This window comes from Bryobacter aggregatus MPL3 (assembly GCF_000702445.1).
GTDB classification, from domain to species: Bacteria; Acidobacteriota; Terriglobia; order Bryobacterales; family Bryobacteraceae; genus Bryobacter; species Bryobacter aggregatus.
This window is the reverse complement of record NZ_JNIF01000004.1, coordinates 288,358-749,730: the sequence shown is the minus strand read 5'-3', so window position 1 is coordinate 749,730 and position 461,373 is coordinate 288,358. Positions and strand designations below refer to the sequence as shown.

The 461,373-nt window shown below is 58.1% G+C and carries 385 protein-coding genes, 2 tRNA genes and 2 pseudogenes (2 of these 389 cut by a window edge); 206 read left to right on the top strand and 183 right to left on the bottom strand.

Translation table 11 applies throughout. The annotated features are described in order from the left end of the window. The 3 genes from M017_RS28910 to M017_RS0122875 form a co-directional block, all read left to right on the top strand. A protein-coding gene (locus M017_RS28910) for a sigma 54-interacting transcriptional regulator (protein ID WP_162180021.1) crosses the window boundary here: on the top strand, positions 1–36 show its 3' portion. 1,506 nt of this gene lie to the left of the window's left edge; only the last 36 of its 1,542 coding nucleotides appear in the window; its start codon lies off the left edge, out of view; it ends in the stop codon at positions 34–36. A 113-nt stretch (positions 37–149) separates the two neighbouring features. Continuing rightward, on the top strand, positions 150–1,451 hold the full coding sequence (locus tag M017_RS0122880; RefSeq protein ID WP_080508108.1) for an efflux RND transporter periplasmic adaptor subunit: 1,302 nt from the start codon (positions 150–152) through the stop codon (positions 1,449–1,451). Between the two features lie 6 nt (positions 1,452–1,457). Then, on the top strand, positions 1,458–5,969 hold the full coding sequence (locus M017_RS0122875; protein WP_080508107.1) for a multidrug efflux RND transporter permease subunit: 4,512 nt from the start codon (positions 1,458–1,460) through the stop codon (positions 5,967–5,969). Here the strand turns inward: M017_RS0122875 and M017_RS0122870 are convergent. From M017_RS0122870 to M017_RS0122855, 4 genes are read right to left on the bottom strand one after another with little or no spacing between them, the layout of a single operon-like run. Continuing rightward, positions 5,966–8,023, bottom strand: coding sequence for a VWA domain-containing protein (locus tag M017_RS0122870; RefSeq protein ID WP_031500561.1), 2,058 nt, complete (start codon positions 8,021–8,023; stop codon positions 5,966–5,968). The genes M017_RS0122875 and M017_RS0122870 overlap by 4 nt on opposite strands. Next, the gene (locus tag M017_RS0122865; RefSeq protein ID WP_051670762.1) at positions 8,024–10,909 is read right to left on the bottom strand and encodes an outer membrane beta-barrel protein; all 2,886 of its coding nucleotides are present in this window, start codon (positions 10,907–10,909) and stop codon (positions 8,024–8,026) included. A gap of 11 nt (positions 10,910–10,920) precedes the next feature. Continuing rightward, positions 10,921–12,660, bottom strand: coding sequence for a M56 family metallopeptidase (locus tag M017_RS0122860; protein WP_031500559.1), 1,740 nt, complete (start codon positions 12,658–12,660; stop codon positions 10,921–10,923). Continuing rightward, the gene (locus M017_RS0122855) at positions 12,657–13,040 is read right to left on the bottom strand and encodes a BlaI/MecI/CopY family transcriptional regulator (protein WP_031500558.1); all 384 of its coding nucleotides are present in this window, start codon (positions 13,038–13,040) and stop codon (positions 12,657–12,659) included. The genes M017_RS0122860 and M017_RS0122855 overlap by 4 nt, the downstream gene beginning before the upstream one ends. 89 nt (positions 13,041–13,129) lie before the next feature. Here M017_RS0122855 and M017_RS0122850 point away from each other — a divergent pair, with 89 nt between their 5' ends. Genes M017_RS0122850 through M017_RS0122840 form a run of 3 tightly spaced genes read left to right on the top strand, consistent with a single transcriptional unit; the run spans position 13,130 to position 17,299 of the window. Next, on the top strand, positions 13,130–14,446 hold the full coding sequence (locus M017_RS0122850) for a Gfo/Idh/MocA family protein (protein WP_031500557.1): 1,317 nt from the start codon (positions 13,130–13,132) through the stop codon (positions 14,444–14,446). A 1-nt stretch (position 14,447) separates the two neighbouring features. Next, entirely contained in the window at positions 14,448–15,692 is a 1,245-nt protein-coding gene (locus M017_RS0122845) for a Gfo/Idh/MocA family protein (RefSeq protein WP_031500556.1), read from the top strand. Further along, complete coding sequence (locus tag M017_RS0122840) at positions 15,662–17,299, top strand: tetratricopeptide repeat protein (RefSeq protein WP_051670761.1); 1,638 nt, start codon at positions 15,662–15,664, stop codon at positions 17,297–17,299. Before M017_RS0122845 ends, M017_RS0122840 begins: the two co-directional genes overlap by 31 nt. A gap of 5 nt (positions 17,300–17,304) precedes the next feature. Here M017_RS0122840 and M017_RS0122835 read toward each other — a convergent pair whose 3' ends face one another. Beyond that, complete coding sequence (locus M017_RS0122835) at positions 17,305–18,312, bottom strand: lysylphosphatidylglycerol synthase transmembrane domain-containing protein (RefSeq protein ID WP_162180020.1); 1,008 nt, start codon at positions 18,310–18,312, stop codon at positions 17,305–17,307. 315 nt (positions 18,313–18,627) lie between these two features. Between M017_RS0122835 and M017_RS0122830 the strand changes: the two genes are divergently transcribed. The 5 genes from M017_RS0122830 to M017_RS27040 all read left to right on the top strand — a co-directional run bounded on the left by M017_RS0122830 (position 18,628) and on the right by M017_RS27040 (position 25,175). After that, positions 18,628–19,407 (top strand): glycosyltransferase, encoded by a 780-nt coding sequence (locus M017_RS0122830; protein ID WP_162180019.1) that lies wholly within the window; start codon positions 18,628–18,630, stop codon positions 19,405–19,407. Continuing rightward, positions 19,404–20,474: an NAD-dependent epimerase/dehydratase family protein gene (locus M017_RS0122825; RefSeq protein WP_031500552.1), complete on the top strand. Its 1,071-nt coding sequence runs from the start codon at positions 19,404–19,406 to the stop codon at positions 20,472–20,474. Before M017_RS0122830 ends, M017_RS0122825 begins: the two co-directional genes overlap by 4 nt. 5 nt (positions 20,475–20,479) lie before the next feature. After that, positions 20,480–21,667 carry a hypothetical protein gene (locus M017_RS0122820; protein WP_031500551.1) on the top strand — a complete coding sequence of 396 codons (1,188 nt, stop codon included), beginning with the start codon at positions 20,480–20,482 and terminating at the stop codon, positions 21,665–21,667. Between the two features lie 101 nt (positions 21,668–21,768). Beyond that, a complete protein-coding gene (locus tag M017_RS27045; protein ID WP_035958786.1) occupies positions 21,769–24,342 on the top strand; it encodes an InlB B-repeat-containing protein in 2,574 nt (857 codons plus the stop codon). Between the two features lie 26 nt (positions 24,343–24,368). Next, positions 24,369–25,175 (top strand): DUF4159 domain-containing protein, encoded by an 807-nt coding sequence (locus M017_RS27040; protein ID WP_080508105.1) that lies wholly within the window; start codon positions 24,369–24,371, stop codon positions 25,173–25,175. 868 nt (positions 25,176–26,043) lie between these two features. Here M017_RS27040 and M017_RS0122805 read toward each other — a convergent pair. Together M017_RS0122805 and M017_RS0122800 are read right to left on the bottom strand one after the other, a co-directional pair. Then, positions 26,044–27,093, bottom strand: a complete 1,050-nt coding sequence (locus M017_RS0122805) for a LacI family DNA-binding transcriptional regulator (RefSeq protein WP_080508104.1) — start codon at positions 27,091–27,093, stop codon at positions 26,044–26,046. Between the two features lie 16 nt (positions 27,094–27,109). Then, positions 27,110–29,239 (bottom strand): beta-galactosidase trimerization domain-containing protein, encoded by a 2,130-nt coding sequence (locus M017_RS0122800; protein ID WP_155121576.1) that lies wholly within the window; start codon positions 29,237–29,239, stop codon positions 27,110–27,112. A gap of 57 nt (positions 29,240–29,296) precedes the next feature. Between M017_RS0122800 and M017_RS28205 the strand changes: the two genes are divergently transcribed. Then, entirely contained in the window at positions 29,297–30,841 is a 1,545-nt protein-coding gene (locus tag M017_RS28205; RefSeq protein WP_155121575.1) for a sensor histidine kinase, read from the top strand. Here M017_RS28205 and M017_RS0122790 read toward each other — a convergent pair. After that, the gene (locus tag M017_RS0122790) at positions 30,826–32,247 is read right to left on the bottom strand and encodes a TolB family protein (protein WP_031500546.1); all 1,422 of its coding nucleotides are present in this window, start codon (positions 32,245–32,247) and stop codon (positions 30,826–30,828) included. The two genes, M017_RS28205 and M017_RS0122790, sit on opposite strands and share 16 nt — an antisense overlap. Next, a complete protein-coding gene (locus M017_RS0122785; protein ID WP_162180017.1) occupies positions 32,244–33,452 on the bottom strand; it encodes an ankyrin repeat domain-containing protein in 1,209 nt (402 codons plus the stop codon). Before M017_RS0122785 ends, M017_RS0122790 begins: the two co-directional genes overlap by 4 nt. Positions 33,453–33,572: 120 nt before the next feature. Here M017_RS0122785 and M017_RS0122780 point away from each other — a divergent pair, with 120 nt between their 5' ends. From M017_RS0122780 to pgm, 3 genes are all read left to right on the top strand, one after another. Then, positions 33,573–35,858 (top strand): DUF1592 domain-containing protein, encoded by a 2,286-nt coding sequence (locus tag M017_RS0122780; RefSeq protein ID WP_031500544.1) that lies wholly within the window; start codon positions 33,573–33,575, stop codon positions 35,856–35,858. 2 nt (positions 35,859–35,860) lie between these two features. After that, on the top strand, positions 35,861–37,216 hold the full coding sequence (locus M017_RS0122775; RefSeq protein WP_238326017.1) for a DUF1552 domain-containing protein: 1,356 nt from the start codon (positions 35,861–35,863) through the stop codon (positions 37,214–37,216). Positions 37,217–37,301: 85 nt separating this feature from the next. Further along, the gene (gene pgm, locus M017_RS0122770; protein WP_031500542.1) at positions 37,302–38,960 is read left to right on the top strand and encodes a phosphoglucomutase (alpha-D-glucose-1,6-bisphosphate-dependent); all 1,659 of its coding nucleotides are present in this window, start codon (positions 37,302–37,304) and stop codon (positions 38,958–38,960) included. On the opposite strand, the gene M017_RS0122765 is transcribed toward pgm, so the two are convergent. The 3 genes from M017_RS0122765 to tssK all read right to left on the bottom strand — a co-directional run bounded on the left by M017_RS0122765 (position 38,949) and on the right by tssK (position 44,075). Then, positions 38,949–42,182 (bottom strand): TonB-dependent receptor, encoded by a 3,234-nt coding sequence (locus M017_RS0122765; protein ID WP_031500541.1) that lies wholly within the window; start codon positions 42,180–42,182, stop codon positions 38,949–38,951. The genes pgm and M017_RS0122765 overlap by 12 nt on opposite strands. Before the next feature lie 154 nt (positions 42,183–42,336). After that, positions 42,337–42,717 (bottom strand): apiosidase-like domain-containing protein, encoded by a 381-nt coding sequence (locus tag M017_RS0122760; RefSeq protein WP_031500540.1) that lies wholly within the window; start codon positions 42,715–42,717, stop codon positions 42,337–42,339. Next, a complete protein-coding gene (gene tssK / locus M017_RS0122755) occupies positions 42,714–44,075 on the bottom strand; it encodes a type VI secretion system baseplate subunit TssK (RefSeq protein WP_031500539.1) in 1,362 nt (453 codons plus the stop codon). The genes M017_RS0122760 and tssK overlap by 4 nt, the downstream gene beginning before the upstream one ends. 162 nt (positions 44,076–44,237) lie before the next feature. Between tssK and tssB the strand changes: the two genes are divergently transcribed. From tssB to M017_RS0122695, 12 genes are all read left to right on the top strand, one after another. Further along, positions 44,238–44,750, top strand: coding sequence for a type VI secretion system contractile sheath small subunit (tssB, locus tag M017_RS0122750; protein WP_031500538.1), 513 nt, complete (start codon positions 44,238–44,240; stop codon positions 44,748–44,750). A gap of 5 nt (positions 44,751–44,755) precedes the next feature. Next, complete coding sequence (gene tssC, locus M017_RS0122745) at positions 44,756–46,234, top strand: type VI secretion system contractile sheath large subunit (RefSeq protein ID WP_031500536.1); 1,479 nt, start codon at positions 44,756–44,758, stop codon at positions 46,232–46,234. Between the two features lie 69 nt (positions 46,235–46,303). Next, entirely contained in the window at positions 46,304–46,780 is a 477-nt protein-coding gene (locus M017_RS0122740; RefSeq protein ID WP_031500535.1) for an Hcp family type VI secretion system effector, read from the top strand. Position 46,781: 1 nt separating this feature from the next. Continuing rightward, positions 46,782–47,534, top strand: a complete 753-nt coding sequence (locus M017_RS0122735) for a type VI secretion system accessory protein TagJ (protein ID WP_031500534.1) — start codon at positions 46,782–46,784, stop codon at positions 47,532–47,534. Positions 47,535–47,538: 4 nt separating this feature from the next. After that, positions 47,539–49,359, top strand: a complete 1,821-nt coding sequence (tssA, locus tag M017_RS0122730) for a type VI secretion system protein TssA (protein WP_031500533.1) — start codon at positions 47,539–47,541, stop codon at positions 49,357–49,359. A 15-nt stretch (positions 49,360–49,374) separates the two neighbouring features. After that, entirely contained in the window at positions 49,375–49,872 is a 498-nt protein-coding gene (tssE, locus tag M017_RS0122725) for a type VI secretion system baseplate subunit TssE (RefSeq protein WP_031500532.1), read from the top strand. 2 nt (positions 49,873–49,874) lie between these two features. Beyond that, entirely contained in the window at positions 49,875–51,713 is a 1,839-nt protein-coding gene (gene tssF / locus M017_RS0122720; protein WP_031500531.1) for a type VI secretion system baseplate subunit TssF, read from the top strand. Then, positions 51,677–52,780, top strand: a complete 1,104-nt coding sequence (gene tssG, locus M017_RS0122715; protein ID WP_080508103.1) for a type VI secretion system baseplate subunit TssG — start codon at positions 51,677–51,679, stop codon at positions 52,778–52,780. Before tssF ends, tssG begins: the two co-directional genes overlap by 37 nt. Before the next feature lie 24 nt (positions 52,781–52,804). After that, positions 52,805–55,456: a type VI secretion system ATPase TssH gene (gene tssH, locus M017_RS0122710; RefSeq protein ID WP_031500529.1), complete on the top strand. Its 2,652-nt coding sequence runs from the start codon at positions 52,805–52,807 to the stop codon at positions 55,454–55,456. Between the two features lie 137 nt (positions 55,457–55,593). Then, the gene (locus tag M017_RS0122705) at positions 55,594–57,498 is read left to right on the top strand and encodes a type VI secretion system Vgr family protein (RefSeq protein ID WP_051670754.1); all 1,905 of its coding nucleotides are present in this window, start codon (positions 55,594–55,596) and stop codon (positions 57,496–57,498) included. Between the two features lie 9 nt (positions 57,499–57,507). Continuing rightward, the gene (locus M017_RS0122700) at positions 57,508–58,071 is read left to right on the top strand and encodes a DUF6931 family protein (RefSeq protein ID WP_031500526.1); all 564 of its coding nucleotides are present in this window, start codon (positions 57,508–57,510) and stop codon (positions 58,069–58,071) included. A gap of 9 nt (positions 58,072–58,080) precedes the next feature. Beyond that, the gene (locus M017_RS0122695; RefSeq protein WP_031500524.1) at positions 58,081–58,380 is read left to right on the top strand and encodes a PAAR domain-containing protein; all 300 of its coding nucleotides are present in this window, start codon (positions 58,081–58,083) and stop codon (positions 58,378–58,380) included. Here M017_RS0122695 and M017_RS0122690 read toward each other — a convergent pair. Next, complete coding sequence (locus M017_RS0122690; protein ID WP_031500523.1) at positions 58,377–59,219, bottom strand: hydroxypyruvate isomerase family protein; 843 nt, start codon at positions 59,217–59,219, stop codon at positions 58,377–58,379. The two genes, M017_RS0122695 and M017_RS0122690, sit on opposite strands and share 4 nt — an antisense overlap. Before the next feature lie 22 nt (positions 59,220–59,241). Here M017_RS0122690 and M017_RS0122685 point away from each other — a divergent pair, with 22 nt between their 5' ends. The 5 genes from M017_RS0122685 to M017_RS0122665 are packed head-to-tail and all read left to right on the top strand — an operon-like array spanning position 59,242 to position 61,909. Continuing rightward, positions 59,242–59,505 carry a hypothetical protein gene (locus tag M017_RS0122685; RefSeq protein ID WP_031500521.1) on the top strand — a complete coding sequence of 88 codons (264 nt, stop codon included), beginning with the start codon at positions 59,242–59,244 and terminating at the stop codon, positions 59,503–59,505. Positions 59,506–59,556: 51 nt separating this feature from the next. Next, positions 59,557–60,078 carry an RNA polymerase sigma factor gene (locus M017_RS0122680; protein ID WP_035958782.1) on the top strand — a complete coding sequence of 174 codons (522 nt, stop codon included), beginning with the start codon at positions 59,557–59,559 and terminating at the stop codon, positions 60,076–60,078. Beyond that, positions 60,066–60,434: a hypothetical protein gene (locus M017_RS0122675; protein WP_031500517.1), complete on the top strand. Its 369-nt coding sequence runs from the start codon at positions 60,066–60,068 to the stop codon at positions 60,432–60,434. Before M017_RS0122680 ends, M017_RS0122675 begins: the two co-directional genes overlap by 13 nt. After that, a complete protein-coding gene (locus tag M017_RS0122670) occupies positions 60,431–61,210 on the top strand; it encodes a hypothetical protein (RefSeq protein WP_031500515.1) in 780 nt (259 codons plus the stop codon). The genes M017_RS0122675 and M017_RS0122670 overlap by 4 nt, the downstream gene beginning before the upstream one ends. 39 nt (positions 61,211–61,249) lie before the next feature. Then, a complete protein-coding gene (locus M017_RS0122665) occupies positions 61,250–61,909 on the top strand; it encodes a hypothetical protein (RefSeq protein ID WP_031500513.1) in 660 nt (219 codons plus the stop codon). A 6-nt stretch (positions 61,910–61,915) separates the two neighbouring features. Here the strand turns inward: M017_RS0122665 and M017_RS28200 are convergent, their stop codons facing one another. The 5 genes from M017_RS28200 to zwf all read right to left on the bottom strand — a co-directional run bounded on the left by M017_RS28200 (position 61,916) and on the right by zwf (position 68,122). Then, complete coding sequence (locus tag M017_RS28200; protein WP_155121574.1) at positions 61,916–62,950, bottom strand: hypothetical protein; 1,035 nt, start codon at positions 62,948–62,950, stop codon at positions 61,916–61,918. A gap of 106 nt (positions 62,951–63,056) precedes the next feature. Beyond that, positions 63,057–64,835 carry a glycosyl transferase family protein gene (locus M017_RS0122655; protein ID WP_155121573.1) on the bottom strand — a complete coding sequence of 593 codons (1,779 nt, stop codon included), beginning with the start codon at positions 64,833–64,835 and terminating at the stop codon, positions 63,057–63,059. A gap of 36 nt (positions 64,836–64,871) precedes the next feature. Further along, complete coding sequence (gene pgl / locus M017_RS0122650) at positions 64,872–65,606, bottom strand: 6-phosphogluconolactonase (RefSeq protein WP_031500508.1); 735 nt, start codon at positions 65,604–65,606, stop codon at positions 64,872–64,874. 3 nt (positions 65,607–65,609) lie between these two features. Further along, positions 65,610–66,587, bottom strand: a complete 978-nt coding sequence (locus M017_RS0122645; RefSeq protein WP_162180016.1) for a glucose-6-phosphate dehydrogenase assembly protein OpcA — start codon at positions 66,585–66,587, stop codon at positions 65,610–65,612. Continuing rightward, positions 66,584–68,122: a glucose-6-phosphate dehydrogenase gene (zwf, locus tag M017_RS0122640; RefSeq protein WP_031500505.1), complete on the bottom strand. Its 1,539-nt coding sequence runs from the start codon at positions 68,120–68,122 to the stop codon at positions 66,584–66,586. Before zwf ends, M017_RS0122645 begins: the two co-directional genes overlap by 4 nt. Positions 68,123–68,188: 66 nt before the next feature. Between zwf and acnA the strand changes: the two genes are divergently transcribed. From acnA to M017_RS28195, 5 genes are all read left to right on the top strand, one after another. Further along, a complete protein-coding gene (gene acnA, locus M017_RS0122635) occupies positions 68,189–70,867 on the top strand; it encodes an aconitate hydratase AcnA (protein ID WP_031500503.1) in 2,679 nt (892 codons plus the stop codon). Positions 70,868–70,899: 32 nt separating this feature from the next. Beyond that, positions 70,900–73,128 (top strand): DUF1592 domain-containing protein, encoded by a 2,229-nt coding sequence (locus tag M017_RS0122630; RefSeq protein ID WP_238326015.1) that lies wholly within the window; start codon positions 70,900–70,902, stop codon positions 73,126–73,128. 20 nt (positions 73,129–73,148) lie between these two features. Beyond that, entirely contained in the window at positions 73,149–74,468 is a 1,320-nt protein-coding gene (locus M017_RS0122625) for a DUF1552 domain-containing protein (protein ID WP_031500499.1), read from the top strand. Between the two features lie 18 nt (positions 74,469–74,486). Then, entirely contained in the window at positions 74,487–76,148 is a 1,662-nt protein-coding gene (locus M017_RS0122620) for an outer membrane protein assembly factor BamB family protein (RefSeq protein WP_051670752.1), read from the top strand. Between the two features lie 125 nt (positions 76,149–76,273). After that, on the top strand, positions 76,274–78,346 hold the full coding sequence (locus tag M017_RS28195; RefSeq protein WP_162180015.1) for a hybrid sensor histidine kinase/response regulator: 2,073 nt from the start codon (positions 76,274–76,276) through the stop codon (positions 78,344–78,346). A gap of 208 nt (positions 78,347–78,554) precedes the next feature. Here the strand turns inward: M017_RS28195 and M017_RS30340 are convergent. Then, positions 78,555–79,211 (bottom strand): annotated as a pseudogene (locus M017_RS30340) (glycosyl hydrolase family 28 protein); the annotation flags it as partial. A gap of 319 nt (positions 79,212–79,530) precedes the next feature. Between M017_RS30340 and M017_RS0122605 the strand changes: the two are divergent. Both M017_RS0122605 and glgC read left to right on the top strand, forming a co-directional pair. Beyond that, positions 79,531–82,998: a TonB-dependent receptor domain-containing protein gene (locus M017_RS0122605; protein WP_031500493.1), complete on the top strand. Its 3,468-nt coding sequence runs from the start codon at positions 79,531–79,533 to the stop codon at positions 82,996–82,998. 142 nt (positions 82,999–83,140) lie between these two features. After that, positions 83,141–84,406 (top strand): glucose-1-phosphate adenylyltransferase, encoded by a 1,266-nt coding sequence (glgC, locus tag M017_RS0122600; RefSeq protein ID WP_031500491.1) that lies wholly within the window; start codon positions 83,141–83,143, stop codon positions 84,404–84,406. Here glgC and M017_RS0122595 read toward each other — a convergent pair. Genes M017_RS0122595 through M017_RS0122575 form a run of 5 tightly spaced genes read right to left on the bottom strand, consistent with a single transcriptional unit; the run spans position 84,324 to position 93,093 of the window. After that, positions 84,324–85,997 carry a sodium:solute symporter family protein gene (locus M017_RS0122595; RefSeq protein ID WP_051670748.1) on the bottom strand — a complete coding sequence of 558 codons (1,674 nt, stop codon included), beginning with the start codon at positions 85,995–85,997 and terminating at the stop codon, positions 84,324–84,326. The two genes, glgC and M017_RS0122595, sit on opposite strands and share 83 nt — an antisense overlap. After that, positions 85,994–86,122, bottom strand: coding sequence for a hypothetical protein (locus tag M017_RS30465; protein ID WP_272945412.1), 129 nt, complete (start codon positions 86,120–86,122; stop codon positions 85,994–85,996). The genes M017_RS0122595 and M017_RS30465 overlap by 4 nt, the downstream gene beginning before the upstream one ends. After that, the gene (locus M017_RS0122585; RefSeq protein WP_031500487.1) at positions 86,122–88,617 is read right to left on the bottom strand and encodes a PIG-L family deacetylase; all 2,496 of its coding nucleotides are present in this window, start codon (positions 88,615–88,617) and stop codon (positions 86,122–86,124) included. Before M017_RS0122585 ends, M017_RS30465 begins: the two co-directional genes overlap by 1 nt. Positions 88,618–88,649: 32 nt before the next feature. Continuing rightward, positions 88,650–89,135 carry a bacterioferritin gene (bfr, locus tag M017_RS0122580; protein ID WP_031500484.1) on the bottom strand — a complete coding sequence of 162 codons (486 nt, stop codon included), beginning with the start codon at positions 89,133–89,135 and terminating at the stop codon, positions 88,650–88,652. A 34-nt stretch (positions 89,136–89,169) separates the two neighbouring features. Continuing rightward, a complete protein-coding gene (locus tag M017_RS0122575) occupies positions 89,170–93,093 on the bottom strand; it encodes a HEAT repeat domain-containing protein (RefSeq protein WP_031500482.1) in 3,924 nt (1,307 codons plus the stop codon). A 97-nt stretch (positions 93,094–93,190) separates the two neighbouring features. On the opposite strand from M017_RS0122575, the gene M017_RS0122570 reads away from it, so the two are divergent. Further along, a complete protein-coding gene (locus M017_RS0122570; protein ID WP_155121572.1) occupies positions 93,191–93,466 on the top strand; it encodes a hypothetical protein in 276 nt (91 codons plus the stop codon). Here the strand turns inward: M017_RS0122570 and M017_RS0122565 are convergent. Together M017_RS0122565 and M017_RS0122560 are read right to left on the bottom strand one after the other, a co-directional pair. Next, entirely contained in the window at positions 93,463–94,833 is a 1,371-nt protein-coding gene (locus tag M017_RS0122565) for a DUF1501 domain-containing protein (protein ID WP_238326013.1), read from the bottom strand. The two genes, M017_RS0122570 and M017_RS0122565, sit on opposite strands and share 4 nt — an antisense overlap. A 9-nt stretch (positions 94,834–94,842) precedes the next feature. Then, positions 94,843–97,485 (bottom strand): PSD1 and planctomycete cytochrome C domain-containing protein, encoded by a 2,643-nt coding sequence (locus M017_RS0122560; RefSeq protein ID WP_031500477.1) that lies wholly within the window; start codon positions 97,483–97,485, stop codon positions 94,843–94,845. Between the two features lie 28 nt (positions 97,486–97,513). Here M017_RS0122560 and M017_RS0122555 point away from each other — a divergent pair, with 28 nt between their 5' ends. The 4 genes from M017_RS0122555 to M017_RS0122540 all read left to right on the top strand — a co-directional run bounded on the left by M017_RS0122555 (position 97,514) and on the right by M017_RS0122540 (position 103,723). Beyond that, positions 97,514–98,563, top strand: coding sequence for a 2-hydroxyacid dehydrogenase (locus M017_RS0122555; protein ID WP_031500475.1), 1,050 nt, complete (start codon positions 97,514–97,516; stop codon positions 98,561–98,563). Next, a complete protein-coding gene (locus tag M017_RS0122550) occupies positions 98,560–99,327 on the top strand; it encodes an HpcH/HpaI aldolase family protein (protein WP_031500473.1) in 768 nt (255 codons plus the stop codon). The genes M017_RS0122555 and M017_RS0122550 overlap by 4 nt, the downstream gene beginning before the upstream one ends. A gap of 83 nt (positions 99,328–99,410) precedes the next feature. After that, positions 99,411–102,737 carry a hypothetical protein gene (locus M017_RS0122545; protein WP_155121571.1) on the top strand — a complete coding sequence of 1,109 codons (3,327 nt, stop codon included), beginning with the start codon at positions 99,411–99,413 and terminating at the stop codon, positions 102,735–102,737. A gap of 5 nt (positions 102,738–102,742) precedes the next feature. Then, entirely contained in the window at positions 102,743–103,723 is a 981-nt protein-coding gene (locus M017_RS0122540; protein WP_031500471.1) for a VWA domain-containing protein, read from the top strand. Between the two features lie 61 nt (positions 103,724–103,784). Here the strand turns inward: M017_RS0122540 and M017_RS0122535 are convergent, their stop codons facing one another. The 3 genes from M017_RS0122535 to M017_RS0122520 are packed head-to-tail and all read right to left on the bottom strand — an operon-like array spanning position 103,785 to position 106,874. Beyond that, positions 103,785–104,780, bottom strand: a complete 996-nt coding sequence (locus M017_RS0122535; protein WP_031500469.1) for a tagatose 1,6-diphosphate aldolase — start codon at positions 104,778–104,780, stop codon at positions 103,785–103,787. A gap of 32 nt (positions 104,781–104,812) precedes the next feature. Next, on the bottom strand, positions 104,813–106,585 hold the full coding sequence (locus M017_RS30335) for a bifunctional riboflavin kinase/FAD synthetase (RefSeq protein WP_238326012.1): 1,773 nt from the start codon (positions 106,583–106,585) through the stop codon (positions 104,813–104,815). A gap of 4 nt (positions 106,586–106,589) precedes the next feature. After that, positions 106,590–106,874, bottom strand: a complete 285-nt coding sequence (locus M017_RS0122520) for a DUF1844 domain-containing protein (RefSeq protein ID WP_031500467.1) — start codon at positions 106,872–106,874, stop codon at positions 106,590–106,592. Positions 106,875–106,993: 119 nt separating this feature from the next. On the opposite strand from M017_RS0122520, the gene M017_RS0122515 reads away from it, so the two are divergent. Next, complete coding sequence (locus tag M017_RS0122515; protein ID WP_155121570.1) at positions 106,994–109,654, top strand: prolyl oligopeptidase family serine peptidase; 2,661 nt, start codon at positions 106,994–106,996, stop codon at positions 109,652–109,654. A 1-nt stretch (position 109,655) separates the two neighbouring features. Next, positions 109,656–110,603, top strand: a complete 948-nt coding sequence (locus M017_RS0122510) for a glycoside hydrolase family 88 protein (RefSeq protein WP_031500463.1) — start codon at positions 109,656–109,658, stop codon at positions 110,601–110,603. On the opposite strand, the gene M017_RS0122505 is transcribed toward M017_RS0122510, so the two are convergent. Together M017_RS0122505 and M017_RS0122500 are read right to left on the bottom strand one after the other, a co-directional pair. Beyond that, on the bottom strand, positions 110,540–111,082 hold the full coding sequence (locus M017_RS0122505; protein ID WP_031500462.1) for a hypothetical protein: 543 nt from the start codon (positions 111,080–111,082) through the stop codon (positions 110,540–110,542). The two genes, M017_RS0122510 and M017_RS0122505, sit on opposite strands and share 64 nt — an antisense overlap. A 69-nt stretch (positions 111,083–111,151) precedes the next feature. Next, the gene (locus M017_RS0122500) at positions 111,152–112,201 is read right to left on the bottom strand and encodes a hypothetical protein (protein WP_031500461.1); all 1,050 of its coding nucleotides are present in this window, start codon (positions 112,199–112,201) and stop codon (positions 111,152–111,154) included. Positions 112,202–112,741: 540 nt separating this feature from the next. On the opposite strand from M017_RS0122500, the gene M017_RS0122495 reads away from it, so the two are divergent. Then, positions 112,742–113,287 carry a PEP-CTERM sorting domain-containing protein gene (locus M017_RS0122495; RefSeq protein WP_155121568.1) on the top strand — a complete coding sequence of 182 codons (546 nt, stop codon included), beginning with the start codon at positions 112,742–112,744 and terminating at the stop codon, positions 113,285–113,287. A gap of 39 nt (positions 113,288–113,326) precedes the next feature. Continuing rightward, positions 113,327–114,835 carry an ArnT family glycosyltransferase gene (locus tag M017_RS0122490; RefSeq protein WP_031500459.1) on the top strand — a complete coding sequence of 503 codons (1,509 nt, stop codon included), beginning with the start codon at positions 113,327–113,329 and terminating at the stop codon, positions 114,833–114,835. A 15-nt stretch (positions 114,836–114,850) separates the two neighbouring features. Here the strand turns inward: M017_RS0122490 and M017_RS0122485 are convergent, their stop codons facing one another. Next, positions 114,851–115,600, bottom strand: coding sequence for a nucleoside hydrolase (locus M017_RS0122485; protein WP_031500458.1), 750 nt, complete (start codon positions 115,598–115,600; stop codon positions 114,851–114,853). Positions 115,601–115,604: 4 nt separating this feature from the next. On the opposite strand from M017_RS0122485, the gene M017_RS28185 reads away from it, so the two are divergent. The 6 genes and pseudogenes from M017_RS28185 to amaB all read left to right on the top strand — a co-directional run bounded on the left by M017_RS28185 (position 115,605) and on the right by amaB (position 121,072). Further along, positions 115,605–115,979: a hypothetical protein gene (locus M017_RS28185; protein ID WP_051670743.1), complete on the top strand. Its 375-nt coding sequence runs from the start codon at positions 115,605–115,607 to the stop codon at positions 115,977–115,979. Next, a complete protein-coding gene (locus M017_RS29515) occupies positions 115,946–117,658 on the top strand; it encodes an alpha/beta hydrolase family protein (protein WP_051670742.1) in 1,713 nt (570 codons plus the stop codon). Before M017_RS28185 ends, M017_RS29515 begins: the two co-directional genes overlap by 34 nt. After that, the gene (locus tag M017_RS29985) at positions 117,625–117,993 is read left to right on the top strand and encodes an alpha/beta hydrolase family protein (RefSeq protein ID WP_238326054.1); all 369 of its coding nucleotides are present in this window, start codon (positions 117,625–117,627) and stop codon (positions 117,991–117,993) included. Before M017_RS29515 ends, M017_RS29985 begins: the two co-directional genes overlap by 34 nt. Then, positions 117,994–118,854 carry a bestrophin family protein gene (locus M017_RS0122475; RefSeq protein WP_031500456.1) on the top strand — a complete coding sequence of 287 codons (861 nt, stop codon included), beginning with the start codon at positions 117,994–117,996 and terminating at the stop codon, positions 118,852–118,854. A 2-nt stretch (positions 118,855–118,856) separates the two neighbouring features. Continuing rightward, a pseudogene (locus tag M017_RS30500) lies at positions 118,857–119,417 on the top strand (SPL family radical SAM protein); the annotation flags it as partial. A gap of 275 nt (positions 119,418–119,692) precedes the next feature. After that, positions 119,693–121,072, top strand: a complete 1,380-nt coding sequence (amaB, locus tag M017_RS0122465) for an L-piperidine-6-carboxylate dehydrogenase (RefSeq protein ID WP_080508099.1) — start codon at positions 119,693–119,695, stop codon at positions 121,070–121,072. On the opposite strand, the gene M017_RS0122460 is transcribed toward amaB, so the two are convergent. Genes M017_RS0122460 through M017_RS0122445 form a run of 4 tightly spaced genes read right to left on the bottom strand, consistent with a single transcriptional unit; the run spans position 121,034 to position 122,813 of the window. Then, on the bottom strand, positions 121,034–121,366 hold the full coding sequence (locus M017_RS0122460) for a hypothetical protein (protein ID WP_031500451.1): 333 nt from the start codon (positions 121,364–121,366) through the stop codon (positions 121,034–121,036). The two genes, amaB and M017_RS0122460, sit on opposite strands and share 39 nt — an antisense overlap. 10 nt (positions 121,367–121,376) lie before the next feature. After that, entirely contained in the window at positions 121,377–121,955 is a 579-nt protein-coding gene (gene folE, locus M017_RS0122455; RefSeq protein WP_080508098.1) for a GTP cyclohydrolase I FolE, read from the bottom strand. Between the two features lie 16 nt (positions 121,956–121,971). Then, entirely contained in the window at positions 121,972–122,406 is a 435-nt protein-coding gene (locus M017_RS0122450; protein WP_031500446.1) for a 6-carboxytetrahydropterin synthase, read from the bottom strand. Beyond that, on the bottom strand, positions 122,403–122,813 hold the full coding sequence (locus tag M017_RS0122445) for a 6-pyruvoyl trahydropterin synthase family protein (protein ID WP_031500444.1): 411 nt from the start codon (positions 122,811–122,813) through the stop codon (positions 122,403–122,405). The genes M017_RS0122450 and M017_RS0122445 overlap by 4 nt, the downstream gene beginning before the upstream one ends. Positions 122,814–122,923: 110 nt before the next feature. Between M017_RS0122445 and M017_RS0122440 the strand changes: the two genes are divergently transcribed. From M017_RS0122440 to M017_RS0122425, 4 genes are all read left to right on the top strand, one after another. Next, positions 122,924–123,415, top strand: coding sequence for a TlpA family protein disulfide reductase (locus M017_RS0122440; protein WP_051670739.1), 492 nt, complete (start codon positions 122,924–122,926; stop codon positions 123,413–123,415). Then, complete coding sequence (locus M017_RS0122435) at positions 123,384–124,805, top strand: FAD-binding oxidoreductase (protein ID WP_031500440.1); 1,422 nt, start codon at positions 123,384–123,386, stop codon at positions 124,803–124,805. The genes M017_RS0122440 and M017_RS0122435 overlap by 32 nt, the downstream gene beginning before the upstream one ends. An 82-nt stretch (positions 124,806–124,887) precedes the next feature. Beyond that, positions 124,888–127,320: a PSD1 and planctomycete cytochrome C domain-containing protein gene (locus tag M017_RS0122430; RefSeq protein ID WP_051670738.1), complete on the top strand. Its 2,433-nt coding sequence runs from the start codon at positions 124,888–124,890 to the stop codon at positions 127,318–127,320. Next, positions 127,317–128,687 (top strand): DUF1501 domain-containing protein, encoded by a 1,371-nt coding sequence (locus tag M017_RS0122425; protein ID WP_031500436.1) that lies wholly within the window; start codon positions 127,317–127,319, stop codon positions 128,685–128,687. The genes M017_RS0122430 and M017_RS0122425 overlap by 4 nt, the downstream gene beginning before the upstream one ends. A 61-nt stretch (positions 128,688–128,748) precedes the next feature. On the opposite strand, the gene M017_RS0122420 is transcribed toward M017_RS0122425, so the two are convergent. Then, entirely contained in the window at positions 128,749–131,832 is a 3,084-nt protein-coding gene (locus M017_RS0122420; protein ID WP_051670736.1) for a TonB-dependent receptor, read from the bottom strand. Between the two features lie 333 nt (positions 131,833–132,165). Here M017_RS0122420 and M017_RS0122415 point away from each other — a divergent pair, with 333 nt between their 5' ends. After that, positions 132,166–132,537, top strand: a complete 372-nt coding sequence (locus tag M017_RS0122415) for an amidohydrolase family protein (protein ID WP_080508096.1) — start codon at positions 132,166–132,168, stop codon at positions 132,535–132,537. Next, positions 132,452–133,861 (top strand): N-acyl-D-amino-acid deacylase family protein, encoded by a 1,410-nt coding sequence (locus tag M017_RS0122410; protein ID WP_080508095.1) that lies wholly within the window; start codon positions 132,452–132,454, stop codon positions 133,859–133,861. The genes M017_RS0122415 and M017_RS0122410 overlap by 86 nt, the downstream gene beginning before the upstream one ends. A 52-nt stretch (positions 133,862–133,913) precedes the next feature. On the opposite strand, the gene M017_RS0122405 is transcribed toward M017_RS0122410, so the two are convergent. Genes M017_RS0122405 through M017_RS0122395 form a run of 3 tightly spaced genes read right to left on the bottom strand, consistent with a single transcriptional unit; the run spans position 133,914 to position 137,687 of the window. Next, positions 133,914–135,530: a Do family serine endopeptidase gene (locus tag M017_RS0122405; protein ID WP_035958777.1), complete on the bottom strand. Its 1,617-nt coding sequence runs from the start codon at positions 135,528–135,530 to the stop codon at positions 133,914–133,916. Between the two features lie 49 nt (positions 135,531–135,579). Further along, positions 135,580–136,452, bottom strand: a complete 873-nt coding sequence (locus M017_RS0122400) for a DMT family transporter (RefSeq protein ID WP_031500426.1) — start codon at positions 136,450–136,452, stop codon at positions 135,580–135,582. After that, complete coding sequence (locus M017_RS0122395) at positions 136,449–137,687, bottom strand: M20/M25/M40 family metallo-hydrolase (protein WP_035958775.1); 1,239 nt, start codon at positions 137,685–137,687, stop codon at positions 136,449–136,451. Before M017_RS0122395 ends, M017_RS0122400 begins: the two co-directional genes overlap by 4 nt. Positions 137,688–138,078: 391 nt before the next feature. Between M017_RS0122395 and M017_RS0122385 the strand changes: the two genes are divergently transcribed. Both M017_RS0122385 and M017_RS0122380 read left to right on the top strand, forming a co-directional pair. After that, a complete protein-coding gene (locus M017_RS0122385) occupies positions 138,079–139,017 on the top strand; it encodes a choice-of-anchor A family protein (RefSeq protein WP_031500423.1) in 939 nt (312 codons plus the stop codon). A gap of 61 nt (positions 139,018–139,078) precedes the next feature. Next, positions 139,079–140,158: a hypothetical protein gene (locus M017_RS0122380; RefSeq protein WP_031500421.1), complete on the top strand. Its 1,080-nt coding sequence runs from the start codon at positions 139,079–139,081 to the stop codon at positions 140,156–140,158. 71 nt (positions 140,159–140,229) lie between these two features. Here the strand turns inward: M017_RS0122380 and M017_RS0122375 are convergent, their stop codons facing one another. The 3 genes from M017_RS0122375 to M017_RS0122365 all read right to left on the bottom strand — a co-directional run bounded on the left by M017_RS0122375 (position 140,230) and on the right by M017_RS0122365 (position 142,387). Then, positions 140,230–140,541: an HU family DNA-binding protein gene (locus M017_RS0122375; protein ID WP_031500420.1), complete on the bottom strand. Its 312-nt coding sequence runs from the start codon at positions 140,539–140,541 to the stop codon at positions 140,230–140,232. Between the two features lie 232 nt (positions 140,542–140,773). Next, entirely contained in the window at positions 140,774–141,838 is a 1,065-nt protein-coding gene (gene recA / locus M017_RS0122370) for a recombinase RecA (RefSeq protein ID WP_031500419.1), read from the bottom strand. A gap of 27 nt (positions 141,839–141,865) precedes the next feature. Continuing rightward, entirely contained in the window at positions 141,866–142,387 is a 522-nt protein-coding gene (locus M017_RS0122365) for a DNA-3-methyladenine glycosylase (RefSeq protein WP_051670734.1), read from the bottom strand. Here M017_RS0122365 and thpR point away from each other — a divergent pair. The 5 genes from thpR to M017_RS0122340 are packed head-to-tail and all read left to right on the top strand — an operon-like array spanning position 142,350 to position 147,273. Next, positions 142,350–142,907: an RNA 2',3'-cyclic phosphodiesterase gene (thpR, locus tag M017_RS0122360; RefSeq protein ID WP_162180012.1), complete on the top strand. Its 558-nt coding sequence runs from the start codon at positions 142,350–142,352 to the stop codon at positions 142,905–142,907. The genes M017_RS0122365 and thpR overlap by 38 nt on opposite strands. Before the next feature lie 11 nt (positions 142,908–142,918). Continuing rightward, entirely contained in the window at positions 142,919–143,509 is a 591-nt protein-coding gene (gene plsY / locus M017_RS0122355; RefSeq protein ID WP_031500417.1) for a glycerol-3-phosphate 1-O-acyltransferase PlsY, read from the top strand. After that, positions 143,494–144,483, top strand: a complete 990-nt coding sequence (locus M017_RS0122350) for an NAD(P)H-dependent glycerol-3-phosphate dehydrogenase (protein WP_031500416.1) — start codon at positions 143,494–143,496, stop codon at positions 144,481–144,483. The genes plsY and M017_RS0122350 overlap by 16 nt, the downstream gene beginning before the upstream one ends. Positions 144,484–144,509: 26 nt before the next feature. Continuing rightward, entirely contained in the window at positions 144,510–145,688 is a 1,179-nt protein-coding gene (locus tag M017_RS0122345; RefSeq protein ID WP_031500415.1) for a hypothetical protein, read from the top strand. 10 nt (positions 145,689–145,698) lie between these two features. After that, positions 145,699–147,273, top strand: coding sequence for an L-lactate permease (locus tag M017_RS0122340; RefSeq protein WP_031500414.1), 1,575 nt, complete (start codon positions 145,699–145,701; stop codon positions 147,271–147,273). On the opposite strand, the gene M017_RS29510 is transcribed toward M017_RS0122340, so the two are convergent. The 9 genes from M017_RS29510 to M017_RS0122290 form a co-directional block, all read right to left on the bottom strand. After that, on the bottom strand, positions 147,236–148,474 hold the full coding sequence (locus M017_RS29510; RefSeq protein WP_202901710.1) for an MFS transporter: 1,239 nt from the start codon (positions 148,472–148,474) through the stop codon (positions 147,236–147,238). The genes M017_RS0122340 and M017_RS29510 overlap by 38 nt on opposite strands. Positions 148,475–148,480: 6 nt before the next feature. Next, a complete protein-coding gene (locus tag M017_RS29980) occupies positions 148,481–150,607 on the bottom strand; it encodes a VWA domain-containing protein (RefSeq protein WP_031500412.1) in 2,127 nt (708 codons plus the stop codon). Then, a complete protein-coding gene (locus tag M017_RS0122325) occupies positions 150,604–151,299 on the bottom strand; it encodes a metal-dependent hydrolase (protein ID WP_031500411.1) in 696 nt (231 codons plus the stop codon). Before M017_RS0122325 ends, M017_RS29980 begins: the two co-directional genes overlap by 4 nt. 21 nt (positions 151,300–151,320) lie before the next feature. Beyond that, on the bottom strand, positions 151,321–153,108 hold the full coding sequence (locus M017_RS0122320; RefSeq protein ID WP_051670731.1) for a glycoside hydrolase family 3 protein: 1,788 nt from the start codon (positions 153,106–153,108) through the stop codon (positions 151,321–151,323). A gap of 27 nt (positions 153,109–153,135) precedes the next feature. Next, the gene (locus M017_RS29770) at positions 153,136–153,597 is read right to left on the bottom strand and encodes a response regulator (RefSeq protein WP_272945411.1); all 462 of its coding nucleotides are present in this window, start codon (positions 153,595–153,597) and stop codon (positions 153,136–153,138) included. 112 nt (positions 153,598–153,709) lie between these two features. After that, on the bottom strand, positions 153,710–154,894 hold the full coding sequence (locus M017_RS0122310; RefSeq protein ID WP_051670729.1) for a VWA domain-containing protein: 1,185 nt from the start codon (positions 154,892–154,894) through the stop codon (positions 153,710–153,712). A 32-nt stretch (positions 154,895–154,926) separates the two neighbouring features. Then, positions 154,927–155,712 carry a rhomboid family intramembrane serine protease gene (locus tag M017_RS0122305; protein WP_202901709.1) on the bottom strand — a complete coding sequence of 262 codons (786 nt, stop codon included), beginning with the start codon at positions 155,710–155,712 and terminating at the stop codon, positions 154,927–154,929. 564 nt (positions 155,713–156,276) lie between these two features. Next, on the bottom strand, positions 156,277–157,158 hold the full coding sequence (locus M017_RS0122295) for a hypothetical protein (protein ID WP_031500405.1): 882 nt from the start codon (positions 157,156–157,158) through the stop codon (positions 156,277–156,279). Positions 157,159–157,233: 75 nt separating this feature from the next. Beyond that, positions 157,234–157,839, bottom strand: coding sequence for a thymidine kinase (locus M017_RS0122290; RefSeq protein ID WP_031500404.1), 606 nt, complete (start codon positions 157,837–157,839; stop codon positions 157,234–157,236). A gap of 15 nt (positions 157,840–157,854) precedes the next feature. Here M017_RS0122290 and M017_RS0122285 point away from each other — a divergent pair, with 15 nt between their 5' ends. Continuing rightward, positions 157,855–158,523 (top strand): methyltransferase domain-containing protein, encoded by a 669-nt coding sequence (locus M017_RS0122285; protein ID WP_080508090.1) that lies wholly within the window; start codon positions 157,855–157,857, stop codon positions 158,521–158,523. Between the two features lie 125 nt (positions 158,524–158,648). After that, a complete protein-coding gene (locus M017_RS0122280) occupies positions 158,649–158,852 on the top strand; it encodes a cold-shock protein (protein WP_031500402.1) in 204 nt (67 codons plus the stop codon). Positions 158,853–158,912: 60 nt separating this feature from the next. On the opposite strand, the gene M017_RS0122275 is transcribed toward M017_RS0122280, so the two are convergent. Continuing rightward, positions 158,913–160,775 (bottom strand): CocE/NonD family hydrolase, encoded by a 1,863-nt coding sequence (locus M017_RS0122275; RefSeq protein WP_238326010.1) that lies wholly within the window; start codon positions 160,773–160,775, stop codon positions 158,913–158,915. A 23-nt stretch (positions 160,776–160,798) separates the two neighbouring features. Here M017_RS0122275 and M017_RS0122270 point away from each other — a divergent pair, with 23 nt between their 5' ends. Then, positions 160,799–161,560 (top strand): MIP/aquaporin family protein, encoded by a 762-nt coding sequence (locus tag M017_RS0122270; RefSeq protein ID WP_031500400.1) that lies wholly within the window; start codon positions 160,799–160,801, stop codon positions 161,558–161,560. After that, the gene (locus M017_RS0122265) at positions 161,560–162,138 is read left to right on the top strand and encodes a histidine phosphatase family protein (protein ID WP_031500399.1); all 579 of its coding nucleotides are present in this window, start codon (positions 161,560–161,562) and stop codon (positions 162,136–162,138) included. The genes M017_RS0122270 and M017_RS0122265 overlap by 1 nt, the downstream gene beginning before the upstream one ends. Here the strand turns inward: M017_RS0122265 and M017_RS0122260 are convergent. The 6 genes from M017_RS0122260 to M017_RS0122235 form a co-directional block, all read right to left on the bottom strand. Further along, positions 162,135–162,530, bottom strand: coding sequence for a CoA-binding protein (locus tag M017_RS0122260; RefSeq protein ID WP_051670899.1), 396 nt, complete (start codon positions 162,528–162,530; stop codon positions 162,135–162,137). The two genes, M017_RS0122265 and M017_RS0122260, sit on opposite strands and share 4 nt — an antisense overlap. Next, on the bottom strand, positions 162,517–163,260 hold the full coding sequence (locus tag M017_RS0122255; RefSeq protein WP_031500397.1) for a pseudouridine synthase: 744 nt from the start codon (positions 163,258–163,260) through the stop codon (positions 162,517–162,519). The genes M017_RS0122260 and M017_RS0122255 overlap by 14 nt, the downstream gene beginning before the upstream one ends. Positions 163,261–163,274: 14 nt before the next feature. Further along, the gene (gene scpB, locus M017_RS28170; RefSeq protein WP_051670725.1) at positions 163,275–164,000 is read right to left on the bottom strand and encodes an SMC-Scp complex subunit ScpB; all 726 of its coding nucleotides are present in this window, start codon (positions 163,998–164,000) and stop codon (positions 163,275–163,277) included. A gap of 18 nt (positions 164,001–164,018) precedes the next feature. Beyond that, complete coding sequence (locus M017_RS0122245; RefSeq protein ID WP_035958771.1) at positions 164,019–164,801, bottom strand: segregation and condensation protein A; 783 nt, start codon at positions 164,799–164,801, stop codon at positions 164,019–164,021. Beyond that, a complete protein-coding gene (locus M017_RS28165; protein WP_051670723.1) occupies positions 164,801–166,984 on the bottom strand; it encodes a hybrid sensor histidine kinase/response regulator in 2,184 nt (727 codons plus the stop codon). Before M017_RS28165 ends, M017_RS0122245 begins: the two co-directional genes overlap by 1 nt. Before the next feature lie 102 nt (positions 166,985–167,086). Continuing rightward, positions 167,087–168,400: a POTRA domain-containing protein gene (locus tag M017_RS0122235; protein WP_162180011.1), complete on the bottom strand. Its 1,314-nt coding sequence runs from the start codon at positions 168,398–168,400 to the stop codon at positions 167,087–167,089. Positions 168,401–168,644: 244 nt separating this feature from the next. Here M017_RS0122235 and lpdA point away from each other — a divergent pair, with 244 nt between their 5' ends. From lpdA to sucB, 3 genes are read left to right on the top strand one after another with little or no spacing between them, the layout of a single operon-like run. After that, the gene (gene lpdA / locus M017_RS0122230; protein WP_031500392.1) at positions 168,645–170,039 is read left to right on the top strand and encodes a dihydrolipoyl dehydrogenase; all 1,395 of its coding nucleotides are present in this window, start codon (positions 168,645–168,647) and stop codon (positions 170,037–170,039) included. After that, positions 170,032–170,733: a lipoyl(octanoyl) transferase LipB gene (lipB, locus tag M017_RS0122225; RefSeq protein ID WP_031500391.1), complete on the top strand. Its 702-nt coding sequence runs from the start codon at positions 170,032–170,034 to the stop codon at positions 170,731–170,733. Before lpdA ends, lipB begins: the two co-directional genes overlap by 8 nt. Further along, positions 170,718–172,043: a 2-oxoglutarate dehydrogenase, E2 component, dihydrolipoamide succinyltransferase gene (sucB, locus tag M017_RS0122220; protein WP_031500390.1), complete on the top strand. Its 1,326-nt coding sequence runs from the start codon at positions 170,718–170,720 to the stop codon at positions 172,041–172,043. The genes lipB and sucB overlap by 16 nt, the downstream gene beginning before the upstream one ends. 83 nt (positions 172,044–172,126) lie before the next feature. Here sucB and M017_RS30460 read toward each other — a convergent pair whose 3' ends face one another. Further along, positions 172,127–173,410, bottom strand: a complete 1,284-nt coding sequence (locus M017_RS30460) for a collagen-like domain-containing protein (protein WP_202901708.1) — start codon at positions 173,408–173,410, stop codon at positions 172,127–172,129. Between the two features lie 260 nt (positions 173,411–173,670). Here M017_RS30460 and M017_RS0122210 point away from each other — a divergent pair, with 260 nt between their 5' ends. The 3 genes from M017_RS0122210 (at position 173,671) to tnpB (M017_RS29500) (ending at position 177,392) form a co-directional block, all read left to right on the top strand. Further along, a complete protein-coding gene (locus tag M017_RS0122210; RefSeq protein WP_031500388.1) occupies positions 173,671–174,024 on the top strand; it encodes a PadR family transcriptional regulator in 354 nt (117 codons plus the stop codon). Further along, positions 174,011–176,524, top strand: a complete 2,514-nt coding sequence (locus tag M017_RS0122205) for an ABC transporter permease (protein ID WP_031500387.1) — start codon at positions 174,011–174,013, stop codon at positions 176,522–176,524. Before M017_RS0122210 ends, M017_RS0122205 begins: the two co-directional genes overlap by 14 nt. Before the next feature lie 667 nt (positions 176,525–177,191). Beyond that, entirely contained in the window at positions 177,192–177,392 is a 201-nt protein-coding gene (gene tnpB / locus M017_RS29500) for an IS66 family insertion sequence element accessory protein TnpB (RefSeq protein WP_202901707.1), read from the top strand. Between the two features lies 1 nt (position 177,393). Here the strand turns inward: tnpB (M017_RS29500) and M017_RS0122190 are convergent, their stop codons facing one another. The 14 genes from M017_RS0122190 to M017_RS0122125 form a co-directional block, all read right to left on the bottom strand. After that, positions 177,394–178,515 (bottom strand): IS630 family transposase, encoded by a 1,122-nt coding sequence (locus M017_RS0122190; protein WP_051669437.1) that lies wholly within the window; start codon positions 178,513–178,515, stop codon positions 177,394–177,396. Positions 178,516–178,582: 67 nt separating this feature from the next. Beyond that, positions 178,583–179,358 (bottom strand): IS5 family transposase gene (locus M017_RS28885; protein ID WP_202901706.1). Its coding sequence is split into 2 segments (ribosomal slippage): positions 178,583–179,019 and positions 179,019–179,358, totalling 777 coding nucleotides; the frame shifts between segments, so codons are not numbered across the junction. Between the two features lie 73 nt (positions 179,359–179,431). Further along, complete coding sequence (locus M017_RS0122180) at positions 179,432–181,195, bottom strand: outer membrane protein assembly factor BamB family protein (RefSeq protein ID WP_051670721.1); 1,764 nt, start codon at positions 181,193–181,195, stop codon at positions 179,432–179,434. Further along, a complete protein-coding gene (locus M017_RS0122175; RefSeq protein ID WP_031500383.1) occupies positions 181,171–182,829 on the bottom strand; it encodes an FAD-dependent oxidoreductase in 1,659 nt (552 codons plus the stop codon). The genes M017_RS0122180 and M017_RS0122175 overlap by 25 nt, the downstream gene beginning before the upstream one ends. 48 nt (positions 182,830–182,877) lie before the next feature. Further along, a complete protein-coding gene (locus M017_RS0122170; RefSeq protein WP_031500382.1) occupies positions 182,878–184,992 on the bottom strand; it encodes a VWA domain-containing protein in 2,115 nt (704 codons plus the stop codon). Between the two features lie 27 nt (positions 184,993–185,019). Beyond that, positions 185,020–185,652: a TadE/TadG family type IV pilus assembly protein gene (locus M017_RS0122165; RefSeq protein WP_162180010.1), complete on the bottom strand. Its 633-nt coding sequence runs from the start codon at positions 185,650–185,652 to the stop codon at positions 185,020–185,022. A 74-nt stretch (positions 185,653–185,726) separates the two neighbouring features. Then, the gene (locus M017_RS28155) at positions 185,727–186,305 is read right to left on the bottom strand and encodes a TadE/TadG family type IV pilus assembly protein (protein ID WP_031500380.1); all 579 of its coding nucleotides are present in this window, start codon (positions 186,303–186,305) and stop codon (positions 185,727–185,729) included. 53 nt (positions 186,306–186,358) lie between these two features. Next, positions 186,359–187,615: an enolase C-terminal domain-like protein gene (locus tag M017_RS0122155; RefSeq protein ID WP_051670720.1), complete on the bottom strand. Its 1,257-nt coding sequence runs from the start codon at positions 187,613–187,615 to the stop codon at positions 186,359–186,361. A gap of 98 nt (positions 187,616–187,713) precedes the next feature. Further along, positions 187,714–189,090 carry an MDR family MFS transporter gene (locus tag M017_RS0122150; RefSeq protein ID WP_031500378.1) on the bottom strand — a complete coding sequence of 459 codons (1,377 nt, stop codon included), beginning with the start codon at positions 189,088–189,090 and terminating at the stop codon, positions 187,714–187,716. Positions 189,091–189,150: 60 nt separating this feature from the next. Continuing rightward, the gene (locus M017_RS0122145; protein WP_202901705.1) at positions 189,151–189,792 is read right to left on the bottom strand and encodes a hypothetical protein; all 642 of its coding nucleotides are present in this window, start codon (positions 189,790–189,792) and stop codon (positions 189,151–189,153) included. Continuing rightward, a complete protein-coding gene (locus tag M017_RS0122140; protein ID WP_080508087.1) occupies positions 189,789–190,826 on the bottom strand; it encodes an ATP-dependent DNA ligase in 1,038 nt (345 codons plus the stop codon). The genes M017_RS0122145 and M017_RS0122140 overlap by 4 nt, the downstream gene beginning before the upstream one ends. After that, a complete protein-coding gene (ligD, locus tag M017_RS0122135; protein WP_238326007.1) occupies positions 190,826–191,827 on the bottom strand; it encodes a non-homologous end-joining DNA ligase in 1,002 nt (333 codons plus the stop codon). The genes M017_RS0122140 and ligD overlap by 1 nt, the downstream gene beginning before the upstream one ends. Positions 191,828–191,930: 103 nt before the next feature. Further along, positions 191,931–192,608 carry a hypothetical protein gene (locus M017_RS0122130; RefSeq protein ID WP_031500374.1) on the bottom strand — a complete coding sequence of 226 codons (678 nt, stop codon included), beginning with the start codon at positions 192,606–192,608 and terminating at the stop codon, positions 191,931–191,933. A 473-nt stretch (positions 192,609–193,081) separates the two neighbouring features. Further along, positions 193,082–193,158 (bottom strand) — tRNA-Pro (locus tag M017_RS0122125). A 151-nt stretch (positions 193,159–193,309) separates the two neighbouring features. On the opposite strand from M017_RS0122125, the gene M017_RS0122120 reads away from it, so the two are divergent. From M017_RS0122120 to M017_RS0122110, 3 genes are read left to right on the top strand one after another with little or no spacing between them, the layout of a single operon-like run. Further along, positions 193,310–194,113, top strand: coding sequence for a cytochrome-c peroxidase (locus tag M017_RS0122120; RefSeq protein WP_051670719.1), 804 nt, complete (start codon positions 193,310–193,312; stop codon positions 194,111–194,113). 9 nt (positions 194,114–194,122) lie between these two features. Beyond that, entirely contained in the window at positions 194,123–194,794 is a 672-nt protein-coding gene (locus M017_RS0122115) for an SDR family NAD(P)-dependent oxidoreductase (protein WP_031500372.1), read from the top strand. Between the two features lie 5 nt (positions 194,795–194,799). Continuing rightward, the gene (locus M017_RS0122110) at positions 194,800–195,282 is read left to right on the top strand and encodes a 2,4'-dihydroxyacetophenone dioxygenase family protein (protein WP_031500371.1); all 483 of its coding nucleotides are present in this window, start codon (positions 194,800–194,802) and stop codon (positions 195,280–195,282) included. Here M017_RS0122110 and M017_RS0122105 read toward each other — a convergent pair. Next, positions 195,279–195,911, bottom strand: a complete 633-nt coding sequence (locus tag M017_RS0122105; RefSeq protein ID WP_031500370.1) for an aspartyl protease family protein — start codon at positions 195,909–195,911, stop codon at positions 195,279–195,281. The genes M017_RS0122110 and M017_RS0122105 overlap by 4 nt on opposite strands. Next, positions 195,912–196,364 carry a pepsin/retropepsin-like aspartic protease family protein gene (locus M017_RS0122100; RefSeq protein WP_155121566.1) on the bottom strand — a complete coding sequence of 151 codons (453 nt, stop codon included), beginning with the start codon at positions 196,362–196,364 and terminating at the stop codon, positions 195,912–195,914. Between the two features lie 261 nt (positions 196,365–196,625). Between M017_RS0122100 and M017_RS0122090 the strand changes: the two genes are divergently transcribed. The 4 genes from M017_RS0122090 to M017_RS0122075 are packed head-to-tail and all read left to right on the top strand — an operon-like array spanning position 196,626 to position 199,254. Next, positions 196,626–197,624, top strand: coding sequence for a four-carbon acid sugar kinase family protein (locus M017_RS0122090; protein WP_031500367.1), 999 nt, complete (start codon positions 196,626–196,628; stop codon positions 197,622–197,624). After that, the gene (gene pdxA / locus M017_RS0122085) at positions 197,615–198,610 is read left to right on the top strand and encodes a 4-hydroxythreonine-4-phosphate dehydrogenase PdxA (protein WP_031500366.1); all 996 of its coding nucleotides are present in this window, start codon (positions 197,615–197,617) and stop codon (positions 198,608–198,610) included. Before M017_RS0122090 ends, pdxA begins: the two co-directional genes overlap by 10 nt. Positions 198,611–198,628: 18 nt before the next feature. Next, a complete protein-coding gene (locus M017_RS0122080; RefSeq protein WP_031500365.1) occupies positions 198,629–198,874 on the top strand; it encodes a hypothetical protein in 246 nt (81 codons plus the stop codon). After that, positions 198,871–199,254 carry a type II toxin-antitoxin system VapC family toxin gene (locus M017_RS0122075; protein WP_031500364.1) on the top strand — a complete coding sequence of 128 codons (384 nt, stop codon included), beginning with the start codon at positions 198,871–198,873 and terminating at the stop codon, positions 199,252–199,254. The genes M017_RS0122080 and M017_RS0122075 overlap by 4 nt, the downstream gene beginning before the upstream one ends. 6 nt (positions 199,255–199,260) lie before the next feature. Here M017_RS0122075 and M017_RS28150 read toward each other — a convergent pair whose 3' ends face one another. The 4 genes from M017_RS28150 to M017_RS0122055 form a co-directional block, all read right to left on the bottom strand. Beyond that, on the bottom strand, positions 199,261–199,617 hold the full coding sequence (locus M017_RS28150) for a hypothetical protein (protein WP_155121565.1): 357 nt from the start codon (positions 199,615–199,617) through the stop codon (positions 199,261–199,263). 5 nt (positions 199,618–199,622) lie between these two features. Beyond that, positions 199,623–201,014 carry a TolC family protein gene (locus tag M017_RS0122065; RefSeq protein WP_080508086.1) on the bottom strand — a complete coding sequence of 464 codons (1,392 nt, stop codon included), beginning with the start codon at positions 201,012–201,014 and terminating at the stop codon, positions 199,623–199,625. A gap of 2 nt (positions 201,015–201,016) precedes the next feature. Beyond that, complete coding sequence (locus tag M017_RS27015) at positions 201,017–202,543, bottom strand: multicopper oxidase family protein (RefSeq protein ID WP_080508085.1); 1,527 nt, start codon at positions 202,541–202,543, stop codon at positions 201,017–201,019. 79 nt (positions 202,544–202,622) lie between these two features. Next, positions 202,623–203,006, bottom strand: coding sequence for a hypothetical protein (locus tag M017_RS0122055; protein ID WP_031500360.1), 384 nt, complete (start codon positions 203,004–203,006; stop codon positions 202,623–202,625). Between the two features lie 379 nt (positions 203,007–203,385). On the opposite strand from M017_RS0122055, the gene M017_RS29495 reads away from it, so the two are divergent. The 6 genes from M017_RS29495 to M017_RS0122025 are packed head-to-tail and all read left to right on the top strand — an operon-like array spanning position 203,386 to position 207,626. Continuing rightward, positions 203,386–203,559, top strand: coding sequence for a hypothetical protein (locus tag M017_RS29495; RefSeq protein WP_155121564.1), 174 nt, complete (start codon positions 203,386–203,388; stop codon positions 203,557–203,559). A 23-nt stretch (positions 203,560–203,582) separates the two neighbouring features. Further along, positions 203,583–203,990 carry a hypothetical protein gene (locus tag M017_RS0122045; RefSeq protein ID WP_238326006.1) on the top strand — a complete coding sequence of 136 codons (408 nt, stop codon included), beginning with the start codon at positions 203,583–203,585 and terminating at the stop codon, positions 203,988–203,990. A gap of 24 nt (positions 203,991–204,014) precedes the next feature. Next, entirely contained in the window at positions 204,015–205,934 is a 1,920-nt protein-coding gene (locus tag M017_RS0122040; RefSeq protein ID WP_031500357.1) for an FAD-dependent oxidoreductase, read from the top strand. Beyond that, on the top strand, positions 205,931–206,533 hold the full coding sequence (locus M017_RS0122035; protein ID WP_031500356.1) for a cytochrome b/b6 domain-containing protein: 603 nt from the start codon (positions 205,931–205,933) through the stop codon (positions 206,531–206,533). Before M017_RS0122040 ends, M017_RS0122035 begins: the two co-directional genes overlap by 4 nt. Then, entirely contained in the window at positions 206,526–207,185 is a 660-nt protein-coding gene (locus M017_RS27010; RefSeq protein WP_051670715.1) for a molybdopterin-dependent oxidoreductase, read from the top strand. The genes M017_RS0122035 and M017_RS27010 overlap by 8 nt, the downstream gene beginning before the upstream one ends. 6 nt (positions 207,186–207,191) lie before the next feature. After that, the gene (locus M017_RS0122025; protein ID WP_031500354.1) at positions 207,192–207,626 is read left to right on the top strand and encodes a hypothetical protein; all 435 of its coding nucleotides are present in this window, start codon (positions 207,192–207,194) and stop codon (positions 207,624–207,626) included. Between the two features lie 80 nt (positions 207,627–207,706). Here the strand turns inward: M017_RS0122025 and aspS are convergent, their stop codons facing one another. The 3 genes from aspS to M017_RS0122010 are packed head-to-tail and all read right to left on the bottom strand — an operon-like array spanning position 207,707 to position 211,283. Beyond that, a complete protein-coding gene (aspS, locus tag M017_RS0122020; protein ID WP_031500353.1) occupies positions 207,707–209,497 on the bottom strand; it encodes an aspartate--tRNA ligase in 1,791 nt (596 codons plus the stop codon). Continuing rightward, positions 209,482–210,741, bottom strand: coding sequence for a histidine--tRNA ligase (gene hisS, locus M017_RS0122015; protein ID WP_031500352.1), 1,260 nt, complete (start codon positions 210,739–210,741; stop codon positions 209,482–209,484). The genes aspS and hisS overlap by 16 nt, the downstream gene beginning before the upstream one ends. Next, positions 210,738–211,283 carry a gamma carbonic anhydrase family protein gene (locus M017_RS0122010; RefSeq protein ID WP_238326005.1) on the bottom strand — a complete coding sequence of 182 codons (546 nt, stop codon included), beginning with the start codon at positions 211,281–211,283 and terminating at the stop codon, positions 210,738–210,740. Before M017_RS0122010 ends, hisS begins: the two co-directional genes overlap by 4 nt. Here M017_RS0122010 and M017_RS0122005 point away from each other — a divergent pair. Then, positions 211,275–213,293, top strand: a complete 2,019-nt coding sequence (locus tag M017_RS0122005; RefSeq protein ID WP_035958921.1) for a S9 family peptidase — start codon at positions 211,275–211,277, stop codon at positions 213,291–213,293. The genes M017_RS0122010 and M017_RS0122005 overlap by 9 nt on opposite strands. Here the strand turns inward: M017_RS0122005 and M017_RS0122000 are convergent. Beyond that, positions 213,280–214,425 (bottom strand): Gfo/Idh/MocA family protein, encoded by a 1,146-nt coding sequence (locus M017_RS0122000; protein WP_031500349.1) that lies wholly within the window; start codon positions 214,423–214,425, stop codon positions 213,280–213,282. The two genes, M017_RS0122005 and M017_RS0122000, sit on opposite strands and share 14 nt — an antisense overlap. 6 nt (positions 214,426–214,431) lie before the next feature. Continuing rightward, complete coding sequence (locus tag M017_RS0121995) at positions 214,432–215,442, bottom strand: sugar phosphate isomerase/epimerase family protein (RefSeq protein ID WP_202901731.1); 1,011 nt, start codon at positions 215,440–215,442, stop codon at positions 214,432–214,434. 96 nt (positions 215,443–215,538) lie between these two features. Between M017_RS0121995 and M017_RS0121990 the strand changes: the two genes are divergently transcribed. The 4 genes from M017_RS0121990 to ypfJ are packed head-to-tail and all read left to right on the top strand — an operon-like array spanning position 215,539 to position 221,916. Beyond that, the gene (locus M017_RS0121990) at positions 215,539–216,786 is read left to right on the top strand and encodes a TolC family protein (RefSeq protein WP_031500347.1); all 1,248 of its coding nucleotides are present in this window, start codon (positions 215,539–215,541) and stop codon (positions 216,784–216,786) included. Further along, positions 216,783–217,937, top strand: a complete 1,155-nt coding sequence (locus M017_RS0121985; protein WP_031500346.1) for an efflux RND transporter periplasmic adaptor subunit — start codon at positions 216,783–216,785, stop codon at positions 217,935–217,937. Before M017_RS0121990 ends, M017_RS0121985 begins: the two co-directional genes overlap by 4 nt. 3 nt (positions 217,938–217,940) lie before the next feature. Continuing rightward, positions 217,941–221,021: an efflux RND transporter permease subunit gene (locus M017_RS0121980; RefSeq protein ID WP_031500345.1), complete on the top strand. Its 3,081-nt coding sequence runs from the start codon at positions 217,941–217,943 to the stop codon at positions 221,019–221,021. Positions 221,022–221,040: 19 nt separating this feature from the next. After that, positions 221,041–221,916, top strand: a complete 876-nt coding sequence (ypfJ, locus tag M017_RS0121975) for a KPN_02809 family neutral zinc metallopeptidase (RefSeq protein WP_031500344.1) — start codon at positions 221,041–221,043, stop codon at positions 221,914–221,916. A gap of 143 nt (positions 221,917–222,059) precedes the next feature. Here ypfJ and M017_RS0121970 read toward each other — a convergent pair whose 3' ends face one another. Both M017_RS0121970 and M017_RS0121965 read right to left on the bottom strand, forming a co-directional pair. Next, positions 222,060–223,229: an efflux RND transporter periplasmic adaptor subunit gene (locus M017_RS0121970; protein WP_031500343.1), complete on the bottom strand. Its 1,170-nt coding sequence runs from the start codon at positions 223,227–223,229 to the stop codon at positions 222,060–222,062. Further along, on the bottom strand, positions 223,226–224,494 hold the full coding sequence (locus M017_RS0121965; RefSeq protein WP_031500342.1) for a TolC family protein: 1,269 nt from the start codon (positions 224,492–224,494) through the stop codon (positions 223,226–223,228). Before M017_RS0121965 ends, M017_RS0121970 begins: the two co-directional genes overlap by 4 nt. A 124-nt stretch (positions 224,495–224,618) precedes the next feature. Here M017_RS0121965 and M017_RS0121960 point away from each other — a divergent pair, with 124 nt between their 5' ends. Genes M017_RS0121960 through truA form a run of 3 tightly spaced genes read left to right on the top strand, consistent with a single transcriptional unit; the run spans position 224,619 to position 227,343 of the window. Then, positions 224,619–225,959, top strand: coding sequence for a sensor histidine kinase (locus M017_RS0121960; protein ID WP_155121563.1), 1,341 nt, complete (start codon positions 224,619–224,621; stop codon positions 225,957–225,959). Continuing rightward, positions 225,928–226,566, top strand: coding sequence for a response regulator (locus tag M017_RS0121955; RefSeq protein WP_031500340.1), 639 nt, complete (start codon positions 225,928–225,930; stop codon positions 226,564–226,566). The genes M017_RS0121960 and M017_RS0121955 overlap by 32 nt, the downstream gene beginning before the upstream one ends. Continuing rightward, the gene (truA, locus tag M017_RS0121950; protein WP_080508084.1) at positions 226,567–227,343 is read left to right on the top strand and encodes a tRNA pseudouridine(38-40) synthase TruA; all 777 of its coding nucleotides are present in this window, start codon (positions 226,567–226,569) and stop codon (positions 227,341–227,343) included. Here truA and M017_RS0121945 read toward each other — a convergent pair. The 5 genes from M017_RS0121945 to M017_RS28145 are packed head-to-tail and all read right to left on the bottom strand — an operon-like array spanning position 227,340 to position 232,053. Then, a complete protein-coding gene (locus M017_RS0121945; RefSeq protein ID WP_051670714.1) occupies positions 227,340–227,813 on the bottom strand; it encodes a cytochrome c3 family protein in 474 nt (157 codons plus the stop codon). The genes truA and M017_RS0121945 overlap by 4 nt on opposite strands. Beyond that, positions 227,810–229,372 carry a GMC family oxidoreductase gene (locus M017_RS0121940; protein ID WP_031500337.1) on the bottom strand — a complete coding sequence of 521 codons (1,563 nt, stop codon included), beginning with the start codon at positions 229,370–229,372 and terminating at the stop codon, positions 227,810–227,812. Before M017_RS0121940 ends, M017_RS0121945 begins: the two co-directional genes overlap by 4 nt. Positions 229,373–229,381: 9 nt before the next feature. After that, complete coding sequence (locus M017_RS0121935) at positions 229,382–229,894, bottom strand: gluconate 2-dehydrogenase subunit 3 family protein (RefSeq protein ID WP_031500336.1); 513 nt, start codon at positions 229,892–229,894, stop codon at positions 229,382–229,384. 12 nt (positions 229,895–229,906) lie between these two features. Then, entirely contained in the window at positions 229,907–230,989 is a 1,083-nt protein-coding gene (locus M017_RS0121930) for a lactonase family protein (protein ID WP_031500335.1), read from the bottom strand. Continuing rightward, positions 230,986–232,053, bottom strand: a complete 1,068-nt coding sequence (locus tag M017_RS28145; protein WP_031500334.1) for an AI-2E family transporter — start codon at positions 232,051–232,053, stop codon at positions 230,986–230,988. Before M017_RS28145 ends, M017_RS0121930 begins: the two co-directional genes overlap by 4 nt. A gap of 76 nt (positions 232,054–232,129) precedes the next feature. On the opposite strand from M017_RS28145, the gene M017_RS0121920 reads away from it, so the two are divergent. Then, positions 232,130–232,636 carry a hypothetical protein gene (locus M017_RS0121920; protein WP_031500333.1) on the top strand — a complete coding sequence of 169 codons (507 nt, stop codon included), beginning with the start codon at positions 232,130–232,132 and terminating at the stop codon, positions 232,634–232,636. Here the strand turns inward: M017_RS0121920 and M017_RS28140 are convergent. From M017_RS28140 to M017_RS0121900, 4 genes are all read right to left on the bottom strand, one after another. Beyond that, on the bottom strand, positions 232,633–235,467 hold the full coding sequence (locus M017_RS28140) for a nidogen-like domain-containing protein (RefSeq protein WP_051670713.1): 2,835 nt from the start codon (positions 235,465–235,467) through the stop codon (positions 232,633–232,635). The genes M017_RS0121920 and M017_RS28140 overlap by 4 nt on opposite strands. Then, positions 235,464–236,318: a hypothetical protein gene (locus tag M017_RS0121910; protein WP_155121562.1), complete on the bottom strand. Its 855-nt coding sequence runs from the start codon at positions 236,316–236,318 to the stop codon at positions 235,464–235,466. The genes M017_RS28140 and M017_RS0121910 overlap by 4 nt, the downstream gene beginning before the upstream one ends. A 4-nt stretch (positions 236,319–236,322) precedes the next feature. After that, positions 236,323–236,991: an Ig-like domain-containing protein gene (locus M017_RS0121905; RefSeq protein WP_031500330.1), complete on the bottom strand. Its 669-nt coding sequence runs from the start codon at positions 236,989–236,991 to the stop codon at positions 236,323–236,325. A 132-nt stretch (positions 236,992–237,123) separates the two neighbouring features. Then, the gene (locus M017_RS0121900) at positions 237,124–239,190 is read right to left on the bottom strand and encodes a caspase family protein (RefSeq protein WP_031500329.1); all 2,067 of its coding nucleotides are present in this window, start codon (positions 239,188–239,190) and stop codon (positions 237,124–237,126) included. Between the two features lie 82 nt (positions 239,191–239,272). Here M017_RS0121900 and M017_RS0121895 point away from each other — a divergent pair, with 82 nt between their 5' ends. From M017_RS0121895 to M017_RS0121885, 3 genes are read left to right on the top strand one after another with little or no spacing between them, the layout of a single operon-like run. After that, positions 239,273–240,847, top strand: a complete 1,575-nt coding sequence (locus M017_RS0121895) for a GMC family oxidoreductase (protein WP_031500328.1) — start codon at positions 239,273–239,275, stop codon at positions 240,845–240,847. Beyond that, positions 240,847–241,392 carry a gluconate 2-dehydrogenase subunit 3 family protein gene (locus M017_RS0121890; protein ID WP_031500327.1) on the top strand — a complete coding sequence of 182 codons (546 nt, stop codon included), beginning with the start codon at positions 240,847–240,849 and terminating at the stop codon, positions 241,390–241,392. Before M017_RS0121895 ends, M017_RS0121890 begins: the two co-directional genes overlap by 1 nt. Then, complete coding sequence (locus M017_RS0121885; RefSeq protein ID WP_035958765.1) at positions 241,382–242,512, top strand: FG-GAP repeat domain-containing protein; 1,131 nt, start codon at positions 241,382–241,384, stop codon at positions 242,510–242,512. The genes M017_RS0121890 and M017_RS0121885 overlap by 11 nt, the downstream gene beginning before the upstream one ends. Here the strand turns inward: M017_RS0121885 and M017_RS0121880 are convergent. Continuing rightward, positions 242,502–243,305, bottom strand: coding sequence for an alpha/beta hydrolase (locus tag M017_RS0121880; protein WP_031500325.1), 804 nt, complete (start codon positions 243,303–243,305; stop codon positions 242,502–242,504). The two genes, M017_RS0121885 and M017_RS0121880, sit on opposite strands and share 11 nt — an antisense overlap. A gap of 9 nt (positions 243,306–243,314) precedes the next feature. After that, positions 243,315–244,355 carry an NADP-dependent oxidoreductase gene (locus tag M017_RS0121875; protein ID WP_031500324.1) on the bottom strand — a complete coding sequence of 347 codons (1,041 nt, stop codon included), beginning with the start codon at positions 244,353–244,355 and terminating at the stop codon, positions 243,315–243,317. Positions 244,356–244,400: 45 nt separating this feature from the next. Here M017_RS0121875 and M017_RS0121870 point away from each other — a divergent pair, with 45 nt between their 5' ends. Beyond that, complete coding sequence (locus tag M017_RS0121870) at positions 244,401–247,217, top strand: YncE family protein (protein ID WP_051670893.1); 2,817 nt, start codon at positions 244,401–244,403, stop codon at positions 247,215–247,217. On the opposite strand, the gene M017_RS0121865 is transcribed toward M017_RS0121870, so the two are convergent. Beyond that, positions 247,214–248,323, bottom strand: a complete 1,110-nt coding sequence (locus M017_RS0121865; RefSeq protein WP_238326004.1) for a 3-keto-disaccharide hydrolase — start codon at positions 248,321–248,323, stop codon at positions 247,214–247,216. The genes M017_RS0121870 and M017_RS0121865 overlap by 4 nt on opposite strands. A gap of 56 nt (positions 248,324–248,379) precedes the next feature. Between M017_RS0121865 and M017_RS0121860 the strand changes: the two genes are divergently transcribed. After that, positions 248,380–250,062, top strand: coding sequence for a CorA family divalent cation transporter (locus M017_RS0121860; protein WP_031500321.1), 1,683 nt, complete (start codon positions 248,380–248,382; stop codon positions 250,060–250,062). On the opposite strand, the gene M017_RS0121855 is transcribed toward M017_RS0121860, so the two are convergent. Next, positions 250,005–251,030 carry an acyltransferase family protein gene (locus M017_RS0121855; RefSeq protein ID WP_031500320.1) on the bottom strand — a complete coding sequence of 342 codons (1,026 nt, stop codon included), beginning with the start codon at positions 251,028–251,030 and terminating at the stop codon, positions 250,005–250,007. The genes M017_RS0121860 and M017_RS0121855 overlap by 58 nt on opposite strands. A gap of 107 nt (positions 251,031–251,137) precedes the next feature. Between M017_RS0121855 and M017_RS30455 the strand changes: the two genes are divergently transcribed. The 7 genes from M017_RS30455 to M017_RS0121815 all read left to right on the top strand — a co-directional run bounded on the left by M017_RS30455 (position 251,138) and on the right by M017_RS0121815 (position 257,784). Continuing rightward, entirely contained in the window at positions 251,138–251,272 is a 135-nt protein-coding gene (locus M017_RS30455; protein WP_272945410.1) for a hypothetical protein, read from the top strand. Positions 251,273–251,282: 10 nt separating this feature from the next. Beyond that, positions 251,283–252,599: an enolase C-terminal domain-like protein gene (locus M017_RS0121845; protein WP_031500319.1), complete on the top strand. Its 1,317-nt coding sequence runs from the start codon at positions 251,283–251,285 to the stop codon at positions 252,597–252,599. 3 nt (positions 252,600–252,602) lie between these two features. Continuing rightward, positions 252,603–253,712 carry a hypothetical protein gene (locus M017_RS0121840; RefSeq protein ID WP_031500318.1) on the top strand — a complete coding sequence of 370 codons (1,110 nt, stop codon included), beginning with the start codon at positions 252,603–252,605 and terminating at the stop codon, positions 253,710–253,712. A gap of 24 nt (positions 253,713–253,736) precedes the next feature. After that, positions 253,737–255,422 (top strand): dihydroxy-acid dehydratase, encoded by a 1,686-nt coding sequence (locus M017_RS0121835; RefSeq protein WP_031500317.1) that lies wholly within the window; start codon positions 253,737–253,739, stop codon positions 255,420–255,422. Next, positions 255,422–256,831 (top strand): hypothetical protein, encoded by a 1,410-nt coding sequence (locus M017_RS0121830; protein WP_031500316.1) that lies wholly within the window; start codon positions 255,422–255,424, stop codon positions 256,829–256,831. Before M017_RS0121835 ends, M017_RS0121830 begins: the two co-directional genes overlap by 1 nt. Continuing rightward, the gene (locus M017_RS0121825; RefSeq protein ID WP_031500315.1) at positions 256,832–257,077 is read left to right on the top strand and encodes a hypothetical protein; all 246 of its coding nucleotides are present in this window, start codon (positions 256,832–256,834) and stop codon (positions 257,075–257,077) included. 350 nt (positions 257,078–257,427) lie between these two features. Then, the gene (locus tag M017_RS0121815; protein WP_031500314.1) at positions 257,428–257,784 is read left to right on the top strand and encodes a phage holin family protein; all 357 of its coding nucleotides are present in this window, start codon (positions 257,428–257,430) and stop codon (positions 257,782–257,784) included. 3 nt (positions 257,785–257,787) lie between these two features. Here M017_RS0121815 and M017_RS0121810 read toward each other — a convergent pair whose 3' ends face one another. From M017_RS0121810 to M017_RS0121790, 5 genes are read right to left on the bottom strand one after another with little or no spacing between them, the layout of a single operon-like run. Next, positions 257,788–258,429: a 3-keto-disaccharide hydrolase gene (locus M017_RS0121810; protein WP_031500313.1), complete on the bottom strand. Its 642-nt coding sequence runs from the start codon at positions 258,427–258,429 to the stop codon at positions 257,788–257,790. Between the two features lie 21 nt (positions 258,430–258,450). Beyond that, a complete protein-coding gene (locus M017_RS0121805) occupies positions 258,451–259,191 on the bottom strand; it encodes a methyltransferase domain-containing protein (protein ID WP_051670712.1) in 741 nt (246 codons plus the stop codon). 48 nt (positions 259,192–259,239) lie between these two features. Next, entirely contained in the window at positions 259,240–262,017 is a 2,778-nt protein-coding gene (locus M017_RS0121800; RefSeq protein ID WP_162180008.1) for a CHAT domain-containing tetratricopeptide repeat protein, read from the bottom strand. Continuing rightward, positions 261,992–262,702: a hypothetical protein gene (locus M017_RS0121795; RefSeq protein ID WP_031500310.1), complete on the bottom strand. Its 711-nt coding sequence runs from the start codon at positions 262,700–262,702 to the stop codon at positions 261,992–261,994. The genes M017_RS0121800 and M017_RS0121795 overlap by 26 nt, the downstream gene beginning before the upstream one ends. Further along, positions 262,699–263,268, bottom strand: coding sequence for an RNA polymerase sigma factor (locus tag M017_RS0121790; RefSeq protein ID WP_031500309.1), 570 nt, complete (start codon positions 263,266–263,268; stop codon positions 262,699–262,701). The genes M017_RS0121795 and M017_RS0121790 overlap by 4 nt, the downstream gene beginning before the upstream one ends. A 128-nt stretch (positions 263,269–263,396) precedes the next feature. On the opposite strand from M017_RS0121790, the gene M017_RS0121785 reads away from it, so the two are divergent. The 9 genes from M017_RS0121785 (at position 263,397) to M017_RS0121745 (ending at position 278,299) form a co-directional block, all read left to right on the top strand. Next, positions 263,397–266,780, top strand: coding sequence for a TonB-dependent receptor (locus M017_RS0121785; protein WP_031500308.1), 3,384 nt, complete (start codon positions 263,397–263,399; stop codon positions 266,778–266,780). A gap of 10 nt (positions 266,781–266,790) precedes the next feature. After that, entirely contained in the window at positions 266,791–268,077 is a 1,287-nt protein-coding gene (locus tag M017_RS28135) for a Gfo/Idh/MocA family protein (protein ID WP_238326003.1), read from the top strand. A 29-nt stretch (positions 268,078–268,106) separates the two neighbouring features. Beyond that, positions 268,107–269,087: a LacI family DNA-binding transcriptional regulator gene (locus M017_RS0121775; protein ID WP_031500306.1), complete on the top strand. Its 981-nt coding sequence runs from the start codon at positions 268,107–268,109 to the stop codon at positions 269,085–269,087. A gap of 18 nt (positions 269,088–269,105) precedes the next feature. Beyond that, positions 269,106–269,669 carry a DJ-1/PfpI family protein gene (locus M017_RS0121770; protein ID WP_031500305.1) on the top strand — a complete coding sequence of 188 codons (564 nt, stop codon included), beginning with the start codon at positions 269,106–269,108 and terminating at the stop codon, positions 269,667–269,669. Beyond that, positions 269,666–270,538, top strand: coding sequence for a sugar phosphate isomerase/epimerase family protein (locus M017_RS0121765; RefSeq protein WP_051670710.1), 873 nt, complete (start codon positions 269,666–269,668; stop codon positions 270,536–270,538). Before M017_RS0121770 ends, M017_RS0121765 begins: the two co-directional genes overlap by 4 nt. Positions 270,539–270,542: 4 nt before the next feature. Next, positions 270,543–271,262 (top strand): FkbM family methyltransferase, encoded by a 720-nt coding sequence (locus tag M017_RS0121760; RefSeq protein WP_031500303.1) that lies wholly within the window; start codon positions 270,543–270,545, stop codon positions 271,260–271,262. A gap of 373 nt (positions 271,263–271,635) precedes the next feature. Next, positions 271,636–273,831, top strand: a complete 2,196-nt coding sequence (locus M017_RS0121755; protein WP_031500302.1) for a TonB-dependent receptor — start codon at positions 271,636–271,638, stop codon at positions 273,829–273,831. A gap of 9 nt (positions 273,832–273,840) precedes the next feature. Next, complete coding sequence (locus M017_RS27000; RefSeq protein WP_035958762.1) at positions 273,841–277,701, top strand: cobaltochelatase subunit CobN; 3,861 nt, start codon at positions 273,841–273,843, stop codon at positions 277,699–277,701. Further along, positions 277,655–278,299, top strand: a complete 645-nt coding sequence (locus tag M017_RS0121745) for a hypothetical protein (protein ID WP_031500301.1) — start codon at positions 277,655–277,657, stop codon at positions 278,297–278,299. The genes M017_RS27000 and M017_RS0121745 overlap by 47 nt, the downstream gene beginning before the upstream one ends. Here M017_RS0121745 and M017_RS0121740 read toward each other — a convergent pair. Next, on the bottom strand, positions 278,285–279,004 hold the full coding sequence (locus tag M017_RS0121740) for an SDR family NAD(P)-dependent oxidoreductase (protein WP_031500300.1): 720 nt from the start codon (positions 279,002–279,004) through the stop codon (positions 278,285–278,287). The two genes, M017_RS0121745 and M017_RS0121740, sit on opposite strands and share 15 nt — an antisense overlap. A gap of 41 nt (positions 279,005–279,045) precedes the next feature. Between M017_RS0121740 and M017_RS0121735 the strand changes: the two genes are divergently transcribed. Continuing rightward, entirely contained in the window at positions 279,046–280,560 is a 1,515-nt protein-coding gene (locus M017_RS0121735; RefSeq protein WP_031500299.1) for a hypothetical protein, read from the top strand. After that, a complete protein-coding gene (locus M017_RS0121730) occupies positions 280,553–281,530 on the top strand; it encodes an NAD(P)/FAD-dependent oxidoreductase (protein WP_031500298.1) in 978 nt (325 codons plus the stop codon). Before M017_RS0121735 ends, M017_RS0121730 begins: the two co-directional genes overlap by 8 nt. On the opposite strand, the gene M017_RS0121725 is transcribed toward M017_RS0121730, so the two are convergent. After that, a complete protein-coding gene (locus tag M017_RS0121725; RefSeq protein WP_051670709.1) occupies positions 281,478–282,830 on the bottom strand; it encodes an Nramp family divalent metal transporter in 1,353 nt (450 codons plus the stop codon). The genes M017_RS0121730 and M017_RS0121725 overlap by 53 nt on opposite strands. A 33-nt stretch (positions 282,831–282,863) precedes the next feature. On the opposite strand from M017_RS0121725, the gene M017_RS28130 reads away from it, so the two are divergent. Together M017_RS28130 and M017_RS0121710 are read left to right on the top strand one after the other, a co-directional pair. Further along, the gene (locus M017_RS28130) at positions 282,864–283,847 is read left to right on the top strand and encodes a RidA family protein (RefSeq protein WP_051670708.1); all 984 of its coding nucleotides are present in this window, start codon (positions 282,864–282,866) and stop codon (positions 283,845–283,847) included. Between the two features lie 211 nt (positions 283,848–284,058). Continuing rightward, the gene (locus tag M017_RS0121710; RefSeq protein ID WP_031500295.1) at positions 284,059–285,342 is read left to right on the top strand and encodes a nickel-dependent lactate racemase family protein; all 1,284 of its coding nucleotides are present in this window, start codon (positions 284,059–284,061) and stop codon (positions 285,340–285,342) included. Here M017_RS0121710 and M017_RS0121705 read toward each other — a convergent pair. After that, entirely contained in the window at positions 285,339–286,499 is a 1,161-nt protein-coding gene (locus M017_RS0121705) for a hypothetical protein (RefSeq protein WP_155121558.1), read from the bottom strand. The genes M017_RS0121710 and M017_RS0121705 overlap by 4 nt on opposite strands. 189 nt (positions 286,500–286,688) lie before the next feature. On the opposite strand from M017_RS0121705, the gene M017_RS0121700 reads away from it, so the two are divergent. Both M017_RS0121700 and M017_RS0121695 read left to right on the top strand, forming a co-directional pair. Next, positions 286,689–288,707, top strand: coding sequence for an HAD-IIIC family phosphatase (locus M017_RS0121700; protein ID WP_031500293.1), 2,019 nt, complete (start codon positions 286,689–286,691; stop codon positions 288,705–288,707). Next, positions 288,685–291,696, top strand: coding sequence for a glycosyltransferase (locus M017_RS0121695; RefSeq protein WP_031500292.1), 3,012 nt, complete (start codon positions 288,685–288,687; stop codon positions 291,694–291,696). The genes M017_RS0121700 and M017_RS0121695 overlap by 23 nt, the downstream gene beginning before the upstream one ends. Here M017_RS0121695 and M017_RS0121690 read toward each other — a convergent pair. Together M017_RS0121690 and M017_RS0121685 are read right to left on the bottom strand one after the other, a co-directional pair. Continuing rightward, positions 291,665–292,861, bottom strand: coding sequence for a DUF2252 domain-containing protein (locus tag M017_RS0121690; RefSeq protein WP_031500291.1), 1,197 nt, complete (start codon positions 292,859–292,861; stop codon positions 291,665–291,667). The genes M017_RS0121695 and M017_RS0121690 overlap by 32 nt on opposite strands. Continuing rightward, complete coding sequence (locus tag M017_RS0121685; RefSeq protein WP_035958916.1) at positions 292,862–293,686, bottom strand: fumarylacetoacetate hydrolase family protein; 825 nt, start codon at positions 293,684–293,686, stop codon at positions 292,862–292,864. 37 nt (positions 293,687–293,723) lie between these two features. Here M017_RS0121685 and M017_RS0121680 point away from each other — a divergent pair, with 37 nt between their 5' ends. Genes M017_RS0121680 through M017_RS0121670 form a run of 3 tightly spaced genes read left to right on the top strand, consistent with a single transcriptional unit; the run spans position 293,724 to position 295,824 of the window. Next, a complete protein-coding gene (locus tag M017_RS0121680) occupies positions 293,724–294,608 on the top strand; it encodes a carbon-nitrogen hydrolase (protein ID WP_031500289.1) in 885 nt (294 codons plus the stop codon). Positions 294,609–294,619: 11 nt separating this feature from the next. Beyond that, positions 294,620–295,642 carry an agmatine deiminase family protein gene (locus M017_RS0121675; RefSeq protein ID WP_238326002.1) on the top strand — a complete coding sequence of 341 codons (1,023 nt, stop codon included), beginning with the start codon at positions 294,620–294,622 and terminating at the stop codon, positions 295,640–295,642. Next, the gene (locus M017_RS0121670) at positions 295,642–295,824 is read left to right on the top strand and encodes a hypothetical protein (protein WP_031500287.1); all 183 of its coding nucleotides are present in this window, start codon (positions 295,642–295,644) and stop codon (positions 295,822–295,824) included. Before M017_RS0121675 ends, M017_RS0121670 begins: the two co-directional genes overlap by 1 nt. Here M017_RS0121670 and M017_RS0121665 read toward each other — a convergent pair. Next, positions 295,772–296,056 (bottom strand): hypothetical protein, encoded by a 285-nt coding sequence (locus M017_RS0121665; protein ID WP_031500286.1) that lies wholly within the window; start codon positions 296,054–296,056, stop codon positions 295,772–295,774. The two genes, M017_RS0121670 and M017_RS0121665, sit on opposite strands and share 53 nt — an antisense overlap. A 6-nt stretch (positions 296,057–296,062) precedes the next feature. Further along, positions 296,063–296,407, bottom strand: a complete 345-nt coding sequence (locus M017_RS0121660) for a rhodanese-like domain-containing protein (RefSeq protein ID WP_031500285.1) — start codon at positions 296,405–296,407, stop codon at positions 296,063–296,065. Positions 296,408–296,430: 23 nt separating this feature from the next. Between M017_RS0121660 and M017_RS0121655 the strand changes: the two genes are divergently transcribed. Both M017_RS0121655 and M017_RS0121650 read left to right on the top strand, forming a co-directional pair. Further along, entirely contained in the window at positions 296,431–297,708 is a 1,278-nt protein-coding gene (locus M017_RS0121655) for a S41 family peptidase (RefSeq protein WP_031500284.1), read from the top strand. Further along, complete coding sequence (locus M017_RS0121650) at positions 297,668–298,438, top strand: LolA-like protein (protein ID WP_031500283.1); 771 nt, start codon at positions 297,668–297,670, stop codon at positions 298,436–298,438. Before M017_RS0121655 ends, M017_RS0121650 begins: the two co-directional genes overlap by 41 nt. Here the strand turns inward: M017_RS0121650 and M017_RS0121645 are convergent. From M017_RS0121645 to M017_RS0121635, 3 genes are read right to left on the bottom strand one after another with little or no spacing between them, the layout of a single operon-like run. Further along, on the bottom strand, positions 298,435–298,848 hold the full coding sequence (locus M017_RS0121645; RefSeq protein ID WP_031500282.1) for a hypothetical protein: 414 nt from the start codon (positions 298,846–298,848) through the stop codon (positions 298,435–298,437). The two genes, M017_RS0121650 and M017_RS0121645, sit on opposite strands and share 4 nt — an antisense overlap. A gap of 15 nt (positions 298,849–298,863) precedes the next feature. Continuing rightward, positions 298,864–299,781: a proline dehydrogenase family protein gene (locus M017_RS0121640; protein WP_238326001.1), complete on the bottom strand. Its 918-nt coding sequence runs from the start codon at positions 299,779–299,781 to the stop codon at positions 298,864–298,866. Positions 299,782–299,793: 12 nt separating this feature from the next. Then, the gene (locus tag M017_RS0121635; protein WP_031500280.1) at positions 299,794–300,330 is read right to left on the bottom strand and encodes a phosphatase PAP2 family protein; all 537 of its coding nucleotides are present in this window, start codon (positions 300,328–300,330) and stop codon (positions 299,794–299,796) included. Between the two features lie 194 nt (positions 300,331–300,524). Between M017_RS0121635 and M017_RS0121630 the strand changes: the two genes are divergently transcribed. Both M017_RS0121630 and M017_RS28125 read left to right on the top strand, forming a co-directional pair. Next, positions 300,525–301,673, top strand: coding sequence for a glycosyltransferase (locus M017_RS0121630; protein WP_031500279.1), 1,149 nt, complete (start codon positions 300,525–300,527; stop codon positions 301,671–301,673). Continuing rightward, positions 301,670–303,508 carry an alpha/beta hydrolase family protein gene (locus M017_RS28125; protein ID WP_080508076.1) on the top strand — a complete coding sequence of 613 codons (1,839 nt, stop codon included), beginning with the start codon at positions 301,670–301,672 and terminating at the stop codon, positions 303,506–303,508. Before M017_RS0121630 ends, M017_RS28125 begins: the two co-directional genes overlap by 4 nt. Here the strand turns inward: M017_RS28125 and M017_RS0121620 are convergent. Beyond that, positions 303,485–303,946 (bottom strand): hypothetical protein, encoded by a 462-nt coding sequence (locus M017_RS0121620; RefSeq protein WP_155121557.1) that lies wholly within the window; start codon positions 303,944–303,946, stop codon positions 303,485–303,487. The two genes, M017_RS28125 and M017_RS0121620, sit on opposite strands and share 24 nt — an antisense overlap. Before the next feature lie 36 nt (positions 303,947–303,982). Here M017_RS0121620 and M017_RS0121615 point away from each other — a divergent pair, with 36 nt between their 5' ends. Genes M017_RS0121615 through M017_RS0121600 form a run of 4 tightly spaced genes read left to right on the top strand, consistent with a single transcriptional unit; the run spans position 303,983 to position 308,695 of the window. Then, the gene (locus M017_RS0121615) at positions 303,983–305,590 is read left to right on the top strand and encodes a hypothetical protein (RefSeq protein ID WP_155121556.1); all 1,608 of its coding nucleotides are present in this window, start codon (positions 303,983–303,985) and stop codon (positions 305,588–305,590) included. Next, on the top strand, positions 305,591–306,796 hold the full coding sequence (locus M017_RS0121610; protein ID WP_031500275.1) for an MFS transporter: 1,206 nt from the start codon (positions 305,591–305,593) through the stop codon (positions 306,794–306,796). Beyond that, a complete protein-coding gene (locus M017_RS0121605) occupies positions 306,771–308,294 on the top strand; it encodes a glycosyltransferase family 4 protein (RefSeq protein ID WP_031500274.1) in 1,524 nt (507 codons plus the stop codon). The genes M017_RS0121610 and M017_RS0121605 overlap by 26 nt, the downstream gene beginning before the upstream one ends. After that, a complete protein-coding gene (locus M017_RS0121600) occupies positions 308,273–308,695 on the top strand; it encodes a GNAT family N-acetyltransferase (RefSeq protein WP_051670705.1) in 423 nt (140 codons plus the stop codon). The genes M017_RS0121605 and M017_RS0121600 overlap by 22 nt, the downstream gene beginning before the upstream one ends. On the opposite strand, the gene M017_RS28120 is transcribed toward M017_RS0121600, so the two are convergent. Both M017_RS28120 and M017_RS0121590 read right to left on the bottom strand, forming a co-directional pair. After that, entirely contained in the window at positions 308,664–309,416 is a 753-nt protein-coding gene (locus M017_RS28120; RefSeq protein ID WP_051670704.1) for an SRPBCC family protein, read from the bottom strand. The genes M017_RS0121600 and M017_RS28120 overlap by 32 nt on opposite strands. Positions 309,417–309,422: 6 nt before the next feature. Continuing rightward, entirely contained in the window at positions 309,423–310,046 is a 624-nt protein-coding gene (locus tag M017_RS0121590) for a winged helix-turn-helix domain-containing protein (RefSeq protein WP_031500271.1), read from the bottom strand. Positions 310,047–310,199: 153 nt separating this feature from the next. Between M017_RS0121590 and M017_RS0121585 the strand changes: the two genes are divergently transcribed. The 3 genes from M017_RS0121585 to M017_RS0121575 are packed head-to-tail and all read left to right on the top strand — an operon-like array spanning position 310,200 to position 311,139. After that, the gene (locus tag M017_RS0121585) at positions 310,200–310,433 is read left to right on the top strand and encodes a DUF465 domain-containing protein (RefSeq protein ID WP_155121554.1); all 234 of its coding nucleotides are present in this window, start codon (positions 310,200–310,202) and stop codon (positions 310,431–310,433) included. Positions 310,434–310,455: 22 nt separating this feature from the next. Then, positions 310,456–310,770 (top strand): hypothetical protein, encoded by a 315-nt coding sequence (locus M017_RS0121580; RefSeq protein WP_031500269.1) that lies wholly within the window; start codon positions 310,456–310,458, stop codon positions 310,768–310,770. A gap of 48 nt (positions 310,771–310,818) precedes the next feature. Then, a complete protein-coding gene (locus M017_RS0121575) occupies positions 310,819–311,139 on the top strand; it encodes an ATP-dependent Clp protease adaptor ClpS (RefSeq protein WP_031500268.1) in 321 nt (106 codons plus the stop codon). Between the two features lie 29 nt (positions 311,140–311,168). Here the strand turns inward: M017_RS0121575 and M017_RS0121570 are convergent, their stop codons facing one another. Further along, on the bottom strand, positions 311,169–311,564 hold the full coding sequence (locus tag M017_RS0121570) for a hypothetical protein (RefSeq protein WP_162180007.1): 396 nt from the start codon (positions 311,562–311,564) through the stop codon (positions 311,169–311,171). A gap of 10 nt (positions 311,565–311,574) precedes the next feature. Further along, complete coding sequence (locus M017_RS0121565) at positions 311,575–312,084, bottom strand: MogA/MoaB family molybdenum cofactor biosynthesis protein (RefSeq protein WP_031500266.1); 510 nt, start codon at positions 312,082–312,084, stop codon at positions 311,575–311,577. Between the two features lie 159 nt (positions 312,085–312,243). Here M017_RS0121565 and M017_RS0121560 point away from each other — a divergent pair, with 159 nt between their 5' ends. Both M017_RS0121560 and M017_RS0121555 read left to right on the top strand, forming a co-directional pair. Further along, complete coding sequence (locus M017_RS0121560) at positions 312,244–313,134, top strand: phosphatase PAP2 family protein (RefSeq protein WP_031500265.1); 891 nt, start codon at positions 312,244–312,246, stop codon at positions 313,132–313,134. Next, a complete protein-coding gene (locus M017_RS0121555) occupies positions 313,127–315,487 on the top strand; it encodes an LssY C-terminal domain-containing protein (RefSeq protein WP_031500264.1) in 2,361 nt (786 codons plus the stop codon). Before M017_RS0121560 ends, M017_RS0121555 begins: the two co-directional genes overlap by 8 nt. Here the strand turns inward: M017_RS0121555 and M017_RS0121550 are convergent. Next, positions 315,484–316,410 carry a hypothetical protein gene (locus M017_RS0121550; RefSeq protein WP_031500263.1) on the bottom strand — a complete coding sequence of 309 codons (927 nt, stop codon included), beginning with the start codon at positions 316,408–316,410 and terminating at the stop codon, positions 315,484–315,486. The two genes, M017_RS0121555 and M017_RS0121550, sit on opposite strands and share 4 nt — an antisense overlap. 23 nt (positions 316,411–316,433) lie before the next feature. Next, positions 316,434–317,852: a sulfatase family protein gene (locus tag M017_RS0121545; RefSeq protein ID WP_162180006.1), complete on the bottom strand. Its 1,419-nt coding sequence runs from the start codon at positions 317,850–317,852 to the stop codon at positions 316,434–316,436. 50 nt (positions 317,853–317,902) lie between these two features. On the opposite strand from M017_RS0121545, the gene M017_RS28115 reads away from it, so the two are divergent. After that, positions 317,903–319,825, top strand: a complete 1,923-nt coding sequence (locus M017_RS28115) for an alpha/beta hydrolase domain-containing protein (RefSeq protein WP_051670702.1) — start codon at positions 317,903–317,905, stop codon at positions 319,823–319,825. A gap of 109 nt (positions 319,826–319,934) precedes the next feature. Here the strand turns inward: M017_RS28115 and M017_RS0121535 are convergent, their stop codons facing one another. After that, entirely contained in the window at positions 319,935–320,618 is a 684-nt protein-coding gene (locus tag M017_RS0121535; RefSeq protein ID WP_031500260.1) for a 3-keto-disaccharide hydrolase, read from the bottom strand. 54 nt (positions 320,619–320,672) lie between these two features. Between M017_RS0121535 and M017_RS0121530 the strand changes: the two genes are divergently transcribed. From M017_RS0121530 to M017_RS0121520, 3 genes are all read left to right on the top strand, one after another. Then, positions 320,673–321,395: a VIT1/CCC1 transporter family protein gene (locus tag M017_RS0121530; protein WP_051670701.1), complete on the top strand. Its 723-nt coding sequence runs from the start codon at positions 320,673–320,675 to the stop codon at positions 321,393–321,395. Further along, positions 321,392–322,195, top strand: a complete 804-nt coding sequence (locus M017_RS0121525) for a hypothetical protein (RefSeq protein ID WP_031500258.1) — start codon at positions 321,392–321,394, stop codon at positions 322,193–322,195. Before M017_RS0121530 ends, M017_RS0121525 begins: the two co-directional genes overlap by 4 nt. 84 nt (positions 322,196–322,279) lie before the next feature. Beyond that, a complete protein-coding gene (locus tag M017_RS0121520) occupies positions 322,280–322,582 on the top strand; it encodes a putative quinol monooxygenase (RefSeq protein WP_031500257.1) in 303 nt (100 codons plus the stop codon). A 494-nt stretch (positions 322,583–323,076) separates the two neighbouring features. On the opposite strand, the gene M017_RS0121515 is transcribed toward M017_RS0121520, so the two are convergent. From M017_RS0121515 to cmk, 9 genes are all read right to left on the bottom strand, one after another. Then, positions 323,077–323,481, bottom strand: coding sequence for a F0F1 ATP synthase subunit epsilon (locus M017_RS0121515; RefSeq protein ID WP_031500256.1), 405 nt, complete (start codon positions 323,479–323,481; stop codon positions 323,077–323,079). Positions 323,482–323,485: 4 nt separating this feature from the next. Beyond that, positions 323,486–324,937, bottom strand: a complete 1,452-nt coding sequence (atpD, locus tag M017_RS0121510; RefSeq protein ID WP_031500255.1) for a F0F1 ATP synthase subunit beta — start codon at positions 324,935–324,937, stop codon at positions 323,486–323,488. A 17-nt stretch (positions 324,938–324,954) separates the two neighbouring features. Next, entirely contained in the window at positions 324,955–325,815 is an 861-nt protein-coding gene (gene atpG / locus M017_RS0121505; RefSeq protein WP_031500254.1) for an ATP synthase F1 subunit gamma, read from the bottom strand. Then, complete coding sequence (gene atpA, locus M017_RS0121500; RefSeq protein WP_031500253.1) at positions 325,816–327,345, bottom strand: F0F1 ATP synthase subunit alpha; 1,530 nt, start codon at positions 327,343–327,345, stop codon at positions 325,816–325,818. A 22-nt stretch (positions 327,346–327,367) separates the two neighbouring features. Then, complete coding sequence (gene atpH, locus M017_RS0121495) at positions 327,368–327,913, bottom strand: ATP synthase F1 subunit delta (protein ID WP_031500252.1); 546 nt, start codon at positions 327,911–327,913, stop codon at positions 327,368–327,370. Between the two features lie 2 nt (positions 327,914–327,915). Then, positions 327,916–328,464: a F0F1 ATP synthase subunit B family protein gene (locus M017_RS0121490; protein ID WP_031500251.1), complete on the bottom strand. Its 549-nt coding sequence runs from the start codon at positions 328,462–328,464 to the stop codon at positions 327,916–327,918. 1 nt (position 328,465) lies between these two features. After that, complete coding sequence (locus tag M017_RS0121485) at positions 328,466–328,831, bottom strand: hypothetical protein (RefSeq protein WP_155121552.1); 366 nt, start codon at positions 328,829–328,831, stop codon at positions 328,466–328,468. Between the two features lie 191 nt (positions 328,832–329,022). Continuing rightward, positions 329,023–330,438 carry an aspartate kinase gene (locus M017_RS0121480; protein ID WP_238326000.1) on the bottom strand — a complete coding sequence of 472 codons (1,416 nt, stop codon included), beginning with the start codon at positions 330,436–330,438 and terminating at the stop codon, positions 329,023–329,025. Further along, entirely contained in the window at positions 330,435–331,124 is a 690-nt protein-coding gene (cmk, locus tag M017_RS0121475) for a (d)CMP kinase (protein WP_031500248.1), read from the bottom strand. The genes M017_RS0121480 and cmk overlap by 4 nt, the downstream gene beginning before the upstream one ends. Before the next feature lie 36 nt (positions 331,125–331,160). Here cmk and M017_RS0121470 point away from each other — a divergent pair, with 36 nt between their 5' ends. The 4 genes from M017_RS0121470 to M017_RS0121455 all read left to right on the top strand — a co-directional run bounded on the left by M017_RS0121470 (position 331,161) and on the right by M017_RS0121455 (position 337,583). Beyond that, the gene (locus M017_RS0121470; protein ID WP_031500247.1) at positions 331,161–331,526 is read left to right on the top strand and encodes a tetratricopeptide repeat protein; all 366 of its coding nucleotides are present in this window, start codon (positions 331,161–331,163) and stop codon (positions 331,524–331,526) included. A gap of 44 nt (positions 331,527–331,570) precedes the next feature. Next, positions 331,571–333,292 (top strand): ubiquinone-dependent pyruvate dehydrogenase, encoded by a 1,722-nt coding sequence (gene poxB / locus M017_RS0121465; protein ID WP_031500246.1) that lies wholly within the window; start codon positions 331,571–331,573, stop codon positions 333,290–333,292. A 102-nt stretch (positions 333,293–333,394) separates the two neighbouring features. Then, on the top strand, positions 333,395–336,289 hold the full coding sequence (locus M017_RS0121460) for a DUF1592 domain-containing protein (RefSeq protein ID WP_238325999.1): 2,895 nt from the start codon (positions 333,395–333,397) through the stop codon (positions 336,287–336,289). Further along, positions 336,276–337,583, top strand: a complete 1,308-nt coding sequence (locus M017_RS0121455) for a DUF1552 domain-containing protein (RefSeq protein ID WP_031500244.1) — start codon at positions 336,276–336,278, stop codon at positions 337,581–337,583. The genes M017_RS0121460 and M017_RS0121455 overlap by 14 nt, the downstream gene beginning before the upstream one ends. Before the next feature lie 3 nt (positions 337,584–337,586). Here M017_RS0121455 and M017_RS0121450 read toward each other — a convergent pair whose 3' ends face one another. From M017_RS0121450 to rlmB, 8 genes are all read right to left on the bottom strand, one after another. Then, positions 337,587–338,900: a c-type cytochrome gene (locus M017_RS0121450; protein ID WP_051670700.1), complete on the bottom strand. Its 1,314-nt coding sequence runs from the start codon at positions 338,898–338,900 to the stop codon at positions 337,587–337,589. Between the two features lie 9 nt (positions 338,901–338,909). Then, the gene (locus M017_RS0121445) at positions 338,910–340,322 is read right to left on the bottom strand and encodes a S41 family peptidase (RefSeq protein WP_031500242.1); all 1,413 of its coding nucleotides are present in this window, start codon (positions 340,320–340,322) and stop codon (positions 338,910–338,912) included. Positions 340,323–340,324: 2 nt separating this feature from the next. Beyond that, on the bottom strand, positions 340,325–341,305 hold the full coding sequence (locus tag M017_RS0121440; protein WP_031500241.1) for a D-alanine--D-alanine ligase family protein: 981 nt from the start codon (positions 341,303–341,305) through the stop codon (positions 340,325–340,327). 78 nt (positions 341,306–341,383) lie between these two features. Then, the gene (gene rocF / locus M017_RS0121435; protein ID WP_031500240.1) at positions 341,384–342,301 is read right to left on the bottom strand and encodes an arginase; all 918 of its coding nucleotides are present in this window, start codon (positions 342,299–342,301) and stop codon (positions 341,384–341,386) included. Beyond that, positions 342,302–343,615: an asparagine--tRNA ligase gene (gene asnS, locus M017_RS0121430; protein WP_031500239.1), complete on the bottom strand. Its 1,314-nt coding sequence runs from the start codon at positions 343,613–343,615 to the stop codon at positions 342,302–342,304. It lies immediately after the preceding gene. Next, positions 343,612–344,475 carry a sugar phosphate isomerase/epimerase family protein gene (locus M017_RS0121425; protein WP_031500238.1) on the bottom strand — a complete coding sequence of 288 codons (864 nt, stop codon included), beginning with the start codon at positions 344,473–344,475 and terminating at the stop codon, positions 343,612–343,614. Before M017_RS0121425 ends, asnS begins: the two co-directional genes overlap by 4 nt. A gap of 9 nt (positions 344,476–344,484) precedes the next feature. Next, entirely contained in the window at positions 344,485–346,140 is a 1,656-nt protein-coding gene (gene ggt, locus M017_RS0121420; RefSeq protein WP_031500237.1) for a gamma-glutamyltransferase, read from the bottom strand. After that, positions 346,141–346,857 (bottom strand): 23S rRNA (guanosine(2251)-2'-O)-methyltransferase RlmB, encoded by a 717-nt coding sequence (gene rlmB / locus M017_RS0121415; RefSeq protein WP_031501182.1) that lies wholly within the window; start codon positions 346,855–346,857, stop codon positions 346,141–346,143. A gap of 19 nt (positions 346,858–346,876) precedes the next feature. On the opposite strand from rlmB, the gene queC reads away from it, so the two are divergent. Both queC and M017_RS0121405 read left to right on the top strand, forming a co-directional pair. Next, positions 346,877–347,566, top strand: a complete 690-nt coding sequence (queC, locus tag M017_RS0121410; protein WP_238325998.1) for a 7-cyano-7-deazaguanine synthase QueC — start codon at positions 346,877–346,879, stop codon at positions 347,564–347,566. After that, positions 347,563–348,240: a 7-carboxy-7-deazaguanine synthase QueE gene (locus M017_RS0121405; protein WP_031500235.1), complete on the top strand. Its 678-nt coding sequence runs from the start codon at positions 347,563–347,565 to the stop codon at positions 348,238–348,240. Before queC ends, M017_RS0121405 begins: the two co-directional genes overlap by 4 nt. On the opposite strand, the gene M017_RS28110 is transcribed toward M017_RS0121405, so the two are convergent. After that, entirely contained in the window at positions 348,237–348,977 is a 741-nt protein-coding gene (locus tag M017_RS28110) for an acyl-[acyl-carrier-protein] thioesterase (protein ID WP_051670699.1), read from the bottom strand. The two genes, M017_RS0121405 and M017_RS28110, sit on opposite strands and share 4 nt — an antisense overlap. A 24-nt stretch (positions 348,978–349,001) precedes the next feature. On the opposite strand from M017_RS28110, the gene M017_RS0121390 reads away from it, so the two are divergent. Together M017_RS0121390 and M017_RS0121385 are read left to right on the top strand one after the other, a co-directional pair. Beyond that, complete coding sequence (locus tag M017_RS0121390; protein ID WP_155121551.1) at positions 349,002–350,138, top strand: SGNH/GDSL hydrolase family protein; 1,137 nt, start codon at positions 349,002–349,004, stop codon at positions 350,136–350,138. Further along, on the top strand, positions 350,138–350,449 hold the full coding sequence (locus M017_RS0121385; RefSeq protein ID WP_031500231.1) for a tetratricopeptide repeat protein: 312 nt from the start codon (positions 350,138–350,140) through the stop codon (positions 350,447–350,449). Before M017_RS0121390 ends, M017_RS0121385 begins: the two co-directional genes overlap by 1 nt. Here the strand turns inward: M017_RS0121385 and M017_RS0121380 are convergent. Beyond that, on the bottom strand, positions 350,446–350,886 hold the full coding sequence (locus M017_RS0121380) for a peptidylprolyl isomerase (protein ID WP_238325997.1): 441 nt from the start codon (positions 350,884–350,886) through the stop codon (positions 350,446–350,448). The two genes, M017_RS0121385 and M017_RS0121380, sit on opposite strands and share 4 nt — an antisense overlap. Positions 350,887–350,917: 31 nt before the next feature. Between M017_RS0121380 and M017_RS0121375 the strand changes: the two genes are divergently transcribed. From M017_RS0121375 to tnpC, 12 genes are all read left to right on the top strand, one after another. After that, on the top strand, positions 350,918–351,601 hold the full coding sequence (locus M017_RS0121375) for a DNA alkylation repair protein (RefSeq protein ID WP_031500229.1): 684 nt from the start codon (positions 350,918–350,920) through the stop codon (positions 351,599–351,601). Between the two features lie 243 nt (positions 351,602–351,844). Next, positions 351,845–352,957, top strand: coding sequence for a response regulator (locus tag M017_RS0121365; RefSeq protein WP_155121550.1), 1,113 nt, complete (start codon positions 351,845–351,847; stop codon positions 352,955–352,957). 114 nt (positions 352,958–353,071) lie between these two features. Beyond that, on the top strand, positions 353,072–354,382 hold the full coding sequence (locus M017_RS0121360) for an efflux RND transporter periplasmic adaptor subunit (protein ID WP_051670696.1): 1,311 nt from the start codon (positions 353,072–353,074) through the stop codon (positions 354,380–354,382). A gap of 5 nt (positions 354,383–354,387) precedes the next feature. Next, complete coding sequence (locus M017_RS0121355; RefSeq protein WP_031500226.1) at positions 354,388–357,528, top strand: efflux RND transporter permease subunit; 3,141 nt, start codon at positions 354,388–354,390, stop codon at positions 357,526–357,528. After that, positions 357,525–360,650: an efflux RND transporter permease subunit gene (locus M017_RS0121350; RefSeq protein ID WP_080508070.1), complete on the top strand. Its 3,126-nt coding sequence runs from the start codon at positions 357,525–357,527 to the stop codon at positions 360,648–360,650. The genes M017_RS0121355 and M017_RS0121350 overlap by 4 nt, the downstream gene beginning before the upstream one ends. Positions 360,651–360,683: 33 nt before the next feature. Next, positions 360,684–361,334 (top strand): hypothetical protein, encoded by a 651-nt coding sequence (locus M017_RS0121345; protein WP_031500224.1) that lies wholly within the window; start codon positions 360,684–360,686, stop codon positions 361,332–361,334. A 1,027-nt stretch (positions 361,335–362,361) separates the two neighbouring features. After that, a complete protein-coding gene (locus M017_RS0121340) occupies positions 362,362–362,784 on the top strand; it encodes a hypothetical protein (RefSeq protein WP_155121549.1) in 423 nt (140 codons plus the stop codon). Positions 362,785–363,417: 633 nt separating this feature from the next. Beyond that, on the top strand, positions 363,418–368,463 hold the full coding sequence (locus M017_RS0121335) for an RHS repeat-associated core domain-containing protein (protein WP_162180005.1): 5,046 nt from the start codon (positions 363,418–363,420) through the stop codon (positions 368,461–368,463). Positions 368,464–368,627: 164 nt separating this feature from the next. Beyond that, complete coding sequence (locus tag M017_RS29490) at positions 368,628–368,834, top strand: hypothetical protein (protein WP_155121548.1); 207 nt, start codon at positions 368,628–368,630, stop codon at positions 368,832–368,834. Positions 368,835–368,893: 59 nt separating this feature from the next. Next, the gene (tnpA, locus tag M017_RS0121325; RefSeq protein ID WP_031500219.1) at positions 368,894–369,196 is read left to right on the top strand and encodes an IS66 family insertion sequence element accessory protein TnpA; all 303 of its coding nucleotides are present in this window, start codon (positions 368,894–368,896) and stop codon (positions 369,194–369,196) included. A 3-nt stretch (positions 369,197–369,199) separates the two neighbouring features. Next, a complete protein-coding gene (gene tnpB / locus M017_RS0121320; RefSeq protein WP_031495397.1) occupies positions 369,200–369,559 on the top strand; it encodes an IS66 family insertion sequence element accessory protein TnpB in 360 nt (119 codons plus the stop codon). A gap of 66 nt (positions 369,560–369,625) precedes the next feature. Further along, positions 369,626–371,152 carry an IS66 family transposase gene (gene tnpC, locus M017_RS0121315; RefSeq protein WP_080508069.1) on the top strand — a complete coding sequence of 509 codons (1,527 nt, stop codon included), beginning with the start codon at positions 369,626–369,628 and terminating at the stop codon, positions 371,150–371,152. Between the two features lie 428 nt (positions 371,153–371,580). Here tnpC and M017_RS0121310 read toward each other — a convergent pair whose 3' ends face one another. From M017_RS0121310 to M017_RS0121285, 6 genes are all read right to left on the bottom strand, one after another. Continuing rightward, positions 371,581–371,865 carry a transposase gene (locus M017_RS0121310; RefSeq protein ID WP_238325995.1) on the bottom strand — a complete coding sequence of 95 codons (285 nt, stop codon included), beginning with the start codon at positions 371,863–371,865 and terminating at the stop codon, positions 371,581–371,583. Between the two features lie 65 nt (positions 371,866–371,930). Beyond that, positions 371,931–372,005: transfer RNA gene (locus M017_RS0121305), tRNA-Gly, on the bottom strand. A gap of 27 nt (positions 372,006–372,032) precedes the next feature. Further along, positions 372,033–372,731, bottom strand: coding sequence for an SDR family oxidoreductase (locus tag M017_RS0121300; RefSeq protein WP_238325994.1), 699 nt, complete (start codon positions 372,729–372,731; stop codon positions 372,033–372,035). A 175-nt stretch (positions 372,732–372,906) separates the two neighbouring features. Further along, the gene (locus M017_RS0121295) at positions 372,907–373,977 is read right to left on the bottom strand and encodes a serine hydrolase domain-containing protein (RefSeq protein WP_031500213.1); all 1,071 of its coding nucleotides are present in this window, start codon (positions 373,975–373,977) and stop codon (positions 372,907–372,909) included. A gap of 55 nt (positions 373,978–374,032) precedes the next feature. Next, complete coding sequence (locus M017_RS0121290; RefSeq protein WP_155121547.1) at positions 374,033–374,311, bottom strand: PilZ domain-containing protein; 279 nt, start codon at positions 374,309–374,311, stop codon at positions 374,033–374,035. Continuing rightward, complete coding sequence (locus M017_RS0121285) at positions 374,292–375,392, bottom strand: sigma 54-interacting transcriptional regulator (protein ID WP_051670695.1); 1,101 nt, start codon at positions 375,390–375,392, stop codon at positions 374,292–374,294. Before M017_RS0121285 ends, M017_RS0121290 begins: the two co-directional genes overlap by 20 nt. 243 nt (positions 375,393–375,635) lie before the next feature. Here M017_RS0121285 and M017_RS0121280 point away from each other — a divergent pair, with 243 nt between their 5' ends. The 7 genes from M017_RS0121280 (at position 375,636) to M017_RS28100 (ending at position 385,037) form a co-directional block, all read left to right on the top strand. Then, positions 375,636–376,412, top strand: a complete 777-nt coding sequence (locus tag M017_RS0121280; protein WP_238325993.1) for an ABC transporter permease subunit — start codon at positions 375,636–375,638, stop codon at positions 376,410–376,412. Then, complete coding sequence (locus M017_RS0121275) at positions 376,409–377,209, top strand: ABC transporter permease (RefSeq protein WP_031500209.1); 801 nt, start codon at positions 376,409–376,411, stop codon at positions 377,207–377,209. Before M017_RS0121280 ends, M017_RS0121275 begins: the two co-directional genes overlap by 4 nt. Continuing rightward, complete coding sequence (locus M017_RS0121270; protein WP_031500208.1) at positions 377,206–378,819, top strand: ABC transporter substrate-binding protein; 1,614 nt, start codon at positions 377,206–377,208, stop codon at positions 378,817–378,819. Before M017_RS0121275 ends, M017_RS0121270 begins: the two co-directional genes overlap by 4 nt. Then, positions 378,816–379,604, top strand: coding sequence for an ATP-binding cassette domain-containing protein (locus tag M017_RS0121265; RefSeq protein ID WP_035958749.1), 789 nt, complete (start codon positions 378,816–378,818; stop codon positions 379,602–379,604). Before M017_RS0121270 ends, M017_RS0121265 begins: the two co-directional genes overlap by 4 nt. Before the next feature lie 420 nt (positions 379,605–380,024). Then, positions 380,025–382,214, top strand: coding sequence for a S8 family serine peptidase (locus tag M017_RS28105; protein ID WP_051670694.1), 2,190 nt, complete (start codon positions 380,025–380,027; stop codon positions 382,212–382,214). Positions 382,215–382,280: 66 nt separating this feature from the next. Further along, positions 382,281–383,003 carry a hypothetical protein gene (locus tag M017_RS0121255; RefSeq protein WP_155121546.1) on the top strand — a complete coding sequence of 241 codons (723 nt, stop codon included), beginning with the start codon at positions 382,281–382,283 and terminating at the stop codon, positions 383,001–383,003. A 15-nt stretch (positions 383,004–383,018) separates the two neighbouring features. Then, positions 383,019–385,037 carry an HD domain-containing phosphohydrolase gene (locus tag M017_RS28100; RefSeq protein WP_080508063.1) on the top strand — a complete coding sequence of 673 codons (2,019 nt, stop codon included), beginning with the start codon at positions 383,019–383,021 and terminating at the stop codon, positions 385,035–385,037. On the opposite strand, the gene M017_RS0121245 is transcribed toward M017_RS28100, so the two are convergent. Further along, the gene (locus tag M017_RS0121245) at positions 384,983–386,035 is read right to left on the bottom strand and encodes an esterase (protein ID WP_031500203.1); all 1,053 of its coding nucleotides are present in this window, start codon (positions 386,033–386,035) and stop codon (positions 384,983–384,985) included. The two genes, M017_RS28100 and M017_RS0121245, sit on opposite strands and share 55 nt — an antisense overlap. Before the next feature lie 43 nt (positions 386,036–386,078). Between M017_RS0121245 and M017_RS0121240 the strand changes: the two genes are divergently transcribed. The 6 genes from M017_RS0121240 (at position 386,079) to M017_RS0121210 (ending at position 391,614) form a co-directional block, all read left to right on the top strand. After that, a complete protein-coding gene (locus M017_RS0121240) occupies positions 386,079–387,167 on the top strand; it encodes a dipeptidase (protein ID WP_031500202.1) in 1,089 nt (362 codons plus the stop codon). Then, a complete protein-coding gene (locus M017_RS28095; protein WP_051670693.1) occupies positions 387,164–388,450 on the top strand; it encodes an MFS transporter in 1,287 nt (428 codons plus the stop codon). Before M017_RS0121240 ends, M017_RS28095 begins: the two co-directional genes overlap by 4 nt. Before the next feature lie 239 nt (positions 388,451–388,689). Continuing rightward, complete coding sequence (locus M017_RS29485; RefSeq protein ID WP_155121544.1) at positions 388,690–388,848, top strand: hypothetical protein; 159 nt, start codon at positions 388,690–388,692, stop codon at positions 388,846–388,848. A gap of 229 nt (positions 388,849–389,077) precedes the next feature. Next, positions 389,078–390,589, top strand: coding sequence for a serine hydrolase (locus M017_RS0121220; RefSeq protein WP_080508062.1), 1,512 nt, complete (start codon positions 389,078–389,080; stop codon positions 390,587–390,589). A gap of 33 nt (positions 390,590–390,622) precedes the next feature. Further along, the gene (locus tag M017_RS0121215) at positions 390,623–391,117 is read left to right on the top strand and encodes a hypothetical protein (protein WP_031500198.1); all 495 of its coding nucleotides are present in this window, start codon (positions 390,623–390,625) and stop codon (positions 391,115–391,117) included. Between the two features lie 8 nt (positions 391,118–391,125). Next, positions 391,126–391,614 carry an RNA polymerase sigma factor gene (locus M017_RS0121210; RefSeq protein ID WP_031500197.1) on the top strand — a complete coding sequence of 163 codons (489 nt, stop codon included), beginning with the start codon at positions 391,126–391,128 and terminating at the stop codon, positions 391,612–391,614. Between the two features lie 784 nt (positions 391,615–392,398). Here the strand turns inward: M017_RS0121210 and M017_RS0121195 are convergent. Both M017_RS0121195 and M017_RS0121190 read right to left on the bottom strand, forming a co-directional pair. Then, a complete protein-coding gene (locus M017_RS0121195) occupies positions 392,399–394,180 on the bottom strand; it encodes a sodium:solute symporter family protein (RefSeq protein ID WP_031500195.1) in 1,782 nt (593 codons plus the stop codon). 12 nt (positions 394,181–394,192) lie between these two features. Continuing rightward, the gene (locus M017_RS0121190; protein WP_031500194.1) at positions 394,193–394,828 is read right to left on the bottom strand and encodes a DUF1345 domain-containing protein; all 636 of its coding nucleotides are present in this window, start codon (positions 394,826–394,828) and stop codon (positions 394,193–394,195) included. A gap of 41 nt (positions 394,829–394,869) precedes the next feature. On the opposite strand from M017_RS0121190, the gene M017_RS0121185 reads away from it, so the two are divergent. Beyond that, entirely contained in the window at positions 394,870–397,296 is a 2,427-nt protein-coding gene (locus M017_RS0121185) for an ABC transporter permease (protein WP_031500193.1), read from the top strand. A 28-nt stretch (positions 397,297–397,324) separates the two neighbouring features. Here the strand turns inward: M017_RS0121185 and M017_RS0121180 are convergent, their stop codons facing one another. After that, positions 397,325–397,693 carry a globin domain-containing protein gene (locus tag M017_RS0121180; RefSeq protein WP_031500192.1) on the bottom strand — a complete coding sequence of 123 codons (369 nt, stop codon included), beginning with the start codon at positions 397,691–397,693 and terminating at the stop codon, positions 397,325–397,327. Positions 397,694–397,733: 40 nt separating this feature from the next. Here M017_RS0121180 and M017_RS0121175 point away from each other — a divergent pair, with 40 nt between their 5' ends. Both M017_RS0121175 and M017_RS0121170 read left to right on the top strand, forming a co-directional pair. After that, on the top strand, positions 397,734–400,373 hold the full coding sequence (locus M017_RS0121175) for a PSD1 and planctomycete cytochrome C domain-containing protein (RefSeq protein WP_031500191.1): 2,640 nt from the start codon (positions 397,734–397,736) through the stop codon (positions 400,371–400,373). 14 nt (positions 400,374–400,387) lie between these two features. Next, positions 400,388–401,794, top strand: coding sequence for a DUF1501 domain-containing protein (locus tag M017_RS0121170; protein WP_031500190.1), 1,407 nt, complete (start codon positions 400,388–400,390; stop codon positions 401,792–401,794). Here M017_RS0121170 and M017_RS0121165 read toward each other — a convergent pair. Next, the gene (locus M017_RS0121165; protein WP_337588913.1) at positions 401,791–403,455 is read right to left on the bottom strand and encodes an outer membrane protein assembly factor BamB family protein; all 1,665 of its coding nucleotides are present in this window, start codon (positions 403,453–403,455) and stop codon (positions 401,791–401,793) included. The genes M017_RS0121170 and M017_RS0121165 overlap by 4 nt on opposite strands. 249 nt (positions 403,456–403,704) lie before the next feature. On the opposite strand from M017_RS0121165, the gene rplA reads away from it, so the two are divergent. From rplA to rplL, 3 genes are read left to right on the top strand one after another with little or no spacing between them, the layout of a single operon-like run. Then, positions 403,705–404,421: a 50S ribosomal protein L1 gene (rplA, locus tag M017_RS0121160; protein WP_031500188.1), complete on the top strand. Its 717-nt coding sequence runs from the start codon at positions 403,705–403,707 to the stop codon at positions 404,419–404,421. 12 nt (positions 404,422–404,433) lie between these two features. Beyond that, positions 404,434–404,961 carry a 50S ribosomal protein L10 gene (gene rplJ / locus M017_RS0121155; protein ID WP_031500187.1) on the top strand — a complete coding sequence of 176 codons (528 nt, stop codon included), beginning with the start codon at positions 404,434–404,436 and terminating at the stop codon, positions 404,959–404,961. Positions 404,962–404,988: 27 nt separating this feature from the next. Continuing rightward, on the top strand, positions 404,989–405,366 hold the full coding sequence (rplL, locus tag M017_RS0121150; protein WP_031500186.1) for a 50S ribosomal protein L7/L12: 378 nt from the start codon (positions 404,989–404,991) through the stop codon (positions 405,364–405,366). Between the two features lie 55 nt (positions 405,367–405,421). Here the strand turns inward: rplL and M017_RS0121145 are convergent, their stop codons facing one another. Together M017_RS0121145 and M017_RS0121140 are read right to left on the bottom strand one after the other, a co-directional pair. Then, on the bottom strand, positions 405,422–407,392 hold the full coding sequence (locus tag M017_RS0121145; protein WP_031500185.1) for an alpha/beta hydrolase-fold protein: 1,971 nt from the start codon (positions 407,390–407,392) through the stop codon (positions 405,422–405,424). A 148-nt stretch (positions 407,393–407,540) separates the two neighbouring features. Further along, positions 407,541–408,233, bottom strand: coding sequence for a hypothetical protein (locus M017_RS0121140; protein WP_031500184.1), 693 nt, complete (start codon positions 408,231–408,233; stop codon positions 407,541–407,543). Positions 408,234–408,369: 136 nt separating this feature from the next. Here M017_RS0121140 and M017_RS0121135 point away from each other — a divergent pair, with 136 nt between their 5' ends. From M017_RS0121135 to M017_RS0121110, 6 genes are read left to right on the top strand one after another with little or no spacing between them, the layout of a single operon-like run. Continuing rightward, entirely contained in the window at positions 408,370–408,963 is a 594-nt protein-coding gene (locus M017_RS0121135) for a sigma-70 family RNA polymerase sigma factor (RefSeq protein WP_238325992.1), read from the top strand. Further along, positions 408,960–411,815 carry a serine/threonine-protein kinase gene (locus M017_RS28090; RefSeq protein WP_051670692.1) on the top strand — a complete coding sequence of 952 codons (2,856 nt, stop codon included), beginning with the start codon at positions 408,960–408,962 and terminating at the stop codon, positions 411,813–411,815. Before M017_RS0121135 ends, M017_RS28090 begins: the two co-directional genes overlap by 4 nt. 16 nt (positions 411,816–411,831) lie before the next feature. Beyond that, entirely contained in the window at positions 411,832–413,169 is a 1,338-nt protein-coding gene (locus tag M017_RS0121125; protein ID WP_051670691.1) for a WD40 domain-containing protein, read from the top strand. Continuing rightward, positions 413,166–415,226, top strand: coding sequence for a hypothetical protein (locus tag M017_RS0121120; RefSeq protein WP_155121541.1), 2,061 nt, complete (start codon positions 413,166–413,168; stop codon positions 415,224–415,226). The genes M017_RS0121125 and M017_RS0121120 overlap by 4 nt, the downstream gene beginning before the upstream one ends. Next, positions 415,201–417,357, top strand: coding sequence for a DUF1549 and DUF1553 domain-containing protein (locus M017_RS0121115; protein ID WP_051670690.1), 2,157 nt, complete (start codon positions 415,201–415,203; stop codon positions 417,355–417,357). The genes M017_RS0121120 and M017_RS0121115 overlap by 26 nt, the downstream gene beginning before the upstream one ends. A gap of 12 nt (positions 417,358–417,369) precedes the next feature. Continuing rightward, positions 417,370–418,824, top strand: a complete 1,455-nt coding sequence (locus tag M017_RS0121110) for a DUF1501 domain-containing protein (protein ID WP_031500178.1) — start codon at positions 417,370–417,372, stop codon at positions 418,822–418,824. Here M017_RS0121110 and M017_RS0121105 read toward each other — a convergent pair. After that, entirely contained in the window at positions 418,805–419,200 is a 396-nt protein-coding gene (locus M017_RS0121105) for a carboxymuconolactone decarboxylase family protein (protein WP_031500177.1), read from the bottom strand. The two genes, M017_RS0121110 and M017_RS0121105, sit on opposite strands and share 20 nt — an antisense overlap. Continuing rightward, on the bottom strand, positions 419,197–421,476 hold the full coding sequence (locus M017_RS28085; RefSeq protein WP_051670689.1) for a protein kinase domain-containing protein: 2,280 nt from the start codon (positions 421,474–421,476) through the stop codon (positions 419,197–419,199). The genes M017_RS0121105 and M017_RS28085 overlap by 4 nt, the downstream gene beginning before the upstream one ends. A gap of 22 nt (positions 421,477–421,498) precedes the next feature. Here M017_RS28085 and M017_RS0121095 point away from each other — a divergent pair, with 22 nt between their 5' ends. Continuing rightward, positions 421,499–421,792, top strand: coding sequence for a putative quinol monooxygenase (locus tag M017_RS0121095; protein WP_031500175.1), 294 nt, complete (start codon positions 421,499–421,501; stop codon positions 421,790–421,792). Here M017_RS0121095 and M017_RS0121090 read toward each other — a convergent pair. The 5 genes from M017_RS0121090 to M017_RS0121070 are packed head-to-tail and all read right to left on the bottom strand — an operon-like array spanning position 421,789 to position 428,451. Further along, positions 421,789–423,228, bottom strand: a complete 1,440-nt coding sequence (locus M017_RS0121090) for an amino acid permease (protein WP_031500174.1) — start codon at positions 423,226–423,228, stop codon at positions 421,789–421,791. The two genes, M017_RS0121095 and M017_RS0121090, sit on opposite strands and share 4 nt — an antisense overlap. Further along, a complete protein-coding gene (locus tag M017_RS0121085; protein WP_031500173.1) occupies positions 423,225–424,580 on the bottom strand; it encodes an APC family permease in 1,356 nt (451 codons plus the stop codon). The genes M017_RS0121090 and M017_RS0121085 overlap by 4 nt, the downstream gene beginning before the upstream one ends. Next, the gene (locus M017_RS0121080) at positions 424,550–425,164 is read right to left on the bottom strand and encodes a thiamine phosphate synthase (RefSeq protein WP_035958745.1); all 615 of its coding nucleotides are present in this window, start codon (positions 425,162–425,164) and stop codon (positions 424,550–424,552) included. Before M017_RS0121080 ends, M017_RS0121085 begins: the two co-directional genes overlap by 31 nt. A gap of 3 nt (positions 425,165–425,167) precedes the next feature. Beyond that, positions 425,168–425,356, bottom strand: coding sequence for a hypothetical protein (locus M017_RS0121075; protein ID WP_031500171.1), 189 nt, complete (start codon positions 425,354–425,356; stop codon positions 425,168–425,170). 14 nt (positions 425,357–425,370) lie between these two features. Continuing rightward, positions 425,371–428,451, bottom strand: a complete 3,081-nt coding sequence (locus M017_RS0121070) for an efflux RND transporter permease subunit (protein WP_155121540.1) — start codon at positions 428,449–428,451, stop codon at positions 425,371–425,373. Between the two features lie 57 nt (positions 428,452–428,508). On the opposite strand from M017_RS0121070, the gene fabD reads away from it, so the two are divergent. Next, on the top strand, positions 428,509–429,447 hold the full coding sequence (gene fabD, locus M017_RS0121065) for an ACP S-malonyltransferase (protein WP_031500169.1): 939 nt from the start codon (positions 428,509–428,511) through the stop codon (positions 429,445–429,447). Here fabD and dinB read toward each other — a convergent pair. Then, positions 429,437–430,660, bottom strand: coding sequence for a DNA polymerase IV (gene dinB, locus M017_RS0121060; protein ID WP_035958743.1), 1,224 nt, complete (start codon positions 430,658–430,660; stop codon positions 429,437–429,439). The two genes, fabD and dinB, sit on opposite strands and share 11 nt — an antisense overlap. A 90-nt stretch (positions 430,661–430,750) precedes the next feature. Between dinB and M017_RS0121050 the strand changes: the two genes are divergently transcribed. Next, entirely contained in the window at positions 430,751–431,917 is a 1,167-nt protein-coding gene (locus M017_RS0121050; protein ID WP_031500167.1) for a hypothetical protein, read from the top strand. A 48-nt stretch (positions 431,918–431,965) separates the two neighbouring features. On the opposite strand, the gene prmC is transcribed toward M017_RS0121050, so the two are convergent. The 9 genes from prmC to M017_RS28880 form a co-directional block, all read right to left on the bottom strand. Further along, on the bottom strand, positions 431,966–432,793 hold the full coding sequence (gene prmC / locus M017_RS0121045; protein ID WP_051670685.1) for a peptide chain release factor N(5)-glutamine methyltransferase: 828 nt from the start codon (positions 432,791–432,793) through the stop codon (positions 431,966–431,968). Then, positions 432,783–433,859 (bottom strand): peptide chain release factor 1, encoded by a 1,077-nt coding sequence (gene prfA / locus M017_RS0121040; protein WP_031500165.1) that lies wholly within the window; start codon positions 433,857–433,859, stop codon positions 432,783–432,785. Before prfA ends, prmC begins: the two co-directional genes overlap by 11 nt. A gap of 12 nt (positions 433,860–433,871) precedes the next feature. Further along, positions 433,872–434,885 carry a DUF1385 domain-containing protein gene (locus tag M017_RS0121035; protein ID WP_031500164.1) on the bottom strand — a complete coding sequence of 338 codons (1,014 nt, stop codon included), beginning with the start codon at positions 434,883–434,885 and terminating at the stop codon, positions 433,872–433,874. Positions 434,886–435,104: 219 nt separating this feature from the next. Then, complete coding sequence (locus M017_RS0121030) at positions 435,105–435,665, bottom strand: DNA-3-methyladenine glycosylase I (RefSeq protein WP_031500163.1); 561 nt, start codon at positions 435,663–435,665, stop codon at positions 435,105–435,107. A gap of 4 nt (positions 435,666–435,669) precedes the next feature. Next, a complete protein-coding gene (locus M017_RS0121025) occupies positions 435,670–436,275 on the bottom strand; it encodes a hypothetical protein (protein ID WP_031500162.1) in 606 nt (201 codons plus the stop codon). A gap of 81 nt (positions 436,276–436,356) precedes the next feature. Continuing rightward, positions 436,357–436,902, bottom strand: coding sequence for a DinB family protein (locus M017_RS0121020; RefSeq protein WP_051670684.1), 546 nt, complete (start codon positions 436,900–436,902; stop codon positions 436,357–436,359). A 58-nt stretch (positions 436,903–436,960) separates the two neighbouring features. Then, positions 436,961–437,395, bottom strand: a complete 435-nt coding sequence (locus M017_RS0121015) for a nuclear transport factor 2 family protein (RefSeq protein WP_080508060.1) — start codon at positions 437,393–437,395, stop codon at positions 436,961–436,963. Between the two features lie 14 nt (positions 437,396–437,409). Next, a complete protein-coding gene (locus M017_RS0121010) occupies positions 437,410–438,267 on the bottom strand; it encodes a DUF5829 family protein (protein ID WP_031500159.1) in 858 nt (285 codons plus the stop codon). 3 nt (positions 438,268–438,270) lie between these two features. Then, complete coding sequence (locus M017_RS28880) at positions 438,271–438,573, bottom strand: FtsB family cell division protein (protein WP_080508059.1); 303 nt, start codon at positions 438,571–438,573, stop codon at positions 438,271–438,273. A 49-nt stretch (positions 438,574–438,622) separates the two neighbouring features. On the opposite strand from M017_RS28880, the gene cutA reads away from it, so the two are divergent. From cutA to M017_RS0120990, 3 genes are read left to right on the top strand one after another with little or no spacing between them, the layout of a single operon-like run. Continuing rightward, complete coding sequence (gene cutA, locus M017_RS0121000; protein WP_031500157.1) at positions 438,623–438,958, top strand: divalent-cation tolerance protein CutA; 336 nt, start codon at positions 438,623–438,625, stop codon at positions 438,956–438,958. Positions 438,959–438,980: 22 nt separating this feature from the next. Further along, positions 438,981–440,243 (top strand): MFS transporter, encoded by a 1,263-nt coding sequence (locus M017_RS0120995; RefSeq protein WP_051670683.1) that lies wholly within the window; start codon positions 438,981–438,983, stop codon positions 440,241–440,243. 4 nt (positions 440,244–440,247) lie between these two features. Next, positions 440,248–440,787 (top strand): hypothetical protein, encoded by a 540-nt coding sequence (locus tag M017_RS0120990; RefSeq protein WP_051670682.1) that lies wholly within the window; start codon positions 440,248–440,250, stop codon positions 440,785–440,787. A gap of 4 nt (positions 440,788–440,791) precedes the next feature. Here the strand turns inward: M017_RS0120990 and M017_RS0120985 are convergent, their stop codons facing one another. The 3 genes from M017_RS0120985 to M017_RS28080 form a co-directional block, all read right to left on the bottom strand. Next, positions 440,792–442,117 (bottom strand): class I SAM-dependent methyltransferase, encoded by a 1,326-nt coding sequence (locus tag M017_RS0120985; RefSeq protein WP_162180002.1) that lies wholly within the window; start codon positions 442,115–442,117, stop codon positions 440,792–440,794. Between the two features lie 130 nt (positions 442,118–442,247). After that, entirely contained in the window at positions 442,248–442,649 is a 402-nt protein-coding gene (locus tag M017_RS0120980) for a hypothetical protein (protein WP_031500153.1), read from the bottom strand. Continuing rightward, positions 442,650–443,336, bottom strand: a complete 687-nt coding sequence (locus M017_RS28080) for an HAD family hydrolase (RefSeq protein WP_031500152.1) — start codon at positions 443,334–443,336, stop codon at positions 442,650–442,652. A gap of 29 nt (positions 443,337–443,365) precedes the next feature. Here M017_RS28080 and M017_RS0120970 point away from each other — a divergent pair, with 29 nt between their 5' ends. The 3 genes from M017_RS0120970 to M017_RS0120960 are packed head-to-tail and all read left to right on the top strand — an operon-like array spanning position 443,366 to position 445,210. Next, a complete protein-coding gene (locus M017_RS0120970) occupies positions 443,366–443,869 on the top strand; it encodes a hypothetical protein (protein WP_031500151.1) in 504 nt (167 codons plus the stop codon). After that, entirely contained in the window at positions 443,850–444,674 is an 825-nt protein-coding gene (locus M017_RS0120965) for a LolA-like protein (RefSeq protein ID WP_031500150.1), read from the top strand. Before M017_RS0120970 ends, M017_RS0120965 begins: the two co-directional genes overlap by 20 nt. An 11-nt stretch (positions 444,675–444,685) precedes the next feature. Next, positions 444,686–445,210 (top strand): GNAT family N-acetyltransferase, encoded by a 525-nt coding sequence (locus M017_RS0120960; protein WP_031500149.1) that lies wholly within the window; start codon positions 444,686–444,688, stop codon positions 445,208–445,210. Here M017_RS0120960 and M017_RS28075 read toward each other — a convergent pair. The 6 genes from M017_RS28075 to M017_RS28070 all read right to left on the bottom strand — a co-directional run bounded on the left by M017_RS28075 (position 445,198) and on the right by M017_RS28070 (position 449,684). Next, positions 445,198–445,959 carry an anti-sigma factor gene (locus M017_RS28075; RefSeq protein WP_031500148.1) on the bottom strand — a complete coding sequence of 254 codons (762 nt, stop codon included), beginning with the start codon at positions 445,957–445,959 and terminating at the stop codon, positions 445,198–445,200. The two genes, M017_RS0120960 and M017_RS28075, sit on opposite strands and share 13 nt — an antisense overlap. Then, positions 445,949–446,440 (bottom strand): sigma-70 family RNA polymerase sigma factor, encoded by a 492-nt coding sequence (locus tag M017_RS0120950; RefSeq protein ID WP_080508196.1) that lies wholly within the window; start codon positions 446,438–446,440, stop codon positions 445,949–445,951. The genes M017_RS28075 and M017_RS0120950 overlap by 11 nt, the downstream gene beginning before the upstream one ends. Positions 446,441–446,529: 89 nt before the next feature. Continuing rightward, positions 446,530–447,117 (bottom strand): nicotinate-nucleotide adenylyltransferase, encoded by a 588-nt coding sequence (nadD, locus tag M017_RS0120945; protein WP_031500146.1) that lies wholly within the window; start codon positions 447,115–447,117, stop codon positions 446,530–446,532. Beyond that, complete coding sequence (locus tag M017_RS0120940; RefSeq protein WP_162180001.1) at positions 447,117–447,752, bottom strand: 3-keto-disaccharide hydrolase; 636 nt, start codon at positions 447,750–447,752, stop codon at positions 447,117–447,119. The genes nadD and M017_RS0120940 overlap by 1 nt, the downstream gene beginning before the upstream one ends. Positions 447,753–447,795: 43 nt before the next feature. Beyond that, entirely contained in the window at positions 447,796–448,788 is a 993-nt protein-coding gene (locus M017_RS0120935; protein ID WP_031500144.1) for a metal-dependent hydrolase, read from the bottom strand. Next, positions 448,788–449,684, bottom strand: a complete 897-nt coding sequence (locus M017_RS28070; protein ID WP_051670681.1) for a diacylglycerol/lipid kinase family protein — start codon at positions 449,682–449,684, stop codon at positions 448,788–448,790. Before M017_RS28070 ends, M017_RS0120935 begins: the two co-directional genes overlap by 1 nt. Positions 449,685–449,716: 32 nt before the next feature. Here M017_RS28070 and ligA point away from each other — a divergent pair, with 32 nt between their 5' ends. Together ligA and M017_RS0120920 are read left to right on the top strand one after the other, a co-directional pair. Then, positions 449,717–451,711: an NAD-dependent DNA ligase LigA gene (gene ligA, locus M017_RS0120925; protein WP_031500141.1), complete on the top strand. Its 1,995-nt coding sequence runs from the start codon at positions 449,717–449,719 to the stop codon at positions 451,709–451,711. An 8-nt stretch (positions 451,712–451,719) separates the two neighbouring features. Continuing rightward, the gene (locus tag M017_RS0120920) at positions 451,720–452,334 is read left to right on the top strand and encodes a YqaA family protein (RefSeq protein WP_031500140.1); all 615 of its coding nucleotides are present in this window, start codon (positions 451,720–451,722) and stop codon (positions 452,332–452,334) included. 102 nt (positions 452,335–452,436) lie between these two features. On the opposite strand, the gene M017_RS28065 is transcribed toward M017_RS0120920, so the two are convergent. After that, positions 452,437–453,171 (bottom strand): energy transducer TonB, encoded by a 735-nt coding sequence (locus M017_RS28065; protein WP_051670680.1) that lies wholly within the window; start codon positions 453,169–453,171, stop codon positions 452,437–452,439. Between the two features lie 63 nt (positions 453,172–453,234). Between M017_RS28065 and M017_RS0120910 the strand changes: the two genes are divergently transcribed. From M017_RS0120910 to M017_RS0120900, 3 genes are all read left to right on the top strand, one after another. Beyond that, positions 453,235–454,644: a mandelate racemase/muconate lactonizing enzyme family protein gene (locus M017_RS0120910; protein WP_202901702.1), complete on the top strand. Its 1,410-nt coding sequence runs from the start codon at positions 453,235–453,237 to the stop codon at positions 454,642–454,644. Positions 454,645–454,692: 48 nt separating this feature from the next. Beyond that, the gene (locus M017_RS0120905) at positions 454,693–455,163 is read left to right on the top strand and encodes a DUF669 domain-containing protein (RefSeq protein ID WP_031500137.1); all 471 of its coding nucleotides are present in this window, start codon (positions 454,693–454,695) and stop codon (positions 455,161–455,163) included. A gap of 70 nt (positions 455,164–455,233) precedes the next feature. Beyond that, complete coding sequence (locus M017_RS0120900; protein ID WP_031500136.1) at positions 455,234–456,340, top strand: glycosyltransferase family 87 protein; 1,107 nt, start codon at positions 455,234–455,236, stop codon at positions 456,338–456,340. A 28-nt stretch (positions 456,341–456,368) separates the two neighbouring features. Here the strand turns inward: M017_RS0120900 and M017_RS0120895 are convergent, their stop codons facing one another. Beyond that, a complete protein-coding gene (locus tag M017_RS0120895; protein ID WP_238325991.1) occupies positions 456,369–458,594 on the bottom strand; it encodes a tetratricopeptide repeat protein in 2,226 nt (741 codons plus the stop codon). A 91-nt stretch (positions 458,595–458,685) separates the two neighbouring features. Between M017_RS0120895 and M017_RS0120890 the strand changes: the two genes are divergently transcribed. Continuing rightward, positions 458,686–461,373, top strand: the 5' portion of a protein-coding gene (locus tag M017_RS0120890; RefSeq protein ID WP_162180000.1) for a TonB-dependent receptor. It continues 573 nt past the right edge of the window; the window shows 2,688 of its 3,261 coding nt (coding positions 1–2,688); its start codon is at positions 458,686–458,688; its stop codon lies beyond the right edge, outside the window.

Genomic DNA, 461,373 nt, shown 5'->3' with positions numbered 1-461,373 from the left:
GGCATCAACAAGTACCAATACAAGAAGACTTCATGAATCCGTCGCGAATTCGCGAAATATTCACGAAACTTTTCAGTTGGATTCTGCTCTAACCCTAGTAAACACTAGCTTAGGCATTTGGACCTCCAACTGCAAAGGGAATCACTGCAATGTATCCACGTATTTACCGTTCGGCAACGGTCGCCACACTGACGCTGACGGGAATCCTCACCTTTAACTCTTGCCAATCGAAAACGACCGGCGCCCAGGCGGCTCCGGCCATGCCTCCCGCCGCTGTTTCCTTTATCACTGTTGCAGCCCAAGATGTACCGATCTATAACGATTACGCTGCGCAGACCTTTGCCCGCGACATGGTAGAAGTCCGGGGCCGTGTCGATGGTTATGTGGAGAGGCGCCTGTTCCAGGTGGGCTCCGATGTCCGGGCGGGCCAACCTCTCTATCTGCTCGACATCCGTCCGTATCGCGCCGAAGTCGACAAGGCCAAAGGCGAATTGGCACAAAGCGAAGCCAATCAGGAATTTACCAAGCGGCAGGTGCTTTTGCTCCAGGCCCAGGCTGACCTCGCCCAGGCCCAGGCCAACCTTGTCAAAGCGGAACAGGATGTTCGCCGCTTGGAACCTCTCGTCAAAGAGAAGGCCGCCTCCCAGCAGGATCTGGATAACGCCGTTGCCTCGCAACGAGCCAACGAAGCGAATGTGAAAGCCCGCCAGGCCAATGTCGAGCAAATGCGACTGACCACCACCGCGCAGGCCGACACGGCCAAAGCGCAGGTGGAGACCAGCAAAGCAACGCTGCGGGCGGCCGAGCTGAATCTCGAATATGGCACGATCAATGCCCCGATCTCGGGCCGCATCGGCGACAGCCTGATCCAGGTTGGCGGTCTGGTATCGCGGAACTCCACACAACCGCTGACGACGATCGTTCCACTCGATCCGATCTGGGTTCGTTTTCAGATCAGCGAAGCAGAGTATCTCAACTATCAGAATCAGGGAAATACGCAACAGTTGAACAAGCTTCCGCTGGAGTTGGTGCTCGCCGACAACTCGATTCATCCTTACCCTGGCAAGATTCAGAACACGGTCAACACCGTAGATCCCAAGACCGGCACTCTCGAGTTACAGGCCACCTTCCCGAACCCGAAGCACAATCTCTTGCCCGGTCAGTTTGGCCGCATTCGTCTGCGTGCTGACGATCGTAAGAATGCCTTGCTCGTGCCGCAGCGCGCCCTCCAGGAGTTGCAAGGTTCGCAATCGGTGATGACTCTTTCAAACGACAACAAAGTGCAGGTTCGCAGTGTCGTGACGGCCGAGCGCGTGGGCGACAGGATCATCATTCTTCAGGGCTTAAAGGATGGGGATCGAGTGATTGTCGAAGGCCTCCAGAAGGCCAGGCCCGGCGCCGTCGTCGCGCCAGAGCCTTACCAGGCTCCCGCGGCGAAAGGAAAGAAGTAGGGATCCATGGCGAAGTTCTTTATCAACCGGCCAATCTTTGCGATTGTCATCGCGATCGTCATCACGATCCTCGGTGGCGTCGCGATTCCCAATCTCCCGATCGCGACCTATCCCGAAGTGGTACCGCCCGTGGTGCAGATCATCGCGACCTATCGCGGTGGCAACGCGCAGGATCTGGAGAAGACCGTCGCGCAACCAATCGAGCAGCAACTCACCGGCCTCGACGGCATGTTGTACTTCTTCTCGCGCAGCTCGAACGACGGCGTGCTGACCATCGACGTTACCTATGAGCTGGGCACCAACATTGACCTGGCGACGGTGAAGACGCAGAACAAAGTGAATCTCGCGCTCCCTTCCCTGCCGCCTGAGGTGCAGCGCGTGGGCGTCACGGTGAAGAAAGTCTCTTCCGCCTTCCTGATGGCGATTGCCGTCACCGCCTCGGACAACCGCTACGATTCGTTATTCCTCAGCAACTACGCCACGATCAACATGCTGGACAAGATCGGCAGTATCCCTGGCATTGGCGATACCCGGCTGGCGGCGACGCAAGACTACGGCATGCGCATCTGGATCAATCCAGATAAGATGGCGAAGCTCGGCCTGACGGCAACCGACGTCAACCGCGCCGTGCAAGCGCAGAACCGGCAGAATCCGGCAGGCTCGATTGGACAGGCGCCCGCCCCGCGAGGAACGGACTTCCAGTATCCCGTTACCGCCAGCGGCCGGCTTCTTGATGCGCAGCAGTTTGGCGACATCATCTTAAGAGCCCAATCAGACGGCTCGTTTTTGCGATTGAAAGACGTTGGCCGGGTGGAGCTTGGCGCGCAGGACTATAAGAGCTTTAGCGAACTGAGCGGCAAGCCGGCCGCGGTCATCATTGCGTATCTCGCACCGGGGGCAAACGCTGTAGAAACAGCAGATCGTGTCCGGCACTTCCTCGCGGAGGCGGAGAAGAATTTCCCTGCCGGCATCGCGCAAACCGTCAGCTATGACGCGACCAAGTTTGTGCGCACCGCGATTGCGGACGTCGTAGAGACCTTGTTCATCGCCGTGCTGTTGGTGATCTTTGTCGTCTACATCTTCCTGCAAAATTGGCGGGCCACCCTGATTCCGTTGCTGACGGTGCCTGTCGCCGTGGTCGGCACCTTTGCCTTGTTCCCGATCCTTGGCTTCACCATCAACATGACGAGCATGTTCGGCCTAGTGCTGGCAATCGGCATCGTGGTGGACGACGCGATCGTGGTGGTGGAGGCGGTGCAACACAATATCGATCACGGGATGTCACCTCATGACGCGACGATCAAGGCGATGGAAGAGGTGTCCGGCCCGGTGATCGCCATCGCCTTCATTCTCGCCGCCGTGTTCGTACCGGTCGCCTTCCTCGGTGGCATCAGCGGCCAGATCTATCGCCAGTTCGCACTGACTATTGCGGCCTCGGTGTTGATCTCCGCCTTCAGCGCACTCACGCTCAGCCCGGCGCTCAGCGCCATGATTCTGCGGCCGGTCGACAGAGATCGCAAACCGGGCCCACTCGCTCGATTCTTCGGGCTCTTCAATCGTGGCTTTGAAAAAGCAACCAACGGCTATCTCTCGGGAGTCCGGCTCTTTGGCCGCCGCAGCTTCTTTGCCGGTGTCGCATTGTTGGCGCTGTACTTCTGCGTCGGAGGACTCTTCCGCATTCTACCGGGAGGCTTTCTTCCCGATGAGGATCAGGGCGTCATTTTCGTCGCGGTCCGGTTGCCCGACGGCGCCTCTCTCGAGCGGACCCAGATTGTGGTGGACAAGATTCAGAGCACGGTTGGCAAGATTCCGGGTGTCGAGAACACCACCGTCTTTGGTGGCCTCGATCTCACCACACAGACCAATAACTCAAACGTCGCCACCATCATTTTGACGCTCACTCCGTGGGAAGAGCGCAAGAGCAAGGACCTGCAATTTGCCTCCATTCTGGGCAAGGTCAACGGAGCGCTGTTCCCGATGAAGGAGTCCTTCTCGTTCGGATTTGGTTTGCCGCCAATCCTTGGCCTTGGCACCGCGGGCGGCTTTGAGTTCCTGCTCGAAGACCGCGCCGGGGGCGACGTCAATCAGCTGGCGAACACGGCGAATGCTTTCCTTGCTGCGGCCAGCAAGGAACCGGCGCTCGGCCAGATCGCCAACACCTTCCGCGTGTCGGTGCCCGGCTATCAGGTGGAGCTCAACAACGATAAGACTCAGGCGTTGGGCATTCCGCCGACCGATGTTTACGATTCGCTGCAGACCTTCCTCGGCGGTTTGTACATCAACGACTTTAATCGCTTTGGCCGCACCTGGCGCGTGGTCATGCAGGCGGAACCGGACTTCCGCGATCGCGCGGAAGACGTCAATCGCTACTATGTCCGTTCTGCCACCAACGACATGGTGCCGCTCAGCACCCTGGTGACGATGCACGATACCACTTCGCCTGAGGTGATCTATCGCTACAACCGTTTCCGCAGTGCGAAGCTGATTGGATCCGCCGCGCCCGGCTACACCTCGGGCCAGGCTGTCGAGGCCATGGAGCGGGTGGCCAAAGAAGTCCTGCCGCAGGGCTTTGGCTATGAGTGGACCGGAACGGTGTACCAACAGAAGTTATCGGAGGGCAAGGAAGTCTATATCTTTGGTTTCGCCTCAATCCTCGTCTTCCTCTTCCTCGCCGCGCAGTATGAGAGCTGGATGATCCCCTTTGCCGTCATTCTTGCTGTTCCGCTGGGCATTTTAGGAGCCTTGCTGGCGGTGCTCGCACGGTCTTATGCCTACGACGTTTACACGCAGATTGGCATCGTCACACTGATTGGACTCGCCTCGAAGAATGCGATTCTGATTGTCGAGTTTGCGAAGCTACGGCGGGAGGAAGGCATGTCGCCCTTTGACGCCGCGGTGGCTGCGGCTCAACTGCGCTTGCGCCCGATCATCATGACCTCCTTCGCCTTCATTCTTGGCGTGGTGCCGCTGGTGTATGCAACCGGCGCCGGTGCGGCATCCCGCCGCGCTCTGGGGACGACGGTGTTTGGCGGTATGTTGGCCGCCACCTTGCTCGCCATCTTCTTTGTGCCGATGCTCTATGTCGTCACCGAGACCTGGGCCGAGCGCTTCCGCAAAGGGCCGGCCTTGGCAACCGCAATGTCACTGCTGGTGATGTTCTTCTCCAGTTGCGCCGTTGGCCCGAACTACAAGCGTCCGGATTTGCCGGCGCCGCCGCAGTTCCGGGCCGATAACGGCCCGGTTGCAACCGAATCGATTGCCGATCGCAAGTGGTCGACACTGTTTGAAGACGAAGTTCTTACCGAACTGGTCGACACCGCGCTCAAGCAGAATTACGACGTCCGGATTGCCGCCGAGCGCGTGCTCCAGGCGCGCGCCCAGCTCACCGCACAGCAAGCTAATCTGTATCCGAATGTCACTGCGTCCGGCAACTTGAGCGCCAACCGCATCTCGCAGATCGGCCAGAATCGCTTTCTCCCCCGAGGAACGAATCTCGACGTGACCTATACCCAGGCTGGCTTCGCGCTGAGTTGGGAGCTGGATGTCTGGGGCCGGCTCCGCCGTCTGAACGAGGCGGCGCGGGCGCAGTATCTCTCCACGGAAGAAGCTCGCCGCGCCGTCATCTCGTCGCTCGTGGCCGATGTCACGGACGCCTACCTTTCTCTCCGGGAACTCGACACCGAACTCGAGATCTCAAAGAAGACGAAGGAGATTGCGGAGAACGGCTTACGCCTCACCAACGTGAGGCTCGAGCGCGGCGTCTCTACCGGTCTCGACGTCCAGCAAGCCGAGCAACTCTTTCGAACTGCGACCTCGCAGATTGTCGCAAACGAACGGGCGATCGAACAACAGGAGAATGCGCTGAGCATTCTGCTGGGAAAGAACCCAGGCCCCGTGAAGCGCGGTAAGCGATTGTCGGAACTGAATGGGCCGGAGAAGATTCCGCCAGGGCTGCCCTCCGATCTACTCGCCCGCCGTCCGGACATCCGGCAGGCAGAACAGGTGCTCATTGCAGCAAACGCACGCATTGGCGCGGCGCGTGCAGAGTACTTTCCGCAGATCACGCTGACAGGCCTTCTGGGAGCCCAGGCAAGGCCGCTGCTCGATCTGTTCACCGGAGCCGCCCGTCAATGGAATGCCGCGCCCACAGCGACCATTCCCATCTTCAATGCCGGCCAGCTCCGCGCGAATGTCCGCTACAGCGAAGCCGCCAAGCGCGAGATGCTGGCCACCTATGAGAAGACCATCCAGACCGCGTTCCGCGAAGTCTCCGATTCGCTAGTTGGCTATCGCAAGAACGCAGAACAGATGCAGGAACAGCAAAAGCTGGTGGATGCGTTGAACGAATCAAGCCGGCTGTCCATCCTGCGCTATCAGGGTGGCCTCGACAGCTATCTGCAAGTTCTGGATGCACAGCGCAATCAATTTCAGGGCGAACTCGTTCTGGCACAATTGCGCCAGGCAGAACTAGTCTCTGTCGTTCAGTTGTACCGCGCCCTCGGCGGCGGCTGGAACTAAGGAATCAGCATCACTGGCGCTTGCCAGAAACTTGCTCTCTGCGCCTCCGGGTTGAGCACTGTCACCTGACAGTTGTACTCTCCCGGAGGCATTTTTCCGAGTGGGATGCGAAACAGCAAAGGAATCATTTTCAGGCGTCCCGGCGCTGCTTCGGCGCCGACGATGGGGGCAGTCTCGAAGACTTTCTTCGCCCCCTGGTAGAAGCTGACATAGCCCACCATCGGCTTGGCTATCTCCGGCTCCTGCTGGTAGGTCTGTAAGTAAATCTGCATCTCACGCGAGCGGCTGAAGACGCGCGTCACACTCGGAATCATTTTCTGCCCGCCCTGCACAAGGGGATTCAGACTTTGCGCCTTCAGCTTATCTTTGGTATTGAAGAGCGCCTCTTGCATGTCCACCGACTGGCCACTCAAGACGACCGAACTGAGCGGCACCCGCTTGTCTTCCCGATTCAGATTGGGAATCACGAAGCTGCGCAGATAGGTTCCGATGCGCCCGGTCTCGGCATCCCGTGCGAGGATCTTCAGCGTGTAGCTGCCGGGCAGCAGCGTGAAGCCGGTGTCATAAGTGATGGGGTGGGTGGCCAGTTCGCTCGCCGTCTGGCCACTGAGCTTCAGCTCAACCTTGTCGCGCACATTCGCAACCGTGAGCTGCCCCTCCTTGATTTCACCCATGAAGTCGATCAGAGTCCGCTCGGCGCCGCCGCGCTTGGCGCGCGCCAATTCACTACCCGGAATCTTCACCGCTACCGGGACAAAGTACTCGGCGCGGTTCAACTGGAAGTAGTTCACCTCGAGCGCAATGGTCAGTTCCGTGATCGGGTCGCCCAACATCAGGGCGTCTTCCAGTTGGCGCTCCTTATCAGCGGCGGTGAACTTCTGGAACTGCTTGCCGGCGTAGAAACTTTGCCGGTAATCGAGGTCCGCGATCAGGCCATTATTGAGGGTGATCTTGACCCGCCGCAGCTTGCCGTCGAGAGCCGGGTTCGAGGTGTAGTAGCCGATCAGGTAATAGCTGTTTGTCGCCTTCTGCGCTTGCTCGATTCCCTTCCCCAGATCGTTGCTATCGATCAGCGCCTTGCCACCAGTATCAGCAGCTAGCGCGTACAAGGTATCTTGGGAACGCTGGAAGTTGGACATCGTCGCTCCTCCCGCCGCGCCGTTGTACATCCCGATGCCACCTGTCGAGCCGCGCGTTGCGTCACCCATCGGCGGAGTCGCCACCAGCCCGCGCGCATCGATTGGCCAGAAGCTAACGCCCGCACGGATGGCCGCGTTGATCGTCGCGTTCAACTGCGCCTGATTGTCGGCACCATTCAAACGCAGGCCGCTGGCAAAGTAGAGCAGCGACTTTTTCTCGCTCAGGCGTCCGAGCATGGTGGCCGCCGTCTGCAGCGCCGACAGTTGCCGGTCTGTATTGAACAAGTTGAACTCAGCGTCGTTCTGTCCAAAGGCTGCGCCGCTATCGACAGCGCTTGCATCGCCCGGATTGGTGGCTGTCTCTGCTTCTTCGCCCACAAGCAACGTCTGCAGCGTCTCGAGAAGCTTCGCTCGGTCTGCGGTGAAGTCTTCCAGCACTTGCACGGCGCCGCTCGAATAGATCATCACCGCCATCAGATCCGCAGTGGTCATCTGCTTGCGGACGAAGTTCTGCGCCGCGCTCAGCGCGCGGAGTTGATCGGCGGGCTGCATCGCCGAGAAGTCAAAATAGAGCGCAAGGAGACGGCGATCCCGATAGCGGATATCTCCGGGCTTCTCCGCAGCAATCTGAGTCCGCGCCAGACGCGCTACCGGCGCTACCGATGCCGTATAGGCAGCGTCGGGAGCGGGATCGTCCGGCAGCTTTTGGAATTCGACGAAGGCGATGCTTTGCTGCTTGCCGTCTTCGGTCAGCGTGAAATCCTTAGCGGTCAGGCCGGAGATTGAGTTACCCTTCTTATCCTTCACCGAGACTGTTTCGACGACCAACTGCGTGTTGCTGCTGAAGATGGGTTGTTCCTGGGCGCGCAGGCTCATCGCCGCCAGGGGAATGGAGAACAGATCGCGTCGGGTCATCTAAAATCGGAGCCTCATGGTGGTTTGGATGCTGCGCATCGGATTGGCCGGATTGGGCAATCCGAATTGCGAACTGGTGGTGATGGTGTTCCAACTGGGAAAGACAGGATGGTTCAGCAGGTTGGTCGCATCCATTCTCCCGTCGAGGCTAATGCGGTCGCCGCGCAGGCGGAAGGTGCGGCCGAGCGAGGCATTCCAGGAGAACTGCGAAGGCCCGGTGATGGAGTTACGTCCGGCATTGCCCCAACGCCCCGGAGCGGGAGCGACATAGGCTGCGGGGTTCAGGAACAGGCCGCTGGGCGCAGCGCTGACATCGGCGCCAGTATAGTCGGGCCGGATGCTTCCCGTGACGCCCGTGCCCTGCACAGCGCGGAAGTAAACCGGGGTGAGCGGCAAGCCGCTTCCGACGATCAGTTGCTGGCCGAGAGTCCACTCCTTCAAGAGGCGGCCGCGCCAGCCGCTCATCAGGCCGCTCTTGCCCATGCCGCTGGTGTACTGCCCAGTCAGATTGAATAAGTGCCGCTGGTCGAAGTTCGATTTGGCCCTCTCTGCTCCCAGGTCCAGCCAGTTCTGCGCGATCAGAGAACCACCCTGATTGCGGCCTCCCAATGCAGCGTTGTCGATCGATTTCGAATAGGTGTATTGCATCGTTGCCGTAAAGCCGGCACGCAGACGGCGGCGCAATTCCAACTGGGCCGCGTTGCGGTTCGATCCGCCATTTGAGCTGAGATAGGCAAAGCCTGCCGGACAAGTGGGACAGGGATCAGTGGCTCCATCCGGAGCCGTATTCGGCAACACCTGTTGTTGCGCGTGGCTGCCCTTCGAGCCGAGATAGCTGGCGATCATGACGAGACTACCAGGCAGATCGCGCTGCACCGTCAGAAACCAGTTCTGCGCGGAACCGATGCGAAAATTCGGATCGACAGCAAAGGTGTTGCGCGTGGTGGCTGCAGAGGCGAGAAAGCCACTGCGCAGTGTGAGTGGTGTCTCTGCGCTGTTGGCCACACGCAGGCTGTAGGACAGCGGCGACTGTTGCGCCATCTGCGTCGCGATGAGTTGGTAGACCGAGGTGTCGTAATAGATCCCGTAGCCCGCGCGGATCACCGTAGAGGATGCGGCGAAGGGCCGCCAGGCGAGGCCGAGGCGCGGAGAGATGTTCTTGCGATCGGGCCGCAGCAATCCGTTGCCAAGAGTGGGCGTGGCGGAACGGAAGTCCGGACTGAGTTGCAGATTTACCAGTCGTCCGTAGATCTCAGAGATCGGGGTGCTGTAATCCCAGCGCAGACCGAGGTTGAGCGTCAGCCCCGGATTCACACGGAAGTCATCGCGCACAAAGGCGTCGAAGAGTTTCGAGCGCAGATACTTGTCAGCGTTGCCGAAGGCGATTGCGCTGGTGGCTGGCACACCCAAGAGGAAGCCGGCAAAGTCTGAGGCGCCTGTAAAGGCAAAGCTGCCGCGCGGATCTTCCTGCGAAAGAATGTTGAACTGTTGCTGGCGGAAGCTGCCGCCGAAGGCAAGATTGTGGCGGCCACGGCTCCAGCCCAATTCACCCGAGAGACCGCTGGTGCGATTGCGATTCAACGCGTAGATGCCATCGGAGAGCGCCGCGATGCCGCCTGCAAAAGTAAGTGCCGGCGGCCCCCAATTCACCGGGTCCTGATTGTTGCCCAAGATCCCCGCCGCGCCCGAAACATTCGTGCGATTGCTAAAGAACGGCGTGTTCTCCGTCCGCAGACTGCTGTACTGCACGCCCACCACCGAGTAGAGGCGCGGGCGGAAAGTATGAATCCAGTTGAGGCCGAGATTGAGGCCGCTGATCGAGGTGGTGTCGTTGAAGCCGAAGAGACTGGTGCTGTCGCTGCGCGTGCTCTGCCAGGCGGCATTGCCAGCCAACTGGTTCTTGCGGTTGATGGACTGCGTGCCGCGCGCCTGCAGATTGTCCTGATGTGTTGCGCCCACCAACGCCGTCTGGAAGTTGTAGCGGCCAGTGTTGTCGAAGTTCGGCAAAGGATAGAGCTGCAATAGCGCCTTGGCCTGCGGGCTGATGCGATTCATAGGGACCGTGTTGTTGATGAAAGGCAGCCCGGTTGTGGGGTCGAGGACGGGTGTGGTGAAGATGCCGTTGCGCTGGTCGAGGGTGGGCACCAAGCTCGATTGGGTCGAGACGTTTTTGTTGCGTGTCCATTGGTAGGTCAGGGTGAGATTGGGTCCGTTTCGCGGGAGAAGACGGGGAATCCGTAGCGGACCACCGAAGGAAGCCAGACCTTGCATGCGGCTAAAGTCTGGACGCGGCGTGTCCTGGCCGGTCAGTGAATAGGGCCGGGCGTCAAGCACGGAGTGATCGAAGATCATCCCGAGGCTGCCGCTGTACAGCGATTGCGGCCCACGCCGGTTGTTGCCAAAGGCCATGCTCTGGCTGAAGGGCGAGGCGGCGCCATTGTTTGCCGTGCCATTGATCAGCAAAGCGTCAGCGGCGCGTTGGGCTAATTCGGCGGCATCAAGATTTGCAAAGGCCGCACTGGGTTTCGGCTCGGGCTTCGCGACTTCGCTGATGATCTCGGCGGGCTTGGGAGGCGGCGCGGCCGCCTGCGCCTTCATCTCCTCGAGCTTCAATACCTGTAAGTCCCAGGATTGGCTTTCGTTGCTGCTTAGGCTTCGCTCCAACTTCGCGAAGCCCAACATCGTCAGCTCCAGCTTCCACTCGCCTTCGGCTAGCGTAGGGAAGGAGTAATTGCCACTGAGATCGGTCACAGTAGAGAACTGCGCTTGTCCCCGCGTGGCAGTGATCGTGACGCCCGGCACAGGCAGGCCTGAGAAGCGGACCTGCCCTTTCTGTTCCGCCAGACACACGAGGCCCAGGCACCAGAGGCAAAGGAAGAATCGCATGGGAGTCCTGTCTAGTTTGCGGACGGCTTCTGGACACTATCGATGCGATAGGTGACCACAGGTCCCTTCGCCGATTCGAGCTTCAGACCCCACTGTTCCTGCAGTGCGGTGAAGATGGTGGGTCCGGCGGCGTCGGCGGGCGGCGGAGGCTCAGCGCCCCCAGGACCTCCGGGACCGCCCGGGATACCGGGGCCCCCTTCGGGCGTCCACTCGAGCTTCAGGTCGAAAAGTCCTGCTTTGCCGGTCTTATCGATCACCGGTCTCCCCACGATGTTAGAGAGTGCGGTCGTCGTTTCTGTCAGAGAGATACTCGCCACGGTCAACATGCCTCGTTGCATCCGGATGGAACGGTTCTCGGCACTAGAAGCAGAATCAGAAACTTTCAACTTCGCGCCGCCCTTGGCTTCGACCAGATGATAGACAGGAAGCTCTTTGGTCTCCTCAGTCATCTGCAGTTGGAAGCGCTCGGCGAGCAGGGCCTGGATGCGCTTCCGAAGCAGAAGCTGCAAAGCCTGACGCTGTTCTTCGTTCAACTGCCGCGGGTCGGACGGCGCGTTCGGATCGGCACTGCCTTTTGCCGTCACATCAAAGCGTTCCGTCCCAACCCAGCCTGGGCCACCCGAGATCTGGTACTGCCGGACGCCGTAGCCGAACATGATCAACTCCCGCACGGGTGCGCCGACGATGTTCAGTCCGCCACCGGGCACGACTCGGAACATGGTGCCCCGGCCATTCGGATCTGATGGCTTGATCGATACGACGTCAAAGGTGGGAGAGACTGCATCCTGAGCCTGAACTTGAGGCGCAGTGGCGATGCCGATGAGCACCGGTGTACAGAGGGCGGCAGTGGCGGCACCAACAACAAACAGCTTGCGGGCCAGGGAGAGTTGCGAAAAATGACGACGGGTCATGATAGTCTCGATTCGTTTCTTCAGATCAGCGCCGGTGACTCCTGAGGCGCAGGGGATGGGGGATTCCAGATAGAACTTGCAAACATTGAGGATGCTTTCGGCGTAGACCAGCGGCGATTGGCCCTGGTCCAGCACTTCTTCGTCACAGGCGTTCTCGCGCTCTGCCACCAGCCTCGAGCCGATCCACCAAACAAGCGGGTGGAACCAGAAGAGGGCGCTTACCAACATATGGAAGGCGGCAGCAAGATTGTCGCGACGCCGCACATGGCATAGCTCGTGAGCAATGATCGCGTTGAGTTGCGCAGCGCTGAGGCGGGCGGCGATACCTTCGGGGATCAGCAGGACAGGGCGGAAGATACCAAAGACACCGGGCTCGTAACTCGAATCGCCAGCAAGAACGGGGATGGGCGTCTCGATGGGCAGCGGACGCGCGTTGCGCTCGATCTGGTGCATCTGCCATCCGTGGCGCAACCAGCGCGCAAGCAGGACCAGAAAGCCGCAGAGCCAGACCACAGCCAGCATCGAGGTGTAGTGACTGGTATGCGGCCGGAACCCGAAGCCCGGATCAAAACTCATCGTAAAGGGTTGGCTGAGTTGCTCGGCCACCTCGAAGACGGGAGGGGCAATTGTCGATGTACTGCTGCGCCATTGCCAGAGATGCCCGAGTTGGACAAAGAGGGAGAACGGCACGAGGAACTTCGCCGAGGCGACCAGCCAGATCGAATGGCGCAGCGAAGCCCGGTGGCGGCGCAGAGTCCAGTTCAGTAAGGCACAAGCTAGTGTGAACAAGCTGGACTGCCAGAGGTGGCTTGCAAAAGGAGTCAGTTCGTAGAGATTCATTGGGGATTCTCTTTCGCCAGTTTTTTGAGGAGCTCTTCTGTCTCCTGCACATCGTCGAGCGTGAGTTTGCCAGTCTCCACCAGATGGGCCATCACCGGTTGCGTACGGCCGCCGAACAGGCTCAGCAACTCGTCGATCAGCCGGCCCTGCGCCGCCTGACGTGTGATGACCGCCTCAAAGACATGAGCATTCAGCACCTTGTTCACTCGCTTGAGCGCCTTCTTCTCTTCGAGACGATAGACGGTGGTCTGGATGGTGGTGTAGGCGGGACGATTCTTCGCCGGGAAGGCCTCCTGGATTTCGCGAATCGGCAGCGCGCCGCGACTCCAGAGCACGTCCATGATTTGCATTTCAAGTTTTGATAGTTTCGGTTGCGGCATTTGGATCTACTACATCTGTGTGTTTGACTGGCAGACGAAGATTTCGTTAGGCAAGTTCCAAGTTTTTTCCGGTATGAAAGAATGTGAGGATGCAGACTTCCAGGCGCAGTTTCCTGCTCTCCGCAGCCGCCCTTGCTCCCCAACGTGCTTTTTCGGCCAATGACAAGATTCGTTTCGCACTGATCGGTGCAGGTGGAATGGGAAGTGGCGATGCCAATAGCGCACTTGCGGTCGGTGGCTCAGAAATTGTAGCGGTATCCGACATCTATGATGGCCGCCTGCAGCGGGCCAAGGAGCGTTGGGGCAAGCATCTCTTTGCCACCCGGGACTATCGAGAAGTTCTGGCGCGCAAAGATGTCGACTCCGTGATTGTCGGAACCCCTGACCACTGGCACGCTCAAATTGCCATCGACGCGATGGAGGCGGGCAAGGATGTTTACGTCGAGAAACCGATGGTGCAGAAAGCTGCCGATGGCTTGCGCGTATGGCAGACACAACAGAAGACCGGCAGAATCCTCCAGGTGGGCAGCCAGCGGGTGTCCAGCATTGTCTATCAAAAAGCGCAGGAGTTGCTGAAGTCGGGAGCCATTGGTGAGTTGAACATGGTGGAGGCCTGGTGGGATCGCAATTCCGCCAATGGCGCCTGGCAGTATTCGATTCCTCCCGATGCGAATCCGGCCAATATCGATTGGGATCGCTTTCTTGGATCGGCGCCGAAACGGCCCTTTGAGCCGATGCGCCTATTCCGCTGGCGGAACTACCAGGATTACGGCACCGGTGTCGCGGGCGACCTCTTTGTCCATCTCTTCAGCGGCATGCACTTTATTACCGGCGCGATTGGCCCGGAGCGGATCTATGCGACCGGTGGTTTGCGCTTCTGGAAGGACGGCCGCGACGTTCCGGACGTGATGCTTGGTCTTTATGACTATCCAAAGACCGACGCGCATCCAGCCTTCAACCTTTCGCTGCGCGTCAACTTCGTGAGCGGCGCTGGCGAATCAAGCGGCTTCCGCTTTGTCGGCAGCGAGGGTATCATGACGGTCGGCAATGGCGTGACTGTGACCAAACAGCCTCGGGAATCGGAACCGGGCTATAACATCGACACCTTCACGGAGGCGACCCAGAAAGAGTTCCTCAAGAAGTATCGCGAGCAGTACCCGAAGCAGGAAGCAAAGGCGGATTCGATGCGGCCCAATGGAGAGGAACGCTATCTTCCCCCGCCCCGCTACAGTGATCACCAGAACCATCACGCCAACTTCCTCGCCAGCGTGCGGAGCCGCAAACCTGTGGTGGAAGATGCGCTCTTCGGCATTCGTGCCGCAGGCCCGGCGCTGATGAGCAACGTCAGTGTTTTCGAAAAACGCCAGGTGCAATGGGACCCGATTGCAGCAAAGGTGAAGGCCTAGGATGGCAGCGAACGACAAAATCCAAATTGCGCTCATCGGCTGTGGCGGGATGGGGCAAGGGGATGCGCGCAATCAGACCCTGCAACCGAATACGAAGCTGGTGGCTGCTTGCGACATCTACCAGAGCCGTCTCGAGCACATGCGCGAGCTCTATGGCCCCGACACCTACACCACGCGCGACTATCGCGAAGTGCTGGCACGGAAGGATGTCGACGCCGTTCTGATCGCCACGCCCGACCATTGGCATGCGCGGATCACGACCGAGGCATTGCAGGCCGGCAAGCATGTCTACTGCCAGAAGCCGATGGTGAAACGCGTGGACGAAGGTCTGGGAGTGATCGCCGCTGAGAAGGCGAGCGGCAAGGTCTTGCAAGTCGGCAGCCAGTATGTCAGTTCGCATGTCTTTTTGAAAGCACGCGAACTCTTCCAGCAAGGAGCGCTCGGGGAACTGAATCTGGTGGAGGCCTGGCTCGATCGCAACACGGCAATGGGGGCCTGGCAGTATTCGATTCCAGTGAACCTGCAGCAGAGCGACATCGATTGGGATCGCTTCCTGGGCAATGCGCCCAAGCGGCCCTTTGAGCCGATCCGATTGTTCCGTTGGCGCAATTACGGCGACTATGGGACCGGCGTTGCGGGCGATCTGTTCATTCACTTATTGAGCGGCCTGCACACGGTGGTGGGAAGCATCGGGCCGACCACTGTTTTCGCCAGCGGCGGAGTCCGCTATTGGAAGGATGGCAGAGACGCGCCAGACGTCATGCTGGCCGTGCTGGACTATCCGAAATCGCAGGCCCACCCTGCCTTTACACTGGCGCTACGCGTCAACCTGGCGAGCGGCGTGGCGACCGAGCAGTTCGGCTTTCGCTTTGTCGGCAGCGAGGGCATCATGACCGCGGCCTACAACACCCTGCGGCTTGAAAAGCATACGCGCGAGACCGCGCCCGGCTATTCCATCGGAACCCTCGCGCAAAAAGATCAGGATGCCTTCCTCGCAGATTACCGGAAGAAGTATCCGCCTTCGACGGCTCCGATCGCGCCTGACTCCGATTTCAAATTCACCGCCCAGGCTGATGCACACCGCCTCCACCATCAGGCTTTTGCGGAATCGATTCGTGGCTTGCGTCCGCCGGTGGAAGACGCGACCTTTGGCTTTCGTGCGGCAGCACCGGCACTCCTTTGTAATGAAAGTGCGGAGAAAGGGCAAGCATTCCGATGGGACCCCGTTACTATGCGCCGCTCCTAGCGTGGCTCGCGAGCATCGCCTTTGCCCAGCACGGTGGACTGAACCCAGGCCAGATCACGCCTCGTCTCTGGCCCGGCTATGGCGAGTTGCGATTCCAGGTCACGACAGACAACGCCGAAGCTCGCACCTGGGCCAACCAGGGCATGCGGCTGGTCTATGCCTTTAACCACCCGGAGGCCGCTGCCAGTTTCAAAAAGGCAGCAGAACTCGATGCAAACTGTGCCATGTGCTGGTGGGGGCTGGGGCTCGCCTTAGGCAACAACATCAATGCTCCACTGATGCCGGAGAATGCGGGGCCTGCCTACGAGGCGTCGCAGAAAGCTCTATCGCTGCTCGCCAAAGCATCGCCACGTGAGCAAGCCTACATCCGGGCGCTCGCCCAGCGCTATGCCGCAAAGAATCCCGAGGATCGATCGAATCTCGACCGCAGCTATGCCCTAGCCATGCGGGAACTGGCCCAGCAGTATCCCGACGACCTCGACGCGCAAACCCTTGCCGCCGACGCGCTGATGAATCTGACGCCCTGGAAGCTTTGGACCCACGACGGCAAACCGAACGCCTATACACTCGAGATCGTTAGCTTGCTCGAAAGCGTACTCCAGCGCGAACCGGATCACCTGGGAGCGAATCACATTTACATCCACGCCGTAGAAGCATCGCTCACTCCAGAACGGGCGCTTCCGAGTGCGGACATCCTCGCTGGCCTGGCCCCGGCAAGCGGACATCTGGTCCATATGCCGGCTCACGTCTATATGCGTGTTGGCAATTATGCGCGCTCCGCGGAACTGAATCGCAAAGCGGCGGCACTCGACAAGGCTTACTTTGAAACAGTCGGTGCTCCGACTTACTACAAGCCTTATTGGATTCACAATTTGCACTTTCTCAGCGCCTCGGAGAGCATGATGGGCCGCTATGAGGAAGCGCGTGTTGCCATTGGCGCTGTTGCCAGAGAACTGGAACCGCTGGCGCGGATGATGCCGCAATTTGAGTCGGCCCTCGCCATGCCTTACATGCTGGAGGTTCGCTTCCAGAAGTGGGACAAGATTCTCACGCTCGAGGAGCCCGCCAGCTTCAGCGTCAGTGTGAACAACATCTATCAGTTCGCCCGGGGAATGGCTCTCGCAGCCAAGGGAGACGCCAAAGCGGCCACGGAAGCGCTTGCCACCTTCCGCAAGCAAGTGGCTGCAATCGCACCCGACCGGGGCTTTGGTCTCAACCTGGAAAAAGACGTCATGGGTATTGCAGTTGAGATCCTCGAAGCCAAGATCGCACTCGCCCGCAAGGATACGAATGCCGCGATTGCTGCGCTGGAGCGAGCGGTTGCGGCAGAAGATGCGCTCAGCTACGATGAGCCGGCAGACTGGTATTATCCGCCTTCGCGGGAAGCCCTGGGCGCGGTATTGCTCCAGGCTGGAAAGAAGAAGGAAGCAGAGGCGATCTTTCGCCAGGAATTGGCGAATAACCGGCAGAGCGGCCGGGCGCTATTCGGTCTGATGGAGGCGCTTCAGGCACAAGGCAAGCTCGAGGCTGCCGCGATGATTGCCCCACGATACGAAGCCGCTTGGAAGAATGCCGATGCGCCGCTTCGCTTGTCCCAACTCTTCTAGGAGCTCTAAACGTCGAGTGGGAGAGGGCTAGGTGTCGCACCGGGCACCTGGCTGGCCTGGAACTTGGATAACACGCCAAACCCAATCAGCCCAAAGATCGCCTGCACCACGTAGGTAACGGCCTGGTAGATCAGAATCCAGGCCAATGCGGCCGCATTCGAGATTCCAAAAGGCGATAAGACATTCACCGCGACAAACTGGAAGACACCGACATAGCCAGGTGTTGAAGGAACCGCGCTCGATAGGCCAAGAGCAGCTAACACCACCATGGATGTTTGGAACTGGAGAGGCACGTCAATCGACTGCGCAACCAGGACGCCGGTATAGGAGTCCATCGGCCAGATCACCAGTGTGAGCAACAAGAACTGCGACGATCGCCACCAGCTGTGGAGGGAACGCAATCCATCCAGAAAGCGCAACACAACCGAGGAAAGCTTCGGGATTCCAGACAAGATTCGCAAAACGTACTTCTCGGCGTGTGGCAACAGGAAGAGCCCAAGAATTCCGATGCTGCTGAGGATACTGAAGGTCTTACTCGCCCGTTGCAACCAGTGCGGCAGACCCGGAATCGTGATCAATGCGGCGCTGGTGAATAAGACCAATACACCTGCATCCATCACACGCTCGATCAACGCCGTCGCCAACAAGAAACTGCGCGAAATCTCGTAGCAGCGCTTCAGGGCCTCCACCCGCAGAAGCTCACCCATCCGGGCCGGGAGTACGTTGTTCCCCAAGTAGCCCAACGCATTCGCCCAGAAGACCATTCCGATCGGAAGCGTGTTTGAACAGTTCAACAACACGCGCCAACGATAGGAACGAAGCCAAAGGGCAATCATCGACAAGATACTGGCCATGAAGAGGGGAGCAAAGCGCGCACTCTTCAGAGTTTTCTCAAGTTCCGCCATATCAATGCCCCGGAAAGAAAAATAGAGCAACACCCCCGCAAGGAGGATGGCCACGAGCAAGGTGACACGCGCTTTCCGGTCGAGATCTATATTTACGCCAAATGGCACAAGTACTATGATGCGCTATCCCATGCCCGGAAAGCACGTTCCTCACGCAGTACAAAGGAACTAAAGTGGAATTCCCAAGGAGTCTCTGCCCATGTCGAGCGGCTGTTGCGAGAAGAGTCCCCCTCACCGCTCGTTTTGGGGAGTTTCGGCGCTACAAACGAAAATCCAACCAAATGACTAAAGAGAAAACCCTAGACTCCCGATCAATCTAGCGAACGAAACATTCCTGCGGGTTATTCCGGGGCCGCAGAGACGAAAGTTGAAGTGGCCCATCTTTTAGATCGGATGGATTCGGGAGTTGTGAGGAGTGCGAACATGGCGGCAAACCCTTTCCAAGCCTGCATCATCCTGCCTGTGGTCGATGAGACCGAAAGTTTGCGCGAAACCGTCAAAATTCTCCTTCTCGAGAACTGCAGTGACATCCACCAGATCCTCATTGTCATGGGAAAAATCACCAAGCCCGAAGCACGTGCGGCTGCGAACGCACTGGTGGAACAATATCCCGGCCTGATTCAGGCAAAAGACCAAAAGAAACCCTTCCTCGGTGGCGCCATGCAGGACGCTTTTGAGTGGGCCTCCGGCACCCATCTGCTGATGATGGCCAGTGATCTCGAAACCAATCCTCACGATGTCAAAGCCATTTTTGCAGAAGCCAAGCGCGGGAACTGGGACATTGTCACCACGACGCGCTGGCGCGGCGAAAAGGGCGCACCAGCCTTTGAGGGCTACAACCCAGTCAAATTTCTTGCCAACTGGCTGTTCCAGAAGTCCTTCGCCCTACTTTATGGGACCGAACTGAGCGATCTCACCTACGGGTTCCGAGTCTTCAAAATGGAATGGGTCAAGAAGATTCGCTGGGAGGAACTCCGTCACCCCCTACTCCTTGAAACGATGCTGAAGCCGTTGCGGCTCGGTGCCCGGGTGAAAGAAATTCCCACCACCTGGAAGGCACGAGTCGAGGGGGAAAGCCACAACCCGTTCTGGCGGAATTTCCTGTACTTTCGCATCGCCTTCAAAACTCGCTTCCGTCCGGAGCGGGAATTGATCCTCATCCCCCCAACTGCTGCGCCGGCCCAAAAGGAAACATTCGCATGAGCCGCGCTCTCGTTACGGGAGGTTGCGGCTTTGTCGGCCGTCATCTCCTCCGCCGCCTCTTCAGCCTGGAGGCTGAGGTCTGGTGCATTGATAATCTTTCGACAGGCGTCCATCCGGACCAGTGGCTCGAGGAGGCCACCGGCCGTGAGGAACTGCCTGGCGGTCTGATCCGCTATCACTTGGCCGCGGGTTCGCTGACCTTTATCGCTAGCGACGCCCTTGCCTTCTTCCTGGGCCAACTCGGCATCATCCCGCGCGGCGAAACACCGCTCCTTCCCGACTTCGATCGTGTCTTCCACTTGGCCAGCGTGGTGGGCGGCCGGAAGAAGATCGATGGAGACCCGATGGAGGTCGCAATCGATCTGGGCATCGATAGCACTTTCTTTCTCTGGGCCGTACGCAACAAGGAACGCATCCAGCGGGTTCTCTACGCCAGCTCGAGCGCAGCCTATCCGGTGCACCTGCAGGATGAAGAGGGTCATGTTGCGCTCGAGGAGAACGCGATTGACTTCCCGAACGGGAAAATCGGCATGCCGGACATGACCTATGGCTGGTCGAAGCTGACCGGCGAATATCTGAGCTATGTCGCCGCCAAGTATTACGGCCTCAGCGTCGCTTGTGTCCGGCCGTTCTCGGGCTATGGGGAGGATCAGGACCTGACCTATCCGGTTCCGGCCATTGCCTTCCGGGCCGCGCGCGGCGACTCGCCGATTGCGGTCTGGGGCACGGGAGAACAGGGGCGCGACTTCGTACACATTGAAGACTGCATCACGGCATTGATTCTCGCCATTGACCGGATTTCCGATGGCCGGGGGGTCAACATCGGCACGGGACGGCTGACCAACTTCAAAGAACTGGCCTCACTCTTTGTCTCAATTGCGGGCTATGACGCGCCCGTACAACCGCAGATTGGAAAGCCAGTCGGGGTTGCCAGCCGCTACGCAAATCCTACCGAAATGGAGAGTTTACTTGGTTGGAAGCCCGAGATTTCTCTCGAAGAAGGTATGAGCAGAGTTCTGGGTGCTGCCCGCAACCGCGTTGCAACCGGCGTCACGCTCGAGGACTGAGAATCATGAAAACGACCATTGTCACCACCACAATTTATATCCCCGAGTTGCTCCGGGTCTATGCCAAGAATGCAAAGGACTTTGGCCATACGGAGATCGACTTTGTTGTGATTGGCGACCGGAAGACGCCGGCTGCGGTGAAAGAGTTCTGCGCCCAATTGGATCGCGACTTCTATCCCACGGAATACATGGATATTGAAGCCCAGCGGCAGTATCTTGAGCCGCGCTTCCCCGAACTCTGGCAGCATCTGCGCTTCGACTCGATCCAGCGCCGCAACATCGGAATCCTCCGTGCCTGGGAAAACGGCGCCGACACGATCCTCACGATCGATGATGATAACTGGATCATGAATCAGGATTTCGTCAGCCTCCACGGGCGCGTGGGAACGACGATCGAAGTCCCGACCATTACTGCAACCAGCGGCTGGTACAACGTCTGCGCGCATCTCGAAGATGCAAGCAATCAGCCCTTCTACCATCGCGGCTATCCGCAGGAACTGCGCTGGAAAGATTATGAATCCTTCACCACCACCACCGTGAAGCCAGTCCAGGTCGCGGTGAATGCCGGTTTCTGGCTGGACGATCCTGATATTGATGCACTCACCCGGATGCACCGCAGCATCCAGGTGCGCGGATGGAAGAATCCTGCGCAAGGCAGCTTCGCACTGGAGCCTGGAACCTGGAGTCCATTCAATTCGCAGAATACGGCAATCAAACGCGACGTCATTCCAGCTTACTTTCTGAGTCCCTATATCGGACGCTACGACGACATCTGGGCCAGCTACTTTGTCGATCGCATCGCCCAGCATTTTGGAGAAGTGGTGGTCTTCGGCGATCCTTGGGTTCGTCAGAAGCGAAACCCTCATGATTACTGGAAAGATCTAGACGCAGAACGCGTTGGAATGCGGCAAACCGACCGCTTCTGCGAGGCGCTCCGGGGAATTTCCCTCACCGGCAGCAGCTACCACGAATGCTTTGGACAACTTCTCGCCGGCTTGCCGGAAGCCTGGGCGGAGGGCCCGAAGTGGAGTCAGCTCGAGAAGGACGGCCGCAGCGATCTCCTGCAGGGTCTCCGCATTTGGCATGAGGTCTTCGATACGATCCTCGCCACCAACACCTCAAAACTGCTGCGGCGAGTCGCAGTTGAAACAGTGGAATCTGTTCCCGGGAACGGCACCGCAGTGTTACGGTAAACACCCTACAAAGAGCTAAGGCAAAAGGCGGAGGCCGTTGTGCTGCGTTGCGCATAAAGGTCTCTGCCTTTTTGGTCGATCAGCAGGAAGAAGCAATACTCATGACAGCTCTTAAGCGGATCCTCGGAATGATTGGGCTCTGGCTCTTTTGTATGGGAAGCCAGAATTCGTTCGGGCAAAGCGGATCCTTTATCCAAGTCACCGTCGGACCCAACATCAGCGGTGCAACGTTCTATGTCGACAACGTTTCCTATACCAGCGCGCAAGTCTTCCGCTGGCAGGTGGGAGATGTGCACGTAGTACGATTCCTTGCCAATGCCGCAAACGCTGCCATCATCGAAAATCCGAGCGCGCCGGCCAGCGGATTGGGAACCCGCTATGTGTTCTCGAATTACACCGTTGGCTATACGTCCGATGCGATCCAGACCCCGCCCACCGGAGCTGTCCAGGTTTCCGAGCAGAGCGTCCTCGGACAAACAGAATATGCGATTCGCATCCAGACCTGGTCCTTCCTGAAATCCCTTACCTTCAATGTGGTGAAGCAATACCGGATGCGCTTTGTAACGCCCGCAGCGGGCTGTGCTCCTTCTGCGGCAGAACCTGTCGCAGGCGCTTGTGGCGATCTCCCGGGCTACACACACGTGAGGTCCCTCGCAGACGGCTCTGAGTTCCTCGCTACCACCGGCGACTACTGGGTTTCGGCTGGCGATGTTGAAATGGAAGCAATCCCGGCGGTGGGTTATGCCTTCAAGGACTGGAACTCGAATCCGGGGCTCATCAACAATGGCGCAATCGGCGTGCCCGGCTCCATTCGGTTTACGCTGACAGAGACCTTCACCATCCAGGTGAACTTTGGTCCAGGCAAGTTCTACCGGATCGGGACAGAACCAGCCGGATTGGATGTGATCGTCGACCGGGTGCTCATCCGCACCTCAGCACCCGATTCAAGAATCGTGGATCTGTGTAAGCAATACGCATCGATTGAGACCGCCAATGGAGGCATCAATGTGGGCCAAGGCGGCGATGGCAACAAATCCGACTATTGCTTCGTATGGCTCCAAGGCAGTACCCGTTTGTTGGCGGCTCCGGAACTGCAGCTCGATAAGTTTGGGAATAAGTATGTCTTCGATAGCTGGTCCTTCGGAGGCGGCCAGAATGCACTGTTTGAAGTGTCTGGAGCGAATCTTTCGACAGATACCATCACCGGGAAGTTTCTCCTGGCAGGCGGCGTCACTTTCGTCACCCAGCCGCAAGTGAGCCTGCCGCTGATCGTAAACAACCGCACTTGGCCTTCTTACAACTTCTGGTTTGGCCAGAATCAAGAGATTGCCTTTTCCGCCCCTTATGAGTCTGTCGATGCGAACGGAAAGCGCTGGCGCTTTAAGAGCTGGTCAAACGGTGGACCGGCCGCGCAAACCCTCAAAATTACCGAAGAGATCGTCAAAAATGGCCTCTATCTCGTCGCCAACTATGAGCCGCTCAACAAACTTTCAATCGAAACGAACCCAGCAGGACTCCCCGTCGTCATCGATGGGAAACAATGCCAGACTCCTTGCGCCGTCGAGAAACTCCCGACCGAAAGCGCTACGATCTCCCCGGTGCGCAGTGTCACCCAGGCCGATGTTTTGCGGCTGGAGTTCGCTAATTGGGCTGATGGTGGCTCCGGCGATCGCACTGTCGGTTTTGAGCCCGCAGTGCGGCGGCTGGTCGCAAACTACAAGCAGCTCTATCGCTTCAGCGCGATTTCGAATCCTCCCGGCAATGCAACCTTCACCTTTACTCCTGCTTCGGCAGATCAGTTCTATGATGCCGGCACCAGTGTCACGGTGAGCGCCAAGGCAGCCAATGGCTACAGGTTCCGGCGTTGGCTGGGCGATACAGCAGGGCTCTTTCCGTCCGCAACGGTAACGCTTTCCGGACCGCGCGGCGTTGTCGCAGAGCTGGAGGCCATTCCGTATCTGGACCCAGCAGGCATTCGCAACTCCGCCGGCACTGGACCACAGGATGAAGGGGACCATGGCCGTGTCGCAGCCGGATCACTCATCACCGTTTACGGAACCAATCTCACACCCAAGGAAGAAGTTGGCCCACGCAATGTTTGGGCCCAGAGCCTGGCGGATGTTGTCGCTCGCGTTGGGGACCGCTATCTTCCGCTCAGTTATGCATCCGGCAGCCAGATCAATGCCCAGTTACCTTATGACTTTGCGCCCGGCAACTACAAGCTGACGCTCACCCGCACCGGTCAGGCGGAGGTCAATGCGGATTTTGAAGTCGTGAGAAATGCGCCTGGTCTATTTGGGCAATATGGAACCGACACGAATGGCGAGCCGCAACTGGCATTCGCCTTCCGGCCAGACGGCAGTGTCGTCACCGAGGCGGCGGCTCCGAATGAGATTCTCTATCTGATTGGAACTGGCATCGGCCCTTATCGCAATAACCCGCCAGCCGGCTTCGCAGTGCCATCCGGCACGGAGTTCCCCCTTGCGGATTCAGTTGAAGTCATCGCGGGCGATCAGGTGATCCAACCGCTCAAAGTGATCGCGACGCCCGGCTTTGTCGGAATGACCAGCGTGCAGATTCGCATTGGGTCTCAGTTTCCCGCCGGTCAGTCCACCAAGCTACGCATCCGCGTCAATGGCAAGGAATCGAACACCGTCCGCGTCTTCGTCAAATAGGCGACAGAATCGCATAAGCTAGTGCCATGCTATCCCGATGGCATTGCGTGCTCATTGCTTCTGCGAGCTTAGCCGTGCTCGCCTTCGGACAGCGCCGGGAGTTGTTTGGCACACGGAAATGGGCCATGTACGAGCATGAGATGCAGGATCCAGTCGAGGATCCTCCGGATGCGCATGTGGCTGGAGAATTTGTCTTCGGACGCTTGCGTTACCGTTCGAACCGCGAAGGCCGCGCTTATGCCCGCTGGGGGATCGACTGCAACAAGTCCGATCGTATTTTTCTCGATACACTCCGTCGCCTGACACGAGTGCACACCCAATCGATCGAGAACATCATCGATATCGAGAGCGATGGTGTTTTTGACTCCCCCTTTCTCTTTGCCGTTTCTCCCAACGACTGGCGACTGAGCCCCTCTCACGCCGAACGCCTCCGGAAGTTCTTCGACCGGGGCGGCTTTCTGATGGTCGATGACTTTCATGGCGACCGGGACTGGAACGGCTTTATGGCCGGGATGCGGCAGATCGATCCCGATGTGCGCGTAATCGAACTCGGCGATAACGAACCCATCTTCCACATCGCCTATGACCTCACGGACCGGGTACAAGTGCCGGGTCAAAATGTCGTGCATGGCCCCGGCTATGAGAAGGATGGCGTCATCCCTCATTGGCGCGGCATCATCGATTCGGAAGGCCGGATCATCGTCGCCATCTGCTTCAACATGGACATCGGAGATGGCTGGGAGTTTGCCGATGACCCGGACTACCCGGAAAAGTTCTCAGCACACGCCCTTCGCCTGGGTGTGAACTATGCGCTGTACGCGCTCACTCACTAAATGTGGAGTCTCAGTGCCGAGTTTTGGAATGAAGCACTCGGTCTGCGAAGTATTGGGTCTGGCTGGAAGCGATGATTGAGGCTGAAATTGTAACCAACAGCAAGCGCTCCCCCTCACTCGATGGGAGTGGCTGGGCTTCTTGAGTCCAGGTGAAAGGCTGTCTCCTGATCAGTCATGTTCTACGCTTGAAAGGCTTGCAGGATGGCTTCTTCCCCCTGAAGTCGTCAATGTGGCGGAAGCCGCACCGCAGCAGAACGATGATCTGCGAGAGATCTGTAATGGACTACGCTACCTTGGATGCCGAACGATCTTTCCCCTGGGAAGTAGTTGATCGGCAGGTGTAGCGCTGGATCTGGGCAGAGATTTTTGCCGCTATGCTTCGCGCTCTGCGGGAGTTACAACCGACAGCAGCGATTCTCCATAGCCGTGTCCTGCAGTCGACGCCGGAGAGTTGGTCGCACGGTGGCGGAGCCAATAGAGGGAGAAGCACCCAAAATGCATGGGGAGCAGGATCGCGCCCAAGTCGGTGCACTGGCCTCTCCGATCTGGCCTGGGTAGCTCAGGGCTATACCGGCCACACCGAAGCCGAGGTTGCTCAACACGGCCGGCCTTTGTCCTGTTGCCGCGCAGATTCCGAGCGCCTCCCCCAGACCTTGGATGGACTCCACTTCCTCACGTTGCCTTGCCGTTCCGCAAGCGTTCCTTCCTGGCTTCATGTGAAGAACAAGCTCTTGTTGAAAACGCGGTTTTGCGGTAGGAAGTCTTCGCCCTAACCGCGTTTTCGGGGAACCGCCGCCGGGATTGAGGGCCGCAGTGCCTGCGGTGCAGAATACGGGCTCTGATCGCCCCTCTGATTACCTTTGCAGCCTCAGCATCCCAACTCTGGACCAGCGGAACCAACTGCTTGAGACTGCGCCGCGAGGCGTACACTACTCTCGCCCACACGGAGTTCCGTATCAAGCAGGTGACGGCAGACAGGCCGTTCTTTGTCTCGAATTCTCTCGAGAAGACACTGCACCCCCTGGCGGCCAATCTGGTAGCTGGGTTGCGCAACCGAGGTGAGTCTGGGACGGAAAGAATCGAGAATATCCAGATGATCGAAAGTAGCCAGCAGCAGGTCCCGCGGGGTCTCCATTCCCAGTTCCGCAACCGCACGCAGCACACCCAGCATCATCGGAATATTTGCGACAAACAGCGCATCCACCAGCTTCTTCGGCAACACTTCCATCGCAATCCGGTAACCACTCTCCTGCCGGAAGTCGCCTTCCCACACCCATTCTTTTTTCGATCGCAATCCAGCAGCGCTCATCCCTCGCAGATAGCCGGCGAGACGCTCGGCCGAGATGTACAGCCGGCGTTCGCCCCCCAGGTATCCAATCCGGGTAGCGCCCTGCGCTGCCAGATGCCGAATGCAACTCGCCACCCCGCCTGCATTATCGACAGCCACGCTGTCCACCTTCAGCTTTTCAGGCAGGCGATCGACGCAAACGACGGGCATGCCATTCGCCATCAACCGCTCCACATGCGAATAGTCGCCACGCACCAGGGCCGGTACCAGAAGAACCCCATCGATCCGGCGTGATCCAAGGATCTCGCAGACCTTCCGCTCGCGGTCCAGATCGTCATCGGTATTGAAAATCGACAGCATGTAGCCCTTCTCGGCCGCGGCATCCTCTGCACCACGCACCACCATCGGGAAGAAGGGGTTGGTGATGTCACTAATCACAATCGCGAGAGTATGAGTCTGTTTCATCTTCAGACTCCGCGCCACTTCGCTCGGCAGATACTGCATCTCGCGCATCGCTGCCTCGACACGCTCGCGCAAGTCTGTCGAGACGGTAGGTAGTCCCGACAGCACATTAGATACTGTACCTACACTCACTCCAGCTCTACGAGCTACTTGTTTAATAGTTGCCATGATCGACTCGCCTATCTTATATCGCTCTGTCGATCGCTAAGACCTCAAGTATCTCCACCTTTCGAATTTGAGTCTTGAGAATGCGTCCCTCCACCTGATAGGCCAGCGGGCTGCCATCACTCAAAGCCTTCGCCGCTCCCGGCTGAAAGCCTTGCGGGAGTTCGATCTCGATATCGAATGGCCCCATTGGGTAGATCTCGCGGAAGGGTCCTTTCATGGCCATTGGATTGGTCAGATTCACGAGATGAAGCGCGAGCGAATCCTTCTGCGTCCAGTAAGCAAGATCCAGAAGTCCAGCACCGCTGACTTTGACAGGACCCCGCTCTCCCTGAGCCCAAGCGACCGCGTTGCGGAGCAACACGAAGTGGTCTGGACTTAGAACCTCCCAATAAGTCCGGTCGAGGTCCATCGGAAAGTAGACAACCCTGCCCTTCCCGTGCCGCTTCAGAAAGACGCCAGGAATATTCGTCCGGGGCACGGTCGTAAACACACGCTCCATCGGCAGATCCGGATAAGTTGGCACCAACGTGAGCGGCGCCTTGTATCCCGCCTGGAGCGGAGCGGCATCCACACGCTTGACCCCGTTGATGATGCGACTGGTGCCCTCGAAACCCTGCAGCAAGGAGGAGAAGTCCGTCCCGGCTTCCAGGTTCAGATAAGAGTTCTGCATCCGGGTTTCTCCCGGGCCATTCACGCGGCAACCGAAGAGATTACCCAACCGGAAATCCTTTCGCTTCTTTCCATGCTCGTCATACAACGAGGTCTCATAGGTGGCGACAATGCTCCCACCGCGTTCGACATAAGCCTCGAGTTGCTGGCACTGTTTCTCGGACAGAGCCGCCAGATTCGGCAGAACAAGCACCCGGTAGCGATCGACATGAGCCGCGTCTAACAAGCCTTCGTGCACCATCTCGAATGGCACTCGCGCCTCAACCAGAGCTTGGTAGAAGCCCAGTTGCGGATCCTCCACAAGATCCTTCGCCTTGTCGCCTCCATAGTAGTGGGCCGTCTGCTGCGAGTACACAATGGCGACTTGCGCCAGATTCGCTTCGTTTCGAAGGTACTTCTCGTTCTTCCAGTGCCAGTTGAAAATCTTCGAGACCACCGGCATCCAACGCTTATCCATTGGCTTTGCATTGAACTTCGTAAACCACGGACGCAGGCCATGCGCCACTCCGTCCAGTGCCCACACCTCGATCTCTGCGGCAGATTGCACTGAATCCTTCCACCGATAGGGTTCTTCCACTCCCACACTAAAGATCCCGCCAATCGGTTTTTTTCCCATCGTGGCGCGATACTCTTTGCCATTCTTCCCGTTGCCCCAAGGCAACATCACGCCACGCCGCGCCTGCCGATCGGCAAACAGCGTGTGTGACTTCTCACCCACCGTCTTCATGTCCAGTTCCGACAGCGCACCGCCGCCCGAATTCGCAATGAAGCTGGCGCGCGGATTCACCGCCCGGATCGTATCGTCCCAAATCTTCCAGAGCTCAAAGAGCCGGGCCTGGTTCCATTCCCCCCAGGCCACCCGCACCTTCTCCGTTGGGGCCAGTTCCATCCCGGAGAAAGCGCGGAACTTCGTCTTGCAACTCTCGCAATAGCAGATTCCGCTGCCATGCCAGCGGTTGGAGAAGATGCCATCGGGCTGGTACAGCGTCATGATCTCGCGCGTCACTGCCGTCATGAAGTCAAAGTTGTAGGGCCCGAGCGCACAGGTGACGTAGAGGTCTGGCGCGGCCCAGTGCCGCCGCGGCTTGCCATCCGCCGTTCGAGCTACCCATTCCGGATGCGCGGCAAAAGCCTCCTCTGTGCAAGCGTGCGGATCGGTTCTGGCGATCACATTCATGCCCAGTGCGCGGCAGCCTTTCAGCAGGTCGCCAAAAGCATCGGTATTGCCCAGATACTTGCTGCGATAGTGCAGCGGAATCTTTGTCGGATAAAAGGCAACACAGCCGCCGGCGCTCAAACAGGCGGCGTCCGCGTGAATTTCCTTAAAATAATCGAGCCACATCTTCGGGTCGTAATTGCCCGGATCGTCTTCCGTAAAGGCCACCTGGGCCCAACGCATGGGCCGGTCGTACCAATCGCCCTGCGGCTGGGTTTGGGCTTGCATCGCGCCACTCCAGCTCAGAGCGGGTATTGTCATCAGCGCGTCTCTCCGTGTCATGTTCAATCAACTGTAACGAAGTCGTAGCTATCCTGAGTGCAGCCCTTTCTCTTTATGCCCGGACTCACAGGCCGCATTTTTCTGAAGCTGATCGCCGCCGTCGTCGGCGTGCTGGTGACTTGTTTGATTGCAGTGGACTTCATGGCGTCGCGCATTGCAGAAGACACCTATGTCGACACGCTCAAGATTGAACTCACACAGAAGTGCCGCATCCTCGCCCTCGACGAAGAGATGGTTCTGGACCCACAGCGGCTCTCCGATCTATCCCGCGCCGCAGGAGGGCGGATTACAGTCATCCGCAGCAATGGCACGGTCGCCGCAGACACCGAGCAACGCCCCGGCAAGACCATGGAGAACCATGCGAAGCGCCCCGAGATCGTAGCCGCACTCCACGGCGAAGTTGGGTTCGACAAGCGGCAGAGCGCGTCGGTTGGAATCAACTATCTCTATGTCGCCGTGCCCGCCCCCAGCGGAGCCTTGCGCCTGGCCGTGCCGCTCAAAGAAGTACAGACGCAGGTGGACATCACCCGCCGTCACCTCCTCACCGCAACCCTCATTGCCTTTCTCCCGTCCATCCTGCTCACCGCATTTCTCGCCCGCTGGGTGTCCCGCAAACTCGGTCACATCATTGAGTACGCCGCGCAGTTGGCACAAGGAAACTTCCAGGCGCGGCTCAGTGAGACAGGCACTGACGAACTCGGCATCCTGGGAAACAAGTTGAATGAGACAGGCGAAAAGTTAGAGGCGATGTTTGAGCAATTGGAGAGGGAACACTCCGAACTGGAGAAGCTTGAACGGGTTCGCAAGGACTTCATCATCAACGTCTCCCACGAGTTGCGGACCCCGCTCGCCTCCATCCAGGGCTATACCGAAACGCTGCTCGACGGAGCGATCGACGAGCCGACACACAACATCCGCTTCCTCAACATCATCCGCGTCAATTCAGAACGTCTCGGCCGTCTCATCGCAGACCTTCTCACGCTCTCGAGAATCGAGCTTGGAATCACCAAGTTTCAGTTCGCCAGTTATTATGTTGAGGCCATGCTGCGCGACTGCCAGGAATCGATGCTCCCCATCGCAGCAAAGAAGAACATCGAGCTTGCAATTGATCCTGTGCCCAAAGATCCAGACGGACAAGCGCTCGAAGTCTTCTGCGACTCAGAAGCTGTCCATCAGGTGCTCTCCAACCTTCTGGACAATGCGATCAAGTACACACCGCAAGGAGGGCGCATTGTCTTTCAATCCCGCGTCGTCCATCATCCGATCTATAAGATTCCCTTCGTCGAGCTTGCCGTCCAGGATAACGGCGCGGGCATTCCTCCAGAAGATCTGACGCGGCTCTTTGAGCGCTTCTACCGCGTGGACAAAGCCCGCAGCCGGGAACTTGGGGGCACCGGCCTGGGTCTGGCGATTGTCAAGCACATGGCCAAAGCCCACGGCGGTGAAGTGGGTGTGACGAGCGTACAGGGCCAAGGCAGCCGCTTCTGGTTCACCCTTCCCACCCATGACATCGGTCTCGAAGAGAACCAGTTGATCCAGCCCGAACTCAGCATCTCTGCTGAAAATTACGGCACTAACTGATAGCTCACAAAGGCGAGCCGTTTGCTATCGGGCGACCAGGACGGCACATTGATCGTCCCCTGCCCGCCAAAGAGCCTGGCAAGCGTCTTGATGGAGCCATCCTGCAGGTTCATCAGTTGCAGTATCACTTCCTGATTTTGGGGATGGCCAACCACATCTTTCTCGAAACTGATGTAGACCATCTGCTTGCCATCCGGCGAGATGTGGGGGAACCAGTTGTTCCGCTGGTCTGCGGTGACCTGCGTCTGCCCGCTGCCATCCGCCTTCATTTTCCAGACTTGCATCAGTCCCGTGCGAATCGAGTTGAAATAGATCCATTGGCCGTCCGGCGAGTAATCCGGACCATCATCGAGGCCTTCCGTAGTGGTAAGACGAGTCTCTTCCCCGCCCTCCACCGGAATCGTGTAGATGTCGAAATTTCCGTTCCGTTCGGCGCAATAGGCGAGCGTCTTGCCGTCCGGACTCCAGCCATGCCAGTACGAGGGCGCGAGCTTTATTACACGGCGGGCAGCACCGCCGCCAAAAGGCACAATGTAAATTTGGCTTCGTTTCGTATCCTGCGAGTTATCGCTGATCGCCAGCCATTTGCCGTCCGGCGAGATGCCGTGGTCGTTGTTGAGGCGGGTGGCAATTCCAGTATCGATCAACGCAGAAGGGCCGCCTGTGACCGCAATCTTGTGCAGCCGGCCCTCGCCGTTATAGAGCAGGTTCTTGCCATCGGGCGTCCAATTGGGAGCCTCGACCCGTCCCTCAAAAACCTGGACGACTCTCCGATCGGTAGAGGAGACCGTGATCGTCTCCAGGGTGCTGATCAGCTTCTGCGGCGCTTCCAGCACGACATTTGAAAACACGGCAGTTTCGAGGTTCTGATCGTTGTGCGCGCAGACGCCTAAGCCGACATAAAAACTTCCGTCGAGAGCAACCTTGAAAGCACCCCCTGCGCGGGCGCCATCCACCCACATCGAAACATAGTTTCCGCGCTTCTCGACCTTCAGGCGCGAAGCGCGAGTGACATTAGCCTGGATCTCGTGGGTTCGCTCTCCTTTTGCAGCCCGTGCCTGCAGCGAGGTGAGTCCATCGGCATGCAGGGCAGCATCAGCGTAGGCCGAGTCCGCATCCAGAGTCTGCCGCAACATCAGCACGCCCTTCTTGTGGGCCTCGCCGTCCTTCGTCTCAAAGCGGATATCCGCAGTCAGCGACACATCGCCGCTCACCTTTCTCCAGACAAAATGGAACGAATCGGAGTTGGCCCACATATTGGCGCCACCGCCGCTCACGGTGTAGTTGCCCGCATCGAATCGAGCCGATCCTGCACGCGCCGGTGTCCCCACAGAGGACTGCGCTTCAAAAATCCCCACCTGCTGGGCAAATGCGATGGAGCTGAACAGCAGGAGGAGATATCTCACTTCTTATGCTCCGCTTCGAGCTTGCGCATCAGTTCGATGGTTGGCTTCGGAGCCTCAAATTCGGCCTCTTCAAGAGGCGTACGGCCAAAGCGATCCTTCGCGGCCAAGTCCGCGCCATGATCGACCAGATACTGGATGACGTCGTTCAGGCCAAAGCGGATCGCAGAGTGCAGCGCGCCGCCATTTCCCTTGGGCGCTTCGTTCACGTCGGCGCCGTTCTCCACGAGGAACTTTACCGGGGCCAGCTTGCGGCTGAAGGTGGAAAGCATCAGCGCGCCTGCCCCCTCGGCGGTCTTGTCCTTCGCGTCGGCTCCCTTGCTGAGCAATAGCTTCATCATCTCGACGTTTCCAGCTTGAGCGGCGGTCAGAAATGGCGTCAAACCATTCATTCGAAACGGATTTCCACCTGCCGGGCCTTTGGGAGTCGCGGTCTTCGCATTCACATCAGCACCGCGAGCAATCAGATCTTTCACCAGATCTGCCTTGCCCTGCCGCACGGCTTCATGCAGCGGCGTGCTGCCACTGGCGTCCTTCGCGTTGACATCCACGCCATAATCGAGCATCAGCTTGGCAACCGCTTCATGACCGCGGCTCAGCGCGATGTTGAAAACACCCGCGCCATCCGGTGCGCTGTACTTCGGATCCGCTTTGGCGGCAATCAGAGTCTTCACCGCCTCGGCGTTACCACTTTGCGCGGCGAGAAGGAGCGGCGTGTATCCCTTTTTCGAAGCCAAATTCACATCGGCACCGTGAGCGACCAGCAATTTGACGGCATCCGCTTTTCCTTCAGCGGCAGCCCACATCAGAGCATTCTGGCCCGTCCGGCTCTCGATCACAGCAACTTCGGCGCCAGAATCCAACAAGAGCTTCACGAGTTCTGGATTTCCACTGCCAGAGGCATCCATCAGGGGAGTTTCGCCATTCCAACGCTTGACATTCACCTTCGCCTTGGCGTTGAGCAACATCTTTGCGATTCCCAGATTGCCGCGCGTACAGGCCAGACCCAGTGGCGTTTCGCCATTCTCGTCGGCCGCATTCACATCCGCGCCAGCCGCAATCAAAGCAGAAACGATTTCAGCGTCCTCCCGGCTTACCGCCCAGGCCAGCGGGGTGGAACCATCTTTCCGCGCCTCGTTCACCTTCGCGCCCGACTTAATGAGCGCGAGAACCTGGCGCTGATTTCCATCCTGAACGGCATCAATCAATCGAGGATTAGCACTTTGTAACGTCATGGCCCCGGCAAGCGCCAAACTTGTGAGTGAAGTTTTCGGAAACTGCATTGCACCGATGATATATTACGGACTATCAATAATAAAGCCTCTCCAATGAAGTCACTAGCCCTAGCCCTGTTTGCTACCTCTTCGCTACTTGCCGCCCAATCGTCGCCCGAAGCCGACGCGGCCGCGAAGACTGTCAATCGCTATTGCTTCTCCTGCCACAATCAGACCGTCAAATCCGGAGGAATTTCGCTCCAAGGAATCAAGACGACTGACGTCCCCGGCCATGCCGAGACGTGGGAGAAAGTACTGCGTAAAGTTCGTGGTGTGGAGATGCCCCCTCCTGGCGCGCCCAAGCCAACGCCAGAAGCGGCCAAAGCCCTTGTCACATTCCTCGATACTGAATTGGACCGGAACTCCAAAGCGAACCCGAGTCCAGGATCGCCCTCTATCCATCGCTTGAATCGCGCCGAATATAGCAACGCGATTCGCGACCTGCTTGCTCTCGATCTTGATCACTCAGCCAGCTTACCGGCTGACGATTCCGGCTATGGATTCGACAATATCGGCGAAGTCCTAACCACCTCGCCGCTGCTGATGGAAAAATATATGTCCACGGGACGCCGTGTCGCCCGGCTTGCGGTCGGTACGGTGAAAGCGTCTGCCGCGTTGGAACGCTATACCGCCGGCAAAGGCCGTGAAGCGCTGAGCAGCGACGCACTGCCGATCAGTGTCCGCAATGGCATGGCGCTGCATCGCTATTTTCCGCTCGATGCGGACTACTCGATCACGGTCCGTGTGCGTGGCACGCCAGATCCCGATCGTCCTCCTGCGAAGCTCGATATCCGTGTCGATGGAGCACGCGTAGAACTGCTCGATGCCACCGTCGACCCCTCCGAGCAGAACCAAGCCACTCGTTTGTTCGAAATCCGGCTTCCGCTGAAGGCTGGAATGCACGATATCGGCGCCGCTTTCCTGGAGGAATCCTCGAAAGCAGAAAACGGGATTGTCCGCCGCGCCTTCAATGGGGCCAATGCTCCTGCGTTCAGCGTGGGTGTGGAATACATCGCCATTGGCGGTCCCTTCAATGCGAAAGGCGCTGGAGACACCGCCAGCCGCCAACGGATCTTCAGTTGCCGTCCAACGACAGTGCAGCAGGAAGCACCTTGTGCCCGCAAAATTTTGACGCCGCTCGCACGCCGCGCCTACCGCCGTCCTGTCCAACCCGGCGAAATCGAACCGCTGATGAAGCTCTTTGCGGCAGGCCGCAAGGACGGTGGCAGCTTCGATGCCGGCATCGAGACAGCATTGCGCGCAATTCTGGTCTCGCCCAGCTTTTTGTTCCGCATTGAACAGTCTCCGAAGCCTGGCACGATCCAGCCGATTACCGAACTCGAACTAGCTTCACGCCTCTCCTTTTTCCTCTGGAGCAGCATCCCCGATGACGAGTTGCTAACGCTGGCGAGCCAGAACAAGCTCCGTCCCGTGCTCAACCAACAGGTCAAGCGCATGATTGCGGATCCGAAGGCCAACGCGTTGGTCGACAATTTTGCCGGCCAGTGGCTGCACATGCGGAATATTCCGTCCTGGCGCCCCGATCCGGACAAGTACCCTCAGTTCGATGAGAACCTGCGCGCCGCCTTCCAAAAGGAGACGGAACTCTTTTTCCGCTACATCATTCGCGAAGACCGGAGCGTTCTGGACTTCATCAGTGCCGACTACACCTTCCTCAATGAGCGCTTGGCGCGTCATTATGGAGTCAAGGGCGTGAATGGCAACTACTTCCGCAAGGTCGCTATTGACCCGAACGAGCGTGGTGGCATTCTGTCGCAAGGTGGCGTACTGATGGTGACCTCGTACCCAACCCGAACCTCACCGGTTCTGCGTGGCAAGTGGATCCTGGATAACATCCTGGGTTCGCCGCCCCCGCCGCCGCCGCCCGATGTTCCGGATCTGGAAGACAAGGCAGCCACCTCGCCCAGCAATCTGCGTGCGGCGCTGGAAAAGCATCGCTCGAAAGCAGCTTGTGCCTCATGCCATTCCCGGCTCGATCCGCTTGGTTTCTCGTTAGAGAACTATGATGCGGTCGGACGCTACCGCAAGGTGGAAGGTGGTTCTCCCATCGACGCCTCGGGCGCGATGCCGAACGGTACGACGGTGGATGGCCCTGGAAGCCTGAAGCAGATTTTGATGGGCAGACAGGATGAATTTGTTGACTGTCTCGCCGAAAAGCTACTTACCTATGCTCTCGGCCGTGGTCTCGACCACAATGATCTCCCTGTCGTACGCCAGATCCGGCGTGAGGCAGCAGTTGGTGAATCGCGCTTTTCAGCGCTGGCGCTGGCAGTTGTAAACAGCGTACCCTTTCAGAAAAGGAAGTCGGCAGGACAATGAAAATGACTCGGAAATCACTTGATCGTAGAACCTTCTTGCGCGGCATCGGAATGGCCAGCCTGGCTCTTCCTGCCCTGGACGCGATGACACCCGCATTTGCGCCGACGGCGGCAAGTGTGGCCCCCGTCCGGGCTGCCTTCCTTTATGTGCCGAACGGCATCATTATGAAGGACTGGAAGCCGGTGGTGACCGGCGAGAAGCCAACCGACTTTAGCTTCTCAAAGACCTTGAAGCCGCTCGAGAGCATGCGGGAGCACATCACCGTGTTGTCCGGTCTCGATCATTACAATGGGCAATCGCTAGGCGACGGCGCAGGCGATCACGCCCGTGCAGGCGCCACCTGGCTGACCGGCGTCCATCCGAAGAAGACGGAAGGGCTCGATATCAAGGCCGGCATTTCGATCGATCAGTTGATGGCCAAAGAACTCGGCAAGGCCACGCAGCTCCCGTCGCTCGAGTTGGGCCTGGACGACAACCGCATGGTGGGCGGTTGTGATTCCGGCTATAGCTGTGCGTATAGCAACACGCTGAGCTGGAGCTCCCCCTCGACACCGGTTCCGCTCGAAACGAACCCACGCGCGGTGTTTGAACGTCTGTTCGGCGATGGCGACACGACCGATCCGCAGGCCCGGGCGCTCCGTGCCCGCCAGGATCGCAGCATTCTCGATTTCGTGAATGAAGATGCGAAGCGTCTGGGCGCCACACTGGGAGCCTCGGACCGCCGCAAGCTGAGCGAGTACATGGATTCGATCCGCGAGATCGAAGTCCGCATCCAGAAGGCGGAGAATCCGGGCCGCAACATCGCGCTGCCGGCCATCGACCAGCCCGCGGGCATTCCGCCCACCTTTGAAGAACACATCAAGCTGATGTTTGACTTGATGACGATTGCGTTCCAAGCCGATCTGACCCGCGTGATCACCATGATGATTGGCCGCGAAGGCGGCAATCGCACCTATCGTTCGATTGGCGTGCCGGACGCTCACCATGGTCTGTCGCATCACTTCAACGATCCGGCCAAGATCGAACGTCTGCAGAAGATCGATCAACACCATGTCGAGATGGTTTCTTACTTCATTGAGAAGCTCAGCAAGACCAAGGACTCCAACGGCACGCTGCTTGATAACTCGATGGTTCTCTATGGTTCGAGCATCAGCGACGGCAACAAGCACGAGCACCTCGACCTGCCTGCCATCCTTTGCGGCCACGGCGGCAATCAGATCAAGGGCGGCCGTCACCTGCAGTACCGCAAGGGCACCCCGATGACAAATCTGTTTATGACCATGGCAGACCAGATGGGTGTGAAGCCGGAGAAGATCGGCGATAGCACCGGTCGCGTCGAACACCTCACGAACATCTAGTCCAACCAGATTTCACGATCTGAAAGGCAGGAAGCCCTCTCGGCATCCTGCCTTTTTTCATCGCACAATAGGACAACAGACTCCCATGACCGTGCATCCGCTCGCTGGCAAACACCCCACCCAACTCGTCGATGTCGCCGCGCTCGAAGAGGCGTATTACCAGATCCATCCCGACCCCGGGAACCCAGTACAGCGGGTCAGCTTTGGCACCTCAGGGCATCGCGGCTCGTCCCTCCAGGCGACCTTCAACGAGGACCACATCCTGGCCATCACGCAGGCGATCTGCCAGTACCGGCGGGAGCAGAACATCTGCGGACCACTCTTTCTGGGCATCGATACGCATGCCCTCTCGGTGCCCGCCTACCGCTCCGCACTGGAAGTGCTTGCGGCCAATGGCGTGGAGACCATGATCTCCGCCGGCACGCCTTACACGCCCACGCCTGCCGTCTCTCATGCCATTCTGTGTGCGAATCGTGATCGCAGGACACCGGCGCTCGCCGATGGAATCGTGATCACGCCGTCGCACAATCCCCCTGAGGATGGCGGCTTCAAATACAATCCACCAAGCGGCGGCCCCGCACCCAGCAATGCCACCACCTGGATCGAAAGTACCGCGAACGGGTTCATCGCCAACGGGCTCAAGGGCGTCAAACGCATCCCCTTCGAGCAGGCGCTACAGGCAGAAACAACCCACGAGCACGATTACCGGACGGCCTACATTCATGATCTGGCCCATGTCCTCGATCTTGAAGCCATCGCCGCCAGCCGCATTCCTCTCGGAGTCGATCCACTCGGGGGAGCCGGCGTCCACTATTGGGATCGGATTGCAGAACAGTACAATCTAAATCTCACAGTCGTCAATCGCAGCGTCGATCCAACCTTCCGCTTTATGACCGTTGATTGGGACGGCAAGATCCGCATGGACCCTTCCTCGCCCTATGCCATGCAAAGCCTCATTGGGCTGAAGGACAAGTTTGCTGTTGCCTTTGCCTGCGACACCGATCACGACCGCCATGGCATCGTGACTGCGACCGGGGGACTGCTCCCTCCGAACCACTACCTTGCTGTCTGCATCCACTATCTCTTCCAACACCGGCCACTCTGGCGGCCCTCGACAGCGGTGGGCAAGACCATCGTCAGCAGTAGCATCATCGACCGGGTGGCAGCACAGTTGGGACGGAAGCTCTATGAAGTGCCAGTGGGCTTCAAATGGTTTGTCGACGGTCTGATGGACGGCAGCCTTGGCTTTGTGGGGGAAGAAAGCGCTGGCGCCACCTTCCTGCGCAAGAACGGGCAGGTCTGGACCACGGACAAGGACGGCATCACCGCCTCCCTGCTCGCAGCAGAAATCACCGCCGTGACCCAACGCGATCCGTCCGAGATCTATCAGGAACTGACCACAACGCTGGGCGATCCCTTCTACGAGCGCGTGGAGGCCCCGGCCAGCCCGGAACAAAAGACGCTGTTGTCGAACTTGAACGCCTCAAATATCCACAACCCGAATCTGGCCGGAAATCCGATCACAGGCATCCTCACCAGCGCGCCCGGAAACCAGGCCAAGATTGGCGGCGTGAAGCTGGTGACTGAGCAGGGCTGGATTGCGGCACGTCCTTCCGGAACCGAGAATATCTATAAGATTTACTCCGAAAGCTACCAGAGCGAAGCCCACTTGAAGCAGTTGCAGCAAGAGGCCCAGGCGATTCTGAGTGAGACTTTTGCCAAGGCCGGGCTGTCAGAAGTTTAGTTTCAGGCCCATCTGCATGATGCGCGGATCCTTCGCGCTGGTGATCTGGCCATAGGTGCCGCTACTGAAATTCCCAACCGGGTTGCCGAAATTCGGCCGGTTCAGGACATTGAAAATTTCAAGCCGGTAGTCCAGAATCAAGCGCTCGGTAAAGCGGAAGCTCTTGAATGCCGAGGCATCGATATTGAAGAGTCCGGGCCCTGTCAGGAGGTTGCGGCCTGCGGTACCGAAGCTGCCCAGTCCCGGCAAGGCGAAGCGCGAGGTATCGAAGTACTTGCGAGTGAAGCTGGCACGCGAAGTATCCCCATAAGTGGCCACACTGCCCGATCCGATCAGGTCCGCACGGTCCCCCGCGCCGCCGGAGAGGCTCCGGTTGACGCCAGCCGTCACGCTGAACGGCGTCCCGCTCTGCAGAATCACGATTCCATTCATCTGCCAGCCCCCGAGCACCGCGCCTTTGAAACCCTTGGCATTGCGGAAGATTGGAAGCTCCCACACCGCAGAGGTGACAAAGCGGTGGCGCACGTTCAGGTCGGAAATTCCACGATCGTAGAAGTAGTTGAACGGGTTCGTTGCCGGACCCGTTGTGCCCCCGTGGCTATCGTCGGCAACCATGTCGATGAATTTCGAGAAGCTGTAGGAACTGAGGATCGAGTATCCGGAGCCAAAGCGCTTCTTCAAGCTCAACTGCGTCGAGTGATAGGTGGAGTTGCCGTTGGCCATCAACGATTGGATCGTCGCAAAAGGCTGGTAAATGCGGCGCTGGTTGATATTGCCCGAAGTGGCGCCAGCCGCATAGGGCGCGCCGTTGATTTCCTCGGGGATCTGCATGTGCGTGCCCTTCGAACCCACATAAGCCGCGGTCGCGACAAAGTCCTTGACTACTTCGCGCTGCAGGTTGAAGTTCCATTGCTGCAGATAACCGTTGGTGAAGCCTGGATCGATGGTCGAGATCGAGACCGGCGTAACGAACTTGAAGTTAGTTTGACCGGCAGGAACGCCGCTGATATTCTGCAGCAACGAGCTCACAATATTCTCGGCTCCACGATAAGGATCGGTGAGGCTGTAGGGGTTCTGAAGCGTCGTACCCACCGAGTAGGGTTGGCGGCTGGAGAAGGTGTTGTAGGGGACCAGGCGCGGGCTGTCATAGAAGATCCCGTAGCCCCCACGGATGCTGGTGCGGCCGTTGCCAAAGGGATCGTAAGCAAAGCCGATGCGCGGTGCAAACTTGTTCCACTCATTCGGAGTGATCTTGTTCGAAATCCCCTTGTCGCCAGGGAATACAAGACCCAGAGGAGCGGTGGGATACACGGTGGACTGTTGCCCCGGCACAAATGCCATCAGGCGATTGTTCTTTTCTCCCATCGGCAGATAAGGCTCCCAGCGTACGCCGAGATTCAGCGTGAGCTTACGGCTCAGCTTCCAGTCATCCTCAAAGAACAGGGAAGGCGTCCACTTGCTGGTGTAGCTCTGGAGAATCGTATTCTGTCCGACCGTAATCGGCAGGCCCAGAAAGAAGTCTGCATAGCCACTGCCTGAAGCGCTCCGGCTGCCATCAAAGTTGAAGGTGGGCGAAGAGCTGAAGTACTCGCGGCCATTGCGGCGGGCGTGCAGGAGCGATCCACCAATCGACAGCAGATGATTCCCCATCGTCTTGCTAAAGCTGTCTACGAACTGGAAGTTCTGCATGTAGCTCAAGAAAGCCGTGCTGCTGCGAATGCCAACGCCACCGGTGACGCTCAGATTCCAATCCGTAGGGACCGAGGAGGGATGGACCTCCACACAAGAGACGCAACCCAGAGCAGCCCAGTTTGCAGCGCCGGGCGTGGTGAGGGGAGACCGGATGAAGGTGTTCCGGTTGAAGGTGAAGGTTGCCGTATTGGTCGTGGTGGGGTTGAAGGTGTACTGGTGGGAAAGTGTGGCGTTATGCGTTACCCAGTTGTAGGCCGAGTTGAAGGACAGCAAGGCGTCGTTGTTGCGATAGCCGGTATCGTCGAGGAAATAGCGCAGCATCAAACGACTCCGCTCGTTGAGATTGTGATCCAGACGGCCGGTGAACTGATCGCCCGAATAGGGGATCGAAAGATTGTAGGTGAGCTGATTGGTTCCCAGATTCGGCAAGGGGAGAAAGTTTGAGGCGAAATTCTTTGCCACCGTATCGATGCGATTCGCCGGAATGACATTGTTTGGAAAGGGATTTCCGGTAAGGGGATCTTTGACAGGTCCGGTCGGAAGCCTGGACTGTGAGAAGTCCCCCGCTCGCTCCAAGGCCGTCGGAACCACGTTGCCTGAATTTGTGATGCCGCGGCGCTCCCGGTTCGATTCAAAGGCGCCGAAGAAGAAGGTTCTGTTCTGCAGAATCGGGCCACCGAGATTACCGCCGAATTGATTCTTCTTCAACGGCGGCTTTCCGGCCGCGAAGAAGTTTCGGGTGTTCAAATGATCGTTCCGGAAAAACTCATACACCCGCCCATGGAACGCATTTCCGCCGGACTTCGTGATCATATTGACCGCGCCCCCCGGCGCACCGCCCTGCACCGCCGTATAGTTGTTTGTCAAAATGCTGAACTCCTGGATCGCATCCGGATTCGGAAACGCGTTTGGAGTGTTGTTGTACATGTCCATGTTGACTCCGCCATCGAGCGTGTAGACCGAGGCGCTGGGCCGCGATCCATTGATCGAGAAGGTGAGGTTGGTGTTTACCGCAACAAAGGATGCGGCTTGTCCCTGCGCCGCCGGGATAACGCCCGGAACCAAGCCCTGCAACTGGAGGGACTGCCTGCCATTCAGCGGCAATTCGACAATGCGCCGGGAGTCAACCGTCTCGCTCAAGGAGGACGTGAAGGTGTCCACGGTGCTGATGCTGTCCGTAACCGAGATCGATTCAGCGACCTCACCCACTTGCATCGTGGTATCGACGCGGGCCTGCTGATTCACCTCCACCAGCAAGCCGGAGTGCACAGACTTCTTGAAAGAAGGGCTTTCAAAGGTGACGGTGTAGACGCCAGGCCGAATATTCGGGAAGACGTAGAAACCATCCGCATTGGTCACAGAGTTGTAGTTGGTTTCGGTGCTGCGCAGGGTAGCGGTGACTTTCATACCGGCCAGCGCGGCACCGGAAGAATCACGGACATTTCCCTGGATCAGGGACGAGGCAGTCTGGCCGGGGCACAGAAGGGAGAAAAGCAGGACGATGCTCGCAAAGCGGACAAGGGATTTCATGAGAACTCCGGTGAAGATTCAAACTCAGAAAATACTTGCACCGGATTATATATGGATTTGACAAGTGCTTACGACAAGCCAACAGAAGATTCTAGAAATTTCTTCATTGAGAGGAGTGCCGCGCCGCAGAGATGGCGAGGGGCTCATCCAGGCGTTACCGGGAGAGGACAGACACCTCGACTCTGCGATTCCGCTCGTAGCGTTTGCGGAGGTAACGCAAGAACTCCGCACGCTTTTCTTCCGGATACCCACTCCCAGGACCGGGAGCGAGCAGCTTCACCTGCAGTCCTCTCCCGGTTGCTCGTTTGACCACCCAATCGAGGTGCCGGAAGAAGGCAGGATTCGGCAATTCCAGATCGGTGTGGGACTGGCCACCGTAGCCGAGTGCGTGATGACCATACGCATTCGGCCCGGGCTGCACTACAAGGAGTTCGATCGTCCCCGCGGCCTGCGCAAGATACTGCTCGGCCGCCTCTCTGGGACGGTCGTAGAGCAAGAGCTCTTGAGCGAGAATCAGGCAGAGCAGCAGCATCATCCAGGAAAGACGACGATGATCTCCGCCTTGAGCAAAGCAAGCTCAGAAGGCGCGTAGAAGGCGATGTTGCGGCTCCGCGCCACCGCTTCCCAGGCCCCGCCCACCTGCGTCAGGCCGAAGTATTGGAAGTTCAGCTTGACCGGAATGCTGTTGGGAGGCACCGGCAAATGCGTCAGAGGGACTCCGGGCAAGGCATTGCGAACCAGATGCTCAATGTGGGTGGCCGAGCAGAGTTTGCCGAGCAGAGGCGTTCGCTGGATCAATTCTCCTTCTCCAACCTCAGCGCTCACCGCCAGATAGAAACGCGTGTTGCGCAGCAGCTTCTCGTCATCGAGAGACGCCGCATAGATACTCTGCTGCATCAGCTTGAGCGGGATCGAAACGAAATTCGTCGGCACCGTCGACTCGAGCAGCTTGTAGATCTTCTGGCAGAGATCGCGATAGCAAGGACCGAGATCGTCGTGCCGGTAAGGAGGCAAATCCGCCGGCTCAATCTCGTTTGAAAACGTAGTGAGTGCGCCAGCAAGGGCAGTTAATTCCGCGTATAGTTCTTCGGGGTGACCATGCCTGGACTCGAAAGCATGGCGCACCACAGGAAGGCTGGAGTTGATCGTATAAAGCAGCCAGAAATTTGCGATATCGCCGGAAGTAAAATCGGCTAAACTCAAGTTCTTCTGACGGCGCATTCCGGCTAAATTTGCGCTCTTCGCCGCCAAAAGCTCGACCGTACGGCGGGCGAGGCCCATGATGTGATCATTTGACGCTATGTCGAGGAGAGGAGGAACGAAGGACTGATCCAATTGAAACTGCCCCGCTTCGTCCTTACGGACACGCGCCAGCCGAATGCTGGTCATGCCTTCGCCCAATTCGTATTCCGTCAGAATGCGGAAGTTCTTGCGCGCCACCTGCACAGGCTTCTGCGCCAGCCCGCTGTTCTCATCGTTCACCAACAAGGTTTCGACGAGATAGCGGCCGTCTTTCTGCACCTGAGGACGCCCGACATTCGCTCCACCATGGCGATAGGTAGGCACCGCCAGGAAAAGATCGAGGCTCGCCGGAGCTACGCCCTGCACCGGCTCAAACCACGTCGCCAAAGCCTTGCCTTCGGGAGCAAGATCGCTCCCCGGAATGTCAAAGGCCAAGCCGTCGGCCAGCAGGCCGCTTGCGACCTCGATCGACAGTTGCCCCGCGGCCAGCGCCTGTTGGCTGAAGACCAGCTTCTGAAAGCCATACGGCGCAAACCGCAATGCTTCCTGCCTGAAATGCAGCAGGCTTTCCAAATATCTATCTTGGGTTTGCAGGTGTTGAGGCTGCAGGAAAGTGCCCTTCGACCAGATCACCGGTTGCAGTTGTTTCATCGATTCGCCACTTCCCCTATGCTAGCGTTCAGCTTCCTACTAGATCGCGCTATCATCGCCTTACCCCTATTCCCAAGACATCGTTTTTCCTATACAGTATCGAAGTCAGCCCTTCCCTGGAAGGCAGCAGATTCATCGATCAATCTTCAAGGAGGATACCCCATGGGACGCGATAGCACCCAACACAAATTGGACAAGGTTCGCCCACCGCGCGTACAGATTACGTACGATGTTCAGGTCGGCGATGCCATTGAACTGAAAGAACTGCCCTTCGTGATGGGCGTGCTTGGTGATTTTACCGGGCACCCGACAGACCCGCTTCCGAAACTCAAGGAACGCAAGTTTGTCGAAATCGATCCCGACAACTTCGACAAGGTTCTCGAGGCAATGAAGCCGCATCTCTTCCTCACCGTTGAAAACAAGCTGAGCGAAGATCCCAATGCCGGCCAGCTCCGCGTGGACCTGAGCTTTAAGAGCATGGACGATTTTGAACCAGGCAACATCGCCAAGCAAGTTGGCCCCTTGAAGGAGTTGCTCGACCTGCGTACTCGCTTGTCGGATCTCCGTGGCAGCCTGCAGGGGAACGACAAGCTGGAAGAGTCTCTTTTGGATGTGATCTCTAAGCCTGAATCCCTCGAGAAGATCAAGGGCGAAATTGGCAAGGATAAGGAGTAGCGACCATGGCCTTAGAAAAAGCAGCAGGCGCGCAGGCAGCAGAGGCACAAGAACTAGACCTGCTTGACAGTATCGTCGAGCAAGGCCGCTTCGGAACGGATACCCCGGCCCGTGAGCGTGGCAAAAATCTCGTCAAGGAGTTTGTCGGCCAGTTCCTCGAAGGCCACATGAATGTGGCACGCGATGTTGAAACCATGATCAATCAGCGCATTGCGCAGATCGATCATCTTCTCTCGCTCCAACTGAACGAAATCCTCCATCACGCGGACTTCCAGAAGCTCGAAGGCTCCTGGCGCGGGTTGCGGCACATGGTATTCAATTCCAATACCAGCGCCAACCTCAAAATCCGTGTGATGAACGCCTCCAAAAAGGACCTTCTCCGCGACTTGCAGCGCGCCCCTGAATTCGATCAGAGCGCTCTCTTCAAGAAGATCTACGAAGAAGAGTACGGCGTCTTCGGTGGTGCTCCCTACGGCGCACTCATCGGCGACTTCGAGTTTGGCAAGCATCCGGAAGATGTCGAATTGCTCGAAAAGATCTCGCAAGTCGCATCGGCCGCGCACGCTCCCTTCTTTGCTGCCGCAGCACCGAGCCTCGTTAATCTCGATAGCTGGACGCAGATCGATGCGCCTCGCGACCTTGCCAAGGTATTCGATTCCACTGAATACGCCAAGTGGAAGAGCTTCCGGCAAAGCGAAGATTCCCGCTACGTCGGTCTCTGCATGCCGCGTACTCTCGGCCGTCTGCCCTATGGGCGGGACACCAAGCCGATCGAAGACTTCAATTATGAAGAGAACGTCGACGGTTCCGATCATGGCAAGTATGTCTGGTCCAATGCAGCCTACTCCCTGGGCACTCGCCTCGCCGACAGCTTTATGAAGTACGGCATGTGCGTTTCGATCCGTGGTGTGGAAGGCGGCGGCCTTGTGGAAGGTCTGCCCGTTCATAACTTTGCCACGGACTCCGGCGACGTTGTGATGAAGTGCCCGACGGAAACGCCGATCACCGACCGGCGTGAGAAGGAACTGGCAGATCTGGGATTCATTCCGCTTTGCCACTGCAAGGGCACCGACTACGCCGCGTTCTTCAGCGTACAGAGCGGCCAGAAGCCGAAGCTCTACGATGACGACAAGGCCAATGCCAATGCCCGGCTCTCCACCCAGCTCCCCTACATCATGGCAGTCAGCCGCTATGCGCACTATCTCAAGTCGATGATGCGTGACAAGATCGGCAGCTTCATGTCGCGTTCGGATGCAGAGAACTTTCTCAATCGCTGGATCACTCAGTATGTAACTCCCGACGACAATGCCAGCCCGGCGGCTAAGGCCAAGTGCCCGCTCCGCGAAGCTCGCATCGACGTGGTGGATGTTCCGGGAAAGCCTGGCGCTTATCGCGCTGTCGCCTTCCTGCGCCCCCACTTCCAGTTGGATGAATTGACCGTGTCGTTGCGCCTTGTGGCGGAATTGCCGGCAGCAGCAAAATAATTCCTGCCCCAGTGACCCAAACACTGCAAGGTAGACGCTTACATATACAGAAGGAGCAACACAAACAACATGACAAACAGTTACTTACTCATCGAGGGCCTGGAAGGTACTTCCTCGGTTGTGAAGAAGGCGATTGAAATTCAGAGCTTCAGCTGGGGCGCACACAATTCAGCAGCCAGCGCCAAGGCCTCCGGTGAAAGCCGCGCCGGCCGGCCGGACTTCTCTGAGTTGAGCATCATGAAGAGCGTCGATCCGACCTCGCATGAACTACTGAAGAACTGCTTGATTTGCAAGGCCTTCACGCAAGCGACCCTCGGCTTCATGAAGCAGATCAGCGATACCAACCAGGAATACTTCCACATCATCCTGAAGCAGGTGTATGTCTCCTCGCTCCAGGTTTCTGGCGGCGGCGAGAATCCCTCTGAATCTGTTTCCCTGGCTTATGAAGAACTCGAGTTCGGTTATGCGCCGGAGAAACCAGACAAGAAGGGCCTCGACGGCTTCAAGTTCATGAAGTACAGCGTCAAGGAAAACAAGCCTCTCTAAAATGGCAAATCCTGCTGCTCAACTCATCGAAGCAGGGCAAGTCCGGCAAGCGATCGAATCGCTTGCCGGACATCTGCGTAATCACCCCACAGACACGGCGGCGCGCACAACACTCTTTGAAGCCCTCTCCATTGCGGGCGAACTGGATCGCGCCGAAAAGCACCTCAACCTTCTGGCTGGCGCCAGCGAACAGGCCAAGATTGGGGCCATCTTGTATTTCTCGGCGATTCATGCCGAACGCGAACGCCACGCGATGTATAAGAACCAAAGCTTCCCCAAAACCACGGCGAACGCCAAGGTATCCGGGAAACTCAACGGCCAGCCCTTTAGCGAGATCCGCGACGCCGATCACGACCTCGGAGCGCGTCTCGAAGTCTTTGGCGCAGGTTCTTATATGTGGGTTCAATTCGAGCACATCGCCTCGATCCGCATCGAGAAGCCGAAGAATCTCCGCGACACACTTTGGACGCCCGCCTTCATCAAGACAGGTCCTAAGTTCCAAGGCACCGATATGGGAGAAGTGCTGCTCCCTGCCATTTATCCGTTCTCCTTCACCTACCCCGAGGAATCTGTTTGGCTTGGCCGGCAGACTCTGTGGGTTGAGGATGAAGGCTCCAGCTATCCTCTAGGACAGAAAATGCTCCTGGTGGATGGAGTGGAAGTTCCGTTCCTCGAAGTCCGTACGCTCGAATTCGATACGCCAGAAGGCACTTCGCATTCCGACAGCTCGGCGACAATTAGTTTGAACTCCTAGAAGAATGCCCTTTCGCGAAGATATCCTCAACCCCATCGCCGGTGAAAATCCTGGCGGCGCCGACCTACGCTATGACCCCGTCTACGACAAGATCAAAGAAGCCAGACGAGAGGAAGAGGACATCGACCAAGGCGATTGGAAGCGCGAGCGCAAAATCGCCGATTGGCCCCTCACACACAAACTCTGTGAAGAATCCATCGCGACGCGCTCGAAGGACTTGCAGCTTGCTGCCTGGCTGACAGAGGCGGCGGTCCGGCAGCGCGCCTTCTCCGGGCTTATCGAAGGCTTCAGCTTGATCGAAGCGTTGGTCCGCGATTTCTGGGATCATCTTTATCCGGAACTCGAAGACGATGAAGCGGAGTTTCGCGCCACCCCGCTCGACTGGCTGGCCAATCAGGCCATCAAGCTGAGCCGCGATGCCAGCCTGACCAAGGACGGTTACTCCTACTTGAAGTACAAGGAGTCCCGCGAAGTCGGCTACGAGGACCAGATCAATTCGGATTCGGCACGAGAATCCCGCAAAACGAAGCTCGACGAAGGCAAGCTCGCGCCAGAGACATTTGACGATTCGTTTGCGGTCACCCCCAAGTCGTTCTACGTCAACCTGGACGCGACGTTAAATCTCGTTCTCACGCAGACAAAGTCGTTGAGCGATCTGTGCGACGAAAAATTTGGGGAATTCTCGCCTTCTTACACACGCTTCCGGCAGGCCATCGAAGAGATCAAGCAGGTCACCAAGGTTCTGCTCGACAAGAAACGCGAGTTGGAGCCGGACCCGATCAGTGAGGAAGCAGCGCCCACCAGTGAATCCAGTGAGGAAGCAGCCGTTGCAGGCGCCGCACCAGTGGCAGCCAGCCCCGGGATCAATATCAGCGCCTTTACTGGCGCCGAACCTCCCAGCAGGAAAGCACTGATCGAATCTGCTGTCCAGGTGACGGCCCAGTTGCGGGCTCTCGATCCGACGAATCCCGGATCTTATCTGATGATGCGCGGTCTTCGTTTTGGCGAGTTGCGGGCGGCTGCCCACAAGGGGGAAATGCGCTCTCTCGAAGCGCCGCCAACCGAGATCCGCCGGCAACTGCGGGTTTATCTTCTCGATTCCAAATGGAAAGAATTGCTCGATTTGACCGAGGCGGCACTAGCGCTTCCGGCAAGCCGCGCCTGGATGGATCTGCACCGGATGACCTGCGAGGCCTGCATTGGCCTGGGCGATGATTACAATGGGGTCGCCACGGCCATCCGCGGCGAAGTCCGCACCTTAGTCCGCGACGTGCCCGAAATCCGCAATGCAATTCTGATGGACGACACTCCGGCCTGCAACCCGCAGACCCTGGCCTGGATCGACGATCTGACAGATGATCCTCCAGCGATTGAAGAGAACGCGGATAGCGATTCCGCCTCCCCGGCCCCAGCGCAACCGAGCAAGTCCAGTCCCCTGCCCTGGCGCAAGAAGATGGCAGATCCCTTCCGTGTGGCAGTGGAAGCCTTGCGCCGTGGCGATAAGGCGAAAGCGCTCGAGATCATGCGGACAGAAATCGAAACGCAGTCCTCTGCCCGAGGTAAGTTTTTACGCCAGATCCAAGTGGCTGAACTCTGCGTACAGGCCAATCAGAAAGAGATTGCCCAACCCTTTCTAGAGGACATCAAATCGAAGATGTCTGACTTCCGGGTGCCGGAGTGGGAAGAGCGCAGCATCATCGTACAGGCACTCGTAGACCTCTATCTCTATCACGAGGACACCATCGACAGCTCATCTGATCGCTCCCGAGTTTTCCAACAAATTTGCCGTTTGGACCCGGTCCGTGCGCTTTCTCTGCGATCTTAAGGTGGAGGTGTCCTAGTGGCCTTCCAACTCGATGTACTTGTTACTCTCTCCGTGGTCGATCGCTTGATCGATCAGGAACCCCGCAACACAAGCGAAGCCTCGCCCACGCGCGCCGAATCGGTCAGACGGCTCCGGGCAGCTGTACGCCGGGACCTGGAGTGGTTGTTGAACTCCAGACGGATTGCGGTTCCCCCGGATCCTTCCTTGCTTGAATTGAACAAGTCAGCCTACAACTACGGACTGCCGGATGTCTCATCGATCAGTCTGTCGAGCGTCATTGAACAAGAACGGCTTCTGTCTGCAATCGAGAAAGCCGTGCAGCTCTTCGAACCAAGGCTCACTGACGTGCGCGTCATTCCGATGCGGGACGATTCGAAGAAATCCATCCAGCGCCTGGATTTTCGGATTGAGGCACTCTTGTTGATGGACCCGGCGCCCGAACACATCACTTTCGACACCACTCTCGATGCCGTGAGCCAGAGCTACAAAGTGAAAACGGACGGTGCTGAGTAGGCATGCGCGACGATCTCCTGCTCTATTACGAACGCGAGCTGAACTACATTCGCCAGATGGCCGCGGATTTTGCGGAGCGCTATCCCAAGATTGCCTCGCGCCTGGTCCTCGAAGGGGACAAATGCGAAGATCCGCATGTCGAGCGTCTGCTCGAATCTTTTGCGTTTCTCGCTGCCCGTGTTCACCTCAAGATTGACGACGAGTTTCCAGAACTCACGGAAGCAATTCTCGGCATCGTCTACCCGCACTTCATTCGACCGATTCCATCAATGTCGATTGTCGAGTTTGAACTCGATCCCGAGAAAGGCAGGCTCGATCAGGGGCTTCTTGTGCCTGCCGGCTCCATCCTCTACTCCAAGGCCGTCCAGGGTGTCCCATGCAAGTTCCGCACCTGCTACGACCTCACTCTCTATCCGGTCACCGCTGCATCGGCAGAGTTTGCCACTCCTGACCGTTTGCGCCCTGCCTTGAAGGCCACCGATGCACAGTATGCGATCCCGGTTCGCTTCACAGCGCCGGGCGACGTCAATCTATCGCAGCTCAAGCTCGATAAGCTGCAGCTTTACCTCAATGGCGAATCGGCAACCATCCATTCGCTGTACGAAGTGCTCTGCTCTCGCGTCACACGCATCCTTGTTCGGAACCCGAAGGAGCCGCGGCAGCAACCCATCGAGATCCCTGTTTCCTCGCTGCGGCCCATGGGCTTTGAAAAGGACGAGGGAGTCCTTGATTATCCCGGCAGGTCCTTCCTGGCTTATCGCATGTTGCAGGAATTCTTCGCGTTTCCGGAGAAGTTCTTCTTTCTTGAACTCGGCAACCTCGAGGAGGTGCTGGCGCATGGATTCCAGAATGAATTCGAAGTCGTCTTCCTGATCTCGCGGATCGATTCTGAGGAGACGCGATTGCGCCTCGAGAATGGCGTCAATGCGAGTAGTTTCCGTACTGCAGCAACGCCGATCATCAACCTGTTTCCCCAAACCTGCGAACCCATCCTGCTCGACCAGAAGAAGCCCGAGTACGCGATCGTGCCGGACGTCCGCCGGATGAATGCACTCGAGATCCATTCCATCGTCGAGGTGAACTCGATCGATCTCGACCAGCAGACGATGGTGACCTACGAGCCGTTCTATTCCATCCGCCACGCGCAGCTCTCGCAGAAGCAGCAGACTTTCTATCTGGCCTCGCGCCGCGCCTCGCCACGAGCCAACGACGACGGGACAGACATGTACCTGTCACTCGTCGACCTGTCATTTCGGCCGATCCATCCCAAAATGGATTCGGTCACCGTCAAAACATTTTGCACCAACCGTGATTTGCCATCCCGCCTGCCATTCGGAAACGAGACTGGGGATTTTGAGCTGGAATTGAGCGCACCGCTCAAGCGCATCATCGCACTCCGCAAGCCCACCGCGACTCTGCGCCCCGCGATCGGCAAGAATATCTACTGGCGTTTGGTGTCACATCTTTCTCTGAACTATCTCTCCCTGGTGGAAGAAGGCAAAGAGGCGCTGCAGCAGATTCTCAATCTCTACAACATTACGAACTCACCTTATAGCGAACGGGTGATTAGTGGGATTCAACAACTAAAGTCGAAGCGAAAATTTGCGCGTTTGGTGTCCGATGATGGCATCGCTTTTGCGCGTGGGTTTGATGTGGAAATTGAATTTGATGAAGAACAGTTTGTCGGCGGCGGCGTGTACTTGTTTGCAGCCGTGCTCGAGCGCTTTCTGGCCAACTATGCGTCACTGAACAGCTTCAGCCAGTTGACCGCGCGGACCGCGCAGAGAAAGGAGCCTCTGCGCCAATGGCCACCACGCGCTGGACAGAAGATCCTGATCTAGATTCACCAGCCCGGCTGCCCGAGTATCCGCTCGAGTTGCGCCGCCACTGGATCGAGGATCTGTTTGGAGACAAGCCTGGGACAGTACAGTTCTTCCAGGCCGTCCGTCTGCTTTCACGTCTGGGCAATGGACTGCATCCGCCCGGCCTCTTCCCCAAGAGCCCGAAAGATGAGGTGGTCCGCTTTGGGGTGAACCCGGCATATTGGTTTCCGCCCTCACAGATCCACGATCTGGAATGGCCGAAATTCAATGACGAAAAGTTCGCCTGGCAGCCCCCGATGATGCGCGTCAACTTTATGGGTTTGGTGGGCGCATCCGGCGTTCTGCCGCTGGTGTACTCCGACTTTGTGAACGAGCGTCTGCGCGCCCGGGATCGCACGATGCTGGAGTTCTTTGATCTCTTCCATCACCGGATCATTTCGCTGTTCTACCAGGCCTGGGAGAAGTATCGCTTCTGGGTCACCTATGAGCGCGATGAGCAAGACCGGATGTCAGGCTACCTGCTCGACTTTCTTGGCCTGGGTACCCCCGGCCTGACCAACCGGCAGGCTGTGAGCGATACCTCGCTCATCTTCTACACCGGCCTGTTGGCGCTGCAACCCCGCTCGGCATTGGCCTTAGAGCAGTTTTTAAGTGATTATTTCGATGTCCCAATTCGAGTGGAAGAGTTTGGAGGTTCCTGGTATCCCTTGTCGCCCCAGGACATCTGCCAGTTTGCCGACCCGGCCACCGATGCCGAGCAATTGGGCTTTGGAGTCGTTGTTGGCGATGCGGTTTGGGATCGGGCTTCGCGTGCCAAGATCCAGGTGGGTCCATTGAGCCTGGACCAGTACAAAGACTTTCTTCCGGGTGGCGCAGCTTATCAGCCACTCGAGGCAGTGACCCGCTTCTTTACGAATGGGGAGCTGATTTTCGAGGTGCAGTTGATCCTCGACCGTAGCAATGTGCCCAAGTGCCAACTTGGGATAGACTCGGAATCTCCGCCGATGTTGGGCTGGCTTACCTGGATGAACCTGGGAGCGGCCCGGACGGAAGATCCCGGCGACACCGTATTTCTTTTGAATTAGACAAACTCTCCCGGAGGAACCCTTATGAGCGTGAATCTGAAATCTCTGATCGGTAAGTTGAACGACACCACACGCAATACGCTGCAGGCGGCCGCCGGCTTCTGCCTCCAGCGGACGCACTATGACGTCGAAATTGAACATTTTCTTATGAAGCTGCTGGAGCATGCCGGGGGTGATTTCGCCGCCATTGTGAAGGCATTCGACGTCGACAAGGCAAAGCTCTCAGCGCAACTGACCGCGTCGCTCGACAAGCTGAAAAGTGGCAACGCCCGTACGCCCACACTCGCGCCAACACTCGTGAAGATGTTGAGCGAAGCCTGGTCGACGGCCTCGCTTGATTTTGACACCGGCAATGTCCGCACCGGCTACTGCATCATTGCCCTGACGCAGAATGACGAACTGGTTCGGCTGATGGGTGATGTCTCGAAGGAATTCAAGAAGATTGATCCGAAGAGCCTGAAGGATAACTTCACCGGCATCTGCGGCTCCTCCTATGAGGAATCCGAGATGGTGGAGCTCGGCGAGGGTGGGGCTACCGCCTCGGCCAGTGCTCCCGGCCCCGACGGCGCACCCAAGGTGAATCCGGCATCGAAGTCGCCGAATCTCGATGCGTACACGATCAATCTCACCGAGAACGCGAAGAACGGCAAGATCGACAGCGTCCTGGCGCGTGATTTTGAAATCCGCCAAGTGGTCGACATCCTGACGCGCCGCCGCCAGAACAATCCGATCCTGGTGGGCGAAGCCGGCGTTGGCAAGACCGCCGTCGTCGAAGGCCTGGCGCTGCGCATCGTGCAGGGCGACGTGCCTCCTCCACTGAAGAACATCACCCTTCGTACGCTCGACCTCGCTCTCTTACAGGCAGGCGCGAGCGTCAAGGGCGAGTTTGAGAACCGGCTCAAGGGCTTGATCGATGAAGTCAAGAGATCCCCGACGCCGATCATTCTCTTTATCGATGAAGCGCACACGATGATTGGTGCTGGTGGCCAGGCCGGACAGAACGACGCGGCCAATCTCCTGAAACCCGCTCTCGCGCGTGGCGAACTGCGCACTCTCGCCGCAACCACCTGGGCCGAGTATAAGAAGTACTTTGAGAAGGACCCGGCGCTGGCCCGCCGCTTCCAGTTGGTCAAGGTGGAAGAGCCCAGCGAATACAATTGCCAGCTCATGCTCCGCGGCATTCTGCCCATGCTCGAGAAGCACCACAATGTGCTGATTCTCGACGAGGGTCTGGCCGCAGCCGTCAAGCTCTCTCATCGCTATCTGCCGGATCGTCAACTGCCGGATAAAGCGGTCAGTGTTCTCGATACCGCCTGCGCCCGTCTTGCGCTCGGTCAGAACTCAGTACCGACTGCCGTCGAAGCCGTGCAGCGCGAGATTGACGACTACGACGTACAAACCCGTGTCCTGAATCGCGAAACCGACATCGGTACCGATCACGCAGAGCGCATCGCCGAAATCGCCGTGAAGAAGGAAGCGGCCGAAGCCAAGCTGAAGACGCTGAAGGACCGTTGGGAAGCCGAAGGCAAGCTCGTCACCGAGATCCGCGAAATGCGCGATCAAATCATGGCGAATGCCGAAGGCATCAATAAAGAGGAGCTTCGCACCAAGATCGGGGAGAAGACGAAGGAACTGGAAACGCTCCAGGGCGAGAATCCGCTCATGCGCGTCTCCGTCGATGCCCAGGTCGTTGGAGAAGTGATTGCAGCCTGGACCGGGATTCCCATTGGCAAGATGCTCAAGGACGAGATCACGACGGTGCTCGAGCTCGAGAAGCATCTTTGTGCTCGTGTCATTGGTCAGGATCACGCCATGCGCGCGATTGCCGAACGCGTCCGCACCTCCAAGGCAGGCATGGACGATCCGGTCAAGCCCGTCGGGGTCTTCATGCTTGTTGGCCCCTCGGGTGTCGGCAAAACGGAGACGGCGCTCGCCATTTCAGACATGCTCTTTGGCGGTGAGGACAACATCATTACCATCAACATGAGCGAGTTCCAGGAGGCGCATACGGTCTCCACCTTGAAGGGTTCGCCTCCCGGATATGTCGGCTATGGTGAGGGCGGTGTTCTGACGGAAGCCGTACGCCGCCGTCCCTACTCCGTTGTGCTGCTGGACGAAGTCGAGAAGGCGCATCCGGATGTTCTTGAATTGTTCTTCCAGGTCTTTGATAAGGGCCGCATGGAAGACGGCGAAGGCCGCGAGATTATCTTCCGGAACAGCGTGATCATTCTCACCTCCAACGCGGCCACCGATACACTGATGAAGCTGGTTGCCGATCCGGAGACCGCTCCCTCACCCGACGGCATCATCCAGGCCATGAAACCGGAACTCGATAAGGTGTTCAAGCCGGCATTCCTCGGCCGTATGGTTCTCATCCCGTATTACCCTGTGCGCGATGAGGTGCTGAAGACAATTGTGAAGCTAAAGCTGAGCAAGATCCAGAAGCGCTTGCTGGCCACGCACAAGATCAAGCTGGTGGCCGGGGAAGACGTCATCAATGCGGTGGCCTCACGCTGCACGGAAGTCGAATCCGGCGCCCGGAATGTCGACAACATCCTGACAAACACCGTGCTGCCCGATATCAGCCGCCGCCTGCTCGGAATGATGGCAGAAGGCGTACGTCCGGAGCAGATTGCGATCGTCGTTGGCGAGGACGGCAACTTCCTTTACAACTAGTAGAATCAACCGTTTCACAACTAGAATCACGATGGGAGAGGGCCTCACACCAGAGGTCCTCTCCCATCTCTTCTATCAGTCAGTGACCCGATACCCCCGCCATTGACGCTATATCTGTAGACTAAAGAATCGCCGATATGCCACTGAAGCAACAGGACCGCCCCTATGAGGTTCTTGTCCCCCATCTTGGGAAAGACAAGTTCGTCTTGATGAGCCTCGACGGCAGCGAATACGTCTCTCACACGTACAGCTTCCGGATCACGATGGCCACTGAGGATAAATCAATCGACGACGAGGATTTGCTGCGAAAGCCAATCCTGGTCACGCTCCGGCGCCAATCGACACCTGCACGTGTCATCCATGGCATTATCCAGAAAACTAAGTTACTGGGGCAGGATAACGAACAAACTCCGGTCTACTACTGGGAAGCTACTTTTGTCCCCTGGCTCTGGTTCTTGACGCTCGAATCGGACTGCCGGCACTTCCAGAATATGGATGCGGTCGAGATCATCAAGAAAGTCTTTTCTGAGCACGGCTATAGTGATTTCACCTTCAAGGTGCAGGCCAAGCTTCCTAAGCGGGAGTTCACCGTGCAATACCGGGAATCGAGTTTTAACTTCATCTCCCGGCTGCTCGAAGAAGAAGGCATCTTCTATTGGTTTGAACACAGTGAGAGCAAGCACAACCTCATCCTCACTGACCAGAATTCCGCCACGCGCAACTGTCCGCATGAGTATAAATTTCCCTACGCCAAGGGCACCCTTTCCGGAGCAGCGGGTGGCGTGTTAGATCATCTCGAACAGGACGTCGAAATCTACACCGGCAAGATGACTTTCCAGGACTTCAACTTTGAGAAGAGCAGCGTCGACCTGACTGCTTCGACCAAGGGAAAGGTGAAGGCGGAAATCTACGACTACCCAGGGCTCTATAACAATAAAGCCGATGGTGAGCGCTATGCGAAATTACGGCTCGAAGAGCAGGAAGCACGGCTGCGCATCATCCAGGCACACACCATCACCACCCTGCTGATGCCTGGTTACAGGTTTGAAGTCGAAAACCATTTCGACGCAAAAGCCAACACGTCCTACATTGTTCTCGGTCTGAGCTTCTCCTGCCGCCAGAACATTGTTGGCAATGAAGCGGGCGATGACGGCTCCACGGCCAGTTTTAATGTCTCGGCCATTCCGTACAAAGTCGCTTACCGGCCTCCGCGCCGTCACCCGAAACCAATGATCCACGGGATCCAGACCGCAATTGTCTGCGGGCCGAAAGGCAACGAGATCTATTGCGATAAATATGGCCGGGTGAAAGTCCAGTTCCATTGGGACCGGCTGGGCAAACGCGATGAGAATTCATCGTTCTGGATCCGAAGCTCCAATGCCTGGTCCGGTGGACAATGGGGGCAGATCTCGATTCCGCGCATCGGGCAGGAAGTGATCGTCAGCTTTCTCGAAGGCGATCCGGATCGGCCCATCATCACAGGCCGCGTCTACAACGACCAGCAGATGCCGCCCTATGGATTGCCCGACAATCAAACCCAATCAGGCATCAAGTCCCGCTCGACGCCCAAGGGCGGTTCCGATGATTTCAATGAGTTTCGCTTTGAGGACAAGAAGGGCAGCGAGCAGATCTATCTGCATGCCCAGAAGGACTTCGACGAATACATCGAGAACAAGCACACCATTACCGTTCGCGACAGCGATCAGATCACTTTACTGAATAAGGGCAACCAGAAGACGACGGTCGAAACCGGCAATCGCGACATTACGGTGAGCAAGGGAAATAGCAGCAATGTGATTTCCATGGGCAATCACAAGCTCGAGTGTTCTGCTGGTAAGATCAGCGAGAAAGCGGCACAGGAGATCAAGATGGAATGTGGAGCCTCCAGCATCACGTTGACTCCGACGAAGATCGAACTCAAGATTGGCGCATCCACCATCACCATGCAGCCAACGATGATTGATCTGAAGGCCGCTGCTGCCAGCACCTCCATGGGCCCCGCTACCATGTCGCTGACTGCGCCGATGATCAAGATCAATTAGGAAAATGAGATGATCGCCAAGACCACCTCTGACATCGTGAAGTACGCCATGCTGAAGCCGCCAGCAACGCACTATCTGCCGCACGCCCAAGACGCACGGCATTACGCGGAGTTGCTGGTGCAGAACAATCTCTGGATGCCAGCCTTGAACTATATGAGCCACGCCATTCCGCCTCGTGAGGGGGTCTGGTGGGCTTGGTTCTGCGCTCGCAAGGCGGTGCTCCCAACGGCAACTCCGGAAGAAATCCAGGCCTTGCAAGTAGCCGAAACCTGGATTGCCAAGCCAACCGACGAGAATCGATTTGCAGCCCGCGATTACGCAGCCTTGATTCCATCGGGTTCCCCGCCCCAGTGCGTATTGGAAGCGATTGCGTTCCTGGGAGAGTTGGAGGACCCGGTGACCGGAAATAAATCCCCGGCGATTCCCTATATGTCTTCTAAGTTCATTGCGGCGGCGGTCGTCGGAGCCGCGTATTCCCCCGATCCCGAGAAACCGGATGTGACGGCAAAAGAATATCTGGCACAGTCTTTTGAAGTCGCCAACCGCATCAATTTGTGGTCTCAATACAGCTAGGAGAATCTGATGGGCTTCCCTGCATCCCGACTGACTGATAATCACATTTGTCCCATGGTGACGCCGGGCACGCCGCCCATTCCACACGTGGGAGGCCCGATTGTCTCCCCGGGGGTTCCAACTGTCCTCACCGTCGGCTTGCCACAATCACATGTCGGCGATATGTGCGTCTGTGTGGGGCCGCCGGATTCGGTGGTGGTTGGTTCGCCGACGGTCCTCATTGGAGGCACGCCCGCCACCCGGATCACCAGCAACACTGCGCATGGTGGCCAAGTGATATTGGGCGCGCCGACGGTCTTGATCGCCTAGACTTCGCAGATCTTCAGCATCGCGTCGAGAGTCTTCACGGGATCCGAGCCCTGGCGAGGGCTGTATTCGTGACTCACCCAACCCTGGTATCCCGTGTCGGCAATCGCGCGCGCGATTCCGCGATAGTTCATCTCCTGCGTCTCCGAGTCAAACTCGAAACGCCCCGGATTCCCGGCCGTGTGGAAGTGTCCAATATAGGCAATATTCTGCTGGATGGTGCGGATGATATCACCCTCCATGATTTGCATGTGATAGATGTCAAACAATAGTTTGAAGCGCGGGGAGCCGACCCGCTTGCACACCTCAACCCCATAAGCCGTGCTGTCGCAGGCATAGTCGGGGTGATTCACTTTGCTATTGAGCAGTTCGAGACAAAGCGTGATCCCTGCGTCTTCCGCACGCTTGATGATTCGCTTGCCAAACTTTGCATTGTTCTCAAGACAACGCTCACTGCTCTGCCCCCACTTGTTGCCCGCCAGCAGAATGACATTCGGAGCCTTCACTTCGGCCGCATTCCGAATCACTTCGATCGCCTGCTTTTCGAGCTCATCGTGGCGCGATAGGTCGCTGGAATTGTGCATGAGGGTGCCGATTCCTGGCACCATCGTCGGAATCAGACCATACTTCTTCAGCGTAGGCCAATCTTTCGGGCCAAGCAGATCGTGACCAGTCACGCCAAGCTCAGCAGCAACCTTGCAACGGGCGTCCAGATCGAAGCCACGTCCGAGGACACCGCCACAAATTCCTTGTTTGAGCCGTCCGGAACGAGGTTTCACTTGAGCCTGGAGGAAGAAGGGGGTAGCGAGGGCAGCGCTCCCGAGGAGATCACGTCTGGTCATTCGCCCTTTATACTATCAGCGAATGGGCTTCGCTCTCTGGCATCAAAAACCACTTCTGCTCTGCGCCGGAACGCACGAATATCGTCCGATGGGAACCGGCATCATTGGCGATCAGGGACTCTTCCAAGCCCGCGATTTCTCACCGCAACGCAAGGCTCCCCGGCGCGGCCTCGATGGCTTTGTCGGCTACTTCGCGAGCTTGAATGAGGTGAATGCTTTCCTGCGCCGCAAACAGCATTCCGGCAAGAATCGCAGGAATTCGCACAGAATTCTGGCGCTGCTCTAAATTTCCTGTCAACACTTGCGGGCATACGCGCGTTCTCCCTTCAGAAGCGCGATGTTTGAGATCAGTGCCCCTATCGAAGTAGCCCTTGCCGCCAACGCTACCCCCTCTTTTGAGGATTGGATGCAGCGATACCAGGCATTGGTCTTCCGCACAGCCTGGCGCATGCTTGGTTCGCCGGCCGACGCCGAGGATGTCAGCCAGGAAGTCTTTCTGCGCTTGCATCAGAGTCTACGCAGTCTTCCGGCCGAGCAGCCTCTTTCCGCCTGGCTCTACCGGGTGACGGTGAATCTCTGCCTCGATCAGATTCGGCGGCGAAAACCGCTGGGGGGAGAGTTGGAACTGCTTGTCTCGCTGAGTCCGTCGCCTGAGGAGCAACACACCCAGCAGCAACGCGAATCGCGCCTGGCCAGACTGATCGCCAGGCTCCCGGAGCGGGAGCGGGCTTGTCTGATTCTGCGCGACCTGGAGGGCCTCAACAGCCGTGAGGTGGCCGTCATCCTCGAGTGCAGCGAAGAGAATGTACGCAGTGCGATCCATCGCGCTAAGGAGAAATTGAAGCTATGGATGAGCTAGAACTACTGCTCGGAAGGCTGGCTCGCGAAGCACCACCGCAGAAACATCTCGACCGCTTGCGGCAGCGCGTCCACGCCAGCATCCGGCGGCGGCGCATCACGCGCTGGACTCTCGCCGCCGCCTTAGTGCTGGGCGCCTGGCAGTTGACCAGCATCCGTGAGACGGAGATTCTCCTCCCGGCCCCGGGCGAGGCTCTGATTGCAGTTCCAGACCTCATCCTCGCGCCGCCTGTTGTTGCAGCACCCATTTCGCGTCGTGCCCCCCGTCCGAAGCACGTAGCGACACCATTCGACCAGGACACGATCCAACTCGCGTCCACAGACAAGAACGTCATCATCTATTGGAGTTTGGAATGAAACGCATTGCCCTCTTTCTCTTTCCCATGTTGCTGCTTGGACAACAGAATGCTCCGGCACCCCCGCCTGCGGCCGCAGCCGAGCCGCAAGTGTCGACCCAGGCGAGCTATCACACCGTCATTGAATACGAGCCTGATAGCACAAACCAGATCCACTCCTTTGGCCCGCTGATCCGGCCAGTCGTGATGCAGGTCGAGCCTTTACTGAAACTGATCTCGCTGACCGGACCGAGTAAGAAAGACGTCGACGCGGCGGAGCAATTGATTCGCCGTTACTATAAGCCTGGTACGCAGGCAATCGTGCAGCGAGACCGCAATGTCGAGTTGACGCTGCAGGTTCTGCTTGCGACAACGGGAAATGAATCGAGCAGCGTGCCGTCTAGCCTGGACCCGGTGGTCAATCAATTGAAGCAACTGACGGCGCTGAAGAGTTTCCGAGTGATCGAAACCCAGATCGCCACCGTCCGCTCCGGCAATTCAGTGGAAGTCATGGGGGTACTCTCCTGGCCGGAAGTTCCCGTGAGTGCCTTCCCGCTCTACCAGTTCCAAAGCAAGCTGAGCGTTGAGGGGAAGGTAGTGCATCTGGACAAGCTCAGATTTTCGGGCCGGGTTCCTTATCAGAATCCGATAGAGAAGGATAAGTACGATTATCGTGAAGTCAACATCCTCACCGCTCTCGATGTCAAACCCGGCCAGCAGGTGGTGGTCGGAAAGGTCAATGCGACGGTGAAGGACACTTCGCTCATCCTGGTGGTTTCCGTAAAGCTGCTCGACTAGTTTCATGGACCAAAGCTGAGTGGCGAGACGCTTTCCTGGATGTGGTCCCAAATTGAATCGCAACTTGCCGACGCCCTGAGCACGAAGTACTTCTCAAGGCTGCACTATGACTCTGCCTATGTTGATCTGCTTCGGGAGGCGGGCATCACTTCCTCGCCTTCTCTGAACTTCACCACCTTAAATGGCTCGCAGAAAAGCGACCTCAAGAATGTTGCCACCATGCGATCCAAGCTCTTTGCAGGCGATATCCGCTCCAGAATGGCAGTCCAAGAATCTACCCTTGCATTCAAGCTGCTCAATGGCGTGAGTCTGTATCGCGCGGCCAACAGCCAGGGCCCGGGAAGTCCAGGCGGCATCTGGTGGTTCACAGAAGACATCTGGCAGAAATGCCAGCGCGAGGCTGGCATTCAGAATGCAAATCGAATTCACTGGCTACACAAAAATCTTGCGGTCTGCTACGACTGGAGCCGTTGCGACCGCATTGTCAAAGTAGAAATTTTAGGAAGCGCAGAAATTCCAGCTGTAGAAGGAATTGGGCTGCCGAAGACTCGCTTCGACAGCCCACGTATGTTTGGAACACCTTTACCGGGGATCCATCACAATGCAACCATGCATGGAAGTTTGCCTGGAGGCATCATGCAGACGATCCTACCGTTCATTCCACGGCTGGAGATCCGCTCTGTGATGAGCTTGCGCTAACTCAGGTTAGCGACGCCCGCCGTGGCCACCGCCACGGAAACCACCACCACGGAACCCTCCGCCACCAAAGCCACCGCCGCGGAAACCGCCACGGCCGCCATAGTAGCTAAAGCCCAGTCCCGGGCCATAACCGTATCCATACCACGGACCCCAGTAGCTACCGAAGCCCAGGCCGTAGTAGTAGGGGGATACCACATAACCGGGAGCAACCGTCGTATAACCATCCGATTGCATCATCATGCGAGGACGATCCTGCGGTTGATCATAATCTCCCTGTTGCACCACACGGAAGGCCTGTGGCGCACGTTCCGTCGAAATCTGGATCGGCATCTCGGTCCGGAAGGTGAGCACGCTCTCCGGATAGATGACGGTCGGGTTTCCACGGGTCAGAAGGACACCAATCAACCCGGCGGCTGCACCAGCGCCAGCACCGATACCGGCTCCAGCACCACCACCTGCGATTCCACCGATCGCTGCGCCAACACCAGTCGGGACGCCAACTGTCGTCACATCACGACCGATCGAGCGGCCACCGACGAAACCGGTGAGCGTCGAGCGGACCGGCACCTGGGTTCCATCCACCAGGCTCAGTTGTGTCAACTCGATCGCAAGTTTCGATTGTCCTTTGATCCTGCCAGCCTTCTCCGCATCCGTCACACGGCCGACCACGGTCTGGCCACGGTCTGCAACAACAACGCCATCAACGATAATCGGCTTCACCAAGGTGGCCGTAAATTCATCGCCGGGACGATTCTGATTCGAAGAAAGTTGCTGGTTGGTACGAATAGTGAAGTAAGTGCCAGGCTGTAGGGTTAAATGGCCCGGAATTGCCTGCGGCATCTGTTGGACTGCGGGCCCTGGAGCCGGTGCAGCATTTGTCTGACCATCGCTGAACTCACTCATGCGGCGCCAGCCGGCCGGATCCTGGGTAGGAGCCGACGAGGGCGGTGACTGCTGCCCTGCGGCTATGGAGGTAGCGAGAGCGGTAGCAGCCACAAACGTATAGACCTTTGGTCTGAAGAGGAATTGTTTGTGTGTCATGCCCTAAGTAGAGCAAGTAGAATGCCAATTCTAAGTGATTGATAAATCGAGCTAAAGCAGACTAAGGACTGGTGCAATACCACCACCGCGGCTGTTTTCCCGCAGCCTAGGCAGCCAGCCGCTCGAGCGGCGCATCGACATAAAGGCGAAGCTTCTCCAAATTTTCAGGAGTCACTAAAACAAAGAATGGATCACGTTTTGTGAACTTTCGCACAGTCTCGACGAGACCATCCGTTGGAATCTCCGAGGTCGCAATCACCAGGCTCTCCGCACCTCGCCGGACCGGTTGCAGGCTCGCCTGCAACATGAGGCTCCGTGGAAGGCTTCGGGCCGCCTCAATGTCGATCTCCTCCACTGCAATCCGGGCGCTGGGAAAAGACGACAGGACACTCAGGGCGTGATAGAGCTGATCCCAGTCCAGAAGCTTCTCTGCCACCAGATACTCGCCTAAGCGAACCCCGGCAGGCTTCCGTCCAGCCACCGCATCCAATTCCGTGCGCGGAATCATCTTGAGATCCATGAGAACTTCATGAAAGCGCCGGGAATAGGGATTCAGCATTTGCCGATTCGGATAGGCGTGCTCGGTCTTGAGCCAAAGCAGCGGCTCCTTTCGCCAACGCGCCCGCGCAAAACAACCCAGTGCCGAAAGGGTAGCCAAGGTGTTGACCAGATTCGACCACGGAATCCGCACCGGCACCAGCAGCGCATAACAGACTCCATATACACGAGCCGTAAAATATATCCGCGATGCGATCCGAATCGATTGCAAGAGCAAGCCCGCCACTATTGCCAGCCGGAGATCGCCACTCAGTTGCGGCAGAAGTCCCGCGACGCTGGCCGTCAATAGCCCATTCGAGAGCAGGCTGAGCGGATTCCCGATGAGCCCCTTGCGATCCCGCCACAGCCAGTAATTCTCGCGCCAGTCCTTGCTCCAACCCACCTTCTGCCAGGTTTGCAGCGCAATCCCGGTGACCCAGCGAGTCCGTTGCCGCACGGCAGCCCGAAACTTGCGCGGAAAAAACTCCCGCGTGGCCACCGGATGCCCCTTGACCCAGGCGACAGATAGATAAATCTGCTTCAAGCCAAGCCGGTGCATACGCAGACCGTTCAGGTAATCCTCAGTCAGGCTATCGGGTTCAAACAATCGGTTGGATTCGGCCTCTGCCAGAGAAGCCAGCGCATGGCGCCGATAGCCGGTCCCCACACCGCAAGAAGGTGCAAAGCCCCCCATCCGATTGCGGGTGGGCAGATCCTTTTGCTGTGTTTCGGCAAACTCATCGCAATAGATGCCATGGGTCAACTCCCACCAGGGGGTCGGCAAGGCCAGAACCGGAATCTGTACGAAGTCATAATCACGGCAATAGTGGTTCAGCCAACGGAACTCTTCCGGATGGATCAGATCTTCGCTGTCGTGAATCACGACAATGTCAAACTCCTCGCCAATCCGGTCCTCCACGACCAACATGTTCTGGTAGATCCAGTTCAGATTGTCGGCCTTCGAGGTGGGGCCATTGTGTGGAGCCAGGCTGACATGCAAGTTCGAAAATTGCTTCTCGAGTTCCCGCAATACCTCAAGAGTCGCAGTGTCGTTCGGATAGGTGCCTGCAAAGATGTGATAGCGCGAGTATCGAATCGACGCCGTGTTATGCGCGATCATGCGCGCAATCACCGCGTCCTCGCGCCAGGCGGGAATCCAAAGTGCAATCAACGACTCGGGATGCTCAGCCGGATCGTCAGCCGGAGGTATGGCCGTCGACGACGGATTTGAGCTGGAAGACCGGCGCGGCCGCGCGATCCTACCGACCAGATAACAGAAATCCAGCCACAGATCGTCGATGCCACTGCCAATCATCCAGCACGCCAGCGCAAGATAGATCGCTTCCACCAATGTTCAACTAGTGGAACAAGGCCGGAAAAGCTCTCAGGATTTTTTGGTGAGCAGGCGGGCCGACGCTTCGTCGACAAACCATTCCGTCGGGAAGGGCGGCTTCGCCGCAATCTGGCAGGGATGCTTCATTGGGTCGGACTTGCCTTCGAGCACATCGCGCAAGGCCTCTGCCTTGTCGGCGCCTGGAGCCAGAATCACTGTATGCCGTGCCTTCTTCAGCACGCCCGGCAACAGCGTCACACGATTCGAATTGAACTTCTCGACGTAAGTATTCGATGCGATTTCGTAGTCATCTTCGATCAACGGATCGCCAGGGAAAAGGCTCGCCGTGTGCGAGTCTGGCCCCATGCCGCGATGAATGAGATCGAAAACGGGAAGTTCGCCTTCCTTGAGATGGAACTCGACGCGAATCTCAGAGATGTAATGCGCCGCAGCTTCTTCTGGATACCGTTCACCGGCAATGCGAGCCAGATGCTCAATCGGGATACCGGCCGGCAGAATCAGATACTCCATCGCCATCTTGTAGTTTGAGTCGGGATGATCGGGCGGAACCACCCGCTCATCCACCCAGTACAGGAAAATTTTCTCCCAGTTCATCTGCAGCTTTGCCAGTTCGGCAAACATCAGTTTCGGGGAAGACCCGCCAGACAAAGCGCATCGCGCTTCCCCTCTGGCAGCCACTGCCTCAGTCAAAATTTCAGCAATTCGGAGAGCGCAGGCCTTAGCCGCATCTTCCGCATTCAAAAGCACATTTAAGTAAGACAACATGGATTACGATAAGCTCGCTAACTCAACAGCCTTGGCAAAAATAGGATCGCGGCCAAGGATCGCCAACTCTTCTGCAACCAGACGGGTTTCGTCCAGCACCTCAAATACACTCCGGGTTCGGAAATCGCGGATGTGCGATTCCACTAACCCCTTGTCCATCCGATCGATCGTCACTTCGTCTTTCGGTGTCACAAAACGAATCTCACTGATCTGCCACGGGACATCGCGCGCAGTCAGTACTTTTTCCACCGGCACCCGGTCGCCAAAGATGGAGCGAAACCACGCACTCAGATAGCCAACAGCCATCGGCGTTGGGGTGTGCGTGTACTGAATCTCGGTCCGGCTCAGGCAGTCGAAAAAGGTTTTACAATCCAAACGGTCAAACACGGTCGCCACCGTTTCGCGCCAACGCGTCAATCTCGTCCAGGTCAGATCGCCATAGAGCTTGCCCGCCTTCAACTGGCTGTTGACGAATTGAACGGTCTTCAAAGGATCGGGATGAGACCGGGAATCCAAAATTACTTTATCTGATACAGCAGCTAATTCGGCGAAACTACTGTGCGCAAACAACTTCGTACTGCGACACCAGAACACCACAGGAAGGTCCGGCGCCACCAAACCACGCAGCAAGGACAGGGTGTCTTCAAAGTGCTTGGCGCCCGCACTCAGTTCGATCTGTTCACAACAAATCTGCTGCCGCCGTCCGAAAGGCATCCAACACTGCGCAAACGCGCGCCCGGTTAACTCCGCGTTGTCATCCTTCATCAGCTTCAGCACGATGGCACGGCTGGGACGGTCGTGCATCAAAGTGGCCAGCGCTTCGTTGGCCGCGTCGTCACCTTCGTCCACTCCGAGGAGAAAGGTCATCGTGACCGCGCGAAGAACACCTGCCGAACGCTCCGATCCTTCCGTCTCCTCTTTACCGAGTTGAGTCCAGAGCCCACTCAGATCCTTGAGCAGCCCTTCAGGTCGAACGATCATGGAATCCTCCATGTATGCCCACGGCGCGCCAGCATCTCATCGGAAGCTTTTGGCCCCCAGGTGCCAGCGTCGTAGTTCGGGAATTTATACTTTGTATTATTCCAACAATTGAGAATTGGCTCTACGGCACGCCAACTCGCTTCCACCATGTCCTGGCGCGTGTACAGCGTACTGTCGCCACCCAGTGCATCGAGCAGCAAGGTTTCGTAGGCGGAAGGCGTACGGGTGCCAAAGCTCGAGCCATAGTTGAAATCCATCGAGACCGGCCGTAACTTCATCCCACCGCCTGCTGGGTCCTTCGATTGGAAGCGCAACGAGATGCCTTCATCCGGTTGGATTCGCAGAATCAGAAGATTCGGCGCGGGAGAAATCTCTCCGCTATTGAACAGCGATAAGGGGGCAGGATGGAAACGAATCGCGATATCCGTCACGCGCTTGGGCAGACGCTTGCCCGTACGCACATAAAAGGGCACACCTGCCCAACGCCAGTTGTCGATAAAGAAAGTGACAGCAGCGTAGGTATCCGTTTGCGCCTCAGGATTGACGCCATGCTCCTGGCGGAAGCCCGGCACATCTTCATTGCCAATCCGGGCGGGGCCGTATTGGCCCTTCACCGCATTCGCTTCCACTTCATCCGGCTTCAGAATCTTAATTGACCGCAGCAGCTTGGCACGCTCATCGCGCACTGTATCGGACTCAAACTGGCTGGGCGCCTCCATCGTCACTGTCGCCAGCACCTGCAACAGATGATTCTGAATCATGTCGCGCAGCGCACCCGCTTCCTGGTAATAAGCGCCACGGCCTTCGACACCAATGCTCTCCGCGCCGGTCACCTGCACATGGCTGATGTATTGCCGGTTCCAGAGCGGCTCAAAAATCGTATTGCCAAAGCGGAAGGCCAACACATTCTGCACAGTCTCTTTACCGAGGTAATGGTCAATCCGGTAAATGTCGCGCTCGCTGAACACTGTACTGATGCGACGATTCAACTCTTGCGCACTCTCCAGATCGTGGCCAAAAGGCTTCTCGATCACCACCCGGCGCCAACCACCGCCCTCGTGCTTGGAGAGACCGGATGCCCCGAGATGCTCGACAACACTCGCGTAGAAACTCGGCTGGGTGGACAGGTAGAACAACACGTTGCCACCTGTTCCACGATCCTTCTCAATCTGATCGAGTTGCTGCTTCATCGCCAAGTAGCAGGCAGGATCGGAAATGTCACCCGCGATATAGAAGATGCCACGGGCAAAGTCTTCCCAGAGCGCCGCATCGAAGGGAGAATTCTCGATGAATTTTTCTACACTGACGCGCATCTTTTCCCGGAATTGTTCGTGCGTCATCGCAGTGCGGGAATTCCCGACGATCGAGAAGCCGCTTGGTAATTTGCGCTCGTATGCAAGCCGATACAGTGCCGGCAGCAACTTCCTCATCGTGAGGTCGCCATTGGCGCCGAAAATCAGCACGGAGCAAGGAGGGATTCGCTTTTCAAAGCGAAGCGGATCATGAAAAGGGTTGGAAGAGGCGGCGTCCGTCATAGCCAGTCTGAGGATAGCAACAGAATGCCTGCAATAACCTGCGCGATACACTGGAGTTGGCAACTTATGAGCAATCGGAATTCTTTCGGCGCCGCGTCCTCGCTAACGGTCGGCGGCCGTGACTACGAGATTTATCGCCTCTCCGCGCTATCGCGCGTTGGCTTCGACATGAAGCGCATCCCCGTCTCGATCCGCATTCTGATTGAGAACCTTCTTCGCTTTGAGGATGACCTTACGGTCAAAAAAAGCGACATCGAATACGTTTCGCAGTGGAACCTCTCTGCGCCAGCACAGGAGATCAATTACCGCCCTGCGCGCGTGCTGCTCCAGGACTTCACTGGCGTGCCTTGCGTCGTCGATCTCGCTGCGATGCGCGATGCGCTCCAGAAGATGGGCGCGGATCCGAAACTGGCCAATCCGCTCATCCCCGTCGACCTCGTCATTGACCACTCCGTACAAGTCGACAATTACGGCACCAAGGACTCTTTCGACCTCAATGTCCTTCTTGAATTCCAGCGCAACAGTGAGCGCTATGCCCTGCTCCGCTGGGCTCAAACCGCCTTCCGCAACTTCCGTGCGGTTCCGCCCGGCACCGGCATCGTTCACCAGGTGAACCTCGAATACCTTGCGCCTGTGGTTTTCGTCAATGATGACAAAGACGTGGTGCAGGCTTATCCTGACACTCTCGTCGGCACGGACTCGCACACCACCATGATCAACGGCCTGGGTGTTGTCGGCTGGGGCGTGGGCGGCATTGAAGCCGAGGCCTGTATGCTCGGCCAGCCGATGTCGATGCTGTTGCCCGAAGTGGTGGGCTTCAAGCTCCACGGCAAACTCGCTGCCGGAGCAACTGCCACCGACCTCGTATTGATGGTCACCCAGCTTCTGCGCAAGAAGGGCGTTGTCGGCAAGTTTGTTGAATTCTATGGCCCGGGCATGCCTGCTCTGAGTCTGGCAGACCGCGCCACCATCGCGAACATGGCCCCGGAATACGGCGCCACCATCGGCTTCTTCCCGATCGACAACAAGAGCCTGGACTACATGCGGCTCTCCAACCGTCCCAAGCACCTCATCGAACTCGCCGAGGCTTATTACAAGGAACAGGGTCTTTTCCTCGAAGAGAACACGCCGGAGCCGGAGTTCAACGCAACGCTCGAACTCGATCTGGCCAGCGTCGAGCCCTCGCTCGCCGGGCCGAAGCGTCCGCAGGACCGCATCGCGCTGTCTGGCGTCAAGGCCAGCTTCCTCAGCACAACGCCCGAGCCCAAGGTTGCATCGGTCAACATGCAGGGTGAGAAGGTTGACATGCCGGAAGGCGCTGTCGTCATCGCGGCCATCACAAGCTGCACCAACACCTCGAACCCGAGCGTCATGATCGGCGCCGGATTGCTGGCCAAGAAGGCCATCGAGAAGGGCCTCATGTCGAAGCCCTGGGTGAAGAGTTCTCTGGCCCCCGGATCCAAGGTGGTGACTGAGTATCTGAATGCCAGCGGTCTGCAGCCCTATCTCGATGCCCTGCGCTTCAATCTGGTGGGCTACGGCTGCACCACTTGCATCGGCAATAGCGGTCCGCTGCCGGATTCGGTCAGCCATGCCGTCACCGACCACAACATGGTGGTGGCCGCCGTGCTCAGCGGCAATCGTAACTTCGAAGGCCGTGTGAATGCGCAGGTTCGCGCCAACTACCTCGCCTCGCCGCCGCTGGTCGTTGCTTATGCACTAGCTGGCCGCGTCGATATCGACCTCACCACCGAGCCGCTGGGTAAAGGCAAGGATGGCGAAGACGTCTATCTGAAGGACATCTGGCCGAGCCAGGAGGAAGTCAACGAAGCAGTCGGACAGTTCGTCACCGCCGATCAATTCGCTCGCGAATATGCCAGCGTCTTTGAAGGCAACGAACAGTGGAAGAGTATGAAGACTCCCACTGGCGATCTCTTTGCCTGGGATCCGAAGTCGACCTATATCAAGCATCCGCCCTACTTCGAGGACATGCGTGACCCCAATGCGCCGCTCGAGGATTTGAACGGCATGTACGCGCTGGCCGTTCTTGGTGATTCGATCACCACCGACCACATCTCACCGGCCGGTTCCTTCAAGAAGGACGTGCCCGCCGGCAAGTACCTCATGAGCCTGGGCGTCGCTCCTGTCGATTTCAACGGCTACGGCGCACGCCGCGGCAACGACGAAGTGATGACCCGCGGTACCTTTGCCAATGTCCGCCTCAAGAACGAAATGCTCGATGGCGTTGAAGGCGGCTTTACCAAGCACCTGCCCTCTGGCGAGCAGTTGAGCATCTACGATGCCGCGATGAAGTACAAAGCGGAACACAAGTCGCTCATCATCATTGCGGGCAAAGAATACGGTTCCGGATCGTCACGCGACTGGGCCGCCAAGGGCACCAATCTGCTTGGAGTCAAGGCAGTGATTGCCGAAAGCTTCGAACGCATCCATCGCTCCAACCTGGTAGGAATGGGCGTTCTGCCTTGCGAATTCCTGCCCGGCGAAGATCGCAAGACACTGGGCCTTACCGGCACAGAGACCTTCGCGATTGAAGGCGTCTCCGCAGCAGTCGGCGGGTTGAAGAAGGCGAAGGTGATCGCAACTGCTCCGGACGGCGTCAGCAAGAGCTTCACGGTGAAGGTTCGCATCGACACCCCAGTTGAGGCGATCTATTTCCGCAACGGCGGCATCCTGCCCTACGTTCTTCGCAATTTGGCCAAGACAGCAGTCCCGGCTAGTGTTTAGATAGTGGGATGCGCAGCATTGTACTTTTCTTAATGAGCGTCTCCCTGATGCAGGGAGACGACTTCTCAACCAAGATTAAGCCTGTGCTGCAACAGAATTGTCTGGCTTGCCACAATCCTGCGAATAGCCGTTCCCGCATCGATTTCCTGAAGGCGGAAACGGCTTCCGATCTTGAGAAGAAGCGCCTCCTCTGGCGCGACGTCGCCATTCAGCTTCGCAACCGCACCATGCCACCCGGCGTAGCGGCGGCGAAGCTGAGTGAAGAGGACCGGCTCCGCGTCGGAACCTGGATCGAAGACCGGCTCCGCGAGACCGCCTGCAGCACCGGCGAGTTTGCAGGCAACGTCCCACCCCGGCGCTTGAACCGGCGCGAATACCACAACACCATTCGGGATCTCTTCGGGATCGACATCAATGTCGGCGATCTCTTCCCTGCCGATGAATCGGGCGGCGCAGGCTTCGATACCAACGGCGAAACACTCTACATTCCCCCCATGATGCTCGAACGCTACATGGAGGCGGCGCAAAAGATCCTCGATCGCGTCGTCTACACTCCCTACTTCAGCAAGCTCATGCCGGGACACAAGCTCAAGATCAATGAGGAGATGAGCTTTGAGACGGAAGTTTTTGTCCCTGGTCAGTACAACCTGAAGGTATCGATCGATCGTCCCAAAGATCGTCCAGTCGATGTAGCTGTCATGGTTGATGGCATTCTCGGCTCTCAGTTGCATTACCCGCGCGACTCCGACGGCGGCGCCACGACACGGATCCACATCGCCAATCTCGACCGCGGCACTCATCGCTTTACCATCGTGAACCAGGACCATCCGGTCAATTTCTACAGCCTCACGGTCGAGCAAAAGCCGGAACCGCCCAGCGCCGAGAAACTCGCGCTGCACCATCGCCTCTTCGGCATCGAAGCAGGTGAGGCTCCGATCGACCCCCATGGCTTCGCCAGACGGCTGCTGGCTGGCTTCCTCGCCAAGGCCTACCGAGGCCCGGTCGAGAAGAGCGAAGTCGATCGCTTCTATGCCATCTTCAACCGCGCCGCCGAACGCGGCGGCCCTTATGAGGAGTCCCTCAAGCTGGCACTCAAAGGCGTGTTAGTTTCTCCGCGTTTTCTGTTCCGGGCAGAAGAGCGGGCCAACGCGAAAGGCATGCATCCGGTCAGCCAATACGACATGGCCTCCCGCCTGTCTTACTTCCTTTGGTCCACCATGCCGGATGAAGAACTCCTCCATCTTGCGGCCCAGAACAAGCTACAGGACCCGGCGGTCCTGGCGGAACAGGTTGATCGCATGATTGACCATCCCCGTTCCCGCGCCTTTGCCAACGCCTTTGTTGGCCAATGGCTCGGCACCAATGAAGTCGGCGGCCGCGTCGTGCCGCTGCTCACGGAACTCCAGCAGTACTACACGCCCGAGGTTGCAGCACAACTGCGGGAGGAGCCCGTGATGTTCTTCCAGCACATCCTCAACGGAGGCCGCAGCCTGCTCGAGATTCTGAACGGAAACTACACGTTCATGACAGCTCGCTTGGCGAAGTTCTACCAGGTGGAGGACAAGGTCAAGACGCCGCTCACAGACTCCTTCCAGCGCGTCGAGTGGCCTGACGAACGCCGTGCCGGAGTCCTCGGAATGGCAAGCGTTCTGGCCATGACCTCTCACTACAAAATGGGCAGCCCGGTGCTGCGTGGAGCTTGGGTTCTGGATTCCCTGCTCGGGACGCCTGTCCCACCGCCGCCGCCGAATATCCCAACCTTAGAAGAAGCGGCCAAGTCGGAGAAGGGCCTTTCGATGCGCCAGATCCTGGCCAACCATCGCGCGAACGCCGCCTGTTCGAGTTGCCACAATCTGATGGACCCGATCGGCTATAGCCTGGAAAATTTCGATTGGATGGGACGTTGGCGCGATACCGAAACCAATGGCAAAGCGCTCGACGTCACCGGTTCCCTGCCCTCGGGCGAAAAGTTCAATGGCCCGGTGGAACTGCGCCAGGTTCTAGTCCAGCGCAAAGAAGAATTCCTCCGTCACGTCACGAACAAAATGCTCGGCTTTGCCCTGGGCCGTTCGCTGCAGGACGGCGACCAATGTACGGTGCAGCGCCTGGTCGATCACCTCGAAAAACAGAACTACAACGCTCGCGTTCTCGTGCGCGAAATCGTTCTGAGCACTCCGTTCCGCAACTACGACGACGTCCTCGTCCCTACAGTGACAGCAGCGCCCAAACGCGAAAAGCCCAAGCTGCTCGGAACAAAGTAAGTTTGTTAATATAAGGCCAAATGGCGAAACCAATCTCACGTCGGATGGTGTTGCGCGGTGTTGGCGCAGCGATGTCTCTCCCCTGGTTGGAATCCTTCGCCAAAGCACAAGAGAACCTCACAGAGCCACCGCTGCGCACGGCATTTGTCTTCATGCCGAACGGCGTACGTCCTGACCATTGGACCCCTCCTGGCGACAGCGAGAACTTCGAGCTCACACCGCACCTCCAGCCGCTCGCAGGCCTCAAGAGCGACATCCTGCTGATCGAAAACCTCTGGCACAAGAACACGGTGGGCCGCAACGGACATTGGCCCAAAGTTCCTGCCTGGTTGTCTGGCGGTTTTGTGGAACGCACCGTCGGCAGCGATCTCGATGCCGGTGGCACGACGATCGATCAGTTGGCTGCACGTCATATCGGATCGACGACGCCATTACCCAGCTTCGAGCTCGGCATCGACGCCCCGCGCACAGGCATTGATACTGCCGGCGGCGGCTTTCCGCGCGCCCTGGGCTCCTTCCTCTCCTGGGCAGACCCGCACACGCCGGTGCCGAAAGAGATCGTGCCTCAGGTCGCCTTTGACCGTCTGTTCCGCAATCGGGTGAGCGCCGCGGTTGCCAGCGACGAAACCAGCGTGCTCGATGCTGTCCTTGATCAGGCCAAGAGCCTGCGCCGCCGTGGCAGCACCAGCGATCAAGCGCGTCTCGATGAATACTTTGAATCGGTGCGATCCCTCGAGCGCCGGATCGAAGCCTCCCAACGTCCTCAGAAGCGCTGGATCAACAAGGGCAAACTTCCTGTCGATCGTCCCCCGGCAGGCATTCCAGCGACACACGCCGAACACCTCCGCATGATGCTCGATATCCTCGTGCTTGCCTTCTGGACCGACAGCACGCGCATCGCCAGCATGATGATGGGCGATGCCCAAAGCGCGCAGGACTATGGCTTCCTCCCCGGAGTCAAAGGCAACTGGCATTCCATCTCGCACCATAGAGAGATCGAAGAAAACAAGCTGCAGTACCAGAAGATCATCAACTGGAACATGGAGCAGTTTGCCTACTTCCTCAACCGCCTGAAGAATCTCGACGAAGGGGGCAAGTCGCTGCTGGACAATTCGATGATCCTCTTTGGCGGTTCGCTCAAGGATGGCAACTCCCATCAGGAAGAAGATCTTCCCATTCTGCTTGCCGGCAGCGGCAAGGGTTGGCTGAAAACCGGACGCCGCATCCGCGCCGCAAAGAAGACGCCGCTGTGCAATCTGCATCTGGCGATGCTGCACCGGATGGGAATCGATCAGCCCTCGTTCGGTGACAGTACGGGGCCGCTGCAAGGCCTCGCCTAAGTCCGCTTTAATGGAGTGATGCGACTCCTGCTTTTCCTCGCACTCACTCTTTCTGCCGCAGACCTCAAGCTGACCCCAGCCTGGACCTACGACACCAAAGATTCGCTTGAGAAACCGAAGCGAGGCAAGCCGCCGGCGCTCGAAGTCACGCCCGTATACGACGCGGGCCGCCTGTACATTTCCACGCCACGAGGCACGGTTGCAGCACTCCAAGCGGTGACGGGCCGCGAGATCTGGCGCGTCGATCTGAGGGTCAACCCCGAGGGCAACTACGGCGACTTCGCCAACCGGGGTGTCAGCCTGCGCGGCACGCGTCTCTACCTGGGTACCGTCGATGGCCGGCTCGTTTGTCTTGAGAAGTCCAACGGAGCACACTGCAACGGCTTTGCTGAGATCGACCTGACCCAAGGACTGCGCCGTGCGCCCCGTTATGTGGGCGAGTACGGCGTCACCAGCGCGCCGGCGATCTTCAAAGACCTTGTCATCACCGGCAGCGCGATTGCCGACAACAGCCGTCTCGATATGGCGACTGGCGAAGTGCGCGCCTATGATGCGATGACAGGCAAGCTCCGCTGGACCTTCCATCCTCTTCCCGCAGATTCCAAGTCTGGCGCAGCGAATACCTGGAGCCGCATTACGGTGGACGAGGCCAGCGGCCTGGTCTTCCTCCCCACCGGCAGCGCCAGTCCTGATTACTACGGCGGGATGCGCCCGGGCGACAATCGCCACGCCAACAGCATCGTAGCTCTGGAGGGCGCGACAGGAAAGGTCGTCTGGGCCTTCCAGACCGTACACCATGACATCTGGGATTACGATGTCGCCAGTCCGCCGGAGCTGTATGAGTACAAGGGGCGCAAAGCAATCGCCGTGGGTTCAAAGACCGGGCATCTCTTCCTGCTCGATCGACTCACCGGCAAGCCCATCTTCGGCGTCGAGGAGCGGGCAGTGCCCACCAGCGATGATGCTTACAAAACACAACCTTTTCCGCTCAAACCTCCCGCACTCGTGCGGCAGCAGATCAGCGAAGCCGACATCCATCCTGCCTGCCTCGACACCTTCCGCACACTACGCAATGAAGGCATCTTTACTCCGCCCAGCGTCCAGGGGAGTCTCATTGTCCCTGGCAATATCGGCGGCATGCACTGGGGCGGCGTGGCGTGGGCCCGCAAAGACAAGATGCTCGTGATTCCAGTCAACGACCTGCCCGCGATCATCCGGCTGATCCCGAAAGAGAATTTCCAAGCCGAGCGCAAGGCCCATCCGAGTCGCGAAACCACCGAGCAGAAAGGTACGGACTTTGCGATGTCCCGCGAGTTCTTCATGACGCCGGACGGACGACCTTGCCTGTTGCCTCCTTGGGGATCGCTGGTTGGAGTCAACGTCGAGACAGGCGACATCGCATGGAAGGTGAAACTGGGCGATTTGCCCAATCTCGGCGGGCTCACCGTCAGCAAGGCCGGACACGTCTTTGTCGGCGCAGAACTGGGGCCCTATCTCCGTGCCTTCAACGCGAAAACAGGCGCACAGCTCGGAGAGTGGAAACTCCCCACCAGCGCGCGCGCCAAGCCAATGACCTTTGTCGAAGCGGGCAAAGAGTATGTCGTCATCGCAGCGGGCGGCCATGATACGCCCCTGAGCAAGCTCGATACGAAAATCGTTGCCTTTGAGATCCACCCCTGAAGCCCCGGCTCTTCTGAAGTAGAAGATCAACCGATAGAACATCTGTGACGCCTTACTCTTCCCCTAAAGTTGGCCTCATCGCTCGACTCCTGCAGAATCGCCGGTTCACACTCCTGAGTCTGTTGGTGGCATGCGCTTTCAGCAGTTGGGGCGCTCTCCACTGGTGGCAGCTCTCAGAAATCCGCTCGCGGGTGTATCGCATTGGAGCCGATCACGCGCCCCCGTTCTACCATCTGAAGGCGGATGGGACGGTCGAGGGAATCGCCGTGGAAGTGATGGACGAAGCGGCACGGCAGATGAAGATTCGCCTGCAATGGGTGCCTACCAACCAGCCGGACGAGGCACTCGAATCGCGCCAGGTCGACCTATGGCCGGCCCTGGCCTTTGTGGAGCCACGTGAGGGGAAGTTCCACTTCACCACGCCTTGGATCGTCAACAACTTTGTCATCGTGAGCTTAAAGCAAGCGGAGAAGCCAACGGTTCGAGACTTTGAAGGCAGAACTCTTGGCATCCGGGGTGGAGTCTTTACGCGAGAAGTGATGGCAAAACTCTTCTCGACCACAACAATCCGGGACTATCCATTCCGCGATGAGATACTAACCGGAGTCTGCCGGGGAGAAGTGGACGGAGGCCTTTTTGAAACCCGCTTCTTAGATTCTGCTCTCACCGATCGTCCGCCCGGCTGTGATGGGAAGAAGTTCAGCGTGCTGGTGCTTCCTGATATCAAGAGCGAACTGAGCATTGTCTCGCTGCCGGAGAATGCCAAGGTTGCCGACCTGCTGCGTACTGGCGTCGAACGGGTCGCCGCAGAAGGAGGCATCGGCCGTGCACTGGGACACTGGAGCGCCTTTACAAGCATCGACGCCAACGCACTCTATGCGCTCGAAGATGTTCGGCGGCGCCGGGATCTCTACGGGATTGGGTTTCTGCTCATCCTCTTGGCTGCAGGAATTCTCAGTTGGCAATTCTATCGACTGCGGCAGGCCGAGCAAGTCGCACGCACTGCGCAATCCTTCGCAGAGAACGCAAGCCAGGCCAAAAGTGACTTTCTCGCAAACGTGAGCCACGAGATTCGCACTCCGCTCAATGGCGTCATCGGGATGACGCGGCTGCTGATGGAGGGAGAGCTCAATGAAGAGAAACGGCAGGATCTGATCGCCGCCCACTACTCCGCTGAAAGTCTCCTCGCCGTACTGAATGATGTTCTGGACTTCTCAAAAATCGAAGCCGGCCAGTTGCACATTGTCTCTGAGAGTTTTAATTTATACGACCTGCTACAGCGGACTGTTCATATGTTTCGTAGCGAAGCCGAAGCCAAAGGCTTGCAGCTCCGCCTTCACTATCCCCATGAACTCCGGCATTTCTTCTCTGCCGACTCCGCCCGTGTGCGCCAGATCGTGATGAACTACATTGGCAACGCGACGAAGTTCACCGAGAAAGGTGAGATCCGCGTGCAGGTGGTACCCACATCCACAGGGCCAGACGAGACTTGGGTCCGAATCGAAGTCCACGACACAGGAATTGGAATTGCCACCGAAGCCCAGCCGCTCCTGTTTGAGAAATTCGTACAGGCAGATCCATCGACCACTCGAAAGTATGGTGGTACCGGCCTTGGGCTGGCGATCTCACACAAGTTGGCACAGTTGCTGGGAGGGCAAGTGGGCGTCAACAGCCAACTTGGGGTTGGCTCCTGCTTCTGGTTTGAAGCGCCCTACCGTTGGGCTGCAGAGGCAGCACCGCTTCCACCCCGACACAACCGGTATCGCAGGTTCCTAGGCAGTGTGCTTGTGGCCGAAGACAATGTGATCAACCAGCGGCTGATTGCAAAAGCACTCGAGCACCGCGGCCTGGACGTGCGAATCGCAATCGACGGAGTGGAGGCAATCGAGGCCACGCAACAGAGAGACTTCGATCTGATCTTCATGGATTGCCAAATGCCCCGGATGGATGGTTACGAAGCGACCAAAGTGATTCGAACGCAGGAGTTACCGGCGCGGCACATCCCCATCGTCGCCATCACCGCTAACGCATTTCGCGAGGACGAACTCCGCTGTTTGGCCGTTGGGATGGATGAGTATCTGAGCAAGCCCATCGATTTGGTTCGATTGGATCACATCCTGGCCACTTACCTGAAACCCTGTCCATTAGAATCGCCGGATAAGCCGGCGCCACGAGATAGCGAAGGTTTCCCAGCTTAAGTCCCTGTACGTTACGAAGAAACAAGACACTCGCCGGAATCGGCCCAAACTGGATCGGCTCCGGGTAAGCCGAGCGAGTCTCAGAAACCACTTGCTTCGGATTGGCGGGGCTCATCACCACGGCTTCGAGATCGAGGTCACTCAGTTCGAGCGAGCGGATCGGATTCTCTTCAAGGCCTGCGATCACGCTGGCGTGGCGTGTCCCTCTCGCTTTGATATTGCGAATCCGGATCTGGTCCATATCACCTGCCAAGGGAGATTGAGGAGCTTGCTTCCGTTCCCCCACACGGAGGAAGATCGGCGTCCCTACTTGATCCATCGTCACGTCCTCGATCTGCACATCGCGAATGTTCCCTCCATCGACGGTCATGATCGCGATGCCGGGATTGCCATGCCGGTTGCCCATGCCACCGGTCATGCTGAGCTTCCGGACCCGAACCTTGGTGATGTCGCCATAAGTCTCCGTGCCAATCTTGAAGAACATGCTCGCCGTCTTGAGCCGGCAGTTTTCGATCCCGATGTTTGAGGTACTCAGCTTCCGCTGCAGCGAAGCACTCGACTTCAAACTGATCGCGTCGTCGAACGATTCAATATCGCAATCATGAATCTTCGCATTGCGCACACCGTCGAGATCGATGCCATCGGCATGCGCGCGAGTCACCGTAACAGAACCAATGTCGACACGCTCGCTGTCGATCAAGCTGATGGCATAGTTCGGAGCCTGGTCGATCGTAAAGCCATTCAGCCGGATGTTGCGGGAACGCCGGATGGAGATCGGTTTCGGCCCTCCTCGCTCAGACCGATTGCACTCAATCCGGCCCGGCCCTTCGATTGTGATATTGTCGACGTCGGTCGCAAACAGCATCGCGTGTTCAAAAATCGAAGTCTCCCGATCGGCATAGGGCTCGGAACTCAATCGCTCGGGTGGACTGTAATCCGCATTGAGCGGAGACATCCGAAGAATGGCTCCAGGAGCGAACTGGAGATGGGCACCATTCGGCAGCCGAATCGTGCCCACCGTATGAATGCCAGCCGGCACTAGATAGGGACGGCGCGCAGCAGCGCTCTGGTTGATCCCATCCTGCAAGGCTTTGGTATCCAGAGAAACTAACAGTACAAGTTGAATGGCATTTATCAGCATGTGTCTTGACGAAGCTTTCGATTAGTGATGGAATCGACGAGCAATGAGGGTTATCACAACGTTGTTGCTGCTCGCCGGGCTGTGTCTCGCCCAAACAGAGCGAGGACAAATTTCAGGTGTCATTACCGATGCTACCGGAGCCGCAGTGAGCGGTGCACAGGTCGTCGTGGTCAACAAGGGCACAAACACACCGCTGACGGTCGCCACCGGAAGCAGCGGTGACTACACCGCGGCGAATCTTCCCCCGGGCGAATACCGTGTAGAAGTGACCGCGCCGGGCTTTAAGAAATTCATTCAGGCGAATCTGACACTCAATGCCTCCGCCACGGTCCGCGTCGATGCGAAGCTCCAATTGGGGCAGGTCTCAGAAAGCATCGAAATTACCACCGCAGTAGCTCAGGTTCAAACGGAAAACGCCCGCGTCGCAACAGCAGTGTCGAACAAGATGGTCGACGAACTGCCGCTGGTCGTCGGTGGTGAAATGCGCAATCCCTTTGGACTGGTGGCCATTGCCCCGGAAGCGAAAGGTTCCGGCTCCCGGTTGAGCCTCGGTGGCGGACAGGCCAGGGCCTGGAATGCCACCATGGACGGGCTGTCGATTGCAACGAATCGCGCCGCGGACGCAGGCGAAATCGCCTACACGGCCCCTTCTCTCGAAGCGATTACCGAGTTCAGCGTCGACACCAACGGCTTCAAGGCAGAATATGGCCAGGCTGGCGGCGGGGTGATGACCTTTGTCTCGAAAAGTGGAACCAACGAGTATCACGGCAATGGCTTCGAATTCCTGCGCAACAACGCGATGGATGCGCGAGGCTTTTTCGCACCCACTCGCGCTGTCTACAAGCAGCATGATTTCGGCGGCACCCTCGGTGGCCCCATCCGCATCCCGAAGCTCTATGACGGCCGGAACAAGACCTTCTTCTTCTTCAGCTACGAAGGCTTTCGCAACCGCGTCGGATCGACCGATAGCTTCTTCTCTATTCCCACTCCGGAGATGTATAACGGCGATTTCTCCAATCTCGTCGACGCAAGCAATAAGAAGCTTCTGATTTATGATCCCAACACCACACGTCAGGTCGGCTCTTCATTCGTACGGGATCCATTCGCGAACAATCAACTGCCCACCAGCCGTTTCAGCACCTTCGCCAAGCAAGTGATTCCTTTTGCCTCCGTCGTCAAACCCACGGTGCCCGGCACCCCCGGCACCATCGGCTACATTCGCAATAACTACATGTCGCAAGGCGGAAGTACCACCACTCCAACCGACAAGGCCAGTATCAAGCTCGATCAAAACATCGGTTCCCGGCAGAGAGTGGGCTTCTTCATGAATAAGACCGACAACGCGACAGCGCTGTCGAACGGTACTCCTGGCTTGCCGCAACCACTGTGGAGCGGGCAAGTCTCCGAATTCAAAACCTCCAGCTATCGCGTCACTCACGACTACACTTTGAGCCCCAACCTGATCAACCACTTTGCTTTCGGCGCCAACAAGTTCTATAAAAATTCCTATTCGCCAAGCTCAGGCAAAGACTGGAAGAGCAAAGTCTGCCTGAAGAACGCCGTGGACTGCAATGACAATTTCCCGCGGCTCACCTTTTCAGAATTCTCTGGCTGGGGTTCCACCAGCTACAACGGCACCGAGCAGCCGATGTACTCCATCAAGAACGACACCACCTGTATTCACGGTAAGCACACCATCAAGTTCGGCTACGCCTACGACGACCAGCGGGCCAATGGCTTTGGCCAACAGGACATCATGGGCGCTGCGGCCTTCAGCTTTCTCGGCACTGGCGTTCCCGGGGTGACCAGCTACTCTTCCGGCAGTTCCTTCGCCAGCTTTCTGCTCGGAGAGGCGAATGGCGGCAACACCGAAACCATTCGCAAAGTCACGCAGTTCTATCGCTACCATGGCCTTTATTTCCAGGACGACTTCCGTGTCAATCGCAAGTTGATCCTCAACATTGGGCTTCGCTACGACAACACGCGCCCCCCGATTTCGGCCACCGATTCCTACTCAGATTTCTCACCGACAGCACCGAATCCCGCCGTCAATGGCTATCTCGGCGCGCTTCGCTTTGCCGGTACGGGCCCGGGACGCGAAGGGGTGCGTTCGCTGATCCCGAGCTGGAACGCAGGCTGGGGTCCGCGCTTGAGTATGGCCTATTCCTTAAATGACAAAACCACGATTCGCGCCGGTGTCGGCCGCAGCTTCTCCCGTGTCGCTGTTGTTGGCTCCAGCGGCCACGTCGCGGGCTTCATTGGACAGTACTCATTCAGTTCGCCGAACAATGGTGTCATCCCTGCCTTCCGTACGGAAGATGGGCTTCCGAGCTATTTGCTGCCTCCTCAGATCAATCCGGCATTCCAGAACAATCAGACCGTGGATTATTGGAATGGCCAGGATGGTACAAGAGCTCCCGAGAACGTCACCTGGACCTTCAGCGCACAGCGCCAACTGACACAGAACACCGTGTTTGAGCTCGCCTACAATGCCAGCCTCGGCTCCCACCTGCCCACGCAGTTGCTGAACTTCAACCAGATTCCCAAGGCAACCTACGATGGCCTGGTCAGCCGCTACGGTGCCGTGCAGGCGAACAATATCCTGCGGGCTGGCATCACCTCCGATCTCGCCGTCGGCGCGGGCATCCAGGCTCCCTACCCGAACTTCCTCGACCCCGCCGTCCAAACCAATCGCACCGCGGGCCAAGCACTGCGGCCCTATCCGCAGTACCTCAACATCCAGGCCGGCGCACGAGAAGGAGACAAGAGTGGCCACTCCACCTACCATGCGATGGTCATGAAGCTCGACCGCCGCTTCTCGAACGGTCTCACCTTCCAATGGAGCTATGTCCTCTCGAAACTCCTGACCAATGCCGACAGCTATGGCGTCGATGGAACGGGGTCGCAGGACCATTTCAATCGTGGCCTCGAGAAGTCGATCGGCCGTGACGACCAGACTCACATCCTCAAGCTCAACACCGTCTATGAACTGCCCTTTGGCAAAGGGAAACGCTGGCTGGCCAGCGGCGGCTTCACCAATGCAGTGCTCGGCGGCTGGCGCCTGGGCGCCATCCAGAGCTACCAGCGCGGTCTTCCCATTGCGATCTCCCGCAACAATCCGCTCGTCAACTTCAATGGCACCACTCGACCGACCATCACAAGCTACGACAACTGGCAGCCCAATTGGCAGACCGGCAGTTTCGACCCGCAACTGGACAGACGAATGGACAAAAGCGTCTTTCCCGTACAACCGGTCGATTTCGGCAACGCCACTCGCTACAATCCCAAGCTCCGTGAGTTCCCGGCTCTCAACGAGAATCTTAGCCTCGGCAAGAGCTTCGCAATTACGGAAAGAGTCCGGCTCGACTTCCGCGCCGAAGCCTTCAATCTCTTCAACCGGGTCCGTTTCGGCAACGGCGGCACCAATCTGGATAACACCAGCTTCGGTGTGGTCGTCGATCAGTCCAACACGCAAAGGCAGATGCAGATGGCGTTGAAGCTCTACTTCTAGTTCTTTTGTCCAAAGGGCCAAAACATTCTTTCGCTGCATGTTTTGGCCTGTCGCAATATTACGGCTGGGAATCAGCGAAACTATGAAAGAATGTCTTCGCAGTCAACCTTAGATTGACATGCGACTTTAACGGAGTCTTGGGATGCAGCGTCGAGTGTTAGCGTTTGTGCTTGCGGGGGGAAAGGGTACCCGGCTTTACCCTTTGACTAAGGAGCGTGCCAAACCGGCAGTTCCCTTTGGAGGACGGTACCGGATCTGCGATTTCGTGCTCTCGAACTTCGTGAATTCCGGCATCTATTCCATCTACGTTCTGATCCAGTTCAAAAGCCAGTCCTTGCTCCAGCATCTTCGCGATGGCTGGGAGTTTTCAGGGCTCCTGAAGAACAACTTCTGCATTCCCGTACCCGCGCAAATGCGCACTCCGGGCGAGAGCTGGTACCGTGGCACCGCAGACGCCATCTATCAGAACGTCAACCTGATTGAGCAAGCCGAGCCGGACGTCATCGCCATCTTCGGTGCGGATCACATCTACCGCATGAACATCCGCGAGATGATCGAGTTCCACATCGACAAGGGTTCCGACGCCACCATCGCCGCCATCCCTGTCGAAAAGCGCTTCTCGAGCGAGTTTGGGGTGATTGAGGCCGCGCCAGGTGGCTCCATCATTGGCTTCCACGAGAAGAACCCCGACGCCCCCACCATGCCCGGGGATCCAACTCGCGTTTTTGCCTCCATGGGCAACTACATCTTCAGCACCAGCCTGCTGCTACGCGAACTCTACGCCGACGCGGCAGATCCCGAAAGTTCGCACGACTTCGGCCGCGACATCCTGCCCAAGCTGGTTGGCCGCGTCCCTATGTACGCCTACGATTTCCAGAAGAATCACATCGCCGGTGACCCCGAGGACCAGGAGCCCTACTGGCGCGACGTCGGCACCACAGACTCCTACTACGAAGCCTCGATGGACCTGCGCAGTGTCCACCCCAAACTGAACCTCTACAACCGCAACTGGCCGCTTCGCACCGCAGGCTATGAAGATCCGCCCGCCAAGTTCACCTACGACGAACACAATGTCCGTGGTTCCGCCGTGGACTCGATCGTTTCCGGTGGCTCCATCATCTCCGGCGGCACCATCCGCAACTGCGTCATTGGCCGCGGCGTCAAGGTCTACGGCGACGCTGAAATCGACGACTCGATTATCTTCGACAATTGTGAAATCGGCCGGGGCGCCAAGATCCGCCGCGCCATCCTCGACAAGAATGTGAAAGTCCCCGACGGCACTAAAATCGGCTACGATCTCGAAGCCGATCGCAAGAATTACAGCGTTACAGAGTCTGGGATTGTGGTGGTGGAAGGGCGTCGCTCTCGCGTGGAAGTGAGCTCGATGCAGGTGGCGCGAAGGTACTAAGCGCCAACGCCACCAGCACCACCACCGCACAGCCGATCACGTTGTACCAAAGAAAGCCCACCTGCCCCGTATAGTGCGTGTAGAAGATGGCCGCCTCTCCGGCAAGCACGCCGGTAAATGCAGCCGTGCCACGCACTTTCGGGAAGAAGAAGGCCAGCAGGAACACGCCCAGCAGCCCCCCATAGAACAAGCTTCCCAACAGATTCACCGCCTCCACTAAGCTCCCCAGATCGCGGGCCAGTTGTGCGCTCGCCACCGCGTAAACACCCCAGAAGACCGTCGCTAAGCGCGAGAACCACAGATAGTGCTGATCGCTCGCGCCTTGCTTGATAAAGCGCTGGTAGACATCCACCATCGTCACGGTAGCCAGTGAATTGATCTCGCCCGAACTCACCGACATTGCCGCTCCAAAGATCACAGCGATCACCAGTCCGACAAAGCCCACCGGAAGCTGCTGCGTGACAAAGTTCAGGAAGATATAGTTCGTGTCATTCGCACCCTTCGTTGCTTCCTTGTGCACGGCGTCCAACTGTTTCTGCGCCGCCAGAAACTTGCTCTGGTGCTCCGCATCGCGATTGGCCAAAAGATCAAGAGCTGCCTGCCGGCGCTCCGCAACTGCGGCTTCATGCCGGCGCTCGATCGTGGAACCGGATAGCTTCTCGAGATTCCCGGAATGGAAGGTGACCGGAGGCGCAATGAAGATATAAAACACAAAGACCATTGCCCCGGTCAACAGGATAAAGAACTGCATCGGCAGCTTCGCCACCGCATTGAAAAGCAGACTAACGCGGCTCTGCTGCACGTCCCGTCCGGTGAGATAACGCTGCACCTGGCTCTGGTCGCAGCCAAAATAGGCGAGAGCCAGAAAGGTGCCGCCAATGAGCCCGCTGAACAAGTTGTAGCGGTCATACCAGTCGAAGTTGGTCGTCACTGCGTTCAGCTTGCCGGCAGCTCCTGCCAGCACCAGAGCATCGCTAAAGCCAACGCCTTCCGGCAGCCGGTGCACGGCGACAAAGATCGCAACAAACAGGCCGACAATCATAATGAGCATCTGCTGGAAGTCGGTCCAGGTCACCGCGCGAATGCCGCCGAACACCGTATAGAGAATCACGACGCCCCCCATCACCAGCGTCGTCACCTGATCGTTCCAGCCGAAGATGACGGTGAGCACCACAGCAGGCGCATACAGCACCATGCCGCAGGCCAGCCCGCGCTGGATCAGAAAGATCAGACTCACCAACACGCGCGTCTTGGAATCGAAACGTTTCTCCAGATACTCGTAAGCCGTAAAGACGTTCGCGTTGCGAAAACGCGGCACAAAGAACTTGCTGACGAGAATCATCGCCAGCGGAAGCCCGAAATAAAACTGAATGAAGCGCATGCCATCGGCATAGGCTTGCCCGGTGGTGGAGATGAAGGTGACAGCGCTCGCCTGCGTCGCCATGATCGACAAGGCGACGGCATACCAGGGCAAGGAGCGGTCAGCAAGCAAATAGCCGGAGACGGTTGAGGTTTTACGGCTTTTCCACAGACCGTAGAAGACGATAAACCCGATCGTCGCGGCGAGTACTGCCCAATCGAGGGTTCTCATATGCGGAAGGCGGCTGTAAAGAGAGAGAGAGCCACAATCACACACACCAGATAGGCGATCACAGCCAGATAGATCCGCGTCCAGCTACCAAAGAAGGGCGCGGCTTCTGATTCCGGCGGCAGCATCAGTTCTTACCCGCACTGAGGAAATTCGCGAAGATGCGATAGGCTCCGGGCACGCCCGCAGGAAGCTGACGGAACCACGACATCGGCGTAAAGATGTAATTGCCCTGCCCGTACTTCGTCACCAGCGTACCACCGAGCATCGGATTTTCGCCCGGGTCATGCATTGAGAACAACGGCTGGTAGTGGTCATCCCATTTGTTGGCAAAGTAAAGACCACGCTCCTGCACCCACCCGTCGAAGTCCTTTTCCCCAATCTGGTTCGGGAACTGCAGCAGCCGCTGATCGACTTTGGGAAACTGCACGGCGGCATGTTCATCGGTCACGCGGTCACGCGAGGTCGTAATTGGATAAGGGCCCACCTTGCTTAAGATGCTCGGATCGCCACCAAAGAATCCACCTTCTACAACGTTATATTGCACGATGAAGGTGCCGCCCTTGGCAACGTAGTCATCAAAAATGCGTTGTGCGTTCGCCCGCAGATCAGGCCGCGTGTTGTAGGCGCGCACGCCGGTGACAATTGCATCAAACTGACCCAGCCGCCCAGTGGTCAGATCGGTATCGCTCAACAGAATCACTTCACAACCCAGTTGCCGCAACGCATCCGGAACTTCATCGCCGGCGCCCATAATGTAGCCAATCCGCTTCGACAATACCTTCGCATCGAAACGCACCAACTTCGACTTGGCCAGCGGCGCCAGAGTCTGCGGCGGAATATGCGAGTACTGGATCACATGCGTTCCATGGGTATATTCACGGCCGTCGATCGTGGCCACAGCCGTCACGCTCGCCAGTGACGCCTCACGGGGCGGCGTCACCACAAAGCTCAAGGTCTTTTCTTCATCTGCCGCTGCGATATTGAAATCGAGAGTCGCCGGATCGGTCTTCCATCCCGCGGGGACATTCAGCTTCAGGCTCCCTTTGCGATTCGGCTGATTTGCCTTCAGCACCACTTCCACTTTGCGCGCTTCTGCGGCCGGAAACACGAGCGCATCCTCCGTCAAACGTACGGAAATAGGAGCCACGATGGTCACAGGCCGGGTGAGTTCCCCCGCACTGCGATCGACATAGCGATGGGTCACGCCACGTGTGAGCTCAATCTCTGTGCCATTGACAAGAAACTTGATCGTCGCGACAACCGGAGCCGGTCCTTGGGGCAAGCCCAGTACGCTACGATCATTCACCGTAAAGCTCGACTCTGTCCGAGGTTCAATCAGATAATACGGCTGCGTCAGCGCTGCATCCTGGCTCAGATTCCAGTCGAGCGGGATGCTGAGCATCGTATTGTCCACCAGCTTTGTTTCTTTGGAGAATGGCGCAACACCGGTCGCGCCACGAAAGCTTGCCGATTGCAGCGTGATCGTCGCATCGTTGCGTTCAATCGCCGCCAGCTTCATCTTCGACGTCGTTCCCTGCACCGCGACATACTTATCCGCCTGGAACTCCACCCAGAGACCTGCAACCAATGCAATGGCCTCATCGAGATCGTGCAACTTGATCGTGCTGTAATAATCCTTTTTCGGAGCCAGCAACGCGCGAGCTTCCAGCAGATAAGGCAGGATCGCCGTTGGCTTTGCGGGATGGTATTCCTTCGAAGCGCGGGTGAGCAGCTCTCCGATCTTTGTGCCGCCAGGAATCCGATTCCAGGTGGTGTCGATTCCGTCAAACAAATCTTTGCTCGCCGGGTCGCCCTTGATGTTGATGAAATAGGTTGGTTGCGAGCCCTTCCGTTCCGCCGCACCCATTGCCTGGCTGCGATGCTGGCTCCGGCTCCAACCGGCAATCTCGCCATAGCTATAGCCAAGATACGGATCGAACTCGCCCATATCGATGCTCACCCGGGCTGCACTTGCAGCGCCAGCCGGCTCCGGCGGTCCACCAGGACCAAAGGCATTCCACACTAAGCGCTTAGCCTGCCAGGGCTCGACATACTGCAACTGCTCCGGAAAACGCTTGGGATCCGCAGCGGCGCCAAAGGCTTCATCGGCTAGCAGCGCCGAGGCTTGGTGATGTCCGTGGCCATCGGAAGGTGTACCCGAGAAACGCCGGATGATGACATCCGGACGGAACTTACGAATCGCCCAGACCACATCGCCAAGAACCTTCTCTTTGCCCCAGAAGTCCAAGGTCTCTTTGGCGGACTTGGAAAACCCAAAGTCGATCGCACGTGTAAAAAATTGTTCGCCACCGTCAATGCGCCGCGCAGCAAGCAGTTCCTGGGTGCGAATCACTCCGATATCCACTCCTTGGTCGGAGCCGATCAGGTTCTGTCCACCCTCTCCCCGATTCAAGGCCAGATAAGCCGTACGCACTTTTTTGCCGCGCGCATAGTAGGCAATCACACCCGTATTTTCATCATCCGGATGAGCGGCAATCATCATCACGCTGCCAACTACTGTGAGCTTATCGAGAGCCTGTTTTACTTCGGGCGCACCACTAAATGTACGTTGGGAAGGAAGGGCAATAGCCAGAACTAGGAGTAGGACGGCGGAACGCATATTGACCAGTGTAGCGTCCCGCCGCAGCATTCCTAAGACTTGCCGAGATCGTCGCCCAACTGTTGCGCGAGGTAGTTGGGAAGCCCCATCTGCTCGATCAAAGTCAGCTGCGCTTCGAGGAAATCAACATGCTCTTCTTCGTCCGTCAGGATGCGTTCAAAGAGCTCACGGCTTCCATTGTCACCAGCAGCAACAGCGGCCGCAATTGCCTTGTTCAGACGCGCCACCGCGTCGTACTCCAGCTGCAGATCGTTCTCATGCATCTGCTTCACGTTCTGGCCAATCTTGAGCTGGAATAGCTCCTGCATATTCGGCAGGGCGTCCAGGAACAGAATCCGTTCCATGGCCGCTTCCGCATGGCGCATCTCGCCAATCGATTCTTTCTTCGTATAAGCGGCGAGGCCCTTGTAGCCCCAGTTTTCTAACATTTCGGCGTGAAGGAAATACTGGTTGATCGCCGTGAGCTCGCCCACGAGGACCTCTTGTAAATACTTCACAACTTCTGGATTTCCCTGCATAGAGTTCAATGTATCAGTTCAGAATCCGACTCACTCACCGGCTGGCTGAAACCTTTGCCCCCTTCAAGCGCGCCGCATCCTTCACCCACTGCTCGAGAATCTTGTAGCCCGGATCATTTGGATTGAAGCGTCTTCCTCCCTGGTGACCATCCTCTTTGCCACTCTGCACATTGAGCGGCTTGCGCAACAGCTTCGATTCCTCCACCGAGTTCTCATTCACACGCTCCAGAAGCGTCTTGTAAATGTGAACCAGGCCCGTCATCTTCACATAACCACGATCATCATTCGGCGCCAACTCCATCGAAGGCACACGCCCCGGCAAGCCATGACAGCCGAGACACGACTGCTGATCCTCCCGATTCGGCTTCGTTAATTCCGGAGCCACCCAGTCCCGGAAATACTCCCAGTTCTTGCGCCATCCCGGACTCAGTTTGGCAATCTCAGCCGGTTCACGTTCGAAGTACTGCGGCACGGCCTTCGCCAAGGCAGGCTGCAACCGTGGGTTCGTCCGGACAATCGGATCGGCAGCAAGGTCCAAAGCCGCACGCTTGATCCTCGAATCGACAGGCGTTTCCAGCGCTTTCAAAAAGAGATCTGTGGATTGATTCCGCAACCCGGCAAACTCCGCAGGCAACTGCTGCGGCGCTCCCACCTCAGGCACCTCCTGCCCAAAGCGCAAGGTCCAACGCACGGACTGCACCCAGAGCCGCTCCTGCATCGGAGTCGTAAAGCTCTTGGGAAATGCGTTGAACAGTGTCGTCGTCTGGAGGTCTGGATTGAAGTTGATGACATTGCTGATCTGCTGGGCGACATACCAATCGGTCGGGTCCTTATCCATCTGCGCGAGCGGACGGGTATTCTCCGTCAACTGGCCCCGCGCGGCATCCCAGCTCGGCAACAACAGCTTATAGAAGATCTGCTGCTGCTCCGCCGACTTCGGCATATTCCAGCGGGCCCGCTGGAATAGTTTGATTAATGGCGACACAATCTCCGCCCGCCGCTCCGGCTCCCCTGCCCCGCGATAGAACTGCTCCATCAACGGCTCCATGAACTCCTGGCTCGCAGGCAAGGTGATCAGCCGTGGATCAGCGATCGAAGTCGAAGCCATCGTGCGCAGATTCTCGGGACCAGTGGAAGCATAGGCCAGCAGCTTCTTCTGCAACGGATCGTAGACAATATTCGCGGCAGCCTCAATCGAGAGCTTCAAGCGCAACGGATCCTGCTGCGCCTCGCTCTTCTCCCAAAACGCCAGTACGGCCTTGCCCATCATCGGCGCCGCATTCTCGGTGATGTAGCCCATCTGGCCCGGCCCGCCGTCGCCGCCCGCCTGGTTGTAATAGGTAGCAGCAATCGCGGTCAGCCTTTCGATCAAGCGCTCAGACGGCTGCTTATCGAGCTTCTTTGAGATCGTGTCAAAGAGTGGTGCGAGTTCGGGGTACTGGTGTTCCTTGCTCGGGTTCGCCCGCTGGCCATTCGCAATAAACAGCGCCTCCACCTGATAGCGCATCGCGTTCTCCGCCAACACGCTCGGCTCCTCCCGCTCAAGTGCCCGTACCATCGCCGCATTCACGGCGTTCCGCACCGGTGGGTTGTAGATCCACCAATTCCAGGCCGCACGTGTCGCCCAGGCCCGCACCGCAGGCGAGGGATCCTCATTCATCATCCGATCGAGATTCCGCGTCAGCCGGTCAAAACCCACACTCGAGCGCGACATCACGGCATCGGCCCGCATCACGAGTGCGCCGGCAATCGTCTCGCGCGTCCGGTCGTCGCCTTTTTGGCTCGCGGCAAACAGCGAATCCCAACCCTTGTCATCGAGCAAAGATTGGCGAAGGCCCCAGCGAGCCGCCTCACGCACCATCTTCGACGAATCGCCCGCTCCAGCCAACTGCAACTGAATTCCGCGATCATCCCGCAGCGCTCCCAGCGCCATTTGTGCGTAATAACGCACCGCAGCCACAGGGCTCTTTGCACCAGCCATCACCAGTTCGCTGTACTGCCGGTCCTCCGGGTTCATCCCGAGCTGCGCAAGGGCCCGGAAACGGGCAATCGTATCAAGCACACTCTCCCCGGCCACCGGCTCAAGCGTCTTGCGGTCAATGGGCTTCGGCTGCATCGGGTAGAGCCGTCCCAGCGCATGCTCAACATAAGCCGTCGTCACAAAGCCGGTCAGAGCCGCCTTGTTCCACCGTCCATAGGGATCCTGGGTCTTCAACAACCAATCGACGCCCTTCTTCACCGCGGGGTCGCGATCGTCAAAACCAAGCGCCCCAAATGCCGTCAGCGCGAGAGCCGTAGGTGCGGCGTCACACTCGGTCTTCTCATGAAAACCCCAGCAACCCTCAGCCCGTTGCGCCTTGCGAATCGCCCACTCATCGTCATGCAGCTGCTTCAGAATCTGCGGCTCCAGGCGATGCCCGGCATAAGGAAAAATCTTGCGGAAGAATTCGACGCGGTTCCCATAGTCATCAACGTACTTGGCCTGCAATGCCAGCAGCTTCTCTGCCTTCTCTTCCAGTGCCTCAAAGTACTTCGGATTCTTTGTATCGCGCCAGGCGCGCTCGAGAATCGTCCCCGCAAAGCGATAGACCACCGCCTGTCCATAATTCGATCCAGGCCCAGCCGCATTGATGCCGCTCGGGTCGGCAGACTGCAGCATGAAGTTCGCCGTCCGGAGTTGCTGCGTCGAGTGCAATCGCTTTGCCGGCGTCAGCATCTCGGCCATCACAACATTGAAGCCTGCGGCGCGCGTACCAGCCGGACCATCACCAAGATCGAGCGGCGACAAGCTGGTATTGTTCGCGGCCTCCACCAAGGTATTGGTCGGACGCAGACACTCGTACATCAGATTGATCAGTTGGCGGGCATTGTGCGTCGACTCGAGCGGATAGCCGTTCAACACAGGTAACGCCGGTCCCCAGACACTCGACTGCGTATGGCAGCTCATGCAGATGGTGCCCAGCAACGATCCCGTATCCCGGATCCTGCGATCGACTGAGGCGCCGCGCGGCCGGTTCAGGAGCCACGCATGCACCTGCGTCATGTGATCGTACATCCCCTGCTGCACGGCCTTGCGCGGATCGGTGTAAGGAGCCAGATCGCGAATGCGCAACTCTACTTCATAGCCTGGCGAATTCGCCTCCACCGCCAGATAATAGACGCCACCCGGAACAAAGCGGCGCGTCATCGCCGTCCGATGTTCTTCCAGTTGCTGGTGGACCCGCTCATTCTCGTTCTGCCCGTCTTTGTATTCCTTGCCATCGGCCGTATACATCCGCAGCCGGGCCACCACAAACGGATCTGGCAACATCAGATTCGCGGTAAACAATTTCGCTTGCTTGCCCTTGAACTCCAGGCGGAACCAATCGTCGCCCTGGCCCTTGGTCACCACACCGTTATCAAAGTACTCAATGTCATCTGCAGACCCGACAATATGGCGATTCTCATCGCCTCCGGTATCACCGATCACAATTGGCTGTGCCTCGGCGATCGAGTTATTCGGCTCCACTTCGAGGGTCATGCCGCGTGTTGATTTCCCCAAGGACACCGGCTGGATCTCCGCACGCCACGGAACACTCAATCCCTGCGGCCAAGGCGTCGATTTCGGATAGGGCTTCAGCAGTCCAATGCTTCCGGTCTCTCTCCAGCGGGGCAGATTAAAGATCGCCTCCTCGTCCTGCACCGCCTTTGCCTTCAGGGTATAGACACCCGCTTTCGGCGCACGGAAGTAGACGAAAAAATCAGGATCGAGCGCATGAACAACTTTCCGAAGGCCACCAAACTCGACGGAAATCCGCGTATTCGGAGCCAATTTCGAAGGCGCGCTCAAGCCGGCTGAGACTTCCACCACCTCTCCGGTGCGCAGAGTCACCGACTTTTCAAATAAACCACTAAAAGTGGTTTGAGCAGGCAGCGCATTGGCCCAAACAAGACTAGCAATGAAAAAAAAGTACCGCATACTGGGGTTGGCCAATATCTTTTCATACACAGCCATGCTTTGGGAAGTCATACTACTGATCCTCTCAATAACGCTGCTTTGCTGTTATTCGCTCGCTGTGGATCTGTTCAAGTATCTCCGGGACCAGCACCGGGCCCGGGTGGTCGATCACCAACTGGAAGATCTTCCCGGCCAGATGGTCTGGCTGGCCGAGAGGCGTTTTGGGCCACCAACCGAGATCGTCCATGGCACCACCGGCAGGCAACTCTACATCTGGAAAGTACTCTCGCTCCCCGGAATCCCAACCGGCAGTGGTCTTATGGTGGTCACGCTCACCATTGCCGCCAATGGCGCCGTCACGGACACGCATTGGCAACAACGCGGCAACGATTAAGCGATCACGCCCTTCACCACATTCCCGGCCACATCCGTCAGCCGGTAGTCGCGGCCGCTATAGCGATAGGTGAGCTTGGTGTGATCCAGTCCCATTTGGTTCAGAACGGTCGCGTGCAGGTCATGGATATGCACCTTGTTCTCCTGCGCCGCAAACCCAAACTCGTCTGTCGAACCGTACACCGTCCCGCCCTTAAAACCACCGCCCGCCACCAGGTAGCTGAAGCCGTGATTATTGTGGTCCCGTCCGTTCTGCACCTTCACCAAGCCACCCACCTCAACCGCAGGAGTGCGGCCGAACTCACCACCCACCAAAACGATAGTCTCGTCGAGCAAGCCACTTGCCTTCAAGTCTTGAATCAACGCCGCAATCGCGCCATCGCTCTGGTCGGCAAGCGGACGATGCAATTCGATGTCGTCATGCGTGTCCCAGGGCTGGAAGTTGCCGTGATAGAGCTGTACCATGCGCACACCACGCTCGATCAGTCGCCGGGCGATCAGAGCGCCACGGCCAAAGTCGCTGTCCCCATAGCGAGCCCGCACGGCCTCCGGCTCCTTCGTGATATCAAATGCATCGGGCGCCTCCGCCTGCATGCGGAAGGCAATCTCCGCCGACTGGATGGTCGCCTCCAGTTGCGAATCGTGTCCCTCTTTCGCCATGTGATGCTGATTCAGTTGCTCGAGCAGATCGAGTTCCTTGCGTTGCTTCTCCGGCGTAAGCGAGGAATTCCGAATGTAGGAAATCAGCTTCTTCGGATCCTTCTCCGTGAGGGGAATATAGGTTCCCTGGTAGACAGCGGGCAAAAAGTTCGCTGCCCAATTCTGATGTCCCAGCACGGGAAGACCTGGGCAAAGCACCACATAGCCCGGAAGATTCTGATTCTCGCTTCCCAATCCGTAGGTCACCCAGGAGCCCATGCTCGGACGCCCCGGAAGCTTGTCGCCGCTGTTCAACAACAACAGCGAAGGCTCATGATTCGGCCGGTCTGTATACATCGACCGGATGACACAGAACTCGTCGATCACCCCGCCGAGCTTCGGGAAAATCTCGCTCACCTCGATGCCGCTCTTGCCGCAACGCCGGAACTCAAACGGACTCTGCATCAGGTTGCCCGTCTTGCGCTCCGTCTTCAGATTCCCGGCAGGCATCGGCTTGCCGTGATACTTCGCCAGCATCGGCTTCGGATCGAAGGTATCCACCTGCGACGGGCCGCCGTTCAGGAACAGATAGATGATCCGTTTCGCCTTAGCCGGAAAATGCGGCGCGCGCACCGCGAGCGGATTCGTGCTGGCGCCTTCGAGGATTCCCGCCAGGCCATACATCCCAAAGCCCGCGCCCACCGTTTCGAGAAATTTGCGTCGTTCCATCATTCCCTCTCAGTTCACAAACAAGAATTCGTTCGAGCCCAACAGCACGCGGGCATACTGCGTCCAATCGGCGCCACCCAGAAACTGCACGCCAAGCTTGAGCTCCGTCGCGTCCGGCTCCCGGCAATAGAGAATGCGATAAGCCTGCTTCACCTTCTCTTCTTCGGTCCCACTCAGCCTCTTCGACAGTGCGGTCGCACGGCTCTCCACAAACGGACTATTCATCAGAAACAGGCGCTGCGGTGGCACCAGAGTCGACATGCGGCTCTCGCTGGTCGCCTGCGGATTGGGGAAGTCAAACAGCGCCAGCATCCCGTCCACCTTACGGCGGCTAATGAATCCGTACACCGTACGCCTTGCATTCTTGTCATCATCCAGCTTCTGCGGCTTGGCTGCCACCACCGGCGTGAGATCCAGTTCCCCGGAGGCAAACAACAAGGAATCGCGTAAGGTCTCAGCATCTACGCGACGCCGGTTCGCACGCCAGAACAGCTTGTTGTCCGGGTCCTTATTGAGGTTCGCCTCTACCGTTTCCACCGACAGTCCATAGGTTGTACTCATCAGAATCGCCTTGTGCAGCTTCTTCAAGCTCCAACCACCTTCGACAAAGGTCGCGGCAAGATAGTCCAGTAACTCCGGGTGCGTGGGCCGTTCCCCAAGCTGCCCAAAGTTACTGGGAGTCGCAACAATCCCACGGCCAAAGTGTTGCTGCCACACTCGATTCACGATCACGCGCGGAGTGAGTGGATTGGAGGGGTCTACCATCGCTTCCGCCAGTTGTAGCCGCCCACTTCCCTGATGGAAGAGCGCGCGATCCTTGCCGCTCAGAATCGCGAGGAAACGCCGAGGCGCAAGATCCCCCTGGTTGTTCCGATCCCCGCGCACATAGATCTTCATATCCGCAGGCTTCTCCTTATCAGAGAGAGTCTGGAGGAAGGCATACTGTTCGGGCAAGGCCTTGCGCTTGGCCTGCTCCAGCTTCGTCTGGTCGTCGAGATAAGCTTTCCAGGCGCCACCGAGAAAGCGTTCGATCGTTCCCTTCCCGTAGTACATCACGCCGGTGTTGTAACGGAATCCACCGCCCGCGTCGGTAATCGATCGCTCAAACAGATCGCGCCACAACACAATCTTGTCGCGATCCATCGCCACCAGTTGGGTTTGAGAAAGATCGTTTCGCGTCGGGTCCACGCCAAGAAGAACCTTGTTCTTCTCATCCACCAGCTTCTTCTCTTCATTGACGGCGAGCACCGTCAACTCAAACTTCTCCGCCTCTTTCCGCAGTTCGGCCTCAGGCGCTTTCGCCTTCGCCAGCAGCCGGAACTGATTCAGAAAGGGATGATAGATCCGATCGCTCTCCACATACTTCTTCCAGCGCGTCAGCGTCTCCTCGTCGAGACTCTTGAGGTCGCCATAGCCCTGCGTCCCCATCAGATAAGTCGCGGTCTGGGAGCCAAGAACATCCCCAAGAATCCGGGACTGGTTCTCATAGAAATCCTTCACCCGCTTCTCGACAATCTCCATGTCCTTCTTCTGCGCGGCATAAGTCTTGACGACCTCGGCATCGGCGAGCGGCGTTTCATGCAGTTCGCTCGAGTTCAAGATCCCCTGCAGCGAATAAAAATCCTTGGTCGGAATCGGATCGAACTTATGATCGTGGCACTGCGCGCAAGCTACCGTCAGACCCAGGAATCCACGTGTCAGAGCATCGACACGTTCATCCTGCATTTCCGGACTCAACGCAAAGAATCCGGTCCCTGCGGCAAACTGATTCGGGTCCTTGGACGGCATCAGATCTCCTGCGATCTGCGCCTTTACAAACTGGTTGTAGGGTAAGTCGCGATTGAAGGCATCGATCACCCAGTTGCGATACCGGAACGCGTTCGGATACGGCTCATCCTGGGTTGAGTTCAGCTTGTCATCGGCATAGCGGGCAACGTCTAGCCAGTAGCGGCCCCAGCGCTCGCCATAATGCGGCGAGGCAAGCAAACGATCGATCACCTTCTCCCAGGCTTTGGGCGACGGATCGTCCACAAAAGCTTTGGTCTCCGCGGGTGTCGGCGGCAATCCAGTCAGATCAAAGGTCGCGCGGCGCAGCAGCGTGCGGCGATCCGCGGCCTTGGACGGAGCAACGCCATCCTTCTCCAGACGCGCCAGGATGAATCGATCGATCGGCGTCCGCGCCCACTTCTCATTCTTCACCGCGGGAGGACTCACTTTGCGAACCGGCTGAAAACTCCAGAACGCGCGTTGCTCCGCGGTGAGTTCGACCTCGGCGCCCGCAGGCGCTGCCTTTTGCATCCTCTCCGGATACACCGCTCCGTCCCGCACCCACTTCGCGATCAAGTCGATCTCCGTCTGTGGCAGCTTGCCCGACGGAGGCATCTTCAATTTGTCATGCGTTTGCTCGATGGCTTGGATCAATAAGCTGGCTTCCGGTTTCCCTTCCACCACCGCAGCTCCAGACTTCCCACCCTGCAACAACCCTTCCCGCGAATCCATCCGCAGCCCGCCCATGGCGGCTTGCGTATGACAGCCATAGCAACTCTTCGCGAGAATGGGCCGCACTTTCATCTCGAACTGTTCGACAAGCTCTCGTTTGTCCTGCGCACTTGCGCATACAATGGTCCCGGTCAGAATCACGATCCAACGCATTGCCTTGATTCTATACTTCCATTAACCCATGTCGGTAACGAAAAGCTTCACGATCGGCGTGTCTCATGATTTCGCCGTCGACGCCAAAGGCCACTACGAGGCCGCCATCGAAGAGATTTGTGCGCAGCATCCAAGTCTCCAATTTGAACTGATGCCCTTCGCAGAAGAGGATACCCCCACCGCCGCGCAACTGGATCAATATGACGGCATTCTGGCATTGGCCACTCGCCTGAATCGAACGAATCTCACTGGCTTACGCAGACTCGCGGTCGTCTCGCGCTGGGGTGTCGGCTACGACCGCATTGACACCGAGGCGCTCACTGACGCGGGCATCATGCTCGCCATCACGCCCAACGCCGTGCGGCGGCCCGTTGCCGAAGCGGCCATCGCACTCATCTTCGCCTGCAGCCTCAAGCTCGTCACCCAACATAAAATCGTCGAGAGCGGACGCTGGCGATCTTCCCTGCCCGGCCTCGGCAGGAATATCGCCGGACGAACGCTGGGCTCGATTGGACTTGGCAACATTGCCGGCGAGATGTTTCGCATGTCGAGTTCCCTCGGCTTTGGCCGGATGATCGCCACAGATCCTTTCGCCTCTGCCGCAGCGGCCAGAAAACTCGGCGTAGAAATGGTGAGCCTTCCCGACTTATTCCGGGAGAGCGACTTCCTCTGCGTCAATTGCTCGCTCAGTGCCGGCACCAAAGGCATTGTGAGCCGCGACATGCTAAAGCTGATGAAGCGGACAGCTTTCCTGATCAATACCGCGCGAGGTCCGCTCGTCGACGAAGCGGCGCTCACCGAAGCGTTGCGGGAGGATTGGATCGCTGGAGCCGGTCTCGATGTTTTCGAGACCGAACCGCTCCCGCTCGACGCCCCCATTCGCAATTGCCGCAATGTCATTCTCGCGCCCCACAGCCTCGCCTGGACCGAAGAACTCGCGCGCGACAACTCGCGGGAATCCTGTGCCAATCTGCTTGCGATCGCCCAAGGCCGGCTCCCCGGCGGCATCGTCAATCGCGACGTGATCGATCACCCACTCTTCCAGGCAAAACTCGAAAAAGGATCCTTCTCTCGATGAAACCCAATCGCTTCCAACAAGTCCTCCGTCAAGGCCGTATTCCCGTCGGACACATGGTCTGGGAATTTGCCTCGCGCGGCTTACCGCGCATCCTCGAATCGGCTGATCTTGACTTTGTCGTATATGACATGGAGCACTCCGGCTTCGATGTCGATCGCATTGCCGACCTGCTCGCCTGGTCCCACGGCTGCAGCTTCGCGCCCTTTGTGCGCGTCCCCGAGGACAAGTACCACTTCCTGGCCCGTGTGATGGACAGCGGCGCTCTCGGAGTGATGCTCCCGAACGTGAAGACTGCCGCCCAGGCCGCTCGAATCGTTGACGCTGTCAAGTATCCGCCCAACGGTCATCGTGGTCTCGGGCTTGGCCACGCACACAACAATTACATTGCTCCGAACCCGACCGAATATCTGGCTTACTCAGACTCCAACACCACCGTCATCTGTCAGATTGAATCCCCCGAAGGACTGGCGAATGTCGATGCCATCGCGGCCACCCCAGGCGTCGACGTCATCTGGATCGGACATTACGATCTCACGGCGAATATGGGCATCCTGGCACAATTCGACAACCCCGATTTCCAGGCGGCACTGCGGACTGTCGTCCAGGCGGCGAACAAACATGGAAAAGCTGCTGCGATCCAACCCGGCACTCCGCTACAATTGGCGGATTGGCGTGCGGCAGGCTTCCACGTTCTCTCGTATGGCGCAGACTCTGGACTCTATAAAACTGCGCTCTCCGAGGCAGTCCTGCGAGTACGCGCGTAACAAATCATCCGAATCCGGCACCCACCACGTAGTGCGAGAAACAGTGATACAGTAACACTCACTCAATCGCAAGGAGGTCTGCAGTGCGCTCTCATTGCTCCATTATTTGCTCCGTGGCTTTGTTCTCTGCGACGGTGCTTTCAGGCGATATTCGACGTGGCCGCGAATTGGAACTTTCTGGCCAGATCGCGGCGGCCGAAAAGGAGTATCAAGCCGATGGCGGCTTGGCCTACGCAGAGTTTCTCGAACGCCGCCGGCAGCCCGCTGCGGCTGCGGCCTACGAGAAACTCGCCTCCCATCCCGACCCCAATGTGAAGAGGCAGGCCTTAAAGCGACTCGTCGTACTCTCCCTTCTTGACGGCAACAAGCCGGCAGTCGAGCGAAATTTGAATCAATATCACGCTGCAGGTGGTACTGATTTTAATTTCACGACGTCGCCCCGCGCCGCCGTGAGTACAGGCATCAGCGAAATTCCTGGTCCCATCCGCAGTTTTTCCCGCATGGCGGCCCTCTCCCCCGACCTCACTCCGGATGATCTGCTCGGAGCACTGGCGCGCAACATCGTTACCAATGGCTACCAGGCTGCCGGCAACAACGAAGGTCTCGTCCAGACGGAATACCTCAAACTCATCTACCGCTATCTCTCTCAGGCCAAAGAACTCGAAAAGCTTTCCAAAGACCAGCACATTCTGATCGAACAATGCGACTCCGCCCAAACAGGCGAACTACTGAAAGTTTTGGGCTATCGCATGCGCGGCGCCTGTGGCGGTGATCTTGTGCTCGAGACCGTCAACGCCTCCCGCGCCTTTCTCACCATCGATTCCGGCTTTCCGCTCGCCGCGCTCGAGATGGCGCTCAAAACAGGCAAACCGTTCAACTACGATTACAAGCCCACCAAAGTCACCGTGCTCTATGGGCCCACTTATTGGAGCGGGGCCAAGGAGAAAGACAAACCGGAACAGCTCTTTATTGAGCAGTTCATGTCCGACCCACAGCTTTGCCGCCTCTATCTTGGACTATCGAAGTTAGATCCGTCCACGGCCGAAGACCTCAAAACCGCCATGCCCGTCCAGCGCCTGCGCGCCTTTTCCCACGTGCTCGATTTCTTCGGTGGCATGCTCCAGATTCGCAATGGGAAAGTCGCTGTTCCCGGAGATCCCCGTTCCGCATCGGTTTGGGTGGAACTCGTCGGCGCACATCCGGACAATGGTCCAGCCTTCCTCGAAAAACTCATTGCCAAAGACGACGGTTGGGTCGCGGCCTATTTTGAATCTCTGTCCCGTATCTCCGGTCCCACCCTCGACTATTTGACCGAGCCCACTCGTCTGCGCCGCTTCTATGTTGGTCTGCGGGGTAAAGTCACCTCCCCCGGACCGGCGCGGCCCGTCTTCCGCGCCTCCACAGACCTGATGTTGCTCACCTCCCGTCTCCGGCTGGAGCCCAACGGAAAACCGCATATACCAGGCAGTGTCGAAAACTGGCGGACACTCTTCATCAACCATCCGCATGGCAAGTACGACGGCAAGCTCACCAAAAGCGCCCAGAACTGGAAATCTCCCGACGACTTGCTCGAGGCGCTTTTCGCACTCTCGCGCAAGGCGGTCGACAACGAGCCCTTGCGGATGTTCCTGAGCCTCAGTGATGTAAACCGCAATCGCCAGATTCCACTGAGTCCTGCCGCCGTGGACCGGCTGCTCAAGGATTGGAAGGTTTATGGTCACCAATATTCCGCCTTCGCAGAAATGCCGGAACTGAGTGAACAATCGATTCTGCAGTACCTTTCGGCCGCGCAGACGCTCAATGGAATTGGCGACGTGCAATTCAAAGCCGATTCCGTCGGGATCTTCCAATCCCTCACATCGCTCACACAGATCCTCAACCGCAATCACTTGCTGACCGTGCCTCTCGACGAGGCCCTGGCCCCGATCCTCACGCAGATCTCCGCCGCAAAGAATTCGCGGGAGCTGTTCGACGCCGCAAAGACCTCGGTAAAGCATCTTCTGAAAGCAGCCGGTGTTGACGACAATGCCGACCCGCAACAAGCCATGCTCGGCCTCCTTGCTGGCGCCGCCAACCCGAGCGATGCAGATACGCACCGGGCGCTGGTCTCCGAGATGCACAGGGTCTTTGACGCCCAGCGTCTCGTTTCCCTGAAGATGATCTTTGACATCGACGAGAACCTGCTCGCCCCCTCGAACGGAGGCAAGGTGAACGTGGCACTCGTCAACCGTCTGAGCTCCCGCATCGTGGAGCAGCAGCCGCCGCGGAGTTCGCTTTCCGGCGCAGAACGCAACGCGATGGCCTTCGGTTATTGGGTGGACAAACACATCGAGAACGAACGGAAAACCAACTTCCGCGCCATCCTCGATAAGGCTGGCTCCGATCCGGTCAAACTCAAGGACGCACGCGGCCAGCTCACCGGATTCCTCCGCGACACCCTCGTTGGGTTTGCCTACATCCACTATGCTCCGCCCGGCGCGCAGATCCTGTTCACCAATCCGCACTTTGTCCGCAGCCATGACTTTCTTGGAGTTCTGGGAACCAATCAGACCTGGCGCAACACTGAAGTCTTTGGCTCCGGGTGGCCATCCTCGGCAGGGGGCCGCCTGGTGGGCTCGATGGTGAGTTTGCCCTATGCACTCGCCGAAGCCGAGCAGAACTTCCTCATCCCCACCCGGGAACAAGCACTCATTTGGGGAGATCTGGTGCCACAAATGATTGTCGCCTCCAAGGTCCCCCGCTACTGGCGGGTCACACCAACCCAGATGCATTTCGCCAGCCTCCACTACCGGGCTGGGGAGTCCCTGCTGGCTCAGAGCGCTGTCGATGAAGCGCTGCGTGCCAAAGTCATCGCCGCGCTGGCCCGCTTTGCTCCCCCGGCGCGCACCGAAGCGGTTAACGCACTCCTGGAAAGCGGACGAGCTTCTGAAGCGCTCGATCTTGTCACTCCTTCAGAGTCCTTCAATCTCTGCCTCCACCTCATTGCGACAAACGATTCCGACATGTCCTCTCCTCTCATTGCCGAGATCCGCCGCCTCAAGCTGGCCATGCCGCAGGAACTCTCTGTCGCCGCAATTTCCCAATCCTTTGGCACGCCCAAGCCGACTCTGGCGAACTCCTACCAGCCACAGTTGCTCAGCCTCCGCACCTTTCCTACTTTGATGGGCTATTCCAGCCGCATCCTCGCCGAGAGTTGGGAATCTTCGAATATCTACTATGCAGCACTCGCCGATGAGTTGGGGATGAAACCGTCGGAATTGAATCTGCAAGTGCCACAGTGGACCAAACTGACCGTAGAAAAAATCTTTGCTACTCATCTTGAAGACTGGCCAGCGCTACTCCGCAGTCTGCGCCTGGTGGGACAAGAGATGAGAAACGCTTCGAAGCAGTCGCAACAGGGGAGCCTCTAATTCAAATGCGTAAGTTTTTTGCAGTCTTGCTTGCATCAGCCTCATTGGTGGGGCTGACGATTTATGCCCAGGACGCCGTCTTCAAAGTGAAGGTGGACATGGTGGTGCTCAGCTTCACCGTGACAGACTCCAAGGGCAAATATGTCAATGGCCTGAAACATACCGACTTCCGCATCCTTGAGGACGGGATTGTTCAAAAACTGGCAACTTTCTCAGAGGGCAACCGGCCGCCGATTCAGATCCTCGAGGATGGCTCCACCAAGCCGCTCAGCATCTCCGATAACACTCGGGAAGTCGACTTGAAAGGGCCCTCAGACGCTTTTGTGGGCACCAACGTCTTCGTACTCTTCGATACCTCGAACTACATGTACCGCAGCTTCGTCTACGCCTCGGACGCCATTGCAGACTTCGTGCGTGGCCTCGACAAGGCAGATTCGGTAGCCGTCTACACCTTCTCGCGCAATCTGTCGCGGGCCGCCGATCTGACACGCGACCGCAACTTCGCTATCGCCGGCCTGCGCAAAGCAGTCGCGGGCGACGACTCTGCGCTCTACAACGGACTGCTGCTCACGCTGCGCGACGCGGCAAAGGTTCCAGGCCGCAAGGTGGTCATCGTCTTCTCAAACGGCCCTGACAACGGATCGATGGTCGCCCCGGACGATGTACGCGCCGTTGCCGAAGATGAAGGCATTCCGATCTACGTCATCTCGACGGCAGAGGTGAACAAGGACCCGATCTCCTCTGGCGTCTTCCGCCGCATCGCCGGGCGCACTGGCGGCAAGGCCTACTTCGCCAAAACCTGGCAGAAGCAGGTGGAAGCTTTTGAATCCATCCGCGAGGACTTAGGCAACAGCTACACCATCACCTACTATCCGCAAACGAACCCAAATGAGGGCTTCCGCAAGGTCTCTGTCGAAATCGTCACCGACCCGACAAAGAAGCTGCGAGTCCGCGCCCGCCCTGGCTACCGCCCGCGCACGACTTAGAATCCAAAGAAAAAAAGGCCGCCCTTCGAAGGGCGGCCTTTTTCAGTTACCAAGCAAACAACTAGCTCAGACGGTTCCACCACGGCTTGGCAGGCTTGAGGGCCTCGTTCACCGCGTTGATGTTCTTGAGACCTTCGGTCGCGAGCCAATCCTCGAGAGCAGCAGCGCCCTTCTGCGCAAACACCGGGATGGCGTCCTTCCAGGTCGCACGGCCACAGAGCACACCACTGAACGCAGTGCCCGCTTCGCCGGCCATCGCCAGGCTCTCGGTGAACTGGTCGTTGCTCACACCGGCGCTCAGGTAGATGAAGGGCAGCGAGGTCACGTCGGCGCTCTGGCGATAGTATTCGATGGCTTCGGCGCGTGTGTAAGCCTTCTGGCCCTTGTACACGCTCGAACCTTCCACATACTCAGCGTTAACCGGCACTTCCACCTTCAACACGTCCACCTGGTAGCGGGGCTTGCTGAATTCCTTCATCGAAGCCATCACGATACCCGGCTTCTTCTTGGCAAACTCGAGAGTCTTGTCGTCGCCACCGTTGTGGTCATAGCCGATGAACTCAAGGAAGAACGGAATCTGCACATCCTGGCATTCCGAACCGATGCGCTCGATGAAGGCATGCTTCACTTCGTTGATCTTCGGATCGTCGTCCGGCGCGTAGTACAGAAGGATCTTGACCGCATCGGCGCCCAGTTCCTTGATGCGCAGAGCGCTCAGGTCCGGCAGCAGATCGGGCAGACGGCCCGGAACAGTCGCGTCATAGCCGGTCTTCTCATAGGCCAGCAGCAGTCCGGCGTTGGCGGCGCGTGCCTTGGCGGCAGGCAGACCAAACTCGGTGTCGAGCAGGATCGCGGTTGCATGGGGAGTCAGCGCGCGCACAACGGCGGTCTTGAACTCTTCCATCAGTTCCTGCGAAATTTCCTTCTGCGTCACGCCCTTGGCAGCAGCCAGGCTCTTCGCCAGGCTCCCACGCTGATCCATGGCCGCAGCAGCAATAATGCCATCCTTGTTGGACAGCTTGTGCATGTGCAGCTTTTTGCCTTCACTCAAACTCATGTGTGTTTCTCTCTCTCTTTAGTCTAAAAATTTCATGCCGGGCTGGTCCATCGTGCACGCCGTCGCCAGTAAGCTTGCGCACGTCCAACATCCCGCAAAATTTGCGCCTTGAGTTCGTCGGGGTTCTCGAACTTCCGCTCCTCGCGGACAAAAGCACAGAAATCCACCCGGATCCTTTGCGGAGTTTCGCCCACCAAAGGATCCAATAAGTAGGTCTCAACCGACAAGCCATGAGCGCCGAACGTGGGGCGGTAACCGATGTTCGTGATCGAATGCCAGCTCCGGCCGTCTGTCAAATCCAAAGTCTTCGTGATATACACCCCGTCGCGCGGGATCACACGATCTTCCTCGAAGAGCGGCAGGACATCGAGATTCAAGGTCGGTACAGTGACCTTACGGCCGACCCCCTCACCACTCACTACATTTCCTTCGAGGCAAAACTCATAGCCTAGCAAGCGATTGGCTAGCCCGACACGCCCGTCGAGCAGCAATTCGCGAATTCCAGAACTCGACACAATGCGTCCGCGCGTCGTAACGGCCTCGGTAATCTCGATTTCGTAGCCAAACTTCGGCGCCAGTTCCCGCAGCAACGACACATTGCCGCCTTGCTTATTGCCAAAGCGGAAATTCTCCCCCACCAGAATCTCGCGAGCCTCGAGCTTGCCCACCAGCACACGGCGCAGAAACTCAGACGCGCTCAGCGAGGCAAGCTCCTCATCAAAAGGCAGCACCACCACCTGAGCAATCCCCTCGGCGCCAATCCGTTCCAAGCGCTTGGCGATCGGTTCCAGCACTTTTGGCGCTTTGTCGGGCGCAAGCAACTTCTTCGGATGCGGATGAAAGGTGAGCACGGTCGGCTTCAAGCCCAGATCTGTGGCCAGTTGCATGCAGCGGCGCAGAATTTGCCGGTGCCCGACATGCAAACCATCGAAATTCCCAACCGCTACCGCCGTGGGCCCAAAGTTGGCCGGCAAATCGGACAGGTTCCAATAGACTTGCGGCACCACACTCTGCTTGCGATAAGCACCCGATCCCACTGCGATCTCCAGACCGTCATATGCGAGCCGCACCTGCGGCGGCAACTGGCTCTCGGTCCGGGCATGCGGCAAATCGTGGCAGATGTGCGTGAGGTAAGTCCGCTGTGGCTTCAGCTTCTCGACATATTGGAGGCTGCGCGCAATGTGCGTGTGCGTCGGATGCGGCTTATAGCGAAGTCCATCAAGGAACAGTACATCCAGATCCTGCAGCAGCGCCATGCTCTCGGCCGGAATCTCATTATGATCGGTCAGATAGGCCGCGGCTCCGAATCGATAACCGGTGCTCCGCCCATGCCCATGGCTCAGCGGAATCGGTTGGAAGCGAATCCCAGCCGCCTCAAACGGCTCGCGATCAATCTCATGCAGCATCAGCTTCGGCTTCGTCGATTGTGTCGGCCTGTCATCGAAGGCATAAGAATAGATGCGTTCGACAGCCGTAATCACATCGCGCGTGGCATAGATCGGGATCGTCTGCTTCTGCCGGAAGTTGAAGGGCCGCACGTCGTCAAGCCCGAGGATATGATCGGCATGGGCGTGAGTGAGAAGGATGGCATCAATCCGTGGCAAACCCGCTCGCAAGGCCTGCTGCCGGAAGTCGGGGCCAGCATCGATCAAGACCACCCGATCGCCAAACTGGAGGGCCACACTCGGACGCAGGCGGCGGTCCCTCGGGTCGGCACTCGTGCATACACGGCAATGGCAACCGATCATCGGCACGCCGACACTGGTCCCAGAACCTAAAACGATGATTCGCGCCGCGCTCTCCAAGGAACTACTTCGTATCCCCCGAGATGGCCTGCACATAGCGGAACCGCAGCTCCGTCAGCGAATTCTCCAGCATTCTCTTCTCTTCGAGGGTCAGATTTCCCTTCGTCTTCTCCTCGAGCACACCCAGCAAATCGATTGCATGCTTCGCCCACGCGAGATTCGGTTTGTTTTCTTCACCCTCTCCCTCCGGCATCTGGAACATGCCCAGCTGCATTTGAGCCTGCATGATGAAGGAGGCGATGAGAAATTCGAAACTCGCTTGTGGCGGCTTTGCCTCAAGATCACTCATATCCATCCAGTGTAGCGAAGCCCCCAGGAGGACGCTAAACTACAGGCAACATGCGGGCCCTGAGTCTCTTTGTATGCTGTGCGCTGCTGACAACCCTCTCCGCGCAAACCAAACGTCCAATGTCCTACGCCGACACAGACGCATGGAAGTCCATCTCCGGACAGAAAATCTCCCCGAACGCGAAGTTCCTTGCTTACGGTCTTTTTCCACAAGAGGGTGATGGCAATGTTGTAATTCGCAACCTCGATACCGGAGCGGAGCTCTATGAGCCGGCCGGTGCGCGCCCTGCCCCGCCCGCTCCCGATCCGGAACGCGAAACTCCGCTGCCACAACGCACCACGCAGATCACCTTCAGCAATGATTCCCGCTTTGTCGCCTTCACCACGTTCCCCAACCAGGAGGAACTGAAGAAGAAGGCCAGCGAGCAATCGAAAGGCGGTCTCGTGCTGGTTGACACTGCGACGATGACGCCCCAACGTTTCACCGAGATTAAGAACTACCAACTCCCTGCCGAATCCGGCATCCTCGCCTTCCTCAAGGACAACAAGGAGAAGACCCTGACGGTTCTTCGCCTCAACGGCAACCAGCAAAAGACCATCCCCGGTGTCGTCGACTATACCCTCAGCAAGGATGGCCAGACCCTCGTCTACGCCACAGCGGACGCTGTGCTCGCCATGACGACCACCAACTGGGAAGGAAACCCACTGGAGTTGCTGAACGCAAAGGGCAAGTACTCAAAGCTCACCTGGGACGAGAAGCAATCGCAACTCGCCTTCCTGGGAAACGATACGGTCTATCTGTGGGATCGCAAACCGGGCGCCGCGCGGGTTGCCGTTTCAAACTCTAGCCCTGGCCTCGGCGCCGGGTTCAAACTCACCGAGAAAGGGACGCTCAGCTTCTCCCGGGACGGAGCGCATCTGTTCTTCCCTACTGCCCTCAATCGCCCGAGGCCCAAGCCGGAGGATGGCGAGAAAGCGAACTACGACCTCTGGCACTGGAAAGATGAAAGCATCCAGCCCATGCAGAAGATGCGCATTGGTGCGGACCGTGCACGGAACTACCGCGCCGTCCTCCACCTGGCGGAGAATCGAGTCCTCCAGTTGGCCAATCTGGAAGTGCAAGAGATCACGCCGAACGAGAATGGGCAATATGCCTTCGGCCTCGATGACCGCGCCTATCGCTCCATCACGGAATACGACACCAAATACGCCGATCAATACCTCATCAATACACTGACCGGCGAGCGCAAGCTCCTCGGCAAGCAGCGTAGCGGCAACTATAGCTGGTCTCCCGACGGCAAGTACGGCCTTCGCTTCGACAGCAAAGACTGGCTCTGCCTCAACGTAGCTACCGGACAGGAGTCGAATCTCACGGCCGGGCTCAACGCCAACTTCTACAACGAGGATTACGACGCCCCCGGCAAGCCCGGTGCCTACGGCGCCGGCGGCTGGAGCCGCGACGGCAAGTACGTCCTCCTCTATGACCGTTTCGACGTCTGGCAGAACGCACCGGATGGCCGGCAGGCCAAGAATCTCACCGATGGCGTCGGCCGCAAACGCGCCATCCAGTTCCGCATTGTCCGCCCAGAGACCGAAGAGCGACCCGAAGGCTTCGATCCCGCCAAACCACTGCTGCTCCGCGCCGAATCCATAGAGACCCGGGAGACCGGCTTCTTCATCGATACGATCGATGGCACCGCGGAGCCGCGGCAACTCATCTGGTCGAATAAAAATTTCACCGCTCCGGTCAAGGCGAAGAATGCAGACGTGTTCCTGCTCACCCAGTCCAGCTTCCGCGAATACCCCGACCTCACCCTCACCAACAGTGATATGAGAACCTTCCAGAAGGTCTCTGACGCGAATCCCCAGATCGCCGGCTTCAACTGGGGCAATTCCGAGTTGATGAACTTCCGTTCCAACGACGGCCAGGCGCTCAAAGCAGCCGTTTATAAGCCCGAGGACTTCAATCCCACCAAGAAGTACCCGCTGCTCATCTACATCTACGAACGGCTCAGCCAGAACGTCAATACCTTCGCCGAACCCCGTCCGACGAACTCGATCAACATCCCGATCTATGTCTCCAACGGCTACATCGTCCTCACGCCCGACATCAGCTACCGCGTCGGCTACCCCGGCGACAGCGCCATGAACTGCGTCCTGCCCGCGATCCAGAAACTGATCGAGGAAGGCTACATCGACGAGACGCGCATCGGCATCCAGGGACATAGTTGGGGCGGCTACCAGATCGCCTACATGGTTACCCGCACCAACCTGTTCAAGGCGGCCGCGCCCGGCGCCATTGTCGCCAACATGTTCAGCGCCTACAACGGCATCCGTTGGGGCCCTGGGATCCCTCGCCAGTTCCAATACGAACGAACCCAAAGCCGCATCGGCGGCACACCCTGGCAATACCCGCTGCGCTTTATCGAAAATTCACCAGTCTTCCGCGCAGATCAGGTGAAGACGCCGCTGCTCATGATGCACAACGATGCCGACGACGCCGTGCCCTGGTATCAGGGCATCGAATTCTATCTCTCACTCCGCCGTTTGAACAAAGAGGTCTACATGTTCAACTACAACGGCGAGCCGCACAACCTACGAATCCGTGCCAATCAGAAGCACTACTCCGCACGCCTCAAGGAGTTCTTCGACTACAACCTGATGAGCCAGCCCAAGCCGGAGTGGATGGAGAAAGGCCGCTCCTTCCTTGAGAAAGAGCCCACGGCCCCCGCGCGATCAAGCACCGCAACCGAAGACGAGGATCCTGACGAGCTTCCCTAACATGCTTCGTCGCGATTTTCTAGCCCTCTTCGCACTGGCGAAGCCCGCAGATCGTGCCCGTGAGTTGGCCGCCGTCTACGGGCAGCAACTCACTGAAGTGGTCTACATCCAGTCCTTTGCACTACTCGGCCGCCTCAGGCTAGGCGCACTGGAGCAGGTCGAAGCCATGGTCCAGCCCTTTCTCGGCTCTAGCCTCGAGAAAGCAACAGCCAGCCACTTGAGCGGTCATCTCCTCTTTGCAGATTTGGCCAAGAGAACGGGCAAAGAGCTCTATCGCGAACGGGTGCAGGCCGCAGCAGAGCTGGCCCAACTGCCGCTCTATAACGAAATGAGTGATGGTGTCTTCATGGGTTGCCCCATCCTGAGCCACGCCGGACGCATTGACGAAGCAGTCTTTCAGTTCCACGCACTCAAGAAGCTCTGCGAGCGAAGCGATGGCCTCTGGCGCCATTCGCCTCTCTGCGAGGCAGCCTGGGGTCGAGGAAACGCCTTTGCAGTCCTTGGACTCGCCCTCGCGCTCGAAGCCCAACCAGCGCCCAGCGCACTTCGCCCTGCCTTCACCAAGCTCTGCGCCACACTCGTCCGTTGGCAAACTCCCCATGGTCTATGGCGTCAAGTAATCGACCACCCCAACGCCTATGAAGAGTTCAGCGCCACGGCCATGATCGGCGCGGCGTTTCAGAAGGGGATTGCGAACGGCTGGCTGCCCGCTCGCGGCTATCGCAGGTCTGTCGAAAAAGCCTGGGCAGCAATCAGCGCCCGCTCCAATCGCCGTGGGGAACTCCAGGGCGTCTGTGAGTCCACCGGCAAGCAGCCGACCCTCGCAGCTTATCTCAATCGCAAAGCGATCAACGGCATCGATCCGCGCGGAGGAGCAATGGCCCTCTATTTCGCGACCGAACCCGGCACATCGAATGGAATGCTCCGCGTGCCTTCCCGCAAGCCGTAGACATAAATGAAGCGGCTCCGCACCTCAGAAACCAACTTGCGCCCATAGCGGGCTTCCAGCAGTTTCTCAAGCTGGGCATCGGTGAGTGAGATGGTCGCCATCACGGTTTTGCCTGACTTCTTCACCCGGGTTGCCGCCGGAAGATCGATCGAAATGCGATCGCTGGCAGAGGTCTTCAACTTCTCTGCACGGACCAACAGGCCGACCATCTTTTCGAGTTGATCTGCATTCTGCTCGTTCGGGGATTCCATCTCCAGATTCAGGTCCAGAGCGGAATTCACGCTCAATCCAAGCCGGACACCATCCAGCTCTTTGCCCAGCAGTTGAGATGCATCGAGCTTCTTCATCTTGCGGGCTGCAATCCGCGGCGTATCGACGCAATTATTGTCTTTCGGCCGTTTGGGAGGCTCCGCCGTCTTTTTCACCGGAGCCCCCACAACCAACATCCCCATCCCCAACAGCAGCACCACAAATCTCATCTCTCGATGATCAGCCCTCAAATGTAGGACCGCAATGGTACAAAGCTCTTAATCGCTCTAGGACAATTCTTACCACGTACCCATCCGAAGGGTCATCCCCAGACTGATTCGGAAAGTGTCCGGATAGCTGGCGATTTCCGGCCGAGGCAACCAGGCATGGCTGTACTCGAGACTGGCCAGCCGCAGAGTCGCCGCTCGCGTCAGACCGTAATCCAACCCGCCACCGACACTGAACGCAAAGCCATTCGCCTGGTGCGTAGTGGTCCACAAATCATGGACTTCCGCGCCAAGCGGCTTGCCTGGGTACAGCAGTTCCAGCTCCGCTTTTTTGTCCGGCAGCGCTTCATCGATCGTAATCCGCTTGCCACCCACCAGAACTTGCGCGTAAGGCATCCAGCGGCCCGATCGTTGGGTCCACCGCGGCCCGACCATGTAGGTCATGATGTCGCCCGAAAAATTGGTCTGCAGATCAATCATTTTGCAGCCGCCCACCTCAGCCACCCAACTGTGGTGCTTTCCGACATTCCACTGCGCCGTTCCGACGCCCCCCACGCACTGCAGCGAATCCTTCCCCACCGGACTCAGTAAATACTGCGGCGCAAGCGTGAACTCAAAGGGTGCGACAATCTTCCACGGCTCTTCGTTCAGTGGCTTCGGCTCCCGGGGCTTCCGCTCCGCCGCCGGCGCCAACTGGTTTCGGTACACCGCGATTCCTGGCCGGGCATCGCGATACCACGGCTCCTTGAAGCGCAGAAGGTTCGCAAAGCTTCGCGACGGATTCAGCCAGCCGCGCACCATCATGCGTGCAAACACATTCTCGTAGCGATCTTCAAATTTCTTGATCACATAGCGATCGAGAAAATCCTCCGCAATCATCCATCCGGTGCCAATCACCGGCGTAGCGACATGGTCAACAAAGCCCTGCTGCGGAAACTGGCTCTGCACCTTTCCAATCGAAGCCTCGCTCAGCGGACCAATCTCGAATTGCGTGCTGTAAACCCAGGAGAAAGCAGTGGCACGCAGCCGGCTCCTCCAATACTCAGGTGTATTCCCGAATTCGACCTTCTGATACTTCCGGTCGTTTTGTGCCCAAATAAATCCCGACACCGCACCTTGCATCGGGTGTCCTACGTAGTTTACGTAGAACGGATCTCCGTCAGCCCACCCATGGAGATTCGATAAAGAATTGTAGTACCCCTTCCAAAAAGGTCCTTTTAATCCATCTCGCGTTCCCGGCTCAGTTGCCAGGCGAAATCCATGTTGAATTCCTAAGAAAAACAGGCTTTGCTTCGTTAAAGATTGCCAGTCTACGCTGTCATCTTGAATGTCATTTGCAGGGAAAGCCTGCTCGGCCTGGCCTGTGTATATGAAAAGTTGTAAAAAAGCGATTCCAGTGACCAAAAAACGAGTCAAGGGGTGTACATCCTCCTAATATTTTATTCTCAATTGATACGACGAGAGGTCATTAGAGAACGTTTCAGTGCTCAGGAATCACGCTGACTGTCCGTACAGTACGGTCTGTGTCCTCCGCACAACAAAATTGTCTCTTTCTAGGGCCAACTGGCTTGACGATTCAGGTTCCCTTACTTATACTCGACATGAAGTGGGTGATAGGGTTCACCCTACACTCAATTTCAATATCTCTTAGGAGGGATAATCTTGACGAAAAAATTCCTTATGCTGTTGGCTGCTCTGACAGCAATGAGTTTGTCTTCGTTTGGCGCTACCGTCAGTGGTCTGTGCGGTACTACCTTATTCGAAGCCAGCAATTCCCCTGCAACTTCTGCCACATTGAGCTGCCCGAGCTTTTCCATCATTGGTGGGAACATCTCCAACCTCGAATTGAAGTTCATGGCCGATTACACCTACTCAGACGTTGGCACCCCGCCGATCAGCGTCACCATCACCTATGCAGTCGCGAACGGCAATTTCAGCCCGGTCATCTCCACTGTTACCCAGACCGGTAACGGTACCGTAAAGGATCTAGCATCGCCGGCTTATTCCAGCTACGCGATCAACGCTGACACCTTTGCTGGAACGACCGTAACGCTGACTGGTGTCAATTCAGGTTCTGAAGGCTATAGCGGCACCGTTCGCTACACCTATACCTACAGCCTGCCTGGTGAAGTTCCGGAACCCAGCACCGTTGCCCTCATCGGCGCCGGCCTGGTCGGAATCGCTTCGATCGCTCGTCGTCGTCGCTAAAGTTAGGAATTTCCTAAAAGGAGAGGGCCACACTTCGGTGTGGCCTTTTTCTTTTGTATCGCCCAAATGACAAGTCCCGCGCGCCCTTCCCTGCGACTCCCTGCAATTCTCGTATTCTCCATTACAAGCTGTCTCACTTGGTTTCTGACCGCTCATCTTCTTTCTCCTAGCATTGATGAGGGCATCTACCTACAGGGCGGACATCGCCTCCTCCAGGGACAGATTCCCTATGTCGATTTTTTCGCATTCACCGGCCCAATAATTTACTGGACAGAAGCAGTATTCGAATTCTTCTTCGGACGGAATATTCCATTCCTGCGGCTGCCAGTGGCGATCTCCATAGGCATGATCGCCACTGGCATACTCTGCCTCGTCCACCGCATCGCGAGCTTGCGTGCTGGACTCTGTGCCGTCGCGCTCTGGTTCACAATCACAATGGACCTCTGGAATCGATTGGAAGTCAACCACCGCTGGTTAAGCATGGCCTTCTACTCGGCTGCTGCGGTTTGCTTCTTCTCTGCTCAACACTTTTCCCGCCGTAACGCTGCACTCGCCGGGGCTTTCCTTTCCCTCGCTTGCTGGACCACCCAGAGCTTTGTATGGCCGCTCTTGATCATTACGATCTATCTTGCAATTCAAGCAAGACAATACCTGCTGCCCTTCCTCACTGGCGCCATGGTCGCGGGTACGATCCCTCTAATCGTTCTCACCGTACAGGGAGCCCTTCTCCCCATGATCGAGAACATGAAGTGGGTCATTGTCAATTACGCAGAAGCGAATCGAGTCGGCTACGGATACTACTTCAATGAGATTCCCCTGCACTACCTGCCCCACATCCTGCTCAGTGTCTGGCTTCCGCCGATCGTCGCTGCACTCGGCCTGCTCTTGATCCTCCTTCGCAAACAACAAGACCTGATCTTCCCCCTCCTCTTTGTTGTCGCGGTTTTTCCTACCGCATTACCGAAGTGGGATGCGCTGCAGTTGATGTTCCTGATGGGGCCATTCCTAGGAATGGCGATTGCGATGATCTGGAAGCAGCTCCCCGAGGCTCTCCTTCCCCCTGCCCAAGCCACGCTGCTAATGCCGGCAGTCTTCCTCCTCGTGCTCATACTTTCGACCTTCGGAAAGAAGATGGACTTCGATTCCCGTGCCGGAAAACTAGTGGGGGACGAACACAGCATCGCATCAGTCCAATCGATTTACGCTGCAATCCCGGAGGGTTCGACCCTGTTTGCCTATCCGTACTTCACAGCGCTCTACCCGTTATTACATGCTGAGAATCCGACTCGGTATGAGTTCCTCCAACCCGGGATGATGACGGCCCAAGATGAGCAACAAGTGCTAGCGGACCTCCACAGAAAGCCTCCTCAGTTCATCTTTTGGTTTTATTTCAGCGATAGTGAAATTCTAAAAATCTGGCCAAATACGAACCCAGCGCGTCTTCATTTCAAAAATATTGAGGAATTTATTCTGCACAGGTATGAACCAGAAATAGAAATTCTTACCTCGAATTTCACGGGAAAAATTTGGAAACTAAAGTCGCCATAACTCGCAGCAGCTCTTCTAAAATCGAAAAGTCTGGGTTAAGAGACCTAGAAAGCCACGGGTGTCGCAGCCTTGCAACACTCTCACCCTCCACCCAGTACTTTCTTGCCGCAGCCTGGCTTTACGATCGGCTTGGATATGGAGCCATTTCTCTGTAAAGAGTCCCGGAACCACAATCCAGGCCGCGGCGATTTCATCCCAGAAATAGCGATCTTTCTCGCGATACGCAGCACGCAACTGCTCCTGTACAGTACCGGCGCCGGGCACCACATCAGGTGTACTACGAAACTGATTCGTCAGGTCCAGCGGGCAGAGCGTCAATGGCACTCCGCTCGACAAGACAGTCCGCAACGCGGAGGGATCCTGAGCGGCATTCCATTCCGCATTCCCTGGAGCGTTCCCCGGCGCCTGAATCGCACCCCCCATCCAGGTCACGCTCTTCGGCTTTTGCTTGGAACGGATCATGGCGGCGACTCGCGTCAGCGGACCGGTTGCCAGAATCTCTTCACCGGCCGGAATCGCATCAACCAGCTTCGCCTCACGTTCTGAGAGTGCATCGAGCAGCATTTGCGTCCGTTGGCGAGCGGTCTGCGGATCCGCAATTCCGTTCGTAATGGTGATCCCCATCACCTTCACATCCGGACTGCGCAAGAGAATCGCGAGCGCGGCAATATCTTCCCAACCGCCATCCTGGTCATGCCAGATCTCCCTCGGCTGTCCATTCCCGCTCATGGCGTAACCGACATGCAGAAAAGTCCGCCGAGACATATCTATGCGACTGCTGCTGTTTGCGCTCACTGCTTTTTCTATCTTCGCCCAGACGGGGTATCAGAACCCCCCAAAGGCGATTCTGGACGTGCTTAACGCTCCAGGAACTCCGACACCCAACGTCAACCCTACCCGGACCCACGTTCTGTTCATGGATATGGTGCGCAACCCAACCATCGCTGACCTCGCCAAGCCCATGCTGCGCCTGGCAGGTCTTCGAATCGACCCGGCCAACTCCGGCCCCCACCTGATTGCTTACGGGCAATCGGCTTTCCTCCAAAAGATCGATGGCGGGCAGGTCACCAAGCTCGACCTGCCCGCTAAGGCCGCTCTCACCGGGCTCCATTGGCCCCGGATGGCCGTTTCTTTTCGCTTCTGAATCATACTCCCAGCAGCCTGGAGCTCTGGATCGGAGAAACGGCAACAGACCGCCTCAAGAAGATCGAGAAGGCTGCGATCAATGCATCCATCGGCGACGCAGTCGAATGGATGCCCGATTCGCGTACTCTGCTCGTCCGGCTGGTTCCTCCCACTCGTGGCAAGATGCCCGAGCAACCCACCACCCCCAACTCTCCTGCAATCCAGGAGACCTCTGGAAAGACCGGCGCCACACCGACCTACCAGGACCTGCTCAAGAACCCCCACGACGAGGAACTCTTTGCCTATTTCGCGCAGTCCCAACTGGCCCTGGTGAACGCAGCCACCGGTCAATTCACAACAGTCGGCAAGCCGGCGCTCATCATCGACCAGCAGCCCTCACCGGATGGCCAACATCTGCTTGTCACCCAGATCCACAAGCCCTTCTCTTATGTGTTGACCTTCGCGAACTTTCCCAAAGAGATTGAGGTCTGGAATCGTTCGGGCCTCATTGAGTACAAGATTGCCAGCGTACCGATGCAGGAACGCATCCCGTTGGGTGGCGTCAGCACAGGCCCGCGCGGTGTCGATTGGAACCCGTCAGAAACAGCCAGCCTCTATTGGGTAGAAGCTCTCGATGGCGGCAATCCGAAGGAGAAGGTTCCCAATCGCGACCGCGTCCTCTCAACCAAGGCGCCCTTCAAGACTGCCCCGGCAGAACTCATCAAAACCAAGGAACGGCTCACCGGAAAGCTGCTCTGGAGCGCCAAGGGCAACGCCCTCATCGTCAGTGACATGGAACGCCAACGCCGCTGGCTGCGCACCATGTTGATCGACCCGAAGAATCCCAGCGCTCCGGCGAAGATTCTCAACGAACGGAATCAGCAGGATCGCTATCGCAATCCCGGCACTTTCCTCACCCAGACCCTACCCAACGGGCAGCGTGTTCTCGCCGAATCGGGCGGCTACTTTTTCCTCACTGGCGACGGCGCATCGGCAGAGGGCGACAGACCCTTTCTCGACCGCCTCGACCCCGTCACCGGCAAGACCGAGCGACTCTTCCAATGCGATGCCGATCACTATGAAACCGTAGTCGCGCTGCTCAGCGACGACGGCTCTCGCTTCCTCACGCGCCGCGAATCCCCCACGCAGGTGCCGAACTTCTTCATCCGCGACAACAAAGGTTCTCTCGATACCTTCACCAACTTCGCGGACCCTGCGCCCCAGCTTCGCGGCATCACCAAGCAACTCGTCAAGTACAAGCGCGCTGACGGCGTGGACTTGAGCTTCACGCTCTATCTCCCCCCGGGCTACAAGCAAGGCACCAGGCTGCCCACCGTTGTCTGGGCCTATCCGGTAGAATTCACCGATGGAGATACGGCCGGGCAGATCTCTGGCTCTACCAAGCGCTTCACCAGCATCACCGGCTACTCCCACCTGTTCTTTCTGCTCGAAGGGTATGCGATTCTCGACGGCGCGACCATCCCCATCGTTGGTTCTCCCGATGAGGCCAACAACACCTATGTTGAGCAACTCACGACATCGGCCAAAGCCGCCATCGACAAGGCCGTAGCGATGGGGGTGACCGATCCCGACCGCGTCGGCGTCGGTGGCCATTCTTATGGCGCCTTTATGACCGCCAATCTGTTGGCTCATACCGGGCTGGCATCGCCCGCTCCGGAGCCTACAACCGCACGCTAACGCCTTTCGGCTTCCAGAATGAGCGCCGCACCTTCTGGGAGGCCAAGGACACCTACCTCAAGATGTCGCCCTTCCTGATCGCAGACAAAATCAAGGAGCCCCTCCTTCTGATCCACGGCGAGGCAGACAACAATACCGGCACCTTTCCGATCCAATCCGAACGCATGTACCTGGCGATTCGAGGGAACGGCGGCACGGTACGCTATGTGACGCTTCCTCATGAGGCACACGGCTATGCAGCCAAGGAGAGCACCGAACACGTTCTTTACGAACAGATCCAATGGTTCGACAAGTACGTCAAGAAGGCTCCTCCGCGAGTGCTAGGCTCAAATTGATTGATCACCTACGACCCTCATAAGTGGCTCGACCACTTCTTCGATATTCGCGGCTCGCTGGTCAAAGAGATCAGCGGCCGCGTTCTCATTTGCGTTTTCTGGTCTGCAGGCGTCGTCTATTTTGACAAGAACTATCACGACGTCAATATTTCCTCGCTGCTCCATACGCTCGTCGGCCTGGCTCTTTCGATGCTTCTTGTTTTCCGCACCAACGCATCCTACGACCGCTATTGGGAAGGCCGGAAGCTCTGGGGCGGGATCGTCAATGAGACGCGGAATCTGGTACGGCAGGCCACAGTGCATCTCTCTGGCGAGCGGGATTTGGTTGTACATCTGGCGCAACTCAACGTCGATTTTGCCGCAGCCTGCATGTACCATCTGCGCGGGGCAAAGATCGCTGGAATGCTGGAATCCCAACACCCGCCCCTGACGATTGCCACGCAGATGACCTTCGCGCTCCAGGAGGCCCGGCGGCGTGGGGCCATCACCGACATCATTCTTGCCAGCATGGACCAGAACGTCCAACTCCTGATTGACTACCTCGGTGGCTGCGAGCGCATCCGCAAAACTCCTCTGCCCTTTGCCTATGTGGTCCACCTGCGGCGCGCCTTGGTGGTCTATTGCTTCTCGCTCCCCTTTGCGTTGGTCGACACCTACGGTTGGGCGACGGTCCTCGACACGCTGGTCATCAGCTACGTCTTCTTTGGCATTGAAGAGATCGGCGTCGAGATCGAAGGTCCCTTTGGACTCGACGAGAACGATCTGCCCTTAGAGGACATCTGCACCACCATCCGCCACAATCTGTTTGCTCTGGTGGAGCTCGAACATTCGGAGCCGGACAAGATGCCGGAGGGCTTATAGCGATGCGGCTCCTCCCCATCCACGAGACCAAGGCCCGCCGGATTCTATCGCCGGTTTCCGGGTTCCTCAAGGAAGCAGGCTTCACGCACTCGCTCACGCCCGCGCGCAACTGCACCTACGGCTGTTCTTATTGCTATGTCCCCACGATGCGCATCCAGGCCGGATTGAAACCAGAGGACTGGCAGCATTGGGGCGAATTCACCACCTATAAGACGAACACGCCGGAACTACTGGCACGCGAGCTGCGCGACGACCAGTTGATCTATTGCTCGCCGCTTACCGATCCCTACCAGCCCGCCGAGATCACCCAGGAGATCATGCCGAAGATCCTCGAGCAGATCTACATCCATCCCCCCAAACTCTTCGTGCTGCAGACCCGCTCGGCAAACATCCTACGCGACGTCCAGCTGCTACAGGCCGTCGCCGAGCACACGGACTTGCGCATCAGCTTCTCGCTCACCACCGATGACGATCGCATCCGCAAGATCTTCGAGCCGCGTTGCGAATCGATTCCCGATCGCCTGCGGACGATTGCCGCGCTGCGCGAGGCCGGCTTGAATGTCTACGCGACGCTCGCGCCGATTCTGCCCTGCGACCCGGCAGCACTGGCGAAGATGGCCGTCGAGGCGACAGACAATCCCATCATTGGAGACCCCTTCCACATCCGGGCGAGCAAACCCAATGGAGCCACCACGCGCGAGGCAGCACTGAAGATTCTCGACCACTATGAGCAGCCGCAATGGGCCGAGCCGGGCTTCCAGCAGCGCTTGGTCGAAGTGTTAGACCATGAGATCAGGGCTCTCGGGCGCAGCTTTGCCGTCGGTCCGGAAGGCTTCTCATGCTTGACAAAATCCAGTTTGCCACCCGCGAAGACTATGAAAGCACGGTTCTCGCCGCCCTCGCCGCCTTTGAAAAGTGGAGGCTCGTCCCTGCCCCGCAGCGAGGGGCCATCGTCCGCGAAATCGCGGAAGCGCTCCGCGCGAACAAAGAAGAGCTAGGTCGTCTGGTCGCCCTCGAGAGCGGCAAGATACTCCAGGAGGGCCTGGGAGAAGTGCAAGAGATGATCGATGTCGCCGACTTCGCCGTTGGCCTCTCGCGCCAGCTCTACGGCCTGACCACGCACTCCGAGCGGCCCGGCCACCGGCTCTACGAGCAGTGGCATCCGCTCGGCCCGGTGGGCGTCATCACCGCCTTCAACTTCCCGGTCGCCGTCTGGGCCTGGAACGCGTTGATTGCCGCCGTCTGCGGCGACACGGTCATCTGGAAACCATCGGAGCTGACGCCGCGCACCGCCGTCGCCATCCAGGAGATTGTCGCTCGTTGCGCCCCACCCGGAGTCTTCAGCCTGCTCATCGGCGACGTGCCCACCATCGGCGAGGCGATGCTTGACGATAAGCGCCTGCCACTGATTTCGGCAACGGGCTCCAGCCGCATGGGCAAGATTGTCGCTGAGCGGGTGGGACGCCGTCTGGGCCGCACGCTCTTGGAATTGGGCGGCAACAACGCAATCATCGTCATGCCCGATGCGGACATGGATCTGGCCTTGCGCGGCTGCCTCTTTGCCGCAGTGGGCACCGCCGGACAACGCTGCACCAGCCTGCGCCGCCTCTTCCTACATCGCTCGATTGCGGAACAGTTTCGCGCCCGTCTGATCGAGGCTTACGGCCATGTCCGGATCGGAGATCCGCTCGACCCGGCAACGCTGATGGGTCCGTTGATCAACGCGCAGGCCGTAGAAAACTACCTGACGGCGGTGACGCGGATTGCTGCCGAAGGCGGAGCCATCCTCTATGGTGGCAAGGTGATCCAAGGCAACTTCGTCGAGCCGACCATTGCCGCCTCCAAACATGAGATGCCGATCGTGCACGAGGAGGTCTTTGCCCCGATTCTCCACACGATCGTCTTCGATCACCTCGACGAAGCGATTGCCTGGAACAACGAAGTGCCGCAAGGCTTATCGAGCGCAATCTTCACGACAAACTTGAAGTCGTCGGAGGCCTTCCTGTCGGCTCGTGGTTCTGATTGCGGCATCGCCAATGTCAACATCGGAACCTCTGGCGCTGAAATCGGCGGGGCCTTTGGCGGCGAGAAGGAAACAGGCGGCGGCCGCGAGTCAGGCACCGATTCGTGGAAAGCCTACATGCGGCGGCAGACGGTGACGATCAACTATTCGGACGAACTACCGCTTGCTCAGGGCATCCGCTTCGGCTTGGGATAGGGTGACCAATTCCTTGTCCATATCCTGCCAGCTTGAAATCATATCGATCAGGTGCAAGGCGCCCAGCTTCATACACCAGAAATCGGTGATCGGATGTTCGAGCTTCATCAGTACCGGAAGCGGCAGGGCGACAATCTTTTCCTGGGCTTCGCCATCGCACTCGATTTCCCACTTCGTATCGACCGTGTCCGCATGACGGATGGAGATTGCATTCTGCTGCCAACGGAATGTGATCTTCCAGGTACGGCCAAAGGGATCGGGGCCAGTCTCGAAGTTGCGGAAGTTTTCGACCATCAAGGTTAGGCTAACGCAAGTTCGTACGCATCAGCGCGAGGAATTCGTCCTTGGACGCCTTGTTGTTGCGAAACTCGCCCAGCATCGCTGAGGTGATCGTAGAACTCGACTGTTTCTCCACACCCCGCATCATCATACAGAAATGTTGCGCCTCGCTGACCACCGCGACACCGCGCGGCTCGAGGATCTCCATCAGCGTCTCGGCAATCTGCTGTGTGAGCCGTTCCTGCACCTGCAGGCGGCGGGCAAAGGCATCGACAATCCGAGGAATCTTGCTCAAACCGATGATCTTCTCGTTTGGCAGATAGCCGACATGCACCTTCCCGAAAAAGGGCAGCATGTGGTGCTCACACAGCGAGTAGAATTCGATGTCCTTCACCAGAACCATGTCGTCGTTCTCGGCAGCGAACAGCGCGTTATTCACGATCTGGTGAATGTCCCGCTGGTAGCCGCTGGTGAGAAACTTCAGTGCCTTCTCGGCACGCAGAGGAGTCCGCACCAGACCTTCCCGGCCTGGATTCTCGCCCAGATCCTTCAGGATCTCCTCATACATGTCCCCGATCGGACCTCGTTCCTCAGACTTCTTCATCTCCACTGTTCCCGCGTTATTCCCTAACTTCATCTGCTTCCATCTCAAATCGATTGTTCTTGGTCTCGTGAATGCGAATCCGCTCAAAGCGCACAGATTGCTCTGGAAAATGAGCGGGCCAGCCGGCATCGATCAATTTTGCCAGAACGAGCGCAAGATTCTCGGTGGTGGGCACCAATCCATTGAGCTCTTTCAATTCTGCATTCAGATCCCGGTGTTGCACATGCGGAAGAATTTCCTGATGCATCAAACGATCGAGGCGCTTACGCTCCACGATCATCCCCGTCACGGGGTCCGCTTCGCCGCGCACCGTGAGTTCAATCCAATAATTGTGCCCATGCCCAAAGGGATTGTTGCACTTTCCATAGATCTGCTGGTTCTCCCGCTCGCTCAGCGAGGCAGCATGCAAGCGGTGCGAGGCTGAAAACGGATATCGGGTGGTTAAAGTCATTCGCCTCGATACTCCACATAAAGATGCTCTGTCTCATACAGGCGCACTTCGTGCAAGCTCACGGTGGGCGTTGAGAAATGAGGCACGATCCGGCGCCAGATCTCCATCGCAATGTTCTCCGGAGTGGGCACGATATGGTCGAAGGGCGGAACCTCCGCATTCAGATCGCGATGGTCCATCGGATCGACCACTTCGCGATGCAACACTTCCTTGACGTCCTTCAGATCGACGATCATGCCGGTAACGGGATCCACTTCCCCGCTCAGCGTGACCTCGAGGACATAGTTATGCCCATGACTGTAACGGCTCGCCTCGGGGCCAAAGACAGCCTGATTCTGTTCGTCTGTCCAACCGGGGACAGCGCAACGATGAGAAGCCGAGAATTCAACCCGGCGAGTGATCAACATTTTTATCCAATTTAAGAGATGTTCGACGTACGGCTCGCGATTCCCTAAAATGGGAGTACATGGCAAATGCCAAGGCGTCCGCGCCCTCTTCTCCATCATCGCGAATTTATTTGATCGGTATCGCGCTCACTCTCGCGGTGATGTTCTACATCATCGCGGACACCTTGCGCGAGAAGATCGTCAACCAGGGAGATCAGGCGACCGCCTTCTCCGTCACCACCGATCGAGGCAAATCGATCTCCCTCTCCAACTTCCAAGGCAAAGTTCTGGTTTTAAACTTCTGGGCCGCCTGGTGCAAGCCGTGTGTCGATGAGATGCCGTCGCTGAACCGGTTTGCGCAGATCATGGCTCCCGAAGGAGTGACCGTGCTCGGCATCTCCGTCGACCACGATGAAGCGAAGTACAAGAAGTTCTTGAAGGATGCAAACATCCAGTTCGAGACCTATCGCGACGGGAGTGCATTGATCCCCGCGTCATATGGCACCTACAAATACCCGGAGACCTATATCATCGACAAGTCCGGCAAAGTGGTAGAGAAGATGATTGGCGAAGAAGCCTGGATGAACCCAAATGTCATTGCCCGTATCCGCAAGCTCCTTTAAACAACTGCTGGGAGACCGCGCCGTCCTCGACCGCGCTGAAGATCTGACGCTCTATGAGTACGACGGCGGTGTCGACAAGCACAAGCCCGATCTGGTCGTCTTTCCGCGTACTCGGGAGCAGGTCAAGGCCGTGGTAGACCTGGCCCGCAAAGAGAATCTACAGTTTGTCGGCCGCGGCGCCGGCACCGGACTCTCCGGTGGCGTAATCCCCCGCTACGGCGGCGTGATGGTGAGTTTTGCGCGCATGAATCAGATCGAAGAGATCGATCTCCCCAATGAGCGCATGCAAGTGCAGCCGGGTGTCGTGAATCTCGATGTAACGCTGGCCGTGCAGCGCGACGGCTATTTTTTCGCGCCAGACCCCAGTTCGCAGCGTGCCTGCACGATTGGCGGCAATGTCGCCGAGAACGCGGGAGGGCCCCACACGTTGGCCTATGGCGTCACCACGAATCACGTCTTAGGCCTTCACGTATTGATGCCCGACGGCACCTCCTTTGAGACCGGTGGTCCGGAGCAGGATCTGCCCGGCTACGATCTGACGGGAATCATCACCGGATCAGAAGGCACCATGGCGCTGGTTACCGGCGCGACGTTGCGGCTGATGCGCCAGCCGGAACTGGTCAAGACCGTCCTCGCCATCTATAACACCACCGAGGATGCGGCCAATACGGTGTCTGAGATTACGGCGCGGGCGATCACGCCGGTGGCGGTGGAGATGCTCGACGGCGAGATGCTGCGCATGGTGGAAGAAGCAACGCATGCTGGTTATCCGCTCGACGCACAAGCCGTATTGCTGATCGAGATGGAAGGACTGACGGAGGCCGTCGAAGAACAGGTGGAGCAGGTTCGCCTGGCTTGCGAGGCTTGCCATTGCCGCGAGTTCCGAATCGCAAAAGACGCCACGGAGCGGGATCTGCTGTGGAAGGGCCGCAAGAACGCCTTTGGCGCTGTGGGCCGGATGAGTCCGTTCTACTATGTGCAGGACGGCGTGGTGCCGCGGACCAAGATTACTGAAACGCTGCTCGAGATCTATCGCATTGGCGAGAAGTATGGATTGAAGATCTCCAACATCTTCCACGCGGGTGACGGCAACATGCACCCGATCATCTTGTTCGATGCCCGGATTCCGGGCCAACTCCGCGCCGCACAACTGGCAGGCGATGAGATTCTCGCCTACTGCATTTCAGTAGGTGGCTCGATTACCGGCGAGCATGGTGTCGGCATGGAGAAGATGGAACTGATGGCGCAGCAATTCTCCGATGACACGCTTGAGATGATCAAGGACTTCAAGAATCTGTTTGATCCGGAGTGCCGCTTGAACCCTGGGAAGCTGTTGCCGCTCGGCAAGTGCTGCGGAGAGATCCATCAGAAGCCTGGGACGACCTTCTAGGAGAGATCTGTAGTTTCCGCCCGACCGAATCGATATAATTTCATTCAGAAATCCCTTTCTGACAGGGACTTTGAGGAGCTGAATGAATCGACGCCTGCTGTTCCCTTGGCTTAGCTTGGCGATCTGCGCGCCATTGGCAGCACAAGACTCCGATCTCGCCTTTTTTGAATCAAAAATTCGCCCTGTGCTTGCCAGTAAATGCTATGGCTGCCACTCCTCGAAGCTTAAATCGCCCATGGGTTCGTTCCGTGCCGATACTAAGGCTGGAATCCGCAGCGGCGGAGCCTCTGGTCCCGGCCTGGTAGTCGGCAAACCGGACGAGAGCTTGCTGCTCAAAGCGCTGTCTTATACCGACACCCACCTGCAGATGCCGCCTTCCGGCAAGCTGCCGGAGGCAGTGCTCGCCGACTTCCGGCAGTGGATTGCCGCGGGCGCCGTCGATCCGCGAGCCGAAATCGCCGGCGCCACCGCCGCACTGAAGGGAATGTCCGTCGAGGATGGCAAGAAGTGGTGGGCCTTCCAGCCCCTGCAGACGACGTCACAGAACTCGATCGACGCCTTCCTGCTCGCCAAGCTGCAAGCCAAGGGTCTCGGCTTCTCTCCCCCAAGCGACGCGCGAACCCTCGTGCGCCGCGTCTATGTCGATCTCGTCGGCTATAAACCGAGCTATGAGGAAGTAGAAGCCTTTGCCGCCGACACAAAGCCTGATGCCTACACGCGGCTCATCGACCAATTGCTCGCCTCTCCCCGCTATGGAGAACAGTGGGGCCGCCACTGGATGGACGTCGCCCGTTTCGGCGAAGACAATCCGACCGGCGAGGCAACCAATCCCGGCTATCCCTATGCCTGGCGCTATCGGGATTGGATCATCGACGCGATCAACAAAGACGTTCCCTATGACAAGTTTGTGAAGCTGCAGCTGGCAGCAGATTTGATTCCCGGAACGCCTCGCGAAGACCTGCGGGCCCTCGGTTATCTGGGAGCCGCGCCGGTTTACCATAAGGATCTTCGCTTGTCGGAACAAGTGATCGGCGGCTTTTTCAGCGACGATCTCGATGAACGTGTGGATGCCGTATCACGCGGCCTCTTAGGAATGACCGTCGCTTGCGCCCGCTGCCACGATCACAAATTCGATCCGATCCCGACCAAGGACTATTACGGCCTGGTGGGTGTCTTTGCTTCGACCATGCGAGCCCAGCGCCCGCTCTTTGAGGTGCCCCCCGAGGTCGAGCAACGCTTTGCCTGGCTGCAGAACCGGCTCTTTGATTTGCGCTATCTCGCCAATCTGTTGACCGGAGAAGCCTCAACAGTAGTGGGCTCCGAGGAGCGCGTCGCCAAGTGGAAGCTGGAGATTGAGCAGCTGAAAACCGAAGCGCTCAGCTACCAGGAGAAGTATCCCAAGCTCGTGCAGAATCTCGAAAGGTATTGGAACTTTGCTCCTCGTCCGCCGGCCGGAGCGCCGGCCGATCCCGCTGCTGCAGCGGCGGCGGCAGCAGCGGCACGGGCCCGGCGTCAAAACCAGACTTCGACCGAACCCTTCATGAATGCCGTCTTCGAGGCGGCTCAGTATATCGATGGCAGCGATCCGCAGGTGACGATCATCCATTACAAGACCGGCGAACCGAGAGACTTTCCGGTATTGCGCAGTGGCAATTACGCCAGCCCTGGCGAGGTGGTGCCCCGGCACTTTCCGGCGGTTCTGGCCCAAAGCGATCCGAACTTCAAGAATGGATCGGGACGACTGGAACTCGCCGAAAAGATCTTCACCGACTCGGCACCACTGGCGGCGCGTATCATTGTGAATCGCGTCTGGGGTTGGCACTTCGGCAAGGCGCTGGTAGGTACTCCGAGCGACTTCGGTGTCCAAGGCGAAAAACCGACCCATCCGGAATTGTTGGACAATCTCGCTGCGGATTTCATCCGCCATGGCTGGTCACTGAAGTGGCTGCATCGGGAGATCCTGATGTCACAGGCCTATCGCCAGTCGAGCCAGCCGCGTGCGGCCGGATTGCAGGCAGACCCCACCAACGCACTCCTTTGGCGTATGAATCCGCGACGGCTCGATGTGGAGGCGTATCGCGATACGCTGCTGCGCAGTTCCGAACGGCTGGACGAGAAGATGTACGGGCCGTCTGAGGATGTCTCTGCAGCAACCAATCTCCGGCGAACCGTCTACGCGCGTGTGAGCCGGGGCCGGATGAGTCCGCTGTTGAAGAATTATGACTTTCCGGACCCGATGCAGACCGCAGGCGGGCGCGAGTTGACGATCACCCCCCTGCAACAACTGTTTGTCCTGAATAGCGCCTTTGTCCACGAAGCTGCCGGAGCGCTAGCGGCCAGCGTTGCAAAGGAGACCGACCAGAGCGCTCAATTGAAAGCGCTCTTCCGCAAGATTCTGAGCCGCGAGCCAACCGCAACAGAATTGGATCGCGCCTTGACCTATCTGCAGGGTGGCAGCGTAGAGCAGTACGCCCAGATTTTGCTGGCAACCAATGAGGAGATCTTCTGGCCATGATGCAACGACGATCACGGCGCGACTTGATGCGCCATATGTTTGGCGGCTTGGGTTCTGTCGCACTGACCGAAATCTTCGCGCGCGAAGAAGCAGCGGCGGCGAGCTTGCATCACTATACAGGACCTCGGACCCCGGGCAAGGCAAAGCATGTCATCAGCCTTTGGCTGACCGGCGGCCCCTCGCAAGTGGACATGTTCGATCCCAAGCCCGATCTGTTGAAGTATCAAGGGCAGAGACCGGGAAGTGTCGATTTGCGAACCGAACGGCAAACTGGTGGGCTGCTGCCGACCTCGTTTGAGTTCAAGAAGCGTGGGCAGAGTGGGCTCGAGATCAGCGACATCCTTCCCCAGTTGGCATCGGTCGCCGATGAGCTTTGCGTCATCCGGTCGATGTACTCCTTCAACCCGACGCACACGCCGGCCTTGAGCCTCTGGTTCACCGGCAGTATTCTGCTGAACCGGCCGTCGATGGGTTCTTGGATGTCCTATGGACTGGGCTCGGAGAATGAGAATCTGCCTTCCTTTGTTGCGCTCGCGCCTGGAAATGGCGGTGGGCTGGGCGGTTCGGCAACACGCGCCGGTTTTCTGCCCGCCGAGCACCAGGGAACTCCCTTTGAGATTGGATCTGTCGAGCCGGAGAAGATGATTCCGGATCTGCAGAACAAGTGGCTTGACAGCGCCGCGCAACGCAAGCAACTCGATGCAGTGCAGGCGATGAATCGCGATTTCTCAAAGGGCTTTGGCGAGGATGAATTTCTGGAGGGGCGCATCCAATCGATGGAGGGAGCCTATCGGATGCAGTCAGCGGCAATGGACGCCTTCGATGTGCGGAAGGAGTCAGAGGCGGTGCGCACGGAGTATGGGATGAACAACTCGGGCAACGGCTGCTTGCTCGCCCGCAGACTGGTGGAGCGTGGCGTACGCTATGTCCATGTTGGTCTGGGGAACTGGGACGACCATAAGGATCTGCCCGAGAACTACCGCAAGAATTGTCCGAGCATGGACCAGGCGGCGGCAGCCTTGATTCGCGACTTGAAGCGGCGGGGCTTATTGGATGAAACCATTGTCGTCTGGGGTGGTGAGTTTGGCAGGACGCCCGTCTCAGAGAGTGGTACGGGGCGCGATCACAATCCTTATGGCTACACGATGTGGGTAGCTGGCGGTGGCTTCCGGCGTGGGATTGCTTATGGAGCCACCGATGATTTCGGGTTCAAGGCTGTAGAGAATCGAGTGTCCATTCATGACCTGCACGCAACGATGCTCTACGCAACGGGAATGGATCACACAAAACTGACACATCGTTATGCAGGGAGAGATTTCCGGCTCACCGACGTGTTCGGAGAGGTTGTGAAGGGGATTCTCGTTTAGCTGTTGCAGAAATAAAAAAGGCCCGATCCGTACGGATCGGGCCTTTTCGTTTGTGAGTGAACTAGAACGAGTAGCGGACGCCCATCTCGCCAGCAAAGGCCTTCGGAACCAGGTTCGAAGCGCCTGCATACCAGCCGTTGGGGGTCTGGAAAGCTGCACCCGAGGTGATCGTCGGGTTGAAGGACGCGCCATAATTTGCCCGGTTCGTCAGGTTGAAGAACTGAGCAAGGAACTCGAGGCGATTCCGTTCTCCGAACTGGAAGAACTTCGAGACACGGAGATCGACCTGGAAGTATTCCTGGCCGCGAACCGTGTTATAGTCGACCATCTTGAGAGTGCCGTTGGCAACACCAGCGCGCAGAGCGGCGGAGTTGGTAGCGATCCCATTACGCACCGTATACAGGTAGTCGGTGGGGTTGTTCACAGGAACGACAGCTCGGTTTGTGCCGTTGCCGCCACCCTGACCGAGCCAGGTGCTGCCCTGATTGATCGAGTAAGGCTTCGGAGTCGCTGCAACGATGACAGGAGCCAACTGGATTCCCCAGGGGAGAGAAAAAATGGCTGTCACGGTGGCGCGATGACGTTCGTCATTCGGAGCCGGGCCAAAATCGCTCAGTGCAAAGATGTTGCGAGCGTCAGAGGCGACGTTACCGAAAGCGGCCGGACCACCAGCCCAAGCAACAGCCTTCGAGAACACATAATTCGAGTTCACGGAGAAGCGCTTGTTCAGGCGGCGGCGATAGGCGAGGTTGAGCCCGTCATAACGCGAACGGCCAATCGAACTTTCGACAATGATCTGGCCCAGACGGGGGAGACCGGCGGCATCAAAAGCAGCATCGTAAGGACGGCTAGCGCCGAGTTCCGGACGCTGGTAGTTGATATTCTGGCGCTTCGCTTCGCGAAGGCCGAGTACCTTGATGACTTCAGCTTCAAATACGTTGTTCGCATTGATCTGCCATGCATAACCAACATTCCATTGGTGGTTATAGGGGTTGGCAAAGTTGGGGTCCACCAGACGGCCCACGGAACCAGCGGTCAGGATGGTCGAACCATTGCCGATTGCCGGGAAAGGATCGACGCCATAACGGAACTGCGTCAAGGGAAGACCGGTGCTCGGAACGATTGAAGCATTCGGATCATTCCGGCCAGTGGAGGTGAGGTTCAGCGTTCCGGTGTAGACGGTGTTATTCGCCTGCTGCTCCATAAAGAGCGGGATGTTCGCAAAGGTCTGGCCAAAGTACATGCCGTAACCACCGCGGAGGATGTGGGTCCCCTGGCCGGTGAGGTCATAAGCAAAGCCAACACGGGGGCTGAAGTTGTTCATGTCCGTGTGGGGCAGACCAGCGGCATAAGAAGATCCGACAGCCTTCAGATACTGATAGGTACGGCTTGCAGATTGGATATTCGCACCCTGAAGGTTGATATCGACGTCCCAACGGACACCGAGATTCAAGCTGAGGCGGCGGGTGACCTTCCAATCGTCCTGGAAGTAAACACCAAACATCTGAGCATCTTTGCTCTGGAAGTAGGGGTTGCCAGAGGAACCGGTCATGGAGGTGATCGCGCCAGGAGTGGCGAAACCATTGGGATACAGGGTCTGGTTGGTCGTAATGACGCTGGGCAGATCCTGGAAGACCAACTGCAGCGTCGAGGAGGTGGCGAACATACCGCCCAGTTTCGGCAGGGTGACGTAATCAAAACCAGTCTTCAGCGTGTGGTTGCCCTTGGTGTAGGAGAAGTCATCGCGGAACTGCCATTTCTTCTGGAAGCTCTGTTGTGGCACATTGGCATTGGTTCCGAAGGTAATACTGCCCGGGAAGGTGACGTTCGGAACCTTCAGATCAGAGTTGATGAGGTTGTTCCAATATTGGAAGCCGGCGGTGAAGGTATTCACCGCACGAGGAGAAAACACCGACTGCAGCGTCGCGTTGGCCAGAATCAATTGATTCGTAGTAAAGTTGCCAGCGGTGAGGTCGCTATTGCTGGTGACCTGATCGTTCAGCCCTCTGTTCGACTGGTTCGTATAGGTGACGAAAAAGTTGTGGTTCTGGCTGATGCGGTGGTCAAGACGTCCGGTGTAGCGTTGGTCGTTGTACGGGGTTCCGATCGAGGCCACCGGTTTCGCGCCGAGTCCGGCATTGGCGGCAATGGTGAGCTCACGAATAGCGGCAGCAGTGATGCCAACCGAGGTTTCTTCGCGTTGCCGTTCGATCGCGAAGAACACAAAGGTTTTATCCTTCTTGATCGGAGCGCCAACGGAGCCACCATAGATCTGGCGGGAGATGGCGGGAGTCGGATTACCACCGGCCTTGGAAAGTGCGTCATTTGCAGTGAGTGCGGTATCGCGGAAGAAGCCAAACAGCGAACCATGAATGACATTGGAGCCGGATTTGGTGACAACGTTCACCGCGGCACCTTCGCTACGGCCATTGGCAGCCGAGAAGCGCTGGGTGGAGATATTGAATTCTTCAACGGCTTCCATTGGAAGCTGCATCACAGGACCACCGATGGTGTTGTCCTTGTTGTCTACACCATTCACGGTGTAGTTGATATTGCGGCCTGCGCTACCGTTAATACCGATGACAGCGACGCGGTTTTTGGTAGGATCATAGGAATTGACCAGTTTTGCACCAGGAGCAAGAACTGCAAGATTCGCAAAGTCGCGACCGTTGGTGGGGAGCGCCTGCACTTCCTTCGGCGAAATCGCCAAAGAGACGTCTGTTTTCACGACGTCGAGGAGCGGCGCAGCTTCCGCGTTTACAGTAACGACTTCAGCCTGAGCCTTAGGAGTCAGTACAATGGGATAGCTGCTAACGCGACCAACCGCAACTTCTACATTCTTGAGTTCTACACGAGCAAAGCCCGCAGCTTCAATTGTGATCGAATAGTTGCCGGAGGCGATCTGGTCAAAGCGATAGTTGCCAGCGCTGTTCGAGGTGGTCTCGCGAGTTTGATTGGTTGCCGTGCTGGAGAGCTTGACCGTGGCGCCTGGAACGCCTGCATTGGAGGCGTCGGTGACGTTGCCTTCAATAGTGCCAGTCGCCGTTGCCTGCGCGTAGACAGTAAACGGAGACCCGATCAGAAGTAGTAAAGCAAGAAGTCCGAGATACGCAGGTATGCGTCCTACGGAAGAGGGGATTTTCATTAAAATTTATTCCCTTAACCTTTCCCTGAAGTCCGTTCGTCTCTGTGAAAATTGAGAGACAAATCGATATCTATCAGTCTGCACCAAAAATCGACATCATTCAATCATGATCTCTTCATGGGACAGTAACAATTGATCCCAAATGTGTGGCGAGACGGCGGCTTCCGCCTACAATTTCCCTATGCGCGGGATTCTTTTGTTGGTGTTTGCCGGACTCCTTGGCGCTCAGTCACAGCCATATGACTTGATCGTGACGAATGCGCGAATTGTGGATGGGAGCGGCGCCCCTGGTATTACGGGGACCTGGCCGTCAGCGGGGACAGGATCGTACGGGTGACACCCCGGGGGATTCTCGCTTCCGCCCCAACCGCAAAGCGTATCGATGGGGAAGGACGGCTGGTGTTGTCCCCGGGCTTTCTCGATATCCAGTCTCATTCCCGGGATGCCCTGTTGCAGGGCGATGGCCGCGTCGTTAGCAAAGTATCCCAAGGCTTCACAACAGAGATCATGGGCGAAGGCAGCTCAAATGCGCCGGCCAATGCGCTGAACAGTACCGAGGGCGATGCAAGTTTCGCCGGCCCGCATGGCTTTGATCGCTGGTTGCGGGCGATGAAGGCGCATGGCTCAAGTGTCAACTTCGGCTCCTTTGTCGGGCAAGGCACGCTGCGGGCTTACGGCAAAGGGATGGCGGCGGGCAAGGCGTGAGGCGCTGCTCAGCGGGGACGGGCGGCTGATCTCGAAGCTGACCCAGGGCATCACCACCGAGATCATGGGCGACCAGGCTGACTCGAAGTTCCGGGGTCCGCACAGCTTCGATCGATGGCTACGGGCCATGGAGGCTCGTGGCTCGTCGGCCAACTTCGGATCCTTCACCGGTGGCGGCACGATCCGGGCTTTCGGCAAGGGATTTGCGATGGGAGAATCGGGCCCGGCAGAGCTCGCAAGCATGCAGGGAGCGCTACGCGAAACGATGGAGGACGGCTCCTTCGGATTGGCCACGGCCTTGATCTATCCACCGGGCAGCTATGCGTCCACCGAAGAACTGATTGCCTTGGCCAAGACGATGGCGCCATTTGGGGGACTGTATATCTCGCACATCCGCAGCGAAGCGGAAAAGCTGCTCGAGGCGCTGGCAGAGACGGCGCGGATCAGCCAGGAAGGCGGCGTTCCGGCGGAAGTTTATCACCTGAAAGCAGCAGGGCGAAAGTACTGGAAGCTCATGGATCCGGCGATCGAGTTCCTCAACCAATCTCGCGCCCATGGTATCGATATCCAGGCGAATCTCTATCCCTATGAAGCGTCCGGCACAGCCCTGACGGCGATGCTCCCCGACTGGTCCGCCGCCGATGGAAAGCTCTGGGCGAACCTCGACAACGCTGACACCCGAAAGAGAATTGCCGCTGAGATGTTGCAGAACAACAAGGGCCGCGATCCCGATCTGGTGCAACCGATCGGACTCACCAAGACAGCGAATCTGCAGTACAAAGGCATGCGGCTGAACCAGATTGCCGCGCAAATGCAGCTTCCCTGGCCTGAGGCCGTCATGGCACTGCTGCGCAGTGAACGGCAGACAATTTCAACCATCTATTACACGATCAACGAGGCGAATATCGCGAAGCAGTTGCAGCAGCCCTGGATCAAGGTGGCGACCGATTCCGGTGGTGTCGATCCGGCCGTCACCAAAGGACCGACGCATCCCAGGACCTATGGCACTTACCCGAGAGTGTTGGGCTTCTACGTGCGGGAGTTAAAGACGATTGGACTCGAGGATGCAGTCTTCAAGATGAGCAGCAGTGTCGCGACAAGATTGTCGCTGCACGATCGCGGGCTGCTGCGGCCCGGCCTGTGGGCAGACCTCGTCGTATTCGATCCGGCAAGCGTCAAGGATGTCGCCACCTTTGACAGTCCCAACCGCCTGTCCACCGGCATCCGGCAAGTGGTGGTGAACGGCGTTGTGGTCGTAGACAAGAATGTTCATACCGGAGCCAAGCCGGGCAAGCTGCTGCGCGGACCGGGTTATCAAAAATAGAGATGCCCGCCTTTTGACGGGCGGGCATCGTGTGCTTCGCTTGTCGTGACGCTTAGTCGCGTGGGAGCGTACCGCTCAGCCAAATGCCTTGGGCTGGGCCAGTTACACCTTTCCGGCTTCCAGGCGCGGCACGCATGACGCGGAAGGCCACCGCATCGCCAGGCTTGAGAGTCGCCTGGATGCGCTTGACATCGTCCACGCTCCCAACCGGCTGGCGGTTGATCGAAACGATGACGTCACGATCGGCCACTCCGATTTCTTCCGAGAAGCTGCCCGGAACCACGCGCGTCACCTGGACACCGCGCTTCTCAGGGATGCCAAGCTTTTCGGCTTCCGCTTCTGGAAGGTTCGCAATCATGATTCCGAACTGAGCGCTCTGCTGGCTATTCTGAGCCGCATCGTCAGGGCGCTTGCCCATGCCGACAATTGGATTGTCTGCATAGAGCTGCTGGCGATCTTCGATGGCAACATCGAAGTTCATCTTTTTGCCTTGACGATCCACTTCGATCGAGGCCTTCGATCCAACCGGCAATTCGCTGACCTTGGCGATCAATTCATCACCGTTCTTCACCAGCGCACCGTTCACGCGGGTGATGATGTCTTCCGCCTTCAGACCAGCACGGGCCGAGGGGCCATTGGCCACTACTTCGGTCACTGGAACGCCGCCGTCCAGCTTGAATGCCTTCATGAGCGTGGGGTCCATCGTACGGGCAAATTGGACGCCGATGCTACCGCGGGTGACACGGCCAGAGCTGATGATCTGGTTGTACACCTTGACCGCCATGTTGACGGGCAGTGCAAAACCGATGCCTTCATAGCCGCCGGTACGGGTTGCAATCATCGTGTTGATGCCGATCACTTCGCCGCGCGAATTCAGCAGCGGGCCGCCGCTGTTGCCGGGGTTGATCGCAGCATCGGTCTGGATGAAGCGCTGGAAGGCCTGTGCGCCATTGAAGTCGCGGCCCTTGGCGCTGACAATACCAGCGGTGACCGTTGCATCGAGACCAAAGGGAGAACCGATGGCGATGGCCCAGTCGCCCACTTCCACGGCGTCACTATTGCCAACCGGAAGCGGAGTGAGAGGAGTACCCGAGCTGATCTTGATGACCGCAAGGTCGGTTTCCTTATCGAAACCAATGACGCGGGCTTTGTATTCCGCGGAATCGTTGTGGAGCTTCACCGTGATCTTGTCGGCGCCATCTACCACGTGAAAGTTCGTGATGATGTAGCCGTTCTTGTCAACGATGAAACCGCTACCGGTGCCCATCCGCTTCGGGCTGGGCATCGCGCCGCCCATACCACCCTGACCCTGGGGACCATTGCGGAAGAAGCGGCGGAACAATTCCATCTGATCGTCTTCGCCATCGGCTTCATCGTCCGGAGCGGGACGTCCGCGGCGTTGGGACATCGAGGTGTTCTGTTTCCCCTCGTCGACCGTGTTGATATGCACAACGGAGTTCTCAGCTCGCTTGGCAAGCTTGGCGAACTCATTTTGAATGAGCACGGGACTCGGAACCACAAGTGGTGTCGCATCGGGCGCAACCTGTTCCTTACCCGCTTTTACGCCCGTGGTCAGCACGGTGCCGATCAAAATTCCGACGGACAAAGTGACCAGCAGCATACTGAATCCGAGGAATCGCTGTTCCCGCATTCTGCTGAAGATATTCATAATTGTTCTTTTCCTATCCTTCTGAAGAAGACTTCTAATTATTACTATGCTAACGCTCGCCTCGGGGTTTCAATTCCGCAAGAAGAACACCAGTGAAAACCAACGCCGCGCCGATCCAGGCACGCGCGGAAAGACGCTCATCCAGGTAAAAATAACTCGCAATGCCTGCAAATACAGGTTCCGTGGCAAAGACCAGTGCCGCGCGTGATGCGGAGGTTTGCCGCTGGCCCCAGCTTTGCAGCAGAAATGCCACCACCGTTGCTCCGAGAATTGTGATCGCAAAGGCCCAATACAATCGCGGAGTCATGACCAGATAACTCGGACCATCCAATCTGAGAAAGGCAGCGATGGAGGCAAGGATCGCAGTCGCACTCACTTGCAACCAAGCCAACCAGGCAGTTTCACCAGTGTCTGCAAAATGCTTGACCATCACAATTTGAACAGAGAAGACAAGAGCACAACCCACCGTGAGCCCGTCCCCGAAGTTCATCGTAAAACTGGAGGGATCAAAACTCATGAGGGCGATTCCACAGCTTGCTAAGCCTACTGCAATCCGCTCACGCCACCCGGTCCTGACTCCATAGACGGCGGAGGCGACAAAAGGTACCAACGGGATATACAACGAAGTCAGGAAGCCGCTATTGGACGCGGATGTGTATTTGAGTCCCACGGTCTGGAGAATCATTCCCACCCCCAGACAGGCACCGGTGGCAAGACCGCCCCACAGCATCCGCCGCGATGGCATGCGCCGTTCCTGAAGAAACACGATGGGAAGAAGCAAGAGCGCCGCAACCGCGAAGCGAATCGCGAGATAGAGAATGGGGCTCGCATCGGCAAGAGCATCCTTGACAACAACAAAGGTGCTGCCCCAGAGCATCGCCGCCGCCACGAGAGCGAGTTCCGCTCGCGCGCGGAGCGTCAAGCCGCTCGCAGGAGTTGGCAGAGCGCCAGGTAGATGCGGCGCAGTCCGAGTTCCCTGCCCTCGGGGTGATACCATTCCCCCTCGCTGTGCGCACCGCCACCGGAGCCACCGGCCCCGATCGAAACAGCTTCAAGTCCCATCGAGAGAGGAATATTCGCGTCCGTCGAGGCGCAGTCCAGACGGGAAGAGATGCCGAGGTGCTCATCCACCTGGCGCATGGTTTCCAGCAGACGCGAAGTAGCCAGCAGATGGCCTCCAGGCCGGGAACCGATTTCGCGGATCTTTGCCGTCAGCCGGCCACTCCCACGCATGGCCACAACGCGCTCATTTTCTAAGACCAGCGCGCGCTCCACACAATCGGTGAGCAACTCGGCGAGTTCATCCAACACCTCGCCACTCTCGCTGCGGAGGTCGAGCTTTGCGCGAGCGGAAGCTGGAATCGAATTGATGCTGGTACCGCCATCGATCAGGCTGAAGTTCGCTGTACTGCGTCCGTAACGGGTTTGCAGAAAGCCAGCGCGCCGCCCGTGGCAATCGAGAAAGTCGGCAATCGTGCGGCTCATGGCGTGAACGGCATTCGGATTCCCAGCATCACTCCAACTGTGACCGCCCGGACCGGAAAAGACGACTTCGAAACGCCGGCTTCCCAGTGCCTGGGTGGTGAGATGTTCGACGCCGGGCCCATCCAACACGAGAAAAGCCTGGATGCGTTCTGCGAGGTTACTTTGCCGGCAAAGGTATCGCATGCCGCTCAGGTTTCCCTCACCCTCTTCACCAACATTGGCAACCAGCATGAGGCCTGCTTGCGACTTGTCGGGAGGACGGAGTGCGTATTGCCGCGCAACCGAGAGCAACCCCGCCAGACCGGCGCCGTTGTCTGCCACTCCGGGGCCAAGAAAACGCCCGTCCGGAGCCACGCGAATATCGTCCGCATTGCGCGGCGACAATACCGTATCGAGATGAGCAGTCACCGCAACCCAGGGGCCTCGCGATTCTTCGGGACGTGTGGCGACCACATTGCCGGCCCGGTCGATGCGAGCTTCGTAGCCAAGGGCTTCCAGTTGGCCGATCATCCACTGTGCGCGCTTCTCTTCAAAGAAAGTGGGCGCAGCAACACGGCAAAGCTCCAGGTGCTTCTCATTGGTCCAGGATCGCTCGCGGCCAAAGTTCCGAAGAGCTTCCGCAACGTTCGATTCCTGAGACAGGTCCTTTAGGGCTCGGCGAGGGCGAAACATCGAAAAGAATCAGCCTCTATGATCCCACGCTTACACAATTCGTGACGAAGAACTCGTTTTGTATTAAAAAGCACACTTCCCCACATCCAGAATTTGGCGTTTCGGGGCGATAGTTTGGCACCAGGAGAGCGAGAAATGATAGGACGCGACAAACTTTAGTCCAAGCAGCACCTAGGACTTCACCACCTTTCTTCAAACGGACAACCTCAAGTCCATGATCAAGATACCTATTGATTCCAAAGCAGTTCCAGGATTTCCTCGAATCCGGAGCCGGAATAGTCCAGAAGGAAATGAGAACAAAACTTCATCAACGTCGTACTGTACCAATTCAGTAGGTAACCGTACTGTTGTGGGATTGTGCGGATTGACCCAGAACAGGCACCTTAGATACATGAGTAGTGTTTCTAAGGTCATTTTCAATCTTGCCCTTGTATTGCTTAGTACGGGCGGATCACTCCGCGCGACGTCGATTCTAAGTGTTGGCGATTTCAACCTTTTTGTATTTGGCAATCTGACACAAGCCAACACCGATGTCCAAGGCCGGGTCGCAGTTGGAGGGACGGCGAGCGTCACCAACTTCGGAATTGGCACTTCGCTGTCTCCAGACCCGAGCCGGTTGGATCTCGAAGTGGGTGGATCGTTGAGCTGGACGAATGGTCAGCTTTTTAATGGCAGTGGCATCTATGGCGGGTCAGCTGCGCTCACGAGCGTCGGCGTGCCGAATGGGACGATTACCAACGTAGTTCCGAACATCAACTTCGCGCAGGTCAAGACTGAGGAGACAAATTTGTCCGCCTATCTGGCAGGGCTCAGCGCCATCACCGCTACAGCGACCCCGTGGGGCGCGCTGACCTTAACCGGCACCAACGCTTCCCTCAATGTTTTCAACGTTTCCGCAGGCGTACTGAGTGGGATCAATACGTTCACTTTCAACGTCCCCACCACCTCCACCGTCATCGTCAACATTGCAGGAGCCACCAACAGCCTGCAAAATGCGGGGATGAACCTGAACGGGCTGAGCAAGACACAGGTGATCTATAACTTCTACGAGGCAACCGCCCTGACAGTCCAGGGAATCAGTGTACAGGGTTCGATTCTTGCCCCCAACGCAACACTCAACTTCAACAATGGCAACATCGAAGGCCAAGTGATTGTGAACAACCTGCTGGGTGGCGGCGAGACTCACAACTACATTTTCAATGGCACCATTCCGACCGGAAACATCGGCACGATGGACCCCAGTGCGGTTCCGGAACCCTCCACCGCATTCGCCGGTGTGATTCTTGTGGCGATGGGCGCGTGGTTACGGCAACGGCGCAAGTTAAACTAATAGCTTCTCTTTGCGTTTTCCTACTGTACCCGTTCCTGGATTCAAAGCTACTGCCGCTGGCATGTTCCTTTTTGGGCATATCAGCGGCATGGCTGTTTTAAATGGCTATGTTCAGACCCGTAGCGGGCTAAGTCTTCCGCAATTTGGACTGGTTCTCGCCACCGGCGCGGTCACCGCCCTACTGGTGAATCTTTATCTGCGTCACAGCGGCAAGCGACTCTCCGGTTCGACGGGTTTGCTGCTCCTTACCGTTGCTTCCTGGCTCCCATTACTCGCCCAAGGCTTGTGGCCCTTGCTAGTTGCCTACTCCGTCCAAGGAGCGGCTTCGCGCATTGCGCTGGCGGGGCTGTATCGCGCAGTAACGTCGATCCAGCGGCAAAGTCTGACGCTGTCGGTCAACGTCAATGCCACATTGATTCTCGAGTCTCTGGCGGGCTTTGGACTAGGGGAATCCTTTCTCATGAATGCTCTCGTCACCGAGCTGACGGGAGAGGCATTGTGGGCCTCGACGCTCACGCTTTTTCTGGGCGTGCCCATCGCCTGGTGGCTCAAGGGAAGATTGCCGGTATGGGAAGGAATGCCAACAGCACCTCCCGCCGCAATCCGGCCCGAGGTAGCCGCGCCCATTGGCGTCGCATTTGCCGCTTACTGCGCCGAAGTCTTCACCATTACGCAGGCAACGGCCTGGTCCAGTGTCCTGGCAACGAGTGTCCGGGCAGGAAAAATCGCATTGTCACCGCTGATGGCCGCAGGATTGCTCGCGGGAGTGTTCTGGATGGTAGTGGGTACGGTGCGCTTTACAACGGGCTTGCGGGAGACTGTCGATCTGCGTCGCGTGGTGGCAGTGGGCAACGTGCTCTGCATTGTGGCGGTATTGGGTTCGATGTGGAACCCGAACAATGCCTGGTCTCTGATGGCCTGCTATGCGCTGCTTGGGGCGGGAATCGCCTGCTTTGTTCCGTTTGCGCTGCAGATGATCTCCATGCACCGCAGGGCTGGGGAGTTTGCCGACCGGCTGGCCTTACTCGGACCGGTGATGAGCGTATCGGTCCACCTGATTACCGGGAACTTCGCGGCCTGGCGGGAATACTTTGTCCTGGCGGCACTGTCGGCCACCCTCTTTGCAGCCGTACGGAAATAGAAAGATCCCCAGCTTGGCATCGCAGTTGCGTGCCCAAACTGGGGATCGGAATCGGCAGGAGAGGGCTCAGCCTAGCTGGAAGCCTTGACCTTCTTCGGGGGAACGATCGCGTCTTTCACGGCCTTGGCCACGCGGAACTTTACGACCTTCTTGGCCGGGATCTTGATGGTGGCGCCAGTGGCAGGGTTGCGGCCGGTGCGGGCCTTACGCTCCTGACGAACCAGCTTACCGATACCAGGCAGCGTTGCTTCGCCAATTTTCTTTGTTTCGCGGACAGCGATCTCGGCGTACAGGGTAATGAATTCCTTCGCTACCTTGTTCGAAAGCGTCATCTTCTCCGCGAGTTCCTTGATCAGCTGGGATTGCGTCATGCGATCAGCCATAAAACTTGCTCCTTAACAATCAGACTTTTTACGGCCTGTGCCATAAAAAACATTTCTTCGTAAAAATGTTTCAGCCTCAAGCGCACCCTCATCATACGGGAAGCTCGAAGGCGAAGTAAAGAGAAAAAAACGACAAAAGGCCCGAAAAACGGGCCTTTTGTGAGGTAGGAGGGCTCGAAAGGCCCATTTTGCGGGCAGAAGACACTCCTGCCCGCGTGATCGTATTGATTTTTCAGCCCTTCGGAGCGTCCTTCTTTGCTTTCGTCGGGATATCGAGAGGAGCATCCGCAGCCTCAATCTTGGCAGCAAGACCGAGAATCTTACGCAGTTCCGTATCGATTGCAGTAGCCGCGTCGGGATGATCCTTCAGGAACTGACGGGCATTCTCGCGCCCCTGACCGATGCGCTCGCCCTTGTAGCTGTACCAGCTCCCGGACTTCTCCACCAAATTCTGCGCCACGCCGATATCGAGTAGGTCGCCTTCGACGCTGATTCCCTGGCCGTACATGATGTCGAACTCAGCCTCGCGGAAAGGAGGAGCCACCTTATTTTTCACCACTTTGACCTTGGTGCGGTTGCCGGACACGACGTCCCCATCCTTAATGGCGCTGATGCGGCGGATGTCGAGGCGGACGCTCGCGTAGAACTTCAACGCACGGCCACCCGAGGTGGTCTCCGGATTGCCAAACATGACGCCGATTTTCTCGCGGATCTGGTTGATGAAGATCAGGCAGGTATTGGACTTCGAACAGATTCCCGTCAGCTTTCTCATCGCCTGAGACATCAGGCGGGCCTGGATGCCGACAAAGGTGTCGCCCATTTCGCCATCGAGCTCGGCCTTGGGCACAAGCGCAGCGACAGAGTCAATCACCAGAATGTCAACGGAATTGGACTGGACCAAGGTGCTGGCGATCTCAAGCGCCTGTTCCGCATAATCGGGCTGTGAAACGAGCAGATTTTCGGTATCGACACCGAGAGCATTCGCGTAAATCGGGTCGAGAGCGTGTTCTACGTCGATGAAGGCGGCGATTCCGCCCGCTTTCTGCGCTTGCGCAACGCACTGCAGGGCGACGGTGGTTTTCCCAGAAGATTCCGGCCCAAATACTTCGATGATGCGGCCACGCGGCACGCCGCCAATGCCAAGTGCATAGTCGAGGGAAATAGAACCCGTGGAAATCGACTGGACCTGGACCATCGCTTCCGACGCACCCAGACGGGTAATGGACCCTTTGCCGAATTGCTTCTCAATTGCGCCAAGTGTCGCAGTCAGGGCGCGTAGTTTCTCATTCTCTGCCATAGGAACCACGATTATAGCTCGAAAACACTATGAGGCGATTAAAAAGCGAAGAAGAAAGTCTGCAGCCTTCGTAATTCCGATGCGTGGGGTGATCAGCACGCGGGAATCCGGGATTTTTTCCCCTTGGTGGATCCGGATTGGCCCCTTTGTGAAATCCACCCCATAGTGGCTGAGCTCAATGCCAAGGCCGCGGGTGAGCCGGCCGGGACCGGTGAAGTCCCCAGCCGCCCGGATCAGAACACAGCCCGGGGTGCCCTCCGGCTCAACGACGACATTCAGCATCTTATGGATGCCGTAGTTCAGATAGACATAAGCATGACCGGGCGGCCCAAAGATGACTTCGGTTCGTTTCGTGCGTCCGGCAAAGGAGTGCGCAGCAGGATCGTCCTGGGGGAGATAGGCCTCCGTTTCGCGAATCTGGGCGGCCTGGTCCCCCAGCACTAGCCACATGCCGAGAAGTTCACGTGCGACTGTGGCTGTGTCTCGCGAAAAGAAGTTACGATCTAAGATTGTGCCGAACTCATTACGGCTCTTCACTGGCCTGTCCATCGAATATCCTGTCCGCCGGAACCTTGAGCTGGTTCTCGAGCACTTGCGCCCGCTTGCTCCCATCCATTGGAGCCCTTCCGACAATTTTCACATCACCACCTGCTTCCTGGGCGCCTGGGAGGTGGACCGGGTGGAGGAGCTAAAGCAAGCCCTCTCCCTGGTGCCGAAAACCGGCCCCATTGCGACTCGTATTGGAGGCTTTGGCTGGTACCCGAATCCGCACCATCCGCGTGTCCTGGTCACTGGCGTACAAGCACCGGAAGCATTGCATACCTTGGCACGGACCACCAATGAGGCCTGTGCCAAGCTCGGCTTCCAACCGGAGAAGCGGGACTACTCGCCCCACCTGACCATCGCCCGCATCAAAGGCGAGCAAGACGTCCGGGCCCTGCGCACAGGAATTGCACAGTTGCCCAGTGCAGATTTCGGAATGAGCACGGCAACGAAGTTTTTGCTGTACAAGAGCGAGCCTGGCGAGACGGCCAGCAGCTACAAGGTGATCGGAGAATTCGCACTTTGAATAACACGGCGATGTGGTTGATTCCGCTCTGCTTTCTGCTGGGAAGCCTGCCCTTTGGAGCGTGGATTGTACGTCTGAAGACCGGCAAGGATGTCACCGCCATGGGGAGCGGCAACATTGGCGCAACCAATGTACTGCGCACGACAGGCAAGCTGGCAGGGATCCTGACGCTCGCACTTGATATCGGAAAGGGTGTCTTGGCCGTCTGGCTTGCCGATCATTTTACGGAAGGGAATGCGCTTTGGATGTCAGCCGCCGCGGTCGCGGTGATGCTTGGGCATGGTTTTTCTCCCTTCATGAACTTCAAGGGCGGCAAGGCAGTGGCGAGCTTTGCCGGCGCCTTTGCCTACCTGACGCCGCTGCCTTTCTGGTGCATCGCGCTGCTCTTTGTCGCCGTGGTTGCCTATAGCCGATATATCTCGCTTGGCTCCGTACTGGGAGCGATTTTCTTCCCGTTTGCCGTCTGGTTGATTCTGCATCCCAGTTGGCCGGTACTACTCGCTTCGCTCATCGCGGGCGTATTTGTGACCTGGCGGCACAGCGCCAATATTGAGAGGCTGCGCGCCGGCACTGAGAATCGATTCCAATGGCGCAAGAGTTAACGATCCTGGGCGGGGGAAGTTGGGGAACCGCACTTGCCATCGTCCTTGCTCCTCGCTTTGAGCGCATCCATCTCTGGGTTCATTCCGAAGCGCTCGCAACGCAGATGCAAGCCTCACGAGTGAATGGCGTGTATTTGCCTGGTTTCCTGCTCCCGAAGAATGTGCTTGTCTCGCCGCGACGGCACCTGTCGCCGTGGGTGATGACAGTGGTGCCATCGGCGCATTTGCGAGGAGTTTTGCAGGCAGTAGCCTGCGAAGCACAACAGCCGCTCCATTGGATCAGCGCGACAAAGGGCATTGAGGCCGGGAGCTTTCTGCGCATGTCCCAGATTGGCGAAGAATGCCTCGCAACAAAGCTCGCTGCGCCGCCAGCCGTTTTGACTGGGCCGACCTTTGCCCGCGAAATCGCCGCTGGAGCACCCGCCGCCATTGTCGCGGCCAGTGTCGATGCGGCCTTTGCACGCGAGGTACAGACGGTCTTCTCCGTCGATAATCTGCGTTTCTATACCAACAGCGATGTGACCGGCGTCGAGCTTTCCGGCGCACTCAAAAATGTGATGGCGATCGCGGCCGGCGCGGCAGAAGGCTTGCAGCTCGGAAGTAACTCCATGGCGGCGCTGATCACGCGCGCCTTGGCCGAGATGAGCAGGCTGGTACAAGCGCTCGGGGGACGGGCAGAAACCGTGTCCGGACTGGCGGGCCTTGGCGACCTGGTCCTCACCTGCCACGGCCAGTTGAGCCGTAACCGCAGGGTGGGAGTCGAACTTGCTCGCGGACAGAGCCTGGCGGCCATTCTGGCATCAACGCCGATGGTGGCAGAAGGGGTGGAGACAACGGCCACCGCTCTTGCGCTAGCGGCGCGGCATGGCATCGAGATGCCGATTGCCGAGGCCGTAGCCGCAATGCTTGCGGGACGTCCAGCCGCTGAGGTATTGCGGCAACTAATGGGCCGTACGCCCAAGGCAGAATGCTAAGACGGCTAGTGCGATGATGTTGCAAGATGTGGCGAGCTGCACTCCTGCTGTTCCTTGCAAGCCTGAGTTGGGGTCAAATCCTGCTTCGGGAGAATGACTGGCGCGCCAAAGAAATCGCGACCTACTTTGAAGGCGGGATTGAGACGATCCGCAAAGAATCCTCCAGGTTGAATTGCGAGATCCAACCCATCCCATCCCGCCTGTCCTACAACTTTCAATTCTGGACTGGCTACGACGTCCTCGTCCCAATGCGGGAGTTCGCCAGCGGGGGACGGGACAAGCCCATCTTGATGGCCCTGGAAGTGATCTCCGAAACCAACGGTAAGAAGAGCTACTTCTTCGCCCCGGCCCAATTGCCCCGCAATGCGCCCCCCGAAGCCTGGACAAGTAAGAACACGATGATGAATCTGGGCGGAGGCTTTCTCACCGGCCCGGGACGCTTTCGCGTCTCTCTCCTCGTAGCCGATGGACAGGGCCGTACCTGCACCAAGGCATGGAAGCTGGAGGCGGCAAAGCTCGATGTCCCACTGCAGCTTGCGCCGGGAGCCGTAGCCGCCAATGGACTCAATACATGGAAGGGGCTGGTGGGTGGCAGTGGAAAGCTCAGCCTTTATGTCCATGCCGCGCCTCTTCTTCGCCGGAAGGTGAAGGCAAAACTTTCCGCCTGGGAACAGAATGTTCTGCTGAGTTCGATGAAGAGCCTGCTCGAAAGCGGGGGCTTTGAGGAAGCCAGGGTGACGGTCTTTGATTTCGACGGGCGCAGGGTGTTGTTCGAGAGTGAGCATTTCGACGCAGCAGCCTTTGAGAAGCTCACCGAAGCCCTAGCGGATCTGAATCTGGGAACGGTCTCGGCGAAGACCTTGGCCGGACCCGATGAAAGCAGTCTGCTCGCCGATCTGATGGGCAAAGAGCTGCAACGCAACGGACCAAGTAATGCCGTTGTCTTTCTCGGGCCCTCCTGGCGCTATGGTCCCAAAATCTCCCCCTTGTTACGGGAGCAAAGGAATCAGATGCCGCCCACCTTCTATGTCACTCTGACACCCTGGCAGTCCTCAACTTCCGATCTGATCGAGAAGTTCGTGAGGACCGGCCCCAAAGGCAAAGTCATTGCAGTCTATCGGCCCGAAGATCTGGCAAGAGCGATCCGCGAGATTCGAGAAAAACGCAATTCTCCCGCAATCCCCGGGCCTAATGTGATGGAATAATCTCCTGCGTATGAACACTGTTTGGACTCAAAGCTATGAGATGGGTGGACTAGGACTTTGGGGTAGCGCCCTGGTGGCGGCGATTCCGATCTTTGTCCTCCTGGTGATGCTTGGAGTATTGCGAAAACCCGCATGGATGGCGGCGATGAGCGGTCTGGCATCGGCTCTCGTGGTGGCGCTGGCCGGCTATGGAATGCCTGGCTTGATGGCAGTGTCCAGCGTCGGCTATGGCGCAGCTTTCGCGTTGTTTCCGATCACCTGGATTATCTTCTGGGCCATCGCCCTATACCGGCTGACAGTGATCACCGGCAAGTTTGAAGTGATCAAGCAATCGATCGCCTCGCTCACCGGCGAAAGACCACTACAAGCGCTGCTGATCGCCTTTGCGTTTGGCGCATTCATTGAGGGCGCCGCGGGCTTTGGAACGCCGGTCGCTGTGGCCGCCGCAATGCTGGTAGGCGTGGGCTTTGGCGCCTTTGAAGCATCGGCAATCTGCCTGTTAGCCAATACAGCGCCGGTCGCATTCGGATCGATCGGAATTCCAGTGGTGACACTTGCCGGCATCACCGGCCTGCCACTGCCGGAGCTCAGCGCGCAAGTGGGCCGGCTCTGCGCCCCGGTCTCCTTCCTCATCCCCGCCTATCTGATTGCCGCAACCGAGGGCTTTGCGGTGATGCGCAGAGTGCTCTTCCCTTCTCTGCTCTGTGGCGGCGCATTTGCAAGCGTCCAGTTTCTGGTTTCGAATTATCTGGGCGCGCAGTTGGTCGACATCCTCAGTTCACTCAGCGCCATCATCGCGCTGCTGTTGTATCTGGTGATCAAGAAGAACTCCTCCCTCGCCTTGCCGATTGGCCAGGTGTTCCACGCCTGGAGCCCCTACCTGCTGCTGGTGGGCTGCGTCCTCGTCTGGGGGCATGAGCCGATCGCCAAGATGCTGAATGCCAGCGCCATGAAGATCGAGTGGCCGATGCTCCACAATTTGGCGATGCGCATGCCACCTGTCATGGTGAAGCAAACCACCTATGCGGCGGTGTTCAATTTCAATCTCCTGGCCGCTGCCGGCACTTCCTGCATGGTCGCAACCATCCTCAGCGCCTTGGTACTGAAGGTAACCCTGAAGCAGTTCTTCCATGTCGTCCAAGAGAGCGCCGTGCAATTGCGGCTGCCCACCCTGACCGTGTGCAGCGTGCTCGGTATGGCTTTTCTGATGAATTACTCCGGCGCCACCGGAACGCTCGGTCTCGCCTTTGCAGCAACCGGCGTGTTCTTCCCCTTCTTCAGTGCAATGCTCGGCTGGCTTGGCGTGTTCCTGACGGGAAGCGACACCAGTGCGAATGCGCTGTTCGGCAACCTGCAAGTGGTCACCGCGGGCAAACTCGGCCTCGATCCGGTGCTGATGGCAGCATCGAACTCTTCCGGCGGCGTGATGGGCAAAATGATCTCGCTGCAGACCATTGCCGTCGCGGCCGCGGCAACAAAGATGTCAACCGAAGATCAGGCCAGGCTCTTCCGCTTTACCTTCAAACACAGTGTCCTGCTGGCCAGCATCATCGGACTGCTGACCTTTGTGTACTCCAGGCTCTAGGCCAGAGAAAGACAAAGGCCACCGCAAAGCAGACTCCGCCAGACAGCCAAAACGCGAGATCGTATTTGCCCAGGCCAGTACGAATCGCGCCCGCACCAAAGGCTGCGAGCGAAGCGCCGAGTTGGTGCGAGGCTCCAATCCAGCCATACACGACACCGACATTCTCCCGTCCGAAATAGTCGGAGGTCAGTCGCACCGTGGGCGGTACGGTGGCAATCCAATCGAGGCCATAGAAGATCGCAAACCAGGCCAAGGCCGTGCCCCCTTGGGCAAGCGTCGCGGGCAGAAATAGTAGCGAGATGCCACGCAACGCATAATAGGCAAACAGCAGATAACGGCCCGAGTAGCGATCGGTGAGCCAGCCGGAAGCGGAGGTCCCAAGGATGTCGAAGATCCCCATCATCGCGAGCAATCCGGCGGCCTGTACCTCTGCAATGCCGGAATCGTGGCAAGCCGGAATCAGATGCGTGCCGACAAGGCCGTTGGTGCTGGCACCACAGACAAAGAAGCTGCCGGCCAACACCCAGAACGCCTTTTGCTTCGAGGCCCAGGCCAGCGCCGCCAGCGGAGACTTCGGCGGCGCGGTTGGAGCCACCGTCGCATGAGTCCAGCCGTAGGGCTTGAGGCCCAGGTCTTCGGGACGATCCCTCAGGAAGAGGAAAGCAAGCAGCGACATGATGGCAGCCGCAATGGCGACCAGTGTCGACGCACTCCGCCACCCGCTTGCCACCACAGTCGTCGCCAGCAGCGGCAGGAAAACGAGTTGCCCCGTCGCATTGGCCGCAGACAGGACGCCAATGACCAAGCCACGCCTTTCCTCAAACCAGCGGTTGGTCACGATAGCGGCAAAGACTAAGGCCGTCATCCCGGACGCACTGCCCACCAGGACACCCCAAAGCAAGGTGAATTGCCAGAGCCGCGTCATCTGGCTGGTGACACCAACGGCAACCGCAAGAACAAGCAGCGCCGACACAACGATCCTCCGGATGCCGAAACGATTCATGAGCGACGCCGCAAAAGGGCCGATCATTCCAAAGAGAGCAATATTGACGGCAATGGCGGCCGAGATCGCGGCTCGCGTCCAACCGAACTCCGCCTCCAGAGGCACCATCAGAATACTGGGGGTCGCCCGGACTCCAGCAGAAGCAATCAGAATCAGAAACGAGATCGCTGCAATGACCCAAGCGTAGTGAATGCGCACGATCTTCTAGGGTCGCACTTCAAAATCCACGGAACGAACGAAGAACTGTTGCTTCTTCGGCGCGTTCAGATCCCGAATCGCCACCTGCAACACATAGCCGCCTGCTTGGGTGCCGGGACCGAGTTGGACAGAGCCAATGAGGCTATATGACGAATCCGGGGCAAACTCAGGCCGAAAGGGGGTCAGCGTGCCGGTATAGATCTGCTTGCCTTCCCGATACAGCACAATCTGCGTCTCCAGATCGGCATTCTTTTTTCCCTGATTCACCTTCGCGTTATAGATAAATCCTCCATAAGCGAGCTTGGCGCCAGGTTTGAAGATGCGTTGCGTCGGTCCACTTTGAGGTTGTCCGTTTGTTTCCCAATCAGAGACACTCAGCACTAGATCCGACATCGCGAGCCGCTTGTTCCTGAGATCCGGAATTTCGATGAAATGCATCGAAGATCCAGTCCGCTTTGAGCTTTGGTCCATGATGGCGGCACGCAATTGATAGGCTCCCGGACGTTTGACCGGCACCTCCACTTCCTGCCGTAGCCCACCCTGCTTCAGCTTCTCAAAGGCGCTCCCGCGCGACTTGATCGTATGCATCTTGCCAACCGACTCCGCCCGCTGCCCGGACTCATCGTAGAGCATCACCAGTTGATCGATTGAGGTCTCAAACCAAGGCGCCTGATTCTTGTCGCCCGCATCTGCCGGCACCTCTTTATAAGTAAAGTTCGACGCATCGATGTGCAACAATGCCCGGATCTTCGCGCCCTCCGTTGCATCGTCGTAGTAGATGGGACTCACCTTCAAACCAACCTCTGTTGCTCGAAAAGGGGAGGTCATGGAGGTGACAAGATTCGAGGAAGACGTGCGGTCCGCTTCCTGGTCTGGCTCGCCATAAAAGCCCTTGCGATACCGGAGCTTGAGGCCAGATCGATTGACCTTCACAGAGAACTTATGGAACTTCGCCTCTCCCTTTGCCTTCTCGAACGTAGCGTCGTCCGGACGGAAAGAGATCAGGTAATAACCCTCCTGATCATCCAAGGCTCCCTTGAGTGCGGCGCCAATGTCATTGGTATTGCCGTAGAAGACTCCACCGGTTTGATCGGCGAGCATGAGCATTCCGTCTTGCGAGGAAAGGAAATCGTTACGCCTCTCCTGCATCTGGCTCAGGGCGCGGAAGGGCTCGGATGAGGGCTTATCGGCAGCCGTCATTCCATTGACACTCAAGCCCCGTGGATCAATCGGATACAGCACCACACCAGCTCGATTGGCCGCGTCAATCAACCCTTCGAGAGACTGGAGGGTGCGTTGCCGAATGCCACCGCTCATCCCCGGCATCATCCGCATCTCAGCACTCATCCCGGAGTTCGTCATCCCACGCGGCTGATCGATCATCTGAAGACTTTCTGAAAACAGGATGAGCGACTTACGTCCCGGCAACTCCTGCAAACCCTTCACAACAAAGCGAGCAGTCGCGAGCATCCCCGCCGTGAGCAGATCCTGGCGCTCTCGCCGCTGGATATCTTCCCGCAGCCGCATCTCCATTGCCTGCTGAGCCAGCGTCGGATTGTCAGACTGCTCCATGCGCTCGTCGTCGACGGGAGCCAGCGAATCCACCGCATTGCGATTGCGAAAGCCTGTCCGGTCCACCGCAACCAGCAACTGCCGCTTGTCGGTTGTAAATTGCTGGAGCATGCCGACCCCGGAAGAAGATCGATACAGCGCAACAAAATCGCCCGGCTGGATATGTTCCTCGATAAATTTCTTCAACGCATTCTTCGCTCTGTCAATGCTTTCCATCGACAAGCTGAGGTCGTCGATGTAAATGGCGATCGTTCTGCGAATGTCCTGGCGGCGCGGCTGTACGGACGGCAGTGCTGCGACAGGCAGGCCCGCAAGAGCAGGCCCGACACGTGCCGCCCCAGGACGCTGCCCGGAAACATAAAGCACCTTGTCGATCGTTTGCCGCTTGCCGTCGCGCAAGACTTCGAAATCGCTTACGCTGAGGTCCGGAACATCGCGCCCGCTCTTGTCCGTCACCTTCACATCCAACTGAATCAAATTGACGTTGACGCGAATTGTGTCGTCTGGCGCCACCTGCCCCGAGAGCATGGATAGCGCCATGAGCAGACACAAAAATTTCATAGCGTTATTGTATGTCCCGGCCTAAATTCCTCGATACGAATATCTGAAAAATCACTGAGTAAAGATCGTAATTCTGCAGGAGTTCCCGTAAGCGCCGGAAAAGTGCCATAGTGCATCGGCACAATCGTTTTGGCCTGGAGCAGACGGCAAGCGTGCGCAGCCTGCTTCGGCCCCATCGTGTAGAAGTCACCGATGGGCAGAAAGGCAATCTCCGGCTTGTAGAGCGCTGCCAGAAGCGCCATGTCGCCAAAGACATCGGTATCGCCAGCAAAGTAAATTGACCGCCCATCGGGCACGGTGAGAATCAAGCCACAAGCTTCTCCCAGATAGACGGAGCCATTCTCGCCCTCCTCGCTTGAGGAGTGGAAGGCGTGCGTCAAGGTGACAGAAAGTGGGCCAAGCTTTACGGTGCCACCTTTATTGAAGCCAATCGTATTGGCAACGCCCTTCGAGGCGAAGTGGCCGCACAACTCCACAATTCCGAGCACTGGACAACGGAACTCCGCGGCAAGCGCCACCACGCTACCGGTATGATCCGAGTGGCCATGAGAAAGCAGGATGCCATCGACACGCGAAGGCTTGTAGTCTTTGGGAGCTTTCGGATTGCCAAGCCACGGATCGAGAAGATAGGTTTCACCGCTTTCGAGCTGCAAGGCAAAGGAACTGTGGCCAAGCCACGTAACGTCGATCATGCGCCTATTGTCGCAAGGCCGTCAGGGGATCGGGGTGAGGGTCACCGGTGGCTTTGCGTTCATTGGAACTTCGCCGAAAAGCCCACGCACCAGAGCTGCCTCGCTGGTGACGGTCGTCGAAAAAGTGGCCACCTTCGCGGCAACCTGCGGAAAGCGCCGGAGGAGATAGGGGCTCCCCAAGGCGCAAAGAACTACCGGGGCGGGCCTGGACAAGACGGTCTCAAGAAAGCCGGTGAAATTCCCTGGCAAAATCAGATCGCCTTTGTAGGAGGCAGCCGGAACAAAAGCAGCAACCACCACAGGTGAGCAGTCGCCGAGTTGAGCCGCAGAGTCAGCGAGCTCTTCCGGCTTCATGGACGGCTCCAACCACAGCGTCTTCATTTGGGGAGAACGGGTCAAAGCGTCTTCGATCATGCGCCGTCCGGAGGTCGTCTGCTTCGCCTCGGCCAGAACCACCAGACAAGCCTTGGCCGGATCCCGCAACGGCAGTATGCCGCCTTCATTGCGAATCGTCGCCAAGGCCTTCTCGGCCACGGTCTGCGCCAACTCGGCAAACTCAGGAGAATCAATCTGTTCACTGATCTCTTCGAGATTGACCAGACGATTGTGGAAGAGCCCCAGGCGGTGCTTGGCGCTGAGGATCTTCACGACGCTCTGATGGATGCGGGCCTGGGTGAGACGGCCGGACACAATCGCGTCCATCACGCCCTTGATCGCTGCGTCGGCATTACTCGGGATCAGCAACACATCGATCCCCGCCTCAAGCGCACGAACAGAAGCCTCTCCTGCGGAATACTGCCGACTCAGCCCTTGCATGTCCATCGCGTCGGTGACCGCAAGCCCTTCAAAGCCAAGCTCCTTGCGCAGCAGTCCCTGAATTACCTTTGCAGAAACGGTGGCCGGAATGTCCTGCTCCTCGATCGAAGGAACAGCAAGGTGCCCTGTCATGACGCCATCGACCTTCGCCGCAATGGCAGCCTTGAAGGGTATGAGCTCAAGACGGTCCAGGCGTTCGCGATCGGCAGAGATCCGGGCCATGCCGACATGCGTATCGGTAGCCGTATCTCCGTGACCGGGAAAATGCTTCACCGTGACCAGGATGCCGTTCTCCTTCGCCTCGTGAGCCCCTTCGATGAAGGCTTGGACGTGCGCAGCCACCAGTTGCGGATCTTCCCCGTAGCTCCGCGTATTGATGATTGGATTATCGGGGTTATTATTGACGTCCGCGTCGGGCGCAAAGACCCACTGGAAGCCAAGAGCACGGGCTTCGCGCGCAGTGGCGGCGCCGGCTCTGCGCGTGGCGCTCAGATCATTAGCCGCGCCATAAGCCATCGCGTGCGGGAACTTTGTCGTATGCAAGAGTCGCATCGAAGCACCCCGTTCGAAATCGCCGCCCACCAAGAGCGGCAACTTCGACCCTTTCTGCATGCGATTCAGAAAAGAGGCTACCGCAAAGGGTTCCGCTTGCAGCACCTGCCCGCTGGGCGTGCGATTCAACAGAATCAATCCACCAACTCCGGTCTGGTGCACGAGCCGGTAGAATTCCTGATACTCCCGGCGCTGGCGCGAAGGATTGTCGCCATAGAAAGGAATGATGACAAGCTGAGCCACCATCTCGCGCAGGGTCAGCTTGCGCATGACTGCACGGACTTCAGGAGCTGTATTGCGAGGAAAGTGGATTGGGAGGGTGGGAATCGTAACAGGCGCGCTAGGCTTCTTCGAAACCGCGCGGGCAGAGCGGCGCTGGGCCAGCCCTGGCACACCGATCAAACACAACAGAAGGATGAGAGAAAAGAATTGCCGCGACAATTCCCACTATAACCTTCTACAGACCTCTTAGCTGGCTTTGCCTTTTGCTTTTGTGGCCTTAGCGGGGAGTTGCGAGGCAGGGCCCTTGCGAAGCGCCTTGCGGGTCAGCAGCCGCTTCACGGTGCTGATCAGAACCTGCACTTCATTCGCACTTTTCTGGACCACCACGTCGGCTCCAGATTCGCTCTCGTGCAAGCCAGAACTATCGGCAAAACCGGAGAGCAACACGATCGGAGCTGGATACAAGCGGTTTCTCAGCTCTCGAATCAATTCAATACCATCGAGCTTTGGCATCTTCCAATCCGTGATGACCAGATCGAAGCTTTGGGCCTCCGTCAAACCTAAGGCGTCTTGCCCATTCACAGCCGTCACTACGGTATGACCCAACTCCTGCAGAACAGCCCGGCGCGCCGCTAACCCCATCCTGTTGTCATCCACCAAAAGAATAACTGCGGACGGGGATGAGGAGGGTGACTTGCTAATTCTCATGCGGACCATTGCAAGGTAGCAGAGAAAAAATTGCCCCGTCAATACTTTCCTATACGCCTCATTTCGCAAAGGTTTTACCGCTTGACATCGGACTGTAACCCGTTGGGCAGAATTACTCCACTTCGCGCGGGGCGGTGTAACCGATCTTGGCAACGATCTGGTACTTGATCGGTTTGTTCTTCTCGTCGGTGATGCGCAACGGCTCATTCGTAGCAGGATTGATCAGTTCCACTTTGAGCTTGCGGAATTTGCCGTCCTTGGCCTGATTGGTGGGAGCGAAGGTCAGAGAATACTGATTGCGCATCGCTTGGTGGATTGCCCCATAAATGCTGGGAAATTCACCGAAGAAGCGCGGAAAAAAGCTCATTCCGCCCGATTCTTTGGCGAAAGTCCGCATCTGATTGTCGGCCTGGAGAAAGTCCAGACGCTGGATCGCGCCCATGCCGCCACGAGCATCGACAATCTCCCGCAGCGCTTGCATAATACCGATCGCATAGATCGGCACGCCAGCAGCCTGAATCTTCTTTCTCGTCTGATCGAAAGTCTGTTTCGAGAAGGTGTCGATTCCGGAGGCAATCAGCACCATCGCTTTGCGTCCTTCAATCTCTGTCATGCGCTCTGCGGTGTCTGTAATCGCATCATAGAGGTTGGACTCACTGAAGGCGGCAATGCGCAGGCGCTGCATGGCTTCGTAGGCTTTGCGCTTATCGGTTGCAAAATCACTGAGGATTTCCGGACGCAGGTCATAGGCAACCACCGCCACATAATCTTCCGGCTTGAGCGTCTCAAGGAAGCCATAAGAGGCCTGCAGCGTTTCGTACCAACTGCTGGTCCAATACTGCTGGAACAGGTTCGAGAACTCGATCACCATGCAGATGGTCATGGGCGCTTCGCCCATCGAGAAGTTTGAGATTTTTTGGGGTACGTTGTCTTCGAGGATGCGGAAGTTGCCGGCAGGAATATTCGGGATGAAGCGGCCTTTGTTGTCCAACACAGCAACATCCACATTGACGCTGGTCGAGTCAGTACGGAAGGTAGGCATTCCTTCTGGCAGATCCACCTGGCCTTTTTTGTTCAGTTTTGAAGGAATCTTTGGCAACTCGCTCTCAACCGGAGCATCTTTATCGCCTGACTTCTTGCGAGGTTTTGCAACGGTTTCGCCGCTTTCCTTCTTCGGCCCACTCTGCGCTTGCACGGAATCGATCATGGACAGAGCCCCAATCGACAAACCCGCAACGAGCATCAGCGCGACCAGAGGACTTGCGAAACCACGAGAGAACAAGACCGGAGACTTCATGACACCCACTTTAACGCAGACTGCACAACTGCTTAGTGGACGCGCGGCCCATCCTTGCGGTTCTGTTTGGACATGTAAACCTGAAACTTTTTCCGGGCACGCCGCAGCCGGTACTCGCGCCATGCTCCGGTGACCCGGCTGAGTAAAGATTCCCGGGTATAGCGGCTCCGGTTCAACTGGCGCTGTCCGAAGCTGGTCTTCAAGAGCAAGTAGCCGACGATCATGCCGCCCAGATGAGCAACATGGCTGACACCGCTGCCGCTCTTCGGAATGCTCAGAAAGGTAATGGCGCCCACGATCATCACCATGTACTTCGCCTTGATCGGGAACAGGAAGCTCATCAGAACCGTGGAATCCGGAAAGAGCACGCCAAAGGCGAGCAGCAAGCCAAAGATGGCTCCGCTCGCGCCGATGGTGGAGGTATAGGGATCCCCCGTGAGGTACCCGGCCAGAATCACACAGAGGCCAGCACCGATGCCGCAACCGAAGTAATAGCGCAGAAACCGCTCGGTGCCCCAGGTCTCTTCCAGCGTCTTGCCGAACATATACAGCGCCAGCATGTTGAAGAGAATGTGGCTGAATCCATTGGGATCATGCAGGAACAGGTAGGTGAACACCTGCCAGACCTGCAAACCCTCAACAGCCTTTACCGGGGTCAGGCTAAAGGGGGAAAATAACCACCCGTAACCCGGCTGTGGAATGGTTGCGATGAAGTACAGCAGAAAAATCGCGACATTGCTGACCAACAGCCATTTCACTCCCGGAGGAATGGACATGGAAGGCGTCGCGTAATAAGAACTACCACCTGGATATCGCATGCTGAGAAACCAACCAATGCCTCGCGGCTAACACCACGATATCAAAGCACTCTCACTGCTTGTTCAGGCTTTTCTCAAATGCGGTCTCAACGGACCACATTACGACACCCAGAACGGCCCACAGCTGCCAATGGGAGGCAAGGCCATCTGAAATCAAGAACTCGGAGGTCCAACCGAGATCAGCAACAAAACGCCACGTGGCAAGAAGAAATGCGGCCAGAGAGGCCGGTTTCAACAAGAACATCAGGAGCCGCAGCGCTTGTAAAGTATCTTCTCCGAATTGAAAGTCGGGCAGAATTTGCGCTGGGATCGCTCGAACCAAAACTTTGACAGACATTTTTAGAGTGAACCCTTAGCTACTAAGTAAGATGCAATCGCAATGCCAAAGGATGCGAGCATGGCTTACTGAGCAAATACGCGCCGAAACGGGCGCGTTCCGCTCATCCGTTGGAGGGAGGTCTGAAATTCTTTCCCTATTCCTGTCAGGAATATTGAAAAAAACCGCCGCCCTCTCAAGAGAGCGGCGGCGGTTTTCACAACGGTCCAAAAATATGGAGAGCTGGATTACTTGCGGGGCTCCATCACCTTAGGTGTGGCCAAATAACCCACAATGACATCTTTTTTCACTTGGTTGACTACAAGTTCATACGGCTGCCGAGCCTTCGAAGTGAGGAACTGCACCGGTTCATTGACGGTCTTGTCCTTCTTCTCGACGCGAGTGTCATCGACCGTAACTTCGATCGTGTAGCGGTTCTTCTTCTGGTCGGTCTTCTTCAACTGGACCATGATGTCGCCAACACGAGTCGGGGTCTTGGTTTTGCCGAGGTTGAACTCGTAATAGTTGCGCTCGCCTAGCCGCTTGAGCGCCTCCAGCTCTTTGCCATTGGTCGCGATATAGCCACTCTGGACACCGAGGTCGCCCGTGACCTTCGTCAGATTCGCAATGGTCTTCTCCAGTTCGGACTTCGTGTTCGACACATCCGTCTTCACCGCAGAGACTTCGGTCTTCACTTCGTTCACCTTGGTCTCAGCCACTGCCGAAGCCTCGCCGACCTTCTGTGTGATCTCGGTCGAGAGCTGCTCCTTGGTCTTGCGCTGTTCGTTTTCCAGACGGGCAGCCATCTGTGTCACCTTCGTATCCGCTTCGACCTTGGCTTGGCCAACAGCCATGGCGGCCTGGCGGCGCGCCGTCTCTAACTGCTCCTGCATGGCTTCCAGATTGCGGCGGCTGGTTTGCGAAGATGCAGTAGCCGTCTGCCGCACATCGCTCAACTTCTCTTCCAGTTGCACCTGGACCTTGTCCATCTCGCCGCGCATCTTATCGAGCTGCAGGAACAACCAGACATTGGACGCCAGTAATGCGATCACGGCGCCAAACAGGATCGGGATCTTCAAGCCACCACCACTGTTCGCAGCCTGTGGCTGCCCTATTTGCATATCGGACATATTTCGATTCTCCTCGTTGGCTCAATTTACCAGATTCGTAGCGGGTGTCGCTTTGCGCTCAACAGGATAGCGTCCTTAACCGCGAGAAACGGGTCGCGAGAAGGGTAACATTTCCTGCTTGGGGACCCCTGCCTCAAAACAAGCGCGGCAGCGCGCTTCATACATCCCGGCCGCTCCCACAACGATTAGATCCTCGCTCTCAACCAGGCGTTGCGTTTGTTTTGCAGGATTGCCACACCTCATACAAATGGCCAAGGTCTTGGTGATGCTCTCCGCCATGGCGAGCAAGTCGGGGATGGGAGGAAAGGGCCGTCCCATATAGTCGGTATCAAGACCAGCCACAATGACGCGCTTGCCGGAATCAGCCAGTTGCCCACACACTTCTACTAAGCCGGGGCCCATAAAGTTGGCCTCGTCAACGCCAATCACTTGTGTCCGCCAATCGAGCTGCTTCAAGATCTCGTCGGCGCTGTTGACAGTGGTCGATCCGAGACGCTGGTCACTGTGGCTGACAATCTCTTCTTTTGAATAGCGGTTATCCAGAACGGGTTTGAATACTTGTACACGGCGACGCGCGATCATGGCCCGGCGCAGTCTCCGAATCAACTCCTCGCTCTTGCCGGAAAACATTGGGCCGCATACCACTTCAATCCAACCCATGTTGCCTGCCAAAAAGTCCATACGGGATAGTGTTACATGATGTCCCTCCAACGTCGCGTGATCGAAGCGGAGATTCTGGACTCCTTGCCCGATGAGGAAGCAGCCCTGAATTTGCAGGATCTTGTGCGCCTCAATCGGTGGACTCTCGCACACCGGGAACTCGTGCACCGATTACGTGGCATTTATGCCAGCAATGCCTCTTTTCGATTCCTGGATATCGGGTCCGCCACCGGAGATATGGGCGCCGCCGTACAGGCAGCTTTCCCAAATGCAACGATTTTCTGTCTCGATCTGAAATTGAGGAATCTACGAATCAGTAAAGGTTTGCGCATTCAGGGAGACGCTTTTTCCCTCCCCTTGGCGGCGGGAAGCATGGATGTGGTGCACTGTTCCCTCTTTCTGCACCATTTTGACCACGCCCAGTGCCGGCTCTTGTTGCTCGAAATGGAGCGTGTCAGCCGGCATGTCATTTTGATTCAGGATCTCTTCCGGCACTGGCTGTCGTATTGGTTTCTACCCCTCACCCGGCCGTTCTTCCGGTGGCACTTCGCTATGGTCAGCGACGGACAGAAGAGTGTCGCGGCAGCTTGGCGCCGGACGGAGCTGGAAAAGCTTTTAGATAGTGTGGATCTGCTGCCACGGGCAGAGATCCGGTGGCATTTCCCTTCGTTTCGCTATTTCATCGCCATAATGGCACTTCGTTAACATATCTTTTCGACTTTTGCGACACTTTTTTATTGCACCCCAAAAACTCTTTTGAGAGAATCAAGCGAAGTTTTTTTATGCAGTCCTCACCTCCGGAGGACTGTGCCAGTCAGGAGACACCAGTGGTGAAAGAAAAAGGTAAAGTGAAGTGGTTTAATAACGCGAAGGGCTTCGGCTTCATTCAGCGTTCCACGGGCGAGGATGTATTTGTACATTTCTCTGCAATCGCGATGAATGGCTATCGCTCACTCGATGAAGGCGTCGACGTTGAATTTGAGGTCAAGCAGGGCCCGAAGGGGCTCATGGCAGAAAACGTTATGCGCGCATAAGCATCCCTACCTAAGAATCAAACGAAAAGGCCACCCTGCCCCGGGTGGCCTTTTCTGATCTTACGGAGCCGGCTGGATCACAGTGACCCCAATTCCACTCGGGCGTTTTGCATCGTGATAGACACGCTGCGTCGCCTTCACAAAATCCCCCCGCGTCATGTTCGGCACATCGCCAAAACGCTGCGGGTTCAAATCGACGAGCGGAAACCAGCTACTCTGCACCTGGACCAGAATCCGATGCCCCCGCCGGAAGCTGTGGCAAACATCGGGCATCTCAAAATTCACCTCAAATAGCCGCAAGGGCTCGATCGGCTTTGGCCTCTCGAAACTTTCCCGGAACTTCGCGCGGAAGGGTTCCCCACGCAGCAGTTGCTCGTAACCGCCATGCTCGGGGAAATCATTCGGATAGACATCGATCAGCTTCACGATATAGTCAGCGTCAGTCCCCGTCGAAGACAGGAACAAGTGGGGCTGGAGAGGCCCCGCGACAATCACGTCCTCCTCCAGCACATCACTCAAATAGCTGAGAACATCTGGCCGCGAGGAGGCAAAGCGTTGGTCACTCACCATGTATTCCTGCGCCATCCCAAGCGTGGTGTAGCCGGTAAAAGGGACGGGTTTGGCCGGGTCACTCAGGTATTCATCCAGACTCTCGGCCTCGGTGGGAGGACTGAAACTCAGTTTGCCTCCCGCATGAAAGTACAGCCGCTTCGTCTCGCCTTGAGGTGGCCAGGAATCGAAATGGCGCCATCGATTCGTGCCAGTTTCAAAGACAATCGCCCGGCTCAGCTTGGGGTCTGGAGCCCCCTTCAAATGATGCTCAAAGAAAGGGAACTCCACATTCTCACGAAACCAGGGCGACGTCTTCTGGCCAAAGCTGACCGGGCCGAGCTTGCTTCCCTGCCCGCGAGCCCAGCCGCCATGCACCCACGGTCCCATGACCAGGGTGTGCTGCGTGACAGGACTCTGCTTGGATAACGAGGCATCAAGGCGCAGCGGCCCCTGCAAGTCTTCCGCATCGAACCATCCGCCCACAGTCAGCACCGCCGGAGTGACCGCCTTCAAGTGCGGCGCCAGATTCCGCGACTTCCAGAACTCATCATAAGAAGTGTGCGCCAGTAAATCCGTCCAATAAGGACTCTCGTGCTTGAAGTACTTCTCGTCGCCATTCGAGAGCGGCCCCAGATCGCGATAGAACTGATAGCCGTCCGGCGTACCGAATTCGAAACGGCGAGCGTTGGGATCGGGGAGTTCCGGCTCTGTCTTCTTCTTTCCAAAGAAGGCATAGAACCCGAAGTTTGCAGCCAGATAGAAAGCGCCATTGTGATAGGCGTCATCGCCTAAGAACAGATCGAGGATGGGGGCCTGCGGGCTGGCAGCCTTGAGCGCCGGATGCGCTTCAATCATTCCTGCCGCCGCGTAGAAACCGGGGTAGGAGATGCCGACAATCCCAGCCTTGCCATTGTTGCCCTTGATATTTTTGACCAGCCACTCGATGGTGTCGTAAGTGTCCGTCGCTTCATCGACATCCTGCGCCCCACGCTTGAGAGCACGATGGGGCGTCATCTCCACGAATACGCCCTCGCTCATGTAGCGTCCGCGCACATCCTGGTACACAAAGATGTAGCCACTCTTGAGAAACATCTCATTCGGCCCCAGGCTGGCACGGTAACGGTCCACACCGTAGGGCGAGCAACTGTAGGGCGTGCGGCTCAGCAGAAAGGGATAAGTCTGCAGTGGATCCTTGGGCATGTAGATGCTGGTGAAGAGCCGCTTCCCATCGCGCATCGGAATCCGATACTCGTATTTCGTATAGTTCGCCTGGACATAAGCCGCTTGCTCTTCCGCGGTCAACGGCTTGGCGGGAGTACTCTGCGCCCAAGATCCTAGATGAAAAAGAAGAAGCAAAGCAACCAAACGCATACGGCTCATTATAGAATCGCGGAATGCCCGGGACCCTCCTCTACGAAGCCACCGCCGAGTTTATCGGCACCATGATCATCATCCTCTTCGGCGCTGGCGTTGTCGCCATGACCCAACTCTTCGGCACAGGAACGCCAGGGGAAATCGTGAATGGAGGTTTTACGAACATCACGCTAGGCTGGGGCTTGGCTGTGATGATGGGGGTCGCCGTGAGCGCAAAGGTGAGCGGCGCGCATCTGAATCCGGCAGTGACCATTTCTCTTGCGATCTTTCGAGGCTTTTCCTGGTCGAAGGTGCTTCCCTACCTGGCCGCACAGTTCACCGGCGCCTTCTGCGGCGCGGCGTTAGTCTATTTGAACTACCGGCCGGCCTTCCTTGCCCACGACCCCGGCCTTGAATCGACGGCCGGTGTCTTTTCCACCTTCCCTCGCTTCCCCGAAATTCCCCTGGCTGGCTTTGTCGATCAAGTCATCGGCACCGCATTGCTGCTGTTCTTAGTTCTTGCCGTAACCGACGAGAACAATCTGCAGGCGCCGCCCTGGCTCACGCCGATGCTCGTCGGCCTGATTGTTGTCGCGATTGGAATGAGCTTCGGCAGCCTGCACGGCTATGCGATCAATCCAGCCCGCGACTTCGGCCCGCGGCTCTTCACCGCCATTGCCGGCTTCAAGCACAATGGACTCACCGACGGAACTTATGTCTGGCTGATTCCTTTCTTTGCCCCTATCCTTGGTGGTATCGTCGGCACTGCGGCATATGATTTCACCATCAGAAAGACTCTTTAATGGCAGACCGGCATGAACTCTGGCTTCTGCGCCACGGCGAGACCGAATGGAGCCTGAGCGGCCAGCACACCGGCTGGACAGATATCCCCTTAACTCCGAACGGCGAGCAGCAAGCGAGGAATCTCGGCATCGCCCTGGCCGGACGTCCCTTCGCAGAAGTCTGGGTCAGTCCCTTACAACGCGCCCGTGCCACCTGCACGCTTGCAGGCTATGGCAGCCAGGCCCAGCCCAAGGACAACTTGAAGGAATGGAACTATGGGCAGGTAGAGGGCCTGACGGCAGTGCAAGTGCGGCAGTCTGTTCCGGGTTGGACAATCTGGAAGGACGGAGCGCCCGGCGGCGAAACCATCGAACAGGTTTACGACCGCGCGGGCAAGGTGATTGAAGAAGCGAGCCACGTCCCTGGCGATGTCGCGCTCTTCGCACATGGCCATATCCTGCGGCTTCTCGCGGCGAACTATCTGGGCCTGCAGCCGAACGATGCACAGCTCTTTGCGCTCGGAACGGCGACGATCAGCATTCTCGGCTGGGAACAGGACCGGCGCGTGATTCGCCGCTGGAATCAACCCACCAGCTAGAGACGGAGCTTGCGATGCTCCACCATGATGCAGTGGTCCATCACGACGTCCAGACCGCCTGCTTCGGCAATCCGCTTGGCATCCTCGTTCTCGATGCCAAGCTGTAACCAGAGCGCCTTCGCGCCAACAGCAACCGCTTCGGCTGCAATCGGAGGCGTCTGGTCGGCACGGCGAAACACATTGACAATATCAATCGGCACAGGCACATCGCTCAGATGGGCATAAGCCTTCTCCCCCAGCACTTCGGTCTCGTTGGGGTTCACCGGAATGATTTTGTAGCCATAGTGCTGCAAAGCCTTCGCAACACCAAAGCTGGTGCGTTCCGGATTGCCGGACAGTCCAACAACCGCAATCGTCTTGGACTCTCTTAGGATCTGCTCAATCGTTCTCATCCGCTTCATCCATCTTGAGGATATGCTTGAATTTGCGCACTTCCTCTGGAGTGAGATGCCGCATCTGTCCGGACTTCAGCGAAGCCAGTTCCAGGAATCCGATCTTGACGCGCTTCAGCTTCTCCACAAGAAACCCGAAGTGCTTGAACATCATGCGGATCTGATTCTGGCGTCCTTCGGTCAACTGGATTTCATACCAGGGATTCTCAGCCCGATTCAGCGCTTTGATGCCAGCGGGCTTCGTCTTCTTCCCGAAGAGCGGCACGCCATTGCGAAACTCCTCGAGCTGCTTCTCGGTCAGCGCGCCGGTCGCCTTCACCACGTAGGTCTTGACGATATTCGTCCGCTTGCTCATGATGCGATTGGCAAACTCGCCATCGTTCGTAAACAGCAACAAACCTTCGCTGTGATAGTCCAGGCGGCCAATTGGATACACGCGTTCCTTAGCGCCGCGAATCAGATCTGCCACCGTCTTCCGCTTCTGTGGATCGCTCATGGTGGTGACCACTTCGCGCGGCTTGTGCAGCGCGAGATAGACCATATTCTGCGGCTTATGCAGCAGCTTGTTATCAACCTTGATGTGGTCGCGGCTCAGGTCGGCCTTGCTGCCGAGGGTATTCACCACCTTGCCGTTGACCTTTACGCGGCCTTCGAGAATAATCTCTTCCGATGCACGGCGGCTTGCGATCCCTGCCTGCGACAGGATTTTCTGTAATCTTTCTTCAGCCACAATGGACCATCCGATCAGGCGCTTTCAGCGCTTTCAACTTCCGGTTCAGCGACAGGTTCTTCGGCGGCCGCCTGCGGGCCCTTGGCCTCGACTGCGGGCACCAAATCATCATCCATCGCCAAACGGCGTAATTCTTCAAATTCTTTCAAGGTCGGCAGTTCCTTCAGGTCTTTCAGGCCAAACTGAATCAGGAACTCCGGCGTTGTCTTATACAGCACCGGTTTGCCAACTACGTCCTTGCGGCCGGCCGTCGTGATCAATTTGCGATCGAGCAACGGCTTCAACGATCCGACACCTTGGGTGCCGCGAATCTGCGCAATCTCTGGCGCCGTCACCGGCTGCTTATAGGCCACAATGCAAAGCGTCTCCACCGCGGCGGCCGAGAGCTTCAACGGCTGCTTCTGGCTCTGAAAAAACTGGCGCAGCGCTTCGTCGAATTCCGGCTTGGTTCCAAAGTAGTAGCCACCGGCCTTCGCGTGAATCTGAAAGCCATGCTCCGGGCCCTCATAGTATTGGACGAGTTCGCCAATCAGCTTCTCGATCAACTCCGGCTCCCGGCCCAATCCTTTGGCAATGTCGGTAGCCGTCATCGGCTCCTCGGTCACATAAAGGATCGCCGCGATCATCGGCTTGAGCTGGTCCTCTTCGGTGAGAGTCTGCTTTTCTTCGACAAACTGGTTGACGTCTAACGCCACTTCTTCCAGTTGCGGCGATTCCACGACGGTATTCTGTTCTTCCATCTCTTCTTCGTCTTGTTCTTACTTGTATTCTTGCTCGACTGCTTCGAGGTCTGCTTCCTTCGGGAAGGCCTCGGCGAAACTCTCGCTGCGTGCCAGCACAATCTCACCAAAAATCTCGTCCTGCACCAGGTTCAGCGCCTGGCGCTTCACCATCTCGAGGATCGCGAGAAAAAGGCAGATCATCGCGCGGCGGCTCTTTTGCCGTTCGAACATTTCGCGGGCGCTGAAATGATCTCCAGTGGCCACCTGATCGAAGACATTCCGCAACTGCTGGATCATCTCCGGAACCGTGACTTCCTCACCCGTTATCTCATAAATGGGCCGGTTCTTGGCACGATCCAACACCGCCTCGAGCGTCTTGACCAGATCAAAAAGCGTCACCGCCAGACCCGGGTCCTGGTCTTCGCCCAACAGGCGGTCCACCTGCGGGTTGGTCCAGATCGCTTCCTCAATCTGACGCTTTTGTTCCAGCATCTGCGCCGCACCTTTGAAGCGCTCATGCTCGAGAAGCCGATCGACCAGTTCCTGCCGTGGATCTTCCTCCGGCATGATCTTCTCGAGTTCCGGATCCCGTGGCAGCAGCAGCTTACTCTTGATATGGATCAGAGTTGCCGCCATATATACGAATTCCGAACTCAGCTCGATATCCATGGCCATCGCCTGGTCCATATAAGAGAGGTACTGCGAAGTGATCTTGGCGATCGGGATGTCGTAGATATTGATCTGCTGTTTGCGGATCAGATCAAGCAGAAGGTCGAGCGGCCCCTCGTAATGCTGAAGTTGGATTTGAAACGAGGACACTACTTTTGGAATGTACCACGCTTGGACCTGCTCGCAGTCTCCAAAGCGGTGCGGAGCGCATCCAGCGAATAGGGCTTCGGGAGCAAGTCATCCATGCCGGCCATTCGAATTCTTTCGCGATCAATCGCCAGTACGCCAGCCGTAATGGCCAGGATCGGCACTTCGCTCCTCTTTCCTGTTCCGGCACGAATGTTGCGCGCCGCAGTCAGACCATCCATCACTGGCATCTGATAGTCCATTAATATAACGTCATAATCTCCACCCAGCGCGGCCTCCACCGCCAGTTGCCCATTTTCCACCAGCTTCGCCTCGCAACCGAGCTTATTCAGATAGTGCATCACCACTCGCTGGTTCACCGCATTATCTTCCACCACCAAAATACGTAAATTTAATGGAGCCAAGGACTTAGAAGCATTTGCTTTGGTCAGCGGACCGCGTCCCCCCAGCACGTCGAGGAGTTGGCTCTGCCGCACCGGCGGCATCAAAACGCCCGGGCTCAGCAGAAGATCCGGGTTCGTGTCAGGAGAGACTTTCTCACAATCAAAACTCTTCAGAACACGATCGAGCACACGCAGGCCGCTCACATCGGGATGGGCATCTGCGGCTACGGCCACCCGCCGCTCCAGCGGTGAAATCTCCACCGTCTTCTGCATGCCCTCCACCATCACCGTAAACCAGAACTGACTCCCTCCGCCCGGCCGGGGTTGATACCCCAGCTCCCCGCCCATCAGGCGCACCAGTTCCCGGCAGATGGCTAGGCCCAACCCGGTTCCCCCATGCTTGCGCGTCGTCGAGGCGTCGGCTTGCGTAAAACGTTGGAAGAGCCGTTCCCGGCTCTCTTCGGGAACACCGGCGCCCGTGTCGAAAACGGCAAAGCGCAAAGCTCCCTCCCCAACACGTTCCACCTCAATCCAGACCTCGCCTTCAGCCGTGAATTTCACCGCATTCCCCACCAGGTTAAAAAGGACTTGCTGGATGCGAGTCGGATCGCCTTTCACCGTCTCTGAAATCGCAGGGTCGACGTAGGCGCCGATTGAGATCCCAGCATCTTGCGCGCGCGGATAAAGATTCTGCACCACTTGCTCGGTCAGCTTCATTGGGGAGAAACGAATACTCTCCAGATCCAGCTTCCCGGCTTCAATCTTCGCCAAATCGAGAAAATCATTGATCAAGGCAAGCAGGACCTGTCCGCTCGACGAGATGGCGTCGGTAAAATCTCTCTGTGCCGGCTGGAGCGATGTGCTGCGCAGCAGATCCACCATGCCGAGAATGCCATTGAGCGGCGTACGGATTTCATGGCTCACATTCGCCAGAAACTGCGATTGCGACGCAGAGGCGGCCTCCGCCAGTCTGCGCGCCTCACGGCTCCGGAAATAGAGCCTCGCGAATGCCAGCATCCCCGCAATGAGGCTCAAGACCAGCAGAGCCAGCCAGAGGCGCTGATCTTTCACCCGGACCAGATCCTGAAACATGCCAATTTGATTGGTCGTGAATACATTCCAGCGCGCCCCAAGCTGGTACATCGTGCCATCCATGGTGAGGTCGAGCAAGGTGCTGTGCAACTCGTCGGCCAGCCAGGCATTCTCCTTGAGAGCACCAATCCCATAGCGGATCGAGAGCTCATTGAAAGACTGGGCGTAAAGAGAAGCACTGGGGCACAGCCGTTTGGAATCGAGCATCCAGCGATCCATGGCCCGCGCCTCTAGCACAGCCGCAACGGCCCGGCCATCGCAGACCGGACTGAGCACCTGATCCGCAAGCTCCATCGAGAGAACATTCACCACTGGAAAAGCACGCCGCAGCAGCGACGCATCAAAGGAGCCTCCCATGCTGGAGATGGTCTGGCCTCGTAAATCCTTCACGGTCTTCACCGGATGGTCCGCGCGGCTCACCATGACCATCATGTTTTCCCACCAGGCTTCGCTCAAACCAAAGTTCTTGAGCCGCTCTGGAGTTCTCACCATCAAGGGATAAACGTCAATCTGGTGCTCCAGTAAAGCAAGTTCAGGAGTTGCCACCATCTCGACCCATTCGACAGTGATCCCTCTCCGTCTGGCAGCTTCCTCAAATGCATCAATGGCAAAACCGGCCGGACTCCCATTCGATCGCAGACTGAAATAGGGAGGAAACTCAGAAAATCCAGCACGAATCGTGCGCGGATATCGATGCTCGTGAAACAGCAATAGCGATCCGAGCCCAAAGAGGACTATGAGTAGCGTGAGTACTAGGATTCGAGGTGAAATACCTATTCATAATAACGCTTACTCAGAAAAAATCTAAGGATATTACAGCCGTGGACCAGGGCGTTTTTGAGTTTTGTTCGGATCTACAGGAGGAGCGCCCTTAAAAACAAGGGTAACGGCCACTGTATGATTCACACGATCCACATCCGCAATACTTTTGGTCTCACCCAGATTGTCAAAGACTCCGTCTTCTCGTAATTTGTTCAAAAAGAAATCTGGATATTCAGGGTTGAATGGAGACCCCGCTTTCACACCCCACATCTTCCGTACTTCTGGTTCAGAAATCAGATCGAGACCTTTAATCTCAAGACGATCAAATTGGTACTTGCCGCCAGCGTCGATCTTGAAGTCCATATCCACCACTTTTCGCTCTTCGTTGATCGTGCGCTTCCCGGTCACTTTGGCGTCTAAGAACCCGTTCCGTTTGATCGCAGCTTCCATCTTGCGCCGGCCTTCATCCACTTCCCCCATGTTGGCCGTCACCCCTTGGCGGAAACCGCCCACGCGCAGCCAATCGTCCGTCCGTTCCGCTTCGCCCTCGACACGGATCTCTCCGAGCTTGTACTCCTCACCCTCCACAATCTTGACCTTGAGATTCAAACCAGCATTTTCCTTGGCGGGAGTTGCCGTGATCTCCGGAAAGGTCACCTTCACATGCCCGCGCGCTTCGTACATCGGCCGGATCTTGATGTCGAGAATGTCACGGAACTCGGGTTCCCGATAAACCAGTCCAACCGCAGCGGAAGCCATGAGAGGACGTAGATCGTCCAGGCTCAGGAGGCGATTGCCGCTAAAGTCGACACTGGAGATTGTCGGCAGCTCCCGCTTGGGGCGGAACATTGCCACCAGATTGCCCTGTGCGTCTGTCGCCAATTGACCGCGAACCCGGTCCACGGGATCCGTCAGCTTCAACGCCCGATTCAGCTCTTCCTCATAACGGCTGAGGACTTCCTGCGTCGCTGGAATCTTGTCCCCAAACAACGGATCGAATTTCTTCAGAATCGCTTTCACGTCCGCGATTTTGGCCGGGATCTCCTCAAAGCCGATGGGATAGAAGGTGGAAACCTCGGTGATATCCCAAGTCAACGCATAACCTTGGTCCTGCGGCTTGTAGTCATAGGCGACTTTGTCGAAATAGCCACAGGTGAGGAGTTTCTGCATCGCCGCATCCATTTGTGCGGGCTTGACAGTGGAGCCGGGAAGAATACCTGCGGCAGCAATCACCTGCTCCGCCTGGAGGATCCGATTTCCCTGCACGGCCACGGCCCGTACGGGAAACGCTTGGTCGGGCGCTTGTGCGAACAAGACCGCGCCCAGAGAAAGAAATACGACACCGAAACTGATTCGCGAATTCATTGCAACCTTATTCATTGTCATCGACGGAGCGGTTGCAATTCTCGTTCCAACAGGACTCAGGGCCCCGCCTCAGATGAAGAACAGCCACCGCGTTGCAAAAAACGCCGTTCTTCCCTCGAAGGGGGCCCTGCCGTGCGTCGCCCCTCCTGAAGAAAACGCACTTGGAATACACTCTCACAATTCACGTTCCAGTGCCACTGAATCCTGAGTTTTGACGAGCCTATTGATACACTAGATACGACCCATGTCCTACGATGTCGTGATTATCGGTAGTGGCCCTGGCGGCTACTCTGCCGCCGTGCGAGCCGGCCAATACGGTCTCAAGACCGCGATCATTGAAAAGTCTCCGAAGCTGGGTGGCACTTGCCTCCACGTGGGATGTATTCCCACCAAAGCGCTGCTCCACAGCGCCAGCGTCTGGGACTATTTTGTGCACCCGGAGGAGGAAGGAATCTCCTGCCAATCTCCGGTTCTGCACTTCCCCAACGTGATCGACCGCAAGGCCAAGATCGTCTCCAAGCACGCCAAAGGCGTCGAGTTCCTCATGAAGAAGAACAAGGTCGACGTCATTGCGGGCTACGCAAAGCTGCTCGGTGGGGGCAAGATCGAAGTCAGTCATAACGGGCAGACCCAGATCATCGAATCGAAGAATATTGTGATCGCCACTGGATCCGAGGCCCGGATGATTCCCAATGTCCAGCCCCAGTCCCCACGCATCCTCACCAACGTCGAAATCCTCGACCTGCCCAGCGTTCCCAAGTCGCTCGCCATTATCGGTGCAGGCGCGGTGGGCGTCGAGTTTGCCAGCATCTTCCGCCGCTTCGGCAGTGAAGTAACGATCTTCGAGATGCTGCCCCGCGTCGTTCCGGTCGAAGATGAAGAAGTCTCGAAAGAACTCGAGCGCTGCTTCAAGAAGATGGGCATCCGCATCGAGACCAGCGCGAAGGTCGAAAACATCGTCAACGGCCCCAATAGCGTCAAGTTCACCGCGACCCTCGCTAACGGGAGCCAGGAACAGGTAGAAGTGGAGAGCTTGCTCGTCGCCGTCGGCCGTAAGCCGAACACCGAGAGCATCGGCCTCGAAAACACCAAAGTCGAAGTCGATCGCGGCTTCCTGAAGGTGAACGGTTTCCAGCAGACTTCTGAACCCGGTGTCTATGCCATTGGCGACGTTGTCGCCGGCACCCCGCAACTGGCCCACGTCGCCACCGCCGAGGGCATGATCGCCATTGGTCACATTGCAGGCGTCGAAGTCCAGCCGATTCGCCGCAACCGCATTCCGGGCGCTACCTACACGGACCCCGGCATCGGCAGTGTCGGCCTCACCGAATCCCAGGCTAAGGCCCAGGGCTATAAGGTGAAAGTCGGCAAGTTCCCCTTTGCCGCAAATTCCAAGGCTTCCATCAGCGGGCATCATGAAGGCTTCGTCAAAGTGGTTGCCGACGACACCTATGGCGAGATTCTCGGTGTCCACATCATTGGCCATCACGGCTATGAACTGATTGCCGAAGCCGTTGCCGCCATGGAATCGGAATCCACCGTCGAGGTGATGATGAACACGATCCACGCCCATCCCACTCTCTATGAAGCAGTCGGCGAAGCATTCAACGCCGTCTACGGAATGGCGATTAATGCCTGATTTTGACGTCATCGACCTGGGACCTCTGCCTTGGGCGGAAGCCTGGTCGATCCAGCAGAGTTATGTCGAAAAGAGAAAAGCCGGTCTGGTGCCGGATACTCTTCTTTTCGTCGAACATCCGCACGTCATCACCCTCGGCCGTAATGCCAGTGAGAGCAATATCCTCGCTGGCCGCGACCAACTGGCGCGTCTGGGGATCGAGGTCCACGAAGCAAATCGAGGCGGTGATGTCACCTATCACGGCCCCGGACAGCTCGTCGGGTATCCGATCTTTGAACTCACCCGTTGGAAGAAAGATGTCCGCGCCTATGTGCAAGGCGTCGAGCAGGCGGTGATCCGCACGCTCGCTGGCTTTGGCATCGAGGCACATACGCGCACCGGCAAAGAAACCGGTGTCTACGTCCAGCAAGCGGGCCTTGCGCCTGCCAAGATTTGCGCGCTCGGCGTGCACATCAGCCGTTGGGTCACCTCCCACGGCTTTGCCCTCAACATCAACACAGATCTCCGCTACTTCCAGTACATCGTTCCCTGTGGACTTACGCTTCCCGTCACCTCGATGGAAGCGCTAGGCGTCACGGTGCAGCGTGAGGAAGTGATGCGGGTACTTTCCCGCCATCTGGCGGAGATCTTCCACCACGAATTTACCGATTCCATTGAAAACTTACAGGAGATGCTTCCATGCCTGATGTCGTAATGCCCCAGATGGGCGAGTCGATCGTTGAAGGAACCCTCACCCGCTGGCTGAAGAAGCCCGGCGATAAGGTAGAGCGCGATGAGCCGCTCTTTGAAATTTCCACCGACAAGGTCGACACTGAGATTCCTTCGCCCGCCGCCGGCATTCTCACGGAGGTCCTGGTGCAGGAAGGCGCAACCGTCGCCATCAATACTCTGGTCGCCCGCATTGGTGAGGCAGGCGGCGCAGCCGCTCCGGCTCCTGCGGCAGCAGCACCGGCTCCCCCGCCCCCAGCTCCGCCTGCTCCCGCCCCCACTCCTGCACCGGCTCCTGCTCCTGCACCGGCTCCGCCGCCCCCACCGCCTGCCGCTCCGGCGCCAGCCCCCGCCATCGAAGCGGACTCCGTAAACGGCCCCTTGTCACCGCTGGTCCGCAAGATGGCTCGCGAGTACAACATTGATCTGGCCCAGGTCCCCGGCTCTGGCGCAGGTGGCCGCATCACCAAGCAGGACATCGAATCCTACATCCAGAACCAGGCAAACAAAACTCTCGCCAGTGCAGCGGCTCCGGCAGCTCCCGCCGCCCCGTCTGCCCCCAGCGCCGCAGTTCCGCCGCCTGCGGCAGCAACTCCGTCCAAGACCCGCGTCGAGCCGATGGGCATCATGCGCAAGAAGATTGCCGAGCACATGATCAAGTCCCAGGCCATCTCCGCACATGTCACCACCGTACACAAGGTCGACATGACCAAGATCGCCAAGCTCCGCGCCAAGCATAAAGATGAGTTCCAGGCCCGCTACGGCTTCGGCCTCACCTTCCTGCCCTTCATCGCCCGCGCCGCAGTGGAGGCCTTGCGTGCCTTCCCGCTGTTGAACGCATCGATCGAAGGCGACAACATCATCTTCCACAACGAGACCAACCTCGGCATCGCAGTCGCTCTCGACGGCGGCCTCGGTCTGATCGTTCCGGTGATCAAGCACGCAGACGAACTGAACATCGTCGGCCTGCAACGCTCCATTGTCGACCTGGCCAACCGCGCCCGCGGCAAGCAGTTGAAGCCCGACGAAATCTCCGGCGGCACCTTCGCGCTCACCAACTTCGGCAGCTTCGGCAGTGTCTTTGCGACGCCTGTCATCAACCAGCCGAACGTTGCCATCCTCGGCATCGGCACCATCGAGAAGGTTCCGGTGGTGATCGACGACATGATCGCAATCCGCAGCCAGGCGCACCTCGCGCTCAGCTTCGACCATCGTCTGATCGACGGCGCGCTCGCCGACCAGTTCTGCCAGAAGATCAAGTCGATCCTCGAGAACTTCAGCGAACAGGTTCTCTAACAAGCTCCTACTTCCCTCCTAACAAAGCTGCGGTATATCGGTCCCCAAAGACGGATATACCGCAGTTTCGTTTTGCGAAGAGGCTATTGCAGCTGAGTGATCACCAGATGCGCAGAGACGCTCCGTACACCACCCGCCATCGGCGCCAGGGTCAGAGAACTAGCGTTGGAAACCGGGTTCCGCACCGTCAGAATGGCGTTGATCGTCTTGGTTTCGATCAGCGCCACACCAACCAGTTGACTCGATCCGCTCGCCCGTCCCACCACCGTGTAGGGAAGGTCCTCGCCATTGATCGTGAGCACCAACTGTCCCGGTTCACTGATGCTGACCTGAAATTGCACTTGGTAAATTCCGGCTGACGCCAGCTTGAAGCTGGAAAGTCCCGCCCGTGAAATGCTGGTCAAAGACGTTGGTCCATCCTGGGGAAAACTCACGTCGCCGCCAACCGGCACCGGGGCAGCGTTGTCTGGCGTCATCAAGGCATAAAAGTCAGCGAATGAACGAATGCCGCCCGCCTGCCCGGTTGCACCGGTGGGTCCCACAGGCCCTGGCGACCCCATCAGTCCCGGCTGGCCCGTGTATCCAATCGGTCCCTGAGGTCCAGGAGGCCCCTGCACGCCGGAAGGTCCTGCTGGCCCCGTCGGCCCAGGAATCCCAACCGCGCCTGCGGGTCCTGCCGGCCCCGGAGGTCCCACAAGACCAGGCATTGTCGAAGCGGGTCCAACAGGTCCTTGGGGTCCCTGTGGCCCTGCAGGGCCCTGGGGACCGGTTGGCCCGGTTGGACCCGCGGGGCCCTGAGCCACTTCAATCATGGATGCCTGGACAAAGTAGCCATTCATATCGATGACAAGATCGGTCGGATCCGTCGACAACACCTGGATCCGCCCCTCGGGGCTCGCGGGGACAATCGCCGCATTCCCAATGATTCCGCCAAGAGGAGCATTGAGCACAACCGTTCCCGGCCAGGGCCGGTTATCCTGCCAAGCCGCCACCCAACCCACCGTCTTGCCCACCGGTGTCACAGACACAAAGTTCATCGAGTACGCGGCCGCCGCAGGCACTCCGCAATTCGTGGCCGCCACTGCAATGATTCGTGATTCGTTCGCGATGAGAGAAGGCGGCCCAAAGTCACCCGTCTTTCCCGACCCGCCTTCCGCACGCGTATCCAGCACGCGGCAGGGCGGAATTGCAATAAAGACCAGTGCGGGCGAAGCCCCATCGGGAGGAGCAGGAATCGCCGCATTCAAAAAATCCCGGTTCTGCTTCTCCACAGACCAGTTCTCCAGCGGAATCGCATGAGAGGAACCGCGTTGCCCAAAAGCAACAGGCGTCAGAAACGCCAAAGACAAAAGGAAAGTTGCGGACATCGCCGCCCTACCTTTCAAAGTCGCAGATCCGATACAAAAAACCATTCAAGAGCCTTCCTCTTAGATCAGGAACCTTACTCGCAATCTAAGATAAATACACTATTTAACCTTATCGATTTAAGACAAGTCGTACGTAATTATACATTTCATGAATTAGAAATAAAACTCAATAAAATACAGATTTATGACCTGCTCAAATCAGGAAAGTTCTAGGAAGCTCTTGCAAGCGAGTCCTCATCTAGTTCATAATCTGAACTACTATGCCGAAACAGGAAGACTCGAAAGTCGAAGACCTTCTTCCCCTGCCTCCGCTCAGTTTCCACTTGCTGCTCTCCCTACTCGAGGGAGAGCGTCACGGCTACGCACTCAAACGCGAAATCCTCGCCCGCACGCACAAGAAGTTGAACCCTGGCCCGAGTCTCCTCTACGGCCACATCAATCGGCTCCTCGAGCAAGGTCTCATCGAAGAATCTGAGGAACGCCCAGATCCGCATCTCGACGACCAGCGCCGCCGCTACTACCGCATCACTCCACTGGGCCGGGACTGCACCCGCGCCGAAGCGCTCCGCATGCAGGAACTCGTACGGCTGGCAGGTGCGCATGTGGTTCTTTAACCAGCTCATCCGTCTCTACCCTTCAGGCTTCCGCGCTGAGTACGGAAGCGCTCTGCACCAGCAGTTCGCCGACGAATGGATGGACGCCCCTTCGGCCTTCTCACGACTCCGCCTGCTCCTCCAGAGCCTCTGGGAGTTCCTCTTACTCTGGCCGCAAATCATGGGCAGCGAGTTCCTGCAAGACACCCGCTACTGCTGGCGTACCTGGCGCAAAGCTATGGGCGTCACGCTCCTCGCGATCCTGTCGCTCTCCCTGGCCATCGGAGTCTCCACCGGAATCTTCAGCATCCTCAGCGCGACGCTCTACCGTTCTCTGCCCTTCGCCCACGCCGAAGAGCTCGTGGAACTGAACATCTTCTTCGGACCACTGTTTAAAGGGCAAACAGCCTTTGAAGCATGGGCAGGCTCTACGTCCTATCTCTCAGGAGCCACCGCGGTCAACGTTTCCAAGCTCAATCTGTCGGGGAACTCCCAATCCCTACGCATCCCCGTGGTGGAAGTATCCCCAAACTTCTTCGACCTGCTGGGAACGCCCATTTACCGGGGACGAAACTTCACCCACGAAGAAGGCGTGAGTGGAAAGGGCGATGTCGCCATTCTCTCCCATGCCTTGTTCGAACAGGCCTACGGAGGCGACCTGCGCATCCTGGGTCAGAAGATCCGGATCAATAATTTCCCGCTCACCGTCATTGGAATCGCACCCCCTAGATTCGACTACCCGGATCAAGCTGGCCTTTGGACGCCCACAGCATTCGACTGGAACAGGATCCCGAAGCAGAGCCCCGACAACATCAAGATCATCGGACGGATGAAGCCCCATCTCTCCTTCCCCACTGCGGTGCGCGCCTTCGAACTCGATGCCGCGGCCAATGGCAAACCCTTCTCCTCCGCCCCGGAGTGGAAAGCCCGTCTCGTCTCTTTGCGCGAACAGCTTGCCGGCCCAATCGCAAAATCCGTCTGGGTTCTCTTTGTCGGCATCACTTCCGTCCTCCTGATCGCCTGTGCGAATATGGCGAACCTCTTGCTCACGCGCTATGCGGCACGCCAGCGCGAGTTCCAGATTCGCAGCTCCCTCGGAGCTGGAATCGCCCGCATCAGTCAACAAATCCTGACGGAATGCATCTTGCTCTCGCTGATCTCCGGACTCCTCAGCCTCGGAATCGCCCACCTAACAGTCCAGCTCGGCTTTCTGTACTTCCCGCCGAACTTCCGCTTCCAGCACTATGAAGTCTTCGATTCCCAGGTACTCCTTTTCGCGTTCCTACTCTCCCTGCTCTCGGGTCTCGCCTTTGGCTTCACGCCAGTGCTTTTGCGACGAGGCGCTTGGGCGATGCGAGCAAATTCCATCCGCCACGCGCTCCTCGCGTTGCAGTTCGGACTCACGGTCGTTCTGCTGGCAAGTTCGCTCAGCATCGGTGAAGCGCTCATCCGGCTCCACAATACCGATCTCGGCTTGACGACCAAGAACATCAGTACGGCAACCATCTCGCTCGCCGGCACACGCTACGAGGGCAAACAGCAAAGCATCGACTACATCAGCAAGGCGCTCGCGCAAGTCCGCGCCTTCCCACAGTTCCACTCGGCAGCTGCCATCGACTACTTCCCCATCGCCACCAAAACCTTCTCTGCCGCAAACTACAAACTGCGAACGACACCACAGGAGCAGATGTTGATTACGCTGAGCGCCAGTCCGGACTTCTTTCAAACCGTTGGCACGCCCTTCCTGGCAGGCCGCGACTTTACGGCTCACGATACCCTCAACTCCGAGCCCGTCGTGATCGTCAATGAGTCCTACGCGAAGCTGGATGGTGGAGCGCGCGCGGTGCTCGGTCAAAAGCTGCGCCCGACGGACAAAGACGAGAAGCCCGCAACGATCATCGGGGTAACTCGAGACATTCAGTTTGATGGCGCTGAAGGCGGAGTCATGCCCGCGCTCTTCCGGCCCATGGCGCAAGCGCCCCCCAATTTCTTCACCATTGCCATACACCACAAAAGTGGGAATGCACCCCTTCACCAACTGGCAGCAGCCCTGCAGAGCCTTTCACCCGACGTACCCGTCTACGATGTCCTGCCGCTTGAGCAGCGAGTCCAAAGGACTCTGGCCAAACCAAATCTCTACACCATCGTGCTCGCCTTCTTTGGTGGATTTTCGCTCCTGCTCACGCTCCTCAACTGCTATAGCATCTGTGCAAATGCAATGGCACAGCGCACGCGCGAAATCGCGATTCGACTCGCTGTCGGAGCACAATCCCGGCAGGTGCGCGCCATGATCTTAGCTCAGATGCTCCCGGCAATCCTACTCGGGTTGAGTGCGGGTTTTCTGCTGATCCCTACCACCGCTACCCTGCTGACAAAGCTGATCGAAACGATCCAGCCCGCAACTTGGAACCTCCGGCTCCTTCCGCTGGCTTCGCTCTTCTGCGTCGCAATCCTGGCGATCTGGCTTAAAACTCGCCAAGTCCTCCGACTCGATCCCGCTGAGGCATTGCGCTCCGAATAAGAAAGAGCTCAGCCGACAGGATTCGTTCTGTGTTGCTCCACTCGATTCCGGAAAGTGGAAACAGCAATCCAATAAAAAGCAGGCTTCCGCCACCGCGTTCCTGCATCCGTCCCTAGCCTACGATGGGCGATTCCGAATCCAGTTCCCGGCCGTCCTGCCTGACAACGAAGCCGCCGATCCATCCAAGTCTTTGCCACTGCTTGTCGCGATCTCGGTAAGCGTCCACCCTAGGCCGTCTGTGCAAGAGGCCGAAGAGAGTGGAAGCTTGAGGGATGGGTACGGAGAGCGGAATCAATGATGTTGGGCGCGGGCTCCGGGTCGGAAAAGGTGGAATCCGTATTCAGCGGAGGCGTGCTGAGTGCCAAGTGATTGTCGAGGCGACCTTGAACGCTGAAAGATCTGTGGCAGAGGTGGCGTGACAGCACGGCGTCAATACCAACCAGATGTTTCAGTGGCAACGACTATATACGCAAGGTCTGCGCAACGATGAGGATTCACCCGTAGGTATTGCCAGTGCGAATGGCAGCGTCTCAGCCGCAGGGAGGCAGTATTGAAGTGGAGGTTGCCGGTGTTCAACTGTTCAACTTTGGATCGAAGGATCACCCGGTCTGAGTTGTTTGCGGCTGATGCTCGACAAGGTGCTGGGATAAACCTCGCGCCAACTGGTGTGCAGATTTGGATCGTGGCGGGGCGAACCGATATGCGCCGCAACTTCACCGGGCTGAGCGCAATAGTGCAACAGGCACTGAGCGGCGATCCATTCTCGGGGCAGGCCTTTGCGTTCTGCGGGCATCGTGGAGATCTGATCAAAGTAGCAAAGGAAGCAAAACTCTTCCGCCCCACAGCCTTGGGAACACTAGTCTCCTGAGTCATTGATTTCTAGCAGAAGTGTTCGGTTGATGGGCGGCAAGGGTGGTTGAAGCAAAGCGGGCGATGGACTCAAGAATTTGAGAGGCAGATTTGGTCCAGAGGAATGGTTTGGGTTGCTCGTTGTGCACGGCAATGAACTTCCGAATAGCGTCCTCTAGTTCCGAGACGCTTCGATGAGAGCCACGCTTGATTTGCCGTTGTGTCAACAACGCAAACCAGCGTTCGACTTGGTTCAACCAAGAGGCATGTGTGGGAGTAAAGTGCAGATGATACCGGGGCCTCTTTTGGAGCCACTGTCGAACCTTGGCGGTCTTGTGCGTTCCGTAGTTATCCAGCACCAGATGGACATCCAGGTCGGCAGGGGCGGCCGCATCGATTTTTTTCAAGAAATCGAGGAACTCTACAGAGCGATGACGGCGATAGCATTTGCCCAATACCCGGCCGGTGGCGATATCCAGAGCCGCAAACAGACTGGTCACTCCATGTCGTTGATAGTCGTGCGTGCGGCGCTCAAGTTGACCGCTTCGTAGCGGCAACACGGGTTGGTTCCGGCTTAGCGCCTGGATCTGACTTTTCTCATCCACGCACAGCACCAACGCATGATGCGGGGGCGACAGATAGAGCCCAATAATGTCCCGCACTTTGTCAACCAGCAACGGATCGTTCGACAACTGGAAGGTTTCGCTTCGATGTGGCTTCAGACCAAAGGCACGCCAGATGCGGCTGATGGTGGATTGACTCAGTCCTGTTCTCGTCGCCAGCATTCGGCTGGACCAATGGGTTGCTCCCTTGGGGGCCTTCTCCAGTGTGAGCCGGACGACCTGCTCAATCTTGTCGTCGCCGATTTCTCGTGGCGCCCCGGGCCGAGGCTCATCTCCCAAAGTTGAGATCCCGCCCACAATGAAACGATTACGCCAGAATCCAACAGTAAACCCAGTTGTCCTCAGCTTCGCCGCAACTGCGGCGTTACTCAATCCGCCGTCGCATTCCAGGATGATTCGTGCCCGAAACGCTGTTGCTCGGGACTTTCTTGGCTGCCGCACCAACCGTTCCAACTCTTCCCGTTGCTGCTCGGTTACCACCAACTCCTGCTTCTTGGGTCGTCCTCGCTTCGCTTCCATGCTTCAACCATAGAACAAGCGGTTATATTATGCCAGCCACTTAGGACTCAGGACACTAGAAGCGGTCTCATAAACGTCTGAGTAAGATTTGTAAGCAACCGAGGCGAACGAATCCGAGGAAGTTTTCGACGTGGTATTCCCAACGAGTGACCAGGCGTCGAAAGTGATGAAGCCAGGCAAAGAGTCGCTCGACGCGCCAGCGGCGGCGGTAACGGCGCAATGGCCGTCCATCCTGAGTCTTGCCCCGGTTGCGCCGGTTCGGCGCGATCATCTCGATGCCGTACTCTTCGGCAAGCTTTTCGTCGAGCTTATCCGAGTCGTAAGTTTTGTCTCCGATGAGTCGCCTGGGCATTTCATCGAGGAAGCTTCCGGCCAGAACGTCTTCCACAAGCTGACACTCGGCCGGCGAAGCGCTGTCGACAGCAACGGCGAGAGGAAGACTGTCACCAGCGGCGAGAGCGATGATCTTCGTGCCCTTGCCGCGACGGGTGGGGCCAACGGCGAGGCCCCCTTTTTTGCGCTCGCGAATGTGGCATCAACGAACGCTTCTTCCGGATTCAACTGGCCTCGCTCATGTAAGTAGCGGGCCAACACTCTCAGCGTCTCTTCCAGCTTTCCGCTGCGCACCCACTGTTGAAAACGTCGGTGACAGGTCTGGTATGGCGGATATCTTTCTGGTAGTTCACGCCACTGCGGCCCACTCCCTAAAACCCACAGCACCCCGTTCAATACGCATCGAGTATCGTGCCACGGCCTGCCACGCTGATCCGCTCGGCGCTGCGGACGCAACACCGGCTCCACGACTTCCCATTGGTCGTCCTTTAAGTCCCATCGTCCACGCATACACTTCCGCGCAATTCACCAGAGCTCTTTCAGATTCCCATATTCCGCTCTTCAGAGGTTTATGAGACCATTTCTAACGTCCGCGACTTGGCAACTCTCTCTTTGTTGTCTCAGGAAGCGTAAAGGCCACCAGTTCATCCCCCATCGGACCGGCAAAAAAGCTTCCCCCTCCTGCCGCAACCACCACAAACTCCCGGCCCTCCTTTGTGACAAACGACATCGGCGTCGCATAAACACTTGCCTTCATTGGCTGTTCCCAAAGCGTCTTGCCACTCGCAGCATCAAAGGCCCGAAAGGTAGAATCCGCGCTCCCTCCAATCAAGAGCACGCCTGAAGGCAATGCCAGAGAACCCCCCAGGCCGTAAGCACCCGTGTGATCGAAACCTTTCTTCTTTGCTTCCGGCAACTCGCCCAGTGGCACCCTCCAACGCACCTCGCCTGTATCCACATCGATCGCGTTTAACGTGTTCCATGGCGGCACCGTACAGGGCACAAGATTCTTGGTCGTAAAACGAGCCTGTCCTGGAGGAGTGGAGAGCATCCAACGCCCGTCCCGCTCGGTCAGCTTGCCAATATATCCGATGTCATTGCTGTTGACAAAAAGCAGCCGGCGCGCAGCATCAAAAGAGCCACCACTCCAGGTGCCACCTCCCAGAAGTCCGGGAAAAATGAGCGTGTACCGATCTTTCTCCCAAGGAGTGAACAGCCCGGACCGCCCCACCTGTTCATAGAGCGCGCGGCACTCCTGCTCCCATTCCGGCGTCAACGTATTCAGATCTCCTGACGCAAGCGCCGTTCGTGAGAGTGGGGCAGGCTTCAAGGGAAAAGGCTGCGTGGGCCAAGACTCTTCCCCTGGCATCGTACTCTGCGGAACTGCTCGTTCTTCAAACCCAAAGATCGGCTCGCCCGTACGGCGATCAAGAATCCAAACCAGACTCATCTTCGTGATCTGGGCCAAGGCTGGAATCGTCTTCCCATTCTGCTTCACCTCGAAGAGCACAGGCTTGGCAGGCAAATCATAGTCCCATAGATCGTGATGCACCAGTTGCCGGTGCCAACGCAGCTTCCCGGTCTTGCCATCGAGAGCCACCACGCTGTTGGCATAGAGTCCCGCGCCCTTGCGGTCTGCACCGTAGAAATCGTAACTCGGGCTCCCTGTGGGGCAGTACAGCGCACCAGCAACTTCATCGACAGCGCACTGGCCCCACACATTGACGCCAGTCCGATTCTTACGAGAACCCGGAGCCCAGGTTTCTGCCCCCGGCTCCCCGTCACGAGGGACCGTATGGAACTCCCAGACTGGACTGCCATCACTCTGACGCCAGGCGCGGATCATCCCTTCCGGACCTTGCGGCGTAGCCTCCGGCACTTCCCCGCCCGTAATCACCAGATCGCCAAAGATCGCTGGCGGCATATTCTGCGACAGGTGTCCTGCGTACAAGCCCGCACGCAAATCGATCTCCCAGAGCTTCTCGCCATTCTTTGCCAGCAGACAGATCAGCTTGCCATCAGGAGTGCCATAAAAGACGCGCCCCTTCGCATGCGCCGCCCCCCAGTTCCGGCGGGTTTCTCCATTGCGAGGCACCTTCCAAACTTCACGTCCGCTCTTCGCATCAAGCGCGATCGCCGAACCTTTCGGCGTCACCAGGATCAGTTTGCCATCGGCCAGCACCGGGGTCGCTGAGAAACTGGTGCGGCGCGCCGCACCAGTGTCAGGGCCATTCTCACCATGGGCATAACGCCAGGCAACCTGAAGCTTCTCCACATTGGAAGGATCGATTCTCTGCGCCCAGGCAACGCAGCAAAACAAAATCAACGAGCCGACAAAGCGGGCCATTCCGTCTGTACCCCTCTCAAGCGGAGGCGCGTTTGGAAGGCATCCCGCAATTTCATGTCGTTCCGGATCTGGCGAGGCGGCTCACCGGTCCGAAGCGCCTCAGCGGCCAATGCGCCCGCACTTTCACCGATGTTCCACTCCACCGGATGCAGCCGGTAACAGCCGTTGGTGATGTGCGTCACGCCAAGATTCTTCGCTCCGGCCAACAGATTCTCCATCCGTTTGGGAATCAGTGCACCCATCGGAATCTGAAACGGCAAAGAGCCAACATCAACATAGTTGTCCCCACCACTCGAAGGATGCAAATCGATTCGATAGCTCCCCACACCAACGCTATCGGCAAAACGTTCAGCAGTCCCCTTCTCGCCTCGAATCTTCGAGGCGACATGCTGTTCAAGGACAGTGAACTCAGCAGCGATGCGACGGCTCTCCCGGATATAGGGATACATCGCCAATCCATCTTCTGTTCCAGCCTGATCATGCCGCAGGCGCAAACCGGGCCAGCCTGCTTTTCCATCAGGGCGAGGCGCCTCCGTCTGCAGCCAATACAGCAAAGAAAGGCTAAGCTGCTTGCCCCGATGCAGATGCTTCGCCGCCGTCTCCTGACTAACATTGTGGAGATTGCCCAGCCAATAGTCATTCTGCGGCCAGTTGACCAGCGAGATGTCGGCATCCTGCTGCCAGTCCACATAATTCCGCCGCCGGCGAATCCGGCGGTACAACCAGAGGTTCAACGGTCCCCCCGCTTGTCCCGCATCCTGCGTCGGATCGAAGCTGACATTGCGCAACTGCAGCGTCTGGGGATTGCTCATCCGCAGACTCAATAACTTCCCAGGCCAGGCAGGTTTCATCGCCGGAACATAATCGCGCCAGAAAGCATATTCCTGGGGTTTCTCAATCACATGGTTCTCGCCATCACGATAGTCCATCGCAAAGCAGACGGTGAAAGACTGGATATTATCCGGCTGCGCCTGATCGGGAGCACTCGGTTCTCCGGTCACCGCCCGGCTCTCAAAGCCGGTCACAAACTCACACTTTGTTAGCGGCAAGAGATCGCCTTGTTCGGTTGCATCAATGAAGTAGGGAGCACTAATGGTGATGCGGTGCTTCTCTGTGGTGTGCTCCACCGTGACAGCACGCACGCGGTCTCCCGCAACACTCGCCGCCACCGGTTTGAATTCCGTCAGCAGAACCAGTTGTCCACTCGCGACATAGGGAGCCAGGAATCCTTCGAGAACCGCCAATGAGACTTTCGGTTCATGCGTAATCCCGCTGACCGAACCACCACCAGGATTGAACGGGACGCGATGGCGCGCCTCTTCTGTGAGCGGAAAATTCGCCCGATAGTAGGCGCGCACATGATCGCGATAGGAACGGTAGCTCCGCGTGCCGCCGAACATCTCGATCCAGGGATGCTCATCGGGGGGCACAAGCTGCGAGGTCAGTTGCCCACCCACCCAGCGGCATTCCTCCGTCATAAGGACGCGGCGGCCTTCTCGCAGAGCACCGAGGGCAGCAGCGCAACCGCCGGTACCGCCACCAAGAATGGCGATCTCAGCAGACAACTCTTTTGAACGGGTTGTAGCGGCGAAGCTCGTCGCCGCTACAAGATTCAGGAACGATCTTCTTTGCATGACTCTAGTTCTCCTGGGGCAAAATCCATCATGCCACCAGAGGAAGGATCAACGGCTGAGTCGAAGCAACGAAGCAGCAATTTGGGCAAACAATCCCGCCAACTGTGAACCATCCGTCGTCGCCATCGCGAGACCTTTCTGCTGGTTCGGATTGAAGTAGGGATTGCTGTAGGGAGAGACCGTGCCATTGTCGAATACGATCGGCTTGATCTGCTCGACGTTCGCCACAATCTGGAGAAAATCCCGATCCACCACATTTTCATTTCCCATCAGATAGATCGTATCGATGCGGATGTTATAGTCGGTATCGTTTCGGATCTTGTTGGCTGCAGACACGGTACTATTCATCGCTGCCACCGGGTAAGGGTTGTTGAAGTCAGGCCGTAGATAATTTCTGTAGGGACCAGATTGGAAAAAATTACTGCCTTCGCCGACACTTGAATAACTGCCCCAGTCTCCACCTCGGAAACGGCATAAGTTTCCACCATTGACAGGAGTTCCGGAGGGCGCGCAGTTCGAATTGACTTCGAAGACCCAATTGTCCTTGAAGCCGCGATTCGAGTTGCCGAACTGATCTGTGTCGGGAATGTACGCAATTATTTGAGAACTCACTAGTGTATTGGGAGAACTCGGAGTGGGGAATCCAGATGGAATCGCAGTAACATTGACATTGGGAAGTGTCTTCTGGAAGCCCGTTCGATACCCATACTTCGAACTATACGATGTCATTGAGCCTACGCTCGAGGAGGAACCGTTGTTGTAGAGTGTTCCACTGGAAGAAGGAGTGACAGTAATCGATCCGGTGACGGTTGCAGGACTCGTTGATGCAGAGGGGACCGCCATCATGTAACACTTATAGGCAAATTCTGAGGCTGCGTCATTGTTCTGACAATTTCTGAAGTTATTCGTTGGAGCCCCGGAGTCTTGAATCCATCGCGGCAGATAAGGTCCAGAAGCGCTACCGAGGTACCAGCCGAATGCATCGCGCGTGCCCTGCGCCAAATCCGTATATTTTTTATATTGCACAGCCGAGAGTGGTAGAAATCGAGAATCACCATACAACGGCGTAACTCCGGAATTTTTGAGAGTCGTCTGCGCTGTTGAATATGGAGAATCGAGTGTCGGGGTCACATTCGTTCCCAGATAGTAGGTAGTGGGGCTATAAGGATTATTGGGATCCGAATGTAAGAGCTGCACATTCGTTGAGGGAGGATTGATTGCGGATACCGGAGATGGAGAGTATCGCGTATCCTTTTGTGTTCGCAACGGAAACGCTCCGCTGACCGTATTTGCGACTCCATCTGTGAACAGCGCAATTTCATTCATCGCAAGTTTCAGTCCAACATTCTGAATCGCCGCATAGCTCAATTCCAACGAAGGAGTTGTATTCGTCGACCCCGTACAGTCCTGATTCGCAATCGCCTTCGCCGCACCTGCGGAACCCGTCTTCTTATAGTTCGTCGACGGGGTGTAGACCACCTGTGCCTGGCTCGAAAATGTAGTTACGCCAATATAGTCATACGGGCTGAAGAAATTCAAAAACTGAATCGCCGAATACACCATTGCCTCACAGGAACTTGCATTCGAAACCAAGGTACTGGGAATCGTCCCTACGGTAGTATTTCTGCTCCCCATCGATCCTGAGATATCAAGAATCAGCATCATTACCAGCGTTCTTCGCGTGGCGGTTCCCGTCGCACTCACTCGAATGTTCGGCACACTAAACATACGCATGAAGTAGGTGGGCGCCGTCACAGCACCGACCACGTCCACCTGCAGGATTCCATTCGCGACGCCGCCCGTGGTCAACAGTGTGAAGGTCGGAGTAATCGTGGTCAACGCGGGGTCGGTCCCCATATAGCCACTAGGAAAATTCGCGTTGAAGAAGCGAGTTGCACTCGCGGTTGCGGCCGCATTCGCAGTTGCGACATCGTCACCCAGATTCAGTCCTCGTGCGGCGCCAAGTGCAGCAGAGTCCACTGAGGCGATCAACCGTCCCTTCACCAGATAGGCCAAGCCACCATCGATTGCCAGACCCACCGTACCGAGAGTAAAGAACATGAGGATCGCGGAGATCAACACCGCCATCCCTTTTTCCCGATGCGACGGCATCGGGCGCTGGCCCGGAACACCCTCCGGTTGGGGACGAAGAACCTCACTCATGGCACAACCTCTCTCTCATCCCGCTCTCTAACTGACATTCCGAACAGCGATGCTCGGAGCAGCCAGCCAGGGAAGCATATTCAACTCCGACACATCGGCAAACACTTCACAGATATACGCAAACTCACCCTGATTCAGATAGATAATGCCGCTTCCGCTTGTCGTCTTCGAGAAGCCGCTCGCCCGCACTCCCGTATTGATCGCAATATCAGAGTCATACAGACTCCCATCGGAGAGCGTCTGTGTCGAAACGGAGCCCAGTGCACTGCTCCAGCGGGAAGTATTCGCGATCTTCACCCTTTGGGCAATCACATACTCGTCAAAGTTGGCACACGTTGAAGCATTTCCGTTCCAGGTTGAGATTCCCGCATAGCACTCGTTGCTCCCCACCCGAACCACCTTCGTCACATACACCGCACCCTTTCCATTCGGATCGGGTAAATTAGTCCCGGCGAGGTTAAAACCCATCCCGCTCGCTGATCGAATCAACATATTCTGATTCTCCGGAGTCATCAGATTGACGCCCCGCACAATCAACACATTCGCGTTCCGGCACAGATTGCTCGCCTGAATCGAGCGATTCAGGCTCATTCCGATCGTAAAAGTCCCTGCGAGCAGGATCATGAGAAACGGCGTGATCAGCGCAAACTCAATGATCACGTTCCCTCTCTCTTTGGTGTTCCGACGGACGGAGATTGGATTCACAAAACTCATTTTCTTTTCCCGAATCCCGATTAAGGAGCTGGCGGCGCAGAAGCGCCCACCGGATAGCCCTGAAGAACATCACTCGCCGAAGAACTCATCTTGATCTGCGTTCCAGGCATGAAATTCGGCAAAGGAACCATCCAGTTCCAGGGGAAATCCGTCACAGAGACTTCAATCAGGTTGCCCGTCTGGTTCATATACATAAGCGATCGAGCCGGACTATAAGTGTCATTCTTGATCGTTTTCCCGACACCAACATCCCCAGGCGTCAGCGGATTGGTGAGATCGGTCGGCTGATAGTATTTCACCGAGATCAGATTGCTATTTGCAGTCCCAGATAAGAAGCCAATCGACGCGTTCTGCACCACCTGCTTGATACAGGCTGTCTGAGTTCCACAACTCGTCCCATTCAGTGTGGTTTGGAAGGTGATCCCAAAACGCACTCCGTCCCGCACGGCACTTTGCAGCATGCTCTTCAGAAAAACGGCGAGTGCAATATCTGACACGCCAAAGAACAGAGCAAAGAGTGGCAAGGCGCAGAGCGAAAACTCGATCAGCGTATTCCCACGTCGCCCTCTCCGGCGTTTCGGATTCACAGCTTGCTTCATAGACACGCCCACTTCGGGCATGTCAGCGTAATCGGCCTAAGCGGAGGCGGACTTTAGATCTTCCAGGAAAGGAGCCGTGCTTTTTCAATTTTCGCCACATCCAACTCCATTCCAAAGCCCGGCCGCTCACTCAACTCAATCTTTCCATCCACCGGAAGCAGCGCATTCCGATCAAAATGGTAATACGAAGCCATTTTCAACACCAGGAATTCGCTCAACGGGCAAGTCGACGGATTCTCACTCCCCACCACATGCAGCGCGGCATGCAAATTATGCCCATGCGGAATCACCGGCACATCATACACACTCGCCAGCGTGCAGATCTTCTTCAACTCACTCACCCCACCACACCATTCCGGATCCGCCTGCACCACCCGAATCGCATCCGCCTTCAGAAACGACTGCACTTCCCAACGCCCATAGAAATGTTCCCCGGTCGCAATCGGCACGCTCGTCGACGCACTCAGCCGCGCATAGGCATCTACCTTCTCGCTGCTGAACGGCTCTTCCAGCCACCTTGGCCGGAGCCCTTCGACGGCCTTGCACCAGCGCAACGCATAGGACAGATCCCAGCCATTAAAGACGTCAAACATCAGCCCGGCATCCGGACCCAGCGCTTCGCGCAAAGTCTCCGCCACCTTCACGTTACGAGCGAAACCCTCTGGCCCGCTTCCGGGCCCATCGGCCAGAAACCACTTCTGGTTGCGAAAGCCCTTCGCATACAGCTCCTTCGCCCGCGCTGCGATCCTGCCAGGCTCCACCGAACTCCCCAGCGTACTGCCATACACTTCCACCGCGTTGCGCGACGGTCCCCCGAGCAGACGATAGACCGGCGTCTTGAAGTAGCGCCCCCGCAGATCCCACAGCGCATTATCCACAGCGCTGATCGCCATCATGAAGATTCCGGTCCGCGCATGCCGGTTCAGACGCCACATCTGGTCCCACACCACGTCGCCGGCCAGCGCGTCCTTCCCAACGAGAAAGCTGCGAATCTGTTGATCGATGACAATTGCCGCCTCTCGATCGACCGGACCATAGAGTCCTTCCACACCCCCGCTTGCTTTCAGTTTCAAATAGATGGCGGTCGTCTTCTGTGGCCCACGCGTCGCTGCCCCATCGCGATATTCCTTCGGACGTTCCCCATCATAAATATGGAGCGGCTGCACCTGATACTGCCCATTCACCCCACGCTCAGCCTCGCGCGTCCCCTGGTACTCCCAAATCTCGACCGCCTCAATCCTGCACTGCGACTCCGCCGCCCAGCCCGCAAAACTACCTGCAAGCAAACCAAAAACCTCACGCCGTTTCATGGGGGCAATTCTATCAGTGCGGCCCGTATCGGTCTTCCGCTGTGAAGAGTTGGGGTATCAATCGATTTCCAGTCACAACTGGTTGCGGGTCGAGAAGCCTAGGATCGCCGTTGTCCCATCTCGGCCGCACTCAACTTCGGCGCCAGAATCGTCAGCACAAGGCCCAGAACGGACACGCCACCCGCCACCAGAAAGGTCGTCTGCAGTGCTTCGGCAATACCGGCATTAGTCAGCCGAAAGCTGAAGAACGCGCCCATCACCCCAATCCCGATGCTCCCCCCAATGCTTCTGGCAAACTGGATCGTCGCCGTCGCGGCCCCCATCGATCTGCGCTCCACCATCATCTGGACCGCGATCAGAAGCGCGGGTACCGTCAGCCCGAGCCCTGCCCCCAGAACCGCCATTGACCCGAGCAACAATGCCTTTCCGGAATTCGGCTGCAGTAGGCTCATCAGAATGCTGCCGAGCACCACACACACCATCCCGCCAATTGCCGGTCCCCGATAGCCCACACGGAGCATCACCCGTGCGCAAATCGCGCTCGCCACCACCCAGGCCAACAGCATTGGCGTGAGCGTGGCGCCAGCCTCCGTCGCACTTTTCTTCTGTACTTCCTGCACAAAGAGCGGTACATAAGCAGTGACGCCGGTCAGAGTCCAGCCGACAAGCAACGCATGCAGCACGGAAATCGTAAACAGGCGATCCCGGAATAAGGGCATTGGCAGAACCGGGTCAGGACTCGACCGCTCCACCCGCAAGAGCAGATAGGCCAAGGCAACCGACAAGAGGATCAGCGCCCAGCCCCACCAAACCGCCAGATCCACCAGGCCCAGAAGTAAGGTCACGGCGGAAAGCGTCACCAGGATCGCACCAGGATAATCGATGTGCGGTTTCCCGACAGCGAGCGTATGCCGGTCCTCCCACCAGTGCCAAACAAACCAGGCCGACAGGATCCCGAACGGAACATTCAGATAGAACACGCTCGCCCAGCCGATCCGGTCCACCAGAAAACCGCCGAGCAACGGACCGAGCACGCTCGACAGCCCCCAAACGCCACTGAAGAATGCTTGCACCCGGGCACGCTCTTCAAAGGAGAACATGTCGCCGATCATCACCAGCGCCAGAGGCAGCAATCCAGCGGCTCCCAAGCCCTGCAGCGCCCGAAAGACAATCAGCCACACCATGCTTGGAGCAAAGGCGCAAAGCAGGCTGGCCACCAGAAACAAACCCATCGACCAGGCGTAAACAAGCCGCCGCCCTAAAATATCACTGAGTTTCCCCGCAACTGGAATTCCGGCGCTGGAGGCCAGAACGTAGATGGAAAATGCCCAACCATAGATGCTCAGCCCACCCATTTCCCGCACAATGGTCGGCATCGCGGTGGCAACCACCGTCGCCTCCATGGACCCCATGAAAGACCCGATCATCAACCCCAAGGTCACCACGCGACGGGGCGACTGGAAGAACCGCTCCAAGAACTCCAACTTCTAGGTTAGTCTGGCCGCTTTGAGAAAGTCACGCAAGCTTGAGCTCTTTTAAGGGGATCCTGGCGGGTCAAAGGGACGACTGCGGGGTTCCAGCTTTCCAGGACGATTGCCCCTCAAAACGCTCCCTTGGATCGGAATATACGAGAGCTCTTCGCCGTTTTCCACACGCCGCAGCATTAAGCCGCCCCGGCTCATATCGCCGCGTCCGAGAAAATCAGCGGGAAACAATAAGCGTTCGCCAAACACGCCGAGCAAGGGTTCCGTATACTTATTCGTCGCGACACTACCCAGGAGGACAAAGCGGCAATCCGGGCTCGAGTTCGTAGCCAGTTGCTCTGCCTCTCGCAACAGCGGATTCCGATACGCTTCATTGCTCACAGCAATCTCTACCCCGCTAATGGCTCGCAAGTCCTCGCAACTCACCGTCTCTTCGGGATGAGCAAATCCGCGTCCCGGCACAATCACCAGTGCCGGAGGCAAGCCCAGATGTGGGACAGCAAAGCTGCGCGCATAGGCGAGTTTGCCCCGGAAATAAAGCCCACTCACAAAGGCATAAGTCTCCCCGATCGTCGCCGCACCTTCGCGCAAACGCACCGCCAGGTCAAAGCTTGCATCGCGGCGCAACAGCATCTCGGCACGCCGTCCGCCCAGATTCGCCGGAGAAAGAAGAAAAACACGAGGGAAGCTCAAGCGATCAATCCTAACGGCGAGGCCGACTCGCCCTCCAACTGGGACAACAGACATTGGCGGGGCGACTTATCGGGCCGCCAGCGCATCAGCTTCGTACCATGCCGGAAGCGCTGGCCGGTGAAGTGATCGTAGCGAACCTCTACCACCAACTCCGGACGCAACGGCTGCCAATCTGCCGACTTTGCCGTTGACCAGCGGCTCGGCCCTCCAGGAGACCGGCCGGTGAATCCCGGCTTTCCAATCAGTGCCTCCAGCTTTTCCGTCAAGGCAGGACGTTCCGCCGCAGCAATGGACGACGTGAATCCGACATGATGCAGCAGTCCTTGTTCATCATAGAGACCCAGCAGCAACGAACCCACCAGCTTCTCGCGAGCCCCATAGCGAAATCCTCCGACGACACAATCGGCAGTCCGCAGATCTTTGATCTTCAGCATCGCCCTTTCCCCGGACTGATAGGGCAGGTCCAGGCGCTTAGCCACCACGCCATCCAGTTGCCCGCGCATCGTTTCAAGCCAGGTCTCCGCATTCTCCAGTTCCCGGGTCGCCGGAGAAAGAAAGAGAATCTCGTCGCTGTCTACATATCTAGAGATGAAGTGCTCCAGATCCTTGCGGCGCTTCGCAAACACATCAGTGGCCACCAGCTTCCCTTTGTCATCGACAAGGAGATCGAACAGCACCAGCTTCACCGGATGTTCGACAGACAGCTTCCGCACCCGGCTTTCGGCCGGATGGATGCGTTGCAGCAAGTCATCAAAAGACAAACGTCCATCGATAAAGAGAACAATCTCGCCGTCCAGCACAAAGCGCTTGGCCCGAAGAGCCGTCAGCGCCTGCACCAGTTCTGGAAAGTAGCGCGTCAGCGATTCGCCCGACTTTGACTGCAACTCCACCGTGTCGCCATCGCGAAAGGCCAGGCAGCGAAACCCGTCCCACTTCGGCTCATACTGCCACTCCGCACCCTTGGGAATCTGCGCAACGCTCTTTGCTTCCATCGGAAGATACGGCACTTGGATTGGAAGATGGCTGAGATTCATCAGTCCACCCCCAGCTTGACGCGGCTTTTCTGCAGCAACAGCGGACGAAACAGATCGCCAAGCTTGGCCACGCGGGCCACCATATTGTCGATCCGGAAGTCCTCGATCTCGATTCCCTGCTCCACCTCGTCCCAAGTCACTGGCGCCGAAACCGTCGCGCGCGGCTTCGGACGCACCGAATAAACCGAAGCAAGAGTCCGTCCCCACGCATTCTGGTTATAGTCGACCAGAACCCGCTTTTCCTTCCGTTTCGCGATGCGGTATTCAGATTCAAGAATATCCGGATACTTCGCAGCAAGACGGACCGCAAAGGCCTTGGCCACCGTCCAAACCTGCTTCTGCAAAGGTCCCCGCTCGATCGGAACATAGATGTGGATACCGCGAGACCCCGTCGTCTTGGGATAGCTCTTCATCTTTTGAGCGTCCAGCTCTTCCCGCAGCAGGAGAGCCGCCTGCCGCACCAGAGCAAAGTCCGCCCCAGAAGTAGGATCGAGATCAAAGTGGAGAGAATCCGGACGATCCACGTCATCGCACTGGGCATACCAGGGGTTTAGATCGATACAACCCAGGTTCACCGCCCAGAGCAGTCCGGCAAGATCATCGATCACCGGAAAGGCCACCAGATTGGTTGCGCCATGCTGGATCTTGCAAATTGGAAGCCAATCCGGCCGTGACGCCGGTGCATGCTTTTGAAAGAAGAAATCATCAAAGGCTCCATTCGGATAACGCTTCAGCACCATCGCGCGCGACTCGAGATAGGGAAGCAAGTAGGGGGAGATGTCCGCGTAGTATTGCAGCAGATCGGCCTTCTGAATTCCCTCTGCAGGCCAGAAGACCTTTGCCAGATTCGTCAGTGAAACCGCCTTCCCGTTCACTGTAACGATGGCGTCTCCGCTCCGTGGAATCACAATCGGTCTCTTGGGAGCAGTGGAAAGCTTGGGCGCGCGAGTGGAGGCAGAACGGCTCAGAGGAGCTTTCGCCGCGGCAGTCCGGACAGGCATACCTTCAGGACAGAGTGAGGCGCTCTTTTGTTTCGATCAAAGGTGGGAGGGCGCAAAGAGATCTCCTCAAAACAAAGGCCACTGCGCCCCCATGGCCTTTGTCTTAATTCGGAGGGCGCACTGAGCGGTGGCGCAGTTTGAAAATCGCCAGGCCAAGCCCGGTCGCACACAGGAACACGCTCGCCGGTTCGGGCACTGCCGGCGGGTCCCCCGGATCGCTGCTCACCGTCAGATTGAGCGCCACCACAGTCGCGCCGAAAAGCAGCGGATTGTTCCCGGAGCCACCCACCCACTGCATATCGTTGATCGTCACCGTGGTGCCACCCCTCGTGTATACAGAGCTATTGGCGCTATTCACCAGAGTGTTGCTGAGACTGGCCGTGTTCACGCCAGCCCCAATGACAAAGAACCCGGGATGATCGGCCTGATCGAAGGTTGTGGGAGTGAAAATCGAGATTCCCGGTGCCGTACTCCCATCGAAGAACAGATTGACGCCGCCATAGATCACTCCAAAATTAGAAGTCCAATCCGTGGTCTCGAGATAGATTGTATAGGTCCCGTCAGACAGGGTATCAGGCAACACCTGGAAATTCGCGCCGTTGCCAGTCAAAGAGCCCACTTCGAGATTCAGCACCTGGCAACACCCCCCGCTCGCAGTGATGCCACCAGTCCATTGTCCATTTGAGTCTGTGCCAAAGCTGGTGAAACCGGATAGCGTCGTGGCAGAAAGACTCATAGTCATCGCAATGGCCATCAGGGTCACGATTAAAAGCCGATACATAAAAATTTTCCTCCTCATCCATCACGCGCCGATTCAGTTCGGCGCACCAGTGAAGTCAGGAAAATCAGATCATTCGTGACAAAGAATCCAAAAGAGCGGCTCAGGGAAGTGCTAATGGTACTGCGACCTCACAGTTCAAACCCAACCCTGAAAGCGAAAGACATACACGCCTCTAATGGCCGCAGCCGGATGCTCACCTCGATTCGAGAACCAAGGCGGTTCAGGACTGACATCAGCCGGTGAACAGTGAACCGTCCCAGCTCCGCGTTGCTGGAGATCCACGTGGGTCATGTGCCGCCCGTACCGTCAGTTGATTCTGATCGCGGCAAGGATAGCCTTCAGTTGGTGAGTTTGGCGAACTCCTCTCCTTCCAGGAGGCAAGAGCGACAAAGGTCGGCAGAGTCTCCCCGCAAAAAGCAAAAACGCCGTCAACCTTTGGTTGACAGCGTAAGAAAATTTCGACTGGTGTTAAATGGTCGGGCCGGCGAGATTCGAACTCGCGGCCTCTTGCACCCCAAGCAAGCGCGCTACCAGGCTGCGCTACGGCCCGAACAAACAACCTTCCAATCATAGCGCATCTGCTGCGTTTTTCGTTCCGGATTTTCATTTGTATGAAGAGATACCGCTCCCGAGTCCGTCGAAAGCTTAATTTTCAAGATTGATCCAAACCGGATCCTCCTCGCGCGTTACTCTCCAGCAACATGCGCTTCTTCTCTCTCGCGCTGCTGGGTGGAATGAGTTCGCTTCTCCTGGCTGGCGAACTGGAAAGCCTCGGGCGGCAGCTTTTCTTCGACAAGCGCCTCTCTAGCGACTCGTCCGTCAGTTGCGCCATGTGCCACCGGCCCGACACTGCCTTTGCCGATCCCAATCCCACCTCCCGTGGCGTGGGCGGCTCGAGAGGCGCCTTCAACTCCCCTTCCCTCCTCAACCTCCAAAAGGCCACACGTTTCTTTTGGGATGGCCGCGCCAGTTCCTTGGAGGAACAGGCGAAGGGGCCGCTGCTGAACGCACTGGAAATGGGCAATGAGCAAAAGGATCTGGAAATGCGCCTTTCCCTCATCCCCGAATACCAACTCCGCTTCCACCGCTCCTTTGGCGACTCAACGATTACCCTCGACCGGATTGTCACCGCGATCGCCGCCTATGAACGCACACTCAAATCCACGCATTCGCTTTACGAGGAATGGCGCATTGGCCGTCGCCAACAATGGACACCGGAGCATGAATTTGGCCGACAGCTCTTCTTCGGTAAGGCAGGTTGCTCGCACTGCCACTCCGGCCCCAACTTCACCAACGGCGAAATGTCCTCCGACGGCAACGGCAAGTCCTGGAAAGTTCCCGGTCTGCGCGAAGTCATCTACACCGCGCCGTACATGCACGACGGCTCCATCCCAAGCCTGACCCAGCTTCTCGATCGCCACGCGGGAGGCATCCTCTTGAATCAGCTCGAAAAGCATGCCGTAATTCGCTTTCTCGAAACGCTCAGCGGCGACTACAGCCGATAAACTGGCTGTGTGTTTTCCTTCGCGAATCAAACTGTAGTTGTCACCGGCGGCACCAGCGGCATCGGCGCCGCCATCGCCAGAGCGTTTGAGGACGCTGGCGCCAAAGTCCATGCGCTCGGCCTCGAAACGGGCCTCGACGTCAGCAACGCCGCCAGCATCGAAGCCGCTCTTGCACCCTTGAACGAGTTGCATGTACTGGTGAATGCAGCGGGCATCATCCGCCGCCTCGACGAACACCAGCCTGAGGTCTTCGCCCAGGTGATCGACATCAACCTCAACGGCACCATGCGCATGGCCCACGCCTGCCACGCGATGCTGAAAGCCTCACAGGGATCGATGGTCAACATTGCCAGCATGCTGAGCTTCCTTGGCAGCGGTCCAGCGCCTGCTTATTCGGCGAGCAAAGGCGGCGTCGCGCAACTCACCAAAAGCCTCGCCATTGCCTGGGCTCCAGACCAGATCCGCGTCAACGCGCTCGCCCCCGGCTGGATCGAAACCCCACTCACCAAGCCCCTCACCGAGGATGACGCCAAGCGCGACGCCCTCACCCGGCGCACCCCGATGGGCCGTTGGGGTAAGCCCGAAGACGTTGCAGGCCCGGCACTCTTCCTCGCTAGCCCGGCCGCTGCTTTTATTACCGGCGCAATCCTTCCCGTAGACGGCGGCTATCTGATAGCGTGAGCACGATGACCCCACCACTCGAAATGGCGAAAGACATCGTCATCCCCAGCATCATTCCCGAAGACGAACGCGTTTGGGTGCCGCAAGCGGAAAACGTCTGGTTCCGCCCTCTCTGTCTGTCCACCCGGCAAGGCTATTGGGTCAACCTGCTGCGGGTCCGCAAGTCCGGGATCCTCAGCCGCCACCGCCACCCTGCCCCCGTCCACGGCTATGTGGTCGAAGGCAAATGGCACTACCTCGAACATGACTGGGTCGCCACCCAGGGCAGCTATGTCTTTGAGCCACCCGGCGAAACGCACACTCTCGTCGTTCCAGCCGATGTCCCACAGATGATCACCCTGTTTCACATCACGGGAGCCATGATCTATGTCGACGCGGAAGGCAAAGTTACTGCCTATGAGGACGTCTTCACGAAAATCGAGATGTGCCGTAAGCACTACATTGCCTGCGGGCTTGGCGAAGACTACATCCAGCAGTTCATCCGCTAATTCTTCTCGTGCGCAAAGCGCATAAAACCATTCCGGTAGTCGATGGTGAGCGTCAGTTGTAGGAGCAGCGGCATCCCCAGAACTCCTGAGATTTCGACGCCCATGCTACTGCACAGCCGATCCATGTCAAAGCTCACCATGTCTCCCACCGGATACTTCAACCCGGCAAAGAGCAGCGCCACTTCCCGCGCCAGTTCCGTGTCCGCCACCTTCCCTTGCACGCCTTGCAGGACGATGTTCGAAGCACTGGTCCCGATCTTCGCGCCCTTCACGAAACGCTTGGACAGCAGGTCCAGCGTCGCGCCGCTATCAATGAGAACCATCGCCGAATGTTGGTCGTTCACCCGCGCCATCGTAAAGAGGTGATTGCCGCTGCGAATTGCCCGGGTCCATCCCGCTGGGGCACTGAGCGGAGCATCATAGTCACAGAAGCATTCGGGAGGAGCATCCAATCCCGGATGCGGTTCCAGAAAGACATCGGCGCCAATCAACCCATCAGCGCCAACACGAACCGTCCGGTCCACAATCCGCATCCGCACATTCTGATACTCCAACTTGCCAATCGCCAAATGCTCCGCAAGAAGCTCATGACTCTCCGCCGCCGGATCCGTACCGATGCCTTTGCTCACTTATCCCTCCTGTTCGAGACCCGCCTTGAGCGCAGACTTCTTGCGAATCAAAAATCCGCTCGCTCCCGTGTCGAGTAACAAACTCAGCGTCTTGCTTCGATTGATCCGAACCCGCACCAATTGCCCGGTCTGCTGCGAATTCGGCTCCCGGATCAAAGAAGCTTCAATCGAATACGCCGTATAAGGCGAACTCAGCTTCGAGCGATCGCGCGACTTCATCGACTTCGTCAATTGCAAGCTAGCCCGTATCGACTTGGCCATCTGCGACCCAGAGTCCAGCAAAGACAGCGCCTTCTCGGTCAGAGCGATATCCCTTTCCGGATCCTTCTCAAAACTCGCAGCAGCCAGAATAAAGTCAGGATTCTTTGCACCCAGCGCCAAGGCCTCCTTCAGGCTCCGCTCCGCTGGAACAAAATCTGCCTGACGAAGGTGCAGTAAAGCCTTTGCCGCCAAATACCAGGAATCCTTCTGGACGCCTGCACCGCCAGCTTCAGCTTCTCGGCCGCCGCAGAATACTCATGCCGGTAAAATAAGGCCCGTCCCTCGCTCAAGGAATCCGCAAAGAGCGTACCGGCACCGAGTAGACTGACGCATAAGATCCATAACTGCGACATAAGTTTCTGATTGCCTCATCAGCAGTGCTAGCCTTGCAGACACACCTATGGTGCGAGAAACTGCCTACAACATGCCGCATCGAAGAAACGCGCGGTCCAAGTGAGCGGACGTTTCGAGATCGCCTCGATCCTCGCGATTGCAGATGATCTCACCGGTGCACTCGAAACCGGCGCAAAGTTTGCCGCTCGCGGCATCTCCGCCGAAGTCTCTACCGACCCGCGCGCCAAGCGCTCCCGTGACCTGCTCGTCATCGACACCGAATCCCGCCATCTGTCTCCCACTGACGCCGCGGCCCGTGTCCGCGCCGCGCTCAAAGGTCGCACCAGTCCGCGCCTCTTCTTCAAGAAGACAGACTCCACCTTACGCGGCAACATCGCCGCCGAGCTCGAAGCCCTGGCCGGCACCCCACTCATCTACGCGCCCGCCTACCCGGCCCTGGGCCGTACCGTTCGCAATGGCCAACTGCTGGTTGACGGCGTCCCCGTCCATCTCAGCAGCTTCGCCAAAGATCCCTTGAATCCCATCCAATCCAGCGACATTCGCACGCTCCTCGGCGCCCTCCCGGCAACCATCCTCGACGGCGAAACCGATCAGGATCTGATCGAAGCCGCCCGGATGGTTCTCGCCAGTGGACCCGGCACCATCGCCGCCGGATCCGCCGCGCTGGCCGAAGCGCTGGCCAGCGAACTCCATCCCACCCACCAGCCACCCCGGGAGTGGCCCAAGATCCGCCGTTGCCTGATCGTCAATGGCAGTTTGCACGAGACCTCGATCGCCCAGATCGCCAACGCCCCCAAAGCTCCCAATTGGGAACTGCTGCAAATCCATACCTCCCAGAAGGGGCTCGAACACGCGAAGCTCACTGCCCTCGCTGCCAAAGAACGGCTGCGGCAGGAGCGTTTCGACACCCTCATCGTCTTCGGGGGAGATACGGCCTACGCCATCCACCACGCGCTCGGAAATCCTCGCTTCCATCCCCTCGGAGAAATTCTCCCGGGCGCGGTGTTCTCCCGCTCCGGAAGCCTGAATTGGATCACCAAAGCCGGTGGCTTCGGAAACCCGGATTTTCTTTGCGATATTCGAGAGAGATGCACCTGACTCTCCCCTTCGGCGTCACCCTCGGCGACTCCAGCGGCGTAGGCCCTGAAATCCTGCTCCAAGCCTTCCACAGTCAGGAAATCCAACATCCCATCGTGGTCTACGGTGACCTCGCAGCGCTTGCCTTCTACAACAAGCAGCAAGTCCCGCTCCACCCCATCACCACTCCTGCCGATTACACGCCCGGTCCACTCAACGTGATCTCGCCCTCTCTCCTCGAACGGAGCGACATTACTCCCGGCCAGCTCAATGCAAAGTCCGGACACGCCGCCCGCGAGTACGTCATCGCCGCAGCCAAGGCCGCCCTTGCCGGAGAGATCGCCGCTATGGTCACCCTGCCCATGAATAAGGAGGCCACCCAAAAGACCGACCCGCACTTTGTCGGCCACACGGAACTGATCGGCGCCGTCTGCGGCGTCGACGACGTCACCATCATGCTCGCCTCAGACCAGTTGATCGTCACCCACGTCACCACACACTGCTCTCTGCTCGAGGCGATCGCCCGTACCAAGCGGCCCCGCATCCAGACCATCCTCCAGCTCACCAGCGACGCCGTCTCGAAACTGATTCCCAATCCCCGCATCGCCGTCGCCGGTCTCAACCCCCACGCCGGAGAACACGGCCTCTTCGGCCGCGAGGAGATCGACGAGATCGAACCCGCCATCGCCTGGGCCAAGCAGCAAGGCATGCCAGTCGAAGGTCCCTTCCCACCCGACACACTCTTCTATCTGGCCGTCCGCCGCAAGCGCTTCGATGCGATTGTCTGCATGTACCACGACCAGGGACACGTGCCGCTGAAGCTCCTCGATTTTGAAGGCGGCGTCAACATCGCGCTCGGCCTGCCGATCATCCGCACCTCTGTCGACCACGGAACCGCCTTCGACATTGCCGGCCAAGGCATCGCCCAATCCGGCAGCTTCATCAAAGCGCTGGAATTCGCCGTCCGCATGGCAAGCGTACAGAAAGACATTGACAACGTACACTAAATCAAGTACATCCAGGATATGCTCGCCACCGAACTCAGGAAGAATCTCTTCCAAAACCTCGACAAAGCAGTGAAAGGTGAGCCACTTCTGATTGAATACAAAGGTGTTACTCTGCGGCTGGAAGCAATTACGGGCGGCTCCAAGCTGGCAGGAGCCATCCAACGGAATGCGATCATCGGCGACCCCGACGCTTTGATCCACTCCGACAAAAATCTCATGGATGCTCTTGAATCCAAATGGCTTTTTGAGGACAAGAAGCTTTGAGTACGGTCTATCTCGACACCCACGTCGCCATTTGGATGCACGACGGCCTGCTCACCAAGCTTACCCAAGCGGCCATAGCTGCAATCGAGGAAAGCCCTCTCCTCCTCTCACCCATGGCCTATCTCGAATTCGATTCCCTCCACAAACGCAACCGAATCCGCTTCCCCGCCTCCACCATCTACGCGAACCTCAACACCAGTTTTGCCGTCACTCTCTGCACCCGGCCCTTCGCCGCCGTAGCCGCAGCCGCAACCGAGTTCACCTGGACCAGCGACCCCTTCGACCGCATCATCGTGGCGCAGTCCATCACCAATCCAGGCTCCCGTCTGATTACTGCCGATGAGACCATCCGCGCCCACTACGACCGCGCGGTCTGGTAGGCGACTTTACTTCGCCGCCTCCACGCTCTTGATCACGAATCCCTTCACGCCGCCTTTCTCCACCAACGTCCCGCTCACCTTCACCTTCTTCTCGATAAAGGGCATCAGCCTCTCATTCTGATTCTTGTGGTCGGCGGCCACCGGAATGTAGAGCGTCCCGCTCGCTTCATCCAGCAGCGCCAGCGGCACGCCCGCCTTGGCGCAGGCCGTCGCACAGGCCACATGCTTCTCCCCCTTCGTGTCGTGGGACAGATAGCAACCCGTGTCCACCACCAGGCCGGTCATCGTCATTTCTTTCCCATGGCTGTCATGGCCGTGCTGGCCATAGGCGAGACTCGCCGCCAGAATCATCATCTTCTTCATTGCGTTCATTCTCCTGATCCTTCGCTGCTCATTAGCAGCAATCCCTGAATCTCGACGGCGCGCTGCCAGGTACTCACCAGCGCCGCCACATAGCTCTCCTGCAACTGAAACAGATTCCGCTGCGCAATCAGCGCCTGCGGATAAGCCGCTGCCATCTGCCGGAAGTTCGCCAGATAAAGATCGTAAGCCTCCTGTGCCTTCGGAAGAATCCGCGTCCTGTAGCGCTCGACGGCCGTTGCCGAATCCCGGTAGTCCTTATAGACTGCCGCCAATCTCGACTGCAACGACAGCCTCGTCCGCTCTACCTCCAGCCGCGCATGCTCCGCCTCAGCCTTCGCTGCTTTCACCCCACCCTGGTTCCGATCAAAAATGGGAATTTGTACTCCAACATCAAAAATTCCCTCCAAACCACGCCGCTGTGTCGGCCCCAACGGACCCACTTCACCGAACTCACGGTTATTCCGTAAACCGCCTCGAATCAAGATGTCCGGAATTTTTTCTCGCTCCGCACGCCGGACCGAAAGCTCCGAGCGCTGCACGCCCACCTGGGCCGCAGCCAATTCCGGACTCTCGCGATAGATCTGCTCGAGCGCCTGGTCCGCATCCAACTTCGGCACCTCATCGAGACTCCCCTCCAACGCCGTCGGCCGCAAGCCCGGGTTGTTCACTACCGCAGCCAACTGACGCCAGGTCCGCTCCCGCGCATTCTCCGCATTAACCAGTTCCAATTGAATCCGTTCCGCCTCCGTCTCGGCGGCCAGCAGGTCGGGACGATCCGCCTGCCCCACATTGGCCAGTTCCCGAGACACCGCCACAGCCCGCGTCGCCAACTGCGCCAGATTCCCTCGCACTTCAATTAACATTTGATCGCCAAGCGCCTGATAATACAGATGCTTCACAGAATTCAGAACGCGTTGTTTCTGGGCATTCTGCTGCTCCACCGACATCGCCTGTTCCTGCAGCGCCACCTTGCGGCTCAGGCCAAGCTTCCCACCCGTGACAAAACGCTGCTCGACAAAGCCACCCAGTGCGCCACCGCCAGTCACCTTCGAGACATGCTCCCCGTTCGCACCGAAAGTCGGATTCGGCCACAAGCCTGCCTGCTGCGCTCGGCCACCAGCCGCTTCCACAGCAGCCTTCGCTTGTCCCAACGTCGGGTTGCGGCTCAACGCCATGGCCTCCAGATGCGCCAAGCTCAGCTTCGACCCAGCAACGGTCTTTGCCGCCACCAGCACCATGCCGCACTTCGGACATTTGCCCGGCGCCTTCGAACGGACCTCAGGATGCATCGGACAACTATAAACGACTTCTTCTTTTACAACTTCACTAGAATGAACATGTTCCTGCGAATAGCTCGGGACACAGATCAAGAATAGAAATAGGATTCTCCGGATCATGACTATTCCCCTCCCTGACCATGTTGGTGCTGGTGCGGAGCAGCGGCAGGCTTCGCATTCTTCTTCAACTCCATGATCTTGTCGTAGACTTCCGGCGTCACCACACGCACCAGCGTCATCATCCCCATCATTCCGGCGGTCCAACCCTTCCGCAGTCCGTAGTTCTCCGGCTTCTCCGGAATCATGTCATCCATCACCATCCACATGTCCTGCGGATAGCCAGGCACCTTCTTCTTCTCGGGGTCATCCTTCGGATAGGCTTCCATCGGGTCTCCCGGCTTCATGGACGCCATCGAGTGCCCTTCATGCTGTCCGGCCCCGGCAGCCACCAGATGTGAGGTGGCCCGATCCCGATCGGAAGCAACCCCCAGACCACGGCCCAGCACCGGCCCGAATTCCTCCGAGAGCGCATCTCCCTTCCGCAGCATTCCCATCCCTTCCTGCATCCCGCCCCCACTGTGCATTCCATGGCCGCCATGCGACATCGGCCCCACCATCGAAGCCATCTGGTTCATCATGTGGTGCGGCAGGTGGCAATGCAGCATCCAGTCGCCAACATACTTCGCCTCAAACTCGATGTTCCGCGCCTGTGCGACACCCACCAGAATCGTGTTCATGTCATACCAAAGATGCGCTGGAATGCGCCCTCCTTCGGTCCCGGTCATCACAAACTGCGCCCCATGCATGTGGATCGGATGGTGATCCATTCCGATGTTGATCATCCGGATGCGCACCCGTTCGCCCTGCTTGACGATCATCGGGCGGCAGTCCGGCCCCGCCTTGCCATTGAAGCTCAGCCAGTTGTACTCCATCGAAAGCGTATTCGGCACATTGTTATTGGGAAGCAGCGCCCACTCCTGCAGCACCAAACCAAAGTCGCGATCGACACGTGGTTCATACGGCTGCTTCGGGTGCATGATGAACATGCCAATCATGCCCATCATTTCCTGCATCGGAAAGTGCGAATGGTAGAAGAAAGTGCCGTGCTGGTGGAGCTCCCACTCGTAGACAAACTTCCCACCAGGCGGAATCGGGTCCTGGCCCAATCCAACGCTCCCGTCCATCTCCATCGGCACTTCAAATCCGTGCCAGTGCATCGCCGTCATCTCCGGCAATTGATTTTCGACAATCACTCGCACCCGGTCGCCTTGATTCACCTCGATCGTCGGCCCAGGCACACACCCGTTGAAACCCCAGGCCGTCAGTGGCCTCCCCGGCATCAATTGGGTCTCCACCACCTGAGCAATCAGATGGAATTCCTTCACGCCATCCACCATCTTGTACTCGAGCGTCTTCAAGTCCGGCATATCCACCGGAAGATTCATCGCCGCCTGGCCCGCTGCCTTCATCGGCATCGCATGACCGGCCATTCCGTGGGAACCAGGGTCGGCGGGTACGGTCTTCCCCTTCGACGATGGCATCACATGTCCTTTGTGGGGGTTCTGCTGGCCCTCTAAGCTCTTGCTCCCCGCCCAAAGGGCCGCGCCAACCGAAGCAAGGCGGGCAAATAAAGTCCTTCGTGCATTCATCTCAATACTCCTCGTGACAGATCTCCGCGCACGGCAAGCCGCGCGAGGCCATGGGTCTACTGGTCTGGAGAAGGTGAGATTAGATTCGCAGGACGGAAAGGAAACGGGAAGGGGTGCCAGGAGGCGAGTCGCCGGAACTTGCCGGAATCAGCAAACCGGCGGAAGCTAATGCAAGCTCCGCCACCTGATGCAGCGGCAAAAACAGAGCACCCGGAAAACCATCCAGGCTCAGAGCTCCAGGCTGACTTTCTGCCACCAGTTCGCGATGGGAGCAAGCCGATTCATCCGGCATCTGGGACGGCTCCGGCGTTTTCTTCTGGTGGCAAGGCATCTCATGCCCACTCGGAGCAGCCTTCTGCACGGGTGCGGCCACCGGCAAGAGCGAACAGAGTTTCAGGCACTGCGTTCCGCTCAGCACCGTAGTGATGAGAAGTAGCGCGAGCGTGGGAAAGAACCGGAGCACCTGTTCTGATCCTAACGCATTTCCAATCTCTGGCGCCTAAGACCTGAAAAAGCAAAGCTGCAGATCTGGCAACAAGCCAGTCACAACATTTTCAACAATATTTCTTCTTTATTCTCAACGTAATCACCACATACAAAATCAATCCACAGAATTCCCTATGCATACTCTAGAGCGGGTGGCAGGTGAGCTTGATCGCTCGCCACCTCATCTTGTTGTCAAAGGAAGTTCTGCCATGCCCCCTGATCCTCAACTCCTGGCAATCCAGAAGGAGGTGAACTCTCAGTTCCACCCTTCGAACCCTCTAGCGAAAGCACTTGCTGAAAAACTTTCCGAATCTTTATACCAAGAAAGACAGTTAGAGCATTTCATCAATCTCGCCATGGCCATTGCGCCCCAAAAGCTGAACGCTCTTGCGCCTGAGGATCGGCTGGCATATCAGACCCGTATCAATCGCGTCCAGAATCGGTTGAAGCGTCTGCGCCGCTCGGCGCTCGCCTATTCGACAGCACTCAGCTCCCGGCAATGGCAGCTCAACAACCCATCCATCTCCTAGCCAAACAAACCCAATTTCCAGAAATGAACACCACTATGACCCTGAATCCGCTTCCGGAATATATTCTCTATCCCACAGAGAATCGTGACGCCTTCCTTGCCCTTGTTGCCGAACTGCGGGAAGAGTACGATCCCCAGGATCCTTCGGAATTCGATATTTTTGAGCAGATGATCATCTCGAGTTGGCTCCGCAAACGCTATGAGAAAGTACGCAGCAACCTCTACGACTCCCGGCGGCAACTGCTCCAGAACGAACCCAATTCCCCTCGGATCGCCATCATCACAGACTCGATCCAGCGCTTCCAACTCGAAGTCGACCGCCAGAAGAAATACCTGTCGGGACTGCGCCGCGCTCTCCGCAAGGTACGATCCGGCGAGCAGAACGAAGCCAATTCCTCCGACTTCGAACACGAACTCGCGCCAGCCGCATAAGCATAAGATGGAGGGGGTTCTTCCATGCGCCGCCTCCTTCCCATACTCGTCCTCCCCCTCGCCGTCCTCGCGCAAAGCATCGAAATCGCCGACATCGTCAGCGTCCGCACCGACGGCGCGCCAGCCCAATGGATCCACAAGGTCAATCTCAGCGCCCCGGCTCGCGAACAATCCTGCGACATGCTCGTTGCCGGAGCGGGCATGGGCGGCGTCGCCGCAGCCATCGCCGCCACCGACCAGGGCCACACCGTCTGCCTCACCGACCCCACACATTGGCTCGGCGGCCAGATGACCTCCGGAGGCGTCTCTGCTCTTGATGAAAACAAGTTCATTGAGATCTCCGGCGCCTCCCGCACTTACCGCGAAATGCGCGACCGCATCCGCGCCAAGTACAACGGCAAAACGAACCCAGGCGACTGCTACGTCTCCAGCCTCTGCTTCGAACCCAAAGTCGGCGTCGCCGTTCTCGAAGAAATGCTCGCCCCGCGCAAGTCCCGCATCACCTGGATGCCACGCACCGACATTGTCGAGCTCGAGCGTAAGGGGCGCCAGATCGTCTCGGCGCTCGCCTACAACTACGAAACCCGCCAGCTCACCCGCATCCGGGCCAAGGCCTACCTCGACGCAACCGAAATGGGCGACCTGCTCCCGCTCGCCAAAGTCCCCTATACCCTCGGCTCCGAATCCCGCGCCGAGACCGGCGAGCCGCACGCACCAAACGAAGCCAATCCGGCTTGCGTCCAGAGCTTCACCTATCCCTTCATCCTCGAGCGCCAGCTCGCCCCCGGCCCGCTCACCAGTAAACCCGAAGCCTACGAGAAGATTCGCGACCACCAACCCTTCAGCCTGACGATGAACTATCCCACCGACCTCGGCTGGCGCGGCAGCTTCACCTATCACGTCTTCGGGGAAGAAGCTCCTATCCCGAACAACATGTCGCCGAAGCCCCTTTACTCCTGGCGTCGCGTCCTCCACATTGAAGGTCAACCCGAGCGCGCGCTCATGAACTGGCCGCGTCAGGACTACCACGACGAATCGATTCTCGACCGCAACGCGCTCGACACCGTCCGCATCATCCAGGCCGCCAAGCGAGTCGCCTTCTCCTTTCTGTACTGGCTGCAAGCCGACCTCGCCCACCCCGAACTCCAGATCGTGAAAGACGCCATGGGCTCCACCGACGGCCTCGCCCAATATCCTTACATCCGGGAATCCCGCCGCCTCAAAACTAGCCTCACCGTCCGGGAGCAGGACGTCGTCTCAGACTACCAACCGAATTCCCGCGCCCGCCAATACCCCAGCTCCATCGGCACCGGCTTCTATATGGTCGACATCCACCCCTGCGGCTCGAATGAGCGTGGCCGGATGATGATGCCCAAACCCTTCCAGGTTCCGGTGGAACTGCTGCTGCCCGAAGGAGTGGACAACCTCTTCGCCGCCGGCAAAACTCTCGGCGTCACCCACATCACCAACGGCGCCTTCCGCCTGCACCCCATCGAATGGAATGTCGGCGAAGCAGCGGCCACCCTCGCCAGTCTCCGCCTCCGCAATCAGGAAGCACAGCTCCAACAGGCCCTCGTCAAACGCGGCGTCCCGATTGTCTGGTTCGACGATCTGCGCACCACGCACCCGGCCTTCGCCTCCATCCAACTCGCCGCCATCCACGGCGCATACCCGCTGAGCCCCATCGATCTGCACGCCAGTCCCGAAGCGCCGATCACCCGCTTTGAGGTCGCACAAGCGCTCGCCGCGCACCTGGCCCAGTTGCAACTTCCGAAAGAAGCCGCCGCCCGTTTCGCCGTCGACAGCGGGTGGATGGCGGTCGACCACCGCAACTGGTTCCACGGCGACTTGCCCACGCTGTCCTCCGATATCCGTAATCTAAAGGTGACGGGGTTGCAACCGCTCACCCGCGCGGCCTTCGCCCAACTTCTCTACCCGCAATGAAAGCCAAGCACCCACTTGCGATCCGTTGGTTCCACTGGCTGAACTTTCCGCTCCTGGCCATCATGATCTGGAGCGGGTTGCTCATCTATTGGGCCAACGATGTCTACATCGCCTTCCCGGACTGGTTCTATGAGAAGGCAAATCTGAGTTACCGGCTCGCTGACGGCATGAGCTACCACTTTCTGTTCATGTGGTTCTTCGCGCTTAACGGAATCGCCTACGTCATCTACACGCTCTGGAGCGGTGAATGGCGCCACTTAGTCCCCGGGCGCGGGGCACTTGGGCAGGCTTACCAGGTGATCCTCTACGACCTGCACATTCGCAAGGAGCCGCTCCCGCCCGCCAAGTACAACGCCGCGCAACAGATCGCCTACACCGGCATCCTACTGATGGGCATCGGTTCCCTTATCACGGGCCTGGTGATCTATCGCCCCATCCAATTGCACGTCCTGACCCAAGCGCTGGGCGGCTATTCCGCTGTCCGCTTCCTCCACTTCCTGCTGACCGCAGGCTATGTGCTGTTCTTCTTCGTCCACGTCGCGCAAGTCATCCGCGCGGGCTGGCCCAATTTCAAAGCCATGGTGACCGGCAATGAATAGCGACAAAAGAGCCTTCCTCAAATTCGGCATCCTCAGCGCCGCCGCCCTCGCCGGTTTCAACCAACTGCTCAAGGTCTCGCCGCACCACTTCAACGAAGCCATCACCCGCAAGCTCTTCGGAGCCCGGCAGCTTGCGCCGGTCTTCCCGCGCGAACGAGCGGCGGAACCCAAAGAAAACGGAATGATCGGGCTCGACGAAGAGATCGATCCCACCACTTGGCGGCTGCAACTGGAAACACCCGGCCAACCGAACCGGACGATGACGCTCGACGAGATCAAAGCTTTCCCCAAGGTCGAGATGACCACCGAGTTGATGTGCATTGAAGGCTGGAGTGAGATTGTGAATTGGGGAGGCACCTCACTCAGCCACATCATCCCAACCAATGCGCCCGACTACCTAAGCCTCGCCACACCCGACAAGACTTACTATGTCGGGCTCGATCTCGAAAGCGCGCTCCACCCGCAAACTCTGCTGGTCTGGGAGATGAACGGCCAGCCCCTCACACCGGAACACGGAGCGCCTTTGCGCTTAGTGATCCCGGTCAAATACGGAATCAAGAACATCAAGCGCATCGGCACGATTGCCTTCCTCACGCAACGCCCCGCGGACTACTGGGCCGAGCGCGGCTACGACTGGTATTCTGCACTCTAGCCATAAATGGATCGACAACGAGCTGTCGCCATCGTCCTCTCCTGCCTGCTCTTCGTCGGCAGCCTCAGAGAAGCCTTCTCCTCTGACAAGCACCTGCTGAGTGACACCGCATTACAACTCTACGGCGCGGTCGCTATTTTCCTGATTGGTGGCCTCATTACGGTAGTAGTACGGAAAAATGGAAGAGCCTTCTGTCTTCTCCTCTTTGCTGCGACAATCATCCTGTCCTCAGCTCCGTTCAGAATTAGGGATTGGAAAGCGCAAAAAATCAAGGCCGAAAGGGAACGAGTCCAGTACCTCGCCTTCGAACAAGGGAAAGGACATATTCTCAATTTCGCGGAGTTGCCGAGTGGGAAGATTTTGATCGCCGGCCATGGGATCAAGCGGCTCAATGCAGACCGAAGCGGGTTCGGTTCACACTCAACGGCAGCGGAAGCGTAGTCGCTACATCGTTCCAGAAGGCCCAATAGAAAGAGCGCACCGGAACCCGATGCGCTCTTTCATTCGATACCGCGTTGTACTTACTCTTTGGGCTTCACGCGCAACTGGATGCCCAACTCGCGTAGGTTCTTGTCCGGTACAGGACTCGGTGCTTCGCACATCAGATCGGTTCCCTTCGAGGTCTTGGGGAACGGGATCACGTCGCGAATACTGGTTTCGCCGGCCAGCATCATCACCAGGCGATCGAAACCGAGCGCGATGCCGCCGTGTGGCGGCGCGCCGTACTCGAGCGCATCCATCAGGAAGCCGAAGCGCAGCTTCGCTTCTTCCATCGAGAAACCGAGCGCAGCAAAGATCTTGCTCTGCAGGTCGCGACGATGGATTCGGATCGAACCCGATGCAATCTCGACACCGCTGATGACAAGGTCGTAGGCCTTCGAGCGAACCTTCGCCGGGTCGCTCTCGAGGATCGGCAGATCTTCGTCAAAGGGCGAAGTGAAGGGATGGTGCGTGGCCACCCAGCGCTCTTCCTCTTCGTTCCACTCGAACATCGGGAAGTCGGTCACCCACAACAGGCGCAGATCCTTCGGATCGAGCAGCTTGTGACGGTCGTTGAACTTGTTCGCGATATGGAGACGCAACTGGCCGGCAGCCAGATAGAAGGTCTCCGTCGGACGCTGGCCCTTGGGCTCGCCCGGCCAGGCCGCAATCATGAGCGTGTCGTCTTCGGTCGCGCCAGTGCGCTCGCGAACCTTCGCCATCGCTTCCGGCATGTCGCGGTCCAGACGCTTCAGATCGTCCAGCACGCGCAGGCCCTTCTCGACACCAAAGGCCTTCACCTCATCGCGTTCCTTCCGCGACAGCGCGCCGGTCTTGGGGATCGTGATCGCCACCATCGGCATGCCCTCGGCGCCCAGGCCCTGGCCTTCAAACAGATCGCCCACCTGCACCAGCGGCGGAATGCGCATGTCCGGCTTATCGATGCCGTAACTCTCAATCGCCTGCTGATGCGTCATGCGAATGAAGGGAGCCTCAATCGTCACACCGGCGGCAGCAAAGATCGCGATCACCAGCGACTCGACGGTCGCAAAGATCGTCTCCTGCTGCGGGAAGCTCATCTCGATATCGATCTGCGTGAACTCCGGCTGGCGGTCGGCACGCAAGTCCTCATCGCGGAAGCAACGGACGATTTGGAAGTACTTGTCAAAGCCGGAGACCATCAGCAACTGCTTGAAGATCTGCGGGCTCTGCGGCAGCGCATAGAAGCTGCCGAGGCTCATGCGCGAAGGAACCAGGAAGTCGCGCGAGCCTTCAGGCGTCGACTTCGTCATGAACGGCGTCTCGATCTCGAGGAAGCCATTGGCGTACATGGCCTGGCGGGCGGCCAGCGCGATCTGCGAGCGCAGGATCACGTTGTGCTGCATGCGCGGGCGGCGCAGGTCGACAAAGCGATACTTCAGCCGTGCTTCTTCGCTGACGTTCACATCGTCTTCCATCGGGAAGGGCGCGGGCTTCGATTCGTTGAAGATCCACAGCTTGTCGACGACGATCTCCACCTCACCCGTGGGGATGGCCGGATTGATCGTGTCGGCGCTGCGCTTCTCGACGATGCCTTCAATGCCGACCACATACTCCGGGCGAATCTCTTCGGCGCGAGCATGGACGGCCGAGTCGGCCTCCAGGCGGAAGACGGCCTGCGTCACACCGGCGCGATCGCGCACATGCAGGAAGATCAGTCCACCCAGGTCGCGGCGGCGATGCACCCAACCCATGATCAATACGCGCTGGCCTTCGTCGCTGAGGCGCAAGGACCCGCAGTCATGCGTCCGCTTCAGGTCCCCTAAAAAGTCGAGCTTCAAACCGTCTGACATATATGTTTCTTCAAGTCTTCCCGTGGCACGGAGATCTGTTCTCCGGTCTTCATATTCTTCAAGCTGTACTGGCCGTTGGCCACTTCCTGCTCACCGACCAAAAGCGCAAATCGAGCGCTCAACTTGTTGGCAAGCTCCATCGCCCGCTTCACCTTGCCCGCCGCGGCAAGCTCCACCACAATGCCGTCGCGGCGCAGTTCGCGCGCGATCAGGCTGACATGCCGGAAACTCGACTCATCGAGCGGCGCAATGAAGCAGTCGAGGGTATGGCCAAACTGGCCCGGCTGCGCCTCATCCACCGTCATCACCAGGCGGTCTTCTCCGATGGAGAAGCCAATGCCCGGAGCAGGAACGCGTCCACCGAGACTCTCGGCCAAGCCGTCGTAGCGGCCGCCGCCGAGTACCGAGTTCTGCGAACCAAGCGCCCCTTCATGGATGATCTCAAAGGTGGTGCGCATATAGTAGTCGAGCCCGCGCACCATGCGCGGCGTCACTGTATAAGCGATGCTGCGGTCTTCGAGGTACTCGCGAAGCCGCGCAAAGTGAACCCGCGAATCCTCATCGAGATACTCATGGATCGAAGGCAGCGCTTCAATGTAAGGCTGATCTTCGGGCGCCTTCGAATCGAGGATGCGCAAGGGGTTGGTCTCGAGACGGCGCTGCGAATCGGCGCTCAGCTTGTCCACCACCGGCAGCAGTTGCTCGCGGATCGCATTGACGAAAGCAGGCCGCGACTCCTTGGTGCCGACGCTATTGATCATGAGCTTATAGCCGCTGACGCCACAGGCGTCGAGCAAGGCGCAGACCATCTCAATCACTTCCGCATCGACCACGGGCGAATCGCTACCGATCACCTCTGCGCCAATCTGCGAGAACTGCCGGTAGCGGCCCTTCTGCGGACGCTCGCGGCGGAACATTGGTCCGATATAGAACAGCTTCTGCAAGCCCGGAATCTGATCGAGGCGATGCTCGATATAGGCGCGGATCACGCTGGCCGTATTCTCAGGACGCAGGGTCAGGCTCGAGCCATCACGGTCTTCGAAGGTATACATTTCCTTCGTGACAATGTCCGTTTCAGCACCGACACCACGGGCAAAGAGAGCGGTCTCTTCAAAGATCGGGGTGCGGATTTCCTGGTAGTTGTAGCTCTGGAAGAGGCGGCGGGAAACGGCCTCGACATGGTTCCAGACGCTGATGGCGGGGGGCAGCAGATCGCGCGTGCCTTTTACCGCTTTGATGCTCATGAGGGTTCCTCGCGATAGATAGCGCGGCCTGCGACATAGTGCTGGCAGTTGGCGCGGAAGCGTTCGGCCTCTTCTGGAGTGACCGCGCGGACAACCTTGGCCGGGACACCCATCGCCATCATGCCGTCGGGAATCTCTTTGCCTTCCGGCACCAGAGACCCGGCAGCGACGATCGAGCCCTTGCCGATGCGTGCGCCGTTCAGCACAATCGCGCCGATTCCGATCAACGCGTCATCCTCCACCGTACAGCCATGGAGACACACCTGGTGGCCCACCGTCACCCGGTTGCCAATGTGCAAAGGATAGAGGGGACCGTCGACGTGCAGGACACTATTGTCCTGGACATTCGTTTCTTCGCCAATGCGGATATGATGCACGTCGCCCCGAATCGTAACCAGTGGCCACACGCTTGAGCGTTCGCCGATCACGACGTCTCCGATCACTTGTGCGCTGGGGTCGATGTAGCAGGACGAGGCAATCTTCGGCACAATGCCGCGATAAGCCCGTATCATTGTGTAATGCTTCAGATTAGCATGCGACATCTTTCCCTACTGTTTGTCCTCGTCGCGACTTTGTCCGCGCAGAAGAAGATGCTCGACGCCGAAGCGATCTGGAAGATCAGCCGCATCGGTGAACCCGCTCTCTCGCCCGACGGCAAGCTCGTGGCCTTTACCGTCCGCAACTACGACATCGAGAAGAACAACTCCACCCGGCACATCTATGTCGTGCCGCTCGAGGGCGGCGAACCGAAGCAACTCACCACAGAAGGCAGCGTCAACGAGCGCGCCAAGTGGACTCCCGATTCGAAGCATATTGCCTGGGTCTCCAATCGCGGCGGTTCCTCACAGATCTGGATCATGAATCCCGACGGCAGCGAAGCCAAGCAAGTGACCACCCTCACCACCGAGGCCTCGGGCCTGCTGATCAGCCCCGACGGCAAGAATATTGTCTTCCAATCGAGCGTCTATCCGGACTGCGCCGACGATGCCTGCAACAAGAAGAAGATGACGGAAGAAGCGGAGTCAAAGGTAAAGGCGAAGATCTATACCAGCCTTCTCTACCGGCATTGGACCGAATACCAGGGCAGACGCCGCAACCATCTCTTTGTCGCGCCGATCGCTGGTGGCGTCGCGAAGGATCTGACGCCTGGCAATCGCGATGTGCCGCCCTTCTCGCTCGGCGGCCCGGATGATTACGCGATCTCCCCGGACGGCGCGGAGCTTTGCTTTGTGATGAATCAGGACGACAATCTGGCCACCTCCACCAACAGCGATCTGTTCGCGGTCCCGATGGCGGGCGGTGAGGTCAAGAAGATCACACTGAACCCGGCCGCCGACAACTCTCCCGCGTACTCGCCCGATGGCAAGTATCTCGCCTACCGGGCGCAATCCCGCGCTGGCTTTGAGAGCGACAAGTGGCAGATGGTGGTGATGGAGCGGGCCACCGGAGTGGCGACGATCCTGACCGAAAGCCTGGACCGCCCGGTGCAGTCACTCACCTGGGCCTCCGATTCGAAGCGCCTCTTCTATACGATCGAAGACCGTGGCCGGGTGACGCTGCAACTCACCTCCGTCACTGGAGGCGCTTCGCAGACCGTTGTTTCCGGAGCCTCGCACATTGACGACGTGCAGTTCACCCCCGACGGCAAGACGATGATCTATACGGAGCACTCGGGCTCAAAGCCGATGGAGATCTATAAGACTGCTTCCCGCTCGACACCGGTTGCACTGACGAAGTTGAACGATGCCTATCTTGCCGATTACACGATTCCAGTATTTGAGGAGTTTGTGGTGGATGGCGCGGAGAAGGCGAAGGTCCACAGCTTCCTCTTGAAGCCGGCCGGCTTTGATCCGAAGAAGAAGTATCCGGTGCTGTTTCTGATCCATGGCGGCCCACAAGGAGCCTGGGGACAGGCCTGGAGCTATCGCTGGAATCCGCAGGTGTTTGCCAACGCCGGTTTCGTTGTCGTCATGCCCAACCCGCGCGGCTCGACAGGCTATGGCCAGAAGTTCACCGATGAGATCAGCGATGACTGGGGCGGCAAGGTCTATGACGACTTGATGGCCGTCGTCGATAAGGTGGAATCAGAAGCCTGGGCCGATAAGGAACGCTTTGCCGCAGCAGGCGGCAGCTACGGCGGCTACATGGTGAACTGGATGCTCGGCCACACGAATCGCTTCAAGGCTTTTGTGAGCCATGCCGGAGTCTATGACCTGCGGTCGATGGCAGGTGAGACCGAAGAGTTGTGGTTTGTGAATTGGGAATTCAAGGGCATGCCTTGGGACAATCCCGAGACCTACGCGAAGTGGAGCCCGAGCTACTTTGCCCGCGACTTCAAGACGCCAACGCTGGTGTTGCACGGCGAGATCGACTATCGCGTACCTGTCGGCCAGGGCTTGCAGCTCTTTACTGCCCTGCAGCTTCAGAAGGTGCCCTCGAAGATGATTCTCTTCCCCGACGAGGGGCACTGGATTCTGAAGCCGCAGAACAGTCTGCTCTGGTACAAGAGCTTTATCGATTGGGTGACTGAGTTTACGCCTACGAAGCCTTAACGGGCTTCCAAGCTTTCTCGGCCGCGCTCGCAAGAACTGCTTCCGTGACGTAATCCGTTTGCAGGGCGTCACGGAAGCTGGGCCCTGGGACATTGCCGGCGCCGAGGCCCATCACAAAGTCAGCCGCCTGGTGCACGAAGCTGTGCTCGTAGCCAATTTGCAAACCGGGCACCCACCAGTTCTTCATATAGGGTTGGTCGCCATCACTGATGTGGATGCTCTTCCACCCGCGCAGCTTGCCTTCGTCGCCGTGATCGAAGTACTGCAGGCGGTGCAGATCGTGGAGATCCCAGAACAGCGAGGCATTCTCGCCATTCATCTCGAGCGTATAGAGCGCCTTGTGGCCGCGCGCGTAGCGGGTGGCTTCAAAGGTGGCGAGGGAGCCATTGGCGAAGCGCGCCAGGAAGAGGCTGGCATCGTCAATGCCGACGCTTTCCACCTTGCCCGTCAGGTTGTGCATGCGCTCTTTGACGAAGGTCTCGGTCATGGCGGAGACTTCGGTGATCGGACCATTGAGCCACATTGCCGTGTCGATGCAGTGCGCGAGCAGGTCGCCCGTCACACCACTGCCAGCCACGTCCTTGTCGAGACGCCAGAGCGCTGCCCCGCCCTGCGGCAGATCGGCATTGATCGTCCAGTCCTGCAGGAACTTGGCGCGGTAATGGAAGATGCGGCCGAGGCGGCCTTCCTCGATCAGCTGCTTTGCCATGGTGACGGCGGGAACGCGGCGGTAGTTGTACCAGACCATGTTCGCGACACCGGCCTTCTCCACAGCGAGCGTCATCTCTTCGCTCTCTTTGGAATTGCGGCCAAGCGGCTTCTCGCACAGGATCATCTTGCCTGCGGCGGCGGCAGCGAGCGCGATCTCGCGGTGCGTGTCGTTGGGGCTGGCGATGTCGATAACATCGATGTCCTTGCGCTCGATCAGCTTACGCCAGTCGGTCTCGATCGACTCGTAGCCCCAGTTGCCAGCGAAGCTCTGGGCTTTCTCCGCGCTGCGCGCGCAGGCGGCCTTGAGAACAATGTCGTAGTCGAGGGGGAAGAAGTTTCCGGCCTTGCGGAAAGCGTTTGAGTGAGCCCGGCCCATGAAGCCGTAGCCGACCATTCCGATATTCAGTTTTTTCTTTGCCATGGTGCGTTATTCCGTCCAGCCGTGCGCCTCACGCACGGAAATCATTGTGGCGAGGATGCTGTTCCAGGTATCCGGCTTCATCAGCGTCTCGTTGGTAAACATGCAGCCGTCCCAGCAGATGTGTTGGAAGGCCTTGGTGAGATTGCCGTTTGCATCGCGCAGCCAATAGCCGGCGTCGTGCGCGACGCGGAGCTTGCCATTGGGATCGTTGGGGAGACAGTGGCGGCCGGTCTTGTCGTGAGAGCCGGAACCCTTTACGGTAGCGTCATTCTGCGCGACGTGGAAGTCGAAGGTCCAGGGCCGCAGCGCATCGGTCATCGTCTTGAGCGCGGCCTCAAGAGGCGCGCGGTCCCGCCAATCGTAACCCGCCGGCAGCAGGCAATGTTCGGGCGCGTTATGACCCATTGTATAGAGCAAGGTGTGCGCCATGTCGGCCTGGAAGCCGACGGTTTGCGGCTCATCTGTGAGTTCGAGCAGGTCGACCATATTCTTCCAACTGTGCATGCCGCCCCAGCAGATCTCGCCTTCGGCGGCAAGGCGTTCGCCATGATCGCGAGCGATCTTCGCCGCTTCCTTGAAGGTACCGGCGATCTTGTTCTGGTTGCCCGCCGGGTCTTGCGCCCACTCGTGCGGCGAGGCTGCCGAGTCGATGCGGATGACGCCGTAAGGACGAATGCCAAGCTTGCGCAGTTGCGCAGCAATGCGGCAGGCCTTCTGGACACTCAGTAAGAACTTGCCGCGTTCCTCGGCCGTACCCATCGCAGAGCCACCGCCTGTGGGGGGCCAAACCGGGGCCACCACGCTGCCGACCACAAAACCCTTGGCCGCAATCTTATCGGCGAGCGCCTTGATCTCGTCGTTCGTGGCATCGATGCTGACGTGGGGGTCGAATAGAAAGAGATCCACACCATCGAAGCGGACGCCGTCCACTTGCGCATTTGCGGTCAGGTCGAGCATCGTATCAAGGTCGATCGGAGGCTCGGAATCTGGCCCCTTACCAACCAGACCGGGCCACATGGCGTTATGTAGTTTCGGGAAGGAATTCGACATCGCCTACACAGCATATCAATCGCATTGAAATGCCTTGTCTCGGTGCACTCTACAATAGGTCGATTGAAGATTCCAGTTTTACTCCTCATCGCCACCCTTGGCTGTCTCGCGGCAGAGCCGCTTACTCTTGAGCAGGTGATGGAGGAGGCGCAGAAAAATAACATCCGCCTCCTTGCCGAACACTACAACATACCCATCGCGGAAGCCCGGATCATCCAGGCTCGCTTGCGCCCCAACCCTTCCCTTGTCCTTGGCTTGAACTATTTGGATGTCTTCAACATCAAGCTCAACCCCAACACCAATAACGGCGGCCCCAGCGAGTTCAACGGAGGCATTGTCTATCCCTGGGAATGGAAGGGCAAGCGTGCCGGACGCATTGAAGTGGCAGAGAAGACGCGCGCGGTGGTGGAAGCGGACTTTCTATCGACTGTTCGCAACCTTCGCTTCAACACCCAAAGCGCATTCGTGGACCTGCTGCTCTCGAAATTGGCTTATGATCTCTCGGTTGAGAGCCAAAGGTCTTTCGACCGCATTGTTTCGATCAACAAGACTCGCTTTGAAACCGGAGACCTGGCCCGCGTCGAATATATCCGGAGCGAAGTGGCGGCGTTGCAATTTGCGAACCAGGTGCGGCAAGCTGAATCCCGGCGCAGGCAAGCCCGTATCCGCTTGCAGAGCTTGATGGGACGAACCAGTTTTGACCCCAATTTTGAAGTGGTCGGTGAGCTGGAGACCAAGGTGATTCCGCAGACGCTTGACGAGATTCTGGAGGTGGCGCTGCGGGAACGGCCGGAAGTGGAGCATTCGAGACGCGACCTGCAACGCTCGAGTGCAGACCTCAAGTACCAGTTGGCGCTGCGGCGGCCCGACCTCAACATCACGACGGTTTTCAACCGTCAGTATGGCTATGCTTATGCCAGCACCCTGGGCGTCACGCTCGAGGCGCCGTTACCGCTGTTTCACCGGAACCAGGGCGAGATCGAAAGAGCCCGCAAAGATTATGACCAGACGGCGCTCGAGTTGCGGGCGATCGAAAATGAAGTTCGCACGGAAGTGCAAGCCGCCTGGGAGCAATACCAGGCCGCACGGGCACTGTTGGAACGGATTGAGACGGAGATGCTGGACCGCGCACGCCGGGTGCGCGAAACCATCGATTTCTCTTATCGACGTGGCGAAGCGACGTTTGTCGAGCTTCTGGACGCACAAAGGACATTCAACGAGACGATGCAAAGTTATAACGAGGCGAAGGCGGAATATGCCCGGATTCGCTACTACATGGACGCGATCCAGGCCAAAGGAGTGCGGCCGTGAGAGCACAGATCACATTCATTGCCGCGCTCTCCTTATGGAGCTGTGGCGAGAAAGCACCGCCCCAAGCCGTCAATCCCATCGCAAAGGAGGCAGCAACAGCGCCAACAGGCTATATCGAAATTGCAGCTAACTCTCCTAAGCTGGAACAGATCAAGGTAAGTGCAGTTGTGATTGCCGAGATGCCAACCGAAGAATTCACCGCTCCTGGGAAAATTGAAGTGAATCCGAACCGTGTTTCCCGGGTGCTTCTGCCCGTGGCGGGGCGGATCGCCGAGGTGTTTGTGAAGTTCGGCGATTCTGTCCAAAAGAATGATCCGTTGTTGACTGTCGAAAGTCCGGAGGCCGATGCGGCCGCCAGCAACCAGTTGCAGGCCGATGCCTCCGTTACACAGGCGCAAGCGAACCTGAATAAAGCACAGGCAGATTACGATCGGGCAAACGACTTGTTCAAGGCAGACGCGGTGGCGAAGAAAGAAGTGCTGACCGCAGAGAATGCGCTGTTGCAGGCCAAGACCGCCCTGGAACAATCGAAGGTCGCCCGGGAACAGAGCATGAGCCGGCTGGAGATGCTGGGATTGAAACCTGGCAATTTCAGGCAAAGGATTACGCTGCGCGCGCCGTTGGCAGGCAAAGTGACGGAGTTCACCGTCGTGGCCGGAGAGTTCCGCAACGACCTCTCTGCCCCGCTGATGACGATTGCCGATTTGAGCACGGTCTGGGTGGCCTCCGATGTCCCTGAGACGGCAATCCGGCTGGTGAAGCCAAATGAGCGCTTTGACTTGACGCTGGTCGCATATCCGGGCGAAGTCTTCCGGTCGCGGGTGGCCAGGATCTCCGATAAGGTGGATCCAAATTCGAGAACGATTGAGGTATGGGCTGAGTTGAGCAATCCGCAGAACAAGTTGAAACCGGCAATGTTCGGGCAGATTCGACACGTCGAATCCCTTGAGACCGTACCAGTGATTCCTGCAAGTGCAATGATCCAGATGGAAGGCCGCACGGCTGTCTTCCGGGAACTGCAGCGAGGCCGCTATCAACTCACCGACGTGATCACCGGCAGCCGCAATGGCGACCTGATCTCGATCCGCAAGGGCCTGAATGCAGGCCAGCGCGTTGTCACTGATGGGGCAATGCTGTTAAGGGGCATGTAAAGAATGATTGAAAAGCTGATCCGAAGCGCTCTCGACCAGCGCTTTTTTACGATCATTGCTGGAATCGCATTGATTGTGGTGGGGCTTGCTGCAGCGTTTCAACTCAAGATTGAAGCGTATCCGGATATTTCGGATACGGCCGTGCAGATCATCACCGTAGTGCCGGGCCGGGCGACCGAAGAAGTGGAGCAGCAGATCACCGTTCCGATTGAACGGGCGCTCAATAGTACCCCCGGCTTGATCTCACGACGCTCCCGCACCATCTTTGGGTTGTCAGTGGTGGACCTCACGTTTGAGTACGGCACCAACGACTACTTTGCGAGGCAGGTAGTACTGGAAAAGCTGCGCGATGCGGAGCTTCCCGATGGCGTTACGCCGACGCTAGGCCCCTTAGCAACCCCGATTGGCGAACTCTACCGCTATTCCCTCGAAGGCGGCGGACTGAACCCGCAGCAACTACGTGAGTTGCAGGATTGGGTGATCGCCCCCCGGTTGCTGCAATCGCCGGGCATCGCCGACGTGGTTCCCTTTGGCGGATTGGTGAAGCAATACCAGATCCAGATCAGCCCACTCGGCCTCGAAAAGTACAAGATCAGTTTGCGTGACCTGGCCGATGCGGTCTCGCAAAGCAATCAGAATGCCGGAGGCGCCTTGCTCGACAACAAGCAGCAATCGCTCGCCGTGCGTGGCGTGGGAATGCTGAAAACAACTTCCGACATCGAGAACAGCGTCGTTGCCGAGAACGGCGGCGTGCCTATTTTTGTGAAGGATCTTGGGCATGTCGGCATCGGCTCCGCCCCACCCACCGGAGCGTTTGGCCTGAGCAAGAATTCCGGTGGCGTCGAAGGCATTGTCCTAATGCGGCGTGGGGAGAATCCGACCGATGTCCTCAAGCGGGTGCATGAAGCAGTCAACGAGTTGAATAGCACCCGGCTTCCACGTGGCGTTGAGATGAAACCGATCTATGACCGGACGGACCTGGTCAACAACACGCTCGAAACAGTATCGAAGACCTTGCTCGAAGGTCTTGTTGTTGTCGTGATGGTGCTCTTGCTCTTCCTGGGCAGCTTTAAGGCAGCACTGCTGACAGCGTTGACGATTCCACTGTCGCTACTGTTCGCCTTCGTCTGTATGAACCTGACAGGAATTCCGGCGAATCTGTTGAGCCTGGGAGCACTGGACTTCGGCATCATTGTCGATGGATCTCTGATCATGGTGGAGAACATCCTGCACAAGCTGGAGGAAGGCCATCAGGACCATCAGGAAGAAGTGTTTGCGTCGATCAAGAATGCGGCGCTGGAAGTAGCGAATCCGTTGTTTTTCTCGCTGCTGATTATCATCGCGGCCTACATTCCCTTGTTCACCCTGGAACGCGTGGAACGCCGCTTGTTTACCCCGATGGCGTTTACGGTTTGCTTTGCACTGCTCGGGGCGATGATCCTTGCGCTCACGCTGATTCCGGTGCTGGCGACCTTCCTGTTCCGCAAAGGCGCGCACGCCTGGCACAACCCGCTGCTCGGCTGGATGAGCAGCGCCTACGAGAAGATTCTGATGCGTAGCTTGAAGGCGCCCTGGATCGCGGTAGGTGTCTCCTTTGTCATTGTGGCCGCGGCCTTTGCCATCTCGACGACACTGGGCAGCGAGTTTCTGCCCTCGCTCGATGAAGGCACGATCTGGGTGCGCACCAATCTGCCACCCGGCACTTCTCTTGAGAAGTCCGATCAGGTGGCGGCCCGGATCCGGCTCTTGTTAGAGCAATTCCCTGAGGTCAATGTCGTCGGGTCCCAGGCTGGACGCAACGATGCGGGAACCGATCCCTATGGCCCCAACCGCACCGAGTATCTGGTGACGCTGAAGCCCTATAAAACGTGGCCGGAAGGGCGTACAAAGGCGCTGCTGGTGAATGATATCGCCACGCTGCTGCAGGATAACGTTCCCGGCGCAAACTTCAGCATTACGCAGCCGATTATCGATAACGTGACCGAGGCCGTCACCGGTTCAGCCGCCGATCTGGCCGTCATTATCACCGGGCCTGATCTGAAGATCCTCCGGGACCTGGCCAACCAAACCCTGGCCGCGATTCGCACGGTCAGCGGTTCCGCCGACACGGGGGTTGAACAGGAAGGCGAACAGCCGCAATTGATGATTCGATTGCAGCGCGAGAATATGGCGCGCTACGGCATCCGGGTGCGGGACGTGCAAGATCAGATTGAACTTGCCATCGGCGGCCGTACTGTCTCAGCGATCTTTGAAGGCGAACGGCGTTTTGATTTGAGCGTTCGCTTTGCTCCGGAAGCGAGAGTGGACGCCACTGCGATCGCCGGCATGCTGGTGCCAGCCCGCAATGGGGCACGAGTGCCACTATCGCAACTCGCGGAGATCGAAGTTCGCAATGGCCAGAGCATCATTGCACGGCGTGAGAACCAGCGGCAGATTGCCGTGCGCACCAATATCCGCGGCCGCGATCAGGGTGGCTTTGCCGCAGATGCACAGAAAGTCTTTGCGCAGAAGATTCGCCTGCCGGAAGGTTATCGGGTGGAATGGGGCGGCCAGTTCGAGAATATGGAGCGGGCACGCAAACGGCTCTCGATTGTGTTGCCACTCACGATTGCGATCATCTTCGTTCTCTTGTTCTTCGCCTTTGGCTCGAGCCGCGACGCCGGGCTGGTGATGCTGAATGTGCCGTTCTCACTTGTGGGAGGCATTCTCTTCTTATGGATCCGGGGGATCAATCTGAGTGTCTCCGCGGCGGTGGGCTTTATCAGTCTATTCGGAGTTGCGGTGATGAGCGGCGTCCTGGTGGTTTCGGAGATCAACCGGCGTTGGCCGAATGTCGATGATTCTCTGGAAGAGGCGGTGGTCAACGGGGCCTTGAAACAAATGCGGCCCGTGCTGCTCATGATCCTAGTAGCGCTGCTTGGAATGGTGCCGGCAGCTCGCGCAACTGGCATCGGATCGGACGTGCAGCGGCCGTTGGCAACCGTAGTCGTCGGAGGCTTGCTTTCCACATTCTTCCTGACACTTCTTGCCCTCCCCTCGCTCTACTATGTGGTGGCGCGGCGGAAGAAATCCGCTACGATTTAAGGTCGGAGGTGCTGAAAACATGCGTTGGGACCAGGGTCACGAAAGTGACGATGTCGAAGATCTGAGGGGCGAAACGGGTGGCGGCGGTTCGCCACTGGGATTCGGCGGTGGCGGAGGAATGCGCGTTGGTTTTGGCGGGCTTCTGGTGCTGGGTATTTTGAGTCTGGTGTTTAAGACTGATCTGCTCAGCCCCTTCCTCGGTGGAGGCAATCTGGCGCCGGTTACCAGCAGCCGGGCGCCTCGTCCAAGTACGGCGGCGGAAGAATCCTTAAAATCGTTCTCCAGCTTTGTGCTGGACGATGCACAGAATACGTGGACGAAGATTCTTCCGGAGCAACAGGGCGTTTCCTATCGCCGGGCGAAGATGGTGTTATTTCGCGACGCGGTGCGGAGCGGTTGTGGCGATGCCGAAGCAGCAATGGGCCCGTTTTACTGTCCCGCTGACGAGAAGGTCTATCTCGATCTGAACTTCTTCGACGAATTGAAGCGTAAGTTTGGTGCGCCAGGCGACTTTGCAGAGGCCTATGTGATCGCTCACGAAATCGGACATCACGTGCAGAACATTCTTGGCATTGAGAGAAAGTTGCGGATTGCACAGCAACAGAATCCACGTGCCCAGAAGCAGTTGAGCGTTCTGATGGAGTTGCAAGCTGACTGTTTCGCCGGCATCTGGGCGAACTCAACCGGCCAGCGGAATCTGCTTGAGGCCGGGGATATCAATGAAGCACTCGGCGCGGCGTCCGCAGTTGGCGACGATCATATCCAACAGATGAGCGGCAGCAGAGTGCGTCCGGAAAGCTTTACCCATGGGACTTCCGCACAACGGCAGCAATGGTTCAAGACTGGTTACGAGACCGGCAAAGTGACCGCCTGCAATACCTTCGCGACGAACTAGCTGGACTCGCCATCTGCTTGCCGGACTCCCGGCATCAAGGGAAAATTCATTCAGCCTTGAGAGAATCGCCTACATTCAGTCTTGCCAAGACTCCACCGAGGATTCCGGGCTATTGCCTGCTAGCTGCACCAATCCAACTTGTACTAGCGCTCCATCCCCTTTAGCAACATCGCACCGTCCGTGACAATCCGGTCACCAGGGAGCAGCCCCTTCTTCACCGCATAGAGCTTGCCATCGACGGGAGTGAGTTCAACGGAGGTGCGCTGGAAAACGCCTGGCTCCAGTTGCTTCCAAACATAGCTATTGGCATCGTCGAGGACGGCAGAGGAAGAGGGGATGACAACAGACTTGTGTAGCGACTGGACTTCACGGATCTGGCCGAACATCTCCGGCTTCAACTTCCCATTCGGATTCGGCATCTCTGCCCGCACCTTCACCGTACGGCTCTGGGGATCGACCGTGTCGGCGATCTGCTTGACGCGGCCGCGGAAGCGCTCGCCCGGATAGGCAGCCAGTTCCAGGTCTACCAGTTCCCCTTTGTCGATCATGCGAATCTGAGTTTCCGGAACGTCCGCCGTCACCCAGACCGTCGATAGATCGGCGATCTTCATCAAGGGGACAGAAAGGTCGTTGCGGAACTCACCGGGCACGACACTCATTTCCATCACCTTGCCGGAAATGGAGGCGCGCACGATTACCTTCTGGTTGAACTCTCCCGGCTTGACACCGAGCAACTCAAGACGCCGCTTGGACTGCTGGACAATGGCCAGCGTTTGATCCAATTGCGCTTCTGTCTGCTTGAACTGACTCTCCGCAGACAAGACTTCTTTCTTTGCAATCGCGTTGTGCTCGAAGAGGTCTTTGGAGCGGTCATAGTCCGCCTGCGCTTTGCTGAGCGCAGCCCGGGATTGTGCGACACTCGCCTGCGCCTGGAGGTAGTTGGCGACAGCCGACTCCACATCCGGACTCTCCACCGAGAACAAGGGCTGCCCTTGGCGCACATAGTCGCCAATGCGCGCCTCTACAGTAACGATGCGGCCGGCAACGGGCAATACGACTTGAGAGACGCGATTCTGATCGGCTTCCACCTTTCCCGGAGAAACCACTTCATTGAGAGGAACTTCTGCTTCGCCGACCGTTTCCAACTGGATGAGTTTGAACTTCGGCGAGTTGGGATCGATCCTGACGATCCCTGGTGTCGATCTTTCGATCGAAGCCGCCGCACTGGGCGGGGCTGTATGGGCCTCAGTTGTCTGTTTCGAGCAGCCACTGAGCCCGGAGAGCACGGCTGCGATTAAACAGGCCTTCTTCATTTCTTCACACCTTCCGCTACATTCTTTGCTTCAATCGATTCCAACTGGTACAACGCTCGCGCATAAGCACCACGCATCTCGTTGTAGCTCTGCCGCGTGTCGTTAAAAGCACGCTGGGCATCGAGCAATTCCACCAGACTCGCCTCCCCGCGACGATAGCTGTAATCTGTGGTCTTTCGCACTTCTTCAGCGCGCTTCAGCATATCGCCTTCTATTCGATTGAGGAGAGCCGTGGCCGACTCATATTGTTGCCACGCCATCCGAACTTCAGACTGGATGCGATTGGCCATGGCATCCACGCGGAACTTGGTTTGGTCTCCTTCACGTGAAGCTCGGGCAATCTCACCCTGATTGCGATTGAAGACGGGCAGAGGCATTGTCAGGAAGACAGCCATCGAGTTGCCCCGGCCGGCATAACCATCCTGCCGTCTGGCCTCGGCGCCGACGGTATAGTCGATCTTTCCATTCGCAACCTGAAGGCGCAGGTCGGCCTGATTGCGAATCAGCAACTGCTGCATGGCCAGGTAGTCTGGCCGCTGCAGCAGGGCGCGCTGGTAGATCTCCTCACGCGTCGCTTGCAACTTGTCGCGGCGCAGTTCGCCAGTAATTTCAAAATGATCGGACGCCTCCTGGCGCCCCAGTAACTGCTGCAGCTTATACTTTGCCTGCAGCAGATCCGACTGCGCCTGGAGGATCGCGTTGTCGAACTGGAGGGCGGCAATCCTCGAACGCTCGAGTTCCACCTGCGCCAGATCGCCGTTCTTCACCCGGGTTTCATTGATGCTGACCAGCGATTGGAAGTTCTTGCGGTTCTCCTCAGCAAGCGCCAAGCCATCCATGCGGAAAAGCACATCGACAAAAGCGGACTGGACATCAACGATCAGGCCGCGCAGACTCTCGCGAAAGTTCAACTCCGCCAGACGGCGATCCTCCGCAGCAAGCTCGATACGGCGAGTGCGCTTCTTGCCGCCTTCAAGGATAAAGTCGGTACGGAGATCATACTCTGCAGGACCGGCGTTGTTCGTCGGGCCAAAGTGTGTGCCGAGGATGTCCAAGTATTGGACGCCGAGAGAAAGAATCGGGTTGGGGCGCAGTGCGGCGGTTATCTGACGCGCCTCCGCAATGGTTAAATTCGAACGTTCTGCCTTCAGTGACAGATTGTTTCGAATCGACTCGTCAATCAGAGCCTCCAGCGTGAACGGCTGTGCGAGAAGAGTGGATCGGCTGAGAGCCAGCACCATCGCAATGAGAGTGAGGAAACGCATTAATTCGTCTATCAGGTTGACCCAAATGAGCGGGATTGGCACTCGCTTCAAGAGGGTATGAGATCGCCCAAATCACTGGGATAGCTATTTGCAAGAAAGCAAAGCAAACTGGTACTTGAGCGCCATGTCTTTGTTTGAACAGCGTCGGGGAGTTCTCTCGGTCCTAGGTGTAGGCTTTGTTCTCGTCATCGGACTGCTGGCCATTGTGGCTTATCTGGGAATCACCCGTAGCCAACGGATCCACGAAAGCATTGGCGAACTGGTGACCGAGCATATCGCGCATGAATCCTTGCTCGATCGTGTCGAATTGGAACAACAAAGATTGGGAAGTCTGTTGTTGCTGATCTACCAGCGCAAAGGCATCAGCCCTGGGAATGCCGACCAGATTCTGGCGGAAATCCATGATTCCGAGGTGCGGATGCGCGAAATCGAGCAGACTTCGAGCACCCAGGAACTACGAGACTCCTCTGGGGAGTTATTGCGTTTGTCGAAGGTCTTCGCGCAGGAAATTCACCGGGTCGCCGCACAGCCGAAGGTGAAGGAAGAAGAGCTCGCAAAGTTAGTAGATATTAACCTGCAACTCGTGCAACTGGCAACGAGCATTCTGAAGAACGATGCCGACCAGTCGGCTGCCATTGAAAGTCACATCGATACTCAGAGCGAAGAGCTTTCGCGCGGTTTTATGTTGCTACTGGGCGGATCTTTAGCGGTTGCGCTGGCTTGCGCGATGCTGACCATCTGGCTGACCATTCGCTTTCTGGACCGGCTCGCCTGGCAGTCTGCCGAAATCAACAAAGTCTCGTGGCAGATGCTGCAGGGCCAGGAGGAATCCGCCCGGCGTTTCTCCCATGAGATGCACGATGAGCTGGGACAATCGCTGACCGGATTGAAGGCAATGTTATTGGGGATGAGGACGGACCAGTTCGATTCCAGACGGCAGGAATGCATTCATCTGCTCGACGAATCGATCGGAAATGTTCGCGAATTGTCGCAGCTCCTGCGGCCAGTCATTCTTGATGACTTTGGACTGCCGGCGGGCCTGCAATGGTTGTGCGAACGCTTCACCGAGCGCACCAGAATTCCAGTGAAGTTCCATTCCAACCTGGACGTGAGACTGGTGGACGAGACGGAAACGCATCTGTTCCGGATTACGCAGGAGGCGCTGACCAACATCGCGCGCCATTCGGGTGCGGATGGGGCCGATGTCTCGCTGCTCAGCGACGATGACGAAGTCAGGCTCAAGATCCGGGATAACGGCAAGGGGTTGAAAGAGTTTCAGGGCCGGAAGGCTCCGTCCATCGGTATGATCGGAATGCGTGCCAGAGCGCGCCAGGCTGGCGGCGATCTCGCGGTGAAGCAGAGTCCATCTGGTGGATTGACCATTGAGGTGACCGTGCCGTTGAAGCCGGCACTCACAGAGGAAGAACAAGCACATGAACCGCAAAATGCGCATCTTGCTGGCTGATGACCACTCCGTCGTGAGACAGGGCTTTCGCATGATCCTGTCCGCACAACCGGATTTCGAAGTGGTGGCGGAAGCTGCAAATGGCCGCGAGGCGATCGAGATGGCAGAGAAGACCAAGCCCGATGTCGTGGTGATTGATGTCTCGATGCCGGAGTTAAACGGGATCGAGGCGACAAGAAGAATCCTCGAGATGAATGAGCGGATCCGGATTCTCGCCTTGAGCATGCATCGCGATTCGGTGTACGTGCGCGAGATTCTACGCGCGGGGGCCGTTGGCTATCTGCTGAAGGACGCGGTGGAGAATGATTTCCTGAATGCGGTACGCGCCGTCGCACGCGGGGAGGGTTATCTCAGTCCAGCTGTCGCCGATGCGGTGTTGGTGGATTACCGCAAGCATGTGAAGGATCCAATCGACCTGCTGAGCAGCCGCGAACGGGAAGTGCTGCAGATGATCGCCGAAGGCAAGACAAACAAAGAAATTGCGAATACGCTGAACCTGAGCGTCTACACGGTGGAGGCCCATCGGGGACGCATCATGGAGAAGCTAAATCTACATTCTGGGAGCGAACTCGTGCGATTTGCCCTGCGGCATGGTCTGATCGATTAAGTGGCGCGCGAGAAAACGAATCCTTATCAATGCCTTCGGCTCACGATTGAGTACGACGGCGGCAAATACAGCGGGTGGGCAGAACAACGGAATGCACGGACGGTGATGGGCGAGTTGCGCCTGGCTGCCGAAGACGCGCTGCATGCGGAGATTGAACTGGTGGGTGCGGGACGAACCGATGCGGGCGTCCATGCGCGCGGCCAGGTGGCTCATGTGAAGTTCCGGTCGAACCAGATTGTGTCCGAAGCACAACTGCTGGCGCAGATGAATCAGAAGCTGCCGGCGGAGATTTGTATCAAGAAGATCGAAAAGGCACCGGTCACCTTCCATGCCCGGCACGATGCAGTAGCGCGGAAGTATGTCTACCAAATCGCCACGCGCAAAACGGCATTTGAGAAGCGCTATGTGTGGTGGGTGAAAGAGGAGCTGGACATCGAGGCGATGCAGGCAGCAGCAACGAGTCTGGTGGGCCGCCACGATTTCAAAAACTTTCAGGCACTGGATCCGTCAAGGCCGAACGAATCGTCGATTGTCGTAGTGGAAAGCGCCGCAATCGTAAAACAGGAAGACCGCATTCTGTTTCAGATTGAGGCGTCCCATTTTGTGTGGCGCATGGTGCGGCGGCTGGTGGGGACCCTCGTGAAACTTGGGAAGCATGAAATCACACCGGTGCAGTTTGCGCAACTGCTCAAGGGGAAAGTGGATGGGCGGGTGGACGTTGCGTCCTGGACCGCGCCCTCCTCCGGCTTGTTTCTCGAACAGGTGCGCTACCGCTAGTTCAGCTTCTCGTGGCAGAAGCTACAGTCGTTAGAGACTTTCTTCTGACGATGGCATTCCATGCAAGCGCCCATGCTGGTTTCCTTCTCCTTGGACATCAAGGTGAGGGTAGCCACCTCCCCATGGCAGTCGCTGCATTTCGCACCGGCATCGAGATGCGCCTTGTGGCTCCAGAAGACAAACGTGGGCACCTGATAAACACGTGTCCAAGGGACGCGTTTTTTGTCGGCTGCAAACTTTGCGAGCTTCTGAATTTCAGGGGAATCTGTCTTGATCGCCTGGTGGCAAGTCATACATTTTGATTCCACCGGGAAAGTCATCATCTCCCCTGGCGCAGGATTGACGTGACAGGTGGCGCAGGGGAGTTTTAGCTCCCCTGCGTGCTGCTTGTGGCTGAAGGCAATGGGCTGCTTGGGCGGATCAGCCGCCTGAACCCCGAGCGCGATCACCAGAAGCAGGAACAACCTCATAAGGCTCCCTGCTTCATCTGATCGTGAAGATATTCGCTGGCGCGCATGGACAGCGCAAGAATCGTCAGGGTTGGATTCTGCGAGCCACCGCTGACAAAGGAACTGCCGTCGACGACAAAGAGGTTCTTCACGTCGTGGGACTGGTTCCATTGGTTGAGGACGCTGGTTTTGGGATCAGAGCCCATGCGGCAGGTGCCCAACTCGTGGATGCTCTCCCCAGGCGGCACCATCTCCCAGTGCTTCGCGATGACTTCAAAGCCGGAGGCGCGGCACAGCTCATCGGCAGTGTTCATCGCGTCCTTGGCCATGTTGAACTCATTGTCGGTGTACTTGTGCTGGATATGCAGCACAGGAATGCCCCAGGCATCAGTCTTCAGCTTGTTGATGCGAACCGCATTCTCCTTGCGCGGCAGCACTTCGCCCATCGCGGTGAGGTTGAAACCACTACCCTGGGTGTCTGCCATTTTCTTCCAGAGATCTTCGCCGTAGCTGGAGAAGTACTGCGGCCCCAGGCTGCCACCGCTGCCGAAATCGTAGGCGTAGCCGCGGATGAAGTTCTTCTCTTTGGACTTGAGGTTGCGGAAACGCGGAATGTATCCGCCACCGCCCATCAGAGACCGGCTGGCCTTGCCGCCGCGGGCTTCCGGAACAACGGCCTGGACGACGTTCTTGACATAGAACTGATCGAAGAGATAGTGGCCAAGCGTGCCGCTGGAGTTTGCAATGTTGCTGTTGAGCAGGATGCGGGTGGACTCAAGCGTTGACGCGCCGACAATGACGGCCTTTGCCGTGATGTGGTACTCACGCTTCGAGATGCGATCGACAAAATGGGCACCGGTCACGCGGCCAGTCTTGCGGTCATAGCTCAGCTCACGCACCACTGCGTTGGGAACGAGCGTGAGGTTGCCGGTTTCCATCGCAGCGGGAATCAGCAGATTGAGACTGCTGGCCAGGGTACCGGTGCTGCGGCGCTGCTTTGTCGTAGGAACATTGGACTTCCGGCAGCTCTCGAGGAAACGCTTCACGCATTCGCTGTCCTTTGATTCGTCCAGAAGGAAGTTGCCATCGGGAATCTGATCGAAGCCTTCTTTGCGGCCGCTCACGCGGAAGATCGGCTCCACGCGGTCGTAGAAGGGAGCGAGATCCTTGTAGGCGATGGGCCAGTTGTCCCCAAAGCCATCATGATCTTTGCACTTGAACTCGTAATCGCTGAGACGCCAGGAGGCACGGCCCCAGGCGAGAGTCTTGCCCCCGATGAGGCGGATTCGCACCCAGTAATAAGGATCGGCCGGATCGTAAGTGTAGGGATTCAGCTTTTCGTCGGCCCACATGTTGGCCGAGAATTCATTCGCCTGGGTGACATGAGGGAAGCGGCCCGGCTTGCCAAAACCGCGATAGGGGAGGTCAGAGACAGGACGCAGGACTTTTTGCTTTTCAGGATCGATCAGCGGACCGGCGTCGAGCATGACGCATTTGGCTCCCAGCTTGGTGAGAGTGTGCGCGGCCATACCGCCACTTGCGCCGCTACCGATGATCAGTACGTCAGTTTGTTGCTTCATTCGGAGATCCTATTCTGTGGGGAGCCAAAAGGCGCCGATGCCAGCGGCAGAACGGCTTCTTGTCGACATTGCTTCAGCCCATTGCCGGGAATTGACAGTCGCCTGGTGGAAAGCAAGCTTGGCGGCATGCAGAAACTTGCCATAGCTCGTCGAGGAGCCTTTGTAGGTCCAGGGCTCGGAAAGTTCCTTGAGCGCAGCAGCATTACCCGCTTTCCGGCGTAGATTCCAGGTAGCCACTCCGCTGCGATAGAGAGTCTGAAGATCGGCTGGACTTTGTGCGAGCAGGAAATCGAGGAACTCAGCCGCTTCTGCTTCACGCGCACCGGGACGGCCATCGAAAGCAGGAATGAGCGTCTCGCCCAGTTCCTGGAATGATTTGAGATCGGCCGGAGAAAAGAAGCGCGGGAGCCCCATGGCGACGCCATCGGCCGCAGAAGTTGGAATATTGGGAACAGTATCCTGCCAGGCGAGGGCGGCAGGCGCCACGCCCAGGAGGGAATAGAGAACGGAACGTCGTTTCATTGGGGAATCCTTTTACTTTACAAAGCGGATGCAGACGGGCATTCCGACGGAAACCGCGTCCCCGCTGGGAATGAGTTTGCCAGCCGCCAGATCGACTTTAAAGGCGAAGACTTTGTCTGAGTTCTGCGCGCCAGCAATCAGGAAGTTGCCGTCGGGCGTCAGGACAAAGCCGCGCGGCACTTTGCCGCCGACGGGCTGCTGGCCGAGCAGCTTGATCGTGCCGTTCGAGGGATTGACGCGATAGATCGAGATGCTATCGTGCCCGCGATTGGAACTGAAGAGCAAGGTGCCTTTGGGATGTAGAACGATTTCAGCGCCGCTGGTGTCGCCTTTGTAGTCGGCGGGCAGCGCCGAGACGGTTTCAATGAGCTGATGGGTGGCCGTGTTGAAGACACTGACGCTGCTTGCCATTTCGTTGATGACATAGGCCTTCCCGGTGGAGGAGAGGGCGAGGTGACGGGGGCCGGCGCCGCTGGGCGTGACGAGCTGGGCCGTCTCCGCGATCTTGCCGGTTTTCGCGTCGAAGGAATAGACTTTCACCTGATCGAGACCAAGATCGGCGATGTAGAGAAGTGTGTTGTCCTTGGAGAAGTTTACCGAGTGGGCATGCGGGCTGGACTGACGCCGGGGATTGCTTCCCTTCCCCGTGTGCTGCACCGTGGCGACAGCTTCGCCAACTTTGCCATCGGCGCCGACAGGAAGGATGGACGCCGTGCCGCTGGTGTAGTTGGCGACAGCAATCCATTTGCCGGTTGCATCCAGATTGAGATGGCAGGGAGCATCGCCTTTCGACTTCGCCTTATTCAGGAAACGGAGCTTGCCATTCGCCTCGATGGCAAAGGCACTGACGTCTCCATTGTTGATCTCGTTGACAGCGTAAAGGAACTTGCCATTCTTGCTCAGGGTGAGGAAAGACGGACTCTCGCTCTCCCCTGCCAGCTCAGGAGTGGAGAGTTTGCCGGTGGCCTCGTCGAAGCGCACCATGTAGATGCCCTTGCTGCCTTGCGGCTTGGTGTAGGTTCCGATATACGCAGTGCGGTCGGCAGCAAGCAGAGTCATCGCCATCACACCGATCAATCCAATTTCTTTTTTCATATTCCAATTCCTTCCACTTCCACATTCATACCAAGAGCCGAACTGTGTTCCCGAAGTAATTTGATGACTGCCAAAGCCAGCGAAAACACGATGGGGCCCGCAAAGAGTCCGACCAAACCAAAGGCGTCGATGCCGCCAAGGAGTGCGAAAAACATCACCGCCGTATTCATTTGCGCCTTTTCGCTCAGCACAATCGGGCGGATGACATTGTCGGCCATGCTGATCAGCAGAGTTCCCCAGATGAGAAGCAGTCCCGCTTTGCCCAGAGTACCCGAAGCGGCCAGATAAAGGACGCCCGGAACCCAAACCAAGGCAGCGCCCACAACGGGCACCACTGAGAAAAGTGCCGCCATTGCCCCCCAGAGGATCGCAGACGGCAGGCCACACAGAGCAAAACCAATTGCGGTGAGCGTGCCCTGTGCAACGGCAACAGAAATTACCCCGTAGACATTAGCGAAAATCTGCAGGCGTGTTTCCGCAAACAGGATGTCCATCATGTCAGGAGGCAGTGGCACCCAGGACTTGCTCTCCTCCAGAAATTTTGATCCGCCGCGGAAGAGAAAGAACATCGTCACGAGCGTCGTAATGCTCGAAAAGAGCCAGGAACCAAGGCCCTGCAGGCTTTTGACGGCATTCGACAGCAGGCTGCTTCCGATGCCGGAAAGTTTGCTCTTGAGGAAATCCTGGGTCTGCGCGGGGTCCCAGCCCAGTTGGTCACTGAGAAAATTTACGGCGCGGTCAAACCATTCCAAGCTTCCGGAGGGTCCGATGGCGGCGCTCATGGCATCCACCGCATGGCGGGCCTCGCGACTGAGAACGATTCCGAGCATGGTGAGGGGAAACAGAAAGAGGAGCCCTGCGCCAAGTGTACTGATCCAGGCGGCGAGGTTGTCGCTTTTCGTCTTCCGGACCAGCCAGGAGTGGATTGGGAAAAAGACGATCGCGAGCACTGTCGCCAGAAAAATTTCAGCAAAAAAAGGCCGCAAAACGAGAAAACAGCCATAGGCTAGTAGTGCACTCAGCACGACCAGCACAATCCATGTCAGGCTGCGCCCACGAAACATCAGAGGTCGACTCGCTCCTGGAGGACCGGCGCATTGCCACTTGCAATCGAGGCCGGAAACGTTCTACGGTGCATATTTGCACTCTGTATTCTTTCATGTTCTCGTCGCTGGGAGCATCTTCGTCGCACAAGAATCCGCAACTCCGGTCAAACAGGCCCCTAAGAAGGCCGGAAATTGGATTTTCTCGACGATATCGGTAACAGGAGAGAAAGAACCACTGCAGATTGCGGCTTTACCCGCCTCCACGCTGGTAAACCTGGAAAACAGGAAAAAAGCCGCGCCGTACCTGGTGCTCTATTGCCAGGCTGGATCGGCGCGGCCACTCAACGCGTTCCTCGATATGCGCCGGCCCATCGCACAGGAGGGAAGTGTGATGGTGACGTTGAACGGGAAGGCGTTTCCCTCATTCCCGATGCTTGCGCTCCAACCAGGTGACACCACCCGCTGGAAGCTGGCCCGGGATCTCACACCGCTTCTCAAAGAAGCCGTGCAGATTGAATTTGTTTTGCCCGGCTATACAGCGCAATTTCTTTTGCTGCATTGGCCGGGCATTCGAGAACAATTGCTGTCAAGCTGCCGCTAACGACGACCGCCACTCACAGCAGCACTCGCACCACGAGAATTGGAAAGGATCACCTGGACGCCCGTAATGTTCGAGAAGTCCCCTTCAAAGGTGAAGGGGATCGTGAGCTTAAAGGAACCGCCCGCTGTTTTTCCAGCATCCGATTGGAACCAGGTGTTTGCCAGATTCGCCAGATTATCCACCGGGAAGGAAGCTGCGCCGTTGTTCGCAACGCCGCTCGCCAGCGTAAAGCTGAGGGTGGCGCCGGTCAGACTGCGGAGAGTGGAGATGGCCGACACTTCCACATTGAAGCCATTTGCCGTGCGCACCATCCCGACACTGGCCGGAAGGATGAAGGGCACTGCGGGATCGATATTGAGCGTCTGCGTGATGCTGGCGCCATTGAGTAGATCCACACCGTTTGCAGTGAGGCTGCTCAGCTTGACCGTCGCAACTCCGGCGACACTGCCCTGATCGATCGGGGCACGGAACTCGGTGCCCGTTGCAGCAATCGTAAAGGCAATCTGGCGCGTGCTGGCTGTGGTGAAGCGTGGGAAGTCCGTCGGACCATTGTTCGGGTTGTTGTCCGCTCCGGGTGAGAAGCTGATGGTTAGCGTCCCATTGAGCATCTGGCCGGGGGCCTGGGTTAATTTGACAATGGCGATGGATTGATCCGTGATCACCGCCGGCTTGTCGATCGAAACGGACGGAGTGACCGTTACGCTCGAAACCACCTGGAGCGGAACGCTGACACCGAGACCGTTCGGGTTGTCGAGGCGGAGCGTAATCGTGCCGGGCTGAGCAAGAAGGCTGGCCGGGATCTGGGTTTGCAGTTGCTGGGCACTGAGGCGCGTGACAGGCGCAGAGACACCATTGATCGAAAGCGCAATGTTCGGGTAGAAGCCATCGCCCGTGATGCTGATTACGATCGGCGCAGTGGAGGTGGTCAAGGCTCTCGGAATCGTGGAGGTAACGGAGAGCGGATTCACAACCTCGTAATCCTGATCGGGTCCTACCGTTGATCCGTTCTTCACGTGGAGCTTGACGGCATGCGCCCAACTGGTGAGATTCGTCGCGATGCTGGCTACAAGAGTGGTTGCATTGGTGAAGTGCGTCGGGAGTGCAAAGCCATCCCAGACCACCACTGAGCCACTGTTGAAGTTGGTACCGGTCACTGTCAGGGAGAAGGTATCGCTTCCAACCACAACCGCTGGAGGAGCAAAGGAAGTGATTGACGGAATCGGGATGACAACCGGAGTCACCTGCACGGAACAAGGCACGGCAACAGTCCCACCGGCGCTGTCCGTGACGGTCACCGTGAAGGCATAGTTGCCCGAAGCGGTAGCAGTAATGATGCCCGTGATAGCGCCGGTGCTTGAGTTCAGCGAGAGTCCGGGAGCCAGACTACCATTGGTGAGCCTGTAAGTGTAACCGCCAGCGCCCCCACTCCCCACAATGGAGCCGCTGTAAGAGGCGCCAGGAACACCACCGGGCGTGTTGCAGGAACCGGCGAGCGGCGCGTTGGTGCCACTGATGGCCAGCGCACAAGTAACCAGGCTGAACTGCGGTGTCTGTGAATTGTCATCCACTCGCACGACATAGCTGAAGTTGCCTGCCGAACTCGGGGCTCCGCTGAGAGCGCCGTCGCGCGCAAAGGTCAAGCCCGGAGGCACACCATTGGGAGCCGTATAGACATAGGGTGGAAGTCCGCCGGAAGCGCTGGCTCGCCCGCTCAGAGAGAAGCCAATGCGGCCAGTCTTGGGCAGCGTACCGCAATCAGCAGCCACACCACAATTGCGAATGGATTTCGAATCGGTCGCAGTATAGGCAGGGTCACTGGCCGCAGCCGGGAGGGTGATCGTAAGATCGATCTTATTGGAAGTCTGTGCACCAGTGGAATCGACCGGAGTAATCGTGCGGTACTTCACGGTGAAGTCATAAGTACCCGGAGGAGCATCCGAAACCTTGGTTGCAAAGGCTTCTGTAATCTCACGCGCCACGCCGTTCTCTTTCAGATTGTAATGGAAAGCTGGAACCGTAAAGATATTAGTCCCGCCAAAGCCGCTGCCACGGGCAATCAAGGTGGCATCCGGGCAATTCAGAATCGTCTTGTCGGGCTGCAGGATGAGCGTCGTATTGCCGACATCGCCATTGCGAACCTCAAAGACGAGACGTCCAGGCACGCCATTGCTATTGCGAGACTGGCGAATCAAAGCGTAAGGGCCATTATCGAGAAAGGCACCGGCAGTGAGAGATCCAGGCAACTCGAAGGAGGCATTCTGCGCGCCACCCAACGCATTGGTGTAGCCGACCGAGGCATAAGCGCGGCCACTCGTCGTGTTCTCACCGATATCCCACTGGATCGATCCGTAGTTGAACTCGATGTCGAAGTTCCCTGCTCCGGTGTCGGAGCGTTCAATGAGCACCAATTGGAATGAATTCAGCTTGTCTGCTTTGGCATTGAAATAACCAACACCGACATAGTTAACAGCGAAAGCCTTATGTCCGTTTACAGTGTCGTTGCCAAAGCTGACCGCACTGGAGTTTGTTGTATCCACATCGGCGTAGAAGGGCGCGATAATCGGCGTCGAGATATTGCGAATCGACGTGGGCACCCACTCTGCGCGACCGCCCACCGTGTTGATCGATCCGAGGGTGATGTTGCCGTTATTGGTGACGTAAGTGCTGGTGTAGCGCTGCCCAAAGAAGTTGATCGGGAAGCCAATCGAAGTCGACTCAAAGTTGTCGTCGTCGTTCTTGAGTTTGGAGGTTGAAAAGCCGCTGTTGCCACGGATGGCCTGCGCCTGAAGGATTCCGGCCAGAACAATCAGGCCTACTAATGTTTTTTTCACTGGCGCACCTCGGTAGCGGGAAGAAGATAGAGCTTCTGGCTGGCGCTCCGTGCAAAGAGGAGCTGCAGCGTCTCGCCTTCAGCGAGATAGAAGCCTGTTTGCCGGAGGCGGGAAAGAGCACGGACGCCAGACCTTGCCAGGGTCTCCGACGGCATGCCGTCGAAAGTGCAGCGCTGCAGTTCGCCCGCAGCGGTAACCACCAGGAGGCCGTCTGTTTCAATTTCAATTTGACGCCAGGTGTCGACCTGCGCGTCTTCGCGGCGGGAGCGCAATTCCCATCCACTCGCACCGCGATCGAAAATCGTGAGTGCACCGTGGCCTGCGACAAAGAGCCGGGCTTCGTCCATCGCAATGGCCGACTCCGCTCCAAAGTTGCCGAGCCAGGCGCCTTTCAGCGTCCGGAGTGTACCTTCGGCATCGACAACGAGGGCCTCTCCGTCATTACGAAGCAAAATTGATTTCGCGTCGAGATCGACTGGAGTCTGCCCCCAGAGCGCAAAGCGGCCCGCGGCCTTCCACCACAGGCCCACCTGCGTTCCATCAGCCGAGAAGACAACGCGGTCGGGAGCTTCCGACTCCAGCGTAACGGCCGTGCCGGTGAGCAGATTTCGCTTTTCCAGTTGGCCGCCTTCCCGGGCAAGGACCGCCTGATCCTGACCGGGTGCGAGCCACAGATTCTGCACGCCGCTGCCGAGATCGGGGGCGTCCTCATTGCGCAGGCTACCGGGCAATCCACCCAGGCGGCGCAGGCTCTTCGAGTCCTTGTCCCACATCCAACCTAAGGAGGGACCGTCCATCTGATTCGCCGCAAAGGCGGCAGTTGCTACGAGCAAAAGAGATACGCGACGCATGGTGTTAGCGCCCCCTTCCGGCGGAGATGGCGGTGGGTCCAAAGACAGGATTGCCTCCCCCGATGATGCGAACGCTGGTGGGGACAGGGGTTGCCGGGGATCCAGAAGACCCGCTATTGGCGATCCCGACACCGATGCCGACAGCCGCTGCGGCAGCGACTCCGGCGATGATTCCGATGGTGGTGCCACTCATCCCAGCACCCGCAGCGGCTGCTGCCGCGAGATTTGCCTGCGCAACATTTGCCGTCGCAACGGTCACTCCGTTGAGATTCGCGTTCACAGTCAGATTGAACATGCCAGCAACCTGATTCGGGGTGTAGCTAGCCACCGCCTGGCCAGCAGCGTTGGTCGTCACGGTGAGGCTGGTGCCGCCTCCCGCAAAAGTACCGCTTGGGCCGGAACCCGGCAGCAGGAAGACAACAGCAATGCCGGCAACGGGTTTGTTGTTCCGATCCCGCACTTCAACAACAGCTTTCGTCGCGCGCCCCTTGCGCAGATTGTTCTGCGCCGTGCTCTTGGCGATGTTAATCCGGTAGCCCGTGGGGGCAGGCTCCGGACTGGGCCCTTGGTTCATAAATTCTTCCAAATGGTCGGTACTGAAGGGGATATTTCGAAGATCCGCTCCCGGCGAGCCCAGCAGCAAGGCCGCACTCAGGCCAGATGCGCAAAGCATTCTATAAGTTCTGTTCACAACAAATCTCCAGGGAATTGTCCATCTCTTGATAACGCGTAAACGGCAGCCAAAGCGTGTCAATGTTTCTCAGCACCCTGGTTGTCGCTGGCAAACTGCAGATCGTGACGCCGATCATTTCACGACGCCTTTTAATTCGCGAATGGCGACCAGTTGCCGCTTGGCTTCCTTGGCGAATTCAAAGTCGGGGTTCAAACGAAGCGCCATGGCGATGTTCTCTTCGGCCTTCAGCAGATTCTGGCGCGTGTTCTTCTGGTCGAACCACTCGGTGTAGGTTTTGCCGAGTAAATAATAGGTGCCGGCGTCCTTGGCATCCAGCTTCAAGGCGCGGTCACAGGCAGAAATGGCCTTGGCATACTCATCCATGCCACGAGCCGCATCGCAGACCCCGAACCAGGCGCTCCATTGTTGGATCTCGTGGACCTTCTTTTGCCCGACATTCCGCTTGCTCAAGCCACTTCCAATCAGGTAATATCCCAGAACTTCGTTAACTGGGGCGCGAAAATCATTGATGCGCAGGTAGCTGAGATAGTCGCCCATCGCCTCGGGGTAGCGCTCCTGAAAGCGCCGGGCGTCGCCCCGAAACAGGTAAGCGCGGGCGTCCTTGGGATTCAGTTCCAGAGCCTTTGTCGCTGCGGCTTCACTCTTCTGGAAGTCCTGTGCAAACAGATAGGCGTCGCCGAGCATGACATAGGCCTCCGCTCGCTTCGGATCCCGTTCGAGCACGCTGGTGAGTTGGCGGATGGCTTCACTCGAATCGCCCATCTCGGTGAGCACCGAGGCGTAATAGGTACGGAATTCAGTGCCGTCAGGCGTGAGTTCCACGGCTTTTTTACACGCCTTCACCGCTTCCATTGTGTGTCCGAGCACTTGCTCGGTGAGACAGAGGTACTCGGCGGCCTCGCTGTACTTCGGTTCGAGCTTCAGGGCCTTCTTAAAATCTTCAGCTGCCGACTGGAGTTCCGCACTGCTCTTCCGGCGTGCATAGATGGCCTGCCCTTTTTGAAACTCCTGCTTGGCCGCCTCGCCGATCCGCCGTTGGAACTGGATACGGAGATCGACGGTAATCTCCTGACCGGGGCGGACCGTCACCATCCGCAACGCCGGATCATAGCCTTGGCGCTCTCCGCGCACCTCATGCTCCCCATTCGACAGGCCCGGGATCACCAGCTTCTTCGAAGCGCCCACTTTCCCGATCCGGTTCCCATCCACATAGACCTCGACATCTTCGAGGTTGGTGGTAACGATGATGGTGCCGTCCTTGGCCGGAGCCGCGTTGTTTTTAACCTTTTCGCGGCGTTGCGGCAAAAAGCCGAGCGTCATGTCCGCCGGAAAGTTGCCGCTTTCCTGAGGATTCTGCGAGTTGCCACGCGCCTTGACGTATTGACGCACCTGGCTGCGCACATACTGCACCAGCTCATCGGCAGTGACAATGCCATCTTCCGGATCGACATCGGCTTGCCCCTTCCAACCTTGCACCAGGAAGTAGGCGAAGACACCGGAACCATTGGCGAGATCAGGATCCTCGTAGCTCGATTCCGCCTCGCGGCTTGAGGCGAGCGTAAAGAAATTGCCGGGAAGCATCTTGAACTGATCGTTGATCTGCTTGGAACTGAGGCCGGGCAGAATCTTTGCGGAATGGCAGGCATCGGTCAGCAAGATCTTGTTGCGAGCTTTGACTTTATTTGCCAGGACATCGCCCAGGCGCGCCATGTCATAACCGGTGTCGGCGGTGTGTTCAAAGGAGAAGTCGTAGGGAGCCAGATAGCCTTTGCCTTGGTAGACAAAGCCGTGGCCGGCAAAGAAGACAATGACACGATCGTCCTCCTGGGCAACGCTGGGTAGCCACTCCTCGATCGCCTTGGTGATATTTGCCTTCGTCGCATCTGCGCCGAAGAGCGTTTTGACGTTCTCCGGTTCGATCTGGCCGCCTTCGCGTGAAATGACGGTCTGGTAAACATTTCGTGCGTCACTTTCGGAGAAGCGCAGTTGCGCTTCAGCCGGTAGGTTCGCATAGCGGCTCACGCCCACGATCACCGCATAGCCACGAGGGACGCGGACGGAACTCTGATAGTCCACTTCGTTCGGCGCCAGGATCAGGTCGCGCTTGACGATACCGTCTCTCCGTTGCGCGCCCAGAGCGGTGACGAGGAGAAGGAGGATCGGAAGAAATCTAGACATGTTTGCTCTGCAGTGTAAGCCCTTCTTTCAACAAGCGCCACGGAGAGCCAAAAGAGCTCATCGTCCTAAAGATTGCGATAGGATGAAGACCCAAATGGCGAAAGAAGTCTATGATGTGGTGATTGTCGGCTCGGGGGCTTGCGGGGGTACCGCCGCAGCTCACCTGGCCAGAGCAGGCGTGAATGTCTGCGTGGTGGAAGGCGGCCCGAAAGTGGAGACGCGCACGGATTTCAACACCCATGCGATGCCCTTCGAGTTTCCGAATCGCGCCATCCCCAAAATGCGGAACAACAAACCCGGCTTCGATACCGAGCGCTCGCGCGGGCTCGGCGGCAAATCGATGCTGTGGAATGCAGTGGCTTGGCGCTTTGGTCCACGCGACTTTGAAGGCTACACGCGCGAGGGTGTCGGCTATGACTGGCCGATCAAGTACCAGGATCTGGCGCCCTATTATGAGCGCATCGAGCGCGAAGTGGGCGTCTGCGGGAACCTTGACGGTCTTGAGGATTTGCCCGATGGCATCTTTCTGCCCCCCGCGCCAATGAAGTGCTCCGACCTCTACATCCAACGCGGCGCGGCCAAGCTGGGCATGAAGGTGATCCATGTCCGCAAGAGTACGCTCACCCGCCCGAAGTTTGGACGCCCGGCTTGCCACTATTGCGGCAACTGCATGGCCGGCTGCGATGTCGCGGCCAAGTACAACTCCTGGGACGGCCACATGCGTCCGCTGATGAAGACCGGCAAGATCACGCTGCAGATGGATAGCGTCGTCTATGACATTCCGGTAAACAGCGAGAACCGCGTCACTGGCGTCAAGTTCCTGAATCGCACGACACTGCAGCCCGGCGAGGTGCACGGCAAGATTGTCGTGCTAGCCGCCGCCTGCGTCCAGAATGTGTCGCTGCTGTTGCAATCGAAATCGTCGCGCTATCCAACTGGACTGGCAAACTCCTCAGGACGTCTGGGACGCGACTTCATGCCGCACTTCACGGGCGGCGTCGAAGCCTTCCTGACTGCAATGAAGGGGAAACCGGTCGTCAACGATGAGGGCTTTCTCGATCATGCCTATCTGCCTAGCTTCATGCACACTCGCAAGCGCGATTATGCCCGCAGTTGGGGCGCGCAGTTCAACTATCAGAACCGGCGCAGCGTGGGCTGGGCGCGCAATTTGCCGGGGATGGGTCAATCGCTCAAAGCCGCTGTCAAGGAACGCTATCCGTCTTATTTTGTCTTTTCTCCCTATGGTGAGAAGACCCCGGACGAGAAGAGCTATGTTGATCTCGATCCGGCGAAGAAGGACAAGTTCGGGCTACCGGAGGTACGGCGTTACCTCTATTGGAATGAGAATGACATGAAGCTGTTTCGCGATATGCAGCGGCAATCGGTTGCGATTCTCGAGGCCGCCGGCGCGGAGATCCATCAGGTGTACCAGGAGCCGCGGCCCAATCATGAACATGGGGGAACCATCATGGGCAAGGACCCGCGTAAGAGCGTGACCGATAGCTATGGGCGCACCCATGATGTCGCGAATCTCTATACCCTGGGCGGCAACATTCTGCCTTCCTCTTCGGAGAAGAATCCCACCCACACCTTCATGGCCTTGTCCGCACGGACCGCCGAACATCTGATCGACCGTTTCAAAAGGAGAGAAGTCTAATGCCCGAGAATGCCTATGGGGACGGCCGTCGCGAGACAATCAAGATCATCGGAACCATCGGATTGCAATGCGCGTTTCCGTTTGCCGGGGATGAGCTATACGGACAACACCAGCATCCGGCGCCGGCCAATACGGCCGATGCCGGGCCGCCGCAATTCTTTCGGCCCGAACAGTTTCAGGTTCTCAGCCGTGTGGCGGAACTGATCGTTCCGGGAGCAACCGCAGCCCGGGTGCCAAACTATATTGATCTGGTGGTGCGCAACAATGCGGAGCATCAGAAACTCTACACCGATGGCTTGGCCTGGCTTGCCGGGAAAGACTTCCTGAAGCTCGGGGAGAAGCAGCAACTGGCGATCCTTGAGCCGCTTTGCGCGCAGGTGGACCGCGGCGAAGTGAAGACGATGGAACAGCGGTTCTTCCGCGTCGCAAAGAATATGACCGCCGATGGCTATTACACGTCCAAGGCTGGGTTGGTGGAAGAGTTGGGATATCTGGGAAACCAGGTATTGGCGGAATATCCGGAGTGCAAGATCGATGAACATTAAATTCTGTGTCGCAGCCCTGGCTGGGATGACATTGCTGATGGCGGGACGCCGTCCGGCGGAAATGCCGTTTACAAAGACTTTTTTGGATGGGGGATCGGCGGAGACCGCCACCTTCGCCGATATCAATGGCGACGGCAAACTCGACATTGTCTGTGGCGAATACTGGTATGCGAATCCGACCTGGAAGAAGACGCAATTCCGCTCGCTCGAATACGACAACTTCTATATCGACGCCTTTACCGACTTGCCGCTGGATGTCGATGGCGACGGAAACATCGACATCATTACCGGCACCTACTTCTCAAAGAAACTGAGTTGGTATCGTAACCCAGGAAAGAGCGGCGGCAAGTGGGAAGAGACAGTGATCGACATTGGCGGCTCGGTCGAGTTTTTCTTCCTGGTGGATCTTGACAACGATGGGAAGGCTCGAGAGATCCTGCCGCAGTTCGGTGGGAAAGTGCCGACAGCCTGGTACGGACTCGAGAACGGCAAGTGGGTAAAGCATGTCGCCAGCCCGATGAATCTGGGTCATGGCATCGGAGCCGGGGACCTCAACAAAGATGGGCGGACGGACATTATCACGCCCGAGGGTTGGCTCGAAGCGCCGGCCAATCCAAAGGAAGAGAATTGGCGGCTCCACCGCGACTTTCCTCCGCTCAAGTCGCTGAGCTTGATCCATGTCGAGGACATCAATGGCGATGGCCGGATGGATATTGTCGCAGGCAACGCACACGACTACGGCTTCTTCTGGCTGGAACAGAACACAGGCGGCACCTTTGAGATGCGGATGATTGACGATTCCTGGTCGCAAGCGCATACCGTGGTGAAAGTCGATTTGAACAAAGACGGCCAGCCCGACTTCCTCACCGGCAAGCGCTTCATGGCCCACAATGGCCGGGACCCGGGCGAACGCGAGCCTCTCGGCATCTATTGGTATGAGTTTGTCCGCGAACCCAGCGGTAAGGTGCAGTGGACCAAGCACGTGATCGACTATTCCAGTCGCACGGGCACCGGCATGCAGATGCCCGTTGGCGACTTGAATGGCGACGGACTACTCGACTTTGCAGCGCCGGGCAAATCCGGACTGCATCTCTTCCTCGGCCAGCGTCCTACTTTGTAACGCCGTGGCGAACAAGCCACTTCGCCAGCAAATCGGCCCAGGAACTGAGCACCCAATCGCCGGGCGCCAGCCCAACGCCATGACGGCCATGCTCGAAGATGTGCATCTCGACCTCAACTCCGTTCTTGCGGAGCGAGCTGTAATAGGCGAGAGCATTTTCAACGGGCACGGCCTGGTCGTCGGTGGTGTGGAAGAGGAAGGTGGGCGGAGTGTCCTTGGTCACCTGCTTCTCGTTACTCATCAGTTCGGCAAGTTTGGGGTCGGGCGTGTCACTGCCAAGTAAGTTCTTGCAGCTGCCCTTGTGCTTCCAGGATTCGGTGCAGGTGATCACCGGATAACTGAGGATTGCGAAATCCGGGCGTGTTTCGGGGGTGAAGTGTGTGGAGATGGTCGAGGCAAGATGGCCACCGGCACTGAAGCCCCAAACTCCAACCCGCTTCGGATCGACACCCCATTCCGTCGAACGGCTGCGCACGATTTTGAAGGCTTCGCTCACATCGTTGAGCATGGCCGGATGGTGGTGGCGCGGCCCGAGACGGTATTTCAGCACGAAGGCATGCACACCGAGCGAGTTCAACCAGCGGGCAATCTGAACCCCTTCGTGATCCATCGCGAGATTCTGGTAACCGCCCCCAGGGCAGACGATCACGGCAGCGCCGCTAGCCTTGCCCTTCTCCGCCAGATAAGGCGTAAAGCTGGGATGATCGAGATCGTTGGTGAAAACACCTGTCGCTGGGTAGAGGGCAACGGGCTCTTGGGCGAGCGCCATCAGGAGGAGAATGCTGGAAATCACCACTCAACGCTATTGCATCAAGGCGGGTGAAGGCAACTCCGGGGCAATGCGCACCAGTTGCTTGCCCAGATTCTCCCCGTGGAGCATGCCGATGAAGGCGGCCGGCGCCGCTTCAATTCCCCCTTCAGCAATCTGTTCAGGGAACTTCAACTTCCCTTCCCCATACCACTGGCCCAGTTGCTGGAGCGCCTTGGGAAACTTCGCAGCAAAATCGCGCACCAGAAAGCCTTGCACCTTCGCACGCTTGATAATCAGGTGGTGCAACCAGCGAGGACCAAGTTCAGGTTCCTCAAGATTGTATTGTGAGATCTGTCCGCAAACCGGCACGCGGCCGTGCAGGTTCAACAGGGGAATCGCCGCATCGGTAATCGCGCCGCCCACGTTATCGAAATAGACGTCGATACCTTTGGGACAAAGTTCTTTGAGCTTCGCGCTGTAATCCCGCGTGGTCTTGTAGTTGAAAGCAGCATCAAAGCCGAGTTCTTCCGTGATATAGGCAAGCTTGTCTTCTGTGCCGGCAATGCCGACTACGCTGCAGTGGTACAGTTTCGCGATCTGTCCGGCGATCGAACCGACAGCGCCGGCGGCCCCCGAGATCACAACACTCTCACCGTGTTTGAGCTCACCAATTTCAAGCAGGCCGAAGTACGCGGTGAGACCCGTCATCCCCAGAACACCCAGCGCAGTCGAAAGCGGCGCCAGATCGGGATCCACGAGGCGCAGCGAAGCTGCTTTTCCGATGAAGTACTCCTGCCAACCAAACTCACCGGCAAGATAAGTGCCGCAGGGATAGTTTATGTCTTTGGAATCTAAGACCACACCCACCGCTGCGCCAGTCATCACGGCGCCGAGGGCGACGGGTGCGGCATACGATTCCTCCTCACTCATCCGCCCTCGCATGTAGGGATCGACGGAAAGATAGATCGCCTTCACAAGCACCTCTCCCTCTTCCAAGGGCCGCACCGGCGTTGTGACAAGGCGGAAGTCGCTGCCCTTCGGAAAGCCGGTCGGACGCGCTGCGAGCAGGATTTGCTTATTCTGAAGGGTCATCACCACTTAGACATTTCGCTCGCACGCAACGCTACACTCTGAGTGGTGCTTCGACTCATACTGCTCGCGGTTTCTCTCTCTCTTGCCATCTTGAGCTGGCGTAAAGCTGTCTCTGCGGCCTCTCCAGGACCGGCCTTTGTCGCCTTCGAGAGTGGTCCGGTTCGTCCCCTAGCCATGTCCGCCGATGGCAACACGCTCTTCTCCGTCAACATCCCGAACGCCACCCTTGAGATTTTTGACCTCAGCACCGGGACCCCGTCACGCACTGGATCCGTACCAGTAGGACTGGAACCCGTTGCCCTGGCCTTGCGCGGCAGTACAGAAGTCTGGGTGGTGAATCACCTCTCCGATAGCGTCAGCGTGGTCAGCCTCGAAGGAATCCCACATGTGGTGCGCACCCTCCAAGTGGGTGATGAACCGCGCGATATCGTATTCGCCGGAACGCCACTGCGCGCCTTTATCAGCACCGCGCATCGCGGGCAGCATCGGGAAGACCCGGCACTGGCCGAGGTGCCCGGCGCAGGCGATTCACAACTGACAACTCCCGGCGTGCCGCGCGCCGATGTCTGGGTCTTCGACGCCGGAGATGCCAGCGAGAAGCCTCTGCAGATTCTAAGCTTCTTTACTGATACCCCACGCGCCCTGGCCGTGAGTCCGGATCGGAACACCGTTTATGTCGCTGGCTTCAGGACCGGGAATCAAACGACAACAGTGCTGCAAGGCCGCATCTGCCAGGGCTTCCAGCCAAATGAGCCCTGCACGCTGAAGGATGGTACGGTAAGCCCCGGCGGCAATCCTGGACCAGCAACCAACGCAAAGGGCGAGCCCGCCCCCGAGGTCAGCCTGATCGTCAAGTACAACCGTGAGAGCGGACACTGGGAGGACGAACTGCAACGGAATTGGGACGATTCCGTACGCTTCACACTACCCGACACGGACGCTTTTGCAATGGATGCCAATACGCTCACCCAGACCCTGGCCTTTGCCCATGTGGGGACCACACTGTACAACATGGCGGTGAATCCGGCGAGCGGCAAGGTCTATGTCTCCAATACGGAATCGATGAACCACCGGCGCTTTGAAGGTCCGGGCCTCTTTGCAGGCCAGACCGTACAGGGTCATCTTGCCGAAACCCGCATCAGCATCCTCACAAACGACACCGTCGAGTCTCGCCATCTCAACAAGCACATCGACTACAGCAAACTGGCTGGCTCGCCGGACTTCGATCCCAAGGCGAAGGAGGCTAGTCTTTCGACACCTCTCGACATGGCCGTCAGTTCCGACGGCAAGACGCTCTATCTCGCGGCCTATGGTTCCAGCAAGATCGGCGTCTTTGATACAGCGTCACTCGAAGACAATAGCTTTGATCCGCAGATTGCCAGTGCGAACTATATTTCACTCAGCGGCGGCGGACCGGCAGGGGTAGTCCTCGATGAGGCACGCGGCCAGCTCTATGTGATGACGCGATTCGATGATTCGCTGAAAGTGATCGATCTTGCCACCCGGAAGGAAGTGGCCGCGGTCGCGATGGCGAATCCCGAAGCCCCCTCGATCGTCAAGGGCCGGCCCATGCTCTATGACGCAACCCGCTTTTCCGGAAACGGCGAAGCAGCTTGCGCCAGTTGCCATGCTTTCGGAGACATGGACGACCTGGCCTGGGATCTGGGCAATCCGGATGACACGGTCAGCAAAAGTCCGATTCCGGTGAATCTGGGCGGCTTTGTGAACTTGACGCTGGCGCTGGGTGCGCCCCTGATTCCATCCGCGTTGAATGGCAGCAATCGCGTGGAGGACTTTCACCCGATGAAGGGTCCCTTTGCGACGCAGACCTTGCGCGGACTGCGGCACTCAGGCGCGATGCATTGGCGCGGCGATCGATCCACCGGCCCGATGGGGACCGATGCCTTCGACGCAAAACTCTCTTTCAAGAATTTCATCGTCGCCTTCCAAGGACTGCTCGGAAGCGCAGAGATGCCCTCGCCCGAGGAAATGGAGGCTTTCGCCGATTTCCAGCTCCAGGTGCTCCCACCGCCGAATCCGATTCGCCGCCTCGACAATTCGCTGACAGAAGCAGAGAAGCGAGGCCGCGATTTCTATCTGGGGGCCAGGCCTTCCGATGGAATCGTCCTGCCCGCATTGATCACCCAGGCCATTGGACAGACTTCCTTCAGTTGTAACGGCTGCCATACCCTCGATGCCGGGCAGGGATTCTTTGGCACCGGCGGCAAACAGAGTTTTGAGAATCTTACGCAAGTGGTAAAGATCCCGCATCTGCGAAACCTCTATGCCAAAGTCGGCATGTTTGGCACCCCCTCAGTGTCCTTCTACGACGCAACCGATAGCGGTCCGATGGGCGATCAGATTCGCGGCTTTGGATTCACCGGCGATGGAGGCACAGATACGCTATTTCGCTTCTTCACCGCCTCAGTCTTTGCGCCCACCAGCAACTCCGGCTTTCCGCAGAAAGATCCGGATGGGGCACGCCGCGACATGGAACGGTTTATGCTCGCCTTTGACAGCGACCTCGCACCAATCGTCGGCCAGCAGATCACGCTCGACGCCCGCAATCGCGCCACGGCAGGCCCGCGGATCGATCTGCTGTTGGCTCGCGCGGCAGCACCCTTCCGGTCCAAGGCGTTGCCGGGAGCGGCGACGGAATGCGACGTGGTCGCAAATCTGGTGATCGGCGACCAGCGAATGAGCTATCTTTACGATCCTGCGACGGCCAGTTTCCGCCCAGGCGACGCTTCGCCAGCAAAAAACGATGCGGAATTCCGCAGCCTGGCAGCAAAGCCGGGCCAGGAAATTACCTTTACAGCCACTCCTCCCGGCTCCGGCGCGCGCATGGCCTTTGGCCGTTAGATCCGCTGGATGCGGAGATCCTTGTATTCGATCCAACTCCCTTTCTGGTGGGCCTGGATCAGAATCGTTCCGGGAACAGTGCGTTCCAGCTTTTCGCAATCCACCAGCGTCTCCCCTTGAATGCGGACGACACAGCGTTTGCCTTTGGCCACCAGTTGGAACAGGTACCACTCTTCGGGCTGAATCCGGGGATAGCGTGAGGCGCGTTCGTAGTGGTACAACGAACCAGTAGGATAAACGGCGCCCTCAACGTCATGCACCTGGATCTCATAGCGATCCGCCTTCCCGTCCTCACCGCCACGGAACAGTACGCCTCCATTCGAGTTCTTGCTGGCCCGGATGTAACATTCGAACCGGAAGTCCTGGTAGCGCTCCTTGCTCACCAGGTAGCCCAATCCGTCGGCACGCAGGACGTTGCCAATCGCTTCCCAGCTCGCTTTCTCCGTCGCGTTCCACTTCGAGAGATCTTCCGGCTTGTTGTAGAGAACTTCCCACTTCTCCTTACCCGGCAAACGAGTGATTTTGAAGTTGCGGTAGCGCAGCGGATAGCTAAGGCTCTCAATCCCCAGATGGCCACGGCGCAGGCGGAACTTCAACTCGTCGTTCTTTTCGACGTCGATGTCCTGCACGAGAACGCCATTCCACCAGACCTTGAGGCTCGGCCAGTCCATCCGGATGCGGAACTGATTCCACTCGCCCTTGTTGCGCACCGTCACTTTCGAAGGCGCCACCACTGGAAAGATGGAGCCGACGCTCTCGCGCAAAGGCGGATTGTCTTCCTTCTGGAAGATGTTCAGCTTGAAGCCGCAATAGGTGGGGGGACCGTGCTTCGGCGCGGCAAAATAGAGGCCGCCGTTCGCCCAGTTCTGGATAAAGACCTCACCAGACCAATCGAAGTTTTCGTACTCAGCGTCGCTGCGCAGCCAGGACGGATAATTCGAGCCCGGATGCACCACGATTTCTCCGTCCTGCGCATAGAAGGCAGTTTCCGGACCATTCTCGATCTTCCATCCTTTCAGGCTTTTGCCGTCAAAAAGCCCTGTTTCTTGTCCGTAGACTGGAGCGGCTAATGCACCACCCAGTACAATGAGTTGACGGCGTGTCAACTCTCCCGATCTGACTGTCGATCCCATGACTAGTGATTCTATAAAACCCGCATCTCGTGGAAGCCGTAATCCAGCACCTACATACGTATTTTCTCTTCCCCTTCGCCGTCGATCGCAGCGAAGTGCTGAAGAATCACGGGCAAGTCTGGCACGGACGCTATTGGATTGACGGCCTCGACGATTGGATCAACGCGCATCCGGTCCATGATTCGCCGGTAGTTGCCAACATCGGCCGGTGGCAGCGCGCCTCCTATACGCAGTTCGATCTGGAATCGCCTGCCTATCAGGACATGATCTTCTTCCACCCCTTCGTCCGTCGTATTTTTTTCGATACGGCAGGCGTTGGATCTTCCGATAACGAAGTGGAAGCGCTGCTGCGTTGCTATTCGATTCCCCTTTCCCCTGAAAACAAGCTCTTCTTTACTGCCGAAGATAACCGCGAACGGGAAGCAGAAATGGAGGTCACTGACCTCCGCCTCTTTCTGTTCGCCAACGGCATCGGGATGCTGGGAATCGGAGTGGAAGCCTTCGACCTTCCAGTCGACAAAGCCCTCTGGATCAATGAGATGGCGCGTAAAATCTATCCTAGCTCTGGAAGACAATTACGCGAAGGCCGCACCCCGTCCAAGGTTTCCTTTTCAGTCGAGACCCCCTACGGCCGGACTCAGGTGTTGCAGGCAAGCTTCGAAGACAGTGCGATGCGCGGCTTTCTGCCACCCGTCTCGAATCTGATCACTTCCCTGCTCTACTTTGCCGATTACCAGCGCGGCGAATACGAACCAGTGCTCGACGAGCGGACCATCGTCTATTCCTATCTCGCCGTCGACCCGCACAGCGTTCCGGAGAATTTCCATAAGAGCGAGGAATATGACATCCTCTTTTCTCGTGCGCTCTACGTCGATCACGACGGCAAGGACTACCGCTACGCCCGTGGCTTTACCAAGCGCTTGATGGAGCAGCAGGTGTACCGGCGCTGGGCGCATCAGGGTACGCTGTACGGCTTCACTTCTTACTCAAACGTCACGATGTGCTTTGGCACTTTCGATTGCGACGATCACCAGCTCAGCGAGGGCTTCCTCATCCACCGGATGTTCGACTCCCGCTACTATCTGATGGCGATCATCGCGTTGTTCTATCGCGCCACCCTGCTCGACTTCGCCGAACGCGTCGCGCTCGTTTCCCGGCGTCTCTACGTCGACTTTCAGGATGGGCGTCTGTCCGATGGCAACATCGAGCGCACCAACCAGCTTCGCTATGAGTTCCTTGTGTTTTCCAACTACTGGCATTTCGATGAACTCGCCAATAAGGATGAGGAGTCCGAGCATTTCCGCATGTTGAGCGGCGTCTACGACATCCACAACATGAAGATGGAAGTCGAGCGCGAAATCGACAAGTTGAATTCGAGTCTGACCGAGTACTACACGGCTCGCAACACCCAGGCGGTGAACCGTTTGGCCTTTGTCTCGACCATTCTTGGTGCAGGCGCGGTGGTCACGGGATTCTTCGGGATGAACTTCTCCTACCTGTTTGAGAAAACCTTCTTCCATCCGACGGCAGACACGCTCTGGATCCACTGGGCCGCCATTCTGGCCGTGGTCGCATTCTGCCTCTTTGCACTGGGCATTACCGCCTATCTGTTCACCCGCAACTGGGCCGATTACCGCAACGTGCTGCGGCCGGGTCAGGAACTGGCGCCTGGAGTTTCGCGCAAGCCTGGCGTCGGTAACGGCCGCACGTAGTAAAACGCGCGCCAGGCCTGGCCATAGGGCCTTTCCCAATAGAGATGGACCACCACTCCGATGCCCACGCAGAGAGCGGTCACCGCAAATGCGTAAGGCAAGCCCCCCAGCATGGCCAGATAACCTCCGCCGAGAACCAGACCGATCTGCTGGCAGATGTAGATCGGATAAGACGCATCCCCGAGAAACACCAGCCAATCCGGCATCTTCGCTTTCCGCCAAGCGGGTAGCACGACTCCCGAAACAACCAGGATCGCAGGCAGGCCAAAGCGTTCAACGCGCCATAGGTGATTGCCAAAAGCTTTCTCCCAATTGAAAGAAGCAGGATAGGACGCGCCTTGCCACGACAATCCGAGCCACCATCCGATTCCTGTTGCTAAGAGCACCACTCCAAGCCAGCGTGGCGCTTCCTTGCGCTTGGCCAACTCTCCGATGAGGCAACCTCCCGCAAAGAGAATCAACAACGGCCAACGATAGCAGCCCATCAGCAACATGACGGCAGCGCCCCACCAGCCGAGCTTGCGCACCCCCAAAGCGAGCAACACGGCAAGAATGCAGTAGAACCACATCTCGTAGACAAGCGTCCAGCCATGGATCAGGACCGGCCCATTCGGTTGGCGGAAGAACAACAAACTCTTCCAAACCTGCTCCCAACTGGACGTGATCCCGGCCTCAAGCTTCCACCAGTATTCGATCGCCGTCACGGCGTAATAGAGCGGCACGATCTTCCAGATTCGCTTGAGGAGAAAGCGCACCGCGCTCGTCTCCCGTTCCGCAACCGTGGAAACAATAAAGCCGCTGATGACGAAAAACACGTCAACACCGAAAATCATACTCTTGCGCCAGCTTTCGTTTTCGCAAAGCCAACAGCCATCTCCGCGCAGCACCAGCGCGTAAAAGGTGTGATAGAAAACAACGGCGATCGCGGCCACGGCGCGCAAGACTTGGAGGATTTCCAGGCGCTGCATTACTTCTCGATACTAGCTGAGATCATTTCGCCGCCGGGTTGGAATTTTCTAATCGCATCTTCATCAAAATTGAGCTCACCGCACCAGATCGGCTAGACTAGAAAGTTATGGCATCTCCTGAGAAACTCTACAGCGCCGAATACATCGGCAGCGGCACCTTCATCATTTCCAAGCCGGCTCGCAAGAAGAAGAAGCTTACCCAGAGCCGCAAGAAGTCCCCCCAACGCGGCGCTCGCAAGTAGTTCGAGTCCGATGAAAATCAAGGAACTTCGCCTCCATCCTCAGGCGATCGCGGATGGCCCTCTTCGTAGTTCCTATGGCCTCCATGCACCCTACGCTCTGCGTACCATCGTCGAAGTAGTCACCACCGACGGCATTACTGGCATTAGCGAAACCTATGGCGGCGATCGCCCCTTGGCCGCGCTAGAGGCTGCGCGCTCGCGCGTGGTCGGCATGAATCCCTTTGATCTCACCCGCTTCTGGCAGTACCTGAACGGCGATACAGACAAGGCGATTGATCCGGCTGGCGCCCGTTCGCAAACCATGCTGGTGCCGGGCGAGAACCCGCTCGACGAAGCAGCGCGTACTTTTGCCGCCATTGAGATTGCTTGTCTCGATGCGATTGGGCAGGCAGTAAACGAACCACTCTGCGATCTGATCGGTGGCCGTGCCCGCGATGCAGCTCCCTTCTCCGCGTACTTGTTCTATAAGCATGCCGGCGGTGGTGGTACGGGAAGCGATGCCCGCGAAGATAAGTACGGCGAGTGCCTCTCTCCTGAAACGATCGTCGAGCAATGCCGCCGCTTCATTGAGGAATATAGCTTTCGCGAGATCAAGCTGAAGGGCGGCGTTCTCGATCCGGAAGTCGAAATCGAAACCATCCGTGCGCTCCGCGCCGCCTTTGGTCCATCCTATCCTCTGCGCATCGATCCGAATTGCGCCTGGAGTGTCGATACCAGCGTCCAGATCGGTATTGCCTTGCGCGAGGAACTGTCGGGCGGCGGTTATCTCGAAGATCCTTGCGCGAGTCTCGAAGGCATGGCCGAAGTTCGCAAGCGTCTTCTCGCTGAGGGCGTCAACACTCTCTTTGCATCGAATGTTGCCACCACCTGCTTCGCGCATGTGCCACAAGCCAAAGAGCTTGACGCCGTGCAGATCATCCTCAGCGACCCGCATTACTGGGGTGGCCTGCGGAAGCAGAAGCAACTCAGTGAACTCTGCGAGGTATTGGGCTTAGGACTTTCAATGCACTCGAACAACCACCTGGGCGTCAGCATGATGACAATGGCCCATGCGGCTTGCGCGTCCCCACACCTCACCCATGCCTGCGATACGCATTATCCGTGGCAGACCGAAATCGACGAAGTGATCGTCGGAGGACGCGTGAAGTTTGTCGATGGCGCGGTACCCATTCCGGACAAGCCGGGCCTCGGCGTAACTCTCGATTACGATCAGTTGGCCCGTGGGGTGGAACGCTACAACAATCTGCCCTTCCGCAAGCGCGACGACACCGCCGAGATGCGCAAGCATGTCGATCCCAATTGGGAACGTATTCTTCCTCGCTGGTAAGCCATGTCCGCCGGTATTTCGCTGTTCTACTCAGCGGCGCAGGACGCTGCCGCGTTGGCAATCCGTACCCGCCTCAATCGGCTCACTGACCTCCAAGTGGCTCACATCGGAGTGACCCGGGAATCCTTTCTGGAAGATCTCGCCGATGCCTGCAGCTCCGGCGATGCCTTAATTGTTCTGCTCTCGCAAGACATCTTGCCCGAGGGCGGCTCGCCGCGCGAAGTCTACGCGCCTTTGCTCGAGCGAATCGAATCTCACGCGCCCACAGCAATCGTGACGCTGAATTCGCTGCCACTGCCACCGCTGCTCGCCAAGTCGAAACGGGCTGACTGGGCCACCTCACCGGTCGCCGCGCTCCGTCAGATTGAAGCCTGGTCAATCGCCTGGCGGCCGCGCTTACCAGAGCCGGAAATCGCTCGTCCGCAAGTGCCCGTTGAGGTGGATGCGGGTCTGCTCGAAGCCCTCTTTGCAAGGCTCATCGACAATACGGAAAACTTCGCGGTTTCTCATCCCAGCCCTGCCGTGCGAACCCAGTTTGGCCAGCACTTTGCAACTCTGGCGCGCCCGCACTTTGAAGCAGTGCACTGGGTGGAAGCGCCACATCAGGTTGCCGCCTTGCGGGACGGCGCTCTCAAAGCAATCGTGCCCGGTGGCCGTGCCCTTTGGATTGTGAACGGCTACGACGGCGACCCCATCCTGCCCCCCGCGCAGTCCTCGATTCTCAGCCTCCGTACCCACGGCGCTGTTGGACTGCCGGATCTCGAGATCGAAGAGACCGCGCCGCTCGATCCTTATGCCATGCTGCGCGCAACGCCCTCGCACGAAGGGGAGACGCTCCCGTTCTGCACTTTCGAGTTTGAACGTTCTCTTCCGGAATTGTTTCAGGTGCATTGGTCCCTCGGAGAACGAGTCGCACGCAAGGCCGGTTCTTTCTTCCGGGTGAATCATCGTGTTGCGGAAGCGATCTGGCTCTACGAATTGTTGCTGGCGGAAGCCAGTGCCCGCGGCCATGCGCAGTGTGTCGCAGACTGCGAGAACGAGTTGTACTGGCTGCGCGCCGGAGGCGAGCGGAAAGTCCAATTGATGCAGGCCAGCCAGGCCAGTCTGTTCTAGACTAAGCCGCGATACACTCGACACTTGGCTTCCTCACTTCGATCTCAAGGCTGGTTCGATTCGCGCGAATATTACTCGTTCGCCCGCCGCTCTACACTCCGCGCCCAAGGCCTCACACGAGCGATCACAGAAGGCAAACCAGTGATCGGCATCTGCAATACGGCCTCCGACCTCAACCCCTGCAATCGCCATCTCACCCAAGTGGCCGAAGCCGTCAAACGGGGCGTTTGGGCCGCCGGTGGCGTGCCTTGCGAGTTCCCTGTCATCAGCCTGGGCGAGATGTTTCTCAAGCCGACAGCGATGCTGTATCGCAATCTGATGAGCATGGACGTCGAAGAGATGATCCGCGCCAATCCGATCGATGCGGTTGTCCTTCTTGGAGGCTGCGATAAGACGATTCCGGCCTTGCTGATGGGCGCGGCAAGCGCCGATGTTCCAGCGATTGTGGTGCCTGGCGGCCCGATGCTTTCTGGAACCTTTCGCGGGCAAACTCTCGGGAGCGGTACGGACGGACGTAAGCTCTTCGATCTCTATCGCGCCGGGCAACTGAACGACGGAGACATGGAAGAGTTAGAGTGTTCCATCGCGCGCTCACAGGGGCACTGCATGGTGATGGGAACAGCCAGTTCGATGGCGCTCATTGCCGAAGCGCTGGGGATGACGCTGCCCGATGCCGCCGCTTGGCCTGCCGTCGATGCCCGCCGTTTCACAATCGCAGAACAGAGCGGCACCCGCGCAGTCCAGATGGCCCGGCAGGGCCCCAAACCATCTGAAGTCCTCACGATCCATGCGTTTCACAATGCGATCACCGCGCTCATGGCGGCAGGAGCTTCCACCAACGCGGTGGTCCATTTGCTTGCCATTGCCGGACGGGTCGGAGTGGATCTCACGCTCGATCATTTTGAAGCGATCTCGAATCTTTCCCCGCTCCTGCTCGACCTCAAACCGCATGGTCAATACCTGATGGAAGACTTCGCCTACGCTGGTGGCGCGGCCACGCTCCTGCAACACCTGCTGCCCTTGCTCCAGCCGGATGCGCTGACTGTCAGCGGCCACTCGCTCGGCGTCCAGTTGGCAGGCCACCGCACACATCCACAACCTGTAATCCGCGACCTGAACCATCCGCTCGACACGAACGGCGGCATCAAGGTCTTGCGCGGCAACCTCGCACCGCATGGTGCGCTCATCAAGACCAGTGCAGCCTCCCCCTCTCTCCTCACCACGCGTGGCCGTGCGATCGTCTTCGAGTCAAAGGACGAGATGCTGGCCAAGGTGAATGACGAGTCCTTCGACGTCGATGCCTCCAGCGTCCTGGTGCTTCGCAATGCAGGGCCGCACGGTGCGCCGGGCTTTCCCGAGTGGGGTCATATGCCGCTGCCCAAGAGTCTGATGGCGAAAGGAGTCGCCGATGTGGTTCGCATTTCGGACGCGCGCATGTCCGGCACCAGCTTCGGAACCGTTGTATTGCACATCAGTCCCGAAGCCTGGATTGGCGGACCGCTGGCAGCGGTCGAGACAGGCGACGAGATTGAACTGCATGTTCCGGAGCGCCGGTTGACCCTGGCAGTCCCTGCAGGCACGATCGAGCAACGGCTGGCAAAGCGCCCAGCACCCCAACCTCATTACACGCGCGGATACGGCAAGCTCTTTCTCGACCACGTTGAGCAGGCTCATCTCGGCTGTGATTTCGACTTTCTCAAACGAAACTGATGATGAAGCGTTTTCTGATCGCGATTGCGATCTTCACTCTATTTCTCATTGCCAATCGGGCCGCCTTCGAGGGCTATTTTTCCGGAGACGATCTCGATAATCTGAGTTGGGCCACGGTCCCCAGCGCGGATCGTTTCCCCTTCTCCAAGCAACTGCTGACACCCACTTTTTCAGAATCGAATCAGCGCCCCACCGGCGCCATGTTCTACCGCATTGCCGGCCTGCGCTTTGGCCTCGACTTCTCACGCTACATTCCGATTCTTTTTGCGATCCACCTCTGCAATGCCGCAATGCTCGCCTGGATTGTCTGGCGAAAGACCGGGCAGGAGCTAGCCACCTGGGCCATCACCGTCTTCTTCCTCTTCCACACCGCGCTGCTCGAAGCGTTCTGGAAGCCGATGTACATCTTCGATCTGCTGTGCGCCAGCTTCTGCCTGATCACTTGGCTCCTCTTCAGTACCCGCTATTGGCCGCTGGCACTCGCCAGCTTCTGGCTCGCGTACAAATCCAAAGAGGTGGCGCTCTTCTTCCCCGTCGTACTGGCGCTCGATCATTGGCGGCGCGCCATTCCCTTTTTTCTGATTAGTGCAAATTTTGGCCTGCAAGCCTTGCGCGCCAACGCGGGGAGGGACAACGCCTATACGCTGCGATTCAACCTCTCTTCCTTACGGACCACGCTGCCTTTTTACGCCCAGCAGGCTGCGATCAGCCGATATGGGGCCATCCTATTGGCGCCGCTTCTGTACTTCGTTCGGGAATGGCAGATTCTGAAGTATTTCGCGGGAACGCTCGCACTGCTGATCCCCCTTCTCTTTCTGCCCGCACGGCTCTTCAGCGTCTATCTTTATGTGCCCCTGATCCCAGCCTGCGTCGGCCTGGCCTTTGTCTTCTCACGAGTACCTCGAAGCGCGCTCGCCACCGGGTTGCTTCTCTGGTGCGGGCTCAACTATGGCGCCTTGCGAGAGAAACGAAAGACGGAACTCAGCATTGCGCAAGAATCCCGTGCCTGGGTGGAGCAGTTGCAGAAGGCACATGAGGAGGCTCCCATCGAGCCGCCCGCCTTTTATGAGAATGTACCGCCTGGTTTGCAGCTCTATGGCATGCAGGGCGCTCTCCGTCTCATCACCCAAAGGCCAATGGCGGAAATTCTCAATTCAGAACTGGAATCCGCAAGGTTACTCGCGCAGGATCGCGAACTCCCAACGCTGTCCTGGTTCCAGCCCACCAATCGGCTCACCATCCAGCCTCATCATTTTGCCGAAGCAAAGAGAAGTTATCTTGAATTCCAGGTACCAAGTTCGAGCTGGCAATTGAAGTCTGGCTGGTATGAACAGGAGAATGGCTTCCGCTGGACTGCGCCCACCGCCACACTCATGCTGGCTGCTCCTCCCGGGGCAACTGCCCTTTAGGTGCGTTTCAATATCGGACAGACCGTCATCGAGCAACTGAAACAGATTCACACCAAAATCTATCTCAACAACGAATGGATCGGGGAGAAACATTTCACCGAACGCGGTATCCCCGTTGTGAGTTTTCCCTTGAAGCACTCGCTCAGTGGCCCCGTTGAAGTTCGCATCGAATCATCTCCCGGCTACACCGCACCAGGAGATGAACGCACCCTTGGTGTGGCCATTTTTGGCCTTGGATTCCAATGATTCGTCTGCTTCTGCAGTCTCTCCTCGGCCTTCCGCGCATCGCCTCAGAGGTGGTGCTCCCGGCAAGCAGCCCTTCGAGATCACCAGGGGCACTCCCTTCTTCCTCCATGGCCACGCCTGCTATTCCAACTTCTTTGCAAAGCAGATCCGCCCCCTCCGTACGGACGACAGAGCAGTTTGCAAGCGCGCAGGGCAGCACAAACCGCCTGGAGAAGAGTTATATTTGAAGACGCTCTTCCCCCATCTGCAGTACAGATTTATGTCTGGCGTTCGTTACTTCCTGATCAGGGAAAACTCTCAGGAAGTGGACGAAGCGATCCGGGCTTTTCTCAGGAGCAACAAAGTCGAACATGTCACTCATTCTCAAATGGATCGTCAGCGCGATCGCGCTCTATGTAGTTACGCAGTTCATCCCCGGTGTTCATGTCAGCACCGTTCCCACTATCCTGCTTGCCGCCCTGGTGATCGGTCTAGTGAACGCAACTCTGGGCAATATCCTGAAACTGCTGACCTTGCCCATCGGTTGCCTGACTCTCGGGCTGTCTAGCCTGATCATCAATGCGCTGATGTTTCTACTGGCAGCGAAGTTTGTCTCGGGATTCCGTGTTGACGGATTTGTCCCAGCATTGCTCGGCTCGCTCGTCATGTCGCTGGTGAGCGGCCTGTTTCACCTGCTGCTGGGACAGATCTTCAGCGAAACCAAGTAGCGCCTAGAGTTCCTTGATGCGAATGTTGCGGAACTCCACGCGGGTTCCGTGACCGAGGAATCCGATATGGCCGCTCTTGCGCGCCAGCCCCGGATGCTTCTTCAAAACGGCTTCGTCCTTGGCATCATCGAGATTCACATCGGAGACGACATTGCCGTTCAGTGTCACCTTGACCCTGCGGCCCTTTGCTTCAATCTGGTACTTGTTCCACACGCCATCGCGCAACACCGATCCGCGCTTAGCTGGAAAGACATCGTAGACGCTGCCGGTGTACTGGGTGGGCTTGAGCCCTGCACCCTTCTTATACTTCTCAGATTCGTCGTCGAGAATTTGGATTTCCATTCCGACATAGGCGGCGTCCCCTTCGAGCGGGGCACGAATCCCCACGCCATTGTTGCCACCATCCCAGAGCCGCCATTCCAGTTGCAGCACAAAGTCAGAGTACTCTTTCTCTGTGAAGAGGTTCCCCCCACCATTCTCGGGGCAAACCAGCACTCCCTTCTCCACCACATAGCCGACCCCATGACCCTTCACAAGCGTCCAGCCCGTCAGGTCTTTGCCATTGAACAGTTTTTTAAAACCACCTGGCGCTGCCTGTGCAGACATGGCCCCCAGAAGGATCAATCCAGCTTCTCTGCGATTCATTCTGAAAGACTACCAAAACATCTAGGCAGCGCGAAATAAAAGGAGATCAAAACTGAAGGTCACCCGCATCGATGCCGCATCGACCGCGTGCAAGGGACGATAAATCGAGTGCAGGACATCCTGTACCGCGGCGGCATCCAGATCGGCCGTCGTGCTCACCTTCTGCTGCGAGACCAGTTGGAAACCGTCGACAAAGGTTTCTGCCGTGCGTTCGACACGCTCTCTGCCCTTCCCGCGCAGTTCGATCAAATCATCCGGCGCGGGAATCGCAACCAACAGACGCCCATCATCGCGCAGAACGCGGCGAAACTCCGCCGGATTCATCCGTGCCGTAATCGACATCACCACAGAAAAACTACGATCGGAATAAGGAATCGACCGATCGGCATTCCCCACAATCCACGCGCAACTTGGATAGCGCCGCGCCGCCGCATCAATGGCTGGAATCGAAATATCCATCCCATGGCCTTCGCAGCCACTCTCTTTCGCCAGCGATCCGAGATAGAAGCCTTCGCCACAACCGGCATCGAGCACAACATCCGTTTCTGAAGCCTGCAGAAACGCGGCGAGGCCGCGAAACAACGGAGCCGTCACGCCCAAATCGTGCAAACGGCGACGTCCGGCAACAGCCTCAGCAGTATCTCCGGGATTCTTTGACCGGCGCTCCTGCGGCTGCAACAAATTCACATAGCCGCTCCGTGCGATATCGAAGGAATGACCCTTCGCGCAACGCCATTGCCGTCCCTCTCTCACAAGCGCCAAATGGCAATCCCGAACGGCGCAACACAGCATTTCTAGAGTGTAGCGAGCTTAGCGCCAATCCCCGATCGCAACAAAAGCCGCCCAGTGGTAGGGGTGCGTGCTCTTGCCGGCGCTCCGCAGAGAACGGATCATCAGACGGTTCGTAGTCCGCAGGGAATCGACGGTCGATTCTTGGTTCTGGAAGCGTTGCCGGTACAGGAGTGTCATCCATCGTCTGGTTTCCTCGTCATCAACCGGCCACAGACTCGTGATGATCGTGCGGGCCCCTGCCTGTTGAAACGCCCGGCGCAAGCCAAGAATACCTTCGCCCGCACGCAACTCCCCAACGCCCGTGTCACAACCAGAGAGCACCACCCACTCCGCAGCGCTCAAATCCAGCGTGCTCGCCTCCTCGGCGGTGAGAATGCCATCGTCCTGCCCCTCCTTCGCCATCTGCCGATGGTTCGCACCAGCAAGGGCCAGCCCGGAACGGAGTAGCGGATTCTCCATCGCCACATTTGACCCGGCACAGGATTCCAAAAAATATCCATGCGTCGCGACATGCACTACGCGCGCCTGTGCACTCCCAGCCTTCAACGCACTCTCTGTAGCGCCGCTACCGGTGAAGACATCGGCCTTCCAGCCTCGCTGCCGCCAGATCTGGGCAATGCTCCGTACTTCCGCGGCCGATCCCGGCAGGGGCTCAAACAAACGCGTGGCAAAGTCCTCACAGGCCGGACGCAGACCGCGAAAAGCAGTCTTCGCCTGAGAGAGCTGAATCGGTTGCTGTGCAAAGGAGGCATTGCCCAGAGCGAACATCCGCGTGTTCCGGTCCACCGATTCCGGTTGCCCCACCAGATCCCGCTCCGCCCCCAGAAGATGAACCAGAGGCCCGGCTTCAGCTAGGTATTGGCCATTTTTCATCACCAGGGCAGCAAAGTTCAACGCCTGCAGCGAGCCATCCGCCACCACAAAGACAGGCCCCTTGCCCGTGATGCCGAGAGGATCCCACACAAGCTTCCGGAGCGACGCCGCAAGCTCGCGGTAACTCGCTTCATTCTTCAACTGATTGCGACCCGCCGCATCGCGTTCGCGATCTAACTCCGCCCGCCACAGCTTCATGCTCCGATCGATGCGTGTGGCAGCGCCAAGATCCACCAGGCGCGGCGTCCCCTCCCCTGTCCGCCAAACGAAGGCGAGATACCGCTCCTGGCGCACATAGCCCACCAACGTAGCCCCTTGCGGCAATGCGGCTTGCACCTCCGCAAGCCCCGCACGTTCCCGGGCGATCTCAATTCGCAAGGCCCTGCTGTGCACCGCTAAGTTTGCCTCGGCGCCGTCAACAGAAGCCCGGTGTGCCTCCATCTGCGCATCAAAGTCCGCCTGTAACTTCGCCCCTTTGCCTTGTACGGCAAGACGAGCCAAATTGGACCGCGCGGTCATCACCTGCTGGACCATCTCACGGATCTGCGGATTCTCCACCTGCCGGACCGCACGCTGCCGGGCGGCCATCTCATCGAGCACCAGCACGCGCATGCGAATCAGAACATCCCAGGCCGCGCGCAGCTCCTGCGGATCTTTTCCAAGATAGGACAACATCAAATCCAGACTCTTCGTCCGGCTCGACGCATAGCGTAGCGCCTGCCGCTCTTCCACCGTCCGCAAGGTACTGGCCAGATAATCCCGCCGCCTCCGTGTCGTCTCCAGCGCCAGGGCAAAGGCATCCTCACGCCGTCCCAGATTCCCCAACACCTCAGCCAGGCGTGTTGCGGCGTTCAAAGTGAAGGGATGGGAGTCGCCCAGTTTCTCCCGCCAGATGTCGAGAGTCTGCTCCAGGAACTGTCGTGCCTCTTCATACTTACCCTCTGCCGCAGCCACCTGTCCCAGCCCCTGAATCGCATTCGCCGTCCAGACATGCCGCGCCCCCAGCGCCGCCGTCTGAATCTTCACCGCACGCTCCAGCGCAAGCCGCGCACCGGCGTAATCCTTCAGACCCAGCAGGTCCTGCCCCAGACTGTCCAGCGCGCCGCCGCTCCGCGTGTTCTCTGGCCCCAGCCGCTTCTCATAAATCGCAACAGCACGGCGATGCATGTCGCGGGCGGCGGTCCAATTGCCGGCATCCTTCTCGCCATTGCCCGCAACCACCAGCAGATCCGCAACCGAAACGGCATCCTCTCCCCCACGCCGGGTGAGAATCGCTAAACTTCGCTGGTTCGCCAAACGGGCTCCCGCAAAATCACCGAGTTCCGTCAGAATGTAAGCAAACTGGCGCAAGGCGGTCGAGAGCTGGTCCTCGCCACTCGCCCCAAGCCCCTCGAGAACCGCGATGGCTCGCTCAATCGTAATCTTCGCTGCGGCAAAATCCCCGGCTCCAATCTGCGTTCCCGCCAGTTGATTGAGGATTCTCCCAAGCAGCACATCTTCGCCCGCGCCCACTTGCTGATGGATCTCCAAGGCCCGCGTCAACTTTTCCTGCGCCTGTGAATACTCGTTCAAGGCGCTGTGCGCCGAGCCGATCCAAACCAGCGCCTCCACAGACTTCAGGCTCCGTGGCCCAAGCGCGGTCTCGTAGCTCTGCAAGGCACGCGTCGAAATCTCATGCACCCCACGATAGTCGCCCGCCAGATAGCGCAGATAGGCAAGGCGGAGATCGATATCGGCACTCGCCTCAGAATGGGCGCCCGCGCGGGAAACGGCAGCGGCACGAGCCAGATCAAGGGTCACTTGCGCACCCTTCAGATCGTGATCGCGAATCTGCCGGTCCGAAAGCGTCCGCCACTCCTCCTGCGCGCCGCTGCTCGCGGCCAGCAGCACCAGACATCTAACGGCGCGTAGCCAGTAGTTCACGAGCTTTGCCTTCGTAATCTCCATGTTGTGCAATCACCGCTTCCAACTCGCGGCGAGCCGCTTGCAACTGCGACGAGCGCAGCAACGAGTAGCCCAGATAGAAACGCGCCTCTTCTGAGTAAGTGGAATTGCTATTCGCGATTGATTCTAACTCGTGTGCCACATCGGAGTGGGGGTCGGAATACAAACGGCAGATCGCAAGAAAATAACGTGCCTCCAGCGCATCGGGATACTTTTCTAAAACGATGCGCAAGGCAGACGCCGTACCGGCGAAATCTCCCTTGGAATATCCGCGCATCGCGTCACGGAAAGCCACCTTCTCCGCGCTCTGCGTACCACGGAGCGTCGCATTCTGATATGGAGGAGGAGCCACTTGTGCGGTCAGAACCGGGCGCTCCACCGGTAACACGGCAGGTGCTTCCCGGCTGGAGGAACGCCACAAAAACACGGACAGACAAGCGGCTGCGGCCACGGCCAGAATCCAGCGCAGAGGAGTTCTCCGAGACTGCCGCCCCGGCCCAAGTTCTTCTAAGCCAGCTCGAATCACGCGCATGGCTTCGAGCTCTGCAAAGCAATCCTCACACTGAAAATAATGAGACTCATAGGCTTCACGCATCTCCTCGCTGAGTTGGCCGGAGAGATACTGTTCGGCAACTTCTTTCTGCGCAAAGTCCGTGCAATTCATTTGGGCTCTCCCTTTAAGAGTGGCCAGCGTTGCACGATTCGTGACAGCGGCTGCAACTTACTCACCAATTTCTTTAGAGCTCTGGACTTCCGCTGCCGCACCAGTTCTGCACTCATTCCGATCAAGTGAGCCACTTCCCCAGGCTTATAGCCGTCAATCAACGTCATCCAGAGGATGCGGCGGTCTGTCGCCTCCAGGTTCGAGATCTCCCGGCGCGCGGTCTCCATCAACTCCGATACCTGTTTCGGAGCGGCAGCAACCAAATGATGATTCTCCAGGATCGGCTCTGCTTGCTCGCGCACCTTCCGGCGGATCGCATCCGCAAACTGATTCCTGGCAACGGCATAGACAAAGGAAGCCAGAGTTTCCGCTTGCCGGAGCTTTCCATCACGCACCGCGCAGAGTACGGCGATTAAAGTCTCCTGGGTCACTTCCTGAATCAGATCGAAGTCCGAGGTCCTGGCGCCGGTATAGGCTCGAATGCGCGGCTCGAAGTAGGTGACTAACTCCGCTTCCGCGTTTCGATCTTCCTTGCGGATTTGCGCAATGAGTCCGACGAAGTCCACGTGGAAATATTTTAGTCTGTGAAATCGAGCGAGAGCGAGAATCTGGTTGACGGAACTTCCAAACTTCGATAAAGTCCTTATCGAATCGTTTCGCTAATCGATACGCTACCGGCCCAAGGAGTCCCACCATGCTCATCCGCCTCACTCTACTGCTCGTGCTCGCCGCCTCGCTCGCGGTCGCCCAAACCGCTTCCGGCGTTATTCTCGGCACGGTTCGCGACACCCAGGATGCCCCTGTCCCGGGCGCAACCGTCACAGTCACCAACACGGGAACCAACATCACCCGCAACTTCACCACAGACTCCAAAGGAAACTACACCTTCCCCTTTCTCGTCCCCGGACTCTACTCCGTCTCCGCCGAGGCACAGGGATTTCGCCGCGCAAATCGAACCAGCATCCGCCTCAGTGTCGAAGACAACCTGAATGTCGATTTCAAACTGGAGCTCGGCTCCGTTAGCGAGCAGATTACGGTGGACGGCCAGGCGACACTCCTCGACACCTCCACCAACACGCTTGGCCAGGTGATCGAGTCCAAGCGCATTGTCGATCTGCCGCTCAACGGCCGCGATCCGCTATCCCTCGCCACACTCGTCCCTGGCGTGGTGCCTGTCCCCAGAGGCCCGGCGCCGATTCATCTGGGCGGTTCCATCCCTGGCATGAACGGCGCCGGCAACGGCACCAGCGAAGTGCTGCTCGACGGCGCCACCGACACCGTGCCGCGCAATCGCAGCTTCCTGCTCATCCACACGCCGAATGCCGACTCCGTCGAAGAGTTCAAGGTCCAGACCAATGCGATGAGCGCCGAATTTGGACGCTCCAATGGTGGTGTCATCAGCTTCATCACCAAATCCGGCGGCAACACGCCACACGGTACGGTCTACTGGTTCCTGCGCAACTCCGAGTTCGATGCGAACGACTTCTTCCAGAATCGCAATCGAATTCCGCTCGGCAACCTGCGCCGCAACCAGGCAGGCTTCACCTTGGGCGGCCCCATCCTGATCCCCAAGATCTACAACGGCCGCAATCGCACCTTCTTCTTCACCGATTACGAAGCCTTCCGCGAATCCGCTCTCGCCCCCACCACCTTCACCGTGCCCACCGCTCTCGAACGCACCGGCGACTTCTCGCAGACCCTCAACTCTGCCGGCAATCGCATTCTCATCTACGATCCGCTCACAGGCTCCACGCGAACTCCTTTTGCGGGCAACGTCATTCCCTCAAACCGGATTAGCCCGGTCGCAAACAAGCTGCTCAGCCTCTACCCGCTGCCCAACAACGACCGCGTTAACGGCAATCTCGTACTCAGTTCCTCACGCGTCAACACCACCGACACCTTCGACACCCGCATCGATCACAACTTCACGCCCGCACACCGCATCATGGGCCGCGTCTCGATCCAGAACCCGCGCACCGGCGAGCCGAACTACTTCCAGAATGCCGGCAACCCCAGCAATCCTCCGCTCATCCAGCGGCGGCGTTCCGGCACCGTGCAATACACTGGTACCCTCTCGCCCACCCTGATCTTCAACGTCCACTATGGCCTCTCCCACATGTACGGCACCCGCGTCGCCTGGAGCGATGGCCTCGACATTACGACGCTCGGCTTCTCCCCCAGCTTCCGCGACGGCCAGCAAGTGCACGCGCTTCCGGTGATCAGCGCCAGTGGCTATGCTGGTCTCGGCAACGGCGCGCAGAACTACAGCACCCAGACAGCCCACACCATGCTTGCGTCCGGCACCAAGATCCGAGGCGCTCACACGCTGAAGTTTGGCTTCGACTATCGCGCGATCTATAACAACCAACTCCAGAACAACCTGGCGGAAGGCAGCCTCTCCTTCGGGACAAACTTCACCCAAGGTCCCAACCCGAATCAAGCCTCCACCACTGCCGGCAACGGCATCGCTACCATGCTCCTTGGCTATCCCTCCGGTTCTATTCGCACCCAACCTGCCACGGCCTATCGCGGCAGTTACCAGGGTCTCTATGTCCAGGACGATTGGCGCGCCACCAAGAAACTCTCCCTCAATGTCGGTCTGCGTTGGGAAGTGAATCATCCCCGCACCGAACGCTATGACCGCATCAGTATCTTCGATGGCTCGCTTCCTTCGCCCATCGCCACAAAGGTGCCTTCGCTTCCGAATCTCAAGGGACAAATGCTGTTCCGTGGCCCGGACAATCGCCCGGTCGACAAGACCGATCTGAATAACTTCGGCCCGCGCTTTGGCCTCGCCTACCAGCTCTTCTCTAAGACCACCATCCGCACTGGTTACGGCATCTTCTTCGGCCTGCCCCCAACAGACGCGAGCCTCAGTGGCACTTATGCCGACGGCTTCACCTCGAACACCAGCATCATCTCCACCATCGATGGCATCACGCCCATCGTCAACCTCGCCAACCCCTTCCCCAACGGCATCAACCAGCCACAACCGAAATCCACCTTTGGCCCCGACCTCTTCCTCGGGCAAAGCGTCAACTCCCTCATCCTCTCGTTCGCCACGCCGTACATCCAGCAATGGAACTTCTCACTCCAGCAAATGGTGGGCAACTCCCTGCTCCTCGAAGCCGCCTATGCCGGCAGCAAGGGCAACAAGCTCGGCCTGCCCGCGCTCAACGTCAACTCCCTGACCGCCGCGCAAACCGCCCTCGGCACCGCCAATCAGCAACTCGTCCCCAATCCCTTCTATGGAACCATCACCGACCCCACTTCGTCGCTCTCCCTCCCAACTATCCAGGCCGGCCAACTCCTCCGCCCCTTCCCGCAATACCAAAGTGTGATTGCCGACTTCCCTTCTCTCGGCAACTCGCAATACCACTCGCTCCAATTGAAGCTCGAAAAGCGCCTCTCCAAGGGCTACACGCTGCTCGTGGGCTTCACTGCCGCGAAGTCGATCAACGACTCTTCCCAAGACATGTACGGCCCGGTCAGCGGCATTCAGGACCCAACCAATCTCCGCATGGAGCGCTCGCTCGATCCCCAGGATGTCTCGAAGCGCCTCGTCCTCAGCGGCGTCTGGGATCTGCCGGTTGGCCGTGGCCGCCACTTTGGCACCTCCTGGTCTAAGCCCATGGACGCCCTGCTCGGCGGATGGCAGTTCAACACGATCGCCAGCTTCCAAAGTGGCTTGCCCCTGGTGATGACCAGCACCGGCGCCGCGCGCCCCAATCGCATCGCCACCGGCACGGCGCCCTCGGGCCCCATCCAGAAGAATCTCGATCGCGCCTTCGACACCAGCGCCTTCGCGGTTCCAGCAGCCTTCACCTTTGGCAACAGCAGCCGCACCGCGCCGGACATGCGCACCCACGGCATCGCCAACTACGACCTGTCGCTGTTCAAGACCTGGAAGCTGCGCGAATCGCTGAAAGCGCAGTTCCGCATGGAAGCCTTCAACGCCTTCAACCGCGTCCAGTTTGGACCTCCCGGCACCCAGGCAGGCACCACCTCCTTCGGCGTCATCACCTCGCAATTCAACATCCCGCGCCAGCTCCAGCTCGCGCTGAAGATCATCTTTTAAGGAAGCACCCGTGCAAATCACCCGTCGAACAGCAATGCTCTCCGCCGTGGCCTATTCGAATGTCCTCGGCGCCAACGATCGCATCAACGTCGGCCTCATCGGTTGCGGCAATCTTGGCATGCGCCACCTCCGCATCTACCAGAAGCCAATGCTCGAGGAAGGCAAGATCCACATCGCCGGCATCAGCGACATCTACACCGGCGCCAAGCGCCGTGGCGCGGCGCAAGTGAAGCTCGAAACCAAGGACATCCATCACGACTATCAGGAACTTATTGCCCGCAAGGACATCGACGCGATCATGGTCGTCACTCCCGAGCATTGGCATCACAAGATGACCATCGCCGCGCTCAACGGCGGCAAGGACGTCTATCTCGAAAAGCCGATGACCTTCACCATTGCCGAAGCCAAGGACATCGACGAGACCGTCAAGCGCACCGGCCGCGTACTGCAGATCGGCGCGCAATGGTGCTCTGACCCTCGCTACCATCGGGCCAAGGAGATCGTCGAGAAAGGCTGGCTCGGCAACATCCTCTTCGCCCAATCCACTTACTCGATGAACTCCGTCTACGGGCTCTGGGAATATGACATCGAAGCAGAGGCTTCCGCGCAAACCATCGATTGGCCCCGCTTCCTCGGCTCGGCGCCCAAGCGTCCCTATAGCGGAGAACGTTACTTCCGCTGGCGCAAATACTGGGATTATTCAAACGGCGTTGTTTCCGATTTCATGTACCACCGCCTCGCCCCGATGATGCTCACCCTCGGAGGCCGCTTCCCCAATCTGGTCAGCGCTAATGGCGGCGTCTACCAGTTCAAGGATCGCGAAGTGCCAGAGACCTTCACGATGACAGCCGAGTACGACAGTTTCTTTGTCACCGTTGCCTCGAGCGCCGCCAGCATTGGCCCCGAGCGCCACCACGGCCCCGCCATCTATGGCCATGAAGCAACGCTTGCTTTCTACGATGGGTCCATTACCGTCACTCCCGACCGGCAGTTCCGCAAGAAGTTTGAAGCCGCTGCCGGCAAGCCGGAATTGAAGATCGAATGCATGCCCAAAGATCTGAACGAGATCCGCATCAATCATGCCCGCAACTTCTACGACTGCATGCGTACCCGCCAACAGCCGATCCTCAACTCTCACCTCGGCTACCAGGTGATGACGGCGATCAAGCTTGCCTCCGATTCCTATCGCGAGCGCCGCATGATGGCCTTCGATCCCAAGACAGAAAAGGTGCTCGCCAAGGCCCCACCACGCGTCGGCTACGAAGGCGACGGCAAAAACTACCAGGAGCCCACCTAAGGCGCCGTCTCAGTGCAAACTGAAACTCTATGGCAACCATGCAAGATGTCGCAAAGAAGGCCAAGGTCTCGGTAGCCACCGTGTCCGCCGTTCTCAATCGCTCCACCTATGTCAGCCCGGAGCTGACGGTGCGCGTCCAGAAGGCGGCCGCGGAACTCGACTACCGCATCAACGCACTCGCGCGCAGTCTGAAGCAGGGTTCGACGCAAACGGTCGGCATGCTGATTCCAAGTTTTGGTACGCCCGATCCCTTCTTTGCCGACGTTGTCGATGGCGTGGAAACCACGCTGCGCACGGCAAACTATTCGCTGCTGCTCGGACAAACGCACAACCGCGTCGCCGAGCAGTCGCGCCACATCGCTGCCTTCCGCGACAGGCTCGTCGATGGCCTGCTGCTGTTCCAGGCTCCCGGCCTCGACCTCGAGCTCGACAAGCTTCTGGCCGAACGCCGGCCCGTCGTCTTCGTCGGCCGCGTGCCACAGCCCACGGCTGCCGATGTCGTCGCCACCGACATTGAAATCGGCACCTGGCTCGGCTGCTCCCATCTCTTGCAGAAAGGCCACCGCCGCATCGGCCTCGTCACCCAAAAGGACTCGCTGTCGGTACGCGAATTCCGTCTCACCGGGTGGCGACGCGCCCATCGTGAAGCAACAACGCCACTCGACGAAGCACTCCATGTCGAGGGCGAACTCTCAAGCCAGGGCGGCTACGCGGCCTGCATGCAACTCCTCGACCGCAAGCCCCTGCCGCAGGCGATCTTCGTCGACGACCTGGTGCTCACCATCGGCGTGGTCGACGCATTGCAGCAGCGCGGGCTCACCAACAAGATCGAAGTCCTCAGCTCTGACGATGCCGGTTGGCTCGATGTCTTTCACATCCCCATCAGCACCATCGTCCAGCCCAGCCAGAGCGTCGGCTCGGTGGCCGCACAGCTCTTTCTCAATCGCATCGAAGACCCCAATCGTCCCTACGAAACCATTCTTCTGAAACCCACTCTGAAACTACGATAAGGCTCAACTTTACTCTCTATGTCAGCTCCCAAAGTGCTCATCATCATCGGCGATGCCGCCGAAGCTCTCGATACTCTGTACCCCTTCTTCCGCATCCGCGAGGACAATTATGAAGTGGTCGTTGCCGGCCCCGAAAAGCGCGTGTATCACCTCGTCATGCACGAGATTCCTCCCGGCTGGGACATCACGCGCGAAGGCCCCAGCTATCACATGGCCTCAGACATCGCCTTCCGCGATGTCGATCCCAACGAGTATCTGGGTCTCTTCATCACTGGCGGCCGCGCGCCCGAATACCTCCGCTACGACCCGCATCTGCTCGACATCACACGCCACTTCTTTACCCACAACAAGCCTGTCGCCAGCGTCTGCCACGGTGTCGAAATCATTGCCGCCGCCGATGTCATTCGCGGCCGCAAGGTGGCCACGGTTGCCAAGTGCGCGCTCGACGTCACCTTCTCCGGCGGCACTTTCGTCAATGAAGGTTGCGTGCGCGATGGCAATCTCGTTTCCGGCCGCACCTGGCATGACAACCACCTCTTCATGGCCGAGTTCATGCGTATGTTAGGCGAGGCGGCAAAATGATTCGCCGCCACTTCCTGGCGCTCCTGGCAGCGGCACGCGCTCCGTCCTCGGTCCAGCTCTACATCGGCAACTACGGCATGCAGTCGCTCGACCCCATGGCGGCGCTCACCGCCATCCGCAAGATCGGCTACGATGCCGCAGAGCTGTGTCTGATGCCGGGCTGGCCCACCGAGCCCTCAAAGCTGGACGCAGCCATGCGCAAGCGCATCGCGCGCCAGCCATTGCCGATCCTCAGCATGATCGAGAACTTCAACACGCTCGTCGACGAACAGGCCCACCAGGCCACGCTCGACCGCATCCGTGCCGCCGCCACCCTCGCGCACGATCTCGCGCCGCAAGCGCCGCCCATCCTGCAATCCGTGCTCGGCGGCAAGCCGAACGAGTGGGAGCAGGTCAAAGACAAGATGGCCGCGCGGCTCGCCGATTGGGCCCGGGTCGCGGCAGAAAACAAACTGAAGCTTGCGGTAAAGTCACACATTGGCAGCGCCTCAGACACACCGGAAAAGCTGGTCTGGCTGCTCAACAAGGTGAACAACCCGGCGTTGTCCGGCATCTATGACTACGGCCATTTCCAACTCTTGAATCTCATGCTGTCCAAGAGCCTCAACACGCTGCTGCCGCGCTGCAGCTTCATCACCTTGAAGGACGGGCGTATGGTCGACGGCAAGGCGCAATTCCTGCTGCCCGGCGACGGCAGCATCGACTACAAGGAATACTTCGCACTGCTCAAGCAGAAGAACTACCGCGGCCCCATCCTGATCGAGATCACCCGCCAACTGCAAACCCAATCCGGCTACGATCCCATCGCGGCCGCCAGGCGCTCCTACGAAAACATCGCACCGCTTCTCGCCGCTGCCAATTTACGATAGGAGTGTGACTGAATTTTGGGATGAGATCCGTGGCTGGCAAGTAGGCGAGGCCCGGATTCCCGATACGAAAAATCCGGAGGGTGCGATCACGAAGTACCTCCGCGATGCCGACGACTACTGGTTCCACCTCTACAAGCCGCAGCCCGGCGACACGATTGTCGACATCGGCGCCGGTCGTGGCGAAGACGTCTATGCTTTTTCAAAAGCGGTCGGGCCCACAGGGCAGGTCTGGGCGATCGAACCCCACCCTAGCACCTTCCTCGCCCTGCGCAAGCTCTGCGAATGGAACCATCTCGACAATGTCCGTCTGCGCAACTACGCCTCCACGGAGAAGGCTGAGTTGCTCCAGATTGAAACCATGGATGTCTGGGAGTCGAACTATGTCCGCGAGGGCGCCCCATCAGAGCGCAGCTTTCCGGTGGAGGGAATCCCCTTCGACGAACTCAGCCACCGCGAAGGCATCGGCCCCATCGACTTCCTCAAAATGAACATCGAAGGCGCCGAACGCATGGCGCTTCCGGGCTGCCGCCAGGCGCTCGCCCGAACGAAAAACGTCTGTATCTCAGCCCACGATTTCCGCGCGAACCGGGGCGAAGGCGAATCTTTTCGCACACTGGCCTTCGTGCGCGAATTCCTCACCGAATGCGGCTTCACCCTGGTCACCCGCGATACCGACCCGCGCTACTACGTGCCTTACCACGTCCACGGGTATCGGCCCGCCTAGGTCACCGCCCCGCAGCACAGACTCGACACAATTACTTGCAGCTTCTGTTGGATACTGAGCGTTGTGCAAGGAGAGCAAGTCTCTATCTATGTGGAACTGCTCGATGAAGGGACCATCTGTTGGCGGCCTGTTTCGGCAGAGCGTCTATCGGAAGACACGTATCGCCGGCGATATCGTGAGATGCAAGCTGTAGGACTTGAACGACAGAGTCAGCCTTATGGCTTACGAATCGGTAGGAGTCAAGTGATAGGTACCCCGACTAGAAATTAGATCTCGCCAAGGAAAGAGCTCCCGGGCCCTGACCTGACTCTGCGACGACAGGCAGCCCCAATTAACGATACACGAATATCATTATCAGTGCTACGATGAGCGAATGCGATTTTGCATTCTCATTTTCAGTAGTGCTTCTTTCCTGTGGCCGCAGGAGCCAGCTCCGGTCCAATCCACCGTCACCGTCATCGGCTCGCGCAGTCCGATGGAGATCGACAAGTCCCCCGTCTCCACCTCCGTCGTGACGCGGCAGGAGCTTGAGAATCGCAACATCCGCCAGATCGACCAGGCCCTTACCCTCACCGAGGGCGTCAACAGTCTCCGCGCGAAAGGTCCTGCCGACAACGATTTCGGCCTCGGCCTGCGCGGCTTTGCGGGCCGGGGCGGGCAGAACCGTACTCTGATCCTGCTCGACGGCCAGCCGATGAACAACTCCTACATCGGCAACGTGAACTGGTCCACCTTCTCGCCGTCAGAGATGGAGCGGGTGGAAGTCGCGCGCGGTCCCTTTTCGAGCCTCTACGGCGGCAACGCAATGGGCGGCGTCATCAACATGATCACCAGGCCCGTCGACAAGCGGCACCTCGAAGTGATGGGCCAATACGGCAATCGTGAAACCACCAACTACTCGCTGCGCGCCTCCGATCGCTTCTTCCAGAAACTCGGCCTCAGCGTCGGATACAACCGCTTCCAGACCGGCGGCTATTCGCCGCAAGAGGTTCTGAAGTCCCCCTCGACACTCAGCGGCGGCATCCCGGTCGTTGGCGTCACCCCCTGGCTCACTCCCACCAACGGGCTCACCTACCAGATCGGCGCGCGCGGCCGGAATTGGTTCCATCAGGAAGCCTGGCGCACCCGCGCCGAATACAACTTCTCGCCAAAGCACTTTGCCAGCTTCCAGTACATGCGCCAGTCGCGCCAGGACGGCTACGACGCCTACACAACCAACCTCCGCGACACCACCGGCAATCCCGTCGACAGCGGCCTTGTCCTCTCAGACAATCGCCGCTTCTCGGTTACTCCGGCGAACTTCATCGGCACACCCACCGCGGCCACGATGAACATCCTGCAAGCCCAGCTCCTGTCGACGCTCAGTTCCCACTGGACCCTCCGCGTTGCCTCCGGAATCACCCTCACCCCGCAGGATTACTACATCACCCCGGGCGCCAACGCGACTCTCAACTCGGGCAGCGGCAACTATGTCAACACCGCCAGCCGAGGAATCTACGGCAACATTCAGGCCTCCTGGAGCGGCAACGGCAAGAGCTTCATCGCCGGCACCGAACTGCGCCACGACCGCGCGGCCATCGCCGCACAGCTCATCCCCAACTACGCCATTCGCGAAGGCTTTGCGCCGCCCGATTCGCAAGCCAAGGGCAAGTCGCTGAACCAGGCCGCTTATGCCCAATACCAATTTGAGCCGTTGGAGAACTTACTCGTCGTCGCAGGCGGTCGCTGGGATTACTGGCGCACTTATGACGGCGCGAACCAGACAGGCCTCACCTCGCCGCTGATCCCCTATCCAGACCGCTCCTCGAATGCCTTCACCGGAAAACTGGCCGCCACCTATCGCATCACCACCGGCTTCCAGATTCGCGGCAGCGTCGCCAATGCCTTCCGCAACCCCACCGTCTATGACCTCTACCGCGACCTCAATCTCTCCGGCACCTACTACCTCGCCAACCCAAACGTCAGACCCGAACGCCTCTTCGCCTACGAGGGCGGCATCACCAAGTCCTTCCGCCCCGGAAACTCCCTCGAAGCCACTTACTTCATCAATCGCGTTAGCGACTTGATCTACCGCACCACCGATTTCGCCGCCAATCCCAACGGCAGCATCCGCCGCCTCACCAACGCCGGTCTCAGCCAGACTCGCGGCGTCGAAGTTGCCGCCCGCCAGACGCCTCTGCGCTGGCTCCAACTCCGCCAAAGCTACACATTCACCCGGGCGAGAATCCTCGAGAACAATGCCCTTCCCGCGACAGTCGGCAAGAACGTTCCTTATGTCCCCGAGCACACCCTCAGCTATCTGGCCTCCGCCGGCTGGCAACGTTGGACAGCCACCTGGTCGGGCCGCTATAGCTCGCCGGTCTTCAGCACCGACACCAACACCGATGTCGTCCGCGGCGTCCCCGGCAGCTACAGCCCCTTCTTTGAAACCGACTTCACCGCGGGCTACAAACTCAACAAGCACCTCTCGCTTTTTGCGACAGCCGACAACCTGCTGGACCGCCGTTACTATCTCTACTTCCTCACTCCCGGCCGCTCCGTCTACGGCGGCTTCCGCTTCCAGCTCTAGAGCAAAACGATGCGCCACCTGCTCTTCCTTCTTGCTCTGTCCGCCTGCGCGCAACCGCGCGCCGTCCTCTTGCTGCGCAGCGCCCAAAGCGCACCGGCCATCCTCACCGAACTGCAAAAGGAAATACCCGACTTCGAATGCACACTCGCGCGGGAAGACCTCCGGCTGCCAGATCTCGACGGCGTCCAAGTGCTCTTCCTCGAGCACCCCAGTCAGGACTTCCTCACCCGCTCAAAGACACTCGCACTCGAGGCCATCGCCAAAGGCATGCGAGTCGCTACCGACACACCCGACCTCGTGCAACGCGCCTGGGGCGTCGAGCCCTCGCTCGCGCTCACCCGCCGCCTGCTGCCCTACTTCCAGAACGGCGGCGACGCGAATCTGCGGGCCTTCTTCCGCACGGCCTATCGGGAAGCCGGTGGCCGCAAGCAGTTCGACATTCCACCGCCCATCGAAGTCCCCAAGACGGGCATCTACCATCCCGATGCGCCGCGCCTCTTTCCGAATCTCACCGACTACCTCGCCTGGTACCGGCAAGCGAAACCGAAGCAGGGCCGCCTCGCCGCTCTTGGCTTCTTCCACACCTTTCTGAAGAACGGCGACTTGGCCTTCATCGACGCCCAGCTCCGCGCTCTCGAGAAAGAAGGCCTCGCCGCGGCAGGCATCGTCGGCTGGCCGCACCACACGCTGGAGAAAGTCTTCGAGGCCCCCGCGCAAGATCCGCTCCGCGTGCTGCTCACCTTCACCCTCAGCCTCACGCGTCCCGAAGACATCCTCTTTCTCCAAAAGCAGAATGTCCACACCATCAGCCTCATCACCACGCGCGACAACTACGCCACCTGGGCCGAAACCCCACGCGGCGTCAGCACAGACCGCATCGCCACCTCGATCGCCAACCCGGAATCAGCCGGAGCTACGGACCCCATCCTCGTCGCCACCACGGAGCTGGATGCCCATGGTCTCGCCCACACCCTGCCCATCCCCGAACGCATCGAAATGGCCGCCCGCCGCGCCCGCCGCTGGGTCAGCCTCGCCGACAAACCAAACGCCCAGAAGCGCCTCGCCATCCTTTACTACAACAACCCGCCCGGCAAAGGAAATCTCGGCGCGAGTTACCTGAATCTCCCACCTAGCATCGAGGCGGTTCTCAAAACTCTGAACCAGGCTGGCTACCAGGTGGGAGCCCGCATCCCCACTGCCGGGAAGATCCTTTCTCAACTGGAGAAGACCGGCCGCAACGTCGAGACCTGGGCTCCGGGCGAACTGACGAAGATGATCGCCGAAGGCGGCGTCACCCTGCTGCCGGTCGATCGCTACCAGCAATGGTTTCGCGACCTGCCGCAGCGCTTTCGCGATTCGATCAACGGCCGCTGGGGGCAGCCCGAAGCCGCCACACTGATGACCTGGAAGGACGATCGTGGCCGCAAGTTCTTCGTCATCCCCGGCATCACTCTCGACAACGTCTTCCTCGGCCCGCAACTGCTCCGCGCGAGCTTCGCCGAATATACCAATGTCCAGCACAGCGGCACGCTCCCGCCCCACCACGGCTATGTCGCCGCTTACCTCTACTACCGCCACCAGTTTCAAGCCGACGCAGTCATTCACATGGGCCGTCATGGCACCCTCGAATGGCTGCCCGGCAAGAACGCAGGCCAGGCCGGATGGGATTGCTCGGAAGTCATCCTCGGCGACTTGCCGAATCTGAATTACTACATCATGGACGGCGACGGAGAGGCGGTGCAGGCTCGCCGCCGCGCCGCCGCTGTGGATCTCAGCCACCTCACGCCAATGCTCGTCCGCGCGGGCAAAGAGGATCGCTTCGCCGCGCTCCGCGAGGCGGTCAACCAATGGGAACTGACACGAGAGACTTCACCGGGCCTCGCCGCCGTCTACGCAAAACAAGCCACCGAGGCGATGGCAAAGGCCGGCATCGACAAGCAGATCCCGCTCGAAGAAGTCAGCAACTTCCTCGAAAGCATCGAGGACGCACCCATTCCCCTGGGCCTCCCGACTCTGGGCAAGATGCCCTCAGAAGACCGCGTCCGCGCCGCGCTGGCCACCTTCCTCGATTCGAACTTTTCCCCCACCGAATCGAAGCGTTGGGCCGCGCTGATTCCCGATTGGGCGAATGCGATTTTTGACGGAACGAAGCCAATCGGCGCCCCCAACGCCGCGGCCATCGACGCCACCGCCACCTGGCTCGCCAAGCTCCGCCAATCCCCCTCCCGCGAACTCGAAGTCCTCATTGAAGCCCTCAACGCTGGCTTCGTTTCGAGTGCTCCCGTCGGAGACCCCATCGCCGTGCCCGCCGGTCTCCCCACCGGCCGCAACCTGCACCAGGGCGACCCCAGCCTACTGCCCACCAAAGCCGCCTGGGAAGTGGGCAAGCGGATGGCGAATCAACTTCTCGAACAACACAAACGAAGCCACGGCCGCTATCCGGAGCGTCTCTCGATGGTGCTCTGGCAAGGCGAGACCGGCCGTCACCAGGGGGCGATGGAAGCGCAAGCGCTTTACCTCATGGGCGTCGAGCCCGAATGGAATCAACGAGGCGTCCCCGACCGGCTGAAGCTGATTCCCGACGCCGAACTCGGCCGCCCGCGCGTCAACGTCGTCTTCACCGTCAGCGGACTCTACCGCGACGGCCTGCCCGACAAGATCCTGCTCCTCGACCGCGCTGCCCATCTGGCTGCCTCAGCAGGCGACAACGCGCTCAGCAGGCAGAACCGTCAGACCGAAGCCAAACTCCTCGCCGCCGGGGTCGACCCGAAGCAAGCTGCCGCCGTCGCCGGAGCCCGCGTCTTTACCACCGCCCCGGGCGCTTACGGCTTCGGACTCGAGAAGTTTGTCGAACAGAGCCGCGACAAAGACGAAGCCAATACGATGGCCGAGCTTTACCTCTCGAAGATGAACTATGTCTACACCGAGTCCGCCTGGGGCAGCACAGTGCCAAAGCTGCTCGAAAGCCAGCTCCAGGGCAACGAAGTCATCCTGCACAGCCGCTCTTCCAATCTCTACGGAGCCGTCGACAACGACGACGTCTACCAGTGGATGGGAGGCCTCCTCATTGCTTCCGAAGCCGCCGGAGCTAAGCCGGAGCTGTTGGTCAACAACATGCGCCGCCACGGCGATGAAAAGCTCGAGAGCGCCCGCAACTTCATCGCCACCGAGCTGAACGCGCGCAACTGGAACCCCAAGTGGATTGCCGAGATGCAGAAGGAAGGCTACTCCGGCGCACGTGAGATGACCAAGGCGGTCGAGCATCTGTACGGCTGGCAGGCCACCGCGCCCGAGACCATCGCGCCCGAAGCATGGAAGAAGATGTACGACGTCTATGTCGCAGACGAGTACAAACTTGGCCTCAAGGGCTTCTTCGATCAGGCCAACCCGGCCATGCGCCAGAACCTTGTCGCCCGTCTTCTTGAGATCGACCGCCAAGGCGTCTACAAGTTCAACGCCGCAGATAAGCGCCAGCTCCTGCACGAGTTCTCGCAACTCGTCAGCAAGAACGGCGTCGCCTGTTCGGCCAACACCTGCGGCAATCAGCGGCTCCAGCAGTCCGTCATCGCTGAGGCGAGCAATGCCGATTCCCAGGCTGTTGCCAAGAGCTTCGAGGAAGCAGTCCGTCCTGCGTCCAGGCAGAAGCAGGCGATCGCAGCACCGAAGCCGATGCCGCAGATCAACATGATCCGCGTTTCCAATTTTGCCCGCCGCGCCCGCCGGGTCTTCGATGAGAACCCGGTTCTCTGGCTCAGCCTGGTTCTGGCTTGTCTGGGCGCGGGTGCGGTCTCCGCCTTCCTCCGTCGTCATACTCTGGATACAAGTGATCGCACTCCTCTCCACTCTCTTTCTGATTCCCGGCACCCATGAGTTGGTCTCGCCCGGTCCGGTGAATATCCCGGTGGCTGAACAGAAGGCCCAGCACTTGCGCTGGAAGTCGGCCAAAGCCAGCGGCTATTGGGATCCGCCGACGCTCACGCTGCCCGCCCCGGGCACATACTGGATCAGCGCGGCCACCCGAGCCGTGGTGCGCACAGTGAAGGCTCCGGACTTCGAGCAACTGATCCGCCAGGAAGGGATCAGCATGGTGCAGCAGTATCGCAAGCAGTACAAGCTCAGCGCCCAGCCGGCAAGAATCCTCAGCACCGATTACGCCAAGACCCTGGTCCGCGTCGGCGCGCCGGAAGAGATCATCCCAATCGAGCTGAATCTTCCTGTCGAGTTGATCCTTCTACATCCGCAACTGGTGCAGTTGAAGTTTCGGGGCCAACCGGTCTACGACGTCCAGATCAACCTGAATGGAAAGCCAATCGGGCGCACCAACGGCGCGGGACAACTGCCGCTTCCCGCGCTCACACAGGCTTCCCAACTGACGGCAACCGTGGTGCGCAGTTATCCGGACCACACGACGGCAGACTGGGAATTCTTCACCGCCACGCTCACCTTGCCGGCCCTAAGTCAGCGTTAAGCCGCCATCGACCACCGTCAACTGCCCGGTCACAAACTGGGTCGCGGTGAGGAAATAGACAACCGCATCCGCAATCTCGTCGCCGGTTCCGAAGCGACCCGCAGGCGTGCGCTCCTTCAGTGCCTGCAAGGGCGCAGAATCCGCTTCTTCAAAGGGAATCGCTCCAGGAGCAACGCTGTTCACGCTGATCTTGGGAGCCCAGGCTCGGGCCATGGCCTTGGTCATATGAATCACACCGGCCTTGGAGGCGCAGTAGTGCACATACATCGGCCAGGCCTGGATACCGCCAATCGAAGAGATGTTGACGATCCTGCCGCCGTGCTCAGATTGCAGCATCTGCCGGGCCGCATGTTGGGCGCAGAAGAAGTAAGCCTTGAGGTTGGTCGAATGAATGAAATCCCAGTCCGCCTCGGTCACCAGCAGCGGATCGATCTTGGTGAAGCGAGCGGCGTTGTTCACCAGGCAATCAAGAGGTCCAACTTCCTGGAACAAGCGTTCAATTTCGCTCACCTTCGACAGATCGGCCTGGAAAATCGGAGCATGGCCGCACAAAGCGCTCACTTCTTCCGCATCCTGGCGCGAGTTGCCGTAATGAATCAGGACTCGCGCCTTCTCACGATAGAGCCGCATCGCAATGGATCGTCCAATGCGCTTCGCAGCGCCGGTCACCAACACGGTTTTTCCCTCGAGGGACGTAAATGCCATATGCCCACCAATATCATGACCGGACCCGTTAGAATCAGGGGATGAATCGACGCTCCGTCCTCAGCCTGATCGCAGCGCCGTTGCTGGCACAAAAAGCGCCAGAACAAGCAGGGCACGGCTGCACGCCTCCGCCAACAGCCGGCGCACCCAGTTTGCCTGCTGTCCTGATGGGGGGCATGGGCCAAGTCAATTTTCCGATCACGATCGCCCCGCATGTCGCGCTGAAGTTCTTCGAGCAGGGCGTCGCCCAGTTGCATAGCTTTTGGGCCCGGGAAGCAGAGCGGAGCTTCCGGATGGCCGCATCCCTGGACCCCGAAGCGCCCATGCCCTGGTGGGGCGTCGCGATGGCCGCCTCCGGGGACTACCGGCCAAAGTTCCAACAAGAAAACATGGACGAGATGTTCGGCAAACAGGCCCGCACCACTCCCCGTGCCTGGGAAGCCGCCCAGAAGGCGCGCGATCTCGCGGCCAAGCGGAAAGACCTCTCCACCATTGAGCGGCTCTATGTCGACTCCATCCAAGGCAAGTGCGACCCGAAATCGAAGAATCCCGACCAGGACTATATCGACGGGCTGCGCAAGCTGCTGGCTGTCTATCCGAACGAGATTGAAGCAAGACTCTTCCTGTCGCTTGCGACCATGCGCGGCTTTACGCTGCCAGATCACAAGCCTCGCCAGGGCACCATGGAATCGATCGAGATCCTGCGCAACCTGCTGCCGGAGGCCCCGGAGCATCCCGGCCTCCACCACTACATCATTCATGGCTACGAAGGCTCGAGCTTTGCGGCGGAAGCCTGGCCAAGCTGCTCCGCCTACGCGCGGCTCGTGCCGAACATCCCCCATGCCGTCCACATGCCCGGCCACATTTATGCCCAGACCGGCAAGCTCAAAGAAGCACAAAACGCCTTCGCTGGCTGCATGCGTCTCGAGCTGCAATACATGGCGAAGGACAAGGAATACGGTCTCGGGCACCACGGACACAACGTCCACTTCCTGGCGATGACCTATTCGATGGACAACCAGCCGCAGAAGGCTCTCGAATGTGCTCGTCACCTTCTGGCCTATGGCGATACACCCGCAGATGCGGCCAAGCCCGATGCAATGTTCGGCGCTTACCGGCAAGGCTTCTTCGCGGCCCTGCGCACCATCGCCCAACATGAGATGTGGGATCTGGCCAGCGACACCAAGCTGGTTCCCGACATCCAGCAGCCGCGCTTCCAGGCCTGGCGTCATTGGCTGCTGGCGCTGGCCGCCATCCACAAAACGCACGACGCCACAGCAGCGCAGCAACACATCCGGGCCATGGACAAGGCGCTGGGCGAGTTCCTGCGGCTGACCAACTTCCCGTTGCCAGAAGAACTCAGCGTCGCACGCACCGAGCTCGACGGCCATTACCTGTGGCTCAGCGGCGAGCCGCACCACGCCATGGAGAAACTGCAGGAAGCGCAGTTGCGAGAAAGCCAGCTCCGCTATTCTGAACCCAGCTATTACCCACGCCCCGTCGCCGAAGTGTTAAAGCGTCTGGCAGGAGAGAACGCCAGCTCCGGCAATGCCTGACATCATCGGAGCGAGCCTGGCAGGCTGTGCAGCCGCTCTTGAGCTCTTGCGAGCAGGCCAGACGGTCACCTTATACGAGAAGTCAAAATTCCCGCGCCATAAGGTGTGTGGAGAATTTCTTGATCCTGCTGCCGTACGCCTACTCAGTGAAGTGAGATTAGAAGGCGCAGCCATCCGCGAGTCAGCATTGATCTGGCCAACGGCCGAGCAGCGCTTTGCCCTGCCCGAGCCAGCGCTGGGAATCAGCCGCTACCGCCTCGATCAAGTGCTGCTCGATGCCGCAGTCGAACGGGGAGCCACGCTCATCCGGACCAGCGGCAAACCCCATCCGCGCGCGATCGTCGCCCATGGACGTAAGCCCGTCAGCCAACGCGGCCAACGCTATTTCGGCTATAAGGCTCATTTCAGCGGACGCACAAATGCGGCAGTCGAGCTTTACTTCCAGGATGCCGGCTATACCGGCGTGAATCCGATCGAGGATGGCCTCACCAATGTTTGCGGCATTGCCCGGGAGGAAGAGCTGACAGCTGTCGGTTTCTCGGGAGATCGCTGGGTGGCCTCGCAAGCAAAGCTTGCCGCTCGTCTCGATGGCCTGGAACGCAAGATGGATTGGATCTTCACCGGCCCGCTGTTCTATGGCCCCACCGAGGCAAGCACCGGCTATCTCTGCGGCGACGCTCTGAGTTTCGTCGATCCTTTCACCGGCTCCGGCATGCTCTGCGCCGTGGCAACGGGTCAACTGGCCGCGCGCTCAGTTCTCGAAGGCCGCAGCAGCGAACAGCACCTCAACGAGTGCCGCAGGTTACTGCTCCCCTCCTTCCGCTGGTCCACGCTGATGCGGCGGGCGCTCGCCTGGCCCTTCATCCCCAACTTGGCACGGCTGCTGCCCGGCCCACTGCTCTATCGCCTCAGCCGCCCTAGCCCAGAAAAGTTCGAATGGCGTAATAGCCAATCGCCGCCACGATTGTAATCGTCGCAATCCACAATGAAAGGCTCATCAGCGGGCCGGCCTTTGCCGCTTCCGGCATCTTCTTCCGGTGCAGGTAGAGCGCGCCGATCGAGATCACCGGCAACATTAGCGCCTGGGCGACACCGCCCGCCTTCACCATGGCGACAGGCTCCTGGAAGATCAGCACCAGGATCACCGGTACGATGGTCAGAACCCAAACGAAGCCATTGCGATAACGGATGCGCGCCGCGTAGTCCTCAGATTGGAAGGCTCCCATCAGGCGGCAAAGATCGGCGGAAACCCGGCTGTCCGCCGCAGTCGCCGCAAAGATCGTTCCATATAAAGTGGCAATGGCGCCAATGTAGAAGAGCGGCAAGGCCCATTCGCCGAGCGTTTCAGTGTACATGCGCGACAGCACGGAGATCGTCTCATTCGATTTCGGCACCAGGTGCAGCTTGTGCAGAATGCCCGCGCCCAACAAGTAGAAAGCAGCCGTGGCCACCGTGTAAATCACCATCGTTGCGAGGATGTCAACGTTCATCACACGGAGCCAGCCGTGTGCACGGTGCTTCCAGGCAGGCGTTCCGTCACGCGGACCGGTGTAGCGCGCATAGCCCTTTTCAACGCACCAATAGGGGTACATGAAAAGCTCGGACGCCCCCACACCGGTGATTCCGAAAACAGCGACCGCCGTCGCTAAGCCACTCCCCGGAAGTTGAAACTCAAAGCCCTGCCACACTTCGCTCCAGTGGAAGATATCGCTCCGCCGGGTGAGCAGGATCGCACAAAGCAGAGTCAGCATCGTGAACAGGCAGACCTTCAGCGTCGCCAAGCCTTCGATGCGCTCGTAGCCACCACCGAGTAACAAAGCCAACGTGATCGCAAGCAGAATGAAGATCCAGGCCGTAATCGAGATCGCCGGAACAATCGCATGCATCGTGAGCGCGACACCGCCAAACATCGCCCCGATCTGGAAGCGTGTCATTGCCACCATCACCACCCAACCCCAGACAATCCAGTTCACCTTCCATCGCGGCCCAGGAACCTCATTGAGTCCTGCCAGTCCGGTTTGTCCCGTCGCGATGCTATAGCGTCCAAGTTCAGCTTGTACCGCCGGTTTGATCAGGCAACTGATCACGATGATCCAAAGCGCGGCGAAGCCGACCTCCGCCCCGAGCGTGGTGGTGGCAATGAGTTCGCCGGAGCCAACAATGCTGGCCGCGAGGATCATCCCCGGACCAATGCGCCTGAGAATGTTCCAGAATCCTATGGGTGGTTCGGCAACATCTTCCGGATGATACTGATAAGGATCTTTGAGCACTCGATGCAAACTATCACACTACTCCTTAGCCTCATGGCAATCGACTACAAATATGTCGCAAATATCGAATGCAAGGCCTATCGGGAGTGCATGGAGAAGCTGCCCAAGGGGAAGGTGGTGGCCACCACGGTTTACCTCGCCGACATTGCCGACTACGCCGCGATGAATCGTGTCTATGAAACTTACTTCCCTGCCCTGAAGCCCGCCCGCAATACCGTCGAGAGCAAGTTGAGCCCGGGAATGAAGATGGGGCTCAACGCGGTGCTCTATACCGGCGAGGCAGAGTTGAAGGGACTGACGCCGCCCAATGTCACCAACAGCGTTCCGATCACGCCGGGGATTCTGACTCCTGACAAGTTCTTTATTGCCGGGATTCTCGGGCGCGATTCCAATACCGGCAAGGTGCCAGAGTCTCCCGAGGCACAGATGAATCTCTGCCTCAGCCGGCTAGGCAAGGTCTTAGAAACGGCGCAGATCTCTCCCAGCCAGATGCTGCAGGCAACGGTTTATCACACAGCGGCGATGCCACGCGAGGTAGTTGAAGAAGGGCTCGCGCGCTATTTCGGCCCCAGCCCGACACTCGCCGTGACGATTGTCGAGGTGCCCGCGCTGGCGCTCGGCGCACAGGTAGGCCTAAACGGCGTCGCCGATGCGAAGACTTTTCCTGACGATGTCGCAAGTATCGATGCCATCGTGAAAGCCGTGTACCGTTCCATTTCGGCGCAGGACTGGGACCGCTTTCGCTACATCATGCACCCGACGGCACGGCTGCGCACCGCAACCGTGGAGGACTATATCTCCCGCAACGGGAAGACGATGAAACAGAATGGCTTCGCTGAGGACGAACTCAGCCGGAAAGAGTTGCGATTCGAAGGCCTGGCACATGTCTGGAGCGAGTTTGGAATCCGCATGGGATCCAATCCGGCTTATGTGCGCAAGGGCTTCAATTCCTTGCAATTGTTTTTTGATGGGACGCGGTGGTGGGTGATGAACATCAATTGGGACAACGCTCACTGAGGGTCAATCTACACGCAGGTGTGTAAAATTGCCACAGTGGCGAGAGCAGGCACTACTCGAACTTAGATTCTTTCGGCGATCCGGAAAGCATGGCAAAGAAAAGCCCTACAATGATCAGCCCGCAGATGGTAGCAGCAAATGTCATATCAACCTCACGACCTATACGCGTCATGGAAGCAATTTTCAGACCAAACTGTGGTAGTTTTCGTTCATGAACGTGGAATTGGCCTTTGGCAAGGCTGGACTGAACGCGCAGCTACCGGATGGCTTTGATTATCGACTCCTCGAGGCGAAATCAGCCGCTCCCGTCGCCGATGAAAAGGCCGCACTCGAGGCGGCGCTCGAACATCCGATCGGATGCCTCCCTTTGCGCGAACTGGCCGCAGGCAAAAAAACAGCAGCCATCTCCGTTTGCGATATCACCCGGCCCGTGCCGAACCGCCGGACACTGCCGGTCCTCTTAAAAGTTCTCGAAGATGCGGGGATCCCCAAAGACGGCATCACGATCTGTATCGCCACCGGGCTCCACCGCATTGCCACACACGCCGAGTTGGACGAGATCCTCGGACCGGAGATCGCCGCCAGCTACAAGATTTTCAACCATGACGCAAAAATCCTGTCTGACCATCGCTATCTTGGGGCAACAAAAAGCGGCATTCCAATTCATATTGCGGAAGCTTTTGTCAGCGCCGATCTGCGCATCACGCTCGGCTTCATCGAACCCCATCTGATGCTTGGCTTCTCGGGCGGCCGCAAGCTGGTGGCTCCGGGCCTCGCCGCGCAAGAAACGATTAAGGTGATTCACAGCCCGCGCTTCATGCGAAACCGGCTGAGCGTCGAAGGTTCCATCGAGGCGAATCCGCTCCATCGCGAACTACAGGAGATTGCCCGCATCGCCGGACAGAACTTCATGCTCGACGTCGCCTTGACGCGCAAGCGCGAGATTGCAGGCGTCTTTGCCGGCCATCCGGAACGCGCACACGAAGCCGGAGTGGAGTTTGTCAGCCAGGTGATGCTGGAGCGTCTCGATTCGCCGGTCGATGCCGTGGTCACCACCTGCGCCGGCTATCCGCTCGATCTCACCTTCTACCAGGCCGTCAAGGGTGTCACCGCCGCCTCGCACATTGTCCGCGATGGAGGCAGGATTTTGATCTGCGCCGAGTGTACCGAAGGAGCTGGCGCACCGGAGTTCCGCGAGATGATCCAGGCTTTTTCCTCGCCTCAGGCCTTCCTCGACGCCGTCGAGCATGCGCCGGTGCAGGTGGATCAGTGGCAATTGGAAAAGCTCGCGTTGGTTTTGGAGAAGAAGCAGGTTCTCTTCCTCACCCCGGGAGTGCCGGAGGAATACCACAAAGCCATGTGGGGACCGGTGTTTCGTGATTTTGATTCGGCGATGCGGGCGCTGGTGGAGGGCTTACCGGCAAATGCGAAAATTGCGGTCATCCCCGAAGGCCCGTATGTGCTGGCCCGCGTGGAAGAGCCCGTCGCCGCTTAAGTGCCAAGAGCCAGCAAAGACTGGCTCGCCTTTGGACTCCGCAGACCCAGCGGCAAGGCCCGGCCCACCAACAGGATCTCTTCTGGAGATCCGTGGCGCATCCGGCATGCTGCCGTCACAAACAGCGGCATGGCATCCCCATCCGCAAGACGAAACAGCAGCACCGTATTGCTCGACAGATTCCGGAGGAGCGTTTCAGGAAGTTGCCGCATCTTGTCTCGCGACTCCGGAAGGATGATGTCCTCAATGCAAACGATCTTCTTCGACACATCGGGCAACCCGAGGTAGTGAATCGCGTTCGCATTGCAACTCATCACCCGGCCCGCAAAGCTGATCGTGAGATATACTTCTGAACCCTGTTCGAGAAGGGCCTGGAAGGTGCGCTCGCCGCGCTCGAATTCCAGTTGCAGGCGCCGCTGTTCGTCAAAGCGGCCTTTTGCCGCATTCAGACTATAGGCGATCAGCGCCACCATCACGCAGAGCGTGGCGAGCACATGAAGCGCAATCATGAGATTTGGCGAAACGCGAATATGCTGCTCCACTCCCAGCCGGATCAACCCCATTCCGAGCGGAACTAAAATCGCGGCCAGAAACAGGTGCACACTCGCGCGATCCCCTAAAACGGAAGTCACAGTCAATGGAATCAATCCGTTACGGGTCTCCGCCAGACAGAGCGAAAGAGTCAGCAGGAAAATCAGAGTTGCGGCAGCGGGATCGCAAGTGAGGTCCGCGGGAATGTTGCCATTGACCGAATAGAGATTTGCCAGCATCAGCCAGACGCTGGTCACCGCAGAAACAACGAGCAAAACACGGCGGGTAAAAAAGCTTTTGCCGTAGGCCTGTAGAATGATCACCGCCGCAAGCAGGCAATGGGACACGGCCAGCAACACCGGCGTGGGCACCTCGAGATTGACCTGCCCACGCAGTACGGTATCGAAAAGAGTCAAGAGCGCAGCTACCCCCGCACAAACACGAGCCAAGCGCGCACGATGGGCCGACCGCAGATCAAGCCGTTCCCACCGCGTCAGGCGCACACTCAGCGCCAGCAGCAAAAAGGCAAGCGCGGAGGGCGCGTTGATGCGGAAAATCGTTGGTACTGTACCGCGATAGGTGGCTGGCAGCGCCCAATTCAGGACAAGACTGAAGAAGGACACCATCAGGACAGTCAAGCTCAACAACCGCGGAAGGTTGTAAATGCCTGGTGCCCATAGCCACCGCTTCGCGGAAATCTGATGTTTGCTCACTGGGACCTCTCAACGAAGGGCCGGTTCTACAAACTTTAGATCGGAATATAGGACAAAAAACTATAGTGCCCGCTGCTGATTTCCGGCGAGTAGAATGGAAGTTTGGCGTCCACTTCCGTCCCCTTCTGCTTTGCATTTGCCTCCACTTTCACTGCTGAGCCGATCGAACACACGATCGAGTTCTGGCGGGGTCCGCTCCATTCCGAGTTCACAACGCAGTTTGCCCCCTTCGGGCAGGTGATTCAGACACTACTCGATCCAGCCAGCGTTTTTGGAACCAATACCCATGGCCTGAATGTTCTGCTGTTTCGCTGGCGCGACCTGGGCGATGCCAGGAGACGCGAAGAAAATGCGAACGCACTGCGGGCCGCAATTGAAGCGAAAGCCGGACAGCTCGCCGCTCCCCTGCTTGTAGTGCCCGATGAAGAACTGCCCGGTTGGTGGCACGAGATGCCCGGAACCTATCTGTTGACGCCCGGCCGGATCCAGGACTGGTATCCCGTCGAGCATCGTTTCAGTGAAGAAGGCGAAAAGCTGGGCGGCATACCGTATACCGCGGAGTATTTCATCGCGCTCGGCAGTGCCGTCGTCCGCGCGGCGCACGCGATTCTCCATGCACCCTACAAGGTACTGGCGCTCGATTGTGACCACACGCTGTGGAGTGGCATCTGCGGCGAAGACGGGGCCGAGGGAGTTTTCTTAACTCCCGGGCACCATGCCTTGCAACGCTTTGCCTTGCAGCAACGGGAAGCGGGAATGTTGCTGGCGCTCAGCAGCAAGAATAATCTCACCGATGCTCGCGACACCTTTGCCTCGCACGAGGAGTTTCCGCTGCGCTGGAGCGACATCACCGCGCATCGTATCGACTGGAACCCGAAACCAATCGGCCTGCGCGCCATCGCCAGTGAATTGTCGCTTGGCCTGGACAGCTTCATCTTTCTCGACGACAACCCAAAGGAGATATCGGAGGTCGATGAGCAGTTGCCGGAAGTGTTGAGCTTGGCACTGCCGGAGCGACCGGAAGAGTTCGAGGGATTTCTGAAGCATGTCTGGGCTTTCGACCGGATGCGGATCACCGCAGCAGACACGCAACGCGCGGCCAGCTACGAGAAGGTGCAGGAGTTCGGCAAGGCGCTCCATGAGGCGCACTCGCTCGAAGATTTCTATCAGACGCTCGAGTTGGAGCTCGACATCCGGCCCGTACAGGGTGGAGAATGGCCGCGCGCGGCGCAGTTGACGCAACGCACAAACCAGTTCAACTTCACCACCATCCGGCGGAGCGAAGGCGAGTTGCAGACTCTGGCCACAAGTGGCAGCGAGATCTGGGGCATCCATGTCCGCGATCGCTTTGGTGACTACGGATTTACGGGGTTACTGGTGGGCAACCAACAAGGAAGTGAGTACCGGATCGAGAATTTTCTGTTGAGTTGCCGCGTGCTCGGCCGCGGTGTGGAGCATCGGGTGCTCGCCTGGCTTGGAGCGCGGCTCGGGAGTGACGAGGTCTCGATTCCTTTTGTCCCCTCCGCAAAAAATGCTCCGGCCCTGCAATTCCTCAACAGTCTGGGTTGGAAGGAATTCCCCGCCCGGGTTTCTGCGGAAATCCTGCGCGCGACAGCAGTCGATACCCGCCGCCCGGCGGAAACGGTGGCCGCACCCAAGGCCCAGGCGCCGGCGCAGCATGAAGTGGATTACGCCCGGATCGCTCGCGAATTGCGTACGGTACCAGCAATCCTCAAGCAGATGCGCGGGCATAGCAGCGTGCAACTGGCAACGGAGAGCGAGACGCGCTTGGCCGCGATCTGGCAGGACCTGCTGCATGCAGAGACGGTCAGCGAAGGCAGCAATTTCTTCGATCTCGGCGGCCATTCGCTGATGGTGGTGTTGCTGCTGATGCGCGTGAAAGAAGAGTTTGGCGTAACGCTGGGTATTGATGACGTTTACGCGGCAGATGTGACCTTAGAGAAGATGGCACGGCGGATCGATGAACTCGTCTGTTTTGGGGGCGTGGGGAGTGAAGAATATGCAAATTTGTTGGCGGAGATCCGGGCGTTGACCGACGAAGAAGCTGAAGCAGCATACAACGAGGAATACCAGCGCTATGCGGATTCTGTTAGCCGCTAGCGCCTCCTATGACCCTCCCAAGGGTGGATCGACGCGCAGCAATCTGATCTGGCTCCGTGCGCTGGCCGCACGTGGGCATGAATGCCTGGTCGTTTGCGGTGGAGAAGATCGGGAGACCGTTGTCGATGGGGTCCGGATTCGTGGCATCGGAGAGATTGGGCGCAGCGGCAACCGCGTGGGAGATGCCGTTCGTGATTTCGATCCGGACTTTGTGCTGGTCTCAAGCGAGGACCTGTCCCATGTGCTGCTCCGCGAGGCGCATCGCACGGCGAAGGACCGTCTGGTCTATCTCGCCCATACACCGCAGTGGTTCCCGTTTGGACCGGAAGCCTGGCACCCTGACGCCGAAGCGGCGGCCCTCTTGCAGGACGCCCTCGCCATCGTCTCGATCGGCACGCACATGGCGAGCTATATCGAGAAGCATCTGGGACGGCAGGCTCATGTCGTACATCCCGCGATGTATGGAGAGCCGCCCTGGCCGTCCTACGACAACTTCCACAAGCAGAGCATTCTGCTGATCAACCCTTGCACCGCAAAGGGTCTACCGATCTATCTCGAACTGGCGCGGCGTTTTCCGCAGTTGCAGTTCCTGGCCCTAAAGGGCTGGGGCACCACTTCCGCAGACATTGCGGCGATGCAGGCTTTGCCGAATCTCGAAGTGCTCGATGCCGTTCCGGAGATTGACGAGGTGTTTGCGCGCAGTTCGCTGCTGCTGGCCCCCTCGCTCTGGTACGAAGGCTTTGGCCTGGTCGTGACCGAAGCAATGATGCGCGGCGTGCCGGTGATGGTCAGCGCGCATGGCGGGCTCGAGGAGGCGGCGGCCAGTTCCCGCTATCGCCTGCCGGTGCGTCCGATCGAACGCTGGCTGCCCAAGCGCGATGAAACAGGAATGCCGGTCGGCGTAGTGGAAGCGCAGCCGGTCGATGCCTGGGCACGGGCGCTCGACGAGATGATGAGCGATGAGAAGCTCTACGCCAACGAACGTCTGCACGTCATGATGGCGGCCCGCGACTTTGTCAAAGGCGTCAGCGAAAACGATCTCGAAGCGCTGCTGCACACGCTGCGGCCGAAGCGCCGCCGGATCTATCTAATCCACAACTCCACCTATTTTCCGGGCTCCGGCGGCGGCGACAAGTCGAATCGCCTGCTGATGGCCGCACTTGCCCGCGAAGGCCATACGCTACGCGTCTTCACGCGCCTTGAGAAGTTCGGCGAAGGCGATCATGCAGCCTACGAAGCGGAAATCGCGCGGCGCGGCATGCCGGTGCAGGATTGGGAGGGCATGGGCGTTCAGTTTGAACTGAATGGCGCCAGCGTCCACGTCGTCACCAAGAAGGTGAATCTGCGGCAGGCCTTGCAGCAGGATATTGCCGAGTTTGAACCGGACATCATCCTCGCCTCGACCGACGACCCGGCGCACCTGCTGCTGGAACCAGCCTTACAGTACGAGAAAGCTCGTGTCGTCTATCTAGTACGAGCTACGATCGCGCTGCCTTTTGGCCCTGACGCCTCGACCTACAGCGAAGAACGTATCGAGCGTCTGCGCCGAGCCGACGCCATCGTTGGCGTCAGCGAGTATGTCGCCCGCTACTGCCGGGAAGAAGCAGGGCTCGACGCCGTGCATGTTCCGATTTCGCTGTCCGACGACTCGAATCCGCCCGACGTCGGACGCTTCGAGAACCCCTATGTCACCCTCGTCAATCCGAGTGCAGTAAAGGGGCTGCCGATTCTGCTGGGCCTGGCCGATGCGATGCCCGAGACGCAGTTTGCGGCAGTGCCAAGCTGGGGCACCACCAGTGAGGACCGCACAGCGATGGAGGCACGGCCCAACATCACGCTGCTGCCGCGGGTGGAGGACATTACTGACGTGTTGCGCCAGACGCGGGTCACGCTGGTGCCTAGCCTGTGGGCCGAGGCGCGCAGCCGCATGGTGCTCGAAAGCCTGTCGCGCGGCGTGCCGGTGCTGGCCTCCGATGTGGGCGGCTTGCGCGAGGCGATGTGCGGCATGGATTATGTCCTGCCGATCCAACAAATCCGCCACTACAAGACGACGGTCAGCGACCAGATGGTTCCAGAAGCCGAAGTGCCCGAACAGGATCTCGGCCCCTGGGTGGCCGCCCTGCAGAGCCTGGTTGGCAATCCGCAACATTGGAAGCAACTGCATGCACGCGGCCGCGCGGCTGCGCTCGACTATCTGCGCGGACTCTCCGTCGCACCACTCGAGAAGATCTTCCGCAAGGTCCTGGCCAGCCCGAAGCGCAGCACGGCGCTCGATGTCACGATTGGACACTTCTCGGAGACCAAGCGGAAGCTACTCGCGCTGCGGCTGGAACAGATGCGCAGGCTATGGGGCAATCGTGCATTCCCTATCCGTTGGGGCACGGGCACGAAGGTGTTTCTGTTTCCTTGGGCGGCAGCCGGGACACAAGCCTGGAAATTTTTGCGCGAGGAAAATCACGACGGCCTGTGCCTGATTCCGGCGCTGCTTCCCGGACGCGAAGAGCGTGCCGGACAGGAGCCACCGACTGATTTTGCGACGCTCGTCCCGGTGCTCTGTGACGAGTTGGCCACTATCGTCGAAGCTGGGGAAAAGTTTATCCTCGCCGGGCATTCGATGGGCGGCGGCTTAGCCTTCGAGGTGGCGCGGGAACTGCGCCGTCGCGGTGGCCTGCAAGCAACAGGACTGCTGGTCTCCAGTTGTTCGGCGCCGCGCCTGCGGCGCGTCAGTTCACGGAGCGAACAGGAGATCCCCGCCTTACAACGCTCGGACCAAGAGATGTTCAGCAGGCACTATTATGTGGAAGAACGACCGCTTGACTTGCCACTCACCGCGATGAAGGGCGAGGCAGAACAGCAGCTTCCCGTGCAGGAGTGGGGCATGGAAACGGCAACCGAGTTCCGCTATGTTCCGGTTGCGGGCGATCATTTCTGGCTCCTCCACGAGCCCGCTGCCTTTGTTACTGAACTACGACGCTTGGCGACTCGCTAGCCATCGAAGCGGCAAAATCTTGCTGATCGCGCTTCACTTGCAATGCGTAGCACTGAGCCCATTCGAGCGCGGCGTTATGCCAGGTGAAGTCATTGCCAAATTCGATCAGTTCGTCGGCAATCGCCGAGCCCTGCCGTCCGCTCGCTCGCAATTGAGCCCAGGCCATGACATGAGCCTGCGCGCTCAGCAATTGCCGTAAACCGGCAGGATGCCCTGCGTAGAGCGGCAAGCGCACGCGGTCTTCGCCGGGCATCAGTTCCCGCAGGATGTAAGAGCCATCGTCCAGCGTCACGGCATGGAGAAAAGCCGGAGAAACAGCCTGCACACGCCGCTGGATAGTGACCACGCGCTGTGCCTCCGAGGTCCAACCGGATTGCCCGCCCATGACGCTTGGACGGGCCTGCTTCAAATCGAGAAGGTAGTTGTGGTGTGGCGAACCCTTACCCTCCACCAACAAGATGAAGCGGCCTACGCCCAGACTTCCATTGCCCGCAATCCGGCGCGCCGCGCTCAACAGTTCATAGAAACCACGACGGCCCACTTCTTCGCCAAAGCGGGCGAGCAACACGCGCAGCCGTTCCCAATCGCCGGGCAACAGCGGCAAGGCAAACTCGCCATCGTCCCGCAATCGCCGTAAACCGCGATCGAGTACTGTCCGCTTGCGCAGCAGTTGCTTCCGGCTGCGGCCCTTCAAGGAATACACCAGGTCCCGGACGCCATTGCGGGCTGTCGCCCGCTCCACCCAGCGCGGCTTCCCTTCTCCGAGAGCGATTGCATAATCGGCGAGAAAGCTTTCCGCCAGAAAACGGCCATCCTCTGGCTTCAGCAATAGTTCTTCGGCTGAGATGTGGATGCTGGTCAACATCCGAAGCACTTCATGCAGTACAGGGGCAAGCCCTGCCTCGTCAAAGTCGTTGAAGTCAAAGTAGACCAGGCGGTTGTCGCCTTTGTAGACGCCGAAATTTTCCAGATGCGCGTCCCCGCAGATCCAGCCCTTAGGAGATGACGGCAACGTCGCAAGATCTTTCGACAGGTCCTCATAGAAGAGGTTTGCGGTGCCGCGGAAGAAGGCGGCAGGCGAATTCGCAATCAGCCGGTACTTCAGCGCGAGCCGGTCCGGGTCGCGTCCCTCATGATAGGCCAGAATTCGATCTGCGACGTTCATCTACGCCCCCTGAACAGGATTTCGTAAACGGCCAATGCCGTCGATCTCAACCTCAACCGTATCGCCAGGCGACATCTTCCGTGTGGCGCCGGGGGTACCGGTGAAGATCACATCGCCCGCCTCCAGGGTGACATATTTCGAGATGAAGCTGACGATCGTGGGGCAATCGAAGAGCAGGTCGCTGGTGAGTTGCTTCTGTACCACTTCGCCGTTGAGACGCGTTTGGAGCAGTGCCTTCTGGTAATCCGAACCGCGCACGAGCATGGGGCCCAAGGGGCCGAAGCTGTCGCTGCCTTTGGCGCGCCACCATTGCAGGTCCTTGTCTTTGCCATTCTGCCAGTCGCGCTCCGAGACATCGTTGCCGCAGGTGGCGCCAAAAATCGCGGCACTGGCTTGAGCGAGGTTCAAATTGCGACCGCCCTTCGCCAGCACCAACACCAATTCGCCTTCATAGTGCACGTTCTTCGCACCCGCCGGAATCACGATCGGCTCGCCGGAAGCAACCAGGCAAGTGGTGGGCTTGTAGAAAATCTCGGGTTCGCGCGGCGCGGTGCGATTGCCAATGTGGCTCTTATAATTCAACCCGACGGCGAAGACTTTCGAAGGATCAGCCGGCGCCAGAAGCTTCACTTCGCGCAAGGCCTTCTTGCTGCCTAATGGCCGCCCGTTCAGATAGGGAGCATTGCTGAGCGGTGTAATCTGCTCCCCCTCCAGGCGCCCCCAGGAGATGCGGCCCGCGTGTTGATAGCGGATATAGCGTTCGATCGCCGCCGGAGCGGCAGCTGCCGCAAACGCCACTGCGGCCAGAGAGTTTCTGCGAGTCATCTGAAAGCCGGACATAGACGCGATAATGATAACAACGATGGCAAATTTGCAGCCCTTCCGGGTAGGACTCGTGCAGATGTCCTGCTCTCTGAACCCCCAGGAAAATCTGGACAAAGCGATTGTGAAGATTCGCGAGACAGCGCAGGCCGGCGCGCAGGTGATCTGTCTGCAGGAACTCTTTCGCAGCCAATACTTTTGCCGCGAAGAGAAGGCGGAGCTCTTCGATCTGGCCGAGCAGATTCCCGGCCCCTCGACGGCCGCAATTGGCAAGATTGCCAAGGAACTGGGCGTTGTGGTCGTCGCCAGCCTCTTTGAGAAGCGCGCCACCGGGCTATATCACAACACCGCCGCCATCATCGGCACGGACGGAGAGCTGCAAGGCATCTTCCGCAAGATGCACATCCCTGACGATCCGCTCTTCTATGAGAAGTTTTACTTCACGCCCGGCGATCTGGGCTTCCTGAATTTCGATTCGCCCTTTGGACGCATTGGCGTCTTGATCTGCTGGGACCAGTGGTATCCCGAGGCCGCGCGCCTCACTGCGATGCAGGGCGCAAACATCCTCTTCTACCCGACCGCGATTGGCTGGCATCCGCACGAGAAGGCCGAGTACGGCCCGTCGCAGCTCGACGCCTGGAAGACGATCCAGCGCTCGCATGCCATCGCGAACGGAATCTATGTCTGCGCCGTCAATCGGGTCGGCTTTGAAGGCACGCCCGACTCGGGCCTCGAATTCTGGGGCAACTCCTTTGTCGCCGACCCCTTTGGCGTCGTGATCGCCGAAGCCTCGCATGACAAGGAAGAGAATCTGGTCGTCTCCTGTGATCCCGCCCGCATGGAGGAAGTGCGCCGCAACTGGCCCTTCTTCCGCGACCGGCGTATCGACAACTACGGCGCGATCACGCAGCGGTGGGCCAAGTAATGGCCCTCCGTATGCCCGCCGAATGGGCCCCCCACGAAGGCACCTGGCTCGCCTGGCCGCATGAGAAGACAGACTGGCCGGGCAAATTTGCCCCCATCCCCTGGCTCTACGGCGACATCGTGCGCCACCTTGCCCAAGTGGAGCGCGTCCGCATTGTGGTGGAAAGCCGGGAGACGCAAGAGTCCGTCCGGAAGATTCTGAAGAAGTGCCATGTCGAGCTGGCCGCGGTCGATTTTGTGGTCGCCCCGACAGACCGCAGTTGGGTCCGCGACACGATGGCAATCTTTGTCCACAACGCGAAGGGGAAGGTGGAAGCCACCGATTGGTCCTTCAACGCCTGGGCCAAGTACGACAATTACGCGCACGACGACGCGCTGCCTGGCGTCGCGGCATGGATGTTGAACGTCAAACGGCATGAGCCGATGTCCAAGAAGCGCCGCGTCGTGCTCGAAGGCGGCTCGATTGAGGTGAATGGCGCAGGCTGGATGCTCACCACTGAAGAGTGCCTGCTCAGCGATGTCCAGGCGCGTAATCCCGGTCTGACCCGAGAGGAAATCGAAGCCGCATTTGCAAAGTACCTGGGCATCGAGAAAACAATCTGGTTGAAGAATGGCATCGTCGGCGACGACACGCATGGCCACATCGACGACCTGGCGCGATTCACGGACGAGAGTACGGTGGTCGTCGTCCAGGAGAGCGACAAGAATGACGACAACTACGAAGCCCTGCGCGAGAACCTGGCGATCCTGAAGCAGGTGAAGGGCCTGAAGGTGGCAACCCTGCCGATGCCCGAGCCGGTCTTCTTCGGAGGCCAGCGTCTGCCCGCAAGCTACGCCAACTTCTACATCGCCAATGACATCGTGCTCGCCCCTGTCTTCAACGACGCGCGCGACCGCGAGGCACTCAATACCTTAGCCAAACTCTTTCCCACCCGCCGCATCATTCCGATCTATTGCCGCGATCTGGTACTGGGCCTGGGCACCTTGCATTGCATGACGCAGCAGGAACCCCGCCCGCGTACAATCAAGGTGTAGTGCCGCTGTTACAAAAAGCTCCGAAGACGGAACAGGACGCCGTACAGAAGCTGATTCGCCAAATTGACGGGATCGACGATGAGGCGAATCAGGTTGGCCGCTATGTCCTGATGGTCTTCGCAGTGGTGTTTACTCTGGCGGCTGGGCTGCTGCTGGTGGTGATCCTGAACCCGAAACTTTAGCAATCTCTGCCTCGAGAAAGCGCAAGCTCTCCTCGAGCTGCAGGCGGTAGCGCTGGTTGTTGGTCTGGCGCAAGTCTCGTAAGACTCGCCGGCGGTTTAGTTCGAGATCTTCAAGCGCATGCTCCCGCGCCACTTCTTCGGCGGTCTTCTGCACTTTTTTCGCGGCGGCCGCTCGTTCTTCGCGCAGTTCCTGCTGGCTCTCGATGTCTTTCGATTCCCAACCGCGCGCCATATTGCTTCAATACCTCGGTACCTTCGGATCAATTTCCATCGACCAGCGATCAATGCCGCCAGACAGGCTCATCGCATTCCCGATTCCCTGCTGCCGCAGCCAGGCCACCGTATGCAGACTGCGCACGCCGTGATGGCAATAGACCACCAGCAGCTTATCCTCCGCAAGTGCCTCAATCTGCTGCAGATTGGCTGGAATCGTATTCATCGGAATCAGTTCCGCGCCGGCGATGTTGGCAGCCTGGTGCTCCCAAGTTTCGCGGCAATCGAGAATCGCGATCGCGGCGTTTTGCGACAGGCGATCGGCGAAGTCGCGCGGTTCAATTTCGTAAGCCAATTCAGAAGCACTCATTCAATCTCAGGATAATGGAAGTAATGAAGCAGTGTTGGATCGGAGTGGTGTGCGCAGCCGCACTCGCCTACGGGCAGAAGAACGACGTTCAGTTGGAGAGCTTCGATCAGGTCTGGAACACCATCGAGAAGAAGCATTGGAACCCGAAGCAACTCGAAAAGCTACCGGACGGCAGCAGTTGGGTGGGGATTCACGACGCCTATCGCCAGCGCGTCGCCGGGGCGCCAAGCCAGGAGGCGGTGCGCGAGATTCTTCGCGAAATGGTGGGCAAGATCGGCAAAAGCCACTATGCCATTGCCGGCCAAGGAATCAAGGCGTCGAGTGCGCTGCGGCATGGGGGGGGCAGCAATCCCGGGTTTCGAGCCGAGCTGGTGGAAAGTAAGATTCTTATCACCGGCGCCAAACCCGAAAGTGGCGTCGAGATGGGTTGGGAACTCGTCTCCGTCGACGGCATGCCGATGAGCGGCGTGGTGGCCGAACTCCAAAAACGAGCCCCCGAAACCCTCCATGCCGAACTCCGCACCCATCAGATTGTCCAGCAGCAGATTGGCGGCAATCCGGGTGAGGAGTTGGACTATGTGTTTCGCGACCTGGAGGGCAAACTCCGGTCCCTCAAGCTGCGCATGGCTCAATCCGACGGATCGGCAGGCTTCGGCTTTCTTCAGGGAATGGATGTGCCACGCGAGTTCCGAAAGATCGGTGAGGTGGGCTACTTTCGCCTGGAATTGTTTATGGACGCTGTCCGCGTGCTACCCCAATTTGAACAGGCGGTAAAGAGTTGCTCCCCATGCAAAGGCTTCGTCATCGATCTGCGCGGCAATCCTGGCGGGATCGCGGTGATGGCCAACGCGATGGCGGGCTGGTTTGTCTCCAAAAGCGGCGTAAAGCTGGGCATCATGTACCAGCGCGGCGTTGAATTGAATTTTGTCGTACTGCCCCGGCTGAACGGCTTCACAGGACCGCTGGCCATTCTGGTAGACGGTGCATCAGCCTCCACCAGCGAGATCTTTGCCGGTGGCATGCAGGACCTGAAACGCGCGCGGATTTTCGGCAGCCAGACCGCCGGAGCCGCGCTGCCCAGCGTGATCGAAGTGCTGCCGAATGGCGATCTCTTTCAATACGCCGTGGCAAATTATGTCTCGCAGTCGGGACGGGAGCTCGAAGGCCACGGAGTGACACCAGACGTCCTGGCGCCCCACACGGCGGCGGCGCTCCGGGCGCAGAAAGACCGGGCGCTCGATGCTGCGCTAGATTGGATTTATGCGAATCCTTCCCCTGCTGATCGGCCTGGCCAGCACTAGTTTTCTCTATGGCCAGTCGGCCAGTCGGCCGACAGCGGCGCAAGTTCTCGACCGCTATGTGCAGGTTTCGGGTGGCAAGGCTGCCTACGCAAAAATCAAGCAAGTCTCCATGCTCGGCACCATGGAAATTAAGGGGCAGAATGTCCGCGGTGAGATGAAGATGTACCGCATGGACGGGAGCAAATACTACACCGTCGTCGATCTTCCCGGCATCGGTAAGCAGGAAGACGGAAGCGATGGCACCACGGTATGGGATAAAACCGTTCTCGGCCCGCGCATCAAGACCGGCGCCGAGCGGTTTCTGGCCATCTGCGGCAGTTCCGCCATGAGTGAATATGGCCGCGGCTCTCTCGATCCGGACTCTTGTTTTTCAAAAGCCGAGTTTGCCGGCGAAGAAACGGTCGATGGCAAAGTAGCCTACAAGATCGTCCTCACGCCGAAGGAAGGCAAGCCCGAGGAACAGTATTACGAGAAGGCAACGGGGCTGCTTTTACGCACGAAGATGATCATGCCCTCGGCCATGGGCGAGGTCCCCATCACGATGGTCGTCGACGAGTATAAAAAAATTGAGGGAATCCTCATGCCGGTTCGCTTGACACAGCTCATGGGTCCACTGGAGATGGCGATGAGCTTCCCGATCGTCAAATTCAACGAAAAGCTGCCCGAGAACATGTTTGCCCTGCCCCCTGAGATTCAGGAGATGGTCAACGCTGAAAAAGCCAAGCCCTAGCTCTTCCTCCAGGCGTCCTCGAATTCCTTCCAGAAGTCTCCTTCATTGCGTTGCCACTGATCCGGTTCGTTGCGAGACAGAGGCGCCTCATGATGCCGCATCGTCCCATGGCCAAAGGGACAAATCCACTCCATCTTGGGAGGGGAGAAGATCGTCGCACCCGACCAGTTGCCAATCGCAACCGGCATCCGCAGGCGCGACGCGCAGTTCCGGCAACGATACTTCTGGTCGAGCCACAGAAAATAGCCGAGTACAAACACGGACATATCGGCCGCCAATACCGCAAAACTATAACCGAGGTGAATTCCAATGACACCATCTGGAATCCTCCAGTTGATCCAGGCGATCAGCAGGAGATGAATCGCAGCCAGAAAGGCTAGCTTGGCGCCGAGTAACGACCACCATTTCATGCCCGGTTGGACGCATTAATTCTTGAAGAAGTTCCGTACCAGGAAGAGAACATTTGCCGGACGTTCGGCCAGCCTGCGCATGAAATAGGGGTACCAAGCATCCCCGTAGGGTACGTACACACGAACGCGATAACCTTCGCGCACCAGTTTTCGCTGCAGATCGCGACGGATCCCGTAGAGCATCTGGTATTCGAAGCTATCCTTCGGAAAGGGTTTTGCCACTTCCACCATGCGCTCATCATGAGTGGCGATTCCCGGCGACGCACCATCCTCGAGAAGCGCATGGGCCAGTTTCAGATAATTCGTATCCACATCGGACTTCTTCTCAAAAGCAACATCTGGCGGCTCCACATAAGCACCCTTGCAGATGCGCACCGGTAACAACTCGCGGTTCAGCTTCTCGATGTCCGCTTCGCTTCGAAACAGATAGGCCTGGATAACGGCACGCACACAGCCATACTCGTTATGCAGCTTCTCGACAATCGCCAAGGTGCGGTCGGTATAGGCGCTCGACTCCATGTCGAACTCGACGCGGCTTCCAATCTCACTCGCGTAGGCAACCAATTGCCGTGCGTTCTCAAAACAAAGCTTCTCGTCAATATCCAGCCCCATCTGGGTGAGCTTGATCGAGATGGTCGATTGCAGCGACCGGGAAGCAATGGCACGCAACGCTTCCATACAATGTTCACGGGCTTGATTTGCTTCCGATGGGTCCGTCACACTCTCGCCCAAGTGATCCAGAGTCGTCAGGATGCCTTCAGTATTCAGCCGGTCACAGACAGCAATCGCTTCCCGCAGAGTATTGCCCGCAATGAAGCGGCGAGTGAGTCGCTTCGCCAGGCGAGAGTGCTCCATCCAGCGGCGTAAATCGCGATTTTGACTAAGCGAAAGGAAGAAAGAACGGAGCATGAGCGGCTGCTGAGCCGCTCTCATTGTCTCAGGAAGCTAGTTCAGCAAGGAAACAGAAATCGTACCGAGCAGCGTACCGATCGCAGCCCCTGCCACTACATCACTCAGGAAATGCATGCCGAGAAGAATCCGGCTCGCGGCGATGGAAACGGCACAGAAGCCAAGTTCCAGCGACAGTTCGGGATAGAAGGCGAGGAGGGGAGTGATGATCGCAAAGGCCGTGATCGTATGGCCCGAGGGGAAACTGAATTGATCGGGAGGGAGAAGAGTCGACCAGCAATGTGGCTCAAGAGCGCAAGGCCGCCGCCTGCCGGTAAATCGCTTGGCCCAAAGGAAGAAGACCACACCCGCCAATGCCGCCAATGTCGAAGAACCCACCGCTACAAACCGCTCTTCGCCGCCAAAGGCAAGAATGAAAAGTCCAACTGCGTACCAGAGCCAGCCATCACCGCCGCGTGTGGCGCCAATCATCCAAAGGCGCACCCATTGCGGGGGAGCCCAATGATGGACGCGCCGCATGATCCGGTGATCGCGCGACTCAATATAGTCACGAACTTGTGGGAAAACGCTCATCGCGAAACCTCCGCCTGGCTGCTAATCCCAGAATTCATCCAGTGAATCAAGAATAGCAGTTGCTTCATGCGACAGTTATCGCCCCTGAACATGACAGCGCCGTGACGAATATGAAAAACATTCGTGAAGCTCTTTGTTTTTGAGCCTGCATAGTTGTGGTGAAGCGGAATCGGTGCGTACGATGAGGTTTCGAGATGCCGAAATTGGACTTTGTTTTTTTCGACGCGGGAGGCGGACACCGTGCCGCCGCGACTGCATTGAAACAAGCGTGTGCGCAGCACTATCCCGACTGGCAAGTCCGTCTCGTCAATCTGCAGGAGGAACTCGACTCTCTCGACATCTTCCGCAAGCTCACCGGAATCCGGATGGAGGATGTCTATAACCTGGTGCTCCGCAAGGGCTGGACCCTCGGTTCGCCGCAACTGCTCGTCGCCATGCACGCGCTCATCCGGCTCTACCATCCACTGCAGGTGCGGAAGCTGAAGGAGTTCTGGAGCCAGGGTGCGCCCGACCTCCTGGTGTCGCTCATCCCAAACTTCAATCGCGCCTTATACCAATCGATTCAAGCCGTCAGTCCGCGGACCCGTATGGTCACTTCGCTCACCGACCTCGCCGATTACCCGCCGCACTTCTGGATTGAGCGTAACCAGCAGCAATACTTCATCTGTGGCACGGCAAAGGCAGCGCAGCAAGCCAAGGAGCTAGGTCACGCTTCCGACAGAATTTTCCGTGTCAGCGGAATGGTTCTGCATCCGCGTTTCTATGAACCCATCGAGATCGATCGCGACGCAGAACGCCGCACGCTCGGTCTTGACCCCAAGCTGCCCACCGGTATTCTGCTCTTTGGCGGTTACGGTTCTGCCGTCATGCGCAAGATCGCCAAACGTCTCGATGACAGCGGCATCCAGCTGCAGCTCCTCTTCATCTGCGGTAAGAATGCGAAGCTCCGCGCGGAGATCGAAGCACTGAATCTACGCATGCCGCATCACATTGAGGGCTTCACCACCCGCATTCCTCACTACATGAAACTGGCCGATTTCCTGATCGGAAAGCCGGGTCCCGGTTCGATCTCGGAAGCCATCCAGATGGGACTGCCCGTCATCGTCACCCGCAATGCGCTCACCCTGCCACAGGAGCGCTACAACGCAGACTGGGTGACCGAACATGGGCTGGGCCTGGTGCTCCAGAACTACGGCCAGATCGTCGCAGGTGTCCAGCAGATGCTTGCGCCAGGAAGCTTAGAGCGATTCCGGAACAATGCGAGCAAGATGGACAACCGTGCGATTGACGAAATCCCGAAAATTCTCGAAAGACTTCTTTCCCTTGATAGCCTAGAGCGATGAGATTGGTCCTCGCCCTTCTTGCCACCTGCCTGTTTGCCCAAGATCCCCTCGCCGACTACCTCAATCAATTCGCCACCAAGCAGCTAGCCGCGCGCAAAGCGGCCATCGGTGCGATCACCACAGAAGCCCAGGCGCGCCAGCGCATGGCCGAATCCCGCGCGAAGCTGATCCGGCAGATCGGCGGCTTGATCGACTATCGCGGGCCGCTGCGCGCCGTCACCACCAAGACACACGACCGTGGCAGCTATATCGTCGAAAACGTCCACTTCGAATCGCTCCCCAACTACATCGTCACCGCAAACTTCTATCGCCCAAAGACGCCAGGCAAGCATCCGGCAATCCTCTTCTCGATGGGACATTGGGATATCAGCAAGCCCTTCGCCCAGCACATCGCGGCGAATCTGGCCAACAAAGGCTTTGCCGTTCTCGTTTACGATCCCGCCGGCCAGGGAGAGCGCCAGCAGGCCTACAACGCGAGCTACGGCCGCAGTCTCATCGGCGGTAGCGTTGAGCAACACTTCATGGGTGGAGCGCAAGCGATTCTCGCAGGCGAGTCCGTGGCCCGCTACTTCATCCAGGATTCGCGCCGTGGTCTCGACTATCTGGTGAGCCGTCCTGAGGTGGACGCCAATCGCATCGGCGCCAGTGGCTGCTCCGGTGGCGGCACCCAAACCACTTATGTCTCAGCGATTGACGAACGCATTAAGGTTGCTGCTCCAGCCTGCTATATGAACTCCTTTGAGATGCTGCTGACAGGCCCCACCGGCGACAGCGAGCAGAGCCTGCCGGGCTTCATCGCAGAGGGTCTGGACCAGGCGGACTGGGTCTATCAGTTTGCGCCCAAGCCCTGGCTGATCAGCTCAACCGAGAAGGACTTCTTCACGCCCGCCGGAGCCAAGTTGGTGGTGGATCAAGCAAAGAGCTTCTATCGTGTCTTTGATCGCGATGCGCTGGTCAAATGGGTGGTTGGCCCCGGGGGACACGGCACGCCACAAGTGGTGCGCGAAGCGATTTATGAGTGGATGATCCATTGGCTGAAGGACGGCAAAGGCGACTTCCAGGACGAAGTGCTGCCCCTGCTGCAACCGGAAGAACTCTGCGCCTACGACAAGTGCATCGCACCCGGCCACGGCCTGAGCGAAGTGATTGCCGAATCCTGGAAGCAGCGGCAACAGACGGGCGACCCGAAGAAGCTGATCGTCCTCGGCGGCCCGGCCACTGGGCTCACAAAAACCGAATGGCTGGGTCCGGAGAACGCAGAAGAATTGTTTGTTGTCATTCAGGACAACAACGCGGCCAAGCGCCGTGCGGAAGTGCTAGCCAGTCTGGGCAATCGAGTGCTGCTTGTTCGCCTCCCCGGCTACCCTACCGGTGGCCCCTCCGAAGGACCCTATAGCGGCCCCTGGATCCAGCACACCCGCGCCTGGCTGGTGGGTCTCAATCTCCCCAGCCTCCGTGCAAATGATCTGCTGCTGACCATCCGTCCGCAACTCGACCGTTATCAGAAGGTCTATCTCCACGGCTGGGGCACCGGCGGTATCGCCGCGCTCTACGCCGCTCATGCCGAACCGCGCATTGCTAAGATCTGGCTCGAGCGTACGCCGCTTTCCATCGCCTCTGCAATGACCGTTCCCATCCACAAGAACCTCCACGAGGCGATTGTGCCCGGCCTCGCGCTTGCCGGCGACTTCAAGGACTTCACCGACAAGCGCTTCTTCTGGGTGGATGCCACCGACTGGAACGAGAATCGACTGGAACAGACGATCCCGGGCGTCTACCGGCGCCCCTTTGACCAGCCAGACAGCGACCTGTTAGCTGCCTTTCGTAAATACTGATTTCATCGTGAACTCGCCTTGCGGCGATTGGATCTCGTTATTGATCGTGAGCGTCTTGCCGTCGCCGGACAAAGACCAGGATTCTTTCTGGGTCAGCGCCATGCCATTGAACTCGCTCTTGGTATGCACCTCGAGCTTGTTGCCATTCCACTTGGCGCTCACCTTTGCCTCACGGCCGCGCATCTGGACGGTGCTTTCCTTACCATCGGTTGTGTATTGGCTATCTGTAGTGAACTCTCCTCGCTCGCTCTTTTGCAGCGACTTGACCTTCATCTGTGGATCTTTATGATCGATGTCACGCTCCATCTTTTCCGGAGCCGGCATCGGACCAAAATCACTCTTGGCTGTATCGATCACCCAGTGACCTGAGTAGTCGGGTTTGTCTGCCGCAAGCAGCATCGCGGCTGGAACTGCAAGTAAAAGAATTCGTCTCAGCATCCCCTCAATGTAGTGCATTTCGTAAACTCATGGAGAGTGAAACTATTCGCGCTATTGCTGGCCCTGGTCAGCTTGCGAGCGGAGAACTGGCAAAAGATCAATGCCGGTCCTTATGAGATTTATACAAGCGGCGACATCAAAGCCGCAAAGAATCTCCTGGGCACCCTTGAGCAGATGCGCGGGCAACTCTCCGATCTCACCGGCATCACCGAACTGAAAACCATCTGGCCCGTTCGCCTCGTCATCGCAAAGACGCAGCGTGCCACCAACCTCACCGAAACCGCCAGCGCATACAGCATGCTGCTCAGCGACGCAGTGATGACGACGCAACAGAAGCGGCAGATCCTGTCGCTGCTTCTCGCCACCAATGCCGGTCCTCTCGAGCCGGGCCTCGAAGACGCGCTGCTCACCGTGCTGAGCAGCATCGAATCCGAACGCGTCCGGGTGACGCTTGGTGCCCTTCCCCCCAAGGCCCAGCAGACGCCCGACTGGACGCTGGTCGAGTACCTGATCACCAACGACGCCTATCGAGGCCGCATCCGCGTGTTTCTGTCGAATGTCATGAAAGGCACCGACAAGCCAACCGCACTGCGCAATGCCTTCGAAAAAGACGAAGCCACGCTGCGCAAAGAAGCCGCGGAGGCAAAGCTTGCTCCGGTCACCTATCCGGCCAGAACCATCCTGCCCGATCGCGACTACCGCGCTCGCGACGTCGACCCTGAGGAAGCCAATCTACAACTCGCTATCGCCCAGTTGAGCGATCCGAATCTGCGCGCCCGCGCCTGCCTTGCGACAAAGAATCCCGAATGCCTCGCTGCTGCCGCCGCCTTATCGGGCAATGCGGAACAAGCAGCCATTGAGGCTTCTCAAGTGACGCCCCCCACGGCCAGGTCGCTCTATCTCGCCGCTGTGGGACAGCCCGACCGATTGAAGCACCAGCAGAACCTCTTCACTTCCCTCCAGCTCAAACCGCTTTACCCCGATGCCGCTCTCGCTTTCGCCAGCAAAGAAAACGATCCAATGAAGGCCTTCCATGCCTTGAAGACAGCCGCGCCGGCCGCGCCGCGCGACGCCCGCTACCAGATGCAATTGGCAAAGGCGGCACAAGCGGCCGAGCAATATGCAGACGAAGCCAAAGCCTGGGCAGCCGCCGAACGGGCGGCCTTCGATGGCCCCCAGAAAGAGGCTTTGCGCCAGGCAAGACTCGGTGCTCAGGATCGCCGCTACGAAGCCGAAGCACTGGCTCGCAAAGAAGCAGAAGAAGCGCGTCTTCGCGACATTGAGCGCGTCAAGCAAGAGAGTTTGCGCCGCGTCCGCGAGGCCGAGGCGAAAGCTCGCGGGAACCTCGCGCCTCTCGATCCCGGAACCAAAGTCGAGCCCTGGTGGGACGCCGATCAACCCACCGGCACGCTCAGCGGCAGCCTGACGCGTGTCGATTGTCTCAGCGGCGGCAAGGCCCGCTTTGTTGTCCGGGACGCAAACGGCAGACTCAGCTTCTTCGAAGTGGACGACCCGGCCAAGCTGATCCTCAGCGGCGCGGGTGCCAAGACTTTCCATTTCTCCTGCGGCATCCAAAGACCTGCCCGCAAGATCAAAGCAGGCCACAAAGACAAAAAACTAATCACAATGGAACTCCTTCCTTAAATGAACGAAAAGAACCGCTGGTGGGTGGTTGCGATCTTCTACCTTTCCTCCAGCGTCAACTACCTCGACCGATCGATCCTCAACGCACTCTCCCCGGAATTCATGAAAGAATTCCACCTCAGCTATGAGCAATTCGGCTGGATCCAGACCGCCTTCTATCTCGTCTACATGATCAGTTCGCCGCTGATGGGCTGGTTCCTTGACCGGGCCGGGCTCAATGTCGGCACGACCGTCGCGCTCACCTGGTGGAGCTTGGCCGGCATCGCGCGCGGCCTCACTGGCGGCCTGGCCAGCCTGGTCACCGCGCACGGTTTCGTAGCCGTCGGCGAATCTGCCGGCATCCCCTCCACGGCAAAAGCGGCCCAGACCTATCTGCGCCAGGAAGAGCGCGCCGTCGGCAGCTCCATGTCGCAAATCGGCCTCGTCATCGGAATGACCGCCTCCGCCTTTCTCGCAAATTTCTGTATCGAGCATTGGGGATGGAGAAGCGCCTTCTTTGTCGCCGGCTGGCTCGGTTTCCTCTGGATTCCGCTTTGGTTCTGGGCTTCGAAAAAAGCACCGAAACAAGTGGCTTCAAAGGAATCCACCGGCTACGATGCCAAACAGATTTTGCGCATGCCGCAGACCTGGGGCTTCATTCTTGCAAACATCCTCTCGCTCGGCATCTTCTCGCTGTGGACCACCTGGACCAACCACTACTTTGTCCGCACCTTCCACTTCACAACGATCGAAGCGAATCAGATCTCGCCCATCTTGCAATACGTCGGCCTCGCTGGCTCCTTCCTGGGCGGCTGGGCCAGCATGCGCCTGATGAAGTCCGGCTGGGCGCCATTGAACGCGCGCCGCCGCATCTATCTCTTCGGTGTCCTGGGCATGATGATCTCGGCCACAGTGCCGCTCGCGCCAGACCCCACCTGGGCGATGATCCTGATTTCGCTCAGCTACGGGGCCAGTTCCGCCGCTAGCGTCAATCTCTATACGATGCCGCTCGATGCCTACGGTGGCAGCAGCGCCGCCTTCGCCGTCTCGCTGTTGACCGCGGGCTACGGCTTCCTCCAGCTTGTCATCTCACCGCTCATCGGAAAGGTGGCCGACCAGTACAACAGCTTTGCGCCCGTCTGTGTTGCCGTGGCCTTCCCTCCCCTGCTGGGCTATCTCATTCTCGAATGGACGAAGGGCCGTGGCACGCAGACGCTACGTACTTAATTTCGGCGGGCCGCGCGAGGAGTTGCACCAAATCCTCCCGGCCTTCGAACACCGCGACGAAGCGCTCTTGCCTGGCGAAACTCCGGGCGAGATGTGGCTGCGTCTGGTGAGCCAATATCCCCCCTGGAGCATCGCCCACACTGCCGCCCGCGTCGGGTCTCGCGAGTTTCTACCGGCACTCGCACTGGCCCCCACGCGCATGCTCGCCTACGACAGCAGCGGCGAGCGCTTCCATCTGCACCCCAGGCAACTCCTCGCGAGCCTTCTGTTTCTCGAAGGCCAGCCGGTGCATCGCATCCACTTGCGTCCCTGGCGCGACGACACGCAGCACTTTGCCGATCGCATCGAAATCGGCGGGCGACCATTGAACCCAGCGCTGCCAACCGTCGCCGTACTCTCGCCCTATCTGCCCTGGCCCCTCAGCCATGGCGGCGCGGTCCGCATCTTCCACATGCTTCGCGAGGCGGCAAAGCACTCGAATCTGCGCCTGCTCGCCTTCACCGAATCGAGCGACCGCATCGATGCCGGTCCGCTGCAAGATCTTTGCACCAGCATCACGCTCGTGCGCAAGCCGGAATTCCGCCGCCTCGCCTGGGCCAGCCTGCTTCCTCCGGAAGTGCTCGAATACGAAACGCCGGCCATGCGCCAGGCGTTAAGCGACACCCGTTACGACCTCTTACAAACCGAGTTCACCCAGCTCGCCAACTACGGCGGCGACATCCTCGTCGAGCACGATGTCACGATGGACCTTGCGACGCAGGAGCACGCCATGCGCGGCACCCTCGCCTCCTGGTGGAAGCAGTTCCGCTGGCAGCGCTTCGAGCGGGCTCGATTAAAAGCCTTTCGCGCCATCGCTGTCATGAGCGAAAAGGATCGCCTGCAGGTGCAGCATCCCAATGCCCACGTCATCCCGAATGGCGTCGACCTCGATCGCTTCCATCCCACGCCAGAACCCGAGGGCGCGAATCTGCTCTTCATCGGAAGCTTCCGGCATTTCCCCAATGCGCTCGCCTTCCGCTTCCTGATCGAAGAATTCTGGCCGATCCTGCGGAAGCGTATGCCGCAAGCCACACTGACCGTGGTCGCCGGGCCGCAACCGGAGCTCTACTATCCCTTCGGCGCGATCCCACAGGCTGCGGGTCTTGAGCTGCACTCCTTCGTCCGCGACGTCAAGCCGCTCTACGACCAAACGAATCTGGTGCTGGTCCCCACGCCCGTCTCTGCCGGGACCAACATCAAGGCGCTCGAAGCAATGGCGATGCAGCGCGCGATCCTCAGTACGCCAAGCGGCATCAATGGTCTCGATCTCGAACACGGCGTTTCGGCCTGGGTTGCAAGCGGCGCCGAAGACTTCGCCTCGAGCGCCGAGCTTCTGCTGCGAGATCCGCAGCGCCGCGCGCAACTCGCCGGGCAGGCCCGCAAGCTGGCCGAAGAGAAGTTCGACTGGAAGCCCATCGGCAAGCTACAGGAGGCCATGTGGCAAGCTCTGCTGCGATAAGCCTTCGCAAGGGCACGGGCGAGGATGAGCCCCATCTCGCCGGGATTACGGCCCACAGTCCCGAAGCCTCCACCTGGGTGAGCGACTTTGATTCGCTCATCGCAGAACAGCAAGGCGCCATTGCTGGCTTTGTGATTTACCGGGTGGTTCTTGGCGAAGGGGAACTCTTCAATCTCGCGGTGCACCCTGCCCATCGCAGGCAAGGCGTCGCGACGGTGCTCGTACAAGCGTTGCAGCGGCTTGCGCCCGTCTGGCACCTGGAAGTCCGCCAGTCGAATCAGGGCGCCATCGCCTTCTACGCCACCCAAGGATTCCAACAGGTCGGGCGGCGGGAACGTTATTATAGCGACGGCGAGACAGCGCTCCTGCTCAAATGGCAAACGCCGCAAAAATCGACTTGAGTTCTTCCGCCCGCTCGCGCGCCGCTCCAAACAGATAAGCCTGAAAGGTCAGATAGCATTGGCTGGCCATCTGCTCGGAGAAGAAAGCAAGCAGGCTCCCGTCCCACTCATGGACCGTAAGCAGGCAATAGCCTTTCTTATCCGGCTCCAGCCGCACACCAGAGATCTTGCCCATCGCGCCGAGCTGCGCCGTATAAGAAGCACCCACCGGAAGCTCCTCGAGGCTCGGCTGAATCAGAAACAACTCGCTGATCCGCCGCTCCAACACTTCCCGCGTCGTCTCGATTATGCGGAACGTCGAGGCCTGCAGTGCCACTTCTGAGGGATGATTCTCCAGCCCAAACTTCAGCACGCGGAGATAAGTCTGCCAGCCACCGCTCGTCGCCTCGTACTCCTGATCGAATGCCGCACCGTCGCCAAAGCCGCTCTGCACCACGCGCAAGCGGCTCCTTCCGCCCTGTCCCTCGATCTCAAACTCAATCACCTTCGGAGCCGCGCCAGACTCCGTGACTCCGAACTTCTCCTCCGGTTTCCAAAGATGGATGACGCTCTGGGCCTCCATCCCTGGTCCGTAACCCAGCACGACACTGCCTCCCTTGCCGGGCACAACCTTTGCATGCGGGGTAAACCAGCCCTCAATCTTCTCGCCTTCTGTGATTGCGCTCCATACCTGCTTCGGACTCGCATCGATATCGATTTCTTGCATCAGCGTTCTGGACATGTCAATTCACTCCGTAATGTGGATCACGGCCTTCCGGTCGTCCTCGTCATCTTTAGCGATCTTCGGATAAAGTGCAACCGTCAGGCGGAAGACCTCGGCCTTCTCATCGTGATATTTCGCTGCCTGCGTGGCAACAAAGGCAGCCATCTCCGCGGCAAAGGCACTACGCTCCTCTTCATTGCGAAATCGGATCTCCGTCTCCATCGTGAAAGTGTTGGTCTGCTTCTCCGCTTTGGCTGCGCGCAGAGCCAGCAGCCCAATGTCACGAATCATCCGGGACGCGGCAGTAATCAGAGAACTGAAAGAGAAGCGACCGCGCGGCAGCGCGCGGTCTGCCCCCATCACACCGAACGCCTCCGAACTCACCAGGTAATGCGTGGCCAGGCTGCGCACCAAACGCTCCACAACATTTCCCTTCTTCCGCGTTTCCACTTGCACAACCAGACCGGCCCGCTCCAACTCATGCAAGTGGTAGTTCACACGCTGCCGCGGCATATCGAGAATTTTCCCCAAGCCGGTTGCCGTGTTTTGATTCCGTTGGAGCACCGCAAGAAGCATCTGCCGCTTTGGATCCAGCAGCACCGCCGCTGCTTCAGGATCACGAAGAATCTGCAAACCCGTACCAGACATCTTCCTCAGCCTGCCACCGAAAATTTATTCTGTCAAGAAAAGAGACAGCAGAACTTTTGCCCCTTGTCTCCCTCTGCCAACGGTGCTAAATGTAGGGGCATTGGTGGCGGTAACGGTCAGTTTCAATATTTCAGAACCAAGGAGAATCATCCGATGACACTATTGAATGACGACGAAATAAAGACGCAGCTCATGTCGACCGACCCCGAGTTCCGGCGGCTCGCGGTCCAACATTCCGAATACAAGCAACTGCTCCATGAGCTGGAGTCGAAAGAATACCTCAATGAAGTGGAACTCGCCGAAGAGGCCCGCTTGAAGCGCATCAAGCTCGCCATCAAAGACCATATGCAAGGAATCATCAGTCAGCACGCAGCCCAACCGGCCTAAACAATTTTTATTTTCCTCAACCATGCACACCGGGCTCGAACTTTCCTTCGAGCCCGGTTTTGGTTTTGAGGCTGCAAAAATTCTGAGAGAAAACGCGCCGGCAAAGCACCATCCCAATACTTCGATGAAGCATATCCGTCTGCTTTACCTCTGCTGCTTCCTCGCGCCGGTCGCATTTCTCTGCGGATACATTGCCGGCGCCCCTCGCTACATTCCCCCGGAGCTCAATTTCAATCGCATCGATCCCAGACCAATCCCTGTGGCACGCCCGGACATTTTCCAGCCCGAGACCTCCCTCCTGCCCGACGACCCGCCTTGGCTGCAACCGAACAAATAATGGCCGGAATGCGCCACTTGGCGCTAACCGTGCGATTCTGATACGTGGATGGCAGGCGCTGTAGTCACACCAGAACTGGAACAACAAACGGTCGACACGCGTGAGCCGTTGTTTAACGTCGTACTCCTCGACGACGACGCTCACACCTACGATTACGTCATTGAGATGTTGCAGAAGCTTTTCTTCTTTGGCTTCCAGCAGGCGCTCGACCACGCCTCCGAAGTGGACGAAAAAGGGCGTACCGTCATCATGACCGTCGAGTTGCCAATGGCCGAGTTCGCCCGCGACCAGATTCTCTCCTATGGCCCCGACTACCGCATGGAAAATTCAAAGGGCTCGATGAGTGCAATCATCGAGCCCACAAGCTAAACCAAAATTTTCCGGCTCAAACAGAAGCTCTAGTGAGCCATCTTGAGTTTGTAGCCGCCGTCTGCCTTTTTCTCGCGATACACATCATGGCAGCCCTTGCAGGTCGCACCCACACCAGCCATGTTGCCCGAACCATCAGCCAACGCCTTTGCCGCGGCGAGTGACTTGTTGTTCAACTCAACGGCATCAGTCATCTTGTGAGCCGCAAAAAACTTGCCCGCGATCGTAAACTGCTCGACGAGCGTTGCGCCACCAGCCTTCAGCGCTGCTTCGTCCTTGGCTTCGTTTGCCTTGCGCAATTCGCCCATGGTCTTACCCACGGTCTTCATCGACTTTTCAAGGTCTTCTTCGCTTTGCGAGAACGCCGGAACGATTACCAAAATCCCGGCGAGAAAAAGGGAGAGCTTCGAGCCCACTTTGATCATGCCAACCATATTACTTGCGTCCGACTTCCCATGCAAGATGTTCTAACTCGGGCCGAATCAGTTTTTTCCAGGCAACCGAGACGGCATTTGTCGACCCAGGGGTGGAAAAGACGACTTTTCCGCTATAGATTCCTGCCGTGGCCCGCGACAGCATCGCTGCGGCTCCGACTTCGTCATAACTCAACATGCGAAAAAGTTCGCCAAAACCAGGAAGAGTTTTTTCCAACTTGCGGCTCAACACGTCGAAGGTCGTATCCCGGGGGGAGATCCCCGTGCCACCGTTAAACAGGATCAACTGGCATGCTGTTCCGGCAAACTCGTCGAGAATCGCAGCCACCTGATCGGGTTCGTCTTTGATAATGCGGTATCCGTCGACTCGATGGCCGAGCGCTTCAATCTCTTCCTTCAGGAATTTTCCATTCAAATCGGTCTGTTCCGTGCGCGTGTCGCTCACAGTCACCAGGCAAATTCCAATCGGCCCCAGTTGCCGGGCCAACTCTTTGTGATCTGCAGTACTCATGAATGGAAAAAATCCCTCTCCCCTCTAATCTAACGGCAGTTCTTCATTAAAAGTGTCTTTCCTACCGTCCCAGCCCAGTTGCAAATGATAAATTTAGAAAATCCGCGGGACGCTAGGAACATCTGAAGATTCCAACCCCGGGCTAGGTAAAACAGAAGCGTGCCCGTATACCGCGCCGTAGAGACGGCGAGTACCGAATCTGAAAATTGGCGCTCTCGCTGTCGTGGTGGAGAGAGAGTAGCGGCAAGCTTTTTTTTCTACCTAGCCGTACTAGGCTGGATTCAGGGCATCGGTTTCCCCCGTATCCTTGCTGCCGCCTTTGTTCCTGTCCTGATTGTCGCAGTCGCCAACGGGGAAACGCTGAATTCCCGCCGCTGGACCAGCTACTGCCGCGATTGGTTGGCCAGCGCCTTGATCCTTGTGGCGTATTGGGAGATCGACTGGTTTGCAACCGGTCGCTATCTCACCCAAACCCAATCGAATTGGGTGAATTGGGATCGCATGATTCTGGACGGCTATGGGCTCCGCGCCGGGATTGAGGCAGCCGGTCCCATTGGTCCCTTTCTCCTGGAATTCTGCTATCTCCTGCTTTATGGGGTCCCCACCTTCTGTCTCTTCCTGATCTACTGGCATAACCGCCGCAGTGAAGTCGACCGCTTCTACCGTGTGTTCTTCCTTGGGGCTTTTGCCGCCTACGGACTCCTCCCGCTGATCGCGATCCAATCGCCACGTCTCTTCTTGCCGGGAGAAGATCTGCCCGCCTATATGAACGTGTTCCGGCGGGTGAACGTCTATTTGCTCGACCACTTCGATATCGCCACCAGCGTCTTTCCGAGCGGTCATGTTGCCGTTGCCTTCTCCTGTTTCTGGGGCCTCTATTCCGTTCTTCCGGAAAAGAAAATTCTGTGGGGCGGTCTGCTGGCATTTGCTTGCATCGTTTTTCTTGCGACGATCTATGGCCGCTATCACTACGCGGCCGACGGAATGGCAAGCTTCGTCATCGCCACACTCGCTTGGCGTGCCTGCGCCAAGTGGAGCCGCAATGACTAGAGTCCTCCTGGCCATCTGCATCCTGTTTGCATCGCCACTTACAGCCGTTGAGGTTCCCGCTGGAGCGCGCCTGGAAATTCGGCTGCGGCACGCGATCCATTCCTTTTCCGCAAAGGCGGGGAGCCCGGTGGAAGCCGTCCTCATCGCTCCTGTTCTCCACAACGACAGCATCCTCGTGCCTGCCGGATCCCTGATCCACGGCACGCTCACAGCCGTGCAGCGTGTGGGCCTGGGGCTGGTGCATGAGCGGGCCAGCCTGAGCTTCAACTTCAGTCATCTCGAACTTCCGAATGGCTCCATTGTCCCGATTGAAACCCGGGTGACACAGATCGAGAATGCACGGGAAAATGTGACATCGAAGGGGGCCATCCGTGGCATTCGCTCCACCAATACGCCCGGCTACCGGGCGGCTGGAGTCCTCACCGGCTTCGCCGCAGTGGATCCCATCGCATTGATCTTCTCCACCGCGGCCTTCGCTTCCGTTCTCCGCTTTAGCGAACCGGAAATTAGCTGGCCCACGGGCGCGGAACTCACCCTCAGCGTCCTCAAGGCCTTTGAATCCGGGATGGAAGAAGACGCCTATCTCTATCCGGTTGCCGATACGGAAGATGCCCGGCTGGAACTCACCGCGATGCTGCGCAGGATGCCTTATCAGACCCGCCAGATGGTGAGTGGCAAGCTTTCCGATCTCACCAATCTGGTCTTCCTTGGTCCACAAGACGCGGTGGAGCGCGCCTTTCGCGCGGCAGGCTGGGTGCAGTCTCTGGCGCCTACAGCCGCAATCCAGTACAAGACACTCCGCGCCTTTGCCGAATCCCAGTCCTTTCAGGAAGCCCCGATGTCCAGGCTCGTGCTGGAGGGCGAGCAGGCGACTCTCACGCTATCGAAATCTCTGGGAACCTTCTCCAAACGCCACCACCTCAGGCTCTATCCCCATAACGAAACCTGGGCAGACAAGCCGGTCTGGGCCGCATCGGCAACTCAGGACACCGCAATCGTCATCTCCACCAGCCAGCGCAGAATCATCCATCGCATCGACGACAACATTGACGAGGAACGGTCAAAGGTATTCAATGACCTCTGGTTCACAGGTTGTGTCGACTCAGCCGAACTCGTCGACCGGCCCTGGGTCATCGAGAACGCGACCAATGGAACCGGGCAACACCTTGTCACCGACCGCGCCATCGCGGTCCTCAAAATCAACGACTGCCACAATCCACGCCGCTTCGACGAATCGAACGGGGTCGAGGCTGGCGCCTATCGCGGCAGCCCGGTCCTGCGAGCCACCCGGCAGACCATCCTCACTCTCCGTAACGATGTAGTGCGGGGCAATCTCATTTGGCAAGGTGCAGCCTGGGCTTACCAGGTAGCCCGGCTGATGGGGAAGAAGCCTTCGGACGCCGAGCGGATCCCCAGACAAAGCCTGCTCGGGATCAGTCATCTGAGCAGCCCACAATGGACACCCAGCGATTGGAGTGAATCCTCGGGTGGAATTGGCAATCGCCTGGTTGCTCCGGCAATACAAAATACGCGGCCCCGAGGGGCACCCACGCTTGGAGCGGGCACGGACTGGGAGACCCCCAGCGTAGAGCTGAGCTTCAGTCTGGGCACGTCGATGTTTTCAAAATCTACAGTCGGCGAAGAAGCGCTGATCCTTTCCCGGGAATCGACGGTAACCGGTGGGCGGCTGCAGTTGTCTGTGACCGCCGGCAACCGGATTTCGCCAGGTTTCGCCCTGGGCGGATCAGTCACCGTCCACGCCAATCGTTGGATGTCGCACGAACTCGGATTTCACTATCTCCGGGGCAACTATGAGTTGGGCCTGCGCAAGCTTGTCCCCAGCGGTTCTGAAGAAGTTCCCGGAGTCGTCGAGCAGAAGGCTGGACTGCTGACACGGCAGTTCAGCTACAACACCCTTGTGCATGTCCGCCCGATCGAATCGCGCTTCCGGCCCTACCTTGCAGTGGGCCCAGCACTGCAACTGGTGCATCTGACCAACGCGCCCTTCGAGAAAGCGCGTGGGATCTTCCGCTTCGGCCTCAGCAATGTCGGCATGGTGCAGGCAGCCTACAACTTTGGAAGCGCCCCGCCACTCGAGGGCGGGGGCATTTTCCAACCTGCCTTCCAGACCGGCGCAGGGATCAAAATCCGGGTGGCCAAGTGCTGGATCTGGAGATTCGATTACCGCAGCACCTTCAGCCAACGCCCGGACTTCCTCAAGAAGTCGTTGGCCACCGCCCTCGGCAACGAAGACCCTGCACTCAACCCGCAGCTCAACACCCTGGCATCAGAAAAAGCCCATAGCATCTTCGCGCAGCAGCGCCTGACCATGGGCTTCTCCTTCACCTTCTAGAGCGCGGCGCCCAGATCGTAGGCGTCGGTCATTTGAACCGTCACCTGATAGCTCCCCAGATTATTCTGCCAGTGCTTGTTATCGTTGATCGCTAAGTGCAATCGCCCTTCGCCCGGCTGTGCCTTTGTGCTCGAACGGCCCAGGAAAAGCACAGGTCCCTTCTCCGTCAGGCGGCCCACCAGCGCCCCAAAAGGATGGCCGTCGACGAGATTCGTCTTGTAGTTTGGCCCAGGCTTGGTCAAGCCATTCGGATCGGTTGCCCACTCATCCTGATGCCAGGAGAGGCGAGTGAAACCGGTCGCACTCGTCGTCAGCTTCGAATCCTTTGAGGCAAAGACGCCAGTGTCGAGATACTCAATCTGAGTGCAGTGGCGCAGCGAGTGCACTTCTACCGCTCTCGTGACATTCTTGCGGCGCACGGCGAGCATCCGGATTGAGGCCCACGGAAGGCTCTGGTCGCCAATCTTGATCTCTCCCGTCGGCCAGCTCCCACGAGAGGGCCTGGCGCCGTCCAGGCGTACCAGCGCCGCACTGCGGTCATATTGATCCGCCGACGAAGGAACCACGCGGTTGAACAAGTTGTAGAGGGGCTTCGGCTCATGCTGATCGGTATCCTTCAGCGCCGCCAGCAGCGGCGTCAACACAGGCAGCCCGATGTTGGTGAGATCTTCGACGGCAAGATCGCGTGCCGCGCGGTTGTCCCCCAGGATCGCCTGAAAACCAGCAGTAATCTTCGCCGCTTCCGCTGGGCTGGCGGGAGCACCATTGTGAATGGAAAGCAGCTTTGCAAGGGGGATGGAACCAGCCTTTGTGGCCGGGGTCGTCCCCTCTACCCACTTCCCATCCGTAGTCAAAACCAGAACCGTCTGCGCGGCCTGGAGCGTCAGAGCCGAAAGCAACAAAAGAATCTTCAAAGATCGCATCGTTGCAATCCTATCCCAGATCGCTATTGTGGCGAGTTCAAATACTCAGCTACCGAAGAATAGGTCCGATTCTTATACAATCGGCCTGCATCTTCGACCGGTGCAGACCAATTGAAACTCCAGGAATCCCCGGTCCGCTGCATCTGTCCCTTTAAGCGCGCCTCCAGATCCGGCAGCACGAAGGTGCGCGCTTGTGGATCACCAACCAGATTGCGGCGTTGGAACGGATCGTTGTCCATGTCGAAGAGAACCCAGGGCTTATCAACATACCGGGCATACAGATAGCGATCCGTGCGAATCGCGCGCCAGCCCGCGACCGTACCGTCCCCGTTGTAGGGTCCAAAAATTTGGAAGAAGGTCTCTTTGCGGGTCCGGTCGGTCCTTCCGGCAACCGTCGTGGAGAGATCCAGCCCCTGGAAGTTGGAAGGCACATCCACACCGCAGAGGCCCAAAGTGGTGGCCGGAATATCGATATGCGCCAGCATGTTCAAATTCACCCGGCCCGGCTTGACGACACGCGGATAGTGGATGATTCCCGGCACGCGAATCGACTCCTCATAAGGCTTCCGCTTGAGCCGAAGCCCGTGCGAACCCAGCATGTCGCCATGGTCGGAGCTAAAAATCAACGCGGTATCCTCTGCATGACGCGTCGTGGCCAGATGACGGCGCAGACGTCCGACCTGCGCATCCACCGCCGTACAGGCAGCATAGTAGCCAGCCAGATCCTTGCGCGTCGGCCCCCCCTCGAACTCCTCATAATTCCCGCGCAGCTTGAGCTGATCGGGATTCACGTGCTTCAGATATTCTTCTGGCGCGCCATACGGATCATGCGGCGGCCCTGGTGCAACCACCAGGAAAAACGGCTGCTCGGAATTCTTCTGGCTATCGAGAAACTCGATCGCCAGATCGGTCCAACCTTCCGCCTCAAACTTGTTCATTGCAATCGGCTTTGGATCATCGCGAAAGTACTGCGCATGAAAATGATCGTGGCTGCATTCGTTCGCCGCCCAGTATTCGAAGCCCTGCCGCCGCGGGCCTGGAGGAATGAAACCCGGCATCCGGGGGCCGCCGTCCAGATGCCATTTGCCGATGAACGCGGTCTTGTACCCGGCCGCGCCGAGGATCTTCGCCATCGTGTTCGAATTCTCGTTCAGGCGCAGGTCGTTCGCGGTCATTCCGTTCAGGTGGCAGTACTGCCCCGTCAGCAGAATGGAGCGCGCCGGGCAGCACACAGGCGAGTTCGCCAAGGTTGTCGGAAAGTGCAAGCCGTCTTTGGCAAGCTGATCCAGATGGGGCGTCTTCGCATTGGGATCGCCCATAAACCCAAGCGCCTGTCCACGCCACTGGTCCGGCAGATACCAGATGATATTGGGCCGCTTCGGCTTGCTTTTAGAAAGCAGAAGAGCTGGGGTCGCACCCAACAAGGCGCGTCGCGTCAACATGCCCTCATTGTCGCCCATGCCGCATGAGCCCCTCCGTCTAAAATCGAGCAATGAGGATTTTCCTGCTCATCGCCTTCCTGGCGGCCACTGGCTCCGCGGAGCTCACCCGCCTTGAGGTGCAACGCGAAGAAGTAGTGCTGAAAGGCAAAGCATTTGGGCAAGCTGGCGCTTACCGCAAGATCGTCGGGCAAGCTCATTTTGCGCTCGATCCTTCCCTGCCCCAGAATCAAGCCATTGCCGACCTCAAACTCGCGCCCAGAAATACACAGGGCAAGGTCGAATTCCAAGGCGACTTTTACCTGCTCACTCCGGCCGACCCGGCGAAAGCAAACGGCAAGCTCTTCTACGAGGTGGGCAATCGAGGCACCAAGGCAGCCCTGCGCGTCATGCAGAAGGCCGCGGGCTCTCCCGATCCCAGTACGCCCGAACACTTCGGCGACGCGTATCTGATGCGCCAAGGGTATTCGATCCTCTGGATGGGCTGGCAGTGGGATGTCCCGCAAGGCCGCATGCGCATGGAACTGCCCATCGCAACCGAAAACGGCGCGGCGATCACCGGGCTGGTGCGCAGCAATTTCATCTTCTCAAAACGAACCCAAACCGCATCGCTTGCCGACAGCGGCCACATCGCCTATGAGCCCATCCACCGCAACAACCCCGAAGACACGCTCACCGTCCGCGACACCGCGACCGGCACGCCCCACAAACTCCCACGGGCCGATTGGCAAATACTGCCCAATGGCATGGTCACCCTCGCCGGGGGCTTCGCGCCAGGGCAGATCTATGAAGTGATCTATCGGGCCAGCGGGCCACGCGTGATTGGCTGCAGTCTCGCCGCCACGCGCGATCTGATCGAGCATTTCAAGACGCAACGGCAGATCAAGGTCGCCTACGCCTGGGGCTCCTCCCAAAGCGGACGCTATCTGCGCCAATTCCTCTATGAGGGCTTCAACGAAATGGAAGGCGGAGGAGCAGCCTTCGATGGCGTGATCGATGAAGTCGGAGGCGCCGGTCGCGGTTCCTTCAATGTACGCTTCGGACAAGCGAGCCGCGATGCTGAGCAGCACTTCAATTTCTTCTACCCGGTGGACATCTTTCCTTTCGCCGACGGCCCCACAACCGACCCATTCAGCAAGCGAAACGATTCTCTTCTGGCCAAAGCGACAGACAAAAAAGTAGTACCCAAGCTCTTCCACATTCTGTCCAGCGCGGAATATTACAATCGCGGAGCCTCCTTGACCCACACCGATCCGCTGGGCAAAAGTGACCTCGCCATCCCTGGCACCTCACGCCTCTACATGATCAGTTCGGGAGCCCATTTCCCAGGCCCCTTCCCGCCACAGGTCGAGGACACAGAAACACAAGCAGCCCTCAACCCCCTGAATCGCGTTCCACTCTCACGAGCGCTCTTTGCCGCGCTGGACAAATGGGTGAGCGGCGAAGCAGAACCGCCGCCCAGCCAGTATCCGAAACTGATCGACCGAAGCCTGGTACAAGCGAGCACGGCCACTTGGCCTCGCATTCCGAACCTCACGCTGCCGCCGCCGAACCTCAAGGTCTACCAGCTTGATTTCAGTACCGAGCCGCCTCAGATCGGCCCGCAGTATGCAACTCTCGTACCGGCTGTCGACGAAGACGGCATCGACAAGGCAGGCATTCGCTTGCCACTTGTTGCCGCCCCGCTCGCCACTTATACGGGATGGAACTACCGCCATCCGAATGCGGGCGCACCCTCACAATTGCAAGGCGAAACCGGCGCAATCCTGCCCTTCGCCTTATCGCGCGCCACAAGAAACATCCACACCGATACCCGCTTGTCGATCGGCGAACGCTACCCCACGCGCGAGCACTATCTGGGCTTAATTGCCGAGGCGGCTCGCAAGCTGGTGAAGAGCGGCCTGATGCTGGTGGAAGACATTCCCGACACCCTCGATCTGGCGTCCACCCATTATGAATGGGCCATCCATCACTAGCTGGAATGTCTCAATCGGTGGTCCAGCCGGTCGAGAACCGGGAAGCGGAGACCGGCACCTCTCGCAGCGCAACGGGCCTGCACCACATACGTCGCCAGACGAGCCACACCTAGTGGCTTGGCGGCAATTCCATGATCTTGATGTTGCGAAAGTGGATCTCGGCGCCTTCTGATTCGAGGCAGAGATAGCCTTTGCGCTGCGTCGACTTGCTGATGCCGTTTACTACCTTGCCATTGACCGACAGCTTGATCGTACCGTCCACGGCAACGACATCGTAAGTGTTCCACTGCCCCTTACCGAGACAACGATTCTCAACAGACATACTGCGCGTCCCACGCGGATTATCGGGAATGGTCCTGACACCGTTTACACCAAAAAGCTCACCATGCACATAAGCGATGGGAGGCGTAACACCATCCTTCTTATTCAACTCCGGCCACTCCAGTTCGAGCATTTGCACCTCAACACCATCTGGCAGCCGGCTCGCCGGATTCGGGTTCGCACTGCTCCAGACAAACACGCCGGAGTTGCCACCAGCCTCCATGTGCATCCATTCGATGTGGAGAATAAAGTTCTCATATTGCTTCTCGCTTCGCATCACTCCAATCGGATGGCCGGAGCATACCAGCAGGCCTTTCTTCACACTCCAAGTCCCGGGGTCGGTATTGACATTCACCCACCCCGCCAGATTCTTACCATTGAAAAGACTTCGGAACTCCGGCACCGGACCACCTGTCGCGGAGAACACGGCAACAAGCAGCGCAGTCACAATGAGAAATGCAGCAGGACGCATGGGATTGATCGTAACCCAGAAGCAACAATCCTCCCACTCGCGTCTTAAAATCGGATGAAAAATGCTGCGCGAGGAGATTTTCATTTGCACTTACGTCACAAAGAACGCCACGTCACCTCCCGGGTGGGTTGGCTACGCGCCGCTGTCCTTGGCGCAAACGATGGAATCGTTTCGACGGCGAGCTTGGTGCTGGGTGTCGCCTCGGCCAACTCCGGCCACAAAGCAATCCTCGTCGCAGGCATTGCCGGGCTCATGGCAGGGGCAGGAGCTATGGCGGCAGGAGAGTATGTCTCTGTGCATTCGCAGGCGGACAGCGAGCAAGCTGATCTCGCACGAGAAAAGGTGGAATTGGCAAATGACTTTGAGAGCGAACATCGGGAACTCATGGAAATCTACGTCGAGAGAGGGCTCGACGCGAAGCTCGCCGATGAAGTAGCCCGGCAGTTGATGGCGCATGATGCCTTAGGAGCCCATGCCCGGGACGAATTGGGCATCTCAGAAACAATGACCGCGCGCCCGATCCAGGCAGCGATGGCATCGGCCGCAAGCTTTGCGGTCGGTGCGGCACTCCCCTTGCTGGTGGTGGCTATCACGCCAGGTCCCTATCTCATTCCACTGGTTGCCGCCACCTCGCTCCTGTTCCTCGCCTCGTTAGGCGGCGTCGCAGCCAGAGCGGGCGGCGCACGCGTGCTGGTGGGCGCAACTCGAGTCCTATTCTGGGGGGCGATCGCAATGGGCTTGACTGCTGCAGTTGGAAAGATATTCGGGGAAGCATGACCCCCACCCCGCTCCCATTCTCGATTCGCTCGCTCGCCACTACTGGCAACACGCGCGGCGATCTCCGCCGGGCGATTCGTTCTGCGCCGCCAGAAGCGAATCTGGTTCTGTTAACAGGAACACCGCGCTTCCTGCCCATCTGTCCCAACTGTGAAGCCCGCGCGACCCACACACTTCATGTGGAGCGGCCCTTTCTCTTCCACATTCCGGCTGACGACGAGACGCCCAGTTCCTCGGAGTCCACAATCGATGCGTTCGAGATCCCCTTTTGCGATCGCTGTCTGCAACAGCAACGCAGCTCGATCGTGGCGCAGAGCCCCTGGCTCCCGCTGCGCCGTATCTTCTCTGAGTCTCACGGCCCCGCCGGAGTTGTGGTGATGGCTATCTCGCTGCTCTTCTTCATACAGACGCTGAAGCACTTCAGCCTGGTGCCGCTTCTCCTCGGCTGCATCCCCTTGGCGATCGGGCTTTCTCTCCTCATTCCGGTCTGGCGCAAGAGCGCCTACATGGCCGTACCCGCGCCCACCGAGGTTGATCAGGCCGTCGATTTCACGCCCATCCTTTCCCTCGAGTTTGAACCGGCCTGGCGTGCTTATCTGTTCCGCTCGAGCAACTATGCAAGCCAGTTTCGCGCAGCAAATGAATCGCAAGTCTGGGATCTCAAGAGCAAGGCAGCCGCGGCTGCAGCAGCGGCGCGTAGGAAAAAGACGAATCGCACGAACTGGATCATCGGGACGATCCTCGGAGTGTTCTGCCTTTGGATGCTCTGGGATGAAGTGATTTCACCGTGGTTGCGTTGATACTCTGAGGATGTGCCACAGATCGGACGGCGGGAATTGATATTGGGCGCAGCCCTCAACTCAGGAATGGCAGGAACACCAGCAATGTACGGAATCATTGTGAAAATGAACGCAGTCGCAGGAAAGCGGGAGGAACTCATCGCAATTCTCAGCGAAGGAACGACAGCGATGCCCGGCTGTCTCAGCTATATCATTGCGAAAGATCCCGCTGACGGAGATGCCATCTGGATCACAGAAGTCTGGGAGAATCAGGCCAGCCATGAAGCCTCGCTCCAACTCCCTGCGGTGCGGAAAGCGATCACTGCCGGCAGGCCACTCATTGCCGGTTTTGGAAGCCGCACCATCACCACACCCGTAGGTGGGCACGGATTGATCCCGGTAAAGTGATCTGCTAGATTAGCACCATGAAATCCAAGTTGCTCGGTTGTGGTCTTTTACTCAGTTGCACTGTGTTTGGACAAAGCCAGCCGCTCGATTTCCAGTTGCGGGTGCACTCACTTCGCCCCGTAATAGCATCGGCTCCATTCGGCAGCTTTGAAACGCCAACAGTCTTAGCAAAAGCGCCAGCGACAATCTCCCTCCAAGCGCCCGTCAAGCCCACGAACGGCTGTGGCCACATCCGAATCCAACGCGCCAACCCGAATGCAGATCCGCGGATGAAGGCCGCCGTACCACCCGCCCAAGATCCTATGCCACAAGCACCCGGGTTCAGTTCCTGCCAAGATGACTAGCTGCAAAGGCCGGCCCCGGGACGGGCGCCAACTGGACAGATTTCAGGCCTTCGCATCAAGTCACCGGCCATCCCGGTCTTGAGCACAACGAACCCAAATCAAAAGACCCTGCATTGCTGCAGGGTCTTTGCTTCCAGCTCGTCTGGATTCTTACTGATTCTTCGCAACAGCCAACCGGGCATGGGCGCGCTTGGCGGCATTCAGCGCCCGCGCCATATCCAATTCCTGCTTCGGCGAACTCAGGCGCTCATTGGCGCGCCGGAGTGCTTCCTCGGCACGAGCCCGATCGATTTGCGTTGCATTCTCGCAGGCATCAACCAGCACGCGCACCTTGTTGTTTGAGACTTCGACCCAGCCCTTGGATACAGCCAGAACATGATTCTGGCCGTCCATCTTATAGCTGAGCTCGCCAGGGTCGATTTCGCTGATCAGAGCGGCATGGCCGGGCAGGATACCCAGCATCCCCTCGGCGCCCGGAATCTGCGCTTCCGTCACTTCATTGCGAATGACCAGCTTTTCGGGCGTTGCGATTTCGATGGTGAAGGTGTCAGCCACGGCGTTAGGCCTTCTTCAGCTTCTCGGCCTTTTCGAGCACTTCTTCGATGGTTCCCACCATGTAGAAGGCCTGTTCAGGCAGATCGTCGTATTTGCCATCGCAGATTTCCTTGAAGCCCTTGATCGAATCCTCAAGTTTCACGTACTTGCCTTCCATGCCCGTAAACTGCTGGGCGACGAAGAAGGGCTGCGACAGGAAGCGCTGGATCTTACGGGCACGCGACACGCTCAAGCGATCTTCTTCGCCAAGTTCGTCGATACCGAGAATCGCGATGATGTCTTGCAAGTCCTTATAGCGCTGCAACACCTGCTTGACGCGCTGCGCCGTCTGGTAATGCAGTTCGCCAACGATGCGCGGATCAAGAATGCGCGAGGTGGAAGCCAGCGGATCAACGGCCGGATAAATTCCGAGAGCCGCAATGTCGCGCGACAGGTTCGTCGTTGCATCCAGGTGTGTAAACGCGGTGGCCGGCGCCGGATCGGTGTAATCGTCGGCAGGCACATAGATCGCCTGCACCGAGGTGATCGAACCCTTGGCCGTCGAGGTGATGCGCTCCTGCAAGGAACCCATTTCGCTCGCCAGATTTGGCTGATAACCCACGGCGCTGGGCATACGGCCCAACAGTGCCGATACTTCCGAACCCGCCTGCGTAAAGCGGAACACGTTGTCGATAAACAGCAGCACGTCGGCGTTCTCTTCGTCACGGAAGTATTCCGCAACGGTCAGGCCGGTGAGCGCCACACGGAGACGCGCGCCTGGAGGCTCGGTCATCTGCCCGTAGATCAAAGCCGCCTTCGACTTCGTATAGTCGTTCGGGTCGATCACGCCAGACTCCTGGAATTCCAACCAGAGATCGTTGCCCTCACGGGTGCGCTCGCCGACGCCGGCAAACACCGAGAAGCCGCCATGCTTCATCGCGAGGTTGTTGATCAGCTCCATGATGATGACGGTCTTGCCGACGCCGGCGCCGCCAAACAGGCCGATCTTGCCGCCACGGAGATAAGGCTCGATCAAATCGATGACCTTGATGCCCGTCTCAAACATCTGCAGCTCGGTCGACTGCTCATCAAAGGCAGGAGCTTCGCGATGGATGGAGGAGAAGTGCGTTGCCTTCACCGGACCCATCTCATCAACCGGCTCGCCGATCACGTTCAACACGCGGCCAAGCACTTCACGGCCCACAGGCACCGTGACAGGCTTGCCGAGCGACTCCGCCTTCATGCCACGCACCAGACCTTCGGTGGGCTGCAGTGCGATGCAACGCACGCGGCCTTCGCCGATGTGCTGGGCGACCTCAGCGATGATGTCGATCGGCGCGGGGGTGTTGTAGCCTTCCGAGGTGATGCGGATGGCGGTATAGATCAACGGGATGTGCGCTTCAGGGAACTGCACGTCGACGGCGGGGCCGGCGACCTGGATAATTTTGCCTACGACGGCTTCAGCGGTGGTGGACATTTCTGTAATGACTCCGTTTAATCCAAAGCGGCAGCGCCGCTGACGATTTCGATGATTTCCTTGGTAATGCTGGCCTGACGGACGCGATTGAGATACAGCGTCAGTCCTTCGAGTACATCGGCTGCATTGGTAGTGGCAGCGTCCATCGCCGTCATGCGGGCAGCGTGCTCTGCCGCTGAACTCTCCAACATGGCGCGATAGATTCCGGTCTCGACATACTTCGGCAGCAGGGTGCCGAGCAACTGGGCGGGCGGTTGCTCGAAGATATAATCCTTCGGCTCTTCACTGCTCTCGACAGCAATCGGGAGCAGCTTGGACACCGTCAACTTTTGCGCAATGACGCTTTTGAATTCGTTATAGATCAGATAGACCGCATCAACGCGGTCATCGGAATAAGCAAGAGCGGCATTCTGGGCAATGGCGGCGGCGTCCGAAAAGCGCGCCTTCTCCACCACCCCGACATGCTCGCCGGTAAAGGTGTAATCGCGGCGCGCAAAGAAGTCGCGGCCCTTGCGGCCCACAGCTTCAATCTGAAAGCTGGCGTTCTTATGTTCCGCGATAAAGACCTGTGCGGCCTTGATCAGGTTCGTATTGAAGGCGCCGGCCAGGCCGCGATCGCTGGTCACCAGGATCAGCAGAATGCGCTTCTCCTCGCGGGAAGCAAGCAGCGGATGGCTGATGTCTCCGCCCGCATGGGCAGCGGCGGCAGCCACATCGGCCAGCATCTGCGCGTAAATTTCCGAGTAAGGACGGGCAGCCAGCACGCGTTCCTGCGCACGGCGCAGCTTCGCCGCGGCCACCATCTTCATGGCCTTGGTGATCTGCTGCGTGTTCTTGACCGACCGGATGCGGCGGCGTAAGTCAATCAGGCTGGGCATTTATTTCTTTACGTGCTCGGCGACAAAGCGATCTTTGAATTCCTTGAGAGCTGCGTTGACGGCCTTCTTGATATCGTCCGTCATCTCCTTCTTCTCACGGATGTCCGAAAGAATCGAAGGATGTGCGTTCTCGACAAAGCGGAACAGCTCCACTTCAAAGGAGCGAACCTTATCGAGCGGCAGATCGTCGATCACGCCACTCGTACCGGCGTAAACAATCAGCACCTGCTTCTCTACCGGCAGCGGCGCATACTGCGGCTGCTTCAACAACTCCACCAGACGGCTGCCGCGGGTCAACTGCTGTTGCGAAGCCTTATCGAGATCGGAGCCAAACTGAGCGAACGCAGCGAGTGCGCGGTACTGGGCCAGGTCCAGACGGAGCGAACCCGACACCTGACGCATGGCCTTGATCTGGGCGCTGCCACCGACGCGCGACACCGAGATGCCGACGTTCACCGCAGGGCGGATGTTCGAGTTAAACAAGTCCGACTCAAGGAAGATCTGTCCGTCCGTAATCGAAATCACGTTCGTCGGAATGTAAGCAGAAACGTCGCCGGCCTGCGTTTCGATAAACGGCAGCGCGGTCAGCGAACCGCCACCGAGCTTGGCGCTCAGCTTTGCGGCACGTTCCAGCAAGCGGGAGTGCAAGTAGAACACGTCACCGGGATAGGCTTCGCGGCCAGGAGGACGACGCAGCAGCAGCGAGATCTCGCGATAGGCCGCAGCGTGCTTCGACAAATCGTCATAGATACAAAGGGCATGGCCGCCGTTGTCGCGGAAGAACTCACCGATGGCGCAACCAGCAAAGGGCGCCAGATACTGCATCGGGGCCGGATCGGAGGCCGTCGCGGCAACGACGATCGAATACTCCATCGCGCCTTGCTCTTCGAGAGTCTTCACAACCTGCGCCACCGTCGAGCGCTTCTGGCCGATCGCGACATAGACGCAGATCATGTCGCCGCCCTTTTGGTTGATGATCGCGTCGATGGCGATGGCGGTCTTGCCGGTCTGGCGATCGCCAATGATCAATTCGCGCTGGCCACGGCCAATCGGAATCATCGCGTCGATGCTCTTGATGCCGGTCTGCATCGGCTGCTTCACCGGCTGACGGTCGACCACGCCAGGCGCCAGGCGCTCAATGGCATTGAAGGAGTCCGTCGCGATCGGGCCCTTGCCGTCGATCGGCTGGCCGAGCGCGTTGACCACGCGGCCAATCATCGCCTTGCCGACAGGAACCGACATGATGCGGCCTGTGCGGCGCACTTCATCGCCTTCTTTAATCCCAGTGGCGTCGCCCAACAACACCACACCCACCTGGTCTTCTTCGAGGTTCAGCGCAAGGCCAGAAACGCCAACGCCGGGGAACTCCACCAGTTCGCCCGCCATGACCTTCTCCAGGCCATAGATGCGGGCAATCCCGTCGCCAACGCTGATCACAGAGCCGATCTCTTCTACATTGACGGCCTTGTCATAATTTTCGATTTCCTGCCGCAGTACGCGCGAAATTTCGTCTGCCCGGATTTGAGCCATATTCTTGTTCGTTTCCTGTTCGTTAAGCCGTGAGGCGGCTCTTCAACGCAGCAAGCTTGCCACGGACTGAGCCATCGTATACTGTCGAGCCGATGCGGGCGAGCACGCCACCCAGCAAGGACGAGTCTAATTGAAAGTCGCAGTGAACTTGTTTGCCGCTGATCTGAGAAAGTTCCCCAGCGATCGCAGCCTTCTCCCCGTCCTGCAACGGAGCAGCGGTTGTGACATAAGCGCGCGCGACACCGCGCTTGGCATCGATGAATTCTTCCACCTTCAATCGCAGGGCATGAATCATGGACGGACGCCCACGATCGATCACCACAAAGATGAAGTTGCGCAGGATGTTGCTGAGTCCGGCCTCTTCGGCGATCTTCGCAACCACGGCCCGCTTGCGCGGACGCGAGACGGCCGGCGAGTTCAGGATGTGATGCAGATCGGCGGAAGAAGACACCATCGCATCGAAGGAGCGCAGCTCTTCGATGGCCTGATCAGGAGACAGCGGCGCATCGGGCGAAAAGAGGATATCGACAAAGGCAGTAGCGTAACGGCCTGCAAGAGCTTCAGACATATCTAGCGAGCCTCCTTAGCTTTGAGGTCGCTCACAAAGGCTTGCACCAGAGCGCCCTGCGTCTCCGGATTGCTTTCATTCTTGAAGCGCGCTTCGGCAATCTCGATCGCCTTCCTTGCGGTAAAGGCGCGAAGTTCCGCAATGGCAACCTGTGTCGCATTGCCAATCTCGGTGGCGCCGTTTTCCGAAAGCTTGGCAAGCAAGGACTGCGTCTGCGCTTGAATCCGCTTTGCTTCAACCTCGCGCTCGGCAAGAGCACGATCACGGATCTCACCAATCTCTTGATCAAAGTGGGTGAGCTTCGCAGTCAGTTCGCGCACCTTCGCATCGGCGGCCTGCACCGTTGCCTTTGAATCGGCAAGGTCTTTTCCGATTGCTTCACTGCGCGCCTTCAAAATCGGCAGAATGAACTTCACCACTAGAAAGGCGATGCCCGCGGCCAGGATGCCGAAGTTGATCCATTTGTAGGTGATGTTCTCGGCATGGGCCGCGCCGGCTTCTTCGGCCGCGCGCAGCAAGGCCGGAGCCAGGAGGAGAAAATAACGGGACATTTTAGTTGTGGCTCCCGCGCATGATTCCTGCCACGATCTGATTGCCAAGAGATTCGGCCTCCTGGGAGAGTGTGGCACGGGCGCTGTCCAACTCCACCGTAAGCTTGCGCTTGGCTTCATTGATCAGCACTCGATTCCCTTCACGAGCTTGAGTCAGGGCGAGCGTCTGTTCGTCCAGCAGACCTTTGCGCCAAACTTCCTGTTCCTGATAGATCTCAGCGCGGGCGGCGCGGAGCTTGGCGTCGTATTCGGCAACCTTGAGTTCCGCCGTCTGCAAAGCAGCAGCGGCTTTCTCTCGGGCGCCTTTGGTTTCGGCGTAACGATCGGCAAGGACTTTTTCCAGCGGCTGGAAAAGAGTCGACTTCAAGTACCAGTGAAGTAGTACGACAACGAAGAATGTTGGCAGGGCCTGGACGAGGAGGGCTCCTGCGCTGTGGAGCATCTGTTCCATGTATTGTGGTGACGGAACCCATAAATATAACAAATGACACTGTCAAACTGCAAGATTTCTTGTTTAACCGTAATTTGCAATGGGCAGCATCCCTTGTTCAAGGGATTTTAGGTCACTGGCACTCCCATACGGCACTCCGCGTGTACTGCTTTCACGGCGCGCTCTAGACCATCGCGGCGCACAACAATCGAGATCGTCAATTCACTCGACCCTTGCGCAATCGCAATGATATTCACATTGTCTGCGGAGATGGCGGTAAAGATCCGCCCCGCCAGGCCAGGATGCCCAGCCATCCCCTCCCCCACTACGGCCAGCAGGCCGACATTGTCATCGACTTCGATCGGATGCACATACTCATGCGCGAGTTCAAGACTCAGTTCCGCCTTCAACCGCGACAGCGCAATATCCACTTCATCCTTGCGGATCAAGAAGCAGAAGCTCTGCTGGTAGCTCGAACTGGTGAAGGCAAGCACTTCCGCATTGGCCCGTCCCAGCGCTTCAAGCACACGCCCCATCAGCATCGTGCCGTTGATCACCGGGCTTGCCGGCTCAATCGAGATCAGCGCGACACTGGCCATTGAGGTCACCGCGCGCGGGCCATTACCTTCTGCCTGTGCGGCAATCATCGTGCCCGGAGCGGTCAGGTTGAAGCTGTTCTTCGACCATACTGGAATTCCCTTGTCCACCAGCGGCGCAATCGTACGCGGGTGTAGCACCTTCGCGCCGTTATAGGCCAACTCGGCCGCCTCGCGATAGGTCACCACGTCGAGCACCGCGGCATCGGGCACCAGACGGGGATCCGCGCTCATGATGCCATCAACATCGGTCCAGATCCAGAGTTCTTTCGCGTCGAGCGCACTCGCGAGAATGCTCGCGCTGAAGTCAGATCCGCCGCGTCCGAGCGTCGTCGGCCGTCCATCCACCGTTGCGCCGTTAAAGCCTGTTATTACGGGCAGCGTCCCGGCCAGAAGTTTCGGCACCAGAATCTTGGCGGCCCGCTCGATCGTGAAGTCCATGATCGGGCTGGCATTGCCAAATACCGAATCGGTGACAATCACTTCGCGCGCATTGACGGCAACAGCCGGAGTACCGCTCGCATCGAGATAAGCAGCGATCAAGGCGGCGCTCAGCCGTTCCCCGATCGAAAGCGCTTCGTCGACGCTACGCGGCGGGCGTTCCGCCAGCATCAGGATGCCGCTCGAGAGACGTTCAAACTCTTCAATCAGGCCACGGATGATCGACAGGACGGCATCTTGGCGATCGGCGGGAAGCAGTTCCTGGCAAGTGTCTGCATGACGCTTCTCGATGATGCGTATGTTTTCTTTCACCCCTTCCTTGTCGCCTTCTTCCGCCGCTCGAAGCGTCGAGAGCAGCAGGTCGGTCACCTTGCTCATGGCGGAAACAACAATCGCGACAGGGCGGGTACGGGCGGCGTCAACGCAAATCTGGGCGGCGACGCGCATCCGGTCGGCAGAGCCCATGCTCGTGCCACCGAACTTCATAACGAGGAGATCCGGGATCAATGAACTAATTCCTTTCCATTGCTGGTCTTGGCGCGGACAATTTTTAAGATCTCTTCTTCCACTTCGTGGGGAGAGAGATGGGACGAGTCGAGATAAGTGGCATCAAGCGGCTGCATCAGTGGTGAAGCGGCACGATTGCGGTCACGGAAGTCGCGCTCTTCAATTTGCTTCCGAAGAGTCTCAAGGTCGAAGGGAATCTGCTGTGCTGTCAGATCCTCGGCACGGCGTTGGGCGCGAATCTCGGTATTCGCATCGAGAAAGATCTTGATATCGGCATTCGGAAACACGATGCTGCCAATGTCGCGGCCTTCCATCACAACGCTGGTCTTGGCAGCCATGGCACGCTGCAGGTCCACCATCGCGCGGCGAACGCCGGGGACGGCTGCCACGACGCTCGCCGCCTCAGCCACTTCCGGCGTGCGGATCGCATCGGTCACATCTTCGCCGTTCAATTGCACCCGCTGATGCCCGTGGGCAAACTGAATATGAGCATTGCGCGACAAGGCCTCCAGACGAACCGGATCCTCCAGCGGAATGCTGCTCCGCATCGCCCAAAGGGCAACGGCGCGATACATCGCGCCCGTGTCGATATAGGTTGCTCCCACGCGAGCCGCAATGCGGCGCGCAATGGTGCTCTTCCCCGCTCCGGCGGGGCCGTCAATAGCAATGATCAAGCGTTTGGGCAAACTGTCATTTTAGCCGAAGGCGTTTACAATCGAATCATGTACCGTACGATTGCGACTCTCGCCCTGGGCGCCACCCTGCTCTTTGGCGCCAATAAAGCCGTAGACCAGGCGAAGAGCCTGATGAAGGAAAAGAAGTATGAAGAGGCCGTCGCGGTGCTGGAACCGGCCGCCAAAGCAGCTCCCAAGGATGTCGCCGTCAAGAACGCCATGGTCGAAGCGCTGCTCGGCAACGCCGACAGCTATATGTACAACGACAAGCTGCCCCCCTTCCGCAAGTATCCAGCCGCACTCAAAGCCTATCGCCGCGTTCTCGAATTCGACAAGACGAACCAGAAGGCCAAGGACAACGTCTCCACGATCGAAGGCATCTACAAATCGATGGGCCGCCCGATTCCCCAATAGCCCGGCAAGGTAACAACTGATTTCCCGCCCCACTCTATGTGGATATGGCGAACGCGGCGGATGTCTTAGTCGAAATGTTGATTGAGGCCGGAGTCCAGCGGGTCTACGGCCTGGTCGGAGACTCGCTGAATGGAATCACCGATTCCATTCGCAAGTCAGGCAAGATTGATTGGCTCCATGTGCGGCATGAAGAAGTGGCAGCCTTCGCCGCCGGAGCAGACGCGCACCTCACCCGGCAACTCGCGGTCTGTGCCGGTAGTTGTGGGCCCGGCAACCTGCACCTCATCAATGGACTCTACGATTGCCACCGCAGCCGCGTGCCGGTCCTGGCGATCGCAGCACAGATTCCCAGCGCAGAACTTGGCAGTGGCTACTTCCAGGAAACCCATCCCGAGCAGCTCTTCAAGGATTGCAGCCACTACTGCGAGCTGGTCACAGAGTCCTCCAGCTTGCCGAGAATCCTCGGCATTGCTATGCGCACTGCCCTCACCAAGCGCGGCGTCGCGGTGGTCGTGATCCCCGGCGACGTCGCCTTCGGCGCCTGCAAGAATCCTGCGCTGCCACTGGCAATCCTCCAGTCCCAATCCACCACCATCCCCTCTCCCACCGACCTCGAGAAAGCAGCGAAGCTCCTCAACGCCGCACAGAAGGTCACCATCCTCGGCGGCGCCGGTTGCGAAGGCGCGCATGCCCAACTTCTCGCCATTGCCGGACAACTCCAGGCGCCAGTCGTGCACGCGCTACGTGGCAAAGAGTTCATTGAATACGACAATCCCTTCGATGTCGGCATGACGGGCCTGCTCGGCTTCTCCTCTGGCTATGCAGCGATGATGAGTTGCGACTTGTTGCTGATGCTCGGCACAGACTTCCCCTATCGCCAGTTCTACCCCAAGGATGTACCCATCATTCAGGTAGACATCCGAGGGGAGCAGATCGGCCGCCGGGCCCCCGTGCAGCTCGGCCTCATTGGCGGCGTCAAGGAGACCATCGAAGCGCTGCTGCCCAAGCTCAACCCCAAAACCAGCCGCAGCTATCTCGACGCCTGTCTCAACCATTACAAGAACGCTCGCAAGGGCCTCGATGACCTGGCGGTTGGCGAGCCCGGCCGCACGCCCATCCACCCGCAATACCTTGCCCGCATCGTCAACGAGATGGCGGCTGACGATGCAATCTTCAGTTGTGACGTCGGCACTCCTTCCGTATGGGCCGCGCGTTACCTGCACATGAACGGCAAGCGCCGTCTGCTCGGCTCCTTCACCCATGGGTCAATGGCAAACGCAATGCCGCAATGCATCGGCGCGCAATCGGCCTTCCCCGGCAGGCAGGTCATCAGTCTGTCTGGAGATGGCGGCCTGGCGATGCTGCTCGGTGATCTGCTCACCTTGCACCAGTTGAAGCTGCCCGTCAAAGTGATTGTGTTCAACAACAGCTCCTTGGGCTTTGTGGAGCTTGAAATGAAGGCGGGAGGATTGATCGATTTCGGTGTCAGCCTGGACAATCCTGATTTCGCCACCCTCGCCGGATCCGCGGGAATATTGGGAATCCGGGTGACCAAACCAGAAGAATTAGGCCCCGCATTGCAACAGATTCTGCAGCACAACGGGCCCGCGCTGCTCGATGTCGCCGTCAACCGCCAAGAGCTTTCGATGCCCCCGACCATCACGCTCGAAAACGCACTGGGCTTCAGCCTTTACCTGCTGAAGGCCGTCATGAATGGACGCGGTGACGAAGTAATCGATCTGGCCAAGACCAATTTATTCCGGTAAATGCCGCGGCTATGATAGGCTCATCGCAGGTTCATGCGACGTAGCGTCTTTGTCTTTTTTTCCTTGATTTCCGTTGGTTCAGCTCAGAATGCAGCTTCTGATTTGGATCGCCGTTTTACGGGCACCGTTCGCCCCATCGTCAACCGTTATTGCGCCGGGTGCCACGGCGGCACAGCACCAGCCGCGCAATTCGATCTTCGGCCCTATACCAACACAGCCTCCGTCGTCAAGGACTACGCGCATTGGAACACCGTCATGGAGCGTGTCGCGGCCAAGGAGATGCCTCCCAAGGGCACGCCCCAGCCCACCGATACCGAGCGCCGCGAACTGGTCCAGTGGATTGACTCCATGCGCAAGAGTGAGGCGCAGAAGCGCGCGGGCGACCCCGGCATCGTCCTTGCCCGCCGCCTCAGCAACGCGGAATACAACGACACGATTCGCGATTTGACCGGAGCCGACATCCGGCCCACGCGCGAGTTCCCCGTCGACCCTGCGAATCCCGCCGGCTTCGACAACTCGGGCGAGTCCTTGACGATGTCGCCCTCTCTGCTGAACAAGTACTTGCAGGCCGCTCGCGAAGTCGCCAACCACATGGTGCTCACCCCCGACGGCTTCGACTTCGCTCCGCATCCGATGCTGGTCGAAACCGATCGGGAGAAGTACGCGATCAAGCGCATTGTCGATTTCTACGCCCGCCAACCCACCGACTATGCCGACTACTTTGAAGCAGCCTGGCGCCACAAGCAGCAGCCCACTTTAAGCCTGGCGAAAATCGCAACGGATGCGAAGCTAAGCCAGAAATATCTGCCGATGATCTGGGACTTGCTCGAAGGCCGCACCACGGAAGCAGGCCCGATCGCCAAGCTGCGCACGATGTGGAGAACGATGCCACCCGATGCCGTTCGCGCCCGCTGTGTTGAAATGCGCGACTACGTGGTGAAGCTCCGCAAGCTCACCGCCATGGAGTTCGCCGCCCCGCCGGTCAAGGGCCTGAGCCCTACCTCACAGCCGATCATGAACTGGAAGCTGCGCGCCTTCGCTTCTCACCGCCGCGATTTCGATCGCGCCGCCTTGCGCATGGATACCGATCCGCCACTGGAAGCGCCGGTCATTCCGCGCTACCCCGGGCTCGGCCAGGAATCGGCCATCCGCGCCGCCGCCCTGATGGCCAAAGCACGGGTCGGCGAGTCCAGCCTGATCATCCCCACAGGCCAGCGCGCCAATTATGAGGCTGCCTTTGAGAAGCTGAGTTCCGTCTTCCCCGACGTCTTCTACGTGCGCGAGCGGGGCCGTTTCTTCCCCGACGACTCACAAGACAAAGGCCGTCTCCTCAGCGCCGGCTATCACAACGTGATGGGCTATTTCCGCGACGACACCCCGCTCATGGAGCTGATCCTCGACGAACGCGGCAAGAAGGAGCTCGACCGTCTCTGGGACGAGTTCGAGTACATCGGCGACTACACGACCCGCACCTGGGTGCAGTACTTCTTCAACCAGAGCGGCGAGGTGTTGGGCAACGGACGCGAGAGCGGTACGGCGCGCCCCAGCGACGCCGCAGTCGTCGCATCACCGGTTATCTTCGGCCTGCGCGATGCCTATCTCGCCAAGGCTGAGGCCAGCAACAATCCCATTGCTATGGAAGCGATTCGCGACCACTTCAAACGCGTTGACGACTCCATCCGCCGCATCGAGCGGATGCGTGTCGAGGCCGAACCGAAGCACGTCGAAGCCCTGCTTGCCTTTGCCGCGCGCGCCTATCGCAGGCCCCTCACCGTCAAAGAGCGAGAGAGCGTTTCTGGCTACTATGCGTCCCTGCGCAAAAAGGATGGCCTGACACACGAGGAAGCAATTCGCGACTCGATCGTCAGCGTCCTGATGTCGCCGAAGTTTTCCTACCGCATCGACCTCAGCAGCGCAGGCGCCCGCCCCACGAATGCAGTCACCGGCGTGCCGCTTTCGGACTACGCGCTCGCCAGCCGCCTCAGCTACTTCCTGTGGTCCAGCATGCCTGACGAAACGCTCTTGTCCCATGCCGCCAAAGGGGATCTGCATCGACCCGAGGTGCTGATGGCCCAGGCGCACCGCATGCTGAAGGACGAAAAAGCGCGCGGCCTCTCCACCGAGTTTGCGGGCAACTGGCTCGACTTCCGGCGCTTTGAAGAACACAACGCCGTCGACCGCCAACGCTTCCCCAGCTTCAACAATGAACTGCGCGAAGCAATGTTCGAGGAGCCGGTCCGCTTTCTTGACGACGTCGTTCGCAACGACAAGTCGGTTCTTGATCTCATCTACGGCAAACATACCTTCGTCAACCCCGTGCTCGCCAAGCACTACGGCATGCCCGAAGTGAAAGATTGGACCCGCATCGATGACGCGAGCCCCTACGGGCGTGGCGGTCTGCTGCCCATGTCTGTGTTTCTCACGCAGAGTTCCCCAGGCCTCCGCACCAGTCCGGTGAAGCGTGGCTACTGGGTCGTGCGGCGCGTGCTTGGCGAAGTGATTCCGCCACCGCCCGCCAATGTCCCCGAGCTTCCGGGCGACGAGGCCAAGTCCGATTTACCCTTGCGCGAGATGCTCGCCAAGCATCGCGAAAACGCGAGTTGCGCTGCTTGCCACGCGCGCTTTGATTCCTTCGGCCTGGCCTTTGAAAACTACGGCCCTGTCGGAGAACGGCGCACCAACGATCTTGGCGGAAGGCCCGTCAACACGGAGGCCATCTACCCGAACGGCGCGAAGAAATCCGGCGTTGATGGCGTGCAAAGCTACATCAAAGAAAATCGGGAGAAGGATTTTGTAGATAACCTCAGCCGCAAGTTGCTCGCCTACTCTCTTGGACGGTCGCTGCTGCTTTCCGACGAGCCGCTCGTCGAACGGATGAGCGCCAAGCTGATTGCGGGGGGCTATCGTTTCTCCGCCCTGGTAGATACGATTGTGACGAGTACCCAGTTTTTAAATCGACAAAGCGAACAGAAAGGTGCTTCTAATGCCCAGAAATAGATCGTGGTCCCGCCGGACGCTGCTACGTGGCGCCGGAGTCAGTATGGCGCTTCCCTGGATGGAATCGCTCCCCTGCTTTGCGGACACAACGAAGTTCCCCAAACGCTTCGGCGTTCTCTTCATGGGCAATGGCGTCAATGAGGACCATTGGGGCGCCGAAGGCAACGGCGCGGACATGAAGCTCAGCAAGACGCTCGAGCCGCTCGAACCGCTCAAGCACAAGATCAACGTCGTCCACGGGCTCTTCCAGAAGCGGGCCACGGGCCAAGGCATCCACCCTGCGCAAACTGGCGCGCTGCTCTCAGGCGCCGTCATCCAGAAGGGCGCCATCATCAAGGCCGGCATCACCGTCGACCAGTTGATCGCCAACAAAGTCGGCCAGGAGACAGCGCAACAAAGCATCGTCCTTGCCTGCGAACAACCGATGACCGGCTACCACGAGACCAACTTCTCGATGGCCTACAGCTCACACATCTCCTGGCAAACGCCCGACTCGCCGGTGCCGAATGAGGTCTACCCGTCGCTCGCCTGGGACAACCTCTTTGAGAACCGCGGCAGCCTGCGCAACATGAGCATCCTCGACCGCGTCATGGACGACGCCAATAGCCTGGGTCGCAGCATCAGCGCCAACGACAAGGCAAAGCTCGACGAATACCTCACCAGCGTTCGCGAGGTGGAAAAGCGCGTCGACAGCATGCGCAAGAGCAAGGACAGCGCCGAAGATCTGGCCAAGCAAAAGAACCGTCCGGTCTTCTCGATGGACCGCCCCGCCAACGGGCTGCCTGAGGATCTGCGCGACCACGCCCGGCTGATGTGCGACATCATTGCCATTGCCTTCCAAACTGATAAGACCCGCGTCGCCAGCCTGCTACTCGCCCGCGATCTGTCCGCGATGTACTATCCCTTCCTGGGCGTCAAGGACGGCCATCATTCCGCCTCGCACGACAACACATCGGAAGGCTACGAGCGCATCTCCCGCTTCCACCTGAGCCAACTCGCCTACCTCGCCACCAAGCTCGACAGCATGAAGGAAGGCGAAGGCAGCGTGCTCGACAACTCCTGCCTGATGTTCCTCTCGAATATGTGGATTGGCCGCAAGCACGACAACTCCCGGCTCCCGCTGGTGCTCGCAGGCGGTCTCGGAGGCACCCTCAAGACGGGTCGCACCCTCGACTACATCAAGGCGGGCAACGACAACCGCAAGCTTTGCAGCCTCTTCCTCTCCATCATGGACCGCATGGGAATCCAGGCAGACGCCTTCGGAGACGCCACCACAAAGCTCGAAAACATTTAGCGCTTATTGTGTTTTGGGGGTGACAAACTCAAACCAGCCGTCCATCATCTCATCGACGGTATTGTCACCCCACCGGATTACCTTCGAGGGGTCAGGGTTGTAGCGGTTGTTTGGCGAATTGTCGAAGGTCGCCGTCAGCTTGATGCGCGTGCCCTTCGGAATCCGCACCGGGGTCGCATTCAGGTATTTGGTCTGCCATTCAAAATCGTACTTCGGAATATCGATGAGCGTCTCCATCCGGCCATCCGGATAGATCGCCTCAAACTTCATGCTCTTCCCGCGATAGTGCATATGGGCCAGATAGCTGAGCACATCCGCATCTTCCTGGAAGGTATAGCAGGCCGTCACCACATGGTTCTCATCATTGGCCGGAATCAAAAACGCCGTATTGTGTAGATCGATACGACGCAACTCCTGCGTCGGCGGCTGCTTCGCAAAACGGAGCCCCACGCTCGTGATGTCTTTCTCTTCCTTGCCCGTCGTCTTCGAGTAGTGGATCGTAAACTTCAGCTTTGAGCCAGCCGGAATCTTCTTCGCGATTCCAGTGGGCCATTGCTCCGGAGCCTTCCCCGGCACAAAGCTCGCTAAAATCGAACCCAATTCACTCGGGCTCGCACCGGGCCACATACCGCCATTCGGATGACTGCAACCATCGTCAATCACTGGCGCATCGGGGCGCGCAAAAGCACGGGTGCCCTCACGCATGGTGTAGCTGACCCTTGGCGTCGTCGAAGCGGCCTTGGGCTTGGGAGCAGCAGGAGTCGCACTCTCCAGCCACACATGAGCATGGTGTACGACCTTCCGGTTCCCTGGGCGAATCTCGATCGCCTCCACCCAGACGTCTTCTTTCAGATTCGTCTCGACCACAAAGTTCATCTGCTCGTCATAGCCGGAGTTCGACAGCGTAAATTCCGGAATTGAATAGATCGCATCGGGCTTCCCAATCTGCCAACCCTCCGCAAACTGCGGCAAAGCAGGCAGCAACTTCGGGTCCCCTTCCGGCGCGCCGGCCTTTGCCCAAGCCGTAATCAAAGCCACATCCGAATCCTTCAAGCGCGAATCATTCGCAAACTTCCCATAATGCGGATCGGCATGCCAGGGCGGCATCTTCCGTGTCTGCACAGAAGCCTGAATCGCCTTCGCCCAAGGCCGGATTTCTTTGTAAGAGGTCAAGGGCATCGGGCCAATCTCACCGGGACGGTGGCAACTGGTGCAGTTGTTGAAAAGGATGGGGGCAATATCCCGCGTGAAGGTCGGCGTCTCCGTCGCGGCAAAAAGCGGCAAAGCAAGAGAGGCAAAGAAGGCGGCCCTGTACATGCCCCTAGTCTATCGAGCTATCTGGGACAGTGCAGCCTGAATTTGCGGGTCGCGAATCGCCTCAATCTCGTCGCCCTTCTCCACACCAAGGCTCAGATTCACCAGTTCCTGTTCGAGGCGATTCGCAATCCAGGCCCGGTCCACAGACCACTCCGCCAGCGTCGGCTGCACCTGATGAGCCGACAGCCATTGCTGAAACTGATCGAGTGTATTAGCCGGCATCCGATAGCCCGGCTGCGGCTTCGGGTTCCGCTGCAGCCACTCCGTGGCAAAGGCGACAAAGAGGCCATTCGCATCGATGAAATGACGCAAGCGCGTCCCAGGCTCCGGCCCTTGGACGACATCCGGCTCAATACCCGCCTTCGCCGTGTTCAGGTTTGGATCAATCTGGGCGCCTTCGTAGCGGCGCTGGATCGAACGGCCCTTCGGCGTGTAGTAATAAGCAGTGGTCAGCGCCAATCCATCGCCATTGCTGATCGGGAACACGCTCTGCACCAGACCCTTGCCATAACTGGTTGTACCGACAATCGTCGCCCGCTTGTGATCCTGCAACGCCCCAGCCACCACCTCAGACCCGCTCGCGCTCTTCTCATTCATCAGCACCGCCAGAGGAAACGTGTAAGGGTCGTTCTCTGCCGGAACATCGATGTTCTCTTCCTTCTTCGAGCGGCCGCGAATGCTGGTCAGCCTTGTCCCGGCAGGCAGAAACAAGCTGGCCGCCTCAAGAGCTGACGAAAACACGCCGCCCGGATTGTTACGCAAGTCCAGCACCAGCCCCTTCAGTTGCTTACCGCCCAGTTTCTCAATCGCCCGCTGCAGGTCGCGGCCGGTCTTATCCTCAAAGCTGGCGACGCGAATGTAGCCGATGCCCGGCTTCAGTTCATAGGCCCGGTCGACGGTTGGCGCATCGAGCGTCGCTGGTGACAAGACAAACTCAAGCGGCCTCGGAAAATTCTGGCGGCGCACCGCTAGCAGAGCGTCCTTCTGCCGTGAATAGGCCAGAAACTCCACCATCTGCTCTGTATCAAAGCGGCTGAGCGCCACGTTGTTGACGGCGATGATCTCATCACCCGCGCTCAAACCGGCGCGCTGGCTCGGGCTCCCGGGCATGGTCTGCAACACAATCACCCGGCCCGGCAACACGCTGACAATCGTGCCAAAGCCCTTCCGCGTCGAAGTCTCCATCTCGCGGAGTTGCTGGAACTGATCCTTATTGAAGAAGATCGAATGCGGGTCCAACTTCCGCAGCATCGCCGGAATCGCCCCCTCTTCAAAGGCCCGCCCCGCGCTGATCGGCTCCGCCGCGTTCGCCTCTACCAGGCCGTAGACTTGCGTGAAGCGGCGGATGTGCTCGGCAAGCCCCGAAGGGTCTTCCTGAGCGCAAAGCGCCATCGGGAGAATGGCCGTCAGAAGGCGTCGCATTGTTATCGATAAAACCGGGTGGCCGCCTTACGAGCATGCCGTTCGAGGGCAAGCTCGATCAGCCGGTCCAGGAGCCGCGCATAAGGAATCCCGGAATGCTCCCACATCTTGGGGTACATGCTGATGGAAGTAAAGCCAGGCAAAGTATTTACTTCATTGACGTAAAACTGCCCCGTGGCGGTTTCATAGAGGAAGTCAACCCGCGACATCCCCTCGCAACCCAGCGCTCGCACCGCATCGACAGCATGCTTGCGAATCGCCGCTGTTTGCGCAGCATCCAGCTTCGCCGGCAATTCGATGCGCGTCGTATCGAGAACATACTTTGCATCGTAATCGTAGAACTCGCCCGCCGGCAGAATCTCGCACGGGAACGAAGCCTGCATCTCTTCATTGCCCAGCACGCTGCATTCGAATTCCCTGCCCGCAACGGCCCGCTCGATAATCACCTTCGTATCGAAACTGGCGGCCTCCTCAAGAGCAGCCTCCAAACCTGCAAGATTCTTCGCCTTATTGATCCCAACCGAGGAACCCAGATTGGCCGGCTTCACAAACACCGGCAGCCCCAGCTTCGCGATAATTGCGGCAGCATCCAGTTCGCCGCGCCGCTGGATCACATAATCGACAATCGGCACGCCGGCATCATGCAGAATCCGCTTTGTAAATTCCTTGTCCATCGCCGTCGCGCTGCCCAGCACGCCGGGTCCGACATAGGGAAGATCGGCAAGTTCAAACAAGCCCTGCATCGTCCCGTCTTCGCCAAAGGTCCCGTGGACAATTGGAAAGACTAGGTCGATGTTCGGATTCGCACCCGGTGCCGGCAGGATCGGGCCAGGATTCCAGGCTCCGTCCTTGGTCACCAAAAATCGGGAAACTTCGTAACGCTCCGGATCAAGATTGGAAATGATGGATTCGGCCGAACGAAGGCTGACTTCGTGTTCCCCAGACCGGCCACCATAGACGACGGCAACTTTGAGTTTAGACATTCTTCCGCCTTCTATTGTGGCCTTTCACTCAGGCCGTTTGGGTGGAAACTGCAAAACATTCCGTTGAGATCGTACACCTCAAGGCAGAATGCGCTTCCCCATCGCCGAGGCAATCAGTTCTACCGCAAGCAATGCCGTGCGATTCGCTGTATCGAGAATTGGGTTCACCTCGACGATCTCCAAAGACCGCAGCAGCTTTGAATCGCTGACCGTCTCCATCGCCAGATGCGCCTCGCGATAGGTCAGGCCGCCACTCACCGGAGTGCCCACCCCTGGAGCATAATCCGGATCGATGCTATCCATGTCGAAGGAAAGATGAATGCCTTCGGTGCCATCGCTTGCGGCCGCAATGGCCCGCCGCATCACCTGCCGCAGGCCGAGTTCATCCACATCACGCATCGTAAAGGCCAGAACACCGCTCTCCCGGACATTCACCCCTTCGGCGGGATCGACATCGCGCAGGCCGATCAGCACCGTGTTCTGCGGAGACACTTTCGGAGCAAAACCGCCGATATGCGTCAATTCACGCGGGCCCATGCCCAGCGCAGCAGCGAGAGGCATTCCATGCACATTCCCGGACGGACTCGTCGCCGGAATATTCATGTCGGCATGTGCATCAATCCAGATCAGCCCAAACTTCGCTTTCGACTTGCGATAGTACTTTGCTAAGCCCGCCAGCGAGCCTGCCGCAATCGAGTGATCTCCACCCAGAATCAGCGGAAACTGCCCAGCACTCGCCGCTCTTTCGACAATCTTCGCAAGACGGGTGCAACTAGCGGCAATCTCATCGAGAAAGCGAGCCGAAGTCGATTTCGGTGTCGTCGATTCCGGCTGCACCACCTCAATATTGCCCAGGTCCCGGACACTGTAACCGAGCGAAGCCAGCCGGGCATGAAGACCGGCCGCACGCACTGCCGAGGGCCCCATATCGACACCGCGACGTCCGGCCCCAAGGTCCATCGGCGCGCCGATAATCGCAACTTCAGTAGCGTCCATTTAGGGCCTCGTGCGATACAACATTCGGGGGTAAGCGATCGCTTCCCGCAGATGATCCAGCCCGCACATCCAACTGACGGTGCGTTCAATCCCCATTCCAAAACCACCGTGGGGAACGCTGCCAAACTTGCGCAAGTCCAGATACCACTCAAAGGCGTCCCGCGGCAGCTTGTGCTCCTCGAGGCGCTGCAACAACAGATTCAGATCATGAATGCGCTGGCCGCCCCCGATAATCTCGCCATAGCCATCGGGAGCGATGACATCGACGCCGAGCGCCACTTCCGGACGCTGTTCATCCGGCTGAAAGTAGAAAGCCTTGATCTCGGTCGGGTACTTATCCACCAGCACCGGACGGTCCATCTCTTCCGTCAGCAGCGTTTCGTCGGTATTGCCAAAGTCGGCGCCCCAGGTGATTTCGCTGCCCTTGCCCTGCAGAATCTTCACCGCCTCGTCATAGCTCATCCGCGGAAACGGACTCTTCACCGTCTCCAGCTTGGCCGTATCGCGCTCAAGAATCTTCAGTTCTTCGCGGCGGCGGTCCAACACCCGCTCGACAATCGAAACCACCAATCCTTCGGCCAACACCTTCACGTCCTCAAGCGTCGCGTAGGCCATCTCCGGCTCCACCATCCAGAACTCGGTGAGATGCCGCCGTGTCTTTGATTTCTCTGCGCGGAAAGTCGGCCCGAAACAATACACCTTCCCCAGAGCCATCGCATTCGCTTCGTTATAGAGCTGGCCGCTCTGCGTCAGATAGACCTTCTCGTCCTCGAAGTAATCCACCTCAAACAACGTGCTGGTGCCTTCGCAAGCCGCGGGCGTAAAGATCGGCGTATCCACCAGAACAAAATCACGGCTGTCAAAGTAATCGCGCACCGCGCTGATCACTTCATGGCGAATGCGGGCAATCGCAAACTGCCGCTTCGAACGCAGCCACAGATGCCGCCGGTCCATCAGGAAGTCGATGCCATGATCCTTCGGCGTAATCGGATAAGGATCTTCCTCGGGCACGCGCTGGTGGATGGTCGCATCCTGGATGTCCAGTTCATAGCCACCAGCCGCACGGCTCTCCGCACGCACCGTTCCCACGACGGTTAGCGACGATTCCTGCGTCAGATTCCGGATGGACTCAAACAACTCTTCCGGCAGTTCCGCCTTAACGGCCACACACTGCAGGAAGCCTGTGCCATCACGAAGAATCGGAAACGCGATCTTCCCGCTGCGGCGGAGATTGTACAGCCAGCCAGACAAACGCACCGTCTGGCCTTCGTACTTGCCAATCGATGCAATCGAGACACGCGGAAACTCACTCATCGTCTTGATTCCCTTTCTTCTTCCGCCGAAGGCAGTTCTTCCAGACGGCGAAACACTTCGGCCGCCGCTTCGATCGACTTCGGAATCCCCGGCACTTCGCGTAATTCCAACAGCAGCGGATACTGCCCCGGACGCTCCCGCAGCAGGCCCATCGTCTTGCGCCAATTCACGTTGCCATCCTCGCCCAGAAACGGATAGCGATGATTGTCATTCTTGCCGTCGTTATCGTGGATGTGGGTCGACTTCACGCGGTCCCGCATGATCTCCCACTCGTGCTCAATGCCGCTCATGATGTGCGCATGGCCGCTATCGAAACAGAAGCCATTGCGCAAATGCGTCATCTCGAGAAAACCCATCAGCCGCTCGCCGCTCGACAGCGCGTTCGGAATATTCTCCAGCAGAATCTCGACGCCACGCTGGCCGGCAAACAGATTCAACTCCTCGAGCGCCGTAAACGCCGCATCCCACTTGCGCAGGTCAAACTCTTCCCCACCCACGCCCAGATGCTGCACCGCATAGCGATACGGAATCACTTCGGCCGCCTCGAGCGCCCGCTTGATCTCGTCCACCATCTCCTGGCGGCGCGGCTTGCTCAGCTCCGTGATGCTGATCGTCGCGTTGGGTCCGCTACGGCCCCACTGGTCATCGCTGTACATCGGCATATGCAGCGAATGCAGCTTCAGTTGCGAATCCCGAAACCAGTGCCCCAGCTCATTGATCTGCGCACGGTCGCGATAGTCCAAGTGATGCCGGGCGCAAAAGATCTCGACCGCCGGAATGCCCGCATCCCAGATTCGATCGAGCCAGACCGTTGTCAGGCGGTGTTGGATGCAAACATGTGTTGAAAGAACGTGATCCATTTTATTTACTTAGTAACCAGCAGCCTTCCCATTGCTGCGCCCGTCCGGCGCACCTTGCAGCCACTTTTCCTCCACCAGAATTCCATGTACGTTTGAGACCCCCATCGTACCTGTTTCGACGTTGTGGCCCATTTTCTTAAGCAGCTCCACCGTATCGGGAGACCAGCCGCGTTCGAGATAGAGCCGGTCGGGCATCCACTGGTGGTGCAGACGCGGCGCGTCAATGGCGTCCTGCACATTCAGCTTGTAGTCGATGACATTGAGAATCGCCTGCATCACGCCAGTGATGATCCGTGTCCCACCCGGGGCGCCAATCACCAGCAATAGCTTGCCGTCCTTGGTGACAATGGTCGGCGTCATGCTGGACAGCATCCGCTTCCCCGGAGCAATCGCATTCGCCTCACCCCCCAGCGCCCCAAACATGTTCGCAACGCCCGGCTTCGCCGAGAAATCGTCCATCTCGTTGTTCAAGAGGAAGCCGAGCCCCGGAACCGTCACGCCACTCCCATAGCTGCCATTCAGCGTATAAGTCAGCGAAACCGCATTGCCCTGCGCATCAACAATCGACAGATGCGTCGTCTCCGGACTCTCCTCCGGCGGCACCGCTCCATGCTGCAGCGATGCCGAAGGCGTCGCCCGGTCCGTAATCGAATCGGCCCGTTGCGCAATGTACTTCGGATTCAGCAAACCCGCCACCGGAACCTTCACAAAGTCCGGATCGCCTAGAAATTGGCTTCGATCCGCATAATAGCGGCGCATCACTTCGGCCAGCGTATGGGCCAACTTCGCACTGCCCATCCCTGCAGGAAACGGATTTAGGTGCTCCAGCATCCCCATCATCTGCAGCATCCCAATCCCGCCCGAACTCGGCGGAGGCGCCGCGATGATCTCATGACCGTGATAATGGCCCAGCAGCGGCTTCCGCTCAACAGCCTGATAATTCCGCAGATCTGCTTCCGTCACCAGGCCGCCATGCTTCGCCATCTCGGCAGCCAGGCGCTTTGCCGTCTCGCCCTGATAAAACTCCGATGGCCCACGCTTCGCAATCCGGTCTAAAGTGCGTGCCAACTCCGGGAGCCGCAAGGTCTCTCCCGCCTCGTAGTAGCTGCCACCCTTCAGATAGATACGTTTCGATTCAGGGAACGGTCCGGTCGTCCGCTCCGATCCGCGAATGCTGCGCGCCGTCGCATAAGAAAGAACAAAGCCATTCTTCGCCAGCTTGACGCTTGGCTTCACCAGTTCGGCCCACGGCAACTTGCCGTACTTCTTGTGCAGCAGTTCCAGACCACGCACGGTGCCCGGCACACCGCTCGCGCGCCAGCCCACCACGCTATCCCGGGTTGGCTTGCCTTGCGCATCGAGATACATATCGCGCGTCGCCTGGCCCGGAGCCTTCTCGCGAAAGTCGATGAAGTTGGCCTCGCCGTTCGCACTGCGGACCAAGGCAAATCCGCCGCCCCCGATGTTCCCCGCCGTCGGATAAGTCACCGCAAGCGCAAAAGCAACGGCCACCGCCGCATCATAAGCATTCCCGCCCCGTTTCAGAATCCCGACGCCGACATCGGTCGCAATCGGATCCTGGGTGACCACCATCGCCTTGCGAGCCCGGACCGGCTCATGAGCGCTCAAACCAAGCGCGAGAAAGATCACCAGGGCGAATCTCATCTATTTATTGCCTCTCTGCCTTTTCCAATCGAAGAGTACGATGCCCGCGGCGACAGAGACGTTCAGGCTGGGGATGGGTCCGCTCATCGGGATGCGGACTAGAAAATCGCAAGCGCTCCGGATCTTCTCGTGGAGTCCGTGGCCCTCTGCTCCGAGAACAACGACGCTCTTCTCGGCGAAGTCGGCGTTGTCGTAACTGAGCTTGCCACGCTCATCGAGGCCATAAATCCAATATCCGGCCTTCTTAAACTTCTCGAGCGCTTGGGCCAGATTATTCACCCGCACAATGGGAATGTGTTCGAGCGCACCGGCAGCCGCTTTGGCCACCGTTTCGGTCACACCCACCGCGCGGCGTTCGGGAATTACCACCGCGCCAGCCCCCACCGCCGACGCGGTTCTCAGAATCGCGCCGAGGTTATGCGGGTCTTCCACCCCGTCCAGGACGACGATCAGATCGCCCCCTACCACCTCATCAATCTGCTGGTATTCCTTCTCGGCTCCAAACGCAACCACCCCCTGGTGGCGGGCATTCGCACCGGCACTGCGATCCAGCGATTCGCGAGGTTCAAAACGGAGAGCGACTTTATTCTGGCGGCAGAGGTCGACGATCTCCTGGATTCGAGGGCCTCCGGCGCCTTTGGCGACAAGCACGCGGTCGAGAGATCGTCCCGCTGCCAGTGCCTCCTTCACGGGATGAATCCCAATCAATATGGCCATCTATAATGAGATTATCCCCTTGAAACGTGCAGTTTGTCTTCTTTCCGGCGGACTTGATTCCTCCACCTGCCTCGCCGTTGCCCACCGCGCGGGCTTCGATTGCTATGCGCTGAGCTTCGATTACGGCCAGCGGCACCTCTTTGAGCTCGAAGCGGCCCGCCGCATCGCCGCCAGTCTTGGCGCCAGTGAGCACAAGATTCTGAAGCTCGATCTCCGCAGCTTTGGTGGTTCTGCGCTCACCGCCGACATCGATGTGCCCAAGGACCGCGCAGCAAAGGACATGGACACCGGCATCCCCGTCACCTACGTTCCGGCGCGCAACACGATCTTCCTGTCCTTCGCCCTCGCCTGGGCCGAAGTCCTCGGCGCCGCCGACATCTTCATCGGCGTCAACGCGATTGACTACTCCGGCTATCCCGATTGCCGTCCCGAATACATCGCCGCCTTTGTGAAGATGGCCAATCTCGCCACCCGCGCTGGCGTTGAAGGCGCCACCTCACTGCAGATTCATACGCCGCTCATTGCTCTATCCAAAGGTGGAATCACGAAGCTTGCCGCCGAGTTAGGGGTCGACTTCTCACTCACCTTCACCTGTTACGATCCCGACGCCGCGGGCCGTTCCTGTGGCGCCTGCGACGCCTGCCAACTGCGCTTGAAAGGCTTCGCCGAAGCCGGTCTCACCGACACCGTGCCCTACCAGTCGCGATGAAAATCAGCGAAATCTTCTATTCGATCCAAGGGGAAGGCGGGCTTGCCGGCGTCGCCAGCGTCTTCGTGCGCAGTTCCGGCTGCAATCTGCGCTGCGTCTGGTGCGACACGCCCTACACCAGTTGGAAGCCCGAAGGCACAGAGCAAAGCATCGATCAGATCGTCGACCAGGTCCGCAGCTTCCCCGCCCGCCACGTGGTCCTCACCGGCGGCGAGCCGATGCTCTTTGAGGAATCGATTGCCCTCTGCCAGCGCTTCCGCGATCTCGGCCTCCACATCACCATCGAGACGGCCGGAACCGTCTTCCGCCCTGTCCCCTGCGACCTGATGAGCATCTCCCCGAAGCTGGCCAACTCGACGCCGGTCGCCGACGAATTCTGGGCCTCCCGCCACGACAAGCTGCGCCTGCAACCAGAGGTGCTCCGCAAGCTGATGGAGCACAGCGACTACCAACTGAAATTCGTCGTCGCCCAGCCAAGCGATCTCGAAGAAATCCAGCCCCTCGTCCAAGCCTTGTCTGCTATCCCCGAAAAAGTCCTGCTCATGCCGGAAGGCCGCGACGCCGCCACCTTGCAGCAGCGCTCCTACTGGATTGTCGAAGCCTGCAAAACGCACGGCTACCGCTACTCACCCCGCCTGCACGTCCAGCTCTGGGGCGATCTGCGGGGCGTCTAGCTGGGCCGCCACTGCAGATGCACCAGCGCCGCAATGCGGCTCTCCCCATTCAGCACCGCCTGCTTCACCACCAGCCCATCCTGGCTCGTTAAGATCCGCACGACGTCCCCAATCTGCAATTCCGAGCGGTAATGCACCTCGGCGCGCTCCAGTTCATGGTGCATCAGAAAATCCAACGGCAATGCATCGACGGCCCAGCGCAGGATCGCAACATTATTGATGTGCTCATTCTGATCGGCATCGCTCCAGGTCGCGCGGATCGTCATCTCATGCGCAGTCGCCTCCGGCGGACTCAGCGCCTCTTCCTGGACGGCAGGAATCGCGTATCCAGGATCGACACAAAGCGCCACAATTGCATCCGGAATCCGCACCGGCCGCCGCGAGCCAAGATCGACAATCACCCACAAGCTCGAAGCCGTCGCAAGAGTCGCACCACGCTCATCGAGAATCACAAAATCGCGATAAGCCCGCGCCCCGCGCAACTTCGTACTCGGCCAAGTCTCCACCACAATCGCATCCCCAATCCGGGGATGCCGCTTCACATCGAGGCGCATCTTCGAGAGCATCCAGGTCTGGCCGTCCTTGCGCAGTTCCTCGGTTGCAGCAGAAAGCATCGCAGCATGCGCAGCAGCCGCATTCTGCAAAAGGCGCCAATACGCAGACGGAGCAAGCCGTAGCTTCACGTCGGCTTCGAAATAACCGACAACCGATTGCTCACGGTAGATTTTGACTTCCATACCTGCCATGTAAAAATAGCACTCATGCGTCTCGCAACCGTGTTTCTTGTCGCGTCCTTCGCCTTAATGGCAGAGCAGGAAGCGGCAACAGAAACTCCGCTGCGTGTTTTATTCCTCGGCAATTCCTACACCTACGTAAACTCGCTGCCAGACATGGTGATGGCGCTGGCAAACTCGACACCCGGACGGAAAATCGAGGCGAAGAGCGTCACCCGCGGCGGCTCCACCTTAGCCGAGCTCTGGAGCCTGACCAACGGACTCGAGGTCCTGCGCTCCGGCACCTGGGACGAGGTCGTTCTGCAAGACCAGTCCACACTCGGCATCAACTACGCAAACGGAAAATGGATCGTCAATCAGCCTGGAGGACTCCTGCGCTGGAGCCGCTTTTGGAATACGGAAATCCAACGTAAAGGGGCCAGCCCGGTTCTCTATCTCACCTGGGCGCGCAAGGCTTATCCCGAGTTTCAAACCGCGCTGAATTACGCCTACTCAGAGGCAGCCCGGGAGTTGAACGCGACCATCGCACCCGCCGGCCTGGCCTGGAAGCGCATCCGTGAAACCCAGCCCCAGTTCGAACTCTTCGATCCGGACGGCTCACATCCCTCCCCCACCGGAACCTATCTGACGGCTTGCGTCTTCCTCGAAACACTCGTCAACCGAAGCTGTGAAGGCGCCACCCGCAACTTCGCCGGTCTCAAGTTAACTGAAGCCGACCAACATCTCTTGAGCGACGCCGCACACTATGCCGTGGAACAGGTCCGCGCCGGTTTTCTCGCGAATCTGCCCCGGCCAGACTACAGTTCTCTCAAACCCTTACCCGTCGGTAGCGGCAAACCGGAAGACTTCCAGGGAATCTGGCACGGCACAGCGATGGTTCATAATGCGGTACAGGAGATGGAATTAAACGTCTCTGTTGCCGGAAAAACCTGCAAAGGAAGCATCACCCTGAGTCAGGTGCGCAACCAGATCCGTCTCAGCTACCCGCTCAGCAACTGCACCATTGATGCTTCCACCCTGATTTTTATGACCAGCGATCCGCGGATGGCGGTGGAAGAGTACCGCGCCATACTGAGTGAAGGCAAGCTCGTCGGTACCCAGGCATTGCGTTCCATCGACCCTTATCTGCGCATGCACGGAACGTTTGAACTGCGGAAGGATTGATGACTGTCGATCAGAATTATTTAGAACAGGCCCAGGAGTGCATTGCCGCTGGCGACCTGGGAGATGCGATTCTTCTACTGGAAGAAGCAGTTGAGAAGGGCCATGAGTCGGTAGAAATCGCGAAATTACTAGCCCGCCTCAGCCTGCGCATCGATGAGGTGCGCGCCTTCCAAAACTGGTGCCACGAAGCGCTACGCATGGACCCGAAGGATATCGAAGTCCATCGCATGATGGAGGCCTATTTCCGCGAGAACGGCCGCGATTGGGAAGCAGACGAAGTGCGCGCCATCGCCGACGCCATCAAGACCTAAGGCGCCTCGACACGCCGGATCGAGCGAATCCGAATCGGCGGCCGGAGTGTTTGCCCCTGCACCGCCTGCTGCTGGATCTTGCGAATCACGTCAAGACCACGCAGCGTCAGCCCAAACGCCGCAAAGCCCTGGCCATCCGGATTCCGTTTGCCGCCAAAATCCAGTTCCGTTTGATCGCCAATGCAAAAGAAAAAATCGGAAGTAGCGCTATCCGGTCCCGAGCGCGCCATCGAGATCGTCCCGTTCACATGCTTCAGCCCGGTCGTGCGCGTGCGCTCCAAAGCAATCGGCGCAAATCCCCGCTTCTCCGCGGCAATCCCCGCTTGAATCACTTCGATCTTCACCGGACTCTGCGGCTGATTGTCCAGGCGCACACTCCGATGGAAGGCCCCGTCTGTATAGAGGCCCGCATCGACATAGCGAAGAAAGTTCTCCACCGTACGAGGCGCAGCCCAAGTCCGGCAGGCTCTGGCCGCACTCGGCACGGCGGAACGCGCGGTGCATGCCGCCTCTTATTTCAAAACCAGTCCCGGCCAGTATGGCGAGGGAGACATCTTCCTCGGCGTTTCTGTGCCGGCGCAACGCAAGATCGCACGCGAGGCCAAACACCTCTCCCAGGACCAGATTCAGGAACTGCTTGCCTCCCCCATCCACGAAGAACGCTTCACTGCCTTGCAGATTCTCGTTGCGCAATACCAGAAAGCCGATGCAGCACGGCGCCAGGAGATCTACGACTTTTACCTGTCGCAGACACGGGCGATCAACAACTGGGATCTCGTCGATAGTTCCGCCCGGGAGATCGTCGGGCAACATCTGCTGGTCCGGAGCCGCCAGCCGCTGTACCGGCTGGTCCGGTCGCGATCCTTATGGGAGCGCCGCATCGCGATTCTCGCCACTTTTGCGTTTCTACGGACTGGCGACACGGCCGACAGCTATGCGATTGCGGAGTTGCTGCTCGGCGATCCCGACGACCTGATCCATAAGGCCGTCGGCTGGATGCTGCGCGAGGCAGGAAAAACCTCTCAGCCTGCCCTGCTCCATTTTCTCGAGACCCACTACACCCGCATCCCACGCACGACATTGCGCTACGCCATCGAGAAACTTCCGGAAGAGCAGCGCAAGCGCATCCTCCAGGCAAAGACTAGGCACTAGTACCAGCTCAGTCTTCGCACAGTACCCTAGCTCACCCTCTCAGGCAAAAACCTTAGAGAAAATAAAAGGCAGCCATGGTGAGACAAGACCTCCGGATGATCCTCCACTTCACAAGATATTGGATTCATTATGGTTGGATGGCGCACGTCTTGCTCTGCACTCTGATTGCAGGCATCGAAGGATTCCTGCACAATCGCTGAAAGAGCTAAAGGCTCTAAGGTCTTCCGCCGATTAGTGGTTGGAATGGCTGAAATGATGGAAATCGACCGGCTGAAGCGTCAGTTCCTTGCGGCCTTGAATCATGAGGTGAGGACTCCGCTGAGCGGCATCCTCGGCATGACCAGCCTGCTCGAGCAATCGCCGTTATCGGGCGAACAGCGTGAGTATGTGAATCTCACCAAGGCCTGTGCGGAGGAACTCTACGCCGTTTTGTCCTCTACCCTGGAGTTCACCGCTCTGGCCGCCGGAGAAGCGTCCGTCATTTCGAGCGATTTTCTTCTCCATGAGGCCATTGAGGCACTATCGGCCCAGTGGCTAATCAAGGCCCGCCAAAAGGGGTTGAATTTTTACCTGCGGCTCTCCGATGAGGTTCCCGAGGCGGCCAAGGGAGACGAACTCCGCTTCCGCAAGCTTCTCCAGCACCTGCTGTCGAACGCCGTTAAGTTCACAGAAAAGGGAAGCGTCGAGCTACACGTGGATATCGCCCCGCATCCGACCGATTTGAAACGTTTCCTGCTCACCGCCAAGATCCAAGATACCGGCATTGGGATGAGCAACGAAGAGATCACCCGCATCTTCGAATCCTTTGAGCAACTGGAGAACGGTCTGTCGCGCCGCTATCCGGGCCTGGGGCTCGGAGTGAGCCTGGCGCAAGGACTGGCGAAAGTGCTCGGTGGCGACCTGAGCGTAGAAAGCACCCCCGGCAGAGGAAGTGTCTTTTCCTTCACAATTCCATTTGGACACTCCGAACTCGAGCCGACTTTCCAGATAACAGCCGAGAAAAATGTCCTCGTTGTCGATGACAATGAGGCAGCACGTAAAGTGGCCGAAGCCTATCTAAAACGGGGCGGATATCAGGTCACCCTGGCGGCTTCTGGCCCTGAAGCCCTAGAAATTGCCGCAAAAGAACGCTTCCAATTGGTCATCATGGACCTGCAAATGCCTGGAATGGACGGAATTGAAACCACAACGCATCTCCGCGACGTCGTAGGGTACGAAAAGACACCAGTGCTCGCCCTCACCGCCAATGCCGGTGACGAGTACCGCACCCTATGTATTTCCCACGGGATGCAAGGTTATCTTCCAAAACCGGTCGAAAGCGAAACATTACTCCGCACCATCCGCCAACTGTTGTAGGCGGACTTTCTCTCTCCCTTCTCGCGGTGATTCCTAGCGCCGATCACGGGCTATAGGTAACTTTGCCAACACATGCTAAGTCTTGCTAATTTAGGCATTTCCATTTCCATTCTCATGCGCCTCCCGTTCTCGACTCTCACCCTCGCCTCGACTGCCGCTCTGGCCCTTTTTCTGACTGCGTGCAACCAACAAGCCGCAACGACACCAGGGAAAGGAGCCGGTAAGAAAGGCGGCGACGTTCCAGTTGTCATCACCAAAGCGGTCACGAAGGATGTCCCCCTCGATCTCGACGTCATCGGCAATGTCGAGGCGAGCTCTACCGTTACGATCAAGCCCCAAGTCAGCGGCGAATTGAAGGCGGCGCTGTTTAAGGAGGGCGAATTTGTCACCGCCGGCAGCCCGCTGTTTGAGATCGACCGCCGCACGATCACGGCACAGCTCGATCAGGCGATTGCCAACCTCGCCCGCAGCGAGGCGCAGTTGCGCCAGGCAACGGCAACTCTGGCCAAGGACGTCGCACAGGCCGAATACCTGAATTCGGTCTCCAAGCGCAATGAAGAGCTGATGCGCGAAGGCATCGTGTCGAAGGAAGTCGGGGCGCAGGCGCAGTCCCAGGCACAGGCCCAGAAGGAAGCAACGGATGCGGATCGCGCGGCAATCGAGAGCTCGCGGGCCGACATTGCCGCGAATAAGGCCACGATTGACAATCTCAAGGTCCAGTTGAGCTTCACCACGATCAAGGCGCCGATCACCGGCCGCACCGGTACGCTGCTGGTCAAGCCAGGCAATATTGTCTCGGCGAACACCACCGAATTGGTGAGCATCGTCCAGATCCAACCGCTGAATGTGACCTTCGCCGTGCCGGAATCACAGTTTCAGAAGATTGCAAACCGCTTCGGAAAAGAGAAGATTCCGGTGACAGCGACCCCGCAGGATACAGCCACCAGTTCCCCAGACGCCCACCAGGGTGTCCTGATCTTCATCGAAAACACGGTAGACTCCACCACCGGCACCTTACGGCTCCGCGCCAGCTTCCCGAATCAGGATCGCAAGATGTGGCCGGGCCAGTTTGTCCGCGTGCGGATGCGCCTGGGCACGCTCGAGAATGCAGTCGTCGTCCCGAACCAGGCGATTCAAACGGGGCAGGACGGCAGCTATATCTATGTCGTCAAGGAAGATCGTACCGTCGAGAACCGTCCGGTGACCACGGGCCAGCGCAATGGCAATGAGATTGTCATCACCAAGGGCATCAATGCGGGAGAAACGATTGTGACCGAAGGACAGTTGCGCATTGCTCCCGGCCTGAAGGTCACCCCTCGCCCCGCAGCCGGTGGCGGCGGTGGACGCAAGGGCGAAGCCAAGGGTGCCGAAAACTCCGGTGGCGGCGAAAACAAAGGCGGCGGCCGTCCCAAGAAAGCTGAATAGCTCTCATGAATTTCTCAGCGATATTCATTAAGCGCCCTGTGGCCACCATCCTGCTGATGGTGGGCATCGGGCTCTTTGGCGTCATTGCGTATTTCGCCCTTCCGGTGAGCGACCTCCCCAACGTCGACTTCCCGACGATCAGCGTCTCGGCCAACCTTCCCGGCGCCGATCCGACGACAATGGCGTCTTCGGTGGCCACTCCACTCGAACGGCAATTCACCACCATCGCCGGTGTCGATTCCATGACCTCCTCGAATTCGCTGGGGTCCTCTAACATCACCATGCAGTTCGATCTCTCGCGCGAGATCGACGGCGCCGCAGTCGACGTACAGACGGCAATCAGCGCGGCGATGCCATTGCTGCCGCCGGGCATGCCTTCCCCGCCCTCCTTCCGCAAAGTGAATCCGAGCGATGGTCCGGTAATGTTCTTCGCGCTCACCTCGAACGCGATGCCGAAATGGCAGCTCGACGAAATTGCACAGACCGTGATCGGCCAACGCATCTCCTCGATCGATGGCGTGGCGCAAGTGAATGTCATGGGCTCGCAGAAGTTTGCCGTCCGGGTGCAGGTGGACCCGGAGAAGCTGGCCACTCGCGGCATCGGCATCAATGAAGTCGCCGACGCCATCCGGAACTGGAATGTCAATACTCCAACCGGTACCCTGTGGGGCCCGAATCGCGCTTACGCGATCCATACGAATGGACAACTCCATAACGCCGAAGCCTACAAGGACCTGATCGTCGCCTGGCGCAACAACGCACCGGTGCGCTTGGCCGACCTCGGCATTGTCCGTGACGGCAGCGAAGACGAGCGCACCATGGCGTGGAACTTCAACGCAGATAAGACCTTTGTCCAGGGCATCAATCTGATGGTGATGCGCCAGCCCGGCAGCAACATCATTCAGGTGAACGATGCAGTCCGGAAGGTGCTCCCCGAGATTCGCAAGCAACTGCCGCCCACGGTCGATCTGAGCATCCGCGCGGACCGCTCGAAGAACATCCGGGAGGCCTTTGCCGATATTGAGGTAACGCTGGTACTGACCCTCTTCCTGGTGATCCTGGTGATCTTCCTGTTTCTGCGGAAAGCCTCGGCGACAATCATCCCCAGCCTGGCTCTCCCGATTTCCCTGGTGGGCACCTTTGCAGTGATGTACATCCTCGATTACTCACTGGACAACTTATCGATGATGGCGATTATCCTGTCCGTCGGCTTTGTCGTCGACGATGCGATCGTCATGCTCGAAAACATCGTGCGGCACGTGGAGGCGGGAGAAAGCCCAATGGAAGCGGCCCTCAAGGGTTCGCGCGAGATCTGGTTCACGATCATCTCGATGACGGTCTCGCTTGCCGCCGTATTCATTCCGATTCTATTCATGGGTGGAGTGATGGGCCGGCTCTTCCGTGAGTTTGCCGTGACGATTACCGTAGCGGTGCTGATCTCCGGTTTTGTCTCCGTTACTCTCACGCCGATGCTGGCGAGCCGGATCCTGCGGCCTCATTCCCCGGAGCGGCCGAATCTGCTTTCCCGGATGGTGGAGGCTCCCCTGCTGCTGGCAACCCGGATGTACGAACTGAGCCTGACCTGGGTGGTGCGGCATCATCTGGTGATGGTGGTGGTCTTTATCGCGATGTTTGCCGCCACCTTCAAGTTGCTCGAAGTGGTGCCGAAAGGCTTCATTCCCGATGTGGACGCGGACCAGATCTCGATCAATACCGAGATGGCGCAAGGCACCAGCTACCAGGCGATGCGGGTGATTCAGGAAAAAGTGAATCAGGTGGTAGCCCAGGACCCGGACGTCGAAACGTTCTTGTCCAGCGTGGGCGGGGGCGGCCCGGGAGGTGGGGGCGGCGGCAATTCCGGCCGTCTCTTTGTCCAGTTGAAGCCGCTCAAGCAGCGCAAGGATTCTGCCGCGCAGATCGCGAACCGGCTGCGACCGAAGCTCGCCTCGATTGTGGGCGTTCGCGCCGTACCGACCCTTCCACCCGCCATCCGCATTGGAGGCCGGGGATCGAATTCCAGCTATCAGGTGACCCTGCAGGCAACCGATACGGCGCAACTGTATCGTGAAGGCCAACTCTTTGAACGCGAAGTCGCGAAGCTTCCAGCCGTGCTCGATATCAATAGCGATATCCAGATGCGGAGTCCGCGGGTGCGGATCGAGATCGACCGCGACAAAGCCGCCACCTACAATCTGGATGTACAAACAATCGAACAAGCCATCTACAACGGTTATGGCACCAGCTTTGCATCCACCATCTATGCGCCGAATAACCAGTACCGCGTGATGCTCGAAGTGACGCCGCGCTACCAGGCCTTTGCCGATATGCTCTCAAAGCTCTACTTGAAGTCGGGAGACGGACGGCTGATTCCGATTGAAGCGGTAACCCATCGTGTCGAGGATGCAGGTCCGCAGATGATCAATCATTCCGGCCAGCTCCCCAGCGTCACAGTTTCGTTCAACCTCAAGCCAGGCGTCGCCCTCGGTCAGGCGGTAGAAGAAATTACGACGCTGGCCCGCGAGAAGCTCCCTTCGAATATCAACATCAGTTTCGCTGGTACGGCGAAGGCCTTCCAGGATTCGCTCTCCAATATGACGACCTTGCTGGTCGTCGCCATCCTGGTGGTCTATATCGTCCTCGGTGTGCTCTATGAGAGCTTCATCCATCCGTTAACGATTCTTTCCGGACTGCCTTCGGCTGCCTTCGGAGCACTACTCACACTGCTGATCACAGGGGTGGAGTTGAATCTCTACGCCTTTGTCGGCCTCATCCTGTTGATTGGCCTGGTGAAGAAGAATGCGATCATGCAGATCGATTTCGCCCTGGCTGCCCAACGCAATGAGAACATGCCTGCGGCGCAGGCCATCTTTAAGGGTTGCATGACCCGCTTCCGTCCGATCATGATGACCACTGCCGCCTCGCTCTTGGGGGCGGTGCCCATTGCCACCGGCTACGGCGCTGGTGGAGAAGCCCGCAAGCCCCTCGGCATGGTGATCATAGGCGGCCTGATTTTTTCTCAGGCGATCACGCTGTATCTCACTCCCGTCGTCTACGTTTACCTCGATCACTTTCAAAATTTTCTCAGTGCGCGCAAGAAAGCCAAGCCTGGCATCGCGACGCCTACCCTTGGTGAAGCTCATTCATGAACGTCTCTAAAATCTTTATCGAACGGCCCATCGCGACCACGCTGCTGATGGTGGCCATTGGCCTCTTCGGTATCATTGCCTACCGTGCGCTGCCGGTCAGCGATCTTCCCAACGTCGACCTCCCCACCCTGCTCGTGACCGCGCAATTGCCGGGCGCGAGTCCGGAGACGATGGCATCCGCGGTCGCCACGCCCATGGAAGGCCAGTTCTCGACCATCGCCGGTCTTGCTTCGATGACCAGCACAAACACGCTCGGCTCGACGCAGATCACCCTCGAGTTTGAGTTGAACAAGAGTCTCGACTCGGCTGCTGTAGACGTTCAGGCGGCGATTACACAGTCCTCCCGCTTGCTGCCACCGGGCATGCCGACGCCGCCGACCTTCGCCAAGGTGAATCCCGCCGACCAGCCCATTCTTTACCTGGCGCTGTCTTCGGATTCGATGCCACTCTATACGCTGAATGAGTTTGCCGAGACCCGTGTGGCCCAGCGGATCTCGCAGGTGACCGGCGTCGCCCAAGTTGCGATTCTGGGTGCGCAGCGCTATGCGGTCCACGTGCAGATGGACCCTTATGCGATGGCCTCGCGACTCGTCGGCATCAATGAGGTGGAGACAGCCCTTAAGACCTGGAACGTCAATCTGCCCACCGGTACCATCAATGGCCCGCAACGCGCCTTCACCTTACAGGCGAGTGGCCAGTTGATGAACGCCGAAGCCTACAAGACGATCATCGTTGCCTATCGCAACGGTTCGCCGATTCGGCTCCAGGAGCTTGGCAATATTGTCGATGGCGTCGAAGATGAGCGCACCGCATCGTCGTTCTGCGATGAGAGCGGCTGCCGCCGGGCGATTGTTCTTGGCATCCAACGGCAGCCCGGCACGAACACGATCGCGGTGACCGATGCGATCAAGAAACTGCTCCCGCAATTCAAGGCAGATATCCCACCGTCGGTCGAGATGAAGATCTTCTATGACCGCTCGGATACGATCCGCGAATCTTATGCCGACGTGCAGTTCACCATGCTGCTCACACTGCTGCTGATCATCGCGGTGATCTATATCTTCCTGCGGAATTTCTCGGCAACCTTGATTCCGAGCCTGGCGCTTCCCTTCTCGATCGTCGGCACCTTTGCCGTGATGTACCTTTGCCACTATTCGCTCGACAACCTGTCGATGATGGCGCTGATTCTGGCCATCGGCTTTGTGGTTGATGACGCGATCGTCATGCTCGAGAACATTGTGCGGCACATGGAAATGGGCAAGCCGCCGATGCAGGCCGCGCTCGAAGGAGCCGCCGAGATTGGCTTCACAATTGTTTCGATGACGATTTCGCTCGCCGCCGTGTTTATTCCGATTCTGTTCATGGGCGGCGTGCTTGGCCGCCTGTTCCAGGAGTTCTCGGTCACGATCTGCGTCGCGATTCTCATTTCCGGCGTGGTCTCGGTGACGCTCACTCCGATGCTTTCGAGCCGCTTTCTCCGCGTCTCGCATCACAAGAGCAAGTTCTACCTGATTACTGAAAGAGCCTTCGATGCCTGGCTTGCCGGCTATGACCGCAGTCTGAAGTTTGTTCTGCGGCACCGGCCCGCCACCATGGTGTTCTCGCTGCTGATCCTGGTGGCCACCGGCTGGCTCTTTGTCGAAGTCCCGAAAGGTTTTATTCCCGATCAGGACACTGACCAGATGACCGTCATCACGGAAGCCCAAGAGGGAACCTCCTTCCAGCAGATGATGCTGTACCAGAACCAAATTGCCGAGATGCTCCGGGAAGACCCCGATGTCGAATCGCTGGTCTCCAATATCGGCGGCACGGCTTCCACTTCACTCGGGGGCAATAACTACGGTCAGATCGTGGTCCACTTGAAGCCACGGGCCGAGCGGCATCTGCTTGTGAACGACATCATTGCTCGCATTCGGCCCAAGCTCGCCCAGTACCCCGGGCTCAAGGCCTATCCGCAAAATCCCCCTGTCGTCCGCATCGGTGGACTTGTTTCGAAGAGTCTTTACCAGTACACACTTTATTCTCCGGATAAAGAGGCGCTCTATGCGGCGGCCGAGGACCTGACGAATGAACTGTCCAAGCTCCACACGCTCGAAGATGTGACGAGCGATCTGATGATTCGTTCCCCGCAAGTGAAGATCGAAGTGGATCGCGATAAGGCAGCGGCGATTCAGGTGAACGTGAATCAGATTGAGAACGCTCTTTATGACGCCTATGGCCCACGTTGGGCGTCGACGATCTACTCCCCGGTGAACGAGTACAAGGTGTTGCTCGAATTGATGCCGCAGTACCAGTCGGACCCGAAGCTGCTGTCGATGTTGTACTTCAAGGCGTCCAACAATAATCTGATTCCGCTGGAGGCGCTGGCCAAGGTGGAACTGGACAATGGTCCGCTGGCCATCAGCCACTATGGACAGTTGCCTGCGGTTACCGTGTCCTTCGGGATCAGGCCCGATGCGGCGCTGGGCGTCGCGCTCGATCAGGTGGCTAAGGTGGCGGCTGAAGTAGTGCCGGGCAGTGTATCGGCCAGCTTCCAGGGCGCCGCCGGCGCCTTCCAGGGCTCACTCGGGAATCTCTGGATTCTGCTCGCGGTTGCCATTGCGGTGGTCTACATTGTTCTCGGCATTCTATATGAGAGCTTCATCCACCCGATCACGATTCTCTCGGGGCTGCCCAGTGCCGGGTTTGGTGCGCTACTCACGCTCTACCTGTTCAAGATGGATCTGAGCATTTACGCCTTTGTCGGCTTGATCATGCTCATCGGCATCGTGAAAAAGAACGCGATTATGCAGATCGACTTCGCACTCGAGGCGGAGCGCGAGGGCATGAGTTCCGATGAGGCGATCTATCAGGGTTGCCTGGTCCGCTTCCGCCCGATCATGATGACGACCATGTGCGCGCTGCTCGGTGCGGTGCCCATCGCCATTGGCTATGGAGCTGGTGGCGAAGCGCGGCAGCCGCTCGGCCTTGTCGTTGTCGGCGGTCTGCTCTTCTCGCAGTTGGTCACGCTCTACCTGACCCCAGTGGTTTACACCTATCTGGCGAAGGTGGCCAAGAAGCCTGTGCACAATCAGAACGAAAAAGACAATCTGCCGAGCCAGCAGCCGGTTCCAGTCCACTAGAGGACTGGGCCGCATGATAAGGTCATACGAGGAATGCGAATCTCCTTTTTGTCACGACGCCGCGCGATTACCGTTGGCATTCTGTCCAGCCTAAGCCTATGCGCCCAGACGCCACCCAGCGAAGGCCAAGGCATCCCGCCGCGATCGGCTCCGGCCGATTATCAGGCCAAGGCAGTGGCAGGCAATGTCACGATTGCCGCTGACTTTGTGGCGCATGCGGTTCCGACGCCGCAGGGACCATTGACCACAGAGGATTTTGTGGTAGTGGAGGTTGCCTTCTACGGTCCGCCAGAAGCGCGGCTCAAGATTGCGGCAGAAGACTTCTCGATCCGGATCAACGGGAAGAAGATGCCGACGCCGAGTCAGCCCTATGGACTGGCCTTGAAGTCGTTGAAGGATCCTGAGTGGGTTCCTCCATCGACGGAAGAAAAGGGGTCAAAGGGCGGCATTAACACGGGTGGTAACCAGGGCGCGCCCAAACCCGATCCGCCGAAAATGCCCTTCCCGCTACGCCGGGCCATGGAACAACGCGCCCAGAAGGTGGCACTTCCGGAAGGGGACCGCGCGCTGCCCCAGGCTGGCCTGATCTTCTTTCCCTACCGAGGCAAGGATAGCTCCATCCGCAACATCGAACTGATCTATACCGGCGCCGCCGGCACCGCGACGCTGAGCTTCGAACAGTAAGCGTTCCATCTTCCGGCGCGGGGTGCTACTCACGCTTCGGCGTCAGCCTACTGGATTTAAGGATCATGTACGGATTCACGGCATTTTTACGGCCGAAAACGGCAGTCCATCCGATTGAAAATAATGGAGATCAGTCCTCCGTAGGTTCGTTCCTTCGTTTTTGATGTTTTCGGGTGATTTTCCCCTTTGGATGGACTGCCGTTCGGTGGCAGTAGTCTGTCTGTTTGACGATTCAATTGTCGAAGAGCTGCGCCGGAGTTGCTGATCACGGCCTGGATTGAGTATGCAGGAGTGGTGTACGGCTTCTGAGGGTCGCGCAGGGTTAAGTACCTTAGAATCAGCGAAAAATATTTTTGAAAATCTGTGACTGGAGTGTAGAAGGACTGGGATTCCAGGCTGGTATATCATCATCCTCAACCGCCGTTCCTCTCTTTGATGGCCTTCTTGATGTAATTAGGACAACAAAACGAACCGCTGTAATCGATCACAACGGGTTGGCGATACGCTTGGCATTCAGGATCAGCCTCATGGGGTCTTTGCAATTGACCGTGCAAGCATTCGAGACAGCCCCATCTGTCGCGATCCAAGTATGGATCGGCGTCCTCCGGCTGACGTCGTGCGTTGCCGGTTCTAGCAGTCCCCCTACGTCACCCCATCACACGGCAACTCCGAACAGTTCGTCTCCCCCCATTCCTCACGCTTCCATGGCAGATTGATCGCTGTGATTCACCAATGTACTTAGAATATTCTGTCCGCTGAGGAACGTCCCACAATCAGTAAGACGGTCCGTCCTGATCGAGGATTGAGAACTCCCAAATTGGCTCGCTGCGCATTTACTACTTTATTTTCCTGTATTCAGTTGTTAATTATGCAGCGGACGCTATCAAACATATACATAGCTTCATCACTGTAGCCTCCATTTTCATTGACTAGCATCTAGCGTACATCGATAATCATAAAAATGCGACGCACGAGCCTTTGCTGGCTTTTCCTTTTTTTGTTCACAACATTGCCAGGGCTTTCCCAGATGAGAAAGGTGCCTGTTGAATCGCTTGGGGAGCGAATTATCGTCATTGTCGAGTTAGTTGGGACAGGAAAAGCAGAGGATCCCATCAGGCCTAAGTACGCGCCTGTGCCTCCCTCGTCGAAGCAACTGCAGGCGGCGGAGATGAAGCTTCGGACTTTGTCCGAAGAAGAACGGGAAGTCGAAGCAAAGAAGACGATCACTGCGTTCGGCTGGGTGGCCGGCGATGACGGGAAGACTGCCATTGTGGAGTTTGTTGCCAATGACCGGCTCGCATTTGCGGAGATGCGGAAAGACCCTACGGTTCGAGTGATCGAAAAGCAGGCCATCGTTGAGGGGCGGCTCTCTTTGGAGCAGGCAAAGTCGGATCTGGTCAAGGTGAAGAAAGACTTTGACTGGTCTCAGTTGCGGGTGGCGGGGAACTAGAGCACGACCATGAAGATCAAACTTGCCCTCGCGCTTCTTGGCGCATCCCTCTCTCTTTTGGGTCAGTACTCGTACTGTGTTACCGACACAGCACCGATCAACAGCACGCTGTGGACCTATCGGTCTGGAGGGCTTGGCTATTCGCCCACTAGCTCTTGCCCGAGCGGCAATACAGAGGTGAAAGCAATCATCGGAACCGTTCCCACACTGAATGATCCAGGTCTATTCTATGCATCGATTACTCTCGGTTATAAAATGGTGTATCCAACGGGAAACTCCTCTGAGTTGGCCCCCTCCTATTATCGGCTCACAGCAATGAGTACAGCGAATCCGCCCCGTACTGCTATCACCACTTATCTCAACTTAGAAAAGTCCGTAAACAGCGCAACGACTTTTCTTGGTTCGTGGATCGTGACGAACCCAACGACGGGAATGACTTTTGCTGCTAGCTTTCGCGCTGCAGACTATAATGTCCCTGCTGGAACGAGGGGAATCAATATTGTATGGGGCGGGAGCACCTACTACGTAGATATTAATGATAATACTCCTGGACTTGGAGGATTCGACGCCCCGGATCCAAGTGTCCTTAGCTGGGTTGGACTAGGACCCACAGATTCCACCGCCCCCTCTGCGGTGAATGCGGCGACGATTGTTACCAGTTACAGCGCCGGTACTCTCAGTGTGCAGTGGGGTGCAGCCAGCGACAATGTGAATGGCATTGGGAGAGTGCGGTATGAGGTCTACAAGGGGTCCACCTATCTTGGCGAAACCGGCGGCACCACCTGGACCATGGCGGCAGGACCTGGTGAAGTTTTCAATGTTGGCATTAAGGCCTACGATGGCCATCGAAACTTTGCGAGCGTAACGACGAAGTCGGTCTCAATTGCGCCAAGTAACAGCGGGATCTGGGATGATTCCCGGCGTGTGGGTGTCCATGGGTTGGGTAGTTACTGGGGCGGCATGGGCGAGCAGATTGACACGCGCAGCATGAACCTGAACTTTTCCTTGCCTCTGCTGTCGGCGCGAGCCCGCAACGCTTCGGTTCCTGTAGGGATTTCTTATAATTCACAGAACTGGCGTTATGACGGCGCGGTGTGGCAGCCGGGAGGCGATGTTGGCTATGGGTTCGGATGGCGGTTGATGGTGGGAAGCATCTCTCCCGTGTGGGCGACTCCTACTTCCTTTTCTTATTATTTATTTACTGATGCTACTGGTGCAGAATACAAACTCGATGTCAACAATAGCGGGGTCTGGAGTTCCAAGGAAAGCGTTTATCTTTGGTATGACTCGAACGCGCAGAGGCTCTATTTCAAGAGCGGCGACTATTGGCAACTGGACAGCGTCAGCGGTGCGTCGGAACAAGATGCCGGCACTCGCTATCCCACGAAAATCTATGACCGTCATGGCAACTACGTCAAGATCCAGTACAAACCGCAGATCGGTGGCGGTACGGCAAACACCAGCGCCCGTATTGATTTCATCGATGATATTCGGTCCACCGCTCCCAATAGCTATCAGACCTATCGATTTACTTATAATAGCGATTCGATTCCGCATCTCACTGGGATCGCCAATACGATCTCTACGGGCGAGGCTTATACCTTTACTTACTCCGCCTCCGCTACCTTATATGAACCGTTCGGGAGTACCGCCAAGGGTTCTTTTGTCAAGCTTGCTTCATTGACGCAGAATGGTGTGAATCTGGCTCATAGCTTTGAATCGAATAGCTCCGGCGAATTGACGAAGGTGATTTATCCCTATGGTGGCGAACTACGCTGGAACTATGGAACACAGAATTTTGCGAGCTCGATGCGGATTCGTGTGGTGACGAGCCGGGACTTTCTGAAGGTGTCGGGTGCGACGCCGGTGAACTATCCCTTCACGCATCCGGGCGGAGATTCCAGCCTGAAGATGCATTCTCAGACAACGCTGAGTGACCCGGGCGGCGTGGGCAAGCGCATTTGGAGCTTTGCCACCAGCAACGACTTTAAGATTGGCTTGCAGACCGTTTATGAGGAGCAGGATAATTCCGGCGGAAGCTGGCTGACGAAATCGAAGAGCGAGTCAACTTGGGCGCAATCGGCAAGCTCGAACACCTATGTGAGCGAGAGCCTTTCTACTACGGATCAGGGCCAGACTTACCAGAAGCAATCAAAAACAACACAGACCATTGATGAGTATGGGAATCTAACCAATTCGACTCTTTACGGGTATAACAGCTTGTCGACTGCGATGCGCACCACTACCTGTGTTCGAGGCGGTGATCTCAACTATACAACGCGCTACTTGCGGAACTTGCCGGGCGGCTGTACCGTGACGGAGAATGGCGTAACAATCTATCCCCAGTCATTTGACGCCGATGGCTATTGGGGGAACGGATTTACGATGGCGGATCTTCCCTCCGGCTCCCGGCTTTGGGATGACCCTGGCCACCCTTATCGCGGATTGGTAACTCAATTCAACGACGGGTACACGCTTCGTTATGCATCGTATAACAAAGCGGGGCAGACGACTGGCGGGTCAGATAGTCAGGGATTCTCCCAGGCAATTACGTATGGTGGCAGCTCTGGAAGTGTTGTACCGACACAGATGACTCCGAACGGCAACAGCGCCTTGGGAACATCTCTCTCCTGGAATGGATTTCTCGGGCTGACGCAAACACAGAGCGGAAGCGGAACCACTGCTAGCTATGGGTATGATTCTTACGCTCGGCCCTCCGGGACGACGAGTCCGGACGGCGCTAGTACCACATTCTACTACTCGAACAGTCCGGCTTTCAGTACCGCGACAACGAACGGCCGCACGACTAAAACATACTATGACGGTGTGGGCCGGCCGATCAAAACTGAACTGTACGATGCCAGCGGAACAAAATCGATCGTGGAAACCGAGTATGACTCTTGTGCCTGTTCCCCAATGGGCAAGCTGAAGCGCAGTTCCTTGCCCTATGCGCCGGGCGGCACCGTCTACTGGACTACTTATACTTACGATGGATTGGGGCGAACCTTGAGTGTCGCGCAGCCGAACAACTCTGGTACGACGACTTATCTCTATGAAGGAAATACGGTGAAGGTGACGTCGCCGAGCGGGAAGTGGAAGAAGTATGAGATGGATGCGGTGGGCCGGATGACACTGGTGACGGAGCCGCGTCCGGGAAGCGGGACCTACACGACTAATTATAGCTATAACATTACCGGAAAGCTGACTGGAGTGAGTATGCCGCGCGATGGGGTCACGCAGACACGCAGCTTTACTTACGACACCACGACGCAGAGCCGCCTCCTCTCCGCGACGAATCCGGAGAATGGAACGGTCAGCTATGTCTATAATGCCGACGGAACCGCACAGTCCAAGACAGACGCGAAGGGAATCAAAAGTGAATTTGTCTATGACAGTTATAAGCGGGTGACACAAACGAAAAAGTCAACACAGAGTGGCGGAACATGGACTGAAGATCGCTGCCAGCGCGTTGATTATAAGTATGACGAGGGTGGCGGGGCGAACAATGGGCGCTTGACAAAGACCCGTTGGAGTTGGACGGTCGATGGAAGCAACAATGAAGTCGCTTGTCCCGTCTCAGCAACGGACACAACGCTTGTGGGTTTTGAGGAATCCTACACCTATAATACTGCCGGCAGAGTGATGGCAAAGACAGTTTCTTATACGAGAAAACCATGGAGCGGTGCTACCTATACGGCTAATCTCACCGCTAACTGGACCTATAACAATGAGGGTAAGATTACATCGATTGCTTATCCGGAGCATTATGAAAGTCAATTCTACGGACGGCGTCAAGTGCAGCATGGATTCGATACGCTTGGCAGGCTGAATGCGGTCGATACCAAGCTGGGAAATATTTGGGATAACAATCCTGCCTGGCAGTCGGTGGTGTCTGGGGTGAGCTACAACGCGTTTGGAGCGATCACTGCGCTGACACAGCTTGGGGTGAGTGAAACGCGGCAGTATAATGTGCTTGGACAGATGACGCGCATGACGAAGGGCAGCTCTATTGACGTGGAGTATCGGTTCAGTGCAACAGCGAACGATGGAAAGATTGTGTCGCAGAAGAACTGGCTGACGGGCGAGGATGTGACCTATCAATATGACGAGCTCGAAAGGCTCATCAGCGCGGCCACCACCAATAATACTTCGTGGGGTCTCTCGTTTTCTTATGACGGCTTCGGCAACCGACTGGCGCAGAGCGTGACGCAGGGAACGGGGCCGGTGAATACGGTGCTTGTGAACGGCAACACAAATCGAATTTCGTCCAGCGGCTACTCCTACGATGCGAATGGAAACATGACTCAGATGCCCAACGGTGGCGGGTCGATGACCATGAATTACGATTATTCGAACCGGCTGGCAACGGCAACTTATCCGAGCGGAAGCGAAGACTATAAGTATGCGCCGGACAATCGTAGAATCTGGCGCAGTAACGGGCGGACGAACTGTCAATCTGCAGATAATGACGGAAATATTCAGTCTGGAGGCGGTGAAGGACAGAGTGATCAGTTGATCTTCTATTCTCCTGGCGGGCAGAAGATGGGCGTGTATTGTGTGTCCTATGCATCGATTCCAAATATATTGGTGGTTACTGCCCATGAGGAGAACGTGTACTTTGGAGCGCGGCTGGTGGGGAAACGAATCTACCAGTATGGGGTGACGACGGTGAGTGCGTTCACTAGCGACCGACTGCAATCGAAGGGCAATGGGTCGGCCTTCTATCCTTATGGCGAGTCGAAGACCGGAGCAGCCGGGGACGATAAGGAGCAGTTTGCTACTTATACCAGGGATGCTGGGACGGGACTGGACTATGCGGATCAGCGCTGGTATGCGAGTGGGTTGGGGCGGTTTACGACAGTTGATCCTGGTACCTCCATCAGCTCTCACTCCGGTCGACCGGAGAGCTGGCATGGCTATTCTTATGCCTCAAATAACCCGGCCCTGCTTTACGATCCTAAGGGGTTACTATCCGAGGATCCCTGCGAAGGCGGCTACGATCTTTTGACGGATGTTGCCTATGGTTGCGCGTCTCACAATGGAGGGGCTTATTTCTGGTTTAGTTATGATCCCGTATTTACCGTTACGGGGACCGGAACTGCTCCAGTCGATCCAACCCCCAGCCCACAACCGGGTTATGAGCCTTCGTCATTTAATCCCGCCTTCTATGATCCTAGTCATACAGCACCGGTTCTACTCGCAGAGGATCCTGATCCTGGCAATGATGCGGCCCCAGATAATGGCAGGAACTGTTCAGCCGGTCCAGCCAGCGCAGGACAGTATGCTGCGGCGACTGCACAAGTAGCCGCGCTGACCGCACAATTTGCCTCTGGATTAGGGCCGACCAATCAAACCTTTGGCCCAGGTACTTCGATTTCAGCGGTGATGGGTCAATCGGCTGGCGTAACAGAAGCCCTGGGAGCATATATGTTCACTGGACAGACGAGCGGCCTCTACACGTTTGGGGCAAGCGGAGCTTATGTCGCGGGTGGGAATCCTGTGGCACAATTCATCGGCTCTTTCAGGTGGAGCATATCTGGGGGCGTTCTCTCGGTTACAAACACAACTAGCTTGAGGTCTTTGACCTACGATCACGGGCCACAATATCAGCGCAGGTCCTTCCCCGTGCCGGGAGGCAACATACGTCAGACGATCCAAATAGGTGTGACATGCCGCTGATCGTGAGACCGCGAGTCCAGTTGTTAATACTGACGCTGACAGCCTGCTTCTTAGGTGGGTGTACGAGCCAGCCTCCTGCTTCACGGCAGGTCTTGGTTGGCAGCTATGTCTACAAGTCCCAAGACCCGGGGGGTAAAGCGTCCGAGCACGAGTGGGATCGGCTCATGTTGCAGGAGGACGGAAAGTACGACCTCGTGCAGGGTGGGCCAACCAAAGGCAAGTCTGAGAAGACGGGCTTCTGGACCTTCACAGGAGGCGACCCGGCGCAGGTTATGCTCGATCATGCTGGCTATCCGGCTGTTGTGAAGGATGGCGAGGTTCGGCTCATGATCGACTACGACACTGGCATCTGGTACTCCAAAAGCAAATGAACGTATCCGTCAGACGAGCCCATCTTTCTTCCTGCTTCGCGTCGTGATTGTCTGGAGCAATGAAGAGTGGGCAGGTAGGATATGCGGGCTTGGGTGTGGCGCGGAAGTACCGAGACAGTGGCCAGTCCCGAGCGGAGTTTTGCCGGGAACAGGAGATCCCGCTGACGACTCTCGATTATTATCTGCGGCGCGATCGCGCCAAGCCAAAGCAAGAACTGGTCGCGGTGGAAGTGGTCTCCGAGGACAAGGCAGCCGCAAGCGACTTCGTCCTGGTGTTGGCGACGGGCCGCCGATTGGAGATCGCCGCGAACTTCGACGAAGCTGGTCTCGAACGTCTGCTGACGCTCCTGGAACGGTGTTGATCCGTGTTCGGCTTGGGGCCTGGGACGAAGATCTATGTGGCGACCGGCGCCACCGACATGCGCAAAGGCTTCGAGGGGCTCCATGGTCTGGTGCGGGACGAGTTGGATCGTGATCCGTTGAGCGGACATGTGTTTCTATTCGCCAACAAGATGCGAACCCGGCTCAAGATTCTGTTCTGGGATGGGAGCGGACTCTGGGTGTGCGCCAAGCGCCTGGAGAAGGGACGCTTCCACTGGCCAGAGACCTCCGCAGGAGCCAGTGTCACGATGCGCCAGGAACAACTGACGATGTTGCTGAACGGTATCGACCTCACCCGATCCAAGACTCGCCGAGGCTGGTTGTCCAAGCCATTTGTCGCTTAAAAAGACACGATAAAAGGAAGACAAGAAGGAGCGCTCCGCAGTATTCTGTTACTTACAGACGCACACATGTCTCAGTTAGTCACAGCAGGGCTCGACGCCATCGATCTCGGCCATTTAAGGCGAGAGTTAAAGCGCTTGACGATCGAGAACGAGCTGCTGCGAGAGAAGCTGCGACTGGCGCGGATCCTCAAGTACGGCCCCTCCAGCGAGAAGCTGAACGATGCGCAGTTGCTGCTGCTCGAAGGCGAGCCCGGGGTGAGCCAGGACGAGGTCCTCGCCGAGTCCACACGAGAGGCCATGCCCTCCGAGATGCCTGTCGAGAAGCCACGGTCTGCGGGCAAGCATCCCGGTCGCCAGAGCCTGCCCGCCAGTCTGCCGCGAGTCGAACGGATCCTGAGCGCCAAGCCTGAGGAATGTGCCTGCAAGGACTGTGGGGCCGAGACGAAAGTGATTGGCTACGACGAAAGCGAACAGCTGGATCTTGAGCCTGCACGATACTTTGTGCTGGTCACCAAGCGCGAGAAGCGAGCCTGCGGACGCTGCGCGGGGAGTGTACAGACGTCCTCTCTTCCCGCTCGCATTCTGGACAAGAGCCTGGTGAGTGATCGGGTGATCCTCGATACAGTCGTCTCGAAGTACAGTGATCATTTGCCGCTGTATCGGCAAAGCGCGATCCTGTTGCGCGAAGCCGGGATTGAGATCAGCCGGGCGACGATGGATGGCTGGGTGATGCGGGTCGGAGAGATGCTGCTGCCCGTTGTCGAAAGGATGCGGATCGACTTACTCAGTGGAACTTATATTCAGGCGGATGAAACGCCAGTCGATGTACAAGTCAGCAATGGAACGGGATCAAATCATCAGGCTTATTTATGGCAATATGGCAAGCCGGGAGAAGAGACCGTATTCGACTTCCGGATGGGGCGAGGGCGCGAGGGTCCGAAGAAGTTTCTAAGTCAGTTTGAGGGGATTTTGCAGACCGATGGTTATGCGGCTTATGAGCGCGTGGGCGGGGTCAAGATGGTGCGTGCGGCTTGCTGGGCGCATGCGCGACGGAAGTTTGTGGAAGCTTTGAAGTTGAGTCCGAAGGATGCTGTTGCGGCACGCCTGGTGGCGGCGATGAATGAGCTGTTCGCGATTGATGCACAAGCGCGGGAGCTGAGTTGTGAGGAGCGGCATCGCTTGCGGCAGCAGAGGTCAGCGCCGTTGTTGGGGAGTCTGCGCGAGGAGTTGAAGAGGCTGCAGCGCGAACTGTTGCCTGCCAGTGCGTTGGGCAAAGCGGTGTCTTATACGTTGACGCTTTGGGCGAAGTTAGTCTGCTTCCTCGATCACCCGGAGTTAGAGTTGTCCAACAACATCGCGGAGAACTCGATGCGGGGCATTGCGCTGGGGCGTAAGAACTGGATCCATGTCGGCAGTGAAAAGGCTGGACCGAAGGTGGCCGCGATCTTATCGGTCATCGAGTCTTGCCGCAGGATGGGCGTGCCCGCCCGTGCTTATCTGGCCGAAATTCTGCCAGGGTTGAATGATCTCAAAGTCAAAGAGGTCGCTGAGAGAACGCCTGCCGCCTGGGTCAAACGCAACCGTCCAGATTGAGGGTGGGTTGCTCGGACGGATACAAATGAACCAGCCAGCAAGGCCGTCCCTTCTGGGCGGCCTTGCTGTGTGTACGGCTTCTATCTGAGAGCTGTGCCGACCGGGAAAAGGGGCCATCCATGATAGGTCAAAGTCAAGTGGAAACGGAGGTTTCGCTGCACCTCGTAGGATGAGGCGATGAGGAGTTAAGGCCAGAGCGGAAGTCAGGAATGCGAAGTGTCTACAGAACAGGTCTGTGACCAGACATCCATTTGCAGGATCGACGAAGAGCGTCGTCCCGAAGATTGAGTTGAAGTTTGACCCGCCAGCTCCGAAACAGCCTGAAGCGGCATCCGGGTTCTCACTCGGTGCCGAGTCCCTTTAGGTGGAGTCTGGCGGGAACCTGCACATCAGCTCAGGCATGATGTTCGCCGCAGTGACGAAGAGGCTTAGGTACTTCCCACCGTCACGGTCAGTTTCGATGCCTTCAGTTCTGCAAAGTAAGCCCGATCCACGGCCAGCAGATAGGCGACGAGCTTGCGTGCCACCGCCAGGGTGGCTCGATTGGCATGACCTTTGGCTTGCTCCTTTTCGTGAACAGCCTTCAGTGTCTCGTTGAAGCGAGGTGCAAGCTTGGCGGCCTCGATGAGTACAGGCTGGGGATGAGTGTTTCGTTGCTTCGAGATGGGACCGCGCTTCTCCTTACCCGCCGACTCCCGCAATGCACTTGTCAACTTGTGCGTACACAACTGGCGAGGAACGCGAGTCAGGTATTGGATGGTGGGGAATAGGGTGGATCTGGAGCGGGAGACCGGGATCGAACCGGCGACCAGCAGCTTGGAAGGCTGAGACTCTACCACTGAGTTACTCCCGCCCACCCTTCTATAATTCTACCTCAGCATTAGAGCACTGTCGGCAAGATTTCTACTTCGGGAACCGCAACTCGTGGGTGCAAGCGGGCAATTCCATAAATCAACTCCGCCACATCTTCCGGCTGCAGCGCTTTTCCGAGCGTTTCCGCCGTTGGTTTCACGGGTCTTTTCTCCATCAGCTCCGTGTCGACCAGTCCAGGACAGACCACGCAGGTTCTGATGCCGTGCTCGCGCTCTTCCTGCCGGATCGCCGCAGCCAAACCCAGCATGCCGCGCTTTGAGGCCTGGTAGGCCGCGCCCGAAACATCGGCCAGCTTCCCTGAGATCGACGAAACATAGATGAAGTGGCCCTTGCCTGCCATGCGCATTGCCGGCAAGAGGGCAGCAGTCAGGGAGAAGGCCCCATTGAGATTCACTTCAATCAGTTCATTCCAGATGGTGCGATTCAGACGGGTCATCGCACGATCTGGCGTATTGGTTCCAGTCGCGTAGATGACGATGTCGATGCCGCCCAGCGCCTGGGTGGCGTCGGCCGCAAGCTTCTCCATCGATTCATGGCTACCGGCGTCAGAGGTTCCAAAATGAATCGGATGGCCCTCACCAGCGAGTTCCGCCGCCATGGCAGCCAAGCGGTCTTCCCGCCGGGCGCTCGCATACACTTTTGCGCCGTCGCGCGCAAAAAGCAAAGCGGTAGAGCGTCCAATGCCGCTCGACGCGCCAACAATCAAAACACGTTCACCACTTAAAGAAACAGGCACGCATCCACATATACCATTTCAAGGTCCGGGCAGGGTCGAAACATCATGGGAGAAGGCTTCATTCTCTGGGAATCCCCCAAATCATGTCCAGCCGAGCGACTTCAGATCCAGAAAAGCGCCGGATGGTCATGGCCAGTGGCATGGGTCACGATCCGGTCGTAGACGCGCGCCCCCGAGTCGCCATTGGTGAAAACATAGATTCCCCAGCCTTTTGCCGGTTCTGCCAGCACAAAATTCTTGAAGCCTCCATTGTCCCCCCACTGCCAGAGGTACTCGCGGCCTTGGTGCGTTCGATGCCCCATCCGAGCCCCCAGGCTAATCCCCCACGCATCGCCACCTGCTCCTTGCCAATCTCCCGATTCTGGATCGCGCTGGCCAGAAAGCGGCCGTAGTCTGCCGCAGTTGTCACCAAACTGGCGGCGCCGTTCGGAGCCAGACTAAACGGCAGTCCGGCATCGCCCAGTTCCTTGGCGGCGGCACGGTACTCCTCGTATTTCCAGTCCCGCAATCTGGTGCCTCGCTTCCTGGCGAGTTCCTCTAAGGCCCGAGGGCGCCTGTCCCAATGTTGCAACAACTCGCCGCGGCCATTGTAGGGAAGTGCGGTGCGGTCCGCGAATTGGGAGCTCCAGACTAAGGCACTCGAAGGCATGCGAAGGGGTTGGAATACGAGTCGATCGAGGATGGCAGCAATCCCCTCACCCGTCACTTTCTCGAGAATGCGCTGCAGATAGACAAAACCTTCCCCGGAGTAGCGCCACTTCGATCCAGGCTCGAATTCCGGGACCAGCAGCTTGCCGGCCTCAAAACGCCAGTTTGGGAAACCGGAGCTGTGGCTTAGGACATGACGAATCTTCACCTGACGGGCTTTCGGATCGCTCAAGTCATCGACATAAGACACCAGCGTGCGATCGAAATCAAGCTTCCCCTGATCTCGTAAGGAAAAAGCTGCGTAAGCGAGCACCTGCTTGGTGAGACTGGCGGCGTGAAAGATGGTATCGGCCGTGACCGGCGCCGCGGTTTCCACATTCCGCATGCCAAAAGGCTTGATCCAGGAGGGTTTGCCGTCCTCGATCACTCCGATGACGACTCCAGGAACTGGGGCCACTTGGATCATGCGGGAAAGCTCTGCCTCAAATGCTGGAGGAAGGCCCTTCCTCCACGTTGCGGCCATCAGCGGCGCCGCAAGCGCACCCGCAAGCAATTCTCGTCTCTGCATTCCCCTCATACGAGACAGGTGGAGGAATGTTTCCGTCGATTGCAAAAATTACGATTCAGCCTCGGGAGGTGACATAGAAACCAGACTGGTAGCGGTCTCCGACGCAACGGTTCCAGCCGCAGACAGCAACTCCGGCGCCGCTATCCCCATAAAAACGCACGCTTGCCCCGCATTCGATCGGGGCATAATCCCGCAAGACGCGGAAGCCGCCATGCGAGATATCCACAAGCTCACAAACAACCGAGAACGGATAGGGCGATTCCGAGGCGAGGGTCACCTGTCCACTCGCGTGCAGGCGAGACTCCGACCTGCGGTCACGCTCCAATCTGATCATTGCGCCTCTGTCCCCTCATTTGTTGGGACTCATAGACCTTCAGCTTCCGGCTTAAGGTGCGGGTTGAGATGCCAAGGACATTGGCCGTCTTCTCCTGGTGGCCGCCATTCTCCCGCAGCGTCTCCAGGATGAGCTTACGCTCCATCCACTCCATCCGTCCGACGGGCGGCAGTTCTTCCGCCAGAGCAGAGTCAAAGGGCTGTATTGGGGTCAACAGCGAGAGCCCAATGGACTCACTCAAAGGCAGATCATCCGTCGAGCGCAGCAAATGCAGCAGATCACCCGTGGCCGACGGAGAATATGAGGAACTACGGTACTTTCGCACTTCCTCGGGAAGATGCTGTGCCTGCACCATCCCTCCCTCAGAGGCGGCATAGGATTGCAGGAGGCAATTGCGAAGCTCGCGAACGTTTCCAGGCCAAGGGTAGGCACGCAACAGCGCTTCAGCATCGGGTGCAATCTCAACAGAACACTTCTGTTTCTTGAGTAAGAATCGTCCGATCGCCATAATATCGTCCGTGCGCTCTCGCAGTGGGATGGTCTGCAGGCGGAGTTGGGCGAGCCGATGGTAGAGGTCTTCGCGGAAATTCCCCTTTTCTACTTCCGTGCGTAACGAGCGGTTCGTTGCCGCTACCACTCGAACATCGGCACTGATTTTCTTTGTTCCACCCAGTCGAAAATAACTATTCGATTCGAGAACCCGAAGTAGCTTTGCTTGTAATAAAAGGGGCAATTCTCCAATTTCATCGAGAAAGAGAGTGCCACGTTGGGCGAGCTCAAACAAACCTTCCTTGCGGGAAACGGCTCCGCTAAAGGCGCCTCGTTCATAGCCGAACAGCTCGCTCTCCACCAGTTGCTCGGGCAACGCCGCACAACTGACATCGACCCAAGGGCCTCCAGATCGCTTCGAGGCACAGTGGATCGCCCGGGCGAGAATCTCTTTGCCAGAACCACTCTCCCCATCAATCAATACGGAACAGTCGATTTCAGCGAGACGATTCGCTTTATTCAGTAAGTCCTTGCTCGCTTGGTTTGCAAAAACAACATCAAGATCAAGAAAGCTGAATCTATCTTCTGGCATTTTTAAGTTAAATCACTACACTTACACAGTAGTCTCATTCCGCAGGGAACCAATTCAGTACCGAATACTAGAATAAGGACATATTTCACCTGAGTCGACCTAAGGTTTTCAAATTGAGGGAGTAGTTTCTAATGCCCCTCCTCAAAGCAGCCGATAAGCGGCTGGATGCGCAGTGCATGGCTAGGACTGCCCGGCAGACTCACCGCAGCTCTTGCGGGCTGTATCCTATTGACAACATTACTCGTGCGCTGGGCTCCAGGCTATTCAACGCCGGAAGAGATCCTCGATCCACACCGGACAGAAGAGGGGCGGGCACGGCTTCGCGCACAACGGGAAAGTACGGGAAACGCGGTGAAACACGCCCTCCAAATGCTGCAACAAACGGCGCAACTCCACTTCGGCCAATCCCAGCACTTTGGCAAACCGGTCCTCTCATTACTGCAGGAGCGTAGCGGTGTTACACTCGCCTCAGTCACACTCGGGCTTAGTCTTGCCTGGCTTTCCGCTCTTACAGCCACATACTTTCCACCTCGCCTCTTTCCTGCCAAGCTGGCACAAAGCCTCGCCGTCTTGTTACAAAGTGTTCCTGCCGCCGTGCTCGCCTTATTGGGCCTTGCCTGGGGCTGGAGTGCCTGGTGGGCCGTGGGATTGGCCCTGGCGGCAGTTCTTTTTCCGCCCATCCTGTTCCAGACCCGGAAGCTGACCGACCGCAGGGAAGGAACGCCACCGGTCCTGCTCGCGCGGGCGCAGGGCTTCGGCAGAGCGTCCCTTTGGCGCAGGCGCATTCTCCGGCAAGCCGCCCAGGAGATCTGCGCATTGGCCGGAGTGAGTCTCAGTTGGGCGTTCAGCGCACTGGTCCCCTTGGAGGCCATTGCGGATCAGGCAGGACTCGGCCAACTCGCCTGGCAGGCTGCGCTCGCGCGAGACCTCCCCTTGCTCACCGCTTTACTTCTCTTCTTATGCGCCGGCACAGTGCTCGCGGCCGGCTTGCGATCGAGCCAGTCCCTGGGAAGACCATGAAGATTCTCGCCGCCACACTGCTGGTCAGCATCTATCTCCTCTGCCTGGCGGCGGGCTGGATCGTGATGCACCCACCGGCGCAGCAGTTCCGCGACCACATTGAGGAGAGGCCTTCCGCCCATTTCTGGCTCGGCACGGATGCCCTCGGACGAGATCGCTTCGCCCGGCTTTTATATGGGGGCCGTGTATCGCTACTTCTTGCTCCCCTTTGCGCGATCGCCTCGGTCGGGATCGCCCTGGCCCTCGCCAGCCTGGCTGTGAATTGCGGCGAAGCCATTCGCTCCGGAATCGCCGTCGCAGGAGATCTGACGCTGACCCTGCCCTGGATGTTCTTACTGTTGATCCTGAGAGGGGCCATTCCGCTCGATGCATCCGAGACCCTGACGCTCTTTGCCACCGCCACGATTCTCGCCATCCTCGGCTGGGCTGGACCAGCCCGTGTTCTCCAGGCCAGCCTGCAATCGCTTCTCCGCGCGCCTCATGTCGAGGCAGCAAGAGCTCGTGGAGTTCCAGCGTTGCGGCGCTGGCGGCACCATATTCTTCCCCTGCTTCTGCCGTTGGCAATGGCGCAAATCGCCCTGCTCGTTCCGTTCTACTTATTGGCCGAAGCGAATCTCGGCATCCTGGGCTTGGGCGTTGCGGAAAGCATACCCACCTGGGGAAACCTGCTGGCCGAAGTCGAAAGAGCTGTCCTGGCCAATGGGCCACTGGAGTGGGCAGCCTTCATTCCGGTGCTGGCACTGACAACAGTCTGCGGCTGTATCTACTTCCTGATTCCCTCGGAGACGAATGAATGAGACTGCTCTATTCCCTGATCGTGCTCTCTGCGCTGACGGCATTCGCGACTGGACTGCCCCATCCGGCCCGTGGAGGCGAATTGAGAATGGCAATCCATTCAGAACCCAAGTCACTGGACCCGCATCTGGCTTCAGAGGCCGACTCAGAACTTGTCGCCTATCTGACACATGGGGTGTTGATTCGGATCGATCGCCAGACGCAGCGCCCACAAGCCGAGTTGGCGGCCTCCTGGAAGGTCCGTCCCGATGGGAAGGAGATCCGCTTTCTCTTGCGGCCCGGGTTGAAGTTCAGCGATGGCTCGGCACTTGCGGCATCGGACGTCTGCTTCAGCATCCAGCGGATTCTTGACCCGGCGCTCGATTCTCCCTTCGGAGATTCGTTGCGGGCCGCCAGCGGTAAGATCCGTTGTACGGCAACCGGTGCGAGCGTCAGCATCAGCTTTGAGCGGGCCTTGCCGAGTCCGGAGCGCTGGTGGGATAGCATTGCGATCCTGAAAGAAGCAGCTCCGGTGCAAGACCGGGTCGGGCTCGGCCCTTTTACGGTTGCGGAATGGCAGAGTGGCACTCAGATCCTTCTGCGCCGGAACGAACGGTATTGGAAGAAGGATGCAGCCGGACGGAATCTCCCGTATCTCGATGCGATTCGCCTGCAGATCCAACGCAACCGGGAAGTGGAGTTGCTTCGTTTTTCCCGGGGAGAACTCGATCTCATCCAGGGTCTCGATGCGGAACGCTACACGCGGCTCCAAGAACAGCAACCGCAGGCGCTCCGCGGGCTGGGAGCCTCCCTCGATTCAGAACAAATGTGGTTCAATCAGGTGCCTCAAAGTCCGCTCCCGGCCTATAAGAAGAGCTGGTATGCCAACCCGGCATTCAGGCAAGGAATCTCAGCAGCAATCCATCGAGAGGATTTAGCCAAGGTGGTCTACAAAGGACAAGCCACCCCAGCCACTGGGCCAATCTCGCCCATGAATCGGGCTTGGGCTCACCCAGCGTTGCTGCCGCAGCCAGGCGATCCCCACAAAGCCCTCAGCCTGCTGGGAGCGGCAGGCTTCCAGAAAACAGGCGACACGCTTTATGATTCAGAGCAGCATCCCGTCGAGTTCACGGTTCTCACTAATGCAGGGAACAAGAATCGGGAGAGGATGCTTTCCCTGATCCAGCAAGACCTGCTTGCCATCGGGGTCAAGCTGAAGCCGGTGACCCTTGACTTCCCTGCCCTGATCGAGAGGATCACAAAGACTTACGACTATGATGCCTGCCTGCTGGGCATGGTCATTGGGAATCCAGACCCGAATGAGTTTCTGAATGTCCTGATGAGTTCCGCAGCCACTCACCAGTGGAACCCGAATCAGAAAACTCCCGCCACGCCTTGGGAGGCAGAGATCGATAGCCTCCTGCAAGCACAGGCAGGAGAACCGGATGTGGCCAAAAGAAAGAAAGCATGGTGGCGCATCCAGGAGATCCTCGCAACCCAACAACCCTTTCTCTACCTTGTCCATCCCAATGCGATGGCCGCAGTCGCGTCCCGGGTGCAAGGGATACGGCCGGTGGTGCTACGCCCGCAACTCCTCTGGAATGCAGAGTGGCTGTCACTCGATCCGCAATGAGCGCTCGCCTTCTCGATACCGATTTTGCGCTCGCCTATGGTACCGGCCGGCCGATTCTTCGAGGATGCCGGCTGCAATTGGAGCGGGGCGAGATCCTCGGATTGATTGGAGAGAGTGGCTCCGGGAAAAGCAGTTGCGCGCTCGCAATCCTAGGACTGCTCGGAGCTGAAGCCAGACTTAGTGGACGCATCGAACTGGAAGGCCAGAATCTGATCGGTCTGCCGGAGAAGCAACTGCAGGCGATCCGGGGCCGGAGAGTCGGACTCATCCTGCAGAATCCCCAATCGGCTCTCTGCCCGGCCATGACCGTTGGACAACATCTGGAAGAAGCCTGGTGGGTGCATGAGCCACAGCGCAGGCGGGAGTGGCGCCAGGTAGCGGAACCCCTCTTTGCCAGCGTCGGTCTGACGCTCGACGATGCGCTCGTCCGCCTGCCGTCGCGCCAACTCAGTGTTGGAATGGCGCAACGGGTCCTGATTGCGATGACCCTCCTGCACCAACCGCCGCTCTTGATCGCCGATGAGCCGACAAGCGCGCTCGATCCGATTCACAGCGCAGAGGCCGCACAATTGTTGCGCGCAGTAAGAGACGAGTATGGCGCCTCAGTCCTCCTGATCACACATGATCTTCCACTGGCCACCGCATTCTGCGACCGGATCGCCGTCTTGTCGGGCGGGGAAATTGTAGAGTGCAACAGGACAGAGCAGATCCTCCAGAATCCGCGTCACGCCTACACCCGCCAACTGCTGCAAGCCACTCGTCTGTTGCATTGCCAACTCGACTAAGTTCCGATATTCCAGACAGTCTGTCACGCTGCCAGCCGACGGAATCCGCCATTTTGTCTGATTGCTCTACGATGCAATGCAAAATTTCGTCGCGGAAATCGTATTCTACCCGCCTATTGTTTGGCAGACTACGTGCTCTCCCCTAGAACCAAAGGACATCTGTAAATGTTTCATCCGGTCGAAATATTTAACGCACAAACTGTACTCCGAGAACCTCGTTGCCTCGTAAAAGTTCTGCTTTCCTTATGCGCATCCTGTTGCCTGGCCTTTGCGCAAACCACTCCGGAGAGCCAAGCCTACATCGTCGTCTATAAACATGGGGGAACGCGAGCGCAAAGACTCAGCCACGCACAACTAAGAACCCTCAGGACGGACCCGAAAGTAGACTTCATCGCGCCCGACCGGACGGTACACGCGAGCATGGATCGTGCCGCGCAGGCGATCAACGCCAACATCGCCTGGAGTTTCGGCGGCAGTGGCAAAGGGATCGGGGTCGCAATCATCGACAGCGGCATCCATTCCCGCAATGCAGAAGTCAGCACGCAGATCGTCTATTCAGAAAACTTCCTCCAACCGCTCACCGTGAATGGTGTGGCGAACCCTCTGCGCTCTGTGGCGCCGGATGACTATGGACATGGCACGCATATCGCGGGTGCGATTGCAGGAAGCGGCGTGTACTCTGGTCCGGGCAAGGCGCTCCGCACAATCCAGGGAATCGCGCCGCAAGTCTCGATTCTGAACCTGAAGGTTCTCGATGGGAATGGGGATGGCTCCGACAGCGCGGTGATTGAGGCAATCGACCGAGCCATCAGCCTGCGGGATCAGTACAAGATCCGAATTCTCAATCTCGCTCTCGGACGCAATATCACCGACAGCTTTGTGCGCGATCCGTTGTGCAAGGCGGTGGAACGGGCCTGGGCGGCTGGGTTGGTTGTGGTAGTCGCCGCGGGGAACGAAGGCCGTCTCCAGACCAACAGTGTTGCCGGCTATGGCACCATCCAATCGCCGGGCAATAGTCCGTGGGTGATCACTGTGGGTGCGATGCGCGGTTCGGGTACGCCCTACCGTGACGATGATGAGATCGCGACCTACAGCTCTAAAGGGCCGACCGCAATCGATCATGTCGCCAAACCCGATCTTGTCGCCCCCGGAAACCTGATCGATGCCTCCTTGTCATCCCGCAGCTCTCTTGCCAAGGCCTATCCTCAGAACCTTGTGGATGCCAGTACTTTCAGCCCGGGTTCTTCACCGAACTACATCACACTGAGCGGCACCAGCATGGCGAGCGCCGTAACCAGTGGCGCCATCGCCTTGCTGCTCCAACTCGAACCGAACCTGACTCCCGATCAGGTGAAGGCGCGACTGATGTTGACTGCTTCGAAAAAGTTTCCGCGCTACGGAAGCTTTTATCAGGATTACTCGCTGAAAGTCACCAAGCTCCAAACGGCGCTTACCCATACGCTCCAAACGATCCCTGCGCTGCAGCTTACAGTGGATCAGACCCTCTTGCAGCTGAACGGACTGGTGCAGCAACTTGCGGTTGCCCAAACCGCGGCAAACGTCGCAAATGCTGCAGTCACCACAGCGCAAAACGCAGTCAGCGCAGCCACCAATGCCCTGGCGCCTTTGCGAAGTGCGGCCGCAGTTGCCCAGGCGAACGCCACTGCTGCCCGTCAGAAAGCAGACGCAGCCTATTCCAACTGGCAAACCGCCCAGGATGCAGCCAACAAAGCGAGTGCAGCCGCCGCCAGCGCTTCCTCCTTACTGGAGAAGCTTCGGCTCGCAACACTGGCGACAACGGCTCAATTGCAGGCCGATCTGCTCAAAACCACCTATGCAACTTTGAGTCTCACCGCACAAACTCTCCAAGCAACGCTAAACACTGCGAACGGCATCCTGCAGAGCGCGTTGTCCGTGCTGTCCAACGCAGAGAGCACGCTCGTCACGAAGCTTCAGGTGAAGACTCTTGCGAATGAGACACTCAACACCCTTCAGACCAACGTCAAGACGGTCACGCAAACACTGGAGGATGCCCAGGCGGCCCTCGCCGATGCGCTTCAGGCCGTCGCGACGCTGACCAACACATTGGCCCAGACGCGTCTATTGGTCAGCAATAGCGCAACAAACCCCTCGCGCCACTATGACAGCCAGTATGATCTCTTCACCATTGGCGCCGGCTATCTGGATCTCGGAGCTGCCATCCAGAATCGAGTGATCGCCCCCACCGGAGCCGCAGCGCTTTCCCCGGTCGCTTATTACAACGGGGCAAGCGCCAAGGTGCAGATTACAGCGAACTATGGCGTGCTCTGCGGCGGCTCATCAGGAACGGTATGGGGACCCGTTATCTGCGCGAGCTCTCAAAAGTACATTGGCCTTTGGGGAGCCAACCAGGCGTGGAGCCATACCGCAGTCTGGGGAGACTCTGTGCTGCTCGAAGGATCGACACTCTGGGGCGCAACAGCAGCTTGGGGCACCGCGCAATCTCCTGCATTCCCTCTGCTTTGGGATTCCAAATCCATGTTTGCCAGCAGTACGGTGGGAGGCAGCAGCGCACTCTGGGGTTCGTTTGCCAGCACGCGCGATACGCTCTCCGACGGAGATATTCAGTAAACGAAGAATTTCGCCGGGACAGCAACCCAAACATTCGTCAGACAAGAAAGGCAGGCGCCAACCAGCATGAAAACGCCGGAATCGTTTGTAGTGGTTCTCTGTGGAATGGCATTTGTCATGATCGCCTGTGCCGCCATCAACGTCGCGCCCGTCGATGGCAATCGTCTCTTGGGCTTTCTGATTGCCGGGTTTCTTGCCTCCACCGCCAAGATCAGAGTGCTCGGACTCACAGGCACCTATTCGTTGAACTTCATTGTGATGCTGGCAGCAAGCCGTGAGCTTCCCTTCGCCGAGAACCTGCTCCTGGCCACAGTGTGTGCTCTCAGCCAAAGCATGGTGCGGGCACTCCATCGGCCGCTGCCAATTCAGATCGCCTTCAACGTTGCCAATCTCATCCTGAGCAGCGCAGGCGCCGTTCTTGTTTCGCAATTGCTGGTGGAGCTCCCGAAGGATTGGCAACTGCTTCGCCTCATCGCCTCCGGGGCGGTGTTCTACGCCATCAATACTGGACTCACCTCGATGGTCCTCAGCCTGGCACAGGAAGGAAGCATCGATGAACTCTGGAAGTACTGGCAAACCAGCACAATCCACTTTTACCTGTTGGGGTGTACGGTTGCTGGCACCTGGTCCCTTCTCAGTCCACATGTCCAAGGCAAATCGACACTCCTCTTTGTTGGCTTTCTCTGGTGGATCCAGCCGCTGTTACGGGCGCACATGGTAAGCCATCCACCTTTTTTCCGGCCTGTCGAAGCAGCAGAACATGAGGTACCGCCTCCGAGCCACCCTTAACCCGGGATCCATCCTATGCCAGCACTTTCCAGAACAGCCCGCCTTTATGTTGCCGTGGTGACGGGGATGGCAATCCTCTGTTTCTCTCAGGGATTGAAGCACTGGTCTTTTTCTGGTACAGCCAGCTTTGCGCTGTTGCTCCTGCTGACAATCCAGTCCAGCCTCTGTAAAGTTGTCATTCCGAAGGTGCAGGGATCGCTTTCGATGAGCTACATCTTCCTGATGTGGGGCATCGTCCGCATGAGCCTCGGCGAGACGCTGCTCCTCGGTGTTGCCGCCACTCTGACCCAAAGCTTTTGGAAGGCAAAGCGAAAACCACACGCAGTGCAACTGCTTTTCAACCTGAGCGTCATTTTCGTCTCGATTGGAGCAGCGGCCCTGAGCTTCCACAGTCCGTTGTCCCAGAGCCTGCTTCCTCCGGTGCTGCTGCGGATTGTCATCGCAGCTTTTGTTTATTACCTTGTGAACACCTTTACCGTTTCGGGGATTCTGTCGCTGACCGAGGGACAGCCCTTGCTGCAGGTCTGGCGCGAATGCTACCAGTGGACTCTCCCCCACTATCTCCTCAGCGCATCGCTGGTGGGAGGACTGGAGTTCTTGAGGCAGTATGCCGGCTCCGAGTTCGCGCTTCTGATCCTGCCGGTGGTCTACCTCATCTATCACACCTTCGTCCTGCACATTCGCGCTCTCGAGCAGACCATTGCACGAGCGGAACAGGAGAAGAGACACATGGAGGATACTGCCGGACTGCATCTGCGTACCATCCGCGCGCTGGCACTGGCGATTGAGGCGAAGGACCAGACCACGGGCGAGCATCTCCATCGTGTCCAATCCTATGCGCTGGAGCTCGGCGCCGATCTGGGCCTCTCCCCTGCGGAGCTGGAAGCAGTCCGGGCCGCCGCCATACTGCACGATATCGGCAAACTCGCCGTACCGGAATCGATCATCTCAAAGCCAGGCAAGCTCACCCCTGAAGAGTTTGCACGCATGAAGATCCATCCTGTCGTGGGCGCCGAGATTATCGAGAGCGTCAACTTCCCCTATGCCGTTGCCCCTCTCGTCCGCGCTCATCATGAGAAATGGGATGGGACTGGATATCCCGATGGCCTGCAAGGAGAGGAGATCCCGCTGGGAGCCCGGATTCTGACTGCGGTCGATTGCCTTGATGCGCTCACGAGCGACCGCCAGTACCGGAAAGCAATTCCGCTGGAAAAGGCGATGGCGATGATGGTGGCAGAGTCTGGCAAGAGCTTTGATCCAAAGATCGTAGAGCTTCTGCGGCATCGCTATCCCGAACTGGAAAAATCTGCCAGAACGACACTCCGCGAAAATGCCTTCCGCTTATCGACAGGACTGGATGTATTCCGTGGCAAGGCGCCCGATGCAGGTTATGCCACAGGTTCCCTGCAAGGAGACCAGCACCTCGAAATACCGGCAGGAGAACTGAGCAGGGAGTGCGCGCTGATCGAGAAGATGCAAGCGGAGTTAGGCCGGTCGGCATCGCTACAGGATGACCTCAGCGCGATGGAGGAAGATCTGCGCCATCTCATTCCTTTTGCAGCCTGGGCCGTCTACCGCAAGCGCAGTGAAGCCATCTCCTGTTCCTTTGCCCAGGGGGAATGCGCTCAGATGCTGAGGAATCTGGTCATCCATCTTGGTACGGGAATCTCAGGATGGGTTGCCGCGAATCGCACGCCCCTGCTCAATGGAAATGCCGCCACGGAATTTGGAGTTTCCAGTCCTGCTCACGAAGATTTTACGATGGTCTCCGGTCTTGCAGTACCACTCGAGTCTGAATACGGCCCGTCTTGCGTGCTGACACTCTATAGCAAGGAGCAAGAGGCCTTCGAGCCGCGTCATCTCCGCGTCCTGTTGGCGCTGAGTTCGCGGCTCGCCTACCAGATCCGGATCGATGCCAGTGGCGGCAATCGTGGAACCCAACTCGAGCGGCTTGCCAACAGTATTCAGAACAGCTCTCCTTACCGGAACAACAACGGGGCAAACTCTGCCAAATACTTCCGCCAGACCGTGTAAGTGTGTGCGCCCTCGCTGGGCTTCCAGGTGTGAGGCACCGTGTTTCGAGTCAGCAACGCATCCAGGTCCACAGATCGGGGAAAGAGGGAGTCCTCCTTGCCGCAGGCAAACCAGATCAGCTTGGGATGTCCTTTCTCAATCAGGCTCTGGACATTGGCCGGCACTGCAGCACTGAAAGCACCTACCGCGCTGAACAGCGCGGGGTGCCCCAAGCCAATCGACAATGCCTGACCGCCCCCCATCGACAGTCCGGCGATCGCGCGCTGGGCAGGAGCTTTCGAGACCCGGTACTTCGCCTCAACATAAGGGAGCACGTCTCCGAGCACATACTTCTCATAGACTGCGGTATTGGTCGCCTGCACCTCGCGAGGTGATCCAAACGGCACCGCATGCCCAAAGGGCATCACCACCACCATCGGCTTCATCTTGCCTTCCGCGAGCAAGTTATCGAAGATATAGTTCGCCTGTCCGGCCAGCACCCATCCACCAGCCGTATCGTTGGAACCATGGAACAGATAGAGCACCGGGTACTTTGTCTTCGCAGTTTCGTAGCCAGGCGGGGTGTAGACCCAGAAGGACCGCGTCTCTCCGCCAAGGGCCTTTGCTTTCTGAAATTCGATGGATACGGCCCCGTGCGGCACATCGCGCGCATCCCAGATGGCAGGCGTGGCTCCGGGCACTTCCACCATGCTGGCTGAAGTCCGGGCGCGCAGCTTCATTCTGGGATTGATTGGATCGGCGATCGTCAGGCCATCAATCGTAAAAGAATAGATATAGATGCTCGGCTCGAGCGGCGCGGTGGTGTAAGCCCAGACGCCATCCGCGCCACGCGTCATCTTCTCAAAGCTTCCCACCTTCATCCAATCGCCATAAAACCGGACATCACTCGCCTTCGGCGCAGCAACGCGGAAGGTGACACTGCGATCGGGATGCACCTCAGGCGAAGTCTGAGCAGAGAGCAAGATCGACGTAAACAAGACACACAAGACTTTGATCATGGAAGTTCCTTTGTATCCTATCCGTGAATCGATCGAAATTCCAATGCACACACAGCCTCTTATTTTCGACGCACATCTGGACCTCTCGATGAATGCGATGGAGTGGAACCGCGATCTGCGGCTTCCGCTGGTTGAGATCCGCCGGCGCGAGATCGGCATGTCCGACTTGCGCGATCGAACCAACGGCGTGGTTTGTCTTCCAGAGATGCGGCGCGGCCGGATTGGCCTTTGCGTGGCGACACAGATTGCCCGGTACTCTGGACGATTCAGCAAGCTGCCGGGCTGGCAGAGTCCAGAGCAGGCTTGGTCACAGACCCAGGGCCAACTTGCCTGGTACCGCAGCATGGAAGAAGCCGGGCAACTGGTGCAGCTTCGCAGTGGGACACAAGTGGAGGCGCACGCCAAGCTCTGGCGCGAGGCAACACTGGAGCAGACGGCGCAGCTTCCGATTGGGTATCTGCTGAGCCTGGAAGGAGCCGACTCGATCCTGTCGATGCGCCATCTGGAGCGAGTGCGTGAGGATGGGCTGATCGCAATCGGTCCGGTTCACTATGGCCCAGGTATTTACGGTCATGGCACCGATGACGAAGGTCCACTCACGCTGAAGGGGCAGGAACTCGTCCGGGAGATGGAGCGGCTGGGCTTCATTCTCGACGCTACGCATCTCTGCGATGAAAGCTTCTGGGACGCGCTGGACCGCTTCCATGGCCCGGTCTGGGCCAGCCACCACAATTGCCGCGCGCTCGCCAATTGGAACCGGCAACTTGGCGACGACCAGATCAAGGCTCTGGTGGAACGGGGAGCTGTCATCGGTATGGCCTTTGACGCCATCATGATGGTCCACGGATGGAAGCACCTCAAGTCGAAACCGGAAGACTTTCAACTGAAGATGGAAAAGATCTGCGAACACATCGATCACATCTGTCAGATTGCCGGCAATGCGAATCATGTCGGGATCGGGACCGACCTCGATGGCGGCTACGGCAAAGAGCAGACGCCGATGGATCTCGATAGCATCGCCGATCTGCAGACGCTGCAAGCGCCGTTGGCCGGGCGCGGCTACAGCGTTGCGGACATCGAGAATATATTCTCCGGCAACTTCCTCCGCTTCCTGCGCGAGAACCTGAAGTGAATCCGACCAAAATTCGTTTTGCCATCCTGTCGATTGCGACGGCCAATGCGTTTCTTCTGTATCTGGACCGCATCTGCATGGGGGCGGTGGTGCAATCGACCAGCTTCCAGACGGAATTGGGGCTGTCGAAAGAGGCCACGGGCGATGTGCTGGCAGGATTCTTTCTGGCCTACGCGCTGGGACAGTTGCCTGCAGGCTGGATGGCAGACCGATTCGGACCGCGCCGCATGCTAGTGATCTATATCCTCTGTTGGTCCGTGTTTACCGCAGCCACCGGCATCGCGGGCGGACTTCTCAGTTTGATTGTCATCCGTGGGCTTTGTGGCCTTGCTGAGGCGGGCGCCTATCCGGCGAGTGCGCTGCTGATGACGCGTTGGTTCCCGTTCACCCAGCGCGCGCGAGCCAACAGCATCATCGGCTTTGGCGGGCGCGTGGGGAATGCGCTGGCCTTGGGACTGACGGCGACGGCCATCGCATATCTGGGGAACTGGCGGACGGTGCTCTGGATCTACGGCAGCATTGGTGTTGTCCTGGCGCTCCTGACGCAATTTGTCTTCCGCGATCACCCGTCGCAACATCCGTGGGTGAATGAGGCAGAGAAGAATCTGATCAGCGAAGGCCAGCCGCCACAAGTGGGGCGGCCGAAGGATTCGCCCTGGTTCGGACTGCTCAAGCACAAGGGACTTTGGTTCTTCAATGTCGGAGCGTTGGGAATGAATGTCGGCTGGGCCTTCATCATCACATGGCTGCCGACTTATCTCCACGAGGTCCGTGGGCTCGATAAGGTGACAGCAAGCAGTTATGTTTCGATTGCGCTTGCCTGCAGTCTCGGTGGGATGCTCTTTGGGGGTTGGTACTGCGACACGCTGACTAAGCGCTATGGACAGAAGTGGGGCCGGCGGCTCCCCTTCCTTACTGGCAGTGCATTGGCCGCATCGGCTTATCTGCTGTGCCCGTTGTTGGCGTCGCCGTTGGCGGTGGCCATCGCTTGCGGAGCTGTTGCTTTTGCGACTGACAGCGTGAATCCGGCGATGTGGGCGTTGGCTCAGGATATCGGCGGCAGGCATGTCGCGGCGACTCTTGCCTGGAGCAATATGTGGGGGAACTTTGGTGCCTCGGCAGTCGCAAAACTGATTCCTTTTGTGATCGGTACTTCGCTGCACTTTGCCGATTGGCGAGAGATCTTCTGGCTGTGCGCTTTCGGCTTTGTCGTGCTGGGACTGACAAGCCTGGGGATCGATGTCACGAAGAAGTTGCAGACGAGCGGAGCTGAGGAAAGCTGATGTGGGTAGCGCTGAAGCTCAGCTTGGGGCTCTTGGGGTTGCTACTTTTCGTCGTCGTTCTTCGGGAGGTGTATGGACCGACCAGATGCTTCCTCTACGCTCCACTTGCGGCAATCTCGATCGACGGCAAGTAGTGGGCTAGCTGCATCGGAGTTAAGAAAGCGATTGGATCGCCAACACGCAAGAGCGCCCGTGGACTCGAGTCTTCTTGGATCCGCGCTGACCCGGAACGAGAACCGATGGTCACAAATCAGGCCGCGGTGAGCTTTCGAATGCAGCGCATGGTGGCGAGTGTTCAGTTGATCAAAGCCCTGGGCGGCGGCTGGGACGTCACCCAGATTCCCTCGGAGAGAGAACTGGGCGCAAAGGTTCCTGCCGCAACCGGCGCCAAACGCTGAACCAGGCTGCGGTGACTTGTGGATGACGTCTCTCGATGAGGTGATTCAGTGACTGACGGCCTGAAATTGTCGACTCTACTCGTTATCTTCCAGATCGCGCGTCGTTCGAGCATTGATTTCAATGGCTCTATACTGCGCGGCTTCCCGCGATCAAAGCATTACAAACCGCGTGGTCTCTTTTTTGTTAACATCCCGGGCTCCACGCACGTTGTAGCGCGTGAGAACCTCTATGGAACAACACCTCCTTAGCGCCCTGGTTGCCCTCCTCTGTGTCCTTCCCGCACTGGCTCAGCCTAGCCGTGCGGCGCCCACTGATCTGCGTCGGAATATCGCGGAAATCATGGAAAGGCTCATGTCGACCGACATGGCTCCTCCGGGCATCAGCGTCGCCGTCATCGCCGGCAACAGACTTGTATTTTCGAAGGGATTTGGATTCGCTGACCTGGAAGCCTCAATACCCGCCACAGCGGACACGCAGTTTTACATTGCGTCCACCTCCAAATCGTTCACGGCCCTGACTGGAGCTCTCCTGGCCGCGCGGGGAGCGATCGACTTCGATCAGTCCGTGGCGGCTGCCTTGCCTCGTGCCACCTGGAACTCAGCCTTGGCGCCAAGCGAGATCACTCTTCGGTCACTGCTGACTCACACTCATGGAATCGCAGCGGTTGGTCCTGTTGACTTCAGAACCGCCTTCACCGGAGATTTCACAAATCCTCAACTGCTCGATCTATTGCAGTACCACGGCGCCGCACGGGCAGAGCGCGCTTTCTCCTACAGCAATATCGGATACAACATATTTGGGATGGTGTTGGATGGCCGTTTCGACCAAGGCTGGAAGGATGTCATCGAGCGCGAGGTTTTCCAGCCCGCTGGCATGCGGCTCACGACCGCGTGGATATCCAGGGCCAAGAGGAAGAATCTGGCCCAACCCTACGAGTTTCGCTCCGGGCGAATGGTGCGAGTGCCGTACGGTAAATTCGACGTGAACATGCAAGCCGCCGGTGGTCACCTCAGCACAGCGAACGATCTGGCTCGATACTTGATTGCGCAGGTGAATGGGGGACGGATTGCCGGCAAGCAGGTCTTCCCCAAGGCCGTCATTGCAGTGACACACCAGAAGCAGGCGGATCAGAACCGCAAGTATGGCTCGTTCCAGAGATTTGGATGGTCGCTCGGGTGGGATCTTGCCACCTATGACGGCGACGTAGTTCTCCAGCGCTTCGGGAGTTTTTCGGGATTTGATTCACATCTTTCCTTTATGCCGGAACGCCGTATCGGAATTGTTGTTCTTTCGAATGGCGGCGGACTTGGCTCACTTTCGTCTGACCTGGTAGCGACACTCCTTTACGATCTTGTCCTGCAGAAACCGGACCTCCGTATCCGTACCGAGGCCAATTGGGCTGCCTTTGAAACATCAATCGCCAGTGCTCGCAGCGCGATGGATAAAGACTTGACAACACGCCGGGGACGCCCTCAGACAACGCGGCATCCATTGCCAGCGTATGCAGGAACGTATGAGAGTCCCGCCTTAGGAACTATGGTCTGGTCCGTTGTGGATGGCCGCCTCAGGGCTAGGATTGGTGTCGCGGAACTCGAAGTAGAGGTCTATGATGGTCCTCGAGATCAGTTTCGTGCCGATCTAGGAGGAAGCGGCTCGATCGTAACGTTCAATACCTCAGCAGGATCAACCACTCCAGCTTCCCTCCAATTTCTGGGCCATGCATTCGCCAAGCTGCCGTAGCCTCGAGTAACGAACACGAATAAGGAGTTTCTCATGACAGACCGCATGGCTGACAATCTTTCCGTAAGTTTCATAGTCGCAGCGATCTCGCTTTCTCTAGCCTGGGTGATCGGGGTGATTGCCACCAATGTGCGGCGTGGTCAGACAGCAAAGCGGATGGCCCAAATCCATAGCAAGCTTCTTGACCGCTCCAATAACAGCGGCGAATTAGTGGCGTACCTGGAGAGCGAAGCCGGGCGGCGGATTTTTGAGTCATTGACTGCTGACGTGAATGAGCCAATGACTAGAATCCTGAATGCCGTACACGCGGGATTGGTTTTGTTTCTGATTGGGATCTCTCTCCTCTTGCTCAGACTGGCCGGTGCAGGAAACGCCTCGGCCGACGGTCAGCCATGGCTCGCTCAAGTTCTACTATTGACGGGATTGCCGATCTCCATGGCCGGAGTTGGCTTTCTCGCCTCCGCCTACATCGGCTTCAGAATCCTTTCAAAGTGGAGCATCGTCAAGGATCCCGGTGATGGCAAATAGGTCCCGGCATGGACGAGCGTTCGTTCCAGCTCCTATACGATGCGACTGCCCAAGGGTTACACCGCTATTTGCGCCATGTCTTGGGAGATTCTGTGCTCGCCGACGATATCGCCCAAGAGGCCTATTTACGGATGCTCAAAGTGCAGGTCCCAACTGAGATGACACTCGCACAGCAGAAGAATTACTTGTACAAGATCGCGAGCAACCTTGTGAACGACTTTCGCCGCTCGCGCCGCGTCGAGGCCTCGATTGAGAAGTACGAACCTTCGGCCGCGCCTGCTGCGGATAGGATCATAGAAGTTCGGGCCGCGTTCGGGGAGCTCAAAACACGAGAGCGGGACCTTTTGTGGTTGGCCTACGTCGAATGCTTTTCCCATAAAGAAATCGCTGAGTTCGTCAGAACTACCCCCGCCAGCGTCCGTCCGATGCTGGCGCGTGCCCGTGAAAAGCTGCGCGGACTATTCTCAACTGGCCGAATAGGCGGTCGCTATGAATGACTATGCCAATTGTCCCCATGAGCATAGGATCGCCATGATGATCGCTGCTGGGGAGTCCCTGCCACTGCCGCTGAGGGAGCATGTTCAGAACTGTCCAGACTGTGGTGCGGCAGAGGAGGTGGCACGCGAATTGCGTTTGCTCTCAACGTCAGCTCTTGACCGACCATTGCCCAGCGCCAGTCTCGTCCTTTGGAGAGCTAAGTTGGCAGAGCGTCAGAAGGCGATCGGAACAATCAACGATGTTCTCATCTGGAGCGGCCGATTGGGGCTGGCTTGCGGATTTCTTGCGATAGCTGTTTTGGCATCAGTCCTGTCGAAGGCTCACGCAGAGTCGGTGGGATTCTGGATCGGCGGCCTGGGCCTCACGGGCATTCTGGCAATTGGCACGATCTGCCTCGGTATTTGGCATGCTTGTGACGATTGGAGTGCGGCAAGAGAGGGCTCCGGTCCTGACTAACGCCGCAGTGTAGCGCAAGAACCTTCAAATCCTGCATGGTCGACAACTCCGGAACTGACATCAGCCTATCCGGCCCTGAGGAACGTTTCCCCCTCCGCGCAAAGATCCATCCGGAGCGGTACGACGCTACTGCTTCAGCCCATCGGCGGTATCGATCACAGCAGTCTCACCGCCCTGGACATGCTCACGATTGCCTTCGCAGACCGGGAACGAGTCGAAAGGAACTCGAATCGCTCCCCAACCGCGATCAGGAATTGCAGACTCGCATCGAGGAACTCCTCAAGCACTTTGAGGCGATGCGGAATAGGCGCATTCTACGAGCATCAGTTACTTCGCCACACTCGCCCAGCCACGGCGCGTCAGATCGTGGCTGATCCACCAGCCGCTGACCAAGCCGACCGCCAAATAAACGAGTCCAATGATCGTTTCGCCGAGCAGCAGTTTTCCCGTGCCGAACAAGAGTCCGTAAATGAGAGTGCAACCAGCCAGCCAGCAGCCCAGATTTGCCCAGCCGTCGCGATCCGGCTGGACGTCTGGAACGCGGTCGGCGACAGGCCCCCAGCCGAAGCGCGAGGGGTGCGTGGTCCGATAGAAGCGCTCTAAGACCGGCATCGGCTCCGGAGCCGTCAGCAGAGTTGCCGCAAGCCAGACCACGGTTGTGATGCCAACCGTGACCAGCATGATGTAGGCAAAGTCCCTGGGTTGATCGCTATCGAAATGAAACACCGTCTGCATGGCGATGCTGACCACCGCCGCCGAGGCCATCGCGCTCACTTCACTCCAGGCATTGATCCGCCACCAATACCAGCGCAGCAACAGCACCAGTCCGGTCCCCGCGCCCGTTACGATCAGCAGTTTCCAGGCCTCAGAGATCGATTCCATCTTGAAGGTGACGGCAGCAGAGAGAATCGTCAGCAGGACTGTCGCCGCTTGCGAGACTCGGATCAGTTCCCGATCCCCCGCGTCGGGACGGAGGAAGCGACGGTAGAAGTCGTTGACCAGATAACTGGCGCCCCAGTTCAATTGCGTCGCAATGGTCGACATGTAGGCGGCCGCAAAAGCGGCGAGCATCAAGCCCCGAAGATAGGGCGGCAAGTGGTCCACCATGATCTTGATGTAGCCGGTTTCCGGGTCCTGGAGATCGGGATAGAGCACCATCGCACAAAGCGCCGTGAGGATCCAGGGCCAGGGCCGCAGCGCGTAATGCGCCACCTGGAACCACAGCGTCGCCAGCAGACTGTGGCGTTCGTCTTTCGCGCTGAACATGCGCTGTGCGACATAGCCGCCACCGCCGGGTTCCGCGCCGGGATACCAGGTGGCCCACCAGTTCATTCCGACGTAGACGAAGAAGGTGATCATCGGCATCCAGACACTGTCGAGGTCTGGCACAAAGTTCAGAACGCTACCCTTGCCTCCAACAGAAACACCGCGCGTGGCGTCCACCGCGTGCAGCTTGGCGAGCAATCCATCCATGCCACCCACCGCCTTCACCGAGGCAAAGGCGAGGACAATCACCATGCCCATCTTGATGAAAAACTGGACGGCGTCGGTGACCAGAACACCCCAGAGTCCGCTGAGCGTTGAGATGAGAGCGGTGATGGCGATCAGACCCAGCACCAGGCCAAGCGCGGTAGTTTTGTCGACGCCGAGCACCATCGAGAGGATCTTGACCATCGCCAGGTTCACCCAACCGAGCACGATGCAGTTGATGGGAATGCCAAGGTACAGCGCGCGAAAGCCGCGCAGGAAGGCGGCGGGCTTGCCACTGTAGCGGATCTCCGAGAATTCAATGTCGGTCATCACGCCGCTACGGCGCCACAGGCGCGCATAGAGAAAAACAGTCATCATCCCGCTGGCGACCATATTCCACCACAGCCAATTGCCGGCGATGCCGCCCTTGAAGACCAGGCCGGTGACAGCGAGAGGCGTGTCGGCGGCAAAGGTAGTGGCCACCATGCTAGTTCCAGCCAGCCACCAGGGAACATCGCGCCCGCTGAGGAAAAACTCGTCGACACTCTTGCCTGCCCGGCTGCGGTAATAAAGACCGATGGCAATGTTCAAAACAAAGTAGAGGGCCACAAAAACCCAGTCAAGCGGTGTCAACTGCATAGGAGATCCAGCTTACAGAATATTGACCGCCCGCGCCGCAACCAAAGCAACCGAGGCCAGCGCAATCAGACTCTGTAACATCATTAACACCTTGGCCCAGCGGGAAAGTACGGGACAATCCGTAGGTGAGAAAGCTGTACTCGCGGTAAAGGAGACAAATAAATAATCCATAAACTGAGGGTGCCAATTTCCGATATTCAGGTTCTCTTTGATCTCCTTTGAAAGCGTCGCCTGCGGAAAGAGGAAAGCCCCCTCGCGGTAGCTGTGATGCCGGCGGCGGCGGCTCGGCCCTCCGGCATCGAGCCGCCAGTACCAGGTTGCGAAGACGAGAATGTTCATGAACCAGATCGCAACCGCGCTCTGCAGCAGATCCTGCGCCTTGCCTTGCCGCGTCAGGATGTCGTGCAAAAGCGAGGCCACTGCGGCGCCTAGTGCAATCGTCACCACCGACTGCGTGCCATACGCAAAAAACAGATGCAGTTTCCCGTTATGGTCTGCCGTCATCATCGAACCGACACCCAAGGTTGCGGCCAGTGCCACCACCACCCAACCCGGTCCGGCGGAGATGGAATCGGGCAGAAGCAGGTTCAGCCCTCCGCAACTGATGAGCGCAAGCAACACGGGCCAACGTGGTTCGTGAGCTAGCATCCTTTAGCCTTGTAATTTATGATCATTTGCTATCCTCTCCAATGATGTTCTGGCAGAATTTGCGCTTTGCTTTGCGGTCTCTTCGGTCGAATCCTGGCTACACTGCCGCCGCTGTTATCGCACTCGCGATCGGGATTGGCCTCAATACTGCCATGTTCTCCGTTGTCGACGGAATTCTTCTCAAGCCCCTCGCCTTCCCCAATCCACACGAGTTGTTGACCTTGCGGGAAGACATCCTGACGCCCGGAACCACCTCTCGCTATCCGTTTGCAGCCGGAAACCTGTATGACTATCGCGCGCAAATCAAGTCTGTATCCATCGTTGCCTATGGTCTCAGTCCTTTCTCGCTCATCCTCCCCAACTCTGACCCTGAACGCTACTACGGAGTCACCGTCACAGAAGGCTGGTTTCGATTGTACGGCGCAAAGTTTGTGCGTGGCAGGGACTTTACAGCCGAGGATTTTGTTCCCGGCAAGGACCAGGCAGTCATCATCTCGAGTGGACTCTGGCGCGATCGCTTTGCGGCAGACAATTCCATCATTGGCCGCGAGATCAATCTGAATGGGCGGCCACGAGTGGTTGTGGGAGTTGTCGACGCGGCCTATGAATATCCCAATAAAGCAAAGATCTGGGCTCCACTGGTGCTGGAGGGAGTGGACCGGTCTCGACGTGACTTCCATGCCTATCTGGCGCAAGGCCGTTTGCGTCCGAATTTTACCCTTGAACAGGCGCGGGCGGAGTTCAGCACCGTGCTGGCGAATCTGGCGCGTCAGTTTCCGCAATATAACGAGAATAAGCGGATCTTCATTGAGCCGTTGGTCGAAGAATCTACAGGTCGGGTGCGCCCGGCCCTGGTGGCGCTGGTGGGGGCAGTGACATTTGTATTGGCCATTGCCTGCGCGAATGTCGCCAATCTGGTGCTCGCACGCGGTGCAGCCCGGAAGGGTGAATTCGCCGTGCGAACGGCCTTGGGAGCGACGCGCTTCCAGCTGATCTCGCAAATGTTGACCGAGAGCCTGCTGCTGTCAGCCGCCGGCGGCATTCTTGGGTTGGTGCTTGCCGTCATTGCCTTCTTCACCTTCAAGATCTATGCGCCGCAGAATCTCCCCCGCCTGGAACAGATTGTGATTGATTTCCGTGTGCTGGCCTACAACCTGGGCGCGGTCTTTGTGAGTGGCGCACTTTTCGGACTGATTCCAGCGATTCGAATGTCGCGCACCGATCTCCAGGAAACCCTGAAGGACAAAACACGCGGAGGCTCTTCACGCACGCATTTCCGCAATCTGCTGGTGGTTGGACAGGTAGCCGCTGCCCTGATGCTGATGACCGGGGCGGGCCTCTTGATCCGCAGTCTCTATCAACTGTCTCAAGTGGATCTGGGCTTTCAGCCGGACCATCTGATCACCATGCGTGTGACGCCGTTGCCCACCAAGTACAACGGCGAGATTGACCGGCAGGTGCAGTTTGGCCGGGACATCACCCGCAATCTCGCAACCATCCCCGGACTTCTCGGATACGGCATCTCCACCGACGTCCCCTTACAAGGGACCACCGTACGCTTCCACATTCGCGTCGAAGGCCGTCCGTTGCAAACCGCAGCCACTGCACCTGTAGCCGACTACTTCACGGTGAGCCCGACCTATTTTGATGTCATGAAGATTCCGCTCCAACAGGGGCGCCGCTTCAACGACAACGATACACGGTCGTCACCGCGCGTATTGATCATTAGCGAGGAGTTTGCCCGGATCCACTTTCCCAATGAGAACCCGATTGGAAAGCGTGTGGAGATCGGTTTGTCAGACCCGCCGGAGTGGCGCGAAGTCGTTGGGCTGGTCAAGAACGTCAAGAATAACGGAATCGACAAGGGCATTCGAGCACAGGTCTATGCGCCTTTTTTTCAAGTCCCGAGCATTGTTCACACACAGGCCGCATCGATCAGCGTGATTGCCCGCACCAGCGGTGATCCGGCACTGGCAGCGCAAGCGGTCCGAGCCAAGATTCTCGAAGCGGACTCCTCGCAGCCGGTGTGGCAGATCCAGACCATGGAGGAATCGGTGAATAATTCCATCTCGCGCGAACGCTTCACTCTATTTCTGATGGCGGTGTTTGCGGGAGTCGCATTCCTCCTGGCCATCATTGGTTTAAGCGGCGTGGTGTCTTACACCGTCACACAACGCACGAGAGAAATTGGAATCCGCATGGCCATCGGAGCAAAGCCAATTGAGGTGCTTTGGATGATCGAGAAGCATGCCCTATTGCTGGTGGCCTCGGGGATCGCGGGAGGCATGATCGGCTCCATTCTGATTGCCCGCGCCCTCAGCGTACTGCTCTTCAATGTGAGCCCCTACGATCCGCTCACGCTGTCGCTGATTGCGCTCATCTTTCTGGTCACGGCATTGCTCTCGGGTCTGGTACCGGCCCGGCGAGCGGCACGGATTGATCCGGCTGTCACCCTGCGCGCGGAATAGGTGAGCCGCCCGGCGCCACTCGATCAGCCTAGCTGTTCTGCATAAAAGTCGCCGTGGAATGGAAGAATTCCCGCAAGGTCGCAGCAGACTCCTCCGGCAGTTGAGCCTCGGCCATCGCCCGGTCCATGATTTCAACCCAACGGTTGCGGGCAGCTTCATCCACCCGGAACGGAGCATGGCGCATCCGGAGCCGCGGATGGCCGCGAGTCTCAAGATAAGTCATCGGGCCACCAAAGCGAAAGATCAGGAAATTCCGCATCCGCTCTTCGGCGCCGGCAAGATCGTCCTTGGGGTACATCGGGCCCAAGATGTCGTCGTCAGGAATCTGTCGATAAAAGGCGCTGACCAGCCGGCGGAATCCATCCTCGCCAATCACCGCAAATACGTTTTCGTCCACAACTCCATTGTCCGTCAGTCGGATAGACTAATAACAATTCATGAGCCTACGCACCGCCATTCTCGCCTCTCTGGCTGCGTTTCAATTGTCAGCTGCACCTGACAGTTTCGACGCAGGCGTGAAGCCAATCTTCACTGCGAAGTGCATTTCTTGCCACAACGAAAAGATGGCGATGGGAAAGTTAGATCTCCATTCGGCGGAAGCCACTCTCAAAGGCGGAGCGAGCGGACCAGCAGTTGTTCCTGGGTCCGCAGCCAAAAGTTTGTTGATCGATAAGATTGTCACTCGCCAGATGCCTCCCGGCCCGGCAAAGTTGAGCGATGCCGAGATTGACCAGATTCGTGTGTGGATCGACCGGGGGATTGAAAAAGCAGTGGAACCGGCCATTGAAGTCACCGAGTTTGAGGTGCGGGGAATTCTGCAGGCCCGCTGCGTCCGCTGCCATGGTTCTGAAGTGCAGGAGGGCGGTCTCGATCTCCGCACCATCGCCAGCCGGATCAAGGGTGGCAAGAGCGGCACGGCACTGGTACCTGGAAAGCCGGAGGAAAGCCCCCTCTACAAGCGCATGCAAAACGGGCAGATGCCGCCAGCTAAACAGGCCAAGGAACTTGCGGTCGAACTCCCCACCGATGGCGAAACCGAAAAAGTACGAGCCTGGATCGCGGCGGGAGCTCAAAACACCGGCACCATCACACCCGACATCGTGAAGGAGAGCGACAAGGCCTTCTGGAGCTTCCAGTCGCCGAAGCGTCCGGCCCTACCGGCAATCAAGGCCAGCAATCCGATCGATGCCTTTCTGCTCGTCAAGCTGCAGGCCAAAGGACTGCGCTTCAACAAAGAAGCGAATCGCCTCTCGCTGATGCGCCGTGTCTATCTCGATCTCACCGGCCTACCGCCGACAGTTGCCGAAATCGCTGCGTATGAAGCGGACACCGCTCCCGGCGCTTATGAGCGTCTGGTCGACCGGCTCCTCGCCTCGCCCCACTACGGCGAACGCTGGGGTCAGCACTGGCTCGACGTCGCCGGTTACTCGGATTCGGAAGGATTTGGCCAGGACGACGGTGTTCGCAAATATGCCTGGCGTTATCGTGACTATGTCGTGCGTTCGCTCAACGCCGACAAGCCTTATGACCGCTTTCTCACGGAACAGATCGCCGGCGACGAGATGTCGGACGACTGGAAAAAGACCAAGACCGGCGTCCCGCAGGAACTGATCGATCGCCTTGCGGCAACCGGCTTTCTCCGCACCACACCGGACCCCACAAACTCAAACGAACGCGGGCTGCTCTCCGAACGGATGAATGTGGTTGCGGACGAGGTGGAGGTGCTGAGTTCCTCCGTAATGGGCCTGACCGTCGGCTGCGCACGCTGCCACAACCATAAATACGATCCCATCCCGCAGCGCGATTATTATCGCCTCAGCGCCATTCTCCAGGGTGCCTATGATCCTTACGAGTGGCACTCGCCCAACAAGCGCGAACTCGACCTCGCCCTCGATTCCGAAAAGGAAGTGGTCGCCAAGCACAATGCCCCTCTCGAGGCCGAGATCAAAAAACTCGAAGCGGCCAAGGCGTCCAGAAAGGAAATCGGCGAAGTCCGCTCGAAGCTGATGACCAAGCCGCATGTCCGTGTCCTCACCGACAATGTCCAGCCTTCGCAAAGCTATCTGCTGCGTCGTGGCGATCCGGCCAACTTCGGCGAGCCCGTTGAACCGAATACGCCGCAGGTATTGAAGAATGCGAGCCTCAAGGACTACACGCCCGTGTCGCCCTTCCCCGGCAGCACCGGCCGCCGTCTGGCCTTGGCAAAGTGGCTGACCCAGCCCGAACACCCCCTCACGGCCCGCGTGCTGGTGAATCAATTGTGGATGCGGCACTTTGGCCGGGGCATTGTCGCAAGCGTCGCCAACTTCGGCAAATCAGGCGTTGCCCCTTCGCATCCGGAACTGCTGGATTGGCTGGCCACGGAGTTTGTCGCCAAGGGTTGGAGCATGAAGTCGATGCACCGCCTGATGGTCACCTCGCAAGCCTATCGCCAGGATTCGAATGTCGCAGAAGCAGTCCTCAAGGCAGACCCCGAAAACATCCTGCTCAGCCGCATGCCGCTCAACCGCATGGACGCGGAAACCCTGTATGACTCCCTCATCCAGGTTTCCGGCCGCCTGGATCCCACCTCCTTCGGCGCCCCCACCGATATCGAAGTGCGGGCCGACAAGGAAGTCACCGTCAAGGCCAGCAAGACGGGCTACCGGCGCAGTATCTATGTCCTCCATCGGCGGCAAACCCCTGTCTCGCTGATGGATGCCTTTGACCAACCCTCGATGACACCGAACTGTACAGAACGCCGGCGCTCGAATGTCGCCACCCAGGCCCTGCACATGATGAACGGTTCGATGTCCTGGGATCTTGCCAAGTACATGGCGGGCCGCGTGATGGACGAAGCCGATGGGGACCGTGCCCGGCAAATCGAACTCGTTTACCTGCGCGCCTATGCACGCCGTCCGTCGGCGGCAGAGGTACAAACAGGAATCCAGGCCGTACAGGACTTCCAGAAAGCCTGGCCTGCCAAACTGGCCAGCGATGGGTCCGATGCGCCCAGAGAAACACAAGCCAAGTGGCTGGCGCTCGCCAACTATTGCCACGCGATTTTGAACTCGGCTGAATTCAGCTTCATCGACTAGTAGAGAGAACTCCCATGAAAAACAGAACCCGCCGCGACTTCTTCTCGAACATTGCGAATGGCATTCACGGTGCCGCGCTTGCTTCGCTCCTAGGCGCGGAAGCCAAAGCCAGTGGAGTCTATGACCTGAAGCCGAAGGCCCCGCAGTTTCCGGCCAAGGCGAAATCGGTGATCCAACTCTTTATGAATGGCGGCCCGAGCCAAGTGGATCTCTTTGATCCGAAGCCCACCTTGACTCGCCTCGCAGGAACCGCACCCAGCCGTGAGCTCAGCTTTGCCATCTCCAATGGCGACAAGCCCGGCCTGTTGATGCCCGGCGCTTACGAATTCAAGCGCGCTGGAAAGTGTGGCATGGAGATGGCGACCGTGATGCCGCATCTGGCCGAATGCGCCGACGACATTACGCTGATTCGCTCGATGTACGGCGAACACGCCAATCACGAACCAGCGCTCTTCTTGATGCACACCGGGCGCACCATCGCCAGCCGTCCGGCGATTGGAGCCTGGGTTGCCTATGGCTTGGGCACGGAGAATCAAAACCTCCCCGCCTATGTCGTTCTCGACGATCCCAAGGGCCTGCCGATCAATGGCATCTCGAACTGGCAGTCCGCTTGGCTGCCGCCGATCTATCAGGGCACACGCTTCCGAGCCGAAGGCCCTCCGGTATTGAACCTGGAACCGCGGGAAGAGATTCCATCGCCGCTTGTCGAAGCAGAACGCAATCTGTTACGTAAGCTTGATAGCGCCCATCGCGAACGCCGTCCCTACCAACCGGAACTCGATGCGCGCATCTCCAGCTACGAGTTGGCCGCCCGCATGCAGCTGGCAGCCTCCGATGCGCTCGACGTCAATCAGGAATCCGAAGCAACGCGGGAAGCCTATGGGTTGAATGAGAGCGCAACCGCATCCTATGGCAAGCGCTGCCTGATGGCACGCCGCTTGGTGGAGCGCGGTGTCCGCTGCGTACAGCTCTATATTGAAAGCCAGATCTTCGACTCGCATGGCGACCTCACCGGCAGCCTGAACTATGCCTGTGGCAAGACCGATAAACCAGTCGCCGCGCTGCTCAAGGATCTGAAGCAGCGCGGCTTGTTGGATTCCACTTTGGTTGTTTGGGGAGGAGAGTTTGGCCGCCTTCCGATGTCCCAGGGAACCGGGAAAACCGCGGGGCGCGACCACGGCCCCGGCGGATTCAGCGTCTGGATGGCTGGCGCTGGCTTGAAGCGCGGTTACATCCATGGAGCCACGGACGACATTGGGTTCAAAGCCGTTGAGAACCGTGTGAGCGTGCACGACTTCCACGCCACCATCCTGCACCTGCTCGGCATGAACCACCGGGATCTGGTCTATGAGCGCCACGGCCTTTCGGAGCGGCTCACAGACCAATTCCCTGCCCGGGTCGTATCGGAAATCTTGGCCTAAAGTTTGTGGCCGGTGATCTCGCTCTTCCCCTTATGGGTACGAATGAGCATCCCGGTCACCTCGTCAACAGCAAAGAGGGGCTCACGATCCTTGATCAGTGCGTCCTTCTCAATCTCACCGCTATCCAGATTGACCCCTAAAATTCCAGGGCCTTTGCCGTCTTCGTTCTCGATGTCGCTGAGGATATAGGCAAAGTCGTCACCAGCCATGGAAGCCTTGTAGCGCTTCTGCATATTGGTGAAGAGGGACTGGATGCTGTTCTGGCGATCGTGATTGGCCCATGTGTTCTCGTAGGTGCCAGCGTAAGAGGAGGCAGCCCGTGCGGTGCTGGTGGCATAGGTCATCGCAAAGGCGGCAATGGTATTGAACTTCTGCCAGTTGCTCGCCCCAGGCGCGCGGAATTCATTTGCATAGATCGTTTTGCGCGTACGCGGGTCGAATTTGAGCAGATGGTTGCTGCCGCGAACGACAACAGTTCCATCTGGACGGCCAATCATCGAGATTGGCGGATCATCGAGACTCTTGTCCTTCTTGGCAACCGCAGCAAGTCCGCCCATGGCAAACTTCCCCATCCCCTTGGCAATTGCCTTCCCTTTGCTTTGCTTGAACTTGAATTCGAGCGGTACCTGAAAGGCTGCTTTCACATCGTTGCCAGAGCCATTCAGCGAGAGACCAAAGAGCTTCTTGCTATCGGCAAGCAAAATCAGATTGCTGGACTTGTCGTAGTGGAAATTGGTGATGCCTTCTTTTGCGTCGTCAAAGCGCCACTTCATCTGGCCGCTTCCGGCGTCGAGCGCCACCACGCCAAGCGGCTTCTTCAATTCAAATCCCTTAGCACCACTCGAGGCAAAGGTGCCGCCCATCCGCCCGTAGATCACGCCCTCGGCATGGATCATCTCGGGAATCGCCGCGCCGTAGTCCTGGCTGCTCCATTTGGGCTTCCCACTGCTCTTGTCGAAGGCTAGAATCTTACCCTTGGCCGAGGTGTAGACAAGGTTGCCGACAACCATCGGCGAGGCATTGGTCTTCTTGTAAGCCTTCTCCGTGACATCGAACTTCTGCTTCCAGACCAGCTTCCCGGTCTCGAGATCGAACTTATGCAGACCGGCGTAGGGGAGGTAGAGATGATGGCCATCAATGATCGGAGTCGCATGGCCACTCAGATCCATCTTGGGCATGAAGCGCCCGCTATTCTCGGCGGTATAAAGATCAGCTTTGTCGCCGAGCGGAACCTCCCAGCGAAGCTTACCCGTGGGGAGTTCAAAACTCTCAAGGTAGATGCCGAACTTGTTCTCCAGCATTCCGTTGATCACCATGATCATCGCGTTGTGCTGGTAGTCGGGAATCAGGTCGACAACACTCCCCCGGAGTTGTTCGCTACTCCAGACCGTTTCACCACTTTGTTGATTGATTGCGGAGAGCTTCGCCTTGGTCATGATCGCGCCCTCCGTTTGCGCGACAAAAATGACGGGAGTGCCAGGCACTTCCTCGACACTCGAGTCCGCTACTTTTTTGAGATCATCGCGTTTCCAGAGCAGTTTACCGGTTGTGACGTCGAGGGCGTAGATTCCGCCGTCGGTCCCATAGATGTAGTTGCCGGCACTACTGACACGATTCCATTTCACGTCGTCTTCGGCTTTATGGCTCCAGCTCTGAGACATAGCTAAGGCGCTGAATGTGAGCCAACTCACAATAACCACTGGGATTTTGTGCATGGGCGTCAGGATGACAGATTTGCAATCTGGCAGCAAGCTGTTATACACTCAAAACTTCGGTCCCTCCGTCTGGGAGGCTGAAGGCTGTAGTCTGTGCCGGAAGCCGTTTGAACCATTCTGAGTTATCCTACCCCGGGGTCAAACCTGGATCTTTCTTCGCAGTACTTTGCAGTAAACCGTTCGAAAACAAGAATCATGGCTCATAAACAGGGAAAAAAATACTTGGCTGCTGCCAAGCAGGTGGAAGCACGGACCTATTCCGTGACCGAAGCCGTTGGTCTAGCCCAAAAGATCAAATTCACTAAGTTCAACGAAACCGTTGAAATACACATGCGCCTTGGCGTCGACCCCAAGCATGCGGACCAAATGGTCCGTGGCACGGTCGTACTTCCCAATGGACTCGGCAAATCTAAAAAGGTTCTCGTGATCGCTAGCGGAGAAAAGGTGCGTGAGGCTGAAGCAGCCGGCGCCGACTTCTTCGGTGGCGAAGAGATCATCGAAAAGATCATCAAAGAGAACTGGCTCGACTACGATGCGGTTGTTGCGACCCCCGACATGATGCGCTCTATGGCGCGTCTTGGCAAGGTGCTCGGCCCGCGTGGTCTTATGCCGAACCCGAAAACGGGAACGGTCACCACTGACGTCGCAACCGCTGTGAATGAAGTGAAGGCAGGTAAAGTGGAGTTCCGTGTCGACAAGACCGGTGTTGTCCACGCTCCGGTCGGCAAAATCCAGTTTGAAACTGGCAAGCTGATCGAGAATGCCGAAAGCCTCATTTCAGCTGTGCTGCGCGCCAAACCCTCCGCTGCGAAAGGTAAGTACGTTCGAAGTGCGACGTTGTGCTCGACCATGGGTCCTGGCATCACGCTCGATATTTCCGACGTCACTTCTAAACTTTCGGTAGCGGTTTAAGGAGCAGCAACCATGAAGAATAAAGTCGACAAGCAAAAAGATTTCGAAGCAATTAAAAAAGCTCTCGAAGAGTCGCAGAACGTCTTCGTCTCGGGCTTCGATAAGCTGACGGTCGCTCAGGACTATGAGCTCCGCAAGACGGTTCGCGCCGCTGGTGGACGTTATCGGGTTTTGAAGAATACGCTGGCTGAAAAGGCAAGCGAAGGTCTTCCGGTTGCCGGGGCGGTGACTGGGCTCAAAGGTATGAACTCGATTGCTTACACAAGTGGCGACCCGGTCGCTCTTGCCAAAGCTCTCGTTGGTTATGCAAAGGCGAATCCGACCTTCACATTCAAGGCCGGTTTCGTTGAAGGGCGAGTCGTTGAAGTGCAATCCATCAACGATCTTGCCAACATGCCCTCGAAGGAACAGATCTACGCGCAGTTGCTGTATGTCATCAACGCGCCGGCACAGAAGTTGGTCACCGCTATCAATGGCGTTGGACGCAACCTGGCCGTGGTCGTCGATCAGGGCGTCAAAGAAAACAAGTTCAATCAGTAATAGATCAATTTAACGGAGTAGATGAAAATGGCTGACATCAACGCAATCTCGGAACAAATCCAGGGCCTCACCCTTCTCGAGGCTTCCCAACTCGTAAAGCTGCTCGAAGAAAAGCTCGGCGTATCGGCTGCTGCCGCCGCCGTTGCTGTGGCCGCACCTGCCGCTGGCGCGGCTGCCCCTGCTGCTGAGGAGAAGACGGAATTCACCGTGGTTCTCACCGGCGCAGGCGCCAACAAGATCAACGTCATCAAGGTTGTTCGCGAAATCACCGCGCTCGGCCTGAAGGAAGCCAAAGACCTCGTCGATGGCGCCCCGAAGACTGTCAAGGAAGGCGTGACCAAGGACGAAGCAGAAGCGATGAAGAAGAAGTTCGTCGACGCTGGCGCTTCGGTCGAAGTCAAGTAGTTCTTCGCACCAGCGAAACAAAAAAGGCGAGCCCCGTAAGGGACTCGCCTTTTTTCTATTTCCAGCGCTCGTTGAACAAGCCGGCCGTCGCAATGTCTGGCGTCTCGTCCCCAGCCTTCACCTTCAGCACAGCCCAGTCGCCCAATCGCGGCATGGCATACTCGCCACGCAGTTCCTTCTCCTCCGAGGTCATCCCCGAGTTCAGGACGATGTAGTGGCTGGGATGCAGCGGGCTCGGGTAGATCAAGGCTGGAAGATGATCCTTCGCAGAATAGCTCTGGCCGGACATCTTCACTGTCTCCTTGCTCCATTCCACCGGCAACTTGCCCTGCAGCTTTGCGATCCAGCGATTGCTGCCAGGGTCTCCGAACAGAACAACGTTGTACTTCGCAAAATCGGCCTCAGTCACGTCACGGTCCTCCTTGATCCGCGGATGCGCCCGCAAGTGTTTGGCATAAACACGGTCAAAGCGCGTCAGAATCCGGAGCGACTGCTCGTGGACTTCTTGATTCCAGGGCGTGCCCGTCGGACGCACCAGCAGGAACGCATCCAGGAAGGCATCGTCGATCGGCCCCTGGAGAGCATGCTGCTTATGCAGTCCTTGCGCTTTGCCAGCCACACGCCACTTGCCCTCGAGTTTCTCCAGACTGATTTCCGAGCCGGGCTTGAGCCTCACATTCTGGCCATCGATCTGAAGCTCCTTCGCCTTGTCCATCTCACGCAAAGTGAGGCGTGCGAGATTCTTCGTCTTCATCTCATAATGCGTGCCGTTGTTGGAGCGAACAGCGTCGATCTCGGCCTTTTCGTAGTGCTTGTCGAGCCAATCAAATGTCACCCAATGCGAGCGGTTGTAGCGGGTGGTCCAACTCACAAATCGCAGGTGGTCCGGGGACACCACGCCACGGTCACCGTACTTCTTGAGGAACTCATCCAGCTTGCCACGCACTTCTTTGCTCGTGCCGTGTCCCGTGTCCTTGGAGATGTAGAAAACCGCTTCGGTGCCCTTTGCCGCCAGATCATAAGGGTCTCCCACACTCTCATAGCCTTCGCGGCCCAATTGCTCCCGCACCCGGATCGAACTCTCCAACTGACCACGGGTTTTCGTACCGGGAGGCGCATAAGGGGGAATGGAACTGACGCCTGTTTCATTCTCTCCATCATGGCCGGCAAGCGGAAAATTATAGGCGTTCAGAGACCATTCGAGAATATTCTCGTAGATGTTGAGCGGCAGACGCTGGTAATCCGGAAAGCCAGGCATCTGCGAGCGATAGGGCCAAGTGCCAGCACCGATTTCAGCGGCGGCAAAGCGTCCCGGATGATGCAGCGCAATGTGCCAGGCGCCGCAACCTCCCATCGAAAAGCCGCGCAGGACAATCCGCTTGGGGTCGATCTTGTAGCGGCGCTGCACATCAGCCATCGCTTCAAAGACATCCACTTCACCAGCCCAGTGCCAGGCAATCCCATTCCATCGCCCATAGAGATCGAGTTGGATCTGTCCTTCGTCAGGCGGACTCGGCGGCGCGTTGCCCACCCGCAGCTCACGATCAATAAAGTTCCACTCGGCGTTCTTGGCATCGCGACCGTGCAGCCACACATAGAGCTTCACTGGCTTCGTTCCGTCATAAGAGGCCGGAATCCGCAGGCCATAAGGTTGGATGGAGCCGTCAAGCGAGGAGCGATAGCCATGGATCCGCCGCCCCGGACTCTTCATCCACGGCGCATTGCCTGCCAGTAACGCATTGGCCCGCTCGATCCCCTGATCGAGAACCGCAATCGCCTTCGGCACATCTTCCGCAACAAAATACTCTTCCGGAAATTCGCGCATCTGGTGCCCGGTCTTTTGATAGACCGCAACATCGGTGATCAGATCGGGATCGCCCTTCAATTTCGCGACAAGACCGTCGAGCTGTTGTACTTTCGCTGCGATGAGGGCCGATTGTTCCGGAGTCGGATCGACATGAGCTGGTGGCGGCTGCTGCGCCCAGGACGAGGCCAGCAGCAGGCACAACCAAAAAGGTTTCTTCATAAGTTCTATAGGAACTTTATGCGATTTCCCTGCCCGCGGGCAGCACAGAGATCAAAAAAGGCATCTCAGTTTGCTGGAACCCCTCCGAATTCCAACGCCCCCGAGATGCCTCTCTAAATTCACATGCGCCAAAACACCGTGAAACGGATCATTGCTTCTGATTTTTTTTGAGCAGAGGTAAAAGAAAGAGCCCCAGCCACAAGGTGGCAGGCTCCGGAACGGCGGCCGGATCGGGAATCAGCGGATTCGGGCCATCCTCCACCACGAGAATCAGTTGCCTGGTCAAGCTCGCATTTGTGGAGTTGAAGATCGCTTCATTCTCTGAGCCTCTTGTCAAAGTTGTGATGGCCGCTCCGAACGCAACCGGTCCCAGATTCGAGTTGAGATAACTCAGGCCAGCCCCATTGAGCTCGATATTGATGAATGTTGGAATGAGATGACTCAGCGTCGCGGAGCCCAGCATCAACCCAGTCCCCAGATCATCAAAGACACTCGCCCCACCCTTGCCCAACTGGAGCGTCGCAGCCATCGTGGAAACATCATAGAGTTCAAGGGTTTCAGAAGGATCTGGACTGAAGTAGCCGGTAGTGCTTCCGTTCCCGCTGGAGACGTGCAACTGCGCCGAAACAATGGACCCTGTAACACCGGCAAGATCGAAAAGAAAGAAGCCGCGCATCTCGGAACTGCCTACCGCATACCAGCCGGTTGCATAGTTCCCTGCCATGGCGCTTCCGGTTGACTGATAGAAGCCCGACGCCGTAGCGTCAATCGTGATGGTGGCGGCCGAGACGGTTGAGGCGGCAAGAAAAAGCGATAGGACAAGCAGACGATGGGAGTACAAGACAGTTCCTCAGGTGAAAGATTGGGACTTTTCAGCCCTCTTATCCTGCGTGCGTGAGAAAGTTGAGAATCCAGTCATGTGTCCGCAGAGTATTTTTCAGTTCCTGAAATGACACTATTGGAAGACACGCAAAGCTATGCCAGACTTACCTCAGCCCCCGATGATCGCAGCGGACCATGGAGAGATCACACAGTTGCTCCAAGACTGGCGGGAGGGCCGTCCCGATGCAGTCGATGCATTAGTCCCTTTCATCTACCGCGAGTTGCACCAGTTGGCCAACAGCTATTTGCGGCGAGAGAAGTCGAGCCACACGCTGCAACCGACGGCGCTGGTGAACGAGGTCTATCTTCGTCTCGCGGGAGGCAGCGTCCCTGCCTGGGAGAGCCGGAAGCACTTCTATGGAGTCGCGGCCCGGCTGATGCGGCAAGTGCTGGTCGATCACGCACGCAAGCATCTGGCGGGCAAACGCGGCGACGGGGCGGTTGTGCTTTCGCTCGATGAAGCACTGGTCTATTCAAAGCAGAACGCTGCGGAGTTCACCGCCTTGGACGAAGCCCTGGAGCGCTTGGCGGAATTCGATGAGCGCAAGGCGCGAGCGATTGAACTCCGCTATTTCATTGGGCTAACGGTGGAGGAGATGGCGCAAGTCTTAGAGGTCTCTCCGGTGACCGTGCAGCGCGATCTTCGCTTTGCCACCGCCTGGTTGTCCGAACAGTTGGGAGGGCGATGAACAAGACTCACTGGCCGCGCGTGGAAGAACTGTTTCACGAGTTGGCCGATGCCCCTGAACCCGAACGCGCCGCCCGGCTCGCCGGAGAGCTGGAGGAAGTGCGTGCTGCCGTGTTGCGGCTGCTGGCCACCGAAGGTGGCGACGCGGTGATCACAACGACCGTGAAGAAGGCGGCGCGCATGGTCACGCTACCCGAGAAGCGGATCGGCGCCTATGAGATTCTCCATGAGATCGGGCATGGCGGCATGGGAGCAGTCTATCTCGGCAGGCGGGCAGACTCTACTTACGAGAAGCAGGTCGCAATCAAGTTCGTTCGCAGTGGAATGGATTCGCCGCTCCTCCGCCAGCGCTTTGAAGCGGAACGGCGCATTCTGGCCCGCCTCGAACACCCTTACATCGCCAGACTCCTCGATGCCGGCACCGCGGCCAATGGACAGCCTTACTTCGTCATGGAATACGTCGAAGGCAAACCCGTGGGCCAATGGGCAGCGGAACAACACGTATCTCTCCGGGCGCGCGTGGAACTGTTCGTAAAGGTCTGTGAGGCCGTGCTTTATGCCCATCAGAATCTGGTGGTTCACCGCGACCTGAAGCCGACCAACATTCTGGTGACTCAGGAGGGGATTCCGAAATTGCTGGATTTCGGAATCGCAAAACTCCTCGAAGAAGAAGGCGGCGCACAGGCAACCGTGTTGCGGATTCTGACTCCGGACTACGCCAGTCCGGAGCAGGCGCGCGGCGACGCCGTCAGCGTCGCTTCCGATGTCTATAGTCTTGGCGCCGTCCTATACGAATTGCTGGCAGGAGAACCGCCCTTTCAACTGGCAGGACTTTCCCCCGCAGAAAGTGAACGGCAAGTCTGTTATTCGGATGCGCCCAAGCCGAGCCTGAAAGCTCCCAGTCTGGCGGGCGACCTCGATACGGTCATCCTGAAAACGCTGCGCAAGGATCCCGCAGAGCGCTATGAGGGCGTGGGCGAGCTTCGTGCCGATCTACTTCGCTATCTCGAAGGCAAACCAGTGACGGCGCGGCAGTATACGATCCGTCAACGCGCCATGAAATGGGTGAGACGGCATCGAACGGTAACGGTGGCAAGCGCGGCCATGGTGCTGAGTATCGTAGTTGGGTCTGGCATGGCGCTTTGGTCCGCACACGATGCCCAAGAGGCGCGTAAATTAGCCGAGCGCGAGCGGCAGCGTGCGGAGTTGAAATCCGAGGAAGCGGAGTGGAAAGCCGCAGAAGCGTTGGAGCAGCGCCGCATCGCCAATGACTTGCGCGATATGGCCGAGCAGCGCTTTGAAGAGCAACGAAAACTGGTAGGCGATTCGTTACGCAACTTCTACGATACCGTCGAACGTCTGCCCGGCAGCACGCAAGCGCGGCTGCAATTGTTGACCCTTGCGGCAGGGGCGGTGGAGAAGCTGGCCAAGGAAGAACCGGATGACGCGCGTCTCCAGATCGACTTGGCCGCCTACTACCAACGCCTCGGTGAAGTGCTGGGTGCGGCATCCCGTGCCAGCATGGGCGACCGGCGAGCCGCGATGGCAGAGTACCAGAAGGCACTCTCACTCCTCAACAAACTGAAGGCCAAGACACCGGAAGACCTGGCGGTCTGGAAGGCATTGTCGGCGATCCACGAGAGAATCGCCACCTTGGAGGCCTATATTTCGGCAGAGCCAAAGGCTTCTGTAGAAACCAGTAAGCTTGCGGTGAAAGAAGCCGAGTATGTCTTGCGCACCGCACCGGCAGACCCCGCAGGCAATCTATTACTTGTGTCCGCGCTTGTGAATCCGCACGCGGCGCTGTACCGGCGTGATCCGAGACTGGTGGATGTCGTCGGCTTCAGCCGTGCTGAGAAAATCCTCCTGCAGCGTCTCCAGCAGACTCCCGAGGATCTCGATGCAAAATCAAGACTTTCCATGGTGCAGTCGATCCAGGGAAACATCCTGGTGCAACAGCTCAATCTCCCGGCAGCACTCGAGCGACTGACCAAGGTAAAGAAGATGCGCGAGGAGATTGTGCGTGCGGCACCGAATGATTCGGAAGTCAAACGCAGTCTCATGATGACGAATAGTCACATCGCTGATGTCTACGTCCGCATGAACCGGATTAATGATCCTGGCTCTTATGCCGCCAATGAAGCAATGGCACAGCTGGGGGCAGAACTCGCACAAGAAGACCCGGATAACGTGACCGCGCAATACGACTACGCCATGAGCCTGACTCGTGTCGCCAGCTTCCATCGCAGGATGAAAGACTATCCCAAAGCTCTGGCCGGAACCGAGAAGTCGCTCGCCATTCTCGAAACCTTGAAGAAGGGCGAGAGCAAGAACCGGGTATTCGTCGCGCAATACTTCGGAGCGCTGAATAACTTCGCAGATACTCTGCGAGACTCCGGCCGCACCAGTGACGCATTGAAAGCCTATCGCCGCCAGGCGCAGGAATGGGAAGCCCTTCCGCCAACAAATGAGGACTTATTAACCGGGACCCAGCGGATCCGATCCTACCAACGTTATGCGGATGCACTTGCGAATGTGGGCGACCGCCAAGCACTCGACTACGCCAGCCGCGTCATTGAAGAAGCTCGTGACCTTGAAATCAAGAATCAAAAAGATGATTTCACTTACATTCGGATCTTGCGATACGAAGGGGAAGCAGGCGTGGTCCTGACCCGCTTTGCAGAAGCCGAGAATAACCGGGAACTCTGGATTCGCGGCTGGGACGTCCTCTCTCATTGCTTCGATGTACTGGCCGGAATGGATACCAGCAAGTTTCCAGATTGGAATGACGCCGATCGTCTTCCCTTGCGCAAGGCTTATGACCGAGCAAAGTCCGTGCTAGCTATGAAATAATTCGACCATCCGCATCATGCCCCGATCGACCGGTTGGCTTTTCCTGCTCAGCACGGCGACGATGGCCGCCGCGCCCAGCTACTATCGCGACGTCCGTCCTCTCCTGCAGAAGAACTGTGCCGGCTGTCATCAGCCCTCTGCCAAAGCGTCCGGCCTGGATTTAACCAGCTACGCCGCCTTTGCCGCTGGTGGGAAAAAAGGTCCGGCCTTTGCCGCTGGCAAAGCGGATGAGAGTCTCACCATCCAATATTTGACGGGCGCCGCCCAACCGAGAATGCCCCTCGGGGTTGCCCCGCTCAGCCCGGCTGACGTACAGGTGTTCCGCGATTGGATCCAGGCAGGGGCCAAAGACGACACGCCCGCGAGCGTGGATGACAATCGCCCAAGCGTCTACTTGCAGCCACCCGTCATCACGAGCTTGCGCTTCAGCCCCGACGGCAAGCAGATCGCAGTCTCCGGCAACCGGGAAGTGCTGCTTCATCGCGTGTCGGGCGAAGGTGCGCCAATTCGATTGCATGGAAAGGCGGAGCGGATTCTTTCTCTTGCGTTTTCAAGTGATGGCAAGCTCCTGATCGCTGGCGGTGGAACGCCCGCTCAGTTCGGCGAAGTGCAGATCTGGGACGCACCGAATGGCAAGCTCCTGCGAACAGCCGTCCTGACCAACGATACGGTCTTCGGCGCCTCCCTAGCTCCTGATGCCTCCAAGATCGCGGTCGGTGCAGCCGACAACACCGTACATGTTTTTGAGACGGCAACAGCCAAGGAGCTCTACAAGATCGGCAACCACGAGGACTGGGTGCTCTCCACCGTCTTTGGCGTCGACTCCAAACGCTTTGTGTCCGTCAGCCGGGACCGCGCAGCGAAGATCATCGACGCGAATTCTGGAGCCTTTCTGGAGAACGCCAATCTCCTCAAGAGCGAACTCTATGCCATCGCCCGTCACCCCAAGAAGGACATCGTTGTCTTCGGAGGCGAGGACCGTTACCCCTATGTCTACCTGCTCGACCGTCCACGCAACATGAAGATCGCCGATGACACCACCCTGGTGCGCCGCATCGAGCGGCAGGATGGGCCCATCACGGCACTCGATTGGTCTGGCGATGGAAAGCTGATCGCCGTCGCCGGACAGTCTCCCAAGGTGAATCTCTATGACGCTGATACCGGAGACCACAAGCTAAGCTGTACAGGGCATACGGCTGGCATCTATGCCTTGTCCTTCAGCTCAGACGGAACCCGCCTCGCCACGGGCGGCTTCGATGGAAAGGTCCGCATCTATTCGACTGCGGATTGCTCGCTCGTCCGGGAATTCGTACCCGTACCGATCACCGCCACGCTGACAGCAGGTGCCAAATGAGAATGCTTCTTTTGTTGGCCGGATGGGTTGCTCTCGCCGCGCCTCCCAATCTGGTTGAGCTCCAACCGCGCGGCGCGCAGAAGGGCCGCCCGTTCACATTAACTCTTATCGGCACAGGCCTGGGGGAAGGCGCCAGTATCGTGTCCAGTCTGCCCGCCACCTTCACCGCGCTGGGGAATGAACATCCGGCGACGCAAGCAAGCTTTCTCGTCGAGCCCACCGGGGACTGGGCCGTTGGCGTCTATCCGATCCGCGTTCGAGGGGCCAACGGAATTTCAAACATCCTGCTCTTCAGCGTGGGCGTGTTTCCGGAAGTCACAGAGGAGGAGTCCAGGCCGGGTGCCCTGCCCCATCAGAATGATTCCATCGAGAAAGCGCAGAGCTTACCCACAACACCACTGACGTTGAACGGACGCCTGATCGGCGCAGAGCGCGACTTCTATCGCATCCAGGGAAAAGCGAATGAGCGCCGCGTCTTTGAAATCGAAGCCCGCCGCGTTGGTTCTGCGATCGATCCAGTGATTCAGGTTTATGACGCCGCCGGCAAGCGGATCGGGCGCAGTGAAGATGATCCTGCGATCGGTCTCGACGCACGGCTCGATCTCACCTTTCCCAAAGATGGCTTTTATTACGTTGAAGTCTTTGATGCGCGCTTCTCCTCGCAGCAGCAGGACTTCTATCGTCTGAAGACAGGCGCTTACTCCTACGCAAGCGAGATCTATCCGCTCGGAGGCAGGCGCGGCGAGAACGTCGAGCTGACCATCTCGAACGTGAAGGTTAACGCCGATCTATCGAAGCTCCAGACCCGGCAGACTTTCGTGAATCTTCCCGATTCCCCTGCCCTGCCGCTGCCTTTCGCCATTGGCGATTTGCCTGAATTAATGGAGCCCGTCAGTGGCAACCTCCCCTTGCCGGTGACCGTGAATGGCAGGCTGGCACAGGCGGGGGAAGTGGATCGTTATGAGCTGAGTGTGAAGCCGGGGGAAGATCTGATCTTCGAGCTCCAAGCCCGGGAACTTGGAACCTCAAAACTCACCGGACTCCTCACCGTATATGACCCAGCAGGTAAGAAGCTGGCTTCTGCGGGAGACGGCCCGTTGCCAGTGGATGTTGCCGCCGTCCAGGTCAGCAGCAGAACGCTCGGCGACCCCTTCCTGATGCTTCAGGTTCCAGAAGGCGTCACCAAGATCACGCTCACGGTCGAGGACCTGGCTTCGCGCGGCGGTCCGCATTATGGCTATCGCCTACACGCCCGGCGTGCCGCACAGGAATTGAAAGCGACCATTCTCAATCCTTTTGTCAACATCCCACGAGGCGGCACCGCGATGGTCGCGGTTGATATTGAACGGCGTGGTTACATGGGACCGCTGACGGTGACCCCAATCGGCTTGCCGAACGGTGTTCATTTTTCTGGTGGCTTAATTCCCGCCGAAATGCCCGACCCACTCGTGAAAACGATGAACCGCCGTGCCGTGCTGAGCTTAACAGCATCGCCCGAAACACAACTCGAAGGGACCGAGATCGGCTTCCTGGTAAAAGGGGGAGCTCTCGAGACCAAGGCGGCCGGCTTGGCCTATACCATCGGTGTGAGCGGCGCTACCGCGCAGGGAGTTGTCGATCGGCAACGTGCCCTGGTCGGCCCTTGGCTGGGCTACCAGATGCCTGCCGCGCTCACGACGCCGACACCCGCTACGCTCGAGTTATCGCTCCTCAAGAGCGAGAAGAAAGAAACAGGCTACGAGTATCGGGTGCGCTGGAATTTCAAGAGTGACAACACGATGCAGGCCGTACCGCCCACCATCGGGGTGGATGTGCCGAATCTGGCAGCAGTCCGCATCATCGAGATGGAAGTGGATCGAGCAAACCCTCGCACAGGCACCTTCCTCGTCACCACCGCCAAGAGTTCTCTACCCGGCCCTTATGCCGTAGTTGCCACCGGCCGTGTCATGCTCGCCGGAACACCAATCGATGTAGTCGCTCCGATTCTACGGCTCGATGTGCCGGAACCGGAAGCTCAGGAGACCCAGACGAATGCGTCTAACACTACTGTTCGCTAGCGCCGTACTCCTCAGTGCCGCCGAACCCGTGACCTTCCTCCGTGATGTCGCGCCGATCCTGAACAAGGCGGGCTGTACTTCCGGCCCCTGCCATGGCGCGGCCAAAGGCAAGAACGGCTTCAAGCTCTCCCTCCGTGGCTACGACCCGCAGTACGACTACCAATCGCTTCTCTACGATTTGTCCGGCCGCCGGTTTAACCGGGCGCAGCCGGAGCAGAGCCTGATGCTCGCCAAACCCGCGCAGCAGATTCCCCATGGCGGTGGACTGCGCTTTGATGCCGATTCCGCTTACTACAAAACAATCTACAACTGGATTGCGCAAGGCGTTCCCTATGGGGATCCGGCAAAGGATGCGGTTACCTCGATTGCAGTCTCCCCCGCGCTCGTCGCGATGCCGAAACCAGGAGAAAAGGCGCAGATCAGTGTCATCGCAAAGTTCGCCGACGGACTCAGCCGCGATGTAACAAAAGAAGCAACCGTCGAATCGAACACACCTGATGTCGCAAAGATCGATACGGCGACAGCGCGTGTCTCGGGAGAGCGCATCGGCGAGGCCACGCTGCTGGTGCGCTACCAGGGCAAGTACGCCACCATCCCGGTGACGATCTTGAATCCACAACCCGGCTTTGTGGCAAAGAAACTCCCCCAGTACAACTACATCGATCGCCATGTCGATGACAAGCTGGCCCGCATCAAAGTGGAGGCCTCGCCGCTGGTCGATGATGCCACCTTCCTGCGCCGCGTGACGCTCGATCTCACCGGGCAGTTGCCAACGCCAGAGGACGTGAAGGCCTTCACCGCCGACCCAACTCCTACTCGTGTGAAGCGCAGCAAGAGAATCGACAAGCTGATTGCCAGCCCCGCCTATGCCGATCATTGGACCGTGAAATGGGGAGACCTGCTGCAATCCTCGAGAAAGTTTCTTGGCGAGAAAGGCACCTTCGGTTTCCGTGAATGGATCCACGAAGGCATTGCCACCAACAAGCCTTACGACAAGATGGTGCGCGAGTTGTTGGTCAGCAAGGGCAGTTCCTACGACGACCCGGCAGCGAACTATTTCCGGACGACACGGGAACCGAAGCCGACCATGGAGAAGACGACGCAGGTCTTTCTCGGGGTCCGGATGGTCTGCGCCCAATGCCACGATCATCCCTTCGAGAAGTGGACGCAGAATCAGTACTACCAGATGTCCGCCTTCTTCTCAGCCGTGGGTTTGCGGCCGGGATACGAGGTGGGCGAAGAGATCATCTACGACACGCGCAACGATTACGAGATGAAGCACCCCAAGGACAGCCACGTGGTGGCTCCGGAGTTTCTGGTCGCCTCCACGGCCAAGATCAATATCCCCAGCAATCAGCGCCGTCGCGATGCGCTCGCCGAGTGGCTGGTGTCCAAGGACAATCCTTTCTTCGCCAAGGCCATGGCGAATCGCACCTGGAGCTACTTCTTCGGCAAAGGAATTATCGATCCGGTGGACGACATTCGCGCGTCGAATCCTCCATCGAATCCCGCGCTGCTCGATGCCTTAACCAAGGACTTCATCGACCATAACTTCGACTTGCAGCATCTCATGCGCACCATCGTCAACTCGCGCGTCTACCAGACTGCAATCACGACGAACGAGTGGAACGCGAAGGATACCGACAACTTCTCGCACGCTGCCCCTCGGAGACTGGGATCAGAACAATTGATGGACGCCGTCACAATGGCGGCGGGAGTGAGACCCAAGTTCCCGGAACTGCCAGAGGACACAATGGCCTCGCAGTTGCCCGATCCACATGTGGGCCGCGATGGCTTTCTCGATTTATTTGGCCGCCCCACCCGCGAATCCGCTTGCGAATGCGAACGGCGCGCGGACTTCAGCCTGCCGCAGGCATTGAATCTGGTGAACGGCACCACCATCTCGGATGCGGTGGCGGACCCGAAGGGCCGTGTGGCCAAGATGGTGCTCGCGGGCAAATCCGACACCGCGATGATCGAAGAGTTGTACCTGGCGACCCTCTCTCGGGTGCCGACCAAGGCCGAGAGCGACGCGGGTGTGAAGTATTTGGCAGGTGGCGCGCGAGCGACGCGCGCGCAGGATTTGCTGTGGGCTCTGCTCAACAGCAAAGGCTTTCTATACAGTTACTAGGAGAAGCGAATCATGCTAAACATTCCCGGACATCCGGCACAGACCTGTGAAGGTCCCACGCGCCGTGAACTGATGCGTATTGGCTCTCTTGGCCTGGCAGGGCTGCATTTGCCTGGCTTCTTTTTGTCTCAGAAAGCCGCTCTCGCCAATGATGTGGCGAAGAAGTATGCGGGTGCGCGCGGTTTTGCACAAGCCAAGAACGTGATCATGATCTTCCTCCAGGGAGGCCCCAGCCACATCGATATCTGGGATCCCAAGCCAGACGCTCCCTCCAACATCCGCGGCGAGTTTAAACCGATCAAGACGAAGATCCCCGGCACAAACATCGGCGAGCACATGCCGATGATGGCGCAGGCGCTCGACAAGGTCACCTTGATCCGCTCGATGTCTTATACGCCGAATGGCCTCTTCAATCACACCGCGGCGATCTACCAGATGCTCACCGGCTATCCCCCCGATAAGGTGTCGCCTTCTGGTCAACTCGAGCCGCCAAACGCAGCCGACTTCCCCACCGCAGGAAGCCACATCAGCAAGATGATGCCGATGAAGGACGCAATGCTGCCCTTTGTTGAATTGCCACGCCCGTTGCAGGAGAGCGGCATCATCGGCAAAGGTGGCGCGGCAGGCTTCCTCGGCAAGGCCTACGACCCGTACCGGATGTATCAGGACCCGGCAGAAAAAGTAACGCTCGAAGATCTTGCCTTGCGCAAAGAGATCCCCCCGCAACGGCTGAAAGATCGCTTTGAGTTGCTGAAGGGAATCAACGGCTCCATGCCGGACTTGGAGAAGGCATTGAATGCCTCCGCCGTCGACGAATACTATGGCAAAGCTTATGACCTCGTCCTGAGTGGAAAGGCCCGCGACGCCATGGACCTCACCAAGGAAAGCGTCGCCATGCGCGAGCGCTACGGGAATCATACCTTTGGACAAAGTGTCCTGATGGCGCGCCGGCTGATCGAAGCCGGCACCAAGTTCGTACAAGTGAATTGGCCTTCGGTGGCCAATGGCGACCCTGAAAAAACAGCTTGGGACACACACGCCGCGAACTTCGCACCACTGAAGAACCTGCACTGCCCCAAGCTCGACCGCGCCCTGTCGGCATTGCTCGAAGACATGGACCAACGCGGCCTATTGAAGGAAACAATGGTGGTTGCAATCGGAGAATTTGGCCGCAGCCCACGCATGGGAGTCTCCACCAGCGGCAACTCAAACAGCCCCGATGGCCGCGACCACTGGCCCTATTGCTACAGCGGCATTGTGGCCGGCGCAGGAATTGCACGCGGGATGCAATACGGCGAATCGGACGCCACCGCTTCCAGCCCGAAGGAAAAGCCGGTCCACCCGAACGACCTGCTCGCCACGATCTACTATGGCCTCGGCATTGATCCGGACATGGAGATTCGCAACCATCTGAACCAGCCGCGCGAACTGGTCAAAGGCAAGATCGTTACTGATCTGTTTGCTTAAAACGCTCGTCCACCGGAACACGGTAGCCGGCAACCAGGCGATTCGTCTCGTTCGCCATGCCCACCACTGCCATCAGTTCGGTAAACATTTTGTCGGTCATCCCCTTCGCCGTAGCGCTTGCGCTATGTGAGGCGATGCAGTACTCGCAGCCGTTGGTCGCACTGACGGCGATGTAAATCAGCTCCTTGACGAGCGGATCGAGTTCGCCCGCACTCATCACTTCCTGAATGCTCGCCCAGGTGCGGCGGAGCGTCACCGGGTCGTGAGCGAGCGCCTTCCAAAAGTTATTGACGGAGTCCGTTTTCCGCTTCGCCATGATGTCATCGAAAACGGCTCGTACTTCCGGACTCGCTTCGTGATATTCAATCAGTTTCATTTTGACTCCAGGATTTTCGCCAGTGCCAGATGGTTCTGCGCCAGCGCATGGTCGAGCGGCGTTTTCCCACTGATATCTTTCGTATTCCGATTCGCTCCACCCGCCAGAAGAATCAACGCCGCATCAATCTGATTGCTCTTAGCGGCGAGCGAGAGCGGCGTGTCGTGCGTGTTGTCGTACACCTCGGTCTTCGCCCCATGATCAAGAAGAAAGCGGATCATCTCCGGATGGTGGCGCATGACCGCATAGTGGAGAGGACTGGCCGATCCACCATAGCCGTCAGGGGATGCACCGTAACGCAAGAGCAGCTCAGCCATCGGACGGTCTCCATTCTCCACCGCTTGACGAAAGGGATAGCGCCCCGGTCCGCGGCCACCGTTGACGTCCGCACCGTTCTTCAAATAAGCTTCCGCGTCTTTCAACCGCCCTTCGAGAACAGCGGATCCAAGATTGTTTCCAAAGGTCTCATTCCATCCCAGCGAAGGCGGCAAGATCAAACCCAATAACAGCAGAACCGGGATCGCCGCCCACAGCATGGTACCCAGGCGAATGCGCTGCCCCACCCGGCTGAGCGTATTGCCGGAGCGCTGCATCACTTCTACCGAGTTTTCTCCCAGACTGCGGCGCGCCCGTTCGTACAACATACTCCAGGCCAACAGAAAGGACCCGTAAATTGGCATAAAGCTAAAGGAAGCGAGACTGAGTGCATTACTAAAGCCTTCCCCCAGATACTCATGGAAGATCACCCGCAACGGTGCTTGTCCAATCACAAAAGCGATCGGCAGGTAGAGCGCCACCAGCCAGGCCACCGCGAAGCGGCGCACCAGAAGGGCAAGAGCGATGTGTTCATTCCCACGCAGGAGCTCCCGGCTCCTCAAGCGGGCCTGTTTCACACTCCGGTGCTCCAACAGGATGACAATATGCGCCAGAGCGTCGGATACAGGGCGGGTGGTGAAGCAAGTGGCAATCAGCGCGCGAGGATAGCATTTCCAGGTGCTCATCATCTGCGCGAACCAACTCTTGACCGTCCCGTCCTGATCGCGCGTGTACTGGAACCACCGGGTCATCCCCATGTCCGCCCACAACAAGGCGCAATAGGCAACCAGGAAGTGAATCACTAATACGATCGCAAAGGCCTGCCAATCCTCCAACCACTGGCGCTCCGTAGCGAGCCGTCCGAGGGAACGGAATCCGTTCAGAATCGTTACCGCCGGAACCATCACCAGCAGCAGAATCGCAAACCAGACACCCGAGTTGCCGCTCCCCAGTGCCCGGCTATCCTTGAGAATCCGGACTTCGCCTTCTACCGCCACACGCATCCGGGCAACAAAGCTTTGGCAATTGGGTGCCCGGTAGTTGGGATCCTTTGCCAGGCTCTCCAGAATCACGCGCGAAACAATCTCGCTGAGCTTGGGATTCTTCGTATGTGGGGCGTCGGGCGTGAGAGTGATTTGCTGCTCGATCAGTTCGCGGGCGTTGCCCTTGAACGGGAGTTCTCCGGCCAGCATCATGTAAGCGAGCATGGCCAGGGAATAGAGATCCGACTTCTCATTCACCGCCTTTCCCGAACATTGCTCGGGAGACATAAAGGCTGGTGTGCCGAGAGTGGAGCCCACTGTCGTCGTAAAGCCGGAGGCATCCGCAAAGGCACTGGTGAGGCCAAGCTCGGTGGGTGCAATGATCTGCGTGGCGTTCTCGTCTTCCGGGTTCGTTTCGGCGTTCGGCGCCGCTTCGAGTTCGGGCAGATCCATCACCAGAGCAGAAGGATCGGCAAGTTTCGCGATGCCAAAATCCAGTACCTTGACGATGTAAGCGCCGCGGCCATCCGGTTGCATCCAAATGTTCTGGGGCTTCAGGTCCCGATGGAGAATGCCGTGACGGTGCGCCTCCGACACTCCGAGCGAGATCTGCTCAAGAATCTCCACCGCAAGGCTAGAAGGCAGCAAGGGTTGCTTCTGCAACATCTCAAACAGCGTCTCGCCGTCGAGATACTCCATGACCAGATAAGCGAGTGGCCGGGTGTCAATCACAGTGACACCGAAATCGGTTACATTGACGACATTCGGATGACGCAGCCGGCCGGAAGCTTCTGCCTCGCGCTGGAAGCGGATCAGCAGTTCCCGGTTGCGCATATACTGCGGCGCAATGATCTTCACCGCCACCGTCCGCTTGGTGCCGGTATGGAGCGCCATATAGACACTCCCCATCCCACCCTTGCCGAGCAGCTTTTCGATGAGGTATTTGTTATCGAGTGTGCGCCCGACGAGTGGGTCCATGCGAATCTATCAGCATACAGTAATGAGACCAATACTCCATGTTGTTGCCCATATTGAAGCTGTTCCTGGATTTGAAGCGGAAGTGCTGAGCGTACTCAAAAGCTATCTGGAACCCACTCGCGCCGAAAAAGGCTGCCTGCGTTACGATCTGTTCCAGGACAATAGCGATACAAAGAAATTTACCTTCATTGAAGAGTGGGAATCCAAGGAAGATTTGGACGCCCACGCCAAGAGTGCACACCTGGCCGCAGGCCGGATTGCGCTCGAAGGCAAGAAGGCGTCCCAATGGGTGCAACTGCTCACGCAACTAGGCTAGTTGAGTTTGGAATGCGAACGGCTATAGACGAAGTACACCACTAAGCCGATGAGCATCCAGATGAAAGCTGTGATCTGGGTGATGTGATCGAGGCCGATGATCATCGCCGAGCAGATCGTCACCGCAAGAATCGGCACCAGTGGCACCAGCGGCGTGCGGAAGGGGCGTGGGAGATTGGGATTTGATCTCCGCATAATCCAGACCCCCACGCTCACCAGCACGAACGCAAAGAGTGTGCCAATAGAGGTCAGGTCACCCGTGATATCGCCCGGCAGTAAGATCGCAATCAAGCCAACAAAGATGAAAAGGATCAGGTTCGATTTGTAAGGAGTGCGGTACTTGGGGTGCAGTTCGCTGAACACCTTGGGAAGCAAGCCGTCATTGGCCATCGAGAAGAACACCCGGCTCTGGCCCAGCAGCATGACAAGAATGACGCTTGAGAAGCCCGCCAGAATCGCAACCGTCACCAGAGTGGCAAGCCACTCATAGCCAGGCATATACTTCTGGATCGCATAAGCGACGCTTGCTTCCTTACCGGCAATCTTGAATTCCTGCCAGTTGGCAATGCCGGTGAGCACGTGTCCGAAGAGGACGTAGAGTACGGTGCAAACGGCAAGAGAGCCCATGATGCCAACCGGCATATCGCGTTCCGGCCTCTTAGCTTCCTGTGCTGCTGTCGATACGGCGTCAAAGCCGATAAAGGCAAAGAACACAATTCCCGCGCCGCGCAGCACGCCGCCCCAACCGTGCTTGAAGAAATCTTCGTGACCGATCGTCCCTTCAGGAATCAGATAAGGGACATGGTTCGCCGGATTGATGAATTTCCACCCGAGGCCAATGAACAAAACAACAATGGCGACTTTGACAAAGACAATCACCGCGTTCGCCTTGGCCGATTCCTCCGTGCCTTTGATCAGCAACAAGGTGAGAACCAGCAGGATGAATAAGGCAGGCGCGTTGAAGATGCCGTGCACGCCGTCCGGAGATACTTGCAATGGAGAGTGCGACCAGGCATATGGGATGGAACCCCCCATCAGCTTATTGAGATATTCGCTCCAGGCAATCGCGACGGTGGCCGCGCCAAGTGCATATTCGAGAATCAGAGCCCATCCGATGGTCCAGGCAGTCAGTTCGCCCATCGTGCAATAGGCATAGGTATAGGCGCTGCCCGCAATCGGGATCATCGAAGCAAACTCCGCATAACAAAGGCCGGCAAAGGCGCAGCCAATCGCGGCAACAATAAAGGAGAGTGTGACGCCAGCGCCCGCGGCTTCGGCGGAAGCAGCAGCGGTACGGACAAAGAGACCCGCGCCAATAATCGCGCCAATCCCCAGGGCGACCAGATTCTTGGCATCGAGCGTTCGCTTCAGGCCTTTACTGTCAGCAGCCTGCCGCAACAGACCTTCGACAGATTTCGTTCGGGTAAGACTACTCATGCGAGAACCTCGTTCTTTTTCCAGATGTAGTAAACCGGGATGCCCAACAGGACAATGATCAGTCCCGGCCACGTGTAATTGGGCTTATAGAGAAGCAACAGAATTTCGATCATCCCCGCAAACACAATGTAGAGGAAAGGAAGTACCGGATAACCGAAAGCCTTATACGGACGCTCCATCTCAGGACGCTTGCGGCGCAGCACAAAGATGCCCCAAATGGTCATGACGTAAAAGAGCAGAACCGCAAATATAACATAGTCAAGAAGATCGCCATACTTCCCGGTCAGCGTCAGGCCACAGGCCCACAGGCACTGGACGGCGATGCTGATCACTGGCGTCTTACTCTTCGGGTCCAACCGGCCACAGACCTTGAAGAAGAGTCCATCATTCGCCATTGCGTAGTAAACCCGGGCGCCGGCAAGAATCAAACCATTCACGCACCCGAAGGTGGAGATCATAATGGCCGCGGCCATCCACTTCTCTGCCCCGAGCCCAAGAAAGCTCTGCACCACCGCCGTCCCCACACGGTCTTGCGGAGCGTTCTGAATCGCAGCCAGCGGCAACACACTGAGATACACGATATTCGCGAGCAAGTAGAGAACACTCACCAGGCCAACGCCAATGGCCAGAGACAGCGGCAGATCCCGCTTCGGATTCCGCATCTCCCCAGCCAGAAAAGTGATGTTGTTCCAGGAGTCGGAGCTAAACAGGCTCCCCACCATCGCAACCCCAGTGACGGAGACGACGGCCCAGGTCCAGTCGGCATTCGCCCAGAAGTTGCCGAAATTCGCCTGGATGGCGGTCTCGTTCCGGCCTAAGGCAAGACCCAACACAACAAGACCCAGCAACGCCACCACCTTGGCAATCGTGAAGATGTTCTGGACAATAGCGCCCGTGCGGACGCCCTTTGTATTCACCCAGCTCAGCAGGGCAATCACGGCGATTCCCACGATCTGCAGCCAGCGGCCTTGGATTGCGGGAAAGAACACACCGGCAAATTTCGCAAAGGCAACGGCGACGGCGGCAATCGTGCCCGTCTGAATCACCACAAAGAAGGTCCAGCCAAAAAGGAAGGCAGGGAGTTTGCCAAAGGCTTCGCGTAGATAGATATACTGTCCACCCGCTTGCGGCATTGCCGCGGCGAGTTCGCCATAACTGAGCGCAGCGATCAAAGTCAGAATCGCCGTAATCACCCAGGTGGCCAGCAGCAGCGCAGGAGAATTGACTTGCCGGGCAATGTCCGCCGAAACAATGAAAATACCGGAGCCAATCATGCCCCCGGTAACGATCATGGTTGCGTCAAGAAGACCGAGGCCTTTGACTAAATTGGAATTGCCAGCGTTTGTTGCCATCGTTCGATGTTGTCTCGGAAAGCCTTTAGTGTATACGGAGGCTGCCAGAGCGCGCTAATGACGGCAATTTTTTCAGCGCCGGCGCTGATGACGCGCCACGCGTTGTCGAGAGTAATGCCGCCGATTGCGACCAACGGAGTATCGGTGAGACGACGGAGCTCAGCGAGTTTTTCAAGGCCAACGACTGGGTCTGGGTTGGCTTTCGAGTGGGTGGGAAAAATAGGGCCGAGGGCCAGATAGTCAACAGGTTCCGCAAGACCGGCCAGCAGTTGCTCTTCATTGTGCGTGGAGAGTCCCAGAATCGCCGGGCGGCGCACCAATCCACGCACGGCAGAAGGAGGCAGGTCCTCCTGCCCCACATGCAGACCAAAACCAAACAGCGCGGCACAGTCCGCACGATCATTGAGAATCAGATCGGACTTGATCTGGGCGCAAGCTTCCAATTGCTTCAGAAAGACGCGGTCAAAAGGGCCTTTATGCCGGATCTGGACCCATTCGATGTCAGAAGTCATCGAGACGGCATCGGGTAAACAGATGCCATGTTGCTCCAAAACCGCCGTGTCGAGAATAGGGTAGAGTTTCAAAACCTAATCCTGTACGGGCGCCTGATTGTCAGAATCGGCCCAAGCCGAGATCTTCAGCCGGCGGCAAACCCAGCAAAGGCCTTCGGTAGAATTGGGAGCAACTTCGCTGGCACAAATGACACATTTTGTCACGGGCGGCTCCTCAAGGAGGATCGCCGTCTTCGCAGTCTTCTTGATAACTTTGTCTGCCAAGTATTCAGCTTAGCTTAATCGCCGGTGGCCCCGGCAGTCGCCGGAAGTCCCGCACTGGAGCGGCGTGCATACCAGGCCTTCAAATCCTCTACGGCAGCATAGCCAACCGGCACCACCAGCAGCGTGAGCAACAGGCAGAGCATCTGTCCGCCGATGATCGTAATCGCAATCGCCGAGCGCTGACCTGCACCAGCTCCAACGCCAATCGCAGTGGGAATCAGACCGGCAACAATCGACAGCGTTGTCATCAGAATGGGGCGCAGACGAACTGAATTTGCTTCAATGATCGCCTTCAACAGCGGCTGCCCTTGATCCCGCAGCCGGTTCATGTAGTCGATCTGCAAAATGCCGTTCTTCTTGACGATTCCCAGCAGAAGCAGAATACCCAGCGCGCTAAACAGATTCATCGTACGGCCAGTGACAATCAGCGACAGCAGTGCAAATGGAATCGACAGAGGCAGTGTCGACAGAATAATCAGCGGATGCACCAGACTCTCAAACTGCGCCGCGAGCACCATGTACATGAAGATTGAGGCGAGGCCAATGGCGAGTAGCATGTTCTTGGTGGTCTCTTCGAGCACCTTCACCTGTCCCGCATAGGCGACGCGATAGCCGGGCGGCAGCGCCACCCGATCGAGCGCACTCGCCGCCGCCGCAGCAGCAACGCCGAGCGAAGAGTTCAGCGCCACGTTGCCATAGACACCCACGCTGAACTGGCGGTTGTAGCGATCGATGCGGCTCGGGCCCAGCCCTTGCGAAAGAGAAGCAACCGAATCGAGACGAATCAGTCCTTTCGCACTCGGCACCAGAAGACGGCTCAACACATTGCGATCATCCCGCTGGTGCGGCAGCAGCCGCATCATCACCGGATATTGTTCAGCATCTTCCTTGAAGGTCGAGATCTGGTCTTCGCCCGACATCAACAGGCGGACGGAGTCGGCCACATCGCTCACCCGGACGCCAAGATCGGAAGCAAGACCACGATCGATCTTCACCTGCAATTCCGGGTTGTTCAGATTGAGGTTGACCTTGATATCGACAATCGATGGTTCCTTCGCCATCTCCGCATTCAGTTGCTTGGCAAACACAACCAGCTTGTTGATATCCGGCCCGAGAAGCTGCATCCGGATCGGCGCAAAGGAATCGCGGCCACCCAGAATATTGGGGAAGGTCACACGCGGACGGGCAAAAGCAAATTCCTTGGCCACGTCACGCACCTTTTGCCCCATCTCGGTAATCGAGCCTCGTTGGTCCTGCGGCTTCAGGAAGACATAGATATAGGCCATCGTGACGCGCTGCAGAAAACCCGCCGTAGAAGGCACTACGGCCGTCACGCCGTCAATCGCTTCAAACTTCTTCGAAAGCGCCAGCGCCACTTTCTCTGTACCTTCAAGCGAAGTGCCTTCGGCCGTTTCAATAAAGACCCCGAGTTCGTTCTGGTCTTCCTGTGGCATCCAGTCTTTGCCAATCCGGTCATACAGGAAATAGGTGGAGCCGAGAGTGAGCAGCGAAATCGCCAGGATCACCGTGCGGTGGTTCAAGGACCACACCAGGCTGCGTTCATAGAGCGCCTCCATCCAACCGCGATGGTGCGCACCGGCCGCCTGAACACCTTTCTTCGCCTTCTTCAACATGCGCGCCGCCAGCGCGGGCGTCAGCGTAAAGGCGACCAGCATCGAGACCAAAATCGACACCGCCATCGTCCACCCAAACTCGTTCAGGTAGCGTTTCGCATAGCCGCTGATAAAGGCAATCGGAATGAACACGATCACCAGCGATAAGGTAGTGGCCAACACCGCCAGCGCGATTTCCTTCGTCGCATAAAGAGTCGCTTCCGCTGGCTCCATGTCTGACTCGTTGAGCACCCGGTAGATATTTTCGATGACAATAATCGCGTCATCGATCACAATCCCCACCGCTAGGGTTAGCCCCAGCAAGGTCATTGAGTTCAACGTGAAATCGAGTACTTTCAACACCGTGAAGGTGGTGATGATCGAGGTTGGAATCGCAATTGAGCTGATGAAAACCGTGCGCCAGTCGCGAATAAAAATCCAGATGATCAGCGAAGCTAGCAGGCTGCCGAGCACCAGATGCTCTTCGAGCGCCGCAACCGAGGCGCGGATGTAGGTGGCCTGCTCCGAGATGATGTCGAGCTTGACGCCTGGAGGAAGCTGCCGCTGCAACTCCTCGATCCGGGTGGTTAAGGAGTCCACCACTTTTACGGTGTTAACGCCGGTCTGGCGGCGGATCTCGATCAGCACCGCGGGCGTTCCTTTGTAATATGCAAAGCTGCGCCGCTCGCTCATCCCGTCTTCCACCTTGCCGATATCCCGGATACGAATCGGCGAGCCATTCACATTCTTCACGATGATGCTGTCGAAATCGTGGATCGATTCCACACGCCCCAGCGTGCGTACGCCCATCTCGTTCAGGCCTTTTACAATGCGGCCACCGGGAGCTTCGACATTTTCCGTCATAACGGAACTCTGCACCTGTTGTCCGCTCAAGCCATAGGCGTTCATCTTGTCGATGTCCATATAGACATTGATCTGCCGGTTGCGGCCACCCTGGATGTCGACAATACCGACACCATCCACCGTCTCGAGCGAACGGCGCACAGTCTTGTCGGCAAGCTCCGTCAGGTCGCGGATGGGGCGTTGTCCGGACAACGCGACACGCATGATGGAGTCCGCATCGAGATCGCTCTTGGTCACCGTCGGCGCCAAGGTATTCGGAGGTAATTTGCGTTGTGCCGAGCTGACCTTCTCGCGGACATCATTGACGGCCTCAGCGATATTCCGGTCGAGCACAAAGTTGATCTGGATATTCGCATTGCCTTCGGTGACGCGGGCCACCAGCTCATCAATGCCAGCGACAGAAGCAATCGCTTCTTCCATCGGGAGCACCACCTGGCTCACCATTTCTTCCGGACTGGCGCCCGGCAGGTTAATGCGCACATTGACGGTGGGCACATCCGATTTCGGGAAGAGGTCGACTCCCAGCCCCATGAAGCTGAACACGCCCATCACCACAAGAAACATGATGAGCATCAACGCGAAAACAGGTCGCTGGATACAGATTTCGCTTAAACGCAAGTGGGCGGACTCCTTGGAAGATTAAGATGATTGTATCGAGAGCAGAAGTTACATTTTATGAAGATTGCGTTTTTGTTCCCCGGACAGGGGTCACAGTTTGCCGGAATGGGTGCGGAGTTGGCCAAGGAATTTGCCATCGCACGAGAAACTTTTGCCGAAGCGGACGAGGCCCTCGGCTTCCCGTTGTCCACTCTTTGTTTTGAGGGGCCGGAAGAGGATTTGAAGCGCACCGAAAACACCCAACCCGCCCTGGTAGCCACCAGCGTGGCCGCATTGCGTGTTCTGCGTAGCCTGGGCGCGCCCACTCCCGCCTATGTTGCGGGCCATAGCCTGGGCGAGTACTCTGCGCTGGTCGCCGCCTGGAGTCTCGATTTTGCCGCGGCGCTCCGCCTGGTTCGCAAGCGTGGACAGGATATGCAGCAGGCCGTCCCAGCCGGAGTCGGGGCTATGGCTGCCATCTTGAAGCTACCGATCGAAGCTTTGGATGCAGTACTGGCAGAAGCAGCCCAAGGCGAAGTGGTGACGGCGGCGAATCTGAATTCTCCCGACCAGATTGTCATCGCCGGTCACAAAGGCGCAGTGGAACGCGCCATGGAACTGGCCAAAGCCGCCGGCGCCAAGCGCTGCGTCGCGCTGCCCGTCAGTGCCCCCTTCCATTGCCCGCTGATGAAGCCCGCCCAAGATGCCCTACGGCCGGACCTGGACGCAACGGAGTTCCGCAATCTCACCGTACCGCTGGTCAACAACTGGCGGGCCGCCGTCGTCACCGATGGCGCTGAAGCCCGGCGAGGTCTGTTGGAGCAGATTCCCAATCCGGTCCGCTGGACAGATTCGGTACGCGTGCTCACCGCCGAAGGGGTAACCCATGGCATTGAGATCGGCGCCGGAAAGGTACTTTGCGGACTAGTGAAGAATATCGATCCCAGCTTGAAAATGGCCAATTTCGGCGCCGGAAGCGACTGGGCCGCCGTCGAGGCGCTACTCGCTACTTCTTAGGCGGTGACTTCGGCGCCGCTTCGTGAACGCGGTCGCGGTAGATGCCCTTGAGCGCGCCCCCCAGATGCAGGGTGCCCTCACCATATTTATCTTTGAGCTTGTCAGCTGCCTGCAGTGCGCCGCGCCATTTGCGGTCTTCCTCGCCGGTGAGCAGGTTGGGGTGCGGCAACTGGTCGGTCAACTGAGAGACCTGCACGCCCAGCAGGCGCACCGGACGTCCGGCAGGCCAGTTGTGCGTAAATAGCCCCAGAATCGGTTCCACCACATCGCGATCGATGTCGGTAGAGTCTCCGAGAGATTTCGCCCGCGTAATCGTTTCAAAGCCCGCAAAGCGAAGCTTCAGTTGCACCGTACGCGCATGGAGCCGGTGCTCTCGCAGCCGTTTCATCACCTTTTCGACCAGCCGGACCAGCGTGGCGCGCAGAAGGTCGAGATCGACCGTGTCTTCATGGAAGGTGTGTTCGTGGCTGATGGACTTGGGGGCCTCCTCGACGCCGATCACCGCATCGAACCAGCCTCCGGCATCCTGACCTTGCGCCTTTCCAGCCAGCGCAAGGCCCCACTTGCCAAAGCGCTTTTCCAGAAAGCCCTCGTTCAACGCCGCCAGATCACCAATGCGTCGAATTCCGATCTCGGCAAGCTGCTTTTCCGTCACTTTCCCGACCCCGGGAATCCGCTTCACTTCAAGCGGGGCCAGCCACTGCGCTTCGGTCCCAGGAAGAATCCATAGAACGCCGTTGCGTTTCGCCTGGTCGGAGCTGATTTTGGCAACAAGTCTGCTATTCGCCACACCGATGGAGGAATTGAGTCCGGTCGCTGCGTGGATCCGTTCGTGAAGCCGGTGCGCCGCCTGGAGCGGCGGTCCCCAAAGCCGCTCACACCCGGTCATATCGAGATAGGCTTCGTCGATCGAAGCCATTTCCACCAGCGGAGAGAAATCGCGTAGCACCGCCTCCACCTTGTCGGAATACTCACGGTAGCGATGCATCTGGCCGTCGATGAAGATGGCATGCGGACAAAGTTGATAGGCGGTGCGGAGTGGCATCGCCGAATGGAGTCCATACTTGCGCGCCTCATAACTGGCTGCGGAGACAACGCCTCGCTGGTCCCCCTTCCCTCCCACCACCACTGGCTTGCCGACCAGAGAGGGGTCGAAGAGCTCTTCAACGGAGACGAAGAACGCGTCCATGTCGACGTGGAAGATGGTTTTCACTGCAAAGGAACCTGAGAACTTTCATTGTACGGCTCGGTAACGAGGCGCTGGGTCGCGGAATCTCCGATCAGCAGCTTTCGAAAGATCACCATGCACACTATCCTCCGAACGGGCCCGGAAATCGACGCCACCCTCCAGCCGAAGCTGGCGCTGGCACAAGCAGATGACGCGGAAACCATTCTGATTCACAGTGCGGCGCTCCGCCTCCCGCGGAGTTCCCTGCTGCGGCTCCTGCTCCATGAAGCGGCACATCTCGAACAACTCCGGCGTCCGGGCCACAACACCGTTGCGGAACTGGAAGCCGAAGCCTGGGAAGCAGCAAGCCATTGGGAGCGAGGGCTTCCTTACCGGATTCAGGGCCGCGGGAGACTCCCGCTGTTTGGGCTCGCCATCGTCCAGGGAGGCGACAAAGGTCATCCCTTTGCCCCTCCTTGGTACGCCAGCAATCCAGTGGAGCCCATCAGTAAATCGAAACAAATGAACGTTAAGAAGGTCGTTCTCCTTGAGAAAATGACGCTCGATTCGATCCTCGACCAGATCATCGCGGCAAAGGATCGGGAAGTCCTCATTGTGAGCCACGGCGATGGCAATGGACTCGCGCTCCCTCTCCGCGAGGGAGCAAGTTCCGGAGCAGAACGGGATCTGATGGTTGCGCTCGCTGCCGATCGCAATCGGAACATCACCATCGAAGGAGGAACGACGATCCGCACTCCGATCCGGACCAATGCCGATCTGGCAACACTCACCCGGATGACCGAAGCGCAGGTTGCCGCACTCCGGGCAAAGAGGACTCAGGTACAGGAGATCCAGCTCAAACATCTCGCCATCCGTGCTTGCAATATGGGCATCTCAAAGGACACGATGGAGGCTTTCCTCGAGTTCTTTGGCGCCCAGAGTCTGAGCGCGCCCACTCTATTTGACAGTTATGGGCACTTCTCTCCCGCCTTTGTTCCAGATCTCGATGCCTGGACAAAGGCGAAGCGCAAAGATTTCTACCACATCTCCATCGATGCAAAAGTTGGCTTCGGCGTACGAGAAACCAAGAACTCGTTGGTCTACACCATTGCAGCGGCCAGCACAGACAAGAAGGCTTTTGAAGCCTGGTACCGCAAGCACATCGTCGCTGGAGAACTGCCTCCCTCGGGAGTGGTCTACCACGCAATGAAGGTGGTGCGCCCGGTCAGTAAAACCGCTCCGAGCGTCTACTTCGTTCAAGATCAGGCCTTCCTGAACAATCTGGTCACCGTCAGCGCCTGAGGGCGGTCAACGCAATCCCCTCTCCCTGTCGATTCCAGCACTCAGGCGCTAAGGCCGGATCGCCGTCAGCAAACACGGCCGCCCGGCCAGATCATTCTGGATTTCAATCGCGGACCAATCGGCAAAGATCTCACGGGTCGTGATCGAGCCGATCTCAAGGACAATCCGGCCCTTCGGCTTCAAGACTTTCCTCGATTGCCGCTCAAGAATCCGGTACGCGTCCTGACCATCGGCCCCAGCAAACAGCGCGAGTTCCGGCTCATGATCACGCACCTCGCGCTGCAGCGTCGGCTTGTCTGTTTCTGCGATGTAGGGTGGATTGGAAACAAGAATGTCGAGCGAAGCCGGTGCAATCGCGCTGAGCCAATCGCTTTGTACCAACGGCACATTTGCCCGATGCGTCGCCGCATTCTCTTGGGTCACCGCCAAGGCGATCGGGGAACGGTCGATCCCCACAACCGCTTGCCGCAGTTCCGCCGCAAGAGTCACACAAATGGCACCGGACCCGGAACCCGCATCGGCAATCCGCCCCAACGGCTTCGGCAGCGCCAGAATGCGTTCAATCAGATGCTCAGTCTCCGGCCGCGGAATCAGCACTCCCGGACGCACCTTGAAATCGCGATAGAAGAATTCCTGTTTCCCGATGATGTACTGTACCGGTTTACCCGCGATGCGCTCATGCAGGTAGCGGCCATAGTGGATCCAGGCCAGCTCCGGTAAAGGATCGCCCGAATGGCTGAAAAGGAAAACGCGCTCCTTGCGGAGCGCGTGCATCAACAGGAGTTCTGCCGTAAGCCGGGGTGGCTCGATCTTCTCCTCGGTGAGCAGCGCGATGCCCTGCATCAGCGCTTTCCCGATCGTCAGCTCAGTCGACACTCTTCAGCTTCTCAGCGTTGTAATGAGCGGTGAGCGCACTGATGAAGGGATCGAGCTTGCCTTCCATCACCTGATCGAGTTGGTGGATGGTGAGGCCAATCCGGTGGTCGGTCACGCGATTCTCTTTGAAGTTGTAGGTGCGGATCTTCTCCGAGCGATCGCCCGAACCCACCATCGACTTGCGCTCCGAACTCAGCGCGGCGCTCTGCTTTTCCATCTCCAACTCGTACAGGCGCGAACGCAACACACGCATCGCCTTTTCGCGATTCTTGATCTGCGACTTTTCGTCCTGCATCGAAACCACAACGCCGGTCGGAATATGGGTCAGACGCACCGCCGAATAGGTCGTGTTCACACTCTGACCGCCGGGACCCGACGAGCAGAAGGTATCGACACGCAGATCCTTCTGTTCAATGTGCACTTCCACTTCATCGGCTTCGGGCAGCACAGCCACCGTAATCGTCGAAGTGTGGATGCGGCCCTGGGCTTCCGTCGCCGGAACGCGTTGCACGCGATGCACGCCGCCCTCGTACTTCATCACCGAGTAGACTTTCTTGCCCGAGATGATCGCCGACACATCCTTATAACCACCAGCACCAGATTCCGAAACATCCAGCACTTCCACCTTCCAGCCCACGAGTTCCGCGTAGCGGGTATACATGCGGAAGACTTCCGCCGCAAAGAGACTGGCCTCATCGCCACCAGCGCCGGCACGGATTTCCAGAACGACGTCCTTGAAGTCATTCGGATCCTTGGGCACCAGCAGCAGTTGCAATTCCTCTTCCGCCTTGGCGATCTCCGGCTCCACTTCCGCAATCTCCATCCGGGCCATTTCGACGAGATCGGCGTCGGTTTCCGACAACATGCTGCGCGCGCCGTCGAAGCGCGATTTCAGGTCCTTGTAGCGGCGGAAGACTTCCACCACATCGCCGAGTTCCGACACCGTCTTGGTGGTTTTTCGATACCGCTCGGAGTCTGCAATGACTTCCGGATTTGCCATGTCGGCATTGAGTTGTTCAAAATGTTGCTCAATTTCATTGAGCTTGTCGATTGGAATAATGGCCATTGAGGTTTTGAGTTATGCGATGACGAGTGGGCCACCCTGGGACTTCTCGAGTTCCATGGCGCCCTGGAGTGCGTGAATTGCGATTTCGGCCTGGCCGTCATCGGGGGGCTGCGTCGTAATCCGTTGCAGCCAGAGACCCGGCGCGGCGAGGATCGTGAGCAGACTGCCCTTGTTCTTCGCGGCAAAGCGAATCAGTTCGTAAGAAAGTCCGGCGACCACCGGCAAGAGCGCGATGCGCGCCAGAAACTTGCCCAGCATCGTATCGAAGGGCAAGAACATATACAGCACCATCGAGATCAGCATCACCACGATCAGGAAGCTAGTGCCGCAGCGCGGATGGAAGGTCACAAAGCTCTGCGCATTTGCGACAGTCACCGGCTGGCCGGATTCGTAATTGAAAACCACCTTGTGCTCGGCGCCGTGGTACTGGAACACGCGCCGGATGTCTTTCGCGCGCGAGATGCCATAGAGGAAGGCGAGGAAAATCGCAATGCGGATCAGACCATCCACCAGGTTGAACAGGATGCGGCCTTCGAGAACCGGGTACTGTGTCTTCAACTGTTCGGTCAGCCAGAGCGGAACAAATTTATAGAGCACGATAAAGAAGATCAGGCTGAAGGCGAGTTGCCCAGCCATGGCCCAAGCCGGAATCTCAGTCGGCTTCTTCTCTTTGGCCTCGCCGCTGGAGGCAAGCGGCTGTTTCTTCGCTTCTTCGTCGGCAAGCTGGACGTCAGCGGAAAACTTCAACGCCTTCATGCCCAGACTCATCGCCTGGCCGAGCGTGCCCAAGCCGCGCAAGACCGGAAGCTTGAAAATGGGGTACTTGTCGCTGACTTTCGCCAGAGGAGCGGTTTCCGACACGATCTCGCCATTCGCCTTGCGCACAGAAACGCAATAGGAATGAGGAGCGCGCATCATGACGCCTTCCATCACTGCTTGCCCGCCGATGAGGGTTTCTTCGCCGGACTCGAGGATAGGCGCCAATTGAACATGAGCGTTCAAGCGCCAAAAGAACTTCCAGTTCATGTGTATCGATTGTCTCTCTTCTTAGTATCGCCAATTGCTTGGATGCCCTGGGAAACGAAGAGGAATCGAAGATGTTTTCCCGCCTAGGATTGCTTCCTCGGGAGAGGCCTCACCGGACGCTCCGGTGGAACTTTCTGAATTGGGCGCACCGGTGGAACCGGGCTATAGGGTCTCAAATTCGAACTCCTACCCTACAAATCGACCCGCATTCCGAAAACTTTATCGCCCGAATTGTGCTTTTTCTCGCACATAACATCCTTCGATATGGTCATTCACCAAACCCATCGCCTGCATGAAGGCGTAAACGGTGGTGGGTCCAACAAACTTCCATCCGCGTTTCTTCAGATCTTTGGACAATGCATCCGCCTGCCGGGGCTGGAACTCCCAGAAGTAAGAGGATAGGCTTCCGAACTCTTCCACCAGACGAATCGCCTGCGACGCATTGTGAATGGCCGCTTCGATCTTGCCCCGATGGCGGATGATTCCCGCATCCTGCAGCAGACGCTCGACGTCGGCAGGGCCAAACTGCGCCACCTGCTGCATCTCGAAATTGGCGAAGGCGGCGCGAAAGGTCTCCCGTTTTCGCAGAATCGTTATCCAGCTCAGGCCTGCCTGGAAACCTTCGAGGACGATCTTCTCAAAAAGACGCCGGTCGTCACGAACCGGAAAGCCCCATTCCGTGTCGTGATAGCGCTGGTACAGGGGATCGTCGCCACACCAGAAACAGCGCAGCAGCTTGTCGTCGCCAGCGCGGAGGCCGGCAGGAATTTCTGCAGTCATCCCTCTAGGGGATCATACGATTGAGGTCGCGCACATCGAAGCCAATCCGTTTGTCGGAAATCAACTGCTTCGCAGAGAGTGCTTCTTTCGCAACCGAGCCGTCCAGGTTATGCTCATGTGTCTGCCCGAGGATATGGTACAGCTCGTGAGCCAACACCCGGCCCAGCGCCCGGCCCAGATATTTATCGGCTTGATTGCGCTGGCCGCCCCACAATTCAGACGCGACAGAACGGGCAATCCGATCGCAGGAAACTTCGGCAAAGGGCAAAACCGCTCCATCCGTGGAATGGGTCCAGGCGAGCGGCCCACGCTCATCGCTAAAAACCTGCAATTTCTCCATCTTGCAGGTTCCCTTCAGGCTGACGAGAACAACATCCTGAAAGCTTTCGGTAGGAGCCGCGTCCTGGCGCAACCGGACATCGAGCGTACGCCCCGTATCCTTCATAATGTCGCCCAATTCTGATTTCAACTCGGCAAGAGTGGAGGGAGAGCTTTTCCCCTCAATACTCAGAAGCACTGTGAGCTGAGGAGCGATGGAAACATTGGTTTCTGCCCAAAGAGCAGCATAGGAACACAATCCGAGCGCAAGGACGGTCGACAGAGAACGCATGGCTTACTTGGCCTCGCCTTTAAGATATGCCAACACGCCGCGTGTTGCATCTTTTTTTATCGACCGTAATTGAAATTTCTATTAGGGAACAGACTCGGAGTGTGCTGTATTGCCTTGGGACAAGTGCCGGTAATAGCCAAGGTCTGTGTCGAGGTAGAGCTTGGTCAGCAGAAGGATTTGCCCGCCATGGTAGTAGAAGTGTTCCGTGACGTGCGTGACCACTTCGAGGACAGGAACTCGATAGCCTTGCGGCTCCACGATGGAGAGGAGGCGGTGAGAAGGAATTGCTTCGAGAACAGCGACCACTTCCTCCATGCGAGCGCGAAGACGGGCCGCCAGTTCCACCTTTCCGGGTCCGGAGCGAGCGGCGAACTCTTCCTCACGTTGCCGGATATCGGCTTGCCCCCCGATCCCATGCAGAACCCATTGGCCAAGATTTCCCACCAGATGGAGAATCATGTTGCCAATCGAATTTGAGTTCTCATTCCCGCGCGACCAGATCTGGTCGTCCGTTAATTTCGCCAGGCAATCCTCAATGCGTGATTCCTGCTGGCGCAGACGGGCCACGGCGGAACGGATAAAAACCTGATGAATCTCGTCAATCAAGGGAACTTCGGGGTGGGTCATCACTGCAATTGTTCTCTGAGAGCTAGCATACTGCCCCACCGCCGCGTTCCGCTGCGGTCTAGGGGATTCGCGTCGTCTGGTGCGCCTGCAGCACCCAGTTCTTGCCGTTCTTCACCCAGAAATGCATCATCATCAGGTGGTCGTTGAAGGCCCCGGAATCGTTCTTGCCTTCAAAGCGGACAATCGAGTGGGTGAGCGCGGTGTTGCCATGCAACATCACGCGTGTCTTCTCGAAAGTCATTTTGTCGTAGCGCTGCTTGCCGCCTTTGAGACGTTCGATGTATTCCTCCCGGGTTTCAATATTCCCGGTGGAATGCGCATAGAGCAGGTCGGCGCTATAGATCTTATTGAGCGCGGCGTAGTCACGCTGGATGACGGCCTTGGACCAGGCCACATCAGCGGCTTTGATCGTTTCTTCAGGAGTTTCAGCGGCCAGGCTGAAACTGAGTGCGAGGAGAGCAAAGATACGGTACACCGCTTGTTGATATCGCATGGCGCGAGGCTACGTCAAGGCCGGAATGTCCAGATCGCCCGCTTCGGCTGGATCACCAACACAGTTTTCCCGAAGCGATGCGTCGCTGCCCTCGGATTCCCCTGCAGCGTGAATTCCACCCGCGTAATGCCACGGGACCGCGCCGCAGCATGAAAACGAATCACCGCATTGGGACCATGGCAGCTTCCGCCTTTGGCAGCCCAACCCGCAGCAACCAGTTGTTGCGCCCGGAGAGTGATGCCGTCTACAGGATTGGCGACCTCGACCATCGCAACGTCCTTCAGCATGCCGTTCTTTCTTGTTTCGGCTAGTCCCAGCTTGGCGCAATACGCAGCTAGAATCTCGGACTGGCGGATGCTCCCGGCGGCCTCCGGATGCCAGCGCTTCAGAAAACTGGCCTTGTACTCCATCGAGAACAAGCGCAGACCAGGAACAACGGAGCGCTCCCGGGTATCGCCCTCAAAGCTCACCATGTCGAACCAATCGATCGCCTGCCCCTCCATCTGCCGCGTCACCGTCGACACCAGACTGGGGCCTAAGCTCTGCCACTGCGCCCGAAGTGCCTGGGAGCCACCTTCAGCTTCAATGCCAAGCGCCAGACCGGCATCTCCTGGCTTTCGATTGCCCTTGTATTCTTCAAAAAACTCAAAGTAGGTCTCCGCCCCATAAAAATAGAGGCCGGTGTAGCTACCGTCGTTGCGAACCGTGGTGCGCCGCTCAAAGGGGGCAAAGTGTTCCTGCAGGAACTGCGAATTCTCAATGGCGCGATACGACGCAGCATCGAGAGTCGCGTAGAAGTGATTGAGCTTGGGGACTGTGGGCGCGGCGACGAGGGGAGGAACCAGAAGCGAGGCGAGCGCGCGTCTGGTCATCCCTTATTGCTGCTTTGGCGGATCGACTTTGATAATGAACTCGCCTTTTTTCGCTTTCCCAAGCTGCCGGCGAGCTTCGAGTTCCTGGGTTTGCGCGTCTTTCTCCAGAGCCGTGACGCGATAACGAAGTTCGTCACGCTCCCGGGCCAGATTCGCATTGCGGGTTTCGAGAAGTTGAAGGTCGTGACGCTGTTGGCGCAAGGCCGCAACACCATTCGGACCGAGTAGTGCCACCACTACGTACACCCCAGCAGTTAACAAACCAAGGGTGATTCCTGCGCGTCGGATGAGGGCTGATTCAAACATCGAATTCAAGGGCTACTCTTGGTTATAAACCGTGTGGAAGGATAAGGCAATGAAGTTTGTCGAGGATTTCCAATATCGTCTTCTATTTTCTACGGCTCCCAATCTCGAGGTTGCAAAAAGCATTGCCCGCACCCTTTTGGAGAAACATTTGGTCGCTTGTGTGAGTCTTGTTCCGAATGTTGAAAGCCTCTACCACTGGGATGGCAAATTAGAGGAATCCTCAGAGGTTCTCCTCATCATGAAAACCGACCGCGACAAGCAGAATCAGGCCCTCGCTGCACTTTCCGGATTGCATCCTTATGACACCCCGGAAGGCATTGCAGTGCCCATCGTTCATGGACTTGAGCGTTATCTCGACTGGATTCGGACAAGCCTTAAAGACTGATGTGATAGTCTCGGCAAAGTCTATGCAGGCAAGCCGAACCAGACATTGGGTCATTGTATTCGCGGTAGTACTCTCGATCATCACTTACATCGACCGCGTATCGATTTCTTTCGCCGGTCCCGCCATGCGCGAGGACTTGAACCTCACACCCGCCCAGTTCGGGTGGGTCCTCGCCGTATTCGCCTGGGCCTATGCGCTTTTTGAGATTCCGGGCGGTTGGATGGGCGACAAATGGGGTGCTCGGAGCGTCCTGTCCCGAATCGTTTTATGGTGGAGTTTCTTCACCGCCGCCACCGGGTGGGCGATGAACTACACCTACCTGCTGGTGGTCCGAGCCCTATTTGGCGCCGGCGAAGCAGGGGCCTTCCCAAACATTACAAAAATGTTCTCGACCTGGCTTCCTGGACCGGAGAAGAGCCGGGCACAAGGAATCGTCTGGATGAGTGCCCGCTGGGGTGGCGCCTTCACGCCGCTGTTGATGGCCGCGCTCTTCCGGGCCATCGACTGGCGAACCGCCTTCCAGATCTTTGGTGCTCTCGGCGTCCTGTGGACCGCCGTTTTCTACTTCTGGTATCGCAACAGCCCCCGCGAACATAAAGACGTCAACGCCGCTGAGATCGCCGTCATCGGCGACAGTCTGAAGATGGCCGAGGAGCACGGCGAAACGCCTTGGGGACGCTTTGCCACCTCGCGTAGCACCTGGCTACTCTGGACCCAATACTTTCTGCTTTCGTACGGATGGTATTTCTACATCACCTGGTTCCCCACCTACCTGAAGGAATCGCTGAAATACGACCTGAAGGCCGGGGGCGCACTCCTCAGTGGCATGCCGCTCTTCCTCGGCGGCATCGGCTGCCTGGTCAGTGGCTTCGTTACGCCCAAACTGGGCGCCTACCTGAACGACATCCGCCGCGCCCGCAAGATCGTTGCCGTAGGTGGCATGACCATGGCCGGTATTCTGCTTCTGATCGCGATGCAGTTGCGTGAGCCCCTGATCATCGTCGGCGTGATCGCCATGGCCAGCTTTTGCAACGACCTGGTGATGCCTCCTGCCTGGAATACCTGCATGGACGTTGGCGGCAAGTTCGCCGGTACTCTGTCCGGTAGCATGAATATGATGGGCAACTTCGCAGGCGGCATCGCTCCAGTAGTGATCGGCAACGTGCTCGAGGCAACCGGCAACGATTTCACCGTCACCTTCTACATTTCAGCCGCCGCCTACTTCCTCGGTGCTCTCTGCTGGCTGGGGATCGACTCCACGAAACGGCTCGACAAGGAAATCTAAGTTTGTGAAACGCTGGCTACGCCGGAGCAGCCGTTGGATTCTGCTGGCGGTGTTGTCTGTCGTAATCGCCTACGAAGAAATCCAATGGCGTCTGTCGGCAATCTTCGCCCTTCTGGGCGAATTGCCGTTTCTGCGGGCTATTGAGGCCTGGGTGCGCGGCTTGCCCCCTTACGGCGCCCTGGCCCTGTTTGGAATCCCCACCCTGATTCTGTTGCCAATGAAGATCCTCGCCGTCTATTGGCTGGCAGAGGACAAGAAGATGCTGGCGCTGGCAACTCTCTTCGCTGCAAAGATCATTGGCACGGCCTTGGTGGCACGTATTTTTCAACTGACGAAAAAAGCACTGCTCTCGATTGGCTGGTGCCGCTGGGTTCACGACAAGGTGATGGCCCTGCGCGATGCGGCTTATGAGATCTGGCGGCGTATGCCTGCGGTCCGCTGGTGGCGGGCACGTTGGGCCCGGCGCATGCGAGAAGGTGGCGTGTGGCAGCGGCGCTGGGCCGCACTCCGCGCCCGGGTGGAAAGACAGGGACCGCCGCGCTGAGGGCTCAGGCTTCGAAAGGAATCAGCCGCAACATGCCGAAGTTTACGCTCAGCTCTCGCGTGTCGTTCGGCGCACGCCAGACCGGGCTCACCCGAATCTCCAACTCGTAACGCGGCGCGGCAGGCAGATTCGTCTCGAGCGCAAACAAGCCATTCCGATCGAGCGGCCAAGCCTTCAGCGGCAACCCGTTCACGAAGACTTCAACTACAGGCCGTGGACTCGCCTGGAAGATGGGCTCGGGCGCGAAGCCGCGCAAGCGCAGCCGCTGTTCTCCGCCCTTCACATTCTCAAGCCAAGCGGAGGCACGCGCACCAATCCAGCGGAACTTGTTGCCATAAACGCCTTCGATGTCATACCAGCCATGGCCAAGATGCTTTTCGTGCGAAGGCAAGGAGAAATCGATGATGTCGTTGCGCTCGCCAGGATACAACTCGCGCTTGTCATGTGACGGCAACAGGTTGTAGACGCCGTCCTTCCAGGGCGCTTCGTAACTACAGGAGGAGCAGCAAATCGCATGGCTTTCATTCCTCGCCATATCGCCACCGCAGTCCGGACAACGCAGCAACTTGTCATACTGCACGGGACCTGTTTGCACCGGCGCCTCGCCAGCCTTACGGCAGATGGCTCCCAGCGTGCCGCCCATCAGACGCGCAGCCCGCCATTCCGATTTATTCGGGTCTAATTGGATCGCAATTTTCTTGACCAAGGTCTCGGCCCAGCCGTGCTCAGGGACAAAGAGCTTATAACGCTGGTCGTCAAAATGCTTCTTGATCAGGCGATGCCAGTCGCCAAGATCCATGCGGTGATTCTGCCGGATGCCAAAGGATTCTTCCTGGTGCGCTCCGATTACGTCCTTCACCAGAAATCCAAGCAGCCCCCAATCGGAGAGCTTGCGCTCCCAGGGCTTCATCGTGTCGTAGTAGGGGCATCGGTAGAGCCTCGCCGTCAGCAGGCGGCGCATGGGCTCCTCGGCGAAGAAGAAGATGCCGCCTGGCTGGAGCACGCGCTTCACTTCGAGAAACACGCTCTCGATGTCCATAAACTGCGACAGCATCTGAAAGGCCACCACCATCCGGAGCGAGTTGTCTTTGAAGGGGAGATGGAGCGCGTCGCCAGCCACCAGCATCGGAGACTTTTCGAGCTGCCAGCGCTCCCGTAAGGCAATGCCGTAGCGTAGCGAATCTTCCGAGATATCGAGCGCAAAGCCCTCGGCTCCATACTGATTCGCCAGCATGTAGCTGGAGTGCCCCGCGTTTGCCCCGATCTCGAGGAATGGCGTCATGGGACCGATAAATTCGCGCAAATCGTCGACAATTTCGCCGCGGCGCACGTTTTCTTCGAGGTACACGCCAACAGCGCGTTCGGGTTCCCCTAGACTGGCAAAATTGTGAAATTCAACTTCCGCTCGCTTCACCGAGAGCGACTGGGCTGGGTCCTCGTGCGGCCCAGGTATGGCCGGGTTACTTCCTGTTGTCATCCGACCATTCGCCTGCCTTCATCACGCGCATCGGACTTCCGAGCACAAGGGGATTTTCAATTGGGTTCGCCGAGACCAAAAACAGATCGGCAGGAGCATCGAACTCGAGACGGCCGCCCATCTGGCTGGGAGTCACAAAGAGTCCGGTTGAATTTGTTTTGACCGCGCCTTCGGGAATTTTCAAATCAGAGGCCGCTCCAGCAGCAACAATTTTCCCTTTCGCAACAATCACCAGAGAGTTGGGAATGGGAGGCCGGCCGGTGCCATCGATCAAGGTGCCGCCAAGAATAATCTTGGTAGGGGGCGATGGCGGTTCGGACGATTGGAAGCTGCATGAGGCACAGAGCAATGCGGCACACAGGGCAATAGCTCGAAGGGCGAACATTTAACTTTCTATTATGGCTGATGGCAATGCCCGGATGTCATCAAGCAGAAAATCGGGAGAAAACGCAGCCAGTTCCGTACGGGACAGAATGCCGGTCGTCATGCTGATGATGGCGATCCCGTTGTCGCGCGCCGCACGGATGTCGTTGAGATGATCGCCCACCAGATAGACCTTGGCCGCAGGCTTCGCCAATCCCTGGCGCCGGGCCTGCTCCATCGCAATCGCCACCAGTTCCGACCGGGTCTTGCCCATTTCCGCAAAGGCGCCGAACTGGAAAAAATGACGCAGGCCAGCCTGTTGCATCTTGTGCCAGCCGATGCGGGACAGATTGCCGGTCACCAAACCGCGCGGAATGCCGCGCCGTTTCAGCCGGGCGAGAAAGGGCCGCATTCCAGAACAGACACGATGCCGCAGATCGGGACAGATCCGGGGATAGTGCCGTTGCGCCTCGGCGACAATCGCCGGAATCCAGCGCAGAATGTGCTTGTCCGCCACCCCGGCATTGCTCAACATCAGACGCAGAATGTCGCGATCGAGCATTCCTGCCACCGGCACGCCTTCGCAGGAGATCGGCCGGCCGGCTGCCCGGCTGGCCGCATACTCCAGCGCGATGCGGTGGTGGGGGCCTGCTTTGGACACGATGGTGCCGTCAATATCGAAAAGAAAGAGGGGAGTAGAAGAAGACACCTGTCCCGATAGTAAAATAAAAGGAACGAATGCAGGTATTGCAGGCTGGCATCGAGAAGTACATTCTCCTGGAACTAGACGCTGAGGCGCTGGGCGGTATCGCCAGTCAGGCCGGCTTCGATCTCCATTTGGAGGAGACGAACCGTGCGTGGATCGTCGATCTGACCGCACAAGAGCGTCAGGCGCCGCTGCTCCTCTTTGATGCCTCAGATCCCGGAAACCTCGGGTGGTTCTCCCGCTGCCAGTTCTATGTCGATGGGGCGAGCGGCAACGTTTTGCAAACCCCGATCGCCATTGCAAATCTGAAGGACCGCCGTGGGAATCCCTCCCCCAATGGCCTGCGCATGCACATCGCCAAAGAGATCTCCACCAAGTTCAAGCTGCCGGGCCGGGTCGCGGTGAATGAACAGATGATCTACCAGGTTTTCTATAACTTGCTGCACGCTTTACAGAACGTCGGAGTCGGACTCTGTGGGGGGCCGAGTGTTCGAGCCTTGGCTGGGCGTGGAGAGAATGCAGCGTTGCGTTCTTAAGCTCTTCCCCTTTTTATTTGCCGCTTCACTCACGGCACAGGATGCGCGCGACATTGTTCGCCGCGCCATGGAAAAGGACGCCCGCAACTTTGCGTTGCAAGATACCTATCTCTACGAGCGCAAGACTATCCTTCGATTCCTGGATAAGAATGGCCGCGTCGAGGAAACCAAAGAAAATCTCGACGAAATTTTTCACGTCGATGGCTCTCCTCTCGAACGGCACCTCATCAAGAACGGCAAGCGCCTGACTGAGAAGGAACAGGCTGCCGAGCAGAAGCGCGTCGACAAGGAAGTCGCGAAAATCCAGAACGAAAGCCCGAAGGAGCGAGCCAAACGCCGGGGCGAAACCGAGAAAGATCGCAAGGAAGAGCTGGAAGGCAGGCGCGAAGTCCTGGAAGCCTTCAACTTCAGCCTAGAGGGCAAAGAAACCATGGACGGACGCCCAACCTGGAAGATTCGCGGCGATCAGCGCCCCGGCTTTACAGGCAAGGGCCGCCGGGCCGACCAGATGAAGAAGGTCCGCGGCCATGTCTGGATCGATGAAGCCAGCTACGAACTGGTGCGAATGGAGATGACGACAACCGATACCATTTCGTTCGGCTGGTTTCTCTTCCGGCTCAGTGAAGGCGCGCACATTCTGTTCCAACAGGCCTTTATCAACAATGAAGTCTGGCTCCCCAAGAAGATCGATGTCCGTGCCGATGCGCGGCTGCTGGGCAAGCTGAAACGTGTTGGTGCGGAAGTCAGCTACGACAAGTTCCGCAAGTTTCGCTCGGAATCCAAGCTCATTACCGAACCACAGTAAACTATCTGAAAATGATTCAGATTCGCCAGCTCTCGGCCCAGGATCGGGGACAGATTCCTCGTCTCGCCGAGATCCTCATCGATTGTGTCGACGGGGGCGCGAGTGTGAGTTTCCTGGCGCCTCTCTCGCAGGAAAAGGCGCTTCGCTTCTTCGACCAGGTGTTTCACGAGATCGAAACCGGTGTACGGCTCCTGCTCGTGGCGAGCACAGACGGCATCCTCGTGGGAACCGTGCAGGCAGTGGTGGGTTTGGCTGAAAATCAGCCGCACCGCGCTGAAATCTCAAAGCTCCTCGTCCATCGGAAGGCTCGTGGCCAGGGCGTCGCGTCCGCATTGATGGAAGCCATTGAAAGAGCAGCCGCCCAAGCGGGCAAGACACTCCTCGTGCTGGACACAGCCGTCGGTGGTGGTGCGGAATCGCTCTACGACCGTTTAGGCTACACCCGGACGGGCATGATCCCTGGCTTTGCACTCATGCCGGATGGAACGCCATGTGGAACGGCAATCTACTGGAAGGCGATCGCTTACTCCGCCTGAAGGGGAGCAGCCAACAGGATCGGCATCGTCGGGGTCGCCGAGCCGCTCTCCGGCTCCAGTGTGACGGCAATGGCGGCGATGCTTGCCGGGTCTAAAGCTCCCGGACGCAAGTGCACACCATCTCCGTTTTCTCCCCGGAAGACGCCCGCGGGAATGGGCGCACCCTGTTTGGGCACCAGCCACATCTCAAACACCTGCCCCGCCGGCATCGCAGGCAGATTGCTGGCAAACAACAGTACGCCCCGATCGCGATTGACAAACACATGGCCGCGAGGCGGCGCGGGCTGCCCGTCGCCAAACTTCACGCTGATCGTTGCGGGCTGCCGGAGGAAGTCGTAATAATCCTTCGCCTGCGCCACCAGCCTGTCGCGATCAGACAATTGGCGGCGCAGCTCTGCGATTTGCGTCTCCCGGCGTTCCACATCCTGACGGATGTTCAGGCAAATCACCAGCAGCGTGGCACAGACAGCAGCCAGGCCGACAATCCACCGCCATCCGATGCCGCGTTCCTGCGCACCTGCCGCCAGCATGAGACGACGGCGCAGTTGTTTCGGCGCCCTTGCTTCCGGCGCAAGATAGGCGAATGAACTTGTCAGCGAAGCGGCCCGCTGCAAACCCGCCACCGTCACGGCATCTCCCGATTCCAGACGCGCACGGATTTCGGCCATTTGCTCCGGTTCCAGCAGACCCAACGTAAAGAGTTCGTAGAGAACGTCCTGATCGAGCGGATCGAGATTTTCAAGCGACATGGAAACTCTCCCGCAACGTGCTCAGTGCCGTTCGCACCCAGGTTTTGACAGTTCCGAGGGGTTGTCCCAGCTTGTTTGCCATCTCCGACTGCGATAACCCTTCAAAATAGGCCAGTTCGAGGACCGCGCGTTGATTCTCGGTCAACTTCGAGAACGCCGATCGAATCCTGCGTGCCTGTTCCTGCTCAAGCATCCTGTCTTCTGTATGGACGAAAAGTGTGAGCCTTTCGGATGAAACTAACTCAAAAGTGTTTGCCTGCTGCTGCCCCGCGCTCGATCTCAGATAGTCAATGGCCCGATTGCGCGCAATCGTCAACAACCAGGGACCGATCCTGCCTCGCCCTGCGTCAAACTCAGTAGCTCGGGTCCAGGCGCGCAAAAAAGTCTCCTGAGCCAGTTCCTCCGCAACCGAAGCATCGCGCACAATGCGCAGGATGATGGAGAATACGACTCGCGAATACCGGTCGTAAAGATCAGACATTGCTTGAGGATCACGTTTTTTCAAGCGCTCAATGAGCTCTTGATCGTTGCCCCCCAATACCTCAGCGAACAGGAGAAACAGGTGCCAGATCACGCGGTTTTGACTCGACCCTTCTGATACAAACTGTTCTCCTGTATATACTGTGCCACCCGGAAAGGCAAGCCCTCTACCGCGGCTCCAGCAGCAAGTTGCCGCCGAATTTCGGTGGAACTGCCAGTGAAATGAACAGAATCCAGCCGATGTACTTTCGCCGCGGGAGGAATTGCATATTGGAATCCGGGTCTCGATGCGACGATAAACTCCGTCATCCGGAAGACCTCTGCCACACGGTACCAGGTTAGAACCTCGGCGAAGGCATCAGCGCCAATCAGGAAGTAGAATCGCGTACGATCTCCATACTGGATTCGCAACTGTTCGAGCGTTGCAATGGTATAACTCTTGCCATCGTGATTCTCGATATCGCAAGCCTCTAGGCCCTCGTGCCCTTCGCAGGCCAGTTGGACCATCTTCAGTCTCTCGACATAAGAAGCGCCCGTCACAGACTCCTTATGCGGCGGATAGCGATTGGGAATCAACAACATTCGATCGAGCTCAAAGGTCTGCAATGCAGCCTCAGCGACGGCAAGGTGTGCGTTGTGGATCGGGTCGAAAGTTCCCCCGTACAGCCCCAGACGCATTACTTCTTGCTGAGGTCGAGGAGACGGATGTTCTTGAATCGTGCTTCCATCCCAGGTCCCGCATGGAGTTGGAGGGCGATGATCCCGGAAAGCTTCGTGGGGTCGTCCAGTTCGGCCGTCTTCAGCCCGTTGATGGTGATCTCGATATGCGGCCCCTTCGCGCGGATGATCATCGAATTGTACTCGCCATTTTTCACTACCGTTTCGGCTTTCCCTTTCCACCCATGCACCATGATCCCACGCGTACCCTTTTCGTCGTAGATGCCCCCCCAGTAATTCTTCTCCGCGGCATCGGCCTGCAGACCCTTGACGACGAATTCCGGCAGGCGCTCAGAGCGGAACTGGACACCGGAATTGTAATTGCGAATCAGCATGTCAAGACGCAGTTCAAAGTCCGAGTACTCCTTCTTGGTAATCAGGAAGGTGTTATGTGGAATCTTCCGCTTGTCGGTGTTGCCAACAATCTCGCCATTGGAAACGCTCCACAAGTCGGGCTCGCCTTCCCAACCTTTCAGGGTCTTGCCGTCGAAGAGAAGTTGAAAACCTTCCTTCTTTTCTTCTTTTGTGAGCTTATTCTGGCCAAACAGGGAAATCCCGAGCAGGGTCAATCCGAGAAGACGCGTGATCTGTCGCATATTGATCTCCATCGTATGACGATTTCGCCAACAACGCGAAATTTTAGCGTTTGTCGAGAGACCGGCCGCGCTCGTAGCGCTCCGACAGCACCCCGTACTTTTCATCCAGCTCGATCACCACTCGTTGATGCGCCGTGCCGGGTTGTGCGGCCAGTTCCTCAATCATCACCACCCATGCATCATCATTCATAGACCGGTTCACCTGCCAGCGCGGCCAGCGGGCCCAGGCGGTGAAGATTTGCGCGGCATGAGTCCGCCCTGCAGCCTGTAAGGCCAACCCGGACGCCACGCTTGGATTGGGACGGAAGTAGGTTTGCCCGCTCTCCGGATCGAAGTAGTCGAAGAGATCGACATCAATCACCTTGATCGCCGTTCCAATGTCGACCAATCCCCGAAACTGGAGGGGATTGATGACCGGGAAGACATCGTAGCGTAACGGCGCGATGCCCTCATAGACCCGGGAGCCCAACTCAGTCAAAGCCTGTTGCCGGAAAGAGTAGCGAACGCCAAACCAACCAAAGCTCAACAGAATGAACACCCACATCGTCACCGCGCCGCTACTCGATTTTGCCCCGATCTCCTGATTCACCAGCTTCACCAGCAAAGGCAGAAACAAACCCAATCCCAGCAGCAGATACAGCACCGGATCCTGGAACCACTCGATCTTCAACGAGTAGGCCCGGTCATCGAAGGGCAGAAAGATCCGCGCGCCCCGGAAGGTAAGCCAGTCGACAAAGATGTGTGACAGCACACAAATCGTCGCCAGCTTCCAGGCGCCCATGAAGTCGATCGTGCGGCGAAAGACATAACGGACGCCGATGGGGATCGTCAGCGCCATCAACGGCGCAAAGAAAATCGCATGCGTGAAGTGCCGATGCCAGTTGAGGATGTCCACATTCCAGGGAAAGAATGCGAGGGTATCGACGTCCGGCACGCTGGCCGCAAAGAAGACAATCCACTGCCAGTTGGGCGTAAACTTCTTGCCGCCCGCCTGGCCGATCGAGAAGCCAACCGCAGTATGAGTGATGGGATCCATTAGTGCGCCACGGGGGTCAGAATCGACAACGCGTCGGGAACGATCTCAAGCTGTGCCGGCAACTGTCCAAACTCTTCCCCATCGAGTTGCAGATAGATCGGCTGCCCGTTGGCCGCACTCAATTCCAATTTGTCGACCAGATGCACATGCACGCCTGACATCCCTCGATGCTGATTCACCAACACTCCCGCCAGATACTTCATATACCGCACCGCAAATCGCCCTTCAAACAAAACCATTTCCAGTTTCGGGTCGGAAAGCCGGATCGTTTTTGCGATCTCCAGATCGCCGCCGTAGTTGCGCACCCGGCTGGCGAGCGCAAAACTGACCTTGCTTTCCCCTTCGCTCGACTTCACATGCAACTCCGGCAGGCGCCGCAGCGAAGCCCCAAAACCAGCAATCCAATACGCGACCTTGCCCAGCTTCTTTTTCACGTTCTTGTCGACATCGCGGACAATCTGCGCGTCAAATCCAGCACCAGCCATGGCTACAAAATAACGGCTCGCCCCTGTCGCCGGCGTGCACAGCCCAAGCGCAATCCGCTGCGGCTTCCAGCTTCCTGCCGCCTTTGCGGCGCGCAATAAATCCGTCCCGATGCCTAATTCGACGGCCAGGCAATTCGCCGTTCCGCCAGGCAACACCCCGAGCAGCATCTGCGAACCAGCCATCCCATTCACAACTTCGTTGATTGTCCCATCGCCCCCCGCCACGTAAACCGCAGCCGCACCCTCGCGAACGCAGCGGCGCGCCAATTCAGCGGCGCTCCCCGGACCGGTTGTCGGGAGGAGTTCCACCGAAACATTTTGAGCTCGCAGTGTTTCGAGAGCGGCGGGAATCAATCCCGGATTGCGCCTGAGTTTGCCCGCAATCGGATTAAATATCAAATAGGAGGTCAAGGGTCTCGCTAAACTGTTAGCTTAGCGCCCTCATGGCATCAGCTGCATCTTCTCCCGCACAGCGCATCCTCGCGTTACGCGAACTCATCGAGCATCACGAACATCAATACTATGTTCTGGACGCGCCCGAGATCTCGGACGCCGACTACGACAAGTTGATGCGTGAGTTGCTGGCTTTAGAACAAGCGCATCCGGAACTGGCCAACGAGTGCTCTCCCACTGTCCGCGTCGGCGGCAAGGCCCGCGAGGGCTTTGTCAAAGTGCCGCACAGTTCCCCGATGCTTAGCCTGGACAACGCACTGAACGAAGCCGAACTCCTGGCTTTTGATCGCCGCGTCCGCGAGTTGCTTGGTGACGAGCCGTTTCGCTATGTCGCCGAACTCAAGCTTGACGGCCTCTCGATGGCCGTCCACTACAATCACGAGCGGCTGCAGAAGGCGATCACCCGTGGCGATGGCAGCGTGGGCGAGGACGTCACAGAAAACGCCCGCACCATTCGCAGCCTTCCGCTCCGGGTCCAGCAGTCCGGCGCTTTTGAAACCCGCGGCGAAGTCATCATGACCCGCCGCGCCTTTGAACGACTGAACGAACAGCGCGAGCAAGACGCACTGCCGCTTTATGCGAATCCACGCAACTCCGCCGCAGGTTCTCTCCGTGTCCTCGACTCGACCGTCACCGCCGCGCGCCAGCTCGAGTACATGACCTATTTCTATTTTGTCGATGGCCAACCCGCCCTCGACAGCCACTGGGATTCGCTCGAACATCTCAAGAGCCTCGGCTTCAAGGTCAACCCCGAACGCCGCCTGTGCAGCAACGTCGAGGAGCTGATCGCATTCTGCAACGAGTTTGAAGTCCGGCGGGAATCGCTTCCTTACGAGATCGATGGTGTGGTCGCAAAGATCGATTCGATTCCACAACAGCGCAAGTTGGGCTACACCTCTAAAGCCCCCCGCTGGGCGATTGCCTATAAGTACGCAGCACGCGATGCGGAAACAATCGTCGAAGACATTCTGATCCAAGTGGGCCGCACCGGTGCGCTCACTCCCGTCGCAGCATTGCAGCCCGTTGCGGTCGGCGGTGTTACGGTCGCCCGGGCAACGCTCCACAATGAGGAAGAGATCGCACGTCTCGGCCTTAAGATCGGAGACACCGTCCTGGTGGAACGCTCCGGCGACGTGATCCCGAAAGTAGTAAAAGTGGTTTCGTCCGCGCCAGAGGGCAGAAGCTTTGCGATGCCCACCGAGTGCCCCATCTGCGGGGGCCCGGTGACGCGCCTGGAAGGAGAAGTCGCCGTCCGCTGCGGCAACGTCAACTGCCCGGCCCGGCTGAAGCAATCGATCGAACACTTCGCCTCGCGTACCGTCATGGACATCGACGGCATGGGCGAGGTGCTGGTGGATCAACTGGTGGAAAAAGGCAAGATCAAGAATGTTGCCGACCTCTACGAGCTGAAGCTGGAAGAGCTCGAAGAGCTGGAGCGAATGGGCAAGAAGTCTGCCGCAAAGATTGTGCAGAATATTGATGCTTCGCGCAAGCGGCCTCTCGCGCGCGTGATCGCCGGCCTCGGAATTCCGTTCGTTGGCTCAAGAACGGCTCAGATCTTGGCCGACACCTTCGGCAACCTGAAGGACATTGCTGAGTTTCCAGAAGAGCGGCTGCAGGGAGCCGAAGAGATTGGCCCCAAGGTGGCGGCCGCGATCCGTTTCTATTTCAGCGACGATCGCAATCGGGAGTTGGTCCAACGCCTGCGCGAAGCCGGTCTCACAATGGAACAAGAGGTGAAAGGCAAAACAGTCGGGCCACTCACCGGCCAAACCTTTGTACTCACCGGCACCATGCCGACGCTGAAGCGGGAGGAAGCCAAGGCACTGATCGAAGAGGCAGGTGGAAAAGTTTCAGGAAGTGTCTCTAAGAAGACAACCTACCTCGTCACGGGCGAGGACGCGGGCTCTAAGCTGGATAAAGCGAAGGCCCTCGAAATCAAAATCATTGAGGAAGCCGAGTTGCTCGGACTTCTAGGGAAGTAAACAGGATAATGAAAGCGTTTTTAGCATGGCTCGTCACGCTCGGGCCCTTTGGTCTTTTCTTAATTGCCACCTTGGACTCCACCGGAATTCCAATTCCCGGCGTGGTCGACACGCTGCTGGTTGTCATTGCAAACCGCACCCCGGCACTTGGATATTTCTGCGCCTTCCTTGCTACGGTAGGCTCACTCATCGGTTCGATGATCTTGTTTATGATCGCGCGCAAGGGTGGCCAGCGCTATCTCGAAGAAGCAACCAGTGGCGAGCGTGGCCGTAAGTTCCGCCGCTGGTTCTCGCACTACGGACTCATCACTGTTTTCGTCCCTTCGCTCTCCGTCATTCCAATGCCGCTCAAGGCTTTTGTGGCCTGTTCCGGCGTACTCGGCATCCGTCCCCTTTACTTTGCACTCGCGATTCTTGCGGGCCGCATCCCCCGCTACTTCTTCCTCGCCTGGCTCGGCCAGGAAATGGGTGACCATGCAGGGGAATGGATCAAGGCTCACACGCTCCACTTTGGACTGGGACTCGCCGCGCTCGGCCTCGTCCTTCTCATGCTGGTCCGCCTGGGCAATAAGGAAAGCGAAGTGATCGACACGGGATCGCCCTCCGCGTCTGCCTCTCGATAGACCATCAGCGAATCACAGATGACCAACCGGCCCGGCGTATGATGGAGCGCCGGGCCGGTTCTTGTTCTTGCTGGCCCGCACCACCTGGCAAGGACAATCCAGCTAGCGGCTTAGCAGGAAACGCACCTCAATCGGAGCCTGCACCTCCACCGCCTGCCCGTTCAACAGCGTCGGACTGTACACCCACTGCCGCACTGCCTCCAGCGCCGCATTCACCAACAACGGGTGCCCACTGAGCACTCGCAGCTCAGCAATGCGCCCGTCCTTTGTGATCACACCATGCAGTTGCACGACACCTTCAATGCGCGCGTTCTTTGCGATCGCCGGATAAATCGGCGTCACGCGATGCAGCAGTTTTGAGGCGAGCACATTCCCGCCGATCGCCAAGGGCGCCGCAGGTGCGGCTTTCGGCGTCTCTGGCGCCACCGGCTTCTGCGGTGCGGGAACAGCGATGCTTGGACCAAGCACCGAACCCACGACTCCGCCCGGAATCAATGGGGAGGAACCTACGACTGGCCCAGCTTCGAAGAGCTGATCCATCGTGATGGCAGTTGCCGCAGCAGCAGCCGGGCGCGTTTGCGGGATGTATTCCAAGACTCGTCGTGACAACGGCGCCGCCGCACGCTGGGTCACGCTCGAAGCAATGACCTTGATCGCATCCTTGAACCTGGGCGCAGGCGGCGCGATCCGCAAATCCGGCAGTTCCGGCTGCGCGATCGGCATCCACAAACCGAGACACAGCAATCCCCCGGCAATGCCACTCTGCAACAGAAGCGAGCCTGAAAAGCTGAAGAGCCCACGGCCACTTTCGTTCTGAATTACCGCTGTTTCAAACATATGTCTTGCCTCCTGCCCCATCAGACACCTCGCTTTCCACCGAAGTTCCCATAAACTATTCACGTGACTCAACGACTCAGCCGCCGAACTCTCCTCGCACTCCCCTTCGCCATCCACGCCAGCGCCAAGACAACCGAAGTCCGCGTCAAAGAGATCCGGGCGAGTTATGAAGACTTCGTCTATCGCACCCCGATCAAGTTCGGTGGCAACATCGTCGACAAGGTCACGATGCTGAACGTCCATACGGTCATCGAAGACGGCCTTGGCAAATCGCAGAAAGGCTTCAGTTCGATGTCGATGGGCAACGTCTGGAGTTTCCCATCCAAGGTCATGAACTACAACGACACGCTGGGCGCGATGAAGTCTCTTGCGGCAGAAGTCGAGCGCATCACCAATGCATCGAAAGCGACTGGCCATCCCATCGACATCAGCGTTGCGCTCGAAGATCAGTTCCTCGCCGCCGCTGCCGAGATCTCGCGCAATCTGAAAGAGCCCATCCCCAAGCTCTGCTCGCTTGTCGTGATGAGTCCTTTTGACGCCGCCATCCATGATGCGTATGGCAAGCTGCTCAATCGCAGCAGCTACCAGACTTATGGCAAAGACTGCATGCGCAAAGATCTCAGCCATTATCTTGGAAAAGGATTTGAAGGCGAGTATCTCAGCCAGTATGTGACCGCGTCGCCCAAGGCCACGATGCCGCTCTACCATCTGGTGGGAGCAGTCGACCCGATTGAGAGGGCCGATATCAAACAGAAGGTGGGCGACGGACTCCCCGAAACTTTCCACGAATGGATCGTCTTCAACGGCCTGCGCAACATCAAGATCAAGTTGAATGGAGAAGACAACAAATGGGATCAGGACCGCATCCTTGCCGTCCACCGCGCCTGTCTCCAAACCATGCCCAAGATCGGCCGCAAGGATTGGGTCTACTCGCTCGACTTCAATGAAAAGTGTCCGAATGTGGCCTATCTCATTGAAGTGCTGAAGAAGGTGCAAGCCTCGGACGCAATCGCCTACCAGCGCATCCAATACATCGAGCAGCCGACCAAGCGCGACCTCAAAGCCGACCGCGCCAACGTGATGCACGAAGCGGCAAAGCTAAAGCCCGTCGTGATCGACGAGTCCCTCACCGATCAGGAAACCCTCATGTATTCGCGCGACCTTGGCTATTCCGGCGCGGCGCTGAAAGCCTGTAAGGGCCAGTCACAAGCGCTGCTCATGGCCGCGGTTGCACAGAAATACAAGATGTTCCTTTGCGTCCAGGACCTCACCTGCCCCGGCGCCAGCCTCATCCACTCAGCAGGCTTGGCCGCACACGTCCCTGGTGTCGCCGCCATCGAAGCCAATGCGCGCCAATACTGTCCCGTCGCGAACCGCGCGTGGGAATCACGCTTCCCCGGAATTTTCAACATCAAGGATGGTCTGATGAAAACCGGTACTCTCACTGGAAACGGTCTGAGCGCCATCGCCTGAGAATTGGCACAACGATTGCACTACGGGTGTCAGGAGACTGACACCGACATGAATTCTCTGCAGCAAACACCCTCCCAGCGTGCCAATTCGGCAATTGACCTGAGCCGTTTCGATCATCTGGTTCAAACTGACACACACACACCGCTCCGCCGCAACGATCTACTCCCCGACGGCAGCTATGAAGTTCGTATCGAGAACGCGGAGCTCACAGTATCGGCCCGCTCTGGCAATCCCGTGCTGAAGTACACGCTCCGGATCCTCGGCCCATCGTTCACGAATTTCATGATGTGGAAGTATCGCGGGATTACAGAGAACACCATCCATTACATCAAGGACGAACTCGAAATCTGTGGGCTGAAGTTGGATCGCTTTTCCGAGCTTTCCAACCGTCTGCACGAGCTGATCGATCTCAAGCTGGAAGTATTCCGGAAAACACGTGGCGAAGACACCAGTATCTACTTCAAGCGGCTCATCGGACGAGAAGAAGAGCCTATCGACGATGACGATTTACCGTTCTAAGGGCCTCGCAGTTTGGCCAAGGAGCGCGAAGCCCTAACCCTTCTCCTTCTTTGTGTCGATCTAGTCCAGGATGAAAGCTGTTCTAAATTGGTTCCCGATCGCCGCTGGTCTCATCTTTCTACTGTCGCTGGCTTACCTGCAACGGGACCGGGCCTGGAGAGGCGAAAACGATTTCGTACAGCTCTACACCGGGGCCACGCTGGTCGGAACACCCGGCCTTTATTCTCGAGCGGAAAATCTGGCCGTAGTGCAGCAGGTCCTTGGACTGCAGATGGAATCTGTCGTCTACACCCGCCCACCCTTCTATGCCGCCTTGCTGAAGCCGCTCGCGCTGCTTCCCTATCGCGCAGCTTACGCTGTGTTTTCTCTCGCCAGCATTGCCAGTGTGATCTGGTTCGTCGTCCGGTTCTCCAGGGAGTGCCCCTCTTTGCCTATCTTTATGGCAATGAGCATCCCAGTGCTCACAGCGATCTGCGGGGGACAGGATACCCCGTTCTTGCTGGCAATCCTTGGGGCGTCCCTCCTCCTCACAAGAAGCGACAGAGACTTCCTCGCAGGACTGGTACTCTCCCTGGTCGCCATCAAGTTCCACCTGTTTCTCTTTGTGCCTCTACTCCTGTTGGTGAAAAAACGCTGGTGGATACTAGGCGGAGCAACCACAGGATCATTGGCGCTGACGGGACTGGGAATATGCGTTGCCGGAGTGGATTCCATCCTCAACTATGCCAACGTACTACATGACCCCTGGATCAACTTTAGCGCCACAATGATGCCGAATCTACATGGGCTAGTCACCGTGTTGCAAGCCGGCCCCACACTGGAAATGTTCCTTGTGGCGCTCGTACTGGCCGCAATCTCCTGGATGCTGTGGAGCAGCAGCAACTATGAGTTTCTTTTTGCGGCGAGTCTGGTCTGTGGACTGCTGGTGAGCTTTCATTCGGGAGTGGCGGATGAAATTATTCTGCTCCCCGTCTTCGTCTCCGTGGTCAAGACAACTTCCATGCCGTCCCTTCGAGTGGTGACTGCGCTCATTCTGACACCGATCCCCTCGCTCCTGGTTCTGGCGGATGCACCCTATAGCGCCTTCTTCCCCGTCATGCTGCTTCTCCTCCTTGGGTTGTTTTGCGCGGAGTGTGCGACAGGGTTCAAGAGGGTGCTAATGCCCAGCCGTTCCTGAGTCCCAGAAACAGACGGAACACCATGGTTTACTCTGGCGATGCCCCGAGATTCCGTAAGGCCTGCCGTGCCAGGGCTGCAGAATCCGCATCGGAACTTACCGCCGCCGCATTCAAGTGCTGAACCGCGCCCGCTCGCTCGCCCATCGCCATCAGCACTCGCGCCAGATCGAGATGTGCCCGTCCAGAATCCGGCCGGATCGCTAACGCCTGCTCATACTCCGCCCGAGCCAGGTCGAGTTTCCCTTCTCTTGCCCAAATGCCTCCCGAGATCACCCGAGCTTCTACAAAATTGGGCTGGATCCGCAACGCAGTATCGAGATGTGTCCGTGCCGCTTCCCAGTCATTCTTCCGAATCAGCGCCAGCGCATACTCAAACTGATCTGGCGCAAATTCAGGCCGCAACCGGACGGCCGTCTCAAAGTGAAAAAGCGCCTGCGCCTCATCTCGGCCAGCAAACAGCCGGCCGAGATTTCCATGTGCCGTCGCAAAGAACGGATCAATCTGCAACGCCTCTTGAAACGCTGCTTCCGCGCCCGCGCGATCCCCCAGCTTCGCCAATCCCGCTCCTAAACTATTCCTCGCTTCGAGCAGATCTGGATCGATTGCAATCGCCTTCCTCGCCTTCTCGACAGCAGTCTTGGTCTGGCCCTCCGCGGAATCCAGCAGTCCAAGCTGATGCCACGCAACAGCGTCTCGTGCATCTAGCGCGATCGCCCGCTGCAAGGCTTCTCGAGCGCCTGCCGCGTCATCCGATTCCTGCAGCGCAATCCCTAACAATCGCTGGGCCCGAGCCGACTTCGGCTGCAAGCGGGCGGCTTCCCGAAATGCAGGCACGGCCTCAGCTGGACGCCGCAACTGCTGCCACGCGTTGCCAAGCATCACATAGGCCTCGCTAACGGGGGCGGACGAACGTCGCAGCAACTCTTGCAGACGAGGAATCCCTCCCTCCAAATTCGACCCATGCATCACCTGCGCCACCGCGACATAGAGTGGGTCCGCTTTCTGAGCAAACAAGTATGGAACGACTTCGCCGCGATACTCCTCCTCTTTCGAGAGATGAGGTTCCGCTCGCGCAGCCAGCAGATTTGCACTCTGCGGACGGCGCTGGATCCAGTGGTCTGTCATCACGACATGGACAACATCCTCCGTCCTCCGCTTGGGCATGTGACAGCTCGCGCAATCCGAACCCTCCGGATGATTGCCGGAAGCGCGCAAGCTCTGCGCAGAATGACATTTTCCACACGAGGCCAGTGCCTGGGTTTTCTCTTTCACGTGTGGGTTATGGCAGGTCGTACAAGTAAGGGTTTCGCTCTTCAAGTAGCAAGCGGACTTCCGCAAACGATAGGCAGCACTCGCAATCTCAAACTTATCGTCATGCCCTGTCCCTGGCGCATGATCAAAATGCAGAATATACCCTTCCAGCTCTTCACGAGGGCCGTACGAAAAAGGCGCGCGCTCAAATCGCCGGATCATGCTGGGCAAGCTACCACTGGTCGTCTCCAGATGACATTGCAGGCAGACTCGATCCTGTTGCTTCGAGGGCAATCGTGCAGGATTCAGAATCTCATCTCGGATCGCAGCGCGCGGAGACGCACGCTTCGCCGCAGCAACATGACGGGTTCCATCCCCATGGCAACGCTGACAGCCGATTCCTTCCGGAACTTCGCCGGTATAAATCGGCTCGCTTCCAATTGCGACACTTTCCACCGGAATCCGCGGATAGGCGTTGTGGCAGAACATGCAGTCATAGTCCACCTTGCGCCGGGTAGCAGGCGCCGCATGATCAAAGCCCGGATTCATCGCGAAAAACCCTCCATTCTCCGCATACCAACCGAGCGGCAATTCGAGCAGCGCGCCCTTCGCATTGCGATGGAGAAAGGTCTTGGCGTGATTGCCAGATCCCAGGACGTAATCGATCGGCAACTCCTCGACGTGAATTTTCTTTCCCGCGGCATCCACCTGCCATCTCCGATGGAGAAGCTGCTTGCCACTCGGAACGATCGAGAAGTAAGTCCTCGATTTCTCGTGAAAGAATACCTTTTCGGTGGCGAGACTTCCCGTCGATCGCACTTTCGAGAAGGACTGCGCCATTCCTGTTGCCCGATAGCTCTCCGCGATGGCAGAGTGACAGCTGGCGCAGACCGCATCCGATGTCTCCTGCGCCAGCACCGCTCCGCCCATCAGCACCAGCCCGAACAGTCTCTTTGCAAGCGTTGCAAACCAATGAGAAAGAATCTCAAGAAAACGGTTCATCCCCTTGCCGCTCATAGATCGTGAGTATATGATCTCTAATATTTAATCTCCACTTCAGGACCCCATGAACAAATTTCCCCGGTCTCTACTCGTGATCGCTTCGCTCCTCTGCAGCTATGAACCGATCCACGCCCAGGTGCTATCCGGCTCTCTTGTCGGGAATGTCACCGACTCTTCTGGAGCTGCCGTTGCCGGCGCAATCGTCAAAATCACCGAGGGAGCCACAGGCCAAACCCGTGAACTCGAAGCAAACTCGAGCGGCACCTATACCATCTCCACAATCCCTCCCGGCACCTATACCGTCTCCATCGCGAAGGCCGGTTTTCGCAGCCATGTGGCATCTTCGGTGATCGTTCGACTCAACACCGTAGTCCGCGTTGACGCCGTTCTCGAAGTGGGTGCGGTCAGCGATAGTGTCGAGATCAGCGCGCAAACCGCCATTCTGCAAACGGACAAGGCCGACGTTCACTCCGATATCTCCTCCACCTCACTGCAGAACATTCCCCAGCCCACCAGAACCTACCAAGGGATGTTGGCGCTGCTGCCCGGCATCGCACCCCCTTCGGCAAGCAGCGGCGGCACCAACAATCCTTCCAAGTCCATGCAGATCACCGCGAATGGCACCAGCCGGAGCGGCACCAATTTCCGCATCGAAGGTGTCAGCGCGACCAATCCCTGGGTCCAGTTCTTCTCTAGCTATGTGCCTTCTGTCGAAGCCATCGAGACTGTCAACGTCGTCACCACCAGCCCGGACGCAGAGCAAGGTCTGGCTGGAGGGGCCAGCGTCAACGTACAACTCAAGAGCGGCACCAATAACCTCCATGGTTCCCTGTACGCTTATCACATCAATAGTGCAACCAAAGCGCGGCCCTTCTTCATGCCCGCATCGCAAGGCATCCCGAAGCTCGTCAATAATGATGTCGGCGCCACACTGGGTGGCCCCTTCATCAAGAACAAGCTCTTCTTCTTCGCCAGCTATGAGGCAGATCTCATCCGCCAGGGCTCAGCGCAGCTCACCACAGTGCCCACGAACGATATCCGGAGAGGCATCATGACCGCATCTCCCAATGAGATCTACGACCCAGCCAGCCTGGACCTCAACGGCAAGCGTACTCCTTTTCCGAACAAGACAATTCCGGCAAGCCGAATCAGCCCCATCGTCAACAAACTGGTCGCCCTCGTTCCGCAACCCAATATTGCCGGAGCGCTGGTCTCCAACTATTACGTCAACACCCCGATCCTCTACGACCTGCACAAGCTCGACACAAAGTTCGACTGGAACACCACGTCTAAGCTGCGCGTGGTCGGGCGCTTTGCCCGGCAGCCCTATAACAACGTCCAGAACACCATCTTCGGCGAGATCCTCGGCGGCTCCCCCAACTACATCCAGAACGGCAGCACCATCGCACCCTCCGGCACGGTCACCTACGTTGCCAGCCCCAATATTGTCGTCGATGGCACCTTTGGCCTCCAACTGGTGGACCAGACTCTCTTCCCGCCCGGAACCGATAAAAAATACGGCTCAGACTATCTCGGCATTCCGGGAACGAATCTTGGCGCCACCCCACTCTATGGCGGCATGCCGCAGTTCAGTGTCAGCACCTATAGCGGCTATGGCTACTCGTACACACCGCTGCAGTACAAACAGAAGACCTTCCAATACACTGGCAACGTCAGTTGGATCAAAGGCTCGCACAATATCCGCTTTGGCGTTGACCTCAACCGCCAGCACATGGATCATTTCGAGATCGCCCCCACAAACTTCACCTTCAACGGCAATGTGACAAGTCTTCCTGGCGGCGTCGGCCCCAATCAGTTCAACAGCTATGGAGACTTCCTGCTCGGGCTCCCTGTCAGCTATACGAATAGCCGTCAAACCGTGCCGATGATCACGCTGCGCAGTTGGCAGCAGAGCCTCTACATCCGTGATCAATGGCAGGCCACACGCAAGCTTACCCTCTCGCTTGGCTTGCGCTGGGAACACTATCCCGTCCCGACCCGCGCAGACCGCGGCATCGAACGTTTTGATCTGAAGACGAATCAATATCTCATCTGTGGCGTCGGCCCCATTCCGCGCGATTGCGGCATCAAGGTCTCAAAGTTACTCTTCGCCCCACGAGTCGGAATCGCCTACCGCCCCACGGAATCAACTGTCATCCGGCTCGGCTACGCACTCAGCCCAGAGCAGATCAATATGGCTCGCGACGGAATCTCGAACTACCCGGTTCGCGTGGACTATAGCGCCACTGGGGTCGATTCGTTTACGCCCGTCGGCACCCTCGCTGCGGGCATTCCCGAGATTGCTTCTCCAGACATCAGTAAGGGCGTGATCCCGCTCCCGCCGGGAGCAAGCTTCAGTACCAATGACGAGAAGTACGTCCGTGGCTATGTCCAATCCGCAAACTTAACCATTCAGAAAACGCTACCGAGCAACTTTGTTCTCTCGGCCGGCTATGTGGGCACCAAGACAATCCACCAGCACACGCGCTACAACGTGAACTATGGCCAGGTGGGAGGCGGTGCGGTGAGCCAGCCTTATTACAAGCTCGGAATCACTGCGGCCGCCCGCGTCATTCTGCCTATTGTCTCGATGAGCTACCACTCCTTCCAGACCACTCTCGATCGCCGCTTCTCCAACGGCATCACGTTCCAGGCAAGCTACACACGTTCCAAGTGGATGGGCATGTGCTGCAGCGAATCGGGTGACGGCGAACCGGCCATCCCGATCCCTGAGTACCGCTTCCTCACCCGCTCGCTGATGCCGGCGGATCGCCCGAAT

Coding starts and splice junctions, on each gene's coding strand:
- lipB (WP_031500391.1), top strand. CDS start 170,032: ATGCCTGATTTTGACGTCATCGACCTGGGACCTCTGCCTTGGGCGGAA.
- M017_RS27040 (WP_080508105.1), top strand. CDS start 24,369: ATGCTATCCCGATGGCATTGCGTGCTCATTGCTTCTGCGAGCTTAGCC.
- M017_RS0121535 (WP_031500260.1), bottom strand. CDS start 320,618: ATGCGTCCTGCTGCATTTCTCATTGTGACTGCGCTGCTTGTTGCCGTG.
- M017_RS28085 (WP_051670689.1), bottom strand. CDS start 421,476: ATGGACCCACTCGTCGGGCGCACACTCGATAACAAATACCTCATCGAA.
- M017_RS0121470 (WP_031500247.1), top strand. CDS start 331,161: ATGTACCGTACGATTGCGACTCTCGCCCTGGGCGCCACCCTGCTCTTT.
- M017_RS0121145 (WP_031500185.1), bottom strand. CDS start 407,392: ATGAAGAAACCTTTTTGGTTGTGCCTGCTGCTGGCCTCGTCCTGGGCG.
- M017_RS0122565 (WP_238326013.1), bottom strand. CDS start 94,833: ATGGAACGACGCAAATTTCTCGAAACGGTGGGCGCGGGCTTTGGGATG.
- M017_RS0121170 (WP_031500190.1), top strand. CDS start 400,388: ATGAAAAACAGAACCCGCCGCGACTTCTTCTCGAACATTGCGAATGGC.
- M017_RS0120960 (WP_031500149.1), top strand. CDS start 444,686: ATGATTCAGATTCGCCAGCTCTCGGCCCAGGATCGGGGACAGATTCCT.
- sucB (WP_031500390.1), top strand. CDS start 170,718: ATGCCTGATGTCGTAATGCCCCAGATGGGCGAGTCGATCGTTGAAGGA.
- M017_RS0121710 (WP_031500295.1), top strand. CDS start 284,059: ATGAACGTGGAATTGGCCTTTGGCAAGGCTGGACTGAACGCGCAGCTA.
- M017_RS0122700 (WP_031500526.1), top strand. CDS start 57,508: ATGATCGCCAAGACCACCTCTGACATCGTGAAGTACGCCATGCTGAAG.
- M017_RS0121345 (WP_031500224.1), top strand. CDS start 360,684: ATGCGAATCTCCTTTTTGTCACGACGCCGCGCGATTACCGTTGGCATT.
- M017_RS0121090 (WP_031500174.1), bottom strand. CDS start 423,228: ATGAGTAGTCTTACCCGAACGAAATCTGTCGAAGGTCTGTTGCGGCAG.
- M017_RS0122180 (WP_051670721.1), bottom strand. CDS start 181,195: ATGGCCCGCTTTGTCGGCTCGTTGATTTTGTTTTGCTGCGTTGCCTGG.
- rplJ (WP_031500187.1), top strand. CDS start 404,434: ATGAAGAATAAAGTCGACAAGCAAAAAGATTTCGAAGCAATTAAAAAA.
- M017_RS0122405 (WP_035958777.1), bottom strand. CDS start 135,530: ATGAATATCTTCAGCAGAATGCGGGAACAGCGATTCCTCGGATTCAGT.
- M017_RS0121270 (WP_031500208.1), top strand. CDS start 377,206: ATGAGACTGCTCTATTCCCTGATCGTGCTCTCTGCGCTGACGGCATTC.
- M017_RS28200 (WP_155121574.1), bottom strand. CDS start 62,950: ATGACACACAAACAATTCCTCTTCAGACCAAAGGTCTATACGTTTGTG.
- M017_RS0122290 (WP_031500404.1), bottom strand. CDS start 157,839: ATGGACTTTTTGGCAGGCAACATGGGTTGGATTGAAGTGGTATGCGGC.
- M017_RS0121815 (WP_031500314.1), top strand. CDS start 257,428: ATGTCACTCATTCTCAAATGGATCGTCAGCGCGATCGCGCTCTATGTA.
- M017_RS0121995 (WP_202901731.1), bottom strand. CDS start 215,442: ATGTGGCCCGGTCTGGTTGGTAAGGGGCCAGATTCCGAGCCTCCGATC.
- M017_RS0121890 (WP_031500327.1), top strand. CDS start 240,847: ATGCCCGAGAATGCCTATGGGGACGGCCGTCGCGAGACAATCAAGATC.
- M017_RS0122735 (WP_031500534.1), top strand. CDS start 46,782: ATGGCAAATCCTGCTGCTCAACTCATCGAAGCAGGGCAAGTCCGGCAA.
- M017_RS0122760 (WP_031500540.1), bottom strand. CDS start 42,717: ATGATGCTGCTGCTCTGCCTGATTCTCGCTCAAGAGCTCTTGCTCTAC.
- M017_RS0120905 (WP_031500137.1), top strand. CDS start 454,693: ATGAATTCTCTGCAGCAAACACCCTCCCAGCGTGCCAATTCGGCAATT.
- M017_RS0121910 (WP_155121562.1), bottom strand. CDS start 236,318: ATGCGTCGCGTATCTCTTTTGCTCGTAGCAACTGCCGCCTTTGCGGCG.
- M017_RS0121905 (WP_031500330.1), bottom strand. CDS start 236,991: ATGCTTTGCGCATCTGGCCTGAGTGCGGCCTTGCTGCTGGGCTCGCCG.
- ypfJ (WP_031500344.1), top strand. CDS start 221,041: ATGCGTTGGGACCAGGGTCACGAAAGTGACGATGTCGAAGATCTGAGG.
- M017_RS0121385 (WP_031500231.1), top strand. CDS start 350,138: ATGACTGTCGATCAGAATTATTTAGAACAGGCCCAGGAGTGCATTGCC.
- M017_RS0121255 (WP_155121546.1), top strand. CDS start 382,281: ATGAAAACGCCGGAATCGTTTGTAGTGGTTCTCTGTGGAATGGCATTT.
- M017_RS0121965 (WP_031500342.1), bottom strand. CDS start 224,494: ATGCGTTTCCTCACTCTCATTGCGATGGTGCTGGCTCTCAGCCGATCC.
- M017_RS0122460 (WP_031500451.1), bottom strand. CDS start 121,366: ATGGTCGAAAACTTCCGCAACTTCGAGACTGGCCCCGATCCCTTTGGC.
- M017_RS0122855 (WP_031500558.1), bottom strand. CDS start 13,040: ATGCCGCAACCGAAACTATCAAAACTTGAAATGCAAATCATGGACGTG.
- M017_RS0122620 (WP_051670752.1), top strand. CDS start 74,487: ATGCGACTCCTGCTTTTCCTCGCACTCACTCTTTCTGCCGCAGACCTC.
- M017_RS0122695 (WP_031500524.1), top strand. CDS start 58,081: ATGGGCTTCCCTGCATCCCGACTGACTGATAATCACATTTGTCCCATG.
- M017_RS0122670 (WP_031500515.1), top strand. CDS start 60,431: ATGAAACGCATTGCCCTCTTTCTCTTTCCCATGTTGCTGCTTGGACAA.
- M017_RS0121265 (WP_035958749.1), top strand. CDS start 378,816: ATGAGCGCTCGCCTTCTCGATACCGATTTTGCGCTCGCCTATGGTACC.
- M017_RS0122840 (WP_051670761.1), top strand. CDS start 15,662: ATGGGACCCCGTTACTATGCGCCGCTCCTAGCGTGGCTCGCGAGCATC.
- rocF (WP_031500240.1), bottom strand. CDS start 342,301: ATGGACGCTACTGAAGTTGCGATTATCGGCGCGCCGATGGACCTTGGG.
- atpG (WP_031500254.1), bottom strand. CDS start 325,815: ATGCCCAGCCTGATTGACTTACGCCGCCGCATCCGGTCGGTCAAGAAC.
- M017_RS0121175 (WP_031500191.1), top strand. CDS start 397,734: ATGAGCCTACGCACCGCCATTCTCGCCTCTCTGGCTGCGTTTCAATTG.
- M017_RS0122690 (WP_031500523.1), bottom strand. CDS start 59,219: ATGACCAGACGTGATCTCCTCGGGAGCGCTGCCCTCGCTACCCCCTTC.
- M017_RS0122515 (WP_155121570.1), top strand. CDS start 106,994: ATGTCCTACGCCGACACAGACGCATGGAAGTCCATCTCCGGACAGAAA.
- M017_RS0122235 (WP_162180011.1), bottom strand. CDS start 168,400: ATGAATTCGCGAATCAGTTTCGGTGTCGTATTTCTTTCTCTGGGCGCG.
- M017_RS0122850 (WP_031500557.1), top strand. CDS start 13,130: ATGCAGACTTCCAGGCGCAGTTTCCTGCTCTCCGCAGCCGCCCTTGCT.
- M017_RS0122380 (WP_031500421.1), top strand. CDS start 139,079: ATGTTCCTTTTTGGGCATATCAGCGGCATGGCTGTTTTAAATGGCTAT.
- M017_RS0120980 (WP_031500153.1), bottom strand. CDS start 442,649: ATGTTCGCCCTTCGAGCTATTGCCCTGTGTGCCGCATTGCTCTGTGCC.
- M017_RS0121520 (WP_031500257.1), top strand. CDS start 322,280: ATGTACGGAATCATTGTGAAAATGAACGCAGTCGCAGGAAAGCGGGAG.
- M017_RS0122510 (WP_031500463.1), top strand. CDS start 109,656: ATGCTTCGTCGCGATTTTCTAGCCCTCTTCGCACTGGCGAAGCCCGCA.
- M017_RS0122265 (WP_031500399.1), top strand. CDS start 161,560: ATGGCAGACCGGCATGAACTCTGGCTTCTGCGCCACGGCGAGACCGAA.
- aspS (WP_031500353.1), bottom strand. CDS start 209,497: ATGTCAGACGGTTTGAAGCTCGACTTTTTAGGGGACCTGAAGCGGACG.
- M017_RS0121735 (WP_031500299.1), top strand. CDS start 279,046: ATGAATCGACGCTCCGTCCTCAGCCTGATCGCAGCGCCGTTGCTGGCA.
- prfA (WP_031500165.1), bottom strand. CDS start 433,859: ATGGCCATTATTCCAATCGACAAGCTCAATGAAATTGAGCAACATTTT.
- rlmB (WP_031501182.1), bottom strand. CDS start 346,857: ATGGCCATATTGATTGGGATTCATCCCGTGAAGGAGGCACTGGCAGCG.
- M017_RS0121945 (WP_051670714.1), bottom strand. CDS start 227,813: ATGAGGTTGTTCCTGCTTCTGGTGATCGCGCTCGGGGTTCAGGCGGCT.
- M017_RS0122395 (WP_035958775.1), bottom strand. CDS start 137,687: ATGTTTCGCCCTCGCCGAGCCCTAAAGGACCTGTCTCAGGAATCGAAC.
- M017_RS0121935 (WP_031500336.1), bottom strand. CDS start 229,894: ATGAAACGACGTTCCGTTCTCTATTCCCTCCTGGGCGTGGCGCCTGCC.
- M017_RS0121340 (WP_155121549.1), top strand. CDS start 362,362: ATGAGAAAGGTGCCTGTTGAATCGCTTGGGGAGCGAATTATCGTCATT.
- pgl (WP_031500508.1), bottom strand. CDS start 65,606: ATGTTGTCTTACTTAAATGTGCTTTTGAATGCGGAAGATGCGGCTAAG.
- M017_RS0122775 (WP_238326017.1), top strand. CDS start 35,861: ATGACTCGGAAATCACTTGATCGTAGAACCTTCTTGCGCGGCATCGGA.
- atpA (WP_031500253.1), bottom strand. CDS start 327,345: ATGGCTCAAATCCGGGCAGACGAAATTTCGCGCGTACTGCGGCAGGAA.
- M017_RS0122740 (WP_031500535.1), top strand. CDS start 46,304: ATGACAAACAGTTACTTACTCATCGAGGGCCTGGAAGGTACTTCCTCG.
- M017_RS0122035 (WP_031500356.1), top strand. CDS start 205,931: ATGAAAGCCAAGCACCCACTTGCGATCCGTTGGTTCCACTGGCTGAAC.
- M017_RS0122365 (WP_051670734.1), bottom strand. CDS start 142,387: ATGGACAGGCCAGTGAAGAGCCGTAATGAGTTCGGCACAATCTTAGAT.
- bfr (WP_031500484.1), bottom strand. CDS start 89,135: ATGCAGGGAAATCCAGAAGTTGTGAAGTATTTACAAGAGGTCCTCGTG.
- M017_RS0122505 (WP_031500462.1), bottom strand. CDS start 111,082: ATGAGATTTGTGGTGCTGCTGTTGGGGATGGGGATGTTGGTTGTGGGG.
- M017_RS0121650 (WP_031500283.1), top strand. CDS start 297,668: ATGCGAATCCTTCCCCTGCTGATCGGCCTGGCCAGCACTAGTTTTCTC.
- M017_RS0121660 (WP_031500285.1), bottom strand. CDS start 296,407: ATGAGTGCTTCTGAATTGGCTTACGAAATTGAACCGCGCGACTTCGCC.
- M017_RS0122260 (WP_051670899.1), bottom strand. CDS start 162,530: ATGAGAACGATTGAGCAGATCCTAAGAGAGTCCAAGACGATTGCGGTT.
- M017_RS0120995 (WP_051670683.1), top strand. CDS start 438,981: ATGCAGGCAAGCCGAACCAGACATTGGGTCATTGTATTCGCGGTAGTA.
- M017_RS0121020 (WP_051670684.1), bottom strand. CDS start 436,902: ATGACCCACCCCGAAGTTCCCTTGATTGACGAGATTCATCAGGTTTTT.
- M017_RS0121530 (WP_051670701.1), top strand. CDS start 320,673: ATGAAAAATGCTGCGCGAGGAGATTTTCATTTGCACTTACGTCACAAA.
- M017_RS0121590 (WP_031500271.1), bottom strand. CDS start 310,046: ATGTCTGGTACGGGTTTGCAGATTCTTCGTGATCCTGAAGCAGCGGCG.
- M017_RS0121795 (WP_031500310.1), bottom strand. CDS start 262,702: ATGAATTGCACGGACTTTGCGCAGAAAGAAGTTGCCGAACAGTATCTC.
- rplA (WP_031500188.1), top strand. CDS start 403,705: ATGGCTCATAAACAGGGAAAAAAATACTTGGCTGCTGCCAAGCAGGTG.
- M017_RS0122110 (WP_031500371.1), top strand. CDS start 194,800: ATGACCCCACCACTCGAAATGGCGAAAGACATCGTCATCCCCAGCATC.
- M017_RS0121490 (WP_031500251.1), bottom strand. CDS start 328,464: ATGTCCCGTTATTTTCTCCTCCTGGCTCCGGCCTTGCTGCGCGCGGCC.
- M017_RS0121885 (WP_035958765.1), top strand. CDS start 241,382: ATGAACATTAAATTCTGTGTCGCAGCCCTGGCTGGGATGACATTGCTG.
- M017_RS0122780 (WP_031500544.1), top strand. CDS start 33,573: ATGAAGTCACTAGCCCTAGCCCTGTTTGCTACCTCTTCGCTACTTGCC.
- M017_RS0121405 (WP_031500235.1), top strand. CDS start 347,563: ATGAAAATCAGCGAAATCTTCTATTCGATCCAAGGGGAAGGCGGGCTT.
- M017_RS0121030 (WP_031500163.1), bottom strand. CDS start 435,665: ATGACTGCAGAAATTCCTGCCGGCCTCCGCGCTGGCGACGACAAGCTG.
- M017_RS0122680 (WP_035958782.1), top strand. CDS start 59,557: ATGTTTGAGATCAGTGCCCCTATCGAAGTAGCCCTTGCCGCCAACGCT.
- tssG (WP_080508103.1), top strand. CDS start 51,677: ATGGCCACCACGCGCTGGACAGAAGATCCTGATCTAGATTCACCAGCC.
- M017_RS0121770 (WP_031500305.1), top strand. CDS start 269,106: ATGTCAGCTCCCAAAGTGCTCATCATCATCGGCGATGCCGCCGAAGCT.
- M017_RS0122805 (WP_080508104.1), bottom strand. CDS start 27,093: ATGGCAACTATTAAACAAGTAGCTCGTAGAGCTGGAGTGAGTGTAGGT.
- M017_RS0121685 (WP_035958916.1), bottom strand. CDS start 293,686: ATGACTCGCAGAAACTCTCTGGCCGCAGTGGCGTTTGCGGCAGCTGCC.
- M017_RS0120900 (WP_031500136.1), top strand. CDS start 455,234: ATGAAAGCTGTTCTAAATTGGTTCCCGATCGCCGCTGGTCTCATCTTT.
- M017_RS0122130 (WP_031500374.1), bottom strand. CDS start 192,608: ATGTATCGGCTTTTAATCGTGACCCTGATGGCCATTGCGATGACTATG.
- M017_RS0121845 (WP_031500319.1), top strand. CDS start 251,283: ATGAAAATCAAGGAACTTCGCCTCCATCCTCAGGCGATCGCGGATGGC.
- plsY (WP_031500417.1), top strand. CDS start 142,919: ATGTGGTTGATTCCGCTCTGCTTTCTGCTGGGAAGCCTGCCCTTTGGA.
- folE (WP_080508098.1), bottom strand. CDS start 121,955: ATGAAGAAGTCTGAGGAACGAGGTCCGATCGGGGACATGTATGAGGAG.
- M017_RS28150 (WP_155121565.1), bottom strand. CDS start 199,617: ATGAAGAAGATGATGATTCTGGCGGCGAGTCTCGCCTATGGCCAGCAC.
- M017_RS0122065 (WP_080508086.1), bottom strand. CDS start 201,014: ATGATCCGGAGAATCCTATTTCTATTCTTGATCTGTGTCCCGAGCTAT.
- pdxA (WP_031500366.1), top strand. CDS start 197,615: ATGCACCTGACTCTCCCCTTCGGCGTCACCCTCGGCGACTCCAGCGGC.
- M017_RS0122845 (WP_031500556.1), top strand. CDS start 14,448: ATGGCAGCGAACGACAAAATCCAAATTGCGCTCATCGGCTGTGGCGGG.
- fabD (WP_031500169.1), top strand. CDS start 428,509: ATGAAGATTGCGTTTTTGTTCCCCGGACAGGGGTCACAGTTTGCCGGA.
- M017_RS0122585 (WP_031500487.1), bottom strand. CDS start 88,617: ATGCGTTCCGCCGTCCTACTCCTAGTTCTGGCTATTGCCCTTCCTTCC.
- M017_RS0121690 (WP_031500291.1), bottom strand. CDS start 292,861: ATGAACGTCGCAGATCGAATTCTGGCCTATCATGAGGGACGCGACCCG.
- M017_RS0121980 (WP_031500345.1), top strand. CDS start 217,941: ATGATTGAAAAGCTGATCCGAAGCGCTCTCGACCAGCGCTTTTTTACG.
- M017_RS0121655 (WP_031500284.1), top strand. CDS start 296,431: ATGAAGCAGTGTTGGATCGGAGTGGTGTGCGCAGCCGCACTCGCCTAC.
- tnpA (WP_031500219.1), top strand. CDS start 368,894: ATGAAGAGTGGGCAGGTAGGATATGCGGGCTTGGGTGTGGCGCGGAAG.
- M017_RS0121740 (WP_031500300.1), bottom strand. CDS start 279,004: ATGGCATTTACGTCCCTCGAGGGAAAAACCGTGTTGGTGACCGGCGCT.
- M017_RS0121165 (WP_337588913.1), bottom strand. CDS start 403,455: ATGTCTCAGAGCTGGAGCCATAAAGCCGAAGACGACGTGAAATGGAAT.
- M017_RS0122175 (WP_031500383.1), bottom strand. CDS start 182,829: ATGCAAAGAAGATCGTTCCTGAATCTTGTAGCGGCGACGAGCTTCGCC.
- M017_RS0122535 (WP_031500469.1), bottom strand. CDS start 104,780: ATGAGTTTGAGTGAAGGCAAAAAGCTGCACATGCACAAGCTGTCCAAC.
- cutA (WP_031500157.1), top strand. CDS start 438,623: ATGAAGTTTGTCGAGGATTTCCAATATCGTCTTCTATTTTCTACGGCT.
- nadD (WP_031500146.1), bottom strand. CDS start 447,117: ATGCGTCTGGGGCTGTACGGGGGAACTTTCGACCCGATCCACAACGCA.
- M017_RS0121895 (WP_031500328.1), top strand. CDS start 239,273: ATGAAGACCCAAATGGCGAAAGAAGTCTATGATGTGGTGATTGTCGGC.
- atpH (WP_031500252.1), bottom strand. CDS start 327,913: ATGTCTGAAGCTCTTGCAGGCCGTTACGCTACTGCCTTTGTCGATATC.
- M017_RS0121355 (WP_031500226.1), top strand. CDS start 354,388: ATGAATTTCTCAGCGATATTCATTAAGCGCCCTGTGGCCACCATCCTG.
- M017_RS0121630 (WP_031500279.1), top strand. CDS start 300,525: ATGCCGAAATTGGACTTTGTTTTTTTCGACGCGGGAGGCGGACACCGT.
- lpdA (WP_031500392.1), top strand. CDS start 168,645: ATGTCCTACGATGTCGTGATTATCGGTAGTGGCCCTGGCGGCTACTCT.
- M017_RS0122005 (WP_035958921.1), top strand. CDS start 211,275: ATGCGACATCTTTCCCTACTGTTTGTCCTCGTCGCGACTTTGTCCGCG.
- M017_RS0121855 (WP_031500320.1), bottom strand. CDS start 251,030: ATGCAGCGCCTGGAAATCCTCCAAGTCTTGCGCGCCGTGGCCGCGATC.
- M017_RS0121105 (WP_031500177.1), bottom strand. CDS start 419,200: ATGAAACTGATTGAATATCACGAAGCGAGTCCGGAAGTACGAGCCGTT.
- M017_RS28090 (WP_051670692.1), top strand. CDS start 408,960: ATGAACAAGACTCACTGGCCGCGCGTGGAAGAACTGTTTCACGAGTTG.
- M017_RS0121135 (WP_238325992.1), top strand. CDS start 408,370: ATGCCAGACTTACCTCAGCCCCCGATGATCGCAGCGGACCATGGAGAG.
- tssH (WP_031500529.1), top strand. CDS start 52,805: ATGAGCGTGAATCTGAAATCTCTGATCGGTAAGTTGAACGACACCACA.
- M017_RS0122880 (WP_080508108.1), top strand. CDS start 150: ATGTATCCACGTATTTACCGTTCGGCAACGGTCGCCACACTGACGCTG.
- M017_RS0122645 (WP_162180016.1), bottom strand. CDS start 66,587: ATGATCGTTCGACCTGAAGGGCTGCTCAAGGATCTGAGTGGGCTCTGG.
- M017_RS0121730 (WP_031500298.1), top strand. CDS start 280,553: ATGCCTGACATCATCGGAGCGAGCCTGGCAGGCTGTGCAGCCGCTCTT.
- M017_RS0121195 (WP_031500195.1), bottom strand. CDS start 394,180: ATGCAGTTGACACCGCTTGACTGGGTTTTTGTGGCCCTCTACTTTGTT.
- M017_RS0122170 (WP_031500382.1), bottom strand. CDS start 184,992: ATGAGTGAGGTTCTTCGTCCCCAACCGGAGGGTGTTCCGGGCCAGCGC.
- M017_RS0122010 (WP_238326005.1), bottom strand. CDS start 211,283: ATGTCGCATGCTAATCTGAAGCATTACACAATGATACGGGCTTATCGC.
- atpD (WP_031500255.1), bottom strand. CDS start 324,937: ATGTCCACCACCGCTGAAGCCGTCGTAGGCAAAATTATCCAGGTCGCC.
- M017_RS28100 (WP_080508063.1), top strand. CDS start 383,019: ATGCCAGCACTTTCCAGAACAGCCCGCCTTTATGTTGCCGTGGTGACG.
- M017_RS0122000 (WP_031500349.1), bottom strand. CDS start 214,425: ATGGCAAAGAAAAAACTGAATATCGGAATGGTCGGCTACGGCTTCATG.
- ligD (WP_238326007.1), bottom strand. CDS start 191,827: ATGCCTGTCCGGACTGCCGCGGCGAAAGCTCCTCTGAGCCGTTCTGCC.
- M017_RS0122045 (WP_238326006.1), top strand. CDS start 203,583: ATGAACACCACTATGACCCTGAATCCGCTTCCGGAATATATTCTCTAT.
- M017_RS0121245 (WP_031500203.1), bottom strand. CDS start 386,035: ATGATCAAAGTCTTGTGTGTCTTGTTTACGTCGATCTTGCTCTCTGCT.
- M017_RS0121210 (WP_031500197.1), top strand. CDS start 391,126: ATGGACGAGCGTTCGTTCCAGCTCCTATACGATGCGACTGCCCAAGGG.
- M017_RS0121755 (WP_031500302.1), top strand. CDS start 271,636: ATGCGATTTTGCATTCTCATTTTCAGTAGTGCTTCTTTCCTGTGGCCG.
- M017_RS0122205 (WP_031500387.1), top strand. CDS start 174,011: ATGTGGTTCTTTAACCAGCTCATCCGTCTCTACCCTTCAGGCTTCCGC.
- M017_RS0122860 (WP_031500559.1), bottom strand. CDS start 12,660: ATGAATCTCTACGAACTGACTCCTTTTGCAAGCCACCTCTGGCAGTCC.
- M017_RS0121665 (WP_031500286.1), bottom strand. CDS start 296,056: ATGGCGCGCGGTTGGGAATCGAAAGACATCGAGAGCCAGCAGGAACTG.
- M017_RS0122210 (WP_031500388.1), top strand. CDS start 173,671: ATGCCGAAACAGGAAGACTCGAAAGTCGAAGACCTTCTTCCCCTGCCT.
- M017_RS30465 (WP_272945412.1), bottom strand. CDS start 86,122: ATGCTGCCGCCGGAATCAGAAGCCGCGCCCTTCTTTGGTAGCTGGACG.
- M017_RS28110 (WP_051670699.1), bottom strand. CDS start 348,977: ATGGAAGTCAAAATCTACCGTGAGCAATCGGTTGTCGGTTATTTCGAA.
- M017_RS0122080 (WP_031500365.1), top strand. CDS start 198,629: ATGCTCGCCACCGAACTCAGGAAGAATCTCTTCCAAAACCTCGACAAA.
- scpB (WP_051670725.1), bottom strand. CDS start 164,000: ATGGAAGAACAGAATACCGTCGTGGAATCGCCGCAACTGGAAGAAGTG.
- hisS (WP_031500352.1), bottom strand. CDS start 210,741: ATGAGCATCAAAGCGGTAAAAGGCACGCGCGATCTGCTGCCCCCCGCC.
- M017_RS0122430 (WP_051670738.1), top strand. CDS start 124,888: ATGAATCGACGCCTGCTGTTCCCTTGGCTTAGCTTGGCGATCTGCGCG.
- M017_RS0121295 (WP_031500213.1), bottom strand. CDS start 373,977: ATGCAGAGACGAGAATTGCTTGCGGGTGCGCTTGCGGCGCCGCTGATG.
- M017_RS0121425 (WP_031500238.1), bottom strand. CDS start 344,475: ATGGATCACGTTCTTTCAACACATGTTTGCATCCAACACCGCCTGACA.
- M017_RS0121525 (WP_031500258.1), top strand. CDS start 321,392: ATGACCCCCACCCCGCTCCCATTCTCGATTCGCTCGCTCGCCACTACT.
- M017_RS0121765 (WP_051670710.1), top strand. CDS start 269,666: ATGATTCGCCGCCACTTCCTGGCGCTCCTGGCAGCGGCACGCGCTCCG.
- M017_RS0121705 (WP_155121558.1), bottom strand. CDS start 286,499: ATGGTGTCCTTCTTCAGTCTTGTCCTGAATTGGGCGCTGCCAGCCACC.
- M017_RS0121440 (WP_031500241.1), bottom strand. CDS start 341,305: ATGTCTAAACTCAAAGTTGCCGTCGTCTATGGTGGCCGGTCTGGGGAA.
- M017_RS29485 (WP_155121544.1), top strand. CDS start 388,690: ATGGTCACAAATCAGGCCGCGGTGAGCTTTCGAATGCAGCGCATGGTG.
- M017_RS0121955 (WP_031500340.1), top strand. CDS start 225,928: ATGAACCGCAAAATGCGCATCTTGCTGGCTGATGACCACTCCGTCGTG.
- M017_RS0122865 (WP_051670762.1), bottom strand. CDS start 10,909: ATGCGATTCTTCCTTTGCCTCTGGTGCCTGGGCCTCGTGTGTCTGGCG.
- M017_RS27010 (WP_051670715.1), top strand. CDS start 206,526: ATGAATAGCGACAAAAGAGCCTTCCTCAAATTCGGCATCCTCAGCGCC.
- M017_RS0120950 (WP_080508196.1), bottom strand. CDS start 446,440: ATGTCTGATCTTTACGACCGGTATTCGCGAGTCGTATTCTCCATCATC.
- ligA (WP_031500141.1), top strand. CDS start 449,717: ATGGCATCAGCTGCATCTTCTCCCGCACAGCGCATCCTCGCGTTACGC.
- M017_RS0122425 (WP_031500436.1), top strand. CDS start 127,317: ATGATGCAACGACGATCACGGCGCGACTTGATGCGCCATATGTTTGGC.
- M017_RS0121455 (WP_031500244.1), top strand. CDS start 336,276: ATGCCCAGAAATAGATCGTGGTCCCGCCGGACGCTGCTACGTGGCGCC.
- M017_RS0121565 (WP_031500266.1), bottom strand. CDS start 312,084: ATGAGTACTGCAGATCACAAAGAGTTGGCCCGGCAACTGGGGCCGATT.
- M017_RS0121095 (WP_031500175.1), top strand. CDS start 421,499: ATGAGACCAATACTCCATGTTGTTGCCCATATTGAAGCTGTTCCTGGA.
- M017_RS28065 (WP_051670680.1), bottom strand. CDS start 453,171: ATGTTTGAAACAGCGGTAATTCAGAACGAAAGTGGCCGTGGGCTCTTC.
- M017_RS0122675 (WP_031500517.1), top strand. CDS start 60,066: ATGGATGAGCTAGAACTACTGCTCGGAAGGCTGGCTCGCGAAGCACCA.
- M017_RS0122825 (WP_031500552.1), top strand. CDS start 19,404: ATGAGCCGCGCTCTCGTTACGGGAGGTTGCGGCTTTGTCGGCCGTCAT.
- M017_RS0122540 (WP_031500471.1), top strand. CDS start 102,743: ATGCGTAAGTTTTTTGCAGTCTTGCTTGCATCAGCCTCATTGGTGGGG.
- M017_RS0121390 (WP_155121551.1), top strand. CDS start 349,002: ATGCGTCTCGCAACCGTGTTTCTTGTCGCGTCCTTCGCCTTAATGGCA.
- M017_RS0122445 (WP_031500444.1), bottom strand. CDS start 122,813: ATGTTGATCACTCGCCGGGTTGAATTCTCGGCTTCTCATCGTTGCGCT.
- M017_RS0121015 (WP_080508060.1), bottom strand. CDS start 437,395: ATGCGATATCAACAAGCGGTGTACCGTATCTTTGCTCTCCTCGCACTC.
- M017_RS0121940 (WP_031500337.1), bottom strand. CDS start 229,372: ATGAAGCAACAAACTGACGTACTGATCATCGGTAGCGGCGCAAGTGGC.
- M017_RS0121290 (WP_155121547.1), bottom strand. CDS start 374,311: ATGATCAGATTGGAGCGTGACCGCAGGTCGGAGTCTCGCCTGCACGCG.
- M017_RS29770 (WP_272945411.1), bottom strand. CDS start 153,597: ATGAGAATTAGCAAGTCACCCTCCTCATCCCCGTCCGCAGTTATTCTT.
- M017_RS0120895 (WP_238325991.1), bottom strand. CDS start 458,594: ATGAACCGTTTTCTTGAGATTCTTTCTCATTGGTTTGCAACGCTTGCA.
- M017_RS0121575 (WP_031500268.1), top strand. CDS start 310,819: ATGGCAGGCGCTGTAGTCACACCAGAACTGGAACAACAAACGGTCGAC.
- pgm (WP_031500542.1), top strand. CDS start 37,302: ATGACCGTGCATCCGCTCGCTGGCAAACACCCCACCCAACTCGTCGAT.
- M017_RS0121085 (WP_031500173.1), bottom strand. CDS start 424,580: ATGGCAACAAACGCTGGCAATTCCAATTTAGTCAAAGGCCTCGGTCTT.
- tssA (WP_031500533.1), top strand. CDS start 47,539: ATGCCCTTTCGCGAAGATATCCTCAACCCCATCGCCGGTGAAAATCCT.
- M017_RS0121970 (WP_031500343.1), bottom strand. CDS start 223,229: ATGAAGAAGGCCTGTTTAATCGCAGCCGTGCTCTCCGGGCTCAGTGGC.
- M017_RS0121035 (WP_031500164.1), bottom strand. CDS start 434,885: ATGAACTGGAAGTTCTTTTGGCGCTTGAACGCTCATGTTCAATTGGCG.
- M017_RS0121570 (WP_162180007.1), bottom strand. CDS start 311,564: ATGATCAAAGTGGGCTCGAAGCTCTCCCTTTTTCTCGCCGGGATTTTG.
- M017_RS0121190 (WP_031500194.1), bottom strand. CDS start 394,828: ATGCTAGCTCACGAACCACGTTGGCCCGTGTTGCTTGCGCTCATCAGT.
- M017_RS0121610 (WP_031500275.1), top strand. CDS start 305,591: ATGAACGAAAAGAACCGCTGGTGGGTGGTTGCGATCTTCTACCTTTCC.
- M017_RS30455 (WP_272945410.1), top strand. CDS start 251,138: ATGGCATCTCCTGAGAAACTCTACAGCGCCGAATACATCGGCAGCGGC.
- M017_RS0122605 (WP_031500493.1), top strand. CDS start 79,531: ATGAGGGTTATCACAACGTTGTTGCTGCTCGCCGGGCTGTGTCTCGCC.
- M017_RS30460 (WP_202901708.1), bottom strand. CDS start 173,410: ATGTCCGCAACTTTCCTTTTGTCTTTGGCGTTTCTGACGCCTGTTGCT.
- M017_RS0122325 (WP_031500411.1), bottom strand. CDS start 151,299: ATGATCGACGTTACGTGGCTTGGCCACAGTTCCTTTGCCTTGCAGCTC.
- recA (WP_031500419.1), bottom strand. CDS start 141,838: ATGGCAGAGAATGAGAAACTACGCGCCCTGACTGCGACACTTGGCGCA.
- M017_RS0122575 (WP_031500482.1), bottom strand. CDS start 93,093: ATGCGGTACTTTTTTTTCATTGCTAGTCTTGTTTGGGCCAATGCGCTG.
- M017_RS0121115 (WP_051670690.1), top strand. CDS start 415,201: ATGCGTCTAACACTACTGTTCGCTAGCGCCGTACTCCTCAGTGCCGCC.
- M017_RS0122685 (WP_031500521.1), top strand. CDS start 59,242: ATGGGCTTCGCTCTCTGGCATCAAAAACCACTTCTGCTCTGCGCCGGA.
- M017_RS0122040 (WP_031500357.1), top strand. CDS start 204,015: ATGCGCCGCCTCCTTCCCATACTCGTCCTCCCCCTCGCCGTCCTCGCG.
- M017_RS0121275 (WP_031500209.1), top strand. CDS start 376,409: ATGAAGATTCTCGCCGCCACACTGCTGGTCAGCATCTATCTCCTCTGC.
- M017_RS0120935 (WP_031500144.1), bottom strand. CDS start 448,788: ATGGATCCCATCACTCATACTGCGGTTGGCTTCTCGATCGGCCAGGCG.
- amaB (WP_080508099.1), top strand. CDS start 119,693: ATGCTTGACAAAATCCAGTTTGCCACCCGCGAAGACTATGAAAGCACG.
- M017_RS0122485 (WP_031500458.1), bottom strand. CDS start 115,600: ATGTCTCGGCGGACTTTTCTGCATGTCGGTTACGCCATGAGCGGGAAT.
- M017_RS28120 (WP_051670704.1), bottom strand. CDS start 309,416: ATGTCCAGAACGCTGATGCAAGAAATCGATATCGATGCGAGTCCGAAG.
- M017_RS28105 (WP_051670694.1), top strand. CDS start 380,025: ATGGATCGTGCCGCGCAGGCGATCAACGCCAACATCGCCTGGAGTTTC.
- M017_RS28185 (WP_051670743.1), top strand. CDS start 115,605: ATGCGACTGCTGCTGTTTGCGCTCACTGCTTTTTCTATCTTCGCCCAG.
- M017_RS0122155 (WP_051670720.1), bottom strand. CDS start 187,615: ATGAAACGGCGTGAGGTTTTTGGTTTGCTTGCAGGTAGTTTTGCGGGC.
- M017_RS0121120 (WP_155121541.1), top strand. CDS start 413,166: ATGAGAATGCTTCTTTTGTTGGCCGGATGGGTTGCTCTCGCCGCGCCT.
- M017_RS0121680 (WP_031500289.1), top strand. CDS start 293,724: ATGGCAAATTTGCAGCCCTTCCGGGTAGGACTCGTGCAGATGTCCTGC.
- M017_RS0122435 (WP_031500440.1), top strand. CDS start 123,384: ATGTCATTGCCCGTATCCGCAAGCTCCTTTAAACAACTGCTGGGAGAC.
- M017_RS0121360 (WP_051670696.1), top strand. CDS start 353,072: ATGCGCCTCCCGTTCTCGACTCTCACCCTCGCCTCGACTGCCGCTCTG.
- M017_RS0122705 (WP_051670754.1), top strand. CDS start 55,594: ATGCCACTGAAGCAACAGGACCGCCCCTATGAGGTTCTTGTCCCCCAT.
- M017_RS0122350 (WP_031500416.1), top strand. CDS start 143,494: ATGGCGCAAGAGTTAACGATCCTGGGCGGGGGAAGTTGGGGAACCGCA.
- M017_RS0121830 (WP_031500316.1), top strand. CDS start 255,422: ATGATGAAGCGTTTTCTGATCGCGATTGCGATCTTCACTCTATTTCTC.
- M017_RS0121930 (WP_031500335.1), bottom strand. CDS start 230,989: ATGAAAAAAGAAATTGGATTGATCGGTGTGATGGCGATGACTCTGCTT.
- tssF (WP_031500531.1), top strand. CDS start 49,875: ATGCGCGACGATCTCCTGCTCTATTACGAACGCGAGCTGAACTACATT.
- ggt (WP_031500237.1), bottom strand. CDS start 346,140: ATGAGATTCGCCCTGGTGATCTTTCTCGCGCTTGGTTTGAGCGCTCAT.
- M017_RS0122830 (WP_162180019.1), top strand. CDS start 18,628: ATGGCGGCAAACCCTTTCCAAGCCTGCATCATCCTGCCTGTGGTCGAT.
- M017_RS28115 (WP_051670702.1), top strand. CDS start 317,903: ATGAGGATTTTCCTGCTCATCGCCTTCCTGGCGGCCACTGGCTCCGCG.
- M017_RS0121695 (WP_031500292.1), top strand. CDS start 288,685: ATGCGGATTCTGTTAGCCGCTAGCGCCTCCTATGACCCTCCCAAGGGT.
- M017_RS0122625 (WP_031500499.1), top strand. CDS start 73,149: ATGGCGAAACCAATCTCACGTCGGATGGTGTTGCGCGGTGTTGGCGCA.
- M017_RS0122820 (WP_031500551.1), top strand. CDS start 20,480: ATGAAAACGACCATTGTCACCACCACAATTTATATCCCCGAGTTGCTC.
- M017_RS0122550 (WP_031500473.1), top strand. CDS start 98,560: ATGAAACCCAATCGCTTCCAACAAGTCCTCCGTCAAGGCCGTATTCCC.
- M017_RS0121785 (WP_031500308.1), top strand. CDS start 263,397: ATGCTCATCCGCCTCACTCTACTGCTCGTGCTCGCCGCCTCGCTCGCG.
- M017_RS0121050 (WP_031500167.1), top strand. CDS start 430,751: ATGCACACTATCCTCCGAACGGGCCCGGAAATCGACGCCACCCTCCAG.
- M017_RS0121810 (WP_031500313.1), bottom strand. CDS start 258,429: ATGAATCGCAGAGAAGCTGGATTGATCCTTCTGGGGGCCATGTCTGCA.
- M017_RS28155 (WP_031500380.1), bottom strand. CDS start 186,305: ATGAAGCAAGCTGTGAATCCGAAACGCCGGAGAGGGCGACGTGGGAAT.
- M017_RS0122385 (WP_031500423.1), top strand. CDS start 138,079: ATGAGTAGTGTTTCTAAGGTCATTTTCAATCTTGCCCTTGTATTGCTT.
- M017_RS0122310 (WP_051670729.1), bottom strand. CDS start 154,894: ATGAAGTCTCCGGTCTTGTTCTCTCGTGGTTTCGCAAGTCCTCTGGTC.
- M017_RS0122345 (WP_031500415.1), top strand. CDS start 144,510: ATGTGGCGAGCTGCACTCCTGCTGTTCCTTGCAAGCCTGAGTTGGGGT.
- M017_RS0122520 (WP_031500467.1), bottom strand. CDS start 106,874: ATGAGTGATCTTGAGGCAAAGCCGCCACAAGCGAGTTTCGAATTTCTC.
- M017_RS0122800 (WP_155121576.1), bottom strand. CDS start 29,239: ATGACAATACCCGCTCTGAGCTGGAGTGGCGCGATGCAAGCCCAAACC.
- M017_RS0121640 (WP_238326001.1), bottom strand. CDS start 299,781: ATGAGAGCGGCTCAGCAGCCGCTCATGCTCCGTTCTTTCTTCCTTTCG.
- M017_RS0121840 (WP_031500318.1), top strand. CDS start 252,603: ATGTCCGCCGGTATTTCGCTGTTCTACTCAGCGGCGCAGGACGCTGCC.
- glgC (WP_031500491.1), top strand. CDS start 83,141: ATGCAGCGTCGAGTGTTAGCGTTTGTGCTTGCGGGGGGAAAGGGTACC.
- M017_RS0122450 (WP_031500446.1), bottom strand. CDS start 122,406: ATGACTTTAACCACCCGATATCCGTTTTCAGCCTCGCACCGCTTGCAT.
- M017_RS0121450 (WP_051670700.1), bottom strand. CDS start 338,900: ATGTACAGGGCCGCCTTCTTTGCCTCTCTTGCTTTGCCGCTTTTTGCC.
- M017_RS0122375 (WP_031500420.1), bottom strand. CDS start 140,541: ATGGCTGATCGCATGACGCAATCCCAGCTGATCAAGGAACTCGCGGAG.
- tssB (WP_031500538.1), top strand. CDS start 44,238: ATGGGACGCGATAGCACCCAACACAAATTGGACAAGGTTCGCCCACCG.
- M017_RS0122285 (WP_080508090.1), top strand. CDS start 157,855: ATGATGTCCCTCCAACGTCGCGTGATCGAAGCGGAGATTCTGGACTCC.
- M017_RS0121220 (WP_080508062.1), top strand. CDS start 389,078: ATGGAACAACACCTCCTTAGCGCCCTGGTTGCCCTCCTCTGTGTCCTT.
- M017_RS29490 (WP_155121548.1), top strand. CDS start 368,628: ATGTTGCAGGAGGACGGAAAGTACGACCTCGTGCAGGGTGGGCCAACC.
- acnA (WP_031500503.1), top strand. CDS start 68,189: ATGAGCAATCGGAATTCTTTCGGCGCCGCGTCCTCGCTAACGGTCGGC.
- M017_RS0121445 (WP_031500242.1), bottom strand. CDS start 340,322: ATGCGACGCCTTCTGACGGCCATTCTCCCGATGGCGCTTTGCGCTCAG.
- M017_RS0122025 (WP_031500354.1), top strand. CDS start 207,192: ATGGATCGACAACGAGCTGTCGCCATCGTCCTCTCCTGCCTGCTCTTC.
- M017_RS0122665 (WP_031500513.1), top strand. CDS start 61,250: ATGTGGTCCCAAATTGAATCGCAACTTGCCGACGCCCTGAGCACGAAG.
- M017_RS0122560 (WP_031500477.1), bottom strand. CDS start 97,485: ATGCGTTGGATCGTGATTCTGACCGGGACCATTGTATGCGCAAGTGCG.
- M017_RS0121185 (WP_031500193.1), top strand. CDS start 394,870: ATGATGTTCTGGCAGAATTTGCGCTTTGCTTTGCGGTCTCTTCGGTCG.
- zwf (WP_031500505.1), bottom strand. CDS start 68,122: ATGACGGACGCCGCCTCTTCCAACCCTTTTCATGATCCGCTTCGCTTT.
- M017_RS0121125 (WP_051670691.1), top strand. CDS start 411,832: ATGCCCCGATCGACCGGTTGGCTTTTCCTGCTCAGCACGGCGACGATG.
- M017_RS0122595 (WP_051670748.1), bottom strand. CDS start 85,997: ATGAGAACCCTCGATTGGGCAGTACTCGCCGCGACGATCGGGTTTATC.
- M017_RS0121545 (WP_162180006.1), bottom strand. CDS start 317,852: ATGTTGACGCGACGCGCCTTGTTGGGTGCGACCCCAGCTCTTCTGCTT.
- M017_RS29980 (WP_031500412.1), bottom strand. CDS start 150,607: ATGAAATTTTTGTGTCTGCTCATGGCGCTATCCATGCTCTCGGGGCAG.
- M017_RS0122410 (WP_080508095.1), top strand. CDS start 132,452: ATGGCTCAAGTGTCAACTTCGGCTCCTTTGTCGGGCAAGGCACGCTGC.
- M017_RS29495 (WP_155121564.1), top strand. CDS start 203,386: ATGGCCATTGCGCCCCAAAAGCTGAACGCTCTTGCGCCTGAGGATCGG.
- M017_RS0122630 (WP_238326015.1), top strand. CDS start 70,900: ATGAGCGTCTCCCTGATGCAGGGAGACGACTTCTCAACCAAGATTAAG.
- rplL (WP_031500186.1), top strand. CDS start 404,989: ATGGCTGACATCAACGCAATCTCGGAACAAATCCAGGGCCTCACCCTT.
- M017_RS28125 (WP_080508076.1), top strand. CDS start 301,670: ATGAGATTGGTCCTCGCCCTTCTTGCCACCTGCCTGTTTGCCCAAGAT.
- M017_RS0120920 (WP_031500140.1), top strand. CDS start 451,720: ATGAAAGCGTTTTTAGCATGGCTCGTCACGCTCGGGCCCTTTGGTCTT.
- M017_RS0122270 (WP_031500400.1), top strand. CDS start 160,799: ATGCCCGGGACCCTCCTCTACGAAGCCACCGCCGAGTTTATCGGCACC.
- M017_RS0120940 (WP_162180001.1), bottom strand. CDS start 447,752: ATGCGACAGATCACGCGTCTTCTCGGATTGACCCTGCTCGGGATTTCC.
- M017_RS0122870 (WP_031500561.1), bottom strand. CDS start 8,023: ATGACCCGACGCGATCTGTTCTCCATTCCCCTGGCGGCGATGAGCCTG.
- M017_RS0121285 (WP_051670695.1), bottom strand. CDS start 375,392: ATGCCAGAAGATAGATTCAGCTTTCTTGATCTTGATGTTGTTTTTGCA.
- M017_RS0122340 (WP_031500414.1), top strand. CDS start 145,699: ATGAACACTGTTTGGACTCAAAGCTATGAGATGGGTGGACTAGGACTT.
- M017_RS0121240 (WP_031500202.1), top strand. CDS start 386,079: ATGCACACACAGCCTCTTATTTTCGACGCACATCTGGACCTCTCGATG.
- M017_RS0121580 (WP_031500269.1), top strand. CDS start 310,456: ATGCACACCGGGCTCGAACTTTCCTTCGAGCCCGGTTTTGGTTTTGAG.
- tssC (WP_031500536.1), top strand. CDS start 44,756: ATGGCCTTAGAAAAAGCAGCAGGCGCGCAGGCAGCAGAGGCACAAGAA.
- M017_RS0121645 (WP_031500282.1), bottom strand. CDS start 298,848: ATGAAATGGTGGTCGTTACTCGGCGCCAAGCTAGCCTTTCTGGCTGCG.
- M017_RS0122120 (WP_051670719.1), top strand. CDS start 193,310: ATGCGCTTCTTCTCTCTCGCGCTGCTGGGTGGAATGAGTTCGCTTCTC.
- M017_RS0122875 (WP_080508107.1), top strand. CDS start 1,458: ATGGCGAAGTTCTTTATCAACCGGCCAATCTTTGCGATTGTCATCGCG.
- M017_RS27045 (WP_035958786.1), top strand. CDS start 21,769: ATGACAGCTCTTAAGCGGATCCTCGGAATGATTGGGCTCTGGCTCTTT.
- M017_RS0122140 (WP_080508087.1), bottom strand. CDS start 190,826: ATGAATCTCAGCCATCTTCCAATCCAAGTGCCGTATCTTCCGATGGAA.
- M017_RS0120965 (WP_031500150.1), top strand. CDS start 443,850: ATGCAGCGTTGCGTTCTTAAGCTCTTCCCCTTTTTATTTGCCGCTTCA.
- M017_RS0122190 (WP_051669437.1), bottom strand. CDS start 178,515: ATGGAAGCGAAGCGAGGACGACCCAAGAAGCAGGAGTTGGTGGTAACC.
- M017_RS27000 (WP_035958762.1), top strand. CDS start 273,841: ATGCGCCACCTGCTCTTCCTTCTTGCTCTGTCCGCCTGCGCGCAACCG.
- M017_RS0121775 (WP_031500306.1), top strand. CDS start 268,107: ATGGCAACCATGCAAGATGTCGCAAAGAAGGCCAAGGTCTCGGTAGCC.
- M017_RS28130 (WP_051670708.1), top strand. CDS start 282,864: ATGGCAATCGACTACAAATATGTCGCAAATATCGAATGCAAGGCCTAT.
- M017_RS0121675 (WP_238326002.1), top strand. CDS start 294,620: ATGCCCGCCGAATGGGCCCCCCACGAAGGCACCTGGCTCGCCTGGCCG.
- M017_RS0121350 (WP_080508070.1), top strand. CDS start 357,525: ATGAACGTCTCTAAAATCTTTATCGAACGGCCCATCGCGACCACGCTG.
- M017_RS0120970 (WP_031500151.1), top strand. CDS start 443,366: ATGCAGGTATTGCAGGCTGGCATCGAGAAGTACATTCTCCTGGAACTA.
- tssK (WP_031500539.1), bottom strand. CDS start 44,075: ATGAAACAACTGCAACCGGTGATCTGGTCGAAGGGCACTTTCCTGCAG.
- M017_RS0121620 (WP_155121557.1), bottom strand. CDS start 303,946: ATGCTGAGACGAATTCTTTTACTTGCAGTTCCAGCCGCGATGCTGCTT.
- M017_RS0121875 (WP_031500324.1), bottom strand. CDS start 244,355: ATGACCCTTCAGAATAAGCAAATCCTGCTCGCAGCGCGTCCGACCGGC.
- M017_RS0121110 (WP_031500178.1), top strand. CDS start 417,370: ATGCTAAACATTCCCGGACATCCGGCACAGACCTGTGAAGGTCCCACG.
- M017_RS0121900 (WP_031500329.1), bottom strand. CDS start 239,190: ATGTCTAGATTTCTTCCGATCCTCCTTCTCCTCGTCACCGCTCTGGGC.
- M017_RS28075 (WP_031500148.1), bottom strand. CDS start 445,959: ATGTCGCTTGAAAATCTCGATCCGCTCGATCAGGACGTTCTCTACGAA.
- M017_RS0121025 (WP_031500162.1), bottom strand. CDS start 436,275: ATGCGTTCTCTGTCGACCGTCCTTGCGCTCGGATTGTGTTCCTATGCT.
- M017_RS28145 (WP_031500334.1), bottom strand. CDS start 232,053: ATGTTTCGTGGGCGCAGCCTGACATGGATTGTGCTGGTCGTGCTGAGT.
- M017_RS0122500 (WP_031500461.1), bottom strand. CDS start 112,201: ATGCAAGGTGCGGTGTCGGGATTTATTTGGGCACAAAACGACCGGAAG.
- M017_RS0121635 (WP_031500280.1), bottom strand. CDS start 300,330: ATGAGCGTTTTCCCACAAGTTCGTGACTATATTGAGTCGCGCGATCAC.
- poxB (WP_031500246.1), top strand. CDS start 331,571: ATGGCGAACGCGGCGGATGTCTTAGTCGAAATGTTGATTGAGGCCGGA.
- M017_RS0121960 (WP_155121563.1), top strand. CDS start 224,619: ATGTCTTTGTTTGAACAGCGTCGGGGAGTTCTCTCGGTCCTAGGTGTA.
- tnpC (WP_080508069.1), top strand. CDS start 369,626: ATGTCTCAGTTAGTCACAGCAGGGCTCGACGCCATCGATCTCGGCCAT.
- M017_RS0121365 (WP_155121550.1), top strand. CDS start 351,845: ATGGCTGAAATGATGGAAATCGACCGGCTGAAGCGTCAGTTCCTTGCG.
- M017_RS0122295 (WP_031500405.1), bottom strand. CDS start 157,158: ATGTCCGATATGCAAATAGGGCAGCCACAGGCTGCGAACAGTGGTGGT.
- M017_RS28880 (WP_080508059.1), bottom strand. CDS start 438,573: ATGTTTGAATCAGCCCTCATCCGACGCGCAGGAATCACCCTTGGTTTG.
- M017_RS0121550 (WP_031500263.1), bottom strand. CDS start 316,410: ATGCGATCTTTGAAGATTCTTTTGTTGCTTTCGGCTCTGACGCTCCAG.
- M017_RS0122275 (WP_238326010.1), bottom strand. CDS start 160,775: ATGCGTTTGGTTGCTTTGCTTCTTCTTTTTCATCTAGGATCTTGGGCG.
- M017_RS0121555 (WP_031500264.1), top strand. CDS start 313,127: ATGACTAGAGTCCTCCTGGCCATCTGCATCCTGTTTGCATCGCCACTT.
- M017_RS27015 (WP_080508085.1), bottom strand. CDS start 202,543: ATGAATGCACGAAGGACTTTATTTGCCCGCCTTGCTTCGGTTGGCGCG.
- asnS (WP_031500239.1), bottom strand. CDS start 343,615: ATGAGTGAGTTTCCGCGTGTCTCGATTGCATCGATTGGCAAGTACGAA.
- M017_RS0122305 (WP_202901709.1), bottom strand. CDS start 155,712: ATGCGATATCCAGGTGGTAGTTCTTATTACGCGACGCCTTCCATGTCC.
- M017_RS0122555 (WP_031500475.1), top strand. CDS start 97,514: ATGTCGGTAACGAAAAGCTTCACGATCGGCGTGTCTCATGATTTCGCC.
- M017_RS0122765 (WP_031500541.1), bottom strand. CDS start 42,182: ATGAAATCCCTTGTCCGCTTTGCGAGCATCGTCCTGCTTTTCTCCCTT.
- M017_RS0121215 (WP_031500198.1), top strand. CDS start 390,623: ATGACAGACCGCATGGCTGACAATCTTTCCGTAAGTTTCATAGTCGCA.
- M017_RS0121010 (WP_031500159.1), bottom strand. CDS start 438,267: ATGACCAGACGCGCGCTCGCCTCGCTTCTGGTTCCTCCCCTCGTCGCC.
- M017_RS0121585 (WP_155121554.1), top strand. CDS start 310,200: ATGACACTATTGAATGACGACGAAATAAAGACGCAGCTCATGTCGACC.
- M017_RS0122420 (WP_051670736.1), bottom strand. CDS start 131,832: ATGAAAATCCCCTCTTCCGTAGGACGCATACCTGCGTATCTCGGACTT.